Genomic DNA, 427902 nt, shown 5'->3' on the forward strand with positions numbered 1-427902 from the left:
CCCGTGTCACCGTTCTACCCGGCCGTCACCAAGGCCATCCAGGACAACGCCTACTCCGCCATCAAGGGCGAAAAGAGCGTTGACCAGGCCCTGACCGATATGGCCAGCGCCATCTCCTCGGGCTCCCACTAAGCGCGTGCGGTGGGCGGCCCTCCCGGCCGCCCACCGCCGTCGGGCATTCCCGGTGCCGCCTTGAGGCACCATTGCGGGGCAGCGGCGCACAGCTGCCATCCATACGGTGAAAGGAGAGGCCATGTCCACCCACGCGCAGCCAACGACGGTTCGCGGGACCGCCGGCCCCAACGCAGGACACGAAAACAAAGAAGTAGGCCAGGACCGCAAGGCCAAAACCCAGGGGCGGTGGGCGGCGACACTCATCCTTCCCACCGTGATCGTGCTGGGCATCGTCATCGTCTATCCGGTGGTCAATGCGATCATCATGTCCTTCCAACAGGATGAGGGCCTGGACCCGGTGACCGGCAGTTTTGTGGCCGGCGGCTTCGCCGGGGTGGCCAACTACGTGCACTGGCTGTTCCAACAGTGCCCCGCCCCCGACGGCGGAACCACCGCCTGCTCGCCCGGCAGCCTTGGCGCGCAGTTCTGGTCCGCCATGGGCACCACGTTTTTCTTCACCGTTGTCACGGTGGTCTTGGAAACGGTGCTGGGCTTCTGGATGGCCATCATCATGGCCCGGACCTTCAAGGGCCGCAGCGCCCTGCGGGCCGCGGTGCTGGTTCCGTGGGCCATCCCCACGGCCGTCACGGCCAAGCTGTGGTTCTTCATCTTTGCCTTTGACGGCATCGCCAACAAGCTCTTCGGCACCGCCATCCTCTGGACCGGCTCCGAGGGACCCGCCCGGACGGCGATCATCATTGCCGATGTTTGGAAGACCACCCCGTTCATGGCGCTGCTGATCCTGGCCGGTCTGCAGATGATCCCGGCCGAGGTCTACGAAGCCGCCAAGGTGGACGGCGCCTCCGCCTGGCAGCGCTTCACCCAGATCACGCTGCCGCTGGTGAAGCCGGCGCTGATGGTGGCCATCCTGTTCCGTGTGCTTGACGCCCTGCGCATGTACGACCTTCCGGCCATCATGACCGGAGGAGCCAACGGCACCACCACGCTGTCCATCCTCGTGGTGGACCAGATCAGGCAGGGCTTCAACTCCGCCGCGGCCCTGTCCACCATCACGTTCCTTGTCATCTTCCTCGTGGCGTTCATCTTTGTCCGCTTCCTGGGGGCCAATGCCGTCCAATCCGCCACCGGCCCCGGAAAGGGGAAGGGCAAATGAGCATCTCAACAGCCAAAGCCGCCAGTGCCGCCGCCGCGGCGCCGCATCTGGCCGCCAAGCGTCGTGAACGCTGGGCGAACGGCCGCACCTACATCAGCGCCGCACTGATCTTCATTTGGTGCCTGCTGCCGTTCTATTGGATGATCGTCACGGCGTTTCGGGATGTCGGCTACACCTTCGACCCCACGCCGTTCTTCACCCACGTCACCTGGGACAACTTCACCACGGTGTTCTCCGAGGATCTGGGCAACCACTTTGCCCGGAACCTGCTCAACTCGCTCCTCGTGGCCGGCGTGACCACCATCGTCGCCCTGCTGTTCGGCGTCTTTGCCGCCTACGCCCTGGCCCGGCTGGAGTTCCGCTTCAAGTTCCTGGTGCTGGGGTTTGTCCTTGGGGCTTCGATGTTCCCCGGTGTGGCACTGGTGACCCCGCTGTTCCAGCTGTTCACCAACATTGGCTGGTACGGCACCTACCAGGCGCTGATCATTCCGAACATCTCCTTTGTGCTCCCGCTGACCGTGTACACGCTGACCTCGTTCTTCCGCGAGATGCCGTGGGAGCTTGAGGAATCGGCACGCATCGATGGCTGCACGCAGGGCCAGGCCTTCCGCAAGGTGATCATGCCGCTGGCCGCACCGGCGGTGTTCACCACGGCCATCCTGGCGTTCATCGCGGCCTGGAATGAGTTCCTGATTGCCAGCCAGCTCTCCAACGAATCGACCAAGACCGTCACAGTGGCCATTGCCTACTTCGCCGGGGCGCAGCCGCACCAGGAGCCGTACACCGCCGTCATGGCGGCCGGCACAGTGGTGACCATCCCGCTGGTGATCCTGGTGCTGGTGTTCCAGCGCAAGATCGTCGCCGGCCTGACCGCCGGAGCCGTCAAGTAATGGCCGCCCGGGATCAGACCTCCGCCGGGCAGGAGAACGGTGCCGAGGCCAGTGGGGCCAGGCAGCGCAGTGCCGAGGATTTTGACATAATTATCGGCTTCCTGGGCTTCTGGGGAATAGTCGTATTGGCCACCACCGTCTGGATGGAAGTGACAGGCCAGCCGGCACTCGGCTGGGCCATGGCACTGCTGGCCATCGTCTTGGCCTTCTGGGGCATGCTGCGGCTGCGCAGCAAACTGCCCCGGCGGATCGCCCGGCGCCGGAACTAGCGGCGCTGGGAAGTCCGGCATGGCCTTTCACGCAGGAAGGAGGGGCAGTGGCTGTCAGCATTGACGACGTCGCCGCCCTGGCCCAGGTCTCCACGGCAACCGTCTCCCGGGCCATCCGGGGGCTGCCGCGCGTGAGCCCGGCAACCCGGGCGCGGATTCTGGCCGCCGTCGAGGAGCTGGGCTATGTGGCCTCGCCCTCGGCGAGCGGTCTGGCCACCGGCCGCACCCGGACGGTCGGCGTGCTGGCGCCCTACGCCGACCGCTGGTACTTTGGCCACTCGATCGAGGGCGTGGACAAGGCGCTGCGCGAGAACGGCTACAACCTGCTCCTCTTCAGCCTCGGCGGCTATGCGGGCGGGCGCAAACGCTTCTTCACCGGCAACATGGTGCGCAAGCAGATCGACGCCCTGGTGGTCCTGTGCCTCGGTTTGACCGAGGACGAGTTGGAGCAGTTGCACAAGACGGAGATCCCGCTGATCGCCGTCGGCGGTCCGGTGGCCGGCTGTTCGTCGGTCATGATCGACGACGGCGCCGCCGCGGAGCTGGCCACACGGCACCTGATCGAACTGGGGCACACGAGGATCGCGCATATGCATGGCGCCGTGGAGGACAAGCTCAATTTTGCCGTCCCGGCCCTGCGCACCGAGGCCTTCACCCGGACCATGGCTGCCGCGGGTCTGGCCTGCCCGCCGCAGTGGAATGTGGCGGGAAACTTCACCGTGACGGAGGGCGTCCAAGCGGCGCGGGCGCTCTTTGACGCCCCGGGGCCCAAGCCCACGGCCATCTTCTGCGCCTCGGACGAAATGGCCATGGGGCTGATGTTCGAGGCCCAGCGCCGGGGGATCAGGATTCCGCAGGATCTGTCGGTGGTGGGTATCGACGACCACGAATTCTCCGCCGCGGCCGGACTGACGACCATCCGCCAGGAGCCCACCGAGCACGGATATCTGGCCGCCCGGATGCTGATGGCCGAACTCGCCGGTGCCGCAGGGTCCATCGAGGACATGCTGCAGCCCATTGAGCTGGTGGTGCGCGGTTCCACCGCGCCGCCGCCAGCCTAGCGTTCCAATGGAGCGAAGCGACATTGGGGGCGCGACGGCGTTGGTCAGCTGGCGCGGGCCAGCTGGCGGATCGGGATCCAGCGGGAAGCCAGCCGCCGGTAGGCGGCCGCCGCTCCGGTCAGATCGCCCTCGGCCAGGCATTCCAGGCCCAGCCTGACATCCACCGGGGACTCGTCGGGGTAGACGCGGTTGGCCACCGGACCGTAGTCCAGCTCCACCACGGCATCGCGGGAGTATCCGCCCAGCCAGTCGTGCAGCTGGTCCAGTTCCTCGTACAGATCAAGGTCCGGCGCGTTTTCCTCCAGCATCACCAGCACCGAGGCGGCGCGGTGGGCTGCCAGCGGCAGCGGCACCTGGATGCGGACGGTGAGCACCTGCCCGGCGGCCTCCACCACCTCGGTGCGGTCCCGTTCGGAGACCAGGACAAACCAGCTAAAGGGGATGCCCCAGGTGGAAATGCGCGTCTGCACCGGAGTGGACATGCCCTCGGAGCCATCGGCCCGCCGTCGAGCCGGCGCCCACACCTCCTCCGGCATCAGCATCTGTGCCAGATGGGCTGTGGGGCCGTGCTGGAAATCGGCAGCGGCCTGGTACGAGCGGGCCACCACCTGGTTGGGGGAGTAGAGCGTGGGAAGCTCGGGGTCCATCTGCAGGGTGCGGACCCGCTCCACGGCATGCGTGGGCAGCGGGTTGGCGTTGTCCCGGCTGATCCGGCCGAGCGAATCCGCCAGCTCCTGGGCATCGATGCTCACCCGGTCCTGGCCCAGCACCAGATGTTCCTCGATGTAGCGCTGCTGGGCCGCCGTGTAGCTCTCCAGCGGCTGGTAGATGCGCAGGCTGGAGACATACGGGAGCGAGGCCCCGCCCAAATACAGCCCGTTGCGCATTCCTACCCCAGTTCCACGATCACGGGCGCATGGTCCGAGGCACCCTTGCCTTTGCGTTCCTCACGGTCGATCTCCGCTGCCACCACACGGGATGCCAGTGCGGGGGAGGCCATCACGAAGTCGATCCGCATGCCCTCCTTCTTGGGGAAGCGCAGCTGGGTGTAGTCCCAGTAGGTGTAGACGCCCGGGCCCGGGTGCAGCGGGCGGACGACGTCGGCAAAGCCGGCCTCCTCAAAGGCGTGGAAGGCCGCGCGCTCCGGGGCGCTGACGTGGGTCAGGCCCTCGGAGATGAAGTAGTCGATGTCCCAGACGTCGTCATCCTGCGGGGCGATGTTCCAATCGCCCATCAAGGCGATCTCCGACGCCGGGTTCTCCGCCAGCCAGCCGGTGGCCTGGTCCTTGAGGACATCCAGCCACGCCAGCTTGTAGGGCATGTGGGGATCCTCCAGCGCACGGCCGTTGGGAACGTAGAGGCTCCAGATGCGCACACCGTTGCAGGTGGCGGCAATCGCCCGGGCCTCCTGCTCCGGGGTCTTGCCCGGCTTGGCGAACTCGGGCTGCCCCGCAAAGGTGCGCTCGACGTCGTCGAGCCCCACCCGGGAGGCGATGGCCACACCGTTCCACTGGCTGAATCCGAAGTGGGCCACCTCGTAGCCGTTGTTTTCGAACAGCTCCCAGGGGAAGTTCTCGTCCTTGCACTTGGTTTCCTGGATGGCCAGCACATCCACATCGGAGCGGCGCAGCCACTCCTCCACACGGTCGGCACGGGCGCGGAGGGAATTGACGTTCCAGGTTGCAATCTTCACAGACCCCACGTTACCAACCACCCCCGCCCAACTGGGTGACAGCTATCGCACAAAAACCCGTCCCAGATGTGACACAAGTGTCACTCAGTTGGGCGCCACCAGGAATCCAGCAGGGTGACAGGCACCGTGCGCTTGTGCCGGGTCATCAGGTACCGGCGTTCGATGGCCTCGGCGGCGGCGTCCGGGACACCCCGGCCCTCGAGGTAGTCATCGATGGTGTCGTAGGAGATGCCGAGCTCGTCCTCGTCCGTGCGGCCGGGCCTGCCGTCGAGCAGATCGGCCGTGGGGACCTTGTTCCAGATGCGCTCGTCGGCCCCGAGTTCGCGCAGCAGCGCCCGGTTCTGCCGCTTGTTCAGCGTGAACAGCGGCAGCACATCGGCGCCGCCGTCGCCGAACTTGGTGAAGAACCCGGTGACGGATTCTGCGGCGTGGTCAGTGCCGATGACCAGCAGATTCCGCTGCCCGGCTAGGGCGTACTGGGCAATCATGCGCGAGCGGGCCTTGATGTTGCCCTTGTTGAAATCGGTGATGACCTCACCGGTGGTGGCGGTGTATTCATCCTGGAAGCCGTCCACGGCCGGGGAGATGTTGTAGGTCCAGGAGGTCTTGGGGGCGATGAAATCCAGGGCTGCCTGCGCGTCATCTTCGTCATGTTGGACGCCGTAGGGCAGCCGCACGGCCACGAAATCGGCCTCGGTGCCCTCCGCCGCCAGCTCCTCGACGGCGAGCTGGGCCAGCCTGCCGGCGAGCGAGGAATCCAATCCGCCGCTGATGCCGAGCACAAATCCCTTGGTGTGGGTGGCCTTGAGGTAGTCCTTGAGGAAGCCCACCCGGCGCGCAATCTCCGCCGCGGGGTCGATGCTGGGCTGCACACCGAGTTCGTCAATAATCCGTGCCTGGAGTTCTCGCATGGGCACAAGCCTAATGGCCACGGGGACGTAGACGAGCGCAGTGAGACCGGGGATGACGCTGGGCGCCCGCGGCCCGGGCCGCCCGCCGTGGCGCCGCCTTATAGAATTGGAGCCATGACTGCGACTCTTGACACCGCCGCCGCGCGCGCCCGCCTGCTCGAACTCATCAAGGAGCTGGCCGTGGTCCGCGGCAAGGTGATCCTCTCCTCCGGCAAGGAAGCCGACTACTACATCGACCTCCGCCGCATTTCGCTGCACCACGAGGCCTCGCGCCTGACCGGCCAGGTCATGCTGGCCATGCTGGACGACGCCGGCATCGAGTTTGAGACCGCCGGCGGCCTGACCATGGGCGCCGACCCCGTCGGAACCGCCCTGATGCACGCCGCGGGCGACGCCGGGCGCGCCATCGACGCCTTCGTGGTCCGCAAGGCGCAGAAGTCCTACGGCATGGGCCGCCAGGTTGAGGGCCCCGGCGTGGACGGCCGCGACGTCGTCGTTCTCGAGGACACCTCCACCACCGGCGGCAGCGCCCTGACCGCTGTCGAAGGCGTGCGGAAGGCCGGCGGCAACGTCAAGGCCGTGGCAGTGATTGTGGACCGCAACACCGGTGCCAAGGAGCGCGTTGAGGCCGAGGCCGGCGTGCCGTACCTGTTCGCGTTTGGCAAGGACGAGCTCGGCCTGGACTAAGCGCTGTGGCGAAACTCTACTTCCGCTACGGAGCCATGAACTCCGGCAAGTCCACGGGCCTGCTGCAGGTGGCGTACAACTACGAGGAGCGCGGCCAGCGCGTGCTGCTGGCCAAACCGGGCATCGACACCAAGGGCGAGCGCTCCATCGTTTCGCGCCTGGGCGTCAGCCGGGATGTGGATTTCCTCATCCCGCCCGGCGCCTCGGCGCGGGAGCTCTTTGCCGCCCAGGCCGCCGGGGACGACCCGGACGCCCTGCTGCAGCATGTGGACTCCCCGCCGGTGGCCTGCCTGCTCATCGATGAGGCCCAGTTCCTGGACCCGGAGCAGGTGGATGATCTGTTCAAGATTGCCGTGCTCGACGGCGTTCCGGTGCTGGCCTATGGCATCCGCACCGACTTCCGCACCGTGGCCTTCCCCGGCTCCGCGCGGTTGATGGACATTGCGCACACGCTGGAGGAGCTGAAGACCATCTGCCGCTGCGGGCGCAAGGCCATCTTCAACACCCGCCGGACGGGTGATGGCATAGTGTTCGACGGCGCCCAGGTGGCCATCGACGGCACTGACGTTTGGTACGAGTCCCTCTGCGGAACCTGCTTCCTGGAAGCCACGGGCGGATCCCTGCGGCCCTAGCCTCTGGCACGCGGCAGGTCCGGCCCGGGTCAGGACTTCTTGGCCCGGCCCCGGGCCGTCCGGCTGCGGCCTGTGGAGCGGGGCCTCAGCTCCAGGACCAGCAGATAGACGGCAAAACCTGCGACTAGTACGGCGCATACGGCCACGATGATCGTGTGCGAGCGGCCGTAGGGCTCGCCTGGGTACTGGGCGAGCCGGGCAGCCTCGGGCATTTCGGCAACGTAGACCACCTCGACCCTCTGCCCCTGGGCATAGCCGCGGTTTGAACCCTCGGTGAAGACCCTGGTGGTGACGGTGCTGCCCTCAACCGTTTCGAAGCGGACCCGCAACACCCTGCTGCTGCTTTTGCTGCTGTGGCCGAGCTCGGTGACTGTGGCCGGCACCCGGTGGAAGGTGTTGCCGGAGTTTTCGAAGGCTGCCGATCTGGTCTCATCGGCGATGCCCTTGATGGCGCCGGCGGTTCCGCCTGCCACGGCGAAACAGAACATCACCACGCAGCCCACGATGCCCACCCAATTGCGGGGCTTCTTCTTCGGCATGCTGGGGGATCTCCTGCTGGTGGGGCTGTTGCGGCCCCACCAGCCTAGCGTTCAGGCGGCCCAGGGCCCGGTGCGCCGCATGTGAGATGCCACGCGGACAGCACCGGGCCGCAGCCGGAATCAGCCCTGGTTGAAGCGGACCATATTGCCGGACGGGTCGCGGAATGCGCAGTCGCGCGGGCCCCAGGGCTGGTCGATCGGCTCCTGCATCACCTCGGCACCGGAGGCGCGGAGGGTTTCGAAGGTGGTGTCGAGGTCGTCAGTGCTGAACACCAGCATGGGCATGACACCCTTGGTGAGCAGTTCCTGGATGGCGTCGCCGTCGGCCTGGGAGCGGCCGGCATGCGGAGGGGAGAGCACGATCTCAAGATCGGGCTGGGCGGCGCTGCCGAGGGTCACCCAGCGGTGTCCGTCGGAGCCGACGTCGTTGCGGACTTCCAGCCCCAGGGCGTCGCGGTAGAAGGCCAGGGACTCATCGAGGTCGTTGACCGTGACATGTGCGTACTTCAGTGAAATGTTCATGAAACCAACACTATGGAGCCGGGGTCTGCCGCGCTTCTTCAATCCTGCTCGGTGTTCCCGGCAGGAGCGTTCCGGCCGCGGCCCCAGCGTTCTCAGATGCTGCCGGGGACCTGCGCGAGGGGCGGGTGTGCGTCTTGGCGATGCACGTCGGCATGGCCTTGACGGCGTGGTGTTCGCGCGCACGGTAGGCGCTGGGCGTCATGCCGACAATCTCGGTGAAGCGTGAGCTGAAGGAACCCAGCGAGGTACAGCCAACCTCCATGCAGGCGTCAGTGACGCTCATGCCGGCGCGCAGCAGGGCCATGGCCCGCTCGATCCGCCGGGTCATGAGGTAGTTGTACGGCGTTTCGCTGTAGGCCGCCTTGAACTGGCGGGAGAAATGCGCAGGGGACATCAGGGCGCCGGCGGCCATCGTGGGCACGTCCAGGGGCCGGGCGTATTCCCGGTCGATTAGATCGCGGGCCCGGCGCAGGTGGGCCAGATTGGCCAGTTCCTGCGGTGTCATGGGGCCAGTCTAGATCAGCGTGCCCGGCTGCGCTTTGGGTGGACCCAACTTATCCGCGGCCGTCCACCGGCGGCGCGGTTCCCTCCATTGCGGGCGGCTGCCCGTGGCCGTAGCGTCGGGGCAAGGCCGTCTGCAGCGGCCGGCAAGGAACTGCACAGGCTCGGAGGATCTTATGGGCATGCCGCCGGACGGACCGGAACAGCCGCTCCACGGCCAAGGACACCAACCGCCGGGGCATCCCGCCGATCCGCGGCAGGGACATCATGAATCCAGCGGCCTGCCGCGCCGGCGCAACCGGCGGCGGATTGGCTGGGCGGTTGCCACCGGTCTGCTGTTCCTTGTGCTGGTTGCGGTGGGCCTGGCCGCCCTGTCACAGATCCTTGGCGGCATGGGTGCGCCCGCGGTCCCCTGAGACCTTGCCTAGTGGATCGTGCCGTACAGGTGTCCTGCACAAGCTGCCGAGGCCCGGAAGTTGTCCACATCCCCTCGAGTCCCCGTTGAATGGCCGGTCTTTGCCGCCCTAGCCTCTTCCCAGGGACGCCAAAGCGGCGCCATGGGACGGAGGCATCGACATGGATGAACGACCAATTGCACCGGCGCCCGGGCTGAAAACATCGGCGTTGTGCTGGATCGTCTGCGCTGGCCTAGTGAATGCCATTGCAGTGGCCATAGTCGTATGGAGTGGAGCCGTGGCCGTTTCCACGTGGGCCGCGGCAGCGCCGGAACCTGCCCCGGCAAAGTACACCTCGGGTGCGACGGCGTTCCGCTACCCATCCGGCATGCAGGTGATGGCCGACGGCGGCATGGTGCACATTGTCAACGGCCACCCAGTGGCCGACCATGCCGTGATCCAAATTCCGCCCACGCAAGGCACGAAGTCCCCAGTGGTGGTGCTCTACGAGTCGATTGCGCCGCCGCCGGACGGTTGGCCGCAGGAGGAGACCATCCAGGCAATCATTGACGAGACCCTGGCGTGGCAGACCGCGGCCACTCCGGCCCAGCTGCTGCGGGAGCACCGGCAGACTGCCATCGGGTGCATCGCGGGATTCACTTTCACGGATCCGCCCATGAGGATAGAAGGAGCGGGACTGCAGGGCCTGGTCCACAGCTACACCTGCTTGAGCAGGCAAGGCCCCATCGTGGGCACATTCCTGACCGCCATAACCCCGGACGGCATGGCGCACCGGCTCAGCGTCGAGGCCAGTGAATCCTACTGGCATTCCCATGCCGCCGAACTCGATGCCATCGCACACTCGCTGGCGTATTCGGCACCGTGACGGTGCCAGTGCCGAAGGCGGCTCGCCAGGACAGTGCAGGACCGCCTTCGGTGTTTGCACTCAGATACCGGACCGTGCAGTCAGGTCGGACCCGCCGCCGTCGTCGTATGTCTGCAGCGCGTGCTGCTGGAGCGGGATCCGCTAGTGGATTTTGGGCAGCAGGTCCGCCACCGAGTCCAGCACCTCGTCGGGGCGGAACGGGTAGGCGTCGATGTCCTCGGCCGCCGTGATGCCGGTGAGCACCAGCACCGTGTGCAGGCCGGCCTCCATGCCCGCGATGATGTCCGTGTCCATGCGGTCGCCGATCATGGCCGTGGTCTCTGAGTGGGCCTCGATCCGGTTCATGGCGGAGCGGAACATCATCGGATTCGGCTTGCCTACAATGTAGGGCTCGCGGTTGGTGGCCTTGGTGATCAGCGCGGCAATGGCGCCGGTGGCCGGCAGCGGGCCCTCGTTGGAGGGGCCGGTGGCGTCAGGGTTGGTGGCGATGAAGCGCGCGCCGTCGCCGATGAGCCGGATGGCCTTGGTGATGGCCTCAAAGGAGTAGGTGCGGGTTTCGCCCAGCACCACATAGTCCGGGTTCTGGTCCGTGAGGATGAACCCGGCCTCGTGCAGGGCGGTGGTCAGCCCGGCTTCGCCGATGACGAAGGCTCGCCCGTGCGGCATCTGGGACTTCAGGAACTGGGCCGTGGCCAGCGCCGAGGTCCACAGGTTCTCCTCGGGCACCTCCAGTCCGGAGGCGCGCAGCCGCGCGGCGAGGTCGCGCGGGGTGTAGATGGAGTTGTTGGTCAGCACCAGAAAGCGCTTGGAGGTGTCCACCCAGCGCTGGATCAATTCCGCAGCCCCGGGGACCGCCTGGTTCTCGTGGACCAGGACGCCGTCCATGTCCGTCAGCCAGCATTCGATGTCTGCCGCCGTGCGGGATTCGACCTTCGTCATGTAGATTCCTCCTGGATCCGCGGCCAGGCCGCAGCTGTGGTGCTCGATCGATCTGTGGCCCCAGTCTTTCAGGTTCGGCGCCGCTGCGGCACTCGGTAGGCTTGATAGGTGAGCCACACCCCCGAATCCCAGCCCGCCGCGCCCGCCCCCGAGAGCCCGGAAGCCGCCGTCGTGCCCGCCCCGGACGCCGACTACCGGGCCGTGTCGGACCCGGCCAGCGAGCACGCCGCCGCCGTGGGCGTGGGGCCGTGGGAGGGTGAACTGCCCGCGGGGGAGCACTGGGACGAGGAGCTGCTGCGCGAGGGCGACCGGCGCAATGTCCTGGACAAATACCGGTACTGGAAGATGGATGCCATCATCGCCGAGCTGGACACACGGCGTCATGACTTCCACATCGCCATCGAAAACTGGCAGCACGATCTGAACATCGGCACCGTGGTGCGCACGGCCAATGCCTTCCTGGCCAAGGAGGTGCACATCATTGGACGACGGCGGTGGAACAAGCGCGGCGCGATGGTCACCGACCGCTACCAGCACGTCCGCCACCACCCCACGGTGGAGGACTTCGTCGCCTGGGCGCAGGGCGAAGGCCTGGCGATCATCGGCATCGACATCTTCCCGGACTCCGTGAAGCTGGAAACCTACGACATCCCGCGCAATTGCGTGCTGGTGTTCGGGCAGGAGGGCCCCGGCCTGAGCGAAGAGGTCCACGCCGCGGCCGAGGCCACGCTCTCCATCGAGCAGTTCGGCTCCACCCGCTCCATCAATGCCGCCTCCGCAGCCGGGATCGCCATGCACGCCTGGATCCGCCGCCACGTGTTCGGCCAGCACGTCTAGGATTTTCACCTCCCGTGGAGGGCAGCGCTCCGCGATCTGGACACGGTGCGCATCCCCGCGCCGTCTTGGCTACGATGGGAGGCGAAACGACGTTCGGTGCGTCACAGTTTCCCACCTCATACAAGGAGTCAGCGTGCCCATTGCAACCCCGGAAATCTATGCCGAGATGATCGACCGTGCCAAGGCCGGCGGCTTCGCCTACCCCGCGGTCAACGTCACCTCCTCCCAGACGCTGAGCGCCGCCCTGCGCGGGTTTGCCGATGCCGGGTCCGATGGCATCATCCAGGTCACCACGGGTGGGTCGGCCTACTGGTCCGGTTCCTCGGTGAAGAACATGGTCACCGGTTCCCTGGCGTTCGCGGCGTATGCCCGCGAGGTGGCCAAGCACTATGACATCAACGTGGCCCTGCACACGGACCACTGTCCCAAGGGCCACCTGGCCGACTTCGTCCTGCCGCTGCTGGCGGAGTCCGAGGCTGCGGTCAAGCGTGGTGAGAACCCGATCTTCCAGTCGCACATGTGGGACGGTTCGGCCGAGACGCTGGAGGAGAACCTGCGCATCGCCCGCGAGATGCTGGACCGTGCCGCGGCGGCGAAGATCATCCTGGAGATCGAGATCGGCGCCGTGGGCGGCGAGGAGGATGGGGTGGAGAACGCGATCAACGACAAGCTGTACTCCACGGTGGCCGATGGCATGGCCACGGTTGAGGCCCTGGGTTCGGGGGAGAACGGCCGCTACATCACCGCGCTGACGTTCGGCAATGTGCATGGCGTGTACAAGCCGGGCAATGTGAAGCTGCGTCCGGAGATCCTCAAGGACATCCAGGCCCAGGTGGGTGCGAAGGTGGGCAAGGCGAACCCGTTCGATTTGGTCTTCCATGGCGGCTCGGGCTCGACCGAGCAGGAGATCAAGGATGCGGTGTCCTATGGTGTGATCAAGATGAACATTGACACGGACACGCAGTACGCGTTCACTCGTCCGGTGGCCGGGCACATGCTGGCCAACTATGACGGTGTGTTGAAGGTTGATGGCGAGGTGGGCAACAAGAAGACGTATGACCCGCGCGTGTGGGGTGCCCTGGCTGAGGCCGGCATGGCGGCCCGTGTGGGTGTTGCGGCGCAGGAGCTCGGCTCCGCGGGCAAGACGTTCAAGTAGCCATGAGCGACGAATTCCGCAAGAACCTGCTGGGCCCCGAGCCCACCCTGCTCCCGGTGGAAACCGAGATCCAGGCACGGCTGGACGCGGGGGACGAGGCTGTCGATCTGGCAGCCACGCACCCCACGTCCTCGCTGCTGTGGGCCATTCTGGCCGATGAGGCGTTTGCGGAGGGCCGCACCATCGAGTCCTACGCCTACGCCCGCACCGGCTACCACCGCGGCCTGGATGCGCTGCGGCGCAACGGCTGGCGCGGAACCGGTCCGGTTCCGTTCGAGCACGAGGGCAACCGCGGCTTCCTTCGCGCGCTCTATGCACTGGGACGGGCGGCCGGTGCGATCGGCGAGGCCGACGAGGCCGCCCGCATCGCCACGTTCCTGAACGACTCGGACCCGGCGGCCCTGGCCGCCATTGAGGCCAAGTAGCACCTGCACCACCAACTGAGGCGCGGCAACTGCAGAGAATCGGAAGATTCCCTGCAGTTGCCGCGCCTCAGTTTTTTAAGTGGTGCCAGGCGGCCTAGCTGTTCTTAGGAAGTGCGGCGGCGGCGCACCAGCAGGGTGGTGCCGGCGGCGAGCAGCGCCGCGGCGGCTGCTCCGATCCAGGCGAGGCCGGCCGGGGTGCCGGTGAAGGCCAACGAACCCGCGTCGCCTGAAGTGGTGCCGGCGGTGGTGCCGGTTCCCGCGCCGGCGGATCCGGCGGGCGCCGTCGTCGGCGTGTCGGTGGAGCCCAGCGCGGCAATGGCCACGGAGGCGGTTCCATCGGAGGCGTTGCCTGCTACGTCGGTGGCGCGGAACTGGACGGTGAGTGCTCCGCCGCCGGCTGTGAGGGGGGCGGTGTACGGCTGCCAGGTGGCGCCGCCATCGACGCTGGATTCAACGCCGGCCAGCCCGGACCCGGTCTCCTCGGCGGCCGCGACGGCGGTGCGCGCGGATTCGGAAGCCGTCACGGCCGGGGCCGTGGTGTCCACCTTGATGGTGCCCAGGGTCTTGGCGTCCTCCACCACGTTGGCGATGCTGGTGGAGCGGAAGTTGAACTCCGTGGAGCCCTCCGGCATCGTGACGGGGCCCGTGTAAGGGGTCCAGGCGCCGGCACCCAGCTGGTATTCGGTGGTGGACCCGTCGGCGGCCAGGGCGGCCAGGGCGGCGCCGCCGGTGCTCAGCGTGACCACGGGTGCCTGGCTGTACCAGCCCGATGCCGGAGCGGCCTCGATAGTGGCGGTGGTGGTCGGTGCCACGGCGGGCTCCTGGCTGAGGCCCACCTGGTCAACGGTCCAGAAGGCGCTGTTGGTGCCGGTGTACTTGAAGCGGAGCTGGGCCTTCGTTGCGCCCGCCGGGACGTCCACGGCCAGCTGCTCAAACCGGTTGGTGTTGCTGCGGTAGGACTTCACTGACACGGGTTCGGCACCGTCAAAGCTGACATACACGTCGCCGGTCTGCGGGCCGTCGATCACATAGTTGGTGGCGAAGGAGACGGTGGCGGTCGGCTGGCCGTTCAGCGGGTATTCCGGGCTGACGAGCGTTGAATCGAACTTGCCCGCGGCGTGGGTCTTGTCGTCCCACTCGTCGGAATCGGCGACGGCGAAGACGTTGCGGTTGCGCACGCTGGTTTCGCGGCCTTGGTTGCGGTCCACATTGGTCCAGAACTCATCCGTGGCGAAGGACCAGCCGCGCCACTCGGTGACGCCGCCGGTGGGCATGGCCGAGTTGTCGATGCTCCAGCCGGCCGGTGTGGAGTGGGTCCACCCGGCCACGCCGGCGGCCACGGCAGTTTCATCGGCGCGGGCAGCCAGTGAGCCGCGCAGGGAGTCGAAGTCATCGGCGGCGAGGTCCGAAATCGGCGTGCCGTCCAGCTTCCAGGCGGGGTCCACGGCCACGCCCTGGTGCTTCAGCACCGTCGGGGCGATGTCCACGATCTTGACATCGTTGCGGGTCGAACCCGGCGTGAACCCGGCGCCCTTGGCGATGACAAAGGTTTCACGCTCAAGGGGCGTGTTTCCACCGTGGCCGCCGGTGGGGGTGTGGCCGTGGTCGGCGGTCACCATGACCAGCCAGTCCTCTGCGGAGTAGGTGGGGCGGGAGGTGACGGCCGCGATGAGCTCGCCCACCTGGGCATCCACCACTGCCAGGGCGTCCCGGTATTTCTGGCTGGCGCTGCCAAAGCTGTGGCCGGCGCCGTCGACCTCGTCCAGGTGCACAAAGGTGCTGTCCGGGTTGCCGTTGGCGAGGTAGTCCTTGGCCACGTCTGTGGTGTTCGCATCGTCGCCGCCGGGGATCTTCAGGTCCGCCGTGCCGTTGAAGACGATGCCGGGGATGGGGCCCCAGGTGCCGACGACGAGCGTGGACGTGGCCGGGTCCGCGGTCTCGAGGCGGGTCTGGTAGTCCCGGTACTCGCTGAGGTTGTTGCCGGCGAAGCTGTTGTCCACGGCCTTGTGCTTGTCCGGCCAGGCGCCTGTGGCAATGGTGGACCAGCCGGCGCCCGAGACGGTGGGGGCCATCGGGTTGGCGTACAGGTTGCTGGCGGCGGTCAAGCCACCGGCCCGCAGGGCGGCGAGGTTGGGCATGGTGGCCCCGGCGAAGGTGCTGAAGGTGGCGCCGTCCAGGCCAATGACGAGGGTCTTCTGGGTCTTGGTGCCGGCGGGCAGACCCGCATAGTCGGGTGTGCCGACAGCCAGGGCCGGGGCGGCCGGGGCGAGGACAAAGGCGGCGGCGGCCAGGGCAGCGGTGGCCGCCAGTGGGCGGAGGGTGCGGTGTGATGAACGCATGATGTCTTTCGGATCGGGTTCAAGCTGTGACATCCATGGACTGTACGGTGCGCCAGCTGTGCGAATCATGTGAATCATCTGATGTATTGGCAAATTCTGGATGAACAATCAACCTCGTCGCGCGGCCGTAAATGGGGCTCAACTTGTCTGGTCAGACTTACCGCAGGCGTTTCGCTGGATGGAAATCGGTGCCGTATTGGCTCTATTCTCCGCAGAGTTGTTGTGTGTACAACTGGTGCGCCGTGGCAATGCCAGCTGCCGGCAGGTGCGGTTCGGGTCGATTTTCGAGGCCTTGACAAACGTGGGATGTTTGGCTATGGAGCTCAGTCACCAGGGAAGCCGCCCCGGCGCGCTCCGGAGGCCGTGGATGGCAACGCAAAACTGGGGCGCGCCAACTGCCGGAAATCCAAGGATTTCCAGCAGTTGGCGCGCCCCAGTTGGGTGCTGTGGGTCAGTGTTGGGTTGGTGCTCTCTAGGACGCCGGGTGCGGGCGGCCCAGGGGGATGACCAGCGGCGTGTGCGAGACGGGGTCCTCGATGATCCGGCAGGGCAGACCGAAGACGTGCTCCACCAGTTCCTCGGTCATGATGTTCGACGGCGCCCCCTGCGCCACGATGGCCCCGTCCTTCATGGCAATGATGTTGGTGGCGTAGCGGCAGGCGTGGTTGAGATCGTGCAGCACCGCCACCAGGGTGCGGCCCTGGCCGACGTTCAGGTCCCGGCACAGGTCCAGCAGCTCGATCTGGTGGGCAATGTCCAGGAAGGTGGTGGGCTCATCCAGCAGCAGCAGTTCGGTTTCCTGGGCGAGCACCATGGCCACCCACACGCGTTGGCGCTGGCCGCCGGAGAGCTCGTCCACGGGACGCGCAGCCAGGGCACCAACACCCGTGGCAGCCATGGCGCCGGCGACGGCGGCCTCATCCCTGGTGGACCACTGGCGCAGCAGGGACTGGTGCGGATAGCGGCCGCGGGCCACCAGATCCGCCACTGTGATGCCGTCGGGGGCAATGGAGCTCTGCGGCAGCAGCCCCAGCCTGCGGGCCACCTCCTTGGCCGGGAGGGAGGTGATGGCGCTCCCGTCGAGAACCACCTGGCCGCTGCGGGGCTTCAGCAGCCGTGCCAGGGCGCGCAGCAGGGTGGATTTGCCGCAGGCGTTGGGGCCGACAATCACCGTGAAGGAGCCGTCGGGGATTTGCACGCTCAGATCGGTGGAGATGGTTCGCTTGTCGTAGCCGATGGTGACGGCCTCGGCGCTGAGCCGGTGGCCGGCGGCGGCGGCCGGAGCCCCCGCCGTCGTCGAGGGTCCGGAGCCAGTGGTGGTCTTCGTCATGATTTCCTTGCCTCGCGGGCCAGCAGCCACACCAGATAGAGCCCGCCGGTGCAGACCGTGACAACACCCACGGGCAGCTGGACGGGGGAGAAAAGCCGCTGCGCGGCCAGATCGCTGGCGGCCAGCACCAGCGCACCCATGAAGGCCGCCGGCACCAGGGCAATGCCCGCGCCGCCGGTGAGGCGGCGGGCCAGCTGGGGCGCTGCCAGTGCCACGAAGGCGATGGGGCCGGCTGCTGCGGTGACGGCCGCGGTCAGCGCGACGCCCAGCACCAGCAACACCAGGCGGACCGGTTCGGCCCGCACGCCCAGGGCGCGGGCGGCGTCGTCGCCCATTTCCAGCATCCGCATCCGCGGCGAGTAGAACAGCGCCGCGGCAATCAGCAGCGGGACGGCCACGATGGCCGGCGCCGCCTGCGTCCAGCTGATGCCGTTGAGTGTACCGGCGCCCCAGACGGCGGCGGACATGGCCGCCTCCAGGTCCGCCTTGAGAATGATCCAGTGGTTCACCGAGGCCAGCATGGCGCTGATGCCGATGCCGACGATGATCAGCCGGAAGCCGTGGGAGCCGCGCCGGTAGGCCAGCAGGTAGACGGCCATCGCCGTCGCCAGTCCACCGGCCAGCGCGCCGAAGGCCACCTGGAGGTAGTTGCCGCCGGCCAGCAGCATCACCACCAGGGCCCCGGTGTAGGCGCCGGAATTGAAGCCGATGATGTCCGGGCTGCCCAGCGGATTGCGGGTCAACGACTGGAAAATGCCGCCGCTGATGCCCAGTGCGGCGCCAAAGAGCAGCGCCATCAGCACCCGCGGCAGGCGCCACTGGAGCACAACCGTGGGGGCCAGCCCCTGCCCCTGGCCGGCCAGTGCCGCCAGCACCTCGGAGATCGAGAGGTGGAATTCGCCGGTGGCCAGCGCCACCACCGAGACGGCCGCCGCTGCCAGCGCCAGCACAAGGCAGACGACGACGGCGCGCGGCGTGGCACGGCCGCTGATCCGTCCGCCGCCGGTCCGCAGGACCCAGGGGGACCGCGTCTTCAGGGATGTGCTCACAGCTGGGCCACCTTCCGGCGGCGGGCCAGCGCCACCAGCACCGGCGCACCCAGGAAGGCCGTCACGATGCCCACCTGGAGTTCACCGGGCACGGCAATGCGGCCCAGTACATCGGAGACCAGCAGCAGGATCGGCGCCAGCACCACGCTGAACGCCATGATCCAGCGCTGGTCCGGACCGGTGATCCAGCGCGCGGCATGGGGCACCATGAGCCCCACAAAGCCGATGGCGCCCACGGCGGCCGTGGCGCCGCCGGCCAGCAGCGTAATCGCCACGACGGCCCAGATCCGGGTGGCGGCCACGCTGGTGCCCAGCGAGGTGGCCACATCGTCGCCCAGGGCGACGGCGTTCAGGCCGCGGGAGCAGGCGGCGGCAATCAGCAGGCCGACGGCGATGAAGGGCAGCACCGTCAGCACCACATCCATCGTGCGTCCGTCCAGCGAGCCAATGTTCCAGGCCCGCATCTGGTCGAAGGCCTTGGGGTTGACCAGCATCAGCGCGGAGCCGATGCCGGTGAGCACGGCGCCCAGTGCGACGCCGGAGAGGGTGAGCCGCAGCGGATTGATGCCGCCGCGCCCCGAGGTGCCGATCAGGTAGACGGCAGCGGTGGTGAGGATGGCGCCGGCAAAGGCGAACCAGATGTAGCCCGGGAGCGAGCCGACGCCGAAGACGCCGATGGCAATCACGATGGCGAACGCGGCTCCGGCGTTGACGCCCAGGATGCCCGGGTCGGCCAGAGGGTTGCGTGTCACGGCCTGGATCAGCGAGCCGGCGGCGCCCAGGGCCATGCCGGCCACCACCCCCAGCAGGGTGCGCGGCAGGCGGTTGGCCACAATGATGGCCTGGTCGGAGGTGTCCTGCCGGTGGGTGAACGCCTCCAGCACCGTGGAGAAGGGGATGAACTTGGCGCCCACGCCCAGGCTGAGGACGACGGCGCCGGCAAGGACCAGCACTGCGGCAAGCAGCAGGAATGCCAGCAGGGTCCGCCGCCGAGGGGTGCGCGGTGCTGGCGGGGCTGGGGGTCCTGACGGTGCCGGCGGGGCGTCGGGCGCGGCGCTGTGCGCGGCCGGCTGGGGCGGGTGGCCGGTGGCCGGCACGGAGGCGGGGGACAAGGCGTGGGGCAACTCTCGACTGGCCCGGTGCGTGGCACGCGCCGGCATCTGCGGTGTGCATCACAGTCGATGCAACGGTTCTCATAATTAGGATAGCTTTACCTTGTGAAATTCGAAGACTCCACTCCTGCACCGCGGTCATTCCGCCGGATGCGCCGCGCCGCCCTTGCGGGCGTGGCAGCTGCCCTGACCATCACCCTGCTGGCCGGCTGCGGTGCCTCCACCCCCGCCGGCGGCGGATCGGGCAACACCGACGTCGCCATCGGCGGCAGCAAGTTCACCACCGCCGACGCGGAGACGGCCAAGCTCGGCAGCGACGCCGCACCTGGCGTCTTCCCGCGCACGCTCACGCACGCCAACGGTGAGACCACCATCGAGGCCAAGCCGAGCCGCGTCGTCGTCCTGGACACCGGCGAGCTGGACGATGTCATCTCCCTGGGCCTGACGCCGGTGGGCATCCCGACCACCGAGGGCGCCAGCTCCATCCCCAGCTACCTGCAGGACAAGGTGGCCGGCGCCAAGACCGTCGGCACCATCCAGAACCTGAACCTCGAGGCGATTGCCGCGCTGAAGCCGGACCTGATCCTGGGCAGCCAGCTGCGCGCCGACAAGCTTTACCCGCAGCTGTCCGCCATCGCGCCCACCATCTTCAGCATCCGCCCGGGCTTCCCCTGGAAGGAAAACTTCCTGCTGGTGGGCGAGGCCCTCGGCGAGGAGAACAAGGCCGTGGAGGTGCTCAACGCCTACCAGAGCGCGGCCGACGAGCTCAAGGCGGACGTTCCCGCCGACACCAAGATCTCCCTGGTCCGCTTCATGCCCGGCAAGATCCGCCTCTACGGCAACAAGTCCCTGATCGGCGTGATCCTCAAGGACGCCGGACTGGCCCGCCCGGAGAACCAGAACATCGAGGACCTGGCCGCCGAGGTCTCCCCGGAGACCATTGAGCAGGCCGATTCCGATTGGATCTTCTACTCCAGCTACGGCGAGCCCGCCGCGACGGGTGAAGACGCCGTCGTCAACGGCGCCCTGTGGCCGCGCATGAGTGCCGTGTCCTCCGGCCATGCCAAGCCCGTGAACGACGACGTCTGGTTCCTGGGTCTGGGCCCGACAGGCGCCCAGCTGGTCCTGAAGGACCTGCGCACCATGATGGTTGCCAAGTAGCCTGCACTGAAGCGTTCCTGAAAGGGGATGCGCCCCGCGGTTTCCGCCACGGGGTGCATCCCCTTTTTGTGCCGTTCCGCTCGCCCGCCCTGTGCCGGTCGCTGGCCTGCGCCGTAGGATTGCGGCCATGGACTCAGCACCCTCCTCCCCGGCCGCCGTTGCCGCCTTCGAATCCGTCGCGGCGGACCTGGCCTCCACCGGCGTCGTCGCTGGCAAAATGTTCGGCGCCCGCGCCCTGCTGCTGGACAAGAAGGCCCTGGCCTGCCTGAACGGGGAGCACATGGCGTTCAAACTGGGCCGGGACTCGCCCCGCCACGCCGCGGCGCTCGCCGTCCCCGGCGCGGAGCTCTTCGACCCCTCGGGCATGGGCCGTCCATTCAAGGATTGGGTGGACGTTCCCCTGTCCGAGACGGCCGCCGCGGGCTCCAGCTGGGAGGATTTTGGGCACGACGCCGTTGCCGCCGCGGCCGCGTGATGTGACGTGGCACCCGGTGCAGGCGTGAAGTCCGCTAAACTTGGCTGGTAAGAGCCCCGAACTCTTGCGCATGCGCAGCACGGCCACGGCCCCTGCGGTGCAGCATGGGTTGGGGCGTACTCATGTGCGGTGCCCGGCCCGGTGCCAGCAGGTCCACAGCCGGGTGCCCAACGAATGGGGGAGGATCCCATGCCAGCAATCGTGATCGTCGGAGCCCAATGGGGCGACGAGGGCAAAGGCAAGGCCACTGATCTTTTGGGCGGCCGCGTCGACTATGTAGTGAAGCCCAATGGCGGCAACAACGCCGGGCACACCGTCGTCGTGGGCGGTGAGAAGTATGAGCTCAAGCTCCTTCCCGCCGGCATTCTGAGCCCGAATGCGGTGCCGATCATTGGCAACGGCTGCGTGGTGAACCTCGAGGCGCTCTTCGCCGAGATCGACGGCCTCGAAGCCCGCGGCGCCGACACGTCCAAGCTGCGCATCTCCGCCAACGCCCACCTGGTGGCCCCGTACCACCAGGTGCTGGACAAGGTCACCGAGCGCTTCCTGGGCAAGCGCGCCATCGGCACCACCGGCCGCGGCATCGGCCCGGCCTACATGGACAAGGTGGCCCGCCTGGGCATCCGCGTCCAGGACGTCTTCGACGAGTCCATCCTGCGCCAGAAGGTGGAGGGATCGCTCAAGCAGAAGAATGAGCTGCTGGTCAAGGTGTACAACCGCCGCGGCATCCTGGTCGATGAGATCGTGGAGTACTTCCTGGGCTACGCCGAGCGCCTGCGCCCGCTGGTCATCGACTCCACCTACGTGCTGAACAAGGCCCTGGACGAGGGCAAGGTGGTCCTCATGGAGGGCGGCCAGGCCACCTTCCTGGACGTGGACCACGGCACCTACCCGTTCGTGACCTCCTCCAACCCGACCGCCGGCGGCGCCTCCGTGGGCTCCGGCATCGGCCCCACGCGCATCAACCGCGCGGTGGGCATCATCAAGGCGTACACCACCCGTGTTGGCGCCGGGCCGTTCCCCACCGAGCTCTTTGACGAGATGGGCGACTACCTGCAGAAGACCGGTGGCGAGTTCGGTGTGAACACCGGCCGTCCGCGCCGCTGCGGCTGGTACGACGCCGTCCTGGCCCGCCACGCCTCGCGCGTGAACGGCTTCACCGACTACTTCGTCACCAAGCTGGACGTGCTCACGGGCATCGAGCAGATCCCCGTCTGCGTGGCCTACGACGTCGACGGCGTCCGCTTCGACGAGATGCCGATGACGCAGACCGACTTCCACCACGCGAAGCCGATCTTCGAGTACTTCCCGGGCTGGACCGAGGACATCACCGGCGCCACCACGCTGGAGGATCTGCCGCAGAACGCCCGCGACTACGTGCTCGCCCTGGAGGCCATGTCCGGCACCCGGTTCTCCGCCATCGGCGTCGGCCCGGACCGCGACCAGACGATCGTCCGCTACGACCTGATCGCCGAGTAGCACCACAACCACCAAACTGTGTCGCAGTTAACGTTCACTTCAGCCCTGAAACGGACGTTAACTGCGACACAGTTGTGTCCGGGGCTTGTTTTGCGCGGGGACGGCACGGGCTAGGCTGGAATTTCTTTCGTAGCGAAGCCAAGGAGAAGCCATGAAGGTCAGCGTCGGGCAGTTCAATCCCGGGGGCGACGTCGCCGCCAACCTGGCCGTCATGCGGCGCCTGGCCGTCGGGGCGCAGTCCGAGGGTGCCGGGCTGATCGTCTTCCCGGAGGAATCCATGTTCTCCGTGGGGCGCGTGGAGGGCAGCTTCACGGCAGCCGTGGACGCCCAGTGGACCACCTTTGTCCACGGCGTCTCCGTGATGGCCGCCGAGGTGGGCATCGCCGTGATCGCCGGCGGCTACGAGTCCAGCGGCGAGGAGCGCCCGTACAACACGCTGGTGGCCGTGGACCACGACGGGCGGATCCTGGAAACCTACCGCAAGCTGCACCTCTACGATGCCTTCTCCTACAAGGAATCGGATCGGATCAAGCCCGGCGACGGCGGCATCAAGGTGGTGGAGATCGGCGGCTTCAAGGTGGGCGTCATGACCTGCTACGACCTCCGCTTCCCGGAGCTGGCCCGCGCGCTGGCCGTGGAGGGCGCGGACCTGATCTGCGTGTCAGCGGCCTGGTTCAAGGGCGACCACAAGATTGAGCACTGGGAGACGCTGCTGAAGGCCCGCGCCATCGAAAACACCGTCTGGGTGGCCGCCGCCGGCACGTCCAGCGCCCACTGCATCGGCCACTCCGCCATTCTGGATCCGATGGGCATCCCGGCCGACTTCCTCAACGACGACGCCGAGGGGACGGCGACGGCGGAGGTCACGGCCAAGCGGATTGCCGAGGTCCGCGAGTTCCTTCCGGTGTTGAAAAACCGGCGGCTGGAAAGCTCCCGCGCGCTTCTCTGACGCGGCCCAGACCGGCCGGCGTGAACCATTGACGGGGCCAAAGGCCGTGGCTAGTGTCAGGACAAAGGGGAGGTTGTGATGGACGATAACCAGATTATGGCCGGCCTTGCGCCATTGGTTCCCATCGGCTTGGAGGACATTCCGCTGGCGGGGGAGTGGTTGGAACCGCCGTTTGAGGACGATGAGGCCGGCCGGGCCGTCATCCTCAATGACGGTGATTTCCAATTTGTCGTGGTGGACAGGGATACGGGCGCCGTGCGCTGCGTGTGCGAGGACGATGAAACCCTCATTGCCTCCTCCCTGGAGCAGCTGGTGCAGATCGCCGGGCAGTGGGCCGCCATCGACAGGGACGCCGTGGGCCCGGAGGACGACGACGATTTCGACAAGATGGCCCGGGACTTCGAGGCCAAGCTGAAGAAGATCGACGCCGCCGCCGCCCGGCCCAACGAGTTCTGGTCCCTGTACGCCGAGGAGCTCAGCAGCGGAGGGTGAGCCGTTCCGCGTCCTTTGGCCGCCCTGTCCGGCTGTCCGGTGTGTGCAGGGAACTCCAATCCGGCAGGGGTATGCTCGGCTCATGGTGCATGTCAACGATCCCCAGGTCATTACCCGGCTCCTCTCCAGCCCCGGCCGCTGGGCGGTGGTGGGGCTGTCGAACAACCCGCTGCGCCCCGCCGTGGGTGTCTCCCGGTTCCTCCAGCAGCGCCTGGGCATGGAGATCGTCCCGGTGAACCTGAAGGGCGAGGACGTCCATGGTGCCAAGGGGTACACCTGTCTGGCGAACGTCCCCGGTGGGATCGACGTCGTCGACTGTTTCATCAACTCAACCCGGGTGGGTGCCGTGGTGGATGAGGCGATCGCCCGTGGTGCCGGTGCCGTGTGGCTGCAGCTGGGCGTGGTGGACGAGGAAGCGGCCGCGCGGGCCGCCGCAGCGGGGCTGGATGTCGTCATGAATGCGTGCCCAGTGATCGAAGCGGCGAAGCTTTCGGTGTAGGGGAGCGCGGGCTGCTAGTCTGCGAGTGACCCGCAAGCCGACCGGAAGGCGACCCGTGCCCCGACATGTCCGTGCCGAGCCACGGCCCTGGCCCTGGATCTTTGCCATCCTGAGTGTTCTCGTTGCCGCCGCCCTTGTCTGGGGCGGCATTTCCTTGCTCGGCGGGCGCCCCGCTGCGGACTCCGGCAGCGGGCAGGAAACGCCGCCGGCCACGACGACGGCGGCCACCTCCGCAGCGGTGCCGACGTCCACGGCGTCGTCCACGCCCACACCCACACCGACGCCCACGGCCAAGCCTGCGCTGGTGCCGGACTACGTGCTGCCGCCGATCCAAAACGGCCTGGCGCCGGTCCTGACCCGGGTGCCGACGGAGCAGAAGGTGGTCTTCCTGACCATCGACGACGGCGCCAACAAGACACCCGAGGAACTGCAGATCCTCAAAGACAACGACATCAAGGCCTCGCTGTTCCTGGCCCAATCCTTCATCCTGGACAATCCGGGCTTCTTCAAGGACTTCGTGGCGGCCGGGCACAAGGTGGAGGACCACACCCTGACCCATCCGCTGAACCTCATCAAGATGCCCTACGCCGCGCAGAAGGCGGAGATCTGCGGGATGGCCGACTACGTTGAGCAGACCTACGGCCGCCGGCCGGTCTTCTTCCGCCCGCCAGGCGGTCCGTACACGGACAACGTGCGCCGGGCCGTGGCCGAATGCGGCATGAAGGCCGTCATCGATTGGGAGGCCAAGGCCAACGCCGGCGGCATGGACTACCAGGTGGGCCAAAGCCTGCGCCCGGGGGAGATCGTCCTGATGCACTTCCGCAAGGAGTTTGCGGCCGACATGGCCGCCTTCCTGGCCGCACAGAAGGCCGCGGGGCTTCAGGTGGTCCTGCTGGAGGACTACCTCGCCACCGGCTGACGGCTGAACGGCGCCGGGCTGCCCGGCGCCAAGCGCCGCCCCTGGCCCCACAATGGCGCCGCCGGCGCCCCACACCGGTGGCCAGGTATAGGCTCGGAGGGTGGATGCTGACACCCTGAGAAACGCCGCGCTGGCACTGCCCGGCGCCTACGAAGATTTCCCGTTTGGCCCGGAATCATCCGTCTTCAAGGTGGCGGCACCGGCCAGCGCGGGGGCTGCGCGGACGGGCAAGATGTTCGCCATCTCGGTCCTGGACGGCAACCCGCTGAAGATCAGCCTCAAATGCGAGCCGGAACTGGCCCGCCAGCTGCGTCTGGCCCATCCGGGCATCACGGGCGGCTGGCATCTGAACAAGAAGCACTGGAACACCGCCGACTGCTCGGTTCTGGCGGACCGCATGGTGCTGGACATGCTCGAGGATTCCTATGATCTGGTGGTGTCGGCCCTGCCGCGCGGCCAGCGCGAGGCCCTGGGCTGGAGCGGGCTGGCCCGTGGACGCTAGGGCAGCGCGCGGGCAGCTGACGTACCCGCAGGTGGGGCTCACCAGGGTCCTGGCCACCGAAGACAGCGGCGAAATCCACTGGCCCCCGGGCTGCCGCGGCGTGGACATCAGCATCGAGGTGGGCTCCGGAGCCGGCGACTTCCACGCCCTGGCCGACGGCATCCTGACCTGGCAGATCCAGCGCCGCGCCGGCCTCACTGTCCACGCTGCACCCACTGTCGAAGCAGGCGGGCGGGTGGTCAGCGGATTCGGTGTGGGACGCGTGCGCCTGCCCGTTCCCTGCGAGGTGGTGTGGGTGGAACCCGTCCCCGCCGAAGGAACCGGGGAGCCTGCCTGCGCCACGACGCGGCTGGCCGGCTTTGGCTACGGGACGCTCCCGGGGCACCCGGCCAGCGGTGAAGAGGCGTTCGTTGCGACCATGGACGAGGAGGGCATCGTGCGCTTCCGGCTGCTGGCGTTCAGCCGCCCGGCCGGACTCGTCTTCAAACTCGGCAGCCCCGTCACCACGTTGACGCAGAAGCTGGTGACGCGGAACTATCTGGCCGCGGCGGCGTCGCTCGTGGCCGCGGCACACAAACGACAGGAGCGGCAGTGATAGCGCAGCAAATCTTGGACGAACTCTGGGACTTTGGCGATCCCGCCGGTTCCGGGGAGCGCTTCCGGGCGGCGATGGCGGCCGACGGCGTGGAGCCGGAAGAGTCGGCCGAGCTGGCCACCCAGGTAGCGCGGACGCTGGGGCTGCAGGGCCTCTATGCGGATGCCTTCGGCGTGCTCGATGCATTGACGCCGCACGATGCCGCCGTGGCGGTGCGCATTGAGCTGGAGCGTGGCCGCGTGCTCAATTCGTCCGGCCAGGTGGCCGCGGCCCTGCCGCACTTTGAGCTGGCCGCCGTGCTGGCCCGCACGGACGGCCTGCACTTCCTGCAGGTCGACGCCCTGCACATGCTGGCCATCGCCGACAGCGGGCACATCCGCAAGTGGACGACGGCGGCGCTGGCGGCCATCGACGACGCCGGCGGCACTCCGACAGAGCTTCGCCGGCTGGCCCGCTGGCGGGTGCCGCTGCTGAACAATCTGGGCTCCGCACTGGCCGACGACGGCGAGATCGACGCCGCCGTCGCGGCCTTTCGTGGAGCCTTGGAGGCCGCGGACGAGGTGGGCACGCCAGAGCAGCAGGCCTACGCCCACGAAGCACTGGACGAGGCTCTGGCAGCCCAGGAAAAGGCCCCAAAGCAGGAATGAGCCCGTTTCCGCATTCTGACACCGTTGCAACGGTGTCAGAATGCGGAAACGGGCTCATAAATGGCGCGGATCCGCCTCCTGGGCGGTCTCCGCCGTCGCTTCTATGCCGTGGCGCGCCGGCGTGAGCGGCCCAGCAGGAACAGAACGGCTCCGGCAATCAACACCAGGCCCGAGCCGGCGGCCCACGGCAGGGCCTCGACGCCGGTCTCCGCCAGAGCCGGTGCCGCCTCGGTGGGGGCGATCGGTGCCGCGGGGGCAACCGGTGCCACGGGGACCGCTGGCTCCACGGGCGTTACTGGTGCAGGGGCTGTCGTGATGGTGAATGCCTGCTCTGCGGTTCCGGCCGCGTTCGTGGCGGTGACAGTGAAGCTCGCCGCGCCGGCGGCCGTGGGTGTTCCTGAAATGATGCCGGTGGCGGGGTCCAGAGCCAGACCGGCAGGCAGTACGCCCGCGGCTACCGCGAAGGTGAAGGGTGCGGTGCCTGTCGCGGTGAGCGTTGCCGAGTACTCCTGGCCCATGATGCCGTCGGGGAGGGAATCGGTGGTGATGGCCGGCGCCTCATTGGTGGAGAAAGTGAAGACGTGCGAGTCGGAGCCAACCGTGCCGGTGGCCGTGACAGTGAAACTGGACGGACCGGCCGAGGTGGGTGTCCCCGAAAGGATTCCGGTGGCGGGGTCCAGAGCCAGGCCTGCGGGCAGCGCTCCCGACGTCACTGCGAAGGTGATGGGTCCGGAGCCTGTGGCGCCAATCGTGGCGGAGTAGGCCGCACCCACAACTGCCGGGGCAAGGTCGGTGGTGGTGATGACGGGCGGCGTCAAGGCATCAATGATCGACAATTTGTTGCCATCGCGCGTGGCGTAGACAGTGTTGGCCGCGGTGTTCAAGGCCAAGGCACGTGTCGAGGCACCCACGGCGACCGTGGAGGCCACTGTATTGGTGGCACCATCGATCACCGACACAGTGCCGGCATCTCCGTTCGCGACGAAGACGGTGTTCCGGCTGTCATCCACCTGGATTTCGAAGGGCGCGTCCCCCACGGCTATGGTGCTTACGATTGCACGGGTCGCCCCGTCGAGCACCCTAACGGTGTCGGTCGCGAAGCTGGTGGTGTAGATCGTGTTTGTGGCCTCATTGACGGCAACCCCGAATGGATTGCCGCCCACCCACTGGGACGCCTGCCATGTGAAACTGGCTCCGTCGATTTCAAACAGCTCGCTGCCGATGTAGTCGACGGCGTAGATCTTGTTCGTTGTCTCATTTACGGTGATCGCGGTGGGTTGGCTAAAGACGTTGCCCACGTTGATGGTCCTCACCGCACCCGTTGCGCCGTCGATCTCTGTGACGGAATGGCTCAGATTGGCCACGTAGATCTTGTTTGTCGTCTCGTTCACGGCCATGGCGTAGGGATACAGGGCCACCGGGATGTGCGTCAGCACCCCCGTTGCGATGTCGATCTTCGACACTGTGTTGTAGCCCGGGGTGGCCGGATCGGTGTTCGAATTGGCAACGTAGACCGTGTTGGTGCCTTCGTTCACCGCGATGGAGCTTGGCTGGCTGGGGTTTGCCATCAAGCCCGCGGAGAAGGTATCGGTTACCGCGCCGGTTGATCCATTGATTGCCGACACCGTGTTGTCGTCAGTGTTGGCAACATAGATCATGTTGGTGGTCGCATTGAAGGCCACATCCGTTGGCCTGGCGCCGACGTCGACTGTTCCGCTGGCCTGGTACGTCGACGGGGCGGCCTGTGCCGCAAGCGGCATCTGGGCCGTCAGCAGAACTGCACCGGCCACCGCAATTGCGGACCATCGGGGCAGGGACAATGGGCGGGTTCTCATGGAGGCTCCTCAGCGCGGGCAAGTGCACCCACACCGGGCCGCTCCCAGACTAGTGTATGCATCCTGCCTGCGAAGCTTCATTCCCCAAAAGTTGCGTCCGGAAGACCCCACCCGACGGTCCCACGGTCGAATATGATGCACGAATGCAAAAACCCCGGCCAACTCGCAAGGAGTGGACCGGGGTTTCCCTTGGTCTAGCTCCCCACCCGCCCCCTAACCTCGCTGCGCTCGGTCAGGGAACCCTGCGGGCGTGGCCCCAAGCTCAACCAATGGCTGGGCCCACGCGCCCGAGGGCCCCTCATTGCAGACGCGCCAGCGTTTGCAATGAGGGAGGGCGTGGGGATTAGCCGAAGTACTTCGGCAGGGTGGCCTCGTGGGCCTCGCGGAGCTCGTCCAGCGGAACGCTGAACTGGCCCTGCAGGTCCAGGGAGCCCGAGGCTGCATCCACGACGCCGATGCGTGCGGCCGGGAAGTTCCGGGCGGTGCACATGTCGGTGAAGCGGATCTCCTCCGAGCGGGGCACGGCCACGATGGCACGGGCCTGCGACTCGGAGAACAGCAGCGTGAACGCGTCGACGCCGTCGCGGGCGGCAACCTCGTCCAGCGCGATGCGGGCACCGGTGTTGTATCGCAGCGAGGACTCCACCAGGGCTGCCGCGAGGCCACCCTCGGAGAGGTCGTGCGCGGCGTCCACCATGCCGTCGCGGGAGGCGTTGATCAGGATCTCACCCAGCGCGCGCTCGGCGGACAGAACAACCTTAGGCGGCAGGCCGCCCAGGTGGCCGCGCAGGTTGGCCCACTCGGAACCATCCAGCTCGTCCGCCGTCGTGCCCAGCAGGTAGATGGCCTGGCCGTCTTCCTTCCAGCCTGAGGGGGTGCGGCGCGCGACGTCGTCCAGCTTGCCCAGCACAGCCACCACGGGGGAGGGGTGGATGGGCGTGGTGCCGGTCTGGTTGTACAGCGAGACGTTGCCGCCGGTGACCGGGATGCCCAGTTCCATGCAGGCGTCGGACAGGCCGCGGATGGACTCGGCCAGCTGCCACATGACATCCGGATCCTCGGGGGAGCCGAAGTTCAGGCAGTCGCTGACGGCCATGGGCACGGCGCCGGAGGTGGCGACGTTGCGGTAGGCCTCGGCCAGCGCCAGCTGTGCACCGTGGAACGGGTCCAGGAAGGTGTAGCGGCCGTTGGCGTCGGTGGCCAGGGCAACGCCCAGGCCGGTCTCCTCGTCCACGCGGACCACGCCGGCATCGTCCGGGAACGCCAGGGCGGTGTTGCCGCCGACGTAGCGGTCGTACTGGTTGGTGATCCAGTCCTTGGAGCACATGTTCGGGGAGGCGATGAGCTCCAGCACGGCGGCCTTGATGTCCTCGGCCGAGGCCGGGCGGCCACCGTCCTGGACGCTGCCGGTGAAGGTGTCGGCCTGCAGGGCATCCTGCCACTGGGGGCGGGCGTACGGGCGGTCGTAGACCGGACCGTCGTGTGCCACGGTGCGCGGGTCGACGTCGACAATGACTTCGCCTTCCCACGTGATGATCAGGCGGCCGGTGTCGGTGACCTCGCCGAGCCAGGAGTACTCCACGGCCCACTTCTCCATGACAGCCTCGAACGCGGCAATGTTCTCCGGCGTCACGACGGCCATCATGCGTTCCTGCGACTCGGACATCAGAATTTCGCCCGGGGTCAGCGTGGGGTCGCGCAGCAGCACGGAGGTCAGCTCAACCTGCATGCCGCCGTCGCCGTTGGAGGCCAGCTCGCTGGTGGCGCAGGAGATGCCTGCGGCGCCCAGGTCCTGGATGCCCTCAACCAGGGAGCCCTTGAAGAGTTCCAGGCAGCACTCAATGAGCACCTTCTCGGCGAAGGGATCGCCCACCTGCACGGCGGGGCGCTTGGAGGGCTTGGTGTCGTCGAAGGACTCCGAGGCCAGCACCGAGGCGCCGCCGATGCCGTCGCCGCCGGTGCGTGCACCGAACAGGACCACCTTGTTGCCCTTGCCCGAGGCGTTGGCCAGGCGGATGTCCTCGTGGCGCATGACGCCCACGGCCAGTGCGTTCACCAGCGGGTTGCCCTGGTAGACGGCGTCGAAGACCATTTCGCCACCGATGTTCGGCAGGCCCAGCGAGTTGCCGTAGCCGCCGATGCCTGCCACGGCGCCGTGCATGACGCGGGCGGTGTCCGGGTGGTCGATGGCGCCAAAGCGCAGCGGGTCCATCACGGCCACCGGGCGCGCGCCCATGGAGATGATGTCGCGGACGATGCCGCCGATGCCGGTCGCGGCACCCTGGTAGGGCTCCACGAACGACGGCGAATTGTGGGACTCGATCTTGAACGTCACGGCCCAGCCGTCGCCCAGGTTGGTCACACCGGCGTTCTCGCCGATGCCGACCAGCATGTCCTTCTTCATCTCCTCGGTCACCTTGGAGCCGAACTGGCGCAGGTGGTTCTTGGAGGACTTGTAGGAACAGTGCTCGCTCCACATGACGGAGTACATGGCCAGCTCGGCACCGGTGGGGCGGCGGCCCAAAACCTTGACGACGTCGTCGAACTCGTTCTGCTTCAGGCCGAGCTCGGCCCAGGGCAGTTCGACGTCGGGCGTCTTGGCGGCGTTTTCGACAGTGTCGATGTTGAACTTCTTGGCCGACTCTGCCGCTTCGGTGGTCGAGCCTGTCGAGATCTCAGACATTTATTTGCCTCCCAGCAGCGTGTTCAGGACCGACGTGAAGAAGCCAAGGCCGTCCGTGCCGGTGTGGTCCGGGCCGTAGCCGACCTCGATGGCGTGCTCCGGGTGCGGCATGAGGCCCACCACGTTGCCCGCGGCGTTGGTGATGCCGGCGATGTCGCGGCGGGAGCCGTTCGGGTTCATGCCGACGTAGCGGAACGCCACGCGGCCCTCGGCCTCAAGGGCGTCGAGGGTCTTCTCGTCGGCAATGTACTGGCCGTCCTGGTTCTTCAGCGGGACGGTGATTTCCTGGCCCGCTGCGTAGGCGTTGGTCCATGCGGTGGTGTTGTTCTCCACGCGCAGCACCTGGTCGCGGCACAGGAACTTCAGGTGGTCGTTCTTGATCATCGAGCCGGGCAGCAGGTGCGCCTCGGTGAGGATCTGGAAGCCATTGCAAATGCCCAGCACGGGCAGCTTGGCATCGGAGTTGGCGGCATCAACGATGCGCGACATCAGCGGGGCGAAGCGGGAGATGGCGCCGGCGCGCAGGTAGTCGCCGTAGGAGAAGCCGCCGGGGATGACGACGGCGTCGACGTCGGCCAGCTCGTTGTCGCCGTGCCACAGCTCGACGGCGGTGGCGCCGGCCAGGCGTACGGCGCGGGCGGCGTCGCGGTCATCAAGGGTTCCGGGGAACGTGACGACGCCGATGCGGGCGCCGCTGAGGGCCGCGCTGGCAACGCCAGACGACACCTCGCCGATCAGAGGAGTTTCGGTCATGGCTAGTCCGCCACTACTTCGACGTTCACTACGTCTTCGATGACCGGGTTGGAGAGCATGGTCTCGGCGGCCTCGCGGGCCTTGGCCAGGATCTCGTCGGTCACCTCGCCGTCCACGGTCAGTTCGAAGCGCTTGCCCTGGCGGACTGCGGAGAACTCGGTGAAGCCCAGGCGGGGGAGTGCGCCAACGATGGCCTTCCCCTGCGGGTCCAGAATTTCGGGTTTGAGCATGACATCGACAACGATCCGGGGCATCCGGGAACTCCTGATGTGAAGAGAGGGGTTGGCCACGGAGTTGCCGTCTCACGCCGAACTGGGGGATCCAAGAAACCACATGACACAGGCGCTCCGCGAGCTTGCCCTTCCATTCTACCGAGTGTTCGCAAGCCGAGGGGACGTGGGCAGCCGCGCCCCGGGCCGCCCTGCGGCCACCCCCGCGCCCGGTCCACGGGGAACGGGCCGATTGCAGGACTCGCCGGGGCCATGTGTGAAATGGGCTACACAAGTGACTCGACTCACCCTACGATAGGTAGGACATTCCATGTCTGATGATCAATGGCACCCCCAACCGCTCATGATCAATCAGATGTGGCTCGGCGAAGCGGCCGGACCAGGCCGCAACGAAAGGAACCGGATGACGTCCCCGAACACCCGACGCAACCTGCGGTTTGCCGCCAAGGCCTCCGCGGCCGGCGCATTGACCGCAGGTCTGCTGGCAACGATGCTGGCACCGGCCCAGGCCGCGGAAACTCCCGCGCCCTCCTACTCCCAGCAGGTGCTCGCCTCCAACGGCGACAATGCCATCAGCTCCTCGCTGGCCCCCTTCTACCGCATCCCCGCCCTGGCCGACCTGGGCAACGGCGTCCTGCTGGCCTCCTACGACGGCCGCCCCGACGGCGGCGACTCGCCCTCGGCCAACTCCATCGTCCAGCGCCGCAGCATCGACAACGGCAAGACCTGGGGTGCCCCCACCTTCATTGCCCGCGGCCAGCTGGCCGCGACTGGCACGTTCCGCTACGGCTTCTCGGACCCGTCCTACGTGGTGGACCGCGAGACCGGCACGATCTTCAACTTCCACGTCTACTCCAAGGACACCGGCTTCGCCGCCAGCGCCTGGGGCAATGACGACGCCGACCGCCAGGTGGTCAGCGCTGAGGTCTCCGTTTCCACCGACGACGGCCTGACCTGGTCCACCGACCCGGCCAACCAGCCCACGCTGCCCACCCCCGTGTCCTACCCGGCCGGTTCCCCGTACGCGGGTTTTGACGGCCCGCTGGTCACCGATGTGGTCAAGCCCGTTGGCACCACCGTGAACGGCGTCGCCAACGTCGGCGGCGTCAAGGGCGTGTTCGCCGCCTCCGGCGAGGGCATCCAGCTCAAGTACGGCGCGTACAAGGGCCGCCTGGTCCAGCAGTTCACCGGCGTCGTACGCCAGGCGGACGGCTCGACGCCCTACCAGTCCTACAGCGTCTACTCGGACGACCATGGCAAGACCTGGCAGCGCGGCGCCTACGTGGGCACCGGCATGGACGAGAACAAGACGGTGGAACTCTCCAATGGCGACGTGATGCTGAACTCCCGCGACAGCGCGGGCAGCAAGGGCCGCAAGGTGGCCATCTCCAAGGACGGCGGCGCCACCTACGGTCCCGTGACTGTCAATGCCACGCTGGCCGATCCGACCAACAACGCCTCCATCACGCGCATGTACCCGGATGCCGCACAGGGCAGCGCCAAGGCCAAGATGCTGCTGTTCTCCAATGCCAACAGCACCTCCTCGCGCTCCAATGGCACCATCCGCTACTCCTGCGATGACGGCACCACGTGGTCCGCCGGCAAGCAGTTCAAGTCCGGCACCATGAGCTACTCCACTGTCACGGCACTTTCCGACGGCACCTTCGGTCTGCTCTACGAGGGTGACAACAACACCATCACCTACGGCGCCTTCAATGCCGAGTGGCTCGACGTCTACTGCGGCGCCAGCGTCAGCGCCGCCGCCATCACCGGCGCCAACGGTGCCACTGTCAACGCCGAGCTGACCGTCAGCAACACCGGCGAATCCGCGCTGGAAGGTGCCACGGCAACGTTCACCGAGCTGCCGGGCTGGACCTTCGGCTCCACCACCGTGCCCAGCATCCCGGCCGGCGGCTCCGTCGTCGTCCAGGTCCCGGTGACCATTCCGTCCTACGCCAAGGCCGGCACCGCCAACATCGCCGCCAAGGTTGTGGCCGGCACCCGTTCCGTCTCGGCCCCGGCCAAGGTCACCATCACCGGCGGCTCCACCGAAACCATTGTGGGCGCCGACATCAAGGGCGAGCGCAACGATGCCGGCCGCGACCTGGCCACATCCCCGTATGCAGCAGGCGAGGCCCTGCCTTACAAGTTCACCGTCACCAGCACCGGAAACATCACCGAGTCTGTTGTCCCGCAGACGGGCGCCTTCAAGCCGTTTGTGCCGGCCGACGGCGGCGGCAACTGCCGCTTCAGCACGCTGGCTGTCTGGGCCGGCTACGTCTGCAGCACGCCCAAGCACACCGTGACAGCGGATGAGGTGGCCCAGGGCTTCTTCACCCCTGTCACCACCTGGCAGGTCACCGGCACCGGGGCAACCACCCAGAACTACACCATCACCGGTGGCGAGGTGGACCTGATGGTCCGCAACCCGGCTCTGGCCGGCACGGCCGCTGCCGTCTGGAACGACGTTGACGGCGACGGCTACGCCACCCCCGGCGACACCATCACGTACTCCTACGCCGTCCAGAACAACGGCAATGTGCCGCTGACCGGTCTGGCAGCGCCGGGCCTCGGCCTGGACCCGATGGCCCTCGCGGTGGGTGCCTCGGCCACCGCCACCACCACCTACGCCCTGACTGCGGCGGACCTCGCCGCGGCCCAGGTGCCCGGAACGGTTGTGCAGGCCTCGGCGCAGAACGGCGCCAAGACCGCCACCGCCGATCTGGTGGCAAACGCCGTCGCACTGCGCGTCCTGCCGGCCAAGCCCGGCACGGATCCGGACCTCTCCAAGGAAAACCTGAAGGGGGCGCCGCCGGTGGATCTGGGGCTGGGCACCGCCAAGTACAGCGTCGGCGACACCGTCACCATCCACAACGTGGTCTACGGCCAGTGGTACTACGTGTACCTGAACCAGCACAGTGCCCGCATCGGTTGGTTCCAGGCCGAGAAGAACAACACCGTCACGTTTGTCCTGCCAGCCGGCACGAAGAACGGCATGGACAACCTCGTGGTGCGCGATGCCGCCGGAAACCGCCTCTCCTGGGGCTCCTTCCAGGTGACTCCCGCAAAGTAGTCCCCACCCGCACACCCTGCATCTGTGCGACAGAAGACGCTCTTAAACCACTGGGTTGGGGACGTTTTCTGTCGCACAGTTGTGCTGACGTCCATGAAGGGTCCTGCTGTTTGGCAGGGCCCTTTCGTCATGTTGTGACACACAGCACGCTTGTTATCCGTATCACTTAGGCTCGTAGGACATTCCATGTCCTCCCGTCTGATCCTCGAAGGATCCGGCGCCTCGATGGAGGTAGGGATCGGCTTCTCGGCCCGCTCAGGGCCGCAGTGAAAGGAACCGGATGACGTCCCCGAACACCCGACGCCGCTGGCGGATTGCCGCCAAGACCTCGGCGGTCTGCGCACTGTCTGCCAGCCTGCTGGTGGGAGCGCTGGCCCCGGCCAATGCCGCGGAAACCCCAGCCCCCAGCTACGCGGAGCAGAGCCTGGCCTTCAATGGCGACAACGCCATCGACTCCGCCCTGGCCCCGTACTACCGGATCCCTGCTCTGGCGGATCTGGGCAACGGCGTCCTGCTGGCCGCCTACGATGGCCGCCCCGACGGCGGGGACTCGCCCGCTCCGAACTCGATCATCCAGCGCCGCAGCACCGACTACGGTGCCACCTGGAGTGCTCCCACCTTCATCGCCCGCGGCCAGCTCGCCGCCAATGGCAACCTGCGCTACGGCTTCTCGGATCCCTCCTACATCGTGGACAAGGAGACCGGCACGGTCTTCAACTTCCACGTGTACTCCAAGGACCAGGGCTTCTGGGGCGGCACCTTCTCCAGCGATGACACGGACCGCCAGCAGGTCACCACCGAAGTTTCGGTCTCCACCGACGGCGGTCTGACCTGGTCCACCGACCCGGCCAACCAGCCCGTGCTGCCCACGCCTTCCAACTACGCGGCCGGTTCCAAGTACGCAGCCTTCGACGGCCCGCTGCTCACCGATGTCGCCAAGCCCGCAGGCACCACCGTCGGCGGCGTCGCAGGTGTGGGCGGCGTGGCAGGCTTCTTCGCCTCCTCCGGCGAGGGCATCCAGCTCAAGTACGGCGCGTACAAGGGCCGCATGATCCAGCAGTTCGCCGGCCGTGTCCGCCAGGCCAACAACACCGAGGCCATCCAGGCCTACAGCGTCTACTCGGACGACCACGGCAAGACCTGGCAGCGCGGGGCCTTCATGGGCACCTCGATGGATGAGAACAAGACGGTTGAACTTTCCGATGGCCGCGTGATGCTCAATTCGCGCGACAACGCCAATGGCAAGGGCCGCAAGGTCTCCATCTCCAGCGATGGCGGCGCCACGTGGGGGACCGTCACCTATGACGCCAACCTGGTCGATCCGACCAACAACGCCTCCATCACCCGCATGTACCCCGATGCCGCCCAGGGCAGCGCCAAGGCCAAGATCCTGCTGTTCTCCAACGCCAACAGCAACTCCTCGCGCACCAACGGCACCATCCGCTACTCCTGCAACGACGGCGCCACCTGGTCTGCGGGCAAGCAGTTCAAGTCCGGCACCATGAGCTACTCCACCGCCACCGCCCTGTCCGACGGCAGCTTCGGCGTGCTCTACGAGGGCGACAACAACCGCATCACCTTCGGCAAGTTCAACGCCGAGTGGCTCGGCATCATGTGCGGCGTCACCGTCGCGGGCACCGCAGCCAGCGCCGCCAACGGCGCCAGCGGCACCTCCGCGGTGACCATCACCAACAACTCCGGCGCACCCCTGGCCGGCGCCACGGCGGCATTCGCCCCCAAGGCCGGCTGGGCGCTGCCCAGCGTTGCCGTGCCGACCATCGCCGACGGCGGCACCGCCACCGTCAACGTTCCCTTCACCATCTCGCCCACCGCACTGGCCGGCACCGTGAACCTGGCTGCCACCGTCAGCGTGGGCGCCAACCAGGCCAGCGGCATCGTTGCGATCACCGTAACCGGTGGCTCCGGCCCCGTCGTCGGCGCCACCATCGTCGGCTCCCGCAACGACGCCGGCCGCGACCTCGCGGCAAACCCGTACGTTGCCGGCAACCAGGTTGCGTACAAGTTCGATGTCACCAGCACCGGAAACATCACCGAGGCCGTGGTGCCGCAGAGCGGCAACTTTGCCCCCTTCCTGCCGCCGGGTGGCGGCAACTGCCGCTACAGCGCACTGGGTGCCGCGGCCGGCTACACGTGCACCACGCCCCAGCACGCGGTGACGGCCGATGAGGCGGCCCAGGGCTTCTTCGTCCCGGCCACCACCTGGCAGGTCACCGGCTCCGGTGCCACGACCAAGGACTACACCATCACCGGTGACGAGGTGGATCTGATGGTCCGCAACCCCTCGCTGTCCGTCACCCACACGGCCGGCGCCCTTGCCGACGTCGACGGCAACCGCTACGCCAGCGTGGGCGACACCATCACCTACACCACCACCATCACCAACAACGGCAATGTGCCGCTGGCCAACGTCACAGGCCTGCCCGGTGCCGCTGCCGCCTCGATGGCCCCGGCCGCCACGTCCACCGCCACCACCGTGCACACGCTGACGGCGGATGAGGTCACGGCCAAGTCCGTGGCCGCCTCCACCATCTCCGCCACGGGTGCCAACGGCGCCAAGACCGCGGCCAAGAGCGCAACTGCCGCTGCCATCACCCTGTGCACCGAAGGCGCATGCGGCGGTGACGGCCCCGTCGTCGGCGCCACCATCGTGGGCTCCCGGACGGATGCCGGCCCCGATCTGGCCGCCAACCCCTACGCCGCGGGCAGCAAGGTTTCCTACCAGTTCGTCGTCACCAGCACCGGCAACATTGACGAGGCAGTGGTCCCGATGGGCGGCAACTTCGCTCCGCTCGTCCCCAACGACGGCGCCGGCAACTGCCGCTTCAAGGTCCTGGCCGCTGGCGCAAACTACACCTGCGCCACGCCGAAGCACACCGTCACCGCCGACGAAGCGGCCCAGGGCTTCTTCATCCCGTCCACCACCTGGCAGGTGACGGGCGCAGGCGCTCCGACCAAGGACTACGCCATTGACGGCGGGGAGCAGGACCTGCTGGTCCGCAACCCCGTGCTCACCGTCGCTGTCACCGGCAGCGAGCTCTACGACGTCGACGGCAGCGGGTACGCCAGCGCCGGGGACACCATCGTGTTCACCACGACGGCGAAGAACGCCGGCAATGTGTCCCTGACGGATGTTTCCGGCCTGCCGGGCACCGATTCCGCCGACCTGGCCGTGGGTGCCACGCTGACAGGCACAGCCACCTACACGCTCACGGATGCCGATGTGGCCGCCGGTTCGGTGGAGGGCCCCTCCGCCACCGTCACCGCGTCCAACGGTTCCCGGGACATCGAGGCCAGCGGCACCGCCTCGGACACCACGCTGAAGCTGGCACCGGTCAAGCCCGAAGCGGCCCCAGCCCTGCCGACGGACGAGGACCTCGCCACCGCGAACCCCGAGGTGGCATGTGATGGCCAGCAGGCCGCCCCGGGTGAGACCTTCAAGCTCCCGGGCCTGGCTGCCAACGAGTGGTTCTTCGTCTCGCTGCACTCCGAGCCCGTGGGTCTGGGCTGGTTCACCGGTGCCCAGCTGGCCGCCGGCCTCGCCGTGCCGGCCGGCTTCCCGGCCGGCTCGCACACCATAGCCGTCCAGAACGCCGCCGGAGAGCTGGTGGGTACGGGAGCGCTGATGGTGCCCGCCGTCGTCGACCCGGGCACCACCCCGCCGGCCGCGGAATCGCCGGGGGCCGCCCCGGCTCCGGCCCCCGTGCAGGGCGAAGGTGCCGTTGACCAGACGCTCGCCAGCACCGGCTTCGACGGCCTGGCGCTGGGTGCCTTCAGCGCAGCCTTGCTGCTGGGCGGTGTGCTCCTGCTGGTGCGCAACGCCCGCCGCCGGGCCTAGCGGACACGGCTTGGCCTGAACACAGCTGTGGCGCGGTGCCCGCCCCATCTCCCTGCGGAGGATGGGGCGGGTGCCGCGCCACAGCTGCTTAACAGGCCGAAATGCGCTGCCAAGAAAAGGCAGAGGGGGAGGACTCTGGGTTTCCAGGATCCTCCCCTTCTGTCCTGCGTCCGGCAGGTGCCTACTTGACGGGCTGGAGCGGAAAGACGGGAGTTTCAGGGCTCAAGTCCACCTCGTACTCGGCCCGCATTTTGTCGCCGCCCTCGGCCCGCCACCGCTTGAGGATCTCCGCATGCTCGGAAACGCTCGCCCGGCCTGTGATGATGTCAACGGTCTTGTCACGGACCAGCTTCTTCAGTTTGGGGCCAAACTTGGCTTCAGAGTCGGAGTACAGGCCCAACGTGGGGTTCCGCCAGGCGTTCTCAACCAGCTTCGCCGTCTGGCCCTGGATGTAGGTGGTCAATTCGGGTGCACCGGCGATGAAGTTGACAGGCTCAGCGGCTGTCAGTGAGTTCAGCGGCGTGGAAACACCCGGAACATTTCTGGCGCCATCCTTGGTCAGGATCGGGTTGCCGTTCGCGTCGAAGGTGAAGTCCCGGCCCTCGAATCCGAAGTTCTTCGCTAGGTATTCCTTGGTTCCGAAAGGCGCGGCAATCCAGTTCAACAGCGACAGTTGTTCCTTGATGGCCTTTTCGTCCGCGTTGCGCTGCAGCGCCGCCATGCCGATGACACCATTGCCGAGGTCATAGGTGGGGGTGGTCTTGCCGTCTGCACCGAAGGGAATGAGGATCTCCATCTTGACCGCCGGGTCGATGCGATGGTGTGTTCCCAGCTCCCTGGGACTCGCGACAACCTGCGCACCGACTGATCCATTGACCACCATCGAGTCGAAGGAGGGAACACTGCTGTCCGGATAGAAGACTCCGGCCTTGAAGAGTTTGGCAGCGTATTCCAGACCGGCCACGTAGGCGTCGGTCTCGTACACATGGGTCAGCGTGCGGTCGTCGTTGACGGCCCAGTTGTTCGGTGCACCGTACCATTCGGTGAACATGTGGAGCATGTTGATGTACGTCGGCTCCAGGGCGTACTTCTTGTCCTTGGGATTGGTGATTTCCTTGGCCTTTTCAAAGAACTCATCAGCGTCCTTTGCGTTCAAGCCGCCAACCTTTTCCCACACGCTGGCATTGCCGACCATGACTTGTCCCAGGGGTGTGCTGGTGGTGGGGACGCCCCAAATCTTGTTGTTGACCACCACTGTCTGCCAGGTGGCGGTCTTCAAGGCGGCCAGGTTGGGGTATTCCAGTACGGCGTCGCCGGAAAGGTAGGGGGTCAGGTCCTGGAACCTTGCTTCCAGCATGGCCGAGAGGTTGGGGATGTTGCGGTAGCCCACGCAGGTGATCTGTGGGAGATCGTTCGAAGCCAGGAGCGTGGCGAATTTGGCGTCGTAGCCGTCGCCGGCTTCTTCCACAATCTGCATTTCGTAGTTGCCGCCAAAGGCTTCAAGGATGCCCTGCCAATAGGGGTTGTCGCCCAGGGGCGGGGCAGGGGAACCAAAGTTCGCGGCCATTGACGTCACAGTGCCCGTCAGCGGCTTCCCCGTGGTGGACGCCACGGGGTTGGGCATGTTCAAAAAGCCGTCCAACAACGCCTCACCATCGCCGGAAAAGTCCGGTGTCACACCCGTGAAGGGCTTGTAGGTCGGCAGGGCGAGGGTGGACTTGTTCTTTGTGGCGGCCCCTGGCCCGCCGGAGGATGCACAGCCGGCCAGTGTTCCCGTCAGTGCGACAGCTGCCACGGCCGTCCCCGCCAAACCCAGAAATTTCCGTCGGGAAAACCCCGCGGGGTTGCTAAAATTCTTCATAGTGGGTCTCTCATTGAATATTTGATGGATGGGTTGTCCTGCTGAAACCTTGGTGGTGCCATGCAGGGCACCACCAAGGGTGAATCGTGTTCTCGGTGCGGCATTTTTCAGCGGCTACGTTGGCCCCGAACCAGCGCGGTCTCGCACCCAGGAACCGGACCTTGATTTCCGCACCGCTGGCCTTGGCCGCCAGCAACGTCCGCCGCATCTCCTTGCGTCATGCGAGCTGCCTTGTCCACGGTCACTACCTGCCCACAGTCCTGTCGTAGATGGTCCATCTCGAATGAGGATGGCGAAATTTGCTCCGATAATTTTCGATAGACGGCGGTGTTCGTGCCGAATCTACTTGCGGCAACTCGTGTGTGTCAAGTCACAATCAGGGGAGCCTTCTCCTGACTGTGTGGCTGCCCGCCGAGCCGCACGCAAGCGGACTGTGGAAAATTGGCAAGGCAATGTGAGCGCCGCCCAAACGGGCTGTTCGGCGCCAGTGAAGGGGCGTGGAGCCGGGCGCAGGTCGGAGACGCTGCCATGCCCTTGGCTTACGAAACCCCTGGCGGGGCCGTGGTGGAGTCGCGGATCTGCAGAGCGGTCGCCAGTTCCACGTGCGCCGAATCCAATTGTTCCCCCCGGATCAGGCGCAGGACCGATCCAAGCGCCGCCCGCCCCATGTCGTGCAGCGGCTGCGCCACGGACGTCAACCTCGGCAGCGTTTGCTCAACCACCGGCAGTCCGTCAAAGCCAACGACGCTGAGGTCCTCGGGCAGCCTGAGGCCTTGACGCCGGCCCTCTTGCAGGACTCCCACCGCGGTGTAGTCACACACGGCAAAAACAGCAGTCGGAGGGTTCTTCAACGCCAAGAGTCGGCGGGTCGCCTCGGCCCCAAACGTACTGCCAAATTCGCCTTCCAGAACGTACTCGGGCCGTGCTTCAATGCCGTGGTTCCGCAAGGCTGCCAGATAGCCGTGCAGCCGGGAGTTGCTCGATTCTGATGCGGGGTCTCCACCTATGAAGGCGATTTTTGTATGGCCCAATCCAATGAGGTGTTCCACTGCCGCCTTGCCGCCGGACCAGTTGGTTGCCCCGACCGTAATGCATCCCACTTGCGGGGCGCTCCACGGGTCGATGACGACCACGGGAATGTTGAGCCTTCCATAGGGCTTCACCAGGCTGGCATCGACGTTGGGAGTGGCCAAAATCAAGCCCTTGCGGCCCGATTCAGACATGCGCCGCGCCCAGGCCTCGTGATTGGCGCTTCGCAGGTCAGCCTCCGACGTGTTGGTCACAACAACTTCCACACCGGCAAAATTGGCGTAGTCCAGCAGTCCCGTCATGAGTGCGTGGGAGTACTGGCTGGCGACGCCATTCACCACAAAATCGACCATGATGGGCCCCTCCGCAGGGACCCGGGGCTTGAACGGCGATACATAGCCGAGCTCGTCGAGTGCCGCCTGGACCCGGATTCGAGTTTCGTCGGCTACGTCCTCGCGGCCATTGATGACCTTGGAGACAGTGGGGACTGAGACTCGGGCCAGTGCCGCGACCGTCGCAAGCACCGGCCGCCTCGCCTTGGCATCTGAAGACAATTTCACACCTTTACCCTTTTCGAAACTTTTCCTGGAAAGACAGCGCCCGGTGCAGCGAGGCCTGGCCACAACTCATAGAGTCGGTATGGGCATCGTTGTGATGTAGATCCTAGTTGACACGCCCGAACGGCTGTGACTTAATTCATACTATCGCAGAACGTTATCGAAACATATCGGTAAGTTTGCGAGGATGACGCTGCCATTGCGACGGGCCTGAGCCCCTGGCTCCCTCGGCAGCAGCCACGCCCGCTCTCCTGTCCACTGAGATCCTCAGAAACCAATCGGAGCCACAAGACACCTTGAACACCAGAAATCCACCACTAAATATTGGCATGGTCGGGTGCGGAAACATCAGCGCCCAATACCTGGCCACCATCGACAGCATCGATTCGCTGAATCTGGTGGCTGTCACCGATCTGGATCCGGCACGGGCCCGGGAAGCAGCCGCCGGGCGCGCCGGAGTGCGCGCCATGCCCCTCCCCGAGCTCCTCGCGGACCCGGAGGTCGACGTCGTCTTGAACTTGACGGTCCCCGCGGCGCACGCCGAGGTGGCCCTGGCCGCGATTGCCGCCGGCAAGGACGTGTATGGGGAGAAGCCCCTGGCAGCAACCACCGCGGATGCACGGCGCATCATGGATGCGGCGGCAGCTGCCGGTACCGCAGTTGGGTGTGCCCCGGACACCGTGCTGGGCACCGGGATCCAAACGGCGCGGGAGGCCGTTGACCGGGGATTGATTGGCACCCCCATCTCGGCCACAGCCACCATGATCGGCCCGGGCCCCGAACCCTGGCACCCGAATCCGGACTTCTTCTATGCCCCAGGGGGCGGGCCGCTGATGGATATGGGCCCCTATTACGTTTCCGCCCTCATCACGCTTCTGGGCCCAGTGTCCCGCGTCATGGGGGCAGCAAGCCGGACCAGGGACGTCCGCACCATCGGCAGCGGGCCCCGGGCTGGGGAATCCATCCCCGTTTCCGTGGATACCCATGTCACAGGGCTCCTCACCCATGCGTCAGGCGCCATCTCCACCCTGGTCATGAGCTTTGACGGTGTTGGCACCCAGGCATCCTGCATCGAAGTCCACGGGGACATGGGGTCATTGGTTGTTCCCGACCCCAACGGATTCCGCGGCCAGGTGCAGCTGCGCACCCTGGGCAGCGCCGAGTGGGAAACCGTGGCCACGTCGGCTGGCTACGCACCGGCTGGGCGTGGCATCGGCCTGGCCGACATGGCGGCCGCGCCCGGAGGAGCAGGCGGAAGGGCAGGCGGAGAACTGGCCCTTCATGCGCTGGATGTCATGGAGTCCGTGCTGGCTTCGGCGCATTCCCAGCAGTCGGTTGGCATCCAGAGCAGCTGCCGCCGGCCCGCAATGGTGCCGCTGGCCGAAACTGTCCCGGCCGGACTGGATCAGGCCTTCGGGAATTGACTACCTGCACCGCATAGCGGCAGCAGCGAACACAAAACATGAGATTGCCGCCAATGCCGGCATGGAAGGTGAACAGAATGAATCAAAAAACCAGCTGGGGAATCATCGGACCCGGCGGGATCGCCCACAGCTTTGCTGCAGGGCTGCAGGCAAGCACGACGGGCCGCCTGGCTGCGGTGGCCAGCCGCAGTGAATCGAAGGCCCGGGCGTTCGCTGATTCCTTCGGCACTGGCATCAGCAGCTACGGCAGCTACCAGGAGCTCTTTGACGATCCGGCCGTGGATGCCGTCTACATTGCAACAGTGCACACCAGCCACGTTGAATTGGCCATCGCGGCCCTTGACGCCGGCAAACACGTGATCTGCGAAAAGCCTTTGTCGATCAACCACGCCGGCGCCATGGCGGTGCTGGAGGCTGCCCGCCGCAGTGGCCGGTACTTTGCCGAGGGATACATGTACCGGTTCCACCCCCAGACTCTGAGACTGGCTGAGCTCATCGCAGCGGGGGCCATTGGTGAAGTGGCGCATGTTGAGTCGATGTTCTCATTTGCCGCCAACCCGGCACCGGGCCACCGCCTGTTGAACCCCGAGCTGGCAGGCGGCGGCATCCTCGACGTCGGCGGCTATGTCGTCTCCATGGCCCGGCTGATTGCAGGGGCGGCGCAGGGGAAGCCCTTCGCGGAGCCCGTTTCACTCACCGCCAAGGGAACCCTCGGCTCGACAGGCGTGGACGAATGGGCCACGGCCTCCCTCGAGTTTTCCGGCGGCCTGACGGCCCATATCTCCACGGGTGTGCGCCTGTCGGGAGCGAACCAGACAGTTGTGTACGGATCGCACGGCACCATCACGGTGTCTGAGCCTTGGCTGCCCAACGCTGATGCCGGATCTGACATTGTGCTGGCCCGCGTCGGCGAGGCGGCAGAAACCATCCACATCCCGGGTGCGAACCACTATGGGTTGGAAGCCGATGCGGTGCCACAATTCGCATCCCTTCAGCAAAGTCCACAGATGGGCTGGGCCGACTCGCTCGGAAACATCAAGGTTATGGAGCAGTGGAGGGCAGCCATTGGCCTGCAGTACCCCTGTGAGGCGGACGACGCGCGGATTCCGACGGCGTCGGGACGTCCCTTGGCGCGCCGCAGCGATGCAGAGATGCCCTATGGCACCATCGACGGCGTCGGGAAGCATATTTCCAGGCTGGTGATGGGGTGCGACAACCAGGAGACGCTGGGACACGCTTCCGTCATGTTTGATGATTTCGTGGAGCGTGGCGGCAACGCCTTTGACACCGCCCATGTCTATGGTGGCGGCCGCCAAGAGGAACTTGTGGGGCTCTGGATGGCAAACCGTGGAAATCGGGATGACCTCTTCATCATCGGCAAGGGTGCCCACACGCCGCACTGCAACCCGGAATCGATCATCCGGCAGCTCGATGAGTCACTCGGGCGCCTGCGGACCGATCATGTCGACCTCTACATGATGCACCGGGACAACCCCCAGATCCCCGTTGGCGAGTTCGTGGAGGTGCTCAATACCCTGGTGGACCAGGGCAAGATCCGCACCTTTGGCGGTTCCAATTGGACGACCGCTCGATATGAGGAGGCAAATGACTATGCCAGCGACAACAATCTGCAGGGCTTTGCTGCGCTGAGCAACCACTTTGGTTTGGCCCATGCGCTGGAACTGCCCTGGGCAGGCTGTGAGCACCTGACGAATCCGGCAGACCAGAGCTGGCTTCAGGAAACCGGGACCGCCGTCTTCCCCTGGTCCTCGCAGGCTCGAGGGTTCTTTGCCCGCGCCGATTGGGATGACACGTCCGATGCGGATTTGGTCCGCTGCTATTACAGCAATGAGAACTTTGAGCGTTTGGCCCGTGCCCGCAAACTTGCTGACGAACTTGGCGTTGCGCCGACAGCCATCGCCTTGGCCTACGTGCTGGCTCAGCCGTTCCCGACGTTCCCACTGATCGGACCCCGCACCGTCGAAGAGACCCGCACATCAATGCGGGGCCTGAACATCAAGCTCAGCGTCGAGCAGGTTGCGTGGTTGGACCTGCGCGGCTAGCCGCACCCGGCCAGGAGGTTGGTGGCGTCGGGGTCTTGATGGGTGGGTGGGCCGGGTCTGGCCGGGATCGGGGGATGATTCCGGCCAGACCCGGCCCACCCACGCCGGTGGCGACGACACCGGCACAACCCCGGGGCACGACCACAGGAAGCGGCAACGCAGTCAACAAACGCGGCGGTTGTCCTAGTTGGTGCCGGCCGGTCCACCCAGCACCGGCGCCAGCTGGTTCCACGCGCTGATCTTGCAGCCATCCGTCTGGCCGAAGCTGGCGTTGACGGACGCGCCGTGGAAGGTGCCGGTGATGCTGGCGGTGGCCGGGCCGGCGTACTGCATGGTGCACATGGTGGTATCTGGCGTGGCGGGGGCAAAGGCCGCGGCACCGTAGCTTTCAATGGCGGCACAGGCCGCCGCGGGGTCCGCCACGGTGGAGCCCGGGAGCGCCTCGGCGCCGGCACAGTTGAGCAGCGTCTCCTTGGCCGCACCGTCGGGAGTCGGCAGGACTTTGATGGCCAGCGCCGCCGTTTGGCCCGCCACTGTTGGCGCAGTGGTGGCCGCGGTGGATGTGCTGGACGACGACGGCGCGCCCGTGGACGTGGACGATGCCGGTGGTGTACTGCCCGGGCCGGTGGATGGACCACCGCCGCAGCCGGACAGCAGGACGGCGGCAGCCGCGGACAGGATCAGGACTGTGGCTCGAAACTTCTGCACGGCTGGCTCCTAGGAGGTGTGGGGCAGGGCGGCGACGGCATCCAGCAGCCGGGCACGGAGCACGGCCGCCGCCGCCGCGAAACGGCGTTGGTGGCCAACATACTCCGCCTTGCCCTCCGCCGTCTCGATTCTGATGGGGAGGTACCCCCACTGCTCCAAAGCATAGGGCGAGGCCTGCATGTCCATGGCCCGGATCTGGAACGACAAATCGAAGCAGTCCATCAGCAGCTCGCTGGGCAGCGCGGGGGAGAGCTTGTACGCCCACTTGTAGAGGTCCATATTGGCGTGCAGGCAGCCGGGCTGTTCCAGATCCCGCTGGGTTTCGCGGGTGGGGGCCAGCTCATTCAGCGGCACGGCGTCCGGGGTGTAGAAGCGGAACGCATCAAAGTGCGTGCAGCGGATTTTGCTCTCCTCGACCACCTGGTCCGTGCCATCGGGGCCCAGCCGCAGGGAGAGGTATTCGTGCCGGATGTCATGCGCATCCTGCTTGTAGACCATCGCCCACTCGTGCAGGCCAAAGCAGCCAAACTGCGCGGGACGGGCGGCGGTGCGGCCCAGAATGATCCGGGCAAAATCGATGGCGGCCGTCCGGTCCGCGGCAAAGGCGTCACTGTCGACGATGACGGCGGGGGTGCCGGGTTCCAGCCCCGCCGCGGCCAGTTCCGCGCCGGTGGCCGCGCGGTAATGCTTCCACTCCAACCGCTCCAGCGCCGCCTCGCCGGCCAGCAGGGTGCCGGCCCCGGGGTGCCAGCGGCGCAGCTGGCCGGGCTTGTGGTTGTAGTAGGTGAACAGGAAATCCTCCACCGGGTGCTTCGCCCCGGCTGAGCGCCGGGCCAGATACGGGGCCGCATAGGCATCAACGCGTTCCTGGTGCGCCAGCTGGCGGTCCAGCCACTGCGGCTGGGCCAAAACGTGCAGCGCAGTCGTGGTGGTCATGCTTCCATTATCCGACGGTTGCGCCGGTGCTGCTGCTGCTGATCAGGGCCATCATCGTGCCATGCAGGGCCTGGGCCTGCTCCCGGTCCAAGCCCAGCCGGGCCATCATGGTGCCGGGGACGGCCAGCGCGCGGCGGCGCAGTGCCACGCCGTCGTCGGTCAATTCCACGGCCAGGGCGCGCTCGTCGGTGGCGGACCGGGCCCGGGTCAACAGGCCGGCGGCCTCCAATCGCTTCAGGAGCGGGGAGAGGGTTGCCGGCTCCAGCATCAGGGACGAGCTGAGATCCTTCACGGTGCGGGGACTGGATTCCCACAGGGCCAGCATCACCAGGTACTGCGGGTGGGTCAGGCCAAGCTCCGCCAGCACCGGCTTGTAGGCTCCCACCACCGACCGCGAGGCCACGCTGAGGGCAAAGCAGAGCTGGCGCTCCAGCAGGAGGTCTTCCTCGTGGCTGTCCATGGGCGGATCCTTGGCCTTTCGTTGTACGTGGCACGGATTAGTTAGTGCACTAATAATGAGTGTACCCTGTAGTTGGAACCAGGCGCACGGGCGCCACCCTTGGAAGGAAAGAGGATCCCATGGCCGGCGAACCGTTTGTCCAGAAATTCATGAGGACAACCAACAAGCTGCGCTCCATCTTTGGCCCGGCAGTCTCCAGTTCGCTGGACCACGAGATGACAGAGGAAAACAAGCAGCTTCTTCTGCGCCGGCAGCAGGAGGCCCAGCAGTGGGAGACCGTCACCCGGCCCGACGGCAGCACCTATCTGGTGCCCAAGAACCCCGAGGACCGCTCCCTGCGCTGAGCCATTCCCTTTGCGGCCCTCCGGCGTAAAATTGGCCTTGCTGGGATCCATCCGCTTGCTACAGAGGGGAGGTGTTGACTATGTCGAGCGAAGAACGATTTGTTGACAAATTCATGAAGGTCACCGGGCAGGTTTCACATGTGCTGGGCCAGGCCGACAGGTCCGATGCGGACGCGCCGGTGGTCCACAAGCACGACGACTTCGAGCAGGCCTCCGAGGAGGATCTGTCCCACTTCGAAAGTGAGACCGGTTCCAACGGCGAGCACTACGCCGTCCGCAAGGACGATCCGCACCACTAGAACCCGCCGCGGCCAGCCAACAACAAAAGGACCGTCCGACGCTCTGCGCCGAACGGTCCTTCAGTGGTTAAACAGCCTGTGGTGCGCTGTGCGCCCTAGCGGCCGGTGCCGCCGTACACGGTGGCCTCGTCGTCGCCGTCGAGGTCGAACGCCTGGTGGACGGCGCGCACGGCGTCGTCGAGCAGGTCCGCGCGGGTCACCACGGAGATGCGGATCTCGGAGGTGGAGATCAGATCGATGTTCACCCCGGCGTCGGAGAGCGCCTTGAAGAAGCGGTAGGAGACGCCCGGGTTGGAGCGCATGCCGGCACCGATCAGGGACAGCTTGCCGATCTGGTCGTCGTAGATCAGGTCCTCGAAGCCCACGGATTCCTGGGCCGAGCGCAGCGCGGCCAGCGCGTCCGCACCTTCCACCATCGGCAGGGTGAAGGAGATGTCCGTCCGCCCCGAGCCGTGGGTGGAGATGTTCTGGACGATCATGTCGATGTTGGAGTGGGCGCCGGCGATGATGCCGAAGATCTCCGCCGCCTTGCCCGGAATGTCCGGAACGCCTACAACGGTGACCTTGCCTTCGGACCGGTCGTGCGCCACGCCGGAGATGATTGGCTGCTCCAAGGCAACTCCCTCTGAGAACTTGATCTTGTCATCCGGGCTGGGAAGGACCCAGGTCCCTTCATTGTTGCTGAACGAGGACCGCACATGGATGGGCAGTCCGAAGCGCCGGGCGTATTCCACGCAGCGCAGGTGCAGGATCTTGGCGCCGGAGGCTGCCATTTCCAGCATTTCCTCGCTGGAGATCTTGCTGATCTTCTGGGCGCTCGGCACCACGCGCGGGTCCGCGGTGTAGACGCCGTCGACGTCGGTGTAGATCTCACAGACATCGGCATCCAGTGCCGCAGCCAGCGCGACGGCGGTGGTGTCGGAACCGCCGCGGCCCATGGTGGTGATCTCGTGCGTGGCACGGCTCATGCCCTGGAAACCGGCGACGATGGCCACATTGCCCTTGTCCAGGGCGGTGCGCACCCGGTACGGATCCACATCGATGATGCGGGCCTTGCCGTGGATGCCATCGGTGATCATGCCGGCCTGGCTGCCCGTGAAGGACTGCGCCACGGCGCCCAGGGAGTTGATGGCCATGGCCAGCAGGGCCATGGAAATCCGCTCGCCGGCGGTCATGAGCATGTCGAGCTCACGGGCCGGGGGCTGCTCGGCAACCTCGGCGGCCAGATCCAGCAGCTCGTCGGTGGTGTCGCCCATGGCGGACACGACAACGACGACTTCATTGCCGGCCTGCTGCGTGGCGACAACCCGCGCGGCAACGCGCTTGATCCCCGCGGCATCGGACACGGAGGATCCACCATATTTTTGAACGATCAGGCTCATGCGTGCACACTCATTGGCTAACCTAACGCAGACTAGTGCTTTTCTTGCTGGACAGCTTCGGGACGGTTCTACAACTGCCCTAGCGCCAGGTTGCCGGTGGAACGGTCCGCATGGAGACGGCCTGTGGCCTCAAAAAGGCCGCGCGTCAACCTCGGCACGGGGGCAGGTGGTGCAAGTTTATCCCCGGCGGGTGCCGGGCACTCAATTTGAGTGTCCACATGACGGACAGGCGGGCCAAAGCGGTGCCGTTTTGTGCTGGATTGCCCCTGGTGCCGGTCCTAGGATGGGCGCAAGGCCACCCTGTGGCGCCTTGGGGGAGAGGAAGAAGATGTCGACGACGGCGGCGGGCGCACCAGATGCGCCGGGCAGCGGATTGGTGGCCAGCGGGATTTCCCGCCGGTTCGGCGAAGTCCGCGCCATTGAGCACATGGACTTCACTGCCCCGGCCGGTGCCGTGACGGCATTGATCGGCCCCAACGGCGCCGGCAAGACCACGCTGCTGCTGATTCTGGCCTCCCTGCTGGCCCCCGACACCGGCACCGTCCGCATTATGGGCATCGATCCGGCCGAGCACCCCACCGCCGCCCGGATGCGGGTGGGTTGGATGCCGGACACCCTGGGCGTCTGGGAATCCCTCACGGCCCGGGAGATCCTGAGGATCATGGGCAGGCTCTACCGGATGCCGGCCGCGGCCCTGGAATCCCGGGTGTCGGACCTGCTGGCCCTGGTCAACCTGGAGGGCCTGGCGAACCAGCCCTCGCGGGTTCTTTCCCGCGGCCAGCAGCAGCGGCTGTCCCTGGCCCGCGCCCTCATCCACGACCCTGCGGTGCTGTTGCTGGACGAGCCTGCCTCCGGCCTGGACCCGGGATCGCGCATCCAGCTGCGCCGCATCCTGCGCGAGCTGGCCGCGGAGGGCAAGGCCGTCGTCGTCTCCTCCCACGTGCTGGCCGAGCTGGACGAGATCGCCGATGCCGCCGTCTTCGTCAACCAGGGCCGCTCCGTGCTGGCCCAAACCATCCACGCCGCTGCGGCGCAGGGCAGGCGCTACGCCATCTCCGCCCTGGACCCGGCGGCGCTGTCCGCAGCATTGTCATTCCGGGGGCTGCAGTTCCGGGTGGAGCCCGGCCGCCGGTCCGCCGTCTCGCTTCTGCTTGGCAGCGAGGACGACGCCGCCCGGCTGCTGAAGGACCTCGTGGCCGCGGACATCGCCATCACCAGCTTCGCCCCGGCCGGCGGCGCTTTGGAGGAGACGTACCTGAGCATGGATGCGGAGCAGCGATGACCACCATCAACCCCCTCCCCGCCGATCCCGGCCCGGACGTTTCACCCGCTCCCGACACTTCGCTGCCCGCCGGCAACTACCTGCGCCCCATCGGCGTCGTGCTGATGCTCGAACTGCGCCAGCGGCTGCGCTCGCGGGGCTGGTACATCATGCTGGGCATCTGGCTGGTGGTCACCGGGGCCGTGACGTTCCTGTCCTGGGCCGGCTGGAATTCCTCGCAGAACTACAGCTATATCGTTCCGGACCAGAATCCCGGACCGGGGTCGCTGATCTTTGAGATTGTGCTGGCCTTTGTGCTGCTCTTCGCCCTGCTGGTGGCCCCCGCCTTCTCCGCCAACGCGGTCAACGGCGACAGATCCGCCGGCACGCTGGCCATCCTGCAGATCACCCTCATCACGCCCGGCCAGCTGGTCTGGGGAAAGTTCCTGGCCTCCTGGCTGGTGTCCCTTGCCTTCCTGGTCACCAGCGCACCGTTCCTGTTGATCGGCATGCTGCTGGGACGGATGACGGCGGCCCACGTGCTGGTGGCGCTGCTGATGCTGGCCGTGGAATTGGCGGTGGTCTGTGCCATCGGCGTCGGCATTTCCGCCCTGGCCACGCGGCCGCTGTTCTCGATAGTTGTCACGTACCTGACCGTGGCAGCGCTCGTGGTCGGGACACTGATCGCCTTCGGGCTCGGGGCCATGCTGGCGCAGGGCACCATCCGGGCCAACACACCGGACTACAGCTACTCGGAGGTCTACACGCCGGAGGAGCCCAGGTACACCTGTTCCGGGGACTTCTATGACCTCCACGTCACCCGCACGGACCAGGTGGCCTGGATGCTGGCCATGAACCCCTACGTGGTGGTGGCCGACGCCATCCCGTATCCGGACCGCAGCCAGCCCAACCAGATGATCGGCGGCATGGGGTTCCTTGAGGGCATCAGCCAAGGCGCCCGCTGGGCCATCGCCGGGCCAGAGGCCACCACGCCCTGCGCCAATGGGCAGGTCCACCCCGGCTACCTGCGGCAGACCGTGCCGCTGTGGCCGCTTGGTCTGGGGCTGCAGGTTGTCATCGCCGGGGGCTTGATGGTCTTGGGGCGCCAGGCCCTGCGCACCCCCGCCCACCGCCTGCCCCGCGGCACCCGCGTCGCCTGACGACCCGTGGCGGCCGACGACGGTGCTCGGGGACTCCTACGTCGGACCTGATTTCGCTCCCCACCCGCACCCTAACCTCGCTGCGCTCGGCCAGGGAATCCTGCGGGCGTGGCCCCAGGCTCAATCAGCGGCGCGGCTCTAGAGCAGGGCGTTGCGGCGGCCTTCGAAGGCGCGGCCCAGGGTGACCTCGTCGGCGTACTCCAGATCCCCGCCCACCGGAAGGCCTGAGGCCAAGCGGGTCACGGCGATGCCGATGGTCTTGAGCATGCGCGCCAGGTACGTTGCCGTGGCCTCGCCCTCCAGGTTGGGGTCCGTGGCGATGATGATTTCCTGGATCTGGCTGTCATTGAGCCTGGTCAGGAGTTCGCGGATGCGCAGCTGGTCCGGGCCGATGCCGGCAATGGGATTGATGGCCCCGCCCAGCACGTGGTACCGGCCCTTGAAGGAGCGCGTGCGCTCCACGGCCAGCACATCCTTGGATTCTTCCACCACGCAGATGACCGTGGGATCGCGGCGCGGATCGCGGCAGATGTTGCAATTCTCCTGCTCGGAGACGTTGCCGCAGATGGCGCAGAACTTCACGCGTTCCTTCACCGTGACGATGGCGGACACCAGCCGCTTCATGTCATCCATGTCCGCTTCAAGGATGTGGAATGCCAGCCGTTGGGCCGACTTGGGGCCAATGCCCGGCAGCCGCCCCAGCTCGTCGATGAGCTCCTGAACTGCTCCCTCGTACACCCTTGCCTCTTCATCTGTTGTGTTGCAGCCTGTTGTGCTGCGGAGTTTGGGAGGCCGCCGGCAACTGCGGCGGCCATCCGGGCCAAGTGGCCCAAGTGCCTATTGGCCGCTGAGCGGGCGTTCCTCGATGATCTTGCCGCCGAGAATCCGCTCCACAGCGGCCCGGCCAATGACACCCGATTCCTCGATGGTCACATCCTCGGGACTGGGGATGTCCTCCACATAGGGCAAGTTTACTGCCGCCTCCGGTGCCACCGTGCGGGCAGCCTGGGCTTCCGGGCTGTTGCTGAGCCGTTCGTACAGGCTCATCTTCCCCTTGCGCGGCGCGGCCGGGGCCGGCTCGTCCTTCTCGGGTGCCGCAGCACCCTTGGCGGAGGATTCACTCGTCGCCGAGCCCCCGGCCGGACGCGCCCAGTCCGGCGCGTTGGCAGCGTTGCCCCACCCCGGATCGCTGACCCGCGGCATGGGGGCCACGGGGACATCGAATCCTGGGGCCGGGGCCGGCGTGCGTCCCGTGGCGGCCGCGGCGGACGCTGCAACGGCGGTTGACGCAGCAATCGTCGGTGCAGCAGCTGCGGGTGTTCCAGTGCCGCCGGCGGGCCGGACGGTCCGCGGTGCGCTCTGCTGGGGCGCGGAGCGGATGGCTTCGGCGCCGCCGGGGATTTCCCAATCGGGCATCGGCGGCTCGTCCGGGTAGGGCGGTTCATCGGGGTAGGGCGGTTCGTCGGGGAACGGTGGCTCATCCAAATGTGCCGGGGGTTCCGGGACGGCGTCCCAGCCGGTGATCCACGACGTCTTTCCGGCGGAGCGGTCCGGCTCCGGCTCGGATTCGGGGGCAGCGGTGCGCGCGGCTGCGGACCGGGCCGGGCCGGCAGCCCGGCGCAGGGCTGCAGCCGCCGCCGGGATCGTTGCATTCTCGGACATGGCCGGGCCGCGTCCTGCCTCAGTGGCTGAAACTGAACCCGGCTGCTGGACTTGCCCGCGCGCGGGCTGCACAGCAGATGGCTGCTGGCCGGTCACCTGGGCCGGGGGACCCTGGACGCCCTGACCCTGGACGCCCTGACCTTGGGCGCCAGGAGTCTGGACGCCGGAGCGCTGGGACGACGACGGCGGGACGGGTCCTTGTGCCTGCGCCGCGGGTGAGGCTGCGGGCCCAGCTGCGGACTGGCCTGCCGCTGACGGCCGCGCCGGGGAATGCGCGGTGGCCGACTGGGTGGCCGGCCGCTGGGCAGGCTGCGTTGACTGCTGGGCCTGGCGCGCATGGGGCTGTGCCCCTGCCGGTGTTCCGGCGGCAGCCGAGACTGCCGCTCCGGATCCTGCCGTGGCGGCAGTCTGGGCCGCCATCGGCTGGGCAGCAGACTTTGGGGCTGCGGACTGGGGCGACGTCGAAGCCCCCGAGGGTTCCGCCAAGGCGCCCTGCGGGGCAGCGACCGCATTCGCGGCGGTCGTGGCCGATGCAGCAGGTGCAGCCGTGCGTACGCCGGTGCCACCCGTGGCAGGGCCTGTGGGTCCTGTTGCGTTCGCTGGTGTTGCAGGGTTCGCGGATCGGGCACCTGGCCCACCGCTGGCAGGGCCGGCTGGGTCAGCGGGTGCTTTTGGGCCGGATTCAGCGCCCCTGCCCGGTGTCGGTCCATCGCCGATCACAGGGACAAGATTGGCGGTGATCCCCAAAACGCTGTGGATGGCCTGGCCCAGAACCTGGACATGCCCACCGGCGCCGAAGGAATCAATGATGCCCTGCGTGCTGAAGCGCAGCGTCAGGGTCTGGCCGTCAAAGGTGGCTGGTGTGACGTGCTGGGTGACCATGGCCCACGTCCCGCGGCGGATCTGGCTGACGGCGGTGAGGATTTCCGGCCACGAGCGGCGGATCATCTCGATGCCCTGACCGGGGTGCGGGGCCGGCGCGGCAGCGGCGGCCCCCAGCGGTTGCCGGCCGGCCTGCTGCGGAGCCTGGTCGGCGGCCGCGGACGCTGGGTTCGGGGCGGCTGCACCCTCAGCGGAGGCGCCCTGCGCGGCGTCCACCGAATCCGGGGCGGTTGCTGATGCGGCGGCTGCCGGGGCAGGGCGTTCGGCCGCCGGACTGTCTGGTGCAGTGTCTGCCGGGGGAGTGTTCCGCTGCGCAGGCGGTTCCTGACGCTGCGCCGTCTGCTGCGCCGTCTGCTGGGCCGTCTGCTGCGCCGTCTGCTGCGCTGTCTGCTGCGCAGGAGCGCCCTGGCGTTGGGGTGCGGCCGCGCGGGGGGAGCCGCCCTGTGCCCGGGCAGCGGGTGCCTCGGCCACGGGAAGGCCCCAGGAATCGAGTTCCGGCTCGACTGCGGCAGCCGGAGCGGAGTCAGCCGGAACGGCTCCGGCCGGTTCCGTGGAGGCCGCAGCATCGGCGCGCGAGGGCGCATCCGGGGAACCGGCAGCACCTGGACCACTGGCGGAGGGGGCCGAGGAGGTGCCGGTGCCCGCGGCAGCCTGGCCGCCGCTGGCCGCGCCGGACGAGACCGGTGCAGCCGGAGCCTGCTGTACAGGGGTGGTGGAGGAGCCGGGGCCGGTAGATGCCGCCGCGCCCGAGGCAGCCGGAGCCGCGGCGGCTGCGCCGCCAAGAGTTGCCGGAGAGGCCATGCCACCCTGGGCATCGGAGCCAACGGAAGCAGCCTGTGCCGCCGGGGCTGAGGACGCGGCACCAGTGGTTTCCGCTGCAGCGGCAGCCGGGGCGCCGCCGTCGGCGCCTTCCCTGTTCCGGGCCAGCTGGGCGCGGACAGCCGCCAACCCGCCGCCCGAGCCGCTGGGGAATCCGCCGGGGGCATCGGGCATGCCGCCGAAGCCCTCGGAGGTGCCGGCCGCGGTGAAGCCCGGCTCCGCCGTCGTGCCCTCAAAGCTGGGGGCCGGGGCGCCACCCATCGGTGCACCGCCGTTGTTGAGCCGGCGTTCGATCTGGTCCAGACGTGCGGCCATGCCGCGGGCAGTGTGGTCCGCACCGGGGAGCAGCAGGCGGGCGCCCAGCAGTTCCAGGTGCAGGCGCGGGGAGGTGGCCCCCGTCATATCGTTCAGCGCAGCATTGGTGACATCGGCCGAACGGGAGAGCTCGGCCGCGCCCAGCTGCGCAGCCTGCGTGTGCATGCGGGCAATCTGGTCCTCCGGCAGTCCACGCAGGATGGCGTGGGCGCTCTCCGGCATGGCCTGGACGATGATCAGATCGCGGAAGCGCTCCAGCAGATCCTCAACAAAGCGGCGGGGATCGTGCCCGGTCTGGATGACCCGGTCCACGGATTTGAACACCGTGGCGGCGTCGGCCGCGGCCAGGGCCTCGACGACGTCGTCCAGCAGCGAGGCATGGGTGTAGCCGAGGAGGGAGACGGCGAGCTCGTAATCCAGCCCGTCCGGTCCGGCGCCGGACATGAGCTGGTCCAGCACCGACAGGGAATCGCGTACGGAACCGCCGCCGGCACGGATCACCAGGGACAGCACGCCCGGGGCAACCGGGACGTTCTCGGCTTCGCAGAGCTGGCCCAGATAGGCCATCAACGGCTCCGGCGGCACCAGCCGGAAGGGGTAGTGGTGCGTGCGGGAGCGAATGGTGCCGATGACCTTGTCTGGCTCCGTCGTGGCAAAGATGAACTTGATGTGCTCCGGCGGCTCTTCAACGATCTTCAGCAAGGCATTGAAGCCGGCCGAGGTGACCATGTGGGCCTCATCGATGATGAAGATCTTGTAGCGGTCCCGCACCGGGGCGAAGGTGGCGCGCTCACGCAGATCGCGGGCATCGTCCACACCACCGTGGCTGGCGGCATCGATCTCGATGACATCCAGCGAGCCGGAACCGCCGCGGGCCAGCTCCACGCAGCTGTCGCAGACGCCGCACGGGATGGCCGTGGGACCCTGGGCGCAGTTCAGGCAGCGGGCCAGGATGCGGGCGGAGGTGGTTTTGCCGCAGCCGCGGGGGCCGGAGAAGAGGTAGGCGTGGTTCACGCGGTTCTTTTCCAGCGCGGCCATCAACGGCTCGGTGACATGCTCCTGGCCGATGACGTCCGCGAAGGAATCGGGGCGGTACCGGCGGTAAAGAGCTGTAGGTGCTGTCACAGATTTAACCCTATCTGGTGCGTAGGACATTCTGCAGGTCTGCGCTGGGGCCAGCCCCGCGGGGAGCGGACCAGCGGCCTGGAAGGGCCTGGAAAAATAAAAGACCCCTCATGCACCCGCCAGAGCCCGCTTACCCTTGCTACCTTCCGGTCCTGGGGGAGTTCACAGGATGACGCCACATGAGGGGCCGGGAAACAGCCTACCCGATGTTGGCGGCGGGGATGAAACCGGGCGGGCGCCGGGAACCTTAACAACGCGTGCCCGCGGTGGTACGTTCGCCCATATAGCGGATTCGCATATCAATCAGGGCCCGGCCGGCCGGTGGTGTGCACGCCGAATGACGGGTCCGCGTATGAGTTTGGGGTAGTCATGGAACTGTACGGCGTTTTTCAGTGGCTCTTCTGGATCCTGGCATTTGCCACGGGCATCCTGACGTTGTCCCGCACGGAAGTGTTCTCCACCGGCAGCACCCAAAGGTCCAAGGGCCATGCCGGCCAACAGTTCTTCCTGTGGTTCATGACGGCGGCCTTCGCCCTGTCCGGTTTCATCGCGGCCGTCCTCGCCATGCGCGCCGACATGGCGAGGTAGCGCATGCTGCGGGGCCCGGAGCCACGCAAAAGAAGATTCCAGAAATATTCTCCCAAGGGTTGTCACATCCCTGTGACAATGTTGTAAAGTCTACGTAAGGGGATCGGCCCGCGGGAGCAGGGTCCGATTCTCCAGCGGTCGATCAACGCTTTGGCGTAATCGGGTGTAGGAACGGTCTGCCTTCCAGAGGGCCGAGCGAAATAGGGGTGATTGGGCTTGAACGGGGTCCAATCACCCCTATTTCTATGCCCATTTCCTTGCCCGAAGATGGCTCCGCGAACGGCCCAAACAGGCCGAAGGGGACCCTCCCGTTGGCCCGATTCGTTGATTCGGCCATCTGTCAGGTACTCTTGAACCTGCCGTGTTCACCACGGTTGCCTGGAGGATTCGCCTAGCGGCCTATGGCGCACGCCTGGAACGCGTGTTGGGTTAACGCCCTCGGGGGTTCAAATCCCCCATCCTCCGCCAGCATGAAAGCGGCTCCGATCAGAAATGATCGGGGCCGCTTTTGTTTGCCCCGGAACCCTTGTCATTTGGTGAAATCGGGTGGGGACCCCGCCCGGCGGACACTATGAGTGATGTCTCCTTCGGAATACTGGGCCCGCGCACCGGGTTGGGGCCAGTGGAACAGGAATCCACGTGAAAGAGGCACCCTTGAAGCTTTTCTCCCCGCTCGCCCTCGGCGATCTCGACCTGCCCAACCGTCTTGTGATGGCCCCGCTGACCCGTGTCCGTTCCGGGCGCGACGGTGTTCCCGGAGCGTTGGTGGCCGAGCACTACGCCCAGCGTGCCAGCCTCGGGCTCATCGTCAGCGAGGGTGTGTACCCCAGCCATGCCGGGCAGGCCTTCCCCGGCCAGCCGGGTCTGGTCAGTGCCGCCCAAGTGGCGGGTTGGAAGCAGGTGACCGGCGCCGTCCACGCCGCCGGAGGGCGCATTTTTGCCCAGGTGATGCACGGCGGCCGGGTCAGCCACGAAGACACCACCGGTGGACACGAAGTGGTGGCCCCCAGTGCCATCGCGATCCAGGGTGAAACCCGCACCTACACCGGCAAGCAGCCCTATCCGGTGCCGCGGGCCCTGGAAACGGCCGAGCTCCCCGGGATCTTGGCGGAGTTTGTTGCCGCTGCCCGCACGGCCATCGAGGCCGGCTTTGACGGCGTCGAACTCCACGGTGCCAACGGCTATCTGCTGCACGAATTCCTGGCCCCGACCTCCAACCAGCGCCACGACAGCTACGGCGGCACTCCGGCCAACCGTGCGCGGTTTGTGGGCGAGGTGGCCCGTGCCGTGGTGGCGGAGATCGGTGCCGGACGGGTGGGCATTAGGATTTCGCCCGAGCACAACATCCAGGACGCTCTCGAAACAGATCCGGCCGACGCCGCCGCCACCTATGGTGCGCTGGTGGACGAACTGGCGCCCCTGGGCATGGCGTACCTGAGCATCCTGCACCACGCTCCCCAAGGGGAATTGGTGCAGGATCTGCGCTCGCGCTTTGGCGGACCGGTGCTGTTGAACACCGGCTTTGCCAGCGTGACCAGCCGCGCCGAGGCTCTGGCCCTGGTTGAGAAGGGCCACGCCGACGCCGTCGTCGTGGGCCGCCCGGCCATCGCCAACCCCGATCTGGCCCGCCGCTGGGCCGAGGATCTGCACCTGAACGAGCCCGATGCCGCCACCTTCTACGGCGACGGCCCACGCGGCTACACGGATTACCCGTTCTGGGACGCCGGGCTGAACTAGTCCGGGCAAAAGCCGCCCACGTTTTGAGGGCCCCGCTGGAATTCCGGCGGGGCCCTTGGCGTGGATGGGGGTTGAGAGGACTGGGGCTGTGCAAACTGGGGCTGTGGGCCCATAGATGGGAGCATGGAGGCATGAACGACGCTGTTTATTCAACCCAAGACTTCCCCTCCACACCGTTCCTGGCGGTTGATGCGGCCATCATGGACCGCAATCTGGAGACCATGGCGGCGCGGGCCGCAGCCTCATCGCTGTCGTTGCGCCCGCATGCCAAGACCCACAAATCCCCGCAGATCGCCCGGCGCCAGCTGGAGCTGGGCGCCGTCGGCCTGACAGTGGCCACCCTGGGCGAGGCCGAGGTCTTCGCAGAGGCCGGCTGCACCGACCTCTTCCTGGCCTACCCGCTGTGGGTCACCGATGCCCGGGCCGCCCGGATCCGCGCGCTGGCCGAGCGCTCCACCCTGCGCCTTGGCGTGGATTCTGCCGACGGCGCCGAGCAGCTGGGCCGTGCTGTGCGCGGGAGCCACGTGCAGGTGATGATCGAAGTCGACAGCGGCCACCACCGCAGCGGCGCCCAGCCCGACGACGTCGCGCTGGTCGCGACGGCCGCCCAGGCCGCGGGCCTTGAGGTGGCCGGCGTCTTCACCTTCCCCGGCCACGGCTACGGTCCCGGCCGCCGTGCCGCAGCTGCCGCCGATGAGGCAGCAGCCCTGGCCACCGCCGCACGCGCTGCCCGCAGCGCCGGTGCCGCCGCCGTCGTCATCAGCGGGGGATCGACCCCGACGGCGGCCGACGCCGATGCCTCCGTCCTCACCGAAATCCGCCCGGGGGTCTATGTCTTCAACGACGCCCAGCAGGCCGAACTCGGCACCTGCGGCTGGGACGACGTGGCCCTCTTCGCCGTGGCAACGGTGGTCAGCAGCTCCGGCCGCACAGTGATCCTCGACGCCGGCTCGAAGGTCCTCGGCGCCGACCAGCCCGCCTGGGCCACCGGCGGCGGCCGGATCCTGGGCCACCCCGAGGCCCGGATCACCGCCCTGTCCGAGCACCACGCCACCGTCGTCTTCCCGGCGGAGGGCGCCCTGCCGGCGCGCGGGGACATCCTGCGCGTCGCACCAAACCATGTGTGCGCCACCGTCAATCTGGCCGATGAACTCGTGCTGGTGCGCGGCGGGGCCATGGAGGACGTCTGGCCCGTGGCCGCCCGCGGCCGGAACAACTAGCTCCGCCGCACCAGCCATCGCCGCAGCATTTCACCCGGGACGCAGATTCCCGCCGGGGACGCCATTGAACCTGCGTCCCGGGCGGGGAGCGGCATCCCGGCGTGTGGGCGTGCTATTCCTTGCCGGTGGACTCCAAGGCCAGCCGTGCCAGCCGGGCCCGCGCCGCCGTTTCGCTGGGCCCCACCCGCTGCAGCCCGAGGTGGACCACACCCAGCGCCGCGCGGGCGGCGGTCCGCGTGGGCAGGGGCAGCGGCCCCAGATGCGCCGTCCGCAGCCCCAGCATGGTGCGGTACTGCGGCTCCAGAGAGGACACAGCCGCGGCAAAGAGCACGCGGTAGCCCGGCCGCAGCGCCGGATGCAGGGGTGGGTTCTTCATGAACAACACCACCTCGGCCACCCGTGGATCAAACTTGAGTTCGCCGCCGTCGTACCAGGCATCGCGCATCCGCCGCAGCTCTGCCTCCGAGCGCGGAGGATCCTGCACACCCATCAGCTCGCCCGCCAGTGCCCACTCGCGCACATAGGCGTCGGGTCCGCCCGGAATGGGTCCGCCCCAGATCTTGTGGGCACCCAGGAAAGCGTCGGTGAAGGCGATGTGGACCCAGCGCAGCAGCTCCGGATCGGCTGCCGAATAGTGCCGCTGCATGCCGTGGCCGTCGACGTAGCTGCCGTGGACTTGCTGGTGCAGGCGCTGCACCCAGGCCGTGGCACCCCGCGCGTCGGCGGTGGAGCCGTAGGTCACCGTGAAGATCCACCGGATGGTGCCCGCCAGCCGGCCCAGTGGATCCTCCCGGAACCGTGAATGGTCGTAAACCCCTGCCAGCGCCCCGGGATGCAGGGCCTGCATCAGCAGTGCCCGGATGCCCGCAATGATGGTGGCCATGGAGCCGTGCACCGCCCAGGTGGCCGATCCCGGCGCGAAGTACCCGGCGTCGTCGCCGTCGGCCAGCCGCGGCACCCACTCGGGAACGCCGTCCGGAGTGCCCGACAGCGTGCGCCGCAGCTCGCCGCGCCATGATTGAACAATGTTGGCCATGGGCCATTCTCCCGCCGCAGGCTGGACGTTTCCCGGGCTTCCTTGGCGCCGCCTACTTGGCGATCTCCCAGATGTGCCCGCTGGGGTCCTGGAAGCTGGCCGTCCGGATGCCCCACGGCCTGTCCATCGGCCCGTTGAGGAGCGCGACGCCGCGACGCGCAAGTTCCGCGCAGGCGGCATCGACGTCGTCCACCTCCACGGTGAACTGCGCCCGCGCCCCGCTGTGCGGGCCACCGACAGCGGCCGGTTCAATGAGTTCGACGGCGGCGCCCGTGGCCAATAGGTTGACCAGCGTATTGGGGAAGGCGAAGACCGCCGAGTCCGCATCCTCAAAGACGACGGGTAGGCCGAACACCTCCTGGTAGAAGCTCTTTGCCAGGTCAAGGTCGTCGACAAAGAGCGTGATGGCGGAAACCCCACGCGGCCACGATGCGGTGCCTGGCTGGTTGTCGCTCTGCTGCTCTGTCACAAGGGCTCCCGAGGTCGATGGAGTGTTTGGTGCCGTGTTGAATGGCGCGCCGGGTTGTCCAGGAGGCTGTTCCAGGCGGAACCACACCGCCAGCCTAGCGCCGCAGGCCCGCCGGTTGAAGGGCCGTCGAGCGGCCGGGCGGACGTGATGCGTCCCGGCGGCATGCGCCTTAGGGCATCCAGCCGCGGACGGCGGCCTCGAGTGACGATTCGTAGACCCCGGCCCAGTCCATATCGTCGGGGCCCATGCCGGCCAGTTCAAGAGTGGTCAGCCCGTGCACCATGCCCCACAGCTGCGTGGCAACGACCTCCGCGGGTTCCGCGCGCAGAGCCCCAGATTCCTGTCCCCGGCGCACCGCCGCCAGCAGTGGGGACAGGCCGTCCGCGGCGCAGGCCAGTGTCTGCTCGGACACCAGATAGGCGTTGAGCGCGCCGCTGAACATCAGTGAAAACAACACGGGGTGGGCCAGCGCCCAGTTCCGGTATTCCCGTCCCAGGGCCGCCAGCTCGGCAGCAGTGCGCCCTGCCGGGGCGAGGTCGCCGTCGAACCCGCCAGCCACGGCGTTCTGCGCGGCCGTGAACGAGGCGAACCCCTCCAGGACCACTGCCTCGAGCAGCTGCTCCCGGCCGCCAAAAAGGGTGTACACGGCACTGGTGGAGGTGCCGGCGTCGGCTGCCAGCTGGCGCAGGGACAGGGACTCGACGCCGTGTGCGTGCACAGTGGCCGCGGCCAGCTCCAACAGGTGGAGGCGGAGTCCGGCGTCATGGATCTTGGGTCTTGCCATGTACGGATTATTGCATAACACTGTTTTATAACAGTGTTTCAAAACGAAGTTTCTGGACGGAATCCGCCGGTGGCGGCGATGTCCGGGCTTGAATCGAAGGAGCATGCCATGGCAAAAGAAGTGTTTAACGGCCGATACACAGTCCCCGCCGACGGAGCTGACGTCACGGTTTTTCTGATCGGCATGCGCATCAACAAGCCGTGGCAGATCCGCCGCTGGGCCAAGGTTGCCGGGGCCATGCCGAGAATGCTGCGGCATTTGGGCGGGCATCCCGAGGCTGGAATGCTCGGCTTCCACAACTGGTTTGGCCGCACCACAGTGCTGTTGTCGTATTGGAAGTCGCCGGAGCATCTGCGCGCCTTCGCCGCGGATCCCAACGCCCCGCACGCCGCCCCCTGGCGGGCCTTCATGAAGGAAGTCGGTGCCAGCGGAGATGTCGGCGTGTGGCATGAGACCTATGTGGTCCGGGCCGGCGACCGCGAATGCATCTACGCCAACATGCCGCTTTTTGGGCTCGCGGCCGCCACCAGCCACGTCAAGGTCGGCGAGGGGCGCAACACGGCGCGGCAGCGGCTGCGGTCCGAAGGCTAGACTCGGGGTCGTGACTACAGCAACGATGCACAGCATCCCCCTGGCCCTGAATGATGGCACCGAGGCGGACTTTGGCCGCTTCGCCGGCAAGACAGTTCTGGTGGTGAACGTCGCCTCCGCCTGCGGATTCACCCGCCAGTACGACGGCCTGCAGGCCCTGTACACCCGGTTCCAGGACCGTGGGTTCGAGATCCTCGGCGTGCCCTGCAACCAGTTCGGTGCCCAGGAATCCGGCTCCGACGCGGAGATTGAGGACTTCTGCCGCAAGAACTTCGGCGTCACCTTCGCCCTCGCGGCCAAGACGGACGTCAACGGCGAGGACCAGCACCCGCTCTACGCGGCCCTGATCGGTTCCGGCGATCCCATCCGCTGGAACTTTGAGAAGTTCCTTGTGGGCCCCGACGGCGCCGTAATCGCCCGCTACGCCTCCGACGTCGAGCCCGAGTCCGAAGATCTCCTCGCCGCCATCGAGGCTGCCCTCGTCTGACCCCAACTGGGTGACAGTTGTCGCACATTTTCATCGCGAAAACGTGCGATAACTGTTACCTAGTTGGGCCGGAGACGGCCTCGAGCCAGGCGTGCAGGAACGCGCCACCGGCGTCGTCGTGGATCACCTCGGGGCCAAGCCCCAGATCCGCAGCGGTCAGCACCGGGTACGGCTTCTCCGGCACTCCGTCGGCCGGGCGCACATCCACGTGCTTCACCTCGTGGTCCTGGTGGTGCAGCCAATCGGCCATCGCGTAGTCCGTGCGCGAATCACCCATCGTCCGCCACGCCTCGGGCGTGATCCCCGCGGCCGCAAGCAGCTCCACGGCCCGGCTGGCACCCAGATCCTTGCCCAGCCGGATGGATTCAATGTCGGTGGAAATGATGGTCGGATCCACCCGGTAGTCGACGGCGTCGTCGCTGTCCGGCACGTGGTGGTCCAGGCGCACCACGCCCAGATCGTAGCGGGACATCAGCTCGATCGCCTCGGCGTCAAAGAGCTTCTGCTCGGCCAGGTAATCGGCGCTGGGGACGTCCACATGCTGCTCCACCGACACCATGGCGCGCTTGGTCTCGTCAAAGAACATATGTGCCGCGTAGTCCTCCGCCACCAAACGGCGGATGTCGTCGCCGTATGCCGACGGGACCGCCAGAGTGGAGTCCACGTGAACCGGGCCCGCGCCGTCGGCCGTGTAGGAAAACCAGACGGCACCCTTTTCGCAGATCGCGTGCACCACGGCGCCGTCGGGCATCCCAGCGGCAATCATCGGCACCATGACCTGCTCCTTGATGAACGCATCCGAGCGCCCGGTGTTGAACACCACCGGAATTCCGGCAGCCACCAGGGCCAGCAGATCGGTGATGATGCCCTCGGGCACGGTGCGCGTCACGGGGCTCGCGATGGGGCCGTCGACGTCGAGGAGGAGGGCCAGGGGCGGTGTCAGCATGGTCATGCTCCATGATCCCAAAACCGTGGGGACAATGCCGAACCTCGGCCAATCAAGACGGATCAATTTGAGTAACCATTTGGCAACACGTCCCGGCGCGCCCACGGCAAACCATCATTCCCGCGGCCATGTCCTTACTCTGGGTAGGTGATCTTCAAAGCTGTTGGCGACAAACGCCCGTATCCGGACCATGGCTACCTGACGCCCAAGGACTGGGCCTCGGTGCCGCCCCGCCAGGTCCGGCTGGCGGATCTGGTAACCACCAAAGCGACGCTCGATCTCGAGGCCCTGCTGGCCGAGGACTCCACCTTCTTCGGCGATCTGTTCCCGCATGTCGTCCAGTGGCGGGACACTCTCTACCTGGAAGACGGCCTGCACCGGGCCGTGCGGACCGCCCTGCACCAGCGCACCATCCTCCACGCCCGTGTGCTGGTGATTGATGACTGAAGGCTCCCAAGGGACATCGTCGTCCACGCCGCACATCCCGCCGAAGCCCGCATTGACGCCCGATGAACTGCACAAGAAGCAGGCCAAAGAGGCGCGGGCCAAGGAAAGGGAGGACAAACGCGCGGCGAAAGATGCCCGCTTTGACGAGCGCCGGGCGCTGAGGCATTCCTCCGATCCCGGCGTTTTCCACGGCCACCACGTGATCGGTGCCGCCCAGCTGAAGGAAGCGTTCCCTGAAGAGGACGACGACCGCGACAATCCCGTCCGCTTCCGGCACCGGCTGTTGCACGGGATCACCCTCACGGTGCTGGGCGCGATGATTGTCACAGCCGTGGTGCTGGCCATCATGGTGTCCCGCGGCGATCTGGACCTGTTCCCTGCCGCAGCAACCACACCCAAGCCCACCCCGCAGTGCCCTGCGGAGACTTTCAACTATCCGCCCAATGCGGAGATCCATCTGAACGTCTACAACGGCACCCACCGCGAGGGCCTCGCCGGGGGAGTGGCAGAGCAGCTCAAACAGCGCGGCTACTTGGTCGACATTGTGGACAACAAGAGCACCAGCTTCTACGGCTCCGCGGTGGTGGTTTCGGGCCCCACGGGCCAGGCTGCAGCGTTCAACCTCCAGCGCAACATACCGGGTTCCGACTATGTCCAGGATTCCCGCACCGACGGCACTGTGGACGTCTATCTGACCAGCGGATTCTCTGATCTGGCGGCCCCGGACCTGGTGGACCAAACACCAGGGACCCTGTCCTGCCCGCGCCTCAGTGCCGCGCCCACCAGCACGTCATCGGGCAGCGAGACGGTGGCAAGCGCCCCTGCGCCGTAGGTTTAAGCGGCAGGTTTAAGCGGCAGGGTTGGCCGTGGAGGTTCACGGCCGGGTTCGCCGGGCGCGGTGGGGCACGGCTTGGCATGGAACACGCTTGCACTTAAGTCTGCGGACCAGCTTGTCCTGGCCTGCGTGGGTCTGCCCCTGTTGGATTGGCCGACTTAGCCGAGCTTGAGCGGGCTGCCGTCGTCGTCGAAGGCGGCGCCGACGCCGGCCTGGATGAACCGGACCGTCACACCGATCTTTTCCTCGAGGTCCTCATCTGCAACATCCCTGCCCCGTGAAGCGCTGGCCGTCAGGGATCCGTGGATCAACTGGGCGAGGGCCTCGATGTCCGCCTCGGGGAGGTAGCCCTGGTCCATGGCATCGCGCAGGATGTCTTGCAGCAGCGTGTTCAGCTCGCCAACGTGCACGGCCAAGCGCTGGAAGGAATCGGGTGAGAGTACGGACCGCATCGCCGGACCGGGCGGCAGATGCCTGCGGGCCAGGTCCTGGATCTGGGAGCGGACGTAGACGGCCAGCCGGTCCACGGGGTTGTCCAGACCATTGAGTTCGGCCTTGAGGTCGTTCAGGAAGCGGCCGGTCTCGTCCAGAGCGTAGGCAACCAGCAGCTGTTCGAGATCGGCAAAGTAGTTGTACACGGCCGTGCGGCCCACTCCCGCGCGGCGGGCCACGTCCGTCATGGTCAGGCCGGGGAGGCCATGGGTGAAGAGCAGATCGCCGAAAGCGTCGAGGATTTTCCGCTGCGTCTGCTCGCGCTGTTCCGCGTTGGTTTGTGCAGCAATTCGAGGCATATAGACACTTTACCCGCAAAGCGTCAGTAAAAGTTCCGTGACACCGTTCAGCCGACGTGGAGCGTACGCCCAGACTTACGCGACTAGTGCCATTCCGCGGGCCTGCATAGCAACGGTGGCGGAGCCCAGGCCCACGGCCGCGGCTGGTGCGCGAGACCCTGCTCCGTTGGTCGAGCCTGCCGAGACCCTGTCCCGCGGGCCGGTCGAATCTGTGCCCACGGCCGCGAGGGGTCTGCAACGGGACTGCGGCCTGTGGAAGCGATCCCGGCAGCAATCACCGCCGCCGGCCACCTGCTCCACTGTCAGTGGCCGGCCGGCCCACCCGGCTGTCCGGGCCCGCCCAGACCTGCCGCTGCCGCGCAGGTCCTACTCACCCGGCCCCTGCGTGGTGGAAGGCGTTGCGCAGCGGCCGCCGGAGCGGATCGATCGACAACGGTGGCAGAAACCAGGGCATGCCGTTCACGGTTTCGACCTCCCAGCCGGTGTGGTGGATGAGGTGGTGGTGGTAGTTGCACAACAGCACACAGTTCTCCACCGAGGTCTCCCCGCCCTCGGACCAGGGGATGATGTGGTGCGCGTCGGTCCACTGCACGGGCCTGTCGCAGCCCGGAAACGCGCACCCCCGGTCCCTGACCAGCAGGGCCCTGCGGATCGCGGGGGTGACCAGGCGCTGGGACCGGCCCACATCCAGGACCTCTCCGTCGGCGCCCAGGACGGCGGGGATGACCCCGGCGTCGCAGGCCGCCCGGCGGATCGCGGCCACGGGGATCGGCCCGGTGTGGGGCACGGCGGCGGACCCGGACCCGGCCATCAGGTCGGCCAGGGTCATGGTGATGAACAGCTGCGGGCGCAGGCCCCCGTTGTCCGGGAGCGTGTCCGTGCGCGAGGCCAGGCGGACGCAGTCCAGCAGGGCGTGCAGGAGCAGCTGCGGCCGGGGGCGTTGGGCGGCCAGCAGCCGCCTCGCCACGTCAGGGTCCAGCCCGGAGTGGTCCATGGCGTCAATGAACCCGGCGCAGTCCCCGGCCGCGGTCCCTGCACCCAGGCCCTCTTGTCCGGATTCGTCCGGTCCGCCGGCGCCCGCACCCGTGCCGGATGCACAGGACCCGCCGTGCCGCGCGTCAGGGGCGCCGCGCGTGCCCGCGGCTGGCGGCGGCCCGCCACCAGCTGCGGCGCGGGCCCGGTCCGGACGGCCCTTGGCCGTGGAGCACGGTCCTGGCCCACCCATGCCGGGCGCGCCGCCTCCAGCACCGCCACCCCCGGTGGCGTTCGGGGCGCCGGCATCCGCACCGCCGCCGTCTGGGGTGCCGACGGCCCAGGCCGGGGGTGCGCCCTGCCCCGGCACCGCCACCATGCCACCGGCACCGCCGGTGCCACCGGCACCACCGGCCTCGGCCACGATGCCGGCCAGGGTGCGCGGGTTCGTGCCCGTGCCGATCGCAGCCATCAACTCCTCATACGACAGCTGGGTCAAATGCCCCTCGAAGCGGACCAGGCCCCGGCGGGGATGCCCGAAGTGGATGCCCTCCTTGGCCAGCAGCTCCGCCTCGGTGGGCTCGGACCCGTCCGGATCCAGATGGGCCAGGATCCGCCGGGCACACCGGGCCAAAAAGTCCGGGGACTCCACCACTGCCACCGCGGCCAGGCGGGCCTCGACCTCCTCCAGCTCCGAAGCCGTGATCCGCCCGCCGGAGGCCAGGTGCGAGGCGTCGGTGACGGCCCGCGAGGCGGCCAGGGCGGCCTCGGCCGAACATGCCCCGGACAGGAACGCGGCGCCCAGCACGGGCTGGCGGGCCGGGGACACGGCCAGCGTGATCGGATCCGTGGCGGGCAGGAACGCCGTGGCGAGGGCGAGGCGTTTGGCCGCCTCGGCCGCGGAGAGCTGCAGGACCTGGCGGAGCATCGCCACCGGGGTCGCGGCCCCGGCCTCCCGGTACCGGCTCGCCAGGGTCCGGGCGGAGATCTCCCCGGCGCACTGGACCTTGAAGGCGTCCAGGCGGCGGGAGAGGGTTTCCAGCTGGCCGGCAAGCTCCACCAGGCCGTGGTCGCCCAGGGCCTCCAGACCGAGGAGATCAGGGCCGCAGGAGGAATCCTCCTCGCCGCCGTCCGCATCATTGGAGTCGGTTCCAGCACCCGCCGGATGCGTCGCGGCGAGGTAGGCAAGGGCGATGATCCGGCGGGCATGCCCACCGGCCCTGCGCCCCGAAGCGTCGGGGGAATACGCCGCCGTACTCATACACATATTCTAACTAGTGGCAAATTCACCGACGTTGGTCGAATGTATGCGCCGAACCAAACACCCGCCTGCGGGGCCTGTGGAGGGATCGGCGCCCAACAGGACCGCGAAAGCCGATGGGAATGCCGTCCCGGCCACGCACGTTGACGCCAGCATGAGCACAGAGCCATTCAAGAAGCGGATCGGGTTCCTTTCCTTCGGCCATTGGGGCCCCGGCCGCGGATCCCGCGCACGCACTGCGGGGGACGGGCTGCTGCAGGCCATCGATCTGGCCGTGGCCGCTGAAGAATTGGGCATCGACGGCGCGTTCTTCCGTGTGCACCACTTCGCCCGCCAGCAGGCGTCGCCCTTCCCGCTGCTCGCCGCCATTGCCGCCCGCACCAGCAAGATTGAAATGGGCACGGGCGTGATCGATATGCGCTACGAAAACCCGCTGTACATGGCCGAGGAAGCGGCCGCCGTCGACCTCATCAGCAACCGCCGGCTGCAGCTGGGCATCAGCCGCGGCTCGCCCGAGCCTGCCCTGCGCGGCGCGGCGGAGTTTGGCCATGTACCGCTTGACGGCGAGAACGACGCCGACATGGCCCGCCGCTATACAGCCACGTTCCGCCACGCGATCACCGGCGCAGGCGTCGCCGAGCCGGGCCCCAACGTTTACATGGGCGGCGAGCCGGGGCTGCTGCCGATCCAGCCGACGTCGCCCGGGCTCAGCGAGCGGATCTGGTGGGGTGCCGGCAGCCGGGCAACCGCCATTTGGGCCGCGCAACAGGGCATGAATCTGATGAGTTCCACGCTGCTTACCGAGGACACGGGAGTGCCGTTCGACCAGCTCCAGGCCGAGCAGATCAGCCTTTACCGAGCCGCATGGGCCGAAGCCGGGCACGACTTCACTCCGCGCGTTTCCGTCAGCCGCAGCGTCATTCCCATCGTGGACGACGAGGACCAGATGTACTTCGGCCTGCGGGCCCAGGCCGATGGCAAGGACCAGGTCGGCATGATCGATGGCTTCATCTCGCGCTTCGGCAAGAGCTACATCGGCGATCCCGAGCGGCTGGCCGGCGAGCTTGCGGCCGATGAGGCCGTGCAAGCTGCGGACACCGTGATGCTGACCGTGCCGAACCAGCTGGGCGTTGAGTACAATTCCAAGATGCTGGAAAACATCGCCAAGTACATTGCCCCGGCGATCGGCTGGACACCGAACTAGCGGACCGAACCAGACCGGTGATCGAGCTTGGGGCCACGCCCGCCGGGTTCCCTGGCCGAGCGAAGCGAGGTTAGGGAGCGGGTGGGGAGCGAGATCCGGGATTGTCCGCGGAGCCAGCCCGACGACGACGGCGCCGCTTCGCTTGACCAGCGGGGTTTGGGCTCCGCTTCAGGGGCGGGAAATCGACACAGCAGATATGGCGGCCTCCTTCGAGCGAAAGCCGCCATATCCGCTGTGTGGATTCTCCAACCGCGCGTCAGCCGAGGGATCCAAGGAACGATGCAGCGTCCTGGGCGAGCTGTTCCGGGCACTCCCAGAGAACCAGGTGTCCAACGTTCGGATAGACCTTCAAGACGGAGCCCGGTATGCGGGCCGCCAGGGTTTCCTGCTGGCTCCGCGGCAGCACGCCGTCGTCCGCGCCCCACAGGAGGAGGGTTGGCGCATGAATGGTCCCGGCCTCGGTGGGCGGGGTGGCCGCGCACAAGCCGTCCAGAATCCCCTTCCACGCGTGCGCGGGCACCTTTGTGCCGTCGCGCACCCGGTCCTCAATGAACCAGAGGGGAACCGCCCGCCGCAGGGGAAACCACGACAGCGATTCCCGTACCCAGTCGTCTGCCACGGGATCCGTGAGACGGTCGACGTCGTCGGCAAAGGCGGGCCGGCCCTGCAGGCTCAGGGGAGAACCCACCAGCACTAGAGCGGCGACTTGCCCGGGGTGCAGAACTGCCAGCTCCTGGGCGACATAGCCGCCGCTGGAGGAACCCAGGATGAACGCTTTGGGTACGTCGAGGGCATCCAGAATCGCGGCGGCGTCCTCAGCTTGTCCAGCCAGCGAATAGCCGTTCTGTGGTTTGTCGGCACCGCCCTGGCCGCGGAGGTCCGGGGCGTAGACACGCAGGCCTGTGAGCAGGGGTGCAAGACGGTCGAAGCTGCGGCGGGATTCGCCCCAGGCGTGCAGCAGCAACAGTGGGGGTGCATCGGCGGCGCCTTGGACGAGGCAGGGCACGGTGATGCCCGTGCGGAGCACCAGATTCCGGACCGCGGATTCCATAGGCACAGGGTACGCCCCGCACTGCACGCCAGACCGGGTCTCGACGAAGCTCGACCAGCGGACCCGGACTCAATCAGCGGCCCAGCCTCGATCGCTGGAAGGTGCGGAGATAGTCTGGGGGCACCGGCCGCTGTCGATCGTGGCAGCCGCCGGATCCGGCCCATCCGCCTGCAGACCAGGAGAACCACGTGTCCCAGCCAGTAGCGTTTGTCACCGGTGCCTCCACCGGAATCGGTTTTGAGGCAGCGAAACAACTGCGCGCGAAGGGTTTCACCGTGTACGCCGGGGCCCGGCGGGTCGAGATGATGGAGCCGCTGAAGGCGTTTGGGATCAACGTCCTGTCGCTGGACGTGACGGACGGGGCGTCCATGAGTGCCGCCGTCGGCGAGGTCCTGAAGGCCCACGGCAGGATCGATGTGCTGGTGAACAACGCCGGCTACGGATCCTTCGGATCCTTGGAGGACGTAGAGCTGGCCGAAGGGCGGCGGCAGTTTGACGTCAATGTCTTTGGCCTGGCGCGGATGACCCAGCTGGTGGTTCCGGGGATGCGGGCCGCTGGGCGGGGGCGGATCATCAACGTGTCCTCCATCGGCGGCAAGTTCTACGAACCGCTGGGCTCCTGGTACCATGCCACCAAATTCGCCGTCGAGGGCATGAGCGATTCACTCCGGCTCGAGCTCAAGCCCTTCGGCATCGACGTGTCCATCATTGAACCCGGGGGCACCGACACAGAGTGGGGCGGCATCGCGAGCGGCACCCTGATGGCGTCCTCGGGAGAGGGCCCATACCGGGACCAAGCAAAAATGATTGCTGCCGCCATTGAATCCGCCGGAATGTCCACGAAACCGGGGGTTGTCGCGGAGGCCATTGTGCACGCCGCGACGGCGGTGCGCCCGAAAACGCGCTATCCGGTCGGCAGGGGTGCCGCGGCCATCCTGGCCCTGCGCCGCCTGCTGCCCGACAGGGTCTACGACGCCCTGATCGTGACAGTTCTGAAGCGGTTCTAGCGGCGGGACCTCGGCGGGATCTCGCTCGCCAGCCGCTCCCACGGCTCGCAGGTTCGCCACGGCTCCCTCGCGGCAGTGGGCCCAGGCTCGACCACGGAGGACGACTAGTCCCCGCGCAGCCGGTCCATTTCGCGGCGGTCCTTCTTGGTGGGGCGGCCGGCGCCGCGGTCGCGCTGGGGCAGGCCAAGGGCAGGCAGCACGGGGCGCGGCGGCGTGTGGTCCGTGAAGCAGCGGGCGGCTGCCTCGGCGCCCACGCGCTTGGCGATCAGCACGCGGACCTCCAGAATGCGTTCCCAGCCGGATTCGCGCACGCGGATGGTGTCGCCGGAGACCACCGACTGCGCGGCCTTGGCCGGTTTGTCGTTGAGCCGCACGTGGCCTGCACGGCAGGCGGCGGTCGCGGCCGAACGCGTCTTGTAGACGCGGATGGCCCACAGCCAGGCATCGACGCGGACGGAGGCGGGCGCGTTCTTGGGGAGGAATCCGGGAGTACTCATGCTGCAAGCGAGTCTAGCCGGATGCCGCCGAAGAGGGACGACGACGGCGGGACGCGCCGCCGTCGTCGAACGCCCCGCCGCCGCCGGACGGCCGCCGCCCAGGTTCAGCCGGGCCCACGCCGGGCCCACTCCAGCTCAGTCGAGCGATTCGAAGACGTCCGCCAGCAGGGGCGCCCCCGCAGCCCGGGGCGGCCAGGCCACTACGTAGGATTCCCGCCCCAGCACCCGCAATTGCTGGTCCCGCGTGAGCGTTCCGTCGATGATGACGTGCCGTTGGCTGCGGTGTTCCAGCAGGCCCGCGAGGATGTGCGTTGCCACGGAGCGGGTGTCGACTTCCAGTCCAATGGACTCATCCGGAACCGGGCGCAGGTGGTACATCCGCCCCGGATCCCACGGTTCCAGCCCGTGGGCGCTGCGTGACTCATTCCAGCGCAGGAAGGTGGATTGGCGCATGGCGCCGTGGACCAGGCGCTCCATCCCGGAACAGCCTTCCGTGCGGAGCCGTTCAAAGGCCGCATCGGTGGCCCGGCCCACGGTGATGTGGTCGGGGTGGCCGGTGATCCCGTCGGGGCCAAAGGTGCCCACCACCCGCGGACGCTCCTCGCGCAGGATGGAGGCGATCCGCTCCACCAGCTCCTCGAACGGCACGTCGGACACGCCGCCGTCGGGGTAGTCCAGCCATTCATGGCGGTCCGGCGGGCGTCCGTGCGCGTGCCAGGCCGCTGCATCCTCCCGGCGGCGGCATGCACCCAGGGTGTCGGGCGTGGCGTCTACGCCGGGGGCAATCTGCCCGGCGGCGCCGTCGGTTGCGTGGATCAGCACAAAGCGGAACCTGGGATTGTGCGCGTGCAGGGCTATGGTGCCGGCCATACCGTAGGCGTCGTCGTCGGGGTGTGCGACGACGAGGGCGACAGACAGATCCCGTTCCGGGCTCATGGCTCCGGTTTAGCAGCAGACGGAGGCCTCTTTCAAGAGCCCGCGGCCAGGCACTTGGGGAACAGGCACTTAGGGAACAGTCAGGAATGACGCGTCGAAGGAGTTCAGATCGATGGCGACACCGTTGTAGCTGAACTCGAACTGCTGCTGGTTGGCGATGCGCATGGTGCCCGGCGCGTTCCAGCCGCCGTAGGCCACGGGGGCCGGGGCCAGATGGTCGGGCTCCCAGCCGGCGAAGGGGAAGACGGAAGTGTCGGTGTCCCAGAGGGGCACGTCGGAGAAGCTGCCTGCGGTGGCGCCCTGCAGGCCGTCCCACATGCCGGAGCCGCTATAGATGATGGGCCGTACACCTGTGGAGGCGACGCCGTCGACCATGGCGCGGGTGACGGGCACGCCGCCGTTTTCCACGTCCAGGGCGAAGAACTGCAGGCGGTTGGCATAGGGGCCGGTGGCGGCAATGCCGGCTTCCCAGCAGCGCGGGTCGCGGGTGTAGACGGCAATCATCAGGCCGGCGTCGAGCGCCATCTTCAGCTGCGGCACGGTGCGGTCCCACGCCGTGCAGCTATCCCACATGACCGAATGCATCACATATAGGCGGAAGCCGTCCGCGTAGGCCTGGGTGAACCAGGCCGGGTCGGTGATGGGGTTGGCCGAGTCGATGGCCTTGACCGAGCCTGCCAGCCGCGCCTCGACGGCGCCCTGCGGTGCGACCTCGGGTGCTGCCACGGTGTTGGCTCCCTCCGCCGGTGCGGGCTCCTGTGCCGCTGCCGGCTGTTCCGAGGCCTCAATGGAAGTGTCCAGGCGCGCCAGGCTGCGCTCGGAATGTTCGACGGCGGCTGCCGTGCCGGGTGAGACGCTGGGGCTGGTGGCGACGGCGCCTGCCACGGACAGGGCGCCCACGGCTACGGCCAGTGTAGCCAGCAATGCCGTGGTTTTGGCGAGGGGGCGGCGGCGGACATGGGCAGGCAACGGGCGCGAAAAGATAACGGAAAACCTAACGTGTTCTGTGTGTTCAATGCCCCACCGGTGATGCGCTTAGATGGCAATCACGGGGCAGTCCCCTCCTTCCACGGTAACCCGGGGACATGGGATGTCGTTAGGACGACCGTCACACGGCGTAGGAATGACCCCCCGGCACACCGGGGGGGGCGTTTTGTTTCCGCGGCGTGCCGGCGGCGGGCATTAGTAGAATTCCACAGTATTGACGAGGTTCAGCAGGGGCAGTCCATCCAGCAGGCGGGTGGCATTTTGTGCGAAGAGTTCCGCGATCAGCCGCTCCTCGCCGGTGTTGATGGCGGCAGTGTGCGGGCTGATGAGAACATTGGGCAGATCCCACAACGGGCTGTCCGGGGACAGCGGCTCGGATTCGAACACGTCGAGCGCCGCAAACCCGATGCGTCCGTCGGCAAGCGCCTCCACGAGGGCACGTTCGTCAATGGTGGAACCTCGTCCAACGTTGACAATTGTCACCCCCGGTTTGACGTTGGCCAGGACCGTTCGGCTGATGATCCGGTGCGTCGCATCCGTCCCGGGTAGGCAGACGACGATGGCGTCCACATCCCGTACGGCGCTGGCGAGCTCGCTCATGGCAATGATTCTTTCGACGCCCGGTGCTTCCACCTGCCGCCGGTGTGCACCCACGACGTGCACCCCCAGCGCTGAAAGCTTTCCGGCCACGGCCCGGCCTATTCCCCCAAGCCCGACGACGAGCACCGTCTGGCGCGACAACTGGGGTACGGCGCGGCGTTGGCCCCAGATGTGGTTCCGTTGGTCTGTCAGGAGCCGGGGGAGTTCCTTGGCTCCTGCCAGCACGCCAAACACGGCGAATTCGGCCAGGGGCTGTCCGTGGACGCCGCCGGATGCGGTGAAGGCGACGCGCTTGAGGTGGTGCTCGGCAAGGCCGGCTGCCTTGACCTGGCCGCCACCCCCGGCTGGGGTTGTGTGGACCCAGCGCAGGCGCGGGTTGCCCTCGACGGTGCGCTTGAGCTGGGCCGCAGACTGGTCCGGCACGCCAAAAAGAGCATCGGCCGAATCGACCAGTTCCTCAAAACGGGTCTGGGCCGCCGTCGTCCGTGCGAATGACTCCTCGCCCAGGTGGTCGCCGGGGTACCGCTGCGGGGGCAGGAGTGTCTGGTCGCGGATGAGGTCAATCCGTGGCTCGGCCCGCTGAATGAAATCACAAAGCTCTTCGGGCAATGGCGTTGGTATAAAAACGCGGAGTCTGTTCACTGGTTCCACCTTTGATGGTTCGTTGGCACGTTTAGGGGTCGCGGGGGATGAGGGGAAACCGCGGCTGGTGGCCCGCGAAGACGCGTTCGACCTCGTCCACCATGAGGTCGAAGAATCGGGGTTCGCAGGCGGCCGTAACCCCGGCAATGTGTGGGCTGAGGAATACGTTCGGCAGGGAGCGCAGGACGGAACCAACGGGCACAGGTTCTGGGTCGAAGACGTCGATCCCGGCAATGATGTCCTGCCTCTGAAGCCGCGCGACCAGTGCGCTCGAGTCAACGACCGCCCCGCGGGAGACATTGACGAAGACGGTGCCGGGGCGCATCGCCTCGATCTGGGCCTTGCCGATCAGGCCCTTCGTTTCTCCGGTGAGGGGAGCGAGGCAGACGACGACGTCGGCAGTGGCCATGAGGGTGTCGAGCGAGGTGAACGCCAGGTCGTAGACCCCGGCCAGTGCGGCAGGGGCGTATGGATCAAAGGCGAGGGGTTTGACGTGGAAGGGGGCGAGCAACTCCAGCAGCCGCCGTCCGATGTTGCCGACGGCCACGAGGCCGACGGTTTTTCCCGTGAGTTCACCGTTGAGGTATCCGGGATCCTTGAGGAAGACGTCCCTGTCCGGCCAGAGCAGCTCGCCTTCGATGAGCCGGCGAAAGTGGGCTCCAGCGTTGCGCAGGCCCAGGAGAATGAGGGCCAGCGCCCACTCGGCAACTGGATCGGAGGATCCGTTGGTGGTGTCGACCACGGCAATGCAGGCCCGCTTCGCCGCTGCAACGTCAACACGGGCGGCAAAACGATCGCCATGGGTGTCGCCGATCATGGCCAGCCGGGGGGCTGCCGCCATGATGCCGGCCGTGATGCGGGGCGCCCCGTGGCTGACAATGAGCGCATCCAGATCCGGAACAAATGCCGCCAGCCTCGCCATGGACTCCGGATCCGCTGGCGGTGGCGAGAGAGTCCGCGAAGACCCGGGGAATTCCAACCAGACGATCTCGGCGAGGGCCGACAGCCGTTTGAGGGCAGCCTCGCCCACATACCGGTCCCATGACGCCTGGGTGGCGACAATGCCCACCCGGCGGCGGGCGTTCATCGGGCCCCCTCCCGCCGGGGGCGGGCCGATTCAAGGGCGCGGTGGAGGTTGCCGCCAAGGATCTTTGGCAGGTCTTCGGCCGACAGGAACGAAGCCTCCTCCCGGACGATCTCCAGCGACTGCCGATAGGACATGTGGGGAAGCAATGACGGCCAGTCCGATCCCCAGACCAGCCGGTCTGGACCGAGGGACTCGTAGAGCATTTTCGACACCTCCAGTGCTTCGGGATGAGGATAGGCCCACGGCCGTGGCGTTCCGTAGTGGAAGCCGGAGATCTTCACCAGCAGGTTGGGCAGGTCTTCGTCCGAAACCACCAGACGTGCAGCGTCCCGCACTCCGCCCGGCCACAGGGTCATGCCGGCCAGATGGTTGACCATGATGGTGGCCTCGGGGAATTCCCGGGCGGCTTTGCGCAGGTCCTCGTGCCAGAGGGGGGAGCAGGCAAAGTTGACGATGAGCCCGGCTCCGCCGGCAGCTGCGAAAAATTCGGCACCCGCTTTCGAGAGCAGCCAGCCATCATTTTCGGGTGCCAGGTAGTGGGATACCCCTGCCGGCCGGAACGTTTCGATCAGGCGGCGCAAACGCTGGGTCGACCCTGGTGCGTGGTATTCGGGAGACCAACGGCCGTCAAAGTCCACAAAGTGCTCAAAGCGGTCGGGGTGCTGGGCAACGGCTTGTGCACCATAGTGGTTGTTGTCTGCGCTGTGGGTGATCCGGGCATTGACGACAATCGCCTTGTCGACGCCGGCGGCGTCCATGGTGGCCAGCAATTGCCCGTAGCTCCCACGGGTCGCATCATCCGGAACCGGAGGGTCGTAGGGCCAGCGGGGCCAGACATGGGTGTGGGCATCGATCAGCTGGCTCATCCCTTGACCGAACCTGCCGTGAGGCCCTTCATGACCCGCTGGTTGATGAACATGTAGATGGCCAACGTGCCGAAAATGGTGAGGCTGATGGCGGCGAACAACGGACCGTACTGGAGTGATCCGTACTCATCACTGAAATTCAAGAGCCCAACCTGGACGGTGGCCAGCTCCTTCTTGGTATTGAAGGTCAACGCGATGAGCAGGTCGTTCCAGATTGAGAAGAACATGAGCAGTGCCACGGTGAAGATGCCGTTGCGGACGAGCGGAAGCCCCACGGACCAAAAGAGCCTGTAGATTCCACCGCCGTCGAGGGTCGCGGCTTCGAAGAGTTCGCGGGGAATGGATCGGAAGTACGTTGCCATCAGAAAGACGCAAAGAGGCAGTCCGTGTCCGACATAGGTGATGATCAGCGGCCACAGGGAATTTGTCAGACCGGTCTTGAAGTACACGGTGTAGAGGGGAAGCAGGATGATCTGTGCCGGCACCATGATGCCCCCAACGATGAGCAGCAGAATGGGATTTCGCCCTCTCCAGACCATGACTTCCAACGCGAAACCAGCCGCGGCGCCCAGCAGGAGGATCAGCGCCAAGGACGGGATTGTCACCAGCAAACTGTTCACAGCATTCGTGGCGAGGTTCCCCTGGGTCAGTGCGCTGAGGTAGTTGTCCGGTCCAATCGCCGCGGGCAGCGTCCAGAGCGGTTGGTTGAGGAATTCATCCTGCGTCTTGAACGAAGCGGCAAGAATCCACCCCAACGGGTACAGGACCACGATGAGTAGCGCGGCAACCAGCACCTTCGTGAGGCTCCGCGAGGAGACCAGGGGCGCCCGCCGGCGCGGACGTGGAACTGCCGGCTGCAACGTCGGCGTGGTTTTGGTGATCGTCGGATTACTCATTTGGCAGATTCCTTCGAGTTGTCACGTCAGTCTTTGGTCAGGTCGCGTCGTGACGATCGGAAGATAAAGAGCGTCACGACCAGACACAGAACGGTGATGAGGATTGCGATCGTGCTGCCGTAGCCGTAGTCGCTGTAGAGGAAGGACGTCTTGTACATGAAGAGATTCAAGGGGGTTGTGTCGTTCCCTGGTCCACCCCGGGTCAACGCAAGGACGGAATCGAAGACCTTGAGTGAGGAGTTGAAACTGAAAACCACCGACGAGAGCAGCACCGGCAGCGACATGGGCAGGATGATGTGCCTCAGGAGCTTTCCGCCCTTCGCCCCATCAACCCGGGCCGAATCAAGGATCTCGTCGGGGATGTCGATGAGCCCGGCATAGAGCAAAACGGCGTAGAAGCCTTGGGAGCGCCAGAGGTCCATGAGGACCAAAACCAGAAACGAACCAGGGCCGGTCGCCATGAAGTCGATGGTGTCCGCCCCCAGGAACTTGAGCAGGGAATTGATGGGCCCTTCCTGCGGAGCAAACTGGAAGAAGCGGGAAAAGAGCAGGCTCACGGCGACAGTGGGCAGGACCACCGGAAAGAACACCATTGTCCGGACAAAGGTTGAGCTCTTCTTCAGGACAAATACATAGAGCAGGGCGAGGGCATAGCCGAGGACAATCTGGGCTGCGGTAACGACGACCGAATATTTGAGGGTGAAGAAGAAGGCTTCGTGGGCTTCGTCGTCGTTGAAGAGCCGGACAAAATTGTCGAACCCGACAAAGGTAAAGCCGCGGATCACGTTTCCGGTGTACAAGCTGTAGGCGAAAGACCACACCACAGGAATGACCATGACGCCGACGAAGACGAGGAGGGCTGGCCCAAGCAGGACGACAATGGCCTTCTTGTTGCCAAGTACTGAGTTCATTTGATCCTCTAACGATGTGCGGAGCGCGACGCTTCGCTGCTGGGGGAGGCGGCGGCATGCAGACTCTAGGATGCCGCCGCCTCGCCATTTATGGGATGCTGATTGCCAACCCCGCTAGTGCGCCGTATCCAGGTCCTTTTGGAGCAGGGACATGTAATCCTGGGCCGACGTCGAACCCGTCAGGAATGCGGCGGCGTAGTCCTTGGCATCCTGGGTGGCTTTCGCATTGAAAAGGGCCTCGAACCACAGAACGCTGCTCGTGGAAGCATCGATGCGCTTCTGAATGTCGGCTGTTATCGGCGGAACGGCGTCAACAGTTCCGTTGACCTTGAACCCGGAAAAGGTTCCGGAGTTCTGCAAGGAGTCGGCACCGTAATTGGTCGCGATGCACTTGATCCAGTCGCCGACCTTGGGGCCGTACATCTTGGGGTTCACCGATGTGGGGGATCCGGCATTGGCGGGGTACTCGTCGATTTTTCCCTTGCCGCCGCTGACCTCCGGGAAGGGCATGAACTGGGCTGCGTCGCCGATCTTGTTCTGCGCGGGATCGTTGACCTTGGCCAGGAGCCAGCTGCCCATGTACATCATGGCTGCCTGGCCGCTGAGGAACTGGTTGTTGGCAGTGTCATAGTCAATGCCGGAGACCCCCTCCGGGAAATACCCGGCCTTGGCCAGATCCTGGATGGCCTTGGCTGCCTCAACATACTTGGCATCGGTGAGCTTGGCCCGGCCCTCCTTGACATCCAGCATCGCGTTCTGCCCAAGGGATCGGAACAGATAGGCTCCGATCCACCTGCTGATTGTCCAGCCCGTCTGCCCGGATGCAGTGATGGGTGTGACTCCGGCCTTCTTCAACTTCTCCGAAGCGGCGGTCAGCTCCGACCATGTCGTGGGGACGGCTATGTTGTTGGCGTCGAAAATCTTCTTGTTGTACCAGATGCCCTCGATGTTGTACTGGAAGGGCAGCGAGGGAACGGTATCCGTGTACAGCTTCTTGAGTGTCGAGAGCGCTGACGGCGTGATCTGGTCGAGGATGCCGAGGTCCTTGAAAGTGCCCTCGACATCGAGGATCTGCCCATTCTTTTGGAGGTCTCCTCCCTTGTCGATGTATGAGTTCCCGGCGGCAAACATGACAGGGAGGGCATCCTGGCCGGCCAGCAGCTGGATCTTCTCCTGGATGCTGGCGCTTGGAGCCTGTTCAATCGACAGGGGGAGGCTCTGGCTCTGGGTGCTGCACTGCTTGTCGGCGAGCTTCTTCAGTTCCGCCGGCACTTGGGTGTTCTCTGTGGTGACAAGGATCGACAGCTTGGTGGCCGTGTCACCGCCAGCAGTGGGCTGGCTTCCGCTGGCCTGTGCGCAGCCGGAGAGCGCCAACACGGACACGCTCAGGCATGCCGTGACTGTGAGAGCGAGATTCCGGCGCCTCTTGACGTTCTTGATCACAACTAACTCCTTTGTTATTGACTGTGAATTGGTTTCTGCCCGAATGCACCGGCGCCGTGATTTGGGCGCGCCGAAGGCACTTTTGGGCGTGGAGAAGTTTCTGTGTGGACTGGGTGGACCAGTTCCGGTTAGAGCGCCCGGCCGCGGAGTGTCTGGCCTACCGCCTCAAGGTTTTCCAGCGACATTTCGGAGTACTTGCGGGACAGGATGATCCCGTCGGCGCCCGCATCGAGCGCGGACGTAATGGAGTCGGCAATCTCGGCGGGACCAGTCTGCTTTACGTGGGGCGGGGTGGGGACATTTACGTCAAGTCCGGGGTAGACCGACGCCTTGCCTCCGATTCCCCCCAGCGCACGGGCTGTCTCGCGGCGCACGTAGTCAGTCGACAGGCCCTGGGCCGGCAGGTCGTCAAAGGCGATTGCTTCCTCGTATCCCAACGTCTGCCGGTAGAGGTCGTAGATGGTTTGATCGTCAACGCCCCGGAAGATGCTTTGCTTCACCTCATTGATGTGGGCGTGCAGCCGGTATCCCGCGCAGTTGTTGTACATTACCGGCTTGATGAAGTCGGAGTAGTCGGCGATCTTGGTGAAGTCCATCTGGGCCCGGTAAAGAGGGGAGAAGGAATTGTGGTGCCAGACGTGCCATCCCACCTGGACCTGGGGGTTGAGGAACTTCACGGTGCCATAGATCCGCTTCTGAAGTTCCTCGTATCCCTCGTGCCACAGCTGCTCCCAGGCCATGATCTCCGGGTAGGTGAGCAGGAGCCTGAGGAACCGGACGAAACTTGAATCGCCGGGAGCCTTTGAATCATCGCCACCGCGCGCGAGCTCGTGCAGCTTGATGTACCCCTCGGCAGCCCTGCGGGAATCAATCCCCCTTCTCTCGCCGGCCGACACGCAGTGCGGACAGAAGCAGTACGGCTTCCCATCACGTGCGAAGCCGCCATTTTCAAGGACATTGCCGAGTGGACCGTTGCGTTCGGAGCCAAACATGATCCCGTCAAGGGCATAGCTCTTGACCTGGTCCTCCACGAGGCTGAGCCACCAATTGATGTATTCAGGGTTGCGCATGCAGGCGTACATGTCGGAGCGTCCCCAGGCGTCGTGCTGAAGCACTTTTGGCCAGTTGGGAACGTTCTTCGTCAGCCCGGAGTGCGAGTTCTCCAGGATGAACGAGAAGACCTTCATCCCGCGGTCCCTGGCCGAGGGGAGAACGGACTCCAGAACATCGAAGCCTTGGACTTCCCGATCCGCCGCCGGGAAGGGCTCCAGGACGGTGCCACGGTAGAACTCCCCATGCTGTTGGACATAGGAACCTCCCCAGTGGTCGTCGGGACCATCCGGCCCGTGTCCGGGGTGGGGGCGTCCCAGGATCTGACGGCCCTGCAGACCTCTGTCGAATGCCTGGGTTGCCACAAACAGGGCGTTAACCTCTGCCTTTTGGGCCACGTCAAGGACACCCTCGACGCCTTCGTCTACGAACGATATTGCCCCAACCTGAATACCTACCAGTGGTCGCACTTGATCTCCTCTTGGACGTTCACGTGTGAAGCATCAGGGGCGCGCCGTCGACTTCTGGATCAGACTAGGCCGCTGCCTTGAAACGTGTCAATGGTTGGTCGTGCATTAATTTGAATTTCATCCACAACCATCGGATCCCGAATCCGACTAGGAAAGTGGGGGCGGTGCACATGCCGAGAATCGCGTCCCATGTGGTGGTTTCTGCCGGCAACTTTCAACGCCGCCACCCTTGACACGTGTCAAGTGAACGGTAAGAATTGGGGCGGTCCGCGGCACGACGCAGCAATTCCAGGAAGAGGGTGCGGATCAGGATCCACGGCCCCACCACCGCTGGGTTCCGACGGGCCGGCCCACCGGGTTTCGACGGGCCAGCCCGCCGGGGCCCTATCGCTTTTCGCGGGGCCCGGCGGGGTAGCCGTTGCGGCGGCTGGCGATGGCAACGGCCAGGGCCGCCGCCGCCGGGATGGCAGCGGCGAGGGGCACCAGCAGGGCGCCGGCGGTGGTCAGCGCGACGGCACCGTAGACGGCCCCGACGGCGATGCCGAGCTGGATGGTGACGACGGTGAGCCCGTTGGCGGCGTCCCGGTGCTCGCCGCCCGCGCGCAGGATCGCCGCCTGGTTGTAGATGCCCATGGCTCCAAACGCTGCGCCCCACACGGCCATCAGGGCCAGATTGCCCACCAGCGTGCCGCCCAGCACCGGCAGGAGCACGAAGGCGGCCACCAGGACGGCGACGGCAGCGAGCAGGGAGCGCCGCGGCCAGGAATCGGCGGTGATGCCGGCAATCCAGATGCCGACCAGGCCGAACGCTCCGACCACCGACAGCGAGATGCCGGTGGTGGAGCCGGGCAGGCCCGAGGCCGCGATGAAGGGGGCGATGTAGGTGAAGAGCGTGAAGTGGGCCAGCAATAGCAGGGGCCAGGCCGTGGCAACGGCGATGACCCCCGGCTGCGCCAGCGCGCCGCGCAGGGACGGGGCCGCCTTGCCGGCGCTGTGCGGGACGGCGGGCAGGAGGTACGCGGCCAGCAGGGCCAGAAGGCCGGCGACCCCGGCCAGGACCAGGAAGGAGGTGCGCCAGGACAGTGCCGTGCCCATCATGGTGCCGATGGGGGCGCCGATGGCCATGGCGATGCTGTTGCCGCTGAACACGATCGCCATCCCCTTTCCCACGGAACGGGCCGGCACGATCCGGGCCACGTAGGGCGCCATCGTGGACCAGAGCAGCCCGTGGGCCACTCCGCCGAGCAGCCGGGCGCCGACGGCGAGGCCCAGGTTCGGCGCCAGGGCCAGCAGCACATTGCTCAGGGCAAAGGCGAGCACAGTGGCGATCAGCAGGCCCTTGCGGGGGACCCGGCTGGAGAGGAAGCGGGACAGCGGGAGCGCCGTGACGACGATGACGGCGGCATAGGCCGCGGTCAGTGAGCCGACGGCGGATTCCTCCACGCCCAGGTCATGGCTGATCTGCGGCAGGAGCCCGGAGGGCAGCAGTTCGGTGGTGACGGCGGTGAAGCCGATGGCCGCCAGGACCAGCAGCCCGGCCCAGGGAATCCGCGCGGGCGTCGGCGTTGATGTGGAGGTTGGTGGCGGTGCGGGTGCGGCGATGCCGGAGGATTCGTGCGTCAATCGGTGCTCCTGAAAATCTGGTGGGGGTGTTCTCCGGCGGGCATGGCAGCATCGGCCGGCGTCGTTGATCCCGGCGTCCATGCCCACGCCAGCCACGCTGCGTATGCCGACGCCAACTATGCGGCCAGGTAGCTCCTGATGGACTGCACCACCAGTTGGTGGTCCTCATCGGAGGCCAGTCCGGAAACGGTGATGGCACCGACAACGCCTGCCCCCTGCACCCGGATCGGGAAGGAGCCGCCCGCCAAGGTGTAGTCCGCCGGAGCAAGCCACCCACCCTGTGTCGGGTCGAAGTCCTTGAACTGCTCAGCGAGAAGGGCCGTGCTGTGTTCGAAACGCAGGGTGGTTGCCGATTTGCGGCGGATCCATTCCTCCTGGTCGGAGGTGGCCCCCGGCAGCACGCAGCGGAACAGGACAATGTTGTGGCGGCGGATGTCGATCGCTACGCCATGGCCGCCGGCAATGGCGCGGTTGGCGATGAGCGAACCGAGGCGCCAGGCGTCATGGTTGTCGAAGCTTGGGAAGACCAATTCGTCTTCGTGCTGGCGCAGTTCGGCGATCCGGGGTGGGGAGGGTTCAGTCATGGTCAATGCCCTGCAATGGCGGTGTCGGCAGCGTAGCTGAGCCCGATCTGGCGGCGGATCTCATCCATGGCGGCCATGATGGCGATGCTCTCGTGCGGTGGGAGGATGGTGCCCGCGGTGGCGCCCTCCCTGACCAGGCGTTCCGTCTCCGCCGCCTGGAACTGCATCCCTCTGCCGGCAACCGGCTCATCGAACCTCTCCAGGACCGTTCCCTCGGAATTGAAGACGGTGAAGGGCGTCGGGGCGTACCAGGTGGCCTCGATCTCGATCCACCCGTCCGTCCCGATGACCACGGCCCGGTTGGGCCCTGCGGCATCCAGTTGGCAGTCCAGGATGGCCTGCTGCCCGTTGGCGTAGTCGAAGACCGCCGCGGTCTGGCGGTCCACACCCGTTGCCGTCATGGCGGCGCTGGCCCGGATGGTGTCCGGAGCACCGAAGATGTCAAAGGCAAAGGAGATGGGGTAGACACCGAGGTCCAGCAACGCGCCGCCGCCCAACGCGGGATCGTTCAACCGGTGCGCGGGATCCTTGGGGAGGTTCTGGTTGTGGCTGGCCAGCACCTTGCGGACCTCGCCAATCGTGCCTGCCCCGATGATTTCGCGGAGGCGGATCATATGCGGGAGGAAGCGGCTCCACATGGCCTCCAGAGCCACCAGGCCCTTCGCCTCGGCAAGCTCAACGATGTCCTGCGCTTCGCGGGCGTTGATGGTGAACGCCTTCTCCACTAGCACGTGCTTGCCGGCATTGAGCGCGAGCAGCGCGTTCTCGTGGTGGAACGGGTGAGGTGTGGCAATGTACACGACGTCCACGGCCGGGTCCGCAACCAGGGCTTCGTAGCTGCCATGGACGCCGGGAATGCCGTACTTTTCCCCGAACGCCGTGCTCGATTCAGCGGTGCGCGACCCTACGGCCTGGACCGTGAAACCGCTCTCGATGAGGTCCTGTGTCTGCAGACCGGCAATGAAGCCGGTGCCGAGGATTCCCCAGCGGAGTCGTCCATCGGAAGTGCCCTTGGGAAGGTTGCTCACGTTAGTCCTTTGAAGTTTCGGAATTGCTGAACGGATAGGCAACGTAGGCGAACCCGGTGGAATCGGGCGACCAGCTGTTGACGTTGAGGGTACCCTGCCCGCCGAAGAGTGGCCACGTATGCAGCGGTGCGGCCCAGTCGGCGGTGGAGACCAGCACGACGTCGACAGCCAGATCGGCGGGATGGCCCACCGTGCCGGCCGGGAACCGGATGTAGCTGGCCAACGCTTCGTCGGGGGAGAGATGGGGGAACCAGTCGACGGTTCCACTGGAAAGGAGTCGTTCCGCCGGGGCGCCGTTGGAAGTGTGGAGCCTGGCAAGCTGGGCATGGCCCGGCTCCTCGGTGAAGGCCTCGGTGTTGAAGTACAGCCACTCGCCGTCGGGGGAGTACTCGGGCCCGTCGCAGTGGCCGTCGACATCCAGCCTTGTGGTGGCGCCGCCGCCGGCCGGAATCGTCATGAGCCTGCCCGGCTGGGTGAAGTTGCCGCCGTCGATTCCAACGTAGGCAAGTTCGCCACCGTCCGGGCTGACGCCGTGGAGGAAATGGAAGCTGCCGTCGTCGTCTGTGATGCGGTCGGCCTGGCCACCGCCCAGCGGCGCACGGTAGATGTGGCCGTCGTTCGCCGAGAGGTAGATGTCCCTGCCATCGGGTGCCAGCACGTGGTCGTTGTTCAGGTCCGGAATGCCGGTGAGGGGGACCTGGACCAATTCGTTTCCGGGAACGGACTCTTCCTCTGGAACAGCCAGGGTCCACAGCTTCCCATCCCCGTTGAGGATGAGCGAGCCGCCGTCGAGGGTCCAGTTCGGTGCCTCCAGCAGGATCTCATCACTCGCGTAGACCAGTGTGGATTCCCCGGTGGCGGAGGCGATCCAGACCTCGCAGCGCTGGCCGGGTTGAAGGGTCCGGTTCATGTGTGGTCCTCTCCGGAAGCTGATGTGAGATCTTTGATGCGGATGTTGCGCCATCGGCATTGGGCTCCGACGCCCCAGCGGGCCTCGCCGAAATGGGCGTCGTTGTCGTGCACTTCCAGGGCTATGTGCCCGCGCTCGCCGAGAACCGCCAAGACGGCGTCGGCGTCGTAATCGGGGGACTGCAGGGCGGCGGTGTCGAGCTCGGCGATCTTGAGCCCGTTGACCCAGGTGGTGATGACGGGCAGAGGCCCCACGCACCGGATCCGCAGTTCATTCCAGTCGTCCCACCGCCAGACGTCCAGGAAATCGTCGACGTCGGCGGCGTGGGTGAGCCGGGCACGCTTCTCCTCCGTGACGGGTTCCACAGATGTTGAAGGGTCATCGGCGACGAGCCCGATCGGCTGGCCGCCGGCGTCCCGGGCCACGTCGACGGCGAACGGAACTGCGGAGAAGCTCGCCAGCCCGTTGCCGAAGAAGCCGCCGATGCCGCCGGAGGGGCGGTGGTCGACCAACACCTGGAAGCCCTCCCAGCTGTCCCGCTGGCGCCTGACCATCACGCCCGTGTCCGCCGGCCAATCGTGGCGCATGTCCAGCACCAGCTCGAAATCCCCATAGGCCTGCTCGCTGACCAGGTAGCCGCCGTAGCCGCTGCCGGGCGCATCCTGTTCGCCGATGAGGACGCCGTCGGACACGAACCAGCGCGCAGGGTGCAGCTCGGGCTCAACAGGGCGCTGAAGGCCCATCGCGTCAAAGTGCTCCAAGACCGAGGGGCCGCCGGGGAAGACGGTCCCGTAGATGCGTGGAACGGCGCGCCAACCGGCCAGGCTGGCGCCGTCGAACAGCGCAACGAATCCATTTTCGTCCCGGGTGTCGGGAGCTGTTGAGCCCATGGGTGGAATTTCCGCTCTGCTTAGGCCTGGTTGGAGAAGGCGGCGTCGAAGGAGGTCTGCGAGGCCGGGAAGTCGAACTTCTTCAGCGCGGCCAGGGCCTCGGGTGCCCCGTGCAGGCGGTCCATGCCGGCGTCCTCCCACTCGATGGAGATGGGGCCCTCGTAGCCGATGGCCGTCAGGGCACGGAAGGAGGATTCCCAGGGAACATCCCCGCGTCCGGCGGAGACGAAGTCCCAGCCGCGGCGCGGATCGCCCCAGGGCAGGTGCGAGCCCAGCACGGTGTTGCGGCCGGTCATGCGGACCTTGGTGTCCTTGCAGTCCACGTGGTAGATCCGGTCCTTGAAGTCCCAGATGAAGGACACCGGATCGATGCCCTGCCACATGAAGTGCGAGGGGTCCCAGTTCAGCCCAAACGCGGGCCGGTGGCCGATGGCCTCCAGCGTGCGCACGGTGGTCCAGTAGTCGTAGGCGATCTCGGAGGGGTGCACCTCGTGGGCGAAGCGGACCCCGCATTCGTCAAAGACGTCCAGGATCGGGTTCCAGCGGTCGGCGAAGTCCTGGTAGCCGGCGTCGATCACGGATTCCGGCACGGGCGGGAACATGGCCACGTACTGCCAGATGGAGGAGCCGGTGAAACCGACGACGGTGTCCACGCCCAGCTTCTTGGCCAGCCGGGCGGTCAGCTTCATTTCTTCGGCGGCGCGGGTGCGCACGCCCTCGGGGTCGCCGTCGCCCCACACCATGGTGCCGACGATCGCCTGGTGGCGGAAGTCGATGGGGGAGTCGCAGACGGCCTGGCCGGTGAGGTGGTTGGAGATGGCCCAGACCTTCAGGCCGTGCTTTTCCAGCACGGCCAGCTTGGACTCGACGTAGCCGGGCTCGTCCCAGCGCCAGGGGTCCAGGTGGTCCCCGGAGCAGGCAATTTCCAGGCCGTCATAGCCCCAGCCGGCGGCAAGGGCAGCCACTTCTTCGAAGGGGAGGTCGGCCCACTGGCCGGTGAACAGGGTGTACGGGCGGGGCATGGAGAGTTCCTTATGAATTGGTGACGGTGACGACGGCGCTCTTGGCCGCCGCTGATTCTTCGATGCCGGCCAACACGCGCTGGACGGAGAGCCCCTCTTCGAAGGAGGGCGACGGCGGTGTTCCGGTGGCGATGGCGGACAGGAAATCGTGGGCCTGGTGTGTGAAGGCGTGCTCCCATCCGATGACATGGCCCTGCGGCCACCAGGCGGAGAGGTAGGGGTGTTCCGGCTCGGTGACCAGAATGCGGGAGAATCCCTGCTCCCGCACCGGCACGGTGCCGTCCAGGAAGTAGAGCTCGTTGGGGTTCTCCAGGTCGAAGCGCAGGCTGCCGTCCGTGCCGAAGACCTCGATCTCCAGCGCGTTCTTGCGGCCCAGGGCCACACGGGAAACCTCCACGCTGGCCACGGCGCCGCCGGCCAGCGTCAGCGTCGCCCAGGCGGCGTCGTCGACGGTCACGGGCTCCGGACCGTCCGGGCCGGGGCGTTCGGTGATAAAGGTGTGCAGGCGGCCGGAGACCTCGGTGACGGTGTCGCCGAGCAGGTACTGGACCTGGTCGACGGCGTGGGAGGCGGTGTCGCCCAGGGCACCGGAGCCGGCGGACTCCTTGCGCAGCCGCCAGCTCATCGGCGTCGCCTCATCGGCCAGCCAGTCCTGCAGATACGACGCGCGGACCTGCCGGACGGTGCCCAGCCGGCCCTCGGCAATCAGATCCCGGGCCAGGGTGAGGGCCGGAACGCGGCGGTAGGTGAAGCCCACCATCGACTGGACGCCGCGGGCGCGGGCGGCCTGGGCCGCGGCCACCATGGCCTCGGATTCGCCGAGGGTGTTGGCCAGCGGCTTTTCCACCAGCACGTGTTTGCCCGCCTCAAGTGCGGCAACGGCGATCTCGGCGTGCAGCCAGCCCGGGGCGCAGATGTCCACGATGTCGATGTCATCGCGGGCAATCACATCCCGCCAGTCGGTGGCCGATTCCGCCCAGCCGTATAGCCGGGCGGCCTCGGCCACCTCGTCCGCATTGCGCCCCACCAGCACCTTCTGCTCAAAGGCCGGGACGTCAAAGAAACTTCCCACATTGCGCCACGCATTGGAGTGCGCCTTGCCCATGAAGGCATAGCCAATGGCGGCAATGCCCAACGGGCGGGGTCTGCCGGCGCCGCCGGCGTCGGTCGTGGAGTGGGTGGGGTGTGCTGCGGATTCCATGGATGCGTCCTAGAGGGTAGTGGCCGCCGGATCCCAGTCCTCGGGGAGGGCGGGGGCGACGGTTGCAGTGCTGTCGACGGTGATGAAGGTGCCTGTGTCGATGGATTCGGCGATCGAGACCATGGCGTCGAGCACATGGTAGGCCAGCTGGCCCTGTGCCCTGTGCGGGATGCCTGCCCGGATGGAGCGGGCCATGTCCAGCACGCCCATGCCGCGCCCATTGGCGGGGCCGGTGGCCGGAACCACGGTCCACTCTTCGTCCCCGGCGCGCCAGAGGCGCAGTTCGCCGTCGAAGTTGTTGGGGTCGGGCAGGGAGATGGTGGCCTCGGTGCCGGTGATCTCCACAAAGCCCATCTCCAGGCGCGGGGATTCGAAGCTGTAGACGCTGTGCGAGGACGCGCCGGACTCAAACTCGGCGATGGCGCTGACATGGGTGGGGACCTCGACGGCGAATTCCTCCCCGGCCTTGGGGCCGGAGCCGACGGTCCGTGTGGCCCGCGACGTTGAGCCGACGGCGGCCACCCGGGCGATGGGGCCGAAGGACTGGATCAGGGCCGTCAGGTAGTACGGTGCCATATCGAACAGCGGGCCGGCCCCCTTCTGGAAGAGGAACGCGGGGTTCGGGTGCCACAAATCCGGACCCGGCACCTGGAACACCGTGCGCGCCGTCAGAGGGGTGCCGATGGCCCCGGATTCGATGAGTCGGCGGGCGGTCTGCAGCCCGGCGCCCAGGAAGGTGTCCGGCGCACAGCCCAACCGGACGCCGGCGGCGTCGGCGGCCTTAAGCAGGCCCAGCCCACTCTCGCGGTCCAGCGAGAACGGCTTCTCGCTCCAAACATGCTTGCCGGCGTTGACTGCGGCGGTGGCCACCTCCACGTGGGCGGCGGGGATGGTCAGGTTCACGACGATCTCGACGTCGGGGTGGTTCAGCGCCAGCTCCGGCGCGCCCCACTCGGGGATGCCGTACTCGGCTGCCCGCGCGGCCGCGGCGTCCTCGAAGAGGTCCGCGATGACGTGGACCTTCAGGTCCGGGAAGGTGGTGAGGTTGTCCAGGTACTGCTTGGAGATGTTTCCGGCGCCGATGACGGCGACGCCGACCGGGCCGCGGCCCGTGCCCGCAGCGGCGCTCATGCCTGGACTCCGGCGGTTGCGTCGGCACCCTGCAGGTAGGCCAGGCTGGCGGCGATGCCCTCGAAGATGTCCCCGGCGTAGTCGTCGAACTCCACCACACCGACCTCCAGAGAGGTGGCGGCGGCAATGACGTCGAAGACCGGGATGCTGCCCTCGCCGGCCGGCAGCTGGGCCTTGGTGTCGGTGTTGATGGGGCCGTCCTTGATGTGGATGAACTTCACGCGGTCGCCCAGCCGCGCCAGCAGCTCCACGGGATTCTGGCCGCCGACGGCTGCCCAGTAGGTGTCAACCTCCAGAACCAGTTCCGGGTCCAGCAGGGACTCGAAGTACTCCAGTGCCGTGGTTCCCTCGATAGTGGACTCGAGCTCCCAGGCGTGGTTGTGGTAGCCGACGCGGATGCCGTACTCGGCGCCCTTCTTGGCGGCGGCGTTGAGCTTCGCGGCGGTGGCGGCGATGTCCTCGGCGTTCTGCCAGTGCTCAGCCGGCAGGTACGGGTCGATCACGGTGCTGATGCCCAGCGACTTGGCCGCGGCAAAGATTTCATCCTGGTCCGCGCTCAGCAGGGGTGCATGGCCCGAGGGCGCGGTCAGGCCGTTTTCCTTCAGGGCGGCGCCCAATTCCGTGGCGGTGGCGACGAAGTTGTAGGGCTCAACCTGCGTAAAGCCGATTTCGGCGACCTTGGCGATGGTGCCGGGAAGATCCTCCGAGATGGCGTTGCGGAGGGTGTACAACTGGATGGAATACGTCATGGGTTTTCTCCTTTGAATGCCATTTGAAAATAGATAGCGAAGTGGAATGTGGGGTTGTTGAAAATTGTGTAATGGGCCGCCTCAGCGGCCGGCGAGGGATCCGCCGATGCCGCCGACACTGAAGTACTTGTTCAACGTGGCGAAGACGATGATCGGCGGGAGCATCATGACCACGGCCAGGGCCATGACTGACGTCCAGTCTGTCTGGTTCTGCTGGAAGAAGGACTGCACCCCCATCGGAAGGGTGAAGATTTCCGAGGACCGCAGGAACACGATGGCCACGAGGTAGTCGTTCCAGGCCAGCAGGAAGGCGAAGATCGCGGTGGAGAGGATGCCAGGCAGCGAGTTGCGCAGCACCACCTTGGTGAAGCTGCCAAAGACGGAGCAGCCATCGATCCAGGAGGCCTCCTCGAGGCTGATCGGGATGGAATCGAAGTAGGCGGCCATCATCCAAGTGGCGACCGTCATGGTCGAGCCGACGTAGATGATGGTCAGGCCCATGAGGTTGTCCACCAGGCCCAGGCCGGCGAACAGGATGAACAGCGGCACCACCGAGGTGATGATGGGCAGCGACTGCATCACGAACAACAGCAGCGAGTAGCCGGAGACCGCCTTGCTGCGCCCGCGGGAGAGGACATAGCCGGCCGGTGCCGCCACGGCGACGGAGACCACCACCGTGCTGAGCGTGGTGATGAGGCTGTTCGACAGCCAGGTGGAGGCGAGCGTCTGGGAGAAGACGTTGCCGAAGTTCTCAAAGGTGAAGCCCGTGGCCGTACTGGTGGGGCTGGGGGAGAAAGCAAGGACGACGGTGACCATGATAGGCACCAGTACGACGGCGGTGATGGCCAGGATCAGGGTGAACCGCCACCAGCGGCCGCGCATGCCGGCGTCAGAGAGGACTCGTTTGGACTTGCCGGTTCCCTTGGTGGTGCCGGAGGCGCCGAGCGCGGAGCGGGACTGTGGCTGGGTGTGGACTGCTGCACTCATTATTCGACGCTCGACTTTCGGATCTGGCGGTACAGGAGGACCGACACCACCACGAGGGTGATCGTCATGAGGAAGGCGATCGCAACGCCCGGTCCGGTCTGGAAGTCCTGGAAGACGGTCCGGTAGGCCAGCACCACGAGGGACGTAGTGGCATCCACGGGTCCGCCACCGGTGAGCAGGTAGATGGTGGGGAAGTCGTTGACGCAGAAGATCGTCATGAGGATCCAGCTGATGTAGGTGGACCGGGCGGTCAGCGGCAGCGTGATCTGGCTGAACTGCTGCCAGCGGCTCGCGCCGTCCATGCTGGCGGCCTCGTAGACGGTGCCGTCCACCGAGGCCAGGGCCGCGGACGTCATCATCATCATGAACGGGAAGCTGACCCAGACCTTGAACACCATGACGGTGATGGCTGCAAGGGTCGGGTCCGCCAGGAAGAGCGGCGTGCCCAGACCCAGGTTCCGGAACATGGCGGGGATGAGGCTGTCAGGGGTGCCCACCAGCCAATTCCATGCGGTGGAGGACACCACGATCGGCACCACCCAGGGCAGCAGCAACAGGACCTTGAAGAGCCCGCCGGCGGGAATCTTGGTGCGCAGCAGCAGGGCCAGACCAAGACCAACGGCCCAGGATCCAAAGACGCCGACGATGGTGAACAGCAGCGTGAAGCGGGCCGCCTTCCAGAAGGCCTCGGAGGCGACGACGGAGGCGAAGTTGTCCACCCCGACGAAGTTCCCGGTCTCGATGAGGGAACCGTCATGGGTGGCCTGGACGCCGGCGTAGATGAGCGGGTAGCCGTTGATCAGGATGAGCAGGACGATCGAGGGCAGCAGGAGCCAGAAAAACGTTCGCCGGGTCTGTGCACTGAGTTTGCTCTTGCGGTTGGGCGCCCCGCCCCCGGGCCCGCCGGGGGCAAGCCCCTGGCGGGCCCGGGCGAGGCCGGACTTCGTAGTGGTGGTTGACATGGGTCCTCCGGCCTACTTCTTGATGGTGGATTCGAGGCCGGTTTTGAACGCCTGCAGGGCGGACTTGGCATCGGTCTTGCCGGTGAGGATGGTCTGGGTGAACTGGTTGATGGCCTGGCCGCCGTCGAGCACCGCGAGCCCGGCATTGAGCGTGCTGCCCTGGGCCGCAAAGTTCTTGGAGATGGGCTGCCATTCCTTGACGATCTTCACGTTGTTGGGATCGGAGGCGAACTCGGGAAGTTCGGTGATGGACTTGAAGACCGGGAGGGAGGTCACCAGCTTCTGCTGCCACAGGTCCTTCAACTTGCCCAGGTAGTCGACGAGGAAGGCCTCGGATGATTCCTGCGACGGGGTGTTCTTGTACATCATGATGTTGTTCGGGAACATGATCGAGGCCTTGTCCCCGTGCGGACCGGTGAGGGGATCGGCGACGAGCAGCTCGCCGGTCGTGTCGCCGATGCGCCCCGGGAGGCCGGCGGTGAACATGCCGTAGCCCGCCTTGCTGTCCTTCCACTGCGCGTTCAAATTGTCGGAGGTGTAGCTCACCGCCGCGGGGTCGATGATGCCGTTGGACACCAGTTCGAGCAGGAATTCGACGGCCTCAACGTTGCGGTCGTTCATCACGTCGAGTTCACCGTCCTTGTTGAACACGCCGCCACCGTTGTTGACCATCATCATGATGGACGCGTGGTTGCCCAGGAAGTTGCCTGCACCCGCGCCGATCGCAAAGCCGACGGCGCCGATGTTCTTCAGTGCCTTGCCGGCCTCCAGCAGCGAGGGCCAGTCGGTCGGCACTGCGACGCCGGCCTTCTCAAAGAGCGAGGAGCGGTACCACATCACACGCATGTCCAGCTGCCACGGGATCGCCACGTAGCCCTTGTCCGTCTTGAACGGTTCCAGAACGCCCGGCAGGAAATCGTCGTACATGCCGTTCGACTTTAAGGCTTCGACAACCTTGTCGGCGTAGGCGATCTGGCCCTGCTGCTCGAACTGGAAGGCCTGGAATCCACCGCCGGTGCTGACGGCCGGGCCGGTCTTGGAGGCGATGGCCGAGGAGAACGTTTGGTAGAAGTTGTTCCACTGGATGGTCTGGTAGCTGGCCTTGAGGTTGCTGCCAGTGGGCACGTAGGCGTCAACGATCTTCTTGGCGGCGTCGTTGTAGGCCGGTGCGGCCCAGGGCATGTCCCAGAACTTGACGGTGCCGCCGGAGTTGGCGGTTGAACTGCCACCGCCGCAGGCGGCCAGCAGGGGAACGGTGGCGGCCGCGGCAGCCAGTCCGAGGAAACCGCGCCGGGAGAAACCGGCGGTGGTGGAAAGGGGAGAGGTCATTGCAATTCCTTTCAGGAACCGGCCGGTGCACGGGGCACCGGGCCGGTGTCTAGCTCGACAGTGAGTTATGGAACCAAAGCGCAGAACAACTAGAGATGCAGTACTTCGTGGGTGGAGCTGTCAGTGCCGGCGGAACCGGACGAGTGTGGAGGAGAGATGGTCGAAACCGGGCAGATCCGGAGTCTGGGCCGAGGCAGCCACAGCGCCGGTGAGGCGGCGCCAGCTGGTGCGGTGGGCCGATTCAAAGATGGTCGGCAGCGTGGTGGCGCCGGACGGGGTGGTCACAGTGGTCTCGGCAGGACGCGCCGTGTCCGGATCGGGGACGGAGATCCTGACGCCGCCGTCGGCCGTCAGCAGGTCCAGACGGACGCCTCCCGGCAGTGCCCGGGTGAGGATGCCCTGAAGCGCAACGGGCGCCCCGTTGGGCAGCCGGCCGGCCGCGGTGTAGCCGCGGGGGCCGCTGGAGATGATGTGCAGGTCCTGGACGCCGCCGGCAATGCGGAAGACCAGGGCCAGATGTTCGCCCAGCAGCAGTTCCGGATCGGTGTGCGGCGCGGCGGCGGCGGCGGAGTCCAGCAGGGCTGCCCCGCCGGCCAGCTCGAGCACCGCTGCAGCGGCGCCGTCCACTGCGGCGTTGGATGCCCAGCGGTGGTCAAGAACCACCGGGACGCCGGCGGATTCCGCGGCGGCGGCGAGGACAGCTGTGTCTTCGGCGGCCGGCTCGACAACCACCAGGCCCCGGGCTCCGCCGGCGATGGCGGCCAGGGCCTCGGCGGTCCAGCCGGGCTTCCCGGAGATGGCGCGGATGTCGGCGTCGGCGCCGCCCGGGCCCAGGGAGACGGGCAGGGAGGCGAGAACGGAGCCGACGGCGCCGGCAGCCTCCGCCGCGGGGCTGGCGTGGGCGCTCAATTGCGGGCTCATGCGGGCACCTTCTCGGCGAGTGCTGCGGCAGCCGTTGCCGCGGCGGCGGTTCCGTCAGCGATGTCCAGGGCAAAGGTCAGGTCGTTGATCAGAGTTTCGGCCGAGGGGGCCGTTCCCGTGCCGTTGGCCAGCTCGGCCAGCTTTCGCCACTCGCCCTCGTAGCCGTTGTGGCCGTAGGGGCCGTACGTGGTGGTGGTGCCGTTGCGGGTGATCCGGGCGGTGGCCGATCCGGCCTGGACATAGGAGGGGCTGAACTCGATGTGCAGGGCGGCGTCGTAGCCGATGGCCTCGAAGGTCCACTCGGGCTGCCACGTCGCCGTCATCGCGGCCCGCAGTTCAATGCTGCGGCCGCCGGCCTTCAGGGAGATGACGTAGCCGAAGGGCTGGACGATCTCCGCGTGCAGGACCTCGACGTCCTCGAAGGCGGGCAGGAACCGGCGCACCAGTGGAAGGTCGTGGATGGCCAGGCCCATCACGCCGCCGCGCAGCATCCCCTTGACCACCTCAAGGTCCGAGTAGTCGGGGGACCCGGCGGCCGGGCGGGTGAGGATCTCGGTGGCGAAGTCCTCGAACCGGCTGTTCGGCGGGAGGACGATGGAGGACCTGATGGTGTGCGCGGTGGCGGGCAGATCGCCCCAGGCGCTCTCTGCGGCGAGCCAGCCCGGGTCAAAGGTGTGCATGGCGCCCACGAGAATCGGCACGCCTGTCTTCGCGGACACCTTGGCAATCCGGGTGGCTTCCGAGGCGTCCATGGCGAACGGCTTTTCGCACAGGACGGCCTTCTTGCCTGCCAGGCAGCTGGCGATCACCTGCTCGGCATGGAACTGGTGCGGGCTGCAGATGGCAATCACGTCGACGCCGGGGTCGGCCAGCAGGGCGTCCATGCTGGAGGAGGAGGCGGCGCCCACGCGGGCTGCCACGGACTTGGCGACGTCGGGATCAACGTCCATGATGTGGCGGACTTCAAGGAGTCCGCTGAGCCGGGCGAGTGCCGGCAGGTGGATGGCCTGTGTGACAGGACCGGCGCCGAGAATGCCTACGCCCAAGGGCTTGGCTGGCGGCAAGTAATTGTTGGTCAACGTGCAACTACCTCTTCTCATCGTTGAGCGCTTCTCGGCCGGAGGGGGATTCGGAGGAGGTGATACGGCTCACAACTCAACGTAGTGACACTTATGACGAACGTCAAGCAAAAGTTGAAAGAAGCTCGACAACCTTTTTCTGGCGTGACACGCATAACCATTCGTGCTATCACTGGATGCATGACCCAAGGCACCGGACATGGAACCTCCTCACAGGACACCACTGGCACTTTTGCCCGCGCCGGAGAACTGTTCCAGCTGCTGCGCGATGGCAAGGCCCGGACCCGGGCGGAGCTGGCCCTGAACACCGGGCTGGCCCGGTCAACGGTGGCGGCGCGGATCGACTCCCTGATGCTCTCGGGGCTGGTGGGTCCGGCCGGCGAGGCCACCTCCAGCGGCGGCCGTCCGCCGTCGAGGTTTGCCTTCAACCCCGCCGCACGGGTGGTTCTGGCCGTCGACATTGGCGCCACCCACCTCAGCGTTGCCCTGACGGACCTCAACGGCACGGTGCTGGGCCAGCGGGGGGTGCCGCAGGAGGTTGCAGCGGGGCCGGAGGTGGTGCTGCGCCGGGTGGTGGAGCAGGGCCAGGAACTGCTGGCCGACAGCGGCCGCGACCCTGGCGATCTTGCCGGCATCGGCATCGGCGTCCCCGGGCCCGTGGAACACGCCACGGGGACCCCGGTCAAGCCCCCGATCATGCCCGGCTGGGACGGCTACAACGTGGTCGCGTACATGCAGCGCTGGCAGCATGTCCCCGTCCTGGTGGACAACGACGTCAACATCATGGCGCTGGGCGAGCGCACCGCCCACTGGCCCGAACACCGTAACTTTCTCTTCATAAAAGTCGCCACGGGCATTGGCGCGGGCATCATCAGCAGCGGCGAGCTCCAGCGCGGCGCCAATGGCACGGCCGGGGACCTGGGCCACGTCCGCGTGCCCCGGGGCGAGGATGTCCTGTGCCGGTGCGGCAACTACGGCTGCCTCGAGGCCCTGGCCTCGGCGCCGGCGATTGCCCATGCCCTTGCCGCCGTCGGTGTCCACGCGGAGAACAGCGCGGACATCCTGCGGCTGGTGGCGGCGGGAAATCTGGAAGCCATCCAGGCACTGCGGCAGGCCGGGCGGGATCTGGGCACGGTGCTGGCCACCTGCGTGAACCTGCTGAACCCCTCGATGATCGTCATCGGCGGCAGCCTGGGCCAGGGCGGAGAGCACCTCATGGCCGGAGTGCGCGAAATCGTCTACCAACGTTCGCTGCCGCTGGCCACGTCACATCTGCGCATTGGCCTGTCCAAGGCCGGATCCCAGGCAGCCATCCTTGGCGCCAGCCAGATGGTCACCCAGCATGTGCTCTCGTCCGAGCTGATCGAGGCAACCCTCCAAGCCACCGTTTAAGGAAGAACTGTCCCGCACCATGTGCGGGACAGTTCTTGTGTTTGGAGCTAGATGGCGCAGCCGTCGGGGCCGCAGGCCTCGCCGCCGTTTGACCCATCGGTGGCGCCCACCATGGCCAGCGGGTTGGCTTCGGTCCAGGCCTCGTTCAGCGCCTGGCTGAAGAGCTCGGCCGGCTGTGCGCCGGAGATGCCGTACTTGCGGTCGATCACGAAGAACGGGACACCGCTGACACCCAGGGACTGGCCCTCGGCGAAGTCGGCGCGGACGTCGTCGGCGTACTTGTCCGTGTCCAGTGCCTCGGTGATCTCGTCAGCGTCAAGGCCCACGGAGGCGCCGGTGCGGAGAAGGTAGTCGCGGCTGCCGATGTCCTCGCCCTTTTCAAAGTGGCCGGAGAGCAGGGCTTCCTTGACCTCATCGCCCTTGCCATGGGCCTTGGCCAGGTGCAGGAGCTGGTGGGCGTTGAAGCTGTTGGCCACCACCAGATCATCAAACTTGTAGTCCAGGCCCTCGCCGGCTGCGGCATCGGTGACGTGGCCCATCATGGAGCGCACCTTCGCCGGATCCATGCCCTTGCGCTCGGCGAGGTAGTCCACCTCGCTGCCGTGGAAGTGCTCGGGGATGCTGGGATCGAGCTGGAAGCTCTTCCACGCCACCTCGACGTCGTCCTTGTGGGCAAAATCGTTCAGGGCTGACTCAAAACGGCGCTTGCCGATGTAGCACCACGGGCAGGCGACGTCGGACCAAATCTCAATCTTCATGTCAGTTGGCAACCGGGGCTGCCGCCGAAGTATTCCGGCCGGCTGGCGCATGTGGGGGAGTGCACAGAAAATGGCCGGCCCACCCGCCCCGGATTTCGGGGGTGCTGTGGCTTGCACGTGGGTGGACCGGCCAATTCTTCTGGGTCCGGGTCTCGCGAGACCCGGGGAGCGGGACCCGCTAGACGGCGGCCAGGACGCGTCCGGTGGCGTGTTCGTCGTCGCGGTCGGTGGACTCGCGCAGGAAGCGGGCGTAGGCCGGGATGGTCAGGAAGGCCGGGAACACCGTGCCCAGGGCGACCTCCTCGAAGATCTCCCGTGCGTCGTCGAACCTGTCCTCGTCAAAGCGCGGCAGCTTGTCGAACTCCTCATCCACCAGTTCCGCCACCCACTCGGCGGTGACAAGTTCGCCGTCGTCGGTGATGGCCTGGGCGTAGATCCATTGCCAGATCTGCGAGCGGGAGATCTCCGCCGTCGCCGCGTCCTCCATGAGGTTGTTCAGGGCGACGGCACCGTGGCCGCGGAGCCAGGACTCGATGTACTGGATGCCGACCCAGATGTTGGAGCGGATGCCCGCCTCGGTGATCAGGCCCGTGGTGGCGGCGATGTCCAGCAGCGCGCGGTCGTCCGGGACCACATCCTCGCGCAGCCGATCCAGCTGGTTGGGGCGCTCGCCGAGGGTGGCGTTGAAGACCTCCAACGCCACGGGGACGAGGTCCGGGTGGGCCACCCAGGAACCGTCGAAGCCGTCATTGGCCTCGCGGGTCTTGTCCGCACGCACCTTCTCCATCGCGATGGCGTTGGCATCGTGGTCCCTCCGGTTGGGGACGAATGCCGCCATGCCGCCGATGGCCATGGCGCCGCGCCGGTGGCAGGCACGGACCAGCTGCTCGGTGTACGCCCGCATGAACGGCGCCGTCATGGTGATCTGGTTGCGGTCCGGGAGCACAAAGCGCGGGCCGCGGGTGCGGAAGTTCTTGATGATGGAGAACAGGTAGTCCCAGCGGCCGGCGTTCAGGCCCGAGGCGTGGTCGCGCAGTTCGTAGAGGATCTCCTCCATCTCGAAGGCTGCGGTGATGGTCTCGATCAGCACCGTGGCCCTGATGGTGCCCTGCGGGATGCCCAGCAGGTCCTGGGCCACGATGAAGATGTCGTTCCAGAGGCGCGCCTCCAGGTGGTTTTCGATCTTTGGCAGGTAGAAGTACGGCCCCTTGCCCTGGGCGATCAGGCGGTGGGCGTTGTGGAAGAAGTACAGGCCAAAGTCCACGATGCCGCCGGCAATCGGCTTGCCGTTGACGAGCATGTGCTTCTCCGGCAGGTGCCAGCCGCGGGGCCGGACCACGATGGTCGGCAGGTCCTTGGCGGCGCCCAGGCGGTACTCCTTGCCCTCGGGGGAGGTGAAGTCGATGCGGCGTTCCAGCGCGTCGATCAGGTTCAGCTGCCCGCGGATGACATTGCCCCAGGTGGGGGTGGAGGAATCCTCCATGTCCGCCAGCCACACCTTGGCGCCGGAGTTCAGGGCGTTGATGGTCATCTTGCGGTCCACGGGGCCGGTGATCTCCACGCGGCGGTCCTCCAGCCCGGGGGCTGGCGGGGCGACGCGCCAGTTCGGGTCCTCGCGGATGGCGGAGGTTTCCCGCAGGAAGCGCGGGTCCGAACCGTTGGAGATCTGCTGGCGCCGGGACTGGCGTTCCTGCAGCAGTTCCTGGCGCCGCGTTTCCGTGGCGCGGTGCAGGGCGGCGACGAAGTCCAGCGCCTCCGGCGTCAGGATCTCCTCCTGCCGGTGGATGGGCTGCGCGGTGAGCGTGATGCCGTTGAAAGTAATGCCATTGAGGCTGTTGGTCGAATTCATGGGAGCGTCTCCAATTCTGGCCAACTGTGCGACAGTAGATGTCCTTAAAACCGCGTTTGGGAGCATCTGCTGTCGCACAGTTGAGGATAAGGGAGGGGTGGACGGGTCCCTGCGTGGCGACGGAGTCGCTCACGATAGGGCCCGCCCATCCCGTTAGTGGAACTGCTGGGCTTCGGTGGAACCAGCCAATGCGAGGGTGCCGCTGTTCGGGTTCAGGGCTGTCGCCACCAGGTCGAAGTAGCCGGTGCCCACTTCGCGCTGGTGCTTGGTTGCGGTGTAGCCGCGGTCTTCGGAGCCAAATTCGCGCTCCTGCAGTTCGACGTAGGCGCTCATGCCGTTGCGGGCGTAGCCGTGGGCGAGGTCAAACATCGAGTAGTTCAGGGCATGGAAGCCAGCCAGGGTGATGAACTGGAACTTGAAGCCCATGGCGCCGAGTTCACGCTGGAACTTGGCAATGGTGGCGTCGTCGAGGTGCTTTTTCCAGTTGAACGACGGCGAGCAGTTGTAGGCGAGCATCTGGTCGGGGTATTCGCTGCGGATGGCCTCGGCAAACTTCTTGGCCAGCTCCAGATCCGGCGTGCCGGTCTCCATCCAGATCAGGTCCGCGTACGGTGCATAGGCCAGGCCGCGGGCGATGCAGGGCTCCAGGCCGTTGCGGACGTTGTAGAAGCCCTCGGCCGTGCGCTCGCCGGTGACGAAGGGCTTGTCGCGGTCGTCGACGTCGGAGGTGATCAGGGTGGCCGCCTCGGCATCCGTGCGGGCCACGATCACCGAGGGGACGCCGGCGACGTCGGCCGCGAGCCGGGCCGCGTTGAGGGTGCGGACATGCTGGGAGGTGGGGATGAGGACCTTGCCGCCGAGGTGGCCGCACTTCTTCTCACTGGCCAGCTGGTCCTCCCAGTGCACGCCCGCCGCGCCGGCGGCGATCATGGACTTCATCAGCTCGTAGGCGTTCAGCGGGCCGCCGAAGCCAGCCTCGGCGTCGGCCACGATCGGCACCAGCCAGTCCTCAACACTCTGCACGCCCTCGGAGTACTCGATCTGGTCCGCACGGAGCAGCGCGTTGTTGATGCGCCGCACCACCGTGGGGACGGAGTTGACCGGGTAGAGCGACTGGTCCGGGTAGGTGTTGCCGGAGGTGTTGGCATCGGCGGCGACCTGCCAGCCCGAGAGGTAGATGGCCTTCAGCCCGGCCTTGACCTGCTGGACGGCCTGGTTGCCGGTCAGGGCGCCCAATGCGTGGGTGTACTCCTCGGGAGCGGCGTTGCGCAGCTGGTTCCAGAGCTTCTCGGCGCCGCGGCGGGCCAGGGTCTGCTCCTCGGTGACCCGGCCGCGGAGCTTGAGGACATCGGCGGCGGTGTAGTCGCGCTTGACGCCTTCCCAGCGGGGATTGGCGGCCCATTCGAGCTCCAGCGCGGCCACGGCTTCGGCTGTGGTCTGCTCCGGCGTCGTTGCGGGATCAAATGCTGCAGTCATGGTGGCGCTCCTTGGTAATCGTGGACCCGGTGGTCTCGGCGGTTGAGCATGTCGGGACCGGCTGTTCTTCGTGAATTCCACTATTCAGGGCATTGCAAGGGGGTTTCTAGGGGGAAATGCTGGAAATATTTGCATTTCTTCCCGTATTCTCAAGAAATGAATTCTGCGGGATGGAATCTGCCCGGACGGGGCACAGATGCAGGGGCCAATGCGGCCGACGACGGCGGCCTGGACGTCATCAGCCTGGGCCGGCGCGTGCGCCATCTGCGCAAGGCGGCCGGCCTGACGCTGGATGGTCTGGGAACCGTCGTCGGCGCCGCACCGAGCCAGCTGTCACTGGTCGAAAACGGCAAGCGCGAACCCAAACTCGGCATGCTCCAGAGCCTGGCCCGCGCCCTCGGTGTGAGCATCGATGAGCTGCTCGGGGCCGAGCCGCCGAGCCACCGCGCCGCCCTGGAGATCGAGCTGGAGCGGGCCCAGCGCGGGCCGCTCTACCAGTCCCTCGGGCTGCCCACGGTACGCGTCAGCTCGCGGCTTTCGCTGGAAGTGCTGGAGTCCCTCGTGGGGCTCCAGCATGAGCTCGAACGCCGGCTGGACGAGCAGTCCGCCACCCCCGAGGAGGCCCGCCGGGCCAACTCGGAGATCCGGGCGGAGATGCGGGCGCGCAACAACTACTACTCGGACATCGAGGCCCAGGCCCAGGACCTGCTCAAGGCGGTGGGCCACGACCGCGGTCCGCTGTCCCACCATGTGGCCGCGGACATCGCCGAACACGTTGGTTTCGACCTGCACTATGTCGGCGATCTGCCCCATTCCACGCGGTCCGTGACGGATTTGAAGAACCGCAGAATTTACCTCACACAGGGTCAGCGGGCGGACCATGACCCGCGCTCGGTGCTGCTGCAGGCCCTGGGCCACTACCTGCTGGGACACGAGACGCCGCGGGACTACGGGGACTTCCTGCGCCAGCGCGTCTACACGAACTACTTTGCCGCGGCCCTGCTGATGCCCGAGCGCGCCACGGTGGACTTTCTCAAGGAGGCCAAGGCCGCCAAGGAACTGGCCATCGAGGACATCCGGGACGCCTTCGCGGTCTCCTATGAGACGGCAGCGCACCGCTTCACCAACCTGGCCACCGAGCACCTGGGGATCACCACGCACTTCCAAAAGGTGCATGAGAGCGGCATCATCCACAAGGCCTATGAGAACGACGGAGTGAACTTCCCGGCTGACCACACCGGCGCCATCGAGGGCCAGCCCGTCTGCCGGTTCTGGACGTCGCGGGCGGTGTTCGATGTGCCGGACAAGTTCCGCGCCTTCAACCAGTACACGGACACCGCCGTCGGCACCTATTGGTGCACGGCCCGCACCGAGCGGCATTCCTCTGGCGAGTACTCGCTGAGCATCGGCGTCCCGTATGCGCACGTGAAATGGTTCCGCGGCCGGGACACCACCGAACGCTCGCAGTCCAAGTGCCCGGACGAGTCCTGCTGCCGCCGCCCACCGGCGGATCTGTCCGCCCAGTGGGCCGGCCACGCCTGGCCCAGCACGCGCGCCAACTCGCACCTGCTGGCGGCCATGCCGGCCGGCGCGTTCCCCGGCGTGGACGAGACGGAGGTCTACCGCTTTCTGCAGGCTCACGCGCAGCGGTAGGGCTATCTGCGCAGGCGCAGGGCGGCCAGCCGGGACTCCACCTCGCCGCGGTCGAAAACGGCAGGATCCAGGGGTTCCCCGTCAGCCAGGCCAAGCCACTCGCGGTAGGCCTCGTGTTCGGAATGCTCCGGGTCGTTGGCGGCGTCGACCTTGTCCATCCACCCCCACGATCCACCGGAGTCCTCCTGCGGAGCCAGACCGCGGCCGCCAGTGCAGCGGGCAACCTTCGCGGAAGCCGGCAGTACCTTTTCCAGCGTGATGGTGTGGTCCCAGTCATCGCCAAAGTCGTAGTTGTAGGCCAGCGTGTCCTTCGGCGCCGCCAGCAGCGTGGACAGTTTGACCGTCGATTCGTCCACGGGTGGTTCGCCCCAGTGGTCGGCATCGGGATCGTAGGGGGCATAGCTGGCGCCGTCCCGGCCACCGAGCCGGAACTCGTGCAGGTGGTAGTCCTCCCAGCGGAAGATGGTTTGGATGACGCGGTGCAGGTCATCCAGGTGGATGGCCGCCGGAACCTCGATGCGGCGCCAGACGGGCGGTTTGATTCCATCCACCTGGATCTTCAGCTGGTATTTCGCTTCGGACGATTGAACGTGGAGTGAATCCGGATCGTCCTCCGCCAACGGAGCCTCCGGCAAAACCCCGCCCAACGCTGCCGACAGTGGTTCGCGGAGCACAGGCGGCACCACAATGTGCTCACCCACGGTCAGAAGACCGTGGTTGGCCCACTGCTGCAGGCGTGCACGGATTATTCTCGACGCCATGTCGTTCCCGGCCGCGTCGTCCAACGTTGCAAGGACCTCTTGGGTCGGCGGCGGAGTGTTCTGGGAGGCAGCGGTGAACAACGCCGTCGTCATGGGCTCCAGCAAGTCGGCAGGCACCCAGTCGGGATTGTTGTAGATGACGTCCGCGTAGACCATGGCGGCCATGGCCTGGGCTGTCGCGAGTCCAACCGCCGGATCGGCGCGGACGGCTGCGGCCCGTGCGGTCGGCCGGACTTTGGTGGCGGTGACCTCGATCAGCCCGGCGGACAGCATGGCCTCCCAATAGGTCATGAGCCACGGCAGCTGCAGCATGGAGGTAACAGGCACTGGTTCGTCGTCGCGCCACGGTGTCCGGGTGGCGGTGCCCACCGCGTTGATGCCCACGCAGGCGGCGGCCGCAGCGATGTCCTTGCGCCGCAGGACACCGGTGTCGGTGACGGCCTGGCCCGCCCCGATCCACTGAAGCAGCGCCACAGTGCGCTGCCAGAGCGGGACGTCCTGGACCAGTTGCCAGGCGGCGTCGGGCGCAAGGTCCGGGACGACCACTGGGGGCAGCAGAGGCGGGGCGCCGGCGGACGCACGTTCCGCCACCTCGTGCAGACGGTTGAGGTTCTCGGTGCTGCCCGTCCAGCGCTCGGAGGCGATAAGGAAATGCACATAGTCGTGGAGAGACTGCCCCAGATCTTCAGCGGCTTCCGGGGTGGCCTCGCGGACAAGTTCCAATGCTGCGGATGCGGCCTCGGGGTCCAGATCTGTGGCACTGACGGTGCCGGGAAAGGTGCCGCACATGCTGAAAAATGCCTTGAGGTCCCCCAAGAGAATCTGGATGTCCTCCTCGGGTCCAAACTCCTCCAGGGCCCAGGCCGTGAAGGCGGGGACGACGTCGGACAGTGCGCGTTGGGCACGCACCACACCGAGGGAGGCAACGGAGCTCGCGGTGCCCCTGGCTGCGGGGTTGCCCGAGCGGTTCTTGAATGCCTTGCTGCCGGGCTTCTTGGCCATATGGATCCTCCGGGGTGCGTCAGCGTGCGAATGTCCTCAACTGCGATTCTATGGGTCCCTGCAGCGGAGGCGTCGTTGGGCGGGCAACTCTGGCTGAGGCCGGAAGCCAGCTGGCATACTCGGTTCCATGGGACTCTCTGCGGTGGATCTGGAACATTTGCGGCGCTGTGTCGAGCTGGCTCGGGAAGCGCTCGACGACGGCGATGAACCCTTTGGGTCGCTGCTGGTCGACGCCGGCGGCCGGGTGCTCTTCGAAGATCGGAACCGCACCAGCGGCGGCGACCAAACGAGGCACCCCGAATTCGAGATCGCGCGGTGGGCGGCGCGGAACATGGAGCCGGGGGACCGGGGCGAAGCAACCGTCTACACCTCCGGCGAGCATTGCCCGATGTGCTCCGCGGCGCATGCCTGGGTTGGCCTGGGCCGGATTGTGTATGCAGCCTCCAGTGAGCAGCTGGGCAGCTGGCGGGCCCAGTGGGGTGCGGCCCCATCATCGCCGGTGGCGGCCCTGCCGATCCAGACGGTGGCCCCGGACCTTGCGGTGGACGGGCCAGCGCCGGAGCTGGCCGAGGAGCTCAGGGAACTGCACGAGCGGCGCCACCGCCTGCGCTGACACCAGACGCCGGCGACAGGCCCTGCCGACAGGCCATGAACGAAGGCCGCCTCCGGGGATTCCCCGGAGGCGGCCTTCGCCACTGCTGTGATGCGTTGGCGCTAGCTGCCGTCCGCCCTGCGGCGGCGGAGCACCAGAAGCAGGACTCCCGCCACCACCAGGACCGACGCCCCGGCGATCAGCAGCGGCGTCAGGGCGCTGGCGCCGGTGGCGGCAAGGCTGCCCTGTGCCGAGACTCCGGCATCACCGCCGCCAGCCGCATCCGCGGCTGTCACCGTCAGTGGGATGCTGAACGTGCTGCCGTCGGCCGCGAGGAGCACGATGGTGTGCTCGCCGGCGGGCGTGTTGGCCGGGACGATGGTGTCCACGGCGAAGGCTCCCTCGGCCGACGTCGTCACGGCGGCCAGCTGGACGGGATCCGAGTGCAGGGTGACCGTGGCGGCCATGCCGGCCGGGAAGCCTTCGCCCGAGACGGTCAGCGGTGAACCCGCCTGGACGGAGGCCGCGGACGATGTGCCCTTTGGCCCGTTGCCGTTGCCGTTCCCGTTGTCGTGCTCAACGGTTGCGTCAACCACCTGGGCCTTCTGGCCGCTGGCGTTGTGCAGGTGCAGGAACAGCGCCTTGGCACCAGTGGTCTTGGTGTCGCGATCCACGCCAATCGCGGTGCCGGGGGTGTCTTCGAAGAGTCCCGAGTCCGAACCGCTGAAGGACAGCGCCGGGGCGACGATGTCGAACGCGATGGGATCCGTCTCGTCAACGACATTCGCGTCGGCATTGGCATTGTTGTAGGCGTACTGGGTGCGGGTGACTACCTTGTAGGTGATCGGTGCCGGCTTGGTCAGGTCCAGGCCCAGCGCAGCCGCCGAGACGGGCAGCGAGATGACGTTGGTGTCCAGGCTGTTCGTGTCGACGTTCCCCCACACGCCATTGGCGGGCTGCTGGTCAACGAGGGTCCCGGTGGCGAGGTTGGTGGTGCTCACAATCACGCCGTCGAAGTCCGTCACGTGGCCGGTCATCACGGAGTAGTCAGCAACGCCGTCGCCGGTGGTGTCGATTTCGACACCGAGTGCGCTGGCGGTCAGCAGTGAGGCCCAGTTTCCGTGGGTGGCAATGCCGAAGTTCACCATCCCCCTGGCAGCCAGGTCTGCGGGGGTGCCGCCGGACTTGGCAACCGAGGGGACTGTGGTGGCGGCTCCGACAAACGCCAGGTCCATGGACTTGTTGGTGAGCGGCGCAGCCTGGGTGGCGGCCAGCTCACCGCTCTCGGCGCCCAGTACAAATGGGGCTACCAAGGAGGTGTAGTTCTCAGCACCGCTTCCCTGGCTGACTCCGCGGCCGGTGAGCTGAGCCGTGGTGGCGAGCTCCTTCTTGCCGAAGGCGATGGCGCCGGCGGACATGGCTGCGGAGGGCTTGGGTGCCGCGTAGACGGGAACGCGCAGGGCCGGGGCTCCGGCGGCCGTGAACTCAACGCGGCCGGAGGCATCGGCAAGGAACTGGCGGGGCAGGCCTAGCATGAGCGGGCTCATGGTCGGATCCAGCGCCTTGGCGAGCGCTGCGGGGTCCGCGATGGTCATGGTGATGGTGACCTCGGCTGTGCCGTTGGCGGGCACGGCGACCGACGACGGCGACACCGAGTAGGCGACGCCGGGCATGGCGGTGGCCGCGTTGTAGGCCACAGAGTAGCTGGCTGCAGCGCCGCGGTTTTCCAGGGTGATGGACTTGGCCACCGTGACGGGCTGGCCCTCGACCTCAACGACGCCGAAGTTGACGCTGGTCAGGGCGGGATCATCCGTGGCGTAGGCCATCACATGGCTGGTCAGCGCATCGCTGGCGTTGACCCGGCCAGATCCGACCCGGTTGGGGCCATAGATGGTGGCGCCAACCTTCACATCGACGTTCGCCGTGTTCATGATGGTGGTCTTCAGCTGTGCGGGTGACAGATCGATGGTCGACAGCAGAGCTGCCGCGATGCCTGCCACATGCGGGGCCGACATGGAAGTGCCGCTCTTGACGGCCGCGCCGCTGCCGGAGGCAACGCCGGCGGAGGCGATGGAGGTCCCCGGTGCTGCGACGTCGGGCTTGACGATGCCGTTGGAGCCGTGGACGCCGCGCGAGGAGCCGGCGTTCAGCGTGTCCAGTGCCCCTGTGGGCACTGCTGCCAGGCCCTTGTAGCCCGGAGCCAGAGCGATCTTCAGGGTGCCCGCCTTGGCGGCCGGGGTCAGTGCGTCGCTGGCGGCCTTGTTGAACTGCACGCCGGGGATGGTGGCGTTGCCGGCAATGCCGGCCTCGAAGACGGTGCGCTGGGAGTCGAAGACCACGCCGGTGGCACCTGCGGCCTGGGCGTTGTTGAAGCGCGCTGCGGACCCGCAGGGGCGGGTGGCATCGTTGTCATCCCAGCTCAGCATGACCCACTTGCCGGCAAGGACTGCAGCCTCCTCAGAGCTGAAGGCCGTGCAGCCTGTCAGGTTGGGGCCGGGGGCGTAGAGCACGGTGCCGGTGAGGGTGGCCGGGGTGACCCCGGCGCCGGAGTAATTGAAGGAATCGGAGTACTGGCCTGCGGCGGTTGATGCCACGCTGCCGTCCTGGGCCAGGACATCGATCTTGTCCAGCGCGGCCTGGGATCCCACGCTGTTGGCGACCGTCAGCGCCGACCGGGCATTGCCCGGAGCGCCGCCGATGTCGAAGGTGTCGCCGGAGTTCCCGGACGAGGAAACCGTCAGGACGCCGTTCTCCGCCAGCTTGTCGATCAGATCACTCTCGGGGTCGTCGGTGGGTGAGCCGTTGGACCCCAGGGACATATTGACGATGTCCATGTGGTCGTCGAAGCTGCCGTCGCCATTGGGATCCAGTGCCATGTCGAGCGCCTTGGCGACAACATCCGTGGAGCCCTCGCAGCCGAAGACGCGCAGGGCGTAGATCTCGGCCTCCGGGGCGGAGCCCGGGCCGATCCGCAGGGCGTTTACGGCATTGGCATCAAGGGTGCCGTAGTCGCCGTCGAACGTGGTTCCGTCGGCATTGACGCCGTAGCCGGCCGCTGTTCCTGCTACGTGGCTTCCGTGCCCGGCGGTGCCGCAGTCCAGCGGGTTGGCATCCGGATTCGGAACAGGCTGGTAGCTCGCGGAGGTCGGGTCTGCGTTGTAGGTATCGCCCACCAGGTCCCAGCCGCCGACAAACTTGAGTGGATCATAGAGGCCTGATGCCTCGGTGGGGAACGTCGTCAGCGCCTTGGCCTGGGCATAGGCTTCGGGAGTCCCGGGGCCGCCAAAGTCCGTGTGCGTGTAGTCCAGCCCGGTGTCGATGACGGCGATCTTGACGCGGCTGCCGTCGGCGCGCTTGCCGGTGGCCTGGCTTGCGGTCCACATGCCCACGACGCCGGTGTCGATGTCGGTGCCGGCGTTGGTGACGGTCTTGGGGACGATCTGGGTGATCTTGAGGACGTCGGGGCGCTTGGCCAGCTCGCGGATCTGTGCGGCGTCGGCGGTGATGCCGGCGCCGGGCAGGGTGTTCGTGGTGGTGTAGAGGTGCGTGCCGGCGGACTCGGCGGTGACGGAGGCGGCCGTGGATTCAATGCCCGCACGGATCTGCTGGACTGCGGCGGAGGCGTCCACCGTTTTCGACGCGGGGTTGTCCTTGACCGACTGCGGCTGGGTGGCGTCGAAGGCGCCCTGTCCCTGGAACTGCACATAAACGGAGATGGGGCCCGAGGCCCCTGCGAGGTTGCTGCCGAATTTCTGCGCCGGGGCGATGCCCACGGGCGCGGGGGCTGCCGTGACGGCCTTGGCCAGGGGCTGTGGGCTGGATGACTCATCGGCAACCGCTGTTCCTGCTGCTGTGGCAGCAAGGGCCAGGCCGGTCAGCGCCGCCAGGATTCTTGATCCGGCGCGTCTGTGCTGCTTGTTCATCGATCTCCTCATGCAGGATTGCTTGCCCTGGGTCCCTGCGCAGGACCGGCGGAGCACGCAATGCGGTGGTGAAGCGGCCGCCGGGCTGGTCGCCGGGGCCGCAGGAGCCATCCATGGTGCGAAAGTGATGTCCGTCTCCACCCTTGTGGCTTTTGACTATCTTGTCAAAGGTGCCGCGCGCTTTTGTTTTGACGTGACTTCATGTCGTGAATGCGCCTGCAGCACGTCAACGGCGCCACCGGCGGAAGCAGACCAGCTTCAGCACATGGAGCGGCCGTCCCGGGGAATCCCCGGGACGGCCGCTCCATTGGTTCCACAGTTGTGGGCAGTGGCTATGCGGTGCCCCTAGCCGGCGACCCGAGGCTTGCCATGGCCATTCCCGTTGCCATTCCCGTTCCCGCCACCGTTCCCATTCCCGTTGCCGTTCCCGCCACCGTTGCCGTTTCCGTTGGAAACGGTGGCCGAGACCACCTGTGCCTTCTCGCCGCTGGCATTGTGCAGGTGCAGGAACAACGCCTTGGCATCTTTTGCGCCGGCTGCGCGGTTGACCTGCAGGGCAGTTCCGGGGGCATCGACGAACAGTCCGGACGCACCGTTGCCGTCGAACCACAGGGCCGGTGCCACGACGTCGAACGGAATGGCCGCTGTCTCCTCCACGACAGGGGTGTTGACGTTGGCCGAATTGAAGTTGTACTGGCTGTAGCTGACCACCTTGTAGCTGATGGGGGCTGGCTTGGACAGGTCCAGGCCCAGCGCGCCGGCCAAGACCGGCAGGGTCAGCACATTGGTGTCAAAGGTGTTGGTGTCCGTGTTGCCGAGAACGCCGTTGGCGAACTCCATGTCCACCGGCTGCCCCGTGGCCACGGAGTAGGTGGTGACGACGACGGCGTCGAGGTTGTCCACCATCCCGGTCTGCACCACGAAATCGGGGTTGCCGTCTCCGGTGGTGTCGATTTCCACGCCGAATGCCGTGGTGGTCAGCAGCGCCGCCCAATTGCCATAGGTGGCAATGCCGAAGTTCACCATGCCGTCCGCTGCCACGTTGCCGCCCGCCTTGGCGATGGCCGGGACGGTGGTGGAGGCGCCCACATACTGCAGGTCCATGGACTTGTTGGTCAGTGGAGCCTTGTCGGTCCCGGGCAGTTCGCCGCTGGTTGCACCGAGGACAAACGGGGCCACCAGCGAGGTGTAGTTTGCCGCCCCGCTGCCCTGGTTGACGCCGCGCCCGGTGAGCTTCGCCGTCGTCGTGGTGCCCGTACTGGAGAAGGAGATGTTGCCGACGCTCATGTCTGAGGCCGGCTTCGGCGCCGTGTACACGGGAACCCGGAGCGTCGGGTTCCCGGCCGAGGCGAATTGCACGCGGCCCGAGGCATCGGCCAGGAACTGCCGCGGCAGGCCCAGCATGGCAGCGCTCATGGTCGGATCCAGCGTCTTGGCCAAGGCCGTGGGATCGGCGATGGACATGGTCACCGTGACCTTGGCAGTGCCGTTGGCCGGCACCTTCACGGACGACGGCGACACCGTGTAGGCGACTCCCGGCATGGTGGTCGCCGGTAGGTAGCTGGCCGCATACGTGGCCGCTGCACCGCGGTTCTTCAGGGTGATCTTCCGGGAGAGGCTGACGGACTTGCTGCCGACCTCCACGACGCCAAAGTTGACGCTCACCAGATCAGCATCGTCCGCAGCGTAGGCCAGCACCTGGGAGTTCAGGGCGTCGGAGGCGTTCACCCGGCCCGAACCCACCCGGTTGGGGCCGTAGGCGACGCCATTGGCCAGCACGTCCACATTGGCGGTGTTCATGATGATGGTCTTGATGGTGATGGGTGAATTCTTCGCACCGGCTTCGGCGGCCGCGGAATAGAGCAGCGCGGCGATGCCGGCCACGTGCGGGGTGGCCATCGATGTGCCGCTCTTGACGGCCACACCGCTGCCCGAGCCGACGCCCGCCGAGGCGATGGACGTGCCGGGCGCGGCGACGTCGGGCTTCACAATCCCGTTGGAGCCATGGACGCCGCGGGAGGAACTGGAATTCAACGAGTCCAGGGCACCGGTGGCAGCAGTGGCGGTGCCCTGCCAGGCCGGATCCAGCTTGATCTGCAGGGTTCCTGCCTTCGCGGCAGCCGTCAGGGCATCCGTGGCGGCCTTGTTGAACTGCACGCCCGGGATGGTGGCGTTGCCGGCGATCCCGGCCTCAAAGACGGTGCGCTGGGAAGTGAAGACGACACCCACGGCGCCGGCCGCCTGGGCATTGTTGAAACGCGCCGCGGAGCCGCAGCGGCGGGTTGCATCGTTGTCGTCCCAACTGAACATGGCCCACTTTCCGGCGACAGCGGCCGCCTGCTCTGGGGTGAGGGCGGTGCAGCCGCTCTGGTCCACACCGGGGACAAACTGGACAGTGCCCGTCAGCTGCGCGGGGGTGACGGTGGATGCGGAGTAGTTGAAGGAGGCCGAGTACTGTCCGGCCACGGAGCCCACCTTGTCGGCGGGGGCCAGAACGTCGATCCGGTCCACTGCGGCCTTGGAGCCAACGCTGTTGGCCACCGTCAGGGAGGTCTTGGCATTGCCCGGCGAGCCGCCGATGTCGTGGGTGTCCCCGGCGTTGCCGGATGCCACCACTGACAGCACGCCCTGCTTGGTCAAGTTGTCCACGATGGCGTTCTCGGGGTCGTCGGTGGGGGATCCATCGGAGCCGAGGGACATGTTCACGATGTTGGCGCGGTCATCAAAGACGCCGTCGCCGTTGGGGTCCAACACCTTGTCCAGGGCGTTGCCCACGACATCGGAGGAGCCGGCGCAGCCGAAGACGCGCAGCGACACCAGCTTGGCCATCGGGGCCGAGCCGGGGCCAATGCGCATCGCGTTCACGGCCGCCTCATCGAGCGTCCCGTAGTCGCCGGTGAAGGTGGTCCCATCTGCTTTGACGCCGTAGCCCGCAGCGGTGCCGGCGACGTGGGTGCCGTGCCCGGCTCCGGTGCAGTCCAGAGGATTTGCGTCGGGCGCCGGGACGGGCTGGTAGCCCGGGCCGGCCGCGGGGTCGGCATTGTAGGAATCTCCGACAAGGTCGTAGCCGCCGGCAAACTTGGCGGGATCGTAGGTGCCCGGCACCAGCGTGTTGGAGGCCTTGGCTGCGGCATACGCCGCTGCCGTCCCGGGTCCGCCAAAGTCGGTGTGCGTGTAGTCGATGCCCGTGTCGATCACGGCGATGGTGGCCTTGGCGCCGGTGGCATGGTTCTGCGTCCAGGCACTGAGCGCCTTGGTGTCAATGTCCGTGCTGCCGTTGGCATAGCGCTTGGGCACAATCGGGGTGATCTTGACGACGTCGGTGCGCTTGGCCAGCTCGCGGATGCTCGCGGCGTCGGCGGTGATGCCGGCGCCTGGAATCGTGTTGGTGGTGGTGTACAGCGTGGTGCCTGCCGCCGCGGAGGTGACGGCGGCCGCCGTCGACTCAATGCCGGCGCGGATCTGTTTGACAGCGGCCGAGGCATCAACCGTCGCGGCGGTGGGATCGTCCTTGACCGACTGCGGCTGGGTGGCGTCGAAGGCGCCCTGGCCCTGGAACTGGACGAAAACCGAGATGGGTCCCGCGGCGTCGGCCAGGTTCCCGCCGTACTTCTGCGCCGGAGCCAGGCTCAACGGCGCAGTTGTCTTGGTGAATCCCTGGGCCAGCGGCAGGGCGTCGGATGAGTCGTCGGCGACGGCGGTTCCTGCTGCTGTGGCGGCCAGGGCCAACCCTGTCAACACGGCCAGAACGCGGGTTCTGGCGCGATGGTGGTGCTTGCTCATCGATCTCCTCATGCAGGATTGCCCGGGCCGATGCCTTTGTGGGGAACCGTCGGAGCCAGACAATGCAGTGATGACCATGCCTCCGGGCTGAGTCCCGATGGCCGGTGGGACCGCCACGTCTTTGTGGTGATTCCCGTCCCAACCTTTATGGCTTTTGACTTTCTTGTCAAAGGTCTGGAGAAAGTTGTTGCGTGCAGTGACGCCGACGGCGGGGCCTGGTGCCGATTCCCGCTGGGCGGCGGTTGTTGCAGCCAGGTGGCGGCCGCCGCGCTTCGTGGCAGAATTGACGCTGGCCCGGGTGCAGACGGGTCCAGTGCTAATACAGCTCCGCCGGGGACTCCGCTGCGGATGCGAACCACTAGGTAGATTTGAGAATTCCCATGCCACAGCTGCAAAACAATGCCTCCGCAGAACCCTTCAAGAGCGCCGACGCCGGCACTGCCGTGCGCCCGGCGGCCAAATTTGCCGCCGTCGGCAGCCCGCATTTCGCGATCCTGCTGGCCTGCATGGCCGTCATCGTCATCCTCTCCAACATCGGTGCCGCCAAGGGTGTCCAGTTCGGCCCCATCATCACCGATGGCGGGTTCTTCCTCTTCCCCTTTGCCTACATCCTGGGCGATGTCATCTCCGAGGTGTTCGGCTTCAAAGTGGCCCGCAAGGCCATCCTGACCACCTTTGCCTTGAGCGTGTTCGCCTCGCTCACCTACTGGGTGATCATCGCGCTGCCCGGGTTCACCGACGACTACGGTGTGGCCAAGCAGGCCGCATTGGAGGGCGCTCTGGGCCCGGTGCCGCAGATCGTGCTCGCCAGCCTGGTGGCCTTCCTGGCCGGCCAGCTGATCAACTCCCAGATCATGGTCCGGCTCAAGGCCCGCCAGGGCGAGCGCCGGCTGTGGGCGCGCCTGATGGGCTCCTCGGGCGTGGGTGAATTCGTCGACACGCTGATCTTCTGCACCATCGCCGCCCCGGTCATCGGCATCACGGACCTTGGCATGTTCGCCAACTACGTGGTGGTGGGCTTCCTCTACAAGACCGCCGTCCAGTACATCCTGATCCCCGTGACCTCGCTGGTGATCGGCTGGATCAAGCGCCGCGAGCCGAGCTACGGGGTCTAGTCCGGCTTCCCTGGGGTTGGTTCGGGCTGCTGGATGCGCCCAATAGTTGACACTTCAAGCAATTGTCTCAGAGGCTTTAGTTGAAGCGTCAAGTTATTGACGCTCTGCGCTGTTCCTGACGGCCTGCCCCATGACCTTGAAACGGTGACAATCCCATGAACCACCCCGCACTGGCCACGACCGCCCAGACTGTCCTCCGCGTTGTCGTCGGCTTCCTCTTCGCTGCCCACGGCTGGCAGAAGTACAACCAGTTCACCATTGCCGGCACCCAGGGCGCCTTTGCCCAGATGGGTGTCCCCGCGGCCGACGTCGTTGCCCCGATCGTGGCCACATTGGAGCTCGTGGGTGGCATCGCCCTGGTGCTGGGCCTGCTGTCCCGCCCGATTGCGGCCCTGCTGACCCTGAATGTGCTCGGCGCCCTGGTGCTGGTGCACGCCCCCGCCGGCGTCTTCGTTGAAAACGGTGGCTTCGAGCTGGTGCTGCTGCTGGCCGCAGCTGCCCTGGCCGTGGTGCTGGTGGGCCCCGGCCGGCTGTCGGCGGACTACGCACTGTTCGGCCGCAGCACGTCCAAGCTGAGCGTGCTGGCCTAGCCAGGAGATGTGAAAAGCGGCGCAGGCCTCCCGAAAGGGACGCCTGCGCCGCTTCTTTGTGCCGTACGGCTTGGCGCTGTGCGGCGGAGAGCTGAAGTCTATGTGGCGGGGTAGTAGCGGCCCAGGGTCTCGGCCTTGAACTCGAAGAAGGTGCCGTCCTCGATGGCCAGGCGGGCATCGTCCACCATCTTCACCACGAAGCGCTCGTTGTGGATGGACACCAGCGTGGCGGCCACCATTTCCTTGGCGCGGAACAAGTGGTGGATGTAGGCGCGGGAGTAGTTGGCGCAGGCGTAGCAGTCGCAGCTGTCCACCAGCGGGCCGAAATCGCGCTTGAAGCGGGCGTTGGAGAGGTTCAGCCGGCCGTCGGGAGTGTAGAACGCCGAGGAGCGGGCCACGCGGGTGGGGGAGACGCAGTCGAAGGTGTCAGCGCCGTTTTCGATGGCGGTGAAGATGTCATCCGGCTCGGAGATGCCCAGCAGGTGGCGGGGCTTGTCCTCGGGAAGCTCCTCGGAGCACCAGCGCACGATGGTGCCCAGATTTTCCTTCTCCAGCGCACCGCCCAGGCCGAAGCCGTCGAAGTTCATCGACCCCAGATCGCGGGAGGCCTTGCGGCGCAGGTCCTCGTACTGGGCGCCCTGGATGACGCCGAAGAGCGCCTGGTACGGCTTGGCCGCACGGTCTTCGGTGAGGCGGAAGTGCTCGCTGATGCAGCGCTCGGCCCAGAGCCGGGTGCGCTCCAGCGACATCTCCTGGTAGGCACGGGAGTTCATCAGCGTGGTCAGCTCGTCGAAGGCGAACATGATGTCCGCGCCAATCTGGTGCTGCACCTGCATCGACACCTCGGGGGTGAAGCGGTGCTTGTCGCCGTTCAGGTGGGACTTGAACCAGACGCCGTCGTCGTCGATGTGCGCCAGGCGCTCCTTGCCCGCGGCCACCCTGTCATCGCTGCCAGCGAGGTCACTCTCAGACGTTCCGTCTACGGCGGCCATGCTGATGACCTTCTTGAAGCCGGAGCCAAGGCTCATCACCTGGAATCCGCCGCTGTCGGTGAAGGTGGGGCCGGACCAGTTCATGAACTTCCCCAGCCCGCCGGCCGCGTCCAGCACATCCGGCCCGGGCTGCAGGTACAGGTGGTAGGCGTTGGAGAGCAGCGCCTGGGCGCCGAGTTCGGCCATGGATTCCGGCAGCACGGACTTCACCGTGGCCTTGGTGCCGACGGCGATGAAGGCGGGGGTGGAGATGGTGCCATGGGGCGTGGTGATGACGCCGGTACGGCCCTGGAATCCGCCGCCGTTGGCAGCCACCGCCTCCTCCGTGGGGTTGCAGCTTTCGTCCAACCGGGTCTTGACGGAGAAGGAAAACTCGGACTGTTTGGCGGAACTGGATTCGGGGGAGGGCATTTGTCCATTTTGCCAGCCTTTGCCCGCACCCCCGAACCGGCGGCGGCACCGGACCCTGCCCGGCGCCGCCGGCATGGCCCTAGTCCAGCGGGTAGTGCGTCTCCATGAAGGCGTCCCAGTGCGAGCCCACCGCATCCAGCGCGGCGGCCCCCAGCCCGTAGGTGGAGGCGATCAGCAGGGCGCCGGAGTGCTCGCGGATCCCCTCCAGCGGGGCCTGTTCGGTGAGGATCAACAGCCCGTCGCTGTGCTCTGCGTAGGAGTGCACCGTCAGGCCCAGCTGCGTGCCGGTGCGGTACCAGACCTTGCCGGACAGCACCTGCCCCGTGGTCAGCGTGGCCTCGTAGTCCTCGCCGGGGTCCGGGAGCCAGCCGGTGTCGATGCCCAGAGCCTCCCACAGCGTGGTGGCGGCGGTGGTCTGGCCGTCCACGTAGACGGTGCGGCGCTCGGCATGTGGATGCCGTTCAAGCATGAACCGCAGCTGCTGCACAAACATCTGCCAGCCCTCGACGATGTCGGCGTCGTACTTCGCCCACTCACCCGTGCCCTTGGTGTGGTGGATGGTCAGCACCGTGCCATCGGCCACCGGTTCCAGCACAAAGGCATCGTCCTTGCCCAGATCCAGGCGCAGGTGGTCGGGGGATTCGACGGCGTCGGAGTAGTAGATCTGCTGGATCTCCTCGGCCAGGCCGTCCAGCTGCCAGCCATGCCATTGCGCCGTCAGTGCCGGTTCGCGCAGGGCCCGCCACACCTGCTCGGCGTCGGCATTGATGTGGACCGAAATCTGCTTGGTATCCATGGCACGAATCTACCCCGGCGCGCGGGGCCCGGCTAGGTGCCGGGGAGGGGCCGCGGAGCAGCCGGAGCAGTGGAGGCCGCGGAGCCCTCGCCGCCGCGGGCCCAGCCGGCGCGCAGCCGCTCCAGCTCCTCGGCGATCCGGCGCTCGAGCTCGGCGTCGTCCAGGGTCTGCGAGCCGCCGTGGGCCAGCAGATGCAGCAGCACATTCAGCCGCAGCTCGCGCCATTGGAGCTCCGCAGCCCGCTCACCGGTGTCAACCGCCCGGGTGATTTCCTTGGTGTACAGATTGGGTTCGTTCAGGGTGCGCTGGCGGACCTCGGCGTTCGTCTTGGCCCGGAAGGCGTCCAACTCCGCACGGTCCGGCGCCCGCAGGGCATAGGCCAGCTGGTCCGCCCGCAGCGGATCATCCGCGCGGGCCATGTAGTGCTCCAGCGCAAGGGCCTGCTCGATGGAGGACCAGCGCCCGGGGGTGCTGTCGTAGGGCAGATCGGTCAGGAGCCCCAGGACGGCACGGGCATTGGCCGGGTCGTTGAGCTGGACGAACAGCACCTGCGCCAGATCCTTCAAGTCCGCCAGATTGGCCCCGGAGCGCGGGTTGAACCCCTTGCCCAGCCGGGCAGTGAGCCGCTGGACGCTCTCGTGCGCTCCATGGGCGGCCGCCGCGGCGCTGAGGATGCCTGCCAGCACCGCCGGATCGGCCGCGGGCAGCTGGCTCGGCGGGAGGGCCGGCTTCGGCCTGGCGAGCACGGTGGCGGTGGTTCCGGCCGCGATCCGCACGCTCCCGCCGTCGTACTCGACGACGGCGACCGCGGGCTGGCCGTAGTCGTCACGCTCCCAGCCGACGGCGGTGGCCACCACCACCTCGCCGCCCGGGGTGGTGATGGTGGTGCCGGGGACGAGCGTCTTGAGCGGATCGGCGTGCATGGGAGGACCTATCCGTTGTAGCCGGCGAAGGCCAGCGCCTGGCGGAGCAGCTCCCCGCGGCCACCGGCAAATTCCTGCTGGACGTCCGGGCTCAGCACCTCCGCCGGCGTCATCCAGGTCAGCTCAAGCGCATCCTGGCGCGGGGAGCATTCACCGGTGACGGGGATGACGTAGGCCAGTGCGACGGCGTGCTGGCGCTCGTCGGTGAAGCCGGTCTGGGAAGGGGCGGGGAAGTACTCGGCCACCGTGAACGGCACCGGGCTGACCGGCAGCTGCGGCAGCGCCATCGGGCCCAGGTCCTTTTCCAGATGCCGCAGCAGCGCGGCCCGGACGGTCTCGCGGTACAGCACACGGCCGGAAACCAGCGTGCGGACCATGGCGCCGTCCTCGTCGGCCTGCAGCAGCAAACCCACCTCGCTGACGTAGCCCAGCGGGTCCAGCCGGACCGGCACGGCTTCGACGTAGAGCATGGGCAGCCGGCTCCGCGCCTCATAGAGGTCGTCGTCGGAAAGCCAGCCGGGGAAGGGATCGGGGGTGCGAACACTCATACACCAGTTGTACCGGATGTTGGGGCCCAGCGCCCGCCGCCCCCGCCGTTGGCGCCGCCGCGCCTCGCCAAATTCGCTGCGCTCATTTGGGGCCCCGCGGGCGCTAGCGCCGTCGCACCCTCCCCAAATTCGCTGCGCTCATTTGGGGCCCCGCGGGCGCTAGCGCCGTCGCACCCTCCCCAAATTCGCTCCGCTCGATCGGGGCCCCGCGGGCGCTAGGCTTGGGCCATGGCGGAACTGCTTCCTGAACTTTTGGTCCCCGACGCCGCGGCGTGGCGGGACTGGCTGGCCGAACACCACGCCACCAGCCCGGGTGTCCGGCTGGTGCTGCACAAGAAGGGCGGGAACGTCACCTCGCTGCTCTATGCCGAGGCGTTGGATGCGGCGCTGTGCTTCGGCTGGATCGACGGGGTGGCCGGCAGTCGGGACGACGGCAGCCACCTGCGGCGATTCACTCCGCGCACGGCACGCAGCATCTGGTCCAAGATCAATGTGGGGCACATAGCCCGGCTGCAGGAGGCCGGTCTCATGCAGCCGGCAGGACTTGCCGCCGTCGACGCCGCAAAGGCCGACGGGCGCTGGGAGGTGGCATATTCGGGGCAGGCATCGTCCGAGGTGCCCGAGGATCTGGCCGCTGCAATTGCGGCGAACCCCGATGCCGCCGCGATGTTTGAGGTGCTGACTGCCACCAACCGGTACGCGCTGGTCTACCGGGTCGGTTCGGTGAAAACGGCCGCCACGAGGGTGAAGAAGATCGCCGGTTTTGTGGACATGCTGGCCCGCGGCGAGACGCCCTATCCGCAGAAGCGCCGCCCCACACCATAGCCTGCCGCCCCGCACCGCAGCGACGATCTCCGCGCAGCATCCAGCGCACGTCCAGCCTTCGTCCGGGCAACGGCCAGCGGCGGGGTGGAGCATTGGATGATGACATCCTCCACCCGCCCGGCCACTAGTGCGCGCCGGCCACCCACCGCTGCCCCGAAACCCAGGATGGGCGTCCTGCTGCTGGTGCTGGGCACCGCTGTCTTTGGCGCGTTCGCCTGGCAGATGCGCACGGCCACCGGGCTGGCCGCCATCGATCCGGACGTCCACAGCTGGCTGGTGGAGCACCGCACACCGTGGGCCACAGCTCTGCTGGAGGCCGTCACGACGGTGTCCTCACCCACCTGGCTCACCGTCCTGGGCATCGGCTTCGCCGCGCTCTGGGCCTGGCGGCGCCGGGAGTTGTGGCGCCCGGGCCTGCTGATGGCCGCGATGGCTGCCACCGTGGGAGTGTCCTGGATCCTCAAGCACCTGCTGGCCCGCAGCCGTCCCGCCACCGAGCAGATGCTGATGGGCCCGGATGATGCCTTCTCCTTCCCCTCCGGCCACACCCTTGGCATCACCGTCTTCCTGCTCTCGCTGGCCTATCTCGTCCTGTCCCGCCGGTCCTCGACGGCGCGCCGCACCGTTCTCGTGCTGTCGGCCGTTGCGTTGATCCCCACGGTGGCGCTCAGCCGCGTGTACCTGGGCTACCACTGGCCCACCGACGTCCTGGCCTCCATCGGGCTCGGCGTGGCCATGCTGGGCGTCGTGGTGCTGGTTGACGGAGCCGGGTCCCGTTGGGCCGCGTCCCGGCGCCGGAACACTGCTTCAATCCCCTCGCCGGCACCCGTCCGGTAGGGCCCGCCCGCCAGCTGCGGCCTACCGTCCCCGCTCGATGACGTCGGCGGCCTCGAAGGCCAGCCAGGCCTGGAGCTGCGAGGAGAGCCCGACGGCGTCGTCCGGGCCAAAGCGCTCGGCTGCGGTCTGGCCTGTGGTGTCCGGGAAGGCCAGAAATGGTGTGCTTCGGCGCCCGGCCCACAGGGACTCGGCGGTCCCCTCCACCAGGGCGGCCGCCACATCCCGGGTCTCCTGCGGCAGCCGGGGATCGATGGCTGCCTGGGCCAAATGGCGCAGCAGGATGCCGGTGAACAGCCCGCCGTCGCCGGAGCCATGCAGCACGACGGCGCCGGCCGGCTCTGCGGCGGCGAAGCCGCGGCCCACCGCCGCAACCAGTTCGGCCGCACGGGCGAGCTGCTCGGCCGAGCCGAGTTCCAGCAGGGCGCCCAGGATTGGCCCCTGGTTGTAGGTGTACAGCGTCCGCTCCACTTCACGCCCGGTGGCCGTGGGGTGGACGCCGTCAAGATAGAGCCCCGCATCGGGATCAAAGAGCTCCCGGTGCAGCCAGTCCACCAGCGCCCCGGCGGTGTCCACAGAACCCTGCCGGGCAAAGTAGAGCGCGGCCGGGCCGTTGGCGGGGGTGTTCTTGTAGTCCCGGGCCGTGGACCAGTAGATGCCGCCGCCCAGCCTGTCGCTCTGCCCGCCCCGGAGCCGGCTGCCCAGCACGGCATCCGCCCGGCGGGCACCCCGCCAGCGGGCAACACCGCTCTGCGCCGCGAGGGCGCTGGCGCGGCGGGCGGCCAAGGCCAGCCAGGCCATGTCGTCGAAATAGTTGTTGCCGAGCCGGGCAAAATTGCGGATCCGGATGCCGCGCAGCAGCGCGCGGATCCTCGCCAGCTCAGGGGCGCCCGGCGCCACAAATCCGCCCGGAGGAACGGAGTTGGCCGGCACCCCGGCTCCGCCGTGTACTCCAACTCCGTCCGGCGACCCGGTCCAATCCTGCTCGGCGTGCCGGAGGGCGGCGTCCACCAGGGCATCCAGATAGTGGGCCTGCCACCAGTAGTGCCAGCCGGACCACGGCCACTGGAAGCCGGTGCGGGGGTGCGCCACCGAGGCGATCCACGTCCCCGGCAGGCCCATCAGCCGGTGTCCGTAGCGGCCGTTCACGACGGCGGCGGCCGCCTCGGCGCGCGCCGACCAGCGGCCGGGCCCGCCGCCGCCACGGTCCGGCCCGCCGTCGTCCGGCCCGCTGTCGCCGCCACGGCCGTCCGCGCCACCGGCCCCGGCATCGTCCGCCCCGCGGGGTCCAGGGCCTGGTGCGGGCATAGAGTTCATGTCAGCAAGGGTACGTCGCACCCCAGCCGGGGCACGGTACCGGCGGGGCGGCATTTCAGTTAGGCTTCATTAACAGTTTGCACAGTATTATCAGTTTGCACAGTGGCCCATTCGTGGTGCCTGGCCTCAATGAGGAGGACATATGGAGATTTCCAATGCTGCGGCATTGATCACCGGCGGGGCATCGGGTCTGGGTGCCGCGACGGCCCGGCGCCTGCATGCCGCCGGCGCCGCTGTGGTGCTGGTGGACCTGCCGCAATCGCGCGGCGCCGAGCTTGCCGCTGAGCTGGGGGAGCGGGCGCTCTTTGTCCCCGCCGATGTCACCAACGAGGAGCAGGTCGCCGCGGCCGTGGCGGCCGCCGGAACCCTGGGACCGCTGCGCATCCTGGTCAACTGCGCCGGGGTGGCCACCCCGGGCAAGTTGCTGGGGCGCGACGGCGTGCTGCCGCTGGAGTCCTTCTCCAAGGTCATCCAGATCAACCTGGTGGGGACCTTCAACGTGCTGCGGCTGGCGGCCGAGGCCATGGCCGCCACGGAGCCGTTGGCCGGGGAGTTCGGTCCGGAGCGCGGGGTCATCATCAACACCGCATCCGTGGCTGCCTTCGACGGGCAGATCGGCCAGCCCGCCTACGCCGCCTCCAAGGGGGCCGTGGCCGCCATGACGCTGCCCGTGGCGCGCGAGCTGGCGCGGTCGCTGATCCGGGTGGTGGCCATTGCCCCGGGCATCTTCGAGACGCCGATGCTGGCCTCGCTGCCGCAGGAGGCCCAGGACTCCCTGGGCGCCCAGGTGCCGCACCCCTCCCGGCTGGGCAAGCCGGACGAATATGCGGCGCTGGTGGAGCACATCATCTCCAACGCCATGCTCAACGGCGAGACCATCCGGCTCGACGGCGCCATCCGGATGCAGCCCAGGTAGCCCCACGCCGCCTCACGTTCCCGGGTTTTCCGGACCACCAGATTGGAGGGCTCGATGACGAGCCTGGAGTCCCTGCCGCCGGCGGATTTCTACCACTACGAGCACCTGCTCAGCGCCCCCGAACGGGCCAAGCTGGCCCAGCTGCGCGGGTTCCTCGCCGCCGAGGTGGAGCCCCATGCCACCGGCTGGTGGAATGACGCCGAATTCCCGGTGCACATCCTGCCCAAGCTGGCCGCCCTGGAGCTTTCGGGCCCGGACCGGCGGGCCTATTCCAGCCTCTTCGCCGGCATGGTGGTGGCGGAGATGACCCGGGTGGACACCTCGCTGGCCACGTTCTTCCTGGTGCACCACGATCTCTTTGTCCAGGCGCTGCACGATTTCGGCTCCCAGGAGCAGAAGGACAGGCTGCTGCCCGATGCGCTGGCGCTGAAGACCACCGGGGCCTTCGCGTTGACGGAGCCGGAGCACGGCAGCGATGTGGCCGGCGGCATGGCCACCACCGCCACTCGGGTGGAAGAGGCGGACGGCTCGGTGCACTGGCTGCTCAACGGGGCCAAGCGGTGGATCGGCAATGGGACCTTCTGCGACTACATGCTGCTCTGGGCCAAGGACAGCGAGACCGGGCAGATCCGCGGCTTCATCCTGGATGCAAACCTGCCCGGCGTCACCCGGACCCGCATCGAAAACAAGATCGCCCTGCGCACTGTGCAGAACGCCCACATCACGCTCGATGATGTGCGGATCGAGGAGCGCGACCGCTTTGCCGGCATCGGTTCGTTCTCGGACACCAATGTGCTCCTGCGCGGCTCGCGCATCATGGTGGCCTGGCAGGCCGTGGGCCAGCAGCTGGGGGCGTTCGACGTCGCCCGCGCCTACGCCGTCGAACGCGAACAGTTTGGCCGGCCGCTGGCCCGCTTCCAGCTCATCCAGTCCCAGCTGGTGCAGATGCTGGGCAACGCCACGGCCTCCATGGCATTGATGGTGCGGATCGCCCAGCTGCAGGACGACGGCGGCGGCGCCGGCCCGGGCGCCGGGATGGACCAGGTGGCGCTGGCCAAGGCCTTCACCACCACGCGGATGCGCGAGACGGTGGCCAGCGGACGGTCCATTCTGGGCGGCAATGGCATCGTGACGGATTACAAGATGGCCAAGATCTTTGCCGACGCCGAGGCGATCTACACTTACGAGGGCTCACAGGAGATCAACACGCTCATCGCCGGCCGGTCCATCACGGGGATGTCCGCCATCACCTAGGTGCCGGGCACCGGCGGCACCCGGGGCAGGTGCCCGTGGTGCCGCCCGCGCTGGGTTAGAGCAGCCCCACGGAACTGCCCAGGGCGTACAGGCCGGTCTTGCCCATGCCGAAAAGGGTGATGCCCACCGCCACGACGGTGTAGACCGCCACCGGCACCAGCATCAGCCATTCCCGCCAGGAGCCGGCGTTGCCCAGCAGAGGCAGAGCCATGTTTCCGTTGGGCCGCCAGATCGAGGACAGCACCGGGATCTTCCGCCAGAACTTGGGCGGCTTGATGGCAAACGGCCAGATCAGGTTGCAGCCGCCGGTTGTGAGCATGTCGCCAAGGATGTGGACTGTGGCACCCACGCCCATGGCCACCGGGAACCAGCCCTGCATCTGTGGGGCAAAGAACATGATGAACGCGCCCGTGGCCAGCCCCAGCGCCCAGGGACATTTCTGCATGGTGTCGGGGATGATGGCCAAAACCTTCGCAGCGAAGGCCACCAGGAGCACCGAGAGCAGCCCGGCGCCCGGGAAGATGGTGCCGAAGTTCTCCACCTCCAACGTCCACATGCCCGCCAGCCAGGCGATGAGCACGAAGAACACGATGCCGATGATCGAATGCGTGCCATGGCGGTGGCCGCCGGACATCTTGCCCAGGCCCCGGCACAGGGCGTTGGACAGCGGCGGCAGCGAGTGGGCGATGGTGGCGTTGTGGTGGTCCGCGTCGGGGAGCAGCGCCGCCCCTGCGGTGACAAGGGCGCCTGTGAGGACGCCCATCGGGGAGACATCAATGAGCCCCATGCCCAGGACCAGTTGGTCCGGGAGCGCGGGAGCTATCTGTTGGAGGGCGGTGAGGGGGATATCGAATTGGGTGGAGATGGCAATCCATGCGGCGGCGCCGCAGGCTGCATGGTGGGCGCCCATCATGGCCGGGAGTCCTTAAGGAAGTTGGAGACGGTGTGGCATTGCCGGGCGGGCTCTGCAGCCCGTCCACCAATCTCCCGACCTTACCGGCGGGCACCGACAATCAACTCTTTGGGGTTGTGGACCCCCTACTCGGGCAGCTTCTCCCCAGCCTCGATGGGGGCCTCGATGAGGTTTCCGGGCACCGGCATGGGGCAGGTGCCGTAGTCGGTGAAGGCGCTTGGGTAGTTGATGGTGCGGTTGAAGTCGACCACCACCGTGCCGTCGGGGCGGGGGCGGGTCAGCTCCAGCTTGCGCCAGCCATCGGTGGTGTCGCCGTTGGTGGCGTCGTGGAAGGTGATCACCAGCGAGCCCAGCGCACCCTCCTCCGCGGCCAGCCGGTAGGTGGTTCCGGCCAGCTCCAACACCACCTCGCCCACGACGACGGCGGTGCCGGGCACCTCGGGGTTGGCGGTGCCGATCTCCACGGCGCGCGGCTCCTCGAAGGGTTCAAAGCGGCCCTCGACCACCATCATCTGGTTGTAGCCGAACACCGGTACCTCGGTGAATTCGGTGTAGACGGGGGAGGCGGCGTCGCGGGTGCGGATCGCGTAGCGGCCGGCGCGCATGGCCAGCTCCACCACGACGCTCCCGTGCCGGACCCACATCAGCGATTCCTCATCGTCCAGCACGGCCTCGATGGTGCCGTCCACGGGTTCGCCCGTCTCCACCAGCACCAGGCCCTCGTCCGCGCCGGCGGTGAGCGTCGCCGTCGTGCCATCCGTGCTCCACAGCCCGGGGACCAGCTTCAGCGGGCCCGGCCCGGCGGGCAGCCACTGGAAGGAGGTGAGGGTGAGCCAGCCGTGTTCGGCGGCGAGGGCCTTGTTGCGCCCCGTGCGGAACCGGTTCCAGCGCTCGGTGAGGGCTGAGGCGGCGGATGGTGTGGCGCTCATGATGCTCCTTTGCCAAGGAAAGGTCCACGGGCCCGGGCTCCGGGGCGGCGTGCTGACGCCTTCCACAACGGCGGCTGTGGAGTGGATATTCCTTATCCTAGAAGGAGACCATCGATGCGAGGAGCCCCCATGAGCACAGAGTTGAACACGGACATGACGCGGCACCCGCTGGGGACCGCCGCGCACACCGAGGACGGGACGGCCGTGCTGGCCCTGGTCCGCGAATACCCCGCCCCGCCGGCGGTGATCTGGGCGATGCTGACCGATCCGGCCAAGACCGAGCTGTGGTGGGCCCGCACCCGCGGCATGGCCCGCACCGGCTCCTCCTTTGACCTGAAATGGCTCAACGGCAAGGACATGGGCGAGGGCACAGAGCTGGATTGGTGGAATGGCAAGGTGCTGGCCGCAGAGGACGGGCGGCTGCTGGAAATCAGCAACGCCATGCACGGCGTCATCCGCGCCGAGCTGTCCGAGCTGCCCGGCGGCGGCACCCGGTTGGTCTTCACCAACACCATCAACGCCACCGACGACGTCGTGCTGATGAGCCTGGCGGGCTGGCACTGCCATCTGGACCACCTGCAGGAGGCCCTGGACGGCAAGGCCGTGGACTGGCCGCGCTGGTGGGACGACTTCTACCCGGCCTGGGAAAAGATCCACGCCGCCTACCAGCAGGCCCAGGCGTAGGGCAGCCCCAGGGCCGGGGCCGGCCTCAGGCCGGGGCCAGGCCCAGCTCGCGCTTCACGAAGCTGACCAGCAGCTCCCTGGAGGCCTCCACCGAAATCGCCGGATTGCGGGCGTAGCACTGCACCGCCAGGCCATCGACCATGGCGGCCGTTTCGGTCGCGAACCGCTGCGGGTCGCTGCAGGTGAACACCCCATCCTCGACGCCCTTGCGGGTGATCTCGCGCAGGGCGTCGCGCCAGGCACCGTAGTGCTCGGTCATCCAGCGGCCGTAGAGCTCGTCCCGGGTGGCGGCGGCCCAGAAATCAAACCAGATCAACCAGTGCCTGCGGGCGTCCTCGTCCGAGCCAAACAGGCCGCGGAGGAAGTACAGCAGCTCCGCCGCCGGGTCCCCCGTGCCGCGGGCCCCCTCCTGGAGCGGGACGTAGAAGTTGGTGGTCTCGGCCTTGACCACCTCCATCAGCACCTCGTCCAGGCCGCTGAAGTGGTAGGTGATGGTCCCCGGGGAGACCCCGCAGGCGGCGGAGATGTCCCGGATCTGCACACCGAACAGCCCCTTGTCCGCGATGAGGTCGCGGGCCGCACTGATGACCAACTGCCGGCGCACCTCGGTGGGGTGGCGCCGGCGCTCGCCGGCCCGCTTGGCCCGCGGTCGATCCACTTGCTCCTGGGCGGCCCGTGTCATGTCGGTATTGCTCGCTTTCATCGGATTAAGCGGAGGTCCTGGCTATGTTCTTTTCGAAGGTCTTCTCAAAGAATAGTTCGTCGCCTTTGAAGGTCTTGACGGTGTTGTGCAGGACGTAGTGCTCCCTGGTGGCGGTTACCGTGGCGTGCGTTTGGATGCGCACCGCCCAGTCATCGCGTTCCATGGTGACGGTCCATTCCGATTCCGCCTTGGCGCTGAGCGGATCGTTGCCGGAGATGGTGTACCGCTCGGTGGCGTCCTCGCCAAACTTCAGCCCATCAGGGTAGACCCGGTTGCCGCCGTAGTTCGGATCCACAGTCAGCGTCCAGGTCTGGGAGTCCGGCTCGTAGTGGACCTCGCGCTCCGGGCGTGGCGGCAGTGCGGGTCCGGGCTGGATGGCCAGCGGAGCGGACTGCTCGGGTTCCTCGAACTCGATGGTCCGCGCGCCGATCACGGCGGGGTCGAGGTCGTCCAGGTCCAGGGTGCTGTGGGCCGCATCGATGGTGACGCTGCCCGCCTCCCCGTGCGGCCAGATCCACGGCCAGTAGGTGGTGGACAGCGCCAGCCGCAGGCTGTGGCCGGCGGGGACCTGCCAGCCCATGCTGGTGAACTGGATCTCGGCGTCGACGAATTCACCGGGCACCAGCTCGTCCGCACGGTCCATGCCGTTGCGCCGGGCCAGATTGATGGCGCCGCGGGTGATGAGCGTTGAGGATCCGTCCGGCGCCACATCGCAGAGCCGGGCGAAGACGTTGGCCCGTGCCGTGCTGCTGGAGACCCGCAGCTTCAGCCGGGCGTAGCCCAGCAGGTTGATGTCCTGGGCCAGCACCGGCGTCTGGAACACCACGGAGCGGCCGTCCTCGGCGCGCTGGTCCGGCGGCAGATCGGAGAGGTTGCCGAAGGGGAACCAGCGGGCGGCGTCGACGCCGTTGTGCTGTTCGGTGTCCACCACGGCCAGCCCGTCCGCACCGGTGGCGAGGCTGCGCAGGCCGGTGGCCAGGTTGAAGCTGCGGGTTCCGACGGCAGCCGACGGCCAGCCGTCCAGACCCACCCACGTGCCGGCCCGCTCGGGGTAGTGCGTGGCCGGTCGGACCGAATCCTGGTGGTAGGCGCGCAGGGCGGGCTCGTCCATGATGGCCGTGTCCTTGCCCTTGAGCCAGTGGTCCCACCAGCGCAGGGTCTCCTGCAGGAAGCCAATGGTGGGTCCGGGTGTGCGGGCTATGTCCGGGTACTGGTGCGACCACGGCCCCACCAGGCTCTGGACGGGGGACTGGAGGTTTTCCAGCAGCCGGAACACGGTGTTGCGGTACGGATCCGCCCACCCGCCCACGGCCATCACGGCGGCGGTGATCTTGGAGTAGTCCTCGCAGACGGAGCCGTGGCGCCAGTAGTCGTCGCGTTCTTGGTGGTCCAGCCAGATCTCGCTGAACGGCTGCAGGGCCTCAAGCCGTTCCTTCCACAGCGTTTCCCAGTTCCCGCCCACATTCCACGGGGCCGGCGGCCGGCACTGGAAGGCAAGCATGGTGCCGGCCCAGGAGGTCATGTCGATGCCCAGCATGGCGCCGCCGTAGTAGTGGACGTCGTCGGCGTAGCGGTCGTCGGTGGAACAGACGGTGACGATGGCCTTCAGGGCCTCGGGCTGCTCGGCGGCGAGCTGGAGGGCGTTGAAGCCGCCCCAGGAGATGCCGAACATGCCCACGTTCCCGCTGCACCAGGGCTGGGCCGCCAGCCATTCGATGACCTCGACGCCGTCGGCCTGTTCCTGCTGGTGGTACTCGTCCAGCATCACGCCCTCGGAATCGCCGCAGCCGCGCATGTCCACCCGCACCGACGCGTAGCCGTGGCCGGCGTACCAGGGGTGGCGCTGCGCATCCCGCGGCGCGGTCCAGTCGCTGCGCCGGTACGGCAGGTATTCCAGCAGCGCCGGAACCGGGGTGGCCTGGGCATCCTCGGGCAGCCAGATGGTGGCGGCCAGCCGCACGCCGTCGGACATGGGGATGAGGACGTTCTCCAGAACGGTGGTGCGGTGGGGAAACTCGGTGCGGATCTTCACAGGGGGTCCTTAGCTGTGGGCGAGGGTGCTGGGGCTGAGCTCGGAGGCGTCGGCGTGGCACATGATCTGGTGGCCTTCGCTGACGCGGATGGCCGGCGGCGCCTTGGTGCGGCAGACGTCCCGCACCAGCGGGCAGCGGCTGGCGTAGGGGCAGCCGAATTCCGGCGGCGCGGCCGGGATCTCGTCCTTGACGTTGCGGGGCTTGGCGTCGTGGTCGTCGCCGAGCTCGATCACCGAGTCCAGCAGGAGGCGGGTGTAGGGGTGGGACGTTTCGGAGAAGATGGCTTCCACCGTACCCTCCTCCACCACGCGGCCCAGATACAGCACCACCACGCGGTCCGCCACCGCCCGCACCACCGCGAGGTCGTGCGTGATGAACAGGAAGCCGATGCCCTTGTCCCGGCTCATGGTGTCCATCAGGCGCAGGATGGAGGACTGCACCGAGACATCGAGCGCCGAGACGATCTCATCCGCCAGCACCAGGGAGGGGCCGGCCGCGATGGCACGGGCAATGCCCACGCGCTGGCGCTGGCCGCCGGAGAGCTGGCCCGGCAGCCGCTGGGCAAAACCGAGGGGCAGGTCCACCTCCGCCAAGGACTGCGCCACCGTGGTCTTCTTGATGCCGAAGAGCTGCAGCGGACGGGCAATGGCGGCGTGCACCGTCTTGCGCGGGTTCAGCGAGGTGTCGGCGTTCTGGAAGATCAGCTGCACCGCCTGCCGGATCCCCTTGGGGCGCGCGGACACGGTGCGGGCCAGATCCGCTCCGCCGGCGAGGACCATCGTCCCGGCCTCGGTGCGCTGCAGGCCGGCGATGGCGTTGGCGATGGTGGATTTTCCGGAGCCGGATTCACCCACCAATGCCACGATCTCGGAGGCGTTGACGTCGAAGCTGACACCCTGGACGGTGGGGCCCGTGCCCGGAACCGGCCGGCGCCGGTAGTCAATGGAGAGGTCGCGGACCTGCAGCACCGGGGGAGTGCCCGACGGCGCCGTGCGGACGTAGACCTCGCGCTCGCCGGTCGACTGGATCCCGGCGTCGATGGCGGCGGTGTCCATGCTGGGCGGGATGCCGGGGACGTCCACGCGCGGGACGCTGTAGACGAGCCCCTGCGTGTAGGGGTGCTGCGGCTGGGCCAGCACCCGGCGGGTGGCCCCCGATTCCACGATCCGCCCCTCGCGGAGCACGGCGATGTCGGTGCACATCTTGTCGATGACACCCAGATCGTGGCTGACCAGCACCATGGACATGTTCAGGGTCTGCTGCAGATCCGCCAGCACATCCAGGATGGCGGCCTGCGTGACGACGTCGAGCCCGGTGGTCGGCTCGTCGAGGACCAGCAGGGCGGGGTTGGCGGCCACGGCCATGGCGATGCCGATGCGCTGCTGCTGGCCGCCGGAGAACTGGTGCGGGTACTTGCCCAGGGCCTGGGCAGGGTTGGGCAGGCGGACCAGGCGCAGCAGCTCCTCGGCCCGGGCCCGCTTGGCCGCGCGGTCCATGCCCGGGGTGTGCAGGGACTCGGCGATCTGGTCCATAATGCGCATGGTGGGGGTCAGGGCGCTGCCGGCGTTCTGCGGCACCAGGGCGACGTCGTTGCGGCGCAGCTGGCGCAGGGCCGGGGCCGGCAGGGCGAACACGTCCTGCCCCGCCACCTCAACGGTGCCTTTGGAGATGAACGAGCCGCTGCGCAGGGCGCCAAGGAAGGTGCTGGCGAGGGTGGACTTTCCGGAGCCGGATTCGCCCACCAGCCCCAGGGTGCGGCCGCGCTCCAGGCGCAGGGAGATGTCCTTCAGGACGTCCACCTTCAGGCCGCCGGAGGTGTAGGAGACGCTCAGGTTGTTGACACTGACAATGGTTGCATCGCTCATTAGCCCAGCACTTCCTTCATTCGGTCGACACCAAAGCTCTTCGCCAAGCCGTCGGCGGCCAGGTTGAGGCCCACGATCAGCGTTGCCAGGGCAAGGATCGGGGACAGGGTGGCCCACGGGACCACGGCCATCAGATTGCGGTTCTCCGCCACCATGAGCCCCCAGTCCGGCGTCGGCGGATTGGCGCCGAAGCCGAGGAAGGAGAGCGAGCTGATCAGCAGGACCACCCAGGAGGCGCGCATGGCGAATTCAACGAGGATGATGTCCAGGACGTTGGGGAACACCTCGCGGACCAGGATGGAGAACATGCCCTCGCCGCGGGCCTTGGCGGCGGTGATGTAGTCCCTGGGCATCACATCCATGGCTGCGGCGCGGACGATGCGGGTGACGCCGCCGGTGTAGACCACCACCACGGCCAGGATGATGACCCAGGGGCCGGAGCCGAAGACAGTGACGATGACCAGCATCGACAGGATGGCCGGCACCGCCAGGACGGAGTCCAGGAAGCGGGAGATGACGTCGTCCACGATCCCGCCCTTGAAGGCGGCGATCCCGGCGATGGTGGAGCCAAGCACGACGGCGATGGCCGTGGCGCTGAAGCTGATGGCCAGCGCGTACTGGCCGCCAAAGAGGGTGCGGGCCAGGATGTCCCGCCCGAGGGCGTCGGTGCCCAGCAGGTGCACCCCGCCCGGATTCTCCAGCGGGACCAGGCCGTCGTTGGCCGTGGGATTGAACGGCGTCAGGACGGGAGCCAGCAGGGCCAGCGCGATGTGCAGGAACACCAGAGCGAAACCGAAGGTGGCCATCCGCGAACGGAGCACCGAGCGGACCACCCGGCGCAGGGCCCCGGGGGCCGCAGCCACCGGGGCAGGGCTTGCTGTCAATGTGGTCATTTGGCGCTCCTAGGGAACCGCAGCCGGGGATTGAGCAGGTGGGCGGCCAGATCGGCCAGCAGATTGCACAGCACGTACGTCAGGGCGCTGAGCACCGTGATCATCAAGATGGTCGGCAGGTCCCGGGTCTGCACGGAGCGGATCATCAGCGTGCCGATGCCGGGGTAGTTGAAGATGCTCTCGACGACGACGACGCCGCCGATCAGCCAGGCGATGTTCATCGCAATCACGTTCAGCGTGGGCAGCATGGCACTGGGCAGGATGTGCTTGAAGACCAGCCGGGAGGTGGAGTTTCCCTTCAGCCGGGCCGTCAGGACGAAGTCGCTGTCCAGCACGTCAATGACGGAGGTGCGCATCATGCGGATGATGTACGCGCTCAGTGCGCACACCAGCGCCGCAGCCGGCAGCCAGATGGAGGGCAGCAGCTCGGCCAGGCTGGCATCCTGCCCCGCCACCACCACCGCGGGGAAGATCGGGATGTAGATGGAGAAGAGCAGCACCAGCACTGTGGCCACCACGAACTCCGGCACACTCATGCCGACCAGGGCCAGTGTGGAGATGGTGGCATCGGGCCACTTGTCCCGGAACAGCCCGGCCAGCAGGCCCAGCACCACGGAGAGCGTGATGCCCACCAGGATGGTGACGGCGGCCAGCAGCGAGGTGTTCAGCAGCGCCCGCCCCACCTCCGCGCCGACGCTCTTGCCATCCAGCAGCGAGGTGCCAAAGTCGCCGGTGAAGGCGCCGCCGAGCCAGGAGAAGAAGCGGGAAATGGCCGGCTCATCCAGGCCCAGCTGGCTGCGCAGGGTGGCCACGGCTTCGGGGGTCGCGTTCTGCCCCAGGATCTGGGTGGCTGCGTCCCCGGGCAGGGACTGGATGGCCGTGAACACCAGGATCGTGGACAGCAGCACCGTCACGAGGGACCAGCCCACGCGTTTGGCGAAGAGTGAAATCATCGTCCCGCCTCAAATCCAATGTTGATGTAGTCGAACTCGAAACCGTGCTCGTTGTAATTGACCACCCTCTGGCTGATCCCCACCAGGCGGTCGGAGAAGAAGGGGGTGAGGGATCCGCCGTCGTCCACCAGAATCCTCTGGGCATCCTGGTAGAGCGTCTTGCGTTTGGCGTCGTCCACCGTGGCGCGGGCCGTGGCCAGCGTCTGGTCGAAGAGGGGGTTGGAGTAGGCCGTCTCGTTGTAGGAGGAGCCCGTGGAGAAGATCTGGCCCAGCAACTGGTCGATGGGCCGGCCGGTGTACCAGTACGTGGTCATCAGCGGCTTCTGCATCCAGATTTCCGAGTAGTAGGAGTCCGCGGAGGCATTGGTCACCGTGAGGTTGATGTTGGCATCCTTCATGGAGCCCTGCAGCGCCAGCGCCAGCGGGGTCAGCACCGGATCGTACGTGGAGGTGTAGATCGGCACATCGAAGGAATCGAAGCCGGCCTGCTTCAGCAGGGACTTGGACTTCTCCGGGTCGTAGTCCAGCCCATAGTCCAGGTAGTAGGCCTGGCTGGGCGGCACCGGATTGTTGTGTGCCACCGTCCCGTAGCCCTGGACCGCCAGCTTCATCACCAGGGCTGGGTCGTAGGCGTGCGCCATGGCCTGGCGGACCAGCGGATTGCGGAACTGCTCGCTTGTATTGAGCATCGGCACCGGGTACCACTGGGCATTGGACACCGTGGACACCGTGGCGACCCGGGAGGTGGAGACCATCCGGGCGGTGGCGTAGTCCAGGTTGGTCTGGGACACCAGGTCCACCTGGCCGGCCAGCAGGGCGTTCACCCTCGCCTGTGTGTCGGCGATGGAGGAGAACTCGATGGCATCCACCGTGGGCGCCTGGCCGAAGTAGTGCGGATTGCGCACCACGGATCCCGGTCCGGCGGCCCGGAAGGAGCGCAGCATGAACGGACCGGTGCCGACGCCGGTGGCGCCAATGGTGGCCGCCGATCCGGCCGGGATGATGTAGCAGTTGTAGCCCGTGAGCAGGCTGGCAAACTCGGCATTGGGCGAGGACAGCGCGAAGACCACCGTGTCCGCCGTGGGGGTGCTGATGGATTCCGGCCCCACGAACGGGGACAGCACGCCGGCCTGCGGGGACTTGGTGGCCGGGTCCAGGATGTGCGCGATGCTGTAGGCCACGTCGGCCGAGGTCAGCGGCATGCCGTTGTGCCAGCCCACGTCACTGCGCAGGGTGAAGGTCCAGGTCAGAGCGTCCGGGGTCTGCTCCCACGACGACGCCAGGTCCGGCAGGATCTCGCCCGCCGGGGACAGCTTCACCAGGCGGTTGTAGAGGGCGCCGAGGTACTCGTAGGCGGACAGCGAGCTGGCCGGATCGAGCGTTTCGGCCTTGGATGCCGGCGGCCGCGCAATCCGCAGTGTGCCACCCGGGGCGGCCGCGCCCTGCCGCGGCGGGCCCATGGCTCCGGGGTTGGGCTGCAGTGCGCAGCCACCGAGCAGAGCGGGTCCCAGTACGGCGGCGGCAGTGCCCAACAGAAGGTTCCTTCTGGACAGCACCCTCCCGGGCAGGGCTTGCATTGATCCACCCATGATGAGCGTCCACATCCTTCGAGTATTTTGCTTCACCGAACGATCTAATTGTTGTAGTGTACGAATAACTTCTTGTGGACATCAATAGGTGCCCAGAACATTTCTTGGCCGGCTACCGCTGACGGTCCAATCGAAAGGTGGCGCCCGTGTGGCGATGGCTTCGCCGGCCCGATGTCCTCATGGTTCTGGCCTCTGCGCCGACCTATGTGACAACCCGGGAAGCGCTCAAGGTGTTGGACCCGCAGACGCTGACCCCGCTGCGGTTTCTGGGCTCCGCCGCCGTGCTGGGAATCTTCCTGCTGCTCCGCCGCCAGCGCCTTCAACTGCGCTGGCGCGACGCCCCGAGGATGGGCCTGGCCGCCCTGCTGGGCTACGCGGGCTATGGGCTGCTGCTGAACATGGGCCAGGAAACGGTGCCCGCCGGGACCACCAGCCTGCTGCTGAACCTGTCCCCGGTCTTTGCCTTTGTCCTGGGCTATGTGGTGCTGCGCGAGCGGACCACCGGGATGGGCTACCTGGGGATGGGGGTCGCCGTCGTCGGCGTCGCGGTCATCACCCTCGGTGACGGCATCGGCGGTGTGGGCGGGTTCAACGCCAGCGCCCTGTACATTGTGGCCGCCGCCCTGCTGCTGGCCGTCTTCCTGATCGTGCAGCAGCCGCTGTTCAAGCGGCTGGGCGCCGCGGAGGTGGCCTTCTGGGGCAGCCTGGTGGGCGGGCTCGCGACCCTGCCGACGGCGAATCCCCTGGCGGGTGCCGCCGGCGCCGGTGACCTGGCCGGCGCCGGGCCGGCGTTCTGGGCCGCGCTGGTGGTCCTCATCGTGGTCAGCACCGCGTTGGCGTACGGTTTCTGGAATGTGTCGCTCGCCGGCACCAGCGTGGCGGCCGGCGGATCGCTGCTCTACGTTGTCCCGGTCTTCTCGCTCCTGCTGGGCTGGCTGCTGCTGGCCGAAGTACCCAGCGCCGCCGCCATGGTGGGCGGAGCCATCGCCCTCACCGGAGTGGTCCTGCTCAACCGGGCCGCCAAGACCTACATCCCCACCGTTGAATTGGAGGCCGCCCGATGACCAGCTCCCCGCAGGTGGTTGAAGACATCATCCCCGTCGGCCTGCCGCCGGGTGCCGCTGCGGAGCTGGCGCACATCGCCGGGGAAGCGGGTGCCCAGGTGGGTGCCCGTCTGGTGACGGTGTCGCTGTGGCGCGCCGGATCCCGGGACCTGGTGCGCGTACATTCCTCCCGGCCGGAGGTCTACGCCGTCGGCGGCATTTCCCGCGTGCTGGGTGCCGAGTGGCTCCAGCGCTGCGTGGAGGACCAGGAGTCCTATCTGGCGGAGGATGAAGCAGCCGTGAATTCGGATGCCTTCGAGCACCACGATGTGCTGGCCGCCCTCCAGCTGTCCGCAGCCGTCAACGCCGTCGTCGTGGACAACGGCAGCTTTCTGGGCTGCCTGAACCTGCTGGACGGGGCCGGACGCTATACGGCGCAGAGCGTGGCCCTGGCGGAGTCCTACGCGGCCCAGTTGGCCGCCGTCCTGCGGAGGATTCCCCACCCCCGCGGGTGAACAAACGTGAACACCTCCCGCCCCACATAGCGAGACAAATTTCCGCCCCCGCGGCAGCCTCGGTAGGATCCCTACTGGTACGCCCGCGCCCGCGGCCGGACCACCACCGCTATGTATCCAGCGCTGCATACGAGCACCAGAATCACCTGACCGTAAGGACTTCTGAATGAGCTCCACTGTGCCCACGCCCGCCGCCAGCCTGACGGCGGAGGCGAGTGCCGCCGTCGAACTGGCCGCCTCCCTGGATGCCGAGCTGCGCCGCGACGTGCGCCGCGTCAGCACCCTGCTGGGCGAGTCGCTGGTGCGCCAGCACGGCCCCGAACTGCTGGACATGGTGGAGCAGGTCCGCCTGCTGACCAAGGAATCCAAGGAAGCCGCCCGCGGCGAGACCGGCACCGGACCCTGGACCGCGCACGACGTCGCCGAGCAGGTCCGCGAACTGCTCGCCTCCCTGCCGCTGGAGCAGGCCACCGACCTGGTGCGCGCCTTTGCCTTCTACTTCCATCTGGCCAACGCCGCCGAGCAGGTCAACCGCGTCCGTGGGCTGCGCACGCGCCAGGAGAAGGACGGCTGGCTGGCCAAGGCCGTCTCCGACATTGCCGAGCAGGCCGGCCCGCAGGTGCTCCAGGACGTCGTCAACGAGCTCGACGTGCGCCCCATCTTCACCGCCCACCCCACCGAGGCCTCGCGCCGCTCCGTGCTGGACAAGATCCGCAAGCTCTCCGACATCCTGGCCACCTCGACGGAGGAGGGCACCTCCGCCCGCCGCCGCCAGGACCGCGCGCTCGCGGAGATCATCGACCAGATGTGGCAGACCGACGAGCTCCGCCAGGTCCGGCCCACGCCGATGGATGAGGCCCGCAACGCCATCTACTACCTGAACACCATCCTCACCGATGCCATGCCGGAGATGCTGACCGACTTCTCCGAGCTGCTGGGCGAGCACGGCGTCACGCTGCCCGCCGACGCCGCACCCCTGCGCTTTGGCTCCTGGATCGGTGGCGACCGCGACGGCAACCCGAACGTGACCTCCGAGGTCACCCGCGAGGTGCTGGTGCTGCAGAACCAGAACGCCGTGAAGATCAGCATTGCGCTGGTGGACGAGCTGATCTCCACGCTCTCCAACTCCTCCGCCCTGGCCGGCGCCGACGCCGAGCTGCTGGACTCCATCGAGGTGGATCTGAAGAACCTCCCCGGCATCGACAAGCGCGTCCTGGAGCTCAACGCCCAGGAACCGTACCGGCTCAAGCTGACCTGCATCAAGGCCAAGCTGCTCAACACCCGCAAGCGCGTGGCCGCGGACAGCTACCACGAGGACGGCCGCGACTACGAGAGCACTGCCGAGCTCATCGCGGACTTCGAAATGCTGGAGCGTTCGCTGCGCAACAACTCCGCGGCCCTGGTGGCCGACGGCGCGCTGGCCTCCGTGCGCCGCGCGATCTCCTCCTACGGCCTGCACCTGGCCACCCTGGACATCCGCGAGCATGCCGACCACCACCACGACGCCGTCGGCCAGCTCATCGACCGCATCGGCGAGCTGGCCGTCCCGTACGCAGACCTCACCCGCGACGAGCGCCTGCGCGTGCTCAGCGGCGAGCTGGCCTCCCGCCGGCCGCTCTCCGGCCACCCGATCACGCTCGACGGCGCCGCCAACGGCACCTACGACGTCTTCCGCGTCATCCGCCGGGCCCTGCGCACCTACGGCCCCGACGTCGTCGAGACCTACATCGTCTCCATGACACGCGGCGCCGACGACGTGCTGGCGCCGGCCGTGCTGGCCCGCGAGGCCGGGCTGGTGTCCCTGCAGGGGGAGAACCGCTACGCCAAGATCGGCTTCGCCCCGCTGCTGGAGACCGTCGACGAGCTGCGTGCCTCCGCCGAGATCGTGGACCAGCTGCTCTCCGATCCCACCTACCGCGAGCTGGTGCGCCTGCGCGGCGACGTACAGGAAATCATGCTCGGCTACTCGGACTCCAACAAGGAATCCGGCGTGCTGACCTCCCAGTGGGAGATCCACAAGACCCAGCGCAAGCTCCGCGATGTGGCGGCCAAGCACGGCGTCAGCGTGCGCCTGTTCCACGGCCGCGGCGGATCCGTGGGCCGCGGTGGTGGACCCACCTACGACGCCATCCTGGCCCAGCCGAACGGCGTGCTCGAGGGTGCCATCAAGTTCACCGAGCAGGGCGAGGTCATCTCCGACAAGTACTCCCTGCCTGAGCTGGCCCGCGAAAACCTCGAGCTCTCGCTGGCCGCCGTCATGCAGGGTTCGGCCCTGCACCGCACCCCGCGCAACTCCGTCAGCGAGCTGGAGACGTACGGGGAGGTCATGGAGGTCATCTCCGACGCCGCCTTCGCCCAGTACCGCGCCCTGATCGACCACGCGGACCTGCCGGCCTACTTCCTGGCCTCCACCCCGGTGGAGCAGCTGGGCAGCCTGAACATCGGCTCCCGCCCCTCCAAGCGCCCGGACTCCGGCGCCGGCCTGGGCGGCCTGCGCGCCATCCCGTGGGTGTTCGGCTGGACCCAGTCCCGCCAGATTGTGCCCGGCTGGTTCGGCGTTGGCTCCGGCCTGAAGGCCGCCCGCGAGGCCGGCCGCACGGAGGAGCTGGTGGCGATGCTGTCCAAGTGGAACTTCTTCCGCTCGGTCCTGTCCAATGTCGAGATGACGCTGGCCAAAACGGACATGGACATCGCCGCACACTACGTGGCCACCCTGGTGCCCGCCGAACTGCGCCACTTGTTCGCCGTCATCCGCGCCGAGTACGAGCTCACCGTGGCCGAGGTGCAGCTGCTCACCGGCGAGGACGAGCTGCTGGACAACCAGCCCACGCTCAAGCGCGCGCTCTCGGTCCGCGACCAGTACCTGGACCCGATCTCCTACCTGCAGGTGGAGCTGCTGCGCCGCGTCCGCGAAGCGGACGCCGGCATTGCCAACTCCGAGGTGGATGAGCGCCTGCAGCGCGCCATGCTGATCACCATCAACGGTGTGGCCGCCGGCCTGCGCAACACCGGATAAATTTCCACTGCAGAAGGCCCGTGGTGCAGATGCACCACGGGCCTTCTTGCGTTCTTGGCGGGCCCAAGTCTCGCTGAGCCCGACCACTGAATCCGGTGATTGAGCGGAGCTTGCGTAGCCGAAATCCGGTGCGCCGGAAGCGTCCCTACGTCCGGCCGTCGGGTGCGGGAGGTGTCTGCTCCGCTCGACCGGACCGGCAGCGGCCAGTCCTAGCCGTTGAACTCGGCCGGGTGGGGTCCGGTGCGGCCGTCGTTCTCAAGGGCGTCCAGGGCTGCCAGTTCCGCGTCGGTGAGCTCGAAGCCGAACAGGTCCAGGTTCTGCTGGATTCGGGCCGGCGTCACGGACTTGGGGATGATGATGCGGTCCTGCTGCAGGTGCCAGCGCAGCACCACCTGGGCCGGGGCCACGCCGTGGGCTGCCGCGATGTCCAGCACCGTAGCGTCGTCCAGCAGCGCCCCCTGCGCCAGCGGGCTCCAGGCCTCCGTGGCGATGCCATGGGCCACGTTGAACGACTGGATGCCGCGCTGTTGGAGCGTTGGGTGCAGTTCCACCTGGTTGACGGCCGGCACCACGGTGCCCGCCGCCAGGATCTGTTCCAGGTGCTCCGGCAGGAAGTTGGATACCCCGATGGCCTTGATCCGACCCTCCGTATAGAGCGTCTCCAGTGCGCGCCAGGACTCGACGTACGTGTTCCGTGCCGGGGCCGGCCAGTGGATCAGGTACAGGTCCAGGTAGTCCAGGCCGAGCTTGTCCAGGCTGGCATGGAATGCCGCCAACGTCTCGTCATAGCCCTGGTCCGAGTTCCAGACCTTGGAGGTGATGAAGAGGTCGCCGCGGTCCAGACCGGAATCCGCAATGGCCCGGCCCACGCCTTCCTCATTGCCGTAGATGGCCGCCGTATCGATGCTGCGGTAGCCGGCGTCCAGCGCCGCGGCGACGGCGGCAGCTGTCTCGTCGTTCGGGACCTGGAAGACGCCGAAGCCGATCTGCGGCATGGCGACGCCGTTGTTCAGGGTGATGGTGGGAATGCTGGTCATGATTGCTCCTTGAAGGATCGGTGGTTTGGAGGAAGGATCAGGCGCCGACGGCGGCAGGTGCCGCCTCGACGTCGGGCGCGGCCGCCGTCGTCGTGCTGTTCTGCGCGGTCTTTTGCGACTGAGTCTTGGCCTTGCGGGCGGCAATGGCCATGACGCCAAGGCCCAGGACGGTGATGGCCGCGCCGGCCCAGATGGGGGAGGTGTAGCCCAGCCCGGCCGTGATGGTGACGCCGCCGAGCCAGGCGCCCAGCGCGTTGCCGGCGTTGAACGCGCCGATGTTGGCGCCCGAGGCCAGCGTGGGGGCTGTGGAGGCGTACTTCATCACGCGCATCTGCAGGCCGGGGACGGTGGCGAAGCCGAAGCCGCCCATCAGCAGCAGCGAGGCGATGGTCATGATCTGGTTGTGCGCGGTGAGCGCAAAGACCACCAGAATGACGGTCAGCACGGCCAGCACCACCAGCAGCGTGGCGTCGACATTGCGGTCCGCCGCCTTCCCGCCCACGGCGTTGCCGATGAACAGGCCCACACCGAAGAGGATCAGCAGCCACGGCACGGCACCGGCGTCGAACCCGCCCACCTCCGTGAGCGTGTAGGCGATGTAGGTGAAGGCGCCGAACATGCCGCCGTAGCCGAGGATGGTGACGGTGATGGACAGCCACACCTGGGCGGATTTGAAGGCGCGCAGCTCACCGCGCAGCCCGGCGCTGTTCGCCTGGCCGCGGCCGGTTTCCGGCACCAACGTGAGCACGCCGATCAGTGCCACAACGCCGACGGCGGTGATGGCCCAGAAGGTGGAGCGCCAGCCGGCGGCCTGGCCCAGCAGGGTGCCAAAGGGGACGCCGAGGACGTTGGCGGCCGTCAGACCGGTGAACATGATGGCGATCGCCGCGCCCTTCTTGTTGGGAGCCACCATGTCGGCCGCCACCACTGAGCCGATGCCGAAGAAGGCGCCGTGGCACAGGGCGGCAATGACGCGGCCCAGCATCATCAGTTCGTAGCTGGGGGCGACCGCGCTGAGCAGGTTGCCGATGATGAACAGCACCAGCAGCGCGGCCAGCACCGGCTTGCGGGGGAGCCGGGTGACGGCGGCCGTCACCAGCAGGGCGCCGACGACGACGGCGAGGGCGTAGCCGGAGATCAACCAGCCGGCTGCGGCTTCGCTGACCTGGAAGGAGACGGCCACCTCGGGCATGAGGCCCATGATGATGAACTCCGTCAGGCCGATGCCGAAGCCACCGAGTGCGAGGGCTATGAGGCCAAGGGGCATGGATTTCTCCTGGAGACTGTGGGGATTGGGGGTGTGGCGCGTAAGCTTGTAGTTGCAGACGCTTGGTTTATTGTTGCACGCGCAACTATCCAGCGCAAGCAACTAATTATTTGCCGTGCCCTTTTGGGTCCGGTTTGGCGAAAGGGATCCCGATGGGCATCAAGGACGACGCGGTGGAAATCCGGGCCAAGGGCTGGCGTACGCTGGCCGCCCTGCATGGCCTGATCGAGGCCGAACTGGAGCGCTCGCTGCAGGAAAGTGCGGGGCTTTCTGTGGTGGAGTACACAGTGCTCGACGCCCTCAGCCGGCAGGATGGCTGGCATATGCGCATGCAGCAGCTGGCCAGGGCTACGGCGCTGAGTCCCAGCGCCACCACGCGCCTGGTGAACCGGCTGGAGGACCGCGGTCTGCTGACCCGGATCCTGTGCGCGGACGACCGCCGTGGCATCTACACGGAACTTACAGTTCCCGGTCTGGACCTGCTGGAAGGTGCGCGACCGGTGCATGATGCGACCCTGGAGCGGGCGCTGGCCGAGGCCGTGGAGGTGCCGGAGCTGGCTCCGCTGGTGCTGGCGCTGCCGGAACTGCACGTTCCGGCAGCCGGTTGAGCGGGTAGGCATGCCTTCGTTCCGCGCCCAATTGCAGATCATGGGCCTACGCCCCGGCAACGCCCCGGAGGCCGTGATGGACTCCGCCGTCGCCGCCATCGGGTCCATCCACGTGGTGGAGGCCAACCAGCTGGACCTGGTGGCCGGCATTCCCCGGATCACTGTTCGATTCATGGTGGAATCCACCGAGTACACGGCGGAGAATCTGCACGCACTCAATGCCGGGGCCGCGATGCGGCATGCCGTGGAAACGGTGGCCGTGGCGGGGCGGCTGGCCATGTTGCGCCGCAACCGCGGCAAATGGATGCCGCTGCGCTGACTTCGTCCGCCGCTTGAGGCAGGGGCCGCCGTGCTCCGCGCTGTGCCGCGATCGCTGGAACGGAGTGTCGCTGTAGGGGCTGCTTCGGAAGCCCTGGACGGCAGCTACCGCGAAATCCTTACTCAAACATCTGTTCTAATAGACAATCTTGGAATAGAATAAGATCATGAGCGTTCCGGTCGGCACTTCCGGTGGCGCCGCCACCACGGCAGGGCCGACGATGGCGGAGCAATTGGCCGCGCTGAGGCTCCCCACCCTGCCACCGGCCGCCCCCGGCACCCGCGGCGAAGCCCTTGCCGGCACCCTTGATGGAACACGTGGCGCCCTTGGGGCGGTGCGGGCGGACTACGCCGCCTGCGTTGACGCCCTCGCCGAGGTCGCAGCCCTCGAAGCCCGGGTAGCGGCCTGCAAGGCCGCCCTCATTGACAGGCTCGCCGCCGCCGGGACCAGCGAAGCGCAGGCGTTGGGCTTCGACACCCGGCAGCAGGGCATCGGCGACGCCTCCACCACGGCCGAACTGGCCACCGTGTTGTGCATCCCGGAACGGAGCGCCTCCAACCTCCGGGCCCAGTGCGTGGCGCTCGTACGCGAGCACCCCCACACCCTTCACGCCCTGGGGGCGGGCAGGTTCTCCTGGCAGCACGCCCTCGCCATCCTGGACCAGGCCCTCTCCGTCCAGAACGTGCCCGACATGCCCCGGGACGTGGTCGACGCCTTCGAACGCGACCTGGTCGAGGCCGCCTGCGGGGTGACGGTGTCGAAGTTCACCGCCGCGGCCAACCGCCGCCGTGAACGCCTGCACCCCGGGAGCATCCAGACCCGGGCCGCGGCCGCCCGGGCGGGCAGGTGCCTGGACCTGCAGCCGGGCCGGGACGGCATGTCCTACCTGGGCCTGTACCTGCCCGCCGAAACGGCCCAGGCCGTGTGGAACCACGCCACCGCTGCCGCCCGCGCCCTGCAGGGCCCCGCCGAGCCGCGCACCCTGGCCCAGCTGCGCCTGGACGTCGCCGCGGCCCTGCTGCTGGGCCAGGAGACGGCCGACGCCAAGGCCGGGCACCCGGCACCCCGGGCCCAGATCCTTCTCACCGTGCCCATCCTGTCCCTGCTGGGCGTCTCCGACGGGCCGGCCGAGCTGGAGGGGTGCGGGCCCGTCCCGGCCTCGATCGCCCGCCGGCTGGCCGCGCAGGCCCCCTCGTTCCAACGCCTGCTCACGGACCCGCACAGCGGGGAGCCGGTCGCGCTCTCACCGGGCACCTACCGGGTCAGCGAGGCCATGCGGGCCTGGCTGCGGGCCAGGGACAGGACCTGCACGTTCCCCGGCTGCACCACCGTCACCGCCGACACCCAGCTGGACCACCTGCTGGCCTGGGAACACGGCGGAAAAACCCGCGAGGACAACCTGGCCAGCGAATGCCCCAAACACCACCTCGTCAAACACCATAAGGACGGGAAAACCCGCACCGGCCCCACAAAGACAAACCCCCAGAAAACAAAACAGGGAGGTGCGCCCGCCGGGCCCGGGATCAGGGGCTGGACACCGCAGATGACCGAGACCGGGCGCCCGGGCTGGACCTCACCCGCCGGCCGCTACTACCCGCCCGAACCCACCGACGCCACCCCGCCCGACTACCCGCACTGGCTGCAGGACGGCATCAGCCGGCGGAAGGGCGCCACCGACTACAGCATCCTCGAGCACGCCCTCACCGTACGCCTCACCGGCTGATGCAATCTACGGTTGGAATCATCGATCCCGGCAGCGTCAGGCAGCCGCATCAGGCAGCACGATCCGCGGGAGCGACGGGTTCAACAGGGCACAGCGTCAGCTGGTGGCGCTCGACTGCAGCGCAGGACGCTCGTGTGGGATTCCGACCGGGTCGCCGGTGCGGGCAATGGCTTCGGGCATCAGTCCGCAGAGCAAAACACTCCAGCCGGACTCCGGCCCTGCCGCCGTCCTTGTGACGGAGGATCCGGCAACCTGGGAACAGCGACGACGGCGCCAGCAGAGGCAGCGGCAGCCGTCGTCGTCGTCGTTCTGATTGTCGCTCTAGTTGCCTGAGGGGAAACCGCTCAGTTTCAGCTTCGAGTCGTAGCGGACGGGCTGCTTGGTCAGCGGATCGATGAACTCGATGCTCTTGGCCAGCAGCTGCAGAGGTTTGGTGTAGTCGTCCGGTGCCTGCTCCAGCAGCACGGGGTAGAAGGGATCGTTCATGATCCCGAGGCCCTGCGAGGCCAGGTGTACGCGCAGCTGGTGGGTCTTCCCGGTGTGCGGGGAGAGCTTGTAGAGCCCGACGGCGCCGTCCGGACCCATGCGGGTGTCCTCCAGCTCGATGAGGGTCTCGGCGTTGTGCTCGCCCTCCACCTCTTGGGCCAACAGGTAGGTGCGGGATTTGATCATCCGGCTGCGGACGGTCATGGGGAACTCGAGGTCCTCGCGCACACCGGCCACGGCCTCGTACGTCTTCTGGACTCGGCGCTTTTCAAAGAGCAGCTGGTAGTCGCCGCGGGTCTCGGGGTTGGCGGAGAACAAGAGCACGCCCGCCGTCATCCGGTCCAAGCGGTGGATCGGCACCAGATCGGGCAGATCCAGCAGCACCCGCAGGCGCACCAGTGCGGATTCCTGTACGTACATGCCGCCGGGCGTGGTGGGCAGGAAGTGCGGCTTGTCCACGACCACCAGATCGTCGTCCTGGTGCAGCACGTTCAACTCCACCGGGAGGCGGTCCTCCACGGGCAGTTCGCGGTAGTACCAAATGAAGGTGTGCTCGTTCAGCGGAGTCTCGGGAGTGACCACGTCGCCGCCCAGGGCCTTGACCTCGCCACGGACAAAACGGTCCACGATGCCGTCCGGATCAACGTGGTTGAACCGGTCCAGAACATAGGCCATGGCCGTGTCCCAGGGGCCCTCTTCGGGCATGCGCATCCGGGTAGCATTGACACCGTTGCGCACGGGAAGGGGAGATTTCATCACGTATCAAGCGTACCCACGTCCAACAAATGACGGCCCTGTGGACTCCTTGGACCTTCTTCCGACAGAGCTGGCCGCCGCCGTCCGGCAGGTCTTTGAACCGCACGGGATGGCCTGGTCGAATCCCGTGGCCGAGCCGGAAAGCGCCGGGTATTCGGCCTTCGCCCTGGCCATCGATGGCCGCAGCACGCGGTTCCGGGTGGCCAAGACGACGCCCACCAAGGCCGGGCAGTTCGCCACCCTGTGGCAGCGTTCCGACGCCGGCCCCACCCGCCCCTTTGACGTCTCGGACGGCGTCGAACTGTTTCTGGTCAGCGTCGCCGGCAGCGGCCAGTGCGGGCTGTTCGTCTTCCCGCTGGACGAGCTCGTCCGCCGCTCGGTGGTGTCCACCGGCATGGCTGGCGGCAAGCGGGCCATGCGCGTCTACCCGCCGTGGGTTGAACCCGCCAGCAAACAAGCCGCCGCCACGCAGACGTGGCAATGCCGATGGTTCCTGCCCCTGGACGGCGACGGCAGCAGTGCAGTCGACGCCGTCCGCGTACGGGAGCTGTTCCATTCCTGAATCGACCCAGCGAACCCGGTGGTTGAGCCTGTCGAAACCCGGTGCGGCGCGAGTATCCGCGGGTTCCGCCGTGGGGCGTGGGAGGTCTCGGCTCCGCTCGACCCAGCGAGGCCGCGGAGACCCTAGCCGATGCGGTCGAGCATGGACTGGATTCTGCCGTCCACGATTGTCCCCAGCACGGCGCTGGCGGCCAGCTCGTCGGGCGCTGCCGTGAGTGGGTCCAGCTCGAAGGCGGTGAAATCGGCGCGCTTGCCCACAGTGATGGATCCAGACACATCCCATTGGCCGGCAGCGCGGGCGGCGTGGGAGGTGTACCCCTCCAGGGCCTGCAGCGCCGTGAGCGCCTGTCCGGGAAGAACGGGTGCCTGGTCCGGATGGCCGGCGCGGCGGCGCAATTGGGCTTCCGCCAGGATAGGCAGCGGCTCGAAGGGGGCGATGGGCCAATCCGAGCCAAGGCCGAGCACCGCGCCGGCGTCGCCCTTGGCCACGCCGGCCCGCCGCAGCAGCGCGGGGAGGACGCCTTCAACTTCGGGCTGGAGATCCTGATCGCGGGGCTGCGCTCGAGGCTGCATGCCTAGGTTGCCCGGAACCCGCGCGAACAAGCACTTGGGGATAGTCCCGGGCTCCAACACTGTCCCCAAATGTTTGTTCGGCGGAGGTGTTTGGGGGTGGGGGTGTGCGGCGTGCGTGGGGTTTGCGGGCCAGGTCAGAGAACTGGCTGGCAGTGGGGGCAGTAGTAGATGTCCCGCGGCTGGCGGGTTGGAAAGGCGGGATCCGCCTGCTTTGCGTGCAGGATGACGGAGCCGCAGCGCTTGCACGGTTTGCCCGCCAGGCCGTAGACCCACGACGACGCGTCCCCGGCGGCAGGTCCGCCGGTGGTGCTGCGCCGTGGCCTGTCCTTGTTCGCCTCCAGCAGCCGCTTGGCCAGGTCAACCAGCCGGGTCAGCTCCGGCACGCGGCCGATGGGCATTTCCGGGTGGACGTGGGCCAGAAAGCACAGCTCATTGCGGTAGATGTTGCCGATCCCAGCCAGGTTCTGCTGGTCCAGCAGGGCCAGTCCCACAGGGCGCTCCGGTTCGGCCAGCAGCCGGCGAAGGGCCTCGGCAGCGTCCCAGCCCGGGCCCAGCAGATCCGGCCCCAGATGGCCGACGACGTTCTCCAGTTCGCGTTCCGGGACCACCTCCAGCAGGCCCAGGGAGAAGCCGACGGCGGTGCCTGCATCTGTGGACAGCACGGCCCGGGCGGTGTGGGCAGGCCTTCGCCAGCGCGCCGCCGGGCTGCCGGAACGGCCCGGACCACCGGAACGGCCCTGGGGTGCAGCGGGGTAGACCTCCCAGATCCCCTCCATGGACAGATGCGAATGGATCACATGCCCGGCCACGTGGACCAGCAGGTGCTTGCCGCGGGAGTCGACACTGTCCACGGTGCTGCCGGTGAAGTCCACTGTGGCAAACGCCGGCACCCGCAGGTCGCAGCCCGTCAGCACCCGTCCGGCCAACGCCCCGCGGAGCAGCTTCGCCTGCCGCCAGACGGTGTCGCCCTCAGGCACGGATCCGCAATCCGCGCGGGGTTGTGTAGGCGCCGGCCTCCACGAGGGCCTTGGCCAGCGGGGTGTCCAGGATGTCGCCGCTGTTGACCTTTTCGATGGCCAGCTTGTCCACCGTTCCCCGGTGCACCACCGACACCAGGGCCCGGGCAGCCAAGGAGATGGCGCCGTCGTCCTCGGTGAAGGCGAGCAGTGTCTTGCCGCCGCGCTCCACATACAGCGCCAGTGCGCCGTCGACCATCACCACCAGGGCACCGGCCTTTCGGCCCGGACGGTGCCCGACGTCCAGCGCCGGCCAGGGCAGCGACGCCCCGTAGGGGTTCGCCGGGTCCGTGGCGGCCAGCGCCAGGGCCTGGGGCGGCGTCGGGTTGAGGGTGGCGTCCTCGCTGAAGGAGCGCAGCCTGTCCACGGTGGCGGGCACGGCAAACTGCGCGGCGCCCAGATGCTCAATGAAGTAGCCGCGGCGGCATTTGCCACCCTCCTCCAGCCGGGCCAGCACCTTGTACATCAGGCCGAAGCCGCCGGGAATGCCCTCGCTCACCACCGAACCGCGGGTGATGACGCCGTAGCGGTCCAACAGCAGCTCGGCCAGCGCGTGCGTGCGCACGGTGGTGTGTTGTTCCTGGCCGGGCAGCAGGCTCCAGCGCCCGGCCCCCAGGGGAGGCGCGCTGCGCAGGGCGCCGCCGGCCAGCCCGGGCGCGCGGCCCAGGCGTCCGTAGCGTCCGGCGGGCCGCAGCCTCGAGGGCGTGGGGCGCTGCCGGTGGGCCGTGTGGCCGCCGGCGATGAGCGAGCGCACGGGGGCGAAGGTGTCGTTGCCCAGCCGCCCGGCCCACACCAGATCCCACAGGGCCGTGGTCAGCTCGTCGTCCGAGGGCAGGATGCCGCCGGACAGGCCGTCGACGGCGGACGAGCCGGGCAGCGGGCCGGCGGCCAGTTCGCGCAACTGGTGGAAGAAGTAGGCGCCGCCGCCGGAGAGCTGGGCCAGCACCCGCTGCTGCAGCTCGGTGGGGGTGAAGTCCGCGGCCGGGTCCAGTGTCAGCGGGGCGGCCTCGGCCACGTGCAGGGAGAGCCAGCCGTCGTTGCCGGGCAGCGAGCCGGCGCCGGAAAAGAGGACCTCACCGCTGGCCATGAGCTCGTCCAGCATGGCGGGTTGGTAGTCCGCGACGCGCGCGGCCAGCACCAGCGGCTCCCAGGCCGACGCCGGAATGGGTACGCCCGCCAGTTGGTCCACCACCGTCAACAGCCCGTCGAGTCCGCGCAGCGGAGCACCGGCGGATGCTGCGCTGACATGCTGCCAGGCGGGCAGGAACCTGGCAAAGGTGGCCGGATCCACCGGCTCCACCTCCGCCCGCAGGGCCGCCAGCGACCGGCGGCGCAGCTTGCGCAGCACCTCGACATCGCACCACTCGCTAGGCGGTCCGCCCAGCGGCGAAAGGGCCGGGGCGGGGGACTCCCCGTCCAGATCGGCCGTTGCGAGCAGACCCTGGGGGCGGAATTCGCCCTCCACCACGCGGCCGTCGGCGGCCAGCCGGGCCATCCCACCGGCTACGACGGCGACGCCGAGTCCCAGCCGGACCGCGGCTTCGCCGGCCGTGAAGGGGCCGTGGGTGCGCGCATAGCGCCCCAGCAGATCGCCCAGGGGATCGGCCACGGGTTCGATGAACGCCAGCGGGATGCCCATGGGCAGCGGAATGCCGAGGGCATCGCGCAGCCGGGCGGCGTCCTCCACCGCGGCAAAGCGCTCCCCGCCGGCCATGTTGACGCGCAGGGCGCGGTTCACCCGCACCAAGGCGGACAAATGGGACAGCGCCGCGGCTGCTGCGGCAGGTGGTGATGGTGCGCCGCCGGCGGCATCTACACCGGAGGGCGTGCCCGAGTCGCCGGTGGTGTCGGCCCCGCTGCGCGGGCCGGGTGCGCCGCCCGCGGCACCCGCACCGCCGTCGTCCTCGGGCTGGAGGCGTTCCGCCACCTCCGCCACGGACAGCGGTCCGAGCAGGCGCAGCAGATCAGCCACACCCTCGATGCCCCGCACCAGCCGGTCCGGGGCCAGCCGCTGCAGCTCGGCCTCGGTCTGGAGGATCACCTTGGGGTCCAGCAGTTCTCGCAGCTCGGCCCGGCCCAGCAGCTCGTTCAGCAGCGAGGGGTCCAGGGACAGTGCTGCCGCGCGGCGCTCGGCCAGCGGGGAATCGCCCTCGTACAGGAAGGATGCCACGTAGCCAAAGAGCAGCGAGCGGGCAAAGGGCGAAGGCTGCTGCGTCGTCGTCTCCACCACGCGCAGTTCGCGCCGTTCGATGGAGGAGGCAATTTCCTTCAGGGCCGGCAGATCGTAGACATCCTGCAGGCACTCGCGGACGGTCTCGAGGACGATCGGGAAGCTGGGGTACTTGCGGGCCACGTCCAGCAGCTGGGCGGAGCGCTGGCGCTGCTGCCACAGCGGCGAGCGTTTGCCCGGATTCTGCCGCGGCAGCAGCAGCGCTCGGGCGGCGCACTCGCGGAAGCGGCTGGCAAACAGCGCCGAGCCGCCCACCTCGGCTGTGACAATGCCGTCCAGCTCACCCGGGTCGAAGAGGAACAGGTCCGCACCCGGCGGCTCATCGTCCATCATCGGCACACGCAGCACAATGCCGTCGTCGGAGGCCATGGCGGAGCCGTCCAGCCCATAGCGGGCATGGAGCCGCGCGGCCACGGCCAGCGCCCACGGCGCATGGACGGGCATGCCGAAGGGGCTGTGCAGGACCACGCGCCAATCGCCCAGCTCATCGTGGAAGCGCTCCACCAGCAGCACCTTGTCGTTGGGCACGACGGCGGTGGCCTGCTTCTGCTCGTCCAGATAGCTGAGCAGGTTGTTGGCTGCCCAGGCATCCAGCCCGGTGGCCTCGCAGCGAGCCAGGGCCTCCTCGCGTGGGGCGGCGCTGAGCTCGCGGGTGAAGGCGCCGACAGCGCGCCCCAGTTCCACGGGCCGGCCCAGGGAGTCCCCCTTCCAGAAGGGCAGCTTGCCCGGCTGGCCGAAGGCGGGGGAGACCAGCACGCGGTCGTGGGTGATGTCCTCGATGCGCCAACTGGTGGCGCCGAGGGCGAAGACATCCCCCACCCGGGACTCGTAGACCATTTCCTCATCGAGCTCGCCCACCCGCCGCCCGCCGCGGGAACCGCTGTTCGATGCCGTGCCCGGGACCCCCTCGGCCTCGGTGCCGATGATGTAGACGCCGAAGAGCCCGCGGTCCGGGATGGTGCCGCCGGAGGTGACGGCCAGCCGCTGTGCGCCGGGGCGGCCGGTCAGCGTGCCGGCCACCCGGTCCCAGACGATGCGCGGGCGCAGCTCGGCAAACTCATCGGAAGGGTAGCGCCCGGCCAGCAGATCCAAGGTGGCGTCGAAGGCGGAGCGGGGGAGGGCATTGAACGGGGCGCTGCGGCGGACGGTGTCGAACCATTCCTCCACATCGATGCTGCCCAGGGCGGCGGCGGCCACCGTCTGCTGGGCCAGGATGTCCAGCGGATTGGCCGGGATGTACAACGGCTCGATCTGCCCGGCCAGCATCCGCTCCACGGTGACCGCGGAGTGCACCAGATCCGCCCGGTGCTTGGGGAAGAGGACACCTTGGGAAACCTCGCCCACCTGGTGGCCGGCGCGCCCCACGCGCTGGAGGCCGCTGGCCACCGAGGGCGGGGACTCCACCTGGATCACCAGGTCCACGGCGCCCATGTCGATGCCCAGTTCCAGGGAGGACGTGGCCACGACGCAGCGCAGCCGGCCGGATTTGAGGTCGTCCTCGATGAAGGCGCGCTGCTCCTTGGACACCGAGCCGTGGTGGGCCTTGGCCAGCACCAGCTCGGCCCCTGACGTCGACCCAGCCTGGGCCATCATCTCAGCGGGCAGCCGTGCCTGTGACTGTGGTCGGACGGCGGTGGAGGGTCTGCCGGACGTGGCACCGCCGTCCCCGGGCAGTGCATCCAGCCCGAAGGCGCCGGGTGCTTCGGCGGCAAGGGCCAGCCGTTCCGTGTAGATCTCGTTGAGCCGGCCGGTCAGGCGTTCGGCCAGGCGGCGGGAGTTGGCGAAGACGATGGTCGAGTTGTTGGCCAGCACATGGTCGACAATCTTCTCCTCGACGTGCGGCCAGATGGAGGCATTCGGCGCCAATCCGGAGGCTGGTCCGAGGTCGTGTGCGGAGGCGGCGGAGGGGAGCTCCGTCATGTCCTCCACAGGCACCGTGACGGTCAGATTCCAATTCTTGGTGCTCGCCGGGGCGACAATCTCAACGGGTGCCGTGCCCGCCAGGAAGCGGGCCACCGTTTCCCGCGGCTCCACCGTGGCGGAGAGGCCGATCCGCTGGGCCGGGGAGTCCAACAGGGCGTCCAGCCGTTCCAAAGACACGGCCAGGTGGGCGCCGCGCTTGGTCCCGGCCACGGCGTGGACCTCATCGATGATCACGGTGTGCACGCTGGCCAGGGTCTCGCGTGCCTTGGAGGTCAGCATGAGGAACAGGGATTCCGGCGTCGTGATCAGGATGTCCGGCGGGTGGCTGAGCAGGCGGCGGCGCTCACTGGCCGGGGTGTCACCGGAGCGCACGCCCACGCTGACATGCGGGGCCGGCAGATCCATGCCCTTGGCGGTCTGGGTGATGCCGATCAGCGGTGCGCGCAGATTGCGCTCGACGTCGACACCGAGCGCCTTCAGCGGAGAAATGTACAGCACCTTGGTGCCGCTGGACTTCGGAACCCCGCCGTCGTCCTCCAACGCCTCGGCGGAGATCAGCCGGTCCAGCGCCCAGAGGAAGGCTGCCAGCGTCTTGCCGGAGCCCGTGGGGGCGACCACCAGGGAGTGGGCACCGGCCGAAATCGCCTGCCAGGCACCGGCCTGTGCAGGGGTCGGCGAGCCAAAGGCGCCCAGGAACCAGGTGCGGGTGGGCGCGGTGAACTGGGCCATCGGGGAGGACCCGGCGGCGGCGTCCGGCGGCACTGTCAGGCCTGCGGTTTTCTTTGGCGGCACGGCTCCATCATGCCGCAACGGTGCGACATTTGTCCGGGGACGGTGCGCCCGTCTCCACACCCCGGGTATTCGTTGTAATCTGGCGGTACAAATGGCAATGCTGCCTTTGCCGTTTCCCGTGCACACCGCTCGGTTTTCTTCTGCGGCAAGGGTGCGTACAGCGGGGATGGAGGGGCCGTGGTTTCGCGGCATGCGGGCAACAACTGGGTGCCCCTGCTCGGTCTGTCCCTGTTGTTCCTGCTGGGCGCGGCCGTTGACCTTGTCACGAACCCCACCTATGGGGCTGTGCCGCAGTATTTTGTGGTGGCCTCGCTGCTGTGGGGTGCCTGCTCCGCCCTCTGGCTGTGGAAGCACCCGTCCACCTGGGGCGAAGAGCCCAAAAAATACCTTTACCTTGTCGCAGCAGTGCTGGCCGGCGTGCTGCTGGGCTCTTTGCTGCCGTTCCTGCGCGGCTGCGGCCCGTGGCTGGCGCTCGCGGGCGGTTTGGTGGCCTACGGCGTCTTTGAACGCACGCGCATTCTGGTGACGGCCGGTGCCGGAGTGGCCGTGGCCGGATTGCTCTCTGCCGTGGTGGCGGCGCCCGTCTGGGGTGGTCTGATGCACGCCCTGGCCGCCGCGATCTGCGCCTTTGCCGCCAACCGGCTGCACCTGCTGCGCCACGGCAGGCGCCGCACCGTCCACGAGGAAGACATTGACGTGCTGGACTTCCTGCAGGAGGATCTGGACGACTCGAGGGCCTCCTAACCGGACGCGCCGCGGCCGGATCCAACGTTGCGATCAAGCCAATGCAGGACAGCCACCCCCGTCCGGGACGCAGTTGTAGTTGCGTCCTCGAAGGGAATGGCTGTCCTGGTTGGCGGTGGGCCCGGCTACGGCTGGAAGGCCCCGATGGTCAGCAGCTTGATGTCCTCGTTGGAGCAGGCCGTCAAGGGGTGCGCGATGTAGAGCGCATCGGTGGCGCTGGGCGGGTAGACCCGCAGCCCATCGGCCTCCACCCGCTCGCAATTCTGGTAATTCCCCGCCTGGGTGTAGCGCAGGACGCCGGCGGCCGAGGCCCCCGGTTCCAGCGTGATCGGGCCCGACGACGGCGCTGCCGGGTCGCGGTCGGCCGCGGCGCCGATCTGGGTGCCATTGCCGTCACCCACCAGCGAGACGCCGGGGTAGCCGTCCAGGATGCACACCTTGTCGGTGGTGTTCTTCACGATGAGCTTCATGTAGATGCTGCCGGCCGCGCCGCCGCCGGAGTCGTCCACGGAACCGCTCAGCATGGCCGCCGTACACAGGGCAGCGGCCGCGGAGGTGGACGGCGCGGTGCTGGGCGTGGCAGTTGCGGTGGGGCTGGCAGACGTCGTCTGCTCGGACGGTGAACTGTCGGCGGTGGTCGTCGTCGAGGCCGGTGTCTGGCCACCTCCACAGGCGGTGAGTGCCAGGGCAAGGGCAGCGGCGGGCAGGGCAGCGATGATGAGTTTGCGGGAGAGGCCGCGACGCGCCGTTGCCCCCATGGCAGGTCCTGTGGTGTTCATGGTTCCACCCTGTCCGCCAGCGGTGCCCGCGTCAATTGCGGCACGGCCGCCGCGTTCAAATTGCAACATAAGCAGCAGCAAGAACGGCGGCGCCCAGAGGCACCGCCGTTCTTGCTGCACCCACCCTCGGGCGGGCCGTTGGGTTGGACTACTTGCCGGCGGCGCCCGTGCCGGAGCTGCCCACAGCGGTGGCCACGGCCGGGCTGGTCTTGCGGGTGCGGAACAGCGCCACGGTACCCAGCACCAGACCCATCACGCCCGCGCCCAGACCGATCCAGGCCGGGGTCTGGTTGGCAGCGGTTGCCGTGGTTTCGGCAGCAGCCGTGGTCCCGCCGCCGGCCGTGGCAGCGGCACCGTGGCCGCCGTGTCCATCACCCTCAGCGCTGGCAGCGGTGACCACCAGGCTGGGGGCGGGGGACTTCAGGGACTCGGGGTCCTGACCGTCGGCGGGGACGTCGGCCCAGTTGGTCGCGCCCGTCTCGCAAGTCTGCAGCGTGGGGAAGTAGAGCGTCTTGCCTGCAGTGTCCGGAACCTTGAGCGAGAGGGTCAACACGTCCCGCTGGTGTGCATCCAGGGGCGCCTTGGCGGTGTAGGTGATGACGCTGGTCCGCTCGGTGATGGAGCTGCCGTTGGCCTGCTTGATCGGCTCGGCGAGCTTCTCGGTGGTCTTGGCGATGGTCCAGTTGGCGTTCACCGTGGGGGTGGCATCGTTCAGCTCCGCGGGCAGCGAGATGGCCACTGACGTGGTGTTGGAGCCGTTGCAGCCGTGGCCGATGGCGAAGGACACCGCCGAGTAGGTGTTGGCGTCGGTGGACGTCGGATCCGCCGAGACGTGGGCGGAGGCGGCGCCAAGGCCGAGCCCCATCAGTGTTGCGGTGGCGCCGACGGCGACGGTGGTCTTGAGGGTGCGGGAGATGGTCTTGCTGGTCATGGGATTGCCTTTCGGGTGCGCCAAAGGGCGCGCAGAAAATGTGGGGATGGGAAATGGCACCCCCACAGATCCGTCCGAGAGGGGTGCTAGGCGAAGGAGGGCGCGAAGTCCGGGGGCCCGCGCCGGCTGTGGCTGCGCAGATAGCGCCAGGGGCGCGGTGCCGCGGAGGTGCCGGACACCGGCACTGCGGGCAGCTGGGGGAAGACGGCGGTGACGACGGCGGGGCGGACGAGCGGGCGAAGCCAGCCGGCCAGTGCCCACAGGGCGTCCTCGCCGCGGGCCAGCACGATGGCGGTGGCCAGCGTGGCGGCGGCGTGGGCTGCCAGCATGGCCCAGGAGCCATCGTGGACGGCCATGGCCGCCACAGGCTCGCCGAGGCCGGCCGCCGTCGCATCCTTCAGCGCCGCGGCCGTTTGGGCGGCGGCGGAGAGCGAATGGTCGTGCAGGGAGGGCATGTCCACGCTTTGGTGGAGCCCTGCCGAGAGGGTGTCAAAGGCTTGGTGCAAGGCAAATTGGCTGGCGCCGAGCAGGCCCACCATGGCGGGCAGGGAGAGCTTGAACCGGGTGGCGGCTGTGGTGCCCAGCGCTGTCAGGGCGGCGATGGCCGCCAGAATCAGCGGGGCCGGCAGGACGCCGCCGGCGGCTACGTGCGCCGCGGCAGCGAGGGCCAGGATGGCCGCACCCAGCGAGGCGGACCGGAGCAGGCGGAAGGGCGGTGTACGCATTGGCACAAGCCTCCCTTCATCCGGAATAATCTGCCTCATTGTACCGAAGGGTGCGCAAGAGCGGGTCCCGGGTGGTGCAACGTGTCGACATTTGCCGGCACTACTGTCCACCGGGTCCGGCCTGCGGGGCCGCAGGACCGGCGTCGGGACCGGCGCCGGCGGCAGTGCCTGGACCGGTGCCTGGGCCGCCGTCCGGACCGGCACCGGATGCGCTGGCGGCGTCCGCGCCGCCGTCGGGCCCACCCTCGACGGCGAAGGTCCGCGTGGCACGGGAACCGGCCAGGGCGCCGGCCGCGATGGTCACCAGTGCACCGAGCAGCAGGGCGGCATCCTCGCCCGGTGCCAGGATGCCCAGCTGCTTGCCCACGGTGGCCGCAGCAATCGGCAGGCCGATCTGGGCGGCGGTCAGGACGCCCAGGGCCACTGGCTGCCCGAACAGCCGCATGGCCCCGTGGGCCAGCAGAGCGCCCACACCCAGGCTCAGGCCCAGTGCGATCATCTGCGGGTGGCTGGCCAGATCGCCCAGGCTGATGGAGGCGCCCAGCCAGACGTAGAACACCGGCCCGAGGAACCCGTCGCCGACGGCGAAGAGCTGGTGGGCAAGCCGGCGTGGTTCGCCGACGGCGGCCACCACCAGGCCAAACGCGAAGCCGGCAAACATGATGGAGACGTGGCCCGCCACGGCAATGCCGGCCAGCGTGAAGAGGATGGCCAGTTGGATCCGCAGTTCCATGGCGAAACGGCGCGACTCCGAGACCTTGTGCAGGCGGTTCCGGACGCCGTTGCGCTCAAAGCCGCGCAGCAGGAAGAACAGCACAATGGAACAGCCCGTGATGGCTGCCAGAAACAGCGCGGAGCGCCCCGCATTGGCCGGGTCGGCGGCCAGCGGCAGGGCGATGATGGCTGCCGTATCGGCGATGGCGACCTGCGCCGTCATCGCCAGCACCGCAGGCCCGCGCAGCCGCAGCGAATCGACGATCGGCAGCACCAGGGCCGCCGAGGAGGAGGCCAGCAGCACGATGTACATCGGCGCGTGGCCGGTGCCAAACACCGCCGCAATGCCCAACCCGATGCCGACGGCGAGCACCGCAGCGCCCAGCGCACGCAGGGCCCCGGCCGCTGCGGCACTGCGGATGGTGGCGTCGCGGATGGGCACGTGGCTGCCCGCCACGAACATGATCAGTGCAAAGCCCAGGTCCGCAAGGAAGGTGAAGACGGGGTTCGCCGAATCCACCAGGTGCAGCCCGGAGCGGCCGATCAGCAGCCCGGCGAGCAGCTGCCCCAGGACCACGGGCAGATGCCATTTCGCCGGCCAGGCCAGCAGCGGCCCGGCCAGGGCGACGACGGCGATCAGCGCCAACGTGAAGAAGTCCACTGCCCGCCCTCCGTCTGCCTAGGCCGGCCCGGTGCCGGACGTGCCGGTCTCAGCCATTGCTGACGGGCTGTGCGGCTGCGGATTGCATGGTTGCGCCGCCTGAGGCGGTGGGCCGGAGGCCGGCGGCGCCGCCCCCGGTTGCGCCGCCCCCGTCGTGGCGGATGGCCGTGGTGTCCACGTCGGCGGGGTGCACCAGACGGGTGATGCCGCGGGCGGCGAGATGTCCGGCGTCGTCGGCCTTGGACGCCAGCACCACGGTGGGCCGGGCGCCGTCGGCCGCCAACGCCATCCATGCCTCGAAGAACAGCCCGCCCGGGGCACATTGTTCGCGGTTCGGGGCGGAGGTCTCATCGCCCACATCCAGCACCAGAGCGGTGGTCCGGGGCGCCGGGGCCGGGCGGCTGTCCGCCTGCTCCCGGTACCCGCGGGCGGCGTCGGCCAGGGCCGCACCCTGGGGCTTGACCGTCTGGTCGTTGGCCAGCAGGCCCAGGCTGTACTCCAGCTCGGGGAAGTCCGCCAGGCCGCGGCTGACGTCGTGGGAGCACCACCAGGTGACGCCCCAGAGGTTTTCGCAGTCCATCGCGTAGGCCAGCGTGCGGCGGGTGAATTCCGCGGCATCCTCGGCACTGACGTGCGGGCTGGGCGCCCCCACCTCCTGCAGCCAGATGGGCATGTCCGGATCCGAGGACCAGCCGCGGGAGACCTCGATGAGGTACTCGGCCAGCCGGAAGCTGGGCTCGCTCATGCCGCCGTACAGCTGGGCGGTGTTGTTGAAGATCCACGAGTGCACGGTGTTCATCGAGCCGTGGCGCGCGGCCATGGACGGGGTGAACCCGTGGCGGCCGTCAAAGAACGCGGCATCGTATTCGGAATGGTGGTGCCACGCGTTGGGTGCGCCCTCCTTGCAGGCATTCAGCATGGTTTCCAGCCACGCGTCCGCCTCGGCGGTGGTGGGGGCGCTGCGCTGCGGGTGGATGGCGGAGCTGAACTGGCTGAACTCGTTGCCCAGGCTCATGCCCAGGAAGTTGGGCCGGGTGGCCAGCGCCGTGGCCAGGGCCCTGAGGTACTCGGCCTGGCCGGCCACCACCCGCGCGTCGGTGAACAGATTGGCGCCGTGCCAGGTCTGCGTCCACGCGGGCAGGAAGTCGAAGCTGGAGAGGTGGCCCTGCAGGCCGTCCACGGAGACATCCAGGCCGCGCTCGGCCGCCGCATCAACGACGCTTAACAGATCGTCGATGGAGCGCTGGCGGATGAGGGAGCGGTTGGGCTGGAAATGCGGCCAGAGGGCAAACACCCGGATGTGGTCCATGCCCAGGGCGGCAAGGGAGTCCAGATCGCGGCGCACAACATCCAGGTCAAAGTCCAGCCAATGGTGGAACCAACCCTGCGACGGTGTGTAGTTTGCGCCAAAGCGGGTGTGCAGCTGACCCATGAATTCTGCCTAACGTTGTAGAACGGTGGAATGCGGCCCTCGAGCGCGCTTATGGATGACAATACATATGACCTCCGCCACATATGGAAAGGGCCGCCCGCCCATGACCGAAACCACCCCCGGCCCCGCCCTCTCCGCGGAGCCCGGAATCGCCGTCGTTCTTGAGGACTGCGCCACCAAGATCCGTGCCGCCACCGGGGACGAGCGGCTCGCGCGGATGTTCCTGGCCTGCATGCGCAATACCTTGGACACCACCATTTCCCGGGACGAGGACGGCTCCACCTTTGTGATCACTGGTGACATCCCCGCCATGTGGCTGCGGGATTCCTCGGCCCAGATGCGCCCCTTCCTGCCGCTGGTGGGCTCCACCGGCGCCCTGTTCGATGTCGTCGCCGGGCTGGTGCGGCGGCAGTTCGCCTTCATCAACCACGATTCCTACGCCAATGCCTTCAACCGGGAGCCCAACGGCGCCTCCTACGATCCGGACGATGCCTGCGACGATCCGTGGATCTGGGAACGCAAGTACGAGATCGATTCCCTGGCCTTTCCCGTCCAGCTGGCGCACCAGTTGTGGCGGGCGAGCGGGCGTACGGACTTCCTCACGTTGGACGTGCACCAGGCGCTGGCCACCATCGTGGAGCAGTGGCGCACCGAACAGGACCACCGCGCCAACTCGCCCTACCGGTTTGAACGGGCGACGACGCTGGCCTCGGAAACGCTGTCCGACGGCGGACTGGGCGCCCCGGTGGCGGTGACGGGCATGACGTGGGGCGGATTCCGGCCCAGCGACGACGCCTGTGTCTACGGCTACAACATTCCGGCCAACCACTTCGCGCACCTCGCCCTGGGCCACATCGCGGAGTTGGCCAGCGAGGTCTTTGACGACGCCCGGTTGGCAGCCTCAGCCGCCGCGCTGGCAGGGGAGATCGCCGCCGGCATCGCCGCCCACGGGGTGGTGGAACACCCGGAACACGGACCCATCCACGCCTACGAGGTGGACGGTATGGGCGGGGTGCTGCTGATGGACGATGCGAACATGCCCAGCCTGCTGTCCCTGCCGCTCACCAGCGCCGTGCCCGCGGACGATCGGCTGTACCTGGCCACGCGGCGGTTCATCCTGGGCCCGGAGAACCCCTACTTCAACAGCGGTTCGTTTGCCTCTGGAATTGGCAGCCCGCACACACCACCCGGCTACATCTGGCACATCGCGCTCGCGGTCCAGGGCCTTACCAGCGGATCCCGCGCGGAGGAACTGCGGATGCTGGAGCTGCTGCGGGACACCGATGGAGGCACGGGCTTTCTGCACGAGGGCTTCGACCCGGCGGACCCCACGCGGTTCACCCGGCCCTGGTTTTCCTGGGCCAACTCGATGTTCTGCGAGCTGGCGCTGAAGTACGCAGGGGTGGCCGTCTGAGGGCGGCACCTGCCGTTCTGCGCCGTGTTTGTCCCGAGACTGTGCGCAGCCCACAACTATTGACTCTAAACACTGCGCAGAACGGACCGCAGGAATGACAAAGGGCGTCTGCCTCGCTGGTTTTCCGGCGAGGCAGACGCAAACCCTGGATTCGAGGGAATCTGATCGGGACAGGTCAAATGGAACCACAGCCCATGCGGGAGGATGCGGGCGAGGTCGGAAGGCCTTGGCTTAGCTGGCGTCCATGACTTCCTTCACCCCGGATCTCCAAGAGAAGACCGTTTCGGCTGGCCTGGCACTAGCCATGTACTCGCTCGGGAAACGCAAGCTACCGAGCAACAACAAGGAGACAGCCGAACTAGGACGATTGCGGGATGGGTCTGGTCACTGGCCCGCAGACGCCCTTGGCGGATTCGAGTGCTCTATTTCACCCCCAGCGGGCCGATAGCTGGTACGGATCGGCGGTGCCTTTGGTGACCAGTCCCTCAGCATGCCCGCAGCTGGCATGTCTTCGAACCACTCTGATGCGACCTTGAGGTCCGTGGTGGGGAAGAGGACAACACCACGCAAAGGTGGCGGCCGGATGCGTCTGCCCTCAGAGAGTTTTGCCAATTCTTTGCCGACGAGGCCAACCCGGGCAAAGCAAAAGGCCCTGCTTCCCTTTGTTTACAAGGTAAGCAGGGCCTTTCTGATTGGCGGTGACGGTGGGATTTGAACCCACGTTAGGCTCTCACCTAAACAACATTTCGAGTGTTGCACCTTCGGCCGCTCGGACACGTCACCAACTCGATTACCTTACCGGACACAGGGCGCTGATCCCAAAATGAGGCCTCCACAGCCGGGGTTCGTGCAGGATGGTGCCATGGATGCAGAGATGGATGTTGCCAAACTCCGGGCCTGGTCGTGGCACAAGCAGGGGCTTGACGGCTCGCTGGCCGGGGCAGACTCGGCCAAGGTTTTGGGTCGTGCGGGATGGGCCAGGTCCGTGGGTGGGGCCAACCCCTACCTGACGCTCTTTGCCCGGGCCGGCATCCGGCGCCCGCAGGCGGATGCGGACGTCGCAGCCCTGCAGATCCACGAGCTCCCCACGGCGCGGGGCTGCACCTATGCCCTGGGTTCAGAGGACTTTGCCTGGGGGCTGCAACTGGGCGGCGGCGCCGCTGCGGCCACGGCCAAGGTCGTTGAGAAGCTGGGGGTGGCGACGGCGGAGCTCGCCACGCTGCAGGAACGGGCGTACGCCGCTCTGCAGGAGCGCGGCCCGCTGGATCCCAAGGACCTCAAGGACGTGCTGGGCGACGCCGTCCGCAGCCTGGGGGAGGAGGGCAAGAAGAAGGGTGCCTCCACCACGCTGCCCACGGCGCTGGGTCTGCTGCAGGCCACGGGCCGCATCCGCAGGGTGCCTGTCAACGGCCGGCTGGACCAGCAGCGCTACGCGTACACGGCGTGGGATCTGCCAGGCAGCGGCCTGACGGACCATCAGGCCCGCGCCCGCCTGATGGAGTGCTATCTGGGTTGGACCGGGGGAGCGACGCTGAAGCAGACGCAGTGGTTCACGGCCTTCACTGTGGCGCAGACCAAGGCCGCGCTCACCGACGCCGGGGCCGTGGAGTCCCACGGGTTGTGGATTCTTCCCGACGATGCGCAGGCATTCGAAGCCTTCCAAGTTCCGGCAGACGAGCAGATCCAGCTGTTGGCAGGCACCGATTCGCTGGTGCTGCTCCGCCGCAACTCGGAGGAGCTTTTTGCCGAGGAGGACAAGGGGCGCAAGCTGCTGGATTCCACGCTGGCCATTCAGGCGGATCTGCCGGACCACCCGATCGTGGACCGGGGCCGGATCATCGGGCTGTGGCAGTACGACCCCGACAAGGAGCGCATTGCGCACTGGCTGTTCGGGGCTGCCACCACTGCCGTCAAGAACCGCATTGCCGAGGTGGAGGAGTTCATCCGTGAGGACCTGGGCGATTTCCGCTCCTTTTCGCTGGACTCGCCGGCCAGCCGGCAGAAGCGGATCGACGCACTCGACGCCGCCGGCTGACCAGATCCGTCCGGCAGCTGTCCCGCAATGCCCTCCCGCACACGGCGGAACGACACTAGCGTGAAGGGTATGAAAGCACTCCTCGTTATTGACGTTCAAGAATCCTTCCGCCAGCGCGAGTCCTGGAACGCTGTCTCCAACCCGGATGTGGCGGCCCAGGTGGGCCGGCTCGTGGACCACTACCGGGCAGCCGGGGACGCCGTCGTCTGGATCATCCACAACGAGCCCGGCACGGACACGGTGTTCGATGCGGTGAACGGCTTCAATGTGCCCATCGCCCCACTGGCACCGGAAAAGGGGGAGCCGCTGTTCACCAAGACGGCCCACAACGCCTTCACCACCACGGGCCTGCAGCAGTTTCTGGTGGAGCGCGGGATCACCGAGCTGGCCGTGTGCGGGATCCGCTCGGAACAGTGCGTGGAAACCACCGCACGGGTAGCCAGCGATCTGGGCTACCGGGTGGACTACATCGTGGACGCGACGGCCACCATGCCGATCGAGCACTGGGATGCTCCGGCCGGCCGCAGCCTGGCGGAGATCATGGCGGACCCTCGCACGCTGGGGACAGCCGAGACCGTGGAGCGCACCTGCTATGCCCTCGCCGGCCGCTTTGCCACCATCCGCACCGTGGATGAGGCCGTCGGAGTACAGTGACCGGATATGACCGCCATAGTTCTCCCCCTCATGGACGGGGTGCACCTGCTGGACGTGGCAGGCCCGGCCCAGGTGTTCGGCGACGCCGCGCAGCTGGGTGCTGCATTCACGCTGCACTTCGTTGCCGACGCCACCACTCCGCTCGTCTCCGCGCAGGGCCTGCCCCTGGCGCCGTCGTCCGTATGGCCGGAGCTGGCCGAGGGTGACATAGTGCTGGTGCCCGGGGGAAGGGCGCCCACGGTGGCCGCGGCGGCCCGGTTGTCGCCGCCGTCGCTGGCTAAACTCCGGAGCCACTACGACGACGGCGGCCGGGTGGCCAGCGTCTGCTCCGGCGCCGTGTCGCTGGGCCTGGCCGGGCTGCTGGACGGGCGGCGCTGCACCACGCACCATGATCTGCAGCGGGGCTTGGCGGAGCGGTTTCCGAGGGCGCATGTAGTGGCCGATGTCCTCTACACCCAGGATGGCCGGATCCTTACCTCGGCAGGGATTGCCAGCGGCATCGATCTGGCGCTCCACGTCGTGGCGCAGCAGGAGGGTCCCGCCATGGCGGCGCGGGTGGCCCGCGGAATGGTCATGTACACGCGCCGCAATGGCAACGCCCCGCAGGAGAGCAGCATTCTGCGGCACCGCGCCCATCTCAGCGATGTGGTCCACCAGGCGCAGGACGTACTGGACGAGCGGTTCCGGGAGCGGCTGCCGCTGGTGGATCTCGCGCGCAGCGTGGGCGTCAGCGAACGCACGCTGACCCGGGCGTTCAGCGACGCGGTGCAGTTAACACCACTGCGCTACCAACAGCTGCTCCGGCTGGAGGAGGCGCAGTCCTTGATCCAGCACGGCAGCACGGTGGAATCGGCCGCCGCTGCTGTGGGCTTCGACGACGCGCGGATGCTGCGCCGTCTGCGGGCCCGCGCCGCCTGACCCAGGGAAGCGGTCCGGCCCAGCGGTGTCAGCCCTGGCGGTGTCCGGCGAAGAAATCCTTCAACAGGGCCGCGCACTCGTCCTCACGCACTCCCGGGTAGACCTCCACCCAGTGGTTCAGCCGGCGTTCGCGCAGCACGTCGAAGACGCTGCCGGCGGCCCCGGCCTTTTCATCCCACGCGCCGAACACCACCCGCGGCACCCGTGCCAGCACAATGGCCCCGGCGCACATGGTGCACGGCTCCAGCGTGACCACCAGCGTGCAGTCAGCCAGCCGCCATTCACCCAGCGCGGCAGCCGCCTCGCGGATGGCCACCACCTCGGCATGCGCCGTCGGATCCCCGTGCGCCTCGCGCTCGTTGCGGCCGGTGCCCAGCACCGCGCCGTCGGGCCCGATCACGACGGCGCCAATGGGAACGTCGGCCGTGGCCAGTGCGCCCCGGGCGGCGTCCAGGGCCATGCCCATCCACTTTTGGTGGGCCAGGGATGTGGGGCTGGACTCGTGTTGGCGGTTTTCCGGGGTTGTTGGCACGGCTCAATGGTAGCTTTTATCTATGCGCGTACTCGTTGCGGACCACCCGCTTGTAGCCCACAAACTCACGGTTCTTAGGGACAAGAACACCCCGTCGCCGGTCTTCCGGCAGCTGACGGAGGAACTCGTCACCCTGCTGGCCTACGAGGCCACCCGCGAGGTGCGCGTGGAACCCGTAAACATTGAAACCCCCGTCACCGCCACCGTCGGCACCGGACTGGTGAAGCCGACGCCGCTGGTGGTGCCGATTCTGCGCGCCGGACTGGGCATGCTTGAGGGCATGGTCCGCCTGCTCCCGACGGCCGAGGTTGGCTTCCTGGGCATGGCCCGCAACGAGGAAACCCTCGAGGCGATCACCTACGCAGAGCGCCTGCCGGACAACCTCACCGGCCGCCAGGTCTACGTGCTGGACCCGATGCTGGCCACCGGCGGCACCCTGCGCGAGGCCATCAAGTTCCTCTTTGCCCGCGGCGCTGCTGACATCACCTGCATCTGCCTGCTGGCCGCCCCGGAGGGTCTGGAGATCCTGCGCGAGGAGCTCGAAGGCAAGAACGTCACCATCGTACTGGCCTCCATCGACGAGAAGCTGGATGAGAACTCCTACATCGTTCCCGGCCTGGGCGACGCCGGCGACCGCCTCTACGGCGTCGTCGACTAACCAGCTCCAAACAGACATAACGAAGGGCCGGACGCTGCAGCGTCCGGCCCTTCGTTATGTCTAATGGGCTGCCCGGCCGACCGGGACCATACAGCGGCTTAGTACCAGTTGACGGATTCCGAGTGGGCCCAGGCGCCGCAGGGGTTGCCGTAGCGGTCCTTGATGTAGCCCAGTCCCCAGCGGATCTGGGTCTGGTAGTTGGTGCGCCAGTCGGTCCCGGCGGAATCCATCTTGGACGCCGGCAGGGCCTGCACAATGCCATAGGACAGGCTGGAGGGGTTCTCCGCCGTCGTGGTCCAATCGGATTCGCGCTGCCACAGGGGCACCAAGCAGCTCATCTGGTCCTGGCCCCAGCCGAAGGCGGCCATCTGGCTGGCGGCGTAGGCCTTGGCGCCGGCGGGGTCGTTGATGGCCCCACCGTTGGCGCCCAGGGGGGCCACGGCATCCGAGACGCCCTTGAGGGCGGGGACGTTGGTGGTGTTTTCGCTGCTGGAGCCCACGGTGGGGCGGGCGAAGGCCAGCGGGGCATCGGCCGCTGCCGTGATGTCGGCGTCGGCGCCGTCGGCCGAGACGGCGGAGGCGTCCAGCGGAGTGGTGGAGCTGGCCCGGGCGGGGGAGGCGCTGGCCTGTCCGCTCGGGGAGGTGGCGGCGCCCATGCCCACCAAAAGGGCTCCGGCGACGGCGACGACTGCCATGCGCTGGCCCGCGGCGGTGGGCTTCGGTGCGGCCGCCCAGAGCTGGCTGGCCAGCGACTGTTTGCGGGCGGGCAGGGCGCGGCGGCGCCCGTGGTGGGGTTTCGTGGACATGCGGGTGGCCTCTCTCGACGCCTGCGAGGTGAGCTGTCGGGTTCGGATGGAGAGCATCCGGCCGGGCGCAAGGCACCGGCTTAACCCCAAGGGCAACCACTAGGTGGAGGCCCGCAAATCGTGGGTCCCCCGTCTCTGCCAAAGATGTGAACGGGCCTCGGGCGGCGGCAGAGCTCGGCGAACCGCCCGTGGATGCCAGTGAGCCTGATGGCTGCAGACGGCACCCTCCCCACTGTACAGACCGGGAGGCGAATAGTCACGCTTTGGTAACGAAGATCAATGGTGGCGGGAACCGTGTGAGGCATTCGTCATTTACTTAGCATTGCTAATGACCTAGGCTAATAAGTACGACAACACTTTAGTGATACGCAACGCAGCCACAGGTAGATGACTTTGATGACGCAGGAAAAGCCCAAAAAAAGCAGTACGACGACGGCGGTGCCGCCCGCCCAGCCCAAGCCCAGGACACCCGCTCCGCTGCCGGTGGAGTTGAGGATTGCCATCATGCGCACCTCGCGCCGGCTTCGCGCCGAGGCCAGCTCCGACACCGTCTCGCCCGGCCAATATTCCGTTCTGGCCGCCGTCGCCCGCGAACCCATGACGCTGCGGGCCCTGGCCGACAGGGAGAACATCGCGGCTCCGTCGATGACGCGGATCGTCAATGCCCTAGAAGCCAGCAAGCTGGTGGAACGCACCTCGCACCCCACGGATGGGCGCCAGGTGCTGGTGGGCATCACCGGCGCCGGAGCCGCGGCACTGTCCGAGGCCCGCACCAAACGCACCGAATGGTTGGCCAAACGCGTGGCCAAGCTTAGTTCCGAAGACCGCGCTGTTTTGCGCCGCGCGGCCGCGATCCTGGCGGAGATGAGCGCAAAATGAACACAATGTTCCGTGCCCTGAAGGTATACAACTACCGGCTCTGGGTGGGCGGGGCATTGGTTTCCAACATCGGCACCTGGATGCAGCGGGTGGCCCAGGACTGGCTGGTCCTCACCGTGCTCACCCACAATTCGGGCACCGCCGTGGGCATCACCACGGGTTTGCAATTCCTCCCCATCATTTTCCTTGGACCCTACGCCGGAGTGCTGGCGGACCGCGTGAACAAGCGCAAGCTGCTGCTGGCCACGCAGACGGCCATGGGGCTGTGCGCCCTGGTGCTGGGACTGCTGGTGGTCACCGACACCGCCGTCCTCTGGCACGTCTACGCGCTGGCACTTGCCCTTGGTGTGGCCAGTGCCATCGATGCGCCGGCCCGCCAGGCCTTCGTCTCCGAAGTGGTCTCCACCCGCGACGTGCCCAACGCCGTCGCCCTCAACAGCGCCTCCTTCAACCTTGCCCGCTTGGCAGGCCCCGGCATTGCCGGCTTGCTCATCGCCTGGGTGGGGACCGGCGCCGCCTTCCTGCTCAACGCCGCCAGCTTTGCCGCGGTGATCATCTCGCTGGCCAAAATGCGCTCCGCCGAACTGAACCCCGTCGAACGCGTGCCGCGCCGCAAGGGGCAGATCCGCGAGGGGCTCGCGTACATCCGCCAACGGCCGGATCTGATGATGATCATGGTGCTGGTCTTCCTGGTGAGCACCTTCGGGATGAACTTCCAGATCACCAACGCGATGATGGCCACCGAGGTCTTCCACCTGGGCCCGGGGGAGTACGGGCTGCTGGGCTCCATCATGGCCATCGGCACTCTGGCCGCGGCCCTGCTTGCCGCCCGGCGCAAGGGCACCCGGATGCTCTACGTGCTGGGCGGAGTGCTCAGCTTCGCGCTCTTCACCGCCATCGCCGCCACCATGCCCAGCTACTGGCTCTACGCGATTGCGCTTATTCCGGTGGGTCTGGCGGCGCTGACCTTCATGAATGCCTGCAACACCACCGTGCAGCTCTCCACCGACCCCGCCATGCGTGGACGCGTGCTGGCCGTCTACATGGTGGTGCTGCAGGGCGGCACGCCGCTGGGGGCGCCGCTGGTGGGCTGGATCGGCACCGAATTCGGCGCCCGCTGGTCGCTGGGCATCGGGGCAGTGGTGGCTTTGGCTGCCGGAGCCATGGCTCTGGCCATGATGAACAGGCGCAACGGCGTCCGGCTGCGGGACCAGCTGGCTGATCTGGCTCCGGTCCGGCTCCGGCACGCACTGCACCACTAGAGGCGCAGAGCGGCTCCTGTCCGGCAATCAATCCGGGCAGGACCGCCCCGCTGTCCACGCGCGCGTGGACAGCGGGGCCCAGCTGGCAATAGCCATCACGGGTCATTCCACGCGGAAGGACTCGAGCACCGTCAACTCCATGGTTGAGGGATCGAGGCTGATGTAGTCACCGGTCTTGATCTGCTCGAACGCCTCGAGGGCAAGGCCGCTGGCAATTGGAATCCCGGCGGTGACGGCGCCCTGGACCATGACGGGGTTGGTGTCGCCGAAGACCAGGCCGGCAAAGCCGACGCCCCGGGCCTCCATGGCCAGCAGTGCCCAGCCGGCCGCGACGCCGCCCTGCACACCCGGGGCCAGAAAAATCTTGCCCTTGATCGACTCGCCCTGCAGTGGGTGGCCGATGCGGCTGATGACGCCATTGACCCGGTCTAGGTCATAGCGGGCGCTGAACGGAACCGGGCTGACCAGGGCTTCGCCTTCGATGGTCTTTCCCACGGCGCGGGTGAGGTTGAATTTCATGTCAGTTGCCCTTCTGGGTGGAGACTGCCCCGCTGGCAACGAGGGCAACGGTGGAAGCCAGAATGCACTCGGCCGTGGTCAGGACGGTTGGCGTGTAGCCATGTGCCTTGACGATGTTGGCCAGCTTGGCGGAATTGGTGGCCAGAGTGTTCCAGCCGAAGGACTTGCGCTGCTGTGCGGGGTCCATCAGGTACCAGCAGGTGTCCTGGAGGATGGATGCGCCCGATCCGGTGATGGTCTGCAGCAGGCCGGTCCGTTCGGCCTCGACATAGACGCTGCGGTTCGTGGTGATGATCATCTTGGTGCCCTCGCGGATCTTGCGGCCTTCAAGTTTGAGGGCCAGGTCCTGGATCTCGAACATGGACAGCTGTGGAGCCGTGAACACCACCACGTCCGGGGCGAGGTCGTCGGGGGAGTAGCTGCCCATGAACTCCTCCAGGTCGGCCTGGCTGAATTCCCCCTCGCCCAACAAGCCACGTTCGCCGCGCGCCATGTCCAGGGTGGAGGCTTCAGGAGTCTGTCCGACGATGTGGAACATGGCCATGGAACCGTAGCTGGCGATGGCCGCAGCCAAGTGTTTCAGGGCATCTGAGCTTGGAATGACGCCGTCCGGGAGAACGAATGCCACTACGTTGTCGTAGCCGCGGTATCTGGTTCCGGCCACGGCGCCAAGTGCGCCCCAGTGCGCAAGGTCTCCCATGGTGGCCGCAACTCGGACGATGGCGTTGGCCTTGCGGTTTTCGTCGAGGTGGAAACCGTAGGCCGGCGTGCGGCCGGTCATCCCTGCAAGCAGGGACGCGGTGCCGGATTCATAGTTGGTGCGGGCACCGAGGACGGAGTTGGCGTATGCCACGGTTCCGGTATCGCCCCAGGCAACATGTTCACCTAAGCGGGGCTGGTAGAGCGTCTGGTAGCCGATGCACGTATTGACGGCCATGACGCCCAGAGCCGTCAGCTGCTTGCGCACTCCGATTTCCCCCTGCGCCAGTTCCTTGGACTGTTGGAAGCTCTCCAGATGCTCCAGATCCACACAGGTGGCATTGCGGCTGGTGGGAATTGCGGTGCGCAGCCCCGCAGCGGTGAGGCGGGCAAGATAGGCCGCCCCAGCGTCGCCGAACACCTCGGGATCCCCCATGAAGTGCGCGTTGCTGACAGGGACCATCCGCTCGGCGCCGAAAAACTCGCCAACTTGGATCTGTTCGCGGAAGGCATCCGCAAGGGCATCTCCTCGAGCCAGGATGTCCTGCTCTTCATCGGTAAGGTGCATCGGTGTCTCCTCAAGCTTTGAGATATGTTTAGATACGTTTCAGTACCTTTATAGACCTGCGATCCTTCGTCCGCAAGTACCCGGCCCCAGTAGGCACTGCCGGATCGTCACATACTTCCTTGAAATACCGGGATTTATGCCGATGGTGGCGGGCGGGTTTGGAAACTTTTCGGCAGACCTTGCGACCCAGCTCACAATTGGCTACGGTTACCACAATACGTATCCATACGTCTTACCAACCCCTAGTGCGGTCCACTGGTCAGGAGCACGTCAATGACGACACAGCCGGCCGCCGGTGCCAGCCGCTTGAAGGAGCAAGGCATGAGCGTCACTCTTCCAACCCAGGAGAAGATCGTCTTCTCCCAGGTCGACAAGCTATTCGCTTCACCGTCCAAGACGGGCGACCAAGTCCGTGCCCTCGTCGGGTTGGACTTGACCGTCCACAAGTCCGAAATCGTCTCCATCGTCGGCCCCACCGGGTGCGGCAAGTCCACGGCGCTGAACATGGTGGCCGGCTTTGATGCCCCAACCAATGGCAGTCTGCGCCTCGACGGGAAGGCCATCGTCAAGCCCGGTCCGGACCGGGCCGTCGTGTTCCAGCAGGCGGCCCTGTTCCCGTGGATGAATGTCCTCGAGAACATCACGTTCGGCATCAAGTCCCGCGGCGTGGCCAAGGAGCAATACATGGCCAGTGCGGAAAAGCTGATCCGTGCAGTAGGACTCAACGGCTTTGAAAAGCACTTCCCGTACCAGATTTCCGGTGGCATGCAGCAGCGCGTCCAGATCGCCAGGGCGTTGATCTCCAACCCCGAAGTCCTCCTCATGGATGAGCCATTTGGTGCGCTCGACTACCAAACCCGAATCCTCATGCAACAGCTGCTGCTGGAGCTGTGGCGCGAATTCAAACCAACCATCCTTTTCATCACACACGACGTCACCGAAGCCATCTACATTTCGGACCGCGTCATCGTCATGGGCGCCCGCCCCGGCCGCGTCAAACTGGAAGTCGCAGTGGAAGAGCCGAAGCCCCGCTCATTGGATTTCCTCACCTCCGAACTATTCACTGGGCTCGAACACCAGATTCTGGAGACAGTCCAACACGAAGCCACCGCCTCCCACGCGGCCCACTGACAGGAGCACATGAAATGCTGAAGAAGAAACTTCTGGCCGCTGCGGCAGCCGCCCTCGTCCTCGGTTCCAGCCTGACCGCCTGTGGCAATGCAGCCGAGGCCGGCTCAAACAACGCGGCATCGGGGGAGGCCATCAAGTTCAACTGGGGCACGGCCCAAGGCTCGTACCTTGCTTTCTACGTTGCGTCCGAGCGTGGCTACTTCCAAGCCGAAGGACTCGACCCGACGTTCCAGGTGTTCCAGACCGGCACCCCGCTGCTGGCCGGCCTCGAGAGCAAAAGTCTGGACATTGTTACGACTGGCCTGGCCTCCGTGTTTGCCCTTGGACAGGGCATCCCGCTGCGGTACATCACCCTCGAGGGCGATGCTTCCTCTGCCGAAGGCCTCGTAGTCGCCAAGGACTCGCCCATTGCCAGCGTCAAGGATCTTGCCCAGGCCGGAAAGATTGGCGTCCCCACAGGTACCTGTGCCCAGGTGTCCGCCTACCATGCGGCGGCCGCTGCCGGCCTGAAGTACTCGGACCTGGACACCGTCAACATCAGCCCCAACTTGTTCGCCAACGCCTTCGAAAGCAAGTCCATCGGTGCCGGCTTCAGCTGGTCTCCCTATCTGGTGGACCTGGAGCAGCAGGGCAACAAGCTCATCGGGTTTGACACGGAGTGGGTGCCCGGTGGTGGCGCCTGCCCCGAAATGCACGCCGGCCGCCCGGAATTCCTGGACGCCCACCCCGAAGTGCCTCAGAAGATGCTCCGTGCCCTAAGCAAGGCCCGCGCCGATATCAACGCCGACAGCAACGTGGCCACGCAGGTCCTCATGAAGCGGCTCAGCGTCAGCGAAGCAGTCGCCAAGGAGACCGCCCGCCGCTACATCGCAGCCCAGCCGACGCTCCAGGACGAACTGGATGCCGGAACACGTTTTTCCTTCACCGATGAGAAGGGGCTCCTGGCCCAACTGACCCTGGCCTCGGAGACGTTCGCCCAGCTCGGTGTCATCAAGACCCCAGTTCCTGTGGACACGCTGAAGGCCGCCCTCGACTCCCGATACATCAAGGCCGCCGTGGCCGCAGGAGTGAAGTAGCCATGGTCGTGACAAATGTAGTCAAACAGCAGGCCCCTGTCGGGGTGGACGCGGAGACGAGCAAGCCGTTCCCCAGCGTGGCCATCTCGCTCATCTCCCTGGGTGCCATCATGGCGGTCTGGTTCGTCGTGACGAACACTGGGATTCTGGGCCCAAAGCAACTGCCGACGCCCCAGGCACTTGTGTCACGCTTTCTGGAATTGATCAAGGACGGCTACCAGGGCTCCAGCCTCATGGGCCACATCACCACCAGCCTGACGCGTACCCTGAGCGGCTTCGTGATCGGTTCGGTCGTGGGCATCGTCGTCGGTCTTGTAGCCGGCTACAACAGGGTCATCTCGGCGGCACTCTCGCCCATCATGTCCTTCATCCGGCCCATCCCGCCGATCGCGTTCATCCCCATGGCCGTGCTTTACTTCGGCCTGGGCGAGACCGGCAAGGTCATCCTCATCGCGGTGACGTCATTCAATTACACAGTGGTCAACGCCCAGTCGGGCGCAGCCGGAGTTCCGATTGCCTACCGCCGGGCGGCAGCGACCCTGGGTGTCAGCAAGACCCAGGAATTCTTCAAAGTCATCGTCCCGGCAGCACTGCCGTCCATCTTCACCGGACTCAAGACGGCCCTCGCACTGAGCTGGGCTGTGGTCGTGGCCGCGGAGCTCGTCGGCGCACAGAAGGGCCTGGGCTTCTTGATCAACCAGGCCGCACTCTTCTTCGACATCCCCACTGTCTTCATAGGCATCATCCTGATCGGCATCATCGGACTGTTGCTGAACCTGGCCCTGAGCCTGCTGGAGAAGAAGCTGGTCCACTGGCGGGGAAGAGGCTGATTCCATGAATTCGAACGCACATTTCCGGCACTTCGCGGAGCGTGCAGCGGCGGGCGAGCCCGTTCTGCCGCAGTGTGGGAGTTGCCAGGCAGTCTTCATGCCGCCCCGGGCCGTGTGCCCGGAGTGCGGCACCCCCGGACCCGGGTGGGTTCCTGGGGCGGGCGCCACAGGAACCCTGTACAGCTACACCGTGGTGGAGTCCAGGGAGGGGCCGATCATCATCGGCCTGGCCGAGCTGGACATGATCACGGAGGGCAGCAAGTTCTACGCCAGCGTCCTGGGCATCGACGCCGGGGACGTGGCGGTGGGACAGCGGGTCCGGCTGGATACTGCGGAGAACGAGGACGGCGTGCTGGTGCCTGTCCTGATGGTGGAAGGTGGAACAAAATGACCGATGTGGCATTGGCCGGCATGGGGATCGCGGAGACCTGGGCCCCCGGCCACCGGGACACCATGGATGTCATGGCGGACGCTGCGCTGAAGGCGCTCGCCGACGCCGGGCTCCGCCCCGGTGATGTGGACGGCGTGTTCACCGCAACCGCCCAGGTCATGCTCCCCACCCTGGCCCTGTCTGAATATCTGGGCATCCAGCCCCGGTACCTCGATTCAACTGTCCACGGCGGTGCCTCCAACCTCTCCCACATCCACCACGCCATCGCCGCCATCCGTGACGGCAAGTGCGAGGTGGCCCTGGTGGTCTACGGCAGCACGCAGCGCACCGCGCTGAAAGCCAGTGGATCGCGGCCTGCCGTAGCCAGTGTTCCACCGGTCGAGTCGCTGGCCTCGCCGATGTTCCCCATTTCTTCCTACGCGCTGATGGCCCAGCGCCACATGGCTGAGTTCGGCACCACCCGTGAACAGCTCAGCTCCGTGGCCGTTGCGGCCAGCCGCTGGGGGTCCCTGAACCCCGCGGCGCAGCGCCGCGACATTTTGACGCACGAAGAGATTGTCGCCTCGCCCAAGCTGTCGTCACCGTTCCACAAGCTCGACTGCTGCCTCATCACGGACGGTGCCGGCGCCGTCGTCGTCACCACCGCCGAGCGGGCACGGAAACTGAACACCAAGGCTGTGCAGATCAACGCTTCAGCCGAGTTCAGCGGCCACGAAGGCGTGATGGCCATGAAGGACCTTGTCAGGACCGGCGCCTCCGTGACGGGCCGCGCGGCCTTTGAGATGGCAGGCATCGGCCCCGGCGACATCGACGTCGCCCAGGTGTACGACGCCTTCACCATTAACACCATTCTCCTGCTGGAGGACCTCGGCTTCTGCCCCAAGGGCGAGGGCGGAAAATTCATCGCCGAGGGCAACATCGACCCAGGCGGCTCGCTGCCCACCAACACCAGCGGCGGAGGATTGTCCTTCTCACACCCCGGCATGTTTGGCATCTACACAGTGCTGGAAGCCATGGCGCAGCTGCGCGGCGAAGCCGGCGGCCGCCAGGTGGCCAACGCCCGCCGGGCCGTTGCCCACGGCATCGGCGGCACGATGTCGGCACATTGCACCCTCGTCTTGAGTAACTGAGCCACCAGAGAATTAGTAGGAGAAACCCCACATGGATCGTTTGTTCAAACCCCAGCGGATCGCCGTGGTCGGCGCATCGGCCAACGAAGACGCCATCGGCGGAAAGCCGATCAAACAGCTCAAGAGCCACGGCTTCAAGGGCGAGATCTTCCCCGTCAACCCCAACCGCGACACCATCCAGGGCATCCCGTGCAGCCCCTCCGTGTCGGCCCTGCCCGAGGGCATCGACCTGGCGATCATCGCCGTGGCGGCCCCACGTGTGGCTGCCGTGATCGCGGAGTGTGGAGAACGTGGAATCCCCTTCGCCGCGGTCATCAGCTCCGGCTTCGCCGATGCAGGTGGCGACGGAGCCGTCCTGCAGGAGCAGCTGCTCGAGGTGGCAGCACAGGCAAATGTCAGCATTCTGGGCCCGAACAACGTGGGCTTCATCAACATGGGTGCCAGCGTCTACGCTGGCTTCGGCGCGTTCTTCGACTACAACTTCAATGCCGGTCCGGTGGGCTTTGTCACCCAGAGCGGTGGCGTGGGCGGTTCGCTGTTGACGGTGGCCGACGAGGAAGGCATCGACTTCGGCTATTTTGTCCACACCGGAAACGCCGCGGACATCGACATCGAGGGCGTGCTGGGACACTTCCTCACCGACCCGGACATCAACACCATGGTGGCCTACGTCGAGGGCCTTGGCGACGATGCCCAACTTAAGTCCATCGCCTACTCGGCCCTCGCCGCCGACAAGCCCCTGTTGGTGTGGAAGGCCGGCCAGTATGCGAGCAGCATGTCCGCCGTCGTCTCCCACACCGGCCGCCTCGCCGGCGACATCGACCGCTACCGGGCCATCTTCGACAAGTACGGCGTGGTGGAGGTCAACGACACCTCGGACATGGTGGACGTCCTCCGTCTGGCCCAGAGAAGCTACCGCCCGGCCGGCGGACGCATCGGTGTCGTCTCCGTCTCCGGCGGTGCAGGCGTGGTCGCAGCCGACTACCTAGAGGGCTCGGCAAACCTGTCCCTGGCCGACCTTGGCGAGGAGACCGTCGGCAAGATCGCCGCGATGCTGCCCACCTTCGCCACGGCCCGCAACCCGATCGACGTCACGGCCCAGATCTTCAACGAGCCGGATCTGTTCGAACGGGTCGTCTCGGTGCTGCAGGAAAACTCGGCCGTGGACCAAATCCTGGCCTGCGTCGCCTCGGTGCACAGCGCCGTCGGCGTCCAGATTGCGGAGGCAATCGTTGTCGCGGCCGAAACGCTCAAGCTGCCCATCGTGGTCTCCTGGGCCGCCCGTGACAGCTTGAACGCGGAGGCCTTCAAGCTGCTGAAGAACGCCAACATCCCTGTCTTCCGCAGCCCGGAGCGCGCCCTGAAGGCCATGGACTCGATGACCTCCTTCACCAACGCCCAGGCAGGCCTGCCCAGTTTGTTGGACCCCGCAGCCGCCTCCGGCACCGCCGAAGGGGAGAAGCGGGGATGGGCCCGCTCCGTGGAGTTCGATGTCCTCAACGCCCTCGCCGGCTATGGCGTCACCATCCCGGCCCAGCGGCTGGCAGCCACTGCCGAGGAAGCCGCCGCCGCGGCCGAAGCCGTTGGCTACCCCGTGGCCGTCAAGATCCAATCCCCTGACATCCCGCACAAGGTGGCGGCCGGCGGGGTGCGGCTGCGCCTGAAGAATGCCGCCGAAGTTGCGGACGGCACCACGGAAATCTTCGACGCCGTCGCCACGCTGGGCGCCATCGAGTCCCGCGGCGTGGTGGTCCAGAACATGGCTGCACCCGGCACCGAACTCATCCTCGGATACATCCGCGACGCAGCACTGGGCGGATTCATCCTCTGCGGCCAGGGCGGTTCTGACGTGGAAGCGGTCAGTGACCGGGTGCTCATTCCCACACCGGCCACCCCTGCCGAAATCCTCGCCGGTCTTGAGTCGCTGCGTGTTCTAAAGGAGACCAAGGCCAGCGGCGCCGAGCTCGAAAAGGTGGTGGGCGTCATGGTGGCCCTCCAGCGGCTCGTGTCCGACTCCACTGGCGCACTCCAGGAAGTGGAGATCAACCCCGTCATCATCAGCGCAGGCAACGTCACCGCCGTCGATGCCCTCGCCGTCCAGGCCTGACGCGGCCGGGCACCAAGACCGAAGGAACGAGAACGAAAGTGGAAACTAAAATGACTGAACAGGCCCCCACCCTCACTTTCCAGGAACTGGACAGCATCCTGGCGATCATTGACGCCGCCCCGCGTGACGGCGAAGTCAAGATCACCGTCGGTGATGTGACGCTCGAGATCGCCACCCGCAGCAGCTCCCCGGCAGCGCAGCCGGCAGCAGCCACCGCCCCTGCGACGGTGGCTGCTGCAACACCCGAAGCAGCGCCTCCGGCACCCGCAGTCCCGGCACCGGCAGTCGCGGCACCGGCCCCCGCCGCGGCAGCTTCCGCCGCCGCCGATGGCGACGATCTTGGCGGCCTCACCGCCATTCCGGCGCCAATGACAGGCGTCTTCTACACCAGGCCCAACCCGTCCGCCGAGCCGTTCGTCGCTGTGGGGGACACTGTTGTCAAGGGCCAGGACCTGGCCATTGTGGAGGTCATGAAGCTCATGAACCGCATCGGATCCCCGGTGGATGGCATTGTCCGCCGCATCTGCGCCGAGAGCGATTCCCTGGTGGAGCATGGCAGCGCGCTGTTCTACATCGAAGCAATCGGTGGGGCTGCCTGATGAAGCGGGTGCTCGTTGCCAACCGGGGCGAAATCGCGGTCCGGATCATCCGGGCCTGCCAGGAGTCCGGCATCGAAAGCGTTGCCGTGTACTCCGAGGCGGACCGCGATTCCCTCCATGCCAAGCTGGCGGACCGCGCCGTCTGCATCGGCCCACCGCGCCCGGGCGAGAGCTACCTCAGGCCCGAAACCATTGTCCAGGTCGCCATCTCCACGGGCTGCGATGCGGTCCATCCCGGATATGGCTTCCTGGCCGAAAACGCCGGCTTCGCCCGGATGTGCGCCGAGAACGGCCTCATTTTCGTCGGACCATCGGCTGAAGTGATCGACGAACTCGGCGACAAGGTCTATGGGCGCCGTCTGGCAGCCGCCGCGGGAATCCCCGTGGTGCCGGGGACCGGCGACAAGCCGGCCACGTACGAGGACCTCGTGGAACTTGGCCGCACCGGCGGCTACCCGATCCTGATCAAGGCCGCTGCCGGCGGCGGAGGGCGCGGCATGCGCATCCTCCACGACGAGTCGGAGGTCCGTGCCAACTTTGAGGACGCCCAGGCGGAATCCCTGTCCGCGTTCGGCAGCCCGGTCATCTTCGGTGAGCGCTTCCTCACCCGGATCCGCCATGTGGAGGTCCAGGTGATCGGCGACCACAGTGGCAACGTCCAGCACGTCGGCACCCGCGACTGCAGCGTCCAGCGCCGCTACCAGAAGGTCATCGAGGAAGGCCCCGCGTCCAGCATCCCGCTGGAGTCCCGGCACCGGATCGAGGCCGACGCCGTCAAGCTCGTCTCCCAGCTTGGCTACGTCGGTGCAGGAACGGTGGAGTTCGTGGTGGACATGGACACCGGCTCGCACCACTTCATCGAGATGAACACCCGCATCCAGGTTGAGCACCCGGTGTCCGAAATGGTGTCCGGCTTCGATTTGGTCCGCGAGCAGCTCTGGGTGGCAGACCCCGAAAACACGCTGTCCTTCACGCAGGAGGAAGTCTCGCTGCGGGGCCACGCAATTGAGCTGCGCATCTGTGCGGAGGACCCGGCCAACGGCTTCATGCCGTCCCCCGGGCTCATCACCGAGCTGGTGCTGCCCGGCGGTCCGGGCATACGCGTGGACACGCACTGCGTGCCCGGTTGGAAGGTTTCCCCGTTCTACGACTCGATGATCGCGAAACTGATTGTCCACGACGTCGACAGGAACCATGCCATCAGGCGGGCGCTTCGGGCCTTGGACGAGACCACCATCGGTGGCCTGAAGACCAACATTGAGTTCCTCAAGGCCATCCTGGGCCACGAGGACTATGCGGCCAACGAAGTCCACACCAAATGGGTCGAGGAAAAGCAGGGCGAACTGCTCGGCCAGCGTTCCGGCCAACTGCAGCCCACCTAGAAAGACGGAGTTCACCATGTCTAAGAAAGTAAGCATTGAAGACATCACCATCCGCGATGGTGTGCAGTGCCTGTGGGCGACTCGTCTGACCACAGAGGAAATCATCCCGATTGCCACCACCATGGACCGGGCTGGGTTCGAGGTGGTGGACGTTGCCGGCGGGGCGATGATGGACACCTCCATCATGTACCAGCGCGAAGACCCTTTCGAGCGCATCCGCCTGCTCAAGAAGCTCATGCCGAACACGCTGTTGAACTTCAACTCCCGAGGCCAGAGCGTGTTCCGCTGGACCCAGTACCCCGACGACGTCGCGGAACTGAGCATCCGGACCTTCGCCGAGAACGGCATCGGTTCGATCATGCTGTTCGACCCTCTGAACGACATGCGGAACCTGGCGTACTCGGCCAAGGTCTCCAAGCAGCTGGGGTTGTACGTTATCGGCAGCGTCACCTACACGGAGAGTCCATACCACACGGACGAGCACTTCATCGAGAAGACCAAGGAACTGGTTGACATGGGCGTGGACGCTGTGTCGCTCAAGGACCCCAGTGGATTGCTCACCCCGGACCGGGGCCGCATGCTGCTCAAGCAGATGCGCTCAGTCCTGGCCGGCCAGAAGCTGCAGCTGCACTGCCACACCTCCACGGGCACTGGGCCAGATGTCCACAAGGCTGCCATGGAACTGGGCGAAGACGCGCCGGACGTCTTCCACGGGGCGGTCCCGCCACTGGCGTGGGGGACCTCGCATCCCTCGCATGAGTTTTTGTTGGACAACTTGGAGCAGCGTGGCTTCACTGTCGACGTCGACCGCCAGGCGATCAGGGAGATGGAACACTACTTCACCCTCCTGGCCCGCAAACGTGGTTTGCCGACCAGCCACGTGGCAAAGCACGACCCGGAAATGCTCAAGCACCAGGTCCCGGGCGGCATGCTCAGCAACCTCCGCCAGCAGCTGACCGACCAGGGCATGGTCCACCGCCTTCCCGAAGTCCTGGACGAGGTCAGCCGCGTGCGCGCCGATCTCGGCTATCCGCTGCTGGTCAGCCCCATGGCCCAGTATGTCGGTATTACCGCCGTACTCAACGTGGTCACCGCGGACCGGTACTCGGTGGTTCCGGATGAAATCCGCAACTACCTGCTCGGCTACTACGGCACCCCTCCCGGCCCCGTGGACGAGAATGTCCGCGACAAGGTCACCAAGGGTGAGGCAGCCATCACCAAGCGCCCGGGCGAAGTGCTCGAACCGATGGTGGAGAAGTTCAAGGCCGAAAACGGCCCGTTCGAGACCAACGAGGCCCTGACGCTGGCCCTGTTCTATTCCAAGCCGATCCTTCGCGACTGGAACCTCAAGGACTGGAATGGCTACCGGGGTACTCCGAAGGATGCCTTCAGCTACCTCATCGACTCCGTCAACCGCAACACGAGAATCAGCAACTTCCGGCTGACCAACCCGCAGAAATCCGTCCACTTCAGCTTTGACGCAACGTAAGGAAAAGACCATGACGAACAACAACGCATCAACAGCACTCCGCCCCGCACTGGGCTCCCTTTTTGACCTCCACGGCCGCAAAGCACTCGTGGTCGGCGCCGGTGGCGGCCTGGGCCTGGCCGTCTCCCGCGGCCTGGCCACGTTCGGTGCAGACCTCATCGTGGCCGAGCGCAATGCCGAACTGACCGACGCTGCTGTCAACGCACTGCGCGAGGAGGACCTGGACAGCACCGGCATCCCCGTCGACATGACCTCCACCGCGGCCATCGACGCCCTTGTCGACGCCCATCCGGACGTTGACGTCCTGGTGATCACGCCGGCCGTCCTGGTCCGCAAGACCCTGCTGGACCACACCGAGGACGAGATCGACCTCCAGATGGACCTCAACATCAAATACACCCTGCTGCTGGCCAGGGCCTTCGGAGCCAAGATGGCCGAGCGCGGCCGCGGCTCGATCATCACCTTCTCGAGCATCCGCGCCTCCGTGGTGGAGCCGGGTTCGGGCATGTACGCCGCCACCAAGGCAGCTTTGGTGCAGCTCATGCGGACGCTCGCCGTCGAGCTCGGCCCGCAGGGCGTGAGAGTCAACCTCATTGCACCGAGCCCCGTGGCCACGCCGCTGACCGCGGATGTCCGCTCCAAGCAGGAATGGGTGGACATCGTGGCCAACCGGTCCATGCTGCGCCGCTGGGCCGAGCCGGAGGACTTCGTAGGGCCGGTGCTCCTGCTTGCCTCCGACGCCGGGGCCTTCGTCACCGCCAGCAACATCGCCGTCGACGGCGGCTGGACCGCCACGGACGGCCTCGCCCGCATCGAGTAGCGGCTGCGCGGCGGCGTGCACGCCCTTCGCGTGCACGCCGCCGCAACCGGCACACCCATCGTGGTGGAAGAATCTCAAGAGAAGCCACGCTGCGGCACCTTATCTCATTGCCTGCGTGCTAGCATCAGTCATCTCGAGATGTAGTGAAACATTACTTCGAAGGTCACAGCAGGTGCCGGACGGCGCTGGATAGGACGTGTGATGAACGGGCGAGTCGACAGCGCCGGCGCGGCAACCGGGGTACTGCAGCGGGACAGCCCTGTCGCCGTGTACCAACAAATGGCGGACGTTCTGACCGAGCAGGTCAGCAAACTGCATGCAGGTTCGCGCTTCCACACCGAAGAAGAGCTGATCGAGGACTACGGCGTCAGCCGTACCACTGTTCGCAAGGCAATCCAGACGCTCGTGGAGAAGGGGCTGCTGGTCCGGCGCCAGGGCAAGGGCACCTTTGTCACCTCTCAGCGGCCCATCCAGTCGCTGAACCGGCTGGCGCCCTTTGTGGAGTCTTTCACCGCGGCAGGCATCACCCCTGTTGTCAGCCTTCTCGAGTTCAAGTGGATCGAGGACGGCGAAGCTGTCCCGCCACAGATCGTCTCCGACGACAACTCCTTCCTGATGGTCCGGCGCTCCTATTTGAGCGAGGGCAAACCCTACGCAGTTGCTGAAATCTATCTGCCCTCCTCCATTGGCAAGTACATCAGCCGGGCAGACGTCGAACGGCACCCCATCTACCAGGTGATCCAGGACCGCACGCAGCACCAGCTCGTCCATGCGGAGATCGTGGTCACGCTTCAACCCCCGCCCGAAGAGCTGGTCGACTTGCTGGATGTCAGGTCCTTCCAATTGATCCCCCGTCTGGAACGCACCACCTTCGGGCCAGGCGGTGAAGCACTGGAGTGCACCATCACCCACTTCCACCCGGCAGGGTTCGAAATCCGGGCTGACGTGGCAACGGATGCCCCATCCACCTACGACTACACCTTCAGCACCGACAAGCCCTAGCTGTAGTTCCCACCGCCGCTGCCATGCTTGAAAGGCCCGATTCCGCCACCGGCGGGATCGGGCCTTTCCATTGCGATGCAGTCCGATGCGCTGCCTGCGCCGGGCTAGATCTCGATGTTCTGTGTATCGCGGATCCACGTTCTGATGGTCTTTGCGCCGCTGGCTGCCGTGTGCTCGCGGGCGGCCTGCCACTCGGCGGATTCGTAGGCGGCCTGCGCGGCATCCCAGTCGGCGAACTCCAGGTAGTCGGTGCCGGCAATCTGCGGGTCGTTGCCGTACTCGTCAAGGTCGGCCAGGTTGATCGTGTAGCTGAGCAGCCCGGGCATCTTCTTGGCCAGAGGGGCGTGGTCTTCCAGCCACCAGCGGTGCTGTTCGGCGAGGGTCTGCTCGTTGCGGAAGAGGATGATGGCGATCTTTGCCATGGTGGTTCCTTTCAGAGTGGGTCGAATTGCGGCGTCGGGCGATGGTGGAACTAGAGGGCCTTTTGCAGGCGGAGGATTGCCTTCTCTGGACGGATGAGAACCATGGCCATGGTGCCACTTACGATGAGCAGAACGGCGAGGAGTCCCCAGGCGTGCTGGTATCCCTGGGCCGGAGTGGCCGCGGCGTCGATCATCAGGCCTGTCACGTAGGGCCCCACGAGGCCGCCGAAGGTCAGCAGCGCCAGGAACGTGCCCTGGACAGCGCCGCGCTGGCTGTCGGGGACGATCTCGGCCAGGACCACCATGGCCACGGACTGGATCATATGGCCGAATTCGAAGCCGATGACCAGGGCAACCACGGCGATGATGCCTTGGGGGCCCCATGCCAGGGTGGCGATGGCGATGCCGGAAAGAACCACGCCGGCACCGCCGAAGACTCCGCGTGCAAGCCGGCTGGAGACGCCGCGGTCCATGAGCCACTGCGAGGCCACCGCTTGGAGCATCAGGCCGCCGGCACCCACCAGCCACGGCAGCACGATGATAGTGCCCACCTCTGTGGTGCTGAAGCCCATGACTGTGTGCAGATACGACGGTACCCATGCCACCAGTACGGCCAGGGACCAATAGTGGCAGAAGCACACGAAGAGCGCCCCGAGGAAGGTGCCGCTGCGGAACAGCTGCCAGTAGGACACCTTCCTGAGCTGCTTGGCGGCGGCGTGCACCGCTGCCTTCGTGGCGCCGGCCGCACGGACCGCCCCTGTCCCGCCAGCCGCCGCGGCAGAAGAGTCCGTTGGAATGGCGACGGCAGGGGTGCCGGGCTTGGCGCGTGACGAGAGCGGGCCTTCCTTGCCGATGAATAGCCAGACGACGCCCCAGACGGCGCTGCAGGCGCCCAGCAGGGCGAAGGCGACGTGCCAGTTGTAGTGGGTAATGATCCATGTCAGGCCAGGTCCGGCCACAACGACGCCGATGGTGGAACCGGCCGTGATGAGCGCCGTGGGGATGTTGCGGCGGTTGTTGGGGAACCACTGGTGGGCAGTGTGGATGGCGAGGGGGTAGGCGGGGCCTTCGCCAGCACCCAGTGCGATGCGGCTGATCATCAAAGCTGTGAAGCTCACGGTGCCAGCGACGGGAACGAGGGCGATGGTCCATACGGCGGCCAGGACGATCAGCAGCCACTTGGAGGACATTCGATTGGAGATGAAACCGACTCCGAGCGCTGCGACGCTGAAGAGGAAGTAGAAGGCACTGGCCAGCAGGCCGAACTCCGTGGCAGTGAGTCCGAGTTCTTCGCGGATGGGCCCTGCAGCCAGACCGATGACGGCCTTGTCGCCGAAGTTGATCAGGATGAAGAGGAACAGCAGGCCGACGATCACCCAACGGCGCCGGAAGGATTCCTGCGGACGAGGTGCTGTGAGGCCGCTCCCCGGCAAGGGTGTTTCAGAACTGCGAAGTGCCACAGGACTCCTTGTGCCTGGCGCAACGCTGCGCGGCTGGATCGGCGTATCAGTGCTTCGAAGACGAATAGATCTCCCTAAGTAGGAAATGTTATGAAACGTATCTTGTCAAGGGTGCCCCATTGACAGTGCGGGCCTGGCGGCGTCCCGGGCGCGACTCTGCACCCGGGACGCCGGGCTCCGCCGCGTCCGCCTAGAGTGCGGCCAGGAGCTGCTGCATGTCCTTGATCTCGGTGTCCTGGCTGCTGGCGATCGCCGTGGCGAGGGCGACGGCGTCGGCGTTCAGGCCGGCGGCCACCTCGGTCCTGGCCATCTCGATGGCACCCTCGTGGTGGGCGGTCATCTGGGCAAGGAACAGCTTCGATGCCTCGGTGCCCTCGGCGGCGGCCAGCGCGGACAGCTCCGCCTCGGTCAGCATGCCGCTCATGGTGTGCCCGCCGCCCATGGTCGTGGGCTCGCCCCAGGTGGCCAGCCACCCGGTCAGCGTCTCAATTTCCGGTGCCTGGGCGTCCTTGATTTTCAGGGCGAGGCCGCGGACCCGCGGATCGAGTCCGCCCTTGGCCAGCATGGCCTCGCTCATTTGAACGGCCTGCGCGTGGTGCGGGATCATCATCTGGGCAAACATCGTGTCCGCCGCGTTGTGGCCAGCCGACTGCTGTCCGCCGGTCGTCGACGACGGAGCGGCGGACGACGCGGAGCCGTGCGTCGAGTGGTCCATGCCCGGCATGGAGCCGGTGTCGGTGGTGGCGCTGCAGCCCGCGAGGGCAATGGTGGCGGCGAGGGCAGCGGTGGAAAGTGTCACAAGCTTTTTCATGGTGCAGTCCTTCTCTGGGGTTCTCGGGAAGCGCGGGCGCCAGGAGGCGCGGCGCAGTCAGGATGGTCCGCCGGTGGGCGGGGCAAGGCAGCGGCCTATGTCCTGCTGATCGAGAGCTCGTCCAAAGTGGGGCTGTCGGGAATGTAGCTGTAGCCACTGGCTTGCCCGACGGCGCCCGCGCGGGGTTGTGGAGCGCCGGAGGCAGCGGGGGAGAGGTGGATGCCCGGAGCCCCCGCCAGAGGGATGCAGCCACCGGCCATCGCCATCCCCGTGGAGCACCCGGAGGCGCAGTCGCAGGCGGGCGCTGGATCTTCGTCATGCGGGATGTCACCCCGTGAAGCGTGTTCGGCCGCCGCCTGGACTGCGGGCACAGCGTGGCCAGCTGCTGTGTGGACCCCGCCCGCTGCTGTGGGCGCCGGAAGGCCGTTGAGCGCGTGCATGCCCAACACTCCGCCGGCAATGGCCAGGACGAAGGCGGCAAGGGTGAGCCGAAACAGCCAGGATCCGGCGCGGGTCCCGGGCTGGGGACGGAGCATGGAAGCGGTCCTAGCGGGCGGTGATGCTGTAGCCGGCGGCCTCGACAACGCGCGTGACGGCGTCGGCGTTGGCAGTTCCCGCAACGGTCAGCGTCGAGGCGCCGCCGGCCACCAGATCGACGACGGCGGACTCGACGCCGTCGATCCCGGCCACGGCCGTCTCCACCTTGCGTACGCAGCTGCCGCAGGTCAGGCCGGAGACGGCAAACTGTGTGCCGCCGCCAGCGGGGGCTTCGACGGAATCGGTGGCTGTGGAGTCCGTGGCGCAGCAGGCGCAGGAGGCGCCGCCGACGGGCGTGAGGGTCAGTTCTTCGGGGGTGTTGGTTCCGCACATGGCAATGTCCTTGAAAGAGGGGAGGTGTGCGTTGTGGGTTGAACGGAAGTGGCGGATCCGGAACCCTCCGGCCGCGACAGGCTACTCACTGACAACTCTCAAAATATACCCCCTAGGGGTATTTCTGTGCAAGCGACGGATGCCGGTCCTAGGGCCGGGCGGGGAGCGCCACGGTGAAGCAGGTGGAGCCGGGACGGCTGGCCAGGGAGACCCTGGCGCCGTGCGCCGCCGCGATGGCCTGTACAATCGACAGGCCCAATCCGGTGCTCGGAGCCGTCTGCGTTCGGGCGGAATCGGCCTGGGCGAACCGATCGAAGGCCTGGCTCTGGAAGGCAGCGGGGATGCCGGGGCCGTTGTCCGCCACGGACAGCAGCACCATGCCGTCGTCGGCGGTGGACAGCGAGACGGCCACGGTGGTGCCCGGCGGCGTGTGCTTGTGGGCGTTTCCCACCAGGTTCAACAGCAGCGTCCGCAGCTGTTCCGGGTCCGCCGTGGCCACTATGGGTTCCTCGCCCAGGTCCAACTCCCAGCGGTGCGACGGAGCCGCGACGGCGGCGTCGGCCACCGTCTCAACGACCAGCTCGGTCACGTCCGTCGCGGCCCACTGCGGCGCCCGGCCCTCGTCCAGGCGGGCAAGCAGCAGCAGATCCTCCACCAACTGCGCCATCCGCGCGCTGTGCTGCTCCACCCGCTCCAGCGAGCGGCCGCTGTCCTCGCTCAGCTCCGCATCGGCGCGCATCAGTTCCGTATAGCCGCGAATGGCCGTCAGGGGGGTGCGCAGCTCATGGCTGGCATCGGCCACAAAGCGGCGCACGCGGGTTTCGCTGGCCTGGCGGGCTGTGAGGGCATTGGCCACGTTGTCCAGCATGCCGTTGAGTGCATGGCCCACTTTGCCCACCTCGGTGTCCGGATTGGCACCGCGGGCGGGCACGCGCTCGGCCAGCGCCACCTCGCCGGCATCCAATGGCAGGCCCGCCACCTTGGTGGCGACGGCGGAGAGCTCCTCCAACGGGCGCAGGGTGCGGCGGATGATCAGCGTCCCCACCAGGCCCAGCGCCAGCAGGCCCGCGGCCGAAACCACCACAATGGTCCTGGCCAGCGCGGCCAGGGTGTTGTTCTGCTCCAGCAGGGGCAGGCCCGTCACGATGACGTCGCCGGAAGACAGCTGGACGGCGGCCAGCCGGTATTCGCCGATCGAGAGGTCCTTGTCCACGAAGCCGTCCCGTGCCGCGGCACCGGGGTCAGTCGCCAGGGCGGACAGAATCTTCGCATCGGCGGACGTGAGCTGCGGCTGGCCGGAACCCACTGCGAGGATGCCGGCGCTGAGCACTGTCCCGGTGGGGGACAGCCGGGCGGTCAAAGTGCCCACGCCCGTGCCCCGGGCATCGAGGGGGTTGGGCCGCACGGAGATGCCGCCGGACTGGCCGCCAAAGGCCGCGGCCCGGTGCGCGGCAGCCGCCAACGCCGTGTTCACCTGTCCATCGAGGGAGATCTTCACGGCCGTGTAGCTGACGGCGCCCACCACCGTGCAGATGGTGGCCAACAGAACCATGGTGGCCGCGATGAAGGTGGTGCGCAGATGCCACGCGCCCGGGTTGCGCCAGCGCGGCCTGGGCGCCGGTGCCGCCGGTGCCATCTCGGCGGCGGTCACGGGGCCGGCTTGATAACGTAGCCGGCGCCGCGGACGGTGTGGATCATCGGTTCGCGGCCGACGTCGATCTTCTTGCGCAGGTAGGAGATGTACAGCTCCACGATGTTCGCCTGGCCGCCAAAATCGTAGTTCCAGACCCGGTCCAGGATTTGGGACTTGCTGAGCACGTGGCGCGGGTTCTCCATCAGGTAGCGCAGCAGCTCGAACTGGGTGGCGGTGAGGGCTATCGCCTCCCCGCCGCGCACCACCTCGCGGGTGTCGCCGTCCAGGGACAGGTCCCCCACGGTGAGCAGGGCGGAATCCGGGGCGGCCACCCCCGCGCGCTGGACAATCCGATGCAGCCGCAGCAGCACCTCCTCCATGCTGAAGGGTTTGGTCACGTAGTCGTCCCCACCGGAGGCCAGGCCCGTGACCCGGTCCTCGACGGCGTCCCGGGCCGTGAGGAAGAGGGCAGGGATGTCCGGGTGGAAGGTGCGGATCCGGGACAGCAGCTCAAAGCCGTCGATGCCGGGGAGCATCACGTCGAGCACCAGGACGTCGGGCCGTGCCGCCCGGGCGGACTTCAGCGCCTGCTGGGCATCGTGGGCGACCTCCACCTGCCAGCCCGCCATGGACAGGCCCATCCTGAGCAGGTCGGCGAGGCTGGGTTCGTCGTCGACCACCAGGGCCCGGATCGGGGAGCCATCCGGGTGCGACAGTGCGGGGAGGTTGCTGGTGAAGGAGCGGGGAGCGGCCATGCTCCAACTCTGTGCGATGCGCGCCCCAGACTGCTGGGAATTGGCTGGGAGCCGGCTGTGTCTTTCTGCGCAGGCAAGGAGGGCGGAAGGTGCCCAAATCCACCGTCAAGCGCTTAACCTGAGAAGCTGGGTGTTTCCTGACCGTTAGCAACCCGCCAACAGTGGGATGTCCCACGTGGTGGACGCCACTGTCGAATAATTCTGGAAAAAAGATGCATTGCGTCGAACAATTTCAGCCAAAATATGTGTATTTGGAGAAAAGGTTCGGGGAAGTGGCAAATCTGGCGCCGCAGCGAGGCGGAGATGGCTATGTAAGCTTCATCACACTTTGCCCAAACGTCTCACAATATGGACCCTTTGGGGCTTTATTACTTGCGAGTTCGCATTGTTACGTAGAAACTCAAGGTGTGAACACCAACGCAATGGCATCTGCAGTCGCAGCGATCCGGCCGGGCAAGACCGGCGGATCATTCGTGTGCTGTTGTCGAATGCAGCCCTAACTCACACCCCTCGAGCTAGCTGTTTCGGCCCCTCTGGCCAGCCCGGCAACGGGCATCCAGTTCTGACAACCAGAACACGAAGTTACATTCGCGCCGTGACAACGGTCATTCACCCTTAGGTAGTTCTAATGTCTGTAGCATCCGGATACGTCCACATCTCTGTTCGCAATGCCAACAAGGCAGCTGCACTGGCTTCCGGCGCAACCCGCCAGCCCTTCGCGCCGCGCCCGTCCTTTGCCCCCACCGCCGCCCCCCGAGGCTTCGGACACGACCTCGACAGCGGTGCCGGCCACGGCCACCTGCGCAGCGTCGCTCCGGCCCAGGCGGCCCCCATGACGGCGCCCACCCCCATAGTGGCCGGTCCGGATGTTCTCCGCAGCGTCAGCCAGGACAATGTGGCCCGCGGCTTCGTGCTCTACGTGGGTGTGGATGAAGACACCGCGGCCGCAGCCGGCACCTCGCTGGCCAAGCTGGCCCAGGACATCCGCGCCTACGCACAGTCCCTGGTGCCGCAGGCCCAGAGCTACGCCGCCGTCGCCATTGCCCCCGCCGACACCCCCGGTTCCCCGCTTGACGTGGTCCGCTCCACCTTCGGAGATCCCACGGTGGCCGCCCGCCAGCGCCAGGAATCGGCCCGTCTGGCCGCTGCCCAGGAGCCCCGCCCGTCCGGCGTCCTGATCGACCTGGCCCGCCGCGAGGTCCACCTCGACGGCGAAACGCTGAACCTCACGTTCAAGGAATTCGAACTGCTCAACTACCTCGTCGAGAACGGCACCCGCACCGTGGGCCGCGACGAGCTGCTCGAGGGCCTGTGGAGCAACGCCGACGAGGTGCCCAACGAGCGCACCATCGACGTCCACATCCGCCGCCTCCGCTCCAAGCTGGGGCGCCTGGCCAACACCGTGCGCACCGTGCGCGGCGAGGGCTACCGCTTCTACGAACACCCCGAAGTTGTTGTCTGGGCCGCTCCGGAATACTCCATCTAGGCTTCAAACACGCTCCTTCCGCTGTACAACCACAGCTGCACAAGGCCCGCCGCGGGAACCCCGCGGCGGGCCTTGTGCATGCCGGGACCCATGCGGGCCGCGGCTCACTAAACTGGGCCTATGAGTGAACACCATGTGAAGCGGCTGATCCTGATGCGCCATGCCAAGGCGGCCTACCCGCTGGGCGTTGGCGACCATGACCGCCCGCTGGCCCAGCGCGGCCACAACGAGGCCCCGCTGGCCGGCAAGTGGCTGCTGGAGAACGGGATCGTCCCCGACTTCATCCTGTGTTCCTCGGCCCTGCGCACACGGCAGACCTGCACCTGGGTCTGCCAGCAGCTGGGGGACAAGGCACCCACCCCCAAGCTGGAGGAGCGGCTCTACGCCACCAGCGCCACCACCATGCTCTCGGTGATCAACCACGTGCCGGACACGGTCCGCACACTCATGGTCATCAGCCACCTGCCCGGCATCCAGGATCTGGCGCTGCGGCTGGCCTCGCGGGATTCGGATGAATCCGCCTACATGGGGCTGGCCTCGAACTACCCCACCAGCGCGTTCTCGGTCTTCGAGCACACCAAGGATTGGGCGGAACTGGACGGCCAGGATGCCCGGGCCGTCCACTTCCACATTCCGCGCTAGACCTCGATCTCCGGCTGGAGCCGCTTCAGCGTCCAGAACTTGTGCTTGTTCACGGCCAGCAGCGACAGCGCCAGCCCCACCAGCGTGTAGCCCAGCAGCCCGAACACGATGGGGACCAGTGTGGCCAGGTCGGCGCCGTAGATCAGATGCCGCATGCCCTCCACCACATGCCCCATGGGCAGGATCTGGTGCATGATGTGCAGCGGCTCCGGGGTGGTCTGCCAGGGGAAGGTGCCACCGGAGGAGACCAGCTGGAGCACCAGCAGGATCAGCACCACAAACTTGCCCGGGGTGCCCATCAGCGCCACGATGCCCTGGATCAGGGCCGTGAAGGCCATGGCCGCCAGCAGCAGCAGGCCCAGTGTCAGCCACGGATGCGCCGGTTCCAGCCCCAGACCGAAGTGGACGACGGCGTACAAGAGCAGTGCCTGGCCGACGGAGACCACCAGGAACGGCAGCCAGCCGCCGACGGCGATCTTCCATGAGGGGGCGTTGGAGGCCAGAGCGCGGGTGGTCAGCGGCCGCATGGCCTGGACCAGCATGAACGCGCCGATCCACAGAGCCAGCACCAGGAAGAACGGGGCGAGCCCGGAGCCGTAGTTGGCGGCGGTGGCCAGGGAGGTGTTGCTGACCTTGATGGGGCTGGCAATGACGGATGACGCGATGTTCTTCTGCGCATCGTTGGGGTTGGGGACCGAGGAAGCCCCGGCGCCGAGCTGGCTGGCAAGCTCCGCCGCGCCGTCGGAGAGTGCGCCGGCGCCGTTGCTGAGGTCGCCTGCGCCGGCGTCGAGCTTGTGCGCCCCGGCCGCCAGCTGGTTGGCGCCGTCCAGAGCCGTGTCCTGGCCGGCAGCCAATGTGGCCGCCCCATCCGCCAGTGATGCAGCCCCTGCGCTGGCTTGGCCGATGGCACCGGTCAATGCGGGTGTGGCCCCGGCCAGCGTGGCCGCGCCGTCGGAAACCTGCTGCGCCCCGCCAGCCAGTTTCGCGATGTCTCCCGCGTCGGTGGCCAGTTTGTTCTTCAGCTCCTGGACGGGGGCGCTGGTGCCAAGATTGGCCACGGCCGCGGAAATCTCACTGTGCTGCGCCGGCGTCAGGACGCCGTCGGCCAGCATCTGGTTGAGCTTGGCGGTGACGGCACTGGCAGCCGCGGCGTCAATGTCCGAGAGGGTGCCGACGGTGTTCTGCACCTTGGCGTTGAGGGCGGCGTTGCCGGCCGCCACCTGCGCGGCGCCAGTGGCCAGGGCTTGGGTGTCCGCCGGCAAAGTCGATGTCTTGCTCTTGAGCTCGCCCAGCCCGGAGTTGAGGGTGGCCGCGCCGTCGGAAAGTTGGTGTGCGCCGGTGGTGAGCTGTACCTGGCCGGCCACCAGTTTGTCGGCGCCGGTGGCCAGGTCCCCGGTGCCCTGGTGGAGGGTGGCGGCCCCATCCTTGAGCTTCGCGGCGCCGTCGGCCAGTTGCTGCGCACCGTCAGCGGCCTGGACGAGCTTGCCGTGGATGGTTCCGTAGCCGGAGAGCAGGGCATCGGCCGTCTGCTCACCCACCTGCTGGGCCACCGAGGCGTGGACCTGGGTGGTCACCTTGTCCACGATGTTGGTCAGCAGATAGTTGTTGGCGTCGTTGGTGGTGACGCTGAGGATGGCCTGTTGGGCCGAGTCAAAGTCCTCCGGAGAGGCCAGATTGGCCGAGAAATTGGAGGGGATCACCAGTGCGAAGGCGTACTCGCCGGATTCTACGCCGTGGTTGGCCGCCTCGGGCGAATCCACAGTGGTCCAGTCGAACTTGTGCCCATCGATGAGGTTCTTGGCCACCTCTTGGCCGACGTCCAGGCGCTTGCCGTCGGAGGTGGTGGCGCCCTGGTCCTGGACCACAATCGCGGCCTTGAGCTGGTCGAGGTTGGAGTAGGGGTCCCAGTTCGCATAGAGGTAGACGGCCCCGTAGAGCAGCGGAACCATGGTGAGCGCGACGATGGTCAGCTTGGGCAGCAGCCCGCCTGTCATGCGCTTGAGTTCGGACATTGCCAGCCGCAGCACCGTCATCAGTGGGACTCCTCTTCATCGGACCGGTCTGCACCAGGTGTGGAGGCTGGTTCAACGGCCGGTTCCAAGGCAGGTTCAACGGCCGGGATGGCGGCCGTTGGCGGTGCCGGATCTGCGGCCGGTTCCGGTTCGGGTTCCGCAGCCGGGGCCGGTGCCGGTTCGGGCACGCTGGGCTCCTGCTCCGCGCCGACGTAGGCGGCATCGCCCTCCCACCCGTCGGGGATGCGGCCGACGACGGCGATGACCGCCAGGTCCCGCTCCGCGCCGGCGGCAAGGCCCTGGAGGTAGGGCAGCCACTGGCCCTCATCGGAGGTGTGGCGGTCCGGGGAATCGACCACCAGCACGTCGACCTCGGGATTCGCCAGGGCCAGCTCGGCCAGCAGCGCCAGCAAGGCGCCGGATTCCAGCTCCTCCACCCATTTGTCCAAAATCTCCGTGTGCCCCTGGCGGACCAGCCATGCAGTCGGTTTGGTCCTGTCGCGGAACTTGCGCGGCACCAGGGCCAGATCCTCGGCCACCAGGCTGCGCACCGTCAGATGCCGCTCGGGTTCATTGACGTCGGGGGAATCGAGAACGGCGCTGTGCCGGCGCAGCCTGGCGATGCTGTCGTCGTGGCCAAGGGCGACGCTCCCGGAGGTCGGTTTCATCCGTCCGGTGAGCGCGAGGGCCAACGCCGTCCGGCGGTCCTGGCCGTCCGCCTGGACCAGCAGCAATTTGCCACGCACCGCTGAAAATGTGGTGGCCGGTAGAAGATTGTGATGTCTTCCGTTGACGTGGATTTGGACGGCTGACAGCACAGGATCTTCTTTCTGTCGGGGCGGGGGGTCATGCCAACGTATCAAACGAACCCGAGCCCCCGGTTCAGTCCCCGGGCGGTGGTGCGGCCCCCAGCAGGGCGCCGGCCGGGAGTCTTGCCGTGATGGCGAGGGCGGCCAGCTGGGCCAGTGCGGCCGCATCGGGGCCGGCGAAGGTGGCACCCAGCAGCCGGGAAGTGTCCGGGTCGACCAGCAGCTGGCTGAAGACATCGGCGTGCCCACCTGCCCTCCGGGCCGGGGTGGCGTCCGCGGAGGAGACCCGGTTGAGCAGGACCGTCGGGTCCAGGCCCTGGTGCCGGGCCTGCTCCAGCGAAGGGCCGACGGCGGCAATCAAGGGATCGGTGTAGACCATCCGGGGTGCCAGGGCCGGCCCTGCGGCGCCCCGGGCGGGGGAGGCCCGTCCGTCCTCCACGCCGGCCGCCGCCAGGATTGATGCGGCGGCCCGGCGGCCCTGGTCCGCGGCGGCCGTGCTGCTGAATGCGGCTGTGTTGGATCCGGCCGTACTGGATCCGGCTGTGTTGCTTCCGGATGTGTTGCTTCCGGCTGCGCCGGGTGCTGTGCTGCCGGATCCCGCGCTGCGCAATCCTGCGCCGGCCGCGTCGCCGGCGAGGTACAGCCAGTCCGTGCCCTGCACGAGGCCGTGGGCGTCCAGGCGCAGTGCGTCCAGGCGCAGGCCGCCGGGGCTGCCGGGACCAGAGGGTATCTCCAAGGATTCCAGCCCCAGCCCCGCCAGCAGGGGGCGGCGCGGGGTGTCCACCAGCAGTGCGTCGCAATCGACGGTGTGGCCGTTGGCCAGTTCCACCACGAGGGAGCCGCCGCCGGCCGTGGCCTTCGTGGCGCCGGTGGTGCGCCACAGCTGGATCCCATCGGCACGCATCGAGGCCGCGGCCAGCTCGACGGCCGGTGCGGGCCATCCGGGCAGCAGACCATCGGGCGCCGCGAGCACCACCCGGGAGCCAAGCCGGGCATACGCCTGGGCGATGGCCGCTGCGAGGGGCCCGCCGCCGGCCACCACCAGGCGGTGTGGCACGGTGGCGGCGCTGAGCGCCTCGCGCGTTCCCCAGCAGGCGGCGCCCGCGGAGTGGAGTTCCTCCCCGACAGGTTCAGGCGCCGAGCCGGTGGCCAGCACCACGGCCAGGGCGGCCTCGGCCACCTCGGTGCCGCCGTCGAGCCTTGCCACCGACACCTGCCGGGGGCCGGTGATCCGGGCCCGCCCGCGCAGCAGCTGCACGCCGGCGCGTTCGAGTGTGGCGGCAGCGGCGTCGTCCTGCCAGTGGTGCACCAGAGAGTTGCGCCACTGCAGGGTGGCTGCGGCGTCCAATGTGGTGGTCACGGCGTCCTGGGCGCCGGGGACGGATTGGGCCGCCAGCAGCACCTCCCCGGGAAGCCGGAGGGCATCGAGGGGTATATCGGCCCAATAGGCCGCAGCACCGCCGGCCAGCTCGGCCTCCACCACCGCCACCGAGAGCCCCGCGGCGGCCAGCGTCCGGCATGCCGCAAGGCCGGCCGTGCCGGCACCCACCACCACTACGTCAACCGCCACTGGCTCAGCCATGAATGGAGCATACGACTATTAACGACGCGGGGCGAGGCACCGTAGTGGTGCCCCGCCCCTGATCAAAGGCAAGTTCCGCGGCTAGGCGGTGATGGCGTCCTTGAACCAGCCAGTGATGGAGGCCGGGTGGGTGATGGCGGTGCCGACAACGACGGCGAAGGCTCCGGCGTCCATGGCGGCGCGCGCCTGGGCGGGGGTGTGGATGCGGCCCTCGGCAATGAGCGGGCGGCCCAGGTCCGCGGCGGCGATGGCGGCCAGCAGTTCCAGATCCGGGCCGTGGGTCTTCTCCCGCTCGCCCGAGTAGCCGGCGAGGGTGGTGCCGATGATGTCGGCGCCGGCCTCAACGGCGGCGACGGCGTCCTCGAAGGAGCCGCAGTCCGCCATGACCAGCGCGTTGGAACCCTCGTGGATGCCGGTGATGGTCTCTTTCAGCGTCAGTCCGTCCGGGCGCGGGCGGCGGGTGCCGTCGATGGCCACGATGTGGGCGCCGGCATTGGCGCAGGAGAGCGCATGGCGCAGCGTGGGGGTGATGAAGACGCCGTCGTGGCCATCCTTCCAGAGGCCGATCACCGGCACCTCCACGGCGGCACGGGTGAACTGGATGTCAGCGATGCCCTGCACCCGGATGCCGGCGGCGCCGCCGATGACGGCGGAGGCGGCAACCTGTGCTGTGGTGCGCGGGTCGCGCATCGGCTCGCCCGGGTACGCCTGGGCGGAAACGATCAGCGCACCGGCCAGCGCATCAAGGTTGGTGAGTTTCAAGGTCATGGTGGCTCCTGGGTGGGATGGTCTGGGAGGCGGAAGGTGGTGGGACGTTAGTTCAGGACGAGGCTGGCCGCGCCGGCAATGGCTGCGGTGTTGCCCAGCGTGGCGCGCAGCACCGGGACGTCGGCCAACGGGGCCAGCAGTTCCTGGCGCAGGGCGCGCTCCATGGCGCCCCACCAGAGCTCGCCGGCATCGGCCAGTCCGCCGGAGACCACCACTACCTCGGGATCGAGGATGTTCACCATGCCGCCCACGGCCTGGCCCGCGGCGCCGGCACCGGTGCCAATGGCCTTCAGTGCCGTGGCATCGCCGGTGCGGGCCAGATCGAAGACGGCGCGGGTGTCGGGGACCTCCGCCGAGCCGCCAAAGCGCAGGTAGCTGGCGTGGATGGCCGGCCCGGAGGCGATGGCCTCCACATGCCCCACGTGGCCGCAGGAGCAGTCCAGTGCGGTGCCGTCGTGGTAGGCGTAGGGGGAGGCGAAGTGGCCCACATGGCCGCCCACAAAGCGGTGGCCCAGCAGCGGGTGGCCGTTGACAACAAAGCTGCCGCCGACGCCGGTGCCGAAGGCCACCATCAACGAGGAGTCGGTGCCCGCCGCAGCGCCCAGCCACGCTTCGCCGAGGGCATGGGCGTGGACATCGTTGACCACCGAGACCTGAAGACCGGTGCGTGCGCCCAGCCCCGTGCGGATGTCAGTGCCGCTCCAGCCCAGAATCGCGTCGGTGGCGGAGATGACAGTCCCGGCCGCCGCGTCAATCACGCCCGCCGAGCCCATCCCGATGGCCGAAACCTCAATGCCCTCGGCCGCCGCGCGGCCGCGCAGTGAGGCAACCAGCGCCGCCGTAGCATCCAGGATGGCCTCCCCGCCGTCGCGGTTGCGCGTCGGCGTCTGGTCCATGAACAACACGGATCCATCAGCCCCAACCACCCCCGCCGCAGTCTTCGTCCCACCCAAATCAACGCCAATTACGTACTGCATGCCATTCCTCGAAAGAGAGTTGCGGTAAAGAAAATCAAAAAAAGCAATGAATGAAGTCCGAGGGTCAAACCTAAGATTCCATCCCCGGTGGCGGTGCCGGAGGCGCCGTTTTGCGTAGGCGCGCATCGCGGACGCGTGTGGCGCGCCGCGAGCTCTGCGAGCAAGCGACACACCGGACGTGTCTAAGCGACGGCAAAACGGTGCGCAGGCACCGCCACCCAGGAAAGAGCCTTAGATCAGGCCGTTGCGCGCCAGGATGACCTTGACCGCAGCGGTCTCATCCTCATCCAGGGACAGCATCGGAGCGCTCATCACGTTCGTCTTGATGATCCCCATCAGCTGCAGCGCGGTCTTGAAGGCGCCCAGGCCCGCGGCATTGCCGGACATGCGGCCAGCCTTGGGGGTGTAGACGATCTCGAAGACGTCAGCAATGCGGTCCTGCTCGGCGGCGGCCTTGGCCCACTCGCCGGCAACAGCGGCGTCGTAGAGGCGGCGGTAGGCGGCCGGGTCAACGTTGCCCAGACCCGGAACAACACCCTGTGCGCCGCCCAGCAGGGCGCCGTCGACAACCACTTCGTGGCCGGTGAAGATGTCGAAGTTGGGGATGTCGCGGGCGGCCAGCAGCAGCTGGCGGAAGGAGACGTCATCGCCCGAGGAATCCTTCACACCGGCAATGACACCCTCGCGGCCCAGCTCAACCAGCAGGTCGGTGGGCAGCTTGAAGTGGGTGCGCACCGGAACGTCGTAGGCGAAGACGGGGACGTCGACGGCTGCGGCGATGGAACGGAAGTGCGTGCCGTTCTCCTGGGCGTTGGAGATGGCGTAGTACAGGCTGGTGGCCACGATGGCGTCGGCACCGAGGGAGATGACGCGCTGGGCTTCCTCGATGACGCGGTTGGTGGTCTGCTCCACGGCGCCGGCGATGACCGGGACCTGGCCGGCGTTGACGCCGGCGATGGTGGTCAGGACCAGGTCGCGCTCGGCGTTGGTCATGTGGGTGACCTCGGAAGAGGAGCCCAGCACGAACAGGCCGCTGACGCCGCCCTCGAGGAGGTGCTTGGTGACGTTCTCCAGCGACGGAACGTCGATGGCGCCTTCGGCGGTGCGGGGGGTGACGACGGGCGGGATGACGCCCTGGAAACGGGAAGCGACGGTTGTCACAGTGTTCTCCAAAATATTGATTGTTAGGTGAAAAATCTTGCGGGGGAAGCTAGATGTGAAGGAGCGACGGCGCGGCGCCGAGCAGCTTCTTCGTGTAGTCGTTGCTCGGGTTGTCGAAGATCTGCTCCGCGGAACCCTGCTCGACGATCTGGCCGTAGTACATGACGCAGATGCGGTCGGAGACGTAGCGGACGGTCTGGATGTCATGGCTGATGAAGACCATGCCCAGGTTCAGTTCCTTCTTCAGATCCGAGAGCAGGTTGAGCACCTGGGCGCGGACGGAGACGTCCAGTGCGGAGGTGGGCTCATCCGCCACGATCAGGTCCGGGCCCAGGGCCAGGGCGCGGGCGATGGCCACACGCTGGCGCTGGCCACCGGAGACCTGCGACGGCGTGACCTCGGCCGCGGACTGCGGCAGACCCACCAGGGCCAGCAGTTCCTTGACCTTGGCCGAGCGGGAGGCCGCCGTGCCAATGCCGTGGACCTGCAGGGGGTCCGTGAGGATGTCGTGGATGGTCATGCGCGGGTTCAGCGCCGTTGCCGGGTCCTGGAAGACCACTGAGACGGAACGGCCGAATTCCTTGCGCATGGCGGCGTTGCGCTTGATGGCGGGCTTGCCATGGAAGAGCACCTCGCCGGAGGTCGGCGTCTGCAGACCCACCAGCACGGAGGCCAGCGTGGACTTGCCACAGCCGGACTCGCCCACGATGCCCACCGTCTCGCCGCGGCTGACGGTGAAGTCAACACCGTTGACGGCCTTGACGTAGTTCGGCTTGAACAGGCCGCCGGAACGGGTCCGGTGGTGGACGTGCAGGTCCTTCAGTTCAATGACGGGGGTGGTTGCGTTGCTCATTTGGCACCTACCTGGGTTTCAATCGCGGCTGCTGCCGGGGCATCCTTCTTGAGGTGGCTGGCCCAGAAGTGGTCCGTGCCTTCGCTCGCGCCGCCCAGCTTGGTGAACGCCAGCTTCTGGTTGGGGTCCGCGCCGGCACGCAGCGAGCGGCTGGCGAAACGGTCGCCGGGGGCGAACTCGCGCGGGGAGGGAACGGTGCCGGGGATCTGGTGCAGACGCGCGGCGTCGGCCTCGATCGAGAGCACGGCGCCCAGCAGGCCGCGGGTGTACTCGTGGGTCGGGTTCTGCAGCAGCTCGGAAGCCTGTGCGGATTCCACCACCTGGCCGGCGTACATGACGGTGATCCGGTGGGCCAGCGAGGCCACCAGGGCCAGGTCGTGGCTGACGAACACCATCGCGAAGCCCAGCTGCTCGCGCAGCTCGTTGAGCAGATCGACAACCTGCTTCTGGACGGTGACGTCCAGCGCCGTCGTCGGCTCATCGGCGACGACGATCTTCGGTGAGCGGGAGAGCGCCATGGCGATCAGCACACGCTGGCGCTGTCCACCGGAGAGCTCGTGCGGGTAGCTCTTGAGCGTGCGGACCGGATCCAGCTTCACCAGTTCCAGCAGCTCGGCGGGGGTCTTGCGGCCACCGCGGTTGGTGAGCTGCAGCATCTGGTCCTTGATCAGCATGGACGGGTTCAGCGAGCTGAGCGCATCCTGGTAGACCATGGCAATCTGCTCGCCGCGCAGGCCCTCGTAGGCCTTGACGTCGGAGTGCTTCGTGACCGGGTTCAGCAGTTCCTTGCCATCGAACTTGATGGACCCGGTGACCTGGGCGGACTTGGGCAGCAGGCCCATGATCGCCAGGGAGGAGATGGACTTGCCGCAGCCGGACTCGCCCACCAGACCCATGGTCTCGCCCTCGCGGACGGTGAAGGACACGTTGTCCACGATGGCGATGTCGCCGTAGCGCTCCGGGAAGCGGATGGAGAGGTTCTTGACCTCCAGAACATTGCGGGCGCCGGCGCCAACCTGGGGCAGGCGGTCGGTGCGCTTGGCCTCGATGTCGCGCAGCAGGGTCAGCTCGTGGTCCAGCAGGGCGAACGGGTTGGCAGCGGCCAGGACCGGGTCCTTGATGGCGCTGGCTGCCGCTTCGGCGTCGTCCAGTTCGGAGTGCAGCGGGGTGTCCAGCCGGTCCAGCTCGTGGGTTTCCACAATGGAGACTGCCGTCGGCGAGGTGCCGATCTCGGTGTCCACGCCCTTGGCGGCGATGGCGGCGGCGGAACCGTCGTCGTCGGAGACCTTGGGAGCCTTGCGCAGCTTCGGGTTGACCATGGCATCGGTCAGGCCCTCGGCCAGGATGTTCAGGGCCAGCACGGTCAGCAGGATGGTCAGACCGGCAAAGGTGGTTGCCCACCAGCCGCCGGAGAGGACCAGGTTGCGGCCGTAGGAGATGACGTTGCCCCAGGACGGATCGGGGTCCTGGATGCCGGCGCCCAGGAAGGACAGCGAGGCTTCCAGGATGATGGCGTCGGCCACCATCACCGTTGCGAACACCAGCACCGGGGCGGCGGTGTTGCGGATGATGTGCTTGATCAGGATGAACGGAACGCTGGCGCCCATGACCTTTTCGGCACGGACATAGTCCTCGCCGTACTGGGAGAGCACGTTGGCGCGGACCACACGGGCGATCTGCGGCGTGTAGATGATGGCGATGGCCACGATGATCGTGGGGACCGAGTTGCCAAAGGAAGCCAGCAGCACGGCGGCCAGGGCGATGCCCGGGAAGGCCATCAGGATGTCCATGAGGCGCATGATGACCTCAGCGACGTTCTTGGACGCGGTGGCGGCAATGGAGCCGAGGGTCGCGCCGACAACGATGGCCAGGGCGACGGCGCCGAGGCCGATCATCAGCGATGCGCGGGCACCGAAGACGAGGCGGGAGAACACGTCACGGCCGATGCGGTCCGTTCCGAACAGGTGGTCCACACTGGGCGCCTGGGCCGGGATGTCCGAGGCCAGGGGATCGTGCGGTGCGATGAGGGGGGCAAAGATTGCCACGATGATGATGAAAAGAAGGAAGAGCAGGGCAATTTTCGATCCCAGGGCAAGAGCCTTGAATCGCAATCCGGGGGCGCTCAACCGTTCGGCAAGTTTGCTGCGCATGACTTAGACCGTCCTGATTCGGGGATTGATGAGCAGGTAGAGAAGATCCACCAGGATGTTGACCAAAACGAAGGTCACGGCGATGACAAGGACAACACCCTGGACGAGGTTGGTGTCCTTGTTGGTGATGCCGTTGAGGATCTGCTGTCCCATGCCAGGCAGGGAGAAGATCATTTCAATCACGACGGCGCCGCCGAGCAGGTAGCCCACGCGCAGACCCAGCACCGTCACCGGGGTGACGAGGGCGTTGCGGAGCACATTGCGGGACACCACGGTGCGGTAGGGGACACCGTTGCCGATGGCCGTACGGACGTAGTCGCGGTCCAGCTCTTCAACCATCGAGGTGCGGACCACGCGGATCAGGGAGGCGGAGACCGGGATGGCCAGAGCCAGTGCCGGCAGCGCCATGGACTTCAGCCAGCCAACGAAGCCGTCGGCCGGATCGGCCAGACCACCCGAGGGGAAGATGGAGTCGGTGCCCAGGGCGAACCACTGGATGAGCAGGATGCCGAGCCAGAAGGACGGAGTGGCGATGGCGGCGATGGAGAACACGCGCACCAGCTGGTCAACCCAGGTGTCGCGGTACAGCGCGGCCAACACACCGAAGACCAGGGCCAGGACGACGGCGATCAGGACACCCACGAAGGTGAGCTGCAGCGTCAGGGGGAAGGCGCCGGCAATAACCTCGGTGATGGGCTTCTGCGGCGGCAGGGTGTTGCCGAAGTTCAGAGTGACCAGGTTGCCCAAGTACCGGAAGTACTGCAGGAACAACGGGTCGTTGAGTCCGTTTTCAGCACGGAACTGGGCGAGGGCCTCGGGGGAGGCGCCTTCGCCAAGAGCCGCAACGGCACGGTCGCCTGGGGCGAACTGCAGCACCACGAAGACCAACAGGGTGACACCCAGGATCATCAGCGGAAGTGCTGCGAGCCGGCGTCCCAGCAGTCGCAAAAACATTACCAATTTACTTCTCCGGTTCTATTAGCAGTGTGTCCTGCATCATAGGATTTGTGGTTTTAGACCAGAGGGGCCATGGCCGAAAGGCCACAGCCCCTCTGGTCTGTGTCGTGCTGTGTTGCTACGCGGTGCGGCCCACGCCCACGAAGCTCACGCCCGTGGTCGGCAGCGGCTGGAAACCGGCAAGCTTCTTGCTGTCCCAAGCGGACGGCAGCTTGCGGTGGAAGATCGGGTACAGCGGCGCCTCTTCGGCGATGATGTCCACGATCTCCTTGTACAGGGTCTTCTGCTTGTCGCCGGTGGCCTGTGCAGCCTCGTTCAGCTTGGTCTGGACCGTGGCGTACTCCGGGGTGGTGCTCCAGGCGAAGCGGTTCTTGGCCCAGGTGTCGCCACGGAACCACCAGCTGAGGAGAACGTCAGCGTCGTTGCCGAAGACGGAGGGGTCGCCGGGGGCGGCCACGACGTCGTACTTCAGGCCGCCAACCTTGTCCGGTCCGTACAGGGCCGAGGAAGCCAGCGGCTCCAGGGTGGTGTTGATGCCAATGGCATCCCAGTTCTTCTTGATCAGCGGTCCGACGTCCTTGACCCAGGCGGTGTCGGTGGTGTTCAACGTCAGGGACAGGTCCTTGACACCGGCGGAGGCCAGCAGGGACTTGGCCTTCTCTGCGTCGTAGCCATAGACCGTGGAAGCCTTCGAGTAGGACGGGTGGCCCTGCTGGAAGTAGGAGGTGGCGGCGGTGGCGTTGCCCAGCAGCGCCGTCTTGATGATGGTTTCCTTGTCCAGGGCGTAGTGCAGTGCCTGGCGGACTTCCTTCTTGTCGAAGGGAGCCTTGGAGAGGTTGAACATCAGGAACAGCAGGCCGAAGGACTGCACGGACTCGACGCTGACCTTGGACTTGAGCGAGTCAACGTCCAGGTAGGGGACGTCCTCGATGGCCTGGACACGGCCGGACTGGACGGCGGTGACGCGGGCGGCTGCATCGGAGAGCAGGAACCAGGTCATGGACTTGGCCAGAGCCGGCTTGGGGCCGTTGTAGGCCTCGAAGCGCTCAAAGACGATCTTGTCGTCCTTGGCGGCGGAGACGAACTTGTACGGGCCGGTGCCGACGGGCTTGGCGTCGAATGCCTTCTGATCTGCCGAGGCCAGGGCCTTCGGGACAACCTTGACGACGGAGATGCGCGGGCCGAAGCCGGCGAACGGGGTCTTCAGCTTGAACTCGACGGTCTTGGCGTCAACGGCCGTGACGGTGTCCAGGAAGAAGATGAACTGGGCGAACAGGGCCTTGTTGGCCGGGTCCAGCACGCGGGTGAAGGAGTAGACGACGTCGTCGGTGGTCACCGGGGTGCCATCGTGGAAGGTTGCACCGTCGCGGAGGGTGACCTGGTAGGTCAGGTCGTCGACCTTCTTGGGGTCGGCGGCGGCCAGAGCGTTGTACGGCTCGCGGGTGGCCGGGTGGAGCTCAACGAGGCCCTCGAAGATGTGCAGGTTTGCGGCCATCGGGGTTGCACCCGAGGAAGACATCGGGTCGAAGCCCGTCGAGAGCGAGTAGGAGATGCCTGCCTCGATGGTCAGGTCCTTGTTGACGGCAGCGGTGGTGGCTGCGGTGGTGCCCGTCGACGTCGACGAGGAGCCGCAGGCGGCAAGCGTACCGGCAAAGGCCGTCGCAGTACCAAGGACGCCGGCAACCTTCAAAAAGCTGCGGCGGGAAGCATCCTTGATCAAAGGCAGGTTCTCAAGAGTGTTGCTCATTGTGGGACTCACCATTTCGTAAGTTGGTTATCGGATGTAGGACGTCCGATGCTTGTCAATAAACTGTAAGAGGCGTCACAGTGATTGGTCAAGTGCGATTCGGATTACAAATCGGTTACGAGCGGCACCTGGCGACGGGGTCGCGGCGGCGGGTTCTTAAGCACGTTCCTGAGTGGCGGCGGTTCTGCCGGAGAAATCCGAGGAGGGCGCGCCACGCCGTGCCTATTCTAGTCGTCGGACATCCGATATCATATGTGCTAGATCACTTTTTTGGGTACGGATGACTTGCCCAACTTTACACCGAAGGCACCATCGCCCACAGGGTTCCGCACCGCTCGGATCCCGTGGCGCAAGGCCGCTATAAAGGAGCACCGATGGCAGCATCGACAGCCGCACCGCAGGCGCGTTTCAGCGCGCAGGCACGTTTGAGGGCACTGCAGTCGGACATCATGGAGCTGATCCTTGACCGCGAGCTGGAGGCCGGGGACGCACTGCCGACCGAAAACGAGCTCTCGCTTGCCCTGGGCGTCGGCCGCAACACCCTGCGCGAGTCGCTCAAGGTGCTGCAGGCGCTGGGCGTCATAGAGATCCGCCACGGCTTTGGCATGTTCGTTGCGCCGAGCAACTTCGACGCCATGGCAGACGGCCTTACGTTCCGCGGGCGCCTGTCGCTGCGCCACCAGGGCATTGAGGCACAGCAGCTGGTTGACATCCGCCAGGCGCTGGAATCGGGGCTGATCGGCAGCTCCATGGACATGATGACGGCGGAGCAGCATACCGCCATTGAAGCCGCGGTGGCCCGGATGGAGGCTCTGGCTGCCAAGGGTGAAAACTTCACCGAGGCCGACGCCGAGTTCCACTCGCTGCTCTTTGAGCCGTTGGCCAATGACCTGCTGGCCAACCTGATGGGCGTCTTTTGGAAGGTCTACCGCAAGATCCACGCGGAAATCGACGCCGGTGATCCGGACCTGCTGGCCATTGCCGCCGTGCACCGCGCCATCTTCACCGCCGTCAAGGCCGGCGACAAGATTCTGGCCGCCGAACTGCTCAACCGGCACTTCGACGGCATCCGCAACCGCATCGCCGAGGTTGTCGGCCTGCCCTAGCGGCAGCACTCCATTTCGCCCGGCCATCAGCGCCGCCGTCGTGCCTCAAGGGCATGGCAGCGGCGCTTTTGCGTTCTCTTCGGACGTGGTGCGGCCGGGGCGGGTCCATGGTGTGGTCAGATGGGGCCATGGACCCGGTGGAGATTTCCCGGCAGGAGGCTGGACCGGGCTGTGCGCTGCTGACGGCACGCGTCCTGGGCGCTGTTGTGGGATCGGTGGTGCTGGCGGCGCCGGGGGAGTCCTCCGACTGGCCGCTGGCGCCGGTGCTCCGCGATCTGGCCGTGGAGCCGTTGTGGCGCCGCCGCGGGATCGGCACGGCCCTGGTGGCGGCCGCAGAGTCCCTGGCCGCCGAGCAAGGGGCCGAGCTTCTGGTCTTGGAGGTCGACGCCGGCAATGGCGCCGCGGCCAGGCTGTACGCCGCGCTGGGCTGGCTGCCTGTGGGGGAGCCCAGCGGCTATTCCTATGCCTCGCTCAATGAGGACGGTGTGGCCACGCTGGTCCAGGTGGAGCGCCAGAGCTGGGCGAAGGCGCTGATGGACGATGCTGGCTGACTGGCCGGATTGAATGACGAAAAAGCCCGCCGGATCCAGTGGATCCAGCGGGCTTTTCCTCAAAGTGCGCGCGAAGGGATTCGAACCCCCAACCTTCTGATCCGTAGTCAGATGCTCTATCCGTTGAGCTACGCACGCCTATTTGGTTTTCGGCAACAAGGCCGGGAACTACTCTAGCGTACTTTTTCACCAACGTTGAACCACGGTCCCTGCGGCCCGCTGTGGGAGGGCTGGAACCGGTCCATTGGACAACGAAAAAGCCCGCTTGATCCAGTGGATCCAGCGGGCTTTTCCTCAAAGTGCGCGCGAAGGGATTCGAACCCCCAACCTTCTGATCCGTAGTCAGATGCTCTATCCGTTGAGCTACGCACGCCTATTTTGTTTTCTTTCGGCTCTCGGGCCGGGAACAACTCTAACCTGTTTCGATCGGCAGGACAAACCAGGGGCCATGTGTTCCGCCCCACACTAGACCGGTCTACGTGAGTTAGATCACAATTTTGAGTCCGCCCCGAAATGGAAAACCCCGGAATCTAGGGGTTTTTCAATTCTGGCAAGCCATAAGATCCCATGTCCGGCCCCCGGAAGCCGCCGTCGAGCGCCCCTACATTTGAAACACACCACTGACCCACCGAAGGGAAACACCATGGGCCACGCCTCAGCGCAGCAGATTGTTGAACATGCACCGACGACGCACCGCCGCCTGGCAGCATGGGTAGCCGAGGTCGCAACGCTGACCCAGCCGGATGCAATCCACTGGGTTGATGGTTCCGAAGCGGAGAACCGCGCACTGACGGATGCCCTGGTAGCGGCCGGCACGCTGGTCAAGCTGGATGAGGGGCAGTTCCCGAACTCGTTCGCCGCGTTCTCGGACCCGAAGGACGTTGCCCGCGTGGAGGAGCAGACGTTCATCTGCTCCAAGAACGAGCGCGACGCCGGCTTCACCAACAACTGGATGGAGCCCTCCGCCATGAAGGCCAAGCTGGACGGCCTCTTCGCCGGATCCATGCGCGGCCGCACCATGTACGTCATCCCGTTCGTCATGGGGCACCTTGATGCCAAAGACCCCAAGTTCGGCGTCGAGATCACCGACAGCGCCTACGTGGTGGCCTCGATGCGCATCATGGCCCGCATCGGCACCGCCGTCCTGCGCCGCATGGAAGAGCTGGACGCCTTCTACGTTCCGGCCCTGCACTCCGTGGGCATGCCGCTGGCCGATGTCCAGGCCGATGTCGCCTGGCCGTGCAGCGATGAAAAGTGGATTGTGCACTTCCCCGAGGAGCGCTCCATCTTCTCCTTCGGCTCCGGCTACGGCGGCAACGCACTGCTGGGCAAGAAGTGCTTCGCCCTGCGCATCGCCTCGGTCATGGCCCACGATGAGGGTTGGCTGGCCGAGCACATGCTCATCCTCAAGCTCACCTCCCCGGCGAAGAAGACCCACTACGTCACCGCGGCGTTCCCCTCCGCCTGCGGCAAGACCAACCTGGCCCTGCTGGACCCCACCATCGATGGCTGGGAGGTGGAGACCCTGGGTGATGACATCGCCTGGATGCGCTTCGACTCCGAAGGCCAGCTGCGCGCCATCAACCCGGAAATGGGCCTGTTCGGCGTGGCACCTGGCACCGGCTGGCACACCAACCCGAACGCCATGCGGGCCATCGCCCGGGGCAACTCGATCTTCACCAATGTCGCCCTGACCGACGACGGCGGTGTCTGGTGGGAGGGCATGACCGAGGAGGTCCCCGCCCACCTGGTTGATTGGCAGGGCAACTCCTGGACGCCGGATTCCGCGACCCCAGCGGCCCACCCGAACTCGCGCTTCTGCACGCCGATCGACCAGATCGACATGATTGCCGATGAGTTCACCGACCCCGAAGGCGTGCCGATCTCGGCCATCCTCTTCGGCGGCCGCCGCAAGACCACCATCCCGCTGGTCACCGAATCCCGCGACTGGGCCAATGGCATTTTCATGGGCTCCACGCTGTCCTCGGAGACCACCGCCGCCGCTGCCGGCGCCGTCGGCGTGGTGCGCCGCGACCCGATGGCCATGCTGCCGTTCATCGGCTACGACGCAGGCGACTACCTCAAGCACTGGATCGCGCTGAGCAAGAGTGCGGACCAGGCCAAGCTGCCGAAGATCTTCCTGGTGAACTGGTTCCGCCGCAAGGGCGACGGCTCCTTCGCCTGGCCCGGATTCGGCGACAACGCCCGGGTGCTCAAGTGGGCCATCGAGCGCATCGAAGGCACCGCAGACGCCGTCGAGACTCCAATCGGCTTCATCCCGGCCGCCGGTTCGCTGGACATCAGTGGTCTGGACCTGACCGAGGCCGACGTCGAAGAGGCCGTCCGCGTGGACCCGCTGGAGTGGGAGGCGGAGCTGGACAGCATTGACGAGTGGTACCGCCGCTTTGGCAGCTCGCTGCCGGAGGAGCTGCTCAACGAGCTCGAGGGCCTCAAGACCCGCCTCGGCTGAGTGGTCTAGACCGGCAGCCCCAACTAGGTGACAGCTATCGCACATTCCGAGCCTCGGAACGTGCGATAACTGTCACCTAGTTGGTTGCGGGGTTAGTTGGCGCCGGCCAGCCAGAGGTCCGGGCCAAAGACCTCGTAGCGGATCTTGGCCGCGGGGATGCCGGCGTCGATCGCCTGGCTGCGAATCGCCTTCATGAAGGGCAGCGGCCCGCAGACATAGACAGTGGCGTCGGCGGGAAGCTCCATGCCCTGCAGTGACATGAACCCGTGGTGGAGCCCTTCGGCGGCCTGCGGCAGGGGATCCTGCGCGGGCTCCTCAAGCCAGAGCCTGAGGATCGCGCCGTCCAGGGCGGCGATGTCGGCACTCATCTGTTCGCGCAGGGCCCATGCCTGAAGGTTCTTTTCGGCGTGGAGCACGATGATCTCCCGCTCCGACCCGGCGCTGGCCAGCGACCGCAGGGCGGAGGCCGACGGCGTGCAGCCGATGCCGGCAGTGGCGAAGACCAGTGGGCCGTCGCCCGGCTCCAGTGTGACGTCACCATAGGGGTTGGACAGCTCCAGGACATCGCCGACGACGACGTTGTGGTGCAGGGCGGGGGAGACCTCGCCGCCGTCGTCGAGCTTGGTGGTGAACACGCGCCGGCTGGTGGACTCGGCGTCGGCGGAGAGCGAGTACTGGCGGCACTGGCGCAGACCGTCCGGCAGGGCCACCCGGACTGACACAAACTGGCCCGGGCGGGCGCTCGTGGCCGGGGTGTCATCGGCCGGTTCCAGCACGAACGTCATACTGGCGGTGCCGGCGGCGTTCTTTTCCACCACCGTCCATGGCGTGAACATCTTGTCGTTGGCCTGGCGCGCATACAGTCCCTTCTCCAGGGTGATCAGCGCGTTGGCCATCAGCCAGTAGACCTCGGTCCAGGCTGCAGCGATCTCAGCGGTGATGACATCGGCCAACTCCTCGGCGATGGCGCCAAAGAGGTGGGTGTAGACCACCTGGTACTGGTCCTCGGCGATGCCCAGAGAGGTGTGCTTGTTGGCGATGCGGCTGAGCATGGCCTCCGGGAGCAGGTCCGGATTGGCCACCAGTGCGCCGGCGAAGGCCGCAATGGAGCCGGCCAGTGCCTTCTGCTGCTCACCATTGTTCTGGTTGGCCCTGCTGAACAGGCCGTCCAGGAGTTCCGGGTGGGCAGCAAAGAGCCGGCTGTAGAAGTTCGGGGTGATGGCGCCCAGACGTGATCCGACCAGCGGCAGCGTTGCCTCAATGATGGGGCGGGATTTCTCGGAGAGCATCGGTGCTCCTTGGGTGGAAGGTGTATGACTCCTTCAAAGTAGCATCTGAAATGCGTATTTAAATCCAAACTTCTACGGTTTGTAGAAAAAGCATTGATTTTGCGGGCCTACTCCGGCCGGTGCGTGCCCAAGGTCACAGGAACGGGGCCGTGGCGCCGGGCCGGCGCCAGGCTGGAAACCACCACCGGGTCCAGCTCGGCATAGAAGGCCTCGCGGGCCCGGGCCAGCGCCCCGCGCAGCCCGCAGCCGTCGAGGAGGGGGCAGTCGCCGTTGGCCGAAAGGCACTCGGCGACATCCTGGCGCTCATCGAGGGTGCGCAGCAGCGAGCCCACCGATGCAGACATCCCGGCCGTGCTGATCCGGACACCGCCGGAGCGCCCCCGGACGGCCTCCACCAGGCCGAGGTTGCGCAGTTTGAGTACGGCCTTGCTGACATGGTTGTAGGGCGTCCCCACGGCCTCGGCGAGCTCCTTGGTGGTGGAGAGCTCAGCCCCGGGGTCCGCGCACAGCACCATGAGCACCCGTAGGCAGACATCGGAAAATGCGGTGAGGCGCACGGATCAACCGCCCTGTTGCCACGACGGGGAGGTCATCAGGACCAGACGAGCTTCTCGCCGGGCTCCCAGATGGGATCGGCAAAGGTGAATCCTGCCTCTGCCTCGGCCTCAGCTGGGGGCGTGTACGGCTGGACTGCGGCAATGGAGACTCCGCCGCTGTGCTCGGCCACCACATGGATGGCATCGCTGTTCTCGTCCGGCAGGTGGATGTCGCAGACCACTGCTGCGGCGCGGTTGCCCGCCCGCTGCTGGCGCAGCACCTCGTAGAGGTCGGCGATCATTGCGTCGGCGTCGAGCTCGGGCTCGACGCCGTCTGCACTGTCGGGATCTTCCCCGGGGCCGACGGCCACCAGCTGGACTTCGCCGTCGGCGGCCACCACCAGGGCGACCGGCAGGAAGGCCCCGTGCTGCTCAAGCTGCTCCTGGGCCAGGCCCAGGGCCGTGCCGACCAGCTTGTTGAGGTCGTCCTGGATGGTTTCTTCGCTCACAGTGGTCTCGTCGGCCATGCCGTTCACCGCTTCCATGGTTCAGTGCTCTCTTGAGGGATGCCGTGCGGTTAGGCGCGGACGAGGGCCAGCACGTCGTCGCGCAGACCGGCCATGGTGGCCGGGTCCACGGCCTCGGCGTTCAGGCGCAGGAACGGCTCGGTGTTGGAGGCGCGCAGGTTGAACCACCACTCGCCGTTGTCGGCGGTGAAGGTCAGGCCGTCCATCTCGTCCACGCTGACGCCGGGCCGGTCGTAGGCTGCGCGGACGCGTGCCACGGCGGCCGGCACGTCGGCCAGCTTGGAGTTGATCTCCCCGGAGGAGGTGTAGGGCTCGTATTCGCGGCCCAGCTCCGACAGCGGCCCGTCCTGCTCGCCCAGGGCGGCGAGGACGTGCATGGCCGCCAGCATGCCGGTGTCGGCGTTGTAGAAGTCGCGGAAGTAGTAGTGCGCGGAGTGCTCGCCGCCGAACACGGCGCCCTCCTCGGCCATGACGGCCTTGATGAAGGAGTGGCCCACGCGGGTGCGGACCGGGCGTCCGCCGTCGGCGAGGACCAGCTCGGGCACGGCGCGGGAGGTGATGAGGTTGTGGATGATGACCGGGGTCTGCTCGCCGGCGGCCCTGGCCCGGGCGATCTCGCGGCGGGCCACCAGGGCGGTGACGGCGGAGGGGGAGACGGGGGCGCCGAGCTCGTCGATGACGAAGCAGCGGTCCGCGTCGCCGTCGAAGGCCAGGCCGATGTCCGCGCCGTGGGCGATGACGGCGGCCTGCAGGTCGCGCAGGTTCTCCGGCTCCAGCGGGTTGGCCGGGTGGTTCGGGAAGGAGCCGTCGAGCTCGAAGTACAGCGGGACGATCTCAAACGGCAGCGCATCCAGCAGCTCCCCGCCCAGCACGGCGGGGGTGGTCATGCCGGCCATGCCGTTGCCGGCGTCGACGACGATCTTCAGCGGGCGCGAGCCGGCCAGGTCCACGAGGGAGCGCAGGTATTGGGCGTAGTCCTTCAGGACGTCGCGCACGCCGATGGTGCCGGTGGTCAAGCCGGCGGACTCGGCGGAGGGGATGCCCCCGGCCAGGTAGAGCTGGGCGACGGCGCGGATGTCATCCAGCCCGGTCTCGGAGGACAGCGGCACGGCGCCGGCCTTGGACATCTTGATGCCGTTGTATTCGGCCGGGTTGTGGCTGGCGGTGAAGACGACGCCGGCGGCGTCCAGGGACCCGGAGGCGAAGTAGAGTTCGTCGGTGGAGATCAGGTCCAGCAGCGTGACGTTGGCGCCGCGGGTGGTGGCGCCGGCGGCGAAGGCCGCGGCGAATTCGGGGGAGGAGGGGCGCATGTCCCCGCCGACCAGCACCGTTGACCCGTTCAGGCCCAGGACGTCGACAAAGGCGGCGCCGACGGCCTTGACCGACTCGGCCGTGATGGTCTCGCCCACGAGGCCCCGCACGTCATAGGCCTTGAAGGATTCAGACAGGTCAATGGTGGTGTTATCTACGCTGCTCACGCCTCCATGGTACCGGGAGCTTATCCACAGCCTTCGCCGCACTCCCCGGAAGTGTCAGAGCAGGCTGGGATACTGGGGGGATGACCCAGCCTGCTGCAGCCAGCCCCACTGACACGATCCCCACCTACGGACAGGCCCTGGACGTGCTCCGCCGTCTGGTGGGGAACGAGGCCGCCCGGTTCCATGACGGCCAGTTCGAGGCCATCGAGGCGCTCGTCGACGGCGGCAAGCGGGCCCTGGTGGTCCAGCGCACCGGCTGGGGGAAGTCGGCTGTGTACTTCGTCTCCTCGCTGCTGCTGCGCGCCCGCGGTGCGGGCCCCACGCTGATCGTGTCCCCGCTGCTGGCCCTGATGCGGGACCAGGTGGCAGCAGCCGAGCGCGCCGGAGTGCGGGCCATGGCCATCAACTCCGCCAATGCCACCGACTGGGATCTGGTCCGCGATGCCTTGGCCGCCGATGAGGTGGACGTGCTGCTGGTCTCCCCGGAGCGGTTGACCAACCCCTCCTTCCGGGAAAACCAGCTGCCCGATCTGATCCGCCGCACCGGCCTGCTGGTGATTGACGAGGCCCACTGCATCTCGGACTGGGGCCACGACTTCCGCCCCGACTACCGCCGCATCGCCGATCTCATCGGCCAGCTGCCGGACACGGTGCCCGTGCTGGCGACCACCGCCACCGCCAACTCCCGCGTGGTGGCGGACATCGAGGAGCAGCTGGGCGCCGGCGTGTTCACCATCCGCGGCGCCCTGGCCCGCGAATCGCTGCGGCTGGGCGTGCTGCGGCTCGCCGATTCCCGCGACCGCCTGGGCTGGCTGCTGACGCACCTCGCCGAGCTTCCGGGCAGCGGCATCATCTACACGCTGACGGTGTCCGCGGCGGAGGACACCGCCCGGCTGCTGGCCGAGGCCGGGCACAAGGTGCTCAGCTACACGGGCCGCACGGATCCGATGGACCGCGAATCCGCCGAACAGCAGCTCAAGGACAACCAGGTCAAGGCATTGGTGGCCACCAGCGCCCTGGGCATGGGCTTCGACAAGCCGGACCTGGGCTTCGTGGTCCACCTGGGGGCGCCGTCGTCGCCCGTGGCCTACTACCAGCAGGTGGGCCGTGCCGGCCGTGGCTCGGCCAATGCCGACGTCCTGCTGCTGCCCGGGCGCGAAGACAAGGACATCTGGGCGTACTTTGCCACCGCCTCCATGCCCTCGCAGGAAAAGGCCGCCGCCGTGCTGGACACGCTGGCCGACGCCGGCAAGGCCCTGTCCACGGTGGCCCTGGAGGCGCGCGTGGATCTGCGCCGCACCCCGCTGGAGCTGCTGCTGAAGGTGCTCGCCGTGGACGGTGCGGTGGAGCGCGTGGGCGGTGGCTGGACCTCCACCGGGCGCCCGTGGGTCTACGACGCCGAGCGCTATGCGCGCATCGCCCAGGCCCGCGTGGACGAGCAGGATTCCATGATCGAGTACGAGCGCGGAAACGTTTGCCGGATGGAGTTTCTGGCCAAGGCGCTCGACGACGAGACGGCCGCCCCGTGCGGGCGCTGCGACAACTGCGCCGGGCGCTGGTTCTCCGACGCCGTGGACGGCGCCGCCGTGGCGGTGGCGGGGGAGACCCTCAGCCGGGCCGGACTGCTGCTGGAGCCGCGGCTGCAGTGGCCCAGCGGCATGGACCGCCTGGGCGTGCCGGTGAAGGGGAAGCTGGCCGCCGGGGATCTCAGCGGCGGCGGGCGTGTACTGGCCCGCATGACGGACCTTGGCTGGGGCACGGCCCTGCGCTCGCTCTTCGCAGCCGGAGCGCCGGATGCCCCCATCGATCCGGGCATGCTGGCGGCCTGCGTGGCGGTGCTGCGCGATTGGGGCGTGGGCGGCTGGAGCGGCGAGGGCCGGCCGGCGGCCGTGGTGTCCATGCCGTCGCGCAGCAAGCCGGAGCTGGTGCGCTCACTGGCCGAAGGCATCGCCTCCGTGGGACGCCTGCCGTACCTGGGTGAGCTGGAGCTGAAATTTGGCGGCCCGTCCGGCCAGCGCGGCGGAAACAGCGCCTACCGCCTCGCCGGCGTCTGGGACCGCATGAGCGTGGGGGAGGCCCTGGCCGAGAACCTGCAGCAGATTGCCGGCCAGCCGGTGCTGCTCATTGACGACCTCGTGGACAGCCGCTGGACCCTGACCATCGCCGGCCGCGCCCTCCGCCACGCCGGCGTCGGCCAGGTCCTGCCCCTCGTCCTCGCCCAGGCCGGCTAGGCGCGAGCTCCCCAACGGGGACGCAGTTCCCCGCTTGAGACATGACTACTACTGCGTCGTCAACGGGGAACTGCGTCGCGGGCCCACCGCGCGCAACGGGGACGCAGTTCCCCGCTTGGGACATGACTACTACTGCGTCGTCAACGGGGAACTGCGTCGCGGGCCGGGGTCGGTGCCGGCTACTGGCCGGCGGGGCGCAGACGCAGGGCCTGCATGCCGCCGTCGACGGCGATGGAGGTGCCGGTGGTGGAACCGGAGAGCGGGCTCGCCAGGTAGGCCACGGCCCCGGCAACCTCCTCCGCGCTGACCAGGCGGCCGTGCGGCTGGCGGGCGTTCAGGGCTGCGCGCTCGGCGGCCGGGTCATCGGCGGAATCCAGCAGCCGGGCCACCCAGGGGGTGTCGGCCGTGCCGGGGTTGACGCAGTTCACGCGGATGCCCTCGCGCAGGTGGTCCGCGGCCATCGCCTGGGTCAGGGACAGCACCGCACCCTTGGTGGCGCTGTACAGGGCGCGCTGGGGCAGGCCGGCCGTGGCGGCGATGGAGCAGGTGTTCACAATCGCCGCGGCTTTGGACTTGCGCAGGTGCGGCAGCGTGGCGCGGCTCAGGCGCACCATGCCGACGACGTTGATGTTCCACACGCGGTGCCATTCGTCGTCGTCGTTGTCCTCCACCGTGCCTTGGGCGCCGATGCCGGCGTTGTTCACCACAATGTCGATCCCGCCCAGCTGCGCGGCGACGGCGTCGACGGCGGCACGGACCGAGGCGTCGTCGGAGACGTCGCAGGCCAGGCCCAGCTGGCCGGCCGGAATCCCGGCCGGGTTGAGGTCCAGCACGGCCACCGAGGCGCCCATGCCCTGGAGTTTGGCCGCGATGGCCGCCCCGATGCCGGAGGCGCCGCCGGTGACGACGGCGGTGAGGGTGTCCAGTTCGGTGCTCATCTACTGCTCCTGAGTGGTTGAGGTCGTTGCAGCGGTGGCCAGGGCGGCGGGTGCGCCGGGGACGGTACGGAAGAATTCCTGGCGCTGGCGGCCCAGGCCCTCGATCTCGACCTCGACGACGTCGCCGTCGGCGAGGTAGGGGAAGCGGCCGGAGAGGGCCACGCCCTCGGGGGTGCCGGTGAGGATGACGTCGCCGGGCTCCAGCAGCATGTACTGGCTGACGTGGTGGACGATCGTGGGGATGTCGAAGATCAGGTCCGCCGTGTTGGAGTCCTGGCGCGGTTCGCCGTTGACCCAGCTGCGCAGGCGCAGGGCGGAGGCGTCGATGTCCCCGGCGGGCACGAACCACGGGCCCAGCGGGGTGGACTTGGGCAGGGACTTGCCCTTGGTCCACTGCCCTGCGGCACCGGGGATCTGGTATTCGCGTTCGGAGAGGTCGTTGGCCACCACGTAGCCGGCGACGGCGGCTGCCGCCTCCTCCAGCGAGCCGGCGTAGCTGAGTTCGGTGCCGATCACGATGCCCAGTTCCACCTCCCAGTCGTACTGGCTGCTCAGCGGCGGGATGGGGGCGGCGTCGTGGGGGCCGGCCACGGTGTTGGTGGGCTTGAGGAAGACCACCGGGATGGTGGGCGGCTGGGCGCCGGACTCGGCGGCGTGCGCGGCGTAGTTCATGCCGATGCAGACCACGTTGTTCGGGCGGGCGACCGGCGTGCCCTGGCGCAGGTCCGAGGCCCCGGGAAGTTCGGGCAGGGAGCCGGCGGCCAGGGCCGCGCGGACGGCGTCGATGCCGCCGCCTGCCAGGAAGGCGCCGTCGACGGCGGTTGTTACGGAGCGCACGTCATAGGCGCGCTCCGTGCCGGTGGAATCGGTGGCGAAGACGACGGGGATCTCGTTCCCCGGGGTTCCAAGCTGTGCAATCTTCATGGGGAAATCCCTCTCAACCGCCGCGGCGGTGCGCTGTTGTTCCGGCATGGCAGCTCCTATAACATCTGAGCTTTGAAGCCACTTTACCTATGATTCTAGGCGATGCGTCATGATTGACAAGTCAAACATCGGATGTTTATCTAGAGGGAGTATGGGTGACTGCCACGGCAGGACACCGCGCCGCCACCAAAACCTAGGGAGCAACCACGTGAGTACCGTCATTGCGGTCGAGACCAGCGACGTTCGTTTTCCAACCTCCCGCGAGTTGGATGGCTCCGATGCCATGAATCCGGACCCCGATTACTCGGCGGCCTACCTGCGCATCCGCACGGACAGCAGCGATGGACTGGAAGGCCACGGCTTCGTGTTCACCATCGGCCGTGGAAACGACGTGGAGACCGCCGCGATCAAGGCGCTGACGCCCTACCTGCTGGGCTGCAATGTCGAGGAGCTCCTGGCAAACATGGGAGCCACCTACAAGGAATTCATCAACGATTCGCAGCTGCGCTGGCTGGGTCCGGAGAAGGGCGTCATGCACATGGCCATCGGCGCCGTCGTCAACGCGCTGTGGGACCTGAAGGCCAAGCGCGCGGGCGTTCCGCTGTGGCAGCTGCTGGCGGCCATGAGCCCGGCGGAGCTGGTGGAGCTGGTGGACTTCCGCTACCTTTCCGATGCGCTGACCCCCGCCGAGGCGCTGGAGATCCTTGAAGGAGCCGTCGCGGGCCGCGGCGAGCGCCAGGCCACCTTGCTGGCCGAGGGCTACCCGGGCTACACGACGACGCCGGGCTGGCTGGGCTACTCCGATGAGAAGCTCACCCGGCTGGCCCGCGAGGCCGTGGCCGACGGCTTCAAGCAGATCAAGCTGAAGGTCGGCGCCGATCTTGCGGACGACATCCGCCGCGTCCGCGCGGCCCGTGCCGCCGTCGGCCCCGGCATCAAGATTGCCGTGGACGCCAACCAGCGCTGGGATGTGGGCAGCGCCATTGAGTGGATGAAGCACCTGGCGCCGTTCGACATCGCCTGGATCGAGGAGCCCACCAGCCCCGACGACATTCTGGGCCATGCGGCCATTGCCCGCGGCGTTGCCCCGATTCCGGTGGCCACCGGCGAGCACGTGCAGAACCGCGTGGTGTTCAAGCAGATGCTCCAGGCCCAGTCCCTGCAGGTGCTGCAGATCGATGCCGCCCGCGTGGCAGGTGTCAACGAGAATGTGGCCATCCTGCTGCTGGCGGCCAAGTTCGGCGTCCGCGTCTGCCCCCACGCCGGCGGTGTGGGACTGTGCGAGGCCGTCCAGCACTTGTCCATGTTCGACTATGTTGCAGTCTCCGGAAAGAAGGATGACCGCATGATTGAATTTGTTGACCACCTGCACGAGCACTTCGCGACCCCGATCGATGTGCGCCAGGGCTGCTACTGGCCGCCTCTCGCACCGGGCGGCGGCAGCGAAATGCTGGCGTCCTCCATCGAGGAGTACAGCTTCCCGGATGGCACGTTCTGGCGTGAAGACGCACTGGCCCAGGCGGCTCGGCACGAATTGAAAGAAGCGGTCTAGAACAATGTCGTCGCAGGTCCACATCCCCCATGCCCCCTGGTTCACCGAGGCCCGGTTTGGCATGTTCGTGCACTGGGGGCTCTACTCCCTCCCCGCCCGCCACGAGTGGGTGCGCTACCGCGAGCAGACCTCGATCGAGGACTACAACAAGTACTTCGAGCACTTCGACCCGGACCTCTACGATCCGCGCGAGTGGGCCGCCACCGCCAAGGCCGCCGGCATGAAATACGTGGTGCTGACCACCAAACACCACGATGGCTTCTGCCTGTGGGATTCGGCCCTGACGGACTACAAGGCCACCAACACTCCCTACGGTGCGGATCTGCTGGCGCCCTACGTTGCCGCCCTGCGCGAGGCCGGGCTGAAGGTGGGCTTCTACCACTCCGTCATCGACTGGCACCACCCCGATTTCGCCATCGACGCCAACCACGTCGAGCGGAACCATCCGGATGCGTTGGAGCTGAACAAAATGCGCGACGGCGCCAAGTACCGCGAGTACCTCCATGGCCAGGTCCGCGAACTGCTCACCAACTATGGACAGATCGACTACCTGTTCTTCGACTTCTCCTACCCGAACCCGGGCGGCACGGCCCCGGCCGGGGACAAGTTCCCGGGCAAGGGCCGCAAGGACTGGGGCTCGGAAGAGCTGATGGGGATGATCCGGGCGCTCCAGCCGGGCATTGTGGTCAACGACAGGCTGGACATTCCGGGTGACTTTGTCACCCCGGAGCAGTACCAGCCCACCGGGGCCATGGTGAGCGGGGACAAGGAGGTGCCCTGGGAGGCCTGCCAGACGCTGAACGGCAGCTGGGGCTATGACCGGGACAACCTTGACTACAAGTCCACCGACCTTCTGGTGCGCATGCTGATCGACGGCGTCTCCAAGGGCGGCAACCTGCTGCTCAATGTTGGTCCGACGGCGCGTGGCGAGATCGACGCACGCGCCCGGGAGGCGCTGGCCGGCATGGGCGAATGGATGCGCGTCCACGGCAGGTCCATCCACGGCGCCGAAGCCACGGAGCTGGTGCCGCCGTCGGACGCGCGGTACACCCGCCGGGGGAACCGGCTGTACGTGCACCTGTTCGCCTGGCCCTTCCAGTTTGTCCACCTCCCCGGCCTGGCCGGCAGGGTCCGCTACGCCCAGCTGCTCAATGACGCCTCCGAGGCGGCCATGCAGGTGCTGGACCCGGACCAGGAGGCGGGCCACATGACCCCCGCGGGGCAGCCGGAGGGCACCCTGACCCTCAAGCTCCCCGTGCAGCGGCCGGATGTTGCAGTACCCGTCATCGAACTTTTCCTCAACGAAGGAGATTGACCCGTGGCACAGACCATTGCCCTGCACACCCGGCTGAAGCCGGGCAAGGAAGCGGAGTACGACGCCGTGCACGCGCGGATCAGCGATGAGCTGGACGCCGCACTGCGCGCCGCCGGCGTGTCCACGTGGCGCATCTGGCGCAGCGGCCGCGAGCTGTTCCACGTGGTGGAGGTGGCCGACTACAGCGCCATGCGCAAGAACATGGCCACCCATCCGGTGAACATCGCCTGGCAGGCCCAGATGGCCGAGCTGCTGGAGATCGAGGACGACTACTCCGGCAACGACGATGGACTGGCAAAGGTGTGGGAGCTGCCATGACCGAAATGACCACGCTCGGCTTCGGTGCCGCGGGCATCGGAAATCTGTACCGCGGGGTGTCCGACGACGATGCCGCGGCCACAGTGCACGCCGCCTGGGACGCCGGGATCCGGTACTTCGACACGGCCCCGCACTACGGGCTGGGGCTGTCAGAACGACGTCTGGGCGCCGTGCTGGCGTCCAAGCCGCGCGATGAATTTGTCATCTCCACCAAGGTGGGCCGGGTCCTGGACCCCACGGACAACCCCGACGGCGCGCTGGACACCCAGGGCTTTGCCGTCCGGGCGGACACCGTGCGCCGGTGGGACCCGTCCGAGGCCGGCATCCGCCGCAGCATCGAGGACTCCCTGGAACGCCTGGGTCTGGAACGCATCGACATCGCCTACCTGCACGATCCGGACGTCTACGACCTCGACGCAGGAATCAGCCAGGCGCTGCCCGCCCTGCAAAAGCTGCGTGCCGAGGGGTTGGTGTCCCAGATCGGCGTCGGCGCCAACTCCGCCGAGGCCCTGGCGGCCTGCGTCCGCGGGGCGGATCTGGATCTGATCATGCTGGCCGGCCGCTACACCCTGCTGGAACAGCCCGCCCTGGCCGAACTCCTCCCGCTGTGCACGGAGAACGGCGTCGGCGTGGTCAACGTGGGCGTCTACAACTCCGGCCTGCTGGCCCGACCCGTGGTTCCCGATGATGCCCACTACAACTACGCCCCCGCGCCTGTTGCCATCCTGGCCAAGGCCCGCGCGCTCGCCGCCTGCTGCGCCGAGTTCGGCGTGGACCTGCCGACGGCGGCGCTGAAGTTCAGCCTGCGGCACCCGGCGGTGCGCAGCGTCGTCGTCGGCGCTGCCACGCCGGCGCAGATCAGCCAGACGGCCGAGCGGATGGCGGCCGATGTCCCGGCGGAATTGTGGGAGGCGCTCGTGGAGCAGGGTCTGCTGCCTCTGGAGGTCAGGGCATGAACCAGTCCGGCTCCGCCGCTGGCAGGGTTGGTGCCACTGGTCCGGATGCCGCGGCAGCGGACTGGGTGGACGCCCACCTGCACCTGTGGCAGCTGGAGCCCGGCCGGTACTCCTGGCTGGGCCCGCAGCACGGCGTGCTGCACCGCAGCTTCGATGCCGCTGACGCCTGGACCGAGTTGTCCGCGGCCGGCATCGGCCGGGCCATCCTGGTCCAGGCCGAGGACTCCACCGCGGACACCGAGTTCATGCTGGCCACGGCCGAGGCCAATCCGTGGATTGCCGGCGTGGTGGGTTGGGTGCAGCTGGATGATCCGGCGGCAGCGGCGCGGCAGCTGGAACTCTTCGGTCTCCGGCCGGCATTCGCTGGCGTGCGCCACCTGATCCATGACGATCCGCGCAGCGGGTTTCTGGCACTGGCGTCCGTGCGCAAATCCCTGGCTCTGCTGGCCGGGGCGGGGCTTCCGCTGGATGTCCCCAATGCCTTCCCCGGCCATCTTGGCGACACCGTTGACGCCGCGGCGGAGCTCGAGGAGCTGACGGTGGTGGTGGACCACCTGGCCAAACCGCCGGTGGACGACGCCGGGCTGGCGGACTGGGAGGCGCAGCTGCGCCGGCTGGCCCCGCTGCCCAATGTGGCAGCGAAGATTTCCGGGCTGCACGAGCCCGGGCGGCCCTATTCCGCCGCGGCATTGCGGCGGATCTTTGACATTGCACTGGACGTCTTCGGCCCCGCGCGCCTGATGTACGGCGGGGACTGGCCCGTCAGCCTGCTGGGGGCACCCTACGCACAGACGCAGGGGGTGCTGGCGGAGCTGGTGTCCACGCTGAGCCCCGCCGAACAGTGCGAAATCCAGGCCGGCACGGCCCGCCGGATCTACGCCCGGGCGGCCTGGTAGGCAACCGGCGAGTAACTTTCTAGTAAACATCGGATGTTTTTGGAAAATCTGATGTTTCCGACACGTAAATGTCGTACCATTGTGTAAGCCAAGTCACTGTGGTGGCGCAACAAATGAACCTTCTCGAAGTGTTTGAGCCGATTTCGACCCAAAATACTCAGAAGTCGGCCCAAGTTTCCAGGAGGACGTATGATCTCTCTGACCCATAGACATCAGATCTTAGTCTCACTGCATGTATCCGCACCGAATGTATCCGCACTGCATGGATCCCCACAGCATGGATCCCCACAGGGTGGGGTCAACGCATGAGCAGCGAATTGCTGAAGATCAGCGGCGTTTCCAAGAGCTTCCCCGGCGTCAAGGCCCTGTCGGACATGCAGCTGGAACTGCGCGGCGGCGAGGTGCTGGCCCTGGTGGGCGAGAACGGCGCCGGCAAGTCGACCCTGATGAAACTGCTGTCCGGCATCTACGTCCCGGACGAGGGCCGCTTTGTGGTTGACGGCGAGCCAGTGGTGATTGGCGGCACGAAGCACGCCCAGGAACTGGGCATCAGCATCATCCACCAGGAATTCAACCTGATGCCGGATTTGACCGTCGCGCAGAACATCTACATTGGCCGCGAACCACGCATCGGCGGAATCTTTCTCAGTGAGACCGCCATGAACCGCAAGGCGCAGTTCCTGTTCGACAAGATCAACATCAACCTCAACCCGAAGCAGCGGGTGGGGGAGTTGACGGTGGCCAAACAGCAGATGGTGGAGATTGCCAAGGCGCTGTCGTACAAATCCAAGATCCTGATCATGGACGAGCCCACGGCAGCCCTGAACGACGCCGAGGTGGCCACTCTGCACGACCTGATCCGCAACTTCATCAAGCCCACTACCGGCGTCATCTACATTTCGCACCGGATGGATGAACTCAAGGCGATCTCCAACCGGATCACGGTCATCCGCGATGGCCAGTACATCGACACCGTGGACACTGCCACGACCACCATGCCCGAGGTCATTACCTTGATGGTGGGCCGGGAGATCTCCGGTGAACAGCGGCCGGTGGCGGCGCCGTCGTCGTCCGAAACCGTGCTGAAGGTCAGCGGCCTCTCCACCAAGGAACTGCTGAAGGACGTCAGCTTCGACCTCAAGCGCGGAGAGATCCTGGGCTTCGCCGGGCTCATGGGCGCCGGCCGCACCGAGGTGGCCCGGGCCATCGTCGGCGCGGACAAGATGAGCGCCGGCACCGTCGAGCTCAACGGCAAGGCCGTGGCCATGTCCAACCCTGCCGTTGCCGCGGACCTGGGCGTCGGCTACCTCTCCGAGGACCGCAAGCACCTGGGCCTGATGCTCGAACGCGACGTCAAGGACAACATCGCGCTGAGCTCGCTGAAGCGGTTCTCCAAGCTGGGCTTCCTGAACAACCCCGCGATGAAGGCCGCCAGCGAGGAGTACGTGGCCACGCTGCGCATCAAGACGCCCTCCATCGCCCAGGCCGCCAAGAACCTCTCCGGCGGCAACCAGCAGAAGATCGTCATCGCCAAATGGCTGGTGCGCGACTGCGACATCCTGATCTTCGACGAACCCACCCGAGGCATCGACGTCGGCGCCAAGGAGGAAATCTACGCCCTGCTCAACCAGCTGGCCGCGACGGGGAAATCGATCATCATGATCTCCTCGGAACTGCCCGAGGTCCTGCGCATGAGCCACCGGATCGCCGTCATGGCCGAGGGCCGCATTGCCGGTTTCCTGGCCAGCGCCGAGGCCACGCAGGAGAACATCATGGAGCTGGCCACCCGCACCGCCGCGGGCGCCCGGACCACCGAAACACCTGCCGGCGTGCAGGGCTAAGCAACTGAAGAAGGAACTTCATCATGACTTTGCTACAGGACGCTGCGCCCGCAAAAGCCGCCAGCGACAAAAAGAGTGAAAACATCACCCGGCTCAAGTCCAGCCTGCAGCAGCTGCTCGCCTTTGCCTCGCTGCTGGCCCTGGTCATCTTCTTCTCCGTGGCGAGCCACAGCTTCTACCAGCCGGCCAACCTCTCCAACATCCTGCTCTCCACCGTGGTGACGGGTCTGCTGGCGCTGGGCACCACCTTCGTCATCATCACCGGCGGCATCGACCTCTCGATCGGCACGGGCATGACGCTCTGCTCGGTCATGACGGCGGTGTTCATGACCAACATGGGCATGCCGATGTTCGTTGGTGTGCTCTGCGGCATCCTCTTCGGTGCCATGATCGGCGCCATCAATGGCCTGCTGATCGCGCTGCTGAAGATCCCGCCCTTCATCGCCACGCTGGCCATGATGATGGTCGCCGCCGGCCTGGCCCTGGTCATCTCCGGCACCAAGCCCGTCTACACCACCGACGTCGAGGGCTTCCAGAAGATCTTCGCCCTGGGCAAGTCCATCCCCGGACTGGTGATCCCCAACGCCGTCTTCATCCTCTTCGCCGCAGCGATCATTGCCGGCGTCGTGCTGTCCAAGACGGTGCTGGGCCGGTACACCTACTCCATCGGTTCCAACGAGGAGGCCACGGCGCTCTCGGGCGTCAACGTCACCAAGTGGAAGATCTGGATCTACACGGTGGCCGGCTGCTTCACCGGCCTGGCCGGCGTCATCGCCACCGCCCGCCTGAACTCCGCCCAGCCCGCCGGTGGCATGGGCCTGGAACTGCAGGCCATCGCCGCCGTCATTATTGGCGGAACCTCGCTGCAGGGCGGCAAGGGCACCATCATCGGCACCGTGATCGGCGCGCTGATCATGGCCGTGCTGACCAATGGCCTGAGCATCATGTCCATCCCGCAGGAATGGCAGAACGTCGCCGTCGGCGTCGTCATCCTCCTGGCCGTCTACCTGGACATCCTGCGCCGCAAGGAATCGGCAAAGTAGCCGCACCAGTTTTTTGCTCCACCCGCTTGTGCACCACCATGTCCACCCGTTCTGACCGTTCTTAAACAAAGTTGATGACAAAGGAGTTTTGATACACATGGATAGAAGGAATTTCCTGGCCCTGGGTCTGGCTGCAGCAGCAACCGTCTCCCTGGCCGCCTGCGACACCGCCGCCTCCTCCGCCCCCACCAGCGGTGCCGCTGATGGCAAGAAGCCGTACATCGCCATCGTCTCCAAGGGCTTCCAGCACCAGTTCTGGCAGTCGGTCAAGCAGGGTGCCGAGCAGGCCGCGAAGGAATTCGACGTCGAGATCTCCTTCGAGGGTCCGGACAAGGAAACCAACGTCCAGCAGCAGATGGACCAGCTGAACAATGCCATGGCCAAGGGCCCGGCCGCCCTTGCGCTGGCCGCCCTGGACTCCAAGGCCGCCGAGGGCGTGCTGCAGGAAGCCAAGGCCAAGAACATCCCCGTGATCGCCTTCGACTCCGGCGTTGCCTCCGACATCCCGCTGGCCACCGCGTCCACGGACAACAAGGCTGCCGCAGCCGAGGCCGCCAAGCACATGGCCGCGCTGATCGGCAACGAGGGCAAGATCGCCATCATCGGCCACTCCCAGACCTCCACCTCCGGCACCGACCGCCGCGACGGCTTCGTCGACTGGATCAAGGCCAACGCCCCCAAGATCACCATCGCGGACATCCAGTACGCCGACGGCGACCAGCTCAAGTCCACCGATGCCGCGAAGACCATCATCGCCGCCAACTCGGATCTGAAGGGCATGTACGGCACCAACGAGGGTGCTGCCATCGGCGTCGTCAACGCCGTCCAGGAGCTGGGCATCACCGGCAAGCTGACGGTGGTCGGCTTCGACTCCGGCAAGGCCCAGATGGACGCCATCAAGTCCGGGCTGATGGCCGGCGCCGTCACCCAGAACCCCGTGGGCATTGGCTACGAGACCGTCAAGGCCGCCGTCGCCGCCATCAAGGGCACCAAGGTGGAGAAGGTCATCGACACCGGCTTCTACTGGTACGACAAGAAGAACATCGACGACCCCAAGATTGCCTCCAACCTGTACGCCTAGTCCTTGTACGCGAAGGCGCCCCGTCCCAGCTGGGACGGGGCGCCTTCGCGTTGGGGGCGTTTCCTGGGCTAGAGGGCCTCGCGGAGCCACTGCTCGACGCCGGAAATGTGCACCGTCAGCAGGGCCCGGGCCAGCTCGGCGTCCCCGCGCTCCAGAGCGTCGGCGATGGCGGCGTGCTCGGAGAGCGTGCGCGAGACGGCCTTCTCCTGGGTCAGTCCACGCCAGATGCGCGCACGGACGGTGTTGGAGGAGAGCCCATCGAGGAGGCTGGCCAGGTAGGAGTTCTCGGCGGCCTGGGCAATGAGGCCGTGGAACACGAGATCGTGGTTGACGAGGTCCTCCACGCTGGTGTCCTCGTCGACGTCGGCCATGGTGGCGCGCAGGGCGGTGAGCTGCTCGGCGGTGATGTGCCCGGCGGCCATGGCGGCCGCGGCGGGCTCCAGGATGCGGCGGACCTCGAAGATCTCCAGCACCGACTTGTCCTGGTGCAGGTCCACGATGAAGGACACGGCCTCGGTCAGCAGCGCCGGCTCCAGGCTTGTCACGTAGGTGCCGTCGCCGCGGCGCACATCCAGCACCCGGATGATCTCCAGGGCCTTCACGGCCTCGCGCAGCGAGCTGCGGGACAGGCCCAGCTTCTCGCTGAGCTCCTTCTCCGGCGGGAGCCGGTCCCCGGCGGAGAGCTCGCCGGAGAGGATCATCTCTTTGATCTTGTGGATTGCTTCATCGGTAACGGCCATCCACCCATTGTATTGGTCGGATGTTTATTCCGCCCGCAGGCGCGGCCCGGTACCCCGACCGCATCCATGACGCCGTTTCCCGCCGGGGATATGACTACGACTGCATCCTGGGCGGGAAACTGCGTCGCCGGACGACGGCGGTGGCCGGCGACGCGGGCGTGGCACTGGGTTTCGACTCCGCTTCGCTGCGCTCAACCACCGGCGGGGGCGCCCAATAAGGCACGGGCGTACAGCCCGGGATTGGCCCGGACCTCGGTGGACACGACGAGGTGCCGGCGGGTGATGCGCCGGGCGTACCAGCCTTGGTAGGGGAGGGTGATGATGGAACCCAATCCGCCCTGCCACGCTTCGATGAGGGCGGGTAGGGACAGGTGCTCGGGGCTCTGCTGCACCCGGAGGGGCGGCGGAATTGGCTGCAGGGAGTTCTGCCACGTTCCGTAGGCATCCCAGTCGAGCCCCTTATCGCCATGTTCGGCATACCAAAATGGTGGGACCAGGGGGTGCAGGGGCTGGCCGGGGGCAGCCAAAGAACGGAGCATTTCCTGCGTTGGAAGCTGGCCGGACCGCGGCTCCTGGATCTCGTACCAATCCCAGGCCCGCCGCCACGCGACGGCCCAGCGGGCGCCCCACTCCTGAAGGCTGGCGGTGTCAGGCGCTGCGGAGGTGCCGCGTTCCGGCACCGGAACCAAGGGAGGTACATCGGCGTCGGCGGCGATGCCCCACGCGCTGCGGATGTACAACAGCATGCAGATGTTGGACGGCGCCGGGTCCACGCCGATGACCATGTCGTGCGGCCACGGGTTGCCCGGCCGAGGGTGCAGCAGTCTCATGAGGTCCCCACTCCAGTCTGGTTGCGTGGCTCCATCCTCGGCCAAAGCGGTACGGAGGGGAAGGGCTCGACGGCGGTGGGCGGGGTCTACGCTCGGCCCACGGGGTTTCGGCAGGCTCAACCACCGGGAAGGGTTTCGACGAGCTCAACCAGCGAATCGTCCGGGTACGCAAAAGGCCCCCTCCGAAGAGGGGGCCGTACGCGGAGACGGGGGGATTTGAACCCCCGGTGGAGTTGTGCCCCACACTTCATTAGCAGTGAAGCCCATTCGGCCGCTCTGGCACGTCTCCAGGTGCTGGTTCCGGTAGAAGCCCGAAACCAGCTTCCATAGATTATCTAGAAACAGGTGCACAAAGCAAAACGACGGTGCAGGTGCACGGGTCCGTGACCGCCTCCCGTGCGGTGGAGCCTAGATGGACCCCGCAGCGCCGGTGGTCCCGGTCAGTGCACGCCAGAGGAATTCCTGCGAGGCGGTGTGCAGCCGGGCGCTCTGCTTGTTGTCCGTGGCGCCGGCGTGCCCGCCCTCCAACGACTCGTAGAACCACAGCCCGGGAATGCCCATGGCCTCCATCCGCGCCGCCATCTTGCGCGCCTGCACCGGGCCCACCCGGTCGTCGCTGGTGGCGGTCCAGATGAACGTGGCGGGGTAGTCCACGCCGTCGCGCAGCAGGTGGTACGGCGAGAAGGTCTGGACAAACTCCCATTCCTCGGGCACATCCGGGTTGCCGTATTCGGCAATCCACGAGTAGCCGGCGGAGAGCTTGGTGTAACGGCGCATGTCCAGCAGCGGGACGCCGCAGGAGACGGCGCCGAAGATGTGCGGGTAGTGCGTGAGCATATTGCCCACCAGCAGCCCGCCGTTGCTGCGCCCCTCGCAGCCGAGGTGTTCGCGCCGGGTGACGCCGCGGCGGATGAGGTCCTCGGCCACGGCGGCAAAGTCCTCGTAGGCGCGGTGCCGGTTTTCCTGCAGGGCCGCGTGGTGCCAGGTGGGTCCGTATTCGCCGCCGCCGCGGATGTTGGCCACCACGTAGACGCCGCCGCGCTCAAGCCCCTCGACCTCCGCCCGTCGCGAGAGCCAGGTCCGGCCATTTGCCGCGCTGTAGGCCGGAGTCATCGAGTGCTCGAAGCCGCCGTAGCCGTAGAGCAGGGTGGGGTTGCCGCCGTCGAGCACCAGATCCTTGGCCGCGATCTGGAAGTAGGGCACCTTGGTGCCGTCGGCGGAGGCGGCAAAGTGCTGCTGCACCTCGTACGGTTCCGCGTCGAAGAACGACGGCGACGCCCGCACCAGGGCGGCGGCGCCATCGGCAGCTCCGGTGGACCCAAGCGTCCCGCGGTACACCGACGACGGCGTCAGGTAGCCGGTGGCGATGAGCCAGTAGTCATCGCCCTCCTCGTCGTCCACCGCATAGGCGTCCACGGAGTGCAGCGGCGGGCAGGCGTCAAGCTCCCTTGCCGTCCAGTCCTTGGCCGGATCCAGCACCAGGATGGTGGAGGAGACATCGCGCAGCAGGTTCAGCAGCAGGAAGTTCTCCGTCCAGCTCCAGGACTGCAGGGCGCTGCGCTCATCCGGAGTGAAGAGGGTGTGCAGCGTCCGTTCGCCGGCCAGATAGGCCTGAAGTTCCACGGCCAGCAGCGAGCCGGCGGCGTGGGTGGTGCCGTCAACGGTCCAGGCGGTGCGGGGGCGCAGCACCAGCCACTGCCGGTGCAGGGAGGTGCTGACGTCGTCGGGCACGTCGATGTGCACCCACTGGCCGTCCACGCGCAGGTGGCTGCGGCTGTTGTAGAAGTCCACGATGTCGAAGGCGACGTCCCGCTCAAAGCCGGGCGTGCTGTCGTGCACCGCGCCGCCGCTCTGGTGGTCCTCGGGGACCTCGAAGTACACCTCGGCGTCGGCCAGGGCCATGCCGCGGCGCAGGATCCGCGAGCTGCGCGGGTAGGAGGAGGTGGTCAGGGAGCCGGGGCCGAAGTCGGTGCCCACGTAGAGGGTGTCCGCGTCCAGCCAGGACAGCCGCGTCTTGGCGGTGGGGATCTCGAATCCGCCCGGGACAAAGGCGCGGGCGGCCAGATCGAACTCACGGTAGGCCACGGCGTCGCCGCCGTCGGGGGAGAGGGCCACCATCGCCAACCGGTACTCGTCCCCTTCCGCGGGGCGGAGCACGCTGGCGCCGGCCCAGACCCACTCGGTGTCCTCGGCGGCACAGAGCGCATCGACGTCGAGCAGCACCTCCCAGGAAGGGGTTCCGGCGGCGTAGCTGTCCCAGTCCGTGCGGCGCCACAGCCCGCGCGGGTTCTCCTCGTCGCGCCAGAAGTTGTAGTACCAATCCCCACGCTTGGAGACGAAGGCGATCCGGTCCTTGGAGTTCAGGGCTTCCAACACCGAACCCTCCAGAGCGAGGTAGTCCTCGGTCAGCAGCAGCTCGTCGGTGCGGGCATTGCGCTCGCGGACCCAGTCCAGCTGCTCTGTGCCGTAGATGTCCTCGAGCCAGAGGAATTCGTCCGCCGGTTCCGGGGCCAGCGCCGGCTCTGGTACCGGGGCAGAGGCGGCGCCGGATGGCGTGGGAGGTTCGGTGGCTGCGGGCACTGTGGCGTTGGTGGTGGAGGTCATGGATTCATCCTAGGCAGCGATTCCGGTGCCCGCCCGGCTGCCCCCGCCACGAGAGGTCGGTTAAGCTCAAGGCATGGTGGATGCGGGGAAACAGACGGTGGTTGTTGTGGGGGCAGGCCCTCGCGGCACCTCCGTGCTGGAGCGGCTGCTGGCCCGCCACGCCCGCGGCGGCACCGGGGAGCTGCACATCGATCTGGTGGATCCGTACCCCGCAGGTCCCGGCCATGTGTGGCGGACCGACCAGTCGCGCCTGTACCTGATGAACACCCAATCCTTCTTCCCCACGCTGATCCCCGGCCACGCACCCGCCGCCCCGCCGCTGCTGGGCAGCAGCTTCGACGCCTGGCGCCGCGGCCAGCGCGAGGACCCGTCGCCGGAACTCAGCACCGCCGACAAGACCGAGCTGGTGGGGCTGGAATCCACCGGCTTCCCCAGCCGCGCCCTCTACGGCCGTTATCTGCGCTGGACGTTCAACCGGCTGCTGGAGAGTCTGCCCGACGGCGTGAGCGTGCGGGTGCACGAAACACACGCCCGCCGCGTGGCCCGGCACGGCACCGGGTTCGCCGTCGGACTCAGCACGGGAGGGACGCTGGACGCGGACCACGTGGTCCTGGCCCTGGGGCACCTGCCGGCCCGGCTCAATGAGCGCGCCCGGCGGCTGGCGGACAAGGCCAAGGCTTCGGGGCTGAATTATTGGCCGCCCGCGGTGCCCAACGACGTCCAATGGGATGGGCTGCCCGCCGGCGAGAAGGTGCTGGTGCGCGGCATGGGTCTGAACTTCTTTGACGTGCTGGGCCAGCTGACCGAGGGCCGCGGCGGCCGCTTCGAGGACACCGGGCTGGCCCCGGGGGAGGCCGTGCGGTACGTGAAATCCGGCCGCGAACCACTGATCCTGGCCGCCTCGCGCCGCGGCACCCCCTACCGGGCCAAGGCCGAGCTGGACCGCTACTACCCGGCCAGCGTGCGCCTGCGCTTCCTCAGCGAGGACGCCGTCGCGGGCCTGCGCGCCATGGGCGCAACGGCCGGTTTCGACCACGATGTGTGGCCGCTGCTGCACCGCGACGCTATTTGGGCCTACTATTCCACGCTGGTCCGCGCCGTACCGGGCGCTGTATCGGACGACGGTTTCCTGGACCGGTTGGACGCCGTGCTGGACCTCGACGCCGCCACGGACGGTCTGCCGGGGCGCTCCTGGGAGCGCGCATTGGCGGTCCTCGTGGACGCCTCCGTAGTGCCGGAACACCGGCTGGATCTGAACGGATTGGCCCGTCCGCTGGCCGGGCGCAGCTTTGCCAGCCATGCCGAGCTCGACGACGCCGTGCTGGGGTACCTGCGCGAGGACGCCGCCGGCTCGGCCCGCGGCGAGGACGATCCGGTGAAGATGGCCATCGGCGCGCTGAACGCGGGGCGGGCCGTGGTGAAGTCGCTGGTGGCCGACGGCGGCATCACCGAGGAGTCCTGGCTGGGCGAGCTGCGCGGCTGGTTTGAATCCTTTGTGGAGGGGCTGGCCAGCGGTCCGCCCGCCCTGCGCATGGACCAGCTGGCCGCCTTGGTGCGCGCCGGCGTCGTCCGCTTCATTGGCCCGGACCCGGTGTTCAGCGTGGAGGATGGCCAATTCCGCGCGGATTCGCCGTGGGTCAAGGACACTCCGTGGCGGGCACGGCATCTGGTGGAGGCGCTGGCGCCGGCCAACCGCGTGCTGGAAAACCAATCGTCCCTGTTGGAGGGGCTGCTGGCCGATGGCCTGGTGCGTCCGCGCATCATGATCGCCGCCGACGGCGAGGCCGTCACCACCGCCGGTCTGGACGTCACGGCGCCGCCCTACCGCCCGCTGGATGCCAACGGCCACGCTGTGGAGGGGTTGTTTGTGCTGGGCCTGCAGCTTTCCGCCGTCCAGTGGGGCACGGCCATCGCCGCCGAATCCGGACCCGTCTACCGCAGCGGGGACAGGACGCTGCGCGACGCGGACGCCATCGCCGCAGCGATCCTCGGCTGATGGGGGATTCCCTGGCCGGCACCACTCTCCGACCGGCAACTCCGGCGGACCTGCCCTTCATCCTCCGCGGCGAACGCAGCTACATCCGCGAGATCGAACCCGCCGCTGAGGCCGGCTGGACCAACGCCGTGGACAGGAACCTGCAGCTCTGGGTGGACAACCTGGAGCGCGCCGCCATTGCAGAGGATGCGGGCGAATCGGTGGGCTACTACCTGTGGATGCCGGACGGCCCAGACGCGCTGCTGGCAACGCTCCACGTGGTGCCCACGCACCGCCGCCGGGGTCTGGGGCGGGTTCTGTTGAGGGCTTGGATGGATGACGCCCGGGCCCGTGGGGCCCAGCGGCTGCTTCTGGGCGTGCACTGCGACAACCCGGCGCGGATGCTCTATGAGCAGAACGGCTTTCTCCGCACCGGCACCGACGGCGACTATCTGAACTACCGGGCCGAGCATTAGGTACCTCCGCACCGGCTGCAGACGCCCGCACCTTCCAACGTTGGCACAGCCAGGATGAATTGCAGGTCCCATCAGGTGCACGGCGAACTCACGCCAAATCAGATCTTCCGACCCGCGGCTCCTTCGCTGGGGCCGGAAGGTGTTCGCTGCCTGTGGCTTCCAAGACGGAGGTGAGGCGCTCCACTTGGCCGGCCAGTCTTTGGACTTCCTGCCGCAATGTCGCATCGGCCTGTGCTGTGGCTGATGCCGCCCCTGTTGCTACGTGTTCCACCAGCCATGACGCAACAGAGGCTGTGACAACACCGAGAACGGCTATTCCCGACACCATTAGACCGGCAGCCACGCACCGGCCAACAAACGTGACTGGGTAGTAGTCGCCGTAGCCCACGGTGGCAATCGTCACCAATGCCCACCACAGGGCATCGCCAAAGTTCGTGATGTTTGACCCGTCCGCGTTCTCTTCGGCGTCCAGAACCGCGAGCGCTCCGCAATACACCAGCAGCGCCGCCGAACCGAGTACAAAAGTCAGGATGCGGCCGCGCAGGGCATTTCCGGCCGTGCGGTGGAAGACTCTGAGCAGCGCCCACCGGCCGCGGTTCGGGGCAAGGTACAGGTTCGCGGCATAGTCCACGACGAACACCGCCCACGTAGCCCAAATGACGACGTCCACTGCGAGGGATGGTGCCTCATTCAGGTTTGCAATGACCTGCACGGAATAGGCGGCGAGAAAAATCAGCGCGGCCGCAAACAAGGGCCATTCCGAGTGGCGCCGCCACCGATCCTGAGTCATTCCTCGATGATAGCCAGATGTCCGACGCAGCCTCGGCCGGACGTCCATGGGCTGCAATCCAGGGAATTCCGGCCAATTGGGACAAGAAAAGCGGCCCCATCACTGGAGCCGCTTCCCTATGTTCGCGCGGAAGGTGCGAGATTCGAACTCGCGGTACGGGGTCACCGCACACTGGTTTTCAAGACCAGCTCCATCGGCCGCTCGGACAACCTTCCATACCCTTGTAGTGTTTCATACGGTACGGCTTGCTACAAAAGGCGCCGGATCAAGGTCGGCACCAGCAGGAGGCAGTTATGAAGGCGATCGTCACCACGGAGTTTGGCGGCCCGGACGTCCTGCAGCTGCAGGACGTACCCGCACCCGTGCCCGGACCCGGTGAGGTGCTGATCGACGTCGTCGCCGCCGGGCTGAACCGCGCGGACGTGCAGCAGCGCCGCGGCTACTACCCGCCGCCGGAGGGCGCGTCCCAGATCCTGGGGCTGGAAATCTCCGGCAAGATTGCCGGTTTTGGCCCCAATGTGGCCCGCCCGTTCTCCAAGGGCGACAAGGTGGTGGCCCTGTTGACCGGTGGCGGCTATGCCCAACAGGTGGTGGTTCCGGCCGAACAGGTGCTGCGGATTCCCGACGGCGTGGACGTGGTCACCGCCGCGGCGCTGCCCGAGGTGGCCGCCACCGTCTATTCCAATCTCTTTATGACGGCGCAGCTGCAGGCCGGGGAGACGGTGCTGATCCACGGCGGCACTGGCGGCATCGGCACCATGGCCGTGCAGTTGGCCAAGGCGCTTGGCGCACGCGTTGCGGCCACGGGCTCCAGCGCGGAAAAGATCGGCACGCTCACCGGCTACCTCGGTGCGGACATTGCGATCAACTACAACGAAGAAGACTTCGTCGAGTCGCTGCTCCAGCAGACGGACGGCCACGGCGCCGATGTCATCCTGGATGTGGTGGGCGCCAAGTACCTCCAGCGCAACGTCGACGCCCTGGCCATGTACGGCCGCCTGGTGGTGATTGGGCTGCAGGGCGGGACGACGGCGGAGCTGAACCTGGGCACGCTGCTCGCCAAGCGCGGGGCGATCATCGGCACCACGCTGCGCGGGCGTCCTGTGCGCGAGAAGGGTGCCATCATGGACGCCGTACGCGAGCATGTCTGGCCGCTGCTCACCTCCGGCGCCGTGCAGACGGTGGTGGACAAGACGTTTCCGCTGGCCCAGGCCGCCGAAGCGCACCGCTACTTCGACTCCGGCAAGCACGTGGGCAAGATCCTGCTGCTCGCGTAGGGGCTCCAGCCAGAGGGCTGCCTGTAGGGTGGCGGCATGCGCGTGGAGGACGTCGACGAGCGGGACAGCTGCTGGGAACGGCACCAAAGCCGCTTCCGTGTGTACTTCTTCCGCGGCCGCCCGCTGGGGGCGTGGGTCTCCACGCACGACGTCACGGATGCCACGTTCGCGCAGACCATGGCCTGGGCCGAGGAAACGGTGGGCGCAGATCTGTATGCCATCGCCCTGGTCTCCAGCGATGACGAGGGCCGGCGCGGGCTCGTCTGGCTCCACGGCCTGGACGTCAATGACAATCACGAGCCCTTTGGCCTGGACCCGGAACCCGAGCCCGCCGCCCGCCTGCGCCGGGAAATGCTCCGGCACCGCAGGGAGCGGCTGCGCAGGGAGCGGCAGCGCAGCGCAGGCCTGGCCGATCCACCGGAGTAGCCAGCTGGAGCCAGCTACCGGCTACGGTGAGACGGCCGTGCCCAAGGAGAACGCGCCCTCCACCTTTGGAGCCCCTGGTTCGTAGAACACGTCCAGCTCCGCAATGGTGAAGCCTGCCTCGGTGAGCAGGTCCGCCGTGGACCGGGTCAGGTGGCAGCCGCCGACCAGCAGCATCTGGAGCGGCTCGAGGCGGTGCTGCCAGCGCTGCACCGCCGGATCGGGGGCGAGCCCGTGTTCAACGAAGTGCAGCGTGCCGCCGGGTTTGAGGACCCGGCGGAGTTCGCGCAGGGCGGCTCCCGCGTCGGGGATGGTGCACAGGGTCCACGTGGACAGGGCTGAATCGAAGCTGTCGTCGGCGAACGGCAGTGACTGACCGTCCAGCCCCGAGCGCTGCACCGGGACGGCCGCCGCCTCCAGGCGCGCGCCGGCCAGCCGCCAGGCCAGATCCGAGGGCTCGACGGCGGCCACCGAGGTGACCGCGGCAGGGTAGAAGGGGACGTTGTGCCCCGAACCGAAGCCGATTTCCACGACGTCGCCGCTCAGGCCGGTGCACACCCGCCGCCGGGATTCGTCGGCGGCCGCCACCCCGCAGGTGGCGTTGATGATCCTCGGCAGGATGCGCTCGCGGTAGATGCCCATGGGTCCTCCTTGTAAGTGCCGGTGCCGTGCCGCCTGGACCTACGCCCGCGGCGGCCGGCGGGCGAACTTCGGCGCGTGTTCGGGCCGCGGGCCGTAGCCGATCAACCGGGCCGGGATGCGCTTGAACGGTGGCACATGGCGGGCCAGCCAGATGATGAACCGCGGCGGCTGGACCTCCCGGCCGGAGAGCGCCGTGGCAAAGATGACCCGGTGCAGCAGCCGTTGGGCGCGTTGGATGACGACGGTGGGAAAGCGGCGGCGGCGTTCGACGGCGGCCAGGTGCTGCTCCGACAGCGTCCCCTCCAGAAGCGGCCCGGCCAGCAGAGTCGCTGCAGCCACCGCATCCTGGATGGCCAGATTGATGCCCACGCCTCCGGCAGGAGACATGGCGTGGGCGGCGTCGCCGAGCACCAGCAGCCCCGGCCGGTGCCAGCTCTGCAGCCGGTTCAGCTTCACATCGAGCATGTGCAGGTCATCCATTGAGGCAATCTCACCCACCCGGTCCGCCAATTCCGGGCGCAGGCCGGCGATCCGCTCCCGGAAGCGTTCCACGCCCTCGGCCCGCAGCCGCGCGTCGTCGCCCTTCGGCGCGAGGTAGGCAATCTGGAAGTAGGTGGTGCGGGTGAAGCTGAGCAGGATCTCGCTGCCCCGGAACGTCGGTGCCAGCGTGGCTTTCTGGCCGGTGTCGCCGGGTGCACGCGAGAGCCTGAACCACCAGGTGTCGAACGGCACGGGGAACTCCCGCGGCACCATGCCCGCCGCCTGCCGCAGCACTGAGCCGCGACCGTCGCAGGCCACCACCAGGTGGGCGCGGAGGGTCCCGGTGGCGCCGCCGCGGGTGCGGTAGGCGACGCCGGCAACCGTGCCGCCGTCGTGCACCAGCGAGGTGGCCTCTGTGTCCATCCGGATGCTGAAACAGGGTTCCCGCGCAGCGGCGGCCACCAGCAGGTTCAGCAGATCCCACTGCGGCACCATGGCGATGTAGTCGTAGGGTTTGGGCAGCGTGCCGAAGTCCGCCAGCAGCACGCTCCCGCCCGCGCCGTCAGGCAGTGAGAAACTGTCCAGCCGGCTCTGCGGGAGGGCGCGGAACTCGGCGCCCAGGCCCAGCTCGTCCAGCAGCCGCATGGTTGAGGCATGCACGGTATCGCCGCGGAAATCGCGCAGGAAGTCGCTGTGCTTCTCCAGCACCACCACCGTGATGCCGGCGCGGGCCAGCAGCAGGGCGCACATGATGCCGGCCGGACCTCCACCGGCCACCACCACCGTGGCGTAGTCCTCATCTGGCGTCGAGGCAGTCATCGATGCTCCCAACAAATCAATGGGTGGTGGCTTCATAGTGGACCTGCGTGTTCACGGCTGTCCAGAGTCCGCGCCGACCGCCGGCCACGGCACTGCACCCCGTCCGGGGCGTGTGGCAGTATGGCCCTATGAGTGAAGAGGCACAGGCCCCGGTGGAGGGCAAGACATTGGACCAGGAGCCCAAGGCCAAGCACCAAAGCGTTGCGGAACTGGTGGACCAGCCGGCCAAGGTGATGCGGATCGGCACCATGGTCAAACAGCTGCTGGACGAGGTCAAGAGCGCCCCGCTGGACGACGCAGCGCGCACACGTCTGGCGGAGATCCACGAGCGCTCCATCGCCGAGCTGGAGGACGGACTCTCGCCGGAACTCGTGGCCGAGCTGCACCGCATCAGCCTGCCCTTCTCCGAGACCGGTACGCCGTCGGACGCCGAGCTCCGCATCGCCCAGGCCCAGCTGGTGGGCTGGCTGGAGGGGCTCTTCCACGGCATCCAGACCGCCATGGCCGCCCAGGCCCTGGCCAACCAGCGCACCGCAGCCCAGCTGCAGTTGCGCCAGCTGCCGCCCGGAACCGTCATCGCCCCCGGCGTCATCGTCGGTGAAAACGGGGAGCCGCAGCGTGCTCCGGCCGGCCCGGGCAAATCCACTGCCGATGGCGACGGGCTTGGCCGCTCGCCCGGCCAGTACCTCTAGAGCGCTGGTTCATGGGTTTTTTCTCCTCCGTCCGGCAGGGGCGCAAGGACGACGCCGAACTGGGCACGGGCGTGTGGCGCCGTGCCCACGACCGCTTCCAGCGCGGCCTGGACCGCTTCCACCAGATGCTCGAAGGGATCGACGAGGGTCCCAGCTATGACGCGCTGGTGCCGCTGGCCAACGAACTCTCGGATCTTCTGCCGCGGGTGCGTGCCGTGGCGGCCGCCGCGCAGAGTGCGGCGCCGAGCACCGGCAATGACATCCCCGCCAGCGAGGGGGGCGAGCTGAACGAGGTGCACCGCGAGCTGTCCCGCAGCGGCAACGCCCTGGCCACAGCGGCCGAAGCCGTGGCCATGGTGCGCCTCGGCGTGGGCGATGTGGCCGCCGTCGAGCGCCGTGCCCACGCCGTCGCGGGGCACGTTGAACGGGCCGCGGAGCTGATGGATGCGGCCGGGCAAGGCAAGGCTTCTCACAGCTAGGCAAGGCACACAACACTTGTTCCGCCCCGGTGGGCTGCATAGGCTCGGGGCATGAGCACCCCTACCTTCACCGAACTTCTGTCCACCCAGGTAGCCAACGAGTTTGCCGCCTCCCAGCAGTACATCGCCGTCGCCGTCTACTTTGACGGCCAGGACCTTCCCCAGCTGGCCCGGCACTTCTACCAGCAGTCGCTGGAAGAGCGGAACCACGCGATGATGATGGTCCAGTACATGCTGGACCGCTCACTGCCCGTCGCCATCCCCGGCATTGCCGAGGTGCGCAACGACTTCACCTCCGTCACCGAGCCCATTGCTCTGGCCCTGGCGCAGGAGAAGCAGGTCACGCAGAACATCGAGGACCTGTTCCGTGCCGCCCGCAACGAGGGCGACTTCCTGGGCGAGCAGTTCATGCTCTGGTTCCTCAAGGAGCAGGTCGAAGAGGTTGCCTCGATGAGCACGCTGCTGAACATTGCCGAGCGCGCCGACAACCTCTTCGACATTGAGAACTACATTGCCCGCGAGACCGTGGGCGACAGCGGATCGGACACCACCGCTCCGGGTGCCGCCGGCGGCGCCATCTAGGCAGTGCGCACGGGGTCCTGGTCTTCCAGGGCCCCGTGGCAGAGCCGGTCCACCACTTCGGTCAGCATGGCCAGGCCGGCCACGATGTCCTCATCGGTGGTGTACTCGTGCTCGTTGTGGGAGATGCCGTCCACGCTGGGCACGAAGAGCATCACGGTGGGGACGATGTCCTTCATATTGGTGGAGTCGTGCCCGGCAAGGGTCATGACCGTCTTGTTGGACAGCCCCAGATCCGCTGCGACCTTGGCCGCGAGCTCCACGCCCTCGGGCTGGTACGGGGTCACGGGCCAGGAGTGCGAGTGGTTCTGCTCCACGGCGACATTGGCCAGCGCCTCGATCTCCGTGATGCGCTCGTGCAGCAGGGCGTCGGCCTCGGCCAGCACTGCCTCATCGGCACTGCGCAGATCCAGCAGCAGCGAGACGCGGGACGGCACCACCACGGGGGAGTTCGGGTAGACGTTGAGCTGGCCCACGGAGGTGTGCAGCACGCCGGGGAAGCGGTTGGCGAGCTCGCGGGCCGCCACCACCAGCATGGAGGCGCCCAGCAGGGCATCCTTGCGGTCCTCGATCACGGTGGAGCCGGTGTGGGCCTGCTCACCGTGGACGACGAACTCGTACTTGTTGGCGGCCCAGTTGGAGGAGACCAGGCCGATGGTGATGCCTTCACGCTCCATGCTGCGGCCCTGCTCGATGTGGATCTCCGCGCAGTAGGCGGCCGTCGGCCCGGCGAAGGTGCCGCGGCAGCCGATCGACTCCAGGGCCTCCCGCACTGACGTGCCGGCGGCGTCCGTCGTGGCCAGCGCCGTCTCCAGCTCCAGCTTGCCGGTGTAGACGGAGGAGCCCATCATGGAGGGCTTGAAGCGGGATCCCTCCTCATTGAACCAATTGACGACGGCGATGTTGAACGTGGGTGCCGAGGCTCCCGGCTCGTTCCACCGGGCCGCCAGCCGGAACGCCGCGTGGGCGGCGGCGAGGACTCCGTAGGCGCCGTCGTAGCGCCCGGCCGTCGGCTGGGAATCCATGTGGGATCCGACGACGACGAACGGTGCGCCGGGCACGGTTTCGTAGAGGCCCCACTGGTTCCCTGCCGCATCGAACTTCACGGTGAAGCCGCGGTCCTGGAGCAGGGAGGTGAGCCAGCGGCGCTGCTCGCCGTCGGCAGCCGTGCCGGCCTGGCGGTCCACGCCGCCGTTTTCGGTGGCCCCGAAGGTGCTCATGGTGTGGAAGTCCGCCACGAAGGCGGTGTCCAGGGCGGTGAAGCTGGTGGTGGATGTCATGGCGGTCCCCTTTGGACGGTGGTTCAAGAACTCGTGCTGGGATTCAGTGGACAGGATGTTGTGGGTGAAGCGGCCGCCGACGGCGGTGGCCAGGACGCGCAGGCCCGCAATGTTCTCCGTGGTGAGCGGCGAGCCGGACAACACCGTGAAATCGGCAAGCTTGCCCGCCGCCAGTGAGCCCTTTTCCGCCGCCGTGCCGGTGGCAGCGGCGGCTCCGGTGGTGTACGCAGCCAGGGCCTCGTACGGGCTCAGGCACTCCTCCGGACTGCCGAAAACGGCGCCGGAGGAGGTCTTGCGGTCCACAAAGGCCTGCATGCCGCGCAATACGTTTCCGTCGGCCACGGGCCGGTCCGAGCTGCCGGCGAGGGTGACACCGGCGGCCAGGAATGAGGCGGCCCGGTAGGCCCACGGCAGCCTCTCGGCGCCGAGCGAGGCTGCCATGGCGTCCCCGCCGTCGTGGAAGAAGCTGGCCTGGGGCGTCACGGCAATGCCGGCAGCGGCGAGGCGGGCCAGCTGGTCCGGGCGGACCACCGAGGCATGCTCAATCCTGTTGGGCATCGTGCGCGGGCCGTACGTGGCGCCGCATTCACCCAGGATGTCCAGGGCCAGATCCACGGCCCTGTCGCCGATGGCGTGCGCCGCGATCGAGAATCCGGCGGCGTAGGCGGCCTCGATCCGCTCCCGAAGCAGTGCGGGATCGGCTTGGAAGTAGCCGGTGTTTCCGGCGTTGTTCTTGGCACCGTGGCTGCAGTAGTCGGCGCTCACGGCCGCCGTCTCACCCAGCAGCGAGCCGTCCAGGAACACCTTGGCCGGCCCGATGAAGAGCATGTCGCCACCGAAACCGCTGGCGATGCCCAGGTCAAGGCCGGCCGGCGCAGCGGCGGATCCGCCGCCGTCGTCCTTGTGCCCGCCCAACGGGTGCAGAACATTGAGCACCGGCATCACCTGGGCCCGGGCATGCAGCCTGCCGGCGGCGGCGGCCCGCTGGTAGGCGGCCAGCTCCACGGGGCTGTGCCCGATCCAGCCGCCGCCCACGCCGGCCTCGGTGAAGCTGGTGATGCCCTCGGCGGCGTAGTGCCGGGTGGCCCGCTCCAGTGCCGCCTCAATGTCAGCGGTGGAGTAGGGCAGGATCAGCTGCTGGACCAGCGACTGGGCCGTTTCCTGGACCAGCCCCGTCGGCCGGCCGGCGCCGTCGCGGACAATCACACCGCCGTCGGGATCCGGGAACGACGGCGACTCCGCCCCCGCCAGCCGGAGCGCGGCGGTGTTGACCACGGCCATGTGGCCGGAGTTGTGCCGCATGAACAGCGGCCGGTCCCCGGTGATGCGGTCCAGGGCGGCGATGTCCGGAAACGCGCCGTCATGCTGCTGCTGGCTGAAGCCGGTGGCCAGCAGCCAGCCGTTCGCGGCGGCGGATTTCCCGCCGTCGGCCGCCGCAGCGTCAGAAACCGCAGCCTCAAGCAGCTCGTACAGCTGAGCCAGCCCGCGGGCCCCCGAGACGTCCAGCTCCGCCAGGCCCAGCCCAAACCACGTGGTGTGGCAGTGGGCATCGATGAAGCCCGGGGTCACGATGGCACCGTCCAAATCCAGGACCTCGGCGGCGTCCAGCCCGTCGACGTCGTCGTCCAGGCCAACAATCCGCCCCGCCCAGATGCCCAGCGAGCGGGCACTGGGGCGGTGGGCGTCCATCGTGATGATGTCCGCGTTGCGCAGCAGGAGGTCCAGTTTCATGGCACGCCTAGCGGTGGGAGGTGGTGACGGATTTGAGGCGGGTGTAGTCCTCCAGGCCGTAGACGGAGAGGTCCTTGCCGGTGCCGGAGTGCTTGAAGCCGCCGTGCGGTGCCTCGGCCGGGATCACCTGGTGGCAGTTGATCCACACGGCGCCGAAGTCCAGCTCGTTGGAAACCCGGGTGACCACGCCGTGGTTGTTGGACCAGACGGAGGAGGCCAGCGCGTATTTGGTGCCGTTGGCCAGTTCGATGGCCTCCTCCTCGGTGGTGAACGGCTGCACCGTGACGACGGGGCCGAAGATCTCATCGCACACCACCTCGTCGCTCTGGAAGACGCCGTCGATCACCGTCGGCTGGAAGTAGTAGCCGGTGCCGGTGCGCTTGCCGCCGGAAACCACCGTGGCGTTCTCCGGCAGCCGGTCCAGGAAGCCTTCAACGCGCTCCAGCTGGGCCGCGCTGTTCAGCGGGCCAAGGTCCGCGTTCTCGCCGCCCACGGTGAGGGCGTCGGCAGCGGCGCCGAGGGCCGCGGAGAACTCCGCGTGGATGGACTGTTCAACCAAAACACGGGTGACGGCTGTGCAGTCCTGGCCGGCATTGAAGAAGGCGCCCAGGGCGATCTCCTTCGCAGTCTGGGCGATGTCGACGTCGGCAAAGACGACAGCGGGTGCCTTGCCGCCGAGCTCCAGGTGGACATCCTTGAGCGTGGCGGCCGCGGCCGACATGACCTGGGCGCCGGCGCGGGTGGAGCCGGTGATGGAGACCATCTCCGGGATCTCATGGTCCACCATGGCGGCGCCGGCCTCGCGGCCGCCGCAGATGATGTTCACCACACCGGCGGGGAACACCTGCTGGGCCAGTTCGCCCAGCAGCACGGTGGACCAGGGGGTGGTGTCCGCGGGCTTGAGGACCAGGGTGTTGCCGGCGGCCAGGGCCGGGCCGATCTTCCAGATGGCCATCATGAACGGGTAGTTCCACGGGGTGATCTGGGCGACCACGCCCAGCGGCTCGCGCCGCAGCGTGGACGTGAAGCCCTGGACATACTCCGTGGAGGCGGTGCCGGAGACCACGCGGGCGGCGCCGGCGAAGAAGCGCAGCTGGTCCGCCCCGCGCAGGACCTCCAGCTCGCGGGTCGCGGCCCGGGGCTTGCCGGTGCATGCCACCTCGGCCTCCACGAGCGCGTCGACATTGGCCTCGATGAGGTCCGCCAGGGCCAGCAGCAGCGCCTGGCGTTCGCCCGGCGTCGTGCGCTTGTAGCTCATAAAGGCCTGCTGGGCGGCACGGAAGGCGGCGTCGACGGCGTCCGCGCCGCTGTCCGGGGCGGTGCCGATCTGCTGGCCCGTGGCGGGGTCGAAGAACGGCAGGGTGGCGGGGGCCTCGACGGGGAGGCCGTTGATGATGTTCTTGAGCGTGGTCATGGCGGGCTCCGGTCAGTTGCTCTGGGGGGAACGGGTGGTGGGGTCCTGCGGCAGGTGCAGCACGGCCGGCAGCCCGGAGGCGGCGGCGCGGCGGAAGGCGGCGGGGAAGTCCTCGGCCCGCTCGACGCGTTCGCCGTGGCCGCCGTAGGAGCGGGCCAGGGCGGCGAAGTCCGGGTTGGTCATGTGCGTGCCGGAGGGCCGGCCCGGGTAGTGGTTTTCCTGGTGTTCGCGGATGGTGGCGAAGATGCCGTTGTCCACCACCAGCACGATGAACGCCGCGCCGTGGCCCATGGCCGTGGCAATTTCCTGGCCGTTCATCATGAAGCAGCCGTCCCCGGCCACGGAGATGACCTGCCGGCCCGGGTACGCCAGGGAGGCGGCGACGGCGGCCGGAATGCCCATGCCCATGGCGCCGTTGCGCGGTGCCGCCAGCGAATTCGCCGAGTTGTGGGCCAGGTAGCGGGCCGGCCAGAGGGCGTGGTTGCCGGCGCCGAAGGTCAGGACGGCGTCGTCGGCCATTTCCTGCTTGAGCAGTTCCATCACGACGCCGAGGTCCACGCCCGTTCCGCCATCGGGCTGTGCTGCGGAGAACTTCAGGTGCTCGGCGCGGGCCCCGGCCAGCCAGCCGGGGGCCGGTGCGACGGCGGAGTCAGTGCCGGCCAGCATCAGGGAGAATGCCGTGGCATCGGCGGTGATGTGCTGGTCCTCCCGGCCGAAGTGGCCCAGCAGGTTGGCATCGGCGTTGACCACCACGGTGTTGGCGTCCAGGCCGCGGGTGTAGCCGTCGGAGAGGACATCGCCGCGGACGCAGCCAATGAAGAGGAGCAGGTCAGCCGCGTCCAGGCGCTCGGCATTGGCATCGCTGCGGCCGTAGCCCAGGTATCCGGAGTAGGCCTCCGAGGAGTGCGGAACGGCGTCGTAGGCGCGGAAATCGGCCAGCACGGGGATGCCGTGGCGGGAGGCCCAGCCGGCCAGCGCGTCTCCGGATTCCTGGGTCCAGCCCTCGCCGCCCACCACGACCAGCGGGCGGGCGGCCGCGGCGAGGCGGGATTCCAGCTCGGCCATGGCCGCCGCTGCGGGCTCCGGACGCGAGATGCGGCGCGGCTCCACGGTGCCGGCGTCGATCGCGTGGACCAGTACGTCCTCCGGCAGGCCGATGACGACGGGGCCGGGGCGGCCGCTGAGGGCGGTGAAGATCGCGTCGTCCACCACGCGGGCGGCGGAGGCGGCGTCGTCCAGGGTGACCACCTTCTTGGCGGTGCTGCCAAACCAGGCGTTGATGTCGAATTCCTGGAAGGATTCCCGGCCGCGGTCCGCCACCGGGATCAGGCCCACGAACAGGATCATGGGGGTGGCGTCCTGGTGTGCGGTGTGGATGGCGATGAAGGCGTTGGCCGCGCCGGGTCCGCGGGTCACCATCGCGACGCCGGGCAGGCCGGTCAGGCGGCCCTCGGTGAGCGCCATGAACCCGGCACCGCCCTCGTGGCGGGTCACGACGGTTTCGATGGAGGAGCCGTGGAGGCCGTCCAGTACGTCAAGGAAGCTTTCACCGGGGACGCCGTAGACGCGCTTGATGCCGGCACGTTCGAGCTGGGCAACGATCAGATGGCCTGCGGTTGTGGTGCTCAATGCTTCATTCCTTCTTCTGTGGTGCTCAGACCGGACGCACGGCGCCGGACAAGAGTGGGGGCTCGGGGTGGACGGTGTGGACAAAGCCGGCTGCGGCAACCCTGCCGCGGCATGTGATGGGACTCACCTTCGGGCCTGAATCCATTGTTCCAGTAGTTTCATCCAAAATATCTAGCGGTGCACCACGGAAACGGGGCCTTAGAATGTGAAAATGCACAATCTTGAAATCCCCGTTGGCAGCGCCCGCTGGGCCGAATTGGTGGAGCAGTTGCACGGACGCCTGGATGGGCTGGTTGATCTGTTCCTGGAGCGCGTCCGCGAGATCCCCGAATACGCCGAAAACCGGGTGTCCACGGCCCAGATGCGCGACGCCGCGCGTGAGACGTTCAGACGGCTCGTGGACGGGCTGCGGGACAAGCAATTGCAGCACTTCTCCGTCAACGGCGGCCACGACTCGCTGGTCCGGTTCTCCTCGGAGCTCGGCGCCAGGCGGGCCAGGGACGGGATTTCACCGGAGGCGCTGACCTCCGCCGTCCGGCTCGATTTCAGCATCCTCTGGGGGGATCTGCTGCAAATCTCCGAGCCGGAGGACGCGGCCCTGCTGACCTCCCGGGTGGACCAGGTCTGGCAGGTGGTGGACGAGTTCGCCACCAGGACGCACTCCAGCTACTCCAATGAGCGCGTGAGAATGGCGCAGGAGGAATCAAACATCCGCCGGGAGTTCATCGCCCGGCTGTTCAGCAAGACGGACCTCTCTGCCGAAACCATCAGCCAAGCCGGCGCGGCGCTGGCCACCGACCCGGAGGCAGCGTTTTCCATCGTCGCGGCGAGCGGGGAGGCCGCAGCCAGGCTTCGAGGCGCCGCGGCCCAGGGCGGCTGGCCGGCGCCATCACACCGGTTGTTTGTCCATGAATTCGGCGGCAGCACCTATGTGTTCTGGTCGCTGGCCAAGACCTCCGGCACCCTCCGCCCCGGCGCCCTGGAGCCGTACCTGCCGCCGGCCATCGCGGGCATTCCCTGCGGCTACGTGGAGGCGTTCTCCGGCCTGCGCGCGCTGCCGTCCGCCGCCCGGACGGCCGAACGCCTGGCCCTGCTGCTCCACTCCGGGGACAGCGGACCGCTGACGGCCGAGGCGGCCTGGGCGCGGCTGGCCAAACAGCAGCTCCAGGATGCCGGCCTCGACCTGTGGGGGGATCTCGACGACGATCTGGCCGAGTGCCGGGGTGGGGAGCGGGAGCGGCTGGAGGAGACGGTGCGCCACTTCCTGTCCACGGGCAACATCACCACCACGGCGCAGGAGCTGTTCTGCCACCGGAACACCATCCTCAACCGGCTCAACCGCTTCCAGGAACTGACGGGGATCGACCTGACCGTCCCGGCGCAGGCGGCGCGACTGGTTGTGGCGTGGGCCTAGGCCGGATCAGCCCGGGAAAACTGGAGCTGTGTGAACACACATTCTCGCCAGGTCTTTGGTGGGATTTCAGCCATTGAAGTGTGGTGGGCGACACAGCCATAGTTGAATTCATCCTCTTCGGGCACTCGTCCCTACACTCATCTGGAGATTCTGATGGCTCAATCGGTAGCAACCGACTCCGCATCAACGGCGCGGCTGGACCTCGTCAAAATGCGCAAAATTGCCCTGGCCAGCGTCATTGGCACCACTGTCGAATGGTACGACCTGTTCGTCTTCGGCACGGCCTCGGCCCTCGTGTTCAACAAGATCTTCTTCCCCAGCTTCGACCCCATCGTGGGTACGATGCTGGCGTTCGGAACGTTCGCCTCGGCCTACATTGCCCGCATGGTGGGTGCCATCATCTTCGGCCACTTTGGAGACCGTCTTGGCCGCAAGTCCATGCTGCTCGTCTCGCTGCTGACCATGGGTGCTGCGACGTTTGCCATCGGTCTGCTGCCGGACTACAACAGCATCGGCATCATGGCGCCACTGCTGCTGCTGTTCCTGCGTGTCATCCAGGGTCTGGCCCTCGGCGGCGAGTGGGGTGGGGCGGTCCTCATGACCGTTGAGCATGCTCCCGCGGCCCGCCGCGGCTTCTACGGCTCGCTGGTCCAGGTGGGCGTCCCGGCCGGAACGCTGATCGCCAACATCGCCTTCCTGATCGTGGCCTCCACAGTCAGCAGCGATGACCTGCACGCCTGGGGCTGGCGCATTCCGTTCCTGGCCTCCGCGCTGCTGGTGGCCGTGGGCATCTACATCCGCCTCCACATCGAAGAAACTCCGTCCTTCCAGGCCGTCAAGAGTGCCGGGGCGAAGGCCAAGATGCCCTTCGCCGCGCTCATGGCCAAGTACTGGAAGCAGGTCGTCCTCGGCGGCATCGCCACCCTGTCCACGGGCAGCACCTTCACGTTGCTGGTGGCCTCCGGCGTCTCGTACGGCAAGAAGCAGCTGGGCCACTCCGAAAGCCTCATGCTCTGGGTGGTACTGGCTTCCTGCGCCCTGTGCTTCGTGTTGATTCCGTTCTTCGGCAAGCTCTCCGACAAGCACGGCCGCAAGCCCATCATCTACGCCGGTGTTGCCGCCGAGGCACTGCTCGCCTTCCCGATGTTCTGGCTGATGGACACCAAGTCCGTGGCGCTGCTGTTCATCGCCTACCTGGCCATGATGACGGCCTTCGCCGCCAACTACGGCCCCATCGCCACCTTCCTGGCCGAGCTCTTCGGCTCGAAGGTCCGCTACTCGGGCCTGTCGGTGGCCTACATGCTCTCCGGCCTGCTGGGCAGCGCGGCCACGCCGTTCATCACCACCTGGCTGCTGGGCCTGACCGGCCAGAGCTCCTCCATCGCCTGGTACATCATGGGTGCCGCCATGGCCTCCCTGGTTGCCCTGTACCTCCTGACCGAAACCCGCCACGGCAACATCGACGCCGTGGACGTCTCGCCGGTTGACGCGGCGGCCGCCAAGTGAGCGCCGTCGAGCGTCTGGCCGAGATTCCGGGACAGGCAGCCGCCGTCGGACCGTTCTCCCACGCGGTGATTGCCAACGGTTTTGTCTTCACCTCCGGCCAGATACCCGCCATCACGGGCCTGGACGACCAGCCGGACACCTTCGAAGGCCAGGTGCGGCAGACCATTGAGAACCTGCGCACCGTCCTGGAGGCTGCGGGATCGTCCCTGGCGCATGTGGTCAAAGTGAACACGTACCTGACGGATCCGTCCCAGCTCGAGGAGTACAACCGGGTCTACGTGGAGTACTTTGGCACCGCGAAGCCGGCGAGGACCAGCGTCTGTGTGAGCCTGTGGGGCGTGTCGCTGGAGATCGAATGCGTGGCCGTGCTGGCCACCGCGGAGCAGGAAGCATCATGAGCACCGCGCTGCTTCCCGATCTGGTTCCCGCGCTGGCGGCCGTCAGCTACCCGACCATTGGGCACTTCCTCGAGGACGGGTTTGTCGACCCCGCTATCCAGTCACTGCTCGACGGCGTCAAGATCGCCGGCCCGGCCGTGACGGTGCGGATCGCCGACAATGACGCGATTGCCATGAACCACGCGCTGCTGGCCCTGCGCCCGGGCGATGTGCTGGTGGTGGACATGTCCGGCGACCACCGTCACGCGCCGGTGGGGGCCGTCACGGCCGCCGCCGCCGTGGCCCAGGGTGCGGCAGGCGTCGTCGTCGACGGCGTGGCGACCGACGTCGTGGAACTGCGGGAGACCGGCCTGCCGGTGTTTGCCCGCGGCACCTCCTGCCTGACGACCAAGCGGCTCTATGGCAGCGGCTCCGCCGTCAACGTCCCCGTCCAGTGCGGCGGCGTGACGGTCCATCCGGGCGATCTGGTGCTCGGGGATGACAACGGGCTTGTGGTCCTCGCCCCCGGGGTGGTCGAGACGGTGCTGGAGCAGGTGCTGGCCTCGGACGCTGCAGAGCCGGCAATCCTCGCCCGCATCGCCGCCGGCGAACCGCTCGCCTCGATCCTCGCGGTCTAGGAGTTCCCGGCACCACCGCCAAAAATGCCACCGTTTCCGGTTTCTGCCACCGCTCTACCCCACGTGTCAGGCTTGACTGTTACACAGCGTGTTCAGTCCGGTCTGGTGCGTGGGGCGGGGAACGGATCGTCAATGTTTGAGATTCCCCAGCGTCCCTCCAGGAACCACAGCTTCTCGAAGGAGCAGAAGTGGTCGTTGCTGTTGGAGTATGACAAGTGCCTTGACCGGGGCGCGAAGGCCGCGTTCTGCCGGACGGTCGGCCTCACCGCCGGCACGATGCGAGACTGGGCCATCGCCCGTGAACAGGGCCGCCTCATGCCCCCGGGCACTGCAGGGAAATCGACGAAACCGGAAATGAGCGGGTGGATGAACAACCGTGATCGTGACGAGCTGAACCGGCTGCGCAGGGAGAACGAGACGCTGCGTGCCAAGTTGGAGAAGTCCGAGGCCGCGGTCGACATCCTGGGAAAAGCGTCCGCACTTCTGGATGCCTTGGCCAGGAGTGCGACGGCGACGGATCCGCATCTGGAAGGCCCGGTACCGGGACGTCCGGACTGGTTGGCGAAGACGACGCCACACCAGGTGGAGGACCACAGCGCCGAGTGATCATCCTGGGCATAGTCGCGGGCCTGGTCGCTGCGGACTGGGCCGTCCGGGCCGCCTGCCGGGTGGCTGGTGTGTCCCACATGTACTGGTACCGGTCCCAGGCCCCGGAAACGACCCGGGGCATCCAGATCCCGCACAAGGACCGGGCCTATCCGAACCGGATCAGTGAGGATGTTTGCCAGGAGCTCTTGGCCCGGTTGAACGCGCCCGAGTTCGAGGACCTCTCCATCACCCAGGCCTGGCACCGCTTGCTCGACGGCGGGGAATACTATGCCTCGATGGCCTGCACACACCGGATCGTGAAACGGGCCGGGCAGAACGGGGACCGCCGCCCCCAACGGGCCCCCGGCACCGGTGCCGTCCGCCCCAAGCCGGTTCTGGAAGCCACCGGCCCGAACCAGGTGTGGTGTTGGGACATCACGGACCTGCATGGCCCCGGCCGGCAGCACCTGAAGCTGTACACGGTCATGGATGCCTTCTCCCGCAAGGTCGTCGGCCACCGGGTCGAGCAGTCCGAAACCGCGGTCCACGCCGCGGAGCTGATGGAGGCATCCGTGCTGGCCAACTGGGGCGCCCCGGAGGTGATGCATGCCGACAACGGGGCGGCCATGCGTGCCGGGCACACCTACGACATGTACCGGATGTTGGGGATCCGTCCCTCACATTCGCGCCCCCGGACCTCGAACGACAATCCGTTCATCGAGTCGCTGTTCAAGACCGTGAAGTACTCCCTGGCGTTCCCGGGCCGCTTCGATTCCCTCGAACACGCCCGGGACTACACCCAGGGGTTCTTTGCCGGCTACAACGAGAACCACCGCCATGCGGGACTGAACGGGTACACGCCCGACTCCGTGCACGGAGGGTACTGGAAAACGGTCCGGACCCTCCGGCAGGAAGTCCTCGACGAGCATTACGCCCGAAACCCGGAACGATACACCCGCCCGCCGATCATCCAGCCCCCGCCCCGCGAGGTGTGGATCAACCGCCCCAACCACCAGCTGTCACACACAGCTTGATAAATTCCGTCTACAGGGCGCAGATTCCGGAAACGGTGGCATTTTTCATGGGCCGGAACGAACGGTGGCACAAAAAACCCCTCCGCCACAAGGGCGAAGGGGCTTAGGCTCGTGGAGCCTCCAATCAGAATCGAACTGATGACCTTTTCATTACGAGTGAAACGCTCTACCGACTGAGCTATGGAGGCATGCGCCTTGCAGATGGGGCCTTTCGGTCCCGTTCGTTCAACGCAAGATAAAACTCTAATGGAGGCTGCGGCCAAGTCAAAATCGGGCCCTCAATAAGGAGTGCACCGCAGAAAAGAAGACGATCGCCGTCGGGGAGCATGTTCGCGCATGTTCCCCGACGGCGATCGTCTTCGAAAGTGGGTCCCGCAGCTAGCAGCGCAGCCCGTCAGTGGGGACTGTGCCATCCACGAAGTAGCCGTCGACGGCGTCGGTGATGCACTTGTTGGCGCGGCCGTAGGCGGTGTGGCCGTCGCCGTCCCAGGTCACCAGGACGCCGGAGGACAGCTGCTCGCTCAGCGCGACGGCCCACTCGTACGGCGTGGCCGGATCGCGGGTGGTGCCGACCACCAGGATCGGGCCGGCGCCGTCGGCCGTGATCTTGGCGGGCTCATCCACGGGCTGGTACGGCCAGCCGGCGCAGGTCAGTCCGGAGTAGCTCAGCAGCTTGCCAAACGTGGGGTAGGCGGCCTGCAGGGCCAGGGAATCGGCGTGCATCGAGGCGGGGTCCATGTCCATCCGGTAGTCGAGGCAGTTGATCGCATTGAAGGCGAAGGCCGTGTTGGAGCCGTACTTGCCGTCCAGGCCACGGTCCGCGGAATAGTCGGCCAGGGCCAGCATCGCCGAGGAGTCGCCAGCGAAGGCCTTGGTCAGTGCGGCGGAGAGCAGGTCCCAGAGGTCTGTGGAATACATGGCAAACGCCACGGCATTGGTGAACTCGGTGGCCGTCAGCAGCCGGCCGTCGCGGGTTCGCTGCGGATTGCCGGCGTAGACGGCGTTGAGTTCGCGGATCTGCTCCACAGCCTGGTCCGGGGTGCCGCTGACGGGGCAGTCGGAGTGGGTCATGCAGTTGGTGGCCCAGGCGTGGATGGCCGTTTCAAAGCCCTTGGCCTGGCCGCGGGAGATGTCCTCGATGTCCAGGCTCGGGTCCATGGCGCCGTCGAGCGAGAACCTCCCCACCTTGGAGGGGAAGAGGCCGGCGTAGGTGGCGCCCAGCTTGGTGCCGTAGGAGAAGCCCATGTAGTTCAGCTTGGGATCGCCCACCACGGCGCGGAGGATGTCCATGTCTTTGGCGGAGCTGACGGTGTCCACGAAGCCCATGACAGCGCCGGTGTTCTTGGCGCATTCGGCGGCGTAGGCCTCGTTTTCCGACGTCAGGCGGGCCAGATCGCCGCTGTTGTCCAGATCGTAGGACTCCTGGCGCATCCTGTCCCGGGTGGCGTCGTCAACGCACTGCACAGGGGAGGATCGCTGCACGCCGCGGGGGTCGAAGCCCACCACGTCGTAGGCCTTGCGCAGCTTGGCCGAGAAGTAGCTCTGGCCGCCGTCCTTGACCATGTCGTAGCCGGAGGCGCCGGGTCCCCCCGGGTTGACCAGCAGCGAGCCCTGCTTGGTGCCCGTGGAGGGCAGCCGGATCGCGGCCAGAGAAATGGTGTCGCTGGCCGGGTTGGCGTAGTCCATGGGGACCTTGACGGTGGCGCACTGGAAGTTCTCTTCGCAGTTGGTCCACGTGACCGGCTGGGAGTAGAAGGACTCCAGGGCCGCCGGCACGTCGCCGATCACGCCGGGAGCGGCGCTGGTCACGGCCGGGCCGGTGACGGCAGGAGGGAAGAGCACCGAACAAGAGCTCAGCAGCAGGGCCGCGACCACGGATGCGGCGGCCGCAGCCAGCGCGCGCGGGCGTCGTCGAATAGTGCGGGCAGCATTCATGGTGTGCAGATCCTTAAGGGTCAAAGCAGACTGACGGCCATGGCCTCGAGGGCCAACAGGGGGGAAACGTTGGTGGTGGTGATGCGCCGGCGCACCTTGTTCACGGTGTCCATGCGGACCAGCGTAGTTTCTGCGGTGGAGCGGGCGGCATAGGCCACCAGTTCCATGCGAAGGGTTTCGTTGACCAGTTCAACGGCGCCGGGGCCGCCGGTCCCGGTGGAGAGTTGGAGTACCAGCACATCCCGGTAGAAGGAGAGCAGGTCCGTCAGCGCGCGGTCCAGGGTGTCGGTGATGGAGCGCTTGGAGCGGCGCTTCTGGTCGTCCTCCAGCGCGCGCACCTGGGAGCGCATCGACGGCGGCAGGGTGCCGGTCTCCGGAGCTCCCAGGGAGCGCAGCAGCGATTCTTTCTCCGCGGCGTCGCGCTGTTCATTGCTGGAATTGGCCTCCGCCGTCGCCAGTTCCACCAGCGAGCCCGCGGCGCGGACGGCGGTGCTGACGTCCACCAGGGCCAGCGGCAGCTTCACAATCTCCTGGCGGCGGCTGCGGGCACCCTCGTCGCTGGCCAGCCGGCGGGCAATGCCCACGTGGCTCTGCGCGGCCCGGGCGGCAAGTTCGGCCATCCGGGGGTCGATGCCGTCGCGGCGCACCAGCAGCGCCGCCACGTCGGCCACCGGCGGCACGCGGAGTCCGACGGCGCGGCAGCGGGAGCGGATGGTGACCAGCACGTCCGCGGGACTGGGGGCGCAGAGGATCCAGATGGTGCGCGGCGGCGGCTCTTCGATGGCCTTCAGCAGTACATTGGTGGTGCGCTCGGTCATGCGGTCCGCGTCCCCGACGATCATCACGCGCCAGCGCGAGGAGGAGGGGCGGTCCTGGGCCTTGGTGACCAGCTCGCGCGCCTCGACGATGGCGATGGTGGTCTTCTCGGTGGCGACGAAGGTGACGTCGGCATTGGTGCCGGCCAGGGTGGTGTGGCAGGCATGGCATTCCCCGCAGCCGCGCTCGGCCAGCTCGGTGCGTTCACAGACCAGCGCCGCGGCGAAGGCCCGGGCCGCATTGGAGCGGCCGGAGCCGGGCGGGCCGGTGAGAAGCCAGGCATGGGTGGGGGAGTCCGACGACGCCGCGCGGCGCAGCTGCTCCACCACCGGCTCCTGGCCCTGGAGATCGTCCCAGACACTCATGCCAGCAGAGCCCCAACCCGGGTCAGGATCGTGCCGGCCAGCTCGGCGATGGGCAGGCGGGCATTGAGGACGAGGTAGCGCTCGGGGTGGGCCGCAGCGGCGTCGAGGAAGGCCGCCCGGATGCGGCGGTGGAAGTCATCGGGCTCGGATTCCATCCGGTCCTCGCCCGTGTCGCCGGCGGTGCGGCGGATGCGGCCCTCGCCGGGGTCGACGTCGAGCACCACCGTCAAATCCGGCCACAGGCCCCCGGTGGCCCACTCGTTCAGGTCCGCCACGGCGGCGGCGCCCAGCCCGCGGCCCACGCCCTGGTAGGCCACGGAGGAATCGATGTACCTGTCCGAGACCACCACCTCGCCGCGGTCCAGGGCCGGGACAATCACCTGGTCGGCGTGGGCGGCACGGGAGGCGGCAAAGATCAGTGCCTCGCAGCGGGCATCGATGGTGCCATGGCCGTGGTCCAGCACCAGGGAGCGCAGTTTCTCACCAATGGGCGTGCCACCGGGTTCCCGGGTGCGCAGCACCGTCAGGCCGCGGCCCTGAAGCGCCTCGGTCAGCAGCGCCGCCTGGGTGGACTTGCCGGCCCCATCGCCGCCCTCGAAGGCGAGAAAGAGGCCCGGGCGCTGGTGCGGGGAAGGGGAAGTCACGCTCCTAGCCTACCGACAATCCCTGACAGCCAACCGGGACAGCTGCGCGCGTCCACTATGCGTCACTGGTTGCACCGGCGGTGTCTGTGCGCACTAGGGTTGGGCCATGAGTCTGGAGAAGCACCCGCACCCGTCCCATCTGCACGCCGAGACCCTGGTGGTGGCCGTGGGCCGTCCGGAGCGCACCCACGACGCCCCGGTGAACCCGCCCATCGTGCTCTCCTCCACCTATGTCGGAACCGGCACAGTGGTGGACGGCGACAGGGCCTATGGCCGCTATTCCAACCCGACCTGGGATCCGCTGGAGGAGGCCGTCTCCGCCCTTGAGGGTGCCACGCTGCCCGGTCTTCTCTTCGGCTCGGGACTGGCCGCGGTGTCTGCCGCGCTGTCCCTCATCCCCGCCGGCGGGGTGCTGGTGATGCCCAAGCATTCCTACCAGGGCGCCCTGGTGATGGCCCAGGAGCTGTCCGCCAAGGGGCTGTTCGCCCTGCGCACCGTCAACATCGCCGACAACAACGAGGTCATTGACGCCCTCACCGGGGAGGGGGAGCGCGCGGCCAGCATGCTCTGGCTGGAGAGCCCCACCAACCCGATGCTGGAGGTCGCGGATCTGCGCGTGCTCAGCCAGGCTGCCAAGGCCGTGGGCGCGCTGGTGGTCACCGACAACACCTTCTCCACGCCCTTGGTGCAGAAGCCGCTGGAACTGGGCAGCGACATCGTCCTGCATTCGGTCACCAAATACCTGGCCGGCCATTCCGACGTCGTACTGGGCATCCTGGTGACCTCCGATGCGAAGCTGCGCGGCGAATTGCTGCACCACCGCTCCATCCACGGCGCCATCGCCGGCCCCTTCGAGGCCTGGCTGGCCCTGCGCGGACTGCGCACCCTGGCCCTTCGCGTGGAGCGCTCGCAGGCGACGGCGGCGGAGCTGGCGAACCGGCTCCAGGTGCACGACGGCGTCGATGCCGTCCGTTTCCCCGGTCTGGACAGCGATCCGGGGCACCAGCGGGCCAAGGACCAGATGCATGGCTTCGGCTCGGTCCTGGCCATCGAGGTCGCGGGCGGGCCGGAGGCGGCGGACGCCGTCATCGCCGCCCTGGAACTGTGGACCCCCGCCACCTCGCTGGGCGGGGTGGAGTCGCTCATCGAGCGCCGCCGCCGGCACGCGAACGAGCCCGAGACGGTGCCCGGAAACCTGCTGCGGCTGAGCGTCGGCATCGAGAACGTCGAGGATTTGTGGGCGGACTTGGACCAGGCCCTGCAACGCGGCACAAACCGCTAGGCTTATGACGTGATCTTCTTCATTACTAACGCGCTGCTGATCCTGCTGGGCCTGGTGGCCCTGGGCATCCAGGGCTGGGCCCTGGCCGACTGCCTGCGGACCAAGACGGAGGATTTCGAACGCGCCTACAAGCGGACCAAGTCCTTCTGGGCCCTGTTGACCGGCGGTTCGGCCCTGATGGGTGTGCTGTACATCGCCGGCCCGGGCATGGGCTTCTCCATGCTGCTGAACCTTGCTGCCGTCACGGCGGCCTCCGTGTATCTGGCCGATGTGCGCCCCGCGCTGGCGCAGGTGCGCCGCGGCGGCAATCGGAACCAGGGTCCCTACGGCCCCTGGTAGAGGCTCCGGCCGACCGCCGCCTCCAGCAGATGTTGCCTAGGGGGCGACGGCGGCCCAGTCGACGCTGACCTCGCCCAGGCGCCACCGGGCCGGGCCCGCCTGGATGGGCCAGCCGTCGTCGCGCATTCTGCGCACCGATTCAACCCAGCGCTGCCGGTTGCCAAAGGCACCCAGCGGGGCCGCGGCCAGCCATTTGGCGTCCAGCGCCTGCAGGAAACTGTGGATCTTCTCCCCGGGCACATTGTGGTGGATCAGCGCCTTGGGCAGCCGCTCCGCCACATCGCTGGGCAGTTCGAAGGCCCCGAAGCGCATCGACAGCGTCAACGACAGCGGCCCGCTGCGGTCCAGTGCCACCCACGTGCTGCGCCGGCCGATCTCATCGCACGTACCGTCCACGAAAATCCCCTGCGGCGACAGCCGTGATGCCACCAGATCCCAGATGGCCTGCACATCGGCCTCCTCATACTGGCGCAGCACATTGAAGGCGCGGACCATCACGGGGCTGCCGGGGACCGGGACCTCAAAGCCGCCCACATGGAAGGTGAGCGCCTCGTGTTCCAGCGCCTTGGCCACGCGCACCCGCTCGGGCTCGATCTCCACACCCGCCACGCGGACCGTGGGGCAGACGGTGGACAGGCGCTGGTAGAGCTCGACGGCGGTCGTGGGGGAGGCGCCGTAGCCCAGGTCGACCACCAGAGGGCTGTCCTCGGTGCGCAGGCGCCAGGCCTGCGGTCCGGCGAGCCAGCGGTCCACGCGGCGCAGCCGGTTGGGGTTGGTGGTGCCGCGGGTGATGTTGCCGACGGGCCGTTTGGCGTTCCCACCCCTGTTGACCCGCTCCGCCCGTTGCACCACGGGACAAGTTTATCGGTGCGGCCGTAGCATTCCGGAACGCACTGAGGGCCGAGCGCGGGGGTTGGATAGGATGGCGGTATGACTTACAAGCTGATTCTGCTGCGCCACGGCCACAGCGACTGGAACGCCAAGAACCTGTTCACCGGCTGGGTGGACGTTGACCTGAACGAGACCGGACGCGGCGAGGCCGTCCGCGGCGGCCAGCTGCTGGTGGAGAACGATATTCTGCCGGACATCCTCTACACCTCCCGCCTCAAGCGCGCCATCAACACGGCCAACCTGGCCCTGGAAGCTGCGGACCGCGGCTGGATCGACGTCAAGCGCGACTGGCGCCTGAACGAGCGCCACTACGGTGCGCTGCAGGGCAAGGACAAGGCCCAGACGCTGGCCGAGTTCGGCGAAGAGCAGTTCATGGAGTGGCGCCGCAGCTACGACACCCCGCCGCCGGCCTTGGCCGACGACAGCGAGTTCTCCCAGGTTGGCGATCCCCGCTACGCAGACCTCGGCGACGCCGTGCCGCGCACCGAGTGCCTCAAGGACGTCCTCGTCCGCCTGCTCCCGTACTGGGAATCGGACATTAAGGAAGATCTGAAGGCCGGCAAGACCGTGCTGGTCACTGCCCACGGCAACTCCCTGCGCGCCCTGGTCAAGCACCTGGACGGCATCTCGGATGAGGACATCGCCTCCCTGAACATCCCCACGGGCATCCCGCTGGTCTACGAACTGGACGAGAACTTCGCCCCGATCAACGCCGGCGGCACCTACCTGGACCCCGAGGCCGCAGCCGCCTCCATCCAGGCCGTGGCCAACCAGGGCAAGAAGTAGCCCCAAGTTCAAACTGTGCAACAGAAAACGCTCCCAAACTCGAGTTTGGGAGCGTTTTCTGTTGCACAGATGTTTGGAGCTAGACCATGAAGCCTTCGGGCTGCCACTGGCCGGTGACCAGGTAGGAGACCTTGCGGGCCACGGAAACGCCGTGGTCGCCGAAGCGCTCGAAGTAGCGGCTGGCCAGCGTCACATCCACAGTGGTGGCGGCGGATTCATTCCAGTCCGGGGAGGCAATGGCCTTGAACACGCTGCCGTGGAGCTCGCTGATGCGTGCCTTGGCGCTCTGGATGTCCGTCACGGAGGCAAGCTCGCGGGTTTCCAACAGCTCGGTGACCTTGTGGGAGATGAGGATATCCAGCTCCGCCAGTTCGTCGAAGGTGGCCGTCAGCGACGCCGGGATGACCGTGGAGGGGTAGCGCAGGCGGGCCAGCTGGGCCACGTGGCGGGCCAGATCGCCCATCCGCTCCAGCGAGGCGCTCATGCGCAGCGAGCCCACGATCATGCGCAGATCGCTGGCCACCGGACCCTGGAGTGCGAGCACGTCGATGGCGCGCTCATCCAGATCATTCTGCAGGAAATCGATGCGGGCATCGGCGGCGATCACCTCCTGGGCGAGTTCGACGTCGGCGCCGGCGAAGGCGCGGACCGACTTTTCCATGGCTTCCGTGACGAGCGTGGAGATTTCAATGAGCTCCTCGCCAATCTGGTGGAGCTCGGCCTGGAAGACTTTGCGCATTCGGCGTCCTTTCGGTGTGAGACGCAGCAGGCGCGTTCTCAAATCAGTCACGTGGCTCAATGCACGGCGCCACGGCCTGGATGCCATAGCTTTACAGCTCACTTTTCCAGTCCCAGATGAACGGGCGGACTCCGCAAGGTGAACGTTAGTTGAACGCACCACAGCAGCGCCATAGTCGGCCACTTCCACCGGTTCAATGAGCATAAGCTATGGATGTGGACCCCCTGCTCACGGCCGTTGTGGCCGGTCTGATAGGCCTTGTGCTTGGTGTTTTCGGCATGCTCGCCTTCAACCTCAGTGAGCGGCAGCGCCGGGAGACCGTGGACGTGGCCGAGCCGACGCTGCCCGACGGCGCCGCGGAGGTCCTCTCCGTCGTCGGCCGGGCCTTCATCGTCGTGGACGGGACCGACGGCGTGGTCCGCGCCAGCCCCGGAGCCTACGCCTTTGGACTGGTGCGCGGTCACACGGTGGTCCACGAGCAGCTGCGCGAACTGGCCGGCCGGGTGCGCCGCGACGGCGTCATCGAGGAACGCCAGATGGAGCTGCCGCGCGGTCCGCTGGGCCAGGGCACGGTGGTGATGGCCATCCGGGTTGCCCCGCTGGGTGAGGAGTACATCCTGCTGCTGGCGGACGACCGCACCGAAATTGCCCGCACCGAGGCCGTCCGCAATGACTTTGTGGCCAATGTGTCCCACGAGCTGAAGACGCCGGTGGGTGCCATCTCCCTGCTGGCGGAGGCCGTGGAGTCCTCCCCAGATGACGAGGCCGCCGTGCGCCGCTTCGCCAAGCGCATGCAGAAGGAATCCGCCCGGCTGGCTGCGCTGGTGCAGGACATCATTGAACTGTCCCGGCTGCAGGGCACCGATGTGGTGCTGGCCGGGGCGGCCGTGGACATCAACCACGCCATCGCCGACGCCGTCGACCGTTCCCGGCTGCCGGCCGAGAGCAAGAACATCACGCTGGTGGTGGGCGGACGCGTTGAGGCCCCCGTCTACGGCGATGCCGGGCAGCTGGTCACAGTGTTCCGGAACCTGATCGACAACGCCATCCGCTACTCGCCGGAGAACACCCAGGTGGGCATCGGCCTGCGCGCCGCCGACGGACTGGTCATGGTGTCCGTATCGGACCAGGGCGACGGCATGAGCCCCGCGGACCAGGAGCGCGTCTTTGAACGCTTCTACCGGGTGGATGCCGCACGTTCTCGGCATACCGGCGGCACCGGCCTGGGCCTAAGCATCGTCAAGCACATTGTGGCCAACCACGGCGGCGAGGTGACGCTCTGGTCCCAGACGGGCAAGGGATCCACGTTCACCGTGCGCCTGCCGCAGATGGAAAATGAACAGAACGACGGCGGCACCGTGGACGGCGGACGCCTGCACAATGTCACTAGTAGGGAAAACCGAGGAGCCACTGCGTGAGCAGGATTTTGATTGTTGAAGACGAAGAATCCATTTCGGACCCGCTCTCCTTCCTCCTGGGGAAGGAAGGGTTCGAGGTGGAGGTGGTGGACAACGGCCTTGACGCCATCACCGAGTTCGACCGCTCCGGTGCCGACCTGGTGCTGCTGGACCTCCAGCTGCCCGGCCAGTCCGGCACCGAGGTCTGCCGCCAGCTGCGCCAGAGGTCCAGCGTGCCGGTGATCATGCTGACGGCCAAGGACTCGGAGATCGACAAGGTGGTGGGCCTGGAGCTCGGTGCGGATGACTATGTCACTAAGCCGTACTCCTCCCGCGAGCTGGTCGCCCGGATCCGCGCCGTGCTGCGGCGCCAGGGCGAGCCCGAGGAACTGCTCACCGCCACCGTCCATGCCGGTCCGGTGCGCATGGACGTCGAACGCCACGTGGTGAGCGTCCGCGGCGAACAGGTGTCCTTCCCGCTGAAGGAATTCGAGCTGTTGGAAATGCTGCTGCGAAACTCCGGCCGTGTGCTCACCCGGGGCCAGCTGATCGACCGCGTCTGGGGTTCGGACTATGTGGGGGACACCAAGACCCTCGACGTGCACGTCAAGCGGCTCCGCTCCAAGATTGAGCCGGATCCCTCCGTGCCGCAGCACCTGGTGACGGTCCGCGGGCTGGGCTACAAGTTCGAGCCGTAGGCACTTCTTTCCCTTTGGGCCTGCCCGGTTCGGTGCAGGCCCAAAGTTCTCTTAAGGCTCCACCTCCCTGCCCTCCTCGACCCCCAGATACCCGGTGCGGAACGGCGCGGGACGCAGGTACAGGCTGACCAGGCCCGACGGCGTCGTGCTGCTGGAGACCACTGTGAATCCGGAGGGGACCGCGCCGGGGTCGAAGAGCCGCTTGCCCTTCCCCACGACCACCGGGAAGATCAGCACCCGGTATTCATCGATCATCCCGGCATCGTGCAGGGTTCTGACCAACTGGTGGCTGCCATGGATCTGCAGTTCGCCGCCGGGACGGCTCTTCAATTGCGCCACGGCCTTCACGGGATCGCCTGCCAATTGGGTGGAGTTCGCCCAGTCCAGCTCCCCATCCCGGCTGCTCACCACATACTTCGGGAGCTGGTTCATGGCGGTGGCGATGGGATTGCCTGGATCAGTCACGGCACTCCAGTAGGGGTGCATCATCTCGTAGGTGGTGCGCCCGAGCAGCAGTGCCTCCGCCGTGGCGAACCAGCCGTCGACAATCGCGCCAAAGGATTCGTCGGCCAATGGGACCAGCCAGCCGCCCCGCTCGAAGCCTCCGGTGGTGTCCTCGTCCGATCCGCCTGGTCCCTGCATGACGCCGTCGAGGCTGACAAAGGTGTGTGCGGTGAGTTTCATGTGCCGCTCCTTGAGTGGTGGCCGGGCCGTGCGGCGCCGGCCCTCTCAGGCTTGTCCGCGCCTCGCAGCTTGTCAACGGCCGGTTTCGTAATTTTGGCGAGGCATTTCTATAAATAGTGCGATGTTATCCGTCACATAGGGCGATTTTGTTCATTTTTGATTGCAGCTGTGTGATCTGGCTCATATGGTGAGGGGAAATATTCGTTTCGGCCGAGTGTCCGGGCCGCCGCCAGAGGGATGCCACATATGACAGCTCCAGTAAGCAGGCGTTTGAAAGCGGGGGCCTTCGCGGCCGCCGCAGCGTTGGGATTGATGTGCATGGCCTCGCCGGCAGTGGCAACCGGCTCCGCGCCCGCGGCACCCATCGAGGCGGCCGTGGCCCAGCAGGCCAAGGCCGTCAACTTCCCCGGCAATGACGGCAGGCCCCACACCGTCACTTTCGATGAGAAGTCGCTGAAGGTCGACGGCGAACGCCTCAACGTCTGGTCCGGCGAGTTCCACTACTGGCGCCTGCCCAGCACCAACGAGTGGCGCGACATCTTCCAGAAGCTGCGCGCCGCCGGCTTCAACGCCGTCTCGCTCTACTTCTTCTGGGGGCTGCACTCCACCGAGCCGGACAAGTTCGATTTCTCCGGCATCAAGGACATCGACCTGCTGCTGGACATGGCCGAGGAGGAGGGCCTGTACGTCATCGCCCGCCCCGGCCCCTACGTCAACGCCGAGATCTCCATGGGCGGCCTGCCCGTCTACATGACCAAGAGCGGCGCCGGGTCGCTGCGCGGCATGGATCCGGAGAACCTGCGCAATTCGCTGAGCTGGATCGAAGCCTTCAACACCATCGCCAAGCGCCACCAGATCACCGACGGTGGCGGCAGCATTGTCATCTACCAGGCGGAAAACGAGCTGCTGAACGAGGGCGGCGACCGTCCGGCGTTCATGCAGGCCTTGACCACCAAGATCAAGGCCGACGGCATCACCGTTCCGCTGTTCCACAACGACTACGGCATGAACGGGGCCTTTGTGCCGGGCAAGGCCAGCGCCGGCGGTAACGTGGGGCTGGACTTCTACGCCTACGACACCTACCCGCTCGGCTTCACCTGCTCCAACGCCCGCGGACAGATCACCGACCGCGAAACGCAGTTCCGTGCCACGGCGCCCAATGGCCCGCAGTTTGTGGCCGAGGGCCAGGGCGGCGCCTTCACCCCGTGGGGCGCCAGCTTCAACACGGACCAGTGCGCCACCTTCGCGGATACGTCCTTCACCCGCCAGTTCGGCGTCAACAACATCTCCAACGGCACCACCGTGTACAACACCTATATGGAGTACGGCGGCACCAACTGGGGCTGGACGGGATCGCCGTCGTCGGGCTTCACCTCCTATGACTACGGTGCAGCTCTGAACGAGGACCGGCAGATGACGCCGAAGTTCACCACGCAGAAGGAGCTGGGCTACTTCCAGCAGAGCTTCGCGCCCATCTCCGGCGCCGTCCCGCAGGCCGGGCCCACCGTGTTGGTGGACGGTGCGGGCACCGTGAACTCGTACCAGCGCATCACCACCGAGAACAAGGCGGCCACGTCCGCCACCGGAAATGGCGCCCGCTACCTGGGCTTCCGCCAGTCCAGCAGCAACACCACCACCGACGCCAGCTTCTCGTTCCCGCTGACGCTGGGACCGGCCGAGCAGGTGGTGGCCAAGACGTACACCACCGACGACACGGACGTGGCAGGCATTTCGTACCACGGGGCCTGGGAGCACGCCACGGGCAAGTCCTGGACGGCGGGCGACTACAAGGGCACCGAGACCTTCTCTGCCACCACCGGGGACTACCTGGAATACAACTTCACCGGCACCGGAATCAAGGTCATCTCCCCGCAGTCGGTCAACCACGGCTATGGCGATGTCTACATCGATGACGTCAAGGTGGGTCAGACCAACACCTTCCGCGGCCAGAATGCCGCCTACCAGTACGTCGCCTTCCAGGCTGACAATCTGGCGGCCGGTGGGCACAAGCTGAAGATTGTCGTCACAGGCCAGAAGGACGCCGGCAGCTCCGGCACCTTTGTCAGCGTCGATGCCTTCGATGTCACGGCCCCCGCACCCGCCACGGCGGCCAAGGTTGACGACGTCGCCGCCGGCATCCGGTACTCCGAGTCCAGCCCCGGCGTTTCCCAGTGGACCCATGCCACCGGCAAGGTCTGGACGGCCAACGACTACAAGGGCACGCAGACCTTCTCCAGCACCACCGGCGCGTTCTACGAGTACACCTTCCACGGATCCCTGGTGCGGATCATTTCGCCCCAGGCCACCAACCACGCCCTTGCCGATGTCTTCATTGACGGCGTCAAGGCGGGCCAGACCAACACCTATGTGAGCAATGCCAACGGCCAGTCGCAGTTCATGGCCTTTGAGAAGACCGGGCTCGATCCCGCCGTCGACCATGTCATCAAGGTCGTCAACACAGGCGTCAAGGGCAACGCCGCAGCCGATGGCACCTTCATTGGCCTCGATGCGATCGAGACGGACGCCCCGGCGGTGGTCGTCCCGGCGCCGGATGCTGTCAGCTTTGCCCGCGTTCCACAGAAGGCCGGCACCTTCCTGAAGCTGCACGGCCGCGACGCCTCCATGTTGGTGGCCGACTATGCCTTTGCCGGCCAGAAGCTGATGTACTCCACCTCCGAGCTCTTCGCCACCATGCCCGCCGGTGGCGGCACGCTGCTGGCGCTCAATGGAACCAAGGGCGACGACGGCGAGACGGTGCTGCAGTACGCCTCCGCCCCGCAGGTCACCACGCTTGGCGGCACCGCCGTCGAAAGCACCTGGGACGCCGCCACCAAGATGCTGCGCCTGAACTATGTGCACGGCAACGGCACGGTCGTGAAGATCACCGGCGGCGGCACCACGCCGCTGACGGTGTTCACCACGGACCGCACGGCCACCGCCAAGCAGTGGAAGGTCGACGGCGCCGTCGCCGGCGGAACCACCAACAAGACGGTCTTCGTCGACGGAGCCCAGCTGGTGCGCACCGCACAATTCAGCGGCAGCACCGTGGCCCTGACGGGTGACATGAACGCCGCCGGCAGCATCTCCGTCTTTGCCCCGGCCGGAACCACCGCCCTGACCTGGAACGGCGCCCCGCTGGCCACCGCCGTGGGTGCCGCCGGCCAGCTGGTCGGTTCGCTCGCCGGCCCGGCTCCGGCAGTGCTGCCCGCCCTGGTGAATTGGAAGGTCTCGAGTGAAAACCCCGAGTCCGACACCGCTTTCGATGACAGCGCCTGGACGGTGGCCAACGCCACCACCGCGGCCAACACCCGCCAAGGCCCTGGCCCGGTCCAGGGCAAGGTGCTGGACACCGCGTTCTACGGCTTCTACGAGGGCGACACCTGGTACCGCGCACACTTCACCGCCGGCAGCGCCTTCACCTCCCTCCAGCTCAAGGGCCAGGGCGGCAGCGCGGGCAATATGCTCGTATGGGTCAACGGCACCTACGCCGGGGCGGCCTCGGCCAATGGCAGCATGGCCACCATCAACGTTCCCGCCGGTGCCGTGTCCGCCGGCCAGGCAACGGTGGTCTCTGTGCTGGTGCGCAACAACGGCCAGAACCTGGACTGGAGCGACGACGGACTGTCGCGCCAGAACCGTGGCCTGTTCGATGCGGGCCTGTCCGCCACGGGCCCCGTGGTCTGGAAGATCCAGGGCGCCAAGGACAAGGCAGTCCCGGTGGATGTGGACCGCACCATCTACAACACCGGCGGCCTCTACGGAGAGCGTGCCGGCTGGCACCTGCCCGGATACCCGGATGGCAGCTGGGCCTCCACGACGTCGCTCAAGCCCGCCAAGGCCGGCGTCACCTGGTACCGCACCAGTTTTGACCTGAACGTCCCCGCCGGCACCGACACCGCGCTGGGTCTGAAGATCAATTCCAGCCGGTTCGCCGCCGGCCGGCAGGACTTCGCCCGCACGGTGTTCTACGTCAATGGGTGGAACATCGGCACCTGGGTCGGCAACGTCGGCCCGCAGGACACCTTCACCATCCCCAGTGGATTCCTGGACAAGTCCGGCAAGAACGAGCTCGCCGTCGCGATGACGACCGAGCGTGACGGCCAGGGCCCGGAGTCCATCACCATAGTGGACCGGGGCACCACCCTGGGCGGCGTGGCCCGGAAGCAGGAGGCGGCGCCGGCCTACCCGGCGGCCACCGTTTCTGCCTCGGCCAGCGACGATTCGCTGGAGCCGGACCAGGAGACCACCGTCAGCGGAACCCTGGCTCTGCCCGCACTCGTCAACGGTGCCATCGCCAAGGCCAGCGTCAACTGGGGCGACGGCACGCCGGTCCAGCAGGTGGCAGTCGCCGCCGGCGCGTTCTCGCTCAAGCACGCCTACGCCGCCACCGGCAGCTACAACGCCGTCGTGAATGTACTGGATGCCGTTTCCGGCGCCGTACTGGGCAGCAAGACCCTGCCCGTCGCCGTCACCGCGGCGGCAACCGCCACCGCCACGGCAACCGCCACCGCCACGGAAACCTCCACTCCGACGGAGACGGCGACGCCCACCGAAACGGCCTCGCCGTCGGCCACCGCGACCGGGACCGGGACCGAGGGGCCGACGTCCAGCGCCACAGCCCCGCCCCAGCCAACATTCGCCGGCGTCGTGCAGGGAACGGTGGACAACGCCAACCTGCTGCCCGGCGCCAGCATCACCGTCTCCGGCAGCAACTTCAAGCCGGGCACGGTGGCCACGTTCACAGTCCACTCGGATCCTATAGTGCTGGGTACGGCAGTGGTTTCGGCCGACGGCACGGTGCAGCTGCAGGCCACCATCCCTCAGGGGCTGGCCCCGGGGGAGCACACCATCGTCATTGATGGCATCGGCGCCGATGGACAGCCCGGACATGTGGTGCTGCCGCTGACGGTGGGCGGTCCGGCCCAGGCGGACGGCGCCTCCACGCCGGCAGCCGACGGCGGTCTGGCCAACACGGGCTGGAGCGGGTCCCTGCTGGCCGGCCTCTCGGTGCTGATGCTCGGTGCAGGGCTGGCAGTGTTCACCGTGGTGCGGCGGCGCCAGGGCAGCCACTAGGCTCCATCAGCATGCAGGAAGGGCCCCACTCCGCGTGGAGTGAGGCCCTTCCTTGTCCGCCTGCCGGCGGAAATGAACATCATTGCCGCCGGGGAACATGGGATCCCATGTTCCCCGGCGGCAATCGTGTTCGAAACCGGTGGAGCTAGTGGTTGGCGGTTGCCGTTGCCGTAGCGGTCGCCGTTGCCGTGGAGGTCGACGTCGAGGTGGCCTCGGCGGTCGGCGACGGGGTGGGCACGAGGCCCTTGTACTCGGCCAGGGCGGCATCCAGCACGGGAACCCCGAGCTCGGACGTCTGCTGGCCGGGGCCCGTCTGGGTCAGCTTGACCGTTTCCATGCCGCCGGCATGCGTCTTGACGGTGCTGAGCAGGGCCTCATCGGAATCCTTGGTCAGATAGACCGGCACGCCCGGCTTGACCACGACCTGGGTCTGCGCACCGGCGGCACCGTTCACCGTGAGGGTGATGGGGGACTCGGAGGTGTTGAACACGGCACCAATCAGCCGGCCCTCAGCGCCGTCGCCATCGGAAACGATCACCATGTTCCGCAGTTCCAGCTTGCCAAGGTCCGTGCGGACGCCGTCGGAAGGGGACACAGTCATGGTGGTGGACTGCGGGTTGATGTAGCTGCAGCCGGTGGCGGCCATGGCCCCCAGGCCAATGGCTGCGATCAGGCTGATGCGCTGTATGCGAGTGGTTCCCCGGATGCCGGCAGCGATTCTCACGTCTATAACTCCTCAGGAAAAGGTCAGAAATATCTGCCTCCAGCTTATCCGCTGTTGCCGCCACGCGCGTTTCGGGGACTTCGACGTCGCCGCCGGCGCCGGTGGGGCCGTGCGCTGGCCCGGGGTGCGGGGGGAACATGACGTGCCTCCGGAGAATGTGAACTGCACCTTAACTGCGTTTCGTCAAGGGGTCGCCGGAATTGCCCCCGATGTTCATCTTGCGCTGTCGGCGTAGCTCCAGCGGCCCCTGACCTGCGAAAACTCAACGAACTGGGCAGTAGAGCGTGGTAAACTGGAAGCCGGGAAAGGGAGAATCCACATGCTTTTTGAGGTCGGCGAGACAGTAGTTTACCCCCACCACGGCGCAGCCAAGATCGAAGAGATCAAGATGCGCACCATCAAGGGCGAAGAGAAGATGTATCTCAAGCTCAAGGTGGCCCAGGGTGACCTAACCATTGAAGTACCGGCGGAAAACGTGGACCTGGTTGGCGTCCGCGATGTAGTGGGCAAGGAAGGCTTGGAGCATGTCTTTGACGTGCTGCGCGCCGAGTTCACGGAGGAGCCCACCAACTGGTCCCGCCGCTACAAGGCGAACCTGGAGAAGCTGGCGTCCGGCGATGTCATCAAGGTGGCGGAAGTTGTCCGCGACCTGTGGCGCCGCGACCACGACCGCGGCCTCTCTGCTGGTGAGAAGCGCATGCTGGCCAAGGCCCGCCAGATCCTGATCTCCGAGCTTGCCCTGGCGGAGAAGACGGACGAGGAAAAGGCAGCCACCGTGCTGGACGAGGTTCTGGCCTCCTAGGCACAGCCCGTGTGAAATTGTTGGCCGATGGCCATGAACCCCGGCACCGCATGGTGCCGGGGTTTCTTTCTGCCCGGGGATACCCTTGGGGCATGAATGAATCGGTGCAGTTGAAGATTGCCGTACTGGTGGTGGCCGCCGGATCGGGCGAACGCCTGGGCCATGGCGTACCCAAAGCGAGGGTCCCGCTCGGTGGCGAGCCCATGCTGGTGCACAGCCTGCGCGGCATCCTGGCCGCCGGCGTCGCGCACCAGATCGCCGTGGCAGTGCCCACGGGCGATGAAGCCCTGCGTGCCATCGTTGAATCCCTGACGGTGGAAGCCGCCGGCGAAGACAGCCCGCAGATCACGGTGGTCGACGGCGGCAGCACCCGGGCCGAGTCCGTGGCCGCAGCCCTGGCAGTGGTGGATGCCGACAGCACCAGCGTGCTGATCCACGACGCCGCCCGGCCGCTCACGCCTGCCGAGGTGTACCACCGCGTGGTGAAATCCCTCGCCGGCGGAGCGTTGGCCGTGGTCCCCGCACTGGCCGTGGTGGACACGGTCAAGACCGTCACGCAGGCACCCGCCGGAAGCCCCGGCGTCGAGCTGGTGTCAGGCACTCCGGCCCGCAGCCAGCTTCGCGCCATCCAGACCCCGCAGGGCTTTGACCTGGCCACGCTGCGCCAGGCCCACAGCCATGCCGCCGGCCTCAGCGCCGAGGAATCGGCCGCCATCACTGACGACGCAATGCTCGTGGAGGCCATGGGTGTGCCCGTATACGTGGTGCACGGATCGGCCCACAGCCTGAAGATCACCACCCCCACCGATCTGCTGCTGGCCGAGGCCATGCTGCAGGGTCCGCTGGCACCGCGGTGGGTGGAGGGATGACGCTTCCGCGCACCGGCATCGGCGTGGACGTGCATGCCTATGCGCCGGCCGGCGAGCCGGCGCCGCTGTGGCTGGCCGGCCTGCACTGGGAGGGTGAACGCGGTCTGTCGGGCCATTCCGACGGGGACCCCGTGGCCCATGCTGCGGCCGATGCCCTGTTCTCCGCCGCCGGCGTGGGGGATCTGGGCACGCATTTCGGCACCGACCGCCCCGAGTTCAAGGGCGCCCACGGCGTGGTGCTGCTGGCCGAGGCTGCCCGGATTGTGCGGGCAGCGGGCTTTGAGATCGGCAACATCGCCGTCCAGTTCGTGGGCAACCGGCCCAAGTTTTCCCCGCGCCGGGCGGAGGCGGAGGCCGCATTGAGCAAGGCCGCCGGTGCGCCCGTGTCAGTCAGCGCCACCACCAGCGATGCGCTTGGATTCACCGGGCGCGGCGAGGGGATCGCGGCCATCGCCACGGCTCTGGTGGTGCACACCCGGGCAGCGGAGGCCGTGGGCTAATCTGGAGCGGTGACCCTGCGCTTTTATGATTCCGCCACCGCCGTCGTCCGCGACTTCACCCCGCTCATTGAGGGGAAGGCGTCGCTGTACTACTGCGGCGCCACCGTGCAGGGCGAGCCGCACATCGGCCACGTCCGCTCGGCCATCGCCTTTGACCAGCTGACGCGCTGGCTGCGCTACCGCGGCCTGGACGTCACGGTGGTCCGCAACGTGACGGACATCGACGACAAGATCCTTGACAAGGCAGCCGAAAACGGCGAGGAGTGGTGGGCGCTGGCCTACCGTTTTGAACAGTCCTTCGAGGATGCCTATAACGCCCTCGGGGTGCAGAAGCCCACCTACGAGCCCCGCGCCACAGGCCACATCCCGGAGATGCATGCCCTGATCCAGCAGCTGATCGACGCCGGACATGCCTACCCGGCGCTGGATGATTCGGGAGATGTGTACTTCGATGTGCGCTCCTGGCCCGCCTACGGCTCGCTGACGCGGCAGAACATCGACGATATGCAGGCCGCTCCCGACGCCGATCCGCGCGGCAAGAAGGACGCCCGCGACTTCGCCCTCTGGAAGGGCCACAAGGCGGGGGAGCCTGCCACCGCCGCCTGGCCCAGCCCCTGGGGTGCAGGCCGCCCCGGCTGGCACCTGGAATGCTCTGCCATGGTGGGCAAGTACCTGGGCAGCGCCTTCGACATCCATGGCGGCGGCCTTGACCTGCGCTTCCCGCACCACGAAAACGAGATGGCCCAGTCGCAGGCCGCGGGCCACGCCTTTGCCAATTTTTGGCTGCACAACGGCCTGGTCACCTACCGCGGCGAGAAGATGAGCAAGTCCATCGGCAACACCGTGGGGCCGGTCGAGCTGCTGGCCGAGGCCAAGGGCCTGGTGGTGCGCTACTACCTCGGCCAGGCGAACTACCGTTCCGTGCTGGACTACCGCCCGGAGTCCCTGGCCGAGGCCGCCGCCGCCGTCGAGCGGATCGAAGGCTTCCTGGCCAACGCCGCAGCGATGCTGGACGCCGACGCCGTTCCCGCCGGCCTGGCCGGTGCACCGGCCGCCTTTGAGGCCGCCATGGACGACGATCTCAACGTCCCCGCGGCCCTGGCCGTGGTGCACGATGCCGTCCGCCGGGGCAACACGGCCCTCGCCGCCGGCGATGCCGACGGCGTGGCCGAGGCCTTCCGCGATGTCTACGTGATGACGGGGGCCCTGGGCATCAATCCGCTGCAGGCGCCGTGGAAGGAGCACGACGGCGGTGCCGCGGACGGTGCCATGGCCGCCCTGGATTCCCTGGTGGGCTCCCAGCTCCGCGCCCGGGCCGCGGCCCGCGACGCCAAGGATTGGGCGGCATCGGATGCCATCCGCGATGCCCTGGCCGCCGCCGGCATTGAGATTGCCGATTCCGCCGCCGGGTCAAGCTGGTCGCTGCGCCGGAACTAGTCTCGGCATGGCCGGGTGCTGCTGCGCAACAAACCCGCAAGCAATATCACACACCCCCCGGGGCGAAGAATTTGGTCATGCCACGTAAACTAAGTCTGCGGGTAAGAGTGTTCCCCGCCCGACGCTGACAAAAGTTGCTAAGCGCAGTTCACTTGTTTTTGGGGTCCACACCAAGTCCCCGTTCCAACCGTAAGGGTTTCAAGATGGCCAACAGTTCTCGCCCCGGCGCCGTGCGCAAGCTCAAGAAGGGCCCCAGCAAGGGCACAGGCGGGCTCGGCCGCAAGGCGCTTGAGGGCAAGGGTCCCACCCCCAAGGCATCCGAGCGCACGTACCATAAGGCGTTCAAAAACAAGGAGTTGGCAGAGCGCTCTGCCGCCAAGCACGGCGACGGCAACCGCGGCGGCACCGGGCAGCGCCGCAGCGGCCCCAAGGGCCGTGCGACAGAGGAAATGGTCACCGGCCGCAACTCCGTGGTTGAGGCGCTGCGCGCCGGCATCCCGGCCAAGGCCCTGCACGTGGCCGTGCGCATCGAGATGGACGAGCGTGTCCGCGAATCCCTGAAGCTGGCCACCGAGCGCGGCATCCCGCTGATGGAGACGCACAAGCCGGAGCTGGACCGCATGACGGAGGACGCCGTCCACCAAGGCCTGGTTCTGCAGATCCCCCCGTACGAGTACGAGGACGCCGTTGACATGGCCCAGGAGACCATTGCCAAGTGGAAGAAGGGGTACATCAAGAACGCCCCGCTCTTCGTCGCGCTTGATGGCATCACCGACCCCCGCAACCTCGGTGCGATCATCCGCTCCGTATCCGCCTTCGCCGGCCACGCAGTCATCGTGCCCGAGCGCCGCAGCGTGGGCGTGACGGCGTCGGCCTGGAAGACCAGTGCCGGTGCTGCCGTGCGCGTGCCGGTGGCCAAGGCCCCCAACCTGAACCGTGCCCTGGGCGCCTTCAAGGACATGGGGATCTACGTTCTGGGCCTGGACGGCGACGGCGACGTCTCGCTGCCCGATCTTGAGCTCGCCACCGAACCCATCTGCATCGTGGTGGGCTCCGAGGGCAAGGGTCTTTCCCGCCTGGTCCGGGAAAACTGCGACCAGATCGTATCCATCCCGATCGACTCGGCCATGGAGTCGCTGAACGCGTCCATGGCCGTCGGCATCAGCCTGTACGAGATCTCCAAGCAGCGCACTGCCGGGGTCTAACATGGCCGTCACGGTGTCCAACGCGCCCCAGCTACTGGGTGTTTCGCTCTCGCGGCCTTCGCCGCTGGGGCTCACTGCCCCGCGCAAGGGGAATCCGGCGGACACCGTGAACGCCGCCGTTTTTGCCCCGGATCTGGAGCATGTGGTGCTCTGCTACCAGGTGCCGGGCGGGCCGTGGGCCGCCGTCAAGCTGGCGGAGTACGCGGCCGGAGTCCACCACGGCGTGGTGGAGCACATGCCGATCGGCTCGCGCTACGGCTACCGGGCCGAGCCCGGCGCCGGTGCGGGCATTGAGCCGGAAACCGAGCAGCTGCTGCTGGACCCCTATGGGCGGTTCATCGACAACTACGGCACCGATGAGGCACCGCTGTACGCCTCCGTGCGGATGGACGACAGCTTCGACTGGGGCAACGACACCCGGCCGCACACCCCGTGGCGCGACACCATCGTCTACGAGGCACATGTCCGCGGCCAGTCGATGCTGCATCCGGACGTTCCCGAGGATATCCGGGGCAGCTATGCCGGCATCGCCCACGAGGCCATGATCCGGCATCTGAAGGATCTGGGAGTCACGGCCATCGAGCTGCTGCCCATCCACTTCCACCTGGACGAGCCCCATCTAGAGGGCACGGGCATGACCAATTACTGGGGCTACAACTCGCTGGGCTTCTTTTCCCCGCAAACCTCCTACGCCAGCCCCGCTGCCCGGGCCGCTGGTCCGCAGGCGGTGCAGAACGAGCTCAAGGGCATGGTCAAGCTGCTCCACGCGGCCGGCATCGAGGTGATTCTGGATGTGGTGTTCAACCACACCGCCGAGGGCGCCGCGGACAGGCCCGCGGTGAGCTGGCGCGGACTGGCCGAGCGCACGTACTACCGCAATGACAACGGGAACTACATCGACACCACCGGCTGTGGGAACACGCTGGACTTCTCGCAACCCCGGGTCATCCAACTGGCCCTGGATTCCCTGCGGTACTGGGTGCGGGATTTCCACATCGACGGCTTCCGCTTCGATCTGGCCGTCACCCTTGGCCGCGATTCGGACAATGAGTTCAACTCCGAGCATCCCTTCCTGCTGGCAGCCAGCACCGACAGCCAGCTCGATGGCGTCAAACTGATTTCCGAGCCCTGGGATCTGGGCTATGGCGGCTGGCAGACGGGCCGCTTCCCCCAGGAGTGGCACGATTGGAACGACCACTTCCGCGACTATGTCCGCCAGATCTGGCTGAGCGATGCAGCCTCCCTGCACGCCGGCGGCGGTGCGGGCCCGATCTCGCAGCTTGCCGATGCCCTCTCCGGATCGGCGGCGCTTTTCGGCCCCTCCGGGCGCAGTCCGCTGGCCAGCGTCAACTTTGTCACGGCCCACGATGGCTTCACGCTGGCTGACCTCACCGCATACGACACCAAGCACAATGAGGCCAACGGCGAGGACAACCGGGACGGCAGCAGCAACAACCACAGCTGGAACCACGGCGTCGAGGGCCCCACCACCGACCCTGCCGTCAACGGTGCCCGGGCCCAGTCCGCACGCAACCTCATGGCGACCCTGCTGCTCTCCCTGGGCGTACCAATGATCACGGCCGGCGATGAGATGGGCCGTTCGCAGGGTGGCAACAACAACGCCTACTGCCAGGACAACGAGATCACCTGGCTGGACTGGAATCTCGACGAGGATGCACAGTCCATGCTCAATGACACCCGGTCGCTGATCCGGATCCGCAAGAAATTCCTTGCCAGCCAGCCGGCCAGCTATCTGGAGCGGGGCGAGAGCGACCAGCTGCGCTGGTTCGGCGCCGACGGCGAGCTCATGACGGGCGAGCGCTGGAGCGATCCCCACGGCCGCGTGCTGCAGATGTTCACCGGCACCGCGGCTGGAAAGCTGGATGGATTGATCGTCTTCAACGCCTCCCTGGAGGATGTGGAATTCCACCTGCCGAAACGGTGCGACGCCGCCGTCGATGCCCCTGCCGATGCCGCTTCCGTTGCAACACCGGCTGTGGCCGACGCCGCTTCCGCCTCCGAGGCTGCGGCCGTGGTGCCCGTTCCGCCGCCCGCCGGGGACGATGACGGCGGCTGGACTCTGGAACTGTCCACCGCCCAGAAGGCTGCCACCACACCGGGGGATTCCGCAGCGCCTCCGGCCACGGAGGCACTGCCGGCCGCCGGCGGCCGGCAGGCCGCAACGGTGGCTCCCTATGGCGGAGCCGTCACGGTGCCGGCCAACAGCATCCAGATCTACAGCGACCGCCTCGCCCTCTAGGCCCGCACGGCTCCCGGTGGTCGATCCTGTCGAGACCCCGGTACGGCTCCACAAAGCAAGAGGCTCCGCCCCCTCCGAAGCAACGGAGGGGGCGGAGCCTTTCGTCCATTGTGCCTAGGCGTTGACGATCAGCCCAAGCTCGGCCGGCGATGCCAGCGCCTCGTGCTGGGGCAGAACCCGCACGGTGTAGCCGAAGCTGCCCGAGCGGTCGATCACGACGTCTGCCTCGAAGAGGTGGCGGCCATTGCCCAGATCGCGCACGGCCGCCAGCGGAGCCAGCGTCGTCTCGATGAGCTCGTCGCTCTCCAGCGCCCGGCCATAGGCCACCTCCACCAGAACGTCCTCGGCCCGGATGGCACCGAGCGCCACATAGGCCTGGACCGTCAGGGCGTCGCCGATCTGCGGGTCATCGCTCACGCCGGTGGAGTCAACGCGCTCCACGACCACCTGCGGCCAGCCGGAGCGAACTTTTGAGATCCACGCCGCCAGCGACTTTGCCTGCGCAAAGCCATCGGCGCGGGCGTGTCGGCCGGAGACCGCGGCGGGGCGGTAGAGCAGGCCCACGTAGTCCTGGACCATGCGCTCGGCCGAGACGGCCGGGCCCAGGTGGGCCAGGGTGTGCTTGATCATCGAGATCCAGTGCGTCGGCACACCCTCGGCGTCGGCCTCCGAGGGTCCAGCAGCGCCGGCCCCGTCGGACACGGTGGTTCCGTAGAAGCGCGGAGCCACCTGGGTCTCCAGCAGCTCGTACAGGGCAGCGGACTCAATGTCGTCCCGCTCCTGCGCGCTGGCGCCGTTGTTGGCTGTCGGGATGGCCCAGCCGTTTTCGCCGTCGTACATTTCATCCCACCAGCCGTCCATGACGGAGAGGTTCAGGGAGCCGTTGATGGCAGCCTTCATGCCGGAGGTTCCACAGGCCTCCAGGGGGCGCAGCGGGTTGTTCAGCCAGACATCGCAGCCCGGGAACAACGTGCGGGCCATCGCGATGTCGTAGTTGGGCAGGAACACGATCCGGTGCCGGACCTCGGGGTCGTCGGTGAACCGGACCAGGTCCTGGATCATCTTCTTGCCCGCGTCATCGGCGGGGTGGGATTTTCCGGCGATGACCAGCTGGATCGGGTGCTTCTCATCCAGCAGCAGGCGCTTGAGCCGGGCGGGGTCGCGCAGCATCAGCGTCAGCCGCTTGTAGGTGGGTACGCGGCGGGCAAACCCGATGGTCAGCACATCCGGGTCCAGGATCGAATCGGTCCAGGCCAGCTCGGCGTCGGAGGCGCCGCGCTTCTTCCAGGACGCACGCAGCCTGCGCCGGGCATCCTCCACCAGGGCCGAGCGCAGCAGGCGGCGCATCGACCAGACGTCCTCATCGCTGACCTCGTAGACCTTTGACCAGTCGGGGCCGTCCAAAACGTCCTTGCCGAACCTGTCCGCGGCCAGCGCGCTGAGCTGCGGATCCACCCAGGTGGGCACGTGCACGCCGTTGGTGACGGAGGTGATCGGCACGTCAGCGTGGTCGAAGCCCGGCCAGAGCCCGGAGAACATCCCACGGGAGACCACGCCGTGCAGCTTGGCCACACCATTGGCCCGCTGGGCCAGGCGCAGGCCCATCACGGCCATGTTGAACATGGCCGGGTCGCCGCCGTCGTAGTTCTCGCTGCCCAGCCCGAGCACGCTCTCCACCGGAACACCCGGAGCAAGCCCGGCGTCGAAGAAGTGCTTGACGAGCGCACGGGGGAAGCGGTCGATGCCGGCCGGGACGGGGGTGTGGGTGGTGAACACCGTCGAGGCGCGGCCCGCGGCCAGTGCCTGGTCCCAGTCCAGCGGATAGGGCGTGACGGCGGGGTCCATGAGTTCGCGGATGCGCTCGATGCCCAGGAAGCCGGCATGGCCCTCGTTGGTGTGGAACACCTCCGGCTCGGGGCCGCCGGTGATCCGGGCGTAGGTGCGCAGCGCCTTGACCCCGCCCATGCCCAGCAGGAGTTCCTGCTGGAGCCGGTAGTCGCCGCCCCCGCCGTACAGCCGGGCGGTGATGCCGCGGGCGTTGTCGTCGTTGCCTGAGACATTGGAGTCCAGCAGCAGCAGCGGCACCCGGCCCACATCGGCGCGCCAGATGTGGGCCAGCAGCCGTCGCCCGTCCGGCAGCGGCAGGGACACCTGCGCCGGCGTGCCGTCGGCCTCGCGCAGCAGCGTCAGCGGAAGCCCGTCGGGGTCCAGCACGGGATAGGTTTCCTGCTGCCAGGCGTCACGGGAGAGGGACTGCTTGAAGTAGCCGGCCTGGTAGAGGAGCCCGACGCCGATCAGCGGCACGCCCAGGTCCGAGGCGGCCTTGAGGTGGTCGCCGGCCAGGATGCCCAGACCGCCGGAGTACTGCGGCAGCACCTCCGTGATGCCGAACTCCGGGGAGAAGTACGCAATGCACTCCGGCGCTTCCTCGCCCAGGCTCTGGTACCAGCGGGGGGAGGAAAGGTAGTGGTTGAGGTTCTCGTCGGCGGCACGGACGCGCTCGACGACGGACGGGTCCGCGGCGAGCGTCTGGAGCTGTTCGCGGCTCACCGAGCCGAGGAAGGTAATGGGGTCGTGGGCGCTGTCGGCCCAGATTTCCGGGTTGAGCGAGGCAAAGAGCTCCCTGGTCGGCAGGTGCCAGGACCAGCGGAGATTGGTCGCCAGACGCGCCAACGGAGCGATGGACTCGGGGAGTACGGTGCGGACTGTCAATCTACGGATCGCCTTCATCTGCGCCACACTAGCGCAGAAGAATGACGCCACCACCGGGGGATGGATACCAATAGGTAAATTACGTGTGACACGCCGTCAACAACGCGCCACAGTCGGTAATACACCGGCGGCCTTAGCAATCGAGGACCAATCTCGCTAACGTCTAACCTGTGACTACCTCCCAGGCGAAAGCCGATCGACGGACCAGCTCAGGAACCGGTGCCAAGGCGCCCGAAAAGGGTTTGGCACCAGCCGATCCGCGGCAGGGACTGCGGGTGGGCCGCATCCCGATCACGGCAGTTTTCCCGGTGGTGGACGACGGCGCCGTGGCCGCCAAGGCGGTTCCCGGAGCCGATCTGCGCGTGGGCGCCACCGTTTTCCGCGAGGGCCACGACCTGCTGGGTGTGACAGCCGTGTTGAGCGGCCCCGACGGCATTGAGGTCCAGCGCACCGCCCTGGCCCCCGCCGGCGCCGGCACCGATGGCTGGACGGGGACATTGACGCCCACCAGCCAGGGGCAGTGGAGCTTCCACATCGAGGGGTGGACAGATCTCTTCGCCACCTGGGAGCACAACGCAACCGTCAAGATCGAGGCGGGTGTGGATGTTGAGGTCATGCTGGCCGAAGGCGCCGCCCTGCTCTCCGCCGCCGCGGACGATCCGGCCCGCAGCGATGCCGAGGCCGCCGTGTTCACCGAGGCGGCCGCAGTGCTCGCCAATGACTCCCGTTCCACCACCGAACGCCTGGGTGCCGGGCTCTCCGGTGCCGTCCGCGCCGCCGTCGAACGCGTTCCGCTGCGCGATCTGGTGACCAGCAGCCGCAGCTTCCCCATCAAGGTGGAGCGCGACGCCGCAGGCCGCGGGGCCTGGTACGAGTTCTTCCCGCGCTCGGAGGGGGCCCGCCGCCACCCCGAGACGGGCGAGTGGACCAGCGGCAACTTCCGCACCGCAGCCCACCGGCTCGACGCCGTCGCCGCGATGGGCTTCGACGTCATCTACCTGCCCCCGATCCACCCGATCGGCACGATCAACCGCAAGGGGCCGAACAACACCCTCGTCGCCGGCCCGGCGGACCCCGGCTCGCCCTGGGCCATCGGTTCGGCCGACGGCGGCCACGACGCCATCCACCCGGATCTGGGCGGTTTCGAAGACTTCGACGCCTTCGTTGCCAAGGCTGCGTCCGTGGGCCTTGAGGTGGCACTGGATCTGGCATTGCAGTGCGCACCCGACCACCCCTGGGCCACCGAGCACCCCGAATGGTTCACCACGCGCGTTGACGGCACCATCGCCTACGCGGAGAACCCGCCCAAGAAGTACCAGGACATCTACCCGCTGAACTTCGACAACGATCCCACCGGCCTGAGCGCCGAGGTGCTGCGGATCGTGAAGCTGTGGATCAACCACGGCGTGAAGATCTTCCGCGTGGACAACCCCCACACCAAGCCCGTGTGGTTCTGGGAGTGGCTGATCGGCACCGTCAACGCCGAACACCCCGACGTCGTCTTCCTGGCCGAGGCGTTCACCCGTCCGGCCATGATGGCGGCCCTGGGCCGGGCCGGATTCCAGCAGTCCTACAGCTATTTCACCTGGCGCAACACCAAGGCCGAGCTCGAGGAGTACCTGCAGCACATCAGCACCGTGTCGCCGTCGTACTTCCGGCCCAACTTCTTCGTCAACACCCCCGACATCCTCACCGAGTATCTGCAGTACGGCGGTCCGGCGGCCTTCAAGATCCGCGCCGTGCTCGCCGCCACCGGCAGCCCGCTGTGGGGCATGTACGCCGGCTACGAGCTCTACGAGCATGTGGCACGCCCCGGTGCCGAGGAATACATCGACAACGAGAAGTATGAATACAAGGAGCGCGATTTCGCCGCTGCCGAGGCCTCCGGCCGGTCGCTGGCACCCTACGTCACGCGCCTGAATGCCATCCGGAAGGCGCATCCCTCTCTGCTGGATCTGGAGAACCTCACCATCCATGCGTCCACGGACGATGCCACGCTGGTGTTCAGCAAGCACAAGCGGGTTCCGGCCACGGCCAGCCACCCGGCGTACAAGGACACCATCATCGTGGTGGTCAATGTTGACCCGCACAGTGCGCGGCAGGGCACCGTCACCTTGGACCTGGCGTCCCTGGATCTGGACCACTTCAAGGCCGACGGCACCTTCGAGGTGGAGGATCTCATCAGCGGGGCGGTGTGGAACTGGGGGAGTGAGAACTTCTTCCGCTTGGATGCCCACACGGAACCGGCCCACATCCTGCACGTGCGGAGGTAGAGATGGCTTTTGGCTCGGCGGGCGGTGGACAGCAGTTCAACCTCAACGCACCCGGTCTGCAACACGACCCTCATTGGTACCGCAAGGCGGTCTTCTATGAGGTGCTGGTGCGCGGGTTCGCCGATGCCAATGGCGACGGCTCCGGGGATTTCTCCGGGCTGATCGAGCGGCTGGACTACCTCCAATGGCTAGGAGTGGACTGTCTGTGGCTGCCGCCGTTCTTTAATTCTCCGCTGCGCGACGGCGGCTACGACATCAGCGACTACTACTCGGTACTGGACGAATTCGGCACCATCGGCGATTTCAAGCGCCTGGTGGCCGAGGCCCATGCCCGCGGCGTGCGCGTGATCATCGACCTGCCGCTGAACCACACCTCGGACCAGCACCCGTGGTTCCAAGCGTCCCGCGAGGACCCGGAGGGTCCCTTCGGCGACTTCTATGTCTGGAGCGATACGGACGAGAAGTACTCCGATGCCCGCATCATCTTTGTCGACACCGAGGTCTCCAACTGGACCTTTGACCCCATCCGGCGGCAGTTCTTCTGGCACCGGTTCTTTTCCCACCAGCCGGACCTGAACTTCGACAACCCCAAGGTGGTCGAGGCCATCTTTGCGGTGGTGAAGTTCTGGCTGGACCAGGGCATCGACGGTTTCCGGGCGGACGCCATCCCCTACCTCTTTGAGGAGGAGGGCACCAACTGCGAGAACCTGCCGGCCACGCACCAGTTCCTGCGCGATCTGCGGGCCATGGTGGATGACAAGTATCCGGGCCGCATCATCATTGCCGAGGCCAACCAGCCGCCGCACGAGGTGGTGGAGTACTTCGGCACCGAAGAGGCGCCCGAATGCCACATGGCGTTCCACTTCCCGATCATGCCCCGGCTCTACTACGCGCTGCGCGACCAGAAGGCCGCGCCCATCATCGAGACGATGAAGCACACGCCCGCCATCCCGCAGGGGGCCCAGTGGGGCACGTTCCTGCGCAACCATGACGAGCTGACGCTGGAAATGGTGACGGCCAGCGAACGCGAGGCCATGCTGGGCTGGTATGCGCCCGATTCAAGGATGCGCGCCAACATTGGCATCCGGCGCCGGCTGGCACCCTTGTTGGACAACTCGCGGGCCGAGATGGAAATGATCAACGCACTGCTGCTGTCCCTGCCCGGCAGCCCGTTCCTGTACTACGGGGACGAGATCGGCATGGGGGACAACATCTGGCTGGATGACAGGGATGCCTCCCGCACCCCCATGCAGTGGAATCCGGACAGGAACGCGGGCTTCTCCACCGCCGATCCGGGCAAGCTGTATCTGCCCGTGGTGCAGTCGCTGGTGTACCACTTCAACCACGTCAACGTTGAGGCCCAGATGGCCCATGCCAGTTCGCTGCTGCACTGGAACCGCCAGGTGCTCGCCATCCGCAAGGCACACCCCGCCTTCGGGCTGGGGGAGTACCGGCCGGTGGAGGCCAGCTCGGAATCGGTCCTGGCCTTCCTACGGGTGCTCCCGGAGGGCAACCCCGAGGGGGAGGGTCCGGAAACGGTCCTCTGCGTCTTCAACCTCTCCCAGCATCCGGCCGCCACAGTGCTGGATTTGGGGGACTACGCCGGCCGCGGACTGCGCGATGTCTTCGGCGGCACCGTGTTCCCAGCCGTCGGCGCCGATGGCCGGCTGGTGCTGACGCTGGGCAGCTACGACTTCTTCTGGCTGCGGCTGCGCAGCGCCAGCTCCAACCCGGCCTCTCCACAGACCACCTCGCTGCCCGTGGTGGTCCCCCGGGGCGCGGACCAGCCGTGAATCCGACGCCGCCCTTCCCGCAGCCTTTGCCGCAGCCGCTGGCGGAGCTGCTCTGCCGCTGGCTGCCCGCCCAGCGCTGGTACCCGGCCAAGGGTGTCGACGCCGTCCTGACGCCGCGGCAGCTGGAGTCGACGGCCGTTCTCGAGCTGGCGGACCCCGCCGGCCTCGCGGCGCTGGTGATCCACGTGGTGGCGCTGGACACCGGCACCCGCACCGAGTACCTGCAGCTGCCCATGAGCCTGCGCCCGGAACCGGTGGAGCACCTCGCCGGGGCGTTGATCGGCACGCTGGAGGATCCGCTGCTGGGCACCCGGTGGGTGTACGACGGCGTCCACGACCAGGCGTTCATCGGCGCCTGGCTTGATGTGCTCGCCGGCACCCGGGAGGCCTCCGGCTTGGCGGGCGATGCCACGGCGGAATTGTCCGCGGCCCACCAGAGCGGCCAGCTGCCGGCGTCGCGCGTGCTCTCCGGCGAGCAGTCCAACAGCTCCGTGCTCGTGCCGCACCCCGCGCAACCGCTGATGGTGAAGTTCTACCGGACGGTCCATCCCGGCACCAACCCCGATGTCGAGCTGGGCCGCGCCCTGTCCGACGCCGGCTGCGAGGATGTCCCCGCGATGCTCGGTTCCGCCTCGGGTGTCTGGAGTACGCCGTCGGGCCCGGTGTCCGGAACCCTTGCCGTGGTGCACCGTTTCGTCCCCGACGCCGACGGCGGCTGGGAGCTGGCGCTGTCCGCGGCCCTGGACAACACCGATTTTTCAGCGCAGGCACAGGCTCTGGGACGGGCCACGGCCCGCGTCCACCAGGCCCTGCTGGCCGCCCTCGGCGCGCACAGCCCCACGGCCGCGGAGTCCACGGCCATGGTGGAGGCCATCGTGGGCCGGCTGCGGTGGGCCTGGGCGGAATGCGGTGCTGCCGTCGGCCCCTTCGACGCACATCTTGAGGGCGTCATCGACCGGCTGCGCGCCGTCGAGGAGCTGCCGCCGCTCCAGCGGATCCACGGCGACCTGCACCTGGGCCAATGGCTGGCGGCCCCTGCCGGTTCCGCTCCCGACGGTTCCCCATCCGGCGGCGGCACGGATGCCCAGGCCCGCCGCTGGCTCCTGTTGGATTTCGAGGGCGAGCCACTGCGCCCCATCGCGGACCGCAGCCACGAAGATCTGGCCCTGCGCGATGTGGTGGGCATGCTGCGCTCCTTTGACTACGCGGCCGGCACGGGGGCCAACACCGGCGCAGCCGCCGGATCCTGGGCCCAACGGGCCGAGGACGCCTTCCTTGCGGGCTACGGCACTTCACAAAGCGCACGTGCAGGCAAAGGCTCGGCCCTGTTTATGGCATTGTGGCTGGACAAGGCGTTGTACGAAGTTGTTTATGAGCAGCGCAACCGGCCCGGCTGGGTCCACATCCCGGTGGCGGGCGTGCGTGCTGCATTTTTGTCTATGGAAAGCGGTGCACAGATGGCTCAGAATACCCCCACGCCCCTGCCTGTTGATCAGGCGGTGCTGGCCAGCGTAGCGGAGGGTACCTACTATGCTCCCCACTCCGTTTTGGGGGCGCATCTGGACGACGACGGAAACGTCACCTTCCGCACGCTGCGGCACCTGGCCGAGTCCGTCGTCGTCCTGCTCGACGGCGGCGTCCGGCTCCCGATGGTCCACGAACTCGGCGGCATCTTCACCGCCGTTGCGCCCGCTGCGGTGGCGGGCCACGTGCCCGACTACCGGCTCGAGGTGGCCTACACCGGCGTCCCCGCGGCAGTGGTGGACGATCCCTACCGCTACCTGCCCACGGTCGGTGAGGTTGATCTGCACCTGATTGCCGAGGGCCGGCACGAGACCCTGTGGACGGTGCTCGGCGCCCACGTCCAGCGGTACCACTCCATCCTGGGCGATGTCCGCGGCGTGAGCTTTGCCGTGTGGGCACCGAATGCGCAGGCTGTGCGTGTGAAGGGCGACTTCAACAACTGGGACGGGCGCATGAACGCCATGCGCTCACTGGGGTCCTCGGGAATCTGGGAACTCTTCATTCCCGACGCCGAGGTCGGCGCCTGCTACAAGTTTGAGATCCGCGCCAACCACGGCGGTTGGGTGGAAAAGGCCGACCCGATGGCCTACGGCACCCAGGTGCCGCCGCTGACCGCCTCGCGCGTGGTCGAGTCCAACTACGCCTTCACCGACCAGGAGTGGATGGCCACCCGGGCTGCTACGGATCCGCAGAATGCGCCGATGAGCGTCTATGAGGTCCACCTCGGCTCCTGGAAGCTCGGCCTGAGCTACACGGAACTGGCCACCGAACTGGTGGACTACGTGAAATGGATGGGCTTCACCCACGTGGAGCTCATGCCCGTCGCCGAGCACCCCTTCGGTGGATCCTGGGGCTACCAGGTCACGTCCTACTTCGCCCCCACCTCACGCTTCGGCCACCCCGACGAGTTCCGCTTCCTGGTCGATGCGCTGCACAAGGCCGGCATCGGCGTCATCATGGACTGGGTTCCGGCCCACTTCCCCAAGGACGATTGGGCGCTGGCCCGGTTTGATGGCCAGGCACTGTACGAGCACGCCGATCCGCGATTGGGCGAGCACCCGGACTGGGGCACGCTCATCTTCGACTTCGGCCGCAACGAGGTCCGCAACTTCCTGGTGGCCAACGCCCTCTACTGGATCGAGGAGTTCCACATCGATGGGCTGCGCGTGGACGCCGTCGCCTCCATGCTCTACCTGGACTACTCCCGCGAGGATGGCCAGTGGAGCCCCAACCGGCACGGCGGGCGCGAAAACCTGGAGGCCATGTCCTTCTTGCAGGAGATGAACGCCACCGTCTACAAGCGCAACCCCGGCGCCATCACCATTGCCGAGGAATCCACAGCATTCCCCGGCGTTACAGCACCCACCAGCGGTGGCGGTCTGGGCTTCGGGCTCAAGTGGAACATGGGCTGGATGCACGATTCCCTGACCTACATGGCAGAGGATCCGGTCAACCGCGGTTGGCACCACAACCAGATCACCTTCTCCATGGTCTATGCCTTCACCGAGAACTTCCTGCTGCCGATCAGCCATGACGAGGTGGTGCATGGCAAGGGATCCATGCTGGCCAAGATGCCCGGCGACCGCTGGCGCCAGCTGGCCAACCTGCGCGCCTACCTCGCCTTCCAGTGGGCACACCCGGGCAAGGCCCTGATCTTCATGGGCACCGAGTTTGGCCAGGAATCCGAGTGGAGCGAGGCCTACGGACTGGACTGGGGGCTGGCCGACATGCCGGGCCACCACGGTGTCCAGTTGCTGGTGAAGTCCCTGAATGAGACCTACCGGTCCACGCCGGCACTCAGTGATCTGGACAACACCCACGAGGGGTTCACCTGGATCAACGGCGGCGACACCGAGCACAACGTCCTCTCCTTCATCCGCTGGGACAAGGACGGCAACCCGCTGGTGGCAGTCATCAACTTCGGTGGCAACCCGCACCATGACTACCGCCTGGGCCTGCCCCTGGTGGGGGAGTGGACGGAAGCGTTGAACACCGACGACGCCGAGTTCGGCGGCTCCGGTGTGGGCAATGGCGGCGCCGTCATTGCCACAAAGCAGGATTGGGATGGGCAGCCGGCCTCGGCCGCGATCAGCCTGCCGCCTCTTGGCGCCCTGTACCTGGTGCCTTCAAAGACAGCGCCGAAGACCAAGACCACGGCGAAGACCAAAGCGACAGCACAGCCGAAGGCCGCACTGAAGGCACCGGCGAAGGCCAAACTGGCAACCGAGCCGAAGACCAAGCCGGCTGCCAAGTAGAAGGCCGGCCAACAGGCCAACCCCAGTGGTTGGCGGGGCGGGGGAGGGGCCACAGAGCCCTTCCCCCGCCCGGTTTTGTCTCCGGGGCAAAGTGGTGCTAGAGTAGGTAACCCGCCGAGCGAACAGTTCGGAGGGAAAATCCAACACACCGAAGTTCTAACCAGCTTTGTTGTGTGCCTCATGCTTGAGCGAATCAAAAACGCTGAAGCCGGGCAGGAAAAGCCGATTTGACTTCATGGAAGTTGATCGGGTAAGCTTGAAAAGTTGCTCCGGCACTGATCGCCGCGGAAACCGTGATGGTTTCCAGGATGTGCGTGTTGGCCGGAAGCTCCTGTTGTTTGAGAACTCAATAGTGTGCCAAGTTTTATTGATACCAATCATTTATTAATTGGTTATCTGGACCGTTGGCCCCACCCCCGTGGTGGCGGCGGTCCGTTTAGCTGGTTTCAAATTTAGTGCACCACCACCTGCTCCTTTTCCGGGCGGTGGGGGTGTGTCTGTAATAAACATTTATGGAGAGTTTGATCCTGGCTCAGGATGAACGCTGGCGGCGTGCTTAACACATGCAAGTCGAACGATGACCCCCAGCTTGCTGGGGTGATTAGTGGCGAACGGGTGAGTAACACGTGAGTAACCTGCCCTTAACTCTGGGATAAGCCTGGGAAACCGGGTCTAATACCGGATATTTACCCTCCACCGCATGGTGTGGGGGTGGAAAGCCTTGTGCGGTTTTGGATGGACTCGCGGCCTATCAGCTTGTTGGTGAGGTAATGGCTCACCAAGGCGACGACGGGTAGCCGGCCTGAGAGGGTGACCGGCCACACTGGGACTGAGACACGGCCCAGACTCCTACGGGAGGCAGCAGTGGGGAATATTGCACAATGGGCGAAAGCCTGATGCAGCGACGCCGCGTGAGGGATGACGGCCTTCGGGTTGTAAACCTCTTTCAGTAGGGAAGAAGCGAAAGTGACGGTACCTGCAGAAGAAGCGCCGGCTAACTACGTGCCAGCAGCCGCGGTAATACGTAGGGCGCAAGCGTTATCCGGAATTATTGGGCGTAAAGAGCTCGTAGGCGGTTTGTCGCGTCTGCCGTGAAAGTCCGGGGCTCAACCCCGGATCTGCGGTGGGTACGGGCAGACTAGAGTGATGTAGGGGAGACTGGAATTCCTGGTGTAGCGGTGAAATGCGCAGATATCAGGAGGAACACCGATGGCGAAGGCAGGTCTCTGGGCATTAACTGACGCTGAGGAGCGAAAGCATGGGGAGCGAACAGGATTAGATACCCTGGTAGTCCATGCCGTAAACGTTGGGCACTAGGTGTGGGGGACATTCCACGTTTTCCGCGCCGTAGCTAACGCATTAAGTGCCCCGCCTGGGGAGTACGGCCGCAAGGCTAAAACTCAAAGGAATTGACGGGGGCCCGCACAAGCGGCGGAGCATGCGGATTAATTCGATGCAACGCGAAGAACCTTACCAAGGCTTGACATGAACCGGAAACGCCTGGAAACAGGCGCCCCACTTGTGGTCGGTTTACAGGTGGTGCATGGTTGTCGTCAGCTCGTGTCGTGAGATGTTGGGTTAAGTCCCGCAACGAGCGCAACCCTCGTTCCATGTTGCCAGCGGGTTATGCCGGGGACTCATGGGAGACTGCCGGGGTCAACTCGGAGGAAGGTGGGGACGACGTCAAATCATCATGCCCCTTATGTCTTGGGCTTCACGCATGCTACAATGGCCGGTACAAAGGGTTGCGATACTGTGAGGTGGAGCTAATCCCAAAAAGCCGGTCTCAGTTCGGATTGGGGTCTGCAACTCGACCCCATGAAGTCGGAGTCGCTAGTAATCGCAGATCAGCAACGCTGCGGTGAATACGTTCCCGGGCCTTGTACACACCGCCCGTCAAGTCACGAAAGTTGGTAACACCCGAAGCCGGTGGCCTAACCCCTTGTGGGAGGGAGCTGTCGAAGGTGGGACTGGCGATTGGGACTAAGTCGTAACAAGGTAGCCGTACCGGAAGGTGCGGCTGGATCACCTCCTTTCTAAGGAGCACCAAGCACCCACGCCCCGACGCATGTTGGTGGTGGTGGTGTGAGGAAGCAAAGCCCATTGCGAGAACGCAAGTTTCTCGGTGGGTGCTCAAGGGTGGAATATCAATGAAGCAGACCCCTGGTGGGTGGCACCGGTCGTCCCAGTACGAATGCTGCGCTTGCGCAGGGTTCTGGAAGAGACATCGACCGGTGGCTCCCTGATGGGAATCGTTTGGCACACTGTTGGGTCCTGAGGCAACAGGAACCCGCCGCGCTTTGGCGTGCCGGGTTGGTTGTTGGCTTGGTTTCCTGCGCACGACCCCTTCCCGGGTCGCACCGCACACCTTCAGGGGTGTGCCGGTTCCGGGTGGTGGTGTGTGACGGGGTTGTTGGTTGAGAACTACATAGTGGACGCGAGCATCTTATAAAGGAAGCAATTTCTTATGAGTTGATGAACCTGGATCTGGCACACACGTGTGTGTGCTTGTTTTCATGGTTCTCTCGAATAATTATTTTGAATTCTGTGATCTTTAGTGGTCAAGTTTTTAAGAGCACACGGTGGATGCCTTGGCATTAGGAGCCGAAGAAGGACGTAGGAATCTGCGATAAGCCTCGGGGAGTTGATAACCGAACGGTGATCCGAGGATGTCCGAATGGGGAAACCCCGCCACGCGCTGCAAGGTGACGTGGTGACCCATGCCTGAACACATAGGGCATGTGGAGGGAACGTGGGGAAGTGAAACATCTCAGTACCCACAGGAAGAGAAAACAATAGTGATTCCGTCAGTAGTGGCGAGCGAACGCGGACGAGGCTAAACCGGTCCATGTGTGATAGCCGGCGGGCGTTGCATGGTCGGGGTTGTGGGACTTTCCATTCCAGTTCTGCCGGACTGGTGAGGTGAGAGTGTAGGCATAGGTGAACGGTCTTGAAAGGCCGACCGGAGAGGGTGCAAGTCCCGTAACCGAAATGCTTGTTACACCGCCTGGAGAGTATCCCAAGTAGCACGGGGCCCGAGAAATCCCGTGCGAATCTGTCAGGACCACCTGATAAGCCTAAATACTACCTAATGACCGATAGCGGACAAGTACCGTGAGGGAAAGGTGAAAAGTACCCCGGGAGGGGAGTGAAATAGTACCTGAAACCGTGTGCTTACAAACCGTCAGAGCAGGCTTGGTTCCTGTGATGGCGTGCCTTTTGAAGAATGAGCCTGCGAGTTAGTGTTACGTCGCGAGGTTAACCCGTGTGGGGAAGCCGTAGCGAAAGCGAGTCTGAATAGGGCGAGTGAGTGGCGTGATCTAGACCCGAAGCGAAGTGATCTACCCATGGCCAGGTTGAAGCGACGGTAAGACGTCGTGGAGGACCGAACCCACTTCAGTTGAAAATGGAGGGGATGAGCTGTGGGTAGGGGTGAAAGGCCAATCAAACTTCGTGATAGCTGGTTCTCCCCGAAATGCATTTAGGTGCAGCGTTGCGTGTTTCTTGCCGGAGGTAGAGCTACTGGATGGCCGATGGGCCCTACAAGGTTACTGACGTCAGCCAAACTCCGAATGCCGGCAAGTGAGAGCGCAGCAGTGAGACTGTGGGGGATAAGCTTCATAGTCGAGAGGGAAACAGCCCAGACCACCAACTAAGGCCCCTAAGCGTGTGCTAAGTGGGAAAGGATGTGGGATTGCGAAGACAACCAGGAGGTTGGCTTAGAAGCAGCCACCCTTAAAAGAGTGCGTAATAGCTCACTGGTCAAGTGATTCCGCGCCGACAATGTAGCGGGGCTCAAGTACACCGCCGAAGTTGTGGATTTCGTATAGTAGACAAGCCTTCGTGGTTCAGTCGTACGGAGTGGTAGGGGAGCGTCGTGTGGGCAGTGAAGTCGCGGTGTAAACCAGCGGTGGAGCCCACACGAGTGAGAATGCAGGCATGAGTAGCGAAAGACGGGTGAGAAACCCGTCCGCCGAATGATCAAGGGTTCCAGGGTCAAGCTAATCTGCCCTGGGTAAGTCGGGACCTAAGGCGAGGCCGACAGGCGTAGTCGATGGACAACGGGTTGATATTCCCGTACCGGCGAAAAACCGCCAATACCAAGCAGGGGACACTAACCGCCCGAGACCTGCCCGACCGCCCTTGTGGTGGAAGGGTTTTGGTGGAGCGCGGGACCTGATCCTGGGAGGTAAGCGTATTAACAGGTGTGACGCAGGAAGGTAGCCGAGCCGGGCGATGGTTGTCCCGGTCTAAGGATGTAGGGCGGGCCGTAGGCAAATCCGCGGCCCTTAAATGCCTGAGATCTGATGGGACTCCCGTAAAGGGGGGATTCGGTGATCCTATGCTGCCTAGAAAAGCATCGGCGCGAGGTTTTAGCCGCCCGTACCCCAAACCGACACAGGTGATCAGGTAGAGAATACTAAGGCGATCGAGAGAATTATGGTTAAGGAACTCGGCAAAATGCCCCCGTAACTTCGGGAGAAGGGGGGCCCCACCCGTGATGGAACTTTTCGTTCCGGAGCGGTTCAGGGCCGCAGAGACCAGGGGGAAGCGACTGTTTACTAAAAACACAGGTCCGTGCGAAGTCGCAAGACGATGTATACGGACTGACTCCTGCCCGGTGCTGGAAGGTTAAGAGGACCGGTTAGCCGCAAGGCGAAGCTGAGAATTTAAGCCCCAGTAAACGGCGGTGGTAACTATAACCATCCTAAGGTAGCGAAATTCCTTGTCGGGTAAGTTCCGACCTGCACGAATGGAGTAACGACTTCCCCGCTGTCTCAACCATAAACTCGGCGAAATTGCAGTACGAGTAAAGATGCTCGTTACGCGCAGCAGGACGGAAAGACCCCGAGACCTTTACTATAGTTTGGTATTGGTGTTCGGAGTGGCTTGTGTAGGATAGGTGGGAGACTGTGAAGCTGCAACGCTAGTTGTGGTGGAGTCATCGTTGAAATACCACTCTGGTCACTTTGGACATCTAACTTCGGCCCGTAATCCGGGTCAGGGACAGTGCCTGATGGGTAGTTTAACTGGGGCGGTTGCCTCCTAAAGAGTAACGGAGGCGCCCAAAGGTTCCCTCAGCCTGGTTGGCAATCAGGTGTCGAGTGTAAGTGCACAAGGGAGCTTGACTGTGAGAGAGACATCTCGAGCAGGGACGAAAGTCGGGACTAGTGATCCGGCGGCACATTGTGGAATGGCCGTCGCTCAACGGATAAAAGGTACCTCGGGGATAACAGGCTGATCTTGCCCAAGAGTCCATATCGACGGCATGGTTTGGCACCTCGATGTCGGCTCGTCGCATCCTGGGGCTGGAGTAGGTCCCAAGGGTTGGGCTGTTCGCCCATTAAAGCGGTACGCGAGCTGGGTTTAGAACGTCGTGAGACAGTTCGGTCCCTATCCGCTGCGCGCGCAGGAAATTTGAGAAGGGCTGTCCTTAGTACGAGAGGACCGGGACGGACGAACCTCTGGTGTGTCAGTTGTACTGCCAAGTGCACCGCTGATTAGCTACGTTCGGATGGGATAACCGCTGAAAGCATCTAAGCGGGAAGCTCGCTTCGAGATGAGATTTCCATGGACCTTGTGTCCGAGAGGCTCCCAGCCAGACCACTGGGTTGATAGGCCGGATGTGGAAGCGAGGACTAACGACTCGTGAAGCTGACCGGTACTAATAAGCCGATAACTTACACCACACCCTCCCTGGGTGGACCCGTTCTTCAAAAGGGGTCCACCATATTTGAAGGGGTGGGAAGGTCACTGCATGCTTGCGTCCACTATGTGGTTCCCGACCAACAACTTGTCGTTGTTGGCAGGGGACGAACGCCACACGTTGATCGTGGGATCCTGTTCGGGTCCCGGGTCGGGGTGTGGGATAATTGAATGAAACGTCATCGTTTCCCTAGTTTTCCCCGCCGGGTCCGTCCTGGTGTGTGGAGGTAGAGTTACGGCGGTCATAGCGTGGGGGAAACGCCCGGTCCCATTCCGAACCCGGAAGCTAAGGCCCACAGCGCCGATGGTACTGCACTCGTGAGGGTGTGGGAGAGTAGGACACCGCCGGACAACCATTAAAGGGGGGGCCCCGCACCACTGGTGCGGGGCCCTTCCGCTGTTGACACGGCACCTGCGAAGGGCCGCACCCCCACCCGGGGTGCGGCCCTTTCGTCATTTAACAACGTTCAACCAGGGCCCGGGTGCCCCCGGCAGGATGCTGCGGAGGCGCCGGCACACCGCATCACGTGCAAGGCCCGCCGTGGTGTGGGGAACAACACGGCCCCACGGCACCCGGGCGGGCCGGCCACGGCCACCAGCTCCACGCAGCCGCACCGGACCTGGACACGCCCCTGCCGCCAACGGACGCCGGGTCCGCCACCACACACCGGGACCACGGCTGCAAAAATCGCGCCTGGTCATCCCCAGCTGCTCCCATTGCTCGCAAGCTCGCGATGGGTCCCTTGCAGCCGCGGGCCCAATTTCCGCGCCCGGGGGACGGACAGGAAAATGACGACCAGGCGCGATTCTGGGTAGGGGGCCGTTCGGGTGGCCTGCAGCCGGACGGAGCACGGAACCGGCTACAGGACCGGCAGCGGGGCGGTTTCGGATGCGGCTGCACGCCCCATTCTGTGCAGGAGCCGCCGCGGTGTGGGCAGAAACACGGCCGCACGGCACCCGGAGCAACCCAGCCAGCGTCACTCCCTGCACCAACGGTTGTGTCCAGCTGCCGTGCCCGGCGGGCGCATGCAGATATGACAAGCAGGCGCGACCCTTGTGCTTTGATGCGACACTCGCAGCAAAGACGGCAAGAAATGTTGTGGGGTGGGCCCAAACCGTTGGCTGTAGAACTCGGATGGGGTACTTCTACCGTGACCAAAGGAATCGGCTCAGGCTGCACCGGGAATTCTTGAGGCCCTACGTAACCAAGGTCACGCCATGGGCCCTGGAATCACGCCGTCGAGCAGGGGAGCCAGATGCGCAGCACCTGGTCTGGTGGCAGAGCAGTGATGAAGCACATCCGGCCACGGCAACCAGACTTGCCGGCAAAGTCGCTGATAGACGGCGTGAGGGTTGCGTGTCAGCGTCCATGGAAGACTGCCAATAGGGGGCCACGAGAGCGCCCGCTGATGGCCATGCGATCTGCGCGCTTCCCTTTCGCGGAGGAAGTCAGCGGCCGGGTGTCCTCCTCGATCCCGGCCCCGACCCAGCAGGCGCTGAGGAAGATCCGGGCCAGCTCATTCGCCCCCAACGCACCGATGCCAGCGTCACCAAGGCCGTCGCCCGGGTGCTGCGCTGCTGATCTGGTTGTGGATGCCCCTCCTGCGAGAAACGCTCCATTGCGATCGACTCCAGCCTTCATCCTGCAGGCCTCGGGGAGCTCATGCCCAAGACCCAGGCCACGGCAACGGTTGACCGGCTTCTGCACCACGCCAACGTCTGCCAAACCAATGGGTACGCCGTCAGACTGACCCCGGCCCAGACCAGGCCCAAGCGCTGGCAGGGAAGGGAATGATGCAACTCAAAAGCCCGGAGCGGAATGGCCACCCACCACCGTCAATTGCGTGGGCAGATCTCATGGCCATATCCGGGCATTTCTACTGGCCGCTGATGGCCAGAAGCCAATAGCCCTTGAGAGTTGCGTCCCGCTGTATGTGGAAGCCGTGGCTCGCCAAGTTGTCCCACTGACGCAAGGGGCCATCGGGCAATGGTCAGAGGGCACCAATCAAAGTCGGTTAGAGCAAGACCCAAACACACGACGGACCTCGACCAGTCTTCCTTGTCGAGTCGCCGGGGCAATTGTCCACATCGGGGAACCGAGGCAGTCCACCGTGATGTGGACATGCGCGGCGCCGGCACACGGATATCGCTCGTGAGGTGGGCCGATGACCCGGGCCTTGGTTGATGTATTAGCACGCCTGCGCTATATGGTGCTTCTGGCCGATATGCAGGTACTGCGCCTGCATATTGACGTATGCAATGCGCGATGGCTGCCCTGGCCGTTCGGCTGGCGCGCGCCCGAGGGGATTGCCCGGGCCCTATGTGGCTTCAGCCTGCTTGCGAATCAGCCCGGCCAGCCATTCGGCGGTGAGCTTGAGCGCGTCCAGTTCACGACGGTTGCAGTCATCGATGGCCTGCCGGGCTGACATGACGATGTCGGGATCACCTGATACCTCAAAGTCATGCTGAATTGTCACGATGGCACCGGTCTCGCCATCGGCAACTGTCCATTCTCCAATGAGGAGTTGCAGGGGTTCCTCGACATCAACTTGTTGAAAGAAGATGGTCCCGTTGTTAGGATCCAACGTCCTGGCCACAAGGCACGAGCTCAGCTCGCCGCCGATCACCACCGATATGCGAATGGTGTGCTCGTTGGCCCCTCCATCTACCTGCTCCTTGTAGATGGTGAGCCCGCTGACGCTTGCCCAGTGGGCAGAATCCCGCAGCGCCTCGAAAACCACACTCGCTGGGGCGTCAATGGCGATCCCGTGCGTGGTTGTCTCCATAGTGGTAGCCATCTGTTCCTTCAATCGTGGACCTTAGTACGTAAGGCTAGGACTTCTGCAGCTCGAAACCATGGGTTTGCTTACGATGGCGCAACACACGTTCACAAGGGGTCATCTTCCTCTGCGGCGAACGGTGCCAGCCGGCCCCTTTGCGGCGAACGGTGCCAGCCGGCCCCTTTGCTGCGACATGTGCGCAGCAAAGGGTCGTTGAATGGGGCGGGATGGACCTCTGTCTGTTTCTCGATTTGCGTGTTCCCGCAAAGGTGTGTAAAGTATTTCGAGTTGCCCCGGACGCCGGGGAAACGAAAAACCCCCCTTGTGAACAGCCGGTGGAACATCCGGTGGTTCACCGCGCCCCGAGTTTTCAATCATTTCATGTGGTTGGCGGACTCGGCGGGACGCAGAGGAGGAAAAGCCGATTTGACTTCATGGAAGTTGATCGGGTAAGTTTGAAAAGTTGCTCCGGCACTGATCGCCGCGGAAACCGTGATGGTTTCCAGGATGTGCGTGTTGGCCGGAAGCTCCTGTTGTTTGAGAACTCAATAGTGTGCCAAGTTTTATTGATACCAATCATTTATTAATTGGTTATCTGGACCGTTGGCCCCACCCCCGTGGTGGCGGCGGTCCGTTTAGCTGGTTTCAAATTTAGTGCACCACCACCTGCTCCTTTTCCGGGCGGTGGGGGTGTGTCTGTAATAAACATTTATGGAGAGTTTGATCCTGGCTCAGGATGAACGCTGGCGGCGTGCTTAACACATGCAAGTCGAACGATGACCCCCAGCTTGCTGGGGTGATTAGTGGCGAACGGGTGAGTAACACGTGAGTAACCTGCCCTTAACTCTGGGATAAGCCTGGGAAACCGGGTCTAATACCGGATATTTACCCCCTGCCGCATGGTGTGGGGGTGGAAAGCCTTGTGCGGTTTTGGATGGACTCGCGGCCTATCAGCTTGTTGGTGAGGTAATGGCTCACCAAGGCGACGACGGGTAGCCGGCCTGAGAGGGTGACCGGCCACACTGGGACTGAGACACGGCCCAGACTCCTACGGGAGGCAGCAGTGGGGAATATTGCACAATGGGCGAAAGCCTGATGCAGCGACGCCGCGTGAGGGATGACGGCCTTCGGGTTGTAAACCTCTTTCAGTAGGGAAGAAGCGAAAGTGACGGTACCTGCAGAAGAAGCGCCGGCTAACTACGTGCCAGCAGCCGCGGTAATACGTAGGGCGCAAGCGTTATCCGGAATTATTGGGCGTAAAGAGCTCGTAGGCGGTTTGTCGCGTCTGCCGTGAAAGTCCGGGGCTCAACCCCGGATCTGCGGTGGGTACGGGCAGACTAGAGTGATGTAGGGGAGACTGGAATTCCTGGTGTAGCGGTGAAATGCGCAGATATCAGGAGGAACACCGATGGCGAAGGCAGGTCTCTGGGCATTAACTGACGCTGAGGAGCGAAAGCATGGGGAGCGAACAGGATTAGATACCCTGGTAGTCCATGCCGTAAACGTTGGGCACTAGGTGTGGGGGACATTCCACGTTTTCCGCGCCGTAGCTAACGCATTAAGTGCCCCGCCTGGGGAGTACGGCCGCAAGGCTAAAACTCAAAGGAATTGACGGGGGCCCGCACAAGCGGCGGAGCATGCGGATTAATTCGATGCAACGCGAAGAACCTTACCAAGGCTTGACATGAACCGGAAACGCCTGGAAACAGGCGCCCCACTTGTGGTCGGTTTACAGGTGGTGCATGGTTGTCGTCAGCTCGTGTCGTGAGATGTTGGGTTAAGTCCCGCAACGAGCGCAACCCTCGTTCCATGTTGCCAGCGGGTTATGCCGGGGACTCATGGGAGACTGCCGGGGTCAACTCGGAGGAAGGTGGGGACGACGTCAAATCATCATGCCCCTTATGTCTTGGGCTTCACGCATGCTACAATGGCCGGTACAAAGGGTTGCGATACTGTGAGGTGGAGCTAATCCCAAAAAGCCGGTCTCAGTTCGGATTGGGGTCTGCAACTCGACCCCATGAAGTCGGAGTCGCTAGTAATCGCAGATCAGCAACGCTGCGGTGAATACGTTCCCGGGCCTTGTACACACCGCCCGTCAAGTCACGAAAGTTGGTAACACCCGAAGCCGGTGGCCTAACCCCTTGTGGGAGGGAGCTGTCGAAGGTGGGACTGGCGATTGGGACTAAGTCGTAACAAGGTAGCCGTACCGGAAGGTGCGGCTGGATCACCTCCTTTCTAAGGAGCACCAAGCACCCACGCCCCGACGCATGTTGGTGGTGGTGGTGTGAGGAAGCAAAGCCCATTGCGAGAACGCAAGTTTCTCGGTGGGTGCTCAAGGGTGGAATATCAATGAAGCAGACCCCTGGTGGGTGGCACCGGTCGTCCCAGTACGAATGCTGCGCTTGCGCAGGGTTCTGGAAGAGACATCGACCGGTGGCTCCCTGATGGGAATCGTTTGGCACACTGTTGGGTCCTGAGGCAACAGGAACCCGCCGCGCTTTGGCGTGCCGGGTTGGTTGTTGGCTTGGTTTCCTGCGCACGACCCCTTCCCGGGTCGCACCGCACACCTTCAGGGGTGTGCCGGTTCCGGGTGGTGGTGTGTGACGGGGTTGTTGGTTGAGAACTACATAGTGGACGCGAGCATCTTATAAAGGAAGCAATTTCTTATGAGTTGATGAACCTGGATCTGGCACACACGTGTGTGTGCTTGTTTTCATGGTTCTCTCGAATAATTATTTTGAATTCTGTGATCTTTAGTGGTCAAGTTTTTAAGAGCACACGGTGGATGCCTTGGCATTAGGAGCCGAAGAAGGACGTAGGAATCTGCGATAAGCCTCGGGGAGTTGATAACCGAACGGTGATCCGAGGATGTCCGAATGGGGAAACCCCGCCACGCGCTGCAAGGTGACGTGGTGACCCATGCCTGAACACATAGGGCATGTGGAGGGAACGTGGGGAAGTGAAACATCTCAGTACCCACAGGAAGAGAAAACAATAGTGATTCCGTCAGTAGTGGCGAGCGAACGCGGACGAGGCTAAACCGGTCCATGTGTGATAGCCGGCGGGCGTTGCATGGTCGGGGTTGTGGGACTTTCCATTCCAGTTCTGCCGGACTGGTGAGGTGAGAGTGTAGGCATAGGTGAACGGTCTTGAAAGGCCGACCGGAGAGGGTGCAAGTCCCGTAACCGAAATGCTTGTTACACCGCCTGGAGAGTATCCCAAGTAGCACGGGGCCCGAGAAATCCCGTGCGAATCTGTCAGGACCACCTGATAAGCCTAAATACTACCTAATGACCGATAGCGGACAAGTACCGTGAGGGAAAGGTGAAAAGTACCCCGGGAGGGGAGTGAAATAGTACCTGAAACCGTGTGCTTACAAACCGTCAGAGCAGGCTTGGTTCCTGTGATGGCGTGCCTTTTGAAGAATGAGCCTGCGAGTTAGTGTTACGTCGCGAGGTTAACCCGTGTGGGGAAGCCGTAGCGAAAGCGAGTCTGAATAGGGCGAGTGAGTGGCGTGATCTAGACCCGAAGCGAAGTGATCTACCCATGGCCAGGTTGAAGCGACGGTAAGACGTCGTGGAGGACCGAACCCACTTCAGTTGAAAATGGAGGGGATGAGCTGTGGGTAGGGGTGAAAGGCCAATCAAACTTCGTGATAGCTGGTTCTCCCCGAAATGCATTTAGGTGCAGCGTTGCGTGTTTCTTGCCGGAGGTAGAGCTACTGGATGGCCGATGGGCCCTACAAGGTTACTGACGTCAGCCAAACTCCGAATGCCGGCAAGTGAGAGCGCAGCAGTGAGACTGTGGGGGATAAGCTTCATAGTCGAGAGGGAAACAGCCCAGACCACCAACTAAGGCCCCTAAGCGTGTGCTAAGTGGGAAAGGATGTGGGATTGCGAAGACAACCAGGAGGTTGGCTTAGAAGCAGCCACCCTTAAAAGAGTGCGTAATAGCTCACTGGTCAAGTGATTCCGCGCCGACAATGTAGCGGGGCTCAAGTACACCGCCGAAGTTGTGGATTTCGTATAGTAGACAAGCCTTCGTGGTTCAGTCGTACGGAGTGGTAGGGGAGCGTCGTGTGGGCAGTGAAGTCGCGGTGTAAACCAGCGGTGGAGCCCACACGAGTGAGAATGCAGGCATGAGTAGCGAAAGACGGGTGAGAAACCCGTCCGCCGAATGATCAAGGGTTCCAGGGTCAAGCTAATCTGCCCTGGGTAAGTCGGGACCTAAGGCGAGGCCGACAGGCGTAGTCGATGGACAACGGGTTGATATTCCCGTACCGGCGAAAAACCGCCAATACCAAGCAGGGGACACTAACCGCCCGAGACCTGCCCGACCGCCCTTGTGGTGGAAGGGTTTTGGTGGAGCGCGGGACCTGATCCTGGGAGGTAAGCGTATTAACAGGTGTGACGCAGGAAGGTAGCCGAGCCGGGCGATGGTTGTCCCGGTCTAAGGATGTAGGGCGGGCCGTAGGCAAATCCGCGGCCCTTAAATGCCTGAGATCTGATGGGACTCCCGTAAAGGGGGGATTCGGTGATCCTATGCTGCCTAGAAAAGCATCGGCGCGAGGTTTTAGCCGCCCGTACCCCAAACCGACACAGGTGATCAGGTAGAGAATACTAAGGCGATCGAGAGAATTATGGTTAAGGAACTCGGCAAAATGCCCCCGTAACTTCGGGAGAAGGGGGGCCCCACCCGTGATGGAACTTTTCGTTCCGGAGCGGTTCAGGGCCGCAGAGACCAGGGGGAAGCGACTGTTTACTAAAAACACAGGTCCGTGCGAAGTCGCAAGACGATGTATACGGACTGACTCCTGCCCGGTGCTGGAAGGTTAAGAGGACCGGTTAGCCGCAAGGCGAAGCTGAGAATTTAAGCCCCAGTAAACGGCGGTGGTAACTATAACCATCCTAAGGTAGCGAAATTCCTTGTCGGGTAAGTTCCGACCTGCACGAATGGAGTAACGACTTCCCCGCTGTCTCAACCATAAACTCGGCGAAATTGCAGTACGAGTAAAGATGCTCGTTACGCGCAGCAGGACGGAAAGACCCCGAGACCTTTACTATAGTTTGGTATTGGTGTTCGGAGTGGCTTGTGTAGGATAGGTGGGAGACTGTGAAGCTGCAACGCTAGTTGTGGTGGAGTCATCGTTGAAATACCACTCTGGTCACTTTGGACATCTAACTTCGGCCCGTAATCCGGGTCAGGGACAGTGCCTGATGGGTAGTTTAACTGGGGCGGTTGCCTCCTAAAGAGTAACGGAGGCGCCCAAAGGTTCCCTCAGCCTGGTTGGCAATCAGGTGTCGAGTGTAAGTGCACAAGGGAGCTTGACTGTGAGAGAGACATCTCGAGCAGGGACGAAAGTCGGGACTAGTGATCCGGCGGCACATTGTGGAATGGCCGTCGCTCAACGGATAAAAGGTACCTCGGGGATAACAGGCTGATCTTGCCCAAGAGTCCATATCGACGGCATGGTTTGGCACCTCGATGTCGGCTCGTCGCATCCTGGGGCTGGAGTAGGTCCCAAGGGTTGGGCTGTTCGCCCATTAAAGCGGTACGCGAGCTGGGTTTAGAACGTCGTGAGACAGTTCGGTCCCTATCCGCTGCGCGCGCAGGAAATTTGAGAAGGGCTGTCCTTAGTACGAGAGGACCGGGACGGACGAACCTCTGGTGTGTCAGTTGTACTGCCAAGTGCACCGCTGATTAGCTACGTTCGGATGGGATAACCGCTGAAAGCATCTAAGCGGGAAGCTCGCTTCGAGATGAGATTTCCATGGACCTTGTGTCCGAGAGGCTCCCAGCCAGACCACTGGGTTGATAGGCCGGATGTGGAAGCGAGGACTAACGACTCGTGAAGCTGACCGGTACTAATAAGCCGATAACTTACACCACACCCTCCCTGGGTGGACCCGTTCTTCAAAAGGGGTCCACCATATTTGAAGGGGTGGGAAGGTCACTGCATGCTTGCGTCCACTATGTGGTTCCCGACCAACAACTTGTCGTTGTTGGCAGGGGACGAACGCCACACGTTGATCGTGGGATCCTGTTCGGGTCCCGGGTCGGGGTGTGGGATAATTGAATGAAACGTCATCGTTTCCCTAGTTTTCCCCGCCGGGTCCGTCCTGGTGTGTGGAGGTAGAGTTACGGCGGTCATAGCGTGGGGGAAACGCCCGGTCCCATTCCGAACCCGGAAGCTAAGGCCCACAGCGCCGATGGTACTGCACTCGTGAGGGTGTGGGAGAGTAGGACACCGCCGGACAACCATTAAAGGGGGGGCCCCGCACCACTGGTGCGGGGCCCTTCCGCTGTTGACACGGCACCTGCGAAGGGCCGCACCCCCACCCGGGGTGCGGCCCTTTCGTCATTTAACGGCGCACCGGATAGCGCAGGTGGAGCACCCGGTTGTCTTGAATCACTACGTCGGGATCCTCCAAGAGGTGCTGTGCGTGTTCCGACCCGAAGTGGCGCTTGCCGGACCCGAACACGACAGGTACGACATCCATGCGCACCTCATCGACCAGGCCCGCGGCTAGCACCTGGCCACCGACGCCGCCGGCGGCGACCTCGACGATGCGGTCGCCCGCGAGTTCCTGCGTCTTGGCCACGGCTCCCTCGACACCGTCGACGAAGTGGAAAGGCGCCTCGGGGTCCCAGCCCTCGGGTTTCGGCCGGTGCGTCACGACGACCACGTGGTCGACCCCGCCCGGAGGCTTTCCGTCCCAGCCGTCCGTCATGTCGAAGACCCGGCGGCCGACGATTGTCGCCCCGATCTGGTTCCAGTACGGCCGGGTGTAGTCGTAGGAGGTCTGCGACACCTTCAGTTCGCCGCTCTCGTCCAACGGGACGTCACCGCTGGACAACCACTCGAACAGCGGTCCGGGCTGGTCGTTCTCGTCCGCGATGAAGCCGTCCACCGACTGTCAACGCCAACCGAAAATAGGGCCATTGTTGCCAACTGAAAACTGGGCCACGGTGTGTTGTTTCAGTGTGCCAGATTCTGTGGCTTGATCCGGCCCTGAAGCCGGTAGCTGTTGCCGGTGAGGTTGATGACCTCGGCGTGGTGGACGATCCTGTCGATCATCGCCGAGGCGATCGTGGCGTCGCCGAACACGTCGGCCCAGCGGCTGAACGCCAGGTTGCTGGTCAGGATCAGCGAGGCCCTCTCGTAGCGGGAGGCGACGAGCTGGAAGAACAGGTTCGCGGAGTCCTGGTCAAACGGGATGTAGCCCACCTCGTCAATGACGAGGAGCTTGTAGCGGCGGAGTTTGGCCAGCTCGGCGGCCAACTGCCCGCGGGCGTGGGCCTCGGCCAGGCGGGCCACCCAGCCGGTCGCCGAGTCGAAGAGGACCCGGTGCCCGGCCTGGGCGGCCCGGGTCGCAATCCCGACCGCGAGATGGGTTTTCCCGGTGCCCGGCGGGCCCAGCAGCACGACGTTCTTCGCCTCCTCCAGGAACTGGGCTGCTGTGGAGATTTCGGACAGCGGGACCCCATGAAATGATGGGGACCACCGGAATGAGGAATGACCAGAATGTCATCAACACGACCCAGGTTCAGCCAGGAATTCAAGGATGAACTGTGCCGCGAAGTCATCGATTCGTCCAAGCCCATCAAGGCCGTCGCCACCGCATACGGTGTCGGCGCCGAGACGCTGCGCAGCTGGCTGAAGAAGTACCAGCAGGCGCACGGGGACACCGGGACGGAGCCGGAGCTGACCGTGTCCGAACGTGCCCGGCTCAAGGAGTTGGAACGTGAGAACCAGGAACTGAAGGCGGAGGCCGCGTTCCTAAAAAAAGCGGCCGCATACTTCGCACGGGAGCCACGGTAGTGGCGAAGTATGAATTCATCGACTCCTACGCTGCCGCCCCGAAGGCGCCGGCGGTGCTGATGATGTGCCGGTGGCTGGAGGTCTCCCGCTCCGGGTTCTACCACTGGCGCTCCCGCGCGGTCTCGGCCACCGCGGCCCGCAGGGCGGCGCTGGCGGTCCGGGTGCAGCATTTCTTCAAGGAATCGGACGGGACCTACGGGTACCGCCGGATCCACGCGGACCTGGCCGGCGGGGGCGTCGAATGCTCCCCGGAACTGGTGCGCCAGATCATGCGCCAGGAGGGGCTGGTGCCGTGCCAGCCACGGCCCTTCAGAACCACCACCGTCGCGGATGCCGACGCGGCCGCGGCGATGCCGGACCTGGTGAGGCGGGACTTCACCGCGGACCGCCCGGGCATCAAGTTCGTCGGCGACATCACGTACATCCACACGTGGCAGGGGTTCATCTACCTGGCCACGGTCATCGACTGCTATTCGAAGAAGGTCGCCGGCTGGGCGATCGAGGACCACATGCGCTCCGAACTCGTGGAACGGGCCCTGTCCAATGCCGCCGCGACGACCAGGATCGAGCCGGACGCGATTTGGCATTCGGACCGCGGAAGCGTGTACACCTCGGCGTCCTTCCGTGCGGTGGTCACCGGGCTGGGGATGCGGTCGTCCATGGGGAGGACCGGTGTCTGCTGGGACAACAGCCAGGCCGAGACCTTCTTCTCGGCCCTGAAAAACGAACGCGTGTACCGCACGACGTACGCCACGAAGGACCGGGCACGCAGGGACGTCATCCGCTACATCGAGGGGTTCTACAACAGCCGCAGACGCCATTCGGCCCTCGGTTACCGACGCCCGAATGAGGTCCACTATAGTTACCAGCAGCCGGCCACGGCAGCGTAGAAAAACCACTAATCCGCTGTCCGAAAACTCCTAAGCAGCCCAAACACCCCGGTGCCCAGATGGGCGATCAGGGACCGGTCCGCGGCCGGCTGGTGCTCGAAGTTGAAGTCCTCCAGCATCTTGTGGCCCGGGAACCTGGCGGCCTTGATCCGCAGCGCCGAACCGGAGGCCTCGCGTTCGGCAACCTCACGGGAGAGGACGGCGGCCAGATATTCCTCATGGGTCCAGCCCGCCTCCCGGGCGGTGTTGGCCAGGGGCCGGTAGCCGTCCCCGATCCGTGGGGCCCGCAGGGCGCGGGCGTAGTACTCAATGTCCTTCCCCGCACCAGCGGCCTGCGCCTTCATCCGGCCGCCCCGGCCAGCTCGCGGGCACGGCCGGCACTGGAGAGCCCGAAGGCCTCGTCATAGACCGAGAGGTCGCGTTCCTGAACGACCGCCTGCCCCGGCGGCCGCCGGGCCGCATTGGCGCGGTAGTCGCGGCGAAGCAGCGCGGCCTTGGCCACGTGGGCCGGATCGGTGAAGATCTGGTGCCTGGCCCATCGGCGTTCATGCCGGGCCAACACCGTGGTGCCAACGGTGACCGTGATCGTGTCCAAGTCCGCGGTGACCTGCACGATCCGCCCGATCGCCGACGGGTCCACCGAATAGTCGTTGGAGAACACGCGCACGTAGTAGTCCCTCGGCAGGCGCACCTCCTTGCGGAACACCGCCAACGGGGCGACCGGGCCCAGCGGGCGCATCGCGGCCCGGTCCGTGCCCACCAGGTCCGCCGGGGCGCCGTGGCGGGAACGGGTATAGCGGGCGTTGGCCTTGGGCAGCCACGCGTCGAGCTGGTCATTGAAGTCGTGCGGGTCAAGGAAGTCGCGCCCGGGCATGAACCCGCGGCGGAAGAATCCGTTCATCCGCTCCACCATGCCCTTGGACTCCGGATCCCTGGGCGGCAGCAGCTTGATCTCGGTGCCCAGCACCCCGGCGAATGCGCTGGCCGCCTCCGTGAGTTTGCCGCGGCCGATGCCGGTTTCGTTGTCCCACAGCAGCCTGGCCGGGACCGCGGCGGCGTCTTGGAGTAGTTCCCACATGCCACCGAGGAGGTCCTCGGTGGTGCGGGTGGGGATCATGCGGGCCTGCACGAACCCGGAGTACGTGGACGTCATCACCAGCACCGGCGGCTTGCCCTCCTGCCCATGGCCCAGGGGCAGCGGCTGGTGCGGGAACCACAGGTCGCACTGGACCGTTTTGCCAGGCTGGTGCACGAGCCGGTCCGCCGGGTCCGCCGGTGCGTACTCGGGCCTGATCGTCGCGATCTTGGCCCGGAACAGCGACGCGGACCCGACCCAGCCGACCCGTTCGGCCAGCACCGTGGCCGGCATCGTCGGCGTGCCGGCCAGCAGCCGGCGGACGTCCTTCTCGAACGTGTCGAACGAGGACCCGGCAGGTTTGCGGTCATACCGCGGGGCCGTCTCGGCGGCCAGGGCCCGGTCGACGGTTCCCCTCGAGACCCCGAGCTGTTTCGCCAGCTCCCGCTTGGAGATTCTCTCGTTCGCGTACCGGTGGCGGATAGTTGCCCAATCATCCAAAGTAATCACCTTCAATGGTGTCAGGTGGCCCCATTTTCAGTTGGCGATTCTGGCCCTATTTTCGGTTGGCGTCGACACCGACACCGAACCGTACATGACCACCTTGCCCACGGGGCACTCCTTTGCTTTGGGGTGCCCCATGCTAGCAGTCTGCCCAAAGCGGTGCTGCGTCCGCGCCCCTGGGTCGCAACAGGAGCGATCCTGTGGCCGATGGTCCGCTCCTCGACGACAGATCAAGGCCTCATGATGCGGCCCAGGATGGCTATATTAGTGTCAGCGGCATCACCAGAATCGTCATCCACGCCAGGGCAGACAGCACACCGGATGGGAATCCTTCGTGACAATTGAAAAGGATTTCTATCATCGAATCCTCGCCGACCCTCCAGCTCAGCTGCTAATGGACGGCGATGCTGTATATGTCGGTGTATCGGGCATTTACAAGGCAGCAAGAATCGCCGGAGACATGGGGTTGTTGATCCTCGGTCTGGACGGGTTGAGAGCTGACGGTGGGCATCTTTATCTCATGATCGACTTCATTGTGGACATGTCTGCCTCCGATGATGACCGGCCGTGGAGCGTCAAGGTTCATGCAGCCGTCGAAGCGCTCCGTGGCATAGAAGACGAGTGGAAGGACGGGCCGGACTTTGTCGAGTTTGTCTTTCTGGCTGAAGATCAAGACCCCTGGGAATATCGATGAAATTTCCCAGGGATTGGCAATAGTCGTTCACCCTTGGCTGGATTTCGCCTCGGACTTTTAAGAATGCAATTTCGAGTTCCCGGCATCGGGCCAATGGTGCCGGGCAACAGCCCGTGGACGTGCTGCAACGAGCCGGGCCAGGGAGCCGTCTAAAGAGCCTGCGGGACGGCTGTACTGTGGCGCACGATCAATCGGGTGGGGTAGGGCTCCGCCGTTGGTGAGTAGCTGTCGTCGGACTTTCGGTCCGTTTCCAAGCGCGCGAGCAGGCGGCGGGCCGCAAGGGCGCCCTGGCCGCGGGGGTCCTGGTCAATGGTGGTGAGGCCGAAGACCTCGCCGAGTTCGTGTCCATCAATGCCAACGACCGACAGGTCCGCGGGAACGCGCAGGCCGAAGTCGCGGGCGGCGAGGATGACACCGATGGCCATCTCGTCTGAGGCGGCGAAGACGGCGGTGGGCCGTTCTGCGGAGCCGCCCAGCAGCTGCCGGGCGCTCCTGTAGGCGCCCTGGACGGTGAAGTCTGCGGTGGCCCGCCATTCGGGGCGGATTTCGCAGCCTGCGGCACGGAGCGAGTCCTCATACCCGCCGCGGCGGGTGTGGGGGAGTTGGAAGTCCGCCTCGTACTCGGCGCTGCCGTTGATATGGGCGATGCGGGTGTGGCCGAGCCGGATCAGGTGGTCCGTGGCCGTCTTGGCCATGTGGTAGTCGTCCACGCTGAGGCTGTCGGCACCAGGCAGCGGGCCACCGATGCCAATGACGGGGCGGTGGATGGCCATGAGCTGGGCAATCTCCGCTTCGCTCAGCTCCAGGGACACGGCCATGACCGCGTCCAGGCGCTGGCGGAGCAGGAAGTCGCTCAGGACGCTCTTGCGGTGGCTCTCGTTCTGCCCTGTGGTGTACAGCGTGAGGTCGTAGCCGGCGTCGATGAGCTCGGAGGAGGCCCCGTCCACTACGGAGGAAAAGAACCACCGGTGGACGGCGGGGACGACGATGCCGACGTTGTGGTGGCGACCGGACGCCAGGCTGGACGCGGCATAGGAGAGGACGAATCCCACCTCTGCGGCCGCATCCAGGGCGCGCTGGCGGCTCTTTTCAGAGACGCTGCCCTTGCCAGCCAGCGCCCTCGAGACGGTGGCAATGGACAGGCCGGCCCGTTCGGCTACTTCTTTGATGCCGGCCACCGATTACCTCACCCAACTTCCAGAACTGGACTCAACCAGATGGTTTCCCCTGAGTTTAGTTGGTCGGTGGGGGCGGCCGAGGAATCAGACCGAATCAAGACGTCGCCGGCGGGCAGGTCCATCGGGGCACCGGAGGTGTTCAGCACCACGAGGGTGTTCCCGTTGAGGTAGGCGAGCGATGAATCGGAGCAGTAGCGCTCCGCCCACGCCAGCGAGCCCGCGCCAAGCCGCAGATCCCTGCGCAGCGCCAGCGCACCGGTGTAGAGGGCCAGATGGGACCTGTCGTCTGCGGCCTGGACGTCGCGGGCCAGCGCACGCCACGATTTCGGGAAGGGGAGCCACGGCGTTCCCTCGGAGGAGAATCCAACGTTGGTGTCCTCAGCGCGCCAGGGCAGCGGCACGCGGCAGCCGTCGCGGCCGATGCGTTCACCGCCGGTCCGCCCGAAGGTGGGGTCCTGGCGGTGCCCGTGATCCAGCGTCGTGTGGTCCGGGAGCCCCAGCTCCTCTCCCTGGTACAAGTAGGCGCCGCCCGGAAGGCCGAGCATGAACAACGACGACGCCGCCGCCCGGCGCCGCCCGAGTTCCAGGTTGGGCTGTACGTCGCCGGGGCCGATGCCGTCACCGCCACGGGGGAGTTGTCCATCCAATCCGAGCCGGGAGACGTGGCGGACCACGTCGTGGTTGGACAGCACCCACGTACTGGGGGCGCCCACCCGGCCCAGCGATCCCAGGGAGGCGTCGACCACCGCCCGCAGGGAGGGTGCGGAGAACTCCGCATTCAGATACGGGAAGTTGAACGCCTGGTGCATTTCGTCGGGCCGGACCCAATCGGCGAGCCTGTCCAGCGGATCCACGTTGGCCTCGGCGCACAGGATCTTGTCCTGCCCATACTCGGCCAAGACCTTGCGCCACTGGCGGTAGATGTCGTGCAGCGCGGGCTGGCCGAACATCGGCGCACGGTGCCCGGGGAATCCTTTGGAGCTGCCGCCGTCGGCCCTGCCGCCCCAATTGGGCAGCCCCTGGGCCTTGACCAGCGCGTGGGCCACGTCGACGCGGAAGCCGTCGACGCCGCGGTCCAGCCAGAAGCGCAGGATCCGCTCAAACTCGGCGTGGACGCGCGGGCTGTCCCAGTTGAAATCGGGCTGGGAGGAATCGAAGAGGTGGAGGTACCACTGGCCGGGGCCGCCGTCAGCGTCCGCCGTCCGGGTCCAGGCGGAGCCGCCAAAGTGGGATTCCCAGTCGTTGGGCGGCAGCTCGCCGGAGGCGCCGAGGCCGTCGCGGAAAATGAAGAGCTCACGCTCCGTGCTGCCGGCCGGTGCCGCCAGCGCTGCGGCAAAGAGCGGGTGCTCACTGGAGCAGTGGTTCGGCACCAGATCAACGATTACACGCAGATTTAGCACAGCTGCGCGGGAAACCAGCGCATCGAAATCGGCCAGCGTGCCAAAGAGCGGATCAACATCGCAGTAGTCGCTGACGTCGTAGCCGGCATCGCGCTGCGGCGAGGTAAAGAACGGTGAGAGCCAGACGGCGTCGACGCCCAGCGCGGCCAGATGGTGCAGCTCGGCCGTGATGCCCGGAAGATCGCCGATTCCATCGCCGTTCAAGTCGCGGAATGACCGCGGGTAGATCTGGTAGATCACCGAGGACCTGGACCAGTGCTCGTTGGCGCTGAGGGGGTGCACTTCGGTCAACTCGCCCAGGGCCATGGAGTGCGGCAGGGCGGCGGGCAACTGTGGGGGAGCGACAGACATGAGGGCAATCCTAGGATGAATTCGGCAGAAATGTAAACGCTCTCAAAAATCGATCGGCTGGGCAGGGCAGCGCATGGGTCTTTCGAGGTGGATCCCCGTCATTTCACATCATGGTGGTTTACAGATAGATTGGAAGCGCTTACAGTTGTGAGTCGTATCACGGATACGTCCACCGCTCGGGCCGATGAGCCGCCCGGTGGCCAATGGGACTTTACGAAGGGACACCAATGAAGGTGCAAGACGCCCTCACGACACCAATCAACCGCCGGGTATTCACCATTGGCGCGTTTTCAGCAGTTGCGGCCGTGGCTCTGAGCGCCTGCGGTGCCAACTCCACCGCCAGCAGCCCCGAGGGCACCGACCTCACCGCTTCCGGTGCGGCAACCATCACCATGTGGGTGGATGCCGAGCGTGCGCCGGCCCTGAAGGACATCACGGCCAAGTTCAAGGAAGACACCGGCATCGAGGTGAAGCTGGTGGTGAAGGACTTCGCCGCCGTCCGCGATGACTTCATCACCCAGGTGCCCACCGGCAAGGGGCCGGACCTGATTGTCGGCCCGCACGACTGGGTGGGCAAGTTCGTCCAGAACGGTGTCATCTCCCCGCTCCAGCTGGGCGACAAGGCGGCCGGCTTCCAGGAATCCGCCATCAAGGCCATGACGTACAACGGATCGCTGTACGGCGTCCCCTATGCGACAGAGAACATCGCGCTGCTGCGCAACACCGGCCTGGTGGCCACCGCGGCGGCAACCTTCGACGAGGTGCTGGCCAACGGCCAGAAGACCGTTGACGAGGGCAAGGCCAAGTTCGCGTTCCTGGTGGGGCTGGACCCCAAGCAGGCCGACCCGTACCACCTCTACCCGCTGCAGACCTCCATGGGGTCCTCCGTCTTCGGCCTCACGGCCGACGGCGGCTACGACCCCAAGAACCTGGTGCTGGGCGAGGCTGCCGGCATCGAGTTCGCCAAGAAGCTGGTGGCCTGGGGCGACACCGGCACCAAGGCGCTGAATTCCAACATCACCGGTGACATCGCCAAGGAGAAGTTCCTGGCCGGTGAGAGCGCCTACTACCTGACCGGCCCGTGGAACGTCCCGGACGCCGAGGCCAAGGGCATCAAGGTGGCCATCGATCCGCTGCCCACCGCCGGCGACCAGGAAGCCCGCCCGTTCATCGGCGTCAACGGCTTCTTCATCAGCGCCAAGAGCGCCAACGCCCTCGCGGCCAATGAGTTCGTCACCAACTACCTCTCCACCGAGGCGGCACAGGATTCCATGTTCACCGCCGGTGGCCGTCCGCCGGCCCTGAAGTCCTCCTTCGAGAAGGCCGCCAAGGACCCGATCGTTGCCGCCTTCGGCAAGATCGGCCAGGACGGCGTGCCCATGCCGGCCATCCCCGAGATGTCCGCCGTCTGGGCCGACTGGGGAGCCACCGAGCTGGCCCTGATCAAGGGCAACGCGGACCCCGCCACCGAGTGGGCCAAGATGGCCGCTTCCATCAAGGCCAAGATCGGCGCCTAGCCGTGCGTCTGGCGTTGCGGCTCCCCGGCTCGGGGAGCCGCAACGCCATCCGTTGTTGCCCCGCATGACCCAAGGAAGAGATCTGTGACAAAAGCTCCAGAAGAGACGCCGCTTGCCCCCGCCCGGGAATCCGCGGCGCAGGCCCCGCGCCCGAAACCACCCCTGAAGGCGGCGAAGCATGTCGGCTTCGATTCGCTCAAGGGCATCATCGCCAAGATCGTTCTGCTGGGCTTGGTTGATGCCTTCGCCGTCTATGTGATGATGATGCTGTTCATCAGCGCGTCCTGGCTGGTGCTGGCCGTGGCCGCCGTCGTCGTGCTGGCCATCAACTGGATCTACCTGCGCAAGGGCGGCCTGCCGGCGAAATACCTTGCCCCGGGGGTCTTGTTCCTGCTGGTGTTCCAGGTTTTTGTTGTCATGTACAGCGGCTACATTGCCTTCACCAACTACGGCGACGGGCACAACAGCTCCAAGGACGACGCCGTTGCCGCCATCCAGATGACGGCGCAGGAGCGCGTCCCGGATTCGCCGGCCTTCCAGACCGCCGTCCTGCAAAAGGACTCGGCGCTCTACCTGCTCTTCACCGATCCGGCGGGCACGGTCCAGCTGGGCTCGGCCGATACGGCGCTGGAGCCTGCTCCCAACGCCACGAAGAACTCCTCGGGCAAGGCCACCGCGCTGCCCGGCTTCCAAACGCTGAACTTCAACCAGATCGTTGCGCAGCAGGATGCCATCCTGAAGATCTCCGTCCCGGTGTCCTCGGATCCGGGTGATGGCAGCCTGCGCACCGCCGACGGCAGCACGGCGTACCAGTTCAAGCCCTCCATGCACTACGACGCGGCAGCGGACACTTTCACTGACCTGGAAACGGGCGTGGTGTACACGGACAACGGCGAGGGCGCCTTCGCCGATGCCGCCGACAACACGCTCAGCACCGGCTGGAAGATCAACGTTGGCTTCGACAACTTCGTCAAGGCCTTCACCGACCCCGATCTGCGCGGGCCGCTGCTGGGCGTGATTGTCTGGACCTTCACCTTTGCCATTGCCTCGGTGATCCTCACGTTTGCCCTGGGCCTGTTCCTGGCCATGACGTTCAACCGCGAGGATATGCGCGGCAAGAAGATCTACCGGATCATCATGATCCTGCCCTACGCCTTCCCGGCGTTCCTGTCTGGGCTGGTGTGGTCCGGCATCCTGAACCCGCAGTTCGGCTGGCTCAACCAGACGCTGCTGGGCGGTGCGGAGATCGGCTGGCTCACGGACCCCGTGCTGGCCAAGATCAGTGTGCTGGTGGTCAATCTGTGGCTCGGCTTCCCGTACATGTTCCTGGTGTGCACCGGCGCCCTGCAGTCCCTGCCGTCGGAGCTGGACGAGGCGGCACGCATGGATGGCGCCGGCCCGTGGCGCGTATTCCGGGCCATCAAGCTCCCGCTGCTTCTGGTGTCGATTGCGCCCCTGCTCATCGCCTCCTTCGCGTTCAACTTCAACAACTTCAACGTGATCTACATGCTCACCGGCGGCGGACCACGGTTCACGGACACCACCCGCGACATCGGCTCCACGGACATCCTCATCACCCTGGTCTACAAGGTGGCATTCGGCCAGGGCACCGGGCGCGACTACGGGCTGGCCAGCGCACTGGCCATCATCATCTTCATCATCGTGGCCACGGTCTCGGCGATCAGCTTCAAGAAGACCAAAGCACTGGAAGACGTGAACTCATGAGCACTCAGACTTCCGTGGCCAGCAAGGCCGCGACGACGACGGCGGTCCTGCCGTCCCAGCCCCGGCGGCCCTTCGGCGTCTGGTTCAGGGACAAGGGGTGGCGCCACCTGGTGGGCGTGGTGGTGAGCCTCTTCGCCGTCTTCCCGCTGCTGTACGTGCTGTCGGCGGCACTGAACTCCAACGGCACCCTGGTGGGTTCAAATGCACTGTTCAGCCAGATCGACATCGGCAACTTCATCAAGCTCTTCGGCGACCCCGCCCGACCGTTTGGCCGCTGGTTCATCAACACCATGATCATCGGGCTGGTGACCAGCGCCGCCACAGTGTTCCTGGGCGCCATGGCGGCCTACGCGTTCTCGCGCATGCGGTTCAAGGGCCGCCGCGTGGGACTGCTCTCGCTGCTCCTGCTGCAGATGTTCCCCCAGCTGCTGGCCGTCGTCGCCATCTTCCTGCTGCTCAGCGGCATCTCCGAGGTTGTCCCGTGGCTGGGGCTGGGCAGCCAGCTCGGGCTGGTCATGGTCTATCTGGGCGGTGCCCTGGGCGTGAACACCTACCTGATGTACGGCTTCTTCAACACCATCCCACAGACCCTGGATGAGGCGGCCAAGATCGACGGCGCCAGCCACGTGCAGATCTTCTTCGGCATCATCCTGCGCCTGGTGACGCCGATTCTGGCCGTGGTGGGGCTGCTGGCGTTCATCGGGATTTCCAGTGAATTTGTCATTGCCAGCGTGGTGCTGACGGATCCTGACAGCCAGACTTTGGCCGTGGGGCTGTACTCCTTCGTGGCGGACACCCGTTCCAAGAACTGGGGCGTCTTTTCCGCCGGGGCCGTGCTGGCCGCCGTCCCAGTGATGGCACTGTTCCTGTTCCTGCAGCGTTACATAGTCAGCGGCCTGGTCCAGGGCGGCGTGAAGGGGTAAATATGCTCGAAGCACAGCCACACCACGACGGATCGGCCCTCTATGTGGGGGAGGTTCCGCCGGCGCTCGCCGAACGGTCTCCCCTGCGCGTGCGGACCCCGCACGACTGGCAGGAGGTCCAGCGGGTCTGGGTGCGCTCCGTCCAGGACGGCGAGCCGCGCTACGACGAGGCCGCACGCCTGGGCGACGCCGACGGCTGGACCTGGTGGGAGGCCACCATGCTGGTGGCCAACCCCGTGGCGAAGTACCGCTTCCTCTTTGAGACGGCCTCCGACGCCGGGCGCCCGGCCTATTGGTGGCTGAACAGCGCCGGGCTGCACAACCGCGACGTCTCTGACTACGCGGACTTCCGGCTGGGTGTCTTTGCGCCGGTTCCGGACTGGGTGCCCCGCTCGGCGATGTACCAGATCTTCCCGGACCGCTTTGCACGCTCCGCCGGTGCAGATGCGCACACGCTGCCGGAGTGGGCCGTGCCCTGCGACTGGAACAGCACCGAGGTGCGCGGCCGCGGCGCGGGTGTGGCTGAGCAGTTCTACGGCGGGGACATCCCGGGCATCACCGCCAGGCTGGACCATCTGGCCGCGCTGGGGATGGACATCGTCTACCTGACGCCCTTCTTCCCCGCGCACTCCAACCACCGCTACGACGCCTCCACCTTTGACAGTGTGGACCCGCTGCTGGGTGGGGACGAGGCACTGATCAAACTGGTGGAGGCCGCCCATGCCCGCGGCATGAAGGTGGTGGGGGACCTCACGGCCAACCATTCGGGCAGCAGCCACGAGTGGTTCCAGCGTGCGCTCGCCGATCCGTCCGCTCCGGAGACCGACTACTACTACTTCAGTCCGGACCACATGAGCTACGAATCGTGGTGGGGGATCCCCTCGCTGCCGAAGTTCAATTGGGCCTCGGCCGGGCTGCGGGAGGCCTTCGTCAGCGGCGAGGACTCGGTGGTGGCACGGTGGCTGAAGCCCCCATTCAACCTGGACGGCTGGCGGATCGACGTCGGCAACATGACCGGCCGGCTGGGCGCCCAGGACGTGAACCACGAGGTGGCCAAGCTGATCCGCGACAGGGTGGTGGAGATCAACCCCGATGCGCTGCTGCTGGGCGAATCCACCAGTGACGCCGCCCCGGACGTTGACGGCTCCGGCTGGCAGGGTGCCATGACATACTCCAACTTCACCAGGCCGCTGTGGCAGTGGCTCAGTGGCGAGGCTCCCGACGTCGACTTCTTCGGCACACCGCTGCGCGGGCCCAACCGGATCCCCGCCGAGGACTTCCTGGCCACGCACCGGGATCTGGCCAGCGCCTTCAGCTGGCAGGTGCGCTCGGCGAACATGAATGCGCTGAACACCCACGACACGGCCCGCGCCGCCAGCGTGATGCTGCCCGGCGGCCAACTGGTGGGGGCCGCGATGGCGTTCACCCTGCCGGGCATTCCGGTGGTCTTTGCCGGGGACGAGTTCGGCCTCGAGGGCGCCAACGGCGAATTCTCCCGCACACCGATGCCGTGGAACGATCCATCGCGGATCATCACGGATCTGCGCGGGGCCTATGGTGAGCTGGCGGCCCTGCGGCATGGACATGCGGCCGCGACCGGCGGCGGGCTGCGCTGGCTCCATGCGGCCGGTGATGTGCTGGCCTACGTCCGCGAGAGTGCCGAGGGATCGCTGCTGGTGGTTGCCTCCCGGGCGGACTTCTCCGGACTCGGATTTGATGCCCCGATTCTCCCTGCAGCAGCCCTGTCGGCGCTGGCCAGCGCTCCGCTGTTCGCCGCGGGGCAATGGACCTGGACGACGGCGTACGGCGCGGCCGTGCTCTCGGGCACCGGCCCGGGCGCGTACATCTGGGAGCTGCCGGGCACTGTGGTCCCGAATGCCCCGTCGGAGGATGCGGCGGTCTCCTGACGCGGACATGGTTTCTGTGGGTCACCGTCCGTTGCCTAGAATGATACCCAAGGGCCGGGGCAGCCTCCCGGCCGGCAGGAACAAATGGATGGGACTGGCCATGGCGGCACGCACGGACAACGAGACGGCCTTCGTACGCGATCTGGGTGCACAGCTGCGCTCCGACCAGCTGAGCGTGGAGGCTGCGGTCCGCACGGCGTACGCCGTCGACCAGGGTCCGATCCTGGCCTACGCAGAGCCGGTGGCTGTCGTCTGGGCGGAATCCATTGCCGACGTCCAGACGGTGGTGCGCATCGCGGCCCGCCACGGCGTACCGATCATCGCGCGCGGCGCCGGCACCGGCGTGTCCGGCGGGGCCCATGCCACCGAGGGCAGCATTGTGCTGAGCCTGGAGCGGATGAACACCATCCTTGAGCTCAACGCCGCGGACGAGGTGGCCCGCGTTGAACCCGGCGTGGTCAACGCAGATCTGAACACCGCAGCCGCCGAACACGGGTTGATGTACGCCCCGGACCCGGCCAGCTACAAGGTCTCCACCATCGGCGGCAACGTGGCCACCAATGCCGGCGGGCTGCGCTGCGCCAAATACGGCGTCACCCGCGATGCCGTGCTGGCCCTTGACGTGGTGCTGGCCGACGGCGAGTTGATCCACACCGGACACCGCACCTTCAAGGGTGTGGCCGGCTACGACCTGACCAGCCTGTTCGTGGGCTCCGAGGGAACCTTGGGCATCGTCGTCGGCATCACCGTGCGGCTGAAGTACCTGCCTACCGACATCCGCACGCTCGCGGTGTTCTTCCCCACGGTGCAGTCCGCCGCCGAGGGCGTGCTGGCCCTGGGCCGGGCCCGCGTGCAGCCGAGCATCCTGGAACTGCTGGATGGCCCGTCGCTGCAGGAACTGGACCTCCGCAACGGATCCGATCTGGCCAGCCGCGGCACGGCGCTCCTGCTGGCCCAGTTCGACGGCTTGGCCGCCGCCCAGGAAGTGGAAATCGCCATTGCGGCCCTGACGGCGCTGGGCGGGCGGGCCAGCCAGGAAGATCCGGACGAGGCCAACCGGCTGATGGACCTTCGCCGCCACAGCCGTGGCATGGACGTTGACTCGGAGATCACGGTGGGGGAGGACGTGGCGGTGCCGCGCTCGCAGCTGGTCCACTACGTCACGGCACTGGAAGAGATGGCCGTCCGCCACGGCGTGGGGGTACGGGTCATCGCCCATGCGGGGGACGGCAATCTGCACCCGACCTTCCATGTCGCCGAGCACACGGAGGAATCCGTTGCCGCTTTGGGCCGCGCGCTGGACGAATCGATCGACAAGGCGCTGGCCCTTGGCGGGACCATCACCGGCGAACACGGGGTGGGCCAGTACAAGCTCCGCTGGCTGGGGCTGGAGCAGAACGAGGACCTGCTGGAGCTCCAGCGCGGCATCAAAAACTACTTTGATCCGGCCAACATCCTCAACCCGGGCAAGGCCATTCCGGCGCGCCGGTAATTTGCATTAATCCGGCGGCCACGGCAGGATGCCACGGGGGGATGAGTTTGCCGTCCGCCGGGCGGGTGTCCGCCAATCTTCGGAGTTTTGCTTGAAAACGCGTATTCGCACCATTGCCGCCACGGCCCTTTCCGCCCTTGCGATCGGCCTGCTGGGCACCGTGGGCACCTTGACGGCCTCCACCGCCGCGCACGCCGTGGAGCTGCCGTCTCCTCCCGTTGAGCTCCCCAGCAAGCCTGAGAAGACGGTGGAGCCGGCGCCCCAGCCGACGGTTGTCCCGACGGCGACTGCGCCGCCCGCAGCTACGAAGGCGCCTGAGGCTCCGGCCCCGGCCGTCCAGACCCAGCGGGCCCCCGCCGTCGTCGAATCCGAGCCCGCCGACGAGCCGACGGCAACCGCCACGGCCTCCGAGAGCGCCTGGCCCACCTACACAGCAACGGCGACGGCGACGTCCACGGCCAGCATCTCGAAGGCGGCGGTGAAGCCGGAGGCCAACCTGGCCGATGCGCAGCCGGCGTCCACCGGCGGCAGTGTGATGACCTGGCTTATGGTCTTCTTTTCCGCCCTGGTGGTGGCCGGCGGTATGTACACGGTGTACGCCCTCAACAAGGAAAGCGGTCGACACTAGGGTCCCCGGCCGTGGGCCCAGGCACGACCAGCGGACTTCGACGGCGTCGATGGCCGCTTCCGCCCGACACGGAATGAACGCCTGAATTCCCCCAACAACCCGTCCCGCATCCCGCGGTCGCTGCCTGATATCTGCATGCTTTCAGGCTGAATAATGTTGCATGACTGAATATTCAGGGTACCAAAGGTGATCCAAGTCCTATAGGCTCCTACCGCTGATACGTTTCAATCAATCATGTGGAGGACGATCGATGAAGATCACACGACGAAGTATTCTGGCCGGCGCGGCTGCTATCGGAGCCGTCGCGGCCGTGGGGACGTCAACGTCGCCGGCTGTGGCGGCCCCGTCGGCGGTGCCCGCGGACAAGCCTGTGAAGCAGCCCGGGACGGTTGAACAATGGGGTCTCTATGAGATCGTGCTCAAGGGCCCGGAGAAGGGCAACAGCAACCCGTTCGTCGATGTAACACTCGCTGCGGTGTTCCAGGGAGCGGGACAGGCGATCACGGTGCCCGGCTTCTATGATGGCAACTCGACCTACCGCGTCCGCTTCTCACCGCCGCAGGCCGGCGAGTGGACGTGGAAGATTGAGAGCAACCTGCCGCCGCTTCGCGACTCAGGCCGCGTTACGGTGGTAGCGCCGTCCGCCGGAAACCACGGCCCGGTGCAGGTTGTGCCGGGTGGGTACCACTTCGCCTATGCCGACGGCTCGCCATACCGCCAGATTGGCACGACGTCCTACTCGTGGGCGCTTCAATCGGATGAAAAGTGCGCCCTGACTCTGGACACCCTGAGCAAGGCACCCTTCAACAAGATGCGGATGCTGGTTTTCCCCAATGTCCCCTCCGCCGTGACCGATCCGTTTGTGCGCACGGGGCCGGGCCCGAAGGATTGGGACCCGACGCGCTTCAACCCCGAGTACTTCACCCGTTACGAAGACCGGATTGCACGGCTCCTGGAACTCGGAATCCAGGCCGACGTCATCCTGTACCACCCGTACGATTCGACCCGCGGCTACTCCGATATGAAGCGCGCCGACGACGAGCGCTACGTGCGCTACATTGCCGCCCGGTTCGGCGCCTACCGCAATGTGTGGTGGTCCATGGCGAACGAGTATGACGGGGTCAAGACCAAGACCCTTGCCGACTGGGACTATCTGTTCCCGGTTCTCCAGGCGGCAGATCCGCACAACAGGCTGCGCTCGATGCACAACAAGAACATCTACTACGATGCCCGCAAGCCCTGGATCACGCATGCCAGCATCCAGAACCCAGGAGCTGCGCTGGACGTCATCCGGGCCCAACTGCACCGCGAGTTCGCACTCAAGCCCGTCATTTTCGACGAAGTGGGCTACGAGGGCAACATCAGCCAGCGCTGGGGCAAATTCACTGGCGAACAGATCACCCAGCGGTTCTGGAACTCCTTCGTCGGTGGCACGTACTGCGGGCATGGTGAGACGCACAACCCCGAGAAAAACCCCAGCACCTCCTGGCTCGGGCAGGGTGGCACCCTCAACGGCACCAGCGCACCGCGGCTTGCGTTCCTCAAACAGATCATGGACGACGGCCCGGCTCCCGGGATCGACGCGCTCCAGCCGTGGTGGAACTACGACACCGGCGGAGTCGACAGCCAGTACTACATCCACTATTTCGGGGAGGACGCGCCAACCGCGTGGGATGTCCTGCTGCCCAACGGTGCACCGCAGACCTATCGGGCCGACCTCATCGACACCTGGAACATGACCATCACCCCGGCCGGTACGTTCACCATGGCCAAGACAGACGCCGGCGCCCAGGATCCCGCGCGGCCGACCGTCGCACTTCCGGGCAAGCCCTGGATGGCTGTGCGGTTCACCAGGGTCTAGACAAGGAAGGCGGCCGGCCTGGGGTGCCGCTCCCGTCGGGAGCGGCACCCCAGGCCGGGAGCGGCTAGTCGTCCTCGGAGTTGGTGAGGACCCCACCTTCGAGCATTGCCATGGTGGCGGTGTCGGCGGTGAGCATGATGGCGGCCTCGTCACGGCGGTGGCGCAGGATGGTGTCGATGTAGCTCTGCAGCGCCTCGGACAGCGGCGTATTGCGGTCCTGGGCCTGCGACATGTACCAGCGGTGCTCCAACACCTCGTGGACCACCTCGGCCGGCTCCAGCTTGCCGCCGAGCTCGCGCGGGATGGCCCTGACGATGGGTTCGAAGATGGAGCTGACCCAGCCGTGGGCACTGATCTCTTCATCCTGGTCCGGGTCCGTGTCGGCCCGGAACGAGTCCATCTCATTGAGCAGGCGCCGGGCCTGGTTTTCCTGGGCGTCGATGCCCGTCAGGCGCAGCAGGCGGCGCTGGTGGTGGCCGGCGTCGACCACCTTGGGCTGGAGCTGGATGGTGGCGCCGTCGGGGGTGGTCTTGATGGCGTACTCCTCGACATCGAAGCCCAGCTCATTCAGGCGGCGGATGCGCGCACCCACGCGCCAGCGCTCGCCCAGTTCGAAGGACTCCTTCTCGGTGAGTTCCTTCCACAGCCGGCGGTAGCTCTCCATGATGAGCTCGCTGGTGGCCACGGGGTCCACCTTCTCCTCGATCAGACCGCCCTCCAGCAGATCCATCAGCTCGCCGGCGATGTTGACGCGGGCGATCTCCAGATCATATTCGCGCTGCCCCGTGGACAGGTCCGGGTACAGCTCACCGGTTTCGGCGTCCACCAGATAGGCGGCGAAGGCGCCGGCATCGCGGCGGAAGAGCGTGTTGGAGAGCGAGACGTCGCCCCAGTAGAAGCCGATCAGGTGCAGGCGCACCAGCAGCAGTGCCTGGGCATCGATCAGGCGGGTCAGGGTGTCGCGGCGCAGCTTCTGTGAAAAGAGGGCGCGGTAGGGAAGCGAGAACTTCAGGTGCCGGGTGACAAGCACCGGGTCCAGCGGGGCGCCCGACGGCGTGGTGCGGCCGGTGATGACTGCCACCGGTTCCACGCAGGGGACGTCGAGCCGGGCCAGTTTGCGGAGCATGTGGTACTCGTGGCGGGCCACGTGCTCGGAGGTTTCCTTGATGGCGATGACCGAGCCGTCCAGGTGGGCGAAGCGCACCACGTGGCGGGAGATGCCGCGGGGGAGGGCGGCCAGGTTCTCGGCCGGCCAGTCCTCCAGCTTGATGTGCCAGGGCAGATCCAGCAGTCCGGGGTCAGTGGAGGCCGCCGTAATGTTCAACGAGCCAAGCACCGACGCCGGCACGGTGGGGGTGCTGCCGGTGCGCGGCAGCTTGCCGTGCTGGTCGAAATCTGTGGGCTCGTCGGTCCACTGGGCGCCGCTGGATTCAGTCATGGCTCAATTCTTCTCTATAAATCGTGTCGAAACGTTCCGGCCCGGAAAGCAGAAAACGCGGGCGGCCCGCCCGGCCCAGGGACACTGGACCGGGAAAGCCACCCGCGCTTGTCTTGTGTGGACTAGTCGCCCAGGCGCAGACCGGAGGTTGCGTCGAACAGGTGCACGTGGCCAACCTGCGGACGGACGTAGATCTTGTCGCCCTTCAGCGGGGGGCGGCGGCCGTCGACACGGACCACGATGTCGCGGTCGGCGCCATCGATGGAGGTGTGGCCGTACACATAGGCGTCGGCACCGAGCTCTTCGACGACGTCGGCCTCAACGGCCAGGCCTTCGCCGGCGCCAACGATTTCCATGTCCTCCGGGCGGACACCCAGCGTAACGGTGGAGCCGTGGGCGGCTGCCAGCACATCGCGCGGCACGGGGTACACGGCGCCGCCGAACTTCACGCCGCCGTCGACGACGGGCAGTTCGAGCAGGTTCATGGCGGGGGAGCCAATGAAGCCGGCAACGAACACGTTCAGCGGGCGGTCGTAGAGGTTGCGCGGGGTGTCGACCTGCTGCAGCAGACCGTCCTTCAGCACGGCGACGCGGTCACCCATGGTCATGGCCTCGACCTGGTCGTGGGTCACGTAGACGGTGGTGACGCCCAGGCGGCGGGTCAGCGAAGCAATCTGGGTGCGGGTCTGCACGCGCAGCTTGGCGTCGAGGTTGGAGAGCGGCTCATCCATGAGGAAGACCTGCGGGTTGCGCACGATGGCACGGCCCATGGCAACGCGCTGGCGCTGGCCACCGGAGAGGGCCTTCGGCTTGCGGTCGAGGTAGGCCTCCAGGTCCAGAAGCTTTGCGGCTTCCTTCACGCGGGTGGCGCGCTCTTCCTTGGAAACGCCGGCGATCTTCAGCGCGAAGCCCATGTTGTCAGCGACGGACATGTGCGGGTACAGCGCGTAGTTCTGGAAGACCATCGCGATGTCGCGGTCCTTCGGCGGAACGTCGGTGACGTCGCGGTCGCCGATGAGGATGCGGCCGGCGTTGACGTCTTCCAGGCCGGCGAGCATGCGCAGGGAGGTGGACTTGCCGCAGCCGGAGGGGCCAACGAGAACGAGGAATTCGCCATCGGCGATATCGATGTTGAGCTTGTCAACAGCGGGCTTGTCGGTGCCCGGGTAAAGACGCGTTGCGTTGTCAAAAGTAACTGTAGCCACAGTTATTCAGTCCCTTCATCGGCAGGTACGTGCCGAACGATCCGTAGTGAATGGTGAGTATTCAGTTTTTCATTGGCGGTTAAGCCAACGAGTATGAGTATGACATACGCCACGGTGTGCTCCGTCACATTTCACCCCCGCGTCCATCATACGGACGCTATTCGGGCGGAAGGACGCCCACCAGCCGGGCAACTGTTGGTTCGCGGCCCAGCTCAACGTGGGCGTAGGCCAGCGCCGCGGCCAGGTCCGGCTTGCCCGCGGCGATGGCCTCGCACAGGGCGCGGTGCTCGGTGTACTGGGCCTGCGGGTCGCGTTCGCTGGTCAGGGCGAACAGGCGCCGCAGCCGCCCGAGCAGCGGGCGCATGGTGGTCTCCAGCAGGGAACTGCCACTCATCGCGATGATCTCCGCATGGAAGGCGGTGTTGCATTCGGCGATCCGCGGCACATCGTTGGCGTCGGTGGCAGCGCCGCCCTGCACCACCAGTTCCGCCATGCGGTCCGCAGGGGATCCGTCGGCAACGGCCTCGGCGGCCTTGCGGGCGGCAAAGACCTCCAGATTGAGCCGGAGGTCGAAGAGCTCGCCGACGTCCTTCAGGGTGAAGGCGCGGACGACGGCGCCGCGGCGCGGGTAGGTGGTGATGTAGCCGTCGACCTCCAGCTGGGGCAGCGCCTCGCGGATGGGGACGCGCGACACCGACAGGTCCTCGGAGATTTCACGTTCCCGCAGCCGGTGCCCCGGAGGGTATTCGCCGCTGATGATCTTCCCGCTGATCCGCAGGTATGTCTGGGCCGCCAGCGAACTCTGAAGGTCGCCGTCGGACTCGGTGCCGTGATGGTCCATGGATGGTTTCCTCCGCTGCAAATGGGTGGCCGTGCGATTGCCAGCATAAGGGCACCGGCGCGCGGGTGGGGCTAGTCTGCCGCCGGATAGCTGGACGGGAAGAGCTCAGCGGCACTGCGTCCGCGCCAATCGCGCTCGCTGTAGGCGCCGCGCATCTTCTCGAAGATGGGCTGGGCAGCCGCTGCCAGGGCCGGGAGGTCGACGCCGGGCAGGGTGCCGTTGGCCATGACCGTGCGTCCGGCCACCACCGAATGGACGGCGTTGCGCGCCGTGCCATTGAGCAGCAGCGTGCGCAGGGGGTCGTCGATGACGCCGTCGCGGAAATCGGACAGCGAGAAGGCGACGATGTCCGCCTGGGCACCGGGCTCCAGCCTGCCCAGGTCCGGGCGCTTCAGGGCCGCCGCGCCGCCAAGGGTGGCTGCATCAAAGTAGTCCGACGCCGGGGCGGAATCCGAGCGGCGGTCGGCCAGCTTGGCCAGGTGCACGCCGGCATCCATGCCGCGGACGAGGTCCGGCGGGAAGGAGTCGGTGCCGAGGCAGAGGTTGATGCCTGCTTCCTTGTAGACACTGAAGGAATCCAGCACGCTGCCGTAGCGGAAGGAGGTCTGCGGGCAGTGGATGACGGAAACGCCCGCCGCAGCCAGGGTGGCCAGATCGCCGCGGTCCTCGCCAAAGATGCTTCGGTGGCGGTCGATCAGGATGCCGTGGGGGACCAGCAGGCGGTCATTGAGCAGCCCGGCGGAAGCCATCATCTGAAGGGGCGTCGAACTGTGGGCCTCGGCCAAATAGTCCCGCTCGGCCATGCCCTGAAGGCTGTGCAGGCGTACCAGGACATTGCGCTCGGCCGAGGCCTGGGCTGTGGCCCGCATCAATTCCGGGGTGAGTGTCTCGATGCGGCAGGGCAGCAGCACGCCCGTCACCAGCGGATCGTCCAACGCATCCGCGTAGTCGAGGAAGGCCAGGGCATCCGCCAACCCCGCCTCACCCAGGGGTGGGTCGAACAGGACGGTGCGGACGCCGTCGTCGTCGATGATGTTGACCCCCGAACGGTAGGCCGGGCCCAGATAGCCGCGCAGGCCCAGCTCCCGGGAGGTCTCAGCCATGCCCACCAGCTCCGGCAAATCTTCGGCCCAAGCGCTATGCACCTCCGAGGCGATGGGCATGTAGGTGGTGATGCCGTGCAGGGCGAGCTGGACCAGCGCATAGCGGCGGATGGTTTGGCGCTCCTGGGGCGAAAAGACATCGCGGCGGCGGTTGGTGAAGTAGTCGCCGGACCAGGTGAGCCCCTTGGCCGCCTCGCTGCTGTGCCAGGAGTCCAGCAGCAGGTGGTCGATGTCCGTGAGCGCATCCAGATCGATCAGGCCCGGCGCCAGCAGCGCATGGCCCAGATCGATGGACTCGTCCACGGCACCCTTGAAGCCATGGCCGACGTGCACGATGACGTCATCCTCGTACACGACCGTGGCGTCGCGGAACAGGACATGGCTGCCATTCCGATGGCCCAGGACGTGGCTGGCGGTGAGGGACGTGCGCATGGCGGGGCTCCTTGGTGTCGTGGCGTGGTGGTGGCAGTCTATGCGGAAAAGTCAATTTGGTATGCCAAACTTATAGCCATTGGATCTGCAGGTCCCGGAAATACGACACTCTGCGTCAAAAGTTTTAGAATTAGGTATACAAATAAGATGACAGTTCTTGAGCAGACCACCACGGCCACAGCACCGGTCCGCAGTGCTCCGGCCGCCCTGCGCGGGCGGACCCTGAGCCTGGTGGCGCTGCTGCTGGCCACGCTGAATCTGCGGCCCGCCATCACCACCATGGCGGCGGTGCTGGAGGATGCCGGCCGGCATTTTGCCCTTGATGGGCTCCAGCTCCTGCTGCTGAGCATGCTGCCGGTGCTGGCCTTTGGCGCCACGGCTCCGCTGGCCGGCGTGCTCGCGCGGCGGATTGGTGTGGAGCGGACCATGGGCTGGGCGCTGACTGCCCTCGGCGCGGCGCTGGTGGCCCGGGTGCTGGCGGGGCCGCTGCTGCTCCCGGCCACCTTTGCCAGCGGTGCCGCGATCATGGTGGTCAGTGTGCTGGTGCCCCAGGCGCTCAAACAGTACGGAGCCAATGGCTGGTGGACCGGGCTGGCCTCCGTGGGCTTTGGCGTGGGGGCGGCCCTTGGCGCCGGCCTCATCAGGCCGCTGCAGGGACTGGCGGGTGGGTCGCTGGAAACGGCGCTGGCCCTGTGGTCCGTGCCGGCGCTCGCAGCTGCGGCGCTCGTGTTCCTGGCCGCAAGCCGGAACCGGCAGGGTCCGGCTCCGGCACCAGCCGGTTCCAACAGGGGAGCCGTGTCAGCATCCGGCCCCGGCACGCTGCGCGTCCTGCTGGCGCAGCCGGTCGCGGTGGCCCTGATGTTCTACTTCGGCCTGCAGGCCCTGATGTACTTCTCCGTGACGGCGTGGCTGCCCAGCCTGCTGGTGGGCCGGGGAGCCACGCCGGCCGATGCCGCCCTGATGCTGGCCTGGTTCAGTGTGGCGGGCGTCGTGCCCACCTTCCTGATGCCGGTGCTGGCCAGCCGTCCGGGCTGGCTGCGCATCCTGCCCGCGGCCATTGGCGTGGCGGTGCTGGCGGGCTTCCTCTGGTTGATGGTGGCCGACGGGCCCTCGCTGTTCGCGGTGGTGGGCTTCCTGGGGGCGGCCGAAAGCGCCGCCTTTGGCATGGCGGTGGCACTGGTGGTGCTGCGGTCTGCGGATCCGGCCACCGCCGGTGCCATGTCCGCGCTCAGCCAGGGCGGCGGCTTCGCGCTCGCGGCCGGCGGCCCGGCGCTCATTGGCGGCCTCCACCAGATGACGGGCGATTGGGCTCTGCCCGTTCTGCTGCTGGCCGGCTTCGCCGCCCTGCTGGTCGTGGCCGGCGCGGCGGCGGTGCGCGGCCAGCAGGTGCGGAGCTAGACCAGCTGGAGTTGGTCGGCCACCACCCGGCCCCGGTGGATCACCGTGCGGTCCAGGGAGCGGTCCATGACGGCGGCACTGACGCATTCGCCCTCGACGATGACCAGCTCCGCGGGATCGCCGACAGCGGTGCCGGGGCGGTCCGCCGTCGAGGCCAGGCGCGGGACGCTGGGGTCCAGGATGGAGGCGCCGCCCACGGTGGCAATGGCCAGGGCGTGCCCCAACAAATCATCGGCACGGAAGCCGTTGGCGAAGGCGAGCTGCCAGGTGCGGTCCAGCAGGTCGGCGTTGCCGTAGGGGGACCAGTAGTCGCGCTGGCCGTCCTCGCCCAGACCCACCCGAACGCCCGCAGCAACAAGGTCCGCCAACGGAAGCTGGTAGCGGCCGCCCGGGGCAACGGTGGCGGTGGAGATGTCCAACTCGGCCCAGGTTTCGATCAGCCGGCGGGTGTGAGCCTCGCTGACGCCCCAGAGCGGGTAGCCGTGCGAGATGGTGACGTTGCCCTGCATGCCCAGCGCCTTGGTGCGCTCGGCGATGAGATCGGCACTGAAATGCCCCAGCTCGCCGGGCTCGTGCAGGTGGATGTCGATGGGCACTTGGTACTTCTCGGCCAGGCCAAAGACGATGTCCAGGTGGCGCACCGGGTCCCGGTCCAGCGTGCACGGGTCGATGCCGCCCATGACGTCGGCGCCGTTCTTCAGCGCCTCCTCGATCAGCGCGGCGCTGCCGTCCTCCAACAGCAGGCCGGCCTGGGGGAAGGCGATGATCTTCACCTCGGCGCGGTCCTTGTGGGTCTCGCGGGCGGCGGCCACGGCCTCGAAGCGTTCCAGCCCGCAGTCCATGTCCACCTGGGCGTAGCCGCGCACCCGGGTGGTTCCACGCTCAATCATCATGCGCAGCGTGGTTTCGGTGCGCTCACCCATGGACGCCTCGGCATCGCGCCAATTGTTGCGGTCGTTCATCATCATGCCCCACACGCCCGGAGCTCCGGTGTGCTCACGGAACGGCAGCCCCAGGCGCGTGGAATCCAGGTGCACGTGGACATCGGAGAAGGAAGGGATCAGCAGACGGCCGCGGCCCTCCACGACGACGCCGCCCAGCTGCGCCGCCGGGCCCTGGCCGGAATCGGAGCCGGAGGCGGTGATGGCGGCAATGCGGCCATCGGCCAGTACGACGTCGCTGAGCTCGCCGCCCCAGGGGCGGACCTGCCGGAGGACTGTTGAAGACATGAAGAAGCCTTTCACCATGGGAGGGAGTGTTTTGTATTCCAAACATGGCAAGGCTACCGCCAAAAGCCCAAAATCGGCAGCGCTGAGTGCATTTGGGTATACCAAATGCTTATTGTTGCGTTCGGCTCCATCGTTCCCGGCCGGCCAGCAGCTGCTCCAGCACGGCCGGAAGCCCGGCCGGGGAGGGGATCCTGTACCCCGCTGCTGTTTCTCCGGGACCCACCTTGACGCCCACGTCACCGGTGCCCAGTGCGGCAAAGGCATGCTCATCCGTGACATCGTCGCCGGCAAAGAAGACGGCCGTGGCCGCCGCGGCATCCCGCAGCAGGCCCAGCCCCTGCCCCTTGTCGGCGCGGACGACGGCGGCCTCCAGCACGCGCTTGCCATCGGTGAGGTGGATGCCGGAGCCCGCAGTGAGCGCCGACCGGGCCGCGGCAATGGCGGAGTCGCCGACGGCGTCATCGGCCTGGCGGGTGTGCAGCACGGCGCCGGCAGGTTTGTATTCAACGGCGGTGCCGGGGTGCTCGGCGGCCACGGCCTCCAGCGCCGCCACCACCCGTGACAGTGCATCCTGTTCGGCATCGGAAAGCTCCAGCGGTGCGGCGCCGGGGCCCAGCCAGACCTCGGCGCCATGGCTGCCTACCAGCAGGGTCGCTGCCGGCGGGCCGGCAACCAGCCGCAGACTGGCCAGCGCCCGCCCGGAGATGAGCGCCGTCGTCGTCCCCGGCAGGGCCGACAGTGCGGCAAATGCGGTGGCCGACGCCGGCAGCGGCCGGGCGTCCTCGGGGCGCGGCACCAAGGGGGACATGGTGCCGTCGAAATCCAAGGCAACGAGCAGCCGCTCGGTCTGCGCGAGCGCGGCGATGGCGTGCTGCAAATCCGCGGGGATTGCCACGGCGCCGTCAGAGGCCACTGGGCTGCTCCGCGTCCCGGCCGTGGGACCGCTCGGCGGCCATGCCGGCCAGCGTGGACAGGAAGTCCCGCGACCAGCGCTGCACATCGTGGTCCAGCACCTGGCGGCGCATGGCGCGCATCCGCCGGCTGGCCTCGGCCGGACGCAGGCCGATGGCCTTGGTGATGGTCTCCTTGAGGCCGTCGATGTCGTGGGGGTTGACCAGCAGCGCGGCCTTGAGCTGGTCCGCGGCGCCGGTGAACTCGCTGAGCACCAGGGCCCCGGTGTTGTTCACCCGCGCGGCAACATACTCCTTCGCCACCAGGTTCATGCCATCGCGCAGCGCGGTGACCAGCATGACGTCGGCGGCCAGATAGAGGGCCACCATCTCCTCCACCGGGTAGCTGTGGTGCAGATAGCGGATGGCCGTGTTCTGCATGGTGTCGTACTGGCCGTTGATCCGGCCCACCATGCCATCCACCTCCTCGCGCAGCAGCCGGTAGCTCTCCACACGCTCGCGGCTGGGGCTGGCCACCTGGATGAGCGAGGCGTCCTCCACCTTGATCAGGCCGTCGTGGAGCAGTTCGCCGTAGGCCTTCAGCCGGTGGGGGATGCCCTTGGTGTAGTCGAGGCGGTCCACGCCCAGCAGGATGGTCTTCGGGTTGCCCAGATCCTCGCGGATCTGTTTGGCCCGGGCAATGACATCGGGCCGGACGGCCAGCTCCTGGATGCGCCCGACATCGATGGAGATCGGGAAGGGCTCGGCACGGGAGGCGCGCGGCTGGCTTTCGCCGGGGGATTCGAGGTTCACATGCCGGGCCTTGACGGTGGCGCCCAGGAAGCGGCGCGAGCAGCGCAGGAAGTTGGAAGTGTCGTTGGGCCGCTGGAATCCGATCAGGTCAGCGCCCAGCAGACCCTCGAGGATCGACTGGCGCCAGGGCAGCTGGGCGAAGATCTCCGGGGGAGGGAACGGGATGTGGTTGAAGAAGCCGATCATCAGATCGGGGCGGAGCTGGCGCAGATAGCGCGGGACCAGCTGCAGCTGGTAGTCCTGCACCCAGACGGTGGCGCCCTCCGATGCGGCCGTGGCCACGGCCTCGGCAAAGCGCATGTTGACCTGGTGGTAGGCATCCCACCAGGTGCGGTGGAACTCGGGCGGTGCAATGACGTCGTGGTACAGCGGCCACAGGGACGCATTGGAGAAGCCCTCGTAATACAGCTCAACCTCGTCGGAGGACAACGGCACCGGCACCAGGTGCATATTCTCGTTGTCGAAAGGTTCCAGCGTTTCGTCCGGGGCACCGTGCCAGCCCACCCACGCGCCGTCGTGCCCGGCCATCACCGGGGCCAGCGCCGTCACCAGACCGCCGGGGGAACGGCGCCAGCCATGGCCGCCGTCGTCGTCGGTGGTCCTGTCCACGGGCAGGCGGTTGGACACCACGACGAAGTCGTAGTGTCCCCGGACGGCCTGCGGCGGTGGTGGACCTTGGCGGACGATCTGGCTCGGACGGGTTTGAGGATTCGGCAACCGTTGCTCCCACTCATTTGAGGGTTACTTTGTCCCAGAGTAGCCCTTTCACAGCACCGGGTGGCCCTGGCTGCGGACTACAAGCTTGCTTCAAGGTTTCTCGCCTAGACTGAACCAGATGCCGTCGCGCGGTGCAGTCCGCGCCCACAGACACGAGGAAATATGAGCCAGAAGAACGATGACTCACGGCTGTCGAAAGCCGAACGCACCGCCCAGGCCCGCGAACAGGCCCGCGTCATCCGCGAGGCGCAGGCCAAAAAGGAAAAGCGCAACAGCTGGCTGATCCGCGGCGGTGTCCTGGTGGCCGCCGTGGCAGTTGTCGTGATTGTGGCCCTGTTCATTGTGCAGGCCCAGAAGACCGCCGAGCCCATCGCCAACTCCGGTTCCGTTCCGGCCAACGCCAACGCCTACGGCGGCGTCACCCTGGCCGCGAACAACGCCGTCGTACCGCCGACGACCACTGCCACGACCGTGGACAAGGCCACGCTGCCCGCAGCGCCGGCCACGGCCCCGGCCGCCGCTACCGACCTTGAAGGACTTGGCATTGCCAACTCCGGCGACGGCAAGCCCGTGCAGATTGTGGCGTACATCGACTTCCTCTGCCCGCATTGCAAGAACTTCGAGGACACCTTCTCCGGCCAGCTGAAGCAGTGGCAGGACGCGGGCAAGGCCACCGTTGAGTACCGCCCGACCGGTCTGCTGGACGTCTACACCACCACCAACTACTCCTCGCGTGCCGCCGCAGCTGCCGCCTGCGTCGTGAACACGGCTCCGGACAAGTACAAGACCTTCATGGATGCCCTCTTCGCCCAGCAGCCTGCGGAGAACGGCCCCGGCCTCTCCAACGACCAGCTAAAGAAGATCGCCTCCGACGCCGGCGTTGACGTCGGCAACTGTGTCGACTCCAAGACGTACCGTCCGTACGCGGCCTTCACCACCGCCAGCGCCACCTCGCACGGCATCAACGGCACGCCCACCGTGTTCGTTGACGGCCAGCAGTGGAGCACCGGCGACTTCGGCACCTTCGCCACGGCGATTGTGGACGCCAAGAAGTAATTTCGTTCCCCTGTACAACAGGCCGGGCCCGCAGCATTCGCTGCGGGCCCGGCCTGTTTTCGTGATCGGTGCCTGCCTGGGCTAATCTTGTCTAGCGCCAATGGTGCGTGTCTGTGGCCTGGGGGCCGCACGGCACGCGGTGCATGCCTCCTTAGCTCAGTTGGCCAGAGCACCTGTCTTGTAAACAGGGGGTCGCCGGTTCGAATCCGGCAGGGGGCTCCGTCTGAAAGGCCCCGGTTCCTTGCACTGGCAAGGGAACGGGGCCTTTTTTCTGCTTGAGGCTTGGGCCCATTCCCTCCGGGCCATGCGGCTTATCGACCGGCGAGGTCCGGCCGCGATTTGATGCCGTCAGTAGGTGGCCCTGCCTCCGGAGAGGTCGTAGATGAACCCCGTGGTGTAGGACGCAGCCGGAGAGATGATGTATTCGACCAGCGCCGCTGCCTCCTCTGCCGTCCCCAGGCGGTGCATCGGGATGCGTTGCAGATCTGCTTCGGTTGGCGGCAGCGCACTGACGAGTGGGGTGTCGATCTTCCCTGGCGCGATCGCATTGACTGTCACTCCAGACGTGGCGTATTCCTTCGCCAAGGCCTTCACGAGGCCCGTGATTCCCGCCTTGCTGGCGGAATACCCCGTCATCCCCGCCACGCCTTCCTTTCCAGCTGTCGATGAAAAGTGGACAAGCCGGCCGAAGCCGTTGGCCGCCATTACGGGGAGCACCGCCTGGGACAGCGAGAACGCCCCCACAAGATTGATGCGGACCAGCCGCTCGAACTCTTCGAGCGTTTCCTCGCTGGAGGGTTGGATCTTCCCGAGGATCCCGGCCGTGTTGATGACAACATCTAGACGGCCAACCAAGGAGATTGCCTTTTCAACAGCCTCGTGGACGGAGCCGGGGTCGGAGATGTCGATGGGCAGCTGCGGATACTGGGCCGCGGCATTGGGCCAGGTGGCCGATGGAAGGTCGGCTCCGACCACGCGGCCCACCTTGGTGCTGAGCAATTGCGCCGTCGCCTGGCCGATGCCGGAGGCGGCGCCGACAACCAGGCAGCCAAGGCCGGACATCGTCAGGGCGGTGCCATTGGGGGTGGACATTGGCTCAGACTCCCTGTGCTTGGAAGTAGGCGGTTGCGCGTGCGGCGGACAGTTCGGGATCAGGGAACAGCCCGATGCTGTTGGCGGATTCAAAGAGATCCGAGAGGTGCAGGAGCGAGCGGCCGGATTCCAGGCCGGCGATCATGCGGAAATGGTTCTGCCATCCGGTGAGGTAGCTGAGCCAAACGACGCCGACCTTGTAGTACTGGGTCGGGGCTTCGAAAATGAGGCGGCTGAGCGGGACGGTGGGTTCGAGGATGCGGCGGAACCCGGCCACATCGCCGTCGTCGAGCTTGGCGAACGCTGCCGAGGCGAAGCGGGGGACCGCGGCGAATGCACCCAGCAGGGCATCGCTGTGGCCATGGTCGTCCCCGGCGATGAGATCGGCGTAGTTGAAGTCATCGCCGGTGAACAGGCGGACGCCTGCCGGGAGCCTGCGGCGGAGGCTGATCTCATGATCCTTGTCGAGCAGCGAGACCTTGATTCCGGCGATCTTGTCCGTCTTTGACCGGATGAGTGTGAGAACGGTTTCGGTCGCTTCCGCAATGGCGTGGCTTCCCCAGTACCCTTCCAATGCTGGATCGAACATTGAGCCAAGCCAGTGCAGGATCACGGGGCGCCTGGCCGCGTCCAACACCTTGGCGTAGACGGTGAGGTAGTCGTCTGCGTTGTTTGCCGTGCGGGCAAGGTGGCGGCTGGCCATCATGACAACGCTGCCGCCGGCGCCCTCGATCTCGTCGAGTTGTTCGATGTAGGCATCGGTGACTTCTTCGAGCGAATGGGCAGTGGGGTCCAGCTGGTCGGTGGCGATGCCGACGACGACGGAACCGCCAGCGCTTTTCGCCTCGGCCAGTGTGCGCCGTGCGAGATCGAGCGCCGTTGCAGGGCCGAGCCCCATGCCCCGCTGTGCGGTGTCCATGCTCTCCGCGACGCCAAGGCCGAGGTTCCAGAGCGAATGCCGGATGTTCAGGGTGGCGTCCCAGTCAATGGCTGTCGGTGATCCGGTGCTGGAGCGGAGCGGATCGGCCACGACGTGGCCGGCGGCGTAGGCGATGCGCGAGGTGGGCGGAGTGCTGCGGGTGTCCAGCACGGCCGATTCGCGGAGTTCGATGGTGCGGCGCCGGCCGGTGGCGGCGGGAAGCTCGATGGTGGTCAGGGTTTTCATACGGGTTGGCGCTCCAATTCGTTGAGGGGCTCGCCGACATGGCGCTTGAAACCGTCCACGGTGCGGCTGATGATCGTTTCCAACGGCAGCTTCCAGATGTCCTCGTTGAAGATCTCGACCTCGACGGGGCCGGTGAACCCCGCGCGGCGGATCGACGCGGTGAGGGGGGCGAAATCGGTCTCGCCGTCGCCGGGAAAGAGGCGGCCGAACATGTTCTCCGGCGTCGGCAGGGGCAGGGCGAAGTCGCTGACCTGGTAGCCGGCGATGCGCGCTCCGGCCGCAGCGACGTCGTCATGGAAGTTGGGATCCCAGAATGTGGCGTAGGAATCGATGAGGATTCCGACGGACTCGACGGGAAGCCCCGCCACAACGCGCAGCGCCTGGGCGATGGTGGTGACAACGCTGCGGCTGCCGACGAAGAGCGGGTGCAACGGTTCCAGTGCCAGCCTCACCCCGGCTGCCCGGGCATGCGGTTCAAGTTCCTCCAAAGCGGCGCGCACCCGCAGTTCGGCGCTGCGGATGCCGCGGTCGCCGGCAGGAAGGCCGCCGGCGATGAAGGTGAGCATGGGGCTGCCGACGTCGTACGAGAGGTCCAGCGCCCGTTTGACGCCGTCGATCGCCGCCCGCAGCTCGGCCCCTTCCTTGTCGGCGACGAATCCGGCCCGGCAGACCGAGCTGACGGACAGGCCGGTGTCGGCGAGCAAGCGCTTGGTGCGGGCCATGCCGATCTCTTCCACCGGTTCAATCCAGAGGCCGATGTGGCGGATGCCGGCCCGCATTGCCGCTTCCGCTATCGCAACCAGCGGGTACGGGCGGGTGGTGGCCTGGTTGAGGCTCAGTTCCATGGTTTTGCCTTCCTGGGCGGGGTGGCTCATCGGCTTGCCATTGCGTCGGCGGCAAAGGGTTCCAGGTGCGGGAACCGCGGCGATCCGCCCGCCGTGGTGCCGGTGCCGATGCTGACGGGGCGGCCGGCCCGGGCCGACTCGTAGACGGCGGCGACGATCTGCAGGGATTTCAGAGCCTCGCTGCCGCTGACGGCTGGTGCCCGGCCGGCGCGGACGGCGTCCACGAAGTCTGCGACCTGGAGACGGTGCAGGGGCAGGAGCCGTGCATTGACCTCGGCAACCGGGACGTCCCCGCTGAGGCCGTCGGCAAACACGGTTCCGACGTGTTCCTCCCCGGGCACGGTCCACAGGTCGTTGATGGCGTCGGAACCCTCCGGGTACTCGGTGACGTTCACTGTCGCCCCGTTGCTCCCGGTCACGATGATGCGGGTGCCCAGATTCGGGGATGCAGCCACCGTGGCACTGAGGGTGGCGATGGCCCCGGAGGCAAAGGTGATGAGGGCTGCGGCGGTGTCTTCAACCTCGATGGTGCCGCCAAGGACGAAGGTGCCGGCCTTTGCGCTGACTTCCACGGGGTCGCCCATGAACCACTGGAGGAGGTCGATGTTGTGGATGGCCTGGGTCATAAGCACCCCACCGCCGTCCGCGGCCCAGGTGCCGCGCCAGGGGGCGGCGTCGTAGTAGTCGGTGCCGCGGTGCAGGAGCACCTGGCAGTGGCCGAGCATCGGCTGGCCCAGGCGGCCGTCGTCGATGGCCGCCCGCAGAGCCTGGGCTCCGGGCCAGAAGCGGCGCTGGAATACCACTCCGAGGGTGACATTGTTCCTGTCTGCGGCCTCGACCATCCGTTCGGCCGAGGCGGCGTCGGTGGCGATCGGCTTTTCGCACAGAATGTGCACCCCGGCCTCCGCCGCTTCGACCACGACAGCCTCATGTGTCGGATGCGGCGTGCAGACGCTCAAGGCGTCGATGCCCAGGGCGATCAGTTCGCGGACGGAGCCAACAGCATGTGCAATGCCGCGTTCGCCTGCGAAGGCCTGCGCCCGCCCCAGGTCGACGTCGCAGACTCCGACAACGTCGACGCCGGACAGGGCGGAATAGGACTGGAAATGGTTGTCGGAGATGTTTCCGCAACCGACGATCCCGACGCGGAAGTTCTGGCTCATGAGTGGGCTCCTGGATTCTTGGTGGTGGAGGAAGACGGCGAACGGGAGGTCGAGATCGCGGCACCCAATTGGTCCAGCGGCACCTTGGAGGTTTCTTTTGCCGTGAGGGCCGTGGCGACGGCGATCAGGGCAATGATGGCCGAGATGACCGCGACAGGCATCCAGTTGGTCGGGTTGCTTGCTGTCAATGCTGTGTAGATCGTCGGGGCGAAGCCGGCGGCGATCAGGCCGATCTGCAGGCCCAGAGCCATGCCGGTCTGGCGGACTTTGAGGTTGAACATCTCCGCGAAGAACGACGGGTAGGTGGCATTGATCGCCGCATAGGCGCACGCAACCGAGAGGAACCCGGTGGCGAACAACAGTGGCACGTTGCCTGATTGGATCGCGGCGAAGTAGCCAAAGATCATCACGGCACAACCGATGTTGCCGCCGATGAACACCGGCTTGCGCCCGATCTTGTCCGAGAGCATCGCCAGGAACGGCTGGGTGATGAGCGCACACACGTGGCTGACGATGAGGACCCACAGCATGGTGCTGCGCGGGATGTCGTAGACGGTGGTGGCGAAGGACAGTGCAAAGACCTTGATCACTGTGTCAATGGCGAATGCGAGCGAGCAGAACGTGACACGGACAATGGCCCGCCAGTGGGAGCGGAAGACTTCAATGATCGGCACCTTGACCAGGGCGTCATCCTCCTTGGCTTCGAGGAAGGCTTCGGGCTCGGAAAGCTTCGCACGGATGATGAATCCGGCGATGGTGACGAGCGCACTGAGCAGGAACGGGACACGCCACCCCCAGCTGAGCAGTTGGTCTTCGGGCAGCGCCGAGATCGGCACGAAGACGAGGGTGGCCAGGACGAAGCCGCCGACGATGCCGTTGGGAGCCGAACTTGTAAAGAATCCGCGGCGTCCCTCCGGGGAAACCTCGATGGTCAGCACGGTGGCTGCCGCTGTCTCGCCACCGACGGAGATTCCTTGAAGAATGCGCAGGGTGATCAGCAGCATGGGCGCCCACGCACCGATCTGGGCGTATCCGGGCAGGCAGCCGACCAGGAAGGTGCACGTTCCCATCAGGATGAGAATGAACACGAGCACCTTCTTGCGGCCGATGCGGTCTCCGAAGTGCCCCAAGAGGATTGCGCCAATCGGGCGGGCCACATACGAGACCGCGAAGGTGGCCAACGCTGCAAGCGTCGCGACCCCACCGGCCTCGGGGAAGAAGACTTTCCCGAAGACAAGGGCCGCAGCCAGGGCGTAGATGTAGTTGTCGTAGTATTCCAGCGTGCCGCCGGCCATGCTCGCCACTGCTGCACGGACGGGACTGTTCTTGCTTTTGCTGTGTGGTGGGTGGGCCACCGGGGCTTGTGTCGAGGTGTTCACTGACTTCTCCTTCATTGCAGATTCAGTCTGTTCCAGCGCCGATTGAGGCGAGGCGGGGACTAGGGGATGATGACGGTTTTCCCTCGGCCAAGGTGTCCATGGGCAAAAGCTTCAATCGCGGCGGGCGCGCTGTCGAGCCCCTGGACGATATCGACAGGGAGGGCGGTGAGCCCGTGGCGCGCGACGAGCCCGGCGGCCACGTGGAGGTCCTCCGTGGTGTAGCAGAATGTTCCGGTGAGGGTGAGCTCGCGGCGCACAAGATCCGCCGCGGATGGCATCGTCCCCCCGTGGGCGAGGCCGACGACGCAAATCCTGGAACCTGGTTCAACCAGGTCCATGGCCGCGGTGATGGTGGAGCCAAGGCCCACGGTGTCGATGGCGACATCCCATCGCTCCGCCGGTGCTTCCCCGGGGGCAATGGCCGTGACCCCGTATTCTGCGATGGTCGCCCGGCGGACCTCATCAGGTTCAACGACAGTGACGCTGCCGGCGTGGAGGTTGCGGGCCTGCAGGGCGCAGGCCATGCCGATCGCCCCGCCGCCGATGATGCCCAGCCGTGCCCCGGCTGTGACCCCGGCACGCGAGCAGGCATGGACGCCGACGGCGATGGGCTCTACCAGGGCGAGGGCCCGCGGATCGGATGCGCCGTCGACGTCGATGGCGCGTGCCGGGTCGATGGCGATGTGGCTTTGGAGCCCGCCGTCGATGTCGATGCCCATCAACTTGCGCTGGGGGCACCGGCCGCGGGAGCCCGTGGCGCATTCCCGGCATTCGCCGCAGACAATGTTGGGATCGACGGCCACGTGCTGGCCAATGGTCCAGCCGAGGACTCGCTCTCCAACGTCCACGATGGTGCCGCCGAATTCGTGGCCAATGACAGTTCCAGCGGCAACCCTGGCATTGTCGCCCCGCCACACGCTGATGTCCGTTCCGCATACTCCGATGCTCTCGACCCGGACCACGATCGTGCCCGGTGCTGCAGTTGCCGACGGCGCCCGATCCTCGACGGTGAGCGTTTGGGCCCCCGTCCACGCGACGGCCCGGGTGAGGGTTGGGGTGCTCATGACGCAGACACCAGACGGCCGCCGTCGAGCATCCCTGAGGTCTGCGCCAGGGCGGCATCGGCGGCGCGCCGGCCAAAGACGAATCCGAAGACGAGTCCTCCCACATATCGCAGATCCTGTGCACCGCCCGCGTCGGCGCCCGCGGCGAACAGGCCCGGGACGGGGTTGTTGTCGCGGTCCAGAACCTGGCTGTCGCCGTCCACCCGCAGTCCGCCGAACGGGATGGTGATGCACGGCTGTATTTCAATGGCACGGAACGGGCCGGTCTTCAACGGGCTGGGATTGGCCGGCAGCGGCGCGTCCAGGGCGACCGATTCGCCGACGGAGGCCTGCTGGTAGTTTTCCAGAGTGGTGGCGAGGCCGGCCCGGTCCACACCCCAACCGGCAATGACGTCCATCAGTTCCTCGAGCGTGTCGGTTTCCGCGGTTCGGGCACCGAGAGCCGTTGCTTCGGCGTGGCGGTTCAAGGCCATTCCGCTGGGGTACGGAACCGCCAAAGCGCGCTTCTGCTGCACCTCGTCGTCCCAGATGAGCACACCACGCTGGCCGGGCTGGCGCACCACAAACTGGTTGGAGACCTCATCGCCCAGTGACTCGTCCGTGAAGCGCCGTCCCAATCGATTGACCACGATGCCGTAGGCGGAAAAGTAGAGGGTCATTCGGAGGAACACCTCGGGAGAGACCGGCAGCGGGCTCGGGAGTGTGTGGCCGTAGAATCCGGAAAGGTGGCGGCTGGCGGCACCGCCGGCGGCGGTGCCAAGACGGAAACCGTCGCCCACCGAATGCGGGTTGCTGCGAACGGCGACGTCGTCGGCGCCGTTGCCGATGAACTTCTGCTTGAGCTCGGGGTCGCCCTGGAATCCACCGGTGGCGAGCACGGCAGCCTTGCCCAACGCCGTGCGGTTTACGCCATTGTGGACGAATGCGACTCCCGCGACCCGGCCTTCATCGAGGATGAGGTCAACGTTGCTGACCTTGGTGAGGACACCGCCGCTGCTGCCGTCGACCTTAGCCGTCCACTTTGCGAACAGGTCAAGGATGTTGATCTTGCAGGCACGCCCCCATTCGAGGTGGTCGAGCCACTCGTCGCTGACACTGACGCCGGCGGCGCGGACGTCCTCGACGGCCTGCTCATAGCCCTTGACCACCAGCGGGCCGATGACCGGGTCGCCGTCGGGCTGGATGCGGCGGAGAACGTCTACATTCGGTGCCGTCCAGAGGATGCCCGCCGATAGGGCAGCGGATCCGCCCACGGCGTCGCCCTTCTCCAGCAGCAGGACGCGGGCGCCGAGGTCAACGGCCCGGTTGGCAGTGGCAAGCCCCGCTGCGCCCGCGCCGACGACAATCACATCGAAGGGTTCTGAAAAGTCAATCATGGTGTCTCTCCTTTGAGTCAAGCAATGAAGGTCTAGTTCTACATGGATAACGTTTGCCGCTAAGTCTAAGAGTCAGGTGGTAGCAGTGGAGAACGTTTTCCATTACGCTAGTGAGTGCCAGGTCACTCTGTCAATAGCAATGTCCCAGATCGGCCGGAATCGTTGCCCAGCAGCCCCTCTAGACTGGAGCGATGCCCACCTCGAAGGAGTCGGAACAATGGCCACACTGCGCGAGATAGCCGAGCTTGCCTCCGTTTCCGTTGCCACGGCATCGCGGGTGCTCAACGGTTCGGCCCAGCATCACCCGGTGTCACGGGACGTGCAGGCCAGCGTGCGGGCTGCCGCCCAGACACTGGGCTACACGCCCAGCGCTCCCGCGCAGGCCCTCAAACAGCAGCGGAGCAAGATCATCGGGGTCATTGCCAGCGACATTCTCGACCCGTACTTCGCCGAGATGACCCGGGGCATTGAGATCGAAGCGGCGAAGTACGGATACGTCACCATCTTGGCCAACGCCAACCGCGACCCGGACCAGGAGCGCACCAAGTTCCGCGTCCTGAGGGAACACCAGGTATCCGGAATCATTTTCTGCGGCAGCGACATTGAGGGGTCTCCCGGAACTGCCGAGCTGGCCCGGGAGGTCAACCTCGCAGTGCGGTCCGGCACGCGCGTGGTGGCGCTGGCGCCGCGTGGGTTTGATTCCACAAAGATCGTTATAGACAACGTTGCTGCGGCCCACGAGCTGACCCGCTACGTGCTCTCACTGGGCCACCGGAACATAGCCTTCATTGGTGGGATTCCTGGCCTCTCGGCTGCTGAACAACGGATCGACGGCTACCGTGCCGCGATGTTCGAGGAGCAGGCGCACCCCCACGTCCTGGGCTTGTCGGGAATGAGCCAGGAGTCGGGCAAGGACGCGGTCACGCAGCTCATCGCGTCGGGCCCGCTTCCCGACGCGATTGTCTGCGCCAATGACGAGGTGGCCGTCGGTGTGCTCGCACATCTGTGGGGTTCGGGGTACAAGACTCCTGATGATGTCTCAGTGGTGGGCATTGGTGGCGCGCGCAGCGGTGCCGTCTTCGGGCTCACCACCATGACCCTGCCCCTTGTTGAACTTGGCGGCCTTGCTGCCAGGTACATCGCCACAGCCGGCACGTCGCCGGAAGTTCCTGCTGCCCCCCGGTTCGAACTCCACGTCGGCTCAACCTCGGCTCCGCGCTAGCTGCGCCAGCCGCGGTTGTTTCCGGTGCCTGCTGGGCGCTCGTCGAAGATTAGACCGTTACAGTCCCCAATCGAGGCAGCAGTAGTGGCGGGTTCAGACCGGGCAAAGCCGCCACAGCTGCTGCCTCGAAATGGATTGCGTCCCCGGTGGTCTTCCTGTGCGAGGGTGGGGTGCATGACAGTGGCCACCGCAGTAGACGTCCGTCGGCGTGAAGCCCGGCGGCGGCATGCCACGGCCGCCATGGTTGGGGTCCTGGTCTACATCGCGGTGGACGTGGTGCTGCGGTTCCTGCCGCCGCACTACAGCGTGATCCACGAGGCGGAAAGCAACCTCGCGGTGGGTCCGTTTGGGTGGATCATGGCACTGAACTTCCTGGGCCGGGCCGCCACCACGCTCTTTCTGGTGGCGGCGATTGGCCGGAGCGGACCGGCGACACGGCTGCGGCAGACCGGCATGGTGCTGCTCGCCGCCGGGGCGGCAAGCTCCGCCGTCCTGCCGTTCTTTCCCACCGACGTCGGCCCCGGCAGCGAGATGGGTTCCGGGAGCCACACTTCCACTGGACTCATCCACCTCTGGATCGCCGGTCTCGGGTTCCTTGCGGCGCTGGCCGCCGTCATTGTGCTCACCATGTGGCTGCGCCGCAGCCCTCCAATGGCACGGGCGGTTCCGGGTGCGCTGTTCTTCGCGGCCTTGGCCTCCCTGGGGCTGCTGTGGCTCGGAATCAGCGGTGGATTCATGGTGGGGCTGCTGGGACTCGCCGAGCGGCTTTGTCTGGCGGGGATCCTCGGCTGGGCGTTTGTCGTGGGTCTGGCCATCCGGCGCCAGGCCCGCTAGCGCTGTGTCCTGGCCCTCAGGAAGGCTGTGAGTCCTTCCTCGCCCCGGCGCATCAGCCCGTCATGGGCGAAGGTGAACGCCGGGCCGGCCACCGGTTTGAGCAGCTCCATCCACCGTTTGGTGGTCCGCACCCGCCATTCGATGTCCATCTTTGTCGCCGTGGCATTGATGGGCGCCAGGACCACGCGGCCGACCCCGTCCAGATCCCCGCCGGCGTCGAACACCACCTCGTGCGGGGTCCTGACGCTCGTGGGGTGGAAGGACACCGTCAGGGTGTAGCCCAGGGATGCCTTGAAACGAAAGGTGGACGTCGTCGCCAGCAGCCGCTCCTCGGCAGAGCTCCCGGCACCGTCCCCCCGCACCGGCGGACGCGCCACTGTGCATCCCCGCCACCAGTCGGGCCAGGACATGTCGGGATCTGCTATGACATCCCACACCTCCTGCTGGGTGTTCGGAATCGTCCAGGAGGAGGTGAGGTCGTAGAGACGGGCCGTCATGGGGAAATTGTTGCACGGACCACAGACCGCAGACCACGGAAACTGTGGCGGAATCTCTGGGAGGATGGGGGGCATGACGGCCCAATATGCCTTGATCTCCGCCGAGCTGCGGCGGCGCATCATCGCCGGGGAGTTCGCCGTCGGCAGCCGGCTCCCGAGCGAGGCAGCCCTGGCGGCGGAGTTCGGCGTCACGCGTTCCCTGGTGCGCCGGGCCATGGCGCAGCTGGCGAGGCAGTCGCTGGTCCGCTCCAGCCCGCGGGGAGGCTGGTTTGCCCAGGCGCCGCACCAGATGCAGGAGCTTGACCGGATGCAGTCGTTCGCCCAATGGGCGCAGGCGGGTGGCCGGGTTCCGGGAGGCCTGGTCACCGAGCGCGGGCATCGAGGGGCGACAGCCCGCGAAGCCCAAACGCTGGGCATCCGGCTTGATGAGCCGCTGCTCTGTTTCACCAGGGTGCGCACTCTGGATGGCACATCTGTGATGGTGGAGCGCTCCGTTTGGGCGCCGTGGGCCGCGCCGGTGATCGAGCAGTTCCCGGATGACGGACCGTCGACGACGGCGGCGCTGGCCGCCGCGGGGATCCACGTTGCGCTGGGGCACCACCGGATCGAGGCCGTTGCCGCCTCGCAGCAGGACGCCGAACTTCTGGGGGTGCGGCGCTCCAGCCCGCTGCTGCAGGTCAGCCGGGTCACGACAACACGCGATGGCCGTGCCGTTGAACTGGGGGAGGACCGCTACCGCGCCGGAACGATCGCGTTTGAGGTCAACGCCGGGGAGAGCACACGCACCGTGGTGTAGCGGCGGCATCCGCCCAGTGCGCACATTGGGCCCGCGGGTTTTGCCGCCGTCGGCTGTTGGCCCGTTTCGACGCCCGTTGTTCACCAACGGTTCTTCTAGCCTTGGTTTCCTGAAGTTGGTCTAGACCGAACCCGAACTAAGGAACCACATGTCCAGCGAGCCCGAAGACTTCACGCCCGATCCGTACGAACGCGCGCAGAGCATCCCTGCCGAGATCCTCCGATCCGGCCTTTCGCGCCGTGGCATGCTCAAGGCCCTGGGCCTCCTCGGCGGCGGGGCCGCCCTCAGCGGCACGGCGGCGGCAGCCTGGGCGCAGCCGTCGCAGGCGCAGGGCGCGGCCCAGTATGCGCTTCCTGCGGGCTTCAAGGGTGACATCACCGACATCAAGCATGTGGTGGTGCTCGTGCAGGAGAACCGCTCGTTCGACCACTACTTCGGCGCCCTGCCGGGTGTGCGCGGCTTCAACGACAAGCAGGCGCTGCGGTTCCAGAACGGCACAGACGTCTTCTCCCAGCCGAACGGCTCCTCCTTCGTGAAGCCGAAGCGGGTCACCACCGTGGCCGGCACCACCACCGGCCTGGACCACTCCTACTCCGGTGGCCTGAAGGCCTGGTCGCAGGGCCGCTACGACAACTGGATCGGTGCGAAGGGCGCTGCGACGATGCAGTACGTCACGGGTGAGGAAATCCCCTGGCAGTGGTCGCTCGCCAGCGCCTACACGATCTGCGACGCCTGGCACTGCTCGGTCATCGGCCCCACCACCCCCAACCGGCTCTACCACTGGACCGGAACCTCCAACGGCACCACCGCCAACGGTGGCGAGTCCAACGGCACGCGCACCTGGCAGACCTACCCCGAAGCGCTGCAGAACGCCGGCGTCTCCTGGCGCATCTACGTCGACAACTCCAACAACGGCAGCAGCTGGGTGGGCGATTACACCGACAACCCCATCCGCGGCTTCTCAACCTTCACGACGTCGGGCACGACGGCGACCGACGCCGCCAACCGGGCCGACGCCGAAAAGAACGCACCCGGAACGGGCCTGATCTGGCGCGCCGGGTCGAGTCCGTACAAGGCGACAGGCGCCCCGAACAACGACAGTGACGCCAACCTCAACGCGGTGCTGAAGGACTTCATCGCCGCCTGCCAGCCCGGTGCCGTGAACCCGCTGCCGCAGGTCTCCTGGATCGTCGCACCCTACAGCTGGTCCGAGCACCCCTCGGCCAACCCCGAGCACGGCGCGCACTTCAGCAACCGCGTCATCTCGACGCTGCAGAGCAATCCGGAGCTGTGGAAGAACACGCTGCTCATCATGACGTTCGATGAGAACGACGGCTACTTCGACCACGTACTGGCCCCCTATGCCGAGCCCGGAACCCCGGGGGAGTACTCCGGCAGCACGCCGCTGGGCTACGGCCCGCGCGTCCCCGCCATCCTGGTCTCGCCCTGGACCCGCGGCGGCTGGGTCAGCGGCGAAACCTTCGACCATACCTCCATCATCCAATTCCTTGAGACGTGGACGAGCGCCATCGGCACGCCGGCGCGCAGCACCACGATCACCGACTGGCGCCGCGGCATCAGTGGCGACCTCACCAGCTCGATGGACTTCGCGAACCCGGTGTTCGACATCCCGCAGCTTCCCGACACCGAGGCGCTCGTGCAGATTGCCCGGGCCGGCGGCACCATCGCCAGCCAGGTGCCCGAAGCCGACAAGTGGGACGGCGGCACGCTGCGCCACCGCCCGCTCTCGTTCCACCCGCACGGCACCTTTGTCGAAGACCGCGCCACCGGCACCGTGGCCGCCAAGCTCTCCCTCGTGGGCGGCCCGGTCGGAAAGGCCGTCAGCCTGCAGGGGTTCCCGGACAAGTACGCAGCCTTCGCCAACACGCCCCACACCGTCACTGCGGCAGCGCCGGCCACGTACGACTGGGATGCGGCCAAGTACGACGGCAAGTACGCCTTCTCCGTCTACGGCCCCGACGGCTTCGTCCGCTCGCACGCCGGAACCGTCCTGCCGGCCGGGCAGAACAACGGCCCCGTGCCGCGCGTCGACGTCGATCTGGTGTCCGGCGCCGAGCCGACGGTGAAGATCACGCTGCGCAACGACGGGCTGCAGCCCGTGCGCTACATGCTCAGCGCAAACGACTACGTCGGCGGCACGCACAGCGTCTGGGTGCAGCCCGGAGCGAACGAAACTCTCCAGTGGCCCACCTCGGAGGGCTACTACGACGTTGTCCTCACCGCCGCCACGGGCACGGGCTGGCGGCACCGCTACGCGGGCCGCGTCGCCCAGCTCCCGGCCTAGGCGCCACAAGACCCTCCCACCCCAACTCGCCAGCTGGAGAAGCTTATGGCCGCTACCGCGCGCCCAAAAACCACCATCCTCACCACGAATATGCGCCGCCTCGTGGCTGCGGGCACCTCGGCCGTGATCGTCGCCGCCGGTGCCGTCGGCCTGGCCTACACCGCCTCGGCAGCCCCCGCCTTCGACCCGGCGTCGCCCATCAAACCTGTGGCGTCCTACACCTTCGACGCCGATGCGGGGACCACCGTGACCGACTCCTCGGGCAGCGGCAACAACGCGCTCTGGAAAGGAACTCCGGCCTATGTCGGCGGAGTCACCGGCCAGGCCGCGTCGGTCAGCGGCGGGGCAAACTATGTGAAGCTGCCGCTGGTGGCCGGGCAGACGGATGCCGCCTCGAGCTTCTCCTACGAGTTCTGGATGTCCGAGAAGAGCCGGACGAGCTACGGCACGCTGGTGAGCAACCAGAACTTCGCGGCCTGCAACAACAAGGGCCTGACCCTGTACAACCAGACCACAGCCGGGGTGCTGGACGCCTGCTGGGGCCAGACCAGCGGTGGAACCAAGCAGTATGTGAAGGGCTTCTCCGGCAACCTGCTCAACGCCTGGCACCACGTCGCCGTCGTCGTCGACAGGACAGCCAACACGGCAACGTTCTACGTCGACGGCGTCCAGAAGGGGGCCTCGCCCGCCGGCTCGATCACGGCGTCGACGGCGTTCAACAGCGGCCTGGCGTTCAACGTCGGCGGCCTCAGCGGCAGCGAGGCCGACACCGCCGACGGCTACACCAACGCCTACATCGACAACTTCAACTTCTTCAACGCCGCCATCCCTGCCGCCCAGGTGGCAGCGGACTACACGGCCAGCAAGCCGACGACGGTCAGCTACACCGTCGCCTTCAACGGAAACGGATCCGACGGCGGAGCCACTTCCTCGCAGACCCTGGGCTCCGGCCAGTCCGCCGCTCTGACGTCCAACGGCTTCTCCCGCGCAGGCCACCGGTTCATGGGCTGGGCCACGAGCGCCTCCGGCCCCGTGGTGTACACGGATGGGCAGAGCATCGTGGACCTGTCGACAGACCCCGGGGCCACCGTGTCCTTGTATGCGGTGTGGAACCGCTACCGCGCCCCCGGGGACACCGTCGCACCGATCGTCTCCTACGATTTCACCGACGACTCCGGCACCACCGTGGTGGACAGCTCGGGCAACGGCAACGCGGGCACCTGGTCCGGCACCGCATCCTCTGCAGCGGGTGTCAGCGGAAACGCCGCATTCGTCAACTCGCCCAGCGGCAGCACCAAGGGCGTCAACTTCTTCTCCCTGCCGCTGATTGCCGGCAAGACGGACGCCTCCTCGAGCTTCTCGTACGTGTTCTGGATCAACGAAGCCGTCTCCAGCTCCGACTCGCCGATCGTCTCCAACCAGGACTTCAACCACTGCTACAACAAGGGAACCACCCTCTACAACACGGCCGGCAGCCCTGGAATCCTGCGCGCCTGCTTCGGGCAGAACGGCAGCTCCACCTCGCAGAACTACCTGGCCAATGTCAGCACCACCTCGGTGATCGGCGCCTGGCACCAGGTCGCGGTCGTGGCGGACCGCAGCGCCGGCACCATGACGGCGTACCTGGACGGCCAGCAGACCGTCCAGAGCACCTCCCTCGCCAGCGCATTCAACCTCGCGAGCGGGTTCCCGTTCAGGGTCGGCGCCGAGGGCTCGGGCACCGATGTGGGCGACGGTTTCATCAACGCCACCATCGACAACTTCGACTTCTACAACGCGCCGATCAGCGCGGCCCAGATCCAGAACCAGTACACCGCGGCCAAGCCGCCCACGACGTCGTCCAACACGGGCTCAACGATCGACAAGGGCTTCGTGACCGACACCTTCCGCGCCCCCGAGGTGCGGGCCGGCGGGTCCGTCTCGCAGTCTGTCGCCGGGCTCTGGAACGGCACCGCTGTGTCCTCGTACACAAAGGTTGCGGGTGAGGACTGGCTCAGCGTCGGCGCCGATGGCACCGTCACCGGCACCGCGCCGTCGACGGCTCCGCAGGACCCGGCCGTGATCACCGTGGAAGCCACCGACGGCACCACCACCTCGCAGATCTCCGTCGAGGTGGCCGTGCTCTCCGCCAAGGCCGCCCCGCAGCTCGCGACGGCCACCTGGAACCTGTGGGACGCAGGAACCCATGTTGACGACTCCACCTTCAAGAACCTTGCCGTGATCGCCTCCAACGGCCTCGATGTGATCGGGGTCCAGGAGGATGGCGGAACGGTGGCGACCCAGCTCGCCCAGGCCCTGGGCTGGCATGCCGTGGAGGGCGGCGGCGTCGTCGGCATCATCTCCGCCTACCCGCTGGACGCCGACAGCGCGCCCGCGGCGGGCTCCGTGCCCATGGTCGGGGCCACGGCCCACGTGCTGGGCCAGGACCTGCGGGTGTGGAGCGCCGGGCTCGAGGACGCCGGCTACGGACCGGAGGCTGCCTGCCAGGGTGGAGTCACCGATCCCGCGGCCCTTGTTGCCGCCGAGAAGGGCACGAAGCGCTTCACCCAGGCGCAGGGCGTCGCCGCGGCCGTCGCCAAGGATGTACCGGCCGCCGCCACCACACCGGTGGTCGTGCTCTCGGATCTTCAGTCCCCCTCCGGCGCGGACTGGACGGCGGCCACCTCGGCCGCCCACTGCGGCGTCGGCCCCGTCGAGTGGCCGGCGCCCGCCCAGCTGGCCTCCGCCGGCCTCACGGACTCGTTCCGTGCTGCCACTGCGGATCCGGCGGCTGATGCGGGCAACACCTGGTCGCCGATCGTGCATACCAACCCCTCAACCGGCACCGCCGAACCCCAGGACCGCATCGACTACATCCACTACGCCGGCTCCCCGCTCAAGGTGCTTGGCTCGAACACCCTGGTTGCGGGCTGGCCCTCGGCCACGAACATCCAGAAGAACAGCTGGAGCAGCAACCACCGTGCGGTGGTAACCACGTTCAGCCTCGGCGCCTCGGTGCCGCCTAAGCCGGCACCGGTGGTGACTGTCGCGGAATCCACCATTGCCGTCCAGTCCGGGTCGACGCCCCCGGCGTCCGATCTGCTGGCCAAGCTGGGCGCCGCCTCGACCACCGAGGGGGCAACCTTCGGCCTCGATGCCGGAACCGTCGACTTCACCAAGCCCGGCAGCTACACGGCAGCCGTCACGGCCACCGACCCGGAAACGGGCAAGGTGTCAGCGCCGGTCAGCGTCACCGTGCAGGTGGTCCCCGTCGTCACCATCACCTTGGCCCAGCCGAGTGCCGCCATCACGGTGGACCACGGGCACGAGCTGACAGCGGCCGAGGTTGAAGCCGCCCTGCGGCCCTCGTTGAATGTGCCCGGGTCCATCACCATCGATCTTTCGAAGGTGGACCAGGGAGTCTCCGGCAGCTACGCCGTGGCGGCCACCGGCACGGACGAGCACGGCTTTACGGCGACTGTCGAGGGGCAGGTGGTGCTCACGGTGAAGCCGGCGCCCACCGCAACGCCGACGGCGGACCCCACGGCTTCGCCGACGTCGACCGCCACGGCGACGAGCACCAGCGGTCCCACGGTTCCCGGGACCGGGTCCACGACTGGTTCGGTGGACACCGGCACGGCTGCACCCGGCCAGACCATCACCGTGTCGGGCAGCGGCTTCGGCCCGGGCAGCACAGTGGTCTTCACGCTGCACTCCACCCCGGTGGAACTGGGCACAGCCGTTGCGGATGCCCAGGGCAACGTCACCCTGACGGTGGCACTGCCGGCCGATGTTGCTGCCGGCGAGCACCTCATCGTGCTGACAGGCGTTGACGCCTCCGGGGCACCCGTCGAGGTGTCTATTCCGCTGACGGTCTCCGCCAGCGGGGCAGTTGACCCGGCCGGCACGCAGGCACCGGCGGACTCCGAATCGCTGTCTTCCACGGGCTTCAACGGTTCGCTGCTGGCAGGAGCGCTCATCATGATGCTGGCTGGAGCCCTGGCGGTGGGCGTCAACGCCCGCAAGCGGAGCAGACGCAGCCACTAGGCCCTGAATGAACGAGGGGCGCCTGCCGCACTGGATTCCAGTGCGGCAGGCGCCCCTTGCCACTTATCAGCGCCACTGTATTTGCGGTAAAATTCAACGGATATCCACATGATATTTCCGCTTCATAAAATACGCATTCCACTATTCGAAATTACTTTTTCGGAGGAATCATGAAGAACCCCGTTGATGGAGTACGCGGAACACCGGATCTGACTGGACACACCCACCATCCCGAGATCCAGCGGATCCATGCGGAGGGGCGCGTCGTCAGCGACAGGCTATGGAATGAAGACCTTGCCCCGGCACGGGAGCGCAAGTGGAACGTGCGAAGCCTTTTTGCCCTCTGGATGTGCGATGTGCACAGCATTGCCGGCTACACCTTTGCGGCGGGCCTGTTCATCACCGGGCTGGTGGGCTGGCAGGTGTTCCTGGCCCTCGTGCTGGGAATCACTGTGGTCTACTTCCTCATGAACTTTGCCGGCACGGCAGGGCAGAAGACGGGCGTCCCCTACCCGGTGCTGGCCAGGATCTCCTTCGGGTTGTTTGGCGCGAACCTGGCCGCCCTGATCCGCGCCCTGATCGCCATTGCCTGGTACGGCATCCAAACCTGGCTGGCCTCGCAGGCGGTGCTGGTGCTGGTGTTCTCCATCTGGCCCGAGCTGGCGTACCTGAACGCCCGCGGCACCGTGGACATTCTGGGCCTGACGCCCATCGGCTGGCTGGCATTCCTGGTGCTGTGGGCGGTGCAGTTGCTGGTGATCCGCCGCGGCATGGAAACCGTGCGCAGGTTCCAGGACTGGGCCGGCCCGGCGATTTGGGTGGCGATGTTCGCCCTGGCCATCTTCATCGTGGTCCAGGCCGGCGACAAGTTCAGCCTGGCGATCCCCGGCGTCCAGCCGTTGCAGGGTGCGGCAGTGTTGACCCAGTTCTTTGCCGCCACGGCACTGACCGTCACCTATTTCGCCGCCCTGCTGCTGAACTTCTGCGACTTCTCCCGCTTTGCCCCCAACCGGCGCACCATCCTGGTGGGGAACTTTTGGGGCCTGCCGGTGAACTTCGTCGCGTTCGCGCTGGTGACGGTGGTGGTGACGGCGGGCGCGGCGTCCTACTTCACCGATGAGCAGTACCAGGGTGAGGACATGTTCAAGGTCATCACCGATCCGGTGTCGATCATCAAGGCGATCAACAACCCGTGGGTGACCATCATCGGTGCCGTGACCTTCGTGGTCGCCACCATCGGCATCAACGTCGTGGCCAACTTCGTCTCGGCGTCCTACGACCTTGCGAACCTGGCCCCGCGGCTGATCACCTTCCGCCGCGGTGGGCTGATCAGTGCGGTGCTGGCCATCGTGATCCTGCCGTGGAACCTCTTCAACAGCCCCGTGGTGATCATCTACTTCCTCGGCGGCCTGGGCGCCCTGCTCGGACCGCTGTTTGGCATCCTGTTCACCGATTTCTTCCGGGTCCGCCGCCAGCAGATCAAGATCTCCGATCTGTACCACGAGGACCCGCAGGGCCTGTACATGTACAAGGGCGGCTGGAACCCTAAGGCGCTGGCCGCGTTCATCCCGGCTGCCGTCATCGCCGGGATCGTGGCCCTGACCCCGGCGCTGCAGGACGTCCTGCCCGGCGGGGGAGGGCTGGGACCCTACTCCTGGTTTGTCGGCGTCGTCGTGGCATCACTGATCTACGTGGTGATCACCCGCAATGATCCGGTGATCCAACGCGCGATCGCTGAGGCCGACGGCTGAGCGGCGGTGTCCTCCCGTGGCGGGGTGTTGCCGGACAAACCGCAGGGCTAGGCTTGCGCCATGAGTGAGAACAGCGCCGCCCTTGCCGCCAAAGCCACCGAATTCCTTCGCTTGCACCATGCTCCGGATGTTTTGCAGGTCATCAATGTCTGGGATGCCGTCACAGCCAAGGTCATTGCGGACGTGCCAGGCACCACCGCCTTGGCTACCGCCTCCCACTCGATCTCTGCCTCCTACGGATATCCGGATGGGGAGAACATCCCCATGGAGCTGATGATCGAGGCGGTGGGCCGCATCGCCGCCGCCACGGAGCTGCCGGTCAGCGCCGATCTGGAGTCCGGCTATGGCAATGTAGGAGAGACGGTCCGCCGCGCCATCGGCGTGGGCATCGTCGGGGCCAACATCGAGGACCAGATGCGCCCAGTGGCCGAGGCCGTTGCCATGATGGCCGACGCCGCCCAGGCCGGAGCGAGGGAGGGTATCGACTTTGTGCTCAATGCTCGAACCGACGCTTTCCTCAAGGGGAAGGACCGCGACACCAAGGCAGTTCTGGCAGATGCGATTGAACGGGGCAAGGCGTTCCTTGACGTCGGCGCCCAATGTGTTTTTGTGCCCGGCAAGCTGGACGAAGCAACCGTGGCAGCCCTTGTCGAGGGCATTGGTTGGCACCGGGTCAGCGTCATCAATGTCCCAGGTTCTCTGGCGCCGTCCAGACTGCAGGAGCTTGGCATCGCCCGCATCTCCTATGGCCCCTGGACCCAGCGTGTGGCGCTGACTGCCCTTGCGGATGCTGCCCTCGCCCTCTTGAACGACGGCGCCCTGCCGGAGGGGACCCGGGCGCTGAACTGACGCCGGTGCCGCGGACGCGCAAGTGCACCCAGGACGCAGTTTCCCGTTCATGACACGACCACGATTGCGTCCCGAGGGGGAAACTGCGTCGCCAGTGCCCATTCCCGGCTGCGGCGGCCAAGCAGATCTAGCGCAGGGCAGGCAGCGGCAGGGTTGCCAGGGAGTTGAAGCTGTACAGGTGCAGCCCTGCAATGGCTGTGGGTGATAGGCCGTCGATGAGGTCCTCGGGCTGGTACCGCTCGCCGCCGAGCATGTTCCGGGCCAGCGAGGCCTTCTTGCTGAGGAAGCGCAGGGAGGTGCCGACGCCGATCTTGGAGGCCAGCGCCAGCAGCTTGGTGCGCGGCACCGCCCCGGCAACGCCGGCCCACACCGGGAGCTCGATGCCCTCGCGCCGCAGGGCATCGGCGTAGGGGTTGATGGTGTCGGCCGAGAAGCACATCTGCGTGGTGATGCCAGCGGCGAGTTCCGCCTTGGCCGCCAGATCCGCCAGCAGCACGCCGGCCGGAATGGCGGGATGTCCCTCGGGGTAGCCGGCGACACCCATCGTGATGGTGCCGCCGCTGGACTCGGCGATGTCCCGCATCATGGCCAAGGCGCATGCATACGGCCCAGCCGGCTGTTGCGTGTCGCCGCCGATGGTGAAGACCTCGGTGATCCCCGCCGAGGCACAGTCCGCCAGGATGCTGCGCAACTGCGCCTTGCCGGACACCGCCCGCGCCGCCAGATGCGGAACCGCTGCATAGCCGCGCTCCGCCAGCTCCAGCGCCGCCGCCATGGTCCGCTCGATGCCGTGGTGCGGCAGGCAGGTGACAGTTACTGTGGACCCCACAGGCAGCTGTGCTGCCACGGTGTCCACGATGCCGGCCGTGGGGATGATTTCCACTCGGGTGGGGAACATGGCGGTTCCTCTCGGGTTGCGGTGGTGGTGCCGGTTAGTGTCCGGCGAGGAGGGTGGCGGCCTCCTGGCGGGTGGTGCCGGAGTCCGCGATGCCCTCGGCGATGTGGGCGAGGTGTTCGGGGATGTCGCGGCCCTTCTTGCGCATCGCGGTCGCCCACAACCGGCCGGCCCGGTAGGAGGAGCGCACCAGGGGCCCGGACATGACGCCCAGGAAGCCCAGTTCCTCGGCCTCGGCGGCGAGTTCGACGAACTCCTGCGGCTTGACCCAGCGGTCCACGGGCAGGTGCCGTTCGGAGGGGCGCAGGTACTGGGTGATGGTGATCAGGTCGCAGCCGGCGCCGTGGAGGTCGGCGAGGGCTTCGGAGATTTCGGCGCGGGTTTCGCCCATGCCCAGGATCAGGTTGGACTTGGTGACCATGCCCAGGTCCCGGCCCTGAGTGATGACGTCCAGGGAGCGGTCGTAGCGGAACGCGGGGCGGATGCGCTTGAAGATCCTCGGCACGGTTTCCACGTTGTGGGCGAAGACCTCCGGGGCGGAGTCGCAGATCGCGGCGATGTGCTCGGGTTTGCCGGAGAAGTCCGGGATGAGCAGCTCCACCCCGGTGTTGGGGTTCAGTTCGTGGATCTTGCGGACCGTTTCGGCGTACAGCCACACGCCCTCGTCCTCGAGGTCGTCGCGGGCGACGCCGGTGACGGTGGCGTAGCGCAGGTTCATCTTCACCACGGAGCGGGCGACCTTGGTGGGTTCGAACCTGTCGATGGGGGAGGGTTTGCCGGTGTCGATCTGGCAGAAGTCGCAGCGGCGGGTGCATTCGGAGCCGCCGATCAAAAACGTCGCCTCGCGGTCCTCCCAGCATTCGAAGATGTTCGGACATCCCGCCTCCTCGCAGACGGTGTGCAGGCCCTCCTTCTTGACCAGGTTCTTCATGCCGATGTATTCCGGGCCCATGGAGACCTTGGCCTTGATCCAGTCGGGCTTGCGCTCGACGGGGGTGGCGGCGTTGCGCTGTTCGATGCGCAGCATCTTGCGGCCTTCGGGTGCGAGTGTCACAGTACGGCTCCTTCGCTGGCGGCGGCGCGCATCAGCACTCCACCACATTTACGGCGAGGCCGCCCATGGCGGTCTCCTTGTATTTGGAGCTCATGTCCCTGCCGGTTTCCCGCATCGTGACAATGACCTCGTCGAGGGACACCCGGTGCGTGCCGTCGCCCCACAGCGCCATCTTCGCGGCGTTGATGGCCTTGGCCGCGGCAATGGCATTGCGTTCGATGCAGGGGATCTGCACCAGCCCGCCGATGGGGTCGCAGGTCAGGCCGAGGTTGTGCTCCATGGCGATCTCCGCGGCGTTCTCCACCTGCTCGGGCGTGCCGCCCATGACCTCGGCCAGTCCGGCAGCGGCCATCGACGACGCCGAGCCGACCTCGCCCTGGCAGCCCACCTCGGCGCCGGAGATCGAGGCCTGCTCCTTGTAGAGCACCCCGACGGCGCCGGCGGCGAGCAGGAACTTGACCACGACGTCGTCGACGGCCTTCTCGCGGGCGTCCCCGTCCAGGCCCGCAACGGCAGGGATGTAGTGGGTGGCGTAGAACATGACGGCGGGGATGATGCCGGCGGCGCCGTTGGTGGGTGCCGTGACCACGCGGCCGCCGGAGGCATTCTCCTCATTGACGGCCAGGGCCACCAGATTGACCCATTCCTGCCAGAACTTCGGGTCCCGGTCCGGGTCCTCCGAGCGCAGGCGCGTGTGCCAGTCCGGTGCCCGGCGGCGGACGTTCAGCCCGCCCGGCAGCAGGCCGGTGCGCTTGAGGGAGGAGTTCTTGCACTCCTCCATGACGTCGCGGATGTGCAGCAGGGAGCTGCGGATCTCCGCTTCCGGGCGCAGGCTCTTCTCGTTTTCGAGCATGACGCCGCTGAAGTTCAGTCCGGTGGCGGTGCAATGGGCCAGCAGTTCCGCGGCGGTGCGGAAGGGCAGCGGCAGTTCCTGCTTGGACTCCTCGAGCTCGGCCTTGGCCGTGTCCTCGCTGCCCTCGCGGACAATGAAACCGCCGCCCACGGAGAAGTACGTGGCCTGGTGGAGCACGGTACCGGCGGCATCGGAGACGGTGAAGGTCATGCCGTTGGTGTGGCGGGCCAGCACGGTGAGCGGGCGCAGGACCATGTCGGCGACGGCGTAGGGCAGCGGCACCTCGCCGGCCAGTTGCAGCGTGCCGGTGCCGGCGATGACGGCCAGCCGTTCCTCCACCTCGTCGGGGAGGATGAGCTCGGGGTAGTAGCCCTCCAGCCCCAGCAGGATGGCCGTCATGGTGCCGTGGCCGTGCCCGGTGGCGGCGAGGGAGCCGTAGAGGTCCACCCGAAGTCCGGCGGTCCGGGCCAGGACGCCGGTGGTGCGCAGTTCCGCAGCAAACTCGGCGGCCGCCCGCATGGGGCCCACCGTGTGCGAACTGGAGGGTCCGATTCCTACTGAAAAGAGGTCAAAGACTCCGACGGCCATGGTGTTCCTTACGTGCAAATGCAGTGGTCCGGCAGATTGTCCTGCCGGAGGGTGGGGCGCACTGTGGTGGTGTGTGCTCCCACCGGGCGTCCTGTGCCGGGCCGCCGCGGATGGCGGCGGCCCGGCACAAGACGGAAGCGAACCATCTTATACGGGTTCGGACACTGTGCCGCCTCGCTAGGAAAGGTTGGCGACGGCGGGGTAGAGCGGGTGGGCGTCGGCCAGAGCCGCCACCCGGGTGCGCAGACCGGAGAGGTCTGCATCGGCGTCGGCGGTCAAAGCCTCGGCAATGATGTCCGCAACCTCGGCAAAGGCCGCCTGGCCGAAGCCGCGGGTGGCCAGGGCCGGCGTGCCGATGCGCAGGCCGGAGGTGACCATTGGCGGGCGCGGGTCGAACGGTACGGCATTGCGGTTGACGGTGATGTCGATCGCGGCCAGACGGTCCTCGGCCTGCTGGCCGTCCAATTCGCAATTGCGCAGATCAACGAGCACCAGGTGCACATCGGTGCCGCCGGAGATCACGGAGATCCCCTTCGCCGCGACATCGGCCTGGACGAGGCGCTCGGCCAGGATCCGGGCGCCGTCGAGCACGCGCTGCTGGCGCTCGGCGAACTCCTCAGTGGCCGCAATCTTGAAGGCCACGGCCTTGCCGGCGATGACGTGCTCCAGCGGGCCGCCCTGCTGGCCGGGGAACACCGCCGAGTTGATCTTCTTGGCGATGTCGGCGTCGTTGGAGAGGATGATGCCGCCGCGCGGACCGGCAAGGGTCTTGTGCGTGGTGGAGGTGGTGACGTGGGCGTGCGGCACCGGGGAGGGGTGCAGCCCCGCGGCCACCAGACCCGCAAAGTGGGCCATGTCCACCATCAGGTAGGCACCCACCAGATCGGCAATGCGGCGGAACTCGGCGAAGTCCAGCTGGCGAGCGTAGGCGGACCAGCCGGCCACGATCAGCGCCGGCTTGTGCTCCAGCGCCAGGCGCTCCACCTCGGCCATGTCCACGCGGTGGGTGTCCTCGCGCACCTGGTACGGGATGACGTTGTAGAGCTTGCCGGAGAAGTTGATCTTCATGCCGTGCGTCAGGTGCCCGCCGTGGGCCAGGTTCAGGCCCATGATGGTGTCGCCTGGCTTGATCAGCGCGTGCATCACCGAGGCGTTGGCCTGGGCGCCGGAGTGCGGCTGCACATTCGCGTAGCCTGCGCCGAACAGCGCCTTGACGCGGTCGATGGCCAGCTGCTCGATGACATCCACGTGCTCGCAGCCGCCGTAGTAGCGGCGCCCCGGGTAGCCCTCGGCGTACTTGTTGGTCAGCACCGAGCCCTGCGCCTGCATGACGGCGGCGGCCGTGTGGTTCTCGGAGGCGATCATTTCCAGACCGGAGCGCTGGCGGGCCAGCTCATTGTCGATCTGGACGGCGATCTCCGGATCCAGCTCGGACAGCTGGGCATCGAGGCTCGGGGAGACCACCTGGGCGAAGGTGGCGCCGGCGGTGCCTACAGCGGCGCTCACAGCTCGCCACCGTTCTTGGTGGCGTACTCGACGGCGGAGAGCAACGGCCCGTGGGACTCCGCGGCCACCTTGAACAGCCAGCCGGCGCCGTAGGGATCGGAATTGATCAGTGCCGGATCGTCGACGACGGCGGAGTTGACCTCTGTGACCTCGCCGGTGACGGGGGAGTACAGATCGGAGACGGACTTGGTGGACTCCACCTCGCCGCAGGTCTCCCCAGCGGTGACGGCGGTGCCGACCTCGGGCAGGTCAACGTAGACGATGTCTCCGAGGGCATCGGTGGCGACGGCGGAGATGCCGATGGAGACGAGGTTGCCGGCCTCATTGGCCACCCACTCATGCTCTTCGGAGTACTGGAGTTCGGGTGCTACTTGTGCCATGTGTGCTTCCTTAGGTCTGGTGTGGGTGGGTGGTGTGCGGGGTCTCGCCCCGGGGGCCCAGGCTCGACCACCGGGGCGAGACCGGTGCTACTTGACGCGCTTGTAGAAAGGCAGGGCGATGACCTCGAAGGGCTCGGCCTTGCCGCGCAGGTCCACGTCCAGGGCGGTGCCCAGGGCGGCGTGCTCGACGTCGACGTAGGCCAGGGCCACGGGGTAGCCGAGGGTCGGGCTGGGCTGGCCGGAGGTGACCTCGCCAACGACGACGCCGTCCTTCATCACCGGGTAGTGGCTGCGGCCGGCGCGGCGGCCCAGGCCCTTCAGGCCCACCAGCTTGCGTCCGCTGGTGTCGCCGGCGCCGGCGGCCTTGGCGGCCTCCAGTGCGGCGCGGCCCACGAAGTCGCTTTCCTTGGCGAGCGAGACCACGGGGCCCAGGCCTGCCTCGTAGGCGTTGCCATTGCGGGAGAGCTCGTTGCCGTAGAGCGGCATGCCGGCCTCCAGGCGCAGCGAGTCGCGGGACGCCAGACCGGCCGGCACCAGTTCGCCGTCGTTCGCCACGGCCACGATCTCCTGCCACAGCTCGGCGGCAGCGTCGTTGGCCACGAAGATCTCGAAGCCGTCCTCGCCGGTGTAGCCGGTGCGGGCCAGCAGCAGTTCGGCGGTGCGGCCGCCGAACGTGAAGGGAACCTCGACGGCGGCGTAGTACTTCAGCTCGGTGACCAGGGCGTGGGCCTCGGCCGGCACCAGGCGGAGCAGGATCTCCTCGGCCTTGGGGCCCTGGACGGCGATCAGGGACGTCTCGGCGGAGGCGTCCTCGACGACGACGTCGAAGTCTGCCGCACGCTCAACCAGCGCGGCGGCCACGACGGGCGCGTTGCCGGCGTTGGGCACCACGAGGAACGTGGAGTCTCCGCGGCGGTAGACGATGAGGTCATCGATGATGCCGCCGTCCTCCTGGCAGATCAGGGAGTACTTGGCCTTGCCCACGCTCATGGCGGAGATCTTGCCGGCCAGCGCGTAGTCCAGGAACGCTGCCGCTTCGGCACCGGTGACCCAGACCTCGCCCATGTGGGAGAGGTCGAAGAGTCCTGCGGACTGGCGCACGGCGTGGTGCTCGGCCAGCTCGGAGGAGTACTTCAGGGGCATCTGCCAACCGCCGAAATCGGTGAAGGAGGCGCCGAGCTTCTTGTGCTCTTCGTAGAGGGCTGTGTAGTTCTCAGTCATCGTGGGGGTCCTTAGTTTTCGAACTCGGAGATGGGCGGGCAGGAGCAGACAAGGTTCCTATCGCCTGCGGCGCCGTCGATGCGGCCCACCGGCGGGAAGTACTTGTCCTGGCGCAGCGAAGCGAGCGGGAATGCTGCCTGCTCACGAGGGTAGCCGCGCTCCCAGGCGGAGTCGATGACGGCGGACGCGGTGTGCGGAGCGTTGCGCAGCGGGCTGTCCTCCACCGTGAACTCGCCGTTTGCGACTTGGTCGATCTCGGCACGGATGGTGATCATGGCCGTGATGAAGCGGTCGATCTCCACCAGGTCCTCGGACTCGGTGGGCTCCACCATCAAGGTGCCGGCCACCGGGAAGGACAGGGTGGGGGCGTGGAAGCCGAAGTCGATCAGGCGCTTGGCGACGTCCTCGGCGGTGACGCCGGTGGCTGCCGTCAGCGGGCGCAGATCAAGGATGCACTCGTGCGCCACCAAATCCCCGGCACCGGTGTACAGGACCGGGAAGTGCTCGTTGAGGCGGGAGGCGATGTAGTTCGCGGCCAGCAGGGCGGACTTGGTGGCCTGGGTCAGGCCGGCACCGCCCATCAGCTTCACATAGGCCCATGAAATCGGCAGCACGCCGGCGGAGCCGAAGCGCGAGGCCGAGATCGGCACATCGTTCCCCTCGGTCCAGGACGCGGCGTTGCCGGGCATGAACGGGGCCAGGTGGGCCTTGGCTGCGACAGGGCCGACGCCGGGGCCGCCGCCGCCGTGCGGAATGCAGAAGGTCTTGTGCAGGTTCAGGTGGGAAACGTCTCCGCCGAACTTGCCGGGCTGGGCCAGGCCCACCAGAGCGTTGAGGTTGGCGCCGTCGATGTAGACCTGGCCGCCGGCGGCGTGCACGGAATCGCAGACTTCGCGCACATCGGCGTCGTACACGCCGTGCGTGGACGGGTAGGTGATCATGATGGCGGAGAGGACGTCCTTGTTGGCCTCGATCTTGGCCTGCAGGTCCGCGTGGTCGATGGTGCCGTCAGGTGCCGTGGCGACGACGACGACCTTCATGCCGGCCAGCACTGCCGAGGCGGCGTTGGTGCCGTGTGCGGAGGCGGGGATCAGGCAGACGGTGCGCTGGTCATCGCCGCGGGAGAGGTGGTAGCCGCGGATGGCCAGCAGGCCCGCCAGCTCACCCTGGGAGCCGGCGTTGGGCTGCAGGGAAACCTGGTCGTAGCCGGTGACCTCGCAGAGATCGGCTTCCAGACCCGAGATCAGCTCGCGCCAGCCCTCGGTCTGGGAATCCGGAGCGAAGGGGTGGATGGAGGCGAACTCCGGCCAGGAGATGGCTTCCATCTCGGCGGTGGCGTTCAGCTTCATGGTGCACGAGCCCAGCGGGATCATGGTGCGGTCCAGGGCTAGATCGCGGTCGCTGAGGCGGCGGATGTAGCGCAGCAGCTGGGTCTCGGAGCGGTGGGTGTTGAACACCGGGTGCTGGAGGTAGTCGGAGGTGCGCTCGACGCCGTCGGCCAGGGCGAAGGCCGTGGCGTCCGTGTCCACGCCGTCGCCGGCGGCGGAGGCGCCGAAGACGCCTGCCACGCGGGCGACGATGTCCGCCGTCGTCGTCTCATCCACGGAGACGCCAACGTGGTCGGCGTCGATGGGGCGCAGGTTGATGCCGCGGCTTTCGGCCAGCGCGATGATGGCGTTGGCGCGGCCCGGAACGCGGACGGTGAGGGTGTCGAAGAAGGAGCCGTGCAGCACCTCGATGCCGGAGGCGGACAGCGCCGTGGCCAGCGTGCGGGCGTGGCCGTGGGTGGTCTCGGCGATCGCCTTCAGGCCCTCGGGGCCGTGGTAGACGGCGTACATGGAGGAGACGATGGCCAGCAGTGCCTGCGCGGTGCAGATGTTGGACGTGGCCTTCTCGCGGCGGATGTGCTGCTCGCGCGTCTGCAGCGCCAGGCGGTAGGCCGGGAAGCCGGCGGAGTCCTTGGAGACGCCGACGAGGCGGCCGGGCAGCGAACGCTCCAGGCCTTGGCGGACGGCCATGTAGGCCGCGTGCGGGCCGCCGAAGAACAGCGGCACACCAAAGCGCTGGGTGGAGCCGACGGCGATGTCCGCGCCCTGCTCGCCGGGAGGGGTGATGAGCGTCAGTGCCAGCAGATCCGCGGCCACCGTCACTAGTGCGCCGCGCTCCTTGGCGGCGGCAATGACGGGGGCGTGGTTGAAGATGCGGCCGGAGACGCCCGGCTGCTGGAGGACGACGCCGTTGATCTCGCCGTCGGGCAGGCCCAGGGACAGATCGGCAACCTCCACCTCAAAGCCCAGGGCGTCGGCGCGGCCCTTGACGATGGCGATGGTCTGCGGCAGGAGATCGGCGTCGAGCACCGTCTTGCCGTCGGCGGCCGTCTTGGACTTGTTGGCGCGGCGCATCAGCAGCACGGCCTCGGCAACGGCCGTGGCTTCATCCAGCAGCGAGGCGTTGGCGATGGGCAGGCCCACCAGGTCCTGGACCATGGTCTGGAAGTTCAGCAGGGCCTCAAGGCGGCCCTGGGAGATCTCGGGCTGGTAGGGCGTGTACGCCGTGTACCAGGCCGGGGATTCGAGGATGTTGCGGCGGATCACCGGGGGAGTCACGGTGTCGTAGTAGCCCTGGCCGATCATCTGCACGGCCGTGACATTCTTGGCTGCCAGCTGGCGCAGTTCCGCCAGCACCTCCACCTCGCTCAGGGCGGTCTTCAGCACCAGCGGCGCGTCCTGGCGGATGTCGTCCGGCACAGCGGTGTCGACCAGGGATTCGAGGGAGTCGTAGCCGATCGACTTGAGCATGGTGTCGACATCGGCCTGTCGGCGTGCACCAATGTGGCGGTCGACGAAGGTGGTGGGGGTTGCATTGACAGTCAAGAGGAACTCCAAGGTAGGCCGACGCCGAATGCGTCGGAACGGACCGGGTTCCTCCCCGCTCTGTATTGGACCTGAGAGTTTCCGCGGACCAGAGTCCGCTTGCACCGTCGGTGAGTCCGGGCCTGGGGCCTGACTACTTTCCAGAGTTGCCTCGCCGTGGCGGTACGGGGGCCTGAGAGATTCCTGGGGAGGATTTGCTCCTACGGCGCCTGCCCGCTGGATGGCTGGAGGACTCTCCCGCCACGGTTCAAAAGGCATATGAAGTTGTGGTGATTCAGCACACAAGTTACACGCAATTCGAACCGCAGGCAAGATCTCCGCCCCGCGGCCGCGGCGAGGTCCGGGCGGATTTGGGGCGGTGTGGGCCGGCTTGACATTGTTGTGTGATGCACTCCACACTGATCCCGTAGCCGCCACGGAACACCTGCCGGCCCTGAGATCTCCAGCTGAGAATGCTGGACAACGACCACATTCCCGCTGCACACTCGGCCAGTGGCCGGCCCCTGTGGGCCATGCCGCCAGATGGCCGCGCAACAAAACACCCTTCATTGTCCGTCGCCGACGACGGTCCATGGTGTGCTGTGCCGAGGCCGGCAGATCCACGACACAGCTGCAGCACCACTGCCATCCATCGTTCTTCACAACAGCTTTCCTGATGAGAAAGAAGCCCCATGCCAAAGCAAACGACGGCCACGCTGGGTAACACCCCATCCACCCCCGCAGGCGACGGCCAACAGCTGTCCCGCTCGCTGTCCAACCGCCACATCCAGCTGATTGCCATTGGTGGAGCCATTGGCACCGGCCTGTTCATGGGATCGGGCAAAACGATCTCCGCGGCCGGCCCTTCAGTGATTTTCGTGTACATGATCATCGGCTTCATGCTGTTCTTCGTCATGCGGGCGATGGGGGAGCTGCTGCTCTCCAATCTGCACTACAAATCCTTCAGCGATTTTGCCGCCGACCTGCTGGGTCCCTGGGCCGGCTTCTTCACGGGCTGGACCTATTGGTTCTGCTGGGTGATCACAGGTATTGCGGACGTGATCGCCATCGCCGGCTACTCCCAGGAACTCTGGCCGGGGCTCCCGCTGTGGATCCCGGGACTGGCAACCATCGCCATCCTGCTGCTGCTGAACCTGACCACCGTGAAGGCCTTCGGCGAGACCGAGTTCTGGTTTGCCCTGGTGAAGATCATTGCCATTGCGGCACTGATCATTGTGGGCCTTTTCATGATCTTCAGCGGCTTCTCCTCCGAGGCAGGACCTGCCAGCTTCACCAACCTGTGGAGCCACGGCGGCTTCTTCCCCAATGAATTCATGGGCTTTGTCGCCGGCTTCCAGATTGCCGTCTTCGCCTTTGTGGGCATCGAGCTGGTGGGTACGACGGCGGCCGAGGCCAAGGATCCCGAGAAGAACCTGCCCAAGGCCATCAACTCGATCCCGGTGCGCGTGCTGCTCTTCTACGTGGGTGCCCTGATCATCCTGATGTCCGTCATCCCGTGGACCCAGTTCGCCGCCGGACACAGCCCCTTCATCGCCATGTTCTCCCTGGCCGGGCTGGGCGCAGCGGCCACGGTGGTGAACCTGGTGGTGCTGACCTCGGCCATGTCCAGCGCCAACTCGGGCATCTACTCCACTTCGCGCATGGTCTACGGTCTGGCTCAGGAGGGCGACGCGCCGTCCGTATTCAACAGCCTCTCCGGGCGGAAGGTTCCCCGCAACGCACTGTTCCTCTCCTGCGTCCTGCTGCTCTCCGGCGTCGTGCTCATGTACGCCGGCCAGGACATCGGCAAGGCCTTCGACATGGTCACCACCGTCTCGGCCGTCTGCTTCGTCTTCGTCTGGTCCATCATCCTGGCCAGCTACATCGCCTTCCGCAAGCGCCGCCCGCAGCTCCATGATGCGTCCAAGTTCAAGATGCCCGGTGGCATTCCCATGGTGTGGGTGGTTTTCGCGTTCTTCGGCTTCGTGCTCTGGACCCTGACCACCCAGCCGGACACGCTGCTGGCGCTGCTGGCCACACCGCTCTGGTTCATCGTGCTCGGCGTGGCCTGGTTCATCCTGCGCCGCCGTCCGGCCCATCTGGCCCGCTATGCGAAGTTCCAGGCGGAGCTTCGCAGTGAGAAGGATGCGGTGGACAGCGTCGCGGCCCGCTGACAAAGCCTGATAGATGAGGAACGCCAAGTGGCGGGGACGCAGTGTTGCGTCCCCGCCACTTGGTGTTCCTCGGTGCAACCAGGTCCGGGTGGCGCGCACAAAAATGGGTGCATGTGGCAAGAGATGCCTGCGCCGCGGTGCCGGCATGATGGGGCCGAAGAGTGAAATGCCTTCACAGTACCTGCGGGTGGCACGGATTCGTGTTACGTTTCCGGTGCCAGCCGTATTGATTGTGCTGGCAGGTCTTATTCTTTTTGCCCGGGGTCTATGGGGGCTTGGGTACCAATCACAAGGTTGAGGGGCTAATTGTGATGTCACGACCGCTTTCTGGACGCCGAATCATCGGGTCCACCCTGGCTTTGGCCGTAGGCCTTTCACTGGCGGCCTGCACACCGGGCAGCGACGATTCAGGATCGTTCAGTGCCTGTCTCGATGCCAATGCAGGGCAGTTCACCAACGTCACCGTCAGCCCGGCCGCGCCAGCGGCATGCGGCAACGATGCCGTGGCCGTTTCCTGGTCGGCCAAGCTTGCGGACAATGCGACGTCCGCCGGTCGGGACGGTGCTGCCGGCAAGGATGGCACAAATGGCAAGGACGGGGCCGCGGGAACCGCTGGCCCCTCCGGCGCTGCCGGACCCACGGGTCCCTCCGGCGCCGATGGATTGAACGGCGCCGCCGGGTTGGCCGGTGCCGCTGGAGCGGCGGGCCAGAACGGCGCACCGGGTGCGGCCGGCGCCACTGGCGCTGTTGGAGCGGCGGGTGCCCAGGGCGATGCCGGAGCCGCGGGTGCAACGGGTGCAACCGGCGCCCAAGGCGCTGCAGGTGCCGACGGGGCCACGGGAGCCCAGGGTGCCACTGGCGCCAAGGGTGACACCGGCTCTCAGGGTGCCGTTGGCGCGACCGGCGCGAGTGGAGCACAGGGTGCAACCGGCGCGCAAGGCACACAAGGTGCGACTGGCGCGACGGGTGCCGCGGGTGCGAAGGGTGACACTGGTGCCGTCGGCGCGACAGGCGCTGCAGGTGCCGACGGGGCCACGGGAGCCCAGGGTGCCACTGGCGCCAAGGGTGACACCGGCTCTCAGGGTGCCGTCGGCGCGACAGGCGCTGCTGGCGCAACCGGTGCGCAGGGCGCCCAGGGCATTCAAGGTGCCGCGGGTCCCGCCGGCCCAACAGGTGCCACCGGCGCGACGGGCGACACTGGCGCCGTCGGCGCAACCGGTGCTCAGGGTGCCCAGGGCATTCAAGGTGCCACCGGAGCGACCGGCAACCAGGGTGCGACGGGCGCAGTGGGCGCCCAAGGCATTCAGGGCATTCAGGGCATTCAGGGTGTCGCTGGAGCGACCGGCGCCCAAGGCGCAACGGGCGCGACAGGTGCGATAGGCGCCCAGGGCATCCAAGGCGTCGCGGGTCTGCCGGGAACCAATGGGAACAGCATTCGCAACGGCTCTGGAATTCCCGCGTCGAACCTGGGCATTGACGGAGATTTCTATCTGGACACAACCAGCTTCAAGGTCTACGGCCCCAAGGCCCTCGGTTCCTGGTCGGGAACGCCCCAATCGTTGATCGGACCTCAGGGCCCCATCGGACCCCAAGGCCTCCAGGGGCTCACCGGTGCCACCGGCGCCGTGGGCTCCACGGGCGTGGCAGGCGCATCCGGACTAGCGGGCCCCATCGGCCCCGCCGGGCCGCAAGGCCCTCAGGGTCAGGCCGGTGCCAGCCCGGGCATGATTGGTTCCGTGCCGTTCATCGACGGCGCCGATGCCACCAGCTACTCGCCACTCTCCGGCACCAGCCGGGTGGTCACCACCCAGACGGATGCAGCCATCGAGCTTCCCACTTCCGGAGTGCTCTCCAATTTGTCCGTCCGTGTCTCCTCGCCGGGAGCTGTGACGCTGACGGTGGTGGTCGACGGAGTGTCCAGTGCCCTGGCGTGCACGGCTGCGGCCAACGCCAAGTCCTGCGTGGATTCAACGCACTCGGTCACCATTCCGGCGGGCAAGACCGTGAGCCTCAGGGTGGACAATGGCGGGGCCAGCGTGGCGAATCTGCGCTACTCGATGAAGTTCGCGGGCTGAGCGATGGCACGCTTTCCTCAACCGACCCGCAGGACGGTGTTGGCCGGCGGCGCGCTCGCTGCAGTGGCGGCCGTGGTGCCCGCACTGGGTGTTTCGGCGCTGGGCAGGGCCCAGAACCCCTACTCCATGGCTGCCTGGCAACCGCTGGTCGGCTCCACGCTGACGGTGGACGGTGCACCCGCGGTGCTGCTCAGTGCAGAGTTCGGCAGCTTTGATGCCTTTGCCTTGGTGTTTTCGCTGCAGGAGGGCGCATTGTCCTCCGACGTCCCCTCGGTGGAACATCCGCGGCTCGGGGCAGTACCACTGCTGGTCAGCCGGGGTGCCACCACTGCGACAGCCATCATCAGTGCCTCCAGGGAGGAAAATTCATGAGCGCTGCGGAACCTTACGTTGGCGACATCATCATGGTGGGCTTCTACTTCGCCCCCCGGGGCTGGCTCCTCTGTGATGGCAGTCTGCTGCCGATCTCCCAGTATGAAGTCCTCTTCGTGCTGTTGGGCACCACTTATGGCGGCGACGGTGTTAACACTTTTGCTGTTCCGGATCTGCGCGGCCGGGTTGCTGTTCACCAGGGTAGGTCGCCCGCATCGGGAACCACCTATGTCCTGGGACAAACCGGCGGATCGGAATCGGTCACCGTGACCAATTCGACCATGGCATCCCACCAGCATTGGATGCCATCAGCCGGGTCCCAAATGTCCAGTTCGCCGATGGGCCTGGTTCCGGCCCAGGGTGGCTCGTTTGGTCCCGTGGATGGAACCGTCCTGGCACCGTCCGCGGTCTCAGGCGGGAACCAGCCCCATGACAACATCCAGCCCTTCTTGTCCATCAACTTCGTCATCTGCGCCGAAGGCATCTTCCCTTCGCAGAGCTGAAAGGCCGCTCATGTCCACTGACCCATTCATTGGCGAAATCTCCATCACCGGCTTCAACTTTGCCCCGCGGGGCTGGGCCCTGTGCAACGGGCAGCTTCTGTCCATTGCACAGAACACGGCGCTCTTTTCACTGCTGGGTACCACCTACGGTGGCAACGGCGTCAACACCTTCGCCCTGCCCAATCTGCAGGGGCGGGTGCCCATCCACCAGGGGCAGGGCCCGGGACTGACTCCCTATGTCATCGGTGAAACGGGTGGCGTTGAATCCGTGGCACTCAACCAAACCCAAATTCCCCAGCACGTCCACTCCATTCCGGCCGCGGGGGCACAAACCTCGGACCGGCCCGCCACTTTGGCGCCCGCCACTGGTGGGGTGTACGGCGTGGCGAGCGGCGTCATGGCGGCCACGGGCGTTGCAGGATCAGGCCAGGCGCACGAGAACCGGCAGCCATTCCTCACGCTGAACTACATCATCGCGCTGCAAGGGGTTTTCCCTCCCCGGCAGTGAGAGGCAAGCGGTGCGGTCATTTCGGCCGCTGAGCTTTATGGTGTGGGGAGGTTCCGCGGTTGCCGCGGGACCTCCCCGCACCTGCCTGCAGGCGCAGGTCAGCTGCGCTGCGGCAGCGGGCCGGGCCGCACCAGCGGCCGTCCTACCTGCGCCGCCGCACCGGCGCGCAGGGGGGGGGCATCCGTGGGGAAGAATCCTCCCGCTGGGATGTAAGACGGACCCCTGAGGGCGACACTAAGTAGGTATGAACACCAACCATGAGGTGCCGAGGATGGCAGTCTCGGCACAGCACCTCCGCAGCAGCAGTTCCGAGCGCAGCAGCGACATGTGCGGCGCCAGCTCAAGCACCATTGATTGGCGGTGCAGGTTGCTGGTGTCATCCGGATTTCCGGCGCCGATGGCCCAGCGCTTGTCGGCAACGCCCAGGGTGGACTTCCACGCGCTGCTCACTCTGGTGGACAACGGCTGTCCGCCGGAGCTCGCGGTCCGGATCCTTGGACCCTTCCCCGATCCCCAGCGGCGGGAGTGAGGCAATGGCTGCCCTCGACGGCCCAGGGCTGGCCGGCACAGGCCCGGTGGGCGCCCAGGAGGTTCCGGCGGATTGGGTGCTCCTGCTCAGCGGACCCTGCCCCGGCCACGAGACGGCCTTGGAGGACCTGCATCGGCTGCTGCTGAAGGCGGCCCGGCACCAGGTGTCGGTGATGGCGGCCCAGCTGCCGGCCATTGGCATGGCCCGCCGCGAGGATTTGGTGAACCAGGCCGCAGATGAGGCCATGGTGGCCGTGTTGGGCAAGCTCTCCAGCTTCGAGGGCCGCAGCCGATTCACGACGTGGGCCTACAAGTTCGGCATCCTGTACGCGGCCGTCGAGGTGCGGCGGAACATCTGGCGGCACCGTGATGTGCCGTTGGAACTCGTGGCCGAGCCGGCCGCCGCCGCATCCTCGCCCGAACAGCTGGCTGTGGCCGCGGATTTCTCCGAAGCCGTCAGCCACGCCATCGATGCCTCGCTGACGGCACACCAGCGGATGGTGGTGCTGGCCCTGCTGGTGGACGAGGTGCCCATCGACGTCCTCGCGGAGCGGTTGGGCAGCACGCGCAATGCTCTCTACAAGACGCTCCACGATGCACGGGCCAAGCTCCGTGCGCGGCTGGAGGCGCAGGGATATTTCTCTGACGACGTCTCCGAGGGGGTGATCCCATGACGATGCAACCCAGAAAACTGAGCGAGGAGCAGGCGCAGCGGCTCGCGCTGGCGGCCGAGCCGTGGCTGTCCTGCGACGACTGCTTTGAGCAGATCGACGGGCTCGTGGACAGCCTGTTGGCCGGCACGCCCGCTGGCTTTGCCGCGCTGCGCTCCCACCTGCTGGGCTGTGCTGCCTGCGGCGAGGAGGCCCGGGCGCTCGTGCTGCTGGTGGCCGCGGAGGACGGACTCGATCCGCGCCCCGCACTGCGGTCGCTCACGCTGGACTGACAGGGAGGGGACGCCTGGCAGCGAACGACGGCGGGCCGGCCACCTGAATCCGCCCCGCCACTGCAGCCGCACCCCGCCGTCGTACTTCCTGCCGTTGGTCCGGACTGGCTTTAGTCCAGTTCGATCGGGCCGAGCTCATCCAGCAGATCACCGGGGCCGGGATTGCCCGGCGACGAGGTGCCGCCGAGGTGTGCCACCACGCCCCACAGCGCATTCAACCCCGTGCTCACGGCACCCTCGGCCCAGCCGGCAGTGAAGGAGACGTCGTCGCCGGCCAGGAAGATGCCGCGCTGGGAGGCGGGCAGGCCATCTTGCTTGAAGTGGCTGAAGAGCCGCTGCTGGTAGCGGTAGTGGCCGGGCAGATTGGCCTTGAAGGCGCCCATGAAGTTCGGGTCCGCCTCCCAGGAAACCGTGATGGGCTCGCCCACAATGTGGGACGCGATGTCCACGCCGGGGTAGATCTGGGCGAGGGAATGCAGCATCAGCCGCACCCGCTCATCCGCGTCGAGCGAGAGCCACTTCAGGGCGTCGTCGTTCCAGGTGTAGGAGAGCAGAATGACCGCGGGCTTGTCCGGGCCGTTGTCCAGCAGATAGGTGGCCCGGGGCAGGCGGTCGGTCAGCGTCATGCTAAGCACCTCCTGGCCGGTCACCGGATCGCGGTCCTTCCAGAACGGCCTGTCCACCATGACGAAGGTCTTGGAGGACTGCATGTAGTGGTTGCGCTCGATGGCCGTCCAGAGCCCGGCCGGGAACAGCGCCTCGTCGGTGTGGATGCGAGTGGAGAGCAGCCAGGTCTGGCAGGTGACGATGGCGGTGGGGTAGGAGGCGCTGTGGCCCCAGCGGTCGGTCAGGACGATGTCCCCGGCCGGGTTCGATTCCGTGGGTGCACCGCGGGTGATGCTGGCGACCGCGCCGCGCGGGCTGCCGCGGTGCAGTGACTTCAGCGAGGTGCCCGCGGGCCAGAAGGCGGCGTCCGACGGCGCATGCTCCCACAGTGCTTCGGGCAGCCGCTGGGCGCCGCCCACAATGCCGCGGTGCGCGTCGTCGGCGTCGGTGTAGACCACGCGCAGGATCTCCAGGATGGTGTTGGGGAAGTCCGTGTCCCAGCCGCCCGTGCCGAAGCCGACCTGGCCGAAGGCCTCGCGGTGTGCGAAGCCGGCCTCGCGGAAGGCGCGGCTGGCGGCCACGAAGCCGTAGAACGTCTGCTCATCGAACTCGGGCAGCATGGCGTTCCACAGTTCCTTGATCCGGGCGGTGTCCCGGGTCCGGATGGCCAGCTGCATCTCATCGAAGGAGGCGTGCTCGCGCAGCGCGGCCTTCCACGCCGCCGCAACCTCGCGGAAGAACTCCGGCAGATCCTCGGGCTTCTCTGCATAGTGCTTCTGCCCGGCCAGCTCGATCACGGTGCTGGAGGTGGGCCCGGCCAGCGGGTTGGGGAACTCCTCCGTGGCCAGCCCCAGCAGATCCACATAGTGGTAGAACGCCTTGCCGGAGACGGGGAAGCGCATGCCGCCAAGATCGGCGACGACGTCCGGCGCGCCCGGGAAGGATTCCGTCTTGAGCCGGCCCCCAATGGACCCCGGCTCGTAGATGACCGGCTTGAGGCCCAGCTTCATCAGCTCGTAGGCGGCCACCAGGCCCGACAGCCCGGCCCCCACCACCGCCACCTCGGTGCCGTACAGATGCTCCGGCACGGACCCCAGCCCGGCGGGGTTGGCCAGGTAGTGGTCATAGCTGAAGGGGAAGTCCGGATTCAGCATGGTGATGGGCGCGGACTCCTCCGCGGTGGGCGCGGCGCCCGTGTGGTCCGCGGGGGCGTCTGCGGGGGAGGCGGTGTGCAGGTCAGTGGCTTGCGACATGGCTGGCGTGCTTTCGGTTGTAGGTCCGGTGGTTCAAGTGCGGGTTAAGGGTCAGGTTTGGGGGCAGTCCGGCTCGGCGTCGGAGAGCGTCCGGTAGTCCTCCCGGCTCAGTGCGGCGACGCGGGAGTTGCGCCGGCCGTAGCCGAAGTAGGCGGCCACGCCCACCAGCATCCACACGCCGAAGACCCACCAGGTGGTGGAGCCCAGGTTGGCCATCAGGTAGATGCACATGACGGTACCCAGAATCGGGGTGATCGGGTAGAGCGGGACGCGGAAGGTGCGCGGCAGGTCCGGCCGGCGGCGGCGCAGGTAGATGACGGACAGGTTCACCAGGGCGAAGGCGAACAGCGTGCCGATGCTGGTGGCGTCGGCCAGTGCACCCAGCGGAACCAGCCCCGCGGTGACGGCGACGGCGGTGCCCACAATCAGGGTGCCGGCCACCGGGGTGCCGGTCTTGGGGGAGACGCGGCCGAAGATCTTGGGCACGAGGCCGTCCCGGGACATCGACATCAGGATGCGCGTCTGGCCGTAGAGCACGGTCAGCACGATGCTGGCGATGGCCAGCACGGCGCCGATGGAGAAGACCAGGGCCAGCCACGGGTTGCCGGTGATCTCCTGCAGGATCTGCACCAGGGCGGCCTCGGTGCCGTCGAACCAGCTCCATTCCCGGGCGCCAATGGCGGAGACGGCCACCAGAATGTAGACGGCGGTGATGATGATCATCGAGGCGATGATGGCCCGGGGCAGGTCCCGCTGGGGGTTCTTGGCCTCCTCCCCGGCGGTGGAGGCGGCGTCGAAGCCGATGTAGGAGAAGAAGAGCCGCGAGGCGGCGGCGGACATGCCGGCCATGCCCATGGGCATCAGCGTGTCGAAGTGGTGCCCGTTGAAGGCCGTGAAGGCAATGATGCAGAACATCAGCAGCACCGCCACCTTGACGGTGACCATGACGGTGTTCACCCAGGCGCTCTCCTTGGCGCCGCGGACCAGCAGCACCATGGCCAGCAGCACGATCACGATGGCCGGGATGTTGAGCATGCCGCCGTCGGTGCCGGGCGGGGCCGTGACGGCATCCGGGAGCGAGAGGCCAAACGCCGCCAGCGTCTCGTTCACGTATTCACCGGAGCCCACCGCGACGGCGGCTACGGAGACGGCGTATTCAAGGACCAGGCACCAGCCGCAGATCCAGGCGATGCCCTCGCCCATGGTGGCGTAGCTGTAGGAGTAGCTGGACCCGGAGACCGGAACTGCCCCGGCCATCTCGGCGTAGGAGATGGCGGAGAGCAGCGCCGCGAATCCGGCCACCAGGAAGGAGATCCAAATGGCCGGGCCGGCCAGCGGGACCGACGACCCCAAAATGACAAAGATTCCGGTGCCCAACGTGGCGCCGACACTGATCATGGTCAGCTGCCAGACGCCGAGGCTGCGGCGCAGCGAGGGGCCGTGCGTGGACGTGCCGGCCTCCTGGATCATCTGTCCGAGGGGCTTGCGGCGCATGAGCTGCCCGGCCAGGCTGAGCGGCTCATCGCGGACAAGTGTCTGCTGGGTCATCATTGACCTCCATTCGTGCTGGGGCGGCCGCTAAGGGCCGGGTTGAAGGTCCGGTGGCCGGATCTCCGTAGGAACAACAGTGCCATGTGATGCCGGTTACATGTCGGGATGAAATGCCCTACACTGGTCAACCATGAGACATTTTGCACAAATGGAAGCTGCGATGGCGCAGCCGCAATCCGGCCAAATCACCGTGGATCTGGCGGCCATTGCCAGCAATGTGGAGATCCTGCGCCGGTGCTCGCAGAGTGCGGCGTTCATGGCCGTGGTCAAGGGAAACGCCTATGGCCACGGGCTTCTGGAGGTCTCGCGGACGGTGCTGGACGCCGGCGCTGACTGGCTGGGCACGGCCCAGCTGGCCGAGGCCGTGGCGCTGCGCCAGGCCGGCATCACAGCGCCCATCCTGGCCTGGCTGTACCTGGCCTCCAGCAACAGCGGGGCCATCCGCTCGGCGCTGGAACATGACATCGACGTCTCCGTCGGCAGCCTGGAGCAGCTTGATGGCGTGGCCGCCATCGCCCGCGAACTGGGTGTCCGGGCGCAGATCCACCTCGAACTGGACAGCGGCCTGAGCCGCGGCGGTGCCCGGGCGGATGAATGGGAGCAGCTGGTGGCCGCAGCCGCCGCCGCGGGGCAGGCGGCCGGACCTGGCGGGATTGGCGTCCGCGGCCTGTGGACGCACCTGGCCTGGGCCGATGTCCCGGCGCACCCGGGCAACGCGGCCGCCGTCGCCGGCTATGAACGGGCCGTGGAGCAGGCCCGCGCCGCCGGCCTGGACCCCCAGCTGCGGCATGTGGCGAGCTCGGCCAATGTGCTGGCCCGGCCCGAGTACCACTTCGACATGGTGCGGGTGGGGCTGGCCATGTACGGGCTGGCACCGGCGGACCATCTGGACCCGGCCGACTTTGGCCTGCGCCCCGCGCTGTCCGTGCGCGCACCGCTGGTGATGGTCAAGAAGGTCCCTGCCGGCACGGGGGTGAGCTACGAGCACCAGGCCATCACGCACGAAACGCGCTATCTTGGGCTGATCCCCCTGGGCTATGCCGACGGCATCCCCAAGGGCATCAGCGGCCGTGGCCTGGTCACCGTCGCAGGGCAGCGCGTGCGTGTGATCGGAAAGGTGTGCATGGACCAGTTCATGGTTGATTTGGGGCCGGACCCGCGGGGCATCCGCCCCGGCGAGATGGCCGAGCTCTTTGGCGACCCCGCAGGCGGCGGTGCCAGCGCTGACGAGTGGGGCGAGGCCATCGGCAGCCACGGGGATGAGATCATCAACCGGATTGCCCCACGGCTGCCGCGGACCTTCCTCAACCCCGTGGCCAGCGCATGAGCCTGGCCGCACCGGTGGGCCGCGATGCCGCGCTGCCAACGTCCCTGGGCCGCGTGACGCTGGCGGATTTCCTGGCCGCCCTGCCCGCAGGTCCGGAACTGGTGGTGGATGGGGCTCTGCTGGCTTCTGCCGCGGACACCACCGTGGGCTGGATGGAACCCAGTGAGCTGGAGGATCCCACCCCGTACCTGCTGGCGGGGGAGGTCCTCCTGACCGCCGGGCTGCAGTTCATCGGCGACGGCGGCTCCCCGGAGCGGATCGATGCCTACGTCCAGCGCCTGGTCGAGGCCAGTGTCTGCGCCCTGGGGTTTGGGATCAGGCCGTACTTTGATGACGTCCCGGACGCCCTGGTGGATGCCTGCCGACGGCATGGACTCATGCTGCTGCGGGTGCCGGAATCGGTGCCCTTTGCCGCCCTCGGCATGCTCTACGCCCGGCTGCTTGAAACGCAGAACATGCGGGCGCTGCGGCGCATTTCCGATGCCACCAGGGCGCTGCTGCGCGGGGCTCTGTCCGACCAGCCCGAGGGGCAGGTGCTGGAGGTCCTCGCCCGGCATATGCCGCTGTGGGCCGTGCTGGCCGGCTCCGACGGGCGCCCGCGCCACCGCGCCGCAGCGCCCGGGCTGGTCCCGGGGATCGGGGCACCCGCGGCCGCAGGGGCGGATCCGGGGCGGCTGCGGCCGCTGCTGGACAAGCTCTTTGCCGGCTCGGGGCCGCGCATCGAGGTGGATTCCTTTGACGAGCCGCACTCGGCCGTCGTCACGGGCTATCCGCTGCGCAGCGCCCGGGATGCCAACATCGGTGCCCTGGTCATCGGCATGGCCGAGCAGCCCGGGCCGGTGGAACGCAACATCGTGGAGGTGGCGGTGGGCCTGCTGGAGGCATTGGGCCGCCAGCGGACCGGGGGCGCGCTGGCCCCGGGGCAGCTGGCCACCGCACTGCTGCTGCACCCGCAGACGGCCGTGGCCGCCCTGGGCCGCGGCGGTGGGCCGGCCAAGGACCTGCTGGCCCAGTGCACCTCATCCTCCCGTGCGGCCGCGCTGCGGGTGGTCCAGGGCATCCGGGCCGATGCAAGCGCTCCGGCGCGCGCGGCCACGGGGGAGTCCGGGCGGGAGCTGCTGCAATGGCGGCGCATCTTCGACACCAAGCTGGTGGAGCTGACGGACTTCGGCTTCAGTGCCATCACCCGGCTCAAGGTGGACGACGCCGTGATCGCCGAGGCGGAGCGCAACGGCTGGCTGCTGGCAATCTCCGATGCCGCCGAGCCCACGGAACTGGCCGCCGCGCACCAGCGGGCCACGGCCATGCGCGCGCAGGTGCGCAGCTCCGGGCGGAGCATCCGTGTGGACGCTGTCGCGGTCTCGGTGGCCGGTCTGCTGGGCCGGGAGGCCGGCACGCTGCTGGCGCAGCAACTGCTGGCACCGCTGCTGGAGCCCGACGACGAGAAGGTCCGTGCGGTGCTGCGGGTGCTCAACGGCTGGCTGGAGGAGAACGGCAGCTGGGACGCGGCGGCCAAGGCCCTGTCCCTGCACCGCAACAGCGTGCGCCGGCTGGTGGGTCAGGCCGGGGAACTGCTGGGCAAGGACCTTGCCGACGCCGGAACCCGTGCCGAGCTGCTCATCGCGATGCGGTTCCTGGATCCGTCCATGCTGGCCCCTGCTGCGGCGGACCACTCCGCGTAGACCTCCGGGCGCCTGTCGCGCAGATAGGGGACCAGCTCCCTGGCGGCTTCGACCTCCCCGGGGGTGACATCGGCCAGAATCAGGTCAAAGGTGTCTTCGGGTGCAGCGCCGTCGGCGTCTGTGCTGCGCGGGTCCGTGCTGCGCGGTGCCTGGGCCAGGACCCGGCCGTCGGGCCCGGCCACGATGCTGCCGCCACCCAGCACCAGCGTGCCGCCGTCGTGCTCCGGCGCGGTGCCCACGTGGTTGGCGTAGGCCAGGGCCACCTGGCTTTCCAATGCCCTGGCGCGGAGCAGCACCTGGGGGACGTCGTCGAACCCCTCGGAAAGGGCCGTGGGCACCAGGGCCACCTGGGCGCCGGCATCGGCCAGGGCCCGGACGGTTTCGGGGAACTCGGCGTCGTAGCAAACCAGCAGGCCCACGCGCATTCCGGCGATGGTGGCCACGGCCGGCGCCTCGGTGGCTGGGACGAAGGCGGCCCGCTCCTCGGCCCCAAAGAGGTGCACCTTGGCATAGCGGAGGACCTCCGTGCCCGCCGCATCAACGAGCACGGCTCCGATGTGCCAGGCGCCGCCGGCCGCCGGGGTGGGGGCACTGTAGGCCAGGGCAATTCCGTGCCGCGCCGCGATGGCCGAGGCCCCGGTGTCGATGGCGGCGGTCATCGCGTCGGACACGGCCGCCGACACCTGGGCGGGGGCGTATCCGGTGGTGAAGAGTTCAGGGGTGAGGAGCAGATCCGCCCCGGCAGCGGCGGCCCGCTGCGCGGCGGCGTCGACCACTGCCAGATTCTTCTCGACGTCAAGCACTGTGCTGGCAGCCTGCAGAACGGCAATCCGCATGGACCCTCCCCTGTGAGTGGAACAAGTATGGCTCCAGCATAGGCCCCGCCCCGGATGGACAAGGTGGTGCAAATGGCACCAGCAAGAGTCCATCCGGGGCGAAATGCACTGCCTAGTGCAGGTGCGCCGCCCGCACCGGCTCCTCCGTCAGCCGGCCGCGGGCGAGGCGGAACTTCCTGTCCGTCTTGGCGGCCAGCGCATGGTCGTGCGTCACCACGAGGATGGTGGTGTTTTTCTCATGAGAGAGGCTGCGCAGCAGGTCGATGATGAGCTCGCCGGTTTCGTCATCCAGGTTTCCCGTGGGCTCATCGGCCAGGATCAGTTTGGGGTTGTTGGCCAGCGCCCGGGCAATGGAGACGCGCTGCGCCATGCCGCCGGAGAGCTTGTTGGCCTTGCGGTCGTGCATGTCCTCCTCCAGCCCCACCTGGACCAGCAGTTCAGCAGCCCGGCTGCTCCGCTCCGCGCGGGACAGGCCGGCAAACTCCATGGGGAGCATGACATTGTCCTTGGCCGAGAGGTTGGGGATCAGGTTGTACGCCTGGAACACGAACCCGATGTCATCGCGGCGGTAGGCCGTCAGCTTGGCGTCGGGCAGGGCGGAGATGTTCACCCCATCCACCACGACATCCCCCGAGGTGGCCTTGTCCAGGGCGCCCAGCAGGGAGAGCAGCGTGCTCTTGCCGCTGCCGCTCTTGCCCAGGATCGCCGCGAAGGTGCCCTGCTCGACGGTGAACGAAATGCCGTTCACGGGCTTGATGGTGTTGTCGCCGGTCTTGAAGACCTTCACGACGTCTCGAACTTCCAACATCTCTTACTCTCCTCGCAGAACTTCGATGGGGCGGACCTTGGCGGTCAGCAGGGCCGGGACCAGGGCGCCGACGGCGGCAATCACCAGGATGCCCACCACGCCCAGCACCAGGGTCTGCCAGCCCACGGAGGTGGAAATGGTGCCGATCAACTGGTTGGCCCCGGCAAAGGCGCCGCCGCCGAAGTTTCCGCCGCCGGGCACACCGCCGGCGGCCGCTTCGCCAATGGCCTGCGGCGCACCGGTTCCGGTTCCGCGGAACCGGCCACCCGTCGTCGTGCTGGTGGTGGTGTTGCCCGCCACCAGCGCGCTGACGATCGAATTGGAACTGACGGCGGCGACGACGGCCCCCACCACCGAGCCCATCACCACCAGGACCATGGCCTCCAGGACAAACTGGACGCCGATGGTGCGGTTGGAGGCGCCGATGGCCTTCAGCACGCCGATCTCGCGGCGGCGCTCGCGGACCACCATGATCATGATCAGCAGCACGATCAGACCGGCCGTGATGAGGGCTGCGATGAACCCGATCAGGGAGATGTTCTGCACGGTGCCCAGGGAGGACACCGCGGATTCCAGGTTCTGGCCGCCGGAGGTGACGTCCACGCGCGTGGTGCCCAGGGCCGCAGCGACGGCCGTCTTGGTGGCATCCACATTCTCGATGCTGTCCACCGTGACCGTCATGGTGCTGATCTCGCCGGCCTGGTCCAGAAGGGTTTGGGCGGCGGCCAGGGAAACGTAGATGGCGTTGTTGTCGAAGGCGGTGCCGGCGTCAAAGATGCCCGCGACGGTCATGGTGCGGTCCTGGACGGTGAAGGTCGAGCCCACCTGCAGGGAGTTCTTCTCCGCCAGCGTGGTGCCCACCAGGGCCTGGGTGGAGGCGTCGGAGAAGTCATTCAGATCGCTGCCGGAGGTGACGTTGATGGCTTCACCGGCTGCGGTGAGGCTGCCCGAGATGCCGGTGGCCGAGACGGGAATGGTGAAGGAGGGGCGCGCCGCATTGCCCGTGCCGCCCGTGGTGGTGCCCGAGGAGCTGTTCTGCCGGTTGCCCAGCGTGCCCGGATCAACGGCGGAGGTGAGCGAGGTGGTGCCGCTGGCGCCCATCCGTCCGCCCGGTCCGCCGGCCGCGCCTGTAGTGCCTGCAGCCGCCGCGTCGGTGGCTGCTGCGGCGTTGGACAGCCGCGCCGTCAGGGATCCGGTGACGGAGGTGACATGGGGAACCGCCGACGCCTTGGCGACGTCGCCGCCCGTCAGCGGCTCGCCGCCACCGATGCCACCCCGTGCCCCGGCAGGATTGACGGTCAGATTGTTCCCCACCGAGGCCTTCAGCGAGGTGACCTTGGCCGCCACCGCCTGGTTGGCCACCAGCATCGACAGCGCCAGCCCAATGGCGACGGCCAGGATGACCACCACCGCGGACGTGCGCACCTTGTTTCGCAACGCGTTGCCCACGCTGCGGGCTATGACACTCATATTCCATCTCCGTAATTCCTGCGGGCACCCGGTGGCACCGCCTCGCACCCCATCGTCTGGGTGGGGACCCGGCAACAGCTTTGCCCCAGCTGTGCGGAAGCTGTGAAGGTTGGCCGGCGGAGTTCGGGCCCTGGGGCGTCCCGGCGTTCAGCGGATGCACAGGCGGCGCCCGGTAGACTTGGGGCAGGACATAAGCACCAACGTAATTGAGGGTCTCTTGCCAGAATTCACCGCCCGGTTTGCCACTCCCACCGAGGTCGCCAACTGGGACGCGCACGTCACAGCGAACCCCAATGGCGGCAATCTGCTCCAGTCGGAGGCCTTCGCCGCCGTCAAAGCCAACTTCGGCTGGAAGCCGCAGCACCTGGTCTTCGAGGGGCCCCACTACAGCAGCTACAACCTGGTGCTGGAGAAGAGCTTCCCCATGCTGGGCCGGCTCTGGTACCTGATCAAGGGCCCCGACGCCGCCAGCGTCCAGGAGGTGCCGGCCATGATGGCCGCCGCCCGGGAGTTTGTCCGCAGGGACAAGCTGAACGTGTTCATGCTCAAGATCGAGCCGGACATCATCGACTCCGAAGAGGCCCGCGACGTGCTGCTGGGTGCCGGTCTGGTCAAGGCCTACGATCTGCAGCCCAATGACAACACCGCCATCCTGGACATCTCCCCGGAGGAGAACCAGCTGCTGCGCAATCTGCATTCCCGCGGCCGCAACGCCGTCCGCCGCGCCATCCGCGAGGGCGTGGAGGTGCACAAGGTGGAGGTCTCCGAGGAGAACCTGCGCACCATGTTCAACCTCATGCAGGGCACGTTGGCCGCCAAGAGCACCAACCAGCTGCGCGAGTACGAGTACTACCAGCAGTTCTGGAACGAGTTCACCGGCCGCGGCCAGGGCCAGCTCTACTTTGTCTACGAGGACGGGATCCCTTCCGTGGGTGCCTTTGTCATCAACTATGGGCGCAAGGCCACCTACAAGGACGGCGGATCCCTGCAGAACCGCTCCCAGTACGGCGACTCGCACCTGGTCCAGTGGCAGGCCATTGGCGACATGAAGGCCCTGGGCGCCGTCGAATACGATTTCTGCGGTGCCCCGCCGGCCGCCCGGCTGAAGGACACCACCCACCCGCACCACGGGCTGGGCCTGTTCAAAACCAGCTTCACCAAGACCGTGACGGACTTTGTCGGCTGCTACGACCTGGTGCTGGATCCGCTGAAGTACAAGCTGTGGACCAAAGCCGGCGAGCGGATCTTCCGCCAGCTCTACACCCGGCGCACCGGCAAACAGTTCTACTAGGCCCGATCCAGCCACGAGACCCTCAACGACGACGACGGCGCGCACCGCGTGGGTGCGCGGCCAAGAGAAGGGCACATGAGCGAGGAATCCGAGAACAAGCCGGTGCCTGATCCGCAGGTTGGCATGATCCCGGTGGTGCCAATGCCGGGGGTGCAGCCGCCGCCCCCGAAGGCCCGGTTTGCCGCGCGCAAGGTGCTGCGCCGGCTGGTGCAGGGGGAGGCCCCGCCCACGGCGCCCATGAACATCGTGGAGCGGCTGGCGGGCAGCCCCTATGCCAACCCCACCATCCAGGTGGGTGGTGTCGACGCCTCGGCGCGCAAGACCATGGACTTCGCCCTGCACCTGGCGGAGACGATGTTCCGCTACGGCGCCGGCGCCCTGGAGGTGGAGACGTCCATGATCGCCGTCACCGCCGCCCTGGGGCTGCGCAACATCGAGGTGGACATCACCAACCAGTCGGTGGTCATCAACTACGCCAAGAAGGATGCCACCCCCATCACGCTGCTGCGCGTGGTGCGCTCCTGGACCAACAACTACGACGGCCTGGCCAAGATCCACGAGCTCGTCACCGACATCGTCTCCGGCGGCGTCACCCGCGATGCCGCCTACAAACGCCTGGATGACATCATCCGCAGCCCCAAGCCGTTTCCGCGCTGGCTGGTGGTGCTGGCCGAGGCCGTCTTCGCCGGCGCAGTGGTGGCCGTCATCGGCGGCACTTTGGCCGGTGCCTCGGTGGCCTTCCTGACTAGTCTGCTGGTCGGTGCCATCGCCCGCGGGCTGGGCCGGTGGCGCGTGCCGGACTTCTTTGTGGTGGGCACCAGCTCCTTTGTGGTGACGGCGGTGGCCATCGCCTGCGTCTTGCTCGACGTACCCCTGAGCCCTGCCCTGGTGGTGGCCGGCGGCATTTTGCTGCTGCTGCCCTCAGGCCGGCTCGTCTCGGGCGTGCAGGATGCCATCAACGGCTTCCCCGTGACGGCTGCCGGGCGGTTCCTGTCCGTGTTCCTGACCTTTGCGGCCATCGTGGGCGGCATCGCCGTCGCCCTGGTCTGCGGGGCGATGTTCGGCACGGAGCGCTTCGACGTCACCGAGCCGTTGACCGGCGGGCTGCCGCTGCCCGTGCTGATTCCACTGGTGGCGGTGGCCACCGTGGCCATCTGCATTGCCGAGCAGACCGCGGCGCGTTTGATACTGCCCACCGGCCTTGTCGCACTGGCGGGCTATCTGGTGCTCTTTTCCGGCACCTGGGCCGGGCTGGGCGGGCGCTTCGCCCCGGCCGTGGCCGCCGTCGTCGTGGGCGTGCTGGCGCGTGTGGTGGCCCTGCGGATGGGGGCGCCCAGCCTGGTGGTGGCCGTGCCCTCCATCATTTTCCTGCTGACCGGGCTCTCCATCTTCCGGGCGATGTTCGTCCTGACCATCACCCCGGAGGCGTCCGCGGAGGGTGCCCTGGGCATCTTCAACGCCCTGACCACCATCCTGGCCGTCGCTGCCGGCGTCGTGCTCGGTGACAATCTGGCCCGGCCGCTGACCCGGCGCATGGGCAGCAACGAACGCCGCCGCAACCGCCGCCGCTAGGCAGCCGGCGGAAATGAACATGATTGCCGCCGGGGAACATGGGAGCGCATGTTCCCAAGCGGCAATCATGTTCCCAACCTGCGGTGGGCCGCACCGGATTGGTCAGGCAGGACGACGCGCCGGGGCCGCTTCGGCGGCGGGCAGCGTGATCCGCGGCAGGGCCTTTTCGGCTTCCGAGTGGTTGGCGCCGGCGGCCTGCTGAAGGTCCACCAGCAGCGGCCGCAGGACCAGCACCAGGGCCTGCCCTTCCAATGTCTCGATGCCAAATCCTCCAGGTGCCAGCTCCCCGGCCAACCGGGCCAGGGCGGCGCGGGCCTCCGCCAGGCGTGCAGCCCGCCTTTCGACGTCGGACTCGCCAAGGGTCCGGGCCAGCTCCTCCACCGTTTCCGCCGTCCGGTCCAACAGCACGGCCAGGGCCTGGGCCGCGGGCTGCGTGAGCGCCACGTTGTTCAGGGCGTAGGTGAGCCGCCGGGCAAAGACCCTGCTGTTGCGCAGCGCCAGATCCATCGCGGCCATGGCAGCAATCATCGCATCCAGCCCGCTGCGCCGCCGCCGGAAGGGTGACAGCGCTGCAGCCTCCCGCGAGCGGGCCAGCACCGCCGTCGACTCATTGATGGTGGACTGGCTCCGGCGGGCAATGGCCAGGGCATGCCACGCCAGGTCGGGATTCCCGGCTCTCATCGCACCACCGCATTCGCGCAGCACCGCGGCGAGTTCGCCGGCCACGTGGGTGAACGCCAGGTGCGGATGCCGATGCTGCCATTGCGGCGCCAGCGCGGTGAACAGCAGCGCGAATCCACCACCCACGGCGGCGTCGATGCTGGTGTCCAGAATCCGTTCGGCGGTGGCTCCATGCAGCGAGACCAGAACCGCCTGGATGGCCATCTGGGTGGCAAACACCGCGCCCCTGTCCAGAAACCTGGCCAGCAGCACGAAGACGAATACGATGGCCACGGATTGCACTGGACCGGAGCCCAGCAGCACCGTCAACAGGCCGCCGCCCGCCACGCCCAGTGTGCAGCCCAGAGCCACCTCCAGCACCCGGCGGGTGCGCAGGTCCGAGGAAAACTGCAGGGCAATCAGAGCCGACGTGGCGGCAAACAACGGGGCCGGATGGCCCAGCACGCGCTCGGCAAAGAGATACGCCAGCACGGCGCACAGCGCCATCAGCAGCGCCTGGCCCAACGAGGATCTGCTGCGCAGGAATCCGGTCCTAAGGTACTGCTGGAACTTCCAACCCATGGCTGCTAACGCTCTCCCTGTCCCCGGCATGCGGGCACGCCGGGCATTGGCAACACCGACAAGGACGCTCCGGAGGCCTGCCGGGGGTCGCCGGAGCGTCCACGTCCACGCTAGCCGGGCCGTGTTTCGGGATGGTTGCCCGCAGGTTTCACCCCGGCGGCCGCTAATTAGCCCGGGCCTGCCCCCAAATGCTGAGCCCTCCGCTGGGCACCGAAACGATAAGTAGTTTCCCGGGGCCGGAAACCTGCCATGCCTCGTATTTGTCTCCGGGAGGCACCGTTAGCCGCCTACCGTCGGCAAACCACAAGTCAAGGTGGCCGTCGACAAACGCCGTCCCCTTGGTGGCTGTTGCCCGGCGCAGCCCGAGCACCGGCAACAGCTGGGCGACGCCGCCTTCGGGATCGACCACATGGTCTTCACCGGACCTAGTCGAGAGGCCGAACGGCTGCTCGATGCGCAAGGTCAGCCCGTTCGCGAAGAGCAGCGTTATGGCGTAGTCAATGCGGAGCTGCGTGACAGGCTCGTCTGCGACAGGGAGTTCCCAATCGCCGCCAGTCTTTGCCAGTGCTCCTGCTTCGCCGGTCATGCCGTCCCAGCCCGGGCACAGTCCAGAGGGCGGACGGTTGCTTCACGGCACCGTGGCCATGCCAAGCTGTCGACCAGGTGGCCGTTTTCCGCTGAGCAGCCCCCAAGACGTTCCAATGCCCGTTTCATGAGCCGAATCATATCCGCGGTGCCAGCCCACCGCTGAATGCGGAGATATCGCATTCACTTAATAATTCGCTGGCCGCGGTCCACGCAAGTCTTAGTTCAGCGCGTTCGCATAGAGTTTGGTCGAGAATGTAAACCACATCGAAAGGCTTGTTGAAAAGTGAAGAATTGGATGTTCCTTGTACTGTGTGCCGCCATCGGTTTGGCCGTAGCCGGTGCGGGGGCTTGGATTGCCGTCCTGGTCATGTCGGGCCAGACTCCGGAGCTCAAATCAGTCATCGGCTCCATGATCGTGGGCCCGATCGGAGGTGCCTGGTTGGGGTTTAGAATTCGTGAAAACCGACGGACGATTGCCGCCCGGGTCGAGGAATCAAAGCAAGCCGCATCCGAAGTCTGACTTTTCAGCAGGTCCGTCTGGTTCCCGTTGCGTTCGGGGACTTGTTAATGGGGGGTAATGGCTGAATACGATGAAAATGAAACGGTGTCCGCCGAACTAGCCGTGTTCGAACTGGGAATTCTCTGCAATTGCATCAAGGAGACGCTCTCCGCCGTCGAAGAGCGGGAATTGCATCCCCGGATCGGTGGCAGCAAAGCGGAAGCCCTCGCGCTTCAAGAGCGGATTCGTCAGGTGTTGTACCGCATGCAGGGACGGGAGTGAAGCCCGGCTCTGTAGGACAGATCGTCGTCGACGTCCGGTGGTTCATGGAAGCTGATGGCGGCCGCAGAAATGAGCCTCCGCCCGGTCTGCGGTGCGCCCCACGGCAGTCTTTGTTGATGCCCAACTGAGTGACAGTTATCGCACATTCCGGGCCCCGGAATGTGCGATAACTGTCACTCAGTTGGGCGGGACGGCCGAATGCCGGGCCCTGTCAAGCGCTTTAGGCCGGGGCGAGGATCTGGCCGATGGGTTCCTTCTTTTCGGCCTGGAAGTAGTCCTCGGTGCGGCCGTAGGCCCAGTAGCCGGACAGCGACACCTGCGAGCGTTCCAGTCCCTGCTGCTTGAAGAACACATCACGCAGGGCCTTCATGTACTCCCGCTCGCCATGGGCAAAGACGTCCACGCGACCGAGCTCCCAGGGAGCACCCGCCACGGCCTCGGCCAGCAGGTCGACGGTTCCGGCACCCTGGCCGTTGCGCAGAAGCCAGCTGATCTGAACGCCGGCGGGAGCGTTGATCTCCTGGATGTCGGCCTCGCCGTCGATCTCCAGGTAGGCGCGTCCGACGGCGTCGGCGGGCAGGGCCTCGATCGAGGAGGCAATGGCGGGGATGGCGGCGTCGTCGCCGGCGAAGAGGTACCAGTCCGCCTCGGGGTTGGGCTTGTAGCCGGCACCCGGGCCGGACACGATGAGGCGGTCGCCGGGCTTGGCGTTGGCGGCCCACGGTCCGGCCAGGCCCTCGTCGCCATGCACCACAAAATCGATGGCCAGTTCGCGGGACTCAAGGTCCACCCAGCGGATGGTGTAGGTCCGGGTGGCGGGCCACTGCTCGCGGGGGAGGTGCTCACGCAGGGCAAAGACGTCCAGCGGCTCTGTGTAGTCCACGCCGTCGAGGGGGAAATGAATCTTCACATACATGTCGGTGAAGTCGCGCGGCGTGAAGCTGTCGAACCCCGGTCCACCGGCAATGATGCGCACCATGTGGGCGCTGGGCCACTCGGTGCGCAGCACCATCAATGTGCTCTGGGGGCGCGGTTTGACGGCGGGGGCAACTGTCACGGCGGGACTCCTTGGGTGCCGGCGCGGCCGGCCATCGAGGTGCCCAGGTGAGGGCACCCTAACTACTTTAGCCGCGCGGGCAGCTTCCAGTCGACCGGAGCGGCACCCTGCTCCACCAGCAGCTCATTGGTGCGGCTGAAGGGATGGGAGCCGAAGAACCCCCGGGAGGCGGACAACGGGCTGGGATGCGCGGACGCCACGATGGCCGTTGCGCCCAGCAGCGGGCGCAGTTTGAGGGCGTCGTTGCCCCACAGGATGGCCACCAGCGGCTTGTTCCTTGCCACAAGCGCGGCGATGGCAGCCTCCGTAACGGCCTCCCAGCCCTTGCCCCGGTGCGATCCGGCGGCGCCGGGGGAGACGGAGAGTACGCGGTTGAGCAGCAGCACGCCCTGCTCCGACCACGGCCGCAGGTCGCCGTGCGGCGCCGGGTCCAAGCCGAGGTCCGTGGCCATTTCCTTGTAGATGTTGGCCAGGCTCCGGGGCAGCGGCCGGGTGGCGGGGTCCACGCTGAAGGACAGCCCGACGGCGTGTCCCGGCGTCGGGTACGGGTCCTGGCCGGTGATGAGCACCTTGACCTCGGCCAGCGGGTAGGAGAAGGCGCGCAGCACCACGCTGGCCGTGGGCAGGAAGCCGCGGCCGGCGTCGTGCTCCTCCTGAAGAAACCCACCCAGGGCGCGCAGCTGCGGCTTCACCGGGGCCATGGCCGCGGCCCAATCCGGGGCCATGAAGGAGAGCGGATCATCCGCCAGCCGCTGCAGGGCGGCCAGCTCTGCAGGGGTGGTCCGTGCCGCTGCCGTGAGGGGCGCGTCGTCAAAGAGTGCCGGCTGGTTGTCCATTCCACCATTGTTCGCCATCGCTCGTCCGGAGCCCAGTGGGGCCGTCTCTGAATGACAATGCTGTTGTTCGCAATTAGTATGGAGAGACTGCCAACTTATCTGCGAACAGGGAAGGAAGTGAGCCATGTCTGATGCCAATACGGCCGATCATGGGCCGGACCATCCCCTTGGCGAGGACGGCATTGCCGATGCCCCGGCGGAATCCGCTGGCGCTCCGCAGGACGGGGCCGAGCAGGACGCCGCCGAGGAGGCTGCCGGCCTGAGCGAGCGGGATGTGGCCATGCTGGCCCTGGAACGGCAGTGGTGGAAGTACGCCGGTGCCAAGGAACAGGCCATCCGCGAACTCTTCGACATTTCCGCCACGCACTACTACCAAATCCTCAATGCGCTGATCGACACCGAAGACGCGCTGGCCCACGACCCCATGCTGGTCAAGCGATTGCGTAAACTACGTACGTCGCGCCAACAGGCCCGGACGGCCCGCCGTCTGGGCAGCTGACGCCGCCCGTTGCCACAACACCACAAGGACACCGCCGCCACATGAGCACCTACCCTCGGGACGAATTCGACAAGGTCCCGGAAAATTCCTCGCGCCACGGAGTCCACCGCACCAGCATTGCCCCCACCCGGAACAACCTCGTTCCGCTGGTGGCTTTCGGTGTTCTGGCACTGGTGGTGGGCCTGGTGGCGTTCTTCGTCCTCCCGACACTGGGCTTCGGCCCCGCCTCCGCCTCGCCCAACGCCGTGATCACGAGCGGCCCCGCCGCCACGACCGACGCAGCGACCGGCGCCCCCACCGAGGAGCCGAAGGAAACCTCCGCTCCCGCCACCTCCGCGCCCGCCCCCACGACTGCCCCGCCGACGACGGCGCCTCCCGCGGCCGCCGTCGACAAGACCGTTCCCGTGCAGGTGTTCAACGGCTCCGGAGTGGGCGGTCTGGCGGCCAAGTACAGCGGCATCGTCACCGGTGCCGGCTGGGGCGTCTACCAGACGGCCAACTGGCAGGGCATGGCGCAGCCCAGCTCCGTCATCTTCTACAGCGGCACGGCACAGAAGGCGAACGCCGAGTCCCTCGCAGCGCTTCTGGGCATCAACCGCTTGGTGGACACCGCCGAGCTGGGCATCCCGCTGGCCGTGGTGCTGGGCCCGGGCGCCTTCTAAGGCCCTAAACGACAAACTGCCCTGCAGGTGCTTCCCGCTTCAAGCGGGCAGCAGCTGCGGGGCAGTTTTGGTTGGTGCTAGTCCCTCAGGGGGATGCCCTTGGCATCGGTGCGGAAGTTCTCCGAGCCCGTCAGGATGAGGATGCCCTCGATGAGGCCCCAGATGGCGCTGGCAACGGCCAGGAAGCCCAGCGACAGCACGGTGATCAGCAGCTGGGCCACGGCCTTGCCGATGTAGCCAAGGTAGAAGTTGTGGATGCCCAGGGAACCCAGGAAGATGCCCAGCAGGCCGGCAACCAGCTTGGACTTCTGCTCGCTCGGCAGCTGGTAGCCCTGCTGCATCGGTTGTCCGTAGCCGGGCTGGGGGTAGCTCTGCTGCATCGGCTGGCCGTAGCCGGGCTGCGGGTAGCCCGGCGCCTGCTGGGCGTAGGGCGGGTTCTGGACGGGTGCGCCGTAGGGAGGCTGCGCTGCCGACGGCGCTGCCGGGTATGCCGGCGCCTCGGCGGCCGGCGGGGCCGGGGCCGGCTTGTCATAGCCTGCCGGCGGCGCGGGGTAGGCCGTAGCCTCTGGGGCTTCCGGGATGTCTGGCACCTCGGGGGTAGCCGGCTTCTCCGGGGTGGGCTGTTCGCTCATTGTGGCTCCTTGGAATTAAAGGAGGGCATCATCGCTGCCCCCATCGATGCATGTGCAGGAGTATCTCCCCTCCCACGCTATGGCATCTGCCACTTCAGCGGAAGGACATTCGGTTTCACTGGCAGCTCAAGACGCGCGCGTATGTTTGCACTCTCCACCACAGAGTGCTAATTATTGACTTAGCACTCTGTGGTGGAGACTGCTAGAAACAGCTCCACCAGCAGCAGTGAAAACACTTCCAGTGTGGTGAGGGTGAACCGGCCGGCGTATAGAGATCGCCGTCCCGTGCAGCCCGTCCGTCGCGGGCACCACATGTACGGAAACCTAGTCCGAAATGACTGTCCCGAAAGGACTGAAGCCTCCATGGCCAAGATCATTGCATTCGATGAAGAGGCACGCCGCGGCCTCGAGCGCGGATTGAACATCCTCGCCGACGCCGTCAAGGTCACCCTCGGCCCGCGCGGCCGCAACGTGGTTCTCGAAAAGAAGTGGGGCGCCCCCACGATCACCAACGATGGTGTTTCCATCGCCAAGGAGATCGAACTGGACGACCCGTTCGAGAAGATCGGCGCCGAGCTCGTCAAGGAAGTTGCCAAGAAGACTGACGACGTCGCCGGTGACGGTACGACGACGGCCACCGTTCTGGCCCAGGCTCTGGTCAAGGAAGGCCTGCGCAACGTTGCCGCCGGCGCCGACCCGCTGTCCCTCAAGCGCGGCATCGAGAAGGCCACCGAGGCCGTCATCGCCGAGCTGCTCGCCTCCGCCAAGGAGATCGAGACCAAGGAAGAGATCGCAGCCACCGCTTCCATTTCCGCCGGCGACACCGAGATCGGCAACCTCATTGCCGAAGCTCTGGACAAGGTCGGCAAGGAAGGTGTCATCACCGTCGAGGAGTCCAACACCTTCGGTCTGGAGCTTGAGCTCACCGAGGGCATGCGCTTCGACAAGGGCTACATCTCCGCCTACTTCGTCACCGACGCCGAGCGCCAGGAAACCGTCCTCGAGGACGCCTACATCCTGATCGTCAACTCCAAGATCTCCAACGTGAAGGACCTCGTTGCAGTTCTGGAGAAGGTCATGCAGTCCAACAAGCCGCTGCTGATCATCGCCGAGGACATCGAGGGCGAGGCTCTGGCCACGTTGATCGTGAACAAGATCCGCGGGACCTTCAAGTCCGTTGCCGTCAAGGCTCCGGGCTTCGGCGACCGCCGCAAGGCCCAGCTGGCCGACATCGCCATCCTCACCGGTGGCCAGGTCATCGCCGAGGAAGTCGGCCTGAAGCTGGAAAACACCACCCTTGAGCTGCTGGGCAAGGCCCGCAAGGTTGTTGTCACCAAGGACGAGACCACCATCGTCGAAGGTGCCGGCGACGCCGATGCCATCGCCGGCCGTGTGGCCCAGATCCGTGCCGAGATCGAGAACTCCGATTCGGACTATGACCGCGAGAAGCTGCAGGAGCGCCTGGCCAAGCTGGCCGGTGGCGTTGCAGTCATCAAGGCCGGTGCCGCTACGGAGGTTGAGCTCAAGGAGCGCAAGCACCGCATCGAGGACGCTGTCCGCAATGCCAAGGCTGCCGTTGAAGAGGGCATCGTCCCCGGCGGTGGTGTGGCTCTGATCCAGGCTGGCGTGAAGGCATTCGCCAACCTGAACCTGACCGGCGACGAGGCCACGGGCGCGAACATCGTGCGCGTTGCCATCGACGCTCCGCTGAAGCAGATCGCCTTCAACGCCGGCCTGGAGCCGGGCGTTGTTGTCGACAAGGTCCGCGGCCTGCCCGTTGGCCACGGCCTGAACGCCGCCACCGGCCAGTACGAAGACCTGCTGGCTGCCGGCGTCAACGACCCGGTAAAGGTGACCCGCTCTGCTCTGCAGAACGCTGCCTCCATCGCCGGTCTGTTCCTGACCACCGAAGCAGTTGTGGCCGACAAGCCGCAGAAGTCTGCTCCGGCTGGCGGCGGCGACGACATGGGCGGCATGGGCGGTTTCTAACCACACCCGTCTAGCCTGACGACGGCGGTGTCCGGTTCCCTTTTGGGGGGAACCGGACACCGCCGTCGTTCTTGTTTCTGCGCCGCTACCAGCGGTGGGCGACGTCGACCACCAGCCGTGATCCATCGCCCGGACCGTCCAGGGTGAAGACCCGGAACGGCAGGCGGGCCCGAACGCCCAGTCCAATCTGCGTCACTGCTTCAAAGGTGCCCAGGAAGGCCACCTGGCGGAAGGTCGCAAAGCCTGCAACGTTGACTGCTTCCTTCGGGTTGGCCGGGGAGTACGTGGCGTTGTAGTCGCTGTCATGGGCCGGTGCCAGCACCGTCACCTGGAGGAACGCTCCACCCCGCAGCGGAACCACGGCACCCGAGCCATCCTGCACCACCTCGGGGACGTAGCGCACGGTGTAGCGGGGAGCCTCGCCCCGCACGTCCACCACCAGACGGTCGAAGCACGCATGGCGCCCGGCGCGGATGTTGGTGATGGGATCCTGGCTTGGCCCCAGATTGGTGGCATTGGACCTTGGCAGCGATCCCCAGACAATGCCGCAGTTGTGCCAGGACAAGCCGGAAACCGGGACTGCAGCGGCAGTGGATGCCGAGGCTCCTGCCGGTGCAACGAGGCCGAGCCCCGCCGCCAGCAGCACTGCGGCCAATGCGGTGCGCGCCTTCCGCCACCGCGTGGGGATGGTGATGTCCATGTCAGCGCCCTGCTTGGTTGAAGGAATGCGTCAAGTGTGGCTGGGGGATGGCGCACGATCAAGCAAGGATCGGCGGCGATGGGGGTACGATTCGGCATCGCTGGAACTCGTGGGAATCCGCGTGCTCCGTCCCATGAAAGTATTGATGCATGACGATTGTTGCTGCCGCTGATGGGTCCGCACTGGGAAATCCCGGGCCGGCCGGCTGGGCCTGGTACGTGGATGAGAACTGCTGGCAGGCCGGGGGCTGGCCGCATGGAACCAACAACCAGGGCGAGCTGATGGCCGTGCTGGATCTGTTCCGCTCCACGGCGCACCTGCCGAACGAGCCGCTGCGCATCCTCTGCGACAGCCAGTACGTCATCAACTGCATCACGAAATGGATGCCGGGTTGGAAGCGCAAGGGCTGGCGCAAAGCCGACGGCAAGCCAGTGCTCAACGTGGATCTGCTCAAGGACATTGACGCTGCCATCGTGGGCCGCAGCTACACCTTTGAATGGGTGAAGGGCCACGCCGGACACGACCTCAACGAGGCGGCCGACGACAAGGCGCGTGCCGCTGCCACGGCCTACCAGGCCAAGCGCCAGCCGCCCCGCGGGCCGGGGTTCCCCGGCGCCGTCGACGGCGGAACCGCAGCCTCGCCGGCAGGACAGCTCTCGTCGTCGCCCGTGCACCAGGCAGCGCCGCAGCAATCGGTCCAGCTGGACCACGAGCAGCCGGACCTCTTCTCCGCCCTGGCCGACGAGGACGCGGCGCCCTTCGCCCGCACCCCGGCCGACGCCGTCGTCGCGCTGGAACGGGAGCTGCTGGACCCCTCGGTCCGGGCCGACAGCACCCGCGTGGCGACCCTGCTGCACCCCGACTTTGAAGAGATCGGGGCCTCAGGGCGCCTGTGGACGCGCGACGCCGTGCTGGACGAACTGGTGGGCGAGGCCTTTGCGGAGCCGGCCATGGACATTTTGAATGTTGCCATGTTGGACGGCACCACGGCCTTGTTGACGTACCGAAGCACCGACCAACGGGGGAGTTCGCTTCGCAGCTCCCTGTGGCGCCACGCCGACGGCCAGTGGCGCCTGCGTTTCCACCAAGGCACCCCCGAGGCGTAGGGAAGCGGCAGGGGACGCGGACCTGCATCGGCGACGCACTTCCCCGTCCATGACGCGACCACTACTGCGTCCTGGAAGGGGTTCGACGTCGCTGGCCGGGGACATTGACTGCTCACCGGGTTTCGGCTCCGCTTCGCTGCGCTCAACCACCGGGGAGGGTCAGCGGGCGGAGAACATGCGGGTGTTGGCTTCTTCGGCCTGGGCGTATTGGGTGGCGGCGGTGCCGAGGGCGGCGTTGATGCTCTCAAGGGAGGCTTCAACCCGCAGCTGGGTGGCCCGCCAGTCATTGACAAGCACCTGGAAATTGTTCGAGGCCGCGCCGGTCCAGGTGGACTGGAGGTCCGCCAGATTGCGGGTCATGGCATCCACCTCGGCCCTGATGCGCTCCATCGAGCCGTGGACTGCCTGGTTCTTGACCCCGAGCTCGTCACTGTTGACGTTGAACTGTGCCATGGTGTTCCTCCTGGAATCGTGGGTTGCACCATTCCATGCTGGGACGGCCGCAGGCAGCCCAGGCACCCGTACGTCCTAGTTGTGCTGGCCCGCGCCCTCCGCCGCAGCTGTGGAGGAACCGGCGGCATCGGCTGCGCCGGGGGAGGCCGCACCGCCGTCGCTGCCGCCGTCGCTGCCAGGCGCTGGCGCAGTGGCCGCTGCCCCGCCGTCGGCGGCTGTCTCGTCTCCGGCGTCGGAGGCGGACTCGAACGGCAGCGTAATGACCATGGTGGCCCCGCCGCCCTCCGTCGGTTCCAGCCGGACGGTTCCGGAGTGGGCTGCAACAATCGCCGCCACAATGGCCAGACCCAGCCCGCTGCCGCCGGTGTTGCGGTTGCGGGAGGTGTCGGCCCGGTAGAAGCGTTCGAAGATGCGCGGGGCCTCTTCATCGGAGATGCCCGGCCCATGGTCGCGGATGGCCAGCACCGAGACCTGGCGGTCGGCTTCGGTGCGTGTGCCCACCAGAATCTCCAACGGCGTTCCCTCGGGGGTGTAGCGCAGGCAGTTGCCCATCAGATTGGCCACCACCTGGCGCAGCTTGGCCTCATCGCCTCGGGTCGGGGCGCTGGTGGCCGGGCCGCCGTCGAGGCCCTGGACGGTGATGGTCCTGTCCCCGGCGATGGCGCGGGCGTCCACGACGGCGTCGTGGCCCAGCAGCAGCAGGTCCACCGGTTTGAGCTGCAGCGGGCGCTGTTCGTCAATGCGGGCCAGCATGAGCAGATCCTCCACCAATTCGCCCATGCGCTTGGCTTCGCTCTCGATCCTGCCCATGGCGGTGCCCACATCCTCCGGGGTCTGCAGGGCGCCGTGGCGGTACAGCTCGGAGAAGCCGCGGATGGTCACCAGTGGGGTGCGCAGCTCATGCGAGGCGTCGGCAACAAAGCGGCGCATCCGCGTCTCCGACGCCGTGCGGGCGGCGAAGGCGGATTCGATGTGCGCCAGCATCGCGTTCAGCGAGCCGGACAGCCGGCCCACTTCGGTGTTGGGGTTTTCAATGTGCACGCGCCGGGACAGATCGCCGGCAGCAATGGCCGCGGCGGTCCGCTCCACCCTGGCCAGTGGTCTAAAGGATCTGGTGACTGTCCAATAGGCGATCATCGTGCCCAGCGTGATGGCCAGTATGGCGACACCCGCGATGACCACCGCCAGCCGCTCCATGGTGCCGTTCAGCGACTCGTAGGGGAGGCCGACGACGACGTACCCGACAAATTTGGCCGGCCCGTCGGACGCCGTCACCGTGATGGTCGCCGGCGAGACCAGGATCAGGCGCCAGGGGTCGCCGCCGTCGCTGCTGGGCGCGGTGAAGGGCCGCCCGGCCAGCAGGTTTGCCTGGTTGAGGGTCAGCGGCGACATCACCGGCTGGTCCTTGCCCGAGCGGTTCTGGCCCACCAGGGAGCCGTCCTGGGCGAAGTAGCCCACGTAGTACTCGAAGCCGATGGGGTTGTCCGGATTGTTCTCCGCGTGGACGCCGCCGGCGATCGATTTCTGGAAGGTTTGCAACTGCGCGTCCATCTGGTCCTCGAGGAACGAGTGGAGCAGCAGGAACGTGGTGGTCCCCAGCGCCAGCAGCGAGAGGGACAGCAGGGCGCTGATGATGGCCACCAGCTGCGACCGCAGCGAAGCGTTCTTCCAGATGTGGATCAAGGGACTAGCGCTTCTCTGCCGTCCGGAGCACGTAGCCCACGCCGCGCTTGGTCTGGATCAGGGCGGGCAGGGATGGATCCGTGTCCACCTTGCGGCGCAGGTAGGAGATGTAGGACTCCACGATGGAGGCGTCGCCGTTGAAGTCGTACTCCCAGACGTGGTCCAGGATCTGGGCCTTGGACAGCACGCGGTTGGGGTTGAGCATCAGGTAGCGCAGCAGCTTGAACTCGGTGGGGGACAGCTCCACGGTCTTGCCCGCGCGGCGGACCTCGTGGGCGTCGTCGTCGAGCTCCAGATCGTCAACGCGCAGGACGGCGTCGTCGTCCTCGGTCGGCTGGGTGCGCCGCAGCACGGCGCGGATGCGCGCCACCACCTCATCCAGGCTGAAGGGCTTGGTGACGTAGTCGTCCCCGCCGACGGTCAGGCCGGTGACCTTGTCCTCGGTGTCGTCGCGGGCGGTGAGGAACAGCACCGGGAAGTGCCGTCCGGCCGCGCGCAGGCGGCGGGTGACGGTGAACCCGTCCATGTCCGGCAGCATCACGTCCAGGACGGCCAGATCGGGGTTGTGCTCCTCGGCGGCGGCCAGTGCCTCGCGCCCATTGGCGGCGGCGACCACCTCAAAGCCGGCAAACCGCAGCGAGGTGGAGAGCAGCTCGCGGATGTTGGGCTCGTCGTCGACAACAAGGAGCTTTGCTTCGGGTCCAGTCTTTTTCACCATTTCAGTCTCCGACCATTGGCTGGGAATTGGCTGAATATACCTTGTGCGTCCACTGTCAGCGTACGCCCAGCCCGCATCCGGCGTACAGTCAGACGCCGCTCGGCCGCAACACCGGAACTCAGCGCATGCCCTCTCGGCGGATGGCCGTGGCGATGGCGGCCGCGCGCGTCTCCACGCCGAGTTTGGCGTAGATATGGGCCAGATGGGTCTTCACCGTGGCTTCGGAAATGAACAGGCTCCGGCCCAGCTCGCGGTTGCTCAACCCCTGGGTGAGCAGGGTGAGCAGCTCCGCCTCGCGCGGGGTGAGCACGGCCTCCGGATTGCGCAGCTGGGCAAAAAGCCGCGAGGCCACCGGGGCGCTCATGTGGCTGCGGCCGGCGACAGCGCCGCGGACGGCGGCGAAGATCTCCTCCGGGGCGGCGTCCTTGAGCAGGTAGCCCATGGCGCCGGCGTCCACCGAGCGCACGATGTCCGCGTCGGAGTCGTAGGTGGTGAACACCAGAATGGGTTGGCGGGGATTGTCCGCCCGCAGCGCCTTGATGGCCGCGATGCCGTCCATCCCGGGGCCCATGGCCAGATCCATGATGACCACATCGGGGCTCGACGCCGCCACGGCGGACAGGGCCTCTTCGCCCGAGCCGGCCTCGGCCACGACGTCGAGGTCCTCCTGGGTGCCCAGCAGCGCCTTCAGCCCGGTGCGGACCACCAGATGGTCGTCCACCAGCAGGATCCGGATGGTGGTCATGGGGTGTCCTCCAAGAGTGGCAGCGGAATCTGGGCGGCGACGATGGTGCCCTCGCCGGGGGTGCTTTCCACACTGAAGGTGCCGCCGAGCTGCTCCACGCGCTGGCGCATGGCCCGCAGCCCGTAGCCGCCATCCGCACTGGGCGCATCCAGCAGCTGAGGATCGAAGCCGCGGCCGTCGTCGTGGATGTCCAGCGTCACGGCGTCGGGCAGATAGCCGAGGGTGAGCACCGTGCGGCTGGCGCCGGCGTGCAGGGTGATGTTGGCGCAGGCGCTTTGGGCGACCCGCACCATGGCATGGCGCACATCCAGCGGCACCGGCCGTTCCAGTCCCGTGGCCGCCAGCTCCGCCCCACCCACATAGGCGGTGGCGGCCTCGAGCAGCGCGGCAGGGAGGGGGACATCGTCCGAACCGGGGGAGGACAGCTCATGGACCAGGCTGCGGGTCTCGGCCAGGTTCCCGCGCAGCAGCGTGCCGGCCTGCCGGATGTCAGCCAGGGCCGACGGCGCCGGCCAGGACCGTGCGGCGGCCTCCAGCAGGAGGATGTTCGAGGCCAGGCCTTGGGTGACGGTGTCGTGGATTTCCCGGGAGACCCGTTCGCGCTCCGCGGCGGCGCCGGCCTCGCGCTCGCTGGCCAGCAGCCGCTCCTGCGCCGCCTCGACCTCGCGGTGGAGCTGCCGCTGGATGCGGGCGTCGGCCTCGATGCGGTCGTACACCACCGTCAGCAGGACGCCGACGGCGAGGGGTCCCAGCAGCATGGCAATGTCGGTGCCGCCGCTGAGCCTGAACAGCCCGGCGGCGGTGGCCACGGTGGTGGCCGCCGCGGCGGTGTAGGCCACGGCACCGCTGAAGGCGGCGCGGCAGAGGAAGTAGAGGGCGAAGGAGCACCAGGCGAAGCTGGGGGCCGAGAGCACCAGTGGCACCCAGACGGCCATCAGGGCCAGCATCCACACCGGATGGGGTTCGCGGTGCCGGGCCAGAACCGCCACCGAGGCGTACAGGATTGCCACGGCTGCCGCGGCCGCCAGCACCCAGAGGTTGTCCGCCGGGCTGTGCCGCATCGTGTACCGCACCCCGGAGGCCACCATGAGGACGGCAAAGCCAAAGTGGACGACGGCGTCGATCCGCTCCAGGGAGGGCCGCCGGGCAGGGGCCCCGGGCACAGTGTCTGAGGCTCTCATGCGGTGTCCATCCAGGTCCATCCAGCGGCAAAGGGTTCCTGTTCCATGCTAGAGGGCGCGCGGGAGGCTCCGCCTCAGCCATTTGGCTGATACGGCCGCCCCAACGGCTGAGGCCGCGGTGGCCGAAGGCCCGATGCCCGGCGGCGGCAGGTGGCGGAAGCATGGAGGAACACGCAGTTCATTCCATCCGAGGAGACCACCATGAAGAAGTCCACCGCCATCTTTGCCTCCGCTGCCGCGGCAGCCCTGCTCGCCACCGGAGGGGCCACCGTCGCCGCCAACGCCTCCATCGCACCCGAGGCGCCCGCCAAGGTGCAGACCGTGGAAGCGGCCCCGGCACAGGAAAACGTGGTGTCCCAGAACCGGATCTCCGTGGACGCGTCGGCCGCCGCCGTGGCCGCCGCGATGGACAAGTGCCAAGGCGACAAGCTGCCCTTCGTGACGGTGGCCCTGGTGGACCGCTTTGGCACGCTGCAGGCGCTGCTGCGCGGCGACAATGCCGCCGAGCACACCATTGAGGCGGCCCAACAGAAGGCCTACACGGCCGCCGCGTTCGGCGCCCCCACCAGCGAACTGGCCAAGCGCATCAACGGCAACGGCCCCGGCATTGACGATCTGCCGGGCACCCTGTTCCTGGCCGGCGGCGTGCCGGTGAAGGTCAACGGCGTCTCGATTGCCGGCATCGGCGTCGGCGGGGCGCCGGACGGCATGCTGGACGAGGCCTGCGCCGCCGCCGGAGTGGCAGCCCTGGCCGCCGCGGCCAAGTAGGCTCGGTTCCATGGGCTCCTTTCAGCACCGGGCGCTGGCGCTCGCCGCAGTCGCGGCGGGGCTGCTGTTGGCAGGCTGTGCTCCGGCGGGCGGAGCGGCACCCGGCGCCGGAGGGGCAACGAGTTCGACGACGTCGTCGGCCTCCGGATCCCAGCCGTCGTCGTCCGCCCCGTCTCCGTCCACCCCGGCGGCCCTGCCTGCACCTACTCCACTCACGAAAGAGGAACAGATGGCACTGGACACCGACCTCATTCTGGCCGTCAAGGCCAACGACGCGGCCCGCGTGGGCGAACTCATCGCCGCCGGCGGGGATGTGAATGCCAAGGATGCGATCCAGGACTCGGCGTTCCTCTATGCCGGAGCCGAGGGGTTCAACGAGGTGCTGGCCCTGACGCTGGCCCACGGCGCCGACGTCGCGAGCACCAACCGCTACGGCGGCACGGCGCTGATCCCGGCCAGCGAGCACGGCTACGTGGAGACGGTGAAGATCCTCATCGCCGCCGGCGTGCCCGTCAACCACGTCAACAACCTGGGCTGGACGGCCATGCAGGAGGCCGTGCTGCTCAACGACGGCGGGCCCAACCAGCAGCAGGTGGTGTCCCTGCTGCTGGCCGCCGGTGCTGACCCGGGCATCCGCGACCCCCAGGGGCGCACGGCGCTGGAGAACGCCGACAGGCTGGGCTTCACCGGGCTTGCCGCCGTGATCCGGGGCGCAGGCTTCTAGAGCCAGCGCCGGCGCTTGAACACGGTGTAGAGCCCCACGCCCAGCACGATCATCAAGCCAATCGCAAAGGGATAGCCCAACTCCCAATGGAGCTCGGGCATCACATCGAAGTTCATGCCGTAGACGGTGCCCACCAGTGTGGGGGCAAACAGGATGGCCGCCCACGAGGAGATCTTCTTGGTCTCCTCGTTCTGCGCAATGCTGGTCTCCGTCATGTGCCGCAGCTCATCGTTCTGCCGCTGCGTCACCAGCGTCGCGTGGACGTTGATGGCGGTTTCCAGCAGGGCGCGGAAGCTGTTGGCCCGGTCCGTGACCCGCAGCAGATGGTCCTGGACATCGCGCAGGGCGCGCTGCAGTTCGATGTCCACGCGGTACTTCAGCGAGCCGCGCTGCAGGCCCTGGAGCATGTCGCCCAACGGGTGGACGGCACGCTGGAAGTTGATGACCTCGCGGGAGAGTTCGTAGATGCGCCGGGACAGATCTCCCTTGTAGGCGCTGTCGAAGAGCTGGTCCTCGATCTCATCGATGTCGTTCTGCAGCCCGGCGATGACGGGCTCGTACTCATCCACCACCTCATCCAGGATGGCGTAGAGGACCGCCTCGGGGCCCTTGGCCAGCAGCTCCGGATTGGCCTCCAGTCGGCGGCGCACGCGGGCCAGATTGGGTGACTCTGCGTGGCGGATGGTCACCACAAAGTCCTTGCCCATGAAGATGTGCAGCTCGCCGAACTCCACCATCTCGTCCGCGTCAAGGTAGCGGGCCGGGCGCAGCACCAGGAACAAGGTGTCGCCGTAGCGTTCCAGTTTGGAGCGCTGGTGTCCGGAGAGTGCGTCCTCGACGGCGAGGTGGTGCAGGTCGAACTCGGCGGCCACGGAGCGGATGGCCGCCGGCTCCGGGCGGTACAGGCCGATCCAGGCCATGCCGTCGCCGGCATGCCTCGCCTCGTAGGTTTCCAGCAGATTGGTGGGGGTTTCCGTGCGCCGTCCTGCGACGTACAGGCCGTTGTCAACAATGCTCATGGGTAGGCTCCGCTCTGGTGGCCGGCCCGCCGGATCGCGGCGGGGCACGGCAACGGCAGCACCGCAAAGAGTGCGGTGTGCCGGAGGATGTGTGGTCCGGGAGCCGGCGCGGCGGCGTCTTGGAGCGGGCCCGGACCTGGCGGGGCGAACGGGAGGTTCGGCCTAGAGGGAGCGGGAGGCGTGCAAGAGGGCGCGGCCTGCGTCGGCGTAGATACTATGACTGGCCAAGGCCGTTCACCGCCTCTCCTCTTGCGAGCTCAGATGGCCCTCGGGCACCTTTGAAGGGCGGGCCTTCACCGAGCATAGCAACGCCCCCCGCCAGGTGCGCAAACGGCCGCCCGCCCAGGCCCAGCCGGCCAGCCGGTGCGCCGCCGCTGCAGAGTTCGGTACTGTGTCCCCATGACGCAGGCACCAGCCCCAGCCCCGATGTCCTTCGGCATGGCGATCGCCACGGCGTTGGGCAAATACGCGGACTTTGGCGGGCGGGCAACAAGGCCGGAATTCTGGTGGTTCGTGCTCTTTGCCGCCCTGGTGGGCAGCGCCTTGGGCGCCTTGAACATTGCAACTGGCAACGGCGTGTTTGCCATTGGTTCCAGCCTGGCGTCGGTATGGTCCGTCGTCGTCCTTCTGCCGACGCTGGCCGTGATGGTCCGCCGGCTGCGCGATGCCGGACGCGAATGGGGCGAGGTGTTCTGGCTGCTGGTGCCCATCGCGGGCCTCATCGTGCTGGCGATCCACCTCAGCGAACCGTCAAAGCCCGATATGACCGACAAGACCGCAGGGGCCGGCGTCTGACGACACACGGCCTACGGACCGGCCGCCCTCAGGGAGCAGCAGGCTCGGCCGCGGCCAGCTGCCGAAGCCCGGGCAGTCCAGCCCAGTCGTCCCCGGCAGCCGCAAGCTCCGCGGCCAGACGGGTTACGCGGGCGGCCGTCGCCGGCCCACCAATGATGGGATGCAACTCGTACGGGTCGGCGTCCAGATCGAAGCACTCCACCGACGTCCCGGAACCGGAACCGGAACCGGTCCCGGTGCCGGGGGAGTGGCTGGCGACAATCTTCCACGTGGCCGTCCGGAAGCCCCGCAGGCTGGGGGCGCCTGCCGCGTCGTGGGGGTAGCGGAAGTACAGGGCCCCGGCGTCGGCATCTGCAGCGCCCGGGTCCAGCAGCGAGGCGGCCAGGTTGGCGCCCTGCATCGCAGTGGGGATGCTGTCGGCCAGACCCATCAGCCCCAGCAGTGTGGGGCCGGTGTCCACGCTGGAGAGCACCGTTGGATTGGGCCCGGTGGGGATCCGGCCGGGCCAGCGCAGGGCAAAGGGGATCCGCATGGATTCCTCGTACGGGACGTTCTTGTACAGCTGCTGGTGGCTGCCCATCTGCTGCCCGTGGTCGGAGGTGAAGACCACGATGGTGTCTTGGGCCAGTCCGCGGTCCGCCAGCGCGTCCAGCAGCCGCCCCACCTGGGCGTCGATGGCCGCCACCGCAGCGTAGTACAGGGGAGCGATCTCCGCGGCCTCGCGGCCGGCACCGCCGTCGAGGTCCACATTGGGCCGCGGCAGCAAAGCCTCGGCGGGCAGGTCTCCGTAGCTCTGGTCCCAGCCCTCGGGCAGCTGGTCGAAGGGCTGGTGCGGCGGGTTGTAGGAGACGACGAGCGCGAACGGCGCCCTGTTGTTGGGCGCGCCGCCGTCGTCCGGAACGCCGTCGTCGAGGAAGCCGATGGCGACGTCCGTCTCGTGGGCCGCGGACCAGCCCTGGACGTCGATGCGCTGCTCCCGCGGTGCGTCCCCGGTCCAGTAGTGCGGCGTCAGGTGCTGGTCGCAGCAGCCGTAGGAGTACCAGTAGTCGAAGCCGTGCCGGCATTCCGGGGGCGAATAGGCATCCCAGTAGCGTCCGTCCTCAAGGATGCCCTCGCCGTGGACGGCGTCCTCGGGGACGGGTGCCTGCAGATGCCACTTGCCGATGTAGCCCGTCCGGTAGCCGGCATCCCGCAGCACCCGGACCCAGGACGGCGCGTCGGCGCGCAGGCCCACGCCCCATGACGCCGTCAGCGAGTTCACATTGTGGGTCACGTGGTTCTGGTGCGGATACTGCCCGGTCATGAGCATCGCCCGGTGCGGGCTGCAGACCGGGTAGTTGCTGACCGCGTGGCGCAGGGAGGTTCCCTGCGCCACGAGTCCATCCAGCGACGGCGTCGACACGGGATCGCCGCCATCGCCGGGTGCATCCAGGCACATGGCCCGGAACTGGTCCGCCAGGACAAAGAGCAGATTGGGCCGGCTCATTTGCCCATGCCCAGGGTCAGCCCCTCCGTGAGGTGGCGGCCCAGCCAGACGTAGACGATCAACATGGGCAGCACCACGATGCACAGGCCGGCGAAGAGCCCGCCCCAGTCCGCTCCGGAGTAGGTTTGCTGCTGGACAAAGGAGATCAGCGCGATCGGCAGCGTGTACTTTTCGGTGGATTGGATCAGCGTCAGGGCCAGCAGCGTCTCGTTCCAGTGGCTGACCACCTGCAGCACGAAGGCGGTCAGGATGCCGCCCTTGGCCAGCGGCAGCGTGATCTGCACGAAGGTCCGCAGCGCCGAGGCGCCGTCCAAGGCGGCCGCCTCCTCCATCTCCAGCGGCAGGCTGCGGAAGAACGCCGTCAGCAGAAACACGGTGAACGGCATCGAGACGCCGATGTACACCAGGTTCAGGCCGAACAGGCTGTCGGTCAGGTGGGCCTCGTTCAGCATCACGAACAGCGGAATCAGGATCACCTGCGCCGGGATGCCCAGCCCCAGGATGAAGTACATGCTCAGCGCGCCCGTCAGCCGGCTTTCCACCCGGCTGAGGTAGTACGCCGCCGGGGCCGCGAGGGCCACCGTGAGGAATGAGGACACGCCTGTCGTGACGACGCTGTTGACAGTTGCCGTCGCAAAATCGCTGGCGGTCCAGGCCCGGACAAAGTTCACCATGTCGAAGGATTCCGGCATGCCCCAGGGGTTGCTGAGGATGGCGCGGGTGTCGCGGAAGGCCTGCAGCAGCATCCACACGAGCATGCCGATGCTGATCGCCACCACGGCCCACAGGAGCACAACGCCGATGCTGCGGGCAATGCTGTGCTCCGCCCGCATCGCCGGGCTGGTGCCGCGGCGGTTGGCCGGACGGCGCAGTGGAGCCGGCGCCGGCGGTTTCTGTTTGGTCAGAGTTGTCATGATGATCCTTAGAATTCGACGGCGTCGCGGCGCATGGCCCGGCGGAGCACGACGACGAGCACGGAGACGAGGGCCAGCGAGATGATGGCCGACGCCGTCGCCGCTCCGTAGGCGGGCGTGGACTGGCCGGAGAAGGCCGTCACGTAGGTGTAGACGGCAGTGGTCCAACTCTGCGTTGGCGGGATGCCGGCGCCGCTGCTGCCACCGAAGACCCAGATGATCTCGAAGATCTTGATCGATGAGATCGTCCACAGCACCGCGCAGGTGCCGAACACATCCCAGGTCAGCGGAAGGATCACATAGCGCAGCCGCTGGAACGGGGTGGCTCCGGCGAGGGCGCAGTCCTCGTAGTAGTACGGCGGGATGCGGTCGACGCCGGCCATCAGGATGGTGGTGAAGTAGCCGGTGGTGGTGGCCACCAGCGTGGCCATGATCAGCGGGAAGATGTTGTCCTGGGCCAGCCACGCCGGCGGGTTCTGAACCCCCAGCGGTGCCAGCAGCGTGTTCACGATGCCGCCGGGGTTGAAGATGAACCCGGCCAGCACGCCAAAGACCAGGGCGTTGATCAGGTGGGGGAAGAAGATCACGGAACGCACAATCTTCTTCCCCGCCATGTCCCGCAGCACCAGCGTCATGGCGAAGGCCAGAATGAAGATGGCAGCGCCCACCACAAAGAGCAGCAGCAGGGTGTTGCCGAAGGACTTCAGGAACAGCGGATCCCGGAAGACCCTCAGGTAGTTCTCAATGCCCACGAAGGTCATGGGACCGCTGCCGGCCCACTTGTGCAGGCTGATCCAGGCGGCCCCGATGGCGGGGATGATGAACAGCGCCGTGTAGAAGATGAACGCCGGGCCCACGAAGGGGACCAGGAGCTTGCGGCGCTGGCGGTCCATGGTGCTCCCGCCCGCCTGCGGACGGCCTGCTTCCTTGGGACGGCGCTCCGTCCCAGAGGAGGCAGTGCGCCGGGTGGTGGTGGCCGCGCTCATCAGCCGTTGTCCTTCCAGTACTGGACCTGGGCGTCCTTCATCTTCGCGACGAACTCAGCAGCGGAGATCTTGCCCAGGAACAGCTGGTCATCGATCGGCCAGAACACCTTCTCCATGTAGCCCGCGTACGTTACGCCGTCGCCGCCCTGGTACACGGTGGTGGCGTTGTCGAGGGCCTTCTTGACCGAATCCATCTGCGGGGCGCTGGCGGCGTCGGCGCGGATGGGCAGCACCTTCGCTTTGGTGCCGTAGTCGTCCTGGTACTTCTTGTTCAGCATGAAGGCAGCCAGCTGCTGGGCCAGTCCGGGGTTCTTGGCCTTCTTCGGAACGGCCCAGCCGATGAAGTCGGCGCGCACCGCGGCGGGCTTGCCATCGATGGCCGGGAACGGGAAGGAGGAGTACTGGAAGCCCTCGGCGGCGTAGGTGCTGGTCTCGGTGGGCAGCCAGGAGCCGTTGAGGATCAGCGAGGCCTTGCCACTGGCCCACACCTGCTGCTGGGCCGGCCACTTGCTGGCGTCGTAGCCGGGGACCAGGTAGCCGCCCTTGGCGATCTGCTCCACCTTCTGTGCAGCGGCGAGGACCTTCGGGGCATCCCAGCCGGCACCGGTCTTGTCGGAGGCGAGCGTCTTGAAGGAGCCCGGGCCCTCGGTCCGGATCAAGGCGGTGGTGAACCATAGGGCGTTGTACCCGGCCACATCGCCGTCGGCGGCGAGCGGTGTCTCACCGGCGGCCTTGAGCTTGTCCAGCTCGGCGATGAAGCCATTCCAATCGGCCGGCGGGTTGGCCACGAGCTCTGGGTGTTTGGCGGCGTCGAACCAGATGGCATCGGAGCTGAGGCTGTACGGCAGCATCCAGGGCGTCCCGTCCTCGCCCTTGATGTTGCTGATGGCAGTGTACTTGGCCGGGACCAGCTCGGAAACCTTCTTGCCGTCCACCACGGTGTCGTAGGCGGCGCCGAGGGGAAGGGCCTGCCCCGTGTCGCCCATCGTTGTGGCCAGCTTGGCGTAGGGGCCGTCCACGATGTCCGGCACGTTGTTGGTGTTCAGGGCGGGGACGAGCTTTTCGGTGTTGGAGCGGCCCTGCCACTGCACCTTGACGGTGGCGCCGGTCTGCTGCTCAAAGTCGGCAATGGCCTCGGCGATCACCTTTTGCTGCGGTTCGCCGTCCTTCCACATGGACCAGTACGTCAATGTACCGCCCTCGGAAGGGGCCGTGCTTGCCGAGCCCTGCCCGCAGGCGGTCAGGGCCAGTGAAGCGCCGGCCAGTACGGCCAGTGCCTGCACGATGCGGGACTTGGAGTTCATGAAGCCACCTCTGTTAAGTCGTTGGGCTGTTTGAAAGTTGTTGTTTGATGCGAGTCTTTGCGCCGCCGTGGCGGCTGTGTCCCACGACTCAAACAGCCGCGAAAGAGAGGAATCAAGGAGTACCTGGGGAACATTGCGCAGGATTGATGCGCATGTCACACCATGACTTGTTCCTACGTTGTGGGTCGGGCTGTTGTTCCGGCGATTTGGCGGTGGCATGGTGGGCAGGCAGTGCGAATTCTTTTGGAATAGTCCTTTATTCATTTCTTTTCAGCCCGGGATACTCGGTTCCCGGAGCACAATCCGCAAAGGAGGGGCAGTGGCAGCAACAGGTGCAACGCGCCGCATCAGGGACACAGTGTCCAAGGACCTCAAGTTCCAAGCCCTGGCCGATGAGCTGCGGCGGGGCATCCTCGCCGGCACCTGGGCCATCGGTGCCAAGCTTCCGACGGAGGCCCAGCTGGCCAGCGAGACGGGGTTGTCCCTGACCACTGTGCGGCGGGCCTTTGACGAGCTGGTTGAATCCGACCTGGTGGTCAGGCGGCAGGGGGCCGGCAGCTTTGTCGCGCCGCCGCAGCCGGTCCGGCGGCGCTCGCGGTTCACCGTGGGCGTGCTGCTGCCGGATACGCAGCTGTACTACCCCCGGGTGCTGCAGGGCATCGAACAGACCCTGTCGGCGGCGGATGTGAGTCTGCAGCTGTCCACGTACAACTACCAGCCGGAGCGCGAGGACGCCAGCATCGACTTCCTGCTGGGCTCCGGCGTCGACGGATTGATCCTGGTGCCCACGCTGACGGGCATCCCCGATCCGGCCCGCCGGGTGGCGGAATTGATGGCGCTTGATGTGCCGGTGGTCCTGCTGGAGCGCAGCCTCACGGACCTGGGTCCTGGGGACCGAAGCGAGCATGTCTGCTCCGACCACCAGGGCGGGGCGTATGACGCCATGGCTCATCTGCGGGCCCTCGGGCATGAGCGGATCGCGCTGCTGACGCGCACCAACACCCCGACCGAGCCTGCCATCGTGGCCGGCTACGAGCGGGCCGCCGCGGACATGGGCTTTGCGCCGCAGATCATCCGGCGGACCAAGCCGGAATGGGAGGACGGAGCCGCCGAGGGCATGCTGGCGGCCCTGCGCGAGGTGGGAGCCACCGCGGCCCTGGTGTTCGGCGATCGGGAGGCAACCCTCCTGGAGGCCGCCGCGCGGCGGGCAGGCGTCCGGATCCCCGAGGATTTGGCGCTCGTCTCGTACGACGACGAACTGGCCGATGTGGCCGAAGTGCCGTTGACGGCGGTGGCCCCCGCCAAGCACCGGATGGGCAGGATGGCCGCGGAGATCATGCTGCGCAGGCTGGTGGAGGGCGCCGAGTGCCCGCTGCACCAGGTGCGCCTGCGGCCCGGACTTGTGGTGCGGGAATCGTGCGGCGCCCGGCTGCTGCCGGCCCCCGGCCAGGCAAACCCGGACCGGACAAGCACGGACTTGAGTGCGACTGACTTGATAAGCACCGACTAGGGAACCACGGAGAGAAGGAATTGTTAATGCGGATAGGAATCATCGGTGCCGGGGCGGTGGCCCCCTTGCATGCGCAGGGGGCCGCCAGTATTGAGGGCATGACACTGACAGCTGTCTGCGATCTGAACCTGGAGCGGGCCATCGCCGTTGCGGCCGAGTGGGGAGCCGCCGTCTTCACCGACTACCGGGAGCTGCTGGCAAGCGGGCGGGTGGACGCCGTCGTCGTCAACACCCCGCACAGCCTGCACACGGAAATGGTGCTGGCGGCAGCTGCCGCTGGAATCCACGTGCTGGTGGAGAAGCCCATGGCGACCACCCTGGCCGACTGCCAACTGATGGAGGACGCCTGCGATGGGGCCGGCGTCGTGATGGTGATCGGCCAGATCCAGCATTTCCTTCCCGAGAAGACGGCCATGGCGCAGGTGCTGGCCACCGGCGAGCTGGGCCCGGTGCAGATGATCCACGACTACCGCAGCACCGACTACCGACCGGGCCACCGCTCGGCCTGGTTCTTCGACAAGGAGGTCTCCGGCGGCGGCGCGTTCATCAACATCGGCGCCCACTGTCTGGACCGTGCCCTCTGGATGGGTGGGGCCCGGGCGGCATCGATTTCGGCCACCACCCGCAACCGGTTCGGCTCGCCGGTGGAGACCGACGGCGCCATGGAGCTGGAGCTGGCCAACGGGGTGGCGGTGCGCATCTTCATCGCCTCGGACGCACCCCGGCACCTGGATGAGATCGTGGTGGTCTGCGAGCACGGGCTGGTCAGTGCGGATCCGCGCCAGGGCACGTTCATCCAGCGCGACGGTGTGACCACGCAGATCCACACGTCCTCGCCCTCGGACATCCAGACGGCCTTCACCGCACAGCTGGCCGACTTCGCCTCCGCCGTGGCCGGCGGCCAGCCGGCCGTCAGCACGGCCCACGCCCGCCATGTGGTGGAACTGGTGCTGCAGTCCTACGAGTCCGCCGCCCGCGGCGAGGCGGTGGTGCTGTCCGTTCCGGCGTAGGACTTGGCCGTACCCGGGGTGTTGCCCCGGGCCCGGCAGTCCGCACGCGGGCACAGGGAAGGCGGCCAGTCCATTGGACTGGCCGCCTTCCCTGGTGTGCCGCTACTTGTGCAGCTTCAGCTCAACGCTGGCCCCTGCCAGCCCCGCCGTCGGGATGGTGACGACGACGTCGCCGTTGCCGGCACGGACAAGGGTGGCCCCGGAGCCGGAATCCACGCGGGTGAACTTCGTGCCGGTGATGGTGAGGACCACCGAGGCGGCGCTCTGGGTGGGGTCCGAGACCGCCAGCTTCAGCACGCCCGGCGTCTGCCAGGCCAGCACGCAGGCGGGACCGCCGGCGGCGATGCTGCCCACCGTGGCCGGCTGCCAGAAGGTGGCGGCCGTCAGTTTGCCCGAGGCGATGCCCTGGGCCGCTGCGTCGTTGCGCAGCACGGTGGGCCTGTCCTTGGTGGAAGCCTTGGCCGTCGTTTCCGCGGTGGCGCCGGGCAGGACGGCGTAGGCGTAGCTGCCCTGAGCAGGGCTCCTACCGTGGTCCACCAGGAGCGTGGCGTACTGGCGGGTGGTGGGGGCAGCGGTGCCGCCGGTGTTGATGTCCTTCCACGATCCCGTGCGGTTTTCGCGCAGCACCGTGACGGATGCGCCGTCGAGGAACAGGTAGCCGGCCACCCCGTCCAGATGCGCCCATTGGGGTCCGGCGTGGACGCTGGCTGCGCCGGCCTCGGTCTGGACCGCGGCGCCGTCGACCACCAGGGCATTGCCGCCCGTGGGGCCGAGGTTGCGGTGTTCGATGATGCTCTCGACGCTCTTCCCGCTGTTGGTGCGGATGTCCGAGCCGAGCGCCACCACCATGTCCGGCAGGAAGAACCAGGACTTCCGAGCCTTCATGCCGGTGCCACCGGGGGCCACCAGATGCATGCCGACCACGCCGTAGTCTTCCAGCGTGGCGCCGCCCGTCCACTCATTCTGCGGCGTCTTGGCACCCCACTCGCCCTCCACCTTGGGCTTCAGCGGGGTGGTGTCGACGGTGGTGCCGGGCAGCCGGTTCAGGTTCGCCGTCGGCCAGAAGTCATCGTCAAAGTGGCCGCCGTCGCCGGTGTACAGGTAGGTGAGGCCGGAGCCGGTGTTGTAGCCGGTGTTGTTCTCGCCATTGCCGCATTCGTACCAGGTCATGCGGCGGCTGGAGAGCCCCAGCGCCACCGCCCAGCCCTCGGAGCGGTAGACCGAACGGTCCATGCCGGCGAAGAATTTGTGCCCCACCGGCTCCGCCGCGGCCGGTGCGCCGGCGGCGAGCAGTTCCTTGAGGAGGGCGGTGCGCGGAATCGTAGCCCCCGCCGTCGGGCTCTTGTACGTGCTGCGTTGGATCCAGCCCTGGCAGAGCGAGCTCCAGCGCGCGGCGGTGGTGGAATCCACGGCACGGGCCAGCCACAGGATGGCCTCGATGGCCATCGCGCCGTCGTCGTAGCTGCGCTCCTGGGTGCGCGAGATGGCGCGACCGCGGACGGAGTCCAGCATGGCGCCGTCGTGGATGAACGGGGCAAAGGAACTCTCGACGGCGTCGAACAGGATGCTGCGGGTAGGATCGGCGACGGCGTGGGGCGAGCCGCCCAGCAGCGAGAACAGCTTCGCCAGGCCACCGAGCAGGACGACGCCGTAGGTGCCGGTGTAGCCGATGGTGGAGTGCTGCACGAAGGATCCGTCTGCGAAGAAGCCATTGCCGCTGGTGACGTACTGCCACACCGGGCTGAGGGCGGCGATGGCCGCGGAAAGCCGCGCGGTGTCCTGGCCGACGATCGAGCGGATGATGATCGCCTGGCAGATGTCCACGCGGTTGGCGCCCTCGGAGAGGATCTTGCCGCGGCTGTCCGGGAACTGCATCGTGGGGTCCGGAATGAAGTGGTCGACGGCCGCGCAGTAGTTGGCGATCTCGGTGGCGTCCAGCTGGTCCCCGAGGATGGCCATCGTGTCCGTCAGGGCCTTGGGCGTGCCGATCTCCCAGGACCACCAGTTGCCGTACTCGGCCTGCCCGGCGTTGTAGACCAGCCGATGCCCGTCCGCCAGTCCAGCGCGGATGTCCGCCAGCAGGGCCTCATCGCGAAGGTACGCCGAGCCCGGCGTGGCCCAGGCCGTGGCCATCTGCGCCAGCCGCTTGTAGACCGTGACGATCTGGGCGTCGACGGCGAAATCGGTGTCCGAGAAGACCTTGGTCCGGGCCCCGCCCGGGACCAGCAGCGCCAGCGAGGCGGCGACGGCCGTGTCGAGCCGGGCCAAGGTCGCGGCGAAATCAGGGTCCGACGCCGAGACCACCGTGCGGCCCGTGGTCTGGTCCACCCAGCGTTCACGCAGCGCCAACAGATCAGCATCGGTGGCGGTGGTGGCAGCCTGGGCCAGGGGCGCGAAGCCTGCTCCCAGGGCCGTGAGAAGCGAGGCGGCGACCCCGCCCTGCAGCAACTGGCGTCGGGTGAGTGCGATGTTCATTCAATGCCCTTTCCATGCCCGCGTGGCGGCGCCGATGCCGTCCACTGCGTTGTTGAAGTCAATGACAAGGATTGACAAGCAATAAAGGGGTAATTGGAAAATTGTTGTGGTTTCGGTCATTGGCGGCGGTCTGGGGCGCGTGGTGGGGTCGTCGATCAGCGCGCCCAATGCTCTGTCGAAGTGCGGATGGTTGGGTCCCCGCGTAGGAGTCCAGTGTTTGTGTGAGTTTCGTGTCCGAGAATGGACACAGGAGGAAATTCACGAATCATGGCACGCAGACACACCCCCGAGCAGGTCATCGCCAAAGTCCGGCAGGGCCAGAAAATGCTCAATGACGGACGCCCGATGGTCGAGGTCATCAAGGAGCTCCAGGTCACCGAGGCAACCTGGTACCGCTGGCTGAACCAGTACGGGTCCGAGAAGAACGCCGAGGCGTCCAAACGGACCAAGGAGCTGGAGAAGGAGAACGCCCGGCTCAAGCGGCTGCTGGCGGAAAAGGAGCTCGCCATCGACATCCTGAACGAGGTGGCCAAGGGAAAATTCTGAGCCCCGAACCCCGCCGCCGTGCCGTCCGCATGGCGGTGGAGAAGTTCGGGGCGTCCGAACGCTTCGCCTGCGCTCTTCTGGGCCAGAACCGCTCTGCCTTCCGGAAGAAGAAACCGGACATGGGTTTCGAGGAGATGCAGCTGCGGGCGGAGCTCCGGGCCGTGGCCGTGAAGCACCCGGCGTGGGGCTGGCGGAAGGCCCGCTGGCACCTGCTCGCGCAGCCTGCGTGGGACGGTGTGGCGCTGAACCGGAAGCGGATCCGCCGGCTCTGGCGCGACGAAGGGCTGACCTGCAAGCCGAAGGCGCGGAAGAAGCGGCGCACCGGGCCCGGCGCCGGGGAGCAGAAGCGCCTCACAGCGCAGTACCCGATGCACGTGGTCAGCTTCGATTTCCAGTCGGATGTGACCTCCTGCGGCCGGCATATCCGGTTCTTCAACGTCATCGACGAATACACCCGCACCGCGCTGGCGATCATCCCGCGCAGGTCGTTCAAGGCCGCCGACGTGGTCGCGGTGCTGGAGAACATCATCGCCGAAACCGGCACGGCACCTGCCTACGTCCGGTGTGACAACGGGCCTGAATTCACCGCCGCGGCATTGATCGAGTGGTGCAACACCGTCGGCGTCGACACGGCATTCATCGACCCTGGATCACCTTGGCAGAACGGCTTCATCGAATCCTTCAACGCCCAATTCAGAAGGGAACAACTCACCGGCGAGATCATGGACACCATGGCCGAAGCAAAGTATTTGGCCGCCGAATGGAAAGCTATCTACAATCATGAACGGCCCCACGGATCCCTGGACGGCATGACGCCCTACCGGTACTGGGAAACCTGGACGCAAGAGAACCAATTAGCTATCGCATAGACGCTGGACTGCTAACGGGGGCCCAACCACGGACCTGACGTTCGTGACCTGGATGTCGGAAGAATCGTTTACTACTGGACGGTGAGCTGTTGCGGCGTCGCAACTCGTGCGTGGCCGACTAGCTTCGTTATGGCCTTCTTCGATGTGTCTCGTAACCAACGGTGGACACGCCAAATCAACCGCAAGGTTTCAAGACATAGTTACGAGAATCGCAGGGCACGGACGAGTGCTCACGATTGTCATTTCTCGAAGTCGACTGCACAAAATGTGCGAAGTCGTCTGCACAGCTCACTTAGGCTTCACATGGCAGCGGTGAACGGCTCCCGAGTGCGTGTTCTATTTCCTTGGATGTGGGACACCCGGCTCGCAACGTTCTGTAGCCAGAGTTTCAGTTGGTCAACTTAGTTTTGGGACGTCCCGAAAACGTGTGCGATCACATCTTGTGCACTGCCGCCTCGGGCCTCTCAGATTTTCTGGAGCAGGGGCGCACTAATGACCGACCAGTGCTCTGCGTTGATCTGCGCAACGTAGACCTGTCCGATAAGGGCGCGGCACCTTGGACACACGAAGGCACTGTATGACTCTCCCTTGCCTTGACTGCTGCGGGTTTCGATCCGGGCCTTCGTCACCGCAGCACCAGACCGAACGATCCACGTGTCGACGGCCTGGTGGACGTCCGGGTGGTTTTGATATCGCCTCGGACCGACTTTGCGCTTCACAGTCACTTGCGGCGCGGACGAGTACTGCTCGCCAGGTCGGCCGCTCCATGCTTCCCACACCATCATCTGATCCCGGCATTTCCAGCAGCAGGTCAAGGTCGCCCAGACGAAGGGTCCAGCCTCGGTGTGGACGGTGTGCGGCACGAAGGTCCTCTCCGGGGCCATGCTGTGGCGGTTCATATCCTCAACGGCATCCTTGGCTTTGGCGATGCGTTCGGCGTCGGCGAGTTGAGCCGCGATCCGCCGGCCCTGTTCCTCATCCCGGTCGGCTTGCTGTTTCTGCGGTGTGCTGGGCTTCCACCGCGGACCGTTGCTCAGCAGGTCTGTGACGAAGCCGCCTAGGGTGTTCTGCTCCAGGACGAGATTGTGCTTGATTTCCAGGTCGAGGATGTCTGCCGGGTTTTCGGGGACTTCCGAGGTCTTGCCGAACCCGGTGATCACTACCGGCAGGTGGACGGGGCTGTATTCGAGGGCGCGGGGCACCAGCCAGACGGGGAAGACGTTGCTGTCGAAGTACCGCTGGGTCCGGCGAAAATAGTCGGCCGGTGTCTGTGAAGATAGTTGCACCTCGAAGGCGACGCGGTGACGCCTGTCGTCGGATTCCGCCAGGACGTCGATGATCCACTCGCGGGAAGGGTGCGGGTATTCGATGACGGCCCGCCAGCCGGGCACCGCCCCGATCCCCCGGGCCAGGGCCTCCTTCATGGCCAGGTGCTGCGGCGATTCCCCGCCGTGGTCAACGCCGCAGTCGGTCAGCCGGTAGTGGGCGAAAAACCTGGTGGCCTGTCCCCGGGTTTTCGCGACGGCCCAGATATTGCACACGGGCATGACGAGCCGCTTCCGGTCTTCCGATGCCTGGAGATCGGCCCACGATGCAGGTGTGTGCGTTGTGGCGTCGACTCGTTCCCCGTCCAGCATCGCAATCAGCGGCATCTGCACCCCCCATTGACAGTGTTGGGGGCGCCCCAACGCACCCCGGGTTGACAGATTCAATCACAGAACCAGCCAGCTTTGACGATAAAGGAGTGTGGGGAGGGATTTTGACAGTCAGTTTGGGTGTGACTGTTAACTTCGGTTGGCGGCTAAATTGCACCTTGGGCTGGCGGTTTTTGCGTTCGACGTGAGGAATTGTTCCCCCAAGGCAGGTATTCGGCGAGTTCTTGATGGGTAAGGCTGATGGCGTGGGTGACGATGTCGGCCAGTCGGCCGTTGCGTTCGTAGGCTTGGCGCTGCCGGCTGGCCCCTGTTCCGTTGCTGAGGATCCTTTGTAGTGACTCCTCGACATAGGCTGCATCTCCGGCCTCGTCCAGGGCGTCCCGGACATGGTCATAGAGTGCGGAGATGACATGTCTTGCGGTGTCCGGCTTGTGGGTTGTCGGGTGGAGCAGTTCCCCGTGCATGCCCCACCGGCTGGCCCGCCAGGCCCCCTGGCGCAGAATGGTGGCGGGAACCATGTCCGGCGCCTGTCCGGCCGCCCATTCCCGTGCGGCGGTCTCCACCAGCGCCCGCACCAGGGCGGCGATCAGGACGGTGTCGCGGGCATCGAGGCACACATCGGCCACCCTGATCTCCACGGTGGGGTGGCGGGTGGAGAGGCGGGCGTCAAAATCCGGGTTGATGACCACCCCCGTGTTTGAGAGGTCCGCCACCAGTGTGTGGTAGGCCCGTGCCGAGCCGAAGACTTCCGTCGGCCCGGCGGTCGACCACCGGTTCCAGGCCTGCGTGCGGAAACTGTCGTAGCCACTGTCCGTGCCGTTCCAGAACGGGGAATTCGAGCTCAACGCGATGAGCGGCGCCAGCCAGGACCTGATGCGGTCCAGGACCGCGACGCCTTCCTCATCCGAGCCGACGGAGACATGGACGTGGGTTCCGCAGGTCAGCTGCTCGCGGGCCGTCAGGGCATACTTTTCTAGCAGCGCGTCATAGCGTTCGTTCCGGGTTGGGTGGGCTGCGACTGCCAGCGGGGAGGTGGCCAGGGCGGCGATCCTCGCCCCGACTTTCCGGGCGAGCGAGTCCGCAAAGGCGCGGCCCGCCAGTATCTCGGCGGCGAGCCCGGCCAGGCTGCTGTGCGGGTGCGTGATGACTTCGAGCTGTTCCTGATGCAGCTCCACGGCCAACACCGGATGGGCGGAAGGGTGCACCGCCTGGCCATCTGGCGGGAGGCGCATCAGTCCTGCGGCCAGGGGCAGAGGACTGCCGCTGACGGGATCCACGATCAGGAATTCTTCTTCCACACCAAAAGTACGCACCTGACAAGTGTGGCCGACGAAAGCGGCAGCGGACGCCACGCCCCGCGTCCCTCATTGTTTCGCGACGCACTGTGGGCACCTCTGGGCCCGCCACCGGGCCAAAACCGGGGGCCGGCCACCCGGCCCGCCGCGTCTTAGGCGCCTGCGGGCAGGGCCTCGGGGATGTGCGGCTTGGAGGTGCCGGCGAAGGTGAACTTCGCGTCGTCGCACTCACCGTCGACATCCACGGCCACGATGTCGCCGGCCTTGATCTCGCCGAAGAGGATCTTCTCCGAGAGCTGGTCCTCGATCTCGCGCTGGATGGTCCGGCGCAGCGGCCGGGCACCCATGGCGGGGTCGTAGCCGCGCGTGGCCCGCAGCACCTTGGCCGCCGGGGTCAGCACGATGCCCATGTCCTTGTCCTTCAGACGGCCCTCGAGGCGTGCGACAAACATGTCCACGATCTCGATGATCTCGTCCTGGGTCAGCTGCGGGAACACCACGACGTCGTCAACACGGTTGAGGAACTCGGGGCGGAAGTGCTGCTTGAGCTCCTCCGTGACCCGGGCGCGCATCCGGTTGCAGCCGACGAGCATGGCCTTTTCCCCTGTCATTTATACGTTCATTTACGTGACATCCAGAACCCGGGTTGAGGCACATCCGGAGACTGTCACTTAACCTGTGACTGTTAGGTCGGACTGGCGGTTTTTTCACAGTTCGGTTTGGCGGTTTTGGCTGATTCCGATCAACAGTGGTTCGCGGGCCACTGCGATGATGCGTGTGGCGGCCGGAGCGGTCGCCGCCAGCTGCCCCTCCCAGGCCCAGGAAGGGCGGGACTTCGCCCGCCGAGGAAATTCACTCACCGCAAATGTGTTCGTCCACAACATTCCCAGGTCCCGTTCTTCGCGGTCTCGGGGCCCGCCAATGCCCCGGGCGAACCGGTTTCATCATGTTGATGGGTCCGGTGTGGAGGGACGACACTGCGATGCCTGCCTAATAATCATAGTCAATTGCCTGCTATCATTAGGTTTGGACGTGGGAACGAAGGAGCCGATCGTGGCACGAGCAGGCCTGACAGCTGACCGCCTGGCACAGGCAGGGGCCGAACTTGCCGACGAAATCGGCTTTGAGCAGGTGACGGTCGCCGAGCTGGCGCGTCGATTCAATGTGAAGCCGGCGAGTCTGTATTCGCATGTACAGGGCTCCGCGGACCTCAAGGCCCGCGTTGCCCTGGTCGTCCTCGCCGAGCTCGCGGATCGCGCATCGGAGGCGGTGGCCGGCCGGTCCCGCGAGGCCGCCCTCGCGGCTCTGGGGAACTCCTATCGGGATTATGCCCACGAGCATCCGGGGCGTTTCGCCGCGATGCAACTGCGGCTCGATTCCACGACGGCCGCCCGGAGCGCCGGCCCGCGGCACACCCGCCTGATGCTGGCAATCCTCCGTGACTACGAGCTAAGCGATGCGGACCAGACCCACGCTGTCCGCCTACTCGGCAGCACCTTCCAGGGCTACGTGAGCTTGGAGCTGAGCGGGAGTTTCAGCCACAGCGAACCCCCATCCAACGAGAGCTGGGACCACATCATCCACGGGCTCCACGTCCTGTTGCAGAACTGGCAAGTGCGCTAGCCAGGCGCATCGAAGAGCGAGAATGACAATCGAGAATTGGACCACCACAGCCCCCATTCCGGCGAGCTTCTTCAGAGGCGCCCTTGAACTGGAACAGACCGGCCATGGGGTCCTGCCCCACCGCCTCCCGGCGAGGGCACGTGTCCAAGCCAATGACCCGCAGTTGTTGATGGCGGAGTCTCAGCCATCTGGCGTGCGGCTCGCCTTCCGCACGAGTGCCAGCGCTCTGGAGCTCGACACGGTGCGCTCGAGAACGACGTACTCCGGTGTCCCGCCACGGCCGGACGGGGTGATCGAACTTGTCGTGAATGGCCAAGTCCTCGGCAGCTCCGTTACCGATGGAGGGAACACTGTAACGATCGACATGGCCACAGGAGCCGCCACCCAGGTGGTCGGCCCCGCCTGCACGAGCCGATTCGCGGACCTCCCCGAGGGAACCAAGGACATCGAGCTCTGGTTGCCACACAACGAGACAACGGAACTCATTTCACTTCGCACCAATGCGCCGGTGGAACCCACGCCACCGTCCGGGCGGCCGAGGTGGTTGCATCACGGCAGTTCGATCAGCCATGGGTCCAATGCCACACGTCCGGGGGCGATCTGGCCGGCGGTCGCCGGGCGTTTGGGTGGCGCCGATTTGACCAACCTGGGTTTCGGCGGAAGTGCGCTCCTCGACCAGTTCACTGCACGCGCCATACGCGACACACCCGCCGACCTGATAAGCCTGAAAATCGGCATCAACCTCGTCAACCTCGACCTGATGCGTTTGCGCGCGTTCGGGCCGGCCGTCCACGGCTTCCTCGACACCATCCGCGATGGACACCCAAAGACACCACTCTTGGTCGTATCACCCATCCACTGCCCGATCCATGAGGAGACCCCTGGTCCAGGTGCATTCGATCTCGAGGCCCTCGCGGCCGGTGAACTCCGGTTCCGGGCAACCGGAGACCCCTCCGAGCGTGCCGCCGGAAAGCTCACCCTTGGCGTGATTCGGGATGAGTTGAATCGGATCGTTCGCCAGCGGTCTTTGGACGACCCGAACTTGTACTACCTGGACGGCCGCGAACTCTACGGAGAGCAGGACTGGATCGAACTCCCGCTCCCTGACGCATTGCATCCGGACGCGGCAACGCACCACCTGATGGGGGAACGTTTCGCAGGGCTGGCATTTGCTGCGGGCGCTCCGCTGTCGACGACCGCGGATCGAACCCACGTGTGATCCGATCGCGCAGATCCGAAATGCCCGACGGGACCGCCAGGCAACACCGGCCATCCAGGGTTGGCAGGGGCAAACCCATTGAAGGAGAGTTCGACTTCGGCGCGGGTCCCCGGGCGTCCGGATGGTGCGGTTGCACCATCCGGTCTGATGCTAGGCGCCGATCGTTCCCGGAGGGTGGATGCTGTTCGATGGACCGTATCGGTATCATCATCCTCTACGAGGAGACCAGTTCCGTTCCCACGCTCACGCTCACGGGCGAGATCACCTCGGACCTGGCCGTCTTCCGAGACCTCCCGGACGACCTCGAACTGGAAGTCACTCCCGCCGACCAGGTAAATCCGTATCCCACAGGAGCCGCATGACGAATCTGTCCGACCCGCTGGATCTGCGCCATGGGCACCCTCTGCCCAATCGCCTGGTCCTCGCGCCGATGACCAATCAGCAGAGCAATCCGAACGGGACCCTGTCAGATGACGAGCTCGCCTGGCTGGTCGCCCGCGCCGAAGGAGGTTTCGGCCTTTTGCAGACCGCGGCCGCCTATGTGCACCCGGCCGGACAGGTCTGGCCCGGCCAGCTCGGCATCTCCTCCGACGAGCACCTGCCCGGGCTGGAGCGCCTTGCCGCCGCCGTCTCCGCCGCTGGTGCACGGTCCTCGGTGCAGCTACATCATGGAGGCGTGCGTGCGGAGAGGACGCTGTCCCGCCAGGAGGTCGTGGGTCCGTGGGATGATGCGCAGACCGGAGTGCGAGGCATGACAACCGGTGAGGTGCAGCGAGCGGTCGAGGACTTCGCCGCGGCCGCCGCACGCGCCGAGAAAGCCGGCATCGACGGCATCGAAGTGCACGGAGGCCACGGCTACCTGGTCGGCCAGTTCCTCGACGCCTCGAACAACCTCCGACAGGACGGGTACGGAAGTGACCCCGCCGGACGAGGCCGCTTCGTGAAAGAGGTCCTGCATGCGATCCGGGAACGCACCGGCCCGGACTTTCACGTCGGGCTCCGACTGTCCGTCGAACGCTACGGCTTGGTCTTGGCGGACATGGTCCAGCTCGTCGGCGAGCTCCTCGCCAGCGGGGACATCGACATCCTCGACCTGTCGTTGTGGGACGTCGCGAAGCTTCCCGCCAACGCCCCCGAAGGGGGCCGAACACTCGTCGAGCACTTCCTCGACCTGCCACGCCACGGAACAGTCCTCGGTGTCGCTGGGCACATAGCAAGCGCCGCCGCAGTGCAGCGGGTACTCGACCAGGGGGCTGACCTCGCCTACATCGGCAAGGCCGCTATCGCCGACCACGCCTTCTCCCGTCGGGCAATTGCCGGCCCCGGTTATCGCGCGCCGTCCTTCCCCGTGACACGGGACCACCTCCGCTCGGAGAAACTGGCGGAGTCGTTCGTGACGTACTTCGCGACCAACTGGCCTCAGCTGGTGGAAGGCTGACGCCACTCGGCTCCTCCGTTGCACGGTGGGAATCGGCGGCGGCAATCTTGCGGTGATCGCACGAATGCTCGTCCATGAGACCGACGCTATCGCCAGCTATCGATGGATCGCCATGCACCGCATGGCGATCCGCAAGCGGAACTGCAAAACCGCCATTTCAAGCTGCGACTTAACCGCCATTCCGGGTTAACAGTCACATCTGTCAGTCTGGAGTCTAAATGGACGTCAGGCTGATGTCCCCCTCGCGACCGACTAGAGCCCGATGTGGGATTTCCTGACACATTGCCGTGAGGATCTATGAAGCCACGCGGACACTCGTCCTCCTTTGTTAAGGGGGCCTGCGGCTATTGTCCGGCGACGGCGGACGCCAGCGCATTCAACCGTAGACCGGAGGTGTCTCGCCGTTCGGTGAGCATGTACCGTCGGACTGTTCCGAGAGGACCCGGAGCAGCGGGTTTATGGGGAACCTCAGCATTCCCGAGATCTCATCCTTGTCGGTGTTCACTCTTGAAGGTGATCACCCGGTCATCACTTGCCTCAAGGAATTGCTGTTGAGCTTCTCTGCCACTATCCTTGGTAGTGAGCTTCCATCCTGCGGGGTGGAAGAAGTGAAGCCAGGACCCCCGCGCGTTTTTCACGGGACCTGGCTTTCGCGCTTCTCAGAGCCTGACGTGGGCAATCAAGATATCTTGCTTGATTGCTGAAAGGTAGCGGTCATCACCGGTTGCAGCGTCGCCGTAAGCGCCAAGCACCTGGTCGGCGACCCATAGCATGGGATCTTTTGAGCCGAGTAACCAATCTACGCGCAGATTCACTGGCAGCGCGTTCTTTCCGCGAAGCTTTGGAATCAGCTTCCGGTCACGGGCGTTCAGCGACTCAGTTCGGGCTTCGAGGACGACGTGGGATCCTCCTAGGTCCTGGACTTCCCAACAAAGACGTTCGATGCATTTCGCTCGGGCGCGTTCCTGCCGTTTTGGATCCAGAGGAGTGGCTACAACCACGATGTGATCAAGTTTCAGAGAAGCTATGGTGTCGACAGACTGCAGCTTGGCTTTGGGATTCAGGTCCCGCCAATGCAGTTTAGGGCCGAACGTGTGAATGGAGCGCATGGCGGCACGGGCCTCTGCTGCTACTTCCTGATTAGCCAGAGCTGCACCCAGTAGGTACATCGGCTCCGCCACGTTGCTGAACCGCATGCTCTCGTCGGCCCACGCGCCGATGGCTGTGGGAACGGCTGCTTCGTCCTTCATGCCCTCTACTTCATGCGCAATGCGGTGTTGGGTTCAATCCTTGCCGCGAGACGATTATTTTCTTCTAAAGATTACCACTTGTGTGTAAAACAAGCCAAAGTTAGATATATTGTGTTTCTATGACACAAAAAATGGAAGGAATGGGGCGCCGGATTGCAGCCTTCCGGAAACGTGAAGGCCTTTCGGCTAACGAACTTGCCCAAGACACCGGCATGTCACGTTCGGTCATTGCCAATATTGAGAACGGTCGCCGCGACGACATTACCGTCAGCGAACTCATGGCCATCTCCAGGGCTCTGCGCGTCCCTCCCGTGGCTATCGTTTTCGATACCACACGTCCGATGGCGCCGGTCCCGGCCCCTAACACTGAAGACGAGGTCATTCGGCCGCGGGCGATAGACATCATTGACTGGTTCGCTGGTTTGGATGGTCCCAGCCAGTGGAGCCCGGATCGAATGGTCATGGAAGAGGAATTGGCAGCGCACGGACCTGCAGTCATGCCCATGACGGGCATCATTTTGGAAGCCACCTATGGGGACAGTGGATGGGACGTAATCAGACTCTTGGCAGTGGGACGTCAACTACGAACCGCGACCGAACATCACGCGGAGTTGGTCAAGGAATTTGCCCTAGATGTAAGGACCGGGGCGTTTGGATGGGAACCAAGCCTCAAGGAACATCGCGGTTTCATGGACGGAGTCATGGAACTTTCAGACAGCGATTCGGGAGCCTCACTCGATGATTTTCTATCGAGAGTCGCGGATGTTTCGTCCGAGAAGTTGAAGGAAGCAGAGCGTGCGGTTCGACGACTTCGTGCTTCCGCTCAGGACATGAGACGCCTGGGAGGAATTCTTCAATCACTCGGGGGAGACCCCAGCAATTTCCCTAGTCCGTCTTCGGACGAAATCGCGCTCCCAGCGTTTGGTCTTGAGCAGGTCCTCACTCTCTGGTATCGCACAAAGTTTGAGTTCATGAGAGATCTGGTGGAGGGTGATTTTGACCCCTCCAAGTACAGAAGCTCCGACCAGATCCATCGGGCGATTACCGCCGGCAAGCTGAAGTTGAAACAGGGGAGAGGGGAAGCTTTCGGAGAGCATGCGGAAAGCGACGGAGAGAGTCAATCTCGTAGCTGACCCTCGGACTACGTCCCTTGGGAGCGGCAAGTAGCCTCAACAGCGATGTGGTGGACGCTTAGCTACCCGCGTCACCCTTCTTTGGCCGTCAAGTAACGAGCCTCGGATCGGAACATCTCCGCAATAAGGTAACGCGAGATCGTTGGATGGGTTCTCGGGTCCGACGCGCCTATTTCTTCTCTGCCGCTGTAATCGTACGTGGGGCGAGGCCGTACAACGAACGAGCGAAGGTGATGACCGATGGCCCTTCGTACCAGCCCTTGTTACTCAGATGCTCTTCCCAATCCAACTCGTTCAATCGCGTCACCTTGATGACGTAGTCGTTGTGGGGCCCTCCAACGACGTTGTCCTTTGTGAAGTACCAGCCATGGTGACGCTCGATAATCTGGCAGTGCGTTTTTCTGTGGCCGGCGAGTTCTTGGGAACGGAGTCTGGTTACGTCCACAAGCATGTTGGATAGTTCTTCAACCGATTGAGTCGGATCATTAAGCAGCGTGCCCAGATCATGGCCTGCCGCCCTGACCGCTTCCACAAGCTCTTGGTAGAAATCGTCCGCGGGGGTGTCCTCGGACCAAGGGTGGCTTGAAATGACTTCCCCGTTGTCTTGCTCGAGCCGGACCTCGATCTTCGTATAAGACGGGTCGAGAACAAAGCGATAGTGCAGATCGGTCTCCCATACCGGGGAACGCACGCCTTCGGGAACGATCAGATCGAGTTCGGCTGCGTGCCGAATTGCCTCAATCAGTGACTCTCGCGAAGGATCCGCCACCATATTTCGGTAGACATCAAGTTCGGCATCGAGTTCGGACTGCTGGCGGTTGAGGAGCGTCACGCGAACATCCTCAAGGGATCGTTCCGTTTTCTCTGCGGTCTCCTTCGCCAACGCGGCCGTTTCCTGCGCGCCGGTAGCCACGTCGCTAATCCGCTTTACGTCATACCGAATTCGACTGAGAAGGAATTCCCCAGGTACCAGAAGGATCACGACTACGGAAATGTTGGCCAGCATCGTGCTCAACCACGGGGCGTCGGTCTGGAGGAGCCACGACCAGACGGCTGCTGCAATCCCGGCAAGGGCAATTGAAAATACTAGCCAAATCCGGCGTGGGGTCCAGCTGTCAGAGATATCACTTGAGGCCATGTCTGATTCTATGATGAATAGACACCGGTGATGAACTCGCAGGATCCTACGGCCTATGCGCTATCGGCATTACTCTAGGTAAGCCCTACTTTGAAGGGTGTCATCGTGGGCGGCCCTTGGTATCCGAAGGATTTCTAACGGTGCTGGAGTCCACCAGCACGGCATCTCGGCGGGTAGGTCGAATATTGAAATCGTTCTTTTGCATAGCAAAGCACTAAGCAGACGCTTCCTTTTCGCCCGCGGTCCTAACGCCGTCCTCTCGTATTTTCTGGACTAAGGATTCCAACGTGGTGTGGACACTTGCGCCGTTTGGCAACATCTGCTTCAGTTGCGTCCCTGTATGTTTTTCAGCGGCCAAATAGTCCGTGTAGCCAGCTGCACAGGAAAGAAATATCAGGTCGGTGAGGTCATTTGGCCGCCACTTATGTGATGCGTTGACCTGGCGCATCACCATTAGCCTGGTGAAGTATCCGAGGGCGGGCATTCGCCCGAAGAGCTGTGGAATCTCCTTGTCCGTGATTTGGCAAATGCCTTTCGGTCCCATGCCCAGCTCCGTGAGCGCTGCCTCGACAAGGCTCCGGTTTTCCGCCCATGCTCGAGCGTATGCGGCCTGCTCCTTTTCATGCTTCGTGTTGGGGCTGGCTGCTAGCTGAGCAGCGAATTTCTCGTTCGAGGTTACCCATGAGTGGGGATCGGATCGTTCCGATTTTTCCGGGTGGACCAGCAATTCAAGAATCACGCCCGGGGTCGACATTGCAAGACTGAAGAGTTGAATGTCATCCGGAGCCATAGCGTATGCCTGCACATCATCGTCAAGAAGAGCATGTGGCTCTAGAGTCACCACCGCCAATGTGGCAGTGGTAGGCGTGGGCAATGAATGACGTTCAGCCAGAACGCGAACAAACTCAGCCCTCCACACGGCAAGGGGGTGACGAAGCTGCCAACCTTTGGATAGGGAAGCGATGGAAGCTCCAACTTTGTACCGTTGGGCACCATAGAGGTTGGCGGTTTCTCGAACGTTTGCCGAGGACAGGGGCAGAACGATGCCGCCGTCCTGTGCCAGGACAATCAAGTCCATGGCCGCCGCGCGTTCTGTTGCCTTTTTGATGCTAGACGGATCAAACATCGCCTGAGCCAGCGTGCTCCAGTGATTTTGGTCGAGGTACACGGATGGGCGGCCGTGCAAGGGATCTACCGTCAGTGGACTATATGCCTCAGCGACGATGAGGTGGCCCTGCTTTGTCTGGCTCGTAACCCACCAATTCTCCCAGTCGACAATGCTGAGATCGATCTCGGATCTAAGGATCGGGTCATCGAGCGCAATCTCTTCTGTGAGCTCTCGGCCGTCCTGGCAAAGGATCCTGATCTGACGCCTGGATCGATCAATAACCCAGTACTTGAACACGTCACTGGAGAGGACGGAAGTGCCGAGATGAGATTGCGAAACCATGGAGTAATCGTAAGTGTCGTGATGCCGCTGGGTAGCTTCAGCGGCTCTTTACTCAGGAGTACCGACACCGACCGGCCGAGTAGGGGACCTTTCAACTACTACTTTTGGCTTCATTTTGTCGACACGGGCGCTCTGGGGTACGGAAGTCTACTGACTTCAGCGTCAGAGGGCTGACGACATTTCAGAAGGGGCTGTTGCGATACCAGCGTTCAACTGGCCAGGGAGGAGGAGTCGGAGAATCTTTCCACCTGGAGGGAATGTGAAAACTGATGAAGGACCGGGATTCGTCTCCTTCGATTGGATGCTCAATGACTTCCAGTGCTGCGGAGGCGCGCGGGACCGACAGTGCCTCCGCCATTCGTCGGCTTGGAATCTCGAAGGCCAGCTTGTGACTGTTGGCGAGCACTTCGTGATTGATTTCGACTATTTCAATGGTGGACAGCTCCGCGAGCCAATGGGGCTGGGGTGGATGTTTGAACATTGCCAACAGTGCATCTGGAGCGAGGGGGAAAATCACCACCCATGCTTCAGCGGTGCCCGTCTTCAGCGCCCGCGAGGTTTTGAGTCCTCCGATGGACACAACTGGTTCATCGCAGGTTATGAGTAGGCGCGGTGTCCTGTAGATCACCCAGTGCCGTTTAGAGAGCTCTTCGGCTACCGGCATGGCAGCAAGGAATGATTTGGATACGGCTTCAGGTGTTTGCTGCTCGATCTGTACCGACCCAATACGAACGCTAGCGATGTACTCCTTCACCTCGACAAGGCGTTCCTTGGTAGCAGGCAGACCTCCTTTGCCGATCAATGCGCCAAGCTTCTCGTCGCTCATTTCACCGTACTGCAGGAGGAAAGACTCATTAGCAATCGCCTGACTCCGTTCCCGTGGGCCTGCTCCCCGTACATGTTGAAATCCCAGAAAGGTCGCCAGATTGTCCTTGGTTGTTGGATCCGCGTCTGACAAACCGTGGCGTAGCAACTCGTCGATAGCTTTTTTGCCGGAGGCCTCGACCTCCGAGAGCTGGGTTTCGGCATAGAGAGGAGGGAAGACTGCGGGATCGAGGTCTTCTGAGGCCATGCTGTAGAAGTCGGTGACCCGCGCAGCCCTTTCGGCAGCTGTCGTCCACGACCGCTGTTCATCAACATTTGTGACGCGGAGCTGCTTGTTTTCTGTCCATCTCCGCAGATACGAAGCGGGAACAACATGATGTTTCCTTGGCGCAGACTTTTCATTATTTCGTGCCTTGGCGACGAGAGCTTGTATCTCTGGAATATCCAAATCGTCGTCTGCGGTGGCCCACGAGGTTTCTCGCGTCTTGGCGTACTCCTTCGCGGCAACTATCAGTCGTTCCATATCAGGGGAGGCGGTTAGAGGCTTGGCACGGCGACGGGGACTCATTTTCCCGCGTCTCCACTCTCGACGGTTGTTCGTTGGACGATGCGGTACACAGTGCTTCGTGCGACCTTGAACAGTTCGGCGATCTCAGTGGTGGTGTGTTCCCCTCCCTTATAGAGGGAGACGAGGTGGGCTTCCTGGGTCTTGCTGAGCTTGGGTTGCTTGCCGCGGAGCCGACCTTTGGCTTTGGCAACCTGCATGCCTTCGCGGGTCCGGGCACGGATGAGGTCGGATTCGAATTCCGCGACCATGGCCAGGACGTTGAAAAGCAGCCGGCCCACGGGGTCGGTGGGGTCATGGATGGATCCGCCGATGCTGAGCTTCACTTCGCGTTTGGTGAGGTCTTCGATGATGTCCCGTGCGTCTGGAAGCGATCGGGCGAGCCGGTCCAGTTTCGTGACCACGAGAGTATCGCCGGCACGGACGGCGGCGAGGGCTTGGCCCAGTCCTGGCCGATCCCTGTTTCTTCCGGTCAGCCCGTGGTCGACATAGATCCTACCCTCGGGCACACCGAGGGCAACGAGGCCGTTCCGTTGCGCCGTCAGGTCCTGCTCGTTGGTCGATACCCGGGCGTACCCGATGATGTGCGAAGCCATGGGTCCAACTGTAGCGATTGAGACACCTAAGCGGGACAGTTTTGCGGGCGGGGTATACGCGAATCGAGGAACCCAGCATCCATAAGGGATTTTTCGGGGTGGGGGAGTGGCCTGAAGACGTCGCGGTGGGGGACCGTCTTATGGGATATTCCGTAACGGTCCTCCTGGTGCTTCCTTTCGTCATTCGTCACATACGCCGACCGGGCGTGCAACGTTTGTTCGAATGCTTCAGAAGCGGTTAGTCTCCATCGTGCGGGGCGGTGGCTTGGGGGGACCGGTCTGCGACTCCTTGTTGCCCCCATTTCGTTGTGTTCTCACGGATCGGGGCCCAGCCTGTGGCCGGCAGTACAGTATTTTGGCGTTCAACCCTCACCCTGGCCGTCGCCCTCGGCTTCCTGGCCGGCCCCCTCCCGGCCGTGTCGGCGCAGGAGGCCCCTGCCCCCGCCGTGCAGGCACCTACCCAGGATGGGCCGTTGACCGAGCCCGTCGCCGCGGCGAAGGCCGCCGCAACCGGCCATGACGTCACCGTGGAGGAAGCGACCACCCCGACCGAGGAAACCGTCGCCCACCCCGACGGGACCTTCACCCGCACCATCAACACCGAACCCGTCCGGATGGAAACAGCCACCGGCTGGCAGGACATCAACACCGACCTCGTCCACACCACTCAGGACGGGGCTGCGGTCATCAAACCCGCCATGGCCCCGGTCAACGTGACCCTGGGCGCCGGCGGCAGCGCGGCGATGGCAACCCTGGATGACAAGGCCGGCCACACCCTCCACCAGTCCTGGCCCTTCGGGAACCTCCCCACCCCCGTCCTGGCAGACAACACCGCCACCTACCCCTCCGTGCTTCCCGGGGTCGACCTGATCCAGATCGCCCACAAGAACGGCGTCTCCCAGGTCCTGCGCATCGCCACCCCCGAAGCGGCCAAGGACCCGCGCGTGGTTCAGATGCGGATCTTCCTGGACTCCGGAAACACGACCGTGCACGACACCGGCGCCGGCGGACTGGAAGCCCGGGGCACGGACTCCGGGGAACCGGAGCTGCGCACCGCCGAGGGCCAGTGGTGGGACTCCTCCCAGACCGGGGCCTCCGCCCTGGACTCCGGCGGGCCCGGGCTGACCCGCCCCTTCAGCCTCAGCCTGGGCACGGAAAACGGCCAGCAGACCCAGGTCTTCGGCATGGACGAGATCCTCAACACCGAGGGGCTGGTCTACCCGCTCTATGTCGACCCGGACTGGTCCACGGTGCGCGTCTCCTACCTCTACGTCGACACCGCCTACCCGAACACCCCGTACTGGAACGGCCAATACACCGACACCACCGGGCATGTCGGCTACCTGCCCTCGTACTGGTCCACGGACGGGATGAACCACACGACCCGCACCTTCTACCAATTCGACACCTGGGTGCCCTACGGCAAGAACATCCTCGACGCACGCATGAATGTGTGGGAATCCTGGGCCTCCTCCTGCACCCCGACACCCGTGGATGCCTGGGTCACCGGCGGCATCAATTCCGGAACCACCTGGAACAACCAGCCCGGGCTGGTCGCGAAGGCCGACTCCCGCACGGTGGCCATGGGGTACCCGGGCTGCGCGGCCGGGACCGTTGGCTTCGACCTGAACTCCGTAAAAAGCATCATGTCCACCGTGGGCCAGTGGACGGTCTCGTTGCGGGCCGCGAATGAGGGTGATCCGTTGGGGTGGAAGCGGTTCGGCAACGACGCCTCCTTGATCGTCACCTACAACACCCCACCAACAACGCCTGGGGTGTGGACGGTCAGTAACGCCTTGTGGACCGGAGTGCCCTGGGCCTCCGAGTTTGTTACGCGCGTCAATCGACCCACATTCGAGGTCTCGGCCACTGATCCTGATGGCATCGCAGGCGGCAACCTTCGCCTGTACCTGACCATTCGCAAAGCTGCCTCCCCACACGATTGGGTGGACTTCACGGCTGTGCCACGGCCCGTTCCGGGGTGGAGCGGACGAGCGACCTGGACACCTGACGAGAAACTTGACGACGGGAACTACTATCTGGAAGGCCAGAGCGTTGATAACCAGAACGCCGCTTCCGGGTTGATGCGCTTCGACTTCACGGTGGATACGAAGGCACCGGAACCGCCAACCATCACCCCCATCGGGTCAGCGATCAACCCCGCAACCCACACAGACCCTGCCGGGACGGTCGGTGTGGATGGGTACGACTTCGCCCTGGCCAACACCGGCAAGTACGATGCCAAGGGCTGGGCTGCTGTGGAGATTTCGGACAGCGGGACCCCATGAAATGATGGGGACCACCGGAATGAGGAATGACCAGAATGTCATCAACACGACCCAGGTTCAGCCAGGAATTCAAGGATGAACTGTGCCGCGAAGTCATCGATTCGTCCAAGCCCATCAAGGCCGTCGCCACCGCATACGGTGTCGGCGCCGAGACGCTGCGCAGCTGGCTGAAGAAGTACCAGCAGGCGCACGGGGACACCGGGACGGAGCCGGAGCTGACCGTGTCCGAACGTGCCCGGCTCAAGGAGTTGGAACGTGAGAACCAGGAACTGAAGGCGGAGGCCGCGTTCCTAAAAAAAGCGGCCGCATACTTCGCACGGGAGCCACGGTAGTGGCGAAGTATGAATTCATCGACTCCTACGCTGCCGCCCCGAAGGCGCCGGCGGTGCTGATGATGTGCCGGTGGCTGGAGGTCTCCCGCTCCGGGTTCTACCACTGGCGCTCCCGCGCGGTCTCGGCCACCGCGGCCCGCAGGGCGGCGCTGGCGGTCCGGGTGCAGCATTTCTTCAAGGAATCGGACGGGACCTACGGGTACCGCCGGATCCACGCGGACCTGGCCGGCGGGGGCGTCGAATGCTCCCCGGAACTGGTGCGCCAGATCATGCGCCAGGAGGGGCTGGTGCCGTGCCAGCCACGGCCCTTCAGAACCACCACCGTCGCGGATGCCGACGCGGCCGCGGCGATGCCGGACCTGGTGAGGCGGGACTTCACCGCGGACCGCCCGGGCATCAAGTTCGTCGGCGACATCACGTACATCCACACGTGGCAGGGGTTCATCTACCTGGCCACGGTCATCGACTGCTATTCGAAGAAGGTCGCCGGCTGGGCGATCGAGGACCACATGCGCTCCGAACTCGTGGAACGGGCCCTGTCCAATGCCGCCGCGACGACCAGGATCGAGCCGGACGCGATTTGGCATTCGGACCGCGGAAGCGTGTACACCTCGGCGTCCTTCCGTGCGGTGGTCACCGGGCTGGGGATGCGGTCGTCCATGGGGAGGACCGGTGTCTGCTGGGACAACAGCCAGGCCGAGACCTTCTTCTCGGCCCTGAAAAACGAACGCGTGTACCGCACGACGTACGCCACGAAGGACCGGGCACGCAGGGACGTCATCCGCTACATCGAGGGGTTCTACAACAGCCGCAGACGCCATTCGGCCCTCGGTTACCGACGCCCGAATGAGGTCCACTATAGTTACCAGCAGCCGGCCACGGCAGCGTAGAAAAACCACTAATCCGCTGTCCGAAAACTCCTAAGCAGCCCAGGCTTCATCTACTCCGTGACCGGTGGCGGGTCAAGCACTTTTCCGGCCTCGCTCAGCTGTGAGACCCGGGTGCGGGAGTTCGTGGTCGTCTGTCCCGAGGGCGGGCGCAATGCGACGGTTCAGGTGGCCGCCGTGGACGCCACGACGACCCTGACGGCGTGGTCCTTCGACGCGGCCGGGAACATCAATGAACAGGTCCACAGCCTCCCGGTCTCCTACACGTTCACCGTCGGGAACACCGAACCCATGCCCGCCACCGTCCTGCCCGTCACCACCCACGGCGGCGCCCAGGTCGTTGAGGTGGAGACCATGGCCGGGGTTCCCCAAGGCACGACCTGCCAGGGCGGGCTCGCCGAGGACGCCGACGTGTTCGAACGCGGCAGCGTCCTGCAGTTCACTAACATCGGCGACTACGCGACCACCGCGACCGCGGCCATCGACACGTCCAAGAGCTTCAGCATTTCCGGCTGGTTCTGCCCCAGCACACCCACCGCGGCCGGGACGAAGACCCTCGCCGCCCAGCTCAACGGGGCCGGATCCCCCGGGGGTGCGTTGCGGATCACCGGGTCCGGATCCGCCGCCTTGACCGCATGGTCCGGGCCGAACCAGGCCGGACCCAGCACCGTCAACGCCTCGGACGTGATGACAGCCAACACCTGGCAGTTCATCTCCACCGTCTACGACAAGATCAACCGCCAGCTCCGCCTCACCGTCACCGCCGACGGGACCACGAAGCAATGGACCGTGGCGACCTCCGGACCCGCAAACCTGCCCACCGGTGGCACCGACCAGGTCGTGCTCGGGGCACTCAACGCCGCCGGCATGGACCAGTTCATCGGCCAGATCCACCAGCCCGTGATGACCAACCATGTCCTTACCGGGCAGCAGTTCACCTTCGCCCAGTACCAGTTCAACGGCCAAACAGGAGTCCTTCGATGAGCACCCGCCGCTTCCTAAACACCCTCCGCAAGGCCGGCCTCACCGATGGCGATGCCCCGACTATGGTTTCTTCGTTGAGCGTGACCGTGTTTCCTCGGGCAAGATACTGACCACCCGGCAAGGACAGCATGATTGGGATACAAGCACTGCTCAGTGACTTCGAGGCCAAGTTCACCGAGACGGCAAAAATATGGTCAGGTCAGGGCTGAAAAGGAAGCGTTGGACATAGGGCCTTCCTGTAGAGGGACCATGATCTAGGCAAGCCGATTCTCTCCCAAGGCTCTCACTTTGTTTTAGAACAAATCATCAAACTTTGGCCCACCGGGCAGCGGCGCCCATACACTCTCAAGTCGGAAGCATATTTGTTTCGTGTTGAAGCGCGGGTAGATACAAAAACCAGTTCTCCGCAGTTTAATGCTTCATATACTTTTGTCTCTGCCATCCAGTCGTCAGTTTCTTTTTGTACTTTGCGGATTAAAAGTATCCCAGTTCGAAAATCTCGCACTATTTGTGACGTTCAAATCACCTCGTGAATGGCAGGGCGGCCCGGCTGTAGGCTGGGCCGCCCTAAATGTTGCTCTTGAAGTAGGAACTACTCTAAAGGGTATTGGTATATCTCAGTTCCCGCCGCATTCCAACTATTGATGATTTGTTCTCGAAAAGCGGCGTCTGCCTGAAGGATAATGTGAAAGGGTATTGGTGGTCTGTCCCACCATTCGCCGTCGTTAATTGGATCAGAATACGACTTCAATGCGGTGGCAACCGTCCTCATAAAAGGTGCAAATTCGTCGGGGTCGTCAGCAAGAACCTCATCCGCATTCATAATCAGCAGGACAAACCCCGTCCCCTGCGGGAGCCACTCCATCTCGGACAGGCACTCGTTGAAGGCCGCCCAGTTTTCGCCGAAATAGTATGGAAACTGTAGCGCCGCGGACACTTCATCGAAGAGCGCGTCGAGGGTCCGCATTTTTCGACCTCTGGTCATTCGGACTGTCAGTCCAGATTCGATCCAGCTATATGCCGCGTCGGCAGCCTTCGTCTCACTGAGGTGCAAGAGAATGACGCCTGAGCCCGCTGGAATTTGCTTGAGGAGGGGGATGATGTTCATCGAAGCCTAACAAAGTTTAAGTAGTGGTCACTTGTATAGTATGCCGACTTATCGGTTCCTGTCACAAGCCTTTCGAGGCCACGGTTTACCCCTTTAACATAAGGCTTGATGTCCCATTCCTTATATGTGATTCCTTCGCCGTTTGGCTCTAACCTTGGCAGTGTTTGGCTGTTTTTCCGGCCGTCGTTGTGGAAGACTGTTCCCCCTTTGTAGTCTGGCAATGGGTGCTCAATTTTTGAAACTCTGTCGAGCACCTTCCAAGCGTCTTTAGGCCCAGGTCCAGCGGCAGTCCTCCTGGCACTGAGCTCCTGGATCGCACTTTCAGCCACCTCGTGGACAATCTTGTTCACGGTTCCCGAGACCGGAATTGACCCAAACTTTGGTCCAGGAATAAGTGAAGCCACGACTGCTCCGCCCACATTGGCGACGAAGTCCTCGGGGGTGGCGTCCTTATCCAAGGCAGTCGTGAGCATCTCGCCTGCACCAGCGATGAGGGCGCCACCTACTAAGCATGTGCCTGCGGTTGTTATCGCACATACCGTGAACGCGATTCCTTCGAGAACCGGCACGGTTATCTCAACGATCTTCTTTAGGGCCGCACCAGTTCGTGGATCGTACAATGCGTTGAGAAGAGGATCTGAATAGATCTTTGCGGGAGTTATCCCCCCGTTCATCCACGCGTTCCTGGCCAACTTGGTTACGGTGGGATCTTTCTTGGCGTTTGATGCGGCGGTGCTGTGATTTGCTTTGGGTCGAGGCCCAGCTGCTGTGCCATCAGACAGGCGCATGACGGGGGCAAGCCCCGAAGGGTCTGAACTGTTGATCGGGTCGTTGTTGGCATAGACATACGGGGAAAAGTTCTTCTGGTCCCCGGCATTGAGTATCGGGTCGGGTGCGGTGAACACCCCGGTGGAGGGGCTGTAGTCGCGGGCGCCAAGATGGGTCAGGGTGCTGACCGTGTCGGCCAGACCGCCAAGATAGCCATTGACCGCCGCGAATCCAGCGGGATTTGCTGCGTTGCTGCCGGAACCATTGTTGGCGGTCGTGGCATTGACATAGGAACCGACACCGGCAGCGGTCTGGGTGGGTCCACGGGCCAGCCCGCTGGGGTCCGTGTAGCGGGTGATGGTCGTGATCGGGTTGAGCCCCGCGGTGGGTTGGGTGATGGTTTGAGCGGTGTTGACAGTGTCGCCGATGATGAACATCAGCTTTGTTCCACCTGCCGTACCTGTAGTGACGCGTTGTGCGACGGCCTTGCCCGCAAATGAGTAGGCCGCGGTGGCGGTTTTGGTCCCGGTGGGTGTGGCATGGGCGGTCACATCATCGATGATGATGGTGGTGCCGGACCCATCAACGCTGCCGACAAGATCACCTGCGGCGTCGTAATACCGGGTCCCGGTCGTGCCGGCCACCCCCGTCCCCGGACCGGGCGCGGTGCCGAGGGCGGTGTTGGGGTTCGGGCTGGGCTGGATGGTACTGGTCCCCGTCGTGGTGCCCAATAGCCCATCGGGGGTATAGGTGAGGGTTTCGCCTCCCCTATTAATCATCCGGCCCGCCGCATCCCAGCCAAAGGCGGAGGTGGTGGGCGTACCGGTCGCGGGGGTGGACGTGATGCTCTGTACCTGGTGAGCACCGGGGGACCCGGCGCCCGGATAGGTGTAGGCCTCGGTGGCGCCCAGGGCGCCGGTAGGCCCAAAGTGGGCTGCTGTGGAGATTTCGGACAGCGGGACCCCATGAAATGATGGGGACCACCGGAATGAGGAATGACCAGAATGTCATCAACACGACCCAGGTTCAGCCAGGAATTCAAGGATGAACTGTGCCGCGAAGTCATCGATTCGTCCAAGCCCATCAAGGCCGTCGCCACCGCATACGGTGTCGGCGCCGAGACGCTGCGCAGCTGGCTGAAGAAGTACCAGCAGGCGCACGGGGACACCGGGACGGAGCCGGAGCTGACCGTGTCCGAACGTGCCCGGCTCAAGGAGTTGGAACGTGAGAACCAGGAACTGAAGGCGGAGGCCGCGTTCCTAAAAAAAGCGGCCGCATACTTCGCACGGGAGCCACGGTAGTGGCGAAGTATGAATTCATCGACTCCTACGCTGCCGCCCCGAAGGCGCCGGCGGTGCTGATGATGTGCCGGTGGCTGGAGGTCTCCCGCTCCGGGTTCTACCACTGGCGCTCCCGCGCGGTCTCGGCCACCGCGGCCCGCAGGGCGGCGCTGGCGGTCCGGGTGCAGCATTTCTTCAAGGAATCGGACGGGACCTACGGGTACCGCCGGATCCACGCGGACCTGGCCGGCGGGGGCGTCGAATGCTCCCCGGAACTGGTGCGCCAGAT

353 protein-coding genes, 8 tRNA genes, 6 rRNA genes, 1 other RNA gene, 5 pseudogenes and 2 riboswitches (1 of these 375 running past the window's edge) are annotated in these 427902 nt (G+C 66.6%); of the genes and pseudogenes, 175 read left to right on the forward strand and 198 right to left on the reverse strand.

Annotated features, from left to right (window positions below):
• The 5 genes from K254_RS0118980 to K254_RS0119000 form a co-directional block, all read left to right on the forward strand.
• Positions 1 to 132 carry the final stretch of an ABC transporter substrate-binding protein gene (locus tag K254_RS0118980; RefSeq protein ID WP_026556676.1) on the forward strand. The gene continues 1152 nt to the left of window position 1, outside the view, so 132 of the gene's 1284 nt are visible here — the last part of the coding sequence; its start codon lies beyond the left edge, outside the window; its stop codon occupies positions 130 to 132.
• 121 nt (positions 133 to 253) lie between these two features.
• On the forward strand, positions 254 to 1288 hold the full coding sequence (locus K254_RS0118985) for a carbohydrate ABC transporter permease (RefSeq protein ID WP_026556212.1): 1035 nt from the start codon (positions 254 to 256) through the stop codon (positions 1286 to 1288).
• Positions 1285 to 2178 (forward strand): carbohydrate ABC transporter permease, encoded by an 894-nt coding sequence (locus tag K254_RS0118990; RefSeq protein ID WP_026556211.1) that lies wholly within the window; start codon positions 1285 to 1287, stop codon positions 2176 to 2178. Before K254_RS0118985 ends, K254_RS0118990 begins: the two co-directional genes overlap by 4 nt.
• Positions 2178 to 2447, forward strand: coding sequence for a hypothetical protein (locus tag K254_RS24235; RefSeq protein WP_026556677.1), 270 nt, complete (start codon positions 2178 to 2180; stop codon positions 2445 to 2447). Before K254_RS0118990 ends, K254_RS24235 begins: the two co-directional genes overlap by 1 nt.
• A gap of 47 nt (positions 2448 to 2494) precedes the next feature.
• On the forward strand, positions 2495 to 3508 hold the full coding sequence (locus tag K254_RS0119000; RefSeq protein WP_231391912.1) for a LacI family DNA-binding transcriptional regulator: 1014 nt from the start codon (positions 2495 to 2497) through the stop codon (positions 3506 to 3508).
• Positions 3509 to 3552: 44 nt separating this feature from the next.
• Here K254_RS0119000 and K254_RS0119005 read toward each other — a convergent pair whose 3' ends face one another.
• The 3 genes from K254_RS0119005 to nadE all read right to left on the reverse strand — a co-directional run bounded on the left by K254_RS0119005 (position 3553) and on the right by nadE (position 6112).
• Positions 3553 to 4395, reverse strand: a complete 843-nt coding sequence (locus tag K254_RS0119005; RefSeq protein ID WP_026556679.1) for a hypothetical protein — start codon at positions 4393 to 4395, stop codon at positions 3553 to 3555.
• A 2-nt stretch (positions 4396 to 4397) separates the two neighbouring features.
• Positions 4398 to 5201, reverse strand: a complete 804-nt coding sequence (locus K254_RS0119010) for an exodeoxyribonuclease III (RefSeq protein WP_026556680.1) — start codon at positions 5199 to 5201, stop codon at positions 4398 to 4400.
• A gap of 80 nt (positions 5202 to 5281) precedes the next feature.
• Positions 5282 to 6112, reverse strand: coding sequence for an ammonia-dependent NAD(+) synthetase (gene nadE / locus K254_RS0119015; protein ID WP_026556681.1), 831 nt, complete (start codon positions 6110 to 6112; stop codon positions 5282 to 5284).
• Between the two features lie 114 nt (positions 6113 to 6226).
• On the opposite strand from nadE, the gene pyrE reads away from it, so the two are divergent.
• Together pyrE and K254_RS0119025 are read left to right on the forward strand one after the other, a co-directional pair.
• A complete protein-coding gene (gene pyrE, locus K254_RS0119020) occupies positions 6227 to 6799 on the forward strand; it encodes an orotate phosphoribosyltransferase (protein ID WP_026556682.1) in 573 nt (190 codons plus the stop codon).
• 5 nt (positions 6800 to 6804) lie between these two features.
• Entirely contained in the window at positions 6805 to 7431 is a 627-nt protein-coding gene (locus K254_RS0119025) for a thymidine kinase (protein ID WP_026556683.1), read from the forward strand.
• A 29-nt stretch (positions 7432 to 7460) separates the two neighbouring features.
• On the opposite strand, the gene K254_RS0119030 is transcribed toward K254_RS0119025, so the two are convergent.
• The 3 genes from K254_RS0119030 to K254_RS0119040 all read right to left on the reverse strand — a co-directional run bounded on the left by K254_RS0119030 (position 7461) and on the right by K254_RS0119040 (position 8997).
• Positions 7461 to 7970 (reverse strand): DUF3592 domain-containing protein, encoded by a 510-nt coding sequence (locus K254_RS0119030; RefSeq protein ID WP_026556684.1) that lies wholly within the window; start codon positions 7968 to 7970, stop codon positions 7461 to 7463.
• Positions 7971 to 8090: 120 nt separating this feature from the next.
• On the reverse strand, positions 8091 to 8492 hold the full coding sequence (locus K254_RS0119035) for a VOC family protein (protein ID WP_026556685.1): 402 nt from the start codon (positions 8490 to 8492) through the stop codon (positions 8091 to 8093).
• A gap of 10 nt (positions 8493 to 8502) precedes the next feature.
• Positions 8503 to 8997, reverse strand: coding sequence for a helix-turn-helix transcriptional regulator (locus K254_RS0119040; protein WP_026556686.1), 495 nt, complete (start codon positions 8995 to 8997; stop codon positions 8503 to 8505).
• Positions 8998 to 9175: 178 nt separating this feature from the next.
• Between K254_RS0119040 and K254_RS0119045 the strand changes: the two genes are divergently transcribed.
• Both K254_RS0119045 and K254_RS0119050 read left to right on the forward strand, forming a co-directional pair.
• Positions 9176 to 9409, forward strand: a complete 234-nt coding sequence (locus tag K254_RS0119045) for a hypothetical protein (RefSeq protein ID WP_155848631.1) — start codon at positions 9176 to 9178, stop codon at positions 9407 to 9409.
• Between the two features lie 277 nt (positions 9410 to 9686).
• Entirely contained in the window at positions 9687 to 10274 is a 588-nt protein-coding gene (locus K254_RS0119050; RefSeq protein WP_026556688.1) for a hypothetical protein, read from the forward strand.
• 141 nt (positions 10275 to 10415) lie between these two features.
• On the opposite strand, the gene K254_RS0119055 is transcribed toward K254_RS0119050, so the two are convergent.
• On the reverse strand, positions 10416 to 11213 hold the full coding sequence (locus tag K254_RS0119055) for an HAD-IIA family hydrolase (RefSeq protein WP_026556689.1): 798 nt from the start codon (positions 11211 to 11213) through the stop codon (positions 10416 to 10418).
• 201 nt (positions 11214 to 11414) lie between these two features.
• Here K254_RS0119055 and K254_RS24240 point away from each other — a divergent pair, with 201 nt between their 5' ends.
• The 3 genes from K254_RS24240 (at position 11415) to K254_RS0119070 (ending at position 13631) form a co-directional block, all read left to right on the forward strand.
• Positions 11415 to 12050 carry a TrmH family RNA methyltransferase gene (locus K254_RS24240; protein WP_035751046.1) on the forward strand — a complete coding sequence of 212 codons (636 nt, stop codon included), beginning with the start codon at positions 11415 to 11417 and terminating at the stop codon, positions 12048 to 12050.
• A 118-nt stretch (positions 12051 to 12168) separates the two neighbouring features.
• A complete protein-coding gene (gene fbaA, locus K254_RS0119065; RefSeq protein ID WP_269209045.1) occupies positions 12169 to 13206 on the forward strand; it encodes a class II fructose-bisphosphate aldolase in 1038 nt (345 codons plus the stop codon).
• Positions 13207 to 13208: 2 nt separating this feature from the next.
• Complete coding sequence (locus K254_RS0119070) at positions 13209 to 13631, forward strand: DUF3151 domain-containing protein (protein WP_026556691.1); 423 nt, start codon at positions 13209 to 13211, stop codon at positions 13629 to 13631.
• A 104-nt stretch (positions 13632 to 13735) separates the two neighbouring features.
• On the opposite strand, the gene K254_RS24245 is transcribed toward K254_RS0119070, so the two are convergent.
• The 4 genes from K254_RS24245 to K254_RS0119090 all read right to left on the reverse strand — a co-directional run bounded on the left by K254_RS24245 (position 13736) and on the right by K254_RS0119090 (position 19473).
• Entirely contained in the window at positions 13736 to 16003 is a 2268-nt protein-coding gene (locus K254_RS24245; protein ID WP_231391913.1) for an alkaline phosphatase family protein, read from the reverse strand.
• 439 nt (positions 16004 to 16442) lie between these two features.
• Positions 16443 to 17300 carry an ABC transporter ATP-binding protein gene (locus tag K254_RS24250; RefSeq protein WP_035750373.1) on the reverse strand — a complete coding sequence of 286 codons (858 nt, stop codon included), beginning with the start codon at positions 17298 to 17300 and terminating at the stop codon, positions 16443 to 16445.
• Positions 17297 to 18313, reverse strand: coding sequence for an iron-enterobactin ABC transporter permease (gene fepG / locus K254_RS0119085; RefSeq protein WP_231391959.1), 1017 nt, complete (start codon positions 18311 to 18313; stop codon positions 17297 to 17299). Before fepG ends, K254_RS24250 begins: the two co-directional genes overlap by 4 nt.
• A 32-nt stretch (positions 18314 to 18345) precedes the next feature.
• Positions 18346 to 19473, reverse strand: coding sequence for an iron chelate uptake ABC transporter family permease subunit (locus K254_RS0119090; RefSeq protein WP_231391914.1), 1128 nt, complete (start codon positions 19471 to 19473; stop codon positions 18346 to 18348).
• A 138-nt stretch (positions 19474 to 19611) separates the two neighbouring features.
• On the opposite strand from K254_RS0119090, the gene K254_RS0119095 reads away from it, so the two are divergent.
• The 10 genes from K254_RS0119095 to K254_RS0119140 all read left to right on the forward strand — a co-directional run bounded on the left by K254_RS0119095 (position 19612) and on the right by K254_RS0119140 (position 27179).
• Positions 19612 to 20622 carry an ABC transporter substrate-binding protein gene (locus tag K254_RS0119095; protein ID WP_026556694.1) on the forward strand — a complete coding sequence of 337 codons (1011 nt, stop codon included), beginning with the start codon at positions 19612 to 19614 and terminating at the stop codon, positions 20620 to 20622.
• A gap of 127 nt (positions 20623 to 20749) precedes the next feature.
• Positions 20750 to 21097, forward strand: coding sequence for a hypothetical protein (locus tag K254_RS24255; protein ID WP_196811012.1), 348 nt, complete (start codon positions 20750 to 20752; stop codon positions 21095 to 21097).
• A 189-nt stretch (positions 21098 to 21286) separates the two neighbouring features.
• Positions 21287 to 22576 (forward strand): adenylosuccinate synthase, encoded by a 1290-nt coding sequence (locus K254_RS0119105; protein WP_026556695.1) that lies wholly within the window; start codon positions 21287 to 21289, stop codon positions 22574 to 22576.
• 151 nt (positions 22577 to 22727) lie between these two features.
• A complete protein-coding gene (locus K254_RS0119110) occupies positions 22728 to 23525 on the forward strand; it encodes a carbon-nitrogen hydrolase family protein (protein ID WP_026556696.1) in 798 nt (265 codons plus the stop codon).
• A gap of 78 nt (positions 23526 to 23603) precedes the next feature.
• A complete protein-coding gene (locus K254_RS0119115) occupies positions 23604 to 24017 on the forward strand; it encodes an SUKH-4 family immunity protein (RefSeq protein WP_081710254.1) in 414 nt (137 codons plus the stop codon).
• An 82-nt stretch (positions 24018 to 24099) separates the two neighbouring features.
• Positions 24100 to 24516 (forward strand): CoA-binding protein, encoded by a 417-nt coding sequence (locus K254_RS0119120; protein WP_026556698.1) that lies wholly within the window; start codon positions 24100 to 24102, stop codon positions 24514 to 24516.
• Between the two features lie 55 nt (positions 24517 to 24571).
• Positions 24572 to 25435, forward strand: a complete 864-nt coding sequence (locus tag K254_RS24260; RefSeq protein ID WP_081710255.1) for a polysaccharide deacetylase family protein — start codon at positions 24572 to 24574, stop codon at positions 25433 to 25435.
• Positions 25436 to 25535: 100 nt separating this feature from the next.
• Positions 25536 to 25937: an MmcQ/YjbR family DNA-binding protein gene (locus K254_RS0119130; RefSeq protein WP_026556700.1), complete on the forward strand. Its 402-nt coding sequence runs from the start codon at positions 25536 to 25538 to the stop codon at positions 25935 to 25937.
• Entirely contained in the window at positions 25927 to 26532 is a 606-nt protein-coding gene (locus tag K254_RS0119135; protein WP_026556701.1) for a DUF1990 family protein, read from the forward strand. The genes K254_RS0119130 and K254_RS0119135 overlap by 11 nt, the downstream gene beginning before the upstream one ends.
• On the forward strand, positions 26529 to 27179 hold the full coding sequence (locus tag K254_RS0119140) for a hypothetical protein (RefSeq protein ID WP_026556702.1): 651 nt from the start codon (positions 26529 to 26531) through the stop codon (positions 27177 to 27179). The genes K254_RS0119135 and K254_RS0119140 overlap by 4 nt, the downstream gene beginning before the upstream one ends.
• Before the next feature lie 101 nt (positions 27180 to 27280).
• Here K254_RS0119140 and K254_RS25030 read toward each other — a convergent pair whose 3' ends face one another.
• The 4 genes from K254_RS25030 to purS form a co-directional block, all read right to left on the reverse strand.
• Entirely contained in the window at positions 27281 to 29014 is a 1734-nt protein-coding gene (locus K254_RS25030) for a putative Ig domain-containing protein (RefSeq protein ID WP_081710257.1), read from the reverse strand.
• 343 nt (positions 29015 to 29357) lie between these two features.
• A complete protein-coding gene (gene purL / locus K254_RS0119150; protein WP_051389403.1) occupies positions 29358 to 31697 on the reverse strand; it encodes a phosphoribosylformylglycinamidine synthase subunit PurL in 2340 nt (779 codons plus the stop codon).
• Positions 31698 to 32450, reverse strand: coding sequence for a phosphoribosylformylglycinamidine synthase subunit PurQ (purQ, locus tag K254_RS0119155; RefSeq protein ID WP_026556704.1), 753 nt, complete (start codon positions 32448 to 32450; stop codon positions 31698 to 31700).
• A 2-nt stretch (positions 32451 to 32452) separates the two neighbouring features.
• Positions 32453 to 32704, reverse strand: a complete 252-nt coding sequence (gene purS / locus K254_RS0119160; protein WP_026556705.1) for a phosphoribosylformylglycinamidine synthase subunit PurS — start codon at positions 32702 to 32704, stop codon at positions 32453 to 32455.
• 379 nt (positions 32705 to 33083) lie between these two features.
• Here purS and K254_RS0119165 point away from each other — a divergent pair, with 379 nt between their 5' ends.
• Positions 33084 to 35753, forward strand: coding sequence for an exo-alpha-sialidase (locus tag K254_RS0119165; RefSeq protein WP_026556706.1), 2670 nt, complete (start codon positions 33084 to 33086; stop codon positions 35751 to 35753).
• Positions 35754 to 36033: 280 nt separating this feature from the next.
• A complete protein-coding gene (locus tag K254_RS26370) occupies positions 36034 to 39609 on the forward strand; it encodes a sialidase family protein (RefSeq protein ID WP_051389404.1) in 3576 nt (1191 codons plus the stop codon).
• A gap of 181 nt (positions 39610 to 39790) precedes the next feature.
• Here the strand turns inward: K254_RS26370 and K254_RS0119175 are convergent, their stop codons facing one another.
• Entirely contained in the window at positions 39791 to 41404 is a 1614-nt protein-coding gene (locus K254_RS0119175; RefSeq protein ID WP_231391915.1) for a sugar ABC transporter substrate-binding protein, read from the reverse strand.
• 605 nt (positions 41405 to 42009) lie between these two features.
• Complete coding sequence (locus K254_RS0119180) at positions 42010 to 43053, reverse strand: LacI family DNA-binding transcriptional regulator (protein ID WP_026556708.1); 1044 nt, start codon at positions 43051 to 43053, stop codon at positions 42010 to 42012.
• Positions 43054 to 43385: 332 nt separating this feature from the next.
• Here K254_RS0119180 and K254_RS24275 point away from each other — a divergent pair, with 332 nt between their 5' ends.
• Together K254_RS24275 and K254_RS0119190 are read left to right on the forward strand one after the other, a co-directional pair.
• On the forward strand, positions 43386 to 44480 hold the full coding sequence (locus K254_RS24275) for a Gfo/Idh/MocA family protein (RefSeq protein ID WP_051389405.1): 1095 nt from the start codon (positions 43386 to 43388) through the stop codon (positions 44478 to 44480).
• A gap of 77 nt (positions 44481 to 44557) precedes the next feature.
• Positions 44558 to 46543 carry an aldo/keto reductase gene (locus K254_RS0119190; protein ID WP_026556709.1) on the forward strand — a complete coding sequence of 662 codons (1986 nt, stop codon included), beginning with the start codon at positions 44558 to 44560 and terminating at the stop codon, positions 46541 to 46543.
• A gap of 183 nt (positions 46544 to 46726) precedes the next feature.
• Here the strand turns inward: K254_RS0119190 and K254_RS24280 are convergent, their stop codons facing one another.
• Genes K254_RS24280 through K254_RS0119210 form a run of 3 tightly spaced genes read right to left on the reverse strand, consistent with a single transcriptional unit; the run spans position 46727 to position 48647 of the window.
• Entirely contained in the window at positions 46727 to 47251 is a 525-nt protein-coding gene (locus K254_RS24280) for a serine protease inhibitor (RefSeq protein ID WP_155848632.1), read from the reverse strand.
• A gap of 9 nt (positions 47252 to 47260) precedes the next feature.
• On the reverse strand, positions 47261 to 48187 hold the full coding sequence (locus K254_RS0119205) for a hypothetical protein (protein WP_026556711.1): 927 nt from the start codon (positions 48185 to 48187) through the stop codon (positions 47261 to 47263).
• A gap of 7 nt (positions 48188 to 48194) precedes the next feature.
• A complete protein-coding gene (locus tag K254_RS0119210; RefSeq protein WP_026556712.1) occupies positions 48195 to 48647 on the reverse strand; it encodes a MarR family winged helix-turn-helix transcriptional regulator in 453 nt (150 codons plus the stop codon).
• 119 nt (positions 48648 to 48766) lie between these two features.
• Here K254_RS0119210 and K254_RS0119215 point away from each other — a divergent pair, with 119 nt between their 5' ends.
• Together K254_RS0119215 and K254_RS0119220 are read left to right on the forward strand one after the other, a co-directional pair.
• Positions 48767 to 48991 carry a hypothetical protein gene (locus tag K254_RS0119215; RefSeq protein WP_026556713.1) on the forward strand — a complete coding sequence of 75 codons (225 nt, stop codon included), beginning with the start codon at positions 48767 to 48769 and terminating at the stop codon, positions 48989 to 48991.
• 80 nt (positions 48992 to 49071) lie between these two features.
• Positions 49072 to 49290, forward strand: coding sequence for a hypothetical protein (locus K254_RS0119220; protein ID WP_026556714.1), 219 nt, complete (start codon positions 49072 to 49074; stop codon positions 49288 to 49290).
• Between the two features lie 95 nt (positions 49291 to 49385).
• Here K254_RS0119220 and K254_RS0119225 read toward each other — a convergent pair whose 3' ends face one another.
• Entirely contained in the window at positions 49386 to 50672 is a 1287-nt protein-coding gene (locus K254_RS0119225; protein ID WP_026556715.1) for an aspartate kinase, read from the reverse strand.
• Between the two features lie 328 nt (positions 50673 to 51000).
• On the opposite strand from K254_RS0119225, the gene K254_RS0119230 reads away from it, so the two are divergent.
• Together K254_RS0119230 and K254_RS0119235 are read left to right on the forward strand one after the other, a co-directional pair.
• Positions 51001 to 51954 (forward strand): ABC transporter ATP-binding protein, encoded by a 954-nt coding sequence (locus K254_RS0119230; RefSeq protein ID WP_026556716.1) that lies wholly within the window; start codon positions 51001 to 51003, stop codon positions 51952 to 51954.
• Entirely contained in the window at positions 51951 to 53093 is a 1143-nt protein-coding gene (locus K254_RS0119235; protein ID WP_081710258.1) for an ABC transporter permease, read from the forward strand. Before K254_RS0119230 ends, K254_RS0119235 begins: the two co-directional genes overlap by 4 nt.
• A gap of 138 nt (positions 53094 to 53231) precedes the next feature.
• On the opposite strand, the gene recR is transcribed toward K254_RS0119235, so the two are convergent.
• The 3 genes from recR to ffs form a co-directional block, all read right to left on the reverse strand.
• Positions 53232 to 53831, reverse strand: coding sequence for a recombination mediator RecR (gene recR / locus K254_RS0119240; RefSeq protein WP_026556718.1), 600 nt, complete (start codon positions 53829 to 53831; stop codon positions 53232 to 53234).
• Between the two features lie 99 nt (positions 53832 to 53930).
• Positions 53931 to 57926, reverse strand: coding sequence for a DNA polymerase III subunit gamma and tau (locus K254_RS0119245; protein ID WP_442853064.1), 3996 nt, complete (start codon positions 57924 to 57926; stop codon positions 53931 to 53933).
• 66 nt (positions 57927 to 57992) lie between these two features.
• Positions 57993 to 58088: signal recognition particle sRNA small type (ffs, locus tag K254_RS25500), an RNA gene on the reverse strand.
• A gap of 177 nt (positions 58089 to 58265) precedes the next feature.
• Between ffs and K254_RS0119250 the strand changes: the two genes are divergently transcribed.
• From K254_RS0119250 to K254_RS0119265, 4 genes are all read left to right on the forward strand, one after another.
• On the forward strand, positions 58266 to 58484 hold the full coding sequence (locus tag K254_RS0119250; protein WP_026556720.1) for a hypothetical protein: 219 nt from the start codon (positions 58266 to 58268) through the stop codon (positions 58482 to 58484).
• A 380-nt stretch (positions 58485 to 58864) separates the two neighbouring features.
• Positions 58865 to 58952 (forward strand) — tRNA-Ser (locus K254_RS0119255).
• 171 nt (positions 58953 to 59123) lie between these two features.
• Entirely contained in the window at positions 59124 to 60221 is a 1098-nt protein-coding gene (locus K254_RS0119260; RefSeq protein ID WP_269209042.1) for an alkene reductase, read from the forward strand.
• 131 nt (positions 60222 to 60352) lie between these two features.
• Positions 60353 to 61441 carry an alanine racemase gene (locus K254_RS0119265; RefSeq protein WP_026556722.1) on the forward strand — a complete coding sequence of 363 codons (1089 nt, stop codon included), beginning with the start codon at positions 60353 to 60355 and terminating at the stop codon, positions 61439 to 61441.
• 112 nt (positions 61442 to 61553) lie between these two features.
• On the opposite strand, the gene K254_RS0119270 is transcribed toward K254_RS0119265, so the two are convergent.
• The 3 genes from K254_RS0119270 to K254_RS0119280 all read right to left on the reverse strand — a co-directional run bounded on the left by K254_RS0119270 (position 61554) and on the right by K254_RS0119280 (position 63730).
• On the reverse strand, positions 61554 to 62477 hold the full coding sequence (locus K254_RS0119270) for an oxygenase MpaB family protein (protein WP_026556723.1): 924 nt from the start codon (positions 62475 to 62477) through the stop codon (positions 61554 to 61556).
• A gap of 52 nt (positions 62478 to 62529) precedes the next feature.
• Entirely contained in the window at positions 62530 to 62946 is a 417-nt protein-coding gene (locus tag K254_RS0119275) for a VOC family protein (RefSeq protein ID WP_081710259.1), read from the reverse strand.
• Between the two features lie 169 nt (positions 62947 to 63115).
• A complete protein-coding gene (locus K254_RS0119280) occupies positions 63116 to 63730 on the reverse strand; it encodes a TetR/AcrR family transcriptional regulator (RefSeq protein WP_026556725.1) in 615 nt (204 codons plus the stop codon).
• Positions 63731 to 63838: 108 nt separating this feature from the next.
• Between K254_RS0119280 and K254_RS0119285 the strand changes: the two genes are divergently transcribed.
• The gene (locus K254_RS0119285) at positions 63839 to 64321 is read left to right on the forward strand and encodes a DUF4188 domain-containing protein (RefSeq protein WP_026556726.1); all 483 of its coding nucleotides are present in this window, start codon (positions 63839 to 63841) and stop codon (positions 64319 to 64321) included.
• Positions 64322 to 64346: 25 nt separating this feature from the next.
• Positions 64347 to 64808: a glutathione peroxidase gene (locus K254_RS0119290; RefSeq protein ID WP_035750380.1), complete on the forward strand. Its 462-nt coding sequence runs from the start codon at positions 64347 to 64349 to the stop codon at positions 64806 to 64808.
• Between the two features lie 55 nt (positions 64809 to 64863).
• On the opposite strand, the gene K254_RS0119295 is transcribed toward K254_RS0119290, so the two are convergent.
• Positions 64864 to 65760 (reverse strand): hypothetical protein, encoded by an 897-nt coding sequence (locus K254_RS0119295; protein ID WP_051389406.1) that lies wholly within the window; start codon positions 65758 to 65760, stop codon positions 64864 to 64866.
• 141 nt (positions 65761 to 65901) lie between these two features.
• On the opposite strand from K254_RS0119295, the gene K254_RS0119300 reads away from it, so the two are divergent.
• Together K254_RS0119300 and K254_RS26270 are read left to right on the forward strand one after the other, a co-directional pair.
• Entirely contained in the window at positions 65902 to 66201 is a 300-nt protein-coding gene (locus tag K254_RS0119300; RefSeq protein ID WP_026556729.1) for a type II toxin-antitoxin system VapB family antitoxin, read from the forward strand.
• Complete coding sequence (locus K254_RS26270; RefSeq protein WP_231391917.1) at positions 66194 to 67033, forward strand: LytR C-terminal domain-containing protein; 840 nt, start codon at positions 66194 to 66196, stop codon at positions 67031 to 67033. Before K254_RS0119300 ends, K254_RS26270 begins: the two co-directional genes overlap by 8 nt.
• Before the next feature lie 161 nt (positions 67034 to 67194).
• Here K254_RS26270 and K254_RS0119310 read toward each other — a convergent pair whose 3' ends face one another.
• Together K254_RS0119310 and K254_RS25035 are read right to left on the reverse strand one after the other, a co-directional pair.
• Positions 67195 to 67827 carry a TetR/AcrR family transcriptional regulator gene (locus K254_RS0119310; protein WP_026556730.1) on the reverse strand — a complete coding sequence of 211 codons (633 nt, stop codon included), beginning with the start codon at positions 67825 to 67827 and terminating at the stop codon, positions 67195 to 67197.
• 370 nt (positions 67828 to 68197) lie between these two features.
• Positions 68198 to 70060 carry an HNH endonuclease signature motif containing protein gene (locus tag K254_RS25035; protein WP_051389407.1) on the reverse strand — a complete coding sequence of 621 codons (1863 nt, stop codon included), beginning with the start codon at positions 70058 to 70060 and terminating at the stop codon, positions 68198 to 68200.
• A 154-nt stretch (positions 70061 to 70214) separates the two neighbouring features.
• Here K254_RS25035 and K254_RS0119320 point away from each other — a divergent pair, with 154 nt between their 5' ends.
• Positions 70215 to 71264 (forward strand): LLM class flavin-dependent oxidoreductase, encoded by a 1050-nt coding sequence (locus K254_RS0119320; RefSeq protein ID WP_026556731.1) that lies wholly within the window; start codon positions 70215 to 70217, stop codon positions 71262 to 71264.
• A gap of 256 nt (positions 71265 to 71520) precedes the next feature.
• Here K254_RS0119320 and K254_RS0119325 read toward each other — a convergent pair whose 3' ends face one another.
• Positions 71521 to 72315: an alpha/beta fold hydrolase gene (locus tag K254_RS0119325; protein ID WP_026556732.1), complete on the reverse strand. Its 795-nt coding sequence runs from the start codon at positions 72313 to 72315 to the stop codon at positions 71521 to 71523.
• Between the two features lie 188 nt (positions 72316 to 72503).
• Between K254_RS0119325 and K254_RS0119330 the strand changes: the two genes are divergently transcribed.
• Complete coding sequence (locus K254_RS0119330) at positions 72504 to 73322, forward strand: oxidoreductase (RefSeq protein ID WP_026556733.1); 819 nt, start codon at positions 72504 to 72506, stop codon at positions 73320 to 73322.
• Between the two features lie 104 nt (positions 73323 to 73426).
• Here K254_RS0119330 and K254_RS0119335 read toward each other — a convergent pair whose 3' ends face one another.
• The 24 genes from K254_RS0119335 to K254_RS0119455 form a co-directional block, all read right to left on the reverse strand.
• Entirely contained in the window at positions 73427 to 73819 is a 393-nt protein-coding gene (locus K254_RS0119335; protein WP_026556734.1) for an RNA-binding S4 domain-containing protein, read from the reverse strand.
• A gap of 135 nt (positions 73820 to 73954) precedes the next feature.
• Entirely contained in the window at positions 73955 to 74755 is an 801-nt protein-coding gene (locus K254_RS0119340) for a PIG-L deacetylase family protein (protein ID WP_026556735.1), read from the reverse strand.
• A gap of 69 nt (positions 74756 to 74824) precedes the next feature.
• On the reverse strand, positions 74825 to 75679 hold the full coding sequence (locus tag K254_RS0119345) for a hypothetical protein (RefSeq protein ID WP_155848633.1): 855 nt from the start codon (positions 75677 to 75679) through the stop codon (positions 74825 to 74827).
• Between the two features lie 258 nt (positions 75680 to 75937).
• Positions 75938 to 76951, reverse strand: a complete 1014-nt coding sequence (locus K254_RS0119350; RefSeq protein ID WP_081710262.1) for a D-2-hydroxyacid dehydrogenase — start codon at positions 76949 to 76951, stop codon at positions 75938 to 75940.
• A gap of 64 nt (positions 76952 to 77015) precedes the next feature.
• Positions 77016 to 78071, reverse strand: a complete 1056-nt coding sequence (locus K254_RS25040; RefSeq protein ID WP_051389409.1) for an NAD(P)-dependent oxidoreductase — start codon at positions 78069 to 78071, stop codon at positions 77016 to 77018.
• Positions 78068 to 78937, reverse strand: coding sequence for an amidohydrolase family protein (locus K254_RS0119360; protein WP_026556738.1), 870 nt, complete (start codon positions 78935 to 78937; stop codon positions 78068 to 78070). The genes K254_RS25040 and K254_RS0119360 overlap by 4 nt, the downstream gene beginning before the upstream one ends.
• On the reverse strand, positions 78934 to 79833 hold the full coding sequence (locus tag K254_RS0119365; RefSeq protein ID WP_026556739.1) for a carbohydrate ABC transporter permease: 900 nt from the start codon (positions 79831 to 79833) through the stop codon (positions 78934 to 78936). Before K254_RS0119365 ends, K254_RS0119360 begins: the two co-directional genes overlap by 4 nt.
• A 26-nt stretch (positions 79834 to 79859) precedes the next feature.
• Positions 79860 to 80744 carry a carbohydrate ABC transporter permease gene (locus K254_RS0119370; protein ID WP_026556740.1) on the reverse strand — a complete coding sequence of 295 codons (885 nt, stop codon included), beginning with the start codon at positions 80742 to 80744 and terminating at the stop codon, positions 79860 to 79862.
• 114 nt (positions 80745 to 80858) lie between these two features.
• The gene (locus tag K254_RS0119375; RefSeq protein ID WP_196811013.1) at positions 80859 to 82187 is read right to left on the reverse strand and encodes an ABC transporter substrate-binding protein; all 1329 of its coding nucleotides are present in this window, start codon (positions 82185 to 82187) and stop codon (positions 80859 to 80861) included.
• Positions 82188 to 82315: 128 nt separating this feature from the next.
• A complete protein-coding gene (locus tag K254_RS24300) occupies positions 82316 to 83635 on the reverse strand; it encodes a hypothetical protein (protein WP_155848634.1) in 1320 nt (439 codons plus the stop codon).
• A gap of 456 nt (positions 83636 to 84091) precedes the next feature.
• Positions 84092 to 85309 carry an MFS transporter gene (locus K254_RS0119385; RefSeq protein ID WP_026556742.1) on the reverse strand — a complete coding sequence of 406 codons (1218 nt, stop codon included), beginning with the start codon at positions 85307 to 85309 and terminating at the stop codon, positions 84092 to 84094.
• 137 nt (positions 85310 to 85446) lie between these two features.
• Entirely contained in the window at positions 85447 to 85914 is a 468-nt protein-coding gene (locus K254_RS0119395) for a heme-degrading domain-containing protein (protein WP_026556743.1), read from the reverse strand.
• A gap of 2 nt (positions 85915 to 85916) precedes the next feature.
• A complete protein-coding gene (locus K254_RS0119400; RefSeq protein ID WP_026556744.1) occupies positions 85917 to 86942 on the reverse strand; it encodes a Gfo/Idh/MocA family protein in 1026 nt (341 codons plus the stop codon).
• Position 86943: 1 nt separating this feature from the next.
• The gene (locus K254_RS0119405; RefSeq protein ID WP_035750382.1) at positions 86944 to 87852 is read right to left on the reverse strand and encodes a TolB family protein; all 909 of its coding nucleotides are present in this window, start codon (positions 87850 to 87852) and stop codon (positions 86944 to 86946) included.
• Entirely contained in the window at positions 87849 to 88742 is an 894-nt protein-coding gene (locus K254_RS0119410; protein WP_026556746.1) for a 3-keto-disaccharide hydrolase, read from the reverse strand. The genes K254_RS0119405 and K254_RS0119410 overlap by 4 nt, the downstream gene beginning before the upstream one ends.
• A gap of 20 nt (positions 88743 to 88762) precedes the next feature.
• The gene (locus K254_RS0119415; protein WP_026556747.1) at positions 88763 to 89764 is read right to left on the reverse strand and encodes a sugar phosphate isomerase/epimerase family protein; all 1002 of its coding nucleotides are present in this window, start codon (positions 89762 to 89764) and stop codon (positions 88763 to 88765) included.
• Positions 89765 to 89774: 10 nt separating this feature from the next.
• On the reverse strand, positions 89775 to 90965 hold the full coding sequence (locus K254_RS0119420) for a Gfo/Idh/MocA family protein (RefSeq protein WP_026556748.1): 1191 nt from the start codon (positions 90963 to 90965) through the stop codon (positions 89775 to 89777).
• 9 nt (positions 90966 to 90974) lie between these two features.
• On the reverse strand, positions 90975 to 92096 hold the full coding sequence (locus K254_RS0119425) for a Gfo/Idh/MocA family protein (RefSeq protein ID WP_026556749.1): 1122 nt from the start codon (positions 92094 to 92096) through the stop codon (positions 90975 to 90977).
• A complete protein-coding gene (locus tag K254_RS0119430; protein WP_026556750.1) occupies positions 92093 to 92845 on the reverse strand; it encodes a sugar phosphate isomerase/epimerase family protein in 753 nt (250 codons plus the stop codon). Before K254_RS0119430 ends, K254_RS0119425 begins: the two co-directional genes overlap by 4 nt.
• Positions 92846 to 92926: 81 nt before the next feature.
• Positions 92927 to 93832: a carbohydrate ABC transporter permease gene (locus tag K254_RS0119435; RefSeq protein ID WP_026556751.1), complete on the reverse strand. Its 906-nt coding sequence runs from the start codon at positions 93830 to 93832 to the stop codon at positions 92927 to 92929.
• Positions 93832 to 94794, reverse strand: coding sequence for a carbohydrate ABC transporter permease (locus K254_RS0119440; protein ID WP_026556752.1), 963 nt, complete (start codon positions 94792 to 94794; stop codon positions 93832 to 93834). Before K254_RS0119440 ends, K254_RS0119435 begins: the two co-directional genes overlap by 1 nt.
• Positions 94795 to 94806: 12 nt before the next feature.
• Positions 94807 to 96123 carry an ABC transporter substrate-binding protein gene (locus K254_RS0119445; RefSeq protein WP_026556753.1) on the reverse strand — a complete coding sequence of 439 codons (1317 nt, stop codon included), beginning with the start codon at positions 96121 to 96123 and terminating at the stop codon, positions 94807 to 94809.
• A gap of 120 nt (positions 96124 to 96243) precedes the next feature.
• Positions 96244 to 97044, reverse strand: a complete 801-nt coding sequence (locus K254_RS0119450; RefSeq protein ID WP_026556754.1) for a hypothetical protein — start codon at positions 97042 to 97044, stop codon at positions 96244 to 96246.
• Complete coding sequence (locus tag K254_RS0119455) at positions 97041 to 98123, reverse strand: Gfo/Idh/MocA family protein (protein WP_231391918.1); 1083 nt, start codon at positions 98121 to 98123, stop codon at positions 97041 to 97043. Before K254_RS0119455 ends, K254_RS0119450 begins: the two co-directional genes overlap by 4 nt.
• A gap of 180 nt (positions 98124 to 98303) precedes the next feature.
• On the opposite strand from K254_RS0119455, the gene K254_RS0119460 reads away from it, so the two are divergent.
• A complete protein-coding gene (locus K254_RS0119460; protein ID WP_026556756.1) occupies positions 98304 to 99515 on the forward strand; it encodes an ROK family transcriptional regulator in 1212 nt (403 codons plus the stop codon).
• Between the two features lie 47 nt (positions 99516 to 99562).
• Here the strand turns inward: K254_RS0119460 and K254_RS0119465 are convergent, their stop codons facing one another.
• The 3 genes from K254_RS0119465 to aceA form a co-directional block, all read right to left on the reverse strand.
• Positions 99563 to 100273 (reverse strand): DsbA family oxidoreductase, encoded by a 711-nt coding sequence (locus K254_RS0119465; RefSeq protein WP_026556757.1) that lies wholly within the window; start codon positions 100271 to 100273, stop codon positions 99563 to 99565.
• A gap of 178 nt (positions 100274 to 100451) precedes the next feature.
• Positions 100452 to 102122: a malate synthase A gene (gene aceB, locus K254_RS0119470; protein WP_026556758.1), complete on the reverse strand. Its 1671-nt coding sequence runs from the start codon at positions 102120 to 102122 to the stop codon at positions 100452 to 100454.
• A gap of 153 nt (positions 102123 to 102275) precedes the next feature.
• Positions 102276 to 103598, reverse strand: a complete 1323-nt coding sequence (gene aceA, locus K254_RS0119475; protein ID WP_026556759.1) for an isocitrate lyase — start codon at positions 103596 to 103598, stop codon at positions 102276 to 102278.
• A 129-nt stretch (positions 103599 to 103727) separates the two neighbouring features.
• Between aceA and K254_RS0119480 the strand changes: the two genes are divergently transcribed.
• Complete coding sequence (locus tag K254_RS0119480) at positions 103728 to 105251, forward strand: helix-turn-helix transcriptional regulator (RefSeq protein WP_026556760.1); 1524 nt, start codon at positions 103728 to 103730, stop codon at positions 105249 to 105251.
• A 2-nt stretch (positions 105252 to 105253) separates the two neighbouring features.
• On the opposite strand, the gene K254_RS25050 is transcribed toward K254_RS0119480, so the two are convergent.
• Positions 105254 to 107014, reverse strand: a complete 1761-nt coding sequence (locus tag K254_RS25050) for a plasmid pRiA4b ORF-3 family protein (RefSeq protein WP_051389414.1) — start codon at positions 107012 to 107014, stop codon at positions 105254 to 105256.
• 127 nt (positions 107015 to 107141) lie between these two features.
• Here K254_RS25050 and K254_RS0119490 point away from each other — a divergent pair, with 127 nt between their 5' ends.
• Entirely contained in the window at positions 107142 to 107627 is a 486-nt protein-coding gene (locus K254_RS0119490) for a nucleoside deaminase (protein ID WP_026556762.1), read from the forward strand.
• A 101-nt stretch (positions 107628 to 107728) separates the two neighbouring features.
• Here K254_RS0119490 and K254_RS24305 read toward each other — a convergent pair whose 3' ends face one another.
• Positions 107729 to 111529 (reverse strand): S8 family serine peptidase, encoded by a 3801-nt coding sequence (locus K254_RS24305; RefSeq protein WP_081710264.1) that lies wholly within the window; start codon positions 111527 to 111529, stop codon positions 107729 to 107731.
• A gap of 345 nt (positions 111530 to 111874) precedes the next feature.
• A complete protein-coding gene (locus tag K254_RS24310) occupies positions 111875 to 115312 on the reverse strand; it encodes a S8 family peptidase (protein WP_081710265.1) in 3438 nt (1145 codons plus the stop codon).
• Between the two features lie 380 nt (positions 115313 to 115692).
• Here K254_RS24310 and K254_RS0119505 point away from each other — a divergent pair, with 380 nt between their 5' ends.
• Both K254_RS0119505 and K254_RS0119510 read left to right on the forward strand, forming a co-directional pair.
• The gene (locus tag K254_RS0119505) at positions 115693 to 116427 is read left to right on the forward strand and encodes a queuosine precursor transporter (RefSeq protein WP_051389415.1); all 735 of its coding nucleotides are present in this window, start codon (positions 115693 to 115695) and stop codon (positions 116425 to 116427) included.
• A gap of 155 nt (positions 116428 to 116582) precedes the next feature.
• Positions 116583 to 117017, forward strand: coding sequence for a DoxX family protein (locus K254_RS0119510; protein ID WP_026556764.1), 435 nt, complete (start codon positions 116583 to 116585; stop codon positions 117015 to 117017).
• A 98-nt stretch (positions 117018 to 117115) separates the two neighbouring features.
• Here the strand turns inward: K254_RS0119510 and tgt are convergent, their stop codons facing one another.
• The 4 genes from tgt to K254_RS0119530 form a co-directional block, all read right to left on the reverse strand.
• Complete coding sequence (gene tgt / locus K254_RS0119515; RefSeq protein WP_026556765.1) at positions 117116 to 118420, reverse strand: tRNA guanosine(34) transglycosylase Tgt; 1305 nt, start codon at positions 118418 to 118420, stop codon at positions 117116 to 117118.
• Positions 118421 to 118499: 79 nt separating this feature from the next.
• Positions 118500 to 119216: an SRPBCC family protein gene (locus K254_RS0119520; RefSeq protein ID WP_026556766.1), complete on the reverse strand. Its 717-nt coding sequence runs from the start codon at positions 119214 to 119216 to the stop codon at positions 118500 to 118502.
• A gap of 32 nt (positions 119217 to 119248) precedes the next feature.
• The gene (locus K254_RS24315; protein ID WP_051389416.1) at positions 119249 to 120139 is read right to left on the reverse strand and encodes a DUF6707 family protein; all 891 of its coding nucleotides are present in this window, start codon (positions 120137 to 120139) and stop codon (positions 119249 to 119251) included.
• 8 nt (positions 120140 to 120147) lie between these two features.
• Positions 120148 to 120687 (reverse strand): NUDIX hydrolase family protein, encoded by a 540-nt coding sequence (locus tag K254_RS0119530; RefSeq protein WP_026556767.1) that lies wholly within the window; start codon positions 120685 to 120687, stop codon positions 120148 to 120150.
• Positions 120688 to 120915: 228 nt separating this feature from the next.
• On the opposite strand from K254_RS0119530, the gene K254_RS0119535 reads away from it, so the two are divergent.
• Entirely contained in the window at positions 120916 to 121512 is a 597-nt protein-coding gene (locus K254_RS0119535; RefSeq protein ID WP_026556768.1) for a YdeI/OmpD-associated family protein, read from the forward strand.
• A gap of 96 nt (positions 121513 to 121608) precedes the next feature.
• Entirely contained in the window at positions 121609 to 122349 is a 741-nt protein-coding gene (locus tag K254_RS24320; protein WP_081710266.1) for a phosphatase PAP2 family protein, read from the forward strand.
• Between the two features lie 21 nt (positions 122350 to 122370).
• Here K254_RS24320 and K254_RS24325 read toward each other — a convergent pair whose 3' ends face one another.
• The gene (locus K254_RS24325; RefSeq protein ID WP_231391919.1) at positions 122371 to 123663 is read right to left on the reverse strand and encodes a glycoside hydrolase family 76 protein; all 1293 of its coding nucleotides are present in this window, start codon (positions 123661 to 123663) and stop codon (positions 122371 to 122373) included.
• A 142-nt stretch (positions 123664 to 123805) separates the two neighbouring features.
• On the opposite strand from K254_RS24325, the gene K254_RS0119550 reads away from it, so the two are divergent.
• Positions 123806 to 124579, forward strand: a complete 774-nt coding sequence (locus K254_RS0119550) for a 3-hydroxyacyl-CoA dehydrogenase (protein WP_026556769.1) — start codon at positions 123806 to 123808, stop codon at positions 124577 to 124579.
• Between the two features lie 54 nt (positions 124580 to 124633).
• Complete coding sequence (locus tag K254_RS0119555) at positions 124634 to 125833, forward strand: acyl-CoA dehydrogenase family protein (RefSeq protein ID WP_035750386.1); 1200 nt, start codon at positions 124634 to 124636, stop codon at positions 125831 to 125833.
• 55 nt (positions 125834 to 125888) lie between these two features.
• On the opposite strand, the gene K254_RS0119560 is transcribed toward K254_RS0119555, so the two are convergent.
• Entirely contained in the window at positions 125889 to 126746 is an 858-nt protein-coding gene (locus tag K254_RS0119560; protein WP_026556771.1) for a metal-dependent hydrolase, read from the reverse strand.
• 125 nt (positions 126747 to 126871) lie between these two features.
• On the reverse strand, positions 126872 to 127675 hold the full coding sequence (locus K254_RS0119565; RefSeq protein ID WP_026556772.1) for a DUF1684 domain-containing protein: 804 nt from the start codon (positions 127673 to 127675) through the stop codon (positions 126872 to 126874).
• A gap of 129 nt (positions 127676 to 127804) precedes the next feature.
• Here K254_RS0119565 and K254_RS25055 point away from each other — a divergent pair, with 129 nt between their 5' ends.
• On the forward strand, positions 127805 to 128359 hold the full coding sequence (locus K254_RS25055) for an SRPBCC domain-containing protein (RefSeq protein WP_051389419.1): 555 nt from the start codon (positions 127805 to 127807) through the stop codon (positions 128357 to 128359).
• A gap of 25 nt (positions 128360 to 128384) precedes the next feature.
• On the opposite strand, the gene K254_RS0119575 is transcribed toward K254_RS25055, so the two are convergent.
• Genes K254_RS0119575 through K254_RS0119600 form a run of 6 tightly spaced genes read right to left on the reverse strand, consistent with a single transcriptional unit; the run spans position 128385 to position 136338 of the window.
• Positions 128385 to 129017, reverse strand: a complete 633-nt coding sequence (locus tag K254_RS0119575) for a TetR/AcrR family transcriptional regulator (protein WP_026556773.1) — start codon at positions 129015 to 129017, stop codon at positions 128385 to 128387.
• A gap of 49 nt (positions 129018 to 129066) precedes the next feature.
• Positions 129067 to 131094 (reverse strand): CocE/NonD family hydrolase, encoded by a 2028-nt coding sequence (locus tag K254_RS0119580; protein WP_026556774.1) that lies wholly within the window; start codon positions 131092 to 131094, stop codon positions 129067 to 129069.
• A gap of 9 nt (positions 131095 to 131103) precedes the next feature.
• Positions 131104 to 132960, reverse strand: coding sequence for a dipeptide ABC transporter ATP-binding protein (locus tag K254_RS24335; protein ID WP_051389421.1), 1857 nt, complete (start codon positions 132958 to 132960; stop codon positions 131104 to 131106).
• Positions 132960 to 133853 carry an ABC transporter permease gene (locus tag K254_RS0119590; protein WP_026556775.1) on the reverse strand — a complete coding sequence of 298 codons (894 nt, stop codon included), beginning with the start codon at positions 133851 to 133853 and terminating at the stop codon, positions 132960 to 132962. Before K254_RS0119590 ends, K254_RS24335 begins: the two co-directional genes overlap by 1 nt.
• Positions 133850 to 134806 carry an ABC transporter permease gene (locus K254_RS0119595; protein ID WP_026556776.1) on the reverse strand — a complete coding sequence of 319 codons (957 nt, stop codon included), beginning with the start codon at positions 134804 to 134806 and terminating at the stop codon, positions 133850 to 133852. Before K254_RS0119595 ends, K254_RS0119590 begins: the two co-directional genes overlap by 4 nt.
• Entirely contained in the window at positions 134803 to 136338 is a 1536-nt protein-coding gene (locus K254_RS0119600; RefSeq protein ID WP_231391920.1) for an ABC transporter substrate-binding protein, read from the reverse strand. The genes K254_RS0119595 and K254_RS0119600 overlap by 4 nt, the downstream gene beginning before the upstream one ends.
• A 203-nt stretch (positions 136339 to 136541) precedes the next feature.
• Between K254_RS0119600 and K254_RS0119605 the strand changes: the two genes are divergently transcribed.
• From K254_RS0119605 to ppc, 3 genes are all read left to right on the forward strand, one after another.
• Positions 136542 to 137459, forward strand: coding sequence for a DMT family transporter (locus K254_RS0119605; protein WP_155848635.1), 918 nt, complete (start codon positions 136542 to 136544; stop codon positions 137457 to 137459).
• Positions 137456 to 137953, forward strand: coding sequence for a GAF domain-containing protein (locus K254_RS24340; protein WP_051389422.1), 498 nt, complete (start codon positions 137456 to 137458; stop codon positions 137951 to 137953). The genes K254_RS0119605 and K254_RS24340 overlap by 4 nt, the downstream gene beginning before the upstream one ends.
• A 166-nt stretch (positions 137954 to 138119) precedes the next feature.
• The gene (ppc, locus tag K254_RS0119615; protein WP_081710269.1) at positions 138120 to 140969 is read left to right on the forward strand and encodes a phosphoenolpyruvate carboxylase; all 2850 of its coding nucleotides are present in this window, start codon (positions 138120 to 138122) and stop codon (positions 140967 to 140969) included.
• 209 nt (positions 140970 to 141178) lie between these two features.
• Here ppc and K254_RS0119620 read toward each other — a convergent pair whose 3' ends face one another.
• Both K254_RS0119620 and K254_RS0119625 read right to left on the reverse strand, forming a co-directional pair.
• Entirely contained in the window at positions 141179 to 142006 is an 828-nt protein-coding gene (locus K254_RS0119620) for an aldo/keto reductase (RefSeq protein WP_026556780.1), read from the reverse strand.
• 37 nt (positions 142007 to 142043) lie between these two features.
• Positions 142044 to 143273 carry an MFS transporter gene (locus K254_RS0119625; RefSeq protein ID WP_026556781.1) on the reverse strand — a complete coding sequence of 410 codons (1230 nt, stop codon included), beginning with the start codon at positions 143271 to 143273 and terminating at the stop codon, positions 142044 to 142046.
• Between the two features lie 152 nt (positions 143274 to 143425).
• Between K254_RS0119625 and K254_RS0119630 the strand changes: the two genes are divergently transcribed.
• The 3 genes from K254_RS0119630 to K254_RS24345 all read left to right on the forward strand — a co-directional run bounded on the left by K254_RS0119630 (position 143426) and on the right by K254_RS24345 (position 145923).
• Positions 143426 to 143881, forward strand: coding sequence for a MarR family winged helix-turn-helix transcriptional regulator (locus K254_RS0119630; RefSeq protein WP_026556782.1), 456 nt, complete (start codon positions 143426 to 143428; stop codon positions 143879 to 143881).
• A 10-nt stretch (positions 143882 to 143891) separates the two neighbouring features.
• The gene (locus K254_RS0119635; RefSeq protein WP_026556783.1) at positions 143892 to 144200 is read left to right on the forward strand and encodes a hypothetical protein; all 309 of its coding nucleotides are present in this window, start codon (positions 143892 to 143894) and stop codon (positions 144198 to 144200) included.
• A gap of 166 nt (positions 144201 to 144366) precedes the next feature.
• Entirely contained in the window at positions 144367 to 145923 is a 1557-nt protein-coding gene (locus tag K254_RS24345; RefSeq protein ID WP_051389423.1) for an HNH endonuclease signature motif containing protein, read from the forward strand.
• Positions 145924 to 146244: 321 nt separating this feature from the next.
• Here K254_RS24345 and K254_RS0119645 read toward each other — a convergent pair whose 3' ends face one another.
• Positions 146245 to 147165 (reverse strand): pseudouridine synthase, encoded by a 921-nt coding sequence (locus K254_RS0119645; protein WP_026556784.1) that lies wholly within the window; start codon positions 147163 to 147165, stop codon positions 146245 to 146247.
• A gap of 40 nt (positions 147166 to 147205) precedes the next feature.
• Here K254_RS0119645 and K254_RS0119650 point away from each other — a divergent pair, with 40 nt between their 5' ends.
• On the forward strand, positions 147206 to 147727 hold the full coding sequence (locus K254_RS0119650; protein WP_026556785.1) for a MepB family protein: 522 nt from the start codon (positions 147206 to 147208) through the stop codon (positions 147725 to 147727).
• 122 nt (positions 147728 to 147849) lie between these two features.
• Here K254_RS0119650 and K254_RS24350 read toward each other — a convergent pair whose 3' ends face one another.
• The 3 genes from K254_RS24350 to K254_RS0119670 all read right to left on the reverse strand — a co-directional run bounded on the left by K254_RS24350 (position 147850) and on the right by K254_RS0119670 (position 154197).
• Positions 147850 to 148299 carry an amidohydrolase family protein gene (locus K254_RS24350; RefSeq protein ID WP_442853065.1) on the reverse strand — a complete coding sequence of 150 codons (450 nt, stop codon included), beginning with the start codon at positions 148297 to 148299 and terminating at the stop codon, positions 147850 to 147852.
• A gap of 134 nt (positions 148300 to 148433) precedes the next feature.
• On the reverse strand, positions 148434 to 149276 hold the full coding sequence (locus K254_RS0119665) for a DNA-formamidopyrimidine glycosylase family protein (RefSeq protein ID WP_026556788.1): 843 nt from the start codon (positions 149274 to 149276) through the stop codon (positions 148434 to 148436).
• Positions 149269 to 154197 carry a DNA glycosylase AlkZ-like family protein gene (locus tag K254_RS0119670; protein ID WP_035751106.1) on the reverse strand — a complete coding sequence of 1643 codons (4929 nt, stop codon included), beginning with the start codon at positions 154195 to 154197 and terminating at the stop codon, positions 149269 to 149271. The genes K254_RS0119665 and K254_RS0119670 overlap by 8 nt, the downstream gene beginning before the upstream one ends.
• 240 nt (positions 154198 to 154437) lie before the next feature.
• Between K254_RS0119670 and K254_RS0119675 the strand changes: the two genes are divergently transcribed.
• Positions 154438 to 155004, forward strand: a complete 567-nt coding sequence (locus K254_RS0119675; protein ID WP_026556790.1) for a hypothetical protein — start codon at positions 154438 to 154440, stop codon at positions 155002 to 155004.
• A 125-nt stretch (positions 155005 to 155129) separates the two neighbouring features.
• On the opposite strand, the gene K254_RS0119680 is transcribed toward K254_RS0119675, so the two are convergent.
• The 5 genes from K254_RS0119680 to K254_RS24365 form a co-directional block, all read right to left on the reverse strand.
• Positions 155130 to 155783, reverse strand: a complete 654-nt coding sequence (locus tag K254_RS0119680; protein ID WP_231391921.1) for a DUF4232 domain-containing protein — start codon at positions 155781 to 155783, stop codon at positions 155130 to 155132.
• Between the two features lie 148 nt (positions 155784 to 155931).
• Positions 155932 to 156714: a YcnI family copper-binding membrane protein gene (locus K254_RS24355; RefSeq protein WP_035750393.1), complete on the reverse strand. Its 783-nt coding sequence runs from the start codon at positions 156712 to 156714 to the stop codon at positions 155932 to 155934.
• An 86-nt stretch (positions 156715 to 156800) separates the two neighbouring features.
• Positions 156801 to 157439 (reverse strand): hypothetical protein, encoded by a 639-nt coding sequence (locus tag K254_RS0119690; RefSeq protein WP_026556792.1) that lies wholly within the window; start codon positions 157437 to 157439, stop codon positions 156801 to 156803.
• A gap of 100 nt (positions 157440 to 157539) precedes the next feature.
• The gene (locus tag K254_RS24360) at positions 157540 to 158814 is read right to left on the reverse strand and encodes a cation:proton antiporter (protein ID WP_081710271.1); all 1275 of its coding nucleotides are present in this window, start codon (positions 158812 to 158814) and stop codon (positions 157540 to 157542) included.
• A 49-nt stretch (positions 158815 to 158863) separates the two neighbouring features.
• Positions 158864 to 160246, reverse strand: coding sequence for a glycoside hydrolase 5 family protein (locus tag K254_RS24365; RefSeq protein WP_155848636.1), 1383 nt, complete (start codon positions 160244 to 160246; stop codon positions 158864 to 158866).
• A gap of 103 nt (positions 160247 to 160349) precedes the next feature.
• Between K254_RS24365 and K254_RS0119705 the strand changes: the two genes are divergently transcribed.
• On the forward strand, positions 160350 to 161660 hold the full coding sequence (locus K254_RS0119705) for a glycoside hydrolase family 125 protein (RefSeq protein WP_026556793.1): 1311 nt from the start codon (positions 160350 to 160352) through the stop codon (positions 161658 to 161660).
• Between the two features lie 693 nt (positions 161661 to 162353).
• Here the strand turns inward: K254_RS0119705 and K254_RS0119710 are convergent.
• Positions 162354 to 162443 (reverse strand) — tRNA-Ser (locus tag K254_RS0119710).
• A 79-nt stretch (positions 162444 to 162522) separates the two neighbouring features.
• Here K254_RS0119710 and K254_RS0119715 point away from each other — a divergent pair.
• The 3 genes from K254_RS0119715 to K254_RS0119725 all read left to right on the forward strand — a co-directional run bounded on the left by K254_RS0119715 (position 162523) and on the right by K254_RS0119725 (position 165267).
• Positions 162523 to 163695, forward strand: coding sequence for a DNA glycosylase AlkZ-like family protein (locus tag K254_RS0119715; protein WP_051389424.1), 1173 nt, complete (start codon positions 162523 to 162525; stop codon positions 163693 to 163695).
• Positions 163696 to 163764: 69 nt separating this feature from the next.
• Complete coding sequence (locus tag K254_RS0119720; RefSeq protein ID WP_026556795.1) at positions 163765 to 164349, forward strand: cysteine hydrolase family protein; 585 nt, start codon at positions 163765 to 163767, stop codon at positions 164347 to 164349.
• Between the two features lie 6 nt (positions 164350 to 164355).
• Positions 164356 to 165267 (forward strand): GlxA family transcriptional regulator, encoded by a 912-nt coding sequence (locus K254_RS0119725; RefSeq protein WP_026556796.1) that lies wholly within the window; start codon positions 164356 to 164358, stop codon positions 165265 to 165267.
• Positions 165268 to 165295: 28 nt separating this feature from the next.
• Here the strand turns inward: K254_RS0119725 and tadA are convergent, their stop codons facing one another.
• Complete coding sequence (gene tadA, locus K254_RS0119730; protein ID WP_442853066.1) at positions 165296 to 165799, reverse strand: tRNA adenosine(34) deaminase TadA; 504 nt, start codon at positions 165797 to 165799, stop codon at positions 165296 to 165298.
• Positions 165800 to 165821: 22 nt separating this feature from the next.
• Here tadA and upp point away from each other — a divergent pair, with 22 nt between their 5' ends.
• Positions 165822 to 166457 carry a uracil phosphoribosyltransferase gene (gene upp / locus K254_RS0119735; protein ID WP_026556798.1) on the forward strand — a complete coding sequence of 212 codons (636 nt, stop codon included), beginning with the start codon at positions 165822 to 165824 and terminating at the stop codon, positions 166455 to 166457.
• 98 nt (positions 166458 to 166555) lie between these two features.
• Here the strand turns inward: upp and K254_RS26375 are convergent, their stop codons facing one another.
• The gene (locus K254_RS26375; RefSeq protein ID WP_051389425.1) at positions 166556 to 167263 is read right to left on the reverse strand and encodes a hypothetical protein; all 708 of its coding nucleotides are present in this window, start codon (positions 167261 to 167263) and stop codon (positions 166556 to 166558) included.
• A gap of 4 nt (positions 167264 to 167267) precedes the next feature.
• Positions 167268 to 167426: riboswitch (cyclic di-AMP (ydaO/yuaA leader) on the reverse strand.
• A 224-nt stretch (positions 167427 to 167650) separates the two neighbouring features.
• On the opposite strand from K254_RS26375, the gene K254_RS0119745 reads away from it, so the two are divergent.
• A complete protein-coding gene (locus tag K254_RS0119745) occupies positions 167651 to 168142 on the forward strand; it encodes a MarR family winged helix-turn-helix transcriptional regulator (protein WP_231391922.1) in 492 nt (163 codons plus the stop codon).
• Positions 168139 to 169404, forward strand: a complete 1266-nt coding sequence (locus K254_RS24375) for an MFS transporter (RefSeq protein WP_035750395.1) — start codon at positions 168139 to 168141, stop codon at positions 169402 to 169404. The genes K254_RS0119745 and K254_RS24375 overlap by 4 nt, the downstream gene beginning before the upstream one ends.
• Positions 169405 to 169506: 102 nt before the next feature.
• Here the strand turns inward: K254_RS24375 and K254_RS0119755 are convergent, their stop codons facing one another.
• Complete coding sequence (locus K254_RS0119755) at positions 169507 to 169923, reverse strand: aconitase X swivel domain-containing protein (protein WP_026556800.1); 417 nt, start codon at positions 169921 to 169923, stop codon at positions 169507 to 169509.
• A 1-nt stretch (position 169924) separates the two neighbouring features.
• Complete coding sequence (locus tag K254_RS0119760; protein WP_026556801.1) at positions 169925 to 171190, reverse strand: aconitase X catalytic domain-containing protein; 1266 nt, start codon at positions 171188 to 171190, stop codon at positions 169925 to 169927.
• 321 nt (positions 171191 to 171511) lie between these two features.
• Here K254_RS0119760 and K254_RS0119765 point away from each other — a divergent pair, with 321 nt between their 5' ends.
• The 11 genes from K254_RS0119765 (at position 171512) to K254_RS24390 (ending at position 183147) form a co-directional block, all read left to right on the forward strand.
• A complete protein-coding gene (locus tag K254_RS0119765) occupies positions 171512 to 172321 on the forward strand; it encodes an ABC transporter ATP-binding protein (RefSeq protein WP_035750397.1) in 810 nt (269 codons plus the stop codon).
• Positions 172322 to 172335: 14 nt separating this feature from the next.
• Entirely contained in the window at positions 172336 to 173397 is a 1062-nt protein-coding gene (locus tag K254_RS0119770; protein WP_026556803.1) for an ABC transporter substrate-binding protein, read from the forward strand.
• A gap of 8 nt (positions 173398 to 173405) precedes the next feature.
• On the forward strand, positions 173406 to 174227 hold the full coding sequence (locus tag K254_RS0119775) for an ABC transporter permease (protein WP_196811016.1): 822 nt from the start codon (positions 173406 to 173408) through the stop codon (positions 174225 to 174227).
• Positions 174228 to 174231: 4 nt separating this feature from the next.
• On the forward strand, positions 174232 to 174618 hold the full coding sequence (locus tag K254_RS25505) for a Zn-ribbon domain-containing OB-fold protein (RefSeq protein WP_081710274.1): 387 nt from the start codon (positions 174232 to 174234) through the stop codon (positions 174616 to 174618).
• Positions 174615 to 175748, forward strand: coding sequence for an acetyl-CoA acetyltransferase (locus K254_RS0119785; RefSeq protein WP_026556806.1), 1134 nt, complete (start codon positions 174615 to 174617; stop codon positions 175746 to 175748). Before K254_RS25505 ends, K254_RS0119785 begins: the two co-directional genes overlap by 4 nt.
• A 31-nt stretch (positions 175749 to 175779) precedes the next feature.
• Positions 175780 to 177855 carry an acetate--CoA ligase family protein gene (locus K254_RS0119790; RefSeq protein WP_081710275.1) on the forward strand — a complete coding sequence of 692 codons (2076 nt, stop codon included), beginning with the start codon at positions 175780 to 175782 and terminating at the stop codon, positions 177853 to 177855.
• A 50-nt stretch (positions 177856 to 177905) separates the two neighbouring features.
• Positions 177906 to 178454, forward strand: a complete 549-nt coding sequence (locus K254_RS0119795) for an acetyl-CoA carboxylase biotin carboxyl carrier protein (protein ID WP_051389426.1) — start codon at positions 177906 to 177908, stop codon at positions 178452 to 178454.
• The gene (locus K254_RS24380) at positions 178454 to 179836 is read left to right on the forward strand and encodes an acetyl-CoA carboxylase biotin carboxylase subunit (protein WP_035750398.1); all 1383 of its coding nucleotides are present in this window, start codon (positions 178454 to 178456) and stop codon (positions 179834 to 179836) included. The genes K254_RS0119795 and K254_RS24380 overlap by 1 nt, the downstream gene beginning before the upstream one ends.
• Positions 179837 to 179852: 16 nt before the next feature.
• Positions 179853 to 181325 (forward strand): pyruvate carboxylase subunit B, encoded by a 1473-nt coding sequence (locus K254_RS24385; RefSeq protein ID WP_196811017.1) that lies wholly within the window; start codon positions 179853 to 179855, stop codon positions 181323 to 181325.
• 10 nt (positions 181326 to 181335) lie between these two features.
• Entirely contained in the window at positions 181336 to 182145 is an 810-nt protein-coding gene (locus K254_RS0119810; protein WP_051389428.1) for an SDR family NAD(P)-dependent oxidoreductase, read from the forward strand.
• A gap of 201 nt (positions 182146 to 182346) precedes the next feature.
• A complete protein-coding gene (locus tag K254_RS24390; RefSeq protein WP_051389429.1) occupies positions 182347 to 183147 on the forward strand; it encodes a GntR family transcriptional regulator in 801 nt (266 codons plus the stop codon).
• 104 nt (positions 183148 to 183251) lie between these two features.
• Here the strand turns inward: K254_RS24390 and K254_RS24395 are convergent, their stop codons facing one another.
• The 7 genes from K254_RS24395 to K254_RS0119850 form a co-directional block, all read right to left on the reverse strand.
• Entirely contained in the window at positions 183252 to 183569 is a 318-nt protein-coding gene (locus tag K254_RS24395) for an EthD family reductase (protein ID WP_035750400.1), read from the reverse strand.
• 50 nt (positions 183570 to 183619) lie between these two features.
• Complete coding sequence (locus K254_RS0119825) at positions 183620 to 185029, reverse strand: MFS transporter (protein ID WP_196811018.1); 1410 nt, start codon at positions 185027 to 185029, stop codon at positions 183620 to 183622.
• A 190-nt stretch (positions 185030 to 185219) separates the two neighbouring features.
• Positions 185220 to 185840 (reverse strand): DUF305 domain-containing protein, encoded by a 621-nt coding sequence (locus K254_RS0119830; protein WP_026556811.1) that lies wholly within the window; start codon positions 185838 to 185840, stop codon positions 185220 to 185222.
• A 95-nt stretch (positions 185841 to 185935) separates the two neighbouring features.
• The gene (locus K254_RS0119835; protein ID WP_026556812.1) at positions 185936 to 186376 is read right to left on the reverse strand and encodes a DUF6153 family protein; all 441 of its coding nucleotides are present in this window, start codon (positions 186374 to 186376) and stop codon (positions 185936 to 185938) included.
• Between the two features lie 10 nt (positions 186377 to 186386).
• Complete coding sequence (locus tag K254_RS0119840) at positions 186387 to 186710, reverse strand: heavy-metal-associated domain-containing protein (RefSeq protein WP_051389431.1); 324 nt, start codon at positions 186708 to 186710, stop codon at positions 186387 to 186389.
• 148 nt (positions 186711 to 186858) lie between these two features.
• On the reverse strand, positions 186859 to 188361 hold the full coding sequence (locus K254_RS0119845; protein WP_331271242.1) for a sensor histidine kinase: 1503 nt from the start codon (positions 188359 to 188361) through the stop codon (positions 186859 to 186861).
• Positions 188358 to 189098, reverse strand: a complete 741-nt coding sequence (locus tag K254_RS0119850; RefSeq protein ID WP_026556815.1) for a response regulator transcription factor — start codon at positions 189096 to 189098, stop codon at positions 188358 to 188360. The genes K254_RS0119845 and K254_RS0119850 overlap by 4 nt, the downstream gene beginning before the upstream one ends.
• A gap of 628 nt (positions 189099 to 189726) precedes the next feature.
• On the opposite strand from K254_RS0119850, the gene K254_RS0119855 reads away from it, so the two are divergent.
• Positions 189727 to 190584, forward strand: a complete 858-nt coding sequence (locus K254_RS0119855) for a winged helix-turn-helix domain-containing protein (protein ID WP_026556816.1) — start codon at positions 189727 to 189729, stop codon at positions 190582 to 190584.
• Between the two features lie 120 nt (positions 190585 to 190704).
• Entirely contained in the window at positions 190705 to 191226 is a 522-nt protein-coding gene (locus tag K254_RS0119860; protein WP_026556817.1) for a SixA phosphatase family protein, read from the forward strand.
• Here K254_RS0119860 and K254_RS0119865 read toward each other — a convergent pair.
• The 10 genes from K254_RS0119865 to K254_RS0119910 all read right to left on the reverse strand — a co-directional run bounded on the left by K254_RS0119865 (position 191223) and on the right by K254_RS0119910 (position 204242).
• A complete protein-coding gene (locus K254_RS0119865) occupies positions 191223 to 193259 on the reverse strand; it encodes a YhgE/Pip family protein (protein WP_026556818.1) in 2037 nt (678 codons plus the stop codon). The genes K254_RS0119860 and K254_RS0119865 overlap by 4 nt on opposite strands.
• On the reverse strand, positions 193259 to 193984 hold the full coding sequence (locus tag K254_RS0119870; RefSeq protein ID WP_231391923.1) for an ABC transporter ATP-binding protein: 726 nt from the start codon (positions 193982 to 193984) through the stop codon (positions 193259 to 193261). Before K254_RS0119870 ends, K254_RS0119865 begins: the two co-directional genes overlap by 1 nt.
• 136 nt (positions 193985 to 194120) lie before the next feature.
• Positions 194121 to 195629, reverse strand: a complete 1509-nt coding sequence (locus K254_RS24400) for an FAD-dependent oxidoreductase (protein WP_081710279.1) — start codon at positions 195627 to 195629, stop codon at positions 194121 to 194123.
• Positions 195630 to 195710: 81 nt separating this feature from the next.
• Positions 195711 to 196397: an N-acetylmannosamine-6-phosphate 2-epimerase gene (locus K254_RS0119880; RefSeq protein WP_026556820.1), complete on the reverse strand. Its 687-nt coding sequence runs from the start codon at positions 196395 to 196397 to the stop codon at positions 195711 to 195713.
• Between the two features lie 47 nt (positions 196398 to 196444).
• Positions 196445 to 197374, reverse strand: coding sequence for an ROK family protein (locus K254_RS0119885; protein WP_026556821.1), 930 nt, complete (start codon positions 197372 to 197374; stop codon positions 196445 to 196447).
• Positions 197375 to 197605: 231 nt separating this feature from the next.
• Entirely contained in the window at positions 197606 to 198535 is a 930-nt protein-coding gene (locus tag K254_RS0119890) for a dihydrodipicolinate synthase family protein (protein ID WP_026556822.1), read from the reverse strand.
• Between the two features lie 49 nt (positions 198536 to 198584).
• Positions 198585 to 199388, reverse strand: a complete 804-nt coding sequence (locus K254_RS0119895) for an ATP-binding cassette domain-containing protein (protein ID WP_026556823.1) — start codon at positions 199386 to 199388, stop codon at positions 198585 to 198587.
• Positions 199385 to 201538: a dipeptide/oligopeptide/nickel ABC transporter permease/ATP-binding protein gene (locus K254_RS24405; RefSeq protein ID WP_051389433.1), complete on the reverse strand. Its 2154-nt coding sequence runs from the start codon at positions 201536 to 201538 to the stop codon at positions 199385 to 199387. Before K254_RS24405 ends, K254_RS0119895 begins: the two co-directional genes overlap by 4 nt.
• A gap of 3 nt (positions 201539 to 201541) precedes the next feature.
• The gene (locus tag K254_RS0119905) at positions 201542 to 202498 is read right to left on the reverse strand and encodes an ABC transporter permease (RefSeq protein ID WP_026556824.1); all 957 of its coding nucleotides are present in this window, start codon (positions 202496 to 202498) and stop codon (positions 201542 to 201544) included.
• A gap of 115 nt (positions 202499 to 202613) precedes the next feature.
• On the reverse strand, positions 202614 to 204242 hold the full coding sequence (locus K254_RS0119910) for an ABC transporter substrate-binding protein (RefSeq protein ID WP_231391924.1): 1629 nt from the start codon (positions 204240 to 204242) through the stop codon (positions 202614 to 202616).
• A 374-nt stretch (positions 204243 to 204616) separates the two neighbouring features.
• On the opposite strand from K254_RS0119910, the gene K254_RS0119915 reads away from it, so the two are divergent.
• Both K254_RS0119915 and K254_RS24410 read left to right on the forward strand, forming a co-directional pair.
• Positions 204617 to 205348: a FadR/GntR family transcriptional regulator gene (locus tag K254_RS0119915; protein ID WP_026556826.1), complete on the forward strand. Its 732-nt coding sequence runs from the start codon at positions 204617 to 204619 to the stop codon at positions 205346 to 205348.
• A gap of 107 nt (positions 205349 to 205455) precedes the next feature.
• Entirely contained in the window at positions 205456 to 205899 is a 444-nt protein-coding gene (locus K254_RS24410) for a GNAT family N-acetyltransferase (RefSeq protein ID WP_196811019.1), read from the forward strand.
• A gap of 65 nt (positions 205900 to 205964) precedes the next feature.
• Here K254_RS24410 and K254_RS0119925 read toward each other — a convergent pair.
• Positions 205965 to 206037, reverse strand: a tRNA-Arg gene (locus K254_RS0119925).
• A 162-nt stretch (positions 206038 to 206199) separates the two neighbouring features.
• Positions 206200 to 206272: transfer RNA gene (locus tag K254_RS0119930), tRNA-Arg, on the reverse strand.
• A gap of 270 nt (positions 206273 to 206542) precedes the next feature.
• Between K254_RS0119930 and K254_RS0119935 the strand changes: the two genes are divergently transcribed.
• Complete coding sequence (locus K254_RS0119935; protein WP_026556827.1) at positions 206543 to 208369, forward strand: phosphoenolpyruvate carboxykinase (GTP); 1827 nt, start codon at positions 206543 to 206545, stop codon at positions 208367 to 208369.
• 92 nt (positions 208370 to 208461) lie between these two features.
• On the opposite strand, the gene K254_RS0119940 is transcribed toward K254_RS0119935, so the two are convergent.
• The 4 genes from K254_RS0119940 to K254_RS0119955 all read right to left on the reverse strand — a co-directional run bounded on the left by K254_RS0119940 (position 208462) and on the right by K254_RS0119955 (position 212199).
• A complete protein-coding gene (locus tag K254_RS0119940) occupies positions 208462 to 209658 on the reverse strand; it encodes a globin domain-containing protein (RefSeq protein ID WP_026556828.1) in 1197 nt (398 codons plus the stop codon).
• 107 nt (positions 209659 to 209765) lie between these two features.
• On the reverse strand, positions 209766 to 210215 hold the full coding sequence (locus tag K254_RS0119945; protein WP_026556829.1) for an RrF2 family transcriptional regulator: 450 nt from the start codon (positions 210213 to 210215) through the stop codon (positions 209766 to 209768).
• A gap of 35 nt (positions 210216 to 210250) precedes the next feature.
• Positions 210251 to 210739, reverse strand: coding sequence for a hypothetical protein (locus tag K254_RS0119950; RefSeq protein ID WP_026556830.1), 489 nt, complete (start codon positions 210737 to 210739; stop codon positions 210251 to 210253).
• 32 nt (positions 210740 to 210771) lie between these two features.
• Positions 210772 to 212199, reverse strand: coding sequence for a phosphomannomutase/phosphoglucomutase (locus K254_RS0119955; RefSeq protein WP_026556831.1), 1428 nt, complete (start codon positions 212197 to 212199; stop codon positions 210772 to 210774).
• Positions 212200 to 212279: 80 nt separating this feature from the next.
• On the opposite strand from K254_RS0119955, the gene K254_RS0119960 reads away from it, so the two are divergent.
• On the forward strand, positions 212280 to 214430 hold the full coding sequence (locus K254_RS0119960) for a RecQ family ATP-dependent DNA helicase (protein WP_051389434.1): 2151 nt from the start codon (positions 212280 to 212282) through the stop codon (positions 214428 to 214430).
• A 179-nt stretch (positions 214431 to 214609) separates the two neighbouring features.
• On the opposite strand, the gene K254_RS0119965 is transcribed toward K254_RS0119960, so the two are convergent.
• Both K254_RS0119965 and K254_RS0119970 read right to left on the reverse strand, forming a co-directional pair.
• A complete protein-coding gene (locus K254_RS0119965; protein ID WP_026556833.1) occupies positions 214610 to 215368 on the reverse strand; it encodes an SDR family NAD(P)-dependent oxidoreductase in 759 nt (252 codons plus the stop codon).
• Complete coding sequence (locus K254_RS0119970) at positions 215369 to 216292, reverse strand: fumarylacetoacetate hydrolase family protein (RefSeq protein WP_026556834.1); 924 nt, start codon at positions 216290 to 216292, stop codon at positions 215369 to 215371. It abuts the gene before it with no gap.
• Positions 216293 to 216500: 208 nt separating this feature from the next.
• Between K254_RS0119970 and K254_RS24415 the strand changes: the two genes are divergently transcribed.
• The 8 genes from K254_RS24415 (at position 216501) to K254_RS0120010 (ending at position 225294) form a co-directional block, all read left to right on the forward strand.
• A complete protein-coding gene (locus tag K254_RS24415) occupies positions 216501 to 217844 on the forward strand; it encodes an enolase C-terminal domain-like protein (protein WP_035750408.1) in 1344 nt (447 codons plus the stop codon).
• 4 nt (positions 217845 to 217848) lie between these two features.
• The gene (locus K254_RS0119980) at positions 217849 to 219159 is read left to right on the forward strand and encodes an alpha-L-fucosidase (protein ID WP_026556835.1); all 1311 of its coding nucleotides are present in this window, start codon (positions 217849 to 217851) and stop codon (positions 219157 to 219159) included.
• A 3-nt stretch (positions 219160 to 219162) separates the two neighbouring features.
• The gene (locus K254_RS0119985; RefSeq protein ID WP_196811020.1) at positions 219163 to 219477 is read left to right on the forward strand and encodes an L-rhamnose mutarotase; all 315 of its coding nucleotides are present in this window, start codon (positions 219163 to 219165) and stop codon (positions 219475 to 219477) included.
• On the forward strand, positions 219474 to 220433 hold the full coding sequence (locus K254_RS0119990) for an aldo/keto reductase (protein ID WP_035750410.1): 960 nt from the start codon (positions 219474 to 219476) through the stop codon (positions 220431 to 220433). Before K254_RS0119985 ends, K254_RS0119990 begins: the two co-directional genes overlap by 4 nt.
• A complete protein-coding gene (locus tag K254_RS0119995) occupies positions 220430 to 221329 on the forward strand; it encodes an amidohydrolase family protein (RefSeq protein ID WP_081710281.1) in 900 nt (299 codons plus the stop codon). The genes K254_RS0119990 and K254_RS0119995 overlap by 4 nt, the downstream gene beginning before the upstream one ends.
• Positions 221330 to 221634: 305 nt before the next feature.
• Complete coding sequence (locus K254_RS24420) at positions 221635 to 223170, forward strand: sugar ABC transporter ATP-binding protein (RefSeq protein WP_051389435.1); 1536 nt, start codon at positions 221635 to 221637, stop codon at positions 223168 to 223170.
• A gap of 23 nt (positions 223171 to 223193) precedes the next feature.
• Positions 223194 to 224213, forward strand: a complete 1020-nt coding sequence (locus K254_RS0120005; RefSeq protein WP_026556839.1) for an ABC transporter permease — start codon at positions 223194 to 223196, stop codon at positions 224211 to 224213.
• Between the two features lie 97 nt (positions 224214 to 224310).
• Positions 224311 to 225294: an ABC transporter substrate-binding protein gene (locus K254_RS0120010; RefSeq protein WP_081710282.1), complete on the forward strand. Its 984-nt coding sequence runs from the start codon at positions 224311 to 224313 to the stop codon at positions 225292 to 225294.
• Positions 225295 to 225362: 68 nt separating this feature from the next.
• On the opposite strand, the gene K254_RS0120015 is transcribed toward K254_RS0120010, so the two are convergent.
• Positions 225363 to 226034 carry a FadR/GntR family transcriptional regulator gene (locus tag K254_RS0120015; RefSeq protein WP_026556841.1) on the reverse strand — a complete coding sequence of 224 codons (672 nt, stop codon included), beginning with the start codon at positions 226032 to 226034 and terminating at the stop codon, positions 225363 to 225365.
• Positions 226035 to 226054: 20 nt separating this feature from the next.
• On the opposite strand from K254_RS0120015, the gene K254_RS25835 reads away from it, so the two are divergent.
• Entirely contained in the window at positions 226055 to 226252 is a 198-nt protein-coding gene (locus K254_RS25835; RefSeq protein ID WP_155848637.1) for a hypothetical protein, read from the forward strand.
• Here the strand turns inward: K254_RS25835 and K254_RS0120020 are convergent.
• The 3 genes from K254_RS0120020 to K254_RS0120030 all read right to left on the reverse strand — a co-directional run bounded on the left by K254_RS0120020 (position 226226) and on the right by K254_RS0120030 (position 229468).
• On the reverse strand, positions 226226 to 226864 hold the full coding sequence (locus K254_RS0120020) for a hypothetical protein (RefSeq protein WP_026556842.1): 639 nt from the start codon (positions 226862 to 226864) through the stop codon (positions 226226 to 226228). The genes K254_RS25835 and K254_RS0120020 overlap by 27 nt on opposite strands.
• A 201-nt stretch (positions 226865 to 227065) precedes the next feature.
• Positions 227066 to 227153, reverse strand: a tRNA-Ser gene (locus tag K254_RS0120025).
• Positions 227154 to 227272: 119 nt separating this feature from the next.
• The gene (locus tag K254_RS0120030; protein ID WP_026556843.1) at positions 227273 to 229468 is read right to left on the reverse strand and encodes a prolyl oligopeptidase family serine peptidase; all 2196 of its coding nucleotides are present in this window, start codon (positions 229466 to 229468) and stop codon (positions 227273 to 227275) included.
• A gap of 73 nt (positions 229469 to 229541) precedes the next feature.
• On the opposite strand from K254_RS0120030, the gene K254_RS0120035 reads away from it, so the two are divergent.
• Positions 229542 to 231464: an FAD/NAD(P)-binding protein gene (locus tag K254_RS0120035; RefSeq protein ID WP_026556844.1), complete on the forward strand. Its 1923-nt coding sequence runs from the start codon at positions 229542 to 229544 to the stop codon at positions 231462 to 231464.
• Positions 231464 to 231919, forward strand: coding sequence for a GNAT family N-acetyltransferase (locus tag K254_RS0120040; RefSeq protein ID WP_035750413.1), 456 nt, complete (start codon positions 231464 to 231466; stop codon positions 231917 to 231919). Before K254_RS0120035 ends, K254_RS0120040 begins: the two co-directional genes overlap by 1 nt.
• An 88-nt stretch (positions 231920 to 232007) precedes the next feature.
• Here the strand turns inward: K254_RS0120040 and K254_RS24425 are convergent, their stop codons facing one another.
• Both K254_RS24425 and K254_RS0120050 read right to left on the reverse strand, forming a co-directional pair.
• On the reverse strand, positions 232008 to 232757 hold the full coding sequence (locus K254_RS24425; RefSeq protein ID WP_231391925.1) for a potassium channel family protein: 750 nt from the start codon (positions 232755 to 232757) through the stop codon (positions 232008 to 232010).
• 79 nt (positions 232758 to 232836) lie between these two features.
• Positions 232837 to 232924 (reverse strand) — tRNA-Ser (locus K254_RS0120050).
• A gap of 78 nt (positions 232925 to 233002) precedes the next feature.
• Here K254_RS0120050 and K254_RS0120055 point away from each other — a divergent pair.
• Positions 233003 to 233986, forward strand: a complete 984-nt coding sequence (locus tag K254_RS0120055; protein WP_026556846.1) for an NAD(P)H-quinone oxidoreductase — start codon at positions 233003 to 233005, stop codon at positions 233984 to 233986.
• Positions 233987 to 234022: 36 nt separating this feature from the next.
• Positions 234023 to 234412, forward strand: a complete 390-nt coding sequence (locus K254_RS0120060; protein WP_026556847.1) for a hypothetical protein — start codon at positions 234023 to 234025, stop codon at positions 234410 to 234412.
• A gap of 21 nt (positions 234413 to 234433) precedes the next feature.
• Here the strand turns inward: K254_RS0120060 and K254_RS0120065 are convergent, their stop codons facing one another.
• Both K254_RS0120065 and K254_RS0120070 read right to left on the reverse strand, forming a co-directional pair.
• Positions 234434 to 235051 carry a class I SAM-dependent methyltransferase gene (locus K254_RS0120065; protein ID WP_026556848.1) on the reverse strand — a complete coding sequence of 206 codons (618 nt, stop codon included), beginning with the start codon at positions 235049 to 235051 and terminating at the stop codon, positions 234434 to 234436.
• A 39-nt stretch (positions 235052 to 235090) separates the two neighbouring features.
• Positions 235091 to 236350, reverse strand: coding sequence for an FAD-dependent oxidoreductase (locus tag K254_RS0120070; protein ID WP_026556849.1), 1260 nt, complete (start codon positions 236348 to 236350; stop codon positions 235091 to 235093).
• Positions 236351 to 236478: 128 nt separating this feature from the next.
• On the opposite strand from K254_RS0120070, the gene K254_RS24430 reads away from it, so the two are divergent.
• The 3 genes from K254_RS24430 to K254_RS0120085 are packed head-to-tail and all read left to right on the forward strand — an operon-like array spanning position 236479 to position 238103.
• Positions 236479 to 237042, forward strand: a complete 564-nt coding sequence (locus K254_RS24430) for a bacterial proteasome activator family protein (RefSeq protein WP_051389436.1) — start codon at positions 236479 to 236481, stop codon at positions 237040 to 237042.
• Between the two features lie 11 nt (positions 237043 to 237053).
• Positions 237054 to 237521 (forward strand): hypothetical protein, encoded by a 468-nt coding sequence (locus K254_RS24435; RefSeq protein WP_051389437.1) that lies wholly within the window; start codon positions 237054 to 237056, stop codon positions 237519 to 237521.
• Positions 237522 to 237572: 51 nt separating this feature from the next.
• A complete protein-coding gene (locus K254_RS0120085) occupies positions 237573 to 238103 on the forward strand; it encodes a ferritin (RefSeq protein ID WP_026556850.1) in 531 nt (176 codons plus the stop codon).
• Here the strand turns inward: K254_RS0120085 and K254_RS0120090 are convergent.
• From K254_RS0120090 to K254_RS0120105, 4 genes and pseudogenes are all read right to left on the reverse strand, one after another.
• Positions 238100 to 239380 (reverse strand): M20 family metallo-hydrolase, encoded by a 1281-nt coding sequence (locus K254_RS0120090; RefSeq protein ID WP_026556958.1) that lies wholly within the window; start codon positions 239378 to 239380, stop codon positions 238100 to 238102. The two genes, K254_RS0120085 and K254_RS0120090, sit on opposite strands and share 4 nt — an antisense overlap.
• 75 nt (positions 239381 to 239455) lie before the next feature.
• Positions 239456 to 241111: pseudogene (locus tag K254_RS24440) on the reverse strand (amidohydrolase); the annotation flags it as partial.
• 7 nt (positions 241112 to 241118) lie between these two features.
• Positions 241119 to 242525 (reverse strand): aldehyde dehydrogenase family protein, encoded by a 1407-nt coding sequence (locus K254_RS0120100; RefSeq protein ID WP_026556851.1) that lies wholly within the window; start codon positions 242523 to 242525, stop codon positions 241119 to 241121.
• 12 nt (positions 242526 to 242537) lie between these two features.
• The gene (locus tag K254_RS0120105) at positions 242538 to 244154 is read right to left on the reverse strand and encodes a thiamine pyrophosphate-dependent enzyme (RefSeq protein WP_026556852.1); all 1617 of its coding nucleotides are present in this window, start codon (positions 244152 to 244154) and stop codon (positions 242538 to 242540) included.
• A gap of 211 nt (positions 244155 to 244365) precedes the next feature.
• Between K254_RS0120105 and K254_RS0120110 the strand changes: the two genes are divergently transcribed.
• From K254_RS0120110 to K254_RS0120135, 6 genes are all read left to right on the forward strand, one after another.
• Positions 244366 to 245568 carry a helix-turn-helix domain-containing protein gene (locus tag K254_RS0120110; RefSeq protein ID WP_026556853.1) on the forward strand — a complete coding sequence of 401 codons (1203 nt, stop codon included), beginning with the start codon at positions 244366 to 244368 and terminating at the stop codon, positions 245566 to 245568.
• A gap of 153 nt (positions 245569 to 245721) precedes the next feature.
• Positions 245722 to 247074 (forward strand): MFS transporter, encoded by a 1353-nt coding sequence (locus K254_RS0120115; protein WP_026556854.1) that lies wholly within the window; start codon positions 245722 to 245724, stop codon positions 247072 to 247074.
• On the forward strand, positions 247071 to 247472 hold the full coding sequence (locus K254_RS0120120) for a RidA family protein (protein WP_051389438.1): 402 nt from the start codon (positions 247071 to 247073) through the stop codon (positions 247470 to 247472). Before K254_RS0120115 ends, K254_RS0120120 begins: the two co-directional genes overlap by 4 nt.
• The gene (locus K254_RS0120125) at positions 247469 to 248089 is read left to right on the forward strand and encodes an RraA family protein (RefSeq protein ID WP_026556856.1); all 621 of its coding nucleotides are present in this window, start codon (positions 247469 to 247471) and stop codon (positions 248087 to 248089) included. Before K254_RS0120120 ends, K254_RS0120125 begins: the two co-directional genes overlap by 4 nt.
• Before the next feature lie 132 nt (positions 248090 to 248221).
• A complete protein-coding gene (locus tag K254_RS24445; protein ID WP_035750416.1) occupies positions 248222 to 248695 on the forward strand; it encodes a hypothetical protein in 474 nt (157 codons plus the stop codon).
• The gene (locus K254_RS0120135) at positions 248692 to 249711 is read left to right on the forward strand and encodes an IS3 family transposase (RefSeq protein WP_026556857.1); all 1020 of its coding nucleotides are present in this window, start codon (positions 248692 to 248694) and stop codon (positions 249709 to 249711) included. The genes K254_RS24445 and K254_RS0120135 overlap by 4 nt, the downstream gene beginning before the upstream one ends.
• A gap of 112 nt (positions 249712 to 249823) precedes the next feature.
• On the opposite strand, the gene K254_RS0120140 is transcribed toward K254_RS0120135, so the two are convergent.
• From K254_RS0120140 to tmk, 4 genes are all read right to left on the reverse strand, one after another.
• Positions 249824 to 249899, reverse strand: a tRNA-Thr gene (locus K254_RS0120140).
• Between the two features lie 190 nt (positions 249900 to 250089).
• Positions 250090 to 251646, reverse strand: a complete 1557-nt coding sequence (locus K254_RS0120145; protein ID WP_026556858.1) for an alpha/beta hydrolase — start codon at positions 251644 to 251646, stop codon at positions 250090 to 250092.
• A 20-nt stretch (positions 251647 to 251666) separates the two neighbouring features.
• Positions 251667 to 252827 carry a DNA polymerase III subunit delta' gene (locus tag K254_RS0120150; protein ID WP_026556859.1) on the reverse strand — a complete coding sequence of 387 codons (1161 nt, stop codon included), beginning with the start codon at positions 252825 to 252827 and terminating at the stop codon, positions 251667 to 251669.
• Positions 252824 to 253471: a dTMP kinase gene (tmk, locus tag K254_RS0120155; RefSeq protein WP_026556860.1), complete on the reverse strand. Its 648-nt coding sequence runs from the start codon at positions 253469 to 253471 to the stop codon at positions 252824 to 252826. Before tmk ends, K254_RS0120150 begins: the two co-directional genes overlap by 4 nt.
• Before the next feature lie 106 nt (positions 253472 to 253577).
• Between tmk and K254_RS0120160 the strand changes: the two genes are divergently transcribed.
• Positions 253578 to 254753, forward strand: a complete 1176-nt coding sequence (locus tag K254_RS0120160; protein ID WP_026556861.1) for a trans-sulfuration enzyme family protein — start codon at positions 253578 to 253580, stop codon at positions 254751 to 254753.
• 9 nt (positions 254754 to 254762) lie between these two features.
• On the forward strand, positions 254763 to 255092 hold the full coding sequence (locus K254_RS0120165) for a DUF2516 family protein (protein ID WP_035750418.1): 330 nt from the start codon (positions 254763 to 254765) through the stop codon (positions 255090 to 255092).
• 36 nt (positions 255093 to 255128) lie between these two features.
• Here the strand turns inward: K254_RS0120165 and K254_RS0120170 are convergent, their stop codons facing one another.
• Positions 255129 to 255944 (reverse strand): hypothetical protein, encoded by an 816-nt coding sequence (locus K254_RS0120170; protein ID WP_026556863.1) that lies wholly within the window; start codon positions 255942 to 255944, stop codon positions 255129 to 255131.
• Between the two features lie 78 nt (positions 255945 to 256022).
• Between K254_RS0120170 and K254_RS0120175 the strand changes: the two genes are divergently transcribed.
• Positions 256023 to 256769, forward strand: a complete 747-nt coding sequence (locus tag K254_RS0120175; RefSeq protein WP_026556864.1) for a phosphoglyceromutase — start codon at positions 256023 to 256025, stop codon at positions 256767 to 256769.
• A gap of 79 nt (positions 256770 to 256848) precedes the next feature.
• Here the strand turns inward: K254_RS0120175 and phoU are convergent, their stop codons facing one another.
• The gene (gene phoU, locus K254_RS0120180; protein ID WP_026556865.1) at positions 256849 to 257508 is read right to left on the reverse strand and encodes a phosphate signaling complex protein PhoU; all 660 of its coding nucleotides are present in this window, start codon (positions 257506 to 257508) and stop codon (positions 256849 to 256851) included.
• Between the two features lie 215 nt (positions 257509 to 257723).
• On the opposite strand from phoU, the gene K254_RS24450 reads away from it, so the two are divergent.
• Positions 257724 to 258926: a sensor histidine kinase gene (locus K254_RS24450; RefSeq protein WP_081710345.1), complete on the forward strand. Its 1203-nt coding sequence runs from the start codon at positions 257724 to 257726 to the stop codon at positions 258924 to 258926.
• Entirely contained in the window at positions 258923 to 259603 is a 681-nt protein-coding gene (locus K254_RS0120190) for a response regulator transcription factor (RefSeq protein WP_026556866.1), read from the forward strand. Before K254_RS24450 ends, K254_RS0120190 begins: the two co-directional genes overlap by 4 nt.
• 51 nt (positions 259604 to 259654) lie before the next feature.
• Here the strand turns inward: K254_RS0120190 and K254_RS0120195 are convergent, their stop codons facing one another.
• On the reverse strand, positions 259655 to 260287 hold the full coding sequence (locus K254_RS0120195) for a dihydrofolate reductase family protein (RefSeq protein ID WP_026556867.1): 633 nt from the start codon (positions 260285 to 260287) through the stop codon (positions 259655 to 259657).
• A 246-nt stretch (positions 260288 to 260533) separates the two neighbouring features.
• On the opposite strand from K254_RS0120195, the gene K254_RS25065 reads away from it, so the two are divergent.
• Positions 260534 to 265360: a glycoside hydrolase family 35 protein gene (locus tag K254_RS25065; protein WP_155848639.1), complete on the forward strand. Its 4827-nt coding sequence runs from the start codon at positions 260534 to 260536 to the stop codon at positions 265358 to 265360.
• 145 nt (positions 265361 to 265505) lie between these two features.
• Here K254_RS25065 and K254_RS0120210 read toward each other — a convergent pair whose 3' ends face one another.
• A complete protein-coding gene (locus tag K254_RS0120210; protein ID WP_051389440.1) occupies positions 265506 to 266084 on the reverse strand; it encodes a hypothetical protein in 579 nt (192 codons plus the stop codon).
• Positions 266085 to 266403: 319 nt separating this feature from the next.
• Here K254_RS0120210 and K254_RS0120215 point away from each other — a divergent pair, with 319 nt between their 5' ends.
• From K254_RS0120215 to glgX, 6 genes are all read left to right on the forward strand, one after another.
• The gene (locus tag K254_RS0120215) at positions 266404 to 266886 is read left to right on the forward strand and encodes a CarD family transcriptional regulator (RefSeq protein ID WP_026556870.1); all 483 of its coding nucleotides are present in this window, start codon (positions 266404 to 266406) and stop codon (positions 266884 to 266886) included.
• Between the two features lie 92 nt (positions 266887 to 266978).
• A complete protein-coding gene (gene ispD, locus K254_RS0120220) occupies positions 266979 to 267755 on the forward strand; it encodes a 2-C-methyl-D-erythritol 4-phosphate cytidylyltransferase (RefSeq protein WP_026556871.1) in 777 nt (258 codons plus the stop codon).
• Positions 267752 to 268255 (forward strand): 2-C-methyl-D-erythritol 2,4-cyclodiphosphate synthase, encoded by a 504-nt coding sequence (gene ispF, locus K254_RS0120225; protein ID WP_026556872.1) that lies wholly within the window; start codon positions 267752 to 267754, stop codon positions 268253 to 268255. Before ispD ends, ispF begins: the two co-directional genes overlap by 4 nt.
• Positions 268256 to 268264: 9 nt before the next feature.
• Positions 268265 to 269692 (forward strand): cysteine--tRNA ligase, encoded by a 1428-nt coding sequence (gene cysS / locus K254_RS0120230; RefSeq protein WP_026556873.1) that lies wholly within the window; start codon positions 268265 to 268267, stop codon positions 269690 to 269692.
• A 203-nt stretch (positions 269693 to 269895) separates the two neighbouring features.
• Complete coding sequence (rlmB, locus tag K254_RS0120235) at positions 269896 to 270897, forward strand: 23S rRNA (guanosine(2251)-2'-O)-methyltransferase RlmB (protein WP_026556874.1); 1002 nt, start codon at positions 269896 to 269898, stop codon at positions 270895 to 270897.
• Position 270898: 1 nt separating this feature from the next.
• On the forward strand, positions 270899 to 273157 hold the full coding sequence (glgX, locus tag K254_RS24465; RefSeq protein WP_051389441.1) for a glycogen debranching protein GlgX: 2259 nt from the start codon (positions 270899 to 270901) through the stop codon (positions 273155 to 273157).
• Between the two features lie 114 nt (positions 273158 to 273271).
• Here the strand turns inward: glgX and glgP are convergent, their stop codons facing one another.
• Positions 273272 to 275887, reverse strand: coding sequence for an alpha-glucan family phosphorylase (glgP, locus tag K254_RS0120245; protein ID WP_196811021.1), 2616 nt, complete (start codon positions 275885 to 275887; stop codon positions 273272 to 273274).
• Positions 275888 to 276111: 224 nt separating this feature from the next.
• Between glgP and K254_RS0120250 the strand changes: the two genes are divergently transcribed.
• From K254_RS0120250 to rrf (K254_RS0120275), 6 genes are all read left to right on the forward strand, one after another.
• Positions 276112 to 278142, forward strand: coding sequence for an alpha-1,4-glucan--maltose-1-phosphate maltosyltransferase (locus K254_RS0120250; RefSeq protein WP_026556876.1), 2031 nt, complete (start codon positions 276112 to 276114; stop codon positions 278140 to 278142).
• Positions 278143 to 278144: 2 nt separating this feature from the next.
• Complete coding sequence (gene treS, locus K254_RS0120255) at positions 278145 to 279935, forward strand: maltose alpha-D-glucosyltransferase (protein WP_026556877.1); 1791 nt, start codon at positions 278145 to 278147, stop codon at positions 279933 to 279935.
• Positions 279932 to 283714, forward strand: coding sequence for a 1,4-alpha-glucan branching protein GlgB (gene glgB, locus K254_RS24470; RefSeq protein ID WP_231391927.1), 3783 nt, complete (start codon positions 279932 to 279934; stop codon positions 283712 to 283714). The genes treS and glgB overlap by 4 nt, the downstream gene beginning before the upstream one ends.
• A 509-nt stretch (positions 283715 to 284223) precedes the next feature.
• A 16S ribosomal RNA gene (locus K254_RS0120265) occupies positions 284224 to 285750 on the forward strand.
• Between the two features lie 523 nt (positions 285751 to 286273).
• A 23S ribosomal RNA gene (locus tag K254_RS0120270) occupies positions 286274 to 289404 on the forward strand.
• Positions 289405 to 289654: 250 nt separating this feature from the next.
• A 5S ribosomal RNA gene (gene rrf / locus K254_RS0120275) occupies positions 289655 to 289771 on the forward strand.
• Together the 16S, 23S and 5S rRNA genes form the textbook arrangement of a ribosomal RNA operon.
• Positions 289772 to 291738: 1967 nt before the next feature.
• Here the strand turns inward: rrf (K254_RS0120275) and K254_RS0120280 are convergent.
• On the reverse strand, positions 291739 to 292206 hold the full coding sequence (locus K254_RS0120280) for an SRPBCC family protein (protein WP_196811022.1): 468 nt from the start codon (positions 292204 to 292206) through the stop codon (positions 291739 to 291741).
• 702 nt (positions 292207 to 292908) lie between these two features.
• Here K254_RS0120280 and K254_RS0120285 point away from each other — a divergent pair.
• From K254_RS0120285 to rrf (K254_RS0120295), 3 genes are all read left to right on the forward strand, one after another.
• Positions 292909 to 294435: ribosomal RNA gene (locus K254_RS0120285) — 16S ribosomal RNA — on the forward strand.
• Positions 294436 to 294958: 523 nt separating this feature from the next.
• Positions 294959 to 298089 (forward strand): 23S ribosomal RNA (locus K254_RS0120290).
• 250 nt (positions 298090 to 298339) lie between these two features.
• Positions 298340 to 298456 (forward strand): 5S ribosomal RNA (gene rrf / locus K254_RS0120295).
• Positions 298457 to 298562: 106 nt separating this feature from the next.
• Here rrf (K254_RS0120295) and K254_RS0120300 read toward each other — a convergent pair.
• Positions 298563 to 299111 carry a dihydrofolate reductase family protein gene (locus tag K254_RS0120300; RefSeq protein ID WP_026556879.1) on the reverse strand — a complete coding sequence of 183 codons (549 nt, stop codon included), beginning with the start codon at positions 299109 to 299111 and terminating at the stop codon, positions 298563 to 298565.
• A gap of 68 nt (positions 299112 to 299179) precedes the next feature.
• Positions 299180 to 299698, reverse strand: a pseudogene (gene istB, locus K254_RS24475) (IS21-like element helper ATPase IstB); the annotation flags it as partial.
• A 27-nt stretch (positions 299699 to 299725) separates the two neighbouring features.
• Between istB and K254_RS0120315 the strand changes: the two are divergent.
• A protein-coding gene (locus K254_RS0120315; protein WP_155848402.1) for an IS3 family transposase occupies positions 299726 to 300912 on the forward strand; the annotation gives its coding sequence in 2 pieces (ribosomal slippage) (positions 299726 to 299981 and positions 299981 to 300912; 1188 coding nt in all).
• An 8-nt stretch (positions 300913 to 300920) separates the two neighbouring features.
• On the opposite strand, the gene K254_RS24480 is transcribed toward K254_RS0120315, so the two are convergent.
• Positions 300921 to 301256, reverse strand: a complete 336-nt coding sequence (locus K254_RS24480) for an ATP-binding protein (RefSeq protein ID WP_081710284.1) — start codon at positions 301254 to 301256, stop codon at positions 300921 to 300923.
• Positions 301253 to 302497, reverse strand: a complete 1245-nt coding sequence (istA, locus tag K254_RS0120325; RefSeq protein ID WP_026556880.1) for an IS21 family transposase — start codon at positions 302495 to 302497, stop codon at positions 301253 to 301255. The genes K254_RS24480 and istA overlap by 4 nt, the downstream gene beginning before the upstream one ends.
• A gap of 328 nt (positions 302498 to 302825) precedes the next feature.
• Between istA and K254_RS0120330 the strand changes: the two genes are divergently transcribed.
• Complete coding sequence (locus K254_RS0120330) at positions 302826 to 303185, forward strand: hypothetical protein (RefSeq protein ID WP_155848640.1); 360 nt, start codon at positions 302826 to 302828, stop codon at positions 303183 to 303185.
• 149 nt (positions 303186 to 303334) lie between these two features.
• Here K254_RS0120330 and K254_RS0120335 read toward each other — a convergent pair whose 3' ends face one another.
• Together K254_RS0120335 and K254_RS0120340 are read right to left on the reverse strand one after the other, a co-directional pair.
• On the reverse strand, positions 303335 to 304363 hold the full coding sequence (locus tag K254_RS0120335) for a LacI family DNA-binding transcriptional regulator (RefSeq protein ID WP_026556882.1): 1029 nt from the start codon (positions 304361 to 304363) through the stop codon (positions 303335 to 303337).
• 8 nt (positions 304364 to 304371) lie between these two features.
• Positions 304372 to 306114: a glycoside hydrolase family 13 protein gene (locus K254_RS0120340; protein ID WP_035750421.1), complete on the reverse strand. Its 1743-nt coding sequence runs from the start codon at positions 306112 to 306114 to the stop codon at positions 304372 to 304374.
• A 227-nt stretch (positions 306115 to 306341) separates the two neighbouring features.
• Here K254_RS0120340 and K254_RS0120345 point away from each other — a divergent pair, with 227 nt between their 5' ends.
• From K254_RS0120345 to K254_RS0120375, 7 genes are all read left to right on the forward strand, one after another.
• The gene (locus K254_RS0120345) at positions 306342 to 307631 is read left to right on the forward strand and encodes a sugar ABC transporter substrate-binding protein (RefSeq protein ID WP_026556884.1); all 1290 of its coding nucleotides are present in this window, start codon (positions 306342 to 306344) and stop codon (positions 307629 to 307631) included.
• A 162-nt stretch (positions 307632 to 307793) separates the two neighbouring features.
• Positions 307794 to 309356, forward strand: a complete 1563-nt coding sequence (locus K254_RS24485; protein WP_231391962.1) for an ABC transporter permease subunit — start codon at positions 307794 to 307796, stop codon at positions 309354 to 309356.
• On the forward strand, positions 309353 to 310279 hold the full coding sequence (locus K254_RS0120355; RefSeq protein WP_026556885.1) for a sugar ABC transporter permease: 927 nt from the start codon (positions 309353 to 309355) through the stop codon (positions 310277 to 310279). The genes K254_RS24485 and K254_RS0120355 overlap by 4 nt, the downstream gene beginning before the upstream one ends.
• Before the next feature lie 2 nt (positions 310280 to 310281).
• The gene (locus tag K254_RS0120360; protein WP_026556886.1) at positions 310282 to 312186 is read left to right on the forward strand and encodes a glycoside hydrolase family 13 protein; all 1905 of its coding nucleotides are present in this window, start codon (positions 310282 to 310284) and stop codon (positions 312184 to 312186) included.
• A gap of 88 nt (positions 312187 to 312274) precedes the next feature.
• Positions 312275 to 313678 carry an FAD-binding oxidoreductase gene (locus K254_RS24490; RefSeq protein WP_051389443.1) on the forward strand — a complete coding sequence of 468 codons (1404 nt, stop codon included), beginning with the start codon at positions 312275 to 312277 and terminating at the stop codon, positions 313676 to 313678.
• Between the two features lie 91 nt (positions 313679 to 313769).
• Positions 313770 to 314306: a hypothetical protein gene (locus K254_RS0120370; RefSeq protein ID WP_026556887.1), complete on the forward strand. Its 537-nt coding sequence runs from the start codon at positions 313770 to 313772 to the stop codon at positions 314304 to 314306.
• 250 nt (positions 314307 to 314556) lie between these two features.
• Entirely contained in the window at positions 314557 to 316167 is a 1611-nt protein-coding gene (locus K254_RS0120375; protein WP_026556888.1) for a DUF5060 domain-containing protein, read from the forward strand.
• A 64-nt stretch (positions 316168 to 316231) separates the two neighbouring features.
• On the opposite strand, the gene K254_RS0120380 is transcribed toward K254_RS0120375, so the two are convergent.
• From K254_RS0120380 to K254_RS0120395, 4 genes are all read right to left on the reverse strand, one after another.
• The gene (locus K254_RS0120380) at positions 316232 to 317605 is read right to left on the reverse strand and encodes a DUF4032 domain-containing protein (RefSeq protein WP_026556889.1); all 1374 of its coding nucleotides are present in this window, start codon (positions 317603 to 317605) and stop codon (positions 316232 to 316234) included.
• A gap of 122 nt (positions 317606 to 317727) precedes the next feature.
• A complete protein-coding gene (locus K254_RS0120385) occupies positions 317728 to 318810 on the reverse strand; it encodes an ABC transporter ATP-binding protein (protein WP_026556890.1) in 1083 nt (360 codons plus the stop codon).
• 157 nt (positions 318811 to 318967) lie between these two features.
• Positions 318968 to 319651, reverse strand: a complete 684-nt coding sequence (locus tag K254_RS0120390; RefSeq protein WP_081710285.1) for a GntR family transcriptional regulator — start codon at positions 319649 to 319651, stop codon at positions 318968 to 318970.
• Between the two features lie 71 nt (positions 319652 to 319722).
• Complete coding sequence (locus K254_RS0120395) at positions 319723 to 321186, reverse strand: chlorohydrolase family protein (RefSeq protein WP_026556892.1); 1464 nt, start codon at positions 321184 to 321186, stop codon at positions 319723 to 319725.
• A 147-nt stretch (positions 321187 to 321333) separates the two neighbouring features.
• On the opposite strand from K254_RS0120395, the gene K254_RS24495 reads away from it, so the two are divergent.
• Entirely contained in the window at positions 321334 to 322584 is a 1251-nt protein-coding gene (locus K254_RS24495) for an MFS transporter (protein ID WP_081710286.1), read from the forward strand.
• Here K254_RS24495 and K254_RS0120405 read toward each other — a convergent pair.
• The 3 genes from K254_RS0120405 to K254_RS24500 form a co-directional block, all read right to left on the reverse strand.
• Positions 322581 to 323813, reverse strand: coding sequence for an amidohydrolase family protein (locus K254_RS0120405; protein ID WP_035751168.1), 1233 nt, complete (start codon positions 323811 to 323813; stop codon positions 322581 to 322583). The two genes, K254_RS24495 and K254_RS0120405, sit on opposite strands and share 4 nt — an antisense overlap.
• Positions 323814 to 323922: 109 nt before the next feature.
• Positions 323923 to 324726, reverse strand: a complete 804-nt coding sequence (otsB, locus tag K254_RS0120410; RefSeq protein WP_051389444.1) for a trehalose-phosphatase — start codon at positions 324724 to 324726, stop codon at positions 323923 to 323925.
• Positions 324716 to 326203, reverse strand: coding sequence for an alpha,alpha-trehalose-phosphate synthase (UDP-forming) (locus K254_RS24500; protein ID WP_051389515.1), 1488 nt, complete (start codon positions 326201 to 326203; stop codon positions 324716 to 324718). The genes otsB and K254_RS24500 overlap by 11 nt, the downstream gene beginning before the upstream one ends.
• Positions 326204 to 326395: 192 nt before the next feature.
• On the opposite strand from K254_RS24500, the gene K254_RS0120420 reads away from it, so the two are divergent.
• A complete protein-coding gene (locus K254_RS0120420) occupies positions 326396 to 327289 on the forward strand; it encodes a DsbA family protein (protein ID WP_026556895.1) in 894 nt (297 codons plus the stop codon).
• Positions 327290 to 327434: 145 nt separating this feature from the next.
• Positions 327435 to 327508: transfer RNA gene (locus tag K254_RS0120425), tRNA-Thr, on the forward strand.
• 129 nt (positions 327509 to 327637) lie between these two features.
• Here the strand turns inward: K254_RS0120425 and K254_RS0120430 are convergent.
• From K254_RS0120430 to K254_RS0120460, 7 genes are read right to left on the reverse strand one after another with little or no spacing between them, the layout of a single operon-like run.
• Positions 327638 to 328381: an SDR family NAD(P)-dependent oxidoreductase gene (locus K254_RS0120430; RefSeq protein WP_026556896.1), complete on the reverse strand. Its 744-nt coding sequence runs from the start codon at positions 328379 to 328381 to the stop codon at positions 327638 to 327640.
• A 4-nt stretch (positions 328382 to 328385) separates the two neighbouring features.
• Entirely contained in the window at positions 328386 to 329537 is a 1152-nt protein-coding gene (locus K254_RS0120435) for a dihydrodipicolinate synthase family protein (protein WP_026556897.1), read from the reverse strand.
• A 5-nt stretch (positions 329538 to 329542) separates the two neighbouring features.
• Positions 329543 to 330421, reverse strand: a complete 879-nt coding sequence (locus K254_RS24505; RefSeq protein ID WP_051389445.1) for a sugar phosphate isomerase/epimerase family protein — start codon at positions 330419 to 330421, stop codon at positions 329543 to 329545.
• Entirely contained in the window at positions 330418 to 331554 is a 1137-nt protein-coding gene (locus tag K254_RS24510) for a Gfo/Idh/MocA family protein (RefSeq protein ID WP_051389446.1), read from the reverse strand. The genes K254_RS24505 and K254_RS24510 overlap by 4 nt, the downstream gene beginning before the upstream one ends.
• Complete coding sequence (locus tag K254_RS24515; protein ID WP_196811023.1) at positions 331551 to 332933, reverse strand: MFS transporter; 1383 nt, start codon at positions 332931 to 332933, stop codon at positions 331551 to 331553. The genes K254_RS24510 and K254_RS24515 overlap by 4 nt, the downstream gene beginning before the upstream one ends.
• A gap of 59 nt (positions 332934 to 332992) precedes the next feature.
• Positions 332993 to 333997, reverse strand: a complete 1005-nt coding sequence (locus K254_RS0120455; protein ID WP_026556898.1) for a zinc-dependent alcohol dehydrogenase — start codon at positions 333995 to 333997, stop codon at positions 332993 to 332995.
• Positions 333994 to 335373, reverse strand: a complete 1380-nt coding sequence (locus K254_RS0120460) for an FAD-dependent oxidoreductase (RefSeq protein ID WP_026556899.1) — start codon at positions 335371 to 335373, stop codon at positions 333994 to 333996. The genes K254_RS0120455 and K254_RS0120460 overlap by 4 nt, the downstream gene beginning before the upstream one ends.
• Before the next feature lie 217 nt (positions 335374 to 335590).
• Here K254_RS0120460 and K254_RS24520 point away from each other — a divergent pair, with 217 nt between their 5' ends.
• Both K254_RS24520 and K254_RS24525 read left to right on the forward strand, forming a co-directional pair.
• Positions 335591 to 336595 carry a LacI family DNA-binding transcriptional regulator gene (locus K254_RS24520; RefSeq protein WP_051389448.1) on the forward strand — a complete coding sequence of 335 codons (1005 nt, stop codon included), beginning with the start codon at positions 335591 to 335593 and terminating at the stop codon, positions 336593 to 336595.
• Between the two features lie 174 nt (positions 336596 to 336769).
• Complete coding sequence (locus tag K254_RS24525; RefSeq protein ID WP_081710291.1) at positions 336770 to 337429, forward strand: DUF998 domain-containing protein; 660 nt, start codon at positions 336770 to 336772, stop codon at positions 337427 to 337429.
• Here K254_RS24525 and K254_RS25070 read toward each other — a convergent pair.
• The gene (locus K254_RS25070; protein WP_026556900.1) at positions 337426 to 337926 is read right to left on the reverse strand and encodes a hypothetical protein; all 501 of its coding nucleotides are present in this window, start codon (positions 337924 to 337926) and stop codon (positions 337426 to 337428) included. The two genes, K254_RS24525 and K254_RS25070, sit on opposite strands and share 4 nt — an antisense overlap.
• 73 nt (positions 337927 to 337999) lie before the next feature.
• Between K254_RS25070 and K254_RS0120480 the strand changes: the two genes are divergently transcribed.
• The 5 genes from K254_RS0120480 to K254_RS0120500 all read left to right on the forward strand — a co-directional run bounded on the left by K254_RS0120480 (position 338000) and on the right by K254_RS0120500 (position 347653).
• Positions 338000 to 338722 carry a GntR family transcriptional regulator gene (locus K254_RS0120480; protein ID WP_026556901.1) on the forward strand — a complete coding sequence of 241 codons (723 nt, stop codon included), beginning with the start codon at positions 338000 to 338002 and terminating at the stop codon, positions 338720 to 338722.
• Between the two features lie 148 nt (positions 338723 to 338870).
• On the forward strand, positions 338871 to 341027 hold the full coding sequence (locus K254_RS0120485) for an alkaline phosphatase family protein (RefSeq protein WP_026556902.1): 2157 nt from the start codon (positions 338871 to 338873) through the stop codon (positions 341025 to 341027).
• A 45-nt stretch (positions 341028 to 341072) separates the two neighbouring features.
• Complete coding sequence (locus tag K254_RS25075) at positions 341073 to 345053, forward strand: LamG-like jellyroll fold domain-containing protein (protein ID WP_051389449.1); 3981 nt, start codon at positions 341073 to 341075, stop codon at positions 345051 to 345053.
• Positions 345054 to 345223: 170 nt separating this feature from the next.
• On the forward strand, positions 345224 to 346804 hold the full coding sequence (locus tag K254_RS0120495) for an NCS1 family nucleobase:cation symporter-1 (RefSeq protein WP_081710293.1): 1581 nt from the start codon (positions 345224 to 345226) through the stop codon (positions 346802 to 346804).
• A gap of 60 nt (positions 346805 to 346864) precedes the next feature.
• Complete coding sequence (locus K254_RS0120500; RefSeq protein WP_026556904.1) at positions 346865 to 347653, forward strand: isocitrate lyase/PEP mutase family protein; 789 nt, start codon at positions 346865 to 346867, stop codon at positions 347651 to 347653.
• 127 nt (positions 347654 to 347780) lie between these two features.
• Here the strand turns inward: K254_RS0120500 and K254_RS0120505 are convergent, their stop codons facing one another.
• The 7 genes from K254_RS0120505 to gcvP form a co-directional block, all read right to left on the reverse strand.
• On the reverse strand, positions 347781 to 348551 hold the full coding sequence (locus K254_RS0120505) for a methylenetetrahydrofolate reductase (RefSeq protein WP_026556905.1): 771 nt from the start codon (positions 348549 to 348551) through the stop codon (positions 347781 to 347783).
• Between the two features lie 34 nt (positions 348552 to 348585).
• Positions 348586 to 349602 carry a lipoyl synthase gene (gene lipA / locus K254_RS0120510; protein ID WP_026554234.1) on the reverse strand — a complete coding sequence of 339 codons (1017 nt, stop codon included), beginning with the start codon at positions 349600 to 349602 and terminating at the stop codon, positions 348586 to 348588.
• Positions 349603 to 349633: 31 nt separating this feature from the next.
• Complete coding sequence (locus tag K254_RS0120515; RefSeq protein ID WP_026556906.1) at positions 349634 to 351043, reverse strand: L-serine ammonia-lyase; 1410 nt, start codon at positions 351041 to 351043, stop codon at positions 349634 to 349636.
• 177 nt (positions 351044 to 351220) lie between these two features.
• A complete protein-coding gene (glyA, locus tag K254_RS0120520) occupies positions 351221 to 352549 on the reverse strand; it encodes a serine hydroxymethyltransferase (protein WP_026556907.1) in 1329 nt (442 codons plus the stop codon).
• Positions 352546 to 352929, reverse strand: coding sequence for a glycine cleavage system protein GcvH (gcvH, locus tag K254_RS0120525; protein ID WP_026556908.1), 384 nt, complete (start codon positions 352927 to 352929; stop codon positions 352546 to 352548). Before gcvH ends, glyA begins: the two co-directional genes overlap by 4 nt.
• Before the next feature lie 87 nt (positions 352930 to 353016).
• Positions 353017 to 354150, reverse strand: a complete 1134-nt coding sequence (gene gcvT, locus K254_RS0120530; protein WP_026556909.1) for a glycine cleavage system aminomethyltransferase GcvT — start codon at positions 354148 to 354150, stop codon at positions 353017 to 353019.
• A gap of 11 nt (positions 354151 to 354161) precedes the next feature.
• On the reverse strand, positions 354162 to 357035 hold the full coding sequence (gene gcvP / locus K254_RS0120535) for an aminomethyl-transferring glycine dehydrogenase (RefSeq protein ID WP_442853067.1): 2874 nt from the start codon (positions 357033 to 357035) through the stop codon (positions 354162 to 354164).
• Between the two features lie 138 nt (positions 357036 to 357173).
• Positions 357174 to 357273: riboswitch (glycine riboswitch) on the reverse strand.
• Between the two features lie 421 nt (positions 357274 to 357694).
• Between gcvP and K254_RS0120540 the strand changes: the two genes are divergently transcribed.
• The 5 genes from K254_RS0120540 (at position 357695) to K254_RS0120560 (ending at position 362634) form a co-directional block, all read left to right on the forward strand.
• Positions 357695 to 359176 (forward strand): amino acid permease, encoded by a 1482-nt coding sequence (locus K254_RS0120540; RefSeq protein ID WP_035750428.1) that lies wholly within the window; start codon positions 357695 to 357697, stop codon positions 359174 to 359176.
• 311 nt (positions 359177 to 359487) lie between these two features.
• Entirely contained in the window at positions 359488 to 361251 is a 1764-nt protein-coding gene (locus tag K254_RS25515; protein ID WP_081710294.1) for a collagen-like protein, read from the forward strand.
• Positions 361252 to 361254: 3 nt separating this feature from the next.
• Positions 361255 to 361623, forward strand: coding sequence for a hypothetical protein (locus K254_RS0120550; RefSeq protein WP_155848641.1), 369 nt, complete (start codon positions 361255 to 361257; stop codon positions 361621 to 361623).
• Positions 361620 to 362126 (forward strand): phage tail protein, encoded by a 507-nt coding sequence (locus K254_RS0120555; RefSeq protein ID WP_026556913.1) that lies wholly within the window; start codon positions 361620 to 361622, stop codon positions 362124 to 362126. The genes K254_RS0120550 and K254_RS0120555 overlap by 4 nt, the downstream gene beginning before the upstream one ends.
• A gap of 10 nt (positions 362127 to 362136) precedes the next feature.
• The gene (locus K254_RS0120560) at positions 362137 to 362634 is read left to right on the forward strand and encodes a phage tail protein (RefSeq protein ID WP_026556914.1); all 498 of its coding nucleotides are present in this window, start codon (positions 362137 to 362139) and stop codon (positions 362632 to 362634) included.
• Between the two features lie 234 nt (positions 362635 to 362868).
• Here K254_RS0120560 and K254_RS25840 read toward each other — a convergent pair whose 3' ends face one another.
• A complete protein-coding gene (locus tag K254_RS25840) occupies positions 362869 to 363084 on the reverse strand; it encodes a hypothetical protein (protein ID WP_155848642.1) in 216 nt (71 codons plus the stop codon).
• Between the two features lie 83 nt (positions 363085 to 363167).
• Between K254_RS25840 and K254_RS0120570 the strand changes: the two genes are divergently transcribed.
• Positions 363168 to 363836, forward strand: a complete 669-nt coding sequence (locus tag K254_RS0120570; RefSeq protein ID WP_026556916.1) for an RNA polymerase sigma factor — start codon at positions 363168 to 363170, stop codon at positions 363834 to 363836.
• Positions 363833 to 364105 carry a hypothetical protein gene (locus tag K254_RS24545; RefSeq protein WP_196811024.1) on the forward strand — a complete coding sequence of 91 codons (273 nt, stop codon included), beginning with the start codon at positions 363833 to 363835 and terminating at the stop codon, positions 364103 to 364105. The genes K254_RS0120570 and K254_RS24545 overlap by 4 nt, the downstream gene beginning before the upstream one ends.
• 110 nt (positions 364106 to 364215) lie before the next feature.
• Here K254_RS24545 and K254_RS0120580 read toward each other — a convergent pair whose 3' ends face one another.
• Positions 364216 to 365964: an NAD(P)/FAD-dependent oxidoreductase gene (locus K254_RS0120580; protein ID WP_026556917.1), complete on the reverse strand. Its 1749-nt coding sequence runs from the start codon at positions 365962 to 365964 to the stop codon at positions 364216 to 364218.
• A 51-nt stretch (positions 365965 to 366015) separates the two neighbouring features.
• Positions 366016 to 367512 (reverse strand): amino acid permease, encoded by a 1497-nt coding sequence (locus tag K254_RS0120585; protein ID WP_231391928.1) that lies wholly within the window; start codon positions 367510 to 367512, stop codon positions 366016 to 366018.
• Between the two features lie 163 nt (positions 367513 to 367675).
• Here K254_RS0120585 and alr point away from each other — a divergent pair, with 163 nt between their 5' ends.
• Both alr and K254_RS0120595 read left to right on the forward strand, forming a co-directional pair.
• Positions 367676 to 368842 carry an alanine racemase gene (gene alr, locus K254_RS0120590; RefSeq protein WP_231391929.1) on the forward strand — a complete coding sequence of 389 codons (1167 nt, stop codon included), beginning with the start codon at positions 367676 to 367678 and terminating at the stop codon, positions 368840 to 368842.
• Positions 368839 to 370524 (forward strand): PucR family transcriptional regulator, encoded by a 1686-nt coding sequence (locus tag K254_RS0120595; protein WP_026556920.1) that lies wholly within the window; start codon positions 368839 to 368841, stop codon positions 370522 to 370524. Before alr ends, K254_RS0120595 begins: the two co-directional genes overlap by 4 nt.
• Before the next feature lie 143 nt (positions 370525 to 370667).
• Here K254_RS0120595 and K254_RS25525 read toward each other — a convergent pair.
• From K254_RS25525 to K254_RS0120610, 3 genes and pseudogenes are all read right to left on the reverse strand, one after another.
• Positions 370668 to 371453: pseudogene (locus K254_RS25525) on the reverse strand (nitrilase-related carbon-nitrogen hydrolase); the annotation flags it as partial.
• 19 nt (positions 371454 to 371472) lie between these two features.
• Positions 371473 to 372168: an ABC transporter ATP-binding protein gene (locus K254_RS0120605; RefSeq protein WP_026556922.1), complete on the reverse strand. Its 696-nt coding sequence runs from the start codon at positions 372166 to 372168 to the stop codon at positions 371473 to 371475.
• Between the two features lie 3 nt (positions 372169 to 372171).
• Positions 372172 to 373638, reverse strand: coding sequence for an ABC transporter permease (locus K254_RS0120610; RefSeq protein WP_026556923.1), 1467 nt, complete (start codon positions 373636 to 373638; stop codon positions 372172 to 372174).
• Between the two features lie 217 nt (positions 373639 to 373855).
• On the opposite strand from K254_RS0120610, the gene K254_RS0120615 reads away from it, so the two are divergent.
• The gene (locus K254_RS0120615; RefSeq protein WP_026556924.1) at positions 373856 to 374929 is read left to right on the forward strand and encodes a lipid II:glycine glycyltransferase FemX; all 1074 of its coding nucleotides are present in this window, start codon (positions 373856 to 373858) and stop codon (positions 374927 to 374929) included.
• A 75-nt stretch (positions 374930 to 375004) separates the two neighbouring features.
• Positions 375005 to 376501, forward strand: coding sequence for a threonine/serine exporter family protein (locus K254_RS0120620; protein ID WP_026556925.1), 1497 nt, complete (start codon positions 375005 to 375007; stop codon positions 376499 to 376501).
• A 102-nt stretch (positions 376502 to 376603) separates the two neighbouring features.
• Here the strand turns inward: K254_RS0120620 and K254_RS24550 are convergent, their stop codons facing one another.
• A complete protein-coding gene (locus K254_RS24550; RefSeq protein WP_196811027.1) occupies positions 376604 to 377743 on the reverse strand; it encodes an FUSC family protein in 1140 nt (379 codons plus the stop codon).
• Between the two features lie 163 nt (positions 377744 to 377906).
• A complete protein-coding gene (locus K254_RS24555; RefSeq protein ID WP_035750431.1) occupies positions 377907 to 378329 on the reverse strand; it encodes a DUF6188 family protein in 423 nt (140 codons plus the stop codon).
• A 579-nt stretch (positions 378330 to 378908) separates the two neighbouring features.
• On the opposite strand from K254_RS24555, the gene K254_RS25845 reads away from it, so the two are divergent.
• Complete coding sequence (locus K254_RS25845) at positions 378909 to 379112, forward strand: hypothetical protein (RefSeq protein ID WP_155848643.1); 204 nt, start codon at positions 378909 to 378911, stop codon at positions 379110 to 379112.
• A gap of 220 nt (positions 379113 to 379332) precedes the next feature.
• Here K254_RS25845 and K254_RS0120645 read toward each other — a convergent pair whose 3' ends face one another.
• Both K254_RS0120645 and K254_RS0120650 read right to left on the reverse strand, forming a co-directional pair.
• Positions 379333 to 380124 carry a siderophore-interacting protein gene (locus K254_RS0120645; protein WP_081710349.1) on the reverse strand — a complete coding sequence of 264 codons (792 nt, stop codon included), beginning with the start codon at positions 380122 to 380124 and terminating at the stop codon, positions 379333 to 379335.
• A gap of 107 nt (positions 380125 to 380231) precedes the next feature.
• On the reverse strand, positions 380232 to 381005 hold the full coding sequence (locus tag K254_RS0120650; RefSeq protein WP_081710296.1) for a uracil-DNA glycosylase: 774 nt from the start codon (positions 381003 to 381005) through the stop codon (positions 380232 to 380234).
• Positions 381006 to 381129: 124 nt separating this feature from the next.
• On the opposite strand from K254_RS0120650, the gene K254_RS0120655 reads away from it, so the two are divergent.
• Both K254_RS0120655 and K254_RS0120660 read left to right on the forward strand, forming a co-directional pair.
• A complete protein-coding gene (locus K254_RS0120655; protein ID WP_081710297.1) occupies positions 381130 to 381504 on the forward strand; it encodes a DUF3263 domain-containing protein in 375 nt (124 codons plus the stop codon).
• 41 nt (positions 381505 to 381545) lie between these two features.
• Positions 381546 to 382166, forward strand: a complete 621-nt coding sequence (locus tag K254_RS0120660) for a LytR C-terminal domain-containing protein (protein ID WP_026556930.1) — start codon at positions 381546 to 381548, stop codon at positions 382164 to 382166.
• A 77-nt stretch (positions 382167 to 382243) separates the two neighbouring features.
• On the opposite strand, the gene K254_RS26280 is transcribed toward K254_RS0120660, so the two are convergent.
• Positions 382244 to 382798, reverse strand: a complete 555-nt coding sequence (locus K254_RS26280) for a TM2 domain-containing protein (RefSeq protein WP_051389455.1) — start codon at positions 382796 to 382798, stop codon at positions 382244 to 382246.
• A 363-nt stretch (positions 382799 to 383161) separates the two neighbouring features.
• On the opposite strand from K254_RS26280, the gene groL reads away from it, so the two are divergent.
• On the forward strand, positions 383162 to 384787 hold the full coding sequence (groL, locus tag K254_RS0120670; RefSeq protein WP_026556931.1) for a chaperonin GroEL: 1626 nt from the start codon (positions 383162 to 383164) through the stop codon (positions 384785 to 384787).
• Positions 384788 to 384872: 85 nt separating this feature from the next.
• On the opposite strand, the gene K254_RS0120675 is transcribed toward groL, so the two are convergent.
• Complete coding sequence (locus K254_RS0120675) at positions 384873 to 385487, reverse strand: AMIN-like domain-containing (lipo)protein (protein WP_035750434.1); 615 nt, start codon at positions 385485 to 385487, stop codon at positions 384873 to 384875.
• 149 nt (positions 385488 to 385636) lie between these two features.
• Here K254_RS0120675 and K254_RS0120680 point away from each other — a divergent pair, with 149 nt between their 5' ends.
• Positions 385637 to 386593 (forward strand): ribonuclease HI family protein, encoded by a 957-nt coding sequence (locus K254_RS0120680; RefSeq protein ID WP_026556933.1) that lies wholly within the window; start codon positions 385637 to 385639, stop codon positions 386591 to 386593.
• Positions 386594 to 386752: 159 nt separating this feature from the next.
• On the opposite strand, the gene K254_RS0120685 is transcribed toward K254_RS0120680, so the two are convergent.
• The 5 genes from K254_RS0120685 to K254_RS24570 form a co-directional block, all read right to left on the reverse strand.
• Positions 386753 to 387046: a WXG100 family type VII secretion target gene (locus K254_RS0120685; protein WP_026556934.1), complete on the reverse strand. Its 294-nt coding sequence runs from the start codon at positions 387044 to 387046 to the stop codon at positions 386753 to 386755.
• Positions 387047 to 387121: 75 nt separating this feature from the next.
• Positions 387122 to 388729, reverse strand: coding sequence for a sensor histidine kinase (locus tag K254_RS24565; protein WP_081710298.1), 1608 nt, complete (start codon positions 388727 to 388729; stop codon positions 387122 to 387124).
• Between the two features lie 4 nt (positions 388730 to 388733).
• Complete coding sequence (locus K254_RS0120695; protein WP_026556935.1) at positions 388734 to 389444, reverse strand: response regulator transcription factor; 711 nt, start codon at positions 389442 to 389444, stop codon at positions 388734 to 388736.
• A gap of 121 nt (positions 389445 to 389565) precedes the next feature.
• On the reverse strand, positions 389566 to 390192 hold the full coding sequence (locus tag K254_RS0120700) for a response regulator (protein WP_026556936.1): 627 nt from the start codon (positions 390190 to 390192) through the stop codon (positions 389566 to 389568).
• Positions 390189 to 391373, reverse strand: a complete 1185-nt coding sequence (locus K254_RS24570) for a sensor histidine kinase (RefSeq protein ID WP_035751213.1) — start codon at positions 391371 to 391373, stop codon at positions 390189 to 390191. The genes K254_RS0120700 and K254_RS24570 overlap by 4 nt, the downstream gene beginning before the upstream one ends.
• A 201-nt stretch (positions 391374 to 391574) precedes the next feature.
• Between K254_RS24570 and K254_RS0120710 the strand changes: the two genes are divergently transcribed.
• On the forward strand, positions 391575 to 392141 hold the full coding sequence (locus K254_RS0120710; RefSeq protein WP_026556937.1) for a GlcG/HbpS family heme-binding protein: 567 nt from the start codon (positions 391575 to 391577) through the stop codon (positions 392139 to 392141).
• A 10-nt stretch (positions 392142 to 392151) separates the two neighbouring features.
• Entirely contained in the window at positions 392152 to 392865 is a 714-nt protein-coding gene (locus K254_RS0120715) for an ankyrin repeat domain-containing protein (RefSeq protein WP_035750436.1), read from the forward strand.
• Here K254_RS0120715 and K254_RS0120720 read toward each other — a convergent pair.
• Positions 392862 to 393884 (reverse strand): magnesium and cobalt transport protein CorA, encoded by a 1023-nt coding sequence (locus K254_RS0120720; RefSeq protein ID WP_026556939.1) that lies wholly within the window; start codon positions 393882 to 393884, stop codon positions 392862 to 392864. The genes K254_RS0120715 and K254_RS0120720 overlap by 4 nt on opposite strands.
• Before the next feature lie 399 nt (positions 393885 to 394283).
• Between K254_RS0120720 and K254_RS24575 the strand changes: the two genes are divergently transcribed.
• Complete coding sequence (locus tag K254_RS24575) at positions 394284 to 394679, forward strand: DUF805 domain-containing protein (RefSeq protein ID WP_231391930.1); 396 nt, start codon at positions 394284 to 394286, stop codon at positions 394677 to 394679.
• Positions 394680 to 394707: 28 nt separating this feature from the next.
• Here the strand turns inward: K254_RS24575 and K254_RS24580 are convergent, their stop codons facing one another.
• From K254_RS24580 to K254_RS0120745, 4 genes are read right to left on the reverse strand one after another with little or no spacing between them, the layout of a single operon-like run.
• Entirely contained in the window at positions 394708 to 396165 is a 1458-nt protein-coding gene (locus tag K254_RS24580; RefSeq protein ID WP_051389457.1) for a sulfatase family protein, read from the reverse strand.
• Positions 396162 to 397079 carry a carbohydrate ABC transporter permease gene (locus K254_RS0120735; protein WP_026556940.1) on the reverse strand — a complete coding sequence of 306 codons (918 nt, stop codon included), beginning with the start codon at positions 397077 to 397079 and terminating at the stop codon, positions 396162 to 396164. Before K254_RS0120735 ends, K254_RS24580 begins: the two co-directional genes overlap by 4 nt.
• 8 nt (positions 397080 to 397087) lie before the next feature.
• Entirely contained in the window at positions 397088 to 398065 is a 978-nt protein-coding gene (locus K254_RS0120740; RefSeq protein ID WP_035750438.1) for a carbohydrate ABC transporter permease, read from the reverse strand.
• Complete coding sequence (locus K254_RS0120745) at positions 398065 to 399369, reverse strand: sugar ABC transporter substrate-binding protein (RefSeq protein WP_026556942.1); 1305 nt, start codon at positions 399367 to 399369, stop codon at positions 398065 to 398067. Before K254_RS0120745 ends, K254_RS0120740 begins: the two co-directional genes overlap by 1 nt.
• A gap of 319 nt (positions 399370 to 399688) precedes the next feature.
• Between K254_RS0120745 and K254_RS24585 the strand changes: the two genes are divergently transcribed.
• Both K254_RS24585 and K254_RS24590 read left to right on the forward strand, forming a co-directional pair.
• Positions 399689 to 400879, forward strand: a complete 1191-nt coding sequence (locus tag K254_RS24585) for a GntR family transcriptional regulator (protein ID WP_231391931.1) — start codon at positions 399689 to 399691, stop codon at positions 400877 to 400879.
• Between the two features lie 26 nt (positions 400880 to 400905).
• Positions 400906 to 401889, forward strand: a complete 984-nt coding sequence (locus tag K254_RS24590; protein WP_051389458.1) for a Gfo/Idh/MocA family protein — start codon at positions 400906 to 400908, stop codon at positions 401887 to 401889.
• A 102-nt stretch (positions 401890 to 401991) separates the two neighbouring features.
• Here the strand turns inward: K254_RS24590 and K254_RS0120760 are convergent, their stop codons facing one another.
• Positions 401992 to 404364, reverse strand: coding sequence for a polysaccharide lyase 8 family protein (locus tag K254_RS0120760; protein ID WP_026556943.1), 2373 nt, complete (start codon positions 404362 to 404364; stop codon positions 401992 to 401994).
• Positions 404365 to 404631: 267 nt separating this feature from the next.
• Between K254_RS0120760 and K254_RS0120770 the strand changes: the two genes are divergently transcribed.
• A protein-coding gene (locus tag K254_RS0120770) for an IS3 family transposase (protein WP_155848397.1) occupies positions 404632 to 405779 on the forward strand; the annotation gives its coding sequence in 2 pieces (ribosomal slippage) (positions 404632 to 404905 and positions 404905 to 405779; 1149 coding nt in all).
• 464 nt (positions 405780 to 406243) lie between these two features.
• Here the strand turns inward: K254_RS0120770 and K254_RS0120775 are convergent.
• The 3 genes and pseudogenes from K254_RS0120775 to K254_RS0120785 all read right to left on the reverse strand — a co-directional run.
• Complete coding sequence (locus K254_RS0120775; protein ID WP_026556944.1) at positions 406244 to 407431, reverse strand: competence protein CoiA; 1188 nt, start codon at positions 407429 to 407431, stop codon at positions 406244 to 406246.
• 149 nt (positions 407432 to 407580) lie between these two features.
• Positions 407581 to 408747, reverse strand: a complete 1167-nt coding sequence (locus K254_RS24595; RefSeq protein ID WP_081710300.1) for a carboxylate-amine ligase — start codon at positions 408745 to 408747, stop codon at positions 407581 to 407583.
• A gap of 134 nt (positions 408748 to 408881) precedes the next feature.
• Positions 408882 to 409313: pseudogene (locus tag K254_RS0120785) on the reverse strand (NDP-hexose 4-ketoreductase); the annotation flags it as partial.
• 469 nt (positions 409314 to 409782) lie between these two features.
• Between K254_RS0120785 and K254_RS0120790 the strand changes: the two are divergent.
• The 4 genes from K254_RS0120790 (at position 409783) to K254_RS0120805 (ending at position 413009) form a co-directional block, all read left to right on the forward strand.
• Positions 409783 to 410352, forward strand: coding sequence for a TetR/AcrR family transcriptional regulator (locus K254_RS0120790; RefSeq protein WP_026556946.1), 570 nt, complete (start codon positions 409783 to 409785; stop codon positions 410350 to 410352).
• A gap of 22 nt (positions 410353 to 410374) precedes the next feature.
• Positions 410375 to 411571, forward strand: a complete 1197-nt coding sequence (locus K254_RS0120795; RefSeq protein WP_026556947.1) for an SGNH/GDSL hydrolase family protein — start codon at positions 410375 to 410377, stop codon at positions 411569 to 411571.
• Positions 411572 to 411759: 188 nt separating this feature from the next.
• The gene (locus tag K254_RS25855) at positions 411760 to 411933 is read left to right on the forward strand and encodes a hypothetical protein (RefSeq protein ID WP_155848644.1); all 174 of its coding nucleotides are present in this window, start codon (positions 411760 to 411762) and stop codon (positions 411931 to 411933) included.
• Complete coding sequence (locus tag K254_RS0120805) at positions 411930 to 413009, forward strand: NADH:flavin oxidoreductase (protein ID WP_026556948.1); 1080 nt, start codon at positions 411930 to 411932, stop codon at positions 413007 to 413009. The genes K254_RS25855 and K254_RS0120805 overlap by 4 nt, the downstream gene beginning before the upstream one ends.
• Before the next feature lie 659 nt (positions 413010 to 413668).
• On the opposite strand, the gene K254_RS0120810 is transcribed toward K254_RS0120805, so the two are convergent.
• Positions 413669 to 414259 (reverse strand): hypothetical protein, encoded by a 591-nt coding sequence (locus K254_RS0120810; RefSeq protein WP_051389459.1) that lies wholly within the window; start codon positions 414257 to 414259, stop codon positions 413669 to 413671.
• Positions 414260 to 414378: 119 nt separating this feature from the next.
• Between K254_RS0120810 and K254_RS25090 the strand changes: the two genes are divergently transcribed.
• On the forward strand, positions 414379 to 415392 hold the full coding sequence (locus K254_RS25090; protein ID WP_081710301.1) for a helix-turn-helix domain-containing protein: 1014 nt from the start codon (positions 414379 to 414381) through the stop codon (positions 415390 to 415392).
• A gap of 169 nt (positions 415393 to 415561) precedes the next feature.
• Here K254_RS25090 and K254_RS0120820 read toward each other — a convergent pair whose 3' ends face one another.
• From K254_RS0120820 to K254_RS0120835, 4 genes are all read right to left on the reverse strand, one after another.
• The gene (locus tag K254_RS0120820; protein WP_026556950.1) at positions 415562 to 416530 is read right to left on the reverse strand and encodes a hypothetical protein; all 969 of its coding nucleotides are present in this window, start codon (positions 416528 to 416530) and stop codon (positions 415562 to 415564) included.
• A gap of 214 nt (positions 416531 to 416744) precedes the next feature.
• Entirely contained in the window at positions 416745 to 417980 is a 1236-nt protein-coding gene (locus tag K254_RS0120825) for a hypothetical protein (protein ID WP_026556951.1), read from the reverse strand.
• A 181-nt stretch (positions 417981 to 418161) separates the two neighbouring features.
• Positions 418162 to 419328, reverse strand: a complete 1167-nt coding sequence (locus K254_RS25530; RefSeq protein ID WP_196811029.1) for a DUF4238 domain-containing protein — start codon at positions 419326 to 419328, stop codon at positions 418162 to 418164.
• 41 nt (positions 419329 to 419369) lie between these two features.
• Positions 419370 to 419966, reverse strand: a complete 597-nt coding sequence (locus tag K254_RS0120835) for a recombinase family protein (protein ID WP_026556953.1) — start codon at positions 419964 to 419966, stop codon at positions 419370 to 419372.
• A 335-nt stretch (positions 419967 to 420301) separates the two neighbouring features.
• Between K254_RS0120835 and K254_RS0120840 the strand changes: the two genes are divergently transcribed.
• From K254_RS0120840 to K254_RS0120855, 3 genes are all read left to right on the forward strand, one after another.
• Positions 420302 to 422254, forward strand: a complete 1953-nt coding sequence (locus K254_RS0120840) for a hypothetical protein (protein WP_231391932.1) — start codon at positions 420302 to 420304, stop codon at positions 422252 to 422254.
• A gap of 35 nt (positions 422255 to 422289) precedes the next feature.
• Positions 422290 to 423476, forward strand: a protein-coding gene (locus tag K254_RS0120850) for an IS3 family transposase (protein ID WP_155848402.1) whose coding sequence is annotated in 2 segments (ribosomal slippage) — positions 422290 to 422545 and positions 422545 to 423476 — 1188 coding nt in all. Because the reading frame shifts where the segments join, the coding sequence is not laid out codon by codon here.
• Positions 423477 to 423587: 111 nt separating this feature from the next.
• Entirely contained in the window at positions 423588 to 424457 is an 870-nt protein-coding gene (locus K254_RS0120855) for a LamG-like jellyroll fold domain-containing protein (protein ID WP_196811030.1), read from the forward strand.
• A gap of 592 nt (positions 424458 to 425049) precedes the next feature.
• Here the strand turns inward: K254_RS0120855 and K254_RS24605 are convergent.
• Both K254_RS24605 and K254_RS25535 read right to left on the reverse strand, forming a co-directional pair.
• A complete protein-coding gene (locus K254_RS24605) occupies positions 425050 to 425565 on the reverse strand; it encodes a barstar family protein (protein ID WP_051389461.1) in 516 nt (171 codons plus the stop codon).
• Positions 425562 to 427112 (reverse strand): RHS repeat-associated core domain-containing protein, encoded by a 1551-nt coding sequence (locus tag K254_RS25535; protein ID WP_081710303.1) that lies wholly within the window; start codon positions 427110 to 427112, stop codon positions 425562 to 425564. Before K254_RS25535 ends, K254_RS24605 begins: the two co-directional genes overlap by 4 nt.
• Positions 427113 to 427337: 225 nt before the next feature.
• On the opposite strand from K254_RS25535, the pseudogene K254_RS25540 reads away from it, so the two are divergent.
• Positions 427338 to 427902 (forward strand): annotated as a pseudogene (locus K254_RS25540) (transposase); the annotation flags it as partial.

The sequence above is a fragment of the Arthrobacter sp. 35W genome, from assembly GCF_000482545.1.
GTDB lineage: Bacteria > Actinomycetota > Actinomycetes > Actinomycetales > Micrococcaceae > Specibacter.

Bases quoted from the DNA above. Each gene is read 5' to 3' on its own strand.
- K254_RS0120010 (WP_081710282.1), top strand. From the start codon at position 224,311: ATGGATAGAAGGAATTTCCTGGCCCTGGGTCTGGCTGCAGCAGCAACC.
- K254_RS0120160 (WP_026556861.1), top strand. From the start codon at position 253,578: ATGAGTCTGGAGAAGCACCCGCACCCGTCCCATCTGCACGCCGAGACC.
- K254_RS24385 (WP_196811017.1), top strand. From the start codon at position 179,853: ATGTCTAAGAAAGTAAGCATTGAAGACATCACCATCCGCGATGGTGTG.
- K254_RS0120420 (WP_026556895.1), top strand. From the start codon at position 326,396: ATGAGCCAGAAGAACGATGACTCACGGCTGTCGAAAGCCGAACGCACC.
- K254_RS24445 (WP_035750416.1), top strand. From the start codon at position 248,222: ATGTTTGAGATTCCCCAGCGTCCCTCCAGGAACCACAGCTTCTCGAAG.
- K254_RS24380 (WP_035750398.1), top strand. From the start codon at position 178,454: ATGAAGCGGGTGCTCGTTGCCAACCGGGGCGAAATCGCGGTCCGGATC.
- K254_RS0120150 (WP_026556859.1), bottom strand. From the start codon at position 252,827: ATGAGTGTCTGGGACGATCTCCAGGGCCAGGAGCCGGTGGTGGAGCAG.
- K254_RS24350 (WP_442853065.1), bottom strand. From the start codon at position 148,299: ATGCAGCCTCGAGCGCAGCCCCGCGATCAGGATCTCCAGCCCGAAGTT.
- K254_RS0120405 (WP_035751168.1), bottom strand. From the start codon at position 323,813: ATGTCTTCAACAGTCCTCCGGCAGGTCCGCCCCTGGGGCGGCGAGCTC.
- K254_RS0120040 (WP_035750413.1), top strand. From the start codon at position 231,464: ATGGGGGATTCCCTGGCCGGCACCACTCTCCGACCGGCAACTCCGGCG.
- nadE (WP_026556681.1), bottom strand. From the start codon at position 6,112: ATGCGAGAACTCCAGGCACGGATTATTGACGAACTCGGTGTGCAGCCC.
- K254_RS0120835 (WP_026556953.1), bottom strand. From the start codon at position 419,966: ATGGCTTCGCACATCATCGGGTACGCCCGGGTATCGACCAACGAGCAG.
- K254_RS0120070 (WP_026556849.1), bottom strand. From the start codon at position 236,350: ATGACTGCCTCGACGCCAGATGAGGACTACGCCACGGTGGTGGTGGCC.
- K254_RS25530 (WP_196811029.1), bottom strand. From the start codon at position 419,328: ATGGAACGACTGATAGTTGCCGCGAAGGAGTACGCCAAGACGCGAGAA.
- K254_RS0120430 (WP_026556896.1), bottom strand. From the start codon at position 328,381: ATGTCCACCCCCAATGGCACCGCCCTGACGATGTCCGGCCTTGGCTGC.
- K254_RS0120685 (WP_026556934.1), bottom strand. From the start codon at position 387,046: ATGGCACAGTTCAACGTCAACAGTGACGAGCTCGGGGTCAAGAACCAG.
- K254_RS0120720 (WP_026556939.1), bottom strand. From the start codon at position 393,884: ATGAGCATTGTTGACAACGGCCTGTACGTCGCAGGACGGCGCACGGAA.
- K254_RS0119425 (WP_026556749.1), bottom strand. From the start codon at position 92,096: ATGAGCGCCGCTGCGGGCACGGGCCGCGGCCCGGTCGGCGTCGCCGTC.
- K254_RS0120280 (WP_196811022.1), bottom strand. From the start codon at position 292,206: ATGGAGACAACCACGCACGGGATCGCCATTGACGCCCCAGCGAGTGTG.
- K254_RS24425 (WP_231391925.1), bottom strand. From the start codon at position 232,757: ATGGACGTCCGGCCGAGGCTGCGTCGGACATCTGGCTATCATCGAGGA.
- K254_RS0119270 (WP_026556723.1), bottom strand. From the start codon at position 62,477: ATGGCCAACATTGTTCAATCATGGCGCGGCGAGCTGCGGCGCACGCTG.
- K254_RS0119120 (WP_026556698.1), top strand. From the start codon at position 24,100: ATGGTGCATGTCAACGATCCCCAGGTCATTACCCGGCTCCTCTCCAGC.
- K254_RS24490 (WP_051389443.1), top strand. From the start codon at position 312,275: ATGGGACTGGCCATGGCGGCACGCACGGACAACGAGACGGCCTTCGTA.
- K254_RS0119435 (WP_026556751.1), bottom strand. From the start codon at position 93,832: ATGAGTGCAGCAGTCCACACCCAGCCACAGTCCCGCTCCGCGCTCGGC.
- K254_RS0120825 (WP_026556951.1), bottom strand. From the start codon at position 417,980: ATGGTTTCGCAATCTCATCTCGGCACTTCCGTCCTCTCCAGTGACGTG.
- K254_RS0119550 (WP_026556769.1), top strand. From the start codon at position 123,806: ATGGAGATTTCCAATGCTGCGGCATTGATCACCGGCGGGGCATCGGGT.
- K254_RS0120020 (WP_026556842.1), bottom strand. From the start codon at position 226,864: ATGAGACTGCTGCACCCTCGGCCGGGCAACCCGTGGCCGCACGACATG.
- K254_RS0119965 (WP_026556833.1), bottom strand. From the start codon at position 215,368: ATGAGCACCGAACTGGACACCCTCACCGCCGTCGTCACCGGCGGCGCC.
- K254_RS0120710 (WP_026556937.1), top strand. From the start codon at position 391,575: ATGAAGAAGTCCACCGCCATCTTTGCCTCCGCTGCCGCGGCAGCCCTG.
- K254_RS24315 (WP_051389416.1), bottom strand. From the start codon at position 120,139: ATGCACGCCGATCCGCTCAAGACGCTCGTCCCCGGCACCACCATCACC.
- K254_RS0119620 (WP_026556780.1), bottom strand. From the start codon at position 142,006: ATGACCAGCATTCCCACCATCACCCTGAACAACGGCGTCGCCATGCCG.
- K254_RS0119045 (WP_155848631.1), top strand. From the start codon at position 9,176: ATGCCGCCGGACGGACCGGAACAGCCGCTCCACGGCCAAGGACACCAA.
- K254_RS0119165 (WP_026556706.1), top strand. From the start codon at position 33,084: ATGACGTCCCCGAACACCCGACGCAACCTGCGGTTTGCCGCCAAGGCC.
- K254_RS25535 (WP_081710303.1), bottom strand. From the start codon at position 427,112: ATGATTAATAGGGGAGGCGAAACCCTCACCTATACCCCCGATGGGCTA.
- K254_RS0120805 (WP_026556948.1), top strand. From the start codon at position 411,930: ATGACGAATCTGTCCGACCCGCTGGATCTGCGCCATGGGCACCCTCTG.
- K254_RS25835 (WP_155848637.1), top strand. From the start codon at position 226,055: ATGTTTATTCCGCCCGCAGGCGCGGCCCGGTACCCCGACCGCATCCAT.
- K254_RS0119880 (WP_026556820.1), bottom strand. From the start codon at position 196,397: ATGACCTTGAAACTCACCAACCTTGATGCGCTGGCCGGTGCGCTGATC.
- K254_RS26270 (WP_231391917.1), top strand. From the start codon at position 66,194: ATGACTGAAGGCTCCCAAGGGACATCGTCGTCCACGCCGCACATCCCG.
- K254_RS0120480 (WP_026556901.1), top strand. From the start codon at position 338,000: ATGACGGCCCAATATGCCTTGATCTCCGCCGAGCTGCGGCGGCGCATC.
- K254_RS0119935 (WP_026556827.1), top strand. From the start codon at position 206,543: ATGGGCCACGCCTCAGCGCAGCAGATTGTTGAACATGCACCGACGACG.
- K254_RS0119690 (WP_026556792.1), bottom strand. From the start codon at position 157,439: ATGCGTACACCGCCCTTCCGCCTGCTCCGGTCCGCCTCGCTGGGTGCG.
- K254_RS0119370 (WP_026556740.1), bottom strand. From the start codon at position 80,744: ATGAACTCAGTACTTGGCAACAAGAAGGCCATTGTCGTCCTGCTTGGG.
- K254_RS0119430 (WP_026556750.1), bottom strand. From the start codon at position 92,845: ATGACGTATTCCATCCAGTTGTACACCCTCCGCAACGCCATCTCGGAG.
- K254_RS0120100 (WP_026556851.1), bottom strand. From the start codon at position 242,525: ATGACCACGCTCAAGAACATCATCAACGGCCTCCCCGTCGAGGCCCCC.
- K254_RS0120085 (WP_026556850.1), top strand. From the start codon at position 237,573: ATGAGCACCCCTACCTTCACCGAACTTCTGTCCACCCAGGTAGCCAAC.
- glgP (WP_196811021.1), bottom strand. From the start codon at position 275,887: ATGAAGGCGATCCGTAGATTGACAGTCCGCACCGTACTCCCCGAGTCC.
- K254_RS0120035 (WP_026556844.1), top strand. From the start codon at position 229,542: ATGGTGGATGCGGGGAAACAGACGGTGGTTGTTGTGGGGGCAGGCCCT.
- K254_RS0119320 (WP_026556731.1), top strand. From the start codon at position 70,215: ATGAGCACAGAGCCATTCAAGAAGCGGATCGGGTTCCTTTCCTTCGGC.
- K254_RS0120540 (WP_035750428.1), top strand. From the start codon at position 357,695: ATGCCAAAGCAAACGACGGCCACGCTGGGTAACACCCCATCCACCCCC.
- K254_RS0120125 (WP_026556856.1), top strand. From the start codon at position 247,469: ATGAGCACCGCGCTGCTTCCCGATCTGGTTCCCGCGCTGGCGGCCGTC.
- K254_RS0120655 (WP_081710297.1), top strand. From the start codon at position 381,130: ATGTCTGATGCCAATACGGCCGATCATGGGCCGGACCATCCCCTTGGC.
- gcvH (WP_026556908.1), bottom strand. From the start codon at position 352,929: ATGGCACAAGTAGCACCCGAACTCCAGTACTCCGAAGAGCATGAGTGG.
- K254_RS0120500 (WP_026556904.1), top strand. From the start codon at position 346,865: ATGAGTGAGAACAGCGCCGCCCTTGCCGCCAAAGCCACCGAATTCCTT.
- K254_RS0119745 (WP_231391922.1), top strand. From the start codon at position 167,651: ATGACTTTGATGACGCAGGAAAAGCCCAAAAAAAGCAGTACGACGACG.
- K254_RS0120055 (WP_026556846.1), top strand. From the start codon at position 233,003: ATGAAGGCGATCGTCACCACGGAGTTTGGCGGCCCGGACGTCCTGCAG.
- K254_RS24430 (WP_051389436.1), top strand. From the start codon at position 236,479: ATGAGTGAAGAGGCACAGGCCCCGGTGGAGGGCAAGACATTGGACCAG.
- K254_RS0119535 (WP_026556768.1), top strand. From the start codon at position 120,916: ATGGCGGAACTGCTTCCTGAACTTTTGGTCCCCGACGCCGCGGCGTGG.
- K254_RS25065 (WP_155848639.1), top strand. From the start codon at position 260,534: ATGACAGCTCCAGTAAGCAGGCGTTTGAAAGCGGGGGCCTTCGCGGCC.
- K254_RS0119790 (WP_081710275.1), top strand. From the start codon at position 175,780: ATGGATCGTTTGTTCAAACCCCAGCGGATCGCCGTGGTCGGCGCATCG.
- K254_RS0119235 (WP_081710258.1), top strand. From the start codon at position 51,951: ATGACCACCATCAACCCCCTCCCCGCCGATCCCGGCCCGGACGTTTCA.
- K254_RS0119865 (WP_026556818.1), bottom strand. From the start codon at position 193,259: ATGACGGTGCTGCGGCTGGCAATGTCCGAACTCAAGCGCATGACAGGC.
- K254_RS0119505 (WP_051389415.1), top strand. From the start codon at position 115,693: ATGCCACAGCTGCAAAACAATGCCTCCGCAGAACCCTTCAAGAGCGCC.
- upp (WP_026556798.1), top strand. From the start codon at position 165,822: ATGCGCGTACTCGTTGCGGACCACCCGCTTGTAGCCCACAAACTCACG.
- K254_RS0119035 (WP_026556685.1), bottom strand. From the start codon at position 8,492: ATGAACATTTCACTGAAGTACGCACATGTCACGGTCAACGACCTCGAT.
- K254_RS0119760 (WP_026556801.1), bottom strand. From the start codon at position 171,190: ATGCACCTTACCGATGAAGAGCAGGACATCCTGGCTCGAGGAGATGCC.
- K254_RS0120620 (WP_026556925.1), top strand. From the start codon at position 375,005: ATGAGCGAGGAATCCGAGAACAAGCCGGTGCCTGATCCGCAGGTTGGC.
- K254_RS0119205 (WP_026556711.1), bottom strand. From the start codon at position 48,187: ATGACCACCACGACTGCGCTGCACGTTTTGGCCCAGCCGCAGTGGCTG.
- ppc (WP_081710269.1), top strand. From the start codon at position 138,120: ATGAGCTCCACTGTGCCCACGCCCGCCGCCAGCCTGACGGCGGAGGCG.
- K254_RS0119250 (WP_026556720.1), top strand. From the start codon at position 58,266: ATGGAACTGTACGGCGTTTTTCAGTGGCTCTTCTGGATCCTGGCATTT.
- K254_RS0119765 (WP_035750397.1), top strand. From the start codon at position 171,512: ATGAGCGTCACTCTTCCAACCCAGGAGAAGATCGTCTTCTCCCAGGTC.
- K254_RS0119105 (WP_026556695.1), top strand. From the start codon at position 21,287: ATGCCAGCAATCGTGATCGTCGGAGCCCAATGGGGCGACGAGGGCAAA.
- K254_RS0120740 (WP_035750438.1), bottom strand. From the start codon at position 398,065: ATGAGCGCGGCCACCACCACCCGGCGCACTGCCTCCTCTGGGACGGAG.
- K254_RS24480 (WP_081710284.1), bottom strand. From the start codon at position 301,256: ATGAAGGCGCAGGCCGCTGGTGCGGGGAAGGACATTGAGTACTACGCC.
- ispD (WP_026556871.1), top strand. From the start codon at position 266,979: ATGAATGAATCGGTGCAGTTGAAGATTGCCGTACTGGTGGTGGCCGCC.
- K254_RS25030 (WP_081710257.1), bottom strand. From the start codon at position 29,014: ATGAGAACCCGCCCATTGTCCCTGCCCCGATGGTCCGCAATTGCGGTG.
- K254_RS0119850 (WP_026556815.1), bottom strand. From the start codon at position 189,098: ATGGCCGCTCCCCGCTCCTTCACCAGCAACCTCCCCGCACTGTCGCAC.
- K254_RS24510 (WP_051389446.1), bottom strand. From the start codon at position 331,554: ATGAGCCAGAACTTCCGCGTCGGGATCGTCGGTTGCGGAAACATCTCC.
- purS (WP_026556705.1), bottom strand. From the start codon at position 32,704: ATGCCCCGGATCGTTGTCGATGTCATGCTCAAACCCGAAATTCTGGAC.
- K254_RS24310 (WP_081710265.1), bottom strand. From the start codon at position 115,312: ATGAGCAAGCACCACCATCGCGCCAGAACCCGCGTTCTGGCCGTGTTG.
- K254_RS0119680 (WP_231391921.1), bottom strand. From the start codon at position 155,783: ATGAACACCACAGGACCTGCCATGGGGGCAACGGCGCGTCGCGGCCTC.
- K254_RS0119970 (WP_026556834.1), bottom strand. From the start codon at position 216,292: ATGAAGATTGCACAGCTTGGAACCCCGGGGAACGAGATCCCCGTCGTC.
- K254_RS0120195 (WP_026556867.1), bottom strand. From the start codon at position 260,287: ATGAAACTCACCGCACACACCTTTGTCAGCCTCGACGGCGTCATGCAG.
- K254_RS0119755 (WP_026556800.1), bottom strand. From the start codon at position 169,923: ATGAAATTCAACCTCACCCGCGCCGTGGGAAAGACCATCGAAGGCGAA.
- K254_RS0120460 (WP_026556899.1), bottom strand. From the start codon at position 335,373: ATGATTGACTTTTCAGAACCCTTCGATGTGATTGTCGTCGGCGCGGGC.
- K254_RS0120455 (WP_026556898.1), bottom strand. From the start codon at position 333,997: ATGAGCACCCCAACCCTCACCCGGGCCGTCGCGTGGACGGGGGCCCAA.
- groL (WP_026556931.1), top strand. From the start codon at position 383,162: ATGGCCAAGATCATTGCATTCGATGAAGAGGCACGCCGCGGCCTCGAG.
- K254_RS0120015 (WP_026556841.1), bottom strand. From the start codon at position 226,034: ATGGCCGTTACCGATGAAGCAATCCACAAGATCAAAGAGATGATCCTC.
- K254_RS25090 (WP_081710301.1), top strand. From the start codon at position 414,379: ATGACACAAAAAATGGAAGGAATGGGGCGCCGGATTGCAGCCTTCCGG.
- K254_RS0119465 (WP_026556757.1), bottom strand. From the start codon at position 100,273: ATGAAGATTGAGATTTGGTCCGACGTCGCCTGCCCGTGGTGCTACATC.
- K254_RS24570 (WP_035751213.1), bottom strand. From the start codon at position 391,373: ATGAGAGCCTCAGACACTGTGCCCGGGGCCCCTGCCCGGCGGCCCTCC.
- K254_RS0119895 (WP_026556823.1), bottom strand. From the start codon at position 199,388: ATGAGCAACGCAACCACCCCCGTCATTGAACTGAAGGACCTGCACGTC.
- K254_RS0119285 (WP_026556726.1), top strand. From the start codon at position 63,839: ATGGCAAAAGAAGTGTTTAACGGCCGATACACAGTCCCCGCCGACGGA.
- K254_RS24605 (WP_051389461.1), bottom strand. From the start codon at position 425,565: ATGAACATCATCCCCCTCCTCAAGCAAATTCCAGCGGGCTCAGGCGTC.
- K254_RS0120505 (WP_026556905.1), bottom strand. From the start codon at position 348,551: ATGTTCCCCACCCGAGTGGAAATCATCCCCACGGCCGGCATCGTGGAC.
- K254_RS25515 (WP_081710294.1), top strand. From the start codon at position 359,488: ATGTCACGACCGCTTTCTGGACGCCGAATCATCGGGTCCACCCTGGCT.
- K254_RS24405 (WP_051389433.1), bottom strand. From the start codon at position 201,538: ATGCGCAGCAAACTTGCCGAACGGTTGAGCGCCCCCGGATTGCGATTC.
- K254_RS24420 (WP_051389435.1), top strand. From the start codon at position 221,635: ATGAGCAGCGAATTGCTGAAGATCAGCGGCGTTTCCAAGAGCTTCCCC.
- K254_RS0119225 (WP_026556715.1), bottom strand. From the start codon at position 50,672: ATGAGCCTGATCGTTCAAAAATATGGTGGATCCTCCGTGTCCGATGCC.
- K254_RS24235 (WP_026556677.1), top strand. From the start codon at position 2,178: ATGGCCGCCCGGGATCAGACCTCCGCCGGGCAGGAGAACGGTGCCGAG.
- K254_RS0119295 (WP_051389406.1), bottom strand. From the start codon at position 65,760: ATGACCATGCTGACACCGCCCCTGGCCCTCCTCCTCGACGTCGACGGC.
- K254_RS0120570 (WP_026556916.1), top strand. From the start codon at position 363,168: ATGGCTGCCCTCGACGGCCCAGGGCTGGCCGGCACAGGCCCGGTGGGC.
- K254_RS0120675 (WP_035750434.1), bottom strand. From the start codon at position 385,487: ATGGACATCACCATCCCCACGCGGTGGCGGAAGGCGCGCACCGCATTG.
- K254_RS0119290 (WP_035750380.1), top strand. From the start codon at position 64,347: ATGCACAGCATCCCCCTGGCCCTGAATGATGGCACCGAGGCGGACTTT.
- K254_RS0119565 (WP_026556772.1), bottom strand. From the start codon at position 127,675: ATGAGCGCCACACCATCCGCCGCCTCAGCCCTCACCGAGCGCTGGAAC.
- K254_RS0120390 (WP_081710285.1), bottom strand. From the start codon at position 319,651: ATGGACCATCACGGCACCGAGTCCGACGGCGACCTTCAGAGTTCGCTG.
- K254_RS24580 (WP_051389457.1), bottom strand. From the start codon at position 396,165: ATGAGCCGGCCCAATCTGCTCTTTGTCCTGGCGGACCAGTTCCGGGCC.
- K254_RS0120595 (WP_026556920.1), top strand. From the start codon at position 368,839: ATGAGCCTGGCCGCACCGGTGGGCCGCGATGCCGCGCTGCCAACGTCC.
- purQ (WP_026556704.1), bottom strand. From the start codon at position 32,450: ATGACCGAAACTCCTCTGATCGGCGAGGTGTCGTCTGGCGTTGCCAGC.
- K254_RS24550 (WP_196811027.1), bottom strand. From the start codon at position 377,743: ATGGGTTGGAAGTTCCAGCAGTACCTTAGGACCGGATTCCTGCGCAGC.
- K254_RS0119810 (WP_051389428.1), top strand. From the start codon at position 181,336: ATGACGAACAACAACGCATCAACAGCACTCCGCCCCGCACTGGGCTCC.
- K254_RS0119030 (WP_026556684.1), bottom strand. From the start codon at position 7,970: ATGCCGAAGAAGAAGCCCCGCAATTGGGTGGGCATCGTGGGCTGCGTG.
- K254_RS25075 (WP_051389449.1), top strand. From the start codon at position 341,073: ATGGCCGCTACCGCGCGCCCAAAAACCACCATCCTCACCACGAATATG.
- K254_RS0119415 (WP_026556747.1), bottom strand. From the start codon at position 89,764: ATGCCCCGCCCGTACACCCTGTTCACCGGCCAGTGGGCCGACCTCCCC.
- K254_RS25505 (WP_081710274.1), top strand. From the start codon at position 174,232: ATGAATTCGAACGCACATTTCCGGCACTTCGCGGAGCGTGCAGCGGCG.
- K254_RS24365 (WP_155848636.1), bottom strand. From the start codon at position 160,246: ATGGGTCAGCTGCACACCCGCTTTGGCGCAAACTACACACCGTCGCAG.
- K254_RS24275 (WP_051389405.1), top strand. From the start codon at position 43,386: ATGGTCGGGTGCGGAAACATCAGCGCCCAATACCTGGCCACCATCGAC.
- K254_RS0120555 (WP_026556913.1), top strand. From the start codon at position 361,620: ATGAGCGCTGCGGAACCTTACGTTGGCGACATCATCATGGTGGGCTTC.
- K254_RS0119055 (WP_026556689.1), bottom strand. From the start codon at position 11,213: ATGACGAAGGTCGAATCCCGCACGGCGGCAGACATCGAATGCTGGCTG.
- K254_RS0119960 (WP_051389434.1), top strand. From the start codon at position 212,280: ATGACCCAGCCTGCTGCAGCCAGCCCCACTGACACGATCCCCACCTAC.
- K254_RS24340 (WP_051389422.1), top strand. From the start codon at position 137,456: ATGACCAGCTCCCCGCAGGTGGTTGAAGACATCATCCCCGTCGGCCTG.
- K254_RS0119115 (WP_081710254.1), top strand. From the start codon at position 23,604: ATGGACGATAACCAGATTATGGCCGGCCTTGCGCCATTGGTTCCCATC.
- K254_RS0119460 (WP_026556756.1), top strand. From the start codon at position 98,304: ATGACCCAAGGCACCGGACATGGAACCTCCTCACAGGACACCACTGGC.
- K254_RS0119230 (WP_026556716.1), top strand. From the start codon at position 51,001: ATGTCGACGACGGCGGCGGGCGCACCAGATGCGCCGGGCAGCGGATTG.
- K254_RS0118990 (WP_026556211.1), top strand. From the start codon at position 1,285: ATGAGCATCTCAACAGCCAAAGCCGCCAGTGCCGCCGCCGCGGCGCCG.
- K254_RS0119410 (WP_026556746.1), bottom strand. From the start codon at position 88,742: ATGGGCTCAACAGCTCCCGACACCCGGGACGAAAATGGATTCGTTGCG.
- K254_RS0119630 (WP_026556782.1), top strand. From the start codon at position 143,426: ATGGGCATCAAGGACGACGCGGTGGAAATCCGGGCCAAGGGCTGGCGT.
- K254_RS0120560 (WP_026556914.1), top strand. From the start codon at position 362,137: ATGTCCACTGACCCATTCATTGGCGAAATCTCCATCACCGGCTTCAAC.
- K254_RS0119070 (WP_026556691.1), top strand. From the start codon at position 13,209: ATGAGCGACGAATTCCGCAAGAACCTGCTGGGCCCCGAGCCCACCCTG.
- K254_RS0119910 (WP_231391924.1), bottom strand. From the start codon at position 204,242: ATGAGCAACACTCTTGAGAACCTGCCTTTGATCAAGGATGCTTCCCGC.
- K254_RS0120810 (WP_051389459.1), bottom strand. From the start codon at position 414,259: ATGAAGGACGAAGCAGCCGTTCCCACAGCCATCGGCGCGTGGGCCGAC.
- K254_RS0120680 (WP_026556933.1), top strand. From the start codon at position 385,637: ATGACGATTGTTGCTGCCGCTGATGGGTCCGCACTGGGAAATCCCGGG.
- K254_RS0120030 (WP_026556843.1), bottom strand. From the start codon at position 229,468: ATGACCTCCACCACCAACGCCACAGTGCCCGCAGCCACCGAACCTCCC.
- K254_RS0119190 (WP_026556709.1), top strand. From the start codon at position 44,558: ATGAATCAAAAAACCAGCTGGGGAATCATCGGACCCGGCGGGATCGCC.
- aceB (WP_026556758.1), bottom strand. From the start codon at position 102,122: ATGAATTCGACCAACAGCCTCAATGGCATTACTTTCAACGGCATCACG.
- K254_RS0119835 (WP_026556812.1), bottom strand. From the start codon at position 186,376: ATGCTCCGTCCCCAGCCCGGGACCCGCGCCGGATCCTGGCTGTTTCGG.
- K254_RS0119440 (WP_026556752.1), bottom strand. From the start codon at position 94,794: ATGTCAACCACCACTACGAAGTCCGGCCTCGCCCGGGCCCGCCAGGGG.
- aceA (WP_026556759.1), bottom strand. From the start codon at position 103,598: ATGACTGCAGCATTTGATCCCGCAACGACGCCGGAGCAGACCACAGCC.
- K254_RS0119040 (WP_026556686.1), bottom strand. From the start codon at position 8,997: ATGACACCGCAGGAACTGGCCAATCTGGCCCACCTGCGCCGGGCCCGC.
- treS (WP_026556877.1), top strand. From the start codon at position 278,145: ATGGCTTTTGGCTCGGCGGGCGGTGGACAGCAGTTCAACCTCAACGCA.
- K254_RS0119990 (WP_035750410.1), top strand. From the start codon at position 219,474: ATGACCGAAATGACCACGCTCGGCTTCGGTGCCGCGGGCATCGGAAAT.
- K254_RS24435 (WP_051389437.1), top strand. From the start codon at position 237,054: ATGGGTTTTTTCTCCTCCGTCCGGCAGGGGCGCAAGGACGACGCCGAA.
- K254_RS0120345 (WP_026556884.1), top strand. From the start codon at position 306,342: ATGAAGGTGCAAGACGCCCTCACGACACCAATCAACCGCCGGGTATTC.
- K254_RS0120360 (WP_026556886.1), top strand. From the start codon at position 310,282: ATGCTCGAAGCACAGCCACACCACGACGGATCGGCCCTCTATGTGGGG.
- K254_RS26280 (WP_051389455.1), bottom strand. From the start codon at position 382,798: ATGAGCGAACAGCCCACCCCGGAGAAGCCGGCTACCCCCGAGGTGCCA.
- K254_RS0119530 (WP_026556767.1), bottom strand. From the start codon at position 120,687: ATGAGTGTTCGCACCCCCGATCCCTTCCCCGGCTGGCTTTCCGACGAC.
- K254_RS0120610 (WP_026556923.1), bottom strand. From the start codon at position 373,638: ATGAGTGTCATAGCCCGCAGCGTGGGCAACGCGTTGCGAAACAAGGTG.
- K254_RS0119840 (WP_051389431.1), bottom strand. From the start codon at position 186,710: ATGTGCGGAACCAACACCCCCGAAGAACTGACCCTCACGCCCGTCGGC.
- K254_RS0120605 (WP_026556922.1), bottom strand. From the start codon at position 372,168: ATGTTGGAAGTTCGAGACGTCGTGAAGGTCTTCAAGACCGGCGACAAC.
- K254_RS0120215 (WP_026556870.1), top strand. From the start codon at position 266,404: ATGCTTTTTGAGGTCGGCGAGACAGTAGTTTACCCCCACCACGGCGCA.
- K254_RS0119310 (WP_026556730.1), bottom strand. From the start codon at position 67,827: ATGCCTCGAATTGCTGCACAAACCAACGCGGAACAGCGCGAGCAGACG.
- K254_RS24375 (WP_035750395.1), top strand. From the start codon at position 168,139: ATGAACACAATGTTCCGTGCCCTGAAGGTATACAACTACCGGCTCTGG.
- K254_RS24325 (WP_231391919.1), bottom strand. From the start codon at position 123,663: ATGAACTCTATGCCCGCACCAGGCCCTGGACCCCGCGGGGCGGACGAT.
- K254_RS24255 (WP_196811012.1), top strand. From the start codon at position 20,750: ATGGACTCAGCACCCTCCTCCCCGGCCGCCGTTGCCGCCTTCGAATCC.
- K254_RS0119860 (WP_026556817.1), top strand. From the start codon at position 190,705: ATGAGTGAACACCATGTGAAGCGGCTGATCCTGATGCGCCATGCCAAG.
- K254_RS0119220 (WP_026556714.1), top strand. From the start codon at position 49,072: ATGTCGAGCGAAGAACGATTTGTTGACAAATTCATGAAGGTCACCGGG.
- K254_RS24390 (WP_051389429.1), top strand. From the start codon at position 182,347: ATGAACGGGCGAGTCGACAGCGCCGGCGCGGCAACCGGGGTACTGCAG.
- K254_RS0119705 (WP_026556793.1), top strand. From the start codon at position 160,350: ATGACCGAAACCACCCCCGGCCCCGCCCTCTCCGCGGAGCCCGGAATC.
- K254_RS0119795 (WP_051389426.1), top strand. From the start codon at position 177,906: ATGACTGAACAGGCCCCCACCCTCACTTTCCAGGAACTGGACAGCATC.
- K254_RS0120175 (WP_026556864.1), top strand. From the start codon at position 256,023: ATGACTTACAAGCTGATTCTGCTGCGCCACGGCCACAGCGACTGGAAC.
- K254_RS24495 (WP_081710286.1), top strand. From the start codon at position 321,334: ATGACAGTTCTTGAGCAGACCACCACGGCCACAGCACCGGTCCGCAGT.
- K254_RS0119325 (WP_026556732.1), bottom strand. From the start codon at position 72,315: ATGGAATCCGCGGTCCGGAATCTGGTGCTCCGCACGGGCATCACCGTG.
- K254_RS0119940 (WP_026556828.1), bottom strand. From the start codon at position 209,658: ATGCTCTCCGAGAAATCCCGCCCCATCATTGAGGCAACGCTGCCGCTG.
- K254_RS24395 (WP_035750400.1), bottom strand. From the start codon at position 183,569: ATGGCAAAGATCGCCATCATCCTCTTCCGCAACGAGCAGACCCTCGCC.
- K254_RS0120580 (WP_026556917.1), bottom strand. From the start codon at position 365,964: ATGTCGCAAGCCACTGACCTGCACACCGCCTCCCCCGCAGACGCCCCC.
- K254_RS0120145 (WP_026556858.1), bottom strand. From the start codon at position 251,646: ATGAATGCTGCCCGCACTATTCGACGACGCCCGCGCGCGCTGGCTGCG.
- K254_RS24335 (WP_051389421.1), bottom strand. From the start codon at position 132,960: ATGAGCGATGCAACCATTGTCAGTGTCAACAACCTGAGCGTCTCCTAC.
- K254_RS0119770 (WP_026556803.1), top strand. From the start codon at position 172,336: ATGCTGAAGAAGAAACTTCTGGCCGCTGCGGCAGCCGCCCTCGTCCTC.
- K254_RS0120005 (WP_026556839.1), top strand. From the start codon at position 223,194: ATGACTTTGCTACAGGACGCTGCGCCCGCAAAAGCCGCCAGCGACAAA.
- K254_RS0119670 (WP_035751106.1), bottom strand. From the start codon at position 154,197: ATGGCCCAGTTCACCGCGCCCACCCGCACCTGGTTCCTGGGCGCCTTT.
- gcvT (WP_026556909.1), bottom strand. From the start codon at position 354,150: ATGACTGAGAACTACACAGCCCTCTACGAAGAGCACAAGAAGCTCGGC.
- K254_RS24525 (WP_081710291.1), top strand. From the start codon at position 336,770: ATGACAGTGGCCACCGCAGTAGACGTCCGTCGGCGTGAAGCCCGGCGG.
- K254_RS0119420 (WP_026556748.1), bottom strand. From the start codon at position 90,965: ATGGAATCCGCAGCACACCCCACCCACTCCACGACCGACGCCGGCGGC.
- K254_RS0119360 (WP_026556738.1), bottom strand. From the start codon at position 78,937: ATGAGCCAGCTGATCGATGCCCACACCCATGTCTGGCCCCGCTGGCCC.
- K254_RS0120550 (WP_155848641.1), top strand. From the start codon at position 361,255: ATGGCACGCTTTCCTCAACCGACCCGCAGGACGGTGTTGGCCGGCGGC.
- K254_RS0119510 (WP_026556764.1), top strand. From the start codon at position 116,583: ATGAACCACCCCGCACTGGCCACGACCGCCCAGACTGTCCTCCGCGTT.
- K254_RS0120745 (WP_026556942.1), bottom strand. From the start codon at position 399,369: ATGAACTCCAAGTCCCGCATCGTGCAGGCACTGGCCGTACTGGCCGGC.
- K254_RS0119645 (WP_026556784.1), bottom strand. From the start codon at position 147,165: ATGAAATCTCCCCTTCCCGTGCGCAACGGTGTCAATGCTACCCGGATG.
- K254_RS0120090 (WP_026556958.1), bottom strand. From the start codon at position 239,380: ATGACATCCACCACCAGCTTCACCGCCCTGGACACCGCCTTCGTGGCG.
- K254_RS0119625 (WP_026556781.1), bottom strand. From the start codon at position 143,273: ATGCCCCTTGGCCTCATAGCCCTCGCACTCGGTGGCTTCGGCATCGGC.
- K254_RS0119915 (WP_026556826.1), top strand. From the start codon at position 204,617: ATGGCAGCATCGACAGCCGCACCGCAGGCGCGTTTCAGCGCGCAGGCA.
- K254_RS0120395 (WP_026556892.1), bottom strand. From the start codon at position 321,186: ATGCGCACGTCCCTCACCGCCAGCCACGTCCTGGGCCATCGGAATGGC.
- K254_RS24575 (WP_231391930.1), top strand. From the start codon at position 394,284: ATGACGCAGGCACCAGCCCCAGCCCCGATGTCCTTCGGCATGGCGATC.
- K254_RS0119405 (WP_035750382.1), bottom strand. From the start codon at position 87,852: ATGAACCGGACCCTTCAACCCGGCCAGCGCTGCGAGGTCTGGATCGCC.
- K254_RS0119215 (WP_026556713.1), top strand. From the start codon at position 48,767: ATGGCCGGCGAACCGTTTGTCCAGAAATTCATGAGGACAACCAACAAG.
- K254_RS24320 (WP_081710266.1), top strand. From the start codon at position 121,609: ATGATGACATCCTCCACCCGCCCGGCCACTAGTGCGCGCCGGCCACCC.
- K254_RS0119715 (WP_051389424.1), top strand. From the start codon at position 162,523: ATGGATGCAGAGATGGATGTTGCCAAACTCCGGGCCTGGTCGTGGCAC.
- K254_RS0119830 (WP_026556811.1), bottom strand. From the start codon at position 185,840: ATGAAAAAGCTTGTGACACTTTCCACCGCTGCCCTCGCCGCCACCATT.
- K254_RS0119590 (WP_026556775.1), bottom strand. From the start codon at position 133,853: ATGACCACATTGACAGCAAGCCCTGCCCCGGTGGCTGCGGCCCCCGGG.
- K254_RS0120340 (WP_035750421.1), bottom strand. From the start codon at position 306,114: ATGTCTGTCGCTCCCCCACAGTTGCCCGCCGCCCTGCCGCACTCCATG.
- K254_RS0119855 (WP_026556816.1), top strand. From the start codon at position 189,727: ATGTCTGTAGCATCCGGATACGTCCACATCTCTGTTCGCAATGCCAAC.
- K254_RS0120645 (WP_081710349.1), bottom strand. From the start codon at position 380,124: ATGGTGCTGCGCACCGAGTGGCCCAGCGCCCACATGGTGCGCATCATT.
- K254_RS0118985 (WP_026556212.1), top strand. From the start codon at position 254: ATGTCCACCCACGCGCAGCCAACGACGGTTCGCGGGACCGCCGGCCCC.
- K254_RS26375 (WP_051389425.1), bottom strand. From the start codon at position 167,263: ATGTCCACGAAACCCCACCACGGGCGCCGCCGCGCCCTGCCCGCCCGC.
- K254_RS0119335 (WP_026556734.1), bottom strand. From the start codon at position 73,819: ATGAGTACTCCCGGATTCCTCCCCAAGAACGCGCCCGCCTCCGTCCGC.
- K254_RS0119490 (WP_026556762.1), top strand. From the start codon at position 107,142: ATGGGACTCTCTGCGGTGGATCTGGAACATTTGCGGCGCTGTGTCGAG.
- K254_RS0119450 (WP_026556754.1), bottom strand. From the start codon at position 97,044: ATGAGCCCGCAATTGAGCGCCCACGCCAGCCCCGCGGCGGAGGCTGCC.
- K254_RS25040 (WP_051389409.1), bottom strand. From the start codon at position 78,071: ATGAACGCCCGCCGCCGGGTGGGCATTGTCGCCACCCAGGCGTCATGG.
- K254_RS24555 (WP_035750431.1), bottom strand. From the start codon at position 378,329: ATGACCGGCGAAGCAGGAGCACTGGCAAAGACTGGCGGCGATTGGGAA.
- K254_RS0119340 (WP_026556735.1), bottom strand. From the start codon at position 74,755: ATGAGCCCGGAACGGGATCTGTCTGTCGCCCTCGTCGTCGCACACCCC.
- K254_RS0120495 (WP_081710293.1), top strand. From the start codon at position 345,224: ATGAAGAACCCCGTTGATGGAGTACGCGGAACACCGGATCTGACTGGA.
- K254_RS0119725 (WP_026556796.1), top strand. From the start codon at position 164,356: ATGACCGCCATAGTTCTCCCCCTCATGGACGGGGTGCACCTGCTGGAC.
- K254_RS24505 (WP_051389445.1), bottom strand. From the start codon at position 330,421: ATGAGCCACCCCGCCCAGGAAGGCAAAACCATGGAACTGAGCCTCAAC.
- K254_RS0120355 (WP_026556885.1), top strand. From the start codon at position 309,353: ATGAGCACTCAGACTTCCGTGGCCAGCAAGGCCGCGACGACGACGGCG.
- K254_RS0120795 (WP_026556947.1), top strand. From the start codon at position 410,375: ATGACAATCGAGAATTGGACCACCACAGCCCCCATTCCGGCGAGCTTC.
- K254_RS0120735 (WP_026556940.1), bottom strand. From the start codon at position 397,079: ATGACAACTCTGACCAAACAGAAACCGCCGGCGCCGGCTCCACTGCGC.
- K254_RS0119210 (WP_026556712.1), bottom strand. From the start codon at position 48,647: ATGGACAGCCACGAGGAAGACCTCCTGCTGGAGCGCCAGCTCTGCTTT.
- K254_RS0119265 (WP_026556722.1), top strand. From the start codon at position 60,353: ATGAACGACGCTGTTTATTCAACCCAAGACTTCCCCTCCACACCGTTC.
- K254_RS0119785 (WP_026556806.1), top strand. From the start codon at position 174,615: ATGACCGATGTGGCATTGGCCGGCATGGGGATCGCGGAGACCTGGGCC.
- K254_RS0119980 (WP_026556835.1), top strand. From the start codon at position 217,849: ATGTCGTCGCAGGTCCACATCCCCCATGCCCCCTGGTTCACCGAGGCC.
- K254_RS25845 (WP_155848643.1), top strand. From the start codon at position 378,909: ATGGCTGAATACGATGAAAATGAAACGGTGTCCGCCGAACTAGCCGTG.
- K254_RS0120060 (WP_026556847.1), top strand. From the start codon at position 234,023: ATGCGCGTGGAGGACGTCGACGAGCGGGACAGCTGCTGGGAACGGCAC.
- K254_RS0120775 (WP_026556944.1), bottom strand. From the start codon at position 407,431: ATGCCGCTGATTGCGATGCTGGACGGGGAACGAGTCGACGCCACAACG.
- K254_RS0119555 (WP_035750386.1), top strand. From the start codon at position 124,634: ATGACGAGCCTGGAGTCCCTGCCGCCGGCGGATTTCTACCACTACGAG.
- K254_RS25070 (WP_026556900.1), bottom strand. From the start codon at position 337,926: ATGACGGCCCGTCTCTACGACCTCACCTCCTCCTGGACGATTCCGAAC.
- K254_RS0120760 (WP_026556943.1), bottom strand. From the start codon at position 404,364: ATGAACATCGCACTCACCCGACGCCAGTTGCTGCAGGGCGGGGTCGCC.
- K254_RS0120715 (WP_035750436.1), top strand. From the start codon at position 392,152: ATGGGCTCCTTTCAGCACCGGGCGCTGGCGCTCGCCGCAGTCGCGGCG.
- K254_RS24410 (WP_196811019.1), top strand. From the start codon at position 205,456: ATGGTGTGGTCAGATGGGGCCATGGACCCGGTGGAGATTTCCCGGCAG.
- alr (WP_231391929.1), top strand. From the start codon at position 367,676: ATGGCGCAGCCGCAATCCGGCCAAATCACCGTGGATCTGGCGGCCATT.
- K254_RS0120110 (WP_026556853.1), top strand. From the start codon at position 244,366: ATGCACAATCTTGAAATCCCCGTTGGCAGCGCCCGCTGGGCCGAATTG.
- K254_RS0119595 (WP_026556776.1), bottom strand. From the start codon at position 134,806: ATGATTTCACTCTTCGCCAAACGCGTGGGCTGGTCCCTCGTGACGGTG.
- pyrE (WP_026556682.1), top strand. From the start codon at position 6,227: ATGACTGCGACTCTTGACACCGCCGCCGCGCGCGCCCGCCTGCTCGAA.
- K254_RS0120485 (WP_026556902.1), top strand. From the start codon at position 338,871: ATGTCCAGCGAGCCCGAAGACTTCACGCCCGATCCGTACGAACGCGCG.
- K254_RS24400 (WP_081710279.1), bottom strand. From the start codon at position 195,629: ATGGCTGAGCCAGTGGCGGTTGACGTAGTGGTGGTGGGTGCCGGCACG.
- rlmB (WP_026556874.1), top strand. From the start codon at position 269,896: ATGGCCAACAGTTCTCGCCCCGGCGCCGTGCGCAAGCTCAAGAAGGGC.
- K254_RS24590 (WP_051389458.1), top strand. From the start codon at position 400,906: ATGCGGATAGGAATCATCGGTGCCGGGGCGGTGGCCCCCTTGCATGCG.
- K254_RS24250 (WP_035750373.1), bottom strand. From the start codon at position 17,300: ATGACGAAGACCACCACTGGCTCCGGACCCTCGACGACGGCGGGGGCT.
- K254_RS24355 (WP_035750393.1), bottom strand. From the start codon at position 156,714: ATGACCAGCAAGACCATCTCCCGCACCCTCAAGACCACCGTCGCCGTC.
- K254_RS0119245 (WP_442853064.1), bottom strand. From the start codon at position 57,926: ATGTCCTACGCACCAGATAGGGTTAAATCTGTGACAGCACCTACAGCT.
- K254_RS24305 (WP_081710264.1), bottom strand. From the start codon at position 111,529: ATGAACAAGCAGCACAGACGCGCCGGATCAAGAATCCTGGCGGCGCTG.
- K254_RS0120515 (WP_026556906.1), bottom strand. From the start codon at position 351,043: ATGGCCGTCGGAGTCTTTGACCTCTTTTCAGTAGGAATCGGACCCTCC.
- K254_RS0119365 (WP_026556739.1), bottom strand. From the start codon at position 79,833: ATGAGTAATCCGACGATCACCAAAACCACGCCGACGTTGCAGCCGGCA.
- K254_RS24545 (WP_196811024.1), top strand. From the start codon at position 363,833: ATGACGATGCAACCCAGAAAACTGAGCGAGGAGCAGGCGCAGCGGCTC.
- K254_RS0119520 (WP_026556766.1), bottom strand. From the start codon at position 119,216: ATGGATACCAAGCAGATTTCGGTCCACATCAATGCCGACGCCGAGCAG.
- K254_RS25035 (WP_051389407.1), bottom strand. From the start codon at position 70,060: ATGAGTACGGCGGCGTATTCCCCCGACGCTTCGGGGCGCAGGGCCGGT.
- K254_RS0120700 (WP_026556936.1), bottom strand. From the start codon at position 390,192: ATGACCACCATCCGGATCCTGCTGGTGGACGACCATCTGGTGGTCCGC.
- K254_RS0120660 (WP_026556930.1), top strand. From the start codon at position 381,546: ATGAGCACCTACCCTCGGGACGAATTCGACAAGGTCCCGGAAAATTCC.
- glgX (WP_051389441.1), top strand. From the start codon at position 270,899: ATGGCCGTCACGGTGTCCAACGCGCCCCAGCTACTGGGTGTTTCGCTC.
- K254_RS0119395 (WP_026556743.1), bottom strand. From the start codon at position 85,914: ATGACTGAACCCTCCCCACCCCGGATCGCCGAACTGCGCCAGCACGAA.
- K254_RS0120380 (WP_026556889.1), bottom strand. From the start codon at position 317,605: ATGACTGAATCCAGCGGCGCCCAGTGGACCGACGAGCCCACAGATTTC.
- K254_RS0119720 (WP_026556795.1), top strand. From the start codon at position 163,765: ATGAAAGCACTCCTCGTTATTGACGTTCAAGAATCCTTCCGCCAGCGC.
- K254_RS24520 (WP_051389448.1), top strand. From the start codon at position 335,591: ATGGCCACACTGCGCGAGATAGCCGAGCTTGCCTCCGTTTCCGTTGCC.
- tgt (WP_026556765.1), bottom strand. From the start codon at position 118,420: ATGCCCTCCCCCGAATCCAGTTCCGCCAAACAGTCCGAGTTTTCCTTC.
- K254_RS0119560 (WP_026556771.1), bottom strand. From the start codon at position 126,746: ATGATGGGCGCCCACCATGCAGCCTGCGGCGCCGCCGCATGGATTGCC.
- K254_RS25855 (WP_155848644.1), top strand. From the start codon at position 411,760: ATGGACCGTATCGGTATCATCATCCTCTACGAGGAGACCAGTTCCGTT.
- K254_RS26370 (WP_051389404.1), top strand. From the start codon at position 36,034: ATGACGTCCCCGAACACCCGACGCCGCTGGCGGATTGCCGCCAAGACC.
- K254_RS0120115 (WP_026556854.1), top strand. From the start codon at position 245,722: ATGGCTCAATCGGTAGCAACCGACTCCGCATCAACGGCGCGGCTGGAC.
- K254_RS0119635 (WP_026556783.1), top strand. From the start codon at position 143,892: ATGCCTTCGTTCCGCGCCCAATTGCAGATCATGGGCCTACGCCCCGGC.
- K254_RS0119005 (WP_026556679.1), bottom strand. From the start codon at position 4,395: ATGCGCAACGGGCTGTATTTGGGCGGGGCCTCGCTCCCGTATGTCTCC.
- K254_RS25055 (WP_051389419.1), top strand. From the start codon at position 127,805: ATGAGCACAGAGTTGAACACGGACATGACGCGGCACCCGCTGGGGACC.
- K254_RS25050 (WP_051389414.1), bottom strand. From the start codon at position 107,014: ATGGCCAAGAAGCCCGGCAGCAAGGCATTCAAGAACCGCTCGGGCAAC.
- ispF (WP_026556872.1), top strand. From the start codon at position 267,752: ATGACGCTTCCGCGCACCGGCATCGGCGTGGACGTGCATGCCTATGCG.
- K254_RS0120820 (WP_026556950.1), bottom strand. From the start codon at position 416,530: ATGGCCTCAAGTGATATCTCTGACAGCTGGACCCCACGCCGGATTTGG.
- K254_RS0120650 (WP_081710296.1), bottom strand. From the start codon at position 381,005: ATGGACAACCAGCCGGCACTCTTTGACGACGCGCCCCTCACGGCAGCG.
- K254_RS0119995 (WP_081710281.1), top strand. From the start codon at position 220,430: ATGAACCAGTCCGGCTCCGCCGCTGGCAGGGTTGGTGCCACTGGTCCG.
- K254_RS0119950 (WP_026556830.1), bottom strand. From the start codon at position 210,739: ATGGAAGCGGTGAACGGCATGGCCGACGAGACCACTGTGAGCGAAGAA.
- K254_RS0119280 (WP_026556725.1), bottom strand. From the start codon at position 63,730: ATGGCAAGACCCAAGATCCATGACGCCGGACTCCGCCTCCACCTGTTG.
- K254_RS0120375 (WP_026556888.1), top strand. From the start codon at position 314,557: ATGAAGATCACACGACGAAGTATTCTGGCCGGCGCGGCTGCTATCGGA.
- K254_RS0119445 (WP_026556753.1), bottom strand. From the start codon at position 96,123: ATGACCTCTCCCCTTTCCACCACCGCCGGTTTCTCCCGGCGCGGTTTC.
- K254_RS0119095 (WP_026556694.1), top strand. From the start codon at position 19,612: ATGCGCCGCGCCGCCCTTGCGGGCGTGGCAGCTGCCCTGACCATCACC.
- phoU (WP_026556865.1), bottom strand. From the start codon at position 257,508: ATGCGCAAAGTCTTCCAGGCCGAGCTCCACCAGATTGGCGAGGAGCTC.
- K254_RS0119885 (WP_026556821.1), bottom strand. From the start codon at position 197,374: ATGCAGTACGTAATTGGCGTTGATTTGGGTGGGACGAAGACTGCGGCG.
- K254_RS24245 (WP_231391913.1), bottom strand. From the start codon at position 16,003: ATGTCACAGCTTGAACCCGATCCGAAAGACATCATGCGTTCATCACAC.
- K254_RS0120585 (WP_231391928.1), bottom strand. From the start codon at position 367,512: ATGACCCAGCAGACACTTGTCCGCGATGAGCCGCTCAGCCTGGCCGGG.
- purL (WP_051389403.1), bottom strand. From the start codon at position 31,697: ATGTCTGAGATCTCGACAGGCTCGACCACCGAAGCGGCAGAGTCGGCC.
- K254_RS24345 (WP_051389423.1), top strand. From the start codon at position 144,367: ATGAGCGTTCCGGTCGGCACTTCCGGTGGCGCCGCCACCACGGCAGGG.
- K254_RS0120065 (WP_026556848.1), bottom strand. From the start codon at position 235,051: ATGGGCATCTACCGCGAGCGCATCCTGCCGAGGATCATCAACGCCACC.
- K254_RS0119110 (WP_026556696.1), top strand. From the start codon at position 22,728: ATGAAGGTCAGCGTCGGGCAGTTCAATCCCGGGGGCGACGTCGCCGCC.